This is a genomic window from Streptomyces sp. NBC_00287 (assembly GCF_036173105.1).
Classification (GTDB): domain Bacteria; phylum Actinomycetota; class Actinomycetes; order Streptomycetales; family Streptomycetaceae; genus Streptomyces.
Window position 1 is genome coordinate 3,244,621 of record NZ_CP108053.1, and the last position, 461,373, is coordinate 3,705,993.

General features: G+C 70.0%; 388 protein-coding genes, 9 tRNA genes and 8 pseudogenes (2 of these 405 cut by a window edge). 179 read left to right on the forward strand and 226 right to left on the reverse strand.

The features are described 5' to 3' along the window. Positions 1 to 1,463: the 5' portion of a 2-isopropylmalate synthase gene (gene leuA, locus OHT76_RS14780; protein WP_328871286.1), read on the reverse strand. Its footprint begins 259 nt before the window's first position; only the first 1,463 of its 1,722 coding nucleotides appear in the window; it begins with the start codon at positions 1,461 to 1,463; the stop codon falls past the left edge of the window. Between the two features lie 319 nt (positions 1,464 to 1,782). Between leuA and OHT76_RS14785 the strand changes: the two genes are divergently transcribed. Genes OHT76_RS14785 through OHT76_RS14800 form a run of 4 tightly spaced genes read left to right on the forward strand, consistent with a single transcriptional unit; the run spans position 1,783 to position 5,750 of the window. After that, complete coding sequence (locus OHT76_RS14785) at positions 1,783 to 2,856, forward strand: M4 family metallopeptidase (protein WP_328871287.1); 1,074 nt, start codon at positions 1,783 to 1,785, stop codon at positions 2,854 to 2,856. A gap of 20 nt (positions 2,857 to 2,876) precedes the next feature. After that, positions 2,877 to 3,143 carry a protealysin inhibitor emfourin gene (locus OHT76_RS14790; protein ID WP_328871288.1) on the forward strand — a complete coding sequence of 89 codons (267 nt, stop codon included), beginning with the start codon at positions 2,877 to 2,879 and terminating at the stop codon, positions 3,141 to 3,143. A gap of 46 nt (positions 3,144 to 3,189) precedes the next feature. Continuing rightward, positions 3,190 to 4,512, forward strand: a complete 1,323-nt coding sequence (locus OHT76_RS14795) for a GH1 family beta-glucosidase (RefSeq protein WP_328871289.1) — start codon at positions 3,190 to 3,192, stop codon at positions 4,510 to 4,512. Continuing rightward, a complete protein-coding gene (locus tag OHT76_RS14800) occupies positions 4,509 to 5,750 on the forward strand; it encodes an MFS transporter (RefSeq protein ID WP_328871290.1) in 1,242 nt (413 codons plus the stop codon). The genes OHT76_RS14795 and OHT76_RS14800 overlap by 4 nt, the downstream gene beginning before the upstream one ends. A gap of 14 nt (positions 5,751 to 5,764) precedes the next feature. Here the strand turns inward: OHT76_RS14800 and era are convergent, their stop codons facing one another. Further along, positions 5,765 to 6,727, reverse strand: a complete 963-nt coding sequence (gene era, locus OHT76_RS14805; protein WP_328871291.1) for a GTPase Era — start codon at positions 6,725 to 6,727, stop codon at positions 5,765 to 5,767. A 175-nt stretch (positions 6,728 to 6,902) separates the two neighbouring features. Between era and OHT76_RS14810 the strand changes: the two genes are divergently transcribed. Next, entirely contained in the window at positions 6,903 to 8,204 is a 1,302-nt protein-coding gene (locus OHT76_RS14810; RefSeq protein WP_328876535.1) for an ammonium transporter, read from the forward strand. Beyond that, the gene (locus OHT76_RS14815; RefSeq protein ID WP_315888081.1) at positions 8,201 to 8,539 is read left to right on the forward strand and encodes a P-II family nitrogen regulator; all 339 of its coding nucleotides are present in this window, start codon (positions 8,201 to 8,203) and stop codon (positions 8,537 to 8,539) included. Before OHT76_RS14810 ends, OHT76_RS14815 begins: the two co-directional genes overlap by 4 nt. Positions 8,540 to 8,560: 21 nt before the next feature. Here OHT76_RS14815 and OHT76_RS14820 read toward each other — a convergent pair whose 3' ends face one another. The 9 genes from OHT76_RS14820 to OHT76_RS14860 form a co-directional block, all read right to left on the reverse strand. After that, positions 8,561 to 9,034 (reverse strand): hypothetical protein, encoded by a 474-nt coding sequence (locus tag OHT76_RS14820; protein ID WP_328871292.1) that lies wholly within the window; start codon positions 9,032 to 9,034, stop codon positions 8,561 to 8,563. 155 nt (positions 9,035 to 9,189) lie between these two features. Further along, positions 9,190 to 9,543: a cytidine deaminase gene (locus tag OHT76_RS14825; RefSeq protein ID WP_328871293.1), complete on the reverse strand. Its 354-nt coding sequence runs from the start codon at positions 9,541 to 9,543 to the stop codon at positions 9,190 to 9,192. 23 nt (positions 9,544 to 9,566) lie between these two features. Then, positions 9,567 to 9,926 (reverse strand): MmcQ/YjbR family DNA-binding protein, encoded by a 360-nt coding sequence (locus tag OHT76_RS14830; RefSeq protein WP_328871294.1) that lies wholly within the window; start codon positions 9,924 to 9,926, stop codon positions 9,567 to 9,569. After that, positions 9,923 to 11,212: a hemolysin family protein gene (locus OHT76_RS14835; protein WP_328871295.1), complete on the reverse strand. Its 1,290-nt coding sequence runs from the start codon at positions 11,210 to 11,212 to the stop codon at positions 9,923 to 9,925. Before OHT76_RS14835 ends, OHT76_RS14830 begins: the two co-directional genes overlap by 4 nt. After that, positions 11,209 to 11,706: an rRNA maturation RNase YbeY gene (gene ybeY / locus OHT76_RS14840; RefSeq protein WP_328871296.1), complete on the reverse strand. Its 498-nt coding sequence runs from the start codon at positions 11,704 to 11,706 to the stop codon at positions 11,209 to 11,211. The genes OHT76_RS14835 and ybeY overlap by 4 nt, the downstream gene beginning before the upstream one ends. Before the next feature lie 12 nt (positions 11,707 to 11,718). Then, positions 11,719 to 13,803, reverse strand: a complete 2,085-nt coding sequence (locus OHT76_RS14845) for a PhoH family protein (protein WP_328871297.1) — start codon at positions 13,801 to 13,803, stop codon at positions 11,719 to 11,721. A gap of 137 nt (positions 13,804 to 13,940) precedes the next feature. After that, positions 13,941 to 15,119, reverse strand: a complete 1,179-nt coding sequence (locus OHT76_RS14850; RefSeq protein WP_443049916.1) for a carbohydrate kinase family protein — start codon at positions 15,117 to 15,119, stop codon at positions 13,941 to 13,943. 141 nt (positions 15,120 to 15,260) lie between these two features. Next, positions 15,261 to 16,550, reverse strand: coding sequence for a glucarate dehydratase family protein (locus tag OHT76_RS14855; RefSeq protein ID WP_328871298.1), 1,290 nt, complete (start codon positions 16,548 to 16,550; stop codon positions 15,261 to 15,263). Then, the gene (locus OHT76_RS14860) at positions 16,547 to 17,497 is read right to left on the reverse strand and encodes a 5-dehydro-4-deoxyglucarate dehydratase (RefSeq protein ID WP_328871299.1); all 951 of its coding nucleotides are present in this window, start codon (positions 17,495 to 17,497) and stop codon (positions 16,547 to 16,549) included. Before OHT76_RS14860 ends, OHT76_RS14855 begins: the two co-directional genes overlap by 4 nt. Before the next feature lie 100 nt (positions 17,498 to 17,597). On the opposite strand from OHT76_RS14860, the gene OHT76_RS14865 reads away from it, so the two are divergent. Together OHT76_RS14865 and OHT76_RS14870 are read left to right on the forward strand one after the other, a co-directional pair. After that, positions 17,598 to 18,380: an IclR family transcriptional regulator gene (locus OHT76_RS14865; protein WP_328871300.1), complete on the forward strand. Its 783-nt coding sequence runs from the start codon at positions 17,598 to 17,600 to the stop codon at positions 18,378 to 18,380. A 176-nt stretch (positions 18,381 to 18,556) separates the two neighbouring features. After that, a complete protein-coding gene (locus OHT76_RS14870; RefSeq protein ID WP_328871301.1) occupies positions 18,557 to 19,729 on the forward strand; it encodes an MFS transporter in 1,173 nt (390 codons plus the stop codon). Positions 19,730 to 19,787: 58 nt separating this feature from the next. Here the strand turns inward: OHT76_RS14870 and OHT76_RS14875 are convergent, their stop codons facing one another. Genes OHT76_RS14875 through OHT76_RS14895 form a run of 5 tightly spaced genes read right to left on the reverse strand, consistent with a single transcriptional unit; the run spans position 19,788 to position 25,905 of the window. Continuing rightward, positions 19,788 to 20,777: an adenosine deaminase gene (locus tag OHT76_RS14875; RefSeq protein WP_328871302.1), complete on the reverse strand. Its 990-nt coding sequence runs from the start codon at positions 20,775 to 20,777 to the stop codon at positions 19,788 to 19,790. Between the two features lie 20 nt (positions 20,778 to 20,797). Then, a complete protein-coding gene (locus tag OHT76_RS14880) occupies positions 20,798 to 21,703 on the reverse strand; it encodes a ribonuclease Z (protein ID WP_328871303.1) in 906 nt (301 codons plus the stop codon). A gap of 4 nt (positions 21,704 to 21,707) precedes the next feature. Then, positions 21,708 to 22,061: a histidine triad nucleotide-binding protein gene (locus OHT76_RS14885; RefSeq protein ID WP_328871304.1), complete on the reverse strand. Its 354-nt coding sequence runs from the start codon at positions 22,059 to 22,061 to the stop codon at positions 21,708 to 21,710. Positions 22,062 to 22,113: 52 nt separating this feature from the next. Next, on the reverse strand, positions 22,114 to 25,305 hold the full coding sequence (locus OHT76_RS14890; RefSeq protein ID WP_328871305.1) for a S41 family peptidase: 3,192 nt from the start codon (positions 25,303 to 25,305) through the stop codon (positions 22,114 to 22,116). A 54-nt stretch (positions 25,306 to 25,359) separates the two neighbouring features. Further along, a complete protein-coding gene (locus OHT76_RS14895; protein ID WP_328871306.1) occupies positions 25,360 to 25,905 on the reverse strand; it encodes a hypothetical protein in 546 nt (181 codons plus the stop codon). Positions 25,906 to 26,163: 258 nt separating this feature from the next. Here OHT76_RS14895 and OHT76_RS14900 point away from each other — a divergent pair, with 258 nt between their 5' ends. Further along, the gene (locus OHT76_RS14900; RefSeq protein WP_328871307.1) at positions 26,164 to 27,627 is read left to right on the forward strand and encodes a hypothetical protein; all 1,464 of its coding nucleotides are present in this window, start codon (positions 26,164 to 26,166) and stop codon (positions 27,625 to 27,627) included. Here the strand turns inward: OHT76_RS14900 and OHT76_RS14905 are convergent. From OHT76_RS14905 to hrcA, 5 genes are all read right to left on the reverse strand, one after another. Beyond that, on the reverse strand, positions 27,624 to 28,016 hold the full coding sequence (locus OHT76_RS14905) for a VOC family protein (protein WP_328871308.1): 393 nt from the start codon (positions 28,014 to 28,016) through the stop codon (positions 27,624 to 27,626). The two genes, OHT76_RS14900 and OHT76_RS14905, sit on opposite strands and share 4 nt — an antisense overlap. A gap of 16 nt (positions 28,017 to 28,032) precedes the next feature. Beyond that, complete coding sequence (locus tag OHT76_RS14910) at positions 28,033 to 28,773, reverse strand: 16S rRNA (uracil(1498)-N(3))-methyltransferase (RefSeq protein ID WP_328871309.1); 741 nt, start codon at positions 28,771 to 28,773, stop codon at positions 28,033 to 28,035. Next, on the reverse strand, positions 28,773 to 29,855 hold the full coding sequence (locus OHT76_RS14915; RefSeq protein ID WP_328871310.1) for a nitronate monooxygenase: 1,083 nt from the start codon (positions 29,853 to 29,855) through the stop codon (positions 28,773 to 28,775). The genes OHT76_RS14910 and OHT76_RS14915 overlap by 1 nt, the downstream gene beginning before the upstream one ends. Positions 29,856 to 30,063: 208 nt before the next feature. Further along, a complete protein-coding gene (gene dnaJ / locus OHT76_RS14920; RefSeq protein WP_328871311.1) occupies positions 30,064 to 31,200 on the reverse strand; it encodes a molecular chaperone DnaJ in 1,137 nt (378 codons plus the stop codon). After that, positions 31,201 to 32,217, reverse strand: coding sequence for a heat-inducible transcriptional repressor HrcA (hrcA, locus tag OHT76_RS14925; RefSeq protein ID WP_328871312.1), 1,017 nt, complete (start codon positions 32,215 to 32,217; stop codon positions 31,201 to 31,203). Positions 32,218 to 32,378: 161 nt separating this feature from the next. Here hrcA and OHT76_RS14930 point away from each other — a divergent pair, with 161 nt between their 5' ends. Together OHT76_RS14930 and OHT76_RS14935 are read left to right on the forward strand one after the other, a co-directional pair. Beyond that, positions 32,379 to 33,107 (forward strand): MBL fold metallo-hydrolase, encoded by a 729-nt coding sequence (locus OHT76_RS14930; protein ID WP_328871313.1) that lies wholly within the window; start codon positions 32,379 to 32,381, stop codon positions 33,105 to 33,107. A 31-nt stretch (positions 33,108 to 33,138) separates the two neighbouring features. Beyond that, complete coding sequence (locus tag OHT76_RS14935; protein ID WP_328871314.1) at positions 33,139 to 33,954, forward strand: DUF3097 domain-containing protein; 816 nt, start codon at positions 33,139 to 33,141, stop codon at positions 33,952 to 33,954. Here OHT76_RS14935 and OHT76_RS14940 read toward each other — a convergent pair. From OHT76_RS14940 to OHT76_RS14950, 3 genes are all read right to left on the reverse strand, one after another. Continuing rightward, positions 33,932 to 34,510, reverse strand: a complete 579-nt coding sequence (locus OHT76_RS14940; protein ID WP_328871315.1) for a Uma2 family endonuclease — start codon at positions 34,508 to 34,510, stop codon at positions 33,932 to 33,934. The two genes, OHT76_RS14935 and OHT76_RS14940, sit on opposite strands and share 23 nt — an antisense overlap. A 98-nt stretch (positions 34,511 to 34,608) precedes the next feature. Beyond that, complete coding sequence (gene hemW, locus OHT76_RS14945) at positions 34,609 to 35,841, reverse strand: radical SAM family heme chaperone HemW (protein ID WP_328871316.1); 1,233 nt, start codon at positions 35,839 to 35,841, stop codon at positions 34,609 to 34,611. Between the two features lie 57 nt (positions 35,842 to 35,898). After that, a complete protein-coding gene (locus OHT76_RS14950; protein WP_328871317.1) occupies positions 35,899 to 37,758 on the reverse strand; it encodes a SpoIIE family protein phosphatase in 1,860 nt (619 codons plus the stop codon). A gap of 179 nt (positions 37,759 to 37,937) precedes the next feature. Here OHT76_RS14950 and OHT76_RS14955 point away from each other — a divergent pair, with 179 nt between their 5' ends. Both OHT76_RS14955 and OHT76_RS14960 read left to right on the forward strand, forming a co-directional pair. After that, complete coding sequence (locus tag OHT76_RS14955; protein ID WP_328871318.1) at positions 37,938 to 41,912, forward strand: HAMP domain-containing protein; 3,975 nt, start codon at positions 37,938 to 37,940, stop codon at positions 41,910 to 41,912. After that, the gene (locus tag OHT76_RS14960; RefSeq protein WP_328871319.1) at positions 41,909 to 42,382 is read left to right on the forward strand and encodes a response regulator; all 474 of its coding nucleotides are present in this window, start codon (positions 41,909 to 41,911) and stop codon (positions 42,380 to 42,382) included. The genes OHT76_RS14955 and OHT76_RS14960 overlap by 4 nt, the downstream gene beginning before the upstream one ends. Here the strand turns inward: OHT76_RS14960 and OHT76_RS14965 are convergent, their stop codons facing one another. Beyond that, positions 42,383 to 44,257 (reverse strand): AMP-dependent synthetase/ligase, encoded by a 1,875-nt coding sequence (locus OHT76_RS14965; RefSeq protein WP_328871320.1) that lies wholly within the window; start codon positions 44,255 to 44,257, stop codon positions 42,383 to 42,385. It abuts the gene before it with no gap. 251 nt (positions 44,258 to 44,508) lie between these two features. After that, entirely contained in the window at positions 44,509 to 46,377 is a 1,869-nt protein-coding gene (gene lepA, locus OHT76_RS14970; protein ID WP_328871321.1) for a translation elongation factor 4, read from the reverse strand. A 252-nt stretch (positions 46,378 to 46,629) separates the two neighbouring features. Here lepA and rpsT point away from each other — a divergent pair, with 252 nt between their 5' ends. Continuing rightward, positions 46,630 to 46,896, forward strand: coding sequence for a 30S ribosomal protein S20 (gene rpsT, locus OHT76_RS14975; RefSeq protein WP_093909403.1), 267 nt, complete (start codon positions 46,630 to 46,632; stop codon positions 46,894 to 46,896). 207 nt (positions 46,897 to 47,103) lie between these two features. Here the strand turns inward: rpsT and OHT76_RS14980 are convergent, their stop codons facing one another. The 9 genes from OHT76_RS14980 to leuS form a co-directional block, all read right to left on the reverse strand. After that, entirely contained in the window at positions 47,104 to 47,499 is a 396-nt protein-coding gene (locus tag OHT76_RS14980) for a nuclear transport factor 2 family protein (protein WP_328871322.1), read from the reverse strand. Between the two features lie 67 nt (positions 47,500 to 47,566). After that, the gene (holA, locus tag OHT76_RS14985; protein WP_328871323.1) at positions 47,567 to 48,553 is read right to left on the reverse strand and encodes a DNA polymerase III subunit delta; all 987 of its coding nucleotides are present in this window, start codon (positions 48,551 to 48,553) and stop codon (positions 47,567 to 47,569) included. A 97-nt stretch (positions 48,554 to 48,650) separates the two neighbouring features. After that, complete coding sequence (locus OHT76_RS14990; protein WP_328871324.1) at positions 48,651 to 48,896, reverse strand: hypothetical protein; 246 nt, start codon at positions 48,894 to 48,896, stop codon at positions 48,651 to 48,653. A 37-nt stretch (positions 48,897 to 48,933) separates the two neighbouring features. Further along, on the reverse strand, positions 48,934 to 49,761 hold the full coding sequence (locus OHT76_RS14995) for an arylamine N-acetyltransferase family protein (RefSeq protein WP_328871325.1): 828 nt from the start codon (positions 49,759 to 49,761) through the stop codon (positions 48,934 to 48,936). Between the two features lie 4 nt (positions 49,762 to 49,765). Beyond that, the gene (locus tag OHT76_RS15000) at positions 49,766 to 52,237 is read right to left on the reverse strand and encodes a ComEC/Rec2 family competence protein (protein WP_328871326.1); all 2,472 of its coding nucleotides are present in this window, start codon (positions 52,235 to 52,237) and stop codon (positions 49,766 to 49,768) included. Beyond that, entirely contained in the window at positions 52,234 to 53,205 is a 972-nt protein-coding gene (locus OHT76_RS15005; protein ID WP_328871327.1) for a ComEA family DNA-binding protein, read from the reverse strand. Before OHT76_RS15005 ends, OHT76_RS15000 begins: the two co-directional genes overlap by 4 nt. A 131-nt stretch (positions 53,206 to 53,336) precedes the next feature. Further along, positions 53,337 to 54,182: a DegV family protein gene (locus OHT76_RS15010; protein WP_328871328.1), complete on the reverse strand. Its 846-nt coding sequence runs from the start codon at positions 54,180 to 54,182 to the stop codon at positions 53,337 to 53,339. Positions 54,183 to 54,254: 72 nt separating this feature from the next. Then, positions 54,255 to 54,992 (reverse strand): hypothetical protein, encoded by a 738-nt coding sequence (locus OHT76_RS15015; RefSeq protein WP_328871329.1) that lies wholly within the window; start codon positions 54,990 to 54,992, stop codon positions 54,255 to 54,257. Positions 54,993 to 55,110: 118 nt separating this feature from the next. Continuing rightward, positions 55,111 to 57,987 (reverse strand): leucine--tRNA ligase, encoded by a 2,877-nt coding sequence (gene leuS / locus OHT76_RS15020; RefSeq protein WP_328871330.1) that lies wholly within the window; start codon positions 57,985 to 57,987, stop codon positions 55,111 to 55,113. 447 nt (positions 57,988 to 58,434) lie between these two features. Here leuS and OHT76_RS15025 point away from each other — a divergent pair, with 447 nt between their 5' ends. Both OHT76_RS15025 and OHT76_RS15030 read left to right on the forward strand, forming a co-directional pair. Then, positions 58,435 to 59,688, forward strand: a complete 1,254-nt coding sequence (locus OHT76_RS15025) for a ferric reductase-like transmembrane domain-containing protein (protein ID WP_328871331.1) — start codon at positions 58,435 to 58,437, stop codon at positions 59,686 to 59,688. Further along, entirely contained in the window at positions 59,685 to 61,295 is a 1,611-nt protein-coding gene (locus tag OHT76_RS15030; RefSeq protein ID WP_328871332.1) for an NADH-ubiquinone oxidoreductase-F iron-sulfur binding region domain-containing protein, read from the forward strand. Before OHT76_RS15025 ends, OHT76_RS15030 begins: the two co-directional genes overlap by 4 nt. 108 nt (positions 61,296 to 61,403) lie before the next feature. Here OHT76_RS15030 and OHT76_RS15035 read toward each other — a convergent pair. Beyond that, a tRNA-Ala gene (locus tag OHT76_RS15035) sits at positions 61,404 to 61,476 on the reverse strand. A gap of 113 nt (positions 61,477 to 61,589) precedes the next feature. Here OHT76_RS15035 and OHT76_RS15040 point away from each other — a divergent pair. Next, the gene (locus OHT76_RS15040) at positions 61,590 to 62,792 is read left to right on the forward strand and encodes a glycosyltransferase 87 family protein (RefSeq protein WP_443049789.1); all 1,203 of its coding nucleotides are present in this window, start codon (positions 61,590 to 61,592) and stop codon (positions 62,790 to 62,792) included. Here OHT76_RS15040 and OHT76_RS15045 read toward each other — a convergent pair. The 9 genes from OHT76_RS15045 to OHT76_RS15085 form a co-directional block, all read right to left on the reverse strand. Continuing rightward, on the reverse strand, positions 62,771 to 63,004 hold the full coding sequence (locus tag OHT76_RS15045) for a hypothetical protein (RefSeq protein WP_003976229.1): 234 nt from the start codon (positions 63,002 to 63,004) through the stop codon (positions 62,771 to 62,773). The two genes, OHT76_RS15040 and OHT76_RS15045, sit on opposite strands and share 22 nt — an antisense overlap. A 3-nt stretch (positions 63,005 to 63,007) precedes the next feature. Next, positions 63,008 to 63,181 carry a hypothetical protein gene (locus tag OHT76_RS15050; protein ID WP_328871334.1) on the reverse strand — a complete coding sequence of 58 codons (174 nt, stop codon included), beginning with the start codon at positions 63,179 to 63,181 and terminating at the stop codon, positions 63,008 to 63,010. Positions 63,182 to 63,415: 234 nt separating this feature from the next. After that, a tRNA-Ala gene (locus tag OHT76_RS15055) sits at positions 63,416 to 63,488 on the reverse strand. Positions 63,489 to 63,582: 94 nt separating this feature from the next. Continuing rightward, positions 63,583 to 64,254, reverse strand: a complete 672-nt coding sequence (locus OHT76_RS15060) for a histidine phosphatase family protein (protein ID WP_328871335.1) — start codon at positions 64,252 to 64,254, stop codon at positions 63,583 to 63,585. After that, the gene (gene rsfS / locus OHT76_RS15065; protein WP_328871336.1) at positions 64,251 to 64,697 is read right to left on the reverse strand and encodes a ribosome silencing factor; all 447 of its coding nucleotides are present in this window, start codon (positions 64,695 to 64,697) and stop codon (positions 64,251 to 64,253) included. The genes OHT76_RS15060 and rsfS overlap by 4 nt, the downstream gene beginning before the upstream one ends. A gap of 86 nt (positions 64,698 to 64,783) precedes the next feature. Continuing rightward, positions 64,784 to 66,415 (reverse strand): LCP family protein, encoded by a 1,632-nt coding sequence (locus OHT76_RS15070; RefSeq protein WP_328871337.1) that lies wholly within the window; start codon positions 66,413 to 66,415, stop codon positions 64,784 to 64,786. A gap of 16 nt (positions 66,416 to 66,431) precedes the next feature. Next, positions 66,432 to 67,070 (reverse strand): nicotinate-nucleotide adenylyltransferase, encoded by a 639-nt coding sequence (nadD, locus tag OHT76_RS15075; protein WP_315886946.1) that lies wholly within the window; start codon positions 67,068 to 67,070, stop codon positions 66,432 to 66,434. A gap of 70 nt (positions 67,071 to 67,140) precedes the next feature. After that, on the reverse strand, positions 67,141 to 67,305 hold the full coding sequence (locus OHT76_RS15080) for a hypothetical protein (RefSeq protein ID WP_328871338.1): 165 nt from the start codon (positions 67,303 to 67,305) through the stop codon (positions 67,141 to 67,143). Between the two features lie 141 nt (positions 67,306 to 67,446). Continuing rightward, positions 67,447 to 67,596, reverse strand: a complete 150-nt coding sequence (locus OHT76_RS15085) for a hypothetical protein (protein ID WP_328871339.1) — start codon at positions 67,594 to 67,596, stop codon at positions 67,447 to 67,449. Positions 67,597 to 67,709: 113 nt separating this feature from the next. On the opposite strand from OHT76_RS15085, the gene OHT76_RS15090 reads away from it, so the two are divergent. Continuing rightward, complete coding sequence (locus OHT76_RS15090) at positions 67,710 to 68,810, forward strand: M48 family metallopeptidase (protein ID WP_328871340.1); 1,101 nt, start codon at positions 67,710 to 67,712, stop codon at positions 68,808 to 68,810. A 1-nt stretch (position 68,811) separates the two neighbouring features. On the opposite strand, the gene OHT76_RS15095 is transcribed toward OHT76_RS15090, so the two are convergent. The 5 genes from OHT76_RS15095 to proB form a co-directional block, all read right to left on the reverse strand. Further along, a complete protein-coding gene (locus OHT76_RS15095; RefSeq protein ID WP_328871341.1) occupies positions 68,812 to 69,882 on the reverse strand; it encodes an SCO2583 family membrane protein in 1,071 nt (356 codons plus the stop codon). A 100-nt stretch (positions 69,883 to 69,982) separates the two neighbouring features. Then, the gene (locus OHT76_RS15100; protein ID WP_443049790.1) at positions 69,983 to 70,552 is read right to left on the reverse strand and encodes an SCO2584 family spore wall biosynthesis protein; all 570 of its coding nucleotides are present in this window, start codon (positions 70,550 to 70,552) and stop codon (positions 69,983 to 69,985) included. A gap of 143 nt (positions 70,553 to 70,695) precedes the next feature. Then, the gene (locus OHT76_RS15105; RefSeq protein ID WP_328871343.1) at positions 70,696 to 71,982 is read right to left on the reverse strand and encodes a glutamate-5-semialdehyde dehydrogenase; all 1,287 of its coding nucleotides are present in this window, start codon (positions 71,980 to 71,982) and stop codon (positions 70,696 to 70,698) included. A 108-nt stretch (positions 71,983 to 72,090) separates the two neighbouring features. After that, complete coding sequence (locus OHT76_RS15110; protein ID WP_328871344.1) at positions 72,091 to 72,588, reverse strand: hypothetical protein; 498 nt, start codon at positions 72,586 to 72,588, stop codon at positions 72,091 to 72,093. 175 nt (positions 72,589 to 72,763) lie between these two features. Continuing rightward, entirely contained in the window at positions 72,764 to 73,870 is a 1,107-nt protein-coding gene (gene proB / locus OHT76_RS15115; protein ID WP_328876537.1) for a glutamate 5-kinase, read from the reverse strand. Positions 73,871 to 74,075: 205 nt separating this feature from the next. On the opposite strand from proB, the gene OHT76_RS15120 reads away from it, so the two are divergent. Further along, the gene (locus OHT76_RS15120; protein WP_328871345.1) at positions 74,076 to 75,476 is read left to right on the forward strand and encodes a polysaccharide pyruvyl transferase family protein; all 1,401 of its coding nucleotides are present in this window, start codon (positions 74,076 to 74,078) and stop codon (positions 75,474 to 75,476) included. A 100-nt stretch (positions 75,477 to 75,576) separates the two neighbouring features. After that, a complete protein-coding gene (locus OHT76_RS15125) occupies positions 75,577 to 77,604 on the forward strand; it encodes a hypothetical protein (RefSeq protein ID WP_328871346.1) in 2,028 nt (675 codons plus the stop codon). On the opposite strand, the gene OHT76_RS15130 is transcribed toward OHT76_RS15125, so the two are convergent. The 11 genes from OHT76_RS15130 to OHT76_RS15180 form a co-directional block, all read right to left on the reverse strand. Then, positions 77,489 to 78,745 (reverse strand): glycosyltransferase family 2 protein, encoded by a 1,257-nt coding sequence (locus tag OHT76_RS15130; RefSeq protein WP_328871347.1) that lies wholly within the window; start codon positions 78,743 to 78,745, stop codon positions 77,489 to 77,491. The two genes, OHT76_RS15125 and OHT76_RS15130, sit on opposite strands and share 116 nt — an antisense overlap. A 194-nt stretch (positions 78,746 to 78,939) precedes the next feature. Next, positions 78,940 to 80,988, reverse strand: a complete 2,049-nt coding sequence (locus OHT76_RS15135) for a hypothetical protein (RefSeq protein WP_328871348.1) — start codon at positions 80,986 to 80,988, stop codon at positions 78,940 to 78,942. 120 nt (positions 80,989 to 81,108) lie between these two features. Then, the gene (locus tag OHT76_RS15140) at positions 81,109 to 82,608 is read right to left on the reverse strand and encodes a bifunctional cytidylyltransferase/SDR family oxidoreductase (protein ID WP_328871349.1); all 1,500 of its coding nucleotides are present in this window, start codon (positions 82,606 to 82,608) and stop codon (positions 81,109 to 81,111) included. A gap of 191 nt (positions 82,609 to 82,799) precedes the next feature. Beyond that, positions 82,800 to 83,990, reverse strand: coding sequence for a hypothetical protein (locus tag OHT76_RS15145; RefSeq protein WP_328871350.1), 1,191 nt, complete (start codon positions 83,988 to 83,990; stop codon positions 82,800 to 82,802). A 79-nt stretch (positions 83,991 to 84,069) separates the two neighbouring features. After that, positions 84,070 to 85,620, reverse strand: coding sequence for an alkaline phosphatase D family protein (locus OHT76_RS15150; RefSeq protein ID WP_328871351.1), 1,551 nt, complete (start codon positions 85,618 to 85,620; stop codon positions 84,070 to 84,072). A gap of 179 nt (positions 85,621 to 85,799) precedes the next feature. Continuing rightward, positions 85,800 to 87,242 (reverse strand): GTPase ObgE, encoded by a 1,443-nt coding sequence (obgE, locus tag OHT76_RS15155; protein ID WP_328871352.1) that lies wholly within the window; start codon positions 87,240 to 87,242, stop codon positions 85,800 to 85,802. A gap of 105 nt (positions 87,243 to 87,347) precedes the next feature. Beyond that, positions 87,348 to 87,602, reverse strand: a complete 255-nt coding sequence (gene rpmA / locus OHT76_RS15160) for a 50S ribosomal protein L27 (protein WP_010041940.1) — start codon at positions 87,600 to 87,602, stop codon at positions 87,348 to 87,350. Between the two features lie 14 nt (positions 87,603 to 87,616). Continuing rightward, complete coding sequence (gene rplU, locus OHT76_RS15165; RefSeq protein WP_030601628.1) at positions 87,617 to 87,937, reverse strand: 50S ribosomal protein L21; 321 nt, start codon at positions 87,935 to 87,937, stop codon at positions 87,617 to 87,619. Positions 87,938 to 88,165: 228 nt separating this feature from the next. Then, entirely contained in the window at positions 88,166 to 92,143 is a 3,978-nt protein-coding gene (locus OHT76_RS15170; RefSeq protein ID WP_328871353.1) for an Rne/Rng family ribonuclease, read from the reverse strand. Positions 92,144 to 92,405: 262 nt separating this feature from the next. After that, the gene (locus tag OHT76_RS15175) at positions 92,406 to 93,167 is read right to left on the reverse strand and encodes a TIGR03936 family radical SAM-associated protein (protein WP_328871354.1); all 762 of its coding nucleotides are present in this window, start codon (positions 93,165 to 93,167) and stop codon (positions 92,406 to 92,408) included. 48 nt (positions 93,168 to 93,215) lie between these two features. Next, positions 93,216 to 94,295, reverse strand: a complete 1,080-nt coding sequence (locus tag OHT76_RS15180) for a hypothetical protein (RefSeq protein ID WP_328871355.1) — start codon at positions 94,293 to 94,295, stop codon at positions 93,216 to 93,218. 225 nt (positions 94,296 to 94,520) lie between these two features. On the opposite strand from OHT76_RS15180, the gene OHT76_RS15185 reads away from it, so the two are divergent. Further along, a complete protein-coding gene (locus OHT76_RS15185) occupies positions 94,521 to 95,345 on the forward strand; it encodes a hypothetical protein (RefSeq protein WP_328871356.1) in 825 nt (274 codons plus the stop codon). A gap of 70 nt (positions 95,346 to 95,415) precedes the next feature. Here the strand turns inward: OHT76_RS15185 and OHT76_RS15190 are convergent, their stop codons facing one another. Further along, positions 95,416 to 96,912 (reverse strand): glycosyltransferase family 39 protein, encoded by a 1,497-nt coding sequence (locus tag OHT76_RS15190; RefSeq protein ID WP_328871357.1) that lies wholly within the window; start codon positions 96,910 to 96,912, stop codon positions 95,416 to 95,418. Between the two features lie 132 nt (positions 96,913 to 97,044). On the opposite strand from OHT76_RS15190, the gene OHT76_RS15195 reads away from it, so the two are divergent. After that, positions 97,045 to 98,160 (forward strand): tetratricopeptide repeat-containing glycosyltransferase, encoded by a 1,116-nt coding sequence (locus OHT76_RS15195; protein ID WP_328871358.1) that lies wholly within the window; start codon positions 97,045 to 97,047, stop codon positions 98,158 to 98,160. A gap of 42 nt (positions 98,161 to 98,202) precedes the next feature. On the opposite strand, the gene OHT76_RS15200 is transcribed toward OHT76_RS15195, so the two are convergent. The 11 genes from OHT76_RS15200 to OHT76_RS15250 form a co-directional block, all read right to left on the reverse strand. Next, positions 98,203 to 100,167 carry a TIGR03960 family B12-binding radical SAM protein gene (locus tag OHT76_RS15200; RefSeq protein ID WP_328871359.1) on the reverse strand — a complete coding sequence of 655 codons (1,965 nt, stop codon included), beginning with the start codon at positions 100,165 to 100,167 and terminating at the stop codon, positions 98,203 to 98,205. 80 nt (positions 100,168 to 100,247) lie between these two features. Next, on the reverse strand, positions 100,248 to 101,750 hold the full coding sequence (locus tag OHT76_RS15205) for a CYTH and CHAD domain-containing protein (protein WP_328871360.1): 1,503 nt from the start codon (positions 101,748 to 101,750) through the stop codon (positions 100,248 to 100,250). An 80-nt stretch (positions 101,751 to 101,830) separates the two neighbouring features. After that, on the reverse strand, positions 101,831 to 103,030 hold the full coding sequence (gene rodA, locus OHT76_RS15210) for a rod shape-determining protein RodA (protein WP_328871361.1): 1,200 nt from the start codon (positions 103,028 to 103,030) through the stop codon (positions 101,831 to 101,833). Next, complete coding sequence (mrdA, locus tag OHT76_RS15215; protein WP_328871362.1) at positions 103,027 to 105,273, reverse strand: penicillin-binding protein 2; 2,247 nt, start codon at positions 105,271 to 105,273, stop codon at positions 103,027 to 103,029. The genes rodA and mrdA overlap by 4 nt, the downstream gene beginning before the upstream one ends. A 116-nt stretch (positions 105,274 to 105,389) precedes the next feature. Continuing rightward, positions 105,390 to 106,106, reverse strand: a complete 717-nt coding sequence (gene mreD / locus OHT76_RS15220) for a rod shape-determining protein MreD (RefSeq protein WP_328871363.1) — start codon at positions 106,104 to 106,106, stop codon at positions 105,390 to 105,392. A 13-nt stretch (positions 106,107 to 106,119) separates the two neighbouring features. Further along, on the reverse strand, positions 106,120 to 107,064 hold the full coding sequence (mreC, locus tag OHT76_RS15225) for a rod shape-determining protein MreC (protein WP_328871364.1): 945 nt from the start codon (positions 107,062 to 107,064) through the stop codon (positions 106,120 to 106,122). Positions 107,065 to 107,208: 144 nt separating this feature from the next. Further along, the gene (locus OHT76_RS15230; protein WP_004931372.1) at positions 107,209 to 108,228 is read right to left on the reverse strand and encodes a rod shape-determining protein; all 1,020 of its coding nucleotides are present in this window, start codon (positions 108,226 to 108,228) and stop codon (positions 107,209 to 107,211) included. Positions 108,229 to 108,496: 268 nt separating this feature from the next. Beyond that, positions 108,497 to 108,910, reverse strand: a complete 414-nt coding sequence (ndk, locus tag OHT76_RS15235) for a nucleoside-diphosphate kinase (protein ID WP_186280864.1) — start codon at positions 108,908 to 108,910, stop codon at positions 108,497 to 108,499. Positions 108,911 to 108,999: 89 nt separating this feature from the next. Next, positions 109,000 to 109,356 (reverse strand): DUF4233 domain-containing protein, encoded by a 357-nt coding sequence (locus OHT76_RS15240; protein ID WP_328871365.1) that lies wholly within the window; start codon positions 109,354 to 109,356, stop codon positions 109,000 to 109,002. An 11-nt stretch (positions 109,357 to 109,367) separates the two neighbouring features. Then, on the reverse strand, positions 109,368 to 110,852 hold the full coding sequence (gene folC / locus OHT76_RS15245; RefSeq protein ID WP_328871366.1) for a bifunctional tetrahydrofolate synthase/dihydrofolate synthase: 1,485 nt from the start codon (positions 110,850 to 110,852) through the stop codon (positions 109,368 to 109,370). A gap of 89 nt (positions 110,853 to 110,941) precedes the next feature. Further along, complete coding sequence (locus OHT76_RS15250; protein WP_328871367.1) at positions 110,942 to 113,566, reverse strand: valine--tRNA ligase; 2,625 nt, start codon at positions 113,564 to 113,566, stop codon at positions 110,942 to 110,944. A gap of 136 nt (positions 113,567 to 113,702) precedes the next feature. Between OHT76_RS15250 and OHT76_RS15255 the strand changes: the two genes are divergently transcribed. Next, positions 113,703 to 114,638, forward strand: coding sequence for a hypothetical protein (locus OHT76_RS15255; protein ID WP_328871368.1), 936 nt, complete (start codon positions 113,703 to 113,705; stop codon positions 114,636 to 114,638). 63 nt (positions 114,639 to 114,701) lie between these two features. Here OHT76_RS15255 and OHT76_RS15260 read toward each other — a convergent pair whose 3' ends face one another. The 6 genes from OHT76_RS15260 to OHT76_RS15285 form a co-directional block, all read right to left on the reverse strand. Continuing rightward, the gene (locus OHT76_RS15260) at positions 114,702 to 114,983 is read right to left on the reverse strand and encodes a hypothetical protein (protein ID WP_328871369.1); all 282 of its coding nucleotides are present in this window, start codon (positions 114,981 to 114,983) and stop codon (positions 114,702 to 114,704) included. Between the two features lie 187 nt (positions 114,984 to 115,170). After that, positions 115,171 to 116,460, reverse strand: a complete 1,290-nt coding sequence (clpX, locus tag OHT76_RS15265) for an ATP-dependent Clp protease ATP-binding subunit ClpX (RefSeq protein WP_133926274.1) — start codon at positions 116,458 to 116,460, stop codon at positions 115,171 to 115,173. Positions 116,461 to 116,620: 160 nt separating this feature from the next. Beyond that, positions 116,621 to 117,301: an ATP-dependent Clp protease proteolytic subunit gene (locus OHT76_RS15270; RefSeq protein WP_328871370.1), complete on the reverse strand. Its 681-nt coding sequence runs from the start codon at positions 117,299 to 117,301 to the stop codon at positions 116,621 to 116,623. Positions 117,302 to 117,388: 87 nt separating this feature from the next. After that, complete coding sequence (locus OHT76_RS15275) at positions 117,389 to 117,997, reverse strand: ATP-dependent Clp protease proteolytic subunit (RefSeq protein WP_315888001.1); 609 nt, start codon at positions 117,995 to 117,997, stop codon at positions 117,389 to 117,391. Between the two features lie 367 nt (positions 117,998 to 118,364). Continuing rightward, positions 118,365 to 119,768 (reverse strand): trigger factor, encoded by a 1,404-nt coding sequence (gene tig / locus OHT76_RS15280; protein WP_328871371.1) that lies wholly within the window; start codon positions 119,766 to 119,768, stop codon positions 118,365 to 118,367. Positions 119,769 to 119,937: 169 nt separating this feature from the next. Next, positions 119,938 to 120,014 (reverse strand) — tRNA-Pro (locus OHT76_RS15285). Positions 120,015 to 120,144: 130 nt separating this feature from the next. Here OHT76_RS15285 and OHT76_RS15290 point away from each other — a divergent pair. Further along, positions 120,145 to 120,215: transfer RNA gene (locus OHT76_RS15290), tRNA-Gly, on the forward strand. A 112-nt stretch (positions 120,216 to 120,327) separates the two neighbouring features. On the opposite strand, the gene OHT76_RS15295 is transcribed toward OHT76_RS15290, so the two are convergent. Beyond that, complete coding sequence (locus tag OHT76_RS15295) at positions 120,328 to 120,522, reverse strand: hypothetical protein (RefSeq protein WP_150949237.1); 195 nt, start codon at positions 120,520 to 120,522, stop codon at positions 120,328 to 120,330. Between the two features lie 445 nt (positions 120,523 to 120,967). Between OHT76_RS15295 and OHT76_RS15300 the strand changes: the two genes are divergently transcribed. Next, positions 120,968 to 122,095: an acyltransferase family protein gene (locus OHT76_RS15300; RefSeq protein WP_328871372.1), complete on the forward strand. Its 1,128-nt coding sequence runs from the start codon at positions 120,968 to 120,970 to the stop codon at positions 122,093 to 122,095. Between the two features lie 11 nt (positions 122,096 to 122,106). Here OHT76_RS15300 and OHT76_RS15305 read toward each other — a convergent pair whose 3' ends face one another. Both OHT76_RS15305 and OHT76_RS15310 read right to left on the reverse strand, forming a co-directional pair. Continuing rightward, complete coding sequence (locus tag OHT76_RS15305) at positions 122,107 to 122,538, reverse strand: HD domain-containing protein (protein WP_328871373.1); 432 nt, start codon at positions 122,536 to 122,538, stop codon at positions 122,107 to 122,109. Continuing rightward, positions 122,535 to 123,725 (reverse strand): PP2C family protein-serine/threonine phosphatase, encoded by a 1,191-nt coding sequence (locus OHT76_RS15310; RefSeq protein ID WP_328871374.1) that lies wholly within the window; start codon positions 123,723 to 123,725, stop codon positions 122,535 to 122,537. The genes OHT76_RS15305 and OHT76_RS15310 overlap by 4 nt, the downstream gene beginning before the upstream one ends. A 162-nt stretch (positions 123,726 to 123,887) precedes the next feature. Between OHT76_RS15310 and OHT76_RS15315 the strand changes: the two genes are divergently transcribed. Further along, a complete protein-coding gene (locus tag OHT76_RS15315) occupies positions 123,888 to 125,144 on the forward strand; it encodes a GNAT family N-acetyltransferase (RefSeq protein WP_328871375.1) in 1,257 nt (418 codons plus the stop codon). Between the two features lie 48 nt (positions 125,145 to 125,192). Here the strand turns inward: OHT76_RS15315 and OHT76_RS15320 are convergent, their stop codons facing one another. Continuing rightward, positions 125,193 to 126,002 carry an Fpg/Nei family DNA glycosylase gene (locus OHT76_RS15320; protein WP_328871376.1) on the reverse strand — a complete coding sequence of 270 codons (810 nt, stop codon included), beginning with the start codon at positions 126,000 to 126,002 and terminating at the stop codon, positions 125,193 to 125,195. Between the two features lie 325 nt (positions 126,003 to 126,327). Beyond that, positions 126,328 to 126,813 (reverse strand): ribose-5-phosphate isomerase, encoded by a 486-nt coding sequence (locus tag OHT76_RS15325; RefSeq protein WP_328871377.1) that lies wholly within the window; start codon positions 126,811 to 126,813, stop codon positions 126,328 to 126,330. Positions 126,814 to 126,996: 183 nt separating this feature from the next. Between OHT76_RS15325 and OHT76_RS15330 the strand changes: the two genes are divergently transcribed. Next, positions 126,997 to 128,436, forward strand: coding sequence for an amino acid permease (locus OHT76_RS15330; protein WP_328871378.1), 1,440 nt, complete (start codon positions 126,997 to 126,999; stop codon positions 128,434 to 128,436). Between the two features lie 78 nt (positions 128,437 to 128,514). On the opposite strand, the gene OHT76_RS15335 is transcribed toward OHT76_RS15330, so the two are convergent. Further along, positions 128,515 to 130,143, reverse strand: coding sequence for a protein kinase domain-containing protein (locus OHT76_RS15335; RefSeq protein WP_443049791.1), 1,629 nt, complete (start codon positions 130,141 to 130,143; stop codon positions 128,515 to 128,517). Positions 130,144 to 130,374: 231 nt separating this feature from the next. Here OHT76_RS15335 and OHT76_RS15340 point away from each other — a divergent pair, with 231 nt between their 5' ends. Then, positions 130,375 to 131,100 carry a hypothetical protein gene (locus tag OHT76_RS15340; protein WP_328871380.1) on the forward strand — a complete coding sequence of 242 codons (726 nt, stop codon included), beginning with the start codon at positions 130,375 to 130,377 and terminating at the stop codon, positions 131,098 to 131,100. 65 nt (positions 131,101 to 131,165) lie between these two features. Beyond that, entirely contained in the window at positions 131,166 to 132,461 is a 1,296-nt protein-coding gene (locus tag OHT76_RS15345) for an FAD-binding oxidoreductase (protein WP_328871381.1), read from the forward strand. Here the strand turns inward: OHT76_RS15345 and OHT76_RS15350 are convergent. After that, on the reverse strand, positions 132,451 to 133,032 hold the full coding sequence (locus tag OHT76_RS15350; RefSeq protein WP_328871382.1) for a biotin transporter BioY: 582 nt from the start codon (positions 133,030 to 133,032) through the stop codon (positions 132,451 to 132,453). The genes OHT76_RS15345 and OHT76_RS15350 overlap by 11 nt on opposite strands. A gap of 352 nt (positions 133,033 to 133,384) precedes the next feature. On the opposite strand from OHT76_RS15350, the gene OHT76_RS15355 reads away from it, so the two are divergent. Further along, positions 133,385 to 134,767, forward strand: coding sequence for an amino acid permease (locus tag OHT76_RS15355; RefSeq protein WP_328871383.1), 1,383 nt, complete (start codon positions 133,385 to 133,387; stop codon positions 134,765 to 134,767). 108 nt (positions 134,768 to 134,875) lie between these two features. Continuing rightward, positions 134,876 to 135,517, forward strand: a complete 642-nt coding sequence (locus OHT76_RS15360; RefSeq protein WP_328871384.1) for a superoxide dismutase — start codon at positions 134,876 to 134,878, stop codon at positions 135,515 to 135,517. A gap of 107 nt (positions 135,518 to 135,624) precedes the next feature. Here OHT76_RS15360 and OHT76_RS15365 read toward each other — a convergent pair whose 3' ends face one another. Beyond that, on the reverse strand, positions 135,625 to 136,257 hold the full coding sequence (locus tag OHT76_RS15365) for a histidine phosphatase family protein (RefSeq protein ID WP_328871385.1): 633 nt from the start codon (positions 136,255 to 136,257) through the stop codon (positions 135,625 to 135,627). Positions 136,258 to 136,338: 81 nt separating this feature from the next. Next, a complete protein-coding gene (locus tag OHT76_RS15370; protein WP_328871386.1) occupies positions 136,339 to 137,754 on the reverse strand; it encodes an FGGY-family carbohydrate kinase in 1,416 nt (471 codons plus the stop codon). Between the two features lie 165 nt (positions 137,755 to 137,919). On the opposite strand from OHT76_RS15370, the gene OHT76_RS15375 reads away from it, so the two are divergent. The 10 genes from OHT76_RS15375 (at position 137,920) to OHT76_RS15420 (ending at position 147,897) form a co-directional block, all read left to right on the forward strand. Next, on the forward strand, positions 137,920 to 139,341 hold the full coding sequence (locus OHT76_RS15375; RefSeq protein WP_328871387.1) for an ABC transporter substrate-binding protein: 1,422 nt from the start codon (positions 137,920 to 137,922) through the stop codon (positions 139,339 to 139,341). A gap of 6 nt (positions 139,342 to 139,347) precedes the next feature. Next, complete coding sequence (locus OHT76_RS15380; RefSeq protein WP_328871388.1) at positions 139,348 to 140,223, forward strand: carbohydrate ABC transporter permease; 876 nt, start codon at positions 139,348 to 139,350, stop codon at positions 140,221 to 140,223. After that, positions 140,220 to 141,044: a carbohydrate ABC transporter permease gene (locus OHT76_RS15385; RefSeq protein ID WP_328871389.1), complete on the forward strand. Its 825-nt coding sequence runs from the start codon at positions 140,220 to 140,222 to the stop codon at positions 141,042 to 141,044. Before OHT76_RS15380 ends, OHT76_RS15385 begins: the two co-directional genes overlap by 4 nt. Beyond that, positions 141,041 to 142,117: an ABC transporter ATP-binding protein gene (locus OHT76_RS15390; protein ID WP_328871390.1), complete on the forward strand. Its 1,077-nt coding sequence runs from the start codon at positions 141,041 to 141,043 to the stop codon at positions 142,115 to 142,117. The genes OHT76_RS15385 and OHT76_RS15390 overlap by 4 nt, the downstream gene beginning before the upstream one ends. Continuing rightward, a complete protein-coding gene (locus OHT76_RS15395; RefSeq protein WP_328871391.1) occupies positions 142,114 to 142,935 on the forward strand; it encodes a DeoR/GlpR family DNA-binding transcription regulator in 822 nt (273 codons plus the stop codon). Before OHT76_RS15390 ends, OHT76_RS15395 begins: the two co-directional genes overlap by 4 nt. Continuing rightward, a complete protein-coding gene (locus OHT76_RS15400; protein WP_328871392.1) occupies positions 142,913 to 143,983 on the forward strand; it encodes an ABC transporter ATP-binding protein in 1,071 nt (356 codons plus the stop codon). Before OHT76_RS15395 ends, OHT76_RS15400 begins: the two co-directional genes overlap by 23 nt. Next, positions 143,980 to 145,029: a 2-hydroxyacid dehydrogenase gene (locus tag OHT76_RS15405; RefSeq protein WP_328871393.1), complete on the forward strand. Its 1,050-nt coding sequence runs from the start codon at positions 143,980 to 143,982 to the stop codon at positions 145,027 to 145,029. The genes OHT76_RS15400 and OHT76_RS15405 overlap by 4 nt, the downstream gene beginning before the upstream one ends. A gap of 13 nt (positions 145,030 to 145,042) precedes the next feature. After that, positions 145,043 to 146,467, forward strand: a complete 1,425-nt coding sequence (locus tag OHT76_RS15410) for an FGGY-family carbohydrate kinase (RefSeq protein WP_328871394.1) — start codon at positions 145,043 to 145,045, stop codon at positions 146,465 to 146,467. A gap of 26 nt (positions 146,468 to 146,493) precedes the next feature. Next, the gene (locus tag OHT76_RS15415) at positions 146,494 to 147,561 is read left to right on the forward strand and encodes a glycerophosphodiester phosphodiesterase family protein (RefSeq protein WP_328871395.1); all 1,068 of its coding nucleotides are present in this window, start codon (positions 146,494 to 146,496) and stop codon (positions 147,559 to 147,561) included. Between the two features lie 114 nt (positions 147,562 to 147,675). Beyond that, positions 147,676 to 147,897: a hypothetical protein gene (locus OHT76_RS15420; protein WP_328871396.1), complete on the forward strand. Its 222-nt coding sequence runs from the start codon at positions 147,676 to 147,678 to the stop codon at positions 147,895 to 147,897. A 9-nt stretch (positions 147,898 to 147,906) separates the two neighbouring features. On the opposite strand, the gene OHT76_RS15425 is transcribed toward OHT76_RS15420, so the two are convergent. Further along, positions 147,907 to 148,557 carry a mycothiol-dependent nitroreductase Rv2466c family protein gene (locus tag OHT76_RS15425; RefSeq protein ID WP_328871397.1) on the reverse strand — a complete coding sequence of 217 codons (651 nt, stop codon included), beginning with the start codon at positions 148,555 to 148,557 and terminating at the stop codon, positions 147,907 to 147,909. A 121-nt stretch (positions 148,558 to 148,678) separates the two neighbouring features. On the opposite strand from OHT76_RS15425, the gene pepN (OHT76_RS15430) reads away from it, so the two are divergent. Then, positions 148,679 to 151,258, forward strand: coding sequence for an aminopeptidase N (gene pepN / locus OHT76_RS15430; RefSeq protein ID WP_328871398.1), 2,580 nt, complete (start codon positions 148,679 to 148,681; stop codon positions 151,256 to 151,258). A gap of 194 nt (positions 151,259 to 151,452) precedes the next feature. Then, the gene (locus tag OHT76_RS15435; RefSeq protein WP_328871399.1) at positions 151,453 to 152,490 is read left to right on the forward strand and encodes a hypothetical protein; all 1,038 of its coding nucleotides are present in this window, start codon (positions 151,453 to 151,455) and stop codon (positions 152,488 to 152,490) included. 78 nt (positions 152,491 to 152,568) lie between these two features. Here the strand turns inward: OHT76_RS15435 and OHT76_RS15440 are convergent, their stop codons facing one another. The 4 genes from OHT76_RS15440 to OHT76_RS15455 all read right to left on the reverse strand — a co-directional run bounded on the left by OHT76_RS15440 (position 152,569) and on the right by OHT76_RS15455 (position 157,155). Further along, complete coding sequence (locus tag OHT76_RS15440) at positions 152,569 to 153,714, reverse strand: serine hydrolase domain-containing protein (protein WP_328871400.1); 1,146 nt, start codon at positions 153,712 to 153,714, stop codon at positions 152,569 to 152,571. 86 nt (positions 153,715 to 153,800) lie between these two features. Then, positions 153,801 to 155,573, reverse strand: a complete 1,773-nt coding sequence (locus OHT76_RS15445; protein ID WP_328871401.1) for a TIGR03767 family metallophosphoesterase — start codon at positions 155,571 to 155,573, stop codon at positions 153,801 to 153,803. Positions 155,574 to 155,821: 248 nt separating this feature from the next. Next, a complete protein-coding gene (locus OHT76_RS15450; protein WP_328871402.1) occupies positions 155,822 to 156,709 on the reverse strand; it encodes a pyridoxamine 5'-phosphate oxidase family protein in 888 nt (295 codons plus the stop codon). A gap of 2 nt (positions 156,710 to 156,711) precedes the next feature. Next, entirely contained in the window at positions 156,712 to 157,155 is a 444-nt protein-coding gene (locus OHT76_RS15455) for a VOC family protein (RefSeq protein WP_328871403.1), read from the reverse strand. Between the two features lie 118 nt (positions 157,156 to 157,273). Between OHT76_RS15455 and OHT76_RS15460 the strand changes: the two genes are divergently transcribed. Together OHT76_RS15460 and OHT76_RS15465 are read left to right on the forward strand one after the other, a co-directional pair. Next, entirely contained in the window at positions 157,274 to 157,810 is a 537-nt protein-coding gene (locus OHT76_RS15460; protein WP_328871404.1) for a CGNR zinc finger domain-containing protein, read from the forward strand. A 156-nt stretch (positions 157,811 to 157,966) separates the two neighbouring features. Further along, positions 157,967 to 161,257 carry a S8 family serine peptidase gene (locus tag OHT76_RS15465; protein ID WP_328871405.1) on the forward strand — a complete coding sequence of 1,097 codons (3,291 nt, stop codon included), beginning with the start codon at positions 157,967 to 157,969 and terminating at the stop codon, positions 161,255 to 161,257. Between the two features lie 57 nt (positions 161,258 to 161,314). On the opposite strand, the gene OHT76_RS15470 is transcribed toward OHT76_RS15465, so the two are convergent. Both OHT76_RS15470 and OHT76_RS15475 read right to left on the reverse strand, forming a co-directional pair. Further along, positions 161,315 to 162,043: a hypothetical protein gene (locus OHT76_RS15470; protein WP_328871406.1), complete on the reverse strand. Its 729-nt coding sequence runs from the start codon at positions 162,041 to 162,043 to the stop codon at positions 161,315 to 161,317. 1 nt (position 162,044) lies between these two features. Then, positions 162,045 to 162,572, reverse strand: a complete 528-nt coding sequence (locus OHT76_RS15475) for an RNA polymerase sigma factor (RefSeq protein ID WP_328871407.1) — start codon at positions 162,570 to 162,572, stop codon at positions 162,045 to 162,047. A gap of 136 nt (positions 162,573 to 162,708) precedes the next feature. On the opposite strand from OHT76_RS15475, the gene OHT76_RS15480 reads away from it, so the two are divergent. After that, positions 162,709 to 164,814 carry a TerD family protein gene (locus tag OHT76_RS15480; RefSeq protein ID WP_328871408.1) on the forward strand — a complete coding sequence of 702 codons (2,106 nt, stop codon included), beginning with the start codon at positions 162,709 to 162,711 and terminating at the stop codon, positions 164,812 to 164,814. 107 nt (positions 164,815 to 164,921) lie between these two features. Then, positions 164,922 to 165,938 (forward strand): aspartate-semialdehyde dehydrogenase, encoded by a 1,017-nt coding sequence (locus OHT76_RS15485; RefSeq protein WP_328871409.1) that lies wholly within the window; start codon positions 164,922 to 164,924, stop codon positions 165,936 to 165,938. Here the strand turns inward: OHT76_RS15485 and OHT76_RS15490 are convergent. After that, complete coding sequence (locus OHT76_RS15490) at positions 165,935 to 166,405, reverse strand: DUF1203 domain-containing protein (RefSeq protein WP_328871410.1); 471 nt, start codon at positions 166,403 to 166,405, stop codon at positions 165,935 to 165,937. The two genes, OHT76_RS15485 and OHT76_RS15490, sit on opposite strands and share 4 nt — an antisense overlap. Positions 166,406 to 166,517: 112 nt before the next feature. On the opposite strand from OHT76_RS15490, the gene pepN (OHT76_RS15495) reads away from it, so the two are divergent. Then, complete coding sequence (gene pepN, locus OHT76_RS15495) at positions 166,518 to 169,094, forward strand: aminopeptidase N (protein ID WP_328871411.1); 2,577 nt, start codon at positions 166,518 to 166,520, stop codon at positions 169,092 to 169,094. A gap of 46 nt (positions 169,095 to 169,140) precedes the next feature. On the opposite strand, the pseudogene OHT76_RS15500 reads toward pepN (OHT76_RS15495), so the two are convergent. The 3 genes and pseudogenes from OHT76_RS15500 to OHT76_RS15510 form a co-directional block, all read right to left on the reverse strand. Further along, positions 169,141 to 170,046, reverse strand: a pseudogene (locus OHT76_RS15500) (LysR family transcriptional regulator). Positions 170,047 to 170,060: 14 nt separating this feature from the next. After that, on the reverse strand, positions 170,061 to 170,981 hold the full coding sequence (locus OHT76_RS15505; protein WP_443049792.1) for a DMT family transporter: 921 nt from the start codon (positions 170,979 to 170,981) through the stop codon (positions 170,061 to 170,063). A gap of 34 nt (positions 170,982 to 171,015) precedes the next feature. Next, positions 171,016 to 171,963: an EamA family transporter gene (locus OHT76_RS15510; RefSeq protein ID WP_328871412.1), complete on the reverse strand. Its 948-nt coding sequence runs from the start codon at positions 171,961 to 171,963 to the stop codon at positions 171,016 to 171,018. 105 nt (positions 171,964 to 172,068) lie between these two features. Between OHT76_RS15510 and OHT76_RS15515 the strand changes: the two genes are divergently transcribed. Then, positions 172,069 to 172,587 carry a MarR family winged helix-turn-helix transcriptional regulator gene (locus OHT76_RS15515; protein ID WP_328871413.1) on the forward strand — a complete coding sequence of 173 codons (519 nt, stop codon included), beginning with the start codon at positions 172,069 to 172,071 and terminating at the stop codon, positions 172,585 to 172,587. Positions 172,588 to 172,594: 7 nt separating this feature from the next. Here OHT76_RS15515 and OHT76_RS15520 read toward each other — a convergent pair whose 3' ends face one another. After that, entirely contained in the window at positions 172,595 to 174,121 is a 1,527-nt protein-coding gene (locus OHT76_RS15520) for an FAD-dependent monooxygenase (RefSeq protein WP_328871414.1), read from the reverse strand. 130 nt (positions 174,122 to 174,251) lie between these two features. On the opposite strand from OHT76_RS15520, the gene OHT76_RS15525 reads away from it, so the two are divergent. After that, on the forward strand, positions 174,252 to 174,851 hold the full coding sequence (locus tag OHT76_RS15525; protein ID WP_328871415.1) for a TetR/AcrR family transcriptional regulator: 600 nt from the start codon (positions 174,252 to 174,254) through the stop codon (positions 174,849 to 174,851). Between the two features lie 156 nt (positions 174,852 to 175,007). Here OHT76_RS15525 and OHT76_RS15530 read toward each other — a convergent pair whose 3' ends face one another. The 3 genes from OHT76_RS15530 to OHT76_RS15540 all read right to left on the reverse strand — a co-directional run bounded on the left by OHT76_RS15530 (position 175,008) and on the right by OHT76_RS15540 (position 177,748). Beyond that, the gene (locus OHT76_RS15530) at positions 175,008 to 175,280 is read right to left on the reverse strand and encodes a hypothetical protein (protein ID WP_328871416.1); all 273 of its coding nucleotides are present in this window, start codon (positions 175,278 to 175,280) and stop codon (positions 175,008 to 175,010) included. A 68-nt stretch (positions 175,281 to 175,348) separates the two neighbouring features. Continuing rightward, complete coding sequence (gene malQ / locus OHT76_RS15535) at positions 175,349 to 177,445, reverse strand: 4-alpha-glucanotransferase (RefSeq protein ID WP_328871417.1); 2,097 nt, start codon at positions 177,443 to 177,445, stop codon at positions 175,349 to 175,351. Beyond that, positions 177,446 to 177,748, reverse strand: a complete 303-nt coding sequence (locus OHT76_RS15540; protein ID WP_328871418.1) for a hypothetical protein — start codon at positions 177,746 to 177,748, stop codon at positions 177,446 to 177,448. It abuts the gene before it with no gap. 294 nt (positions 177,749 to 178,042) lie between these two features. Between OHT76_RS15540 and OHT76_RS15545 the strand changes: the two genes are divergently transcribed. Genes OHT76_RS15545 through OHT76_RS15565 form a run of 5 tightly spaced genes read left to right on the forward strand, consistent with a single transcriptional unit; the run spans position 178,043 to position 182,257 of the window. Beyond that, positions 178,043 to 178,651, forward strand: coding sequence for an RNA polymerase sigma factor (locus OHT76_RS15545; protein ID WP_328871419.1), 609 nt, complete (start codon positions 178,043 to 178,045; stop codon positions 178,649 to 178,651). Then, positions 178,648 to 179,496 carry a zf-HC2 domain-containing protein gene (locus OHT76_RS15550; protein WP_328871420.1) on the forward strand — a complete coding sequence of 283 codons (849 nt, stop codon included), beginning with the start codon at positions 178,648 to 178,650 and terminating at the stop codon, positions 179,494 to 179,496. Before OHT76_RS15545 ends, OHT76_RS15550 begins: the two co-directional genes overlap by 4 nt. A 54-nt stretch (positions 179,497 to 179,550) precedes the next feature. Beyond that, positions 179,551 to 180,330: an ABC transporter ATP-binding protein gene (locus OHT76_RS15555; protein ID WP_328871421.1), complete on the forward strand. Its 780-nt coding sequence runs from the start codon at positions 179,551 to 179,553 to the stop codon at positions 180,328 to 180,330. Then, a complete protein-coding gene (locus OHT76_RS15560; RefSeq protein ID WP_328871422.1) occupies positions 180,327 to 181,661 on the forward strand; it encodes a hypothetical protein in 1,335 nt (444 codons plus the stop codon). The genes OHT76_RS15555 and OHT76_RS15560 overlap by 4 nt, the downstream gene beginning before the upstream one ends. Then, a complete protein-coding gene (locus tag OHT76_RS15565) occupies positions 181,658 to 182,257 on the forward strand; it encodes a hypothetical protein (protein ID WP_328871423.1) in 600 nt (199 codons plus the stop codon). Before OHT76_RS15560 ends, OHT76_RS15565 begins: the two co-directional genes overlap by 4 nt. Before the next feature lie 89 nt (positions 182,258 to 182,346). Here OHT76_RS15565 and OHT76_RS15570 read toward each other — a convergent pair whose 3' ends face one another. Next, positions 182,347 to 182,883 carry an HNH endonuclease gene (locus OHT76_RS15570; RefSeq protein WP_328871424.1) on the reverse strand — a complete coding sequence of 179 codons (537 nt, stop codon included), beginning with the start codon at positions 182,881 to 182,883 and terminating at the stop codon, positions 182,347 to 182,349. A 297-nt stretch (positions 182,884 to 183,180) separates the two neighbouring features. Here OHT76_RS15570 and OHT76_RS15575 point away from each other — a divergent pair, with 297 nt between their 5' ends. From OHT76_RS15575 to OHT76_RS15645, 15 genes are all read left to right on the forward strand, one after another. Next, the gene (locus tag OHT76_RS15575) at positions 183,181 to 184,272 is read left to right on the forward strand and encodes a mechanosensitive ion channel family protein (protein ID WP_328871425.1); all 1,092 of its coding nucleotides are present in this window, start codon (positions 183,181 to 183,183) and stop codon (positions 184,270 to 184,272) included. 149 nt (positions 184,273 to 184,421) lie between these two features. Next, positions 184,422 to 185,048: a Uma2 family endonuclease gene (locus OHT76_RS15580; RefSeq protein ID WP_328871426.1), complete on the forward strand. Its 627-nt coding sequence runs from the start codon at positions 184,422 to 184,424 to the stop codon at positions 185,046 to 185,048. A gap of 110 nt (positions 185,049 to 185,158) precedes the next feature. Next, positions 185,159 to 186,364, forward strand: coding sequence for an ROK family transcriptional regulator (locus OHT76_RS15585; RefSeq protein WP_328871427.1), 1,206 nt, complete (start codon positions 185,159 to 185,161; stop codon positions 186,362 to 186,364). Positions 186,365 to 186,407: 43 nt separating this feature from the next. Further along, positions 186,408 to 187,739, forward strand: a complete 1,332-nt coding sequence (locus OHT76_RS15590) for an ABC transporter substrate-binding protein (RefSeq protein WP_328871428.1) — start codon at positions 186,408 to 186,410, stop codon at positions 187,737 to 187,739. A gap of 6 nt (positions 187,740 to 187,745) precedes the next feature. Continuing rightward, the gene (locus OHT76_RS15595; RefSeq protein ID WP_328871429.1) at positions 187,746 to 188,675 is read left to right on the forward strand and encodes a carbohydrate ABC transporter permease; all 930 of its coding nucleotides are present in this window, start codon (positions 187,746 to 187,748) and stop codon (positions 188,673 to 188,675) included. Continuing rightward, complete coding sequence (locus OHT76_RS15600) at positions 188,675 to 189,565, forward strand: carbohydrate ABC transporter permease (protein ID WP_328871430.1); 891 nt, start codon at positions 188,675 to 188,677, stop codon at positions 189,563 to 189,565. Before OHT76_RS15595 ends, OHT76_RS15600 begins: the two co-directional genes overlap by 1 nt. An 8-nt stretch (positions 189,566 to 189,573) precedes the next feature. Beyond that, a complete protein-coding gene (locus OHT76_RS15605; RefSeq protein WP_328871431.1) occupies positions 189,574 to 190,839 on the forward strand; it encodes a 6-phospho-beta-glucosidase in 1,266 nt (421 codons plus the stop codon). Then, positions 190,830 to 191,801: an N-acetylglucosamine kinase gene (locus OHT76_RS15610; RefSeq protein ID WP_328871432.1), complete on the forward strand. Its 972-nt coding sequence runs from the start codon at positions 190,830 to 190,832 to the stop codon at positions 191,799 to 191,801. The genes OHT76_RS15605 and OHT76_RS15610 overlap by 10 nt, the downstream gene beginning before the upstream one ends. 479 nt (positions 191,802 to 192,280) lie before the next feature. After that, the gene (locus OHT76_RS15615; RefSeq protein ID WP_443049917.1) at positions 192,281 to 193,663 is read left to right on the forward strand and encodes a hypothetical protein; all 1,383 of its coding nucleotides are present in this window, start codon (positions 192,281 to 192,283) and stop codon (positions 193,661 to 193,663) included. A 14-nt stretch (positions 193,664 to 193,677) separates the two neighbouring features. Continuing rightward, positions 193,678 to 194,721 (forward strand): glutamate ABC transporter substrate-binding protein, encoded by a 1,044-nt coding sequence (locus OHT76_RS15620; RefSeq protein WP_328871433.1) that lies wholly within the window; start codon positions 193,678 to 193,680, stop codon positions 194,719 to 194,721. A gap of 56 nt (positions 194,722 to 194,777) precedes the next feature. After that, on the forward strand, positions 194,778 to 196,112 hold the full coding sequence (locus OHT76_RS15625; protein ID WP_328871434.1) for a hypothetical protein: 1,335 nt from the start codon (positions 194,778 to 194,780) through the stop codon (positions 196,110 to 196,112). Further along, positions 196,109 to 198,589, forward strand: a complete 2,481-nt coding sequence (locus OHT76_RS15630) for a serine/threonine-protein kinase (protein ID WP_328871435.1) — start codon at positions 196,109 to 196,111, stop codon at positions 198,587 to 198,589. Before OHT76_RS15625 ends, OHT76_RS15630 begins: the two co-directional genes overlap by 4 nt. 3 nt (positions 198,590 to 198,592) lie before the next feature. Next, positions 198,593 to 199,879, forward strand: coding sequence for a PP2C family serine/threonine-protein phosphatase (locus OHT76_RS15635; RefSeq protein WP_328871436.1), 1,287 nt, complete (start codon positions 198,593 to 198,595; stop codon positions 199,877 to 199,879). Positions 199,880 to 199,978: 99 nt separating this feature from the next. Beyond that, positions 199,979 to 201,322: a vWA domain-containing protein gene (locus tag OHT76_RS15640; protein ID WP_328871437.1), complete on the forward strand. Its 1,344-nt coding sequence runs from the start codon at positions 199,979 to 199,981 to the stop codon at positions 201,320 to 201,322. Positions 201,323 to 201,428: 106 nt separating this feature from the next. Next, on the forward strand, positions 201,429 to 202,973 hold the full coding sequence (locus tag OHT76_RS15645) for an FHA domain-containing protein (RefSeq protein WP_328871438.1): 1,545 nt from the start codon (positions 201,429 to 201,431) through the stop codon (positions 202,971 to 202,973). A gap of 6 nt (positions 202,974 to 202,979) precedes the next feature. Here OHT76_RS15645 and OHT76_RS15650 read toward each other — a convergent pair whose 3' ends face one another. After that, positions 202,980 to 203,972, reverse strand: a complete 993-nt coding sequence (locus tag OHT76_RS15650) for a methyltransferase domain-containing protein (protein ID WP_328871439.1) — start codon at positions 203,970 to 203,972, stop codon at positions 202,980 to 202,982. Positions 203,973 to 204,066: 94 nt separating this feature from the next. Between OHT76_RS15650 and OHT76_RS15655 the strand changes: the two genes are divergently transcribed. The 6 genes from OHT76_RS15655 to OHT76_RS15680 all read left to right on the forward strand — a co-directional run bounded on the left by OHT76_RS15655 (position 204,067) and on the right by OHT76_RS15680 (position 210,167). Then, a complete protein-coding gene (locus tag OHT76_RS15655; RefSeq protein WP_328871440.1) occupies positions 204,067 to 204,471 on the forward strand; it encodes a globin in 405 nt (134 codons plus the stop codon). A 207-nt stretch (positions 204,472 to 204,678) separates the two neighbouring features. Beyond that, positions 204,679 to 205,377 carry a FadR/GntR family transcriptional regulator gene (locus tag OHT76_RS15660; RefSeq protein WP_328871441.1) on the forward strand — a complete coding sequence of 233 codons (699 nt, stop codon included), beginning with the start codon at positions 204,679 to 204,681 and terminating at the stop codon, positions 205,375 to 205,377. A 78-nt stretch (positions 205,378 to 205,455) separates the two neighbouring features. Further along, positions 205,456 to 206,895 (forward strand): four-carbon acid sugar kinase family protein, encoded by a 1,440-nt coding sequence (locus tag OHT76_RS15665; RefSeq protein WP_328871442.1) that lies wholly within the window; start codon positions 205,456 to 205,458, stop codon positions 206,893 to 206,895. Then, positions 206,895 to 207,746 (forward strand): class II fructose-bisphosphate aldolase, encoded by an 852-nt coding sequence (locus OHT76_RS15670; RefSeq protein ID WP_328871443.1) that lies wholly within the window; start codon positions 206,895 to 206,897, stop codon positions 207,744 to 207,746. Before OHT76_RS15665 ends, OHT76_RS15670 begins: the two co-directional genes overlap by 1 nt. Before the next feature lie 73 nt (positions 207,747 to 207,819). Then, positions 207,820 to 208,740 (forward strand): NAD(P)-dependent oxidoreductase, encoded by a 921-nt coding sequence (locus OHT76_RS15675; RefSeq protein ID WP_328871444.1) that lies wholly within the window; start codon positions 207,820 to 207,822, stop codon positions 208,738 to 208,740. Further along, positions 208,737 to 210,167: a GntT/GntP/DsdX family permease gene (locus OHT76_RS15680; RefSeq protein WP_328871445.1), complete on the forward strand. Its 1,431-nt coding sequence runs from the start codon at positions 208,737 to 208,739 to the stop codon at positions 210,165 to 210,167. Before OHT76_RS15675 ends, OHT76_RS15680 begins: the two co-directional genes overlap by 4 nt. On the opposite strand, the gene OHT76_RS15685 is transcribed toward OHT76_RS15680, so the two are convergent. From OHT76_RS15685 to OHT76_RS15720, 8 genes are all read right to left on the reverse strand, one after another. Continuing rightward, complete coding sequence (locus OHT76_RS15685; protein WP_328871446.1) at positions 210,164 to 210,835, reverse strand: hypothetical protein; 672 nt, start codon at positions 210,833 to 210,835, stop codon at positions 210,164 to 210,166. The two genes, OHT76_RS15680 and OHT76_RS15685, sit on opposite strands and share 4 nt — an antisense overlap. Continuing rightward, the gene (locus OHT76_RS15690; protein ID WP_328871447.1) at positions 210,832 to 211,245 is read right to left on the reverse strand and encodes an acyl-CoA thioesterase; all 414 of its coding nucleotides are present in this window, start codon (positions 211,243 to 211,245) and stop codon (positions 210,832 to 210,834) included. The genes OHT76_RS15685 and OHT76_RS15690 overlap by 4 nt, the downstream gene beginning before the upstream one ends. A gap of 6 nt (positions 211,246 to 211,251) precedes the next feature. After that, on the reverse strand, positions 211,252 to 212,916 hold the full coding sequence (gene ettA, locus OHT76_RS15695; protein WP_328871448.1) for an energy-dependent translational throttle protein EttA: 1,665 nt from the start codon (positions 212,914 to 212,916) through the stop codon (positions 211,252 to 211,254). A gap of 61 nt (positions 212,917 to 212,977) precedes the next feature. After that, positions 212,978 to 216,034 (reverse strand): tetratricopeptide repeat protein, encoded by a 3,057-nt coding sequence (locus OHT76_RS15700; RefSeq protein ID WP_328871449.1) that lies wholly within the window; start codon positions 216,032 to 216,034, stop codon positions 212,978 to 212,980. Between the two features lie 219 nt (positions 216,035 to 216,253). Further along, on the reverse strand, positions 216,254 to 217,678 hold the full coding sequence (locus tag OHT76_RS15705; protein WP_328871450.1) for a Cys-Gln thioester bond-forming surface protein: 1,425 nt from the start codon (positions 217,676 to 217,678) through the stop codon (positions 216,254 to 216,256). Positions 217,679 to 217,940: 262 nt separating this feature from the next. Beyond that, on the reverse strand, positions 217,941 to 218,399 hold the full coding sequence (locus OHT76_RS15710) for a single-stranded DNA-binding protein (RefSeq protein WP_328871451.1): 459 nt from the start codon (positions 218,397 to 218,399) through the stop codon (positions 217,941 to 217,943). Positions 218,400 to 218,588: 189 nt separating this feature from the next. Next, positions 218,589 to 220,487 (reverse strand): YfjP family GTPase, encoded by a 1,899-nt coding sequence (locus tag OHT76_RS15715; RefSeq protein WP_328871452.1) that lies wholly within the window; start codon positions 220,485 to 220,487, stop codon positions 218,589 to 218,591. 3 nt (positions 220,488 to 220,490) lie between these two features. Continuing rightward, positions 220,491 to 222,098, reverse strand: a complete 1,608-nt coding sequence (locus tag OHT76_RS15720) for a dynamin family protein (protein ID WP_328871453.1) — start codon at positions 222,096 to 222,098, stop codon at positions 220,491 to 220,493. Between the two features lie 319 nt (positions 222,099 to 222,417). Here OHT76_RS15720 and OHT76_RS15725 point away from each other — a divergent pair. Beyond that, positions 222,418 to 222,490, forward strand: a tRNA-Arg gene (locus OHT76_RS15725). 561 nt (positions 222,491 to 223,051) lie between these two features. On the opposite strand, the gene dpdD is transcribed toward OHT76_RS15725, so the two are convergent. The 13 genes from dpdD to OHT76_RS15790 form a co-directional block, all read right to left on the reverse strand. After that, entirely contained in the window at positions 223,052 to 225,271 is a 2,220-nt protein-coding gene (gene dpdD / locus OHT76_RS15730) for a protein DpdD (protein ID WP_328871454.1), read from the reverse strand. Beyond that, positions 225,268 to 225,780 carry a phospholipase D-like domain-containing protein DpdK gene (dpdK, locus tag OHT76_RS15735; protein ID WP_328871455.1) on the reverse strand — a complete coding sequence of 171 codons (513 nt, stop codon included), beginning with the start codon at positions 225,778 to 225,780 and terminating at the stop codon, positions 225,268 to 225,270. Before dpdK ends, dpdD begins: the two co-directional genes overlap by 4 nt. After that, positions 225,777 to 230,258, reverse strand: a complete 4,482-nt coding sequence (gene dpdJ, locus OHT76_RS15740) for a protein DpdJ (protein WP_328871456.1) — start codon at positions 230,256 to 230,258, stop codon at positions 225,777 to 225,779. The genes dpdK and dpdJ overlap by 4 nt, the downstream gene beginning before the upstream one ends. Next, a complete protein-coding gene (locus tag OHT76_RS15745; protein ID WP_328871457.1) occupies positions 230,255 to 230,965 on the reverse strand; it encodes a hypothetical protein in 711 nt (236 codons plus the stop codon). Before OHT76_RS15745 ends, dpdJ begins: the two co-directional genes overlap by 4 nt. Continuing rightward, complete coding sequence (gene dpdH, locus OHT76_RS15750; protein ID WP_328871458.1) at positions 230,962 to 234,030, reverse strand: protein DpdH; 3,069 nt, start codon at positions 234,028 to 234,030, stop codon at positions 230,962 to 230,964. The genes OHT76_RS15745 and dpdH overlap by 4 nt, the downstream gene beginning before the upstream one ends. Next, positions 234,027 to 234,962: a protein DpdG gene (dpdG, locus tag OHT76_RS15755; protein WP_328871459.1), complete on the reverse strand. Its 936-nt coding sequence runs from the start codon at positions 234,960 to 234,962 to the stop codon at positions 234,027 to 234,029. The genes dpdH and dpdG overlap by 4 nt, the downstream gene beginning before the upstream one ends. Continuing rightward, complete coding sequence (gene dpdF / locus OHT76_RS15760; RefSeq protein WP_328871460.1) at positions 234,962 to 237,568, reverse strand: protein DpdF; 2,607 nt, start codon at positions 237,566 to 237,568, stop codon at positions 234,962 to 234,964. The genes dpdG and dpdF overlap by 1 nt, the downstream gene beginning before the upstream one ends. Continuing rightward, the gene (gene dpdE, locus OHT76_RS15765; protein WP_328871461.1) at positions 237,565 to 240,969 is read right to left on the reverse strand and encodes a protein DpdE; all 3,405 of its coding nucleotides are present in this window, start codon (positions 240,967 to 240,969) and stop codon (positions 237,565 to 237,567) included. Before dpdE ends, dpdF begins: the two co-directional genes overlap by 4 nt. Positions 240,970 to 242,293: 1,324 nt before the next feature. Further along, positions 242,294 to 242,524 carry a transposase gene (locus OHT76_RS15770; RefSeq protein WP_328871462.1) on the reverse strand — a complete coding sequence of 77 codons (231 nt, stop codon included), beginning with the start codon at positions 242,522 to 242,524 and terminating at the stop codon, positions 242,294 to 242,296. Between the two features lie 238 nt (positions 242,525 to 242,762). Next, complete coding sequence (dbpB, locus tag OHT76_RS15775; RefSeq protein WP_328871463.1) at positions 242,763 to 243,857, reverse strand: DGQHR domain-containing protein DpdB; 1,095 nt, start codon at positions 243,855 to 243,857, stop codon at positions 242,763 to 242,765. A gap of 48 nt (positions 243,858 to 243,905) precedes the next feature. Next, complete coding sequence (gene dpdA, locus OHT76_RS15780; RefSeq protein ID WP_328871464.1) at positions 243,906 to 245,150, reverse strand: tRNA-guanine transglycosylase DpdA; 1,245 nt, start codon at positions 245,148 to 245,150, stop codon at positions 243,906 to 243,908. Beyond that, positions 245,147 to 246,289, reverse strand: a complete 1,143-nt coding sequence (gene dbpB / locus OHT76_RS15785) for a DGQHR domain-containing protein DpdB (RefSeq protein WP_328871465.1) — start codon at positions 246,287 to 246,289, stop codon at positions 245,147 to 245,149. The genes dpdA and dbpB (OHT76_RS15785) overlap by 4 nt, the downstream gene beginning before the upstream one ends. Beyond that, positions 246,286 to 247,083 (reverse strand): hypothetical protein, encoded by a 798-nt coding sequence (locus tag OHT76_RS15790; RefSeq protein ID WP_328871466.1) that lies wholly within the window; start codon positions 247,081 to 247,083, stop codon positions 246,286 to 246,288. The genes dbpB (OHT76_RS15785) and OHT76_RS15790 overlap by 4 nt, the downstream gene beginning before the upstream one ends. A gap of 205 nt (positions 247,084 to 247,288) precedes the next feature. Here OHT76_RS15790 and queC point away from each other — a divergent pair, with 205 nt between their 5' ends. The 5 genes from queC to OHT76_RS15815 all read left to right on the forward strand — a co-directional run bounded on the left by queC (position 247,289) and on the right by OHT76_RS15815 (position 250,084). Then, positions 247,289 to 247,999 carry a 7-cyano-7-deazaguanine synthase QueC gene (gene queC / locus OHT76_RS15795; RefSeq protein WP_328871467.1) on the forward strand — a complete coding sequence of 237 codons (711 nt, stop codon included), beginning with the start codon at positions 247,289 to 247,291 and terminating at the stop codon, positions 247,997 to 247,999. A 2-nt stretch (positions 248,000 to 248,001) separates the two neighbouring features. After that, a complete protein-coding gene (queE, locus tag OHT76_RS15800) occupies positions 248,002 to 248,637 on the forward strand; it encodes a 7-carboxy-7-deazaguanine synthase (protein WP_328871468.1) in 636 nt (211 codons plus the stop codon). Next, the gene (gene queD, locus OHT76_RS15805) at positions 248,637 to 248,993 is read left to right on the forward strand and encodes a 6-carboxytetrahydropterin synthase QueD (RefSeq protein WP_328871469.1); all 357 of its coding nucleotides are present in this window, start codon (positions 248,637 to 248,639) and stop codon (positions 248,991 to 248,993) included. Before queE ends, queD begins: the two co-directional genes overlap by 1 nt. 3 nt (positions 248,994 to 248,996) lie before the next feature. Beyond that, entirely contained in the window at positions 248,997 to 249,764 is a 768-nt protein-coding gene (locus OHT76_RS15810) for a GTP cyclohydrolase I FolE2 (RefSeq protein WP_328871470.1), read from the forward strand. 146 nt (positions 249,765 to 249,910) lie between these two features. Next, positions 249,911 to 250,084: a hypothetical protein gene (locus tag OHT76_RS15815; protein ID WP_328871471.1), complete on the forward strand. Its 174-nt coding sequence runs from the start codon at positions 249,911 to 249,913 to the stop codon at positions 250,082 to 250,084. 128 nt (positions 250,085 to 250,212) lie between these two features. Here the strand turns inward: OHT76_RS15815 and OHT76_RS15820 are convergent. The 3 genes and pseudogenes from OHT76_RS15820 to OHT76_RS44130 all read right to left on the reverse strand — a co-directional run. Next, positions 250,213 to 250,472: pseudogene (locus tag OHT76_RS15820) on the reverse strand (transposase family protein); the annotation flags it as partial. 200 nt (positions 250,473 to 250,672) lie between these two features. Continuing rightward, on the reverse strand, positions 250,673 to 251,065 hold the full coding sequence (locus OHT76_RS15825; RefSeq protein ID WP_328871472.1) for a DUF6221 family protein: 393 nt from the start codon (positions 251,063 to 251,065) through the stop codon (positions 250,673 to 250,675). A 300-nt stretch (positions 251,066 to 251,365) separates the two neighbouring features. Then, positions 251,366 to 252,432, reverse strand: a protein-coding gene (locus OHT76_RS44130; RefSeq protein ID WP_443049793.1) for an IS630 family transposase whose coding sequence is annotated in 2 segments (ribosomal slippage) — positions 251,366 to 251,986 and positions 251,989 to 252,432 — 1,065 coding nt in all. Because the reading frame shifts where the segments join, the coding sequence is not laid out codon by codon here. 610 nt (positions 252,433 to 253,042) lie between these two features. On the opposite strand from OHT76_RS44130, the gene OHT76_RS15840 reads away from it, so the two are divergent. Further along, positions 253,043 to 253,600 carry a DUF6932 family protein gene (locus tag OHT76_RS15840; protein ID WP_328871474.1) on the forward strand — a complete coding sequence of 186 codons (558 nt, stop codon included), beginning with the start codon at positions 253,043 to 253,045 and terminating at the stop codon, positions 253,598 to 253,600. Further along, on the forward strand, positions 253,597 to 254,586 hold the full coding sequence (locus OHT76_RS15845) for a hypothetical protein (protein WP_328871475.1): 990 nt from the start codon (positions 253,597 to 253,599) through the stop codon (positions 254,584 to 254,586). The genes OHT76_RS15840 and OHT76_RS15845 overlap by 4 nt, the downstream gene beginning before the upstream one ends. Positions 254,587 to 254,695: 109 nt before the next feature. Here OHT76_RS15845 and OHT76_RS15850 read toward each other — a convergent pair. Then, positions 254,696 to 254,880 (reverse strand): annotated as a pseudogene (locus OHT76_RS15850) (helicase); the annotation flags it as partial. Positions 254,881 to 255,461: 581 nt separating this feature from the next. Here OHT76_RS15850 and OHT76_RS15855 point away from each other — a divergent pair. Then, complete coding sequence (locus tag OHT76_RS15855; protein WP_328871476.1) at positions 255,462 to 257,249, forward strand: recombinase family protein; 1,788 nt, start codon at positions 255,462 to 255,464, stop codon at positions 257,247 to 257,249. On the opposite strand, the gene OHT76_RS15860 is transcribed toward OHT76_RS15855, so the two are convergent. Next, a complete protein-coding gene (locus OHT76_RS15860) occupies positions 257,244 to 257,471 on the reverse strand; it encodes a hypothetical protein (RefSeq protein ID WP_328876770.1) in 228 nt (75 codons plus the stop codon). The two genes, OHT76_RS15855 and OHT76_RS15860, sit on opposite strands and share 6 nt — an antisense overlap. Positions 257,472 to 257,753: 282 nt before the next feature. Continuing rightward, a pseudogene (locus OHT76_RS15865) lies at positions 257,754 to 258,137 on the reverse strand (DUF2637 domain-containing protein); the annotation flags it as partial. Positions 258,138 to 258,381: 244 nt separating this feature from the next. On the opposite strand from OHT76_RS15865, the gene OHT76_RS15870 reads away from it, so the two are divergent. Together OHT76_RS15870 and OHT76_RS15875 are read left to right on the forward strand one after the other, a co-directional pair. After that, the gene (locus tag OHT76_RS15870) at positions 258,382 to 259,341 is read left to right on the forward strand and encodes a D-2-hydroxyacid dehydrogenase family protein (RefSeq protein ID WP_328871477.1); all 960 of its coding nucleotides are present in this window, start codon (positions 258,382 to 258,384) and stop codon (positions 259,339 to 259,341) included. A 129-nt stretch (positions 259,342 to 259,470) separates the two neighbouring features. Then, positions 259,471 to 259,794, forward strand: coding sequence for a chaplin (locus tag OHT76_RS15875; protein WP_328871478.1), 324 nt, complete (start codon positions 259,471 to 259,473; stop codon positions 259,792 to 259,794). A gap of 87 nt (positions 259,795 to 259,881) precedes the next feature. Here OHT76_RS15875 and OHT76_RS15880 read toward each other — a convergent pair whose 3' ends face one another. The 8 genes from OHT76_RS15880 to OHT76_RS15915 form a co-directional block, all read right to left on the reverse strand. Next, positions 259,882 to 260,748: a tyrosinase family protein gene (locus tag OHT76_RS15880; RefSeq protein ID WP_328871479.1), complete on the reverse strand. Its 867-nt coding sequence runs from the start codon at positions 260,746 to 260,748 to the stop codon at positions 259,882 to 259,884. Next, entirely contained in the window at positions 260,732 to 261,187 is a 456-nt protein-coding gene (locus tag OHT76_RS15885) for a tyrosinase cofactor (protein ID WP_328871480.1), read from the reverse strand. The genes OHT76_RS15880 and OHT76_RS15885 overlap by 17 nt, the downstream gene beginning before the upstream one ends. Positions 261,188 to 261,317: 130 nt before the next feature. Next, entirely contained in the window at positions 261,318 to 261,830 is a 513-nt protein-coding gene (locus tag OHT76_RS15890; RefSeq protein ID WP_328871481.1) for a hypothetical protein, read from the reverse strand. 109 nt (positions 261,831 to 261,939) lie between these two features. Next, the gene (locus tag OHT76_RS15895) at positions 261,940 to 262,545 is read right to left on the reverse strand and encodes a vitamin K epoxide reductase family protein (protein WP_328871482.1); all 606 of its coding nucleotides are present in this window, start codon (positions 262,543 to 262,545) and stop codon (positions 261,940 to 261,942) included. Then, on the reverse strand, positions 262,545 to 263,042 hold the full coding sequence (locus tag OHT76_RS15900; protein ID WP_328871483.1) for a DUF5949 family protein: 498 nt from the start codon (positions 263,040 to 263,042) through the stop codon (positions 262,545 to 262,547). Before OHT76_RS15900 ends, OHT76_RS15895 begins: the two co-directional genes overlap by 1 nt. A 181-nt stretch (positions 263,043 to 263,223) precedes the next feature. Then, the gene (locus tag OHT76_RS15905) at positions 263,224 to 263,511 is read right to left on the reverse strand and encodes a hypothetical protein (RefSeq protein WP_328871484.1); all 288 of its coding nucleotides are present in this window, start codon (positions 263,509 to 263,511) and stop codon (positions 263,224 to 263,226) included. A 208-nt stretch (positions 263,512 to 263,719) separates the two neighbouring features. Further along, on the reverse strand, positions 263,720 to 264,469 hold the full coding sequence (locus tag OHT76_RS15910; RefSeq protein WP_328871485.1) for a hypothetical protein: 750 nt from the start codon (positions 264,467 to 264,469) through the stop codon (positions 263,720 to 263,722). Between the two features lie 248 nt (positions 264,470 to 264,717). After that, positions 264,718 to 264,957, reverse strand: a complete 240-nt coding sequence (locus OHT76_RS15915) for a chaplin (RefSeq protein WP_328871486.1) — start codon at positions 264,955 to 264,957, stop codon at positions 264,718 to 264,720. A 256-nt stretch (positions 264,958 to 265,213) separates the two neighbouring features. On the opposite strand from OHT76_RS15915, the gene OHT76_RS15920 reads away from it, so the two are divergent. Genes OHT76_RS15920 through OHT76_RS15960 form a run of 9 tightly spaced genes read left to right on the forward strand, consistent with a single transcriptional unit; the run spans position 265,214 to position 275,268 of the window. Further along, positions 265,214 to 266,065, forward strand: coding sequence for a DUF3344 domain-containing protein (locus OHT76_RS15920; protein WP_328871487.1), 852 nt, complete (start codon positions 265,214 to 265,216; stop codon positions 266,063 to 266,065). Positions 266,066 to 266,116: 51 nt separating this feature from the next. Then, the gene (locus OHT76_RS15925; protein ID WP_328871488.1) at positions 266,117 to 267,277 is read left to right on the forward strand and encodes a glycosyltransferase; all 1,161 of its coding nucleotides are present in this window, start codon (positions 266,117 to 266,119) and stop codon (positions 267,275 to 267,277) included. Further along, a complete protein-coding gene (locus OHT76_RS15930; protein ID WP_328871489.1) occupies positions 267,274 to 268,701 on the forward strand; it encodes an exopolysaccharide biosynthesis polyprenyl glycosylphosphotransferase in 1,428 nt (475 codons plus the stop codon). The genes OHT76_RS15925 and OHT76_RS15930 overlap by 4 nt, the downstream gene beginning before the upstream one ends. A 3-nt stretch (positions 268,702 to 268,704) precedes the next feature. Next, positions 268,705 to 269,994, forward strand: a complete 1,290-nt coding sequence (locus OHT76_RS15935) for an O-antigen ligase family protein (RefSeq protein WP_328871490.1) — start codon at positions 268,705 to 268,707, stop codon at positions 269,992 to 269,994. Continuing rightward, positions 269,991 to 271,643 (forward strand): murein biosynthesis integral membrane protein MurJ, encoded by a 1,653-nt coding sequence (gene murJ / locus OHT76_RS15940; RefSeq protein WP_328871491.1) that lies wholly within the window; start codon positions 269,991 to 269,993, stop codon positions 271,641 to 271,643. The genes OHT76_RS15935 and murJ overlap by 4 nt, the downstream gene beginning before the upstream one ends. Next, complete coding sequence (locus OHT76_RS15945) at positions 271,627 to 272,385, forward strand: polysaccharide deacetylase family protein (protein ID WP_328871492.1); 759 nt, start codon at positions 271,627 to 271,629, stop codon at positions 272,383 to 272,385. Before murJ ends, OHT76_RS15945 begins: the two co-directional genes overlap by 17 nt. Beyond that, positions 272,382 to 273,530: a glycosyltransferase gene (locus OHT76_RS15950; RefSeq protein ID WP_328871493.1), complete on the forward strand. Its 1,149-nt coding sequence runs from the start codon at positions 272,382 to 272,384 to the stop codon at positions 273,528 to 273,530. The genes OHT76_RS15945 and OHT76_RS15950 overlap by 4 nt, the downstream gene beginning before the upstream one ends. Then, complete coding sequence (locus tag OHT76_RS15955; protein WP_328871494.1) at positions 273,527 to 274,180, forward strand: lipopolysaccharide biosynthesis protein; 654 nt, start codon at positions 273,527 to 273,529, stop codon at positions 274,178 to 274,180. The genes OHT76_RS15950 and OHT76_RS15955 overlap by 4 nt, the downstream gene beginning before the upstream one ends. Then, complete coding sequence (locus OHT76_RS15960; RefSeq protein WP_328871495.1) at positions 274,177 to 275,268, forward strand: GNAT family N-acetyltransferase; 1,092 nt, start codon at positions 274,177 to 274,179, stop codon at positions 275,266 to 275,268. The genes OHT76_RS15955 and OHT76_RS15960 overlap by 4 nt, the downstream gene beginning before the upstream one ends. A gap of 22 nt (positions 275,269 to 275,290) precedes the next feature. Here the strand turns inward: OHT76_RS15960 and OHT76_RS15965 are convergent, their stop codons facing one another. After that, positions 275,291 to 276,538: a glycoside hydrolase family 26 protein gene (locus OHT76_RS15965; RefSeq protein WP_328871496.1), complete on the reverse strand. Its 1,248-nt coding sequence runs from the start codon at positions 276,536 to 276,538 to the stop codon at positions 275,291 to 275,293. A 125-nt stretch (positions 276,539 to 276,663) separates the two neighbouring features. Here OHT76_RS15965 and OHT76_RS15970 point away from each other — a divergent pair, with 125 nt between their 5' ends. Continuing rightward, positions 276,664 to 277,929 (forward strand): carboxylate--amine ligase, encoded by a 1,266-nt coding sequence (locus OHT76_RS15970; protein WP_328871497.1) that lies wholly within the window; start codon positions 276,664 to 276,666, stop codon positions 277,927 to 277,929. After that, positions 277,929 to 278,529, forward strand: a pseudogene (locus tag OHT76_RS15975) (dimethylaniline monooxygenase); the annotation flags it as partial. The gene OHT76_RS15970 and the pseudogene OHT76_RS15975, both read left to right, overlap by 1 nt. Before the next feature lie 156 nt (positions 278,530 to 278,685). On the opposite strand, the gene OHT76_RS15980 reads toward OHT76_RS15975, so the two are convergent. The 3 genes from OHT76_RS15980 to OHT76_RS15990 form a co-directional block, all read right to left on the reverse strand. Further along, on the reverse strand, positions 278,686 to 279,609 hold the full coding sequence (locus tag OHT76_RS15980; RefSeq protein ID WP_328871498.1) for a chaplin: 924 nt from the start codon (positions 279,607 to 279,609) through the stop codon (positions 278,686 to 278,688). 130 nt (positions 279,610 to 279,739) lie between these two features. Continuing rightward, positions 279,740 to 279,967 (reverse strand): chaplin, encoded by a 228-nt coding sequence (locus OHT76_RS15985; protein ID WP_328871499.1) that lies wholly within the window; start codon positions 279,965 to 279,967, stop codon positions 279,740 to 279,742. A gap of 319 nt (positions 279,968 to 280,286) precedes the next feature. Further along, positions 280,287 to 280,691 carry a rodlin gene (locus OHT76_RS15990; RefSeq protein WP_328871500.1) on the reverse strand — a complete coding sequence of 135 codons (405 nt, stop codon included), beginning with the start codon at positions 280,689 to 280,691 and terminating at the stop codon, positions 280,287 to 280,289. A 284-nt stretch (positions 280,692 to 280,975) separates the two neighbouring features. Here OHT76_RS15990 and OHT76_RS15995 point away from each other — a divergent pair, with 284 nt between their 5' ends. Together OHT76_RS15995 and OHT76_RS16000 are read left to right on the forward strand one after the other, a co-directional pair. Then, positions 280,976 to 281,365 (forward strand): rodlin, encoded by a 390-nt coding sequence (locus OHT76_RS15995; protein ID WP_328871501.1) that lies wholly within the window; start codon positions 280,976 to 280,978, stop codon positions 281,363 to 281,365. A 226-nt stretch (positions 281,366 to 281,591) separates the two neighbouring features. Next, positions 281,592 to 281,990, forward strand: coding sequence for a rodlin (locus OHT76_RS16000; protein WP_328871502.1), 399 nt, complete (start codon positions 281,592 to 281,594; stop codon positions 281,988 to 281,990). Positions 281,991 to 282,047: 57 nt separating this feature from the next. Here OHT76_RS16000 and OHT76_RS16005 read toward each other — a convergent pair whose 3' ends face one another. The 4 genes from OHT76_RS16005 to OHT76_RS16020 all read right to left on the reverse strand — a co-directional run bounded on the left by OHT76_RS16005 (position 282,048) and on the right by OHT76_RS16020 (position 289,228). Beyond that, positions 282,048 to 283,967 carry an AMP-dependent synthetase/ligase gene (locus tag OHT76_RS16005; RefSeq protein WP_328871503.1) on the reverse strand — a complete coding sequence of 640 codons (1,920 nt, stop codon included), beginning with the start codon at positions 283,965 to 283,967 and terminating at the stop codon, positions 282,048 to 282,050. 117 nt (positions 283,968 to 284,084) lie between these two features. Continuing rightward, a complete protein-coding gene (locus tag OHT76_RS16010) occupies positions 284,085 to 285,599 on the reverse strand; it encodes a vWA domain-containing protein (RefSeq protein ID WP_328871504.1) in 1,515 nt (504 codons plus the stop codon). Positions 285,600 to 285,746: 147 nt separating this feature from the next. Beyond that, a complete protein-coding gene (locus tag OHT76_RS16015) occupies positions 285,747 to 286,598 on the reverse strand; it encodes an ABC transporter permease (protein WP_328871505.1) in 852 nt (283 codons plus the stop codon). Beyond that, on the reverse strand, positions 286,595 to 289,228 hold the full coding sequence (locus tag OHT76_RS16020; protein WP_328871506.1) for an alpha/beta fold hydrolase: 2,634 nt from the start codon (positions 289,226 to 289,228) through the stop codon (positions 286,595 to 286,597). The genes OHT76_RS16015 and OHT76_RS16020 overlap by 4 nt, the downstream gene beginning before the upstream one ends. Positions 289,229 to 289,461: 233 nt before the next feature. On the opposite strand from OHT76_RS16020, the gene OHT76_RS16025 reads away from it, so the two are divergent. Beyond that, entirely contained in the window at positions 289,462 to 290,832 is a 1,371-nt protein-coding gene (locus OHT76_RS16025) for a condensation domain-containing protein (protein WP_328871507.1), read from the forward strand. Here the strand turns inward: OHT76_RS16025 and OHT76_RS16030 are convergent. After that, positions 290,820 to 292,214, reverse strand: a complete 1,395-nt coding sequence (locus OHT76_RS16030) for an APC family permease (RefSeq protein ID WP_328871508.1) — start codon at positions 292,212 to 292,214, stop codon at positions 290,820 to 290,822. The two genes, OHT76_RS16025 and OHT76_RS16030, sit on opposite strands and share 13 nt — an antisense overlap. Before the next feature lie 277 nt (positions 292,215 to 292,491). Here OHT76_RS16030 and OHT76_RS16035 point away from each other — a divergent pair, with 277 nt between their 5' ends. Further along, positions 292,492 to 293,343, forward strand: a complete 852-nt coding sequence (locus OHT76_RS16035; protein WP_328871509.1) for a hypothetical protein — start codon at positions 292,492 to 292,494, stop codon at positions 293,341 to 293,343. Positions 293,344 to 293,396: 53 nt separating this feature from the next. Here OHT76_RS16035 and mmsA read toward each other — a convergent pair whose 3' ends face one another. From mmsA to iolC, 5 genes are read right to left on the reverse strand one after another with little or no spacing between them, the layout of a single operon-like run. Further along, positions 293,397 to 294,899, reverse strand: coding sequence for a CoA-acylating methylmalonate-semialdehyde dehydrogenase (mmsA, locus tag OHT76_RS16040; protein ID WP_328871510.1), 1,503 nt, complete (start codon positions 294,897 to 294,899; stop codon positions 293,397 to 293,399). Between the two features lie 14 nt (positions 294,900 to 294,913). Continuing rightward, positions 294,914 to 296,791 (reverse strand): 3D-(3,5/4)-trihydroxycyclohexane-1,2-dione acylhydrolase (decyclizing), encoded by a 1,878-nt coding sequence (iolD, locus tag OHT76_RS16045; RefSeq protein ID WP_328871511.1) that lies wholly within the window; start codon positions 296,789 to 296,791, stop codon positions 294,914 to 294,916. Then, entirely contained in the window at positions 296,788 to 297,606 is an 819-nt protein-coding gene (gene iolB / locus OHT76_RS16050) for a 5-deoxy-glucuronate isomerase (RefSeq protein ID WP_328871512.1), read from the reverse strand. The genes iolD and iolB overlap by 4 nt, the downstream gene beginning before the upstream one ends. Before the next feature lie 7 nt (positions 297,607 to 297,613). Next, the gene (locus OHT76_RS16055) at positions 297,614 to 298,504 is read right to left on the reverse strand and encodes a Cgl0159 family (beta/alpha)8-fold protein (RefSeq protein ID WP_328871513.1); all 891 of its coding nucleotides are present in this window, start codon (positions 298,502 to 298,504) and stop codon (positions 297,614 to 297,616) included. Then, positions 298,501 to 299,502: a 5-dehydro-2-deoxygluconokinase gene (iolC, locus tag OHT76_RS16060; protein ID WP_328871514.1), complete on the reverse strand. Its 1,002-nt coding sequence runs from the start codon at positions 299,500 to 299,502 to the stop codon at positions 298,501 to 298,503. Before iolC ends, OHT76_RS16055 begins: the two co-directional genes overlap by 4 nt. Before the next feature lie 253 nt (positions 299,503 to 299,755). Between iolC and OHT76_RS16065 the strand changes: the two genes are divergently transcribed. Continuing rightward, entirely contained in the window at positions 299,756 to 300,670 is a 915-nt protein-coding gene (locus OHT76_RS16065) for a helix-turn-helix domain-containing protein (RefSeq protein ID WP_328871515.1), read from the forward strand. Between the two features lie 371 nt (positions 300,671 to 301,041). After that, on the forward strand, positions 301,042 to 301,242 hold the full coding sequence (locus OHT76_RS16070) for a helix-turn-helix transcriptional regulator (protein WP_328871516.1): 201 nt from the start codon (positions 301,042 to 301,044) through the stop codon (positions 301,240 to 301,242). 34 nt (positions 301,243 to 301,276) lie between these two features. On the opposite strand, the pseudogene OHT76_RS16075 reads toward OHT76_RS16070, so the two are convergent. Then, positions 301,277 to 302,312, reverse strand: a pseudogene (locus OHT76_RS16075) (zinc-dependent alcohol dehydrogenase family protein). 79 nt (positions 302,313 to 302,391) lie between these two features. Beyond that, the gene (locus OHT76_RS16080) at positions 302,392 to 303,597 is read right to left on the reverse strand and encodes a cation:proton antiporter (protein ID WP_328871517.1); all 1,206 of its coding nucleotides are present in this window, start codon (positions 303,595 to 303,597) and stop codon (positions 302,392 to 302,394) included. A 160-nt stretch (positions 303,598 to 303,757) separates the two neighbouring features. Between OHT76_RS16080 and OHT76_RS16085 the strand changes: the two genes are divergently transcribed. Next, positions 303,758 to 303,973 (forward strand): heavy-metal-associated domain-containing protein, encoded by a 216-nt coding sequence (locus OHT76_RS16085; RefSeq protein ID WP_328871518.1) that lies wholly within the window; start codon positions 303,758 to 303,760, stop codon positions 303,971 to 303,973. Positions 303,974 to 303,990: 17 nt separating this feature from the next. Then, a complete protein-coding gene (locus OHT76_RS16090; protein ID WP_328871519.1) occupies positions 303,991 to 306,213 on the forward strand; it encodes a heavy metal translocating P-type ATPase in 2,223 nt (740 codons plus the stop codon). 691 nt (positions 306,214 to 306,904) lie between these two features. Here OHT76_RS16090 and OHT76_RS16095 read toward each other — a convergent pair. From OHT76_RS16095 to OHT76_RS16105, 3 genes are all read right to left on the reverse strand, one after another. Next, positions 306,905 to 308,194 carry a citrate synthase gene (locus tag OHT76_RS16095; protein WP_328871520.1) on the reverse strand — a complete coding sequence of 430 codons (1,290 nt, stop codon included), beginning with the start codon at positions 308,192 to 308,194 and terminating at the stop codon, positions 306,905 to 306,907. A gap of 244 nt (positions 308,195 to 308,438) precedes the next feature. After that, positions 308,439 to 310,673 (reverse strand): SF1B family DNA helicase RecD2, encoded by a 2,235-nt coding sequence (gene recD2 / locus OHT76_RS16100; protein WP_328871521.1) that lies wholly within the window; start codon positions 310,671 to 310,673, stop codon positions 308,439 to 308,441. A 30-nt stretch (positions 310,674 to 310,703) separates the two neighbouring features. Then, positions 310,704 to 311,069, reverse strand: coding sequence for a hypothetical protein (locus OHT76_RS16105; RefSeq protein WP_328871522.1), 366 nt, complete (start codon positions 311,067 to 311,069; stop codon positions 310,704 to 310,706). 128 nt (positions 311,070 to 311,197) lie between these two features. On the opposite strand from OHT76_RS16105, the gene OHT76_RS16110 reads away from it, so the two are divergent. The 3 genes from OHT76_RS16110 to OHT76_RS44135 are packed head-to-tail and all read left to right on the forward strand — an operon-like array spanning position 311,198 to position 312,814. Then, entirely contained in the window at positions 311,198 to 311,428 is a 231-nt protein-coding gene (locus OHT76_RS16110; RefSeq protein ID WP_328876771.1) for a hypothetical protein, read from the forward strand. A 46-nt stretch (positions 311,429 to 311,474) separates the two neighbouring features. Next, positions 311,475 to 312,377, forward strand: coding sequence for a ribokinase (locus tag OHT76_RS16115; RefSeq protein WP_328871523.1), 903 nt, complete (start codon positions 311,475 to 311,477; stop codon positions 312,375 to 312,377). Beyond that, on the forward strand, positions 312,374 to 312,814 hold the full coding sequence (locus OHT76_RS44135) for an RbsD/FucU domain-containing protein (protein ID WP_443049794.1): 441 nt from the start codon (positions 312,374 to 312,376) through the stop codon (positions 312,812 to 312,814). Before OHT76_RS16115 ends, OHT76_RS44135 begins: the two co-directional genes overlap by 4 nt. Here the strand turns inward: OHT76_RS44135 and OHT76_RS16125 are convergent. Together OHT76_RS16125 and OHT76_RS16130 are read right to left on the reverse strand one after the other, a co-directional pair. Next, positions 312,778 to 313,314, reverse strand: coding sequence for a hypothetical protein (locus OHT76_RS16125; RefSeq protein WP_328871524.1), 537 nt, complete (start codon positions 313,312 to 313,314; stop codon positions 312,778 to 312,780). The genes OHT76_RS44135 and OHT76_RS16125 overlap by 37 nt on opposite strands. Positions 313,315 to 313,436: 122 nt before the next feature. Beyond that, a complete protein-coding gene (locus OHT76_RS16130) occupies positions 313,437 to 314,687 on the reverse strand; it encodes a helix-turn-helix domain-containing protein (protein ID WP_328871525.1) in 1,251 nt (416 codons plus the stop codon). A gap of 443 nt (positions 314,688 to 315,130) precedes the next feature. Here OHT76_RS16130 and OHT76_RS16135 point away from each other — a divergent pair, with 443 nt between their 5' ends. Beyond that, positions 315,131 to 315,886 carry a hypothetical protein gene (locus OHT76_RS16135; protein WP_328871526.1) on the forward strand — a complete coding sequence of 252 codons (756 nt, stop codon included), beginning with the start codon at positions 315,131 to 315,133 and terminating at the stop codon, positions 315,884 to 315,886. Here the strand turns inward: OHT76_RS16135 and OHT76_RS16140 are convergent. The 3 genes from OHT76_RS16140 to OHT76_RS16150 all read right to left on the reverse strand — a co-directional run bounded on the left by OHT76_RS16140 (position 315,796) and on the right by OHT76_RS16150 (position 319,858). Next, positions 315,796 to 317,868 carry an NACHT domain-containing protein gene (locus tag OHT76_RS16140; RefSeq protein WP_328871527.1) on the reverse strand — a complete coding sequence of 691 codons (2,073 nt, stop codon included), beginning with the start codon at positions 317,866 to 317,868 and terminating at the stop codon, positions 315,796 to 315,798. The genes OHT76_RS16135 and OHT76_RS16140 overlap by 91 nt on opposite strands. Beyond that, on the reverse strand, positions 317,865 to 318,854 hold the full coding sequence (locus OHT76_RS16145) for a class 1 isoprenoid biosynthesis enzyme (protein WP_328871528.1): 990 nt from the start codon (positions 318,852 to 318,854) through the stop codon (positions 317,865 to 317,867). The genes OHT76_RS16140 and OHT76_RS16145 overlap by 4 nt, the downstream gene beginning before the upstream one ends. An 86-nt stretch (positions 318,855 to 318,940) precedes the next feature. Continuing rightward, the gene (locus OHT76_RS16150) at positions 318,941 to 319,858 is read right to left on the reverse strand and encodes an aldo/keto reductase (protein WP_328871529.1); all 918 of its coding nucleotides are present in this window, start codon (positions 319,856 to 319,858) and stop codon (positions 318,941 to 318,943) included. Positions 319,859 to 319,934: 76 nt separating this feature from the next. On the opposite strand from OHT76_RS16150, the gene OHT76_RS16155 reads away from it, so the two are divergent. Next, positions 319,935 to 320,915, forward strand: coding sequence for an ArsR/SmtB family transcription factor (locus OHT76_RS16155; protein WP_328871530.1), 981 nt, complete (start codon positions 319,935 to 319,937; stop codon positions 320,913 to 320,915). Positions 320,916 to 321,054: 139 nt separating this feature from the next. On the opposite strand, the gene OHT76_RS16160 is transcribed toward OHT76_RS16155, so the two are convergent. The 3 genes from OHT76_RS16160 to OHT76_RS16170 are packed head-to-tail and all read right to left on the reverse strand — an operon-like array spanning position 321,055 to position 324,184. Then, positions 321,055 to 321,855 (reverse strand): sugar phosphate isomerase/epimerase family protein, encoded by an 801-nt coding sequence (locus OHT76_RS16160; RefSeq protein ID WP_328876540.1) that lies wholly within the window; start codon positions 321,853 to 321,855, stop codon positions 321,055 to 321,057. Between the two features lie 29 nt (positions 321,856 to 321,884). Beyond that, complete coding sequence (locus OHT76_RS16165; protein ID WP_328871531.1) at positions 321,885 to 323,036, reverse strand: dihydrodipicolinate synthase family protein; 1,152 nt, start codon at positions 323,034 to 323,036, stop codon at positions 321,885 to 321,887. Further along, positions 323,033 to 324,184 (reverse strand): Gfo/Idh/MocA family protein, encoded by a 1,152-nt coding sequence (locus OHT76_RS16170; protein ID WP_328871532.1) that lies wholly within the window; start codon positions 324,182 to 324,184, stop codon positions 323,033 to 323,035. Before OHT76_RS16170 ends, OHT76_RS16165 begins: the two co-directional genes overlap by 4 nt. Before the next feature lie 227 nt (positions 324,185 to 324,411). Between OHT76_RS16170 and OHT76_RS16175 the strand changes: the two genes are divergently transcribed. From OHT76_RS16175 to OHT76_RS16205, 7 genes are all read left to right on the forward strand, one after another. Continuing rightward, positions 324,412 to 325,506 carry a LacI family DNA-binding transcriptional regulator gene (locus tag OHT76_RS16175; RefSeq protein ID WP_328871533.1) on the forward strand — a complete coding sequence of 365 codons (1,095 nt, stop codon included), beginning with the start codon at positions 324,412 to 324,414 and terminating at the stop codon, positions 325,504 to 325,506. Positions 325,507 to 325,523: 17 nt separating this feature from the next. Continuing rightward, entirely contained in the window at positions 325,524 to 326,099 is a 576-nt protein-coding gene (locus OHT76_RS16180; RefSeq protein ID WP_328871534.1) for an IS607 family transposase, read from the forward strand. Beyond that, positions 326,092 to 327,729 carry a transposase gene (locus OHT76_RS16185; RefSeq protein ID WP_328871535.1) on the forward strand — a complete coding sequence of 546 codons (1,638 nt, stop codon included), beginning with the start codon at positions 326,092 to 326,094 and terminating at the stop codon, positions 327,727 to 327,729. Before OHT76_RS16180 ends, OHT76_RS16185 begins: the two co-directional genes overlap by 8 nt. Positions 327,730 to 327,904: 175 nt before the next feature. Beyond that, a complete protein-coding gene (locus OHT76_RS16190; protein ID WP_328871536.1) occupies positions 327,905 to 328,501 on the forward strand; it encodes a dihydrofolate reductase family protein in 597 nt (198 codons plus the stop codon). Between the two features lie 77 nt (positions 328,502 to 328,578). Beyond that, positions 328,579 to 329,511, forward strand: coding sequence for a bifunctional helix-turn-helix transcriptional regulator/GNAT family N-acetyltransferase (locus tag OHT76_RS16195; RefSeq protein WP_328871537.1), 933 nt, complete (start codon positions 328,579 to 328,581; stop codon positions 329,509 to 329,511). Between the two features lie 48 nt (positions 329,512 to 329,559). Continuing rightward, positions 329,560 to 330,360, forward strand: a complete 801-nt coding sequence (locus OHT76_RS16200) for a sugar phosphate isomerase/epimerase family protein (RefSeq protein WP_328871538.1) — start codon at positions 329,560 to 329,562, stop codon at positions 330,358 to 330,360. A gap of 80 nt (positions 330,361 to 330,440) precedes the next feature. Continuing rightward, positions 330,441 to 331,664 (forward strand): MFS transporter, encoded by a 1,224-nt coding sequence (locus tag OHT76_RS16205; RefSeq protein WP_328871539.1) that lies wholly within the window; start codon positions 330,441 to 330,443, stop codon positions 331,662 to 331,664. On the opposite strand, the gene OHT76_RS16210 is transcribed toward OHT76_RS16205, so the two are convergent. Further along, positions 331,657 to 332,211 carry an RBBP9/YdeN family alpha/beta hydrolase gene (locus tag OHT76_RS16210; protein WP_328871540.1) on the reverse strand — a complete coding sequence of 185 codons (555 nt, stop codon included), beginning with the start codon at positions 332,209 to 332,211 and terminating at the stop codon, positions 331,657 to 331,659. The genes OHT76_RS16205 and OHT76_RS16210 overlap by 8 nt on opposite strands. Positions 332,212 to 332,262: 51 nt before the next feature. Here OHT76_RS16210 and OHT76_RS16215 point away from each other — a divergent pair, with 51 nt between their 5' ends. Beyond that, positions 332,263 to 333,225 carry a LysR family transcriptional regulator gene (locus tag OHT76_RS16215; protein ID WP_328871541.1) on the forward strand — a complete coding sequence of 321 codons (963 nt, stop codon included), beginning with the start codon at positions 332,263 to 332,265 and terminating at the stop codon, positions 333,223 to 333,225. Here OHT76_RS16215 and OHT76_RS16220 read toward each other — a convergent pair. From OHT76_RS16220 to OHT76_RS16230, 3 genes are all read right to left on the reverse strand, one after another. Further along, positions 333,170 to 333,781, reverse strand: a complete 612-nt coding sequence (locus OHT76_RS16220; protein WP_328871542.1) for a GNAT family N-acetyltransferase — start codon at positions 333,779 to 333,781, stop codon at positions 333,170 to 333,172. The genes OHT76_RS16215 and OHT76_RS16220 overlap by 56 nt on opposite strands. 10 nt (positions 333,782 to 333,791) lie before the next feature. After that, positions 333,792 to 335,024, reverse strand: a complete 1,233-nt coding sequence (aroA, locus tag OHT76_RS16225) for a 3-phosphoshikimate 1-carboxyvinyltransferase (RefSeq protein ID WP_328871543.1) — start codon at positions 335,022 to 335,024, stop codon at positions 333,792 to 333,794. 571 nt (positions 335,025 to 335,595) lie between these two features. Beyond that, a complete protein-coding gene (locus tag OHT76_RS16230) occupies positions 335,596 to 336,933 on the reverse strand; it encodes an aminotransferase-like domain-containing protein (RefSeq protein WP_328871544.1) in 1,338 nt (445 codons plus the stop codon). Positions 336,934 to 337,121: 188 nt separating this feature from the next. Here OHT76_RS16230 and OHT76_RS16235 point away from each other — a divergent pair, with 188 nt between their 5' ends. From OHT76_RS16235 to OHT76_RS16255, 5 genes are all read left to right on the forward strand, one after another. Continuing rightward, the gene (locus tag OHT76_RS16235; protein ID WP_328871545.1) at positions 337,122 to 337,769 is read left to right on the forward strand and encodes a LysE family translocator; all 648 of its coding nucleotides are present in this window, start codon (positions 337,122 to 337,124) and stop codon (positions 337,767 to 337,769) included. Between the two features lie 440 nt (positions 337,770 to 338,209). After that, positions 338,210 to 339,943: a glycoside hydrolase family 3 protein gene (locus OHT76_RS16240; RefSeq protein ID WP_328876541.1), complete on the forward strand. Its 1,734-nt coding sequence runs from the start codon at positions 338,210 to 338,212 to the stop codon at positions 339,941 to 339,943. Positions 339,944 to 340,059: 116 nt separating this feature from the next. Next, a complete protein-coding gene (locus tag OHT76_RS16245; protein WP_328871546.1) occupies positions 340,060 to 340,674 on the forward strand; it encodes a hypothetical protein in 615 nt (204 codons plus the stop codon). Positions 340,675 to 340,743: 69 nt separating this feature from the next. Further along, positions 340,744 to 341,082 (forward strand): CU044_2847 family protein, encoded by a 339-nt coding sequence (locus OHT76_RS16250; RefSeq protein WP_328871547.1) that lies wholly within the window; start codon positions 340,744 to 340,746, stop codon positions 341,080 to 341,082. Further along, complete coding sequence (locus OHT76_RS16255; protein ID WP_328871548.1) at positions 341,079 to 345,167, forward strand: nSTAND1 domain-containing NTPase; 4,089 nt, start codon at positions 341,079 to 341,081, stop codon at positions 345,165 to 345,167. Before OHT76_RS16250 ends, OHT76_RS16255 begins: the two co-directional genes overlap by 4 nt. Before the next feature lie 64 nt (positions 345,168 to 345,231). Here the strand turns inward: OHT76_RS16255 and OHT76_RS16260 are convergent, their stop codons facing one another. From OHT76_RS16260 to OHT76_RS16270, 3 genes are all read right to left on the reverse strand, one after another. Then, positions 345,232 to 346,653 (reverse strand): S28 family serine protease, encoded by a 1,422-nt coding sequence (locus OHT76_RS16260; protein WP_328871549.1) that lies wholly within the window; start codon positions 346,651 to 346,653, stop codon positions 345,232 to 345,234. A gap of 93 nt (positions 346,654 to 346,746) precedes the next feature. Beyond that, entirely contained in the window at positions 346,747 to 347,136 is a 390-nt protein-coding gene (locus OHT76_RS16265; RefSeq protein WP_328871550.1) for a hypothetical protein, read from the reverse strand. Positions 347,137 to 347,218: 82 nt separating this feature from the next. Next, positions 347,219 to 350,926 (reverse strand): ABC transporter ATP-binding protein, encoded by a 3,708-nt coding sequence (locus tag OHT76_RS16270; RefSeq protein WP_328871551.1) that lies wholly within the window; start codon positions 350,924 to 350,926, stop codon positions 347,219 to 347,221. A 143-nt stretch (positions 350,927 to 351,069) separates the two neighbouring features. On the opposite strand from OHT76_RS16270, the gene OHT76_RS16275 reads away from it, so the two are divergent. Continuing rightward, the gene (locus OHT76_RS16275) at positions 351,070 to 351,642 is read left to right on the forward strand and encodes a hypothetical protein (protein ID WP_328871552.1); all 573 of its coding nucleotides are present in this window, start codon (positions 351,070 to 351,072) and stop codon (positions 351,640 to 351,642) included. A gap of 3 nt (positions 351,643 to 351,645) precedes the next feature. On the opposite strand, the gene OHT76_RS16280 is transcribed toward OHT76_RS16275, so the two are convergent. Both OHT76_RS16280 and OHT76_RS16285 read right to left on the reverse strand, forming a co-directional pair. After that, positions 351,646 to 352,275: a response regulator transcription factor gene (locus OHT76_RS16280; RefSeq protein ID WP_328871553.1), complete on the reverse strand. Its 630-nt coding sequence runs from the start codon at positions 352,273 to 352,275 to the stop codon at positions 351,646 to 351,648. Continuing rightward, positions 352,272 to 353,498 carry a sensor histidine kinase gene (locus OHT76_RS16285; RefSeq protein ID WP_328871554.1) on the reverse strand — a complete coding sequence of 409 codons (1,227 nt, stop codon included), beginning with the start codon at positions 353,496 to 353,498 and terminating at the stop codon, positions 352,272 to 352,274. The genes OHT76_RS16280 and OHT76_RS16285 overlap by 4 nt, the downstream gene beginning before the upstream one ends. 211 nt (positions 353,499 to 353,709) lie before the next feature. Here OHT76_RS16285 and OHT76_RS16290 point away from each other — a divergent pair, with 211 nt between their 5' ends. Then, positions 353,710 to 354,252: a GlcG/HbpS family heme-binding protein gene (locus OHT76_RS16290; protein WP_328871555.1), complete on the forward strand. Its 543-nt coding sequence runs from the start codon at positions 353,710 to 353,712 to the stop codon at positions 354,250 to 354,252. A 12-nt stretch (positions 354,253 to 354,264) separates the two neighbouring features. Here OHT76_RS16290 and OHT76_RS16295 read toward each other — a convergent pair whose 3' ends face one another. Both OHT76_RS16295 and OHT76_RS16300 read right to left on the reverse strand, forming a co-directional pair. Further along, positions 354,265 to 355,284, reverse strand: a complete 1,020-nt coding sequence (locus OHT76_RS16295) for an esterase-like activity of phytase family protein (RefSeq protein ID WP_328871556.1) — start codon at positions 355,282 to 355,284, stop codon at positions 354,265 to 354,267. A gap of 48 nt (positions 355,285 to 355,332) precedes the next feature. After that, on the reverse strand, positions 355,333 to 356,175 hold the full coding sequence (locus OHT76_RS16300) for a serine hydrolase (protein ID WP_328871557.1): 843 nt from the start codon (positions 356,173 to 356,175) through the stop codon (positions 355,333 to 355,335). 142 nt (positions 356,176 to 356,317) lie between these two features. Between OHT76_RS16300 and OHT76_RS16305 the strand changes: the two are divergent. Next, positions 356,318 to 358,118, forward strand: a pseudogene (locus tag OHT76_RS16305) (glycosyltransferase family 39 protein). A gap of 230 nt (positions 358,119 to 358,348) precedes the next feature. Beyond that, on the forward strand, positions 358,349 to 359,152 hold the full coding sequence (locus tag OHT76_RS16310; protein WP_328876542.1) for an endonuclease I family protein: 804 nt from the start codon (positions 358,349 to 358,351) through the stop codon (positions 359,150 to 359,152). 13 nt (positions 359,153 to 359,165) lie between these two features. Here OHT76_RS16310 and OHT76_RS16315 read toward each other — a convergent pair whose 3' ends face one another. Genes OHT76_RS16315 through OHT76_RS16325 form a run of 3 tightly spaced genes read right to left on the reverse strand, consistent with a single transcriptional unit; the run spans position 359,166 to position 363,334 of the window. Continuing rightward, positions 359,166 to 360,848 (reverse strand): thiamine pyrophosphate-binding protein, encoded by a 1,683-nt coding sequence (locus OHT76_RS16315; RefSeq protein WP_328871558.1) that lies wholly within the window; start codon positions 360,846 to 360,848, stop codon positions 359,166 to 359,168. After that, positions 360,845 to 361,813 carry an agmatinase gene (speB, locus tag OHT76_RS16320; protein ID WP_328871559.1) on the reverse strand — a complete coding sequence of 323 codons (969 nt, stop codon included), beginning with the start codon at positions 361,811 to 361,813 and terminating at the stop codon, positions 360,845 to 360,847. Before speB ends, OHT76_RS16315 begins: the two co-directional genes overlap by 4 nt. Before the next feature lie 54 nt (positions 361,814 to 361,867). Then, positions 361,868 to 363,334 (reverse strand): sodium:solute symporter, encoded by a 1,467-nt coding sequence (locus tag OHT76_RS16325; protein WP_328871560.1) that lies wholly within the window; start codon positions 363,332 to 363,334, stop codon positions 361,868 to 361,870. A gap of 185 nt (positions 363,335 to 363,519) precedes the next feature. On the opposite strand from OHT76_RS16325, the gene OHT76_RS16330 reads away from it, so the two are divergent. Both OHT76_RS16330 and OHT76_RS16335 read left to right on the forward strand, forming a co-directional pair. After that, positions 363,520 to 365,136, forward strand: coding sequence for a PucR family transcriptional regulator (locus OHT76_RS16330; RefSeq protein ID WP_328871561.1), 1,617 nt, complete (start codon positions 363,520 to 363,522; stop codon positions 365,134 to 365,136). A gap of 62 nt (positions 365,137 to 365,198) precedes the next feature. Beyond that, positions 365,199 to 365,987: a phosphatase gene (locus tag OHT76_RS16335; protein WP_328871562.1), complete on the forward strand. Its 789-nt coding sequence runs from the start codon at positions 365,199 to 365,201 to the stop codon at positions 365,985 to 365,987. Here the strand turns inward: OHT76_RS16335 and OHT76_RS16340 are convergent. From OHT76_RS16340 to OHT76_RS16350, 3 genes are all read right to left on the reverse strand, one after another. Next, positions 365,984 to 366,853 (reverse strand): acyl-CoA thioesterase, encoded by an 870-nt coding sequence (locus OHT76_RS16340; protein WP_328871563.1) that lies wholly within the window; start codon positions 366,851 to 366,853, stop codon positions 365,984 to 365,986. The two genes, OHT76_RS16335 and OHT76_RS16340, sit on opposite strands and share 4 nt — an antisense overlap. Positions 366,854 to 366,887: 34 nt before the next feature. Beyond that, positions 366,888 to 368,045, reverse strand: a complete 1,158-nt coding sequence (locus OHT76_RS16345; RefSeq protein ID WP_328871564.1) for an acyl-CoA dehydrogenase family protein — start codon at positions 368,043 to 368,045, stop codon at positions 366,888 to 366,890. 103 nt (positions 368,046 to 368,148) lie between these two features. Next, entirely contained in the window at positions 368,149 to 368,742 is a 594-nt protein-coding gene (locus OHT76_RS16350; protein WP_328871565.1) for an SACE_7040 family transcriptional regulator, read from the reverse strand. Between the two features lie 86 nt (positions 368,743 to 368,828). Here OHT76_RS16350 and OHT76_RS16355 point away from each other — a divergent pair, with 86 nt between their 5' ends. Genes OHT76_RS16355 through OHT76_RS16370 form a run of 4 tightly spaced genes read left to right on the forward strand, consistent with a single transcriptional unit; the run spans position 368,829 to position 374,471 of the window. Next, the gene (locus tag OHT76_RS16355; protein WP_328871566.1) at positions 368,829 to 370,445 is read left to right on the forward strand and encodes a carboxyl transferase domain-containing protein; all 1,617 of its coding nucleotides are present in this window, start codon (positions 368,829 to 368,831) and stop codon (positions 370,443 to 370,445) included. A gap of 13 nt (positions 370,446 to 370,458) precedes the next feature. Further along, entirely contained in the window at positions 370,459 to 372,378 is a 1,920-nt protein-coding gene (locus OHT76_RS16360; RefSeq protein WP_328871567.1) for an acetyl/propionyl/methylcrotonyl-CoA carboxylase subunit alpha, read from the forward strand. Then, a complete protein-coding gene (locus OHT76_RS16365; RefSeq protein WP_328871568.1) occupies positions 372,375 to 373,304 on the forward strand; it encodes a hydroxymethylglutaryl-CoA lyase in 930 nt (309 codons plus the stop codon). Before OHT76_RS16360 ends, OHT76_RS16365 begins: the two co-directional genes overlap by 4 nt. 6 nt (positions 373,305 to 373,310) lie before the next feature. Next, positions 373,311 to 374,471 carry an acyl-CoA dehydrogenase family protein gene (locus OHT76_RS16370; protein WP_328871569.1) on the forward strand — a complete coding sequence of 387 codons (1,161 nt, stop codon included), beginning with the start codon at positions 373,311 to 373,313 and terminating at the stop codon, positions 374,469 to 374,471. Positions 374,472 to 374,475: 4 nt separating this feature from the next. Here the strand turns inward: OHT76_RS16370 and OHT76_RS16375 are convergent, their stop codons facing one another. The 7 genes from OHT76_RS16375 to OHT76_RS16405 form a co-directional block, all read right to left on the reverse strand. After that, positions 374,476 to 374,739 (reverse strand): helix-turn-helix domain-containing protein, encoded by a 264-nt coding sequence (locus OHT76_RS16375; protein WP_328871570.1) that lies wholly within the window; start codon positions 374,737 to 374,739, stop codon positions 374,476 to 374,478. 158 nt (positions 374,740 to 374,897) lie between these two features. Beyond that, positions 374,898 to 376,127, reverse strand: coding sequence for an ABC transporter permease (locus OHT76_RS16380; protein ID WP_328871571.1), 1,230 nt, complete (start codon positions 376,125 to 376,127; stop codon positions 374,898 to 374,900). An 8-nt stretch (positions 376,128 to 376,135) separates the two neighbouring features. Then, positions 376,136 to 376,873 (reverse strand): ABC transporter ATP-binding protein, encoded by a 738-nt coding sequence (locus tag OHT76_RS16385; protein ID WP_328871572.1) that lies wholly within the window; start codon positions 376,871 to 376,873, stop codon positions 376,136 to 376,138. Then, on the reverse strand, positions 376,870 to 378,261 hold the full coding sequence (locus OHT76_RS16390; RefSeq protein ID WP_328871573.1) for a peptidoglycan-binding protein: 1,392 nt from the start codon (positions 378,259 to 378,261) through the stop codon (positions 376,870 to 376,872). The genes OHT76_RS16385 and OHT76_RS16390 overlap by 4 nt, the downstream gene beginning before the upstream one ends. Positions 378,262 to 378,273: 12 nt before the next feature. Beyond that, positions 378,274 to 379,158, reverse strand: a complete 885-nt coding sequence (locus OHT76_RS16395) for a hypothetical protein (protein ID WP_328871574.1) — start codon at positions 379,156 to 379,158, stop codon at positions 378,274 to 378,276. A gap of 32 nt (positions 379,159 to 379,190) precedes the next feature. Continuing rightward, the gene (locus OHT76_RS16400) at positions 379,191 to 379,646 is read right to left on the reverse strand and encodes a hypothetical protein (protein ID WP_328871575.1); all 456 of its coding nucleotides are present in this window, start codon (positions 379,644 to 379,646) and stop codon (positions 379,191 to 379,193) included. 11 nt (positions 379,647 to 379,657) lie between these two features. Next, the gene (locus OHT76_RS16405; RefSeq protein ID WP_328871576.1) at positions 379,658 to 380,113 is read right to left on the reverse strand and encodes a hypothetical protein; all 456 of its coding nucleotides are present in this window, start codon (positions 380,111 to 380,113) and stop codon (positions 379,658 to 379,660) included. A gap of 200 nt (positions 380,114 to 380,313) precedes the next feature. Between OHT76_RS16405 and OHT76_RS16410 the strand changes: the two genes are divergently transcribed. From OHT76_RS16410 to OHT76_RS16450, 9 genes are all read left to right on the forward strand, one after another. Beyond that, positions 380,314 to 382,557, forward strand: a complete 2,244-nt coding sequence (locus OHT76_RS16410; RefSeq protein ID WP_328871577.1) for a glycoside hydrolase domain-containing protein — start codon at positions 380,314 to 380,316, stop codon at positions 382,555 to 382,557. Between the two features lie 7 nt (positions 382,558 to 382,564). Next, positions 382,565 to 383,056, forward strand: a complete 492-nt coding sequence (locus OHT76_RS16415) for a hypothetical protein (protein WP_328871578.1) — start codon at positions 382,565 to 382,567, stop codon at positions 383,054 to 383,056. Then, positions 383,053 to 383,811, forward strand: coding sequence for a hypothetical protein (locus OHT76_RS16420; RefSeq protein ID WP_328871579.1), 759 nt, complete (start codon positions 383,053 to 383,055; stop codon positions 383,809 to 383,811). Before OHT76_RS16415 ends, OHT76_RS16420 begins: the two co-directional genes overlap by 4 nt. A gap of 181 nt (positions 383,812 to 383,992) precedes the next feature. Then, positions 383,993 to 385,039, forward strand: coding sequence for an ABC transporter substrate-binding protein (locus OHT76_RS16425; protein ID WP_328871580.1), 1,047 nt, complete (start codon positions 383,993 to 383,995; stop codon positions 385,037 to 385,039). Positions 385,040 to 385,081: 42 nt separating this feature from the next. Continuing rightward, complete coding sequence (locus OHT76_RS16430; protein ID WP_328871581.1) at positions 385,082 to 385,939, forward strand: siderophore-interacting protein; 858 nt, start codon at positions 385,082 to 385,084, stop codon at positions 385,937 to 385,939. Positions 385,940 to 386,107: 168 nt separating this feature from the next. After that, complete coding sequence (gene desA, locus OHT76_RS16435; protein ID WP_328871582.1) at positions 386,108 to 387,550, forward strand: lysine decarboxylase DesA; 1,443 nt, start codon at positions 386,108 to 386,110, stop codon at positions 387,548 to 387,550. After that, a complete protein-coding gene (locus OHT76_RS16440) occupies positions 387,534 to 388,814 on the forward strand; it encodes a lysine N(6)-hydroxylase/L-ornithine N(5)-oxygenase family protein (protein WP_328871583.1) in 1,281 nt (426 codons plus the stop codon). Before desA ends, OHT76_RS16440 begins: the two co-directional genes overlap by 17 nt. After that, positions 388,811 to 389,362 (forward strand): GNAT family N-acetyltransferase, encoded by a 552-nt coding sequence (locus OHT76_RS16445; RefSeq protein WP_328871584.1) that lies wholly within the window; start codon positions 388,811 to 388,813, stop codon positions 389,360 to 389,362. The genes OHT76_RS16440 and OHT76_RS16445 overlap by 4 nt, the downstream gene beginning before the upstream one ends. Beyond that, positions 389,359 to 391,131: an IucA/IucC family protein gene (locus tag OHT76_RS16450; RefSeq protein ID WP_328871585.1), complete on the forward strand. Its 1,773-nt coding sequence runs from the start codon at positions 389,359 to 389,361 to the stop codon at positions 391,129 to 391,131. The genes OHT76_RS16445 and OHT76_RS16450 overlap by 4 nt, the downstream gene beginning before the upstream one ends. A gap of 53 nt (positions 391,132 to 391,184) precedes the next feature. Here the strand turns inward: OHT76_RS16450 and OHT76_RS16455 are convergent, their stop codons facing one another. Continuing rightward, positions 391,185 to 392,768 (reverse strand): beta-N-acetylhexosaminidase, encoded by a 1,584-nt coding sequence (locus OHT76_RS16455; RefSeq protein ID WP_328871586.1) that lies wholly within the window; start codon positions 392,766 to 392,768, stop codon positions 391,185 to 391,187. An 80-nt stretch (positions 392,769 to 392,848) separates the two neighbouring features. On the opposite strand from OHT76_RS16455, the gene OHT76_RS16460 reads away from it, so the two are divergent. The 3 genes from OHT76_RS16460 to glmS all read left to right on the forward strand — a co-directional run bounded on the left by OHT76_RS16460 (position 392,849) and on the right by glmS (position 395,908). After that, entirely contained in the window at positions 392,849 to 393,733 is an 885-nt protein-coding gene (locus OHT76_RS16460) for a DUF4429 domain-containing protein (protein WP_328871587.1), read from the forward strand. An 87-nt stretch (positions 393,734 to 393,820) separates the two neighbouring features. Continuing rightward, complete coding sequence (locus OHT76_RS16465) at positions 393,821 to 394,078, forward strand: hypothetical protein (RefSeq protein ID WP_328871588.1); 258 nt, start codon at positions 393,821 to 393,823, stop codon at positions 394,076 to 394,078. Between the two features lie 12 nt (positions 394,079 to 394,090). Beyond that, the gene (glmS, locus tag OHT76_RS16470; protein WP_328871589.1) at positions 394,091 to 395,908 is read left to right on the forward strand and encodes a glutamine--fructose-6-phosphate transaminase (isomerizing); all 1,818 of its coding nucleotides are present in this window, start codon (positions 394,091 to 394,093) and stop codon (positions 395,906 to 395,908) included. A 146-nt stretch (positions 395,909 to 396,054) separates the two neighbouring features. On the opposite strand, the gene OHT76_RS16475 is transcribed toward glmS, so the two are convergent. Then, positions 396,055 to 396,621 carry a GPR1/FUN34/YaaH family transporter gene (locus OHT76_RS16475; RefSeq protein WP_328871590.1) on the reverse strand — a complete coding sequence of 189 codons (567 nt, stop codon included), beginning with the start codon at positions 396,619 to 396,621 and terminating at the stop codon, positions 396,055 to 396,057. 150 nt (positions 396,622 to 396,771) lie between these two features. Beyond that, on the reverse strand, positions 396,772 to 397,299 hold the full coding sequence (locus OHT76_RS16480; RefSeq protein ID WP_328871591.1) for a universal stress protein: 528 nt from the start codon (positions 397,297 to 397,299) through the stop codon (positions 396,772 to 396,774). Between the two features lie 309 nt (positions 397,300 to 397,608). Here OHT76_RS16480 and OHT76_RS16485 point away from each other — a divergent pair, with 309 nt between their 5' ends. The 6 genes from OHT76_RS16485 (at position 397,609) to OHT76_RS16510 (ending at position 401,316) form a co-directional block, all read left to right on the forward strand. Next, positions 397,609 to 397,917, forward strand: a complete 309-nt coding sequence (locus tag OHT76_RS16485) for a hypothetical protein (protein WP_328871592.1) — start codon at positions 397,609 to 397,611, stop codon at positions 397,915 to 397,917. Between the two features lie 377 nt (positions 397,918 to 398,294). After that, positions 398,295 to 399,515 (forward strand): helix-turn-helix domain-containing protein, encoded by a 1,221-nt coding sequence (locus OHT76_RS16490; protein ID WP_328871593.1) that lies wholly within the window; start codon positions 398,295 to 398,297, stop codon positions 399,513 to 399,515. 112 nt (positions 399,516 to 399,627) lie between these two features. Then, complete coding sequence (gene orn / locus OHT76_RS16495) at positions 399,628 to 400,230, forward strand: oligoribonuclease (protein ID WP_328871594.1); 603 nt, start codon at positions 399,628 to 399,630, stop codon at positions 400,228 to 400,230. Between the two features lie 115 nt (positions 400,231 to 400,345). Then, positions 400,346 to 400,418, forward strand: a tRNA-His gene (locus tag OHT76_RS16500). Between the two features lie 65 nt (positions 400,419 to 400,483). Continuing rightward, the gene (locus tag OHT76_RS16505; RefSeq protein ID WP_328871595.1) at positions 400,484 to 400,963 is read left to right on the forward strand and encodes a GNAT family N-acetyltransferase; all 480 of its coding nucleotides are present in this window, start codon (positions 400,484 to 400,486) and stop codon (positions 400,961 to 400,963) included. Between the two features lie 59 nt (positions 400,964 to 401,022). Further along, the gene (locus tag OHT76_RS16510; protein WP_328871596.1) at positions 401,023 to 401,316 is read left to right on the forward strand and encodes a hypothetical protein; all 294 of its coding nucleotides are present in this window, start codon (positions 401,023 to 401,025) and stop codon (positions 401,314 to 401,316) included. A 297-nt stretch (positions 401,317 to 401,613) separates the two neighbouring features. On the opposite strand, the gene OHT76_RS16515 is transcribed toward OHT76_RS16510, so the two are convergent. Then, positions 401,614 to 402,669, reverse strand: a complete 1,056-nt coding sequence (locus tag OHT76_RS16515) for a LacI family DNA-binding transcriptional regulator (protein ID WP_328871597.1) — start codon at positions 402,667 to 402,669, stop codon at positions 401,614 to 401,616. Between the two features lie 345 nt (positions 402,670 to 403,014). Between OHT76_RS16515 and OHT76_RS16520 the strand changes: the two genes are divergently transcribed. The 4 genes from OHT76_RS16520 (at position 403,015) to OHT76_RS16535 (ending at position 407,824) form a co-directional block, all read left to right on the forward strand. Then, positions 403,015 to 404,337: an ABC transporter substrate-binding protein gene (locus OHT76_RS16520; protein ID WP_328871598.1), complete on the forward strand. Its 1,323-nt coding sequence runs from the start codon at positions 403,015 to 403,017 to the stop codon at positions 404,335 to 404,337. Between the two features lie 5 nt (positions 404,338 to 404,342). Beyond that, the gene (locus OHT76_RS16525) at positions 404,343 to 405,362 is read left to right on the forward strand and encodes a carbohydrate ABC transporter permease (RefSeq protein WP_328871599.1); all 1,020 of its coding nucleotides are present in this window, start codon (positions 404,343 to 404,345) and stop codon (positions 405,360 to 405,362) included. A 10-nt stretch (positions 405,363 to 405,372) separates the two neighbouring features. Beyond that, the gene (locus OHT76_RS16530; protein ID WP_328871600.1) at positions 405,373 to 406,272 is read left to right on the forward strand and encodes a carbohydrate ABC transporter permease; all 900 of its coding nucleotides are present in this window, start codon (positions 405,373 to 405,375) and stop codon (positions 406,270 to 406,272) included. A 115-nt stretch (positions 406,273 to 406,387) separates the two neighbouring features. Then, on the forward strand, positions 406,388 to 407,824 hold the full coding sequence (locus tag OHT76_RS16535; RefSeq protein WP_328871601.1) for a GH1 family beta-glucosidase: 1,437 nt from the start codon (positions 406,388 to 406,390) through the stop codon (positions 407,822 to 407,824). A gap of 70 nt (positions 407,825 to 407,894) precedes the next feature. On the opposite strand, the gene OHT76_RS16540 is transcribed toward OHT76_RS16535, so the two are convergent. The 3 genes from OHT76_RS16540 to OHT76_RS16550 form a co-directional block, all read right to left on the reverse strand. Then, positions 407,895 to 409,349 carry a glycoside hydrolase family 18 protein gene (locus OHT76_RS16540; protein WP_328871602.1) on the reverse strand — a complete coding sequence of 485 codons (1,455 nt, stop codon included), beginning with the start codon at positions 409,347 to 409,349 and terminating at the stop codon, positions 407,895 to 407,897. A 110-nt stretch (positions 409,350 to 409,459) separates the two neighbouring features. Continuing rightward, positions 409,460 to 410,857 carry a sensor histidine kinase gene (locus tag OHT76_RS16545; protein ID WP_328871603.1) on the reverse strand — a complete coding sequence of 466 codons (1,398 nt, stop codon included), beginning with the start codon at positions 410,855 to 410,857 and terminating at the stop codon, positions 409,460 to 409,462. Further along, entirely contained in the window at positions 410,854 to 411,552 is a 699-nt protein-coding gene (locus OHT76_RS16550) for a response regulator transcription factor (protein WP_328871604.1), read from the reverse strand. Before OHT76_RS16550 ends, OHT76_RS16545 begins: the two co-directional genes overlap by 4 nt. Positions 411,553 to 411,662: 110 nt before the next feature. Between OHT76_RS16550 and OHT76_RS16555 the strand changes: the two genes are divergently transcribed. Beyond that, a complete protein-coding gene (locus OHT76_RS16555) occupies positions 411,663 to 412,178 on the forward strand; it encodes a hypothetical protein (RefSeq protein WP_328871605.1) in 516 nt (171 codons plus the stop codon). A 13-nt stretch (positions 412,179 to 412,191) separates the two neighbouring features. On the opposite strand, the gene OHT76_RS16560 is transcribed toward OHT76_RS16555, so the two are convergent. Continuing rightward, on the reverse strand, positions 412,192 to 413,061 hold the full coding sequence (locus OHT76_RS16560; RefSeq protein WP_328871606.1) for a spermidine synthase: 870 nt from the start codon (positions 413,059 to 413,061) through the stop codon (positions 412,192 to 412,194). A 41-nt stretch (positions 413,062 to 413,102) separates the two neighbouring features. Then, the gene (locus OHT76_RS16565; protein ID WP_328871607.1) at positions 413,103 to 413,555 is read right to left on the reverse strand and encodes a hypothetical protein; all 453 of its coding nucleotides are present in this window, start codon (positions 413,553 to 413,555) and stop codon (positions 413,103 to 413,105) included. A gap of 283 nt (positions 413,556 to 413,838) precedes the next feature. Between OHT76_RS16565 and OHT76_RS16570 the strand changes: the two genes are divergently transcribed. Beyond that, positions 413,839 to 415,239, forward strand: coding sequence for a hypothetical protein (locus OHT76_RS16570; protein ID WP_328871608.1), 1,401 nt, complete (start codon positions 413,839 to 413,841; stop codon positions 415,237 to 415,239). Positions 415,240 to 415,368: 129 nt separating this feature from the next. Here OHT76_RS16570 and OHT76_RS16575 read toward each other — a convergent pair whose 3' ends face one another. Beyond that, a complete protein-coding gene (locus OHT76_RS16575; protein WP_328871609.1) occupies positions 415,369 to 415,965 on the reverse strand; it encodes a histidine phosphatase family protein in 597 nt (198 codons plus the stop codon). Between the two features lie 191 nt (positions 415,966 to 416,156). Here OHT76_RS16575 and OHT76_RS16580 point away from each other — a divergent pair, with 191 nt between their 5' ends. From OHT76_RS16580 to OHT76_RS16615, 8 genes are all read left to right on the forward strand, one after another. Beyond that, the gene (locus tag OHT76_RS16580) at positions 416,157 to 417,134 is read left to right on the forward strand and encodes a phosphatase PAP2 family protein (RefSeq protein ID WP_328871610.1); all 978 of its coding nucleotides are present in this window, start codon (positions 416,157 to 416,159) and stop codon (positions 417,132 to 417,134) included. After that, a complete protein-coding gene (locus tag OHT76_RS16585; RefSeq protein WP_328871611.1) occupies positions 417,085 to 418,218 on the forward strand; it encodes a hypothetical protein in 1,134 nt (377 codons plus the stop codon). Before OHT76_RS16580 ends, OHT76_RS16585 begins: the two co-directional genes overlap by 50 nt. Then, the gene (locus tag OHT76_RS16590) at positions 418,209 to 419,795 is read left to right on the forward strand and encodes a hypothetical protein (RefSeq protein ID WP_328871612.1); all 1,587 of its coding nucleotides are present in this window, start codon (positions 418,209 to 418,211) and stop codon (positions 419,793 to 419,795) included. Before OHT76_RS16585 ends, OHT76_RS16590 begins: the two co-directional genes overlap by 10 nt. Then, positions 419,792 to 421,126, forward strand: a complete 1,335-nt coding sequence (locus OHT76_RS16595; RefSeq protein WP_328871613.1) for an AAA domain-containing protein — start codon at positions 419,792 to 419,794, stop codon at positions 421,124 to 421,126. Before OHT76_RS16590 ends, OHT76_RS16595 begins: the two co-directional genes overlap by 4 nt. Next, positions 421,123 to 421,299 (forward strand): hypothetical protein, encoded by a 177-nt coding sequence (locus tag OHT76_RS16600; protein ID WP_328871614.1) that lies wholly within the window; start codon positions 421,123 to 421,125, stop codon positions 421,297 to 421,299. Before OHT76_RS16595 ends, OHT76_RS16600 begins: the two co-directional genes overlap by 4 nt. A 94-nt stretch (positions 421,300 to 421,393) precedes the next feature. After that, complete coding sequence (locus OHT76_RS16605; protein ID WP_328871615.1) at positions 421,394 to 421,762, forward strand: hypothetical protein; 369 nt, start codon at positions 421,394 to 421,396, stop codon at positions 421,760 to 421,762. A gap of 161 nt (positions 421,763 to 421,923) precedes the next feature. Continuing rightward, a complete protein-coding gene (locus OHT76_RS16610) occupies positions 421,924 to 422,505 on the forward strand; it encodes a bifunctional DNA primase/polymerase (protein WP_328871616.1) in 582 nt (193 codons plus the stop codon). Next, a tRNA-Lys gene (locus OHT76_RS16615) sits at positions 422,496 to 422,569 on the forward strand. Before OHT76_RS16610 ends, OHT76_RS16615 begins: the two co-directional genes overlap by 10 nt. A 587-nt stretch (positions 422,570 to 423,156) precedes the next feature. Here OHT76_RS16615 and OHT76_RS16620 read toward each other — a convergent pair. After that, positions 423,157 to 424,503, reverse strand: coding sequence for a M6 family metalloprotease domain-containing protein (locus OHT76_RS16620; protein WP_328871617.1), 1,347 nt, complete (start codon positions 424,501 to 424,503; stop codon positions 423,157 to 423,159). Between the two features lie 355 nt (positions 424,504 to 424,858). On the opposite strand from OHT76_RS16620, the gene OHT76_RS16625 reads away from it, so the two are divergent. Beyond that, on the forward strand, positions 424,859 to 426,709 hold the full coding sequence (locus tag OHT76_RS16625; protein WP_328871618.1) for a putative bifunctional diguanylate cyclase/phosphodiesterase: 1,851 nt from the start codon (positions 424,859 to 424,861) through the stop codon (positions 426,707 to 426,709). On the opposite strand, the gene OHT76_RS16630 is transcribed toward OHT76_RS16625, so the two are convergent. The 3 genes from OHT76_RS16630 to OHT76_RS16640 all read right to left on the reverse strand — a co-directional run bounded on the left by OHT76_RS16630 (position 426,685) and on the right by OHT76_RS16640 (position 429,363). Continuing rightward, entirely contained in the window at positions 426,685 to 427,776 is a 1,092-nt protein-coding gene (locus OHT76_RS16630; protein ID WP_328871619.1) for an LLM class flavin-dependent oxidoreductase, read from the reverse strand. The genes OHT76_RS16625 and OHT76_RS16630 overlap by 25 nt on opposite strands. A 70-nt stretch (positions 427,777 to 427,846) precedes the next feature. Next, positions 427,847 to 428,578, reverse strand: coding sequence for a maleate cis-trans isomerase family protein (locus OHT76_RS16635; RefSeq protein WP_328871620.1), 732 nt, complete (start codon positions 428,576 to 428,578; stop codon positions 427,847 to 427,849). Continuing rightward, the gene (locus OHT76_RS16640; RefSeq protein ID WP_328871621.1) at positions 428,575 to 429,363 is read right to left on the reverse strand and encodes a maleate cis-trans isomerase family protein; all 789 of its coding nucleotides are present in this window, start codon (positions 429,361 to 429,363) and stop codon (positions 428,575 to 428,577) included. Before OHT76_RS16640 ends, OHT76_RS16635 begins: the two co-directional genes overlap by 4 nt. Before the next feature lie 133 nt (positions 429,364 to 429,496). On the opposite strand from OHT76_RS16640, the gene OHT76_RS16645 reads away from it, so the two are divergent. Then, the gene (locus tag OHT76_RS16645) at positions 429,497 to 430,444 is read left to right on the forward strand and encodes a D-2-hydroxyacid dehydrogenase (RefSeq protein ID WP_328871622.1); all 948 of its coding nucleotides are present in this window, start codon (positions 429,497 to 429,499) and stop codon (positions 430,442 to 430,444) included. A 22-nt stretch (positions 430,445 to 430,466) separates the two neighbouring features. Next, positions 430,467 to 431,843 (forward strand): amidase, encoded by a 1,377-nt coding sequence (locus OHT76_RS16650; RefSeq protein ID WP_328871623.1) that lies wholly within the window; start codon positions 430,467 to 430,469, stop codon positions 431,841 to 431,843. Here the strand turns inward: OHT76_RS16650 and OHT76_RS16655 are convergent. Next, positions 431,824 to 432,318, reverse strand: coding sequence for a DUF3830 family protein (locus OHT76_RS16655; RefSeq protein ID WP_328871624.1), 495 nt, complete (start codon positions 432,316 to 432,318; stop codon positions 431,824 to 431,826). The two genes, OHT76_RS16650 and OHT76_RS16655, sit on opposite strands and share 20 nt — an antisense overlap. A gap of 47 nt (positions 432,319 to 432,365) precedes the next feature. Here OHT76_RS16655 and ehuB point away from each other — a divergent pair, with 47 nt between their 5' ends. From ehuB to OHT76_RS16685, 6 genes are all read left to right on the forward strand, one after another. Continuing rightward, positions 432,366 to 433,271 (forward strand): ectoine/hydroxyectoine ABC transporter substrate-binding protein EhuB, encoded by a 906-nt coding sequence (ehuB, locus tag OHT76_RS16660; RefSeq protein ID WP_328871625.1) that lies wholly within the window; start codon positions 432,366 to 432,368, stop codon positions 433,269 to 433,271. Beyond that, positions 433,268 to 433,966, forward strand: a complete 699-nt coding sequence (gene ehuC, locus OHT76_RS16665; RefSeq protein WP_328871626.1) for an ectoine/hydroxyectoine ABC transporter permease subunit EhuC — start codon at positions 433,268 to 433,270, stop codon at positions 433,964 to 433,966. The genes ehuB and ehuC overlap by 4 nt, the downstream gene beginning before the upstream one ends. Continuing rightward, positions 433,963 to 434,613: an ectoine/hydroxyectoine ABC transporter permease subunit EhuD gene (ehuD, locus tag OHT76_RS16670; protein WP_186284863.1), complete on the forward strand. Its 651-nt coding sequence runs from the start codon at positions 433,963 to 433,965 to the stop codon at positions 434,611 to 434,613. Before ehuC ends, ehuD begins: the two co-directional genes overlap by 4 nt. Positions 434,614 to 434,632: 19 nt before the next feature. Beyond that, positions 434,633 to 435,394, forward strand: coding sequence for an ectoine/hydroxyectoine ABC transporter ATP-binding protein EhuA (gene ehuA / locus OHT76_RS16675; RefSeq protein ID WP_328876543.1), 762 nt, complete (start codon positions 434,633 to 434,635; stop codon positions 435,392 to 435,394). A gap of 151 nt (positions 435,395 to 435,545) precedes the next feature. Continuing rightward, positions 435,546 to 436,304, forward strand: coding sequence for an IclR family transcriptional regulator (locus tag OHT76_RS16680; protein WP_328871627.1), 759 nt, complete (start codon positions 435,546 to 435,548; stop codon positions 436,302 to 436,304). A gap of 154 nt (positions 436,305 to 436,458) precedes the next feature. Continuing rightward, positions 436,459 to 436,532: transfer RNA gene (locus tag OHT76_RS16685), tRNA-Lys, on the forward strand. Here OHT76_RS16685 and OHT76_RS16690 read toward each other — a convergent pair. The 5 genes and pseudogenes from OHT76_RS16690 to OHT76_RS16710 all read right to left on the reverse strand — a co-directional run bounded on the left by OHT76_RS16690 (position 436,498) and on the right by OHT76_RS16710 (position 442,105). Continuing rightward, positions 436,498 to 438,122, reverse strand: a pseudogene (locus tag OHT76_RS16690) (AMP-binding protein). The gene OHT76_RS16685 and the pseudogene OHT76_RS16690 overlap by 35 nt on opposite strands. A gap of 40 nt (positions 438,123 to 438,162) precedes the next feature. Then, positions 438,163 to 438,687, reverse strand: a complete 525-nt coding sequence (locus OHT76_RS16695; RefSeq protein ID WP_328871628.1) for a hypothetical protein — start codon at positions 438,685 to 438,687, stop codon at positions 438,163 to 438,165. Between the two features lie 103 nt (positions 438,688 to 438,790). Next, a complete protein-coding gene (locus OHT76_RS16700; protein ID WP_328871629.1) occupies positions 438,791 to 439,396 on the reverse strand; it encodes a lytic polysaccharide monooxygenase auxiliary activity family 9 protein in 606 nt (201 codons plus the stop codon). A 101-nt stretch (positions 439,397 to 439,497) separates the two neighbouring features. After that, positions 439,498 to 440,601 (reverse strand): SPFH domain-containing protein, encoded by a 1,104-nt coding sequence (locus OHT76_RS16705; RefSeq protein WP_328871630.1) that lies wholly within the window; start codon positions 440,599 to 440,601, stop codon positions 439,498 to 439,500. A 136-nt stretch (positions 440,602 to 440,737) separates the two neighbouring features. Next, positions 440,738 to 442,105 (reverse strand): peptidoglycan-binding protein, encoded by a 1,368-nt coding sequence (locus tag OHT76_RS16710; RefSeq protein WP_328871631.1) that lies wholly within the window; start codon positions 442,103 to 442,105, stop codon positions 440,738 to 440,740. Between the two features lie 185 nt (positions 442,106 to 442,290). Between OHT76_RS16710 and OHT76_RS16715 the strand changes: the two genes are divergently transcribed. The 3 genes from OHT76_RS16715 to OHT76_RS16725 all read left to right on the forward strand — a co-directional run bounded on the left by OHT76_RS16715 (position 442,291) and on the right by OHT76_RS16725 (position 446,763). Continuing rightward, a tRNA-Lys gene (locus OHT76_RS16715) sits at positions 442,291 to 442,364 on the forward strand. Positions 442,365 to 442,849: 485 nt separating this feature from the next. Continuing rightward, on the forward strand, positions 442,850 to 444,829 hold the full coding sequence (locus OHT76_RS16720) for a glycosyltransferase family 2 protein (RefSeq protein WP_328871632.1): 1,980 nt from the start codon (positions 442,850 to 442,852) through the stop codon (positions 444,827 to 444,829). Next, positions 444,826 to 446,763, forward strand: coding sequence for a kelch motif-containing protein (locus OHT76_RS16725; protein ID WP_328871633.1), 1,938 nt, complete (start codon positions 444,826 to 444,828; stop codon positions 446,761 to 446,763). Before OHT76_RS16720 ends, OHT76_RS16725 begins: the two co-directional genes overlap by 4 nt. 52 nt (positions 446,764 to 446,815) lie before the next feature. Here the strand turns inward: OHT76_RS16725 and OHT76_RS16730 are convergent, their stop codons facing one another. Beyond that, complete coding sequence (locus OHT76_RS16730) at positions 446,816 to 447,829, reverse strand: glycoside hydrolase family 6 protein (protein ID WP_328871634.1); 1,014 nt, start codon at positions 447,827 to 447,829, stop codon at positions 446,816 to 446,818. Positions 447,830 to 447,989: 160 nt separating this feature from the next. Here OHT76_RS16730 and OHT76_RS16735 point away from each other — a divergent pair, with 160 nt between their 5' ends. After that, positions 447,990 to 448,766 (forward strand): GAF and ANTAR domain-containing protein, encoded by a 777-nt coding sequence (locus OHT76_RS16735; RefSeq protein WP_328871635.1) that lies wholly within the window; start codon positions 447,990 to 447,992, stop codon positions 448,764 to 448,766. 261 nt (positions 448,767 to 449,027) lie between these two features. On the opposite strand, the gene OHT76_RS16740 is transcribed toward OHT76_RS16735, so the two are convergent. From OHT76_RS16740 to OHT76_RS16805, 14 genes are all read right to left on the reverse strand, one after another. Next, the gene (locus tag OHT76_RS16740) at positions 449,028 to 449,693 is read right to left on the reverse strand and encodes a class F sortase (protein WP_328871636.1); all 666 of its coding nucleotides are present in this window, start codon (positions 449,691 to 449,693) and stop codon (positions 449,028 to 449,030) included. Positions 449,694 to 449,695: 2 nt separating this feature from the next. After that, a complete protein-coding gene (locus tag OHT76_RS16745; protein ID WP_328871637.1) occupies positions 449,696 to 450,232 on the reverse strand; it encodes a hypothetical protein in 537 nt (178 codons plus the stop codon). 104 nt (positions 450,233 to 450,336) lie between these two features. Next, a complete protein-coding gene (locus OHT76_RS16750) occupies positions 450,337 to 451,116 on the reverse strand; it encodes an HAD-IIA family hydrolase (RefSeq protein WP_328871638.1) in 780 nt (259 codons plus the stop codon). A 75-nt stretch (positions 451,117 to 451,191) separates the two neighbouring features. Further along, entirely contained in the window at positions 451,192 to 452,718 is a 1,527-nt protein-coding gene (locus OHT76_RS16755) for an alkaline phosphatase family protein (protein WP_328871639.1), read from the reverse strand. A 262-nt stretch (positions 452,719 to 452,980) separates the two neighbouring features. After that, positions 452,981 to 454,036, reverse strand: coding sequence for a 2-aminoethylphosphonate ABC transporter substrate-binding protein (locus tag OHT76_RS16760; protein ID WP_328871640.1), 1,056 nt, complete (start codon positions 454,034 to 454,036; stop codon positions 452,981 to 452,983). Between the two features lie 38 nt (positions 454,037 to 454,074). Beyond that, entirely contained in the window at positions 454,075 to 454,872 is a 798-nt protein-coding gene (locus OHT76_RS16765; RefSeq protein WP_328871641.1) for an ABC transporter permease, read from the reverse strand. After that, a complete protein-coding gene (locus OHT76_RS16770; RefSeq protein WP_328871642.1) occupies positions 454,859 to 455,677 on the reverse strand; it encodes a 2-aminoethylphosphonate ABC transporter permease subunit in 819 nt (272 codons plus the stop codon). The genes OHT76_RS16765 and OHT76_RS16770 overlap by 14 nt, the downstream gene beginning before the upstream one ends. Next, the gene (locus OHT76_RS16775) at positions 455,674 to 456,723 is read right to left on the reverse strand and encodes an ABC transporter ATP-binding protein (protein ID WP_328871643.1); all 1,050 of its coding nucleotides are present in this window, start codon (positions 456,721 to 456,723) and stop codon (positions 455,674 to 455,676) included. The genes OHT76_RS16770 and OHT76_RS16775 overlap by 4 nt, the downstream gene beginning before the upstream one ends. Then, the gene (locus OHT76_RS16780) at positions 456,720 to 457,394 is read right to left on the reverse strand and encodes a phosphonatase-like hydrolase (RefSeq protein ID WP_328871644.1); all 675 of its coding nucleotides are present in this window, start codon (positions 457,392 to 457,394) and stop codon (positions 456,720 to 456,722) included. Before OHT76_RS16780 ends, OHT76_RS16775 begins: the two co-directional genes overlap by 4 nt. A gap of 5 nt (positions 457,395 to 457,399) precedes the next feature. Continuing rightward, on the reverse strand, positions 457,400 to 458,524 hold the full coding sequence (locus OHT76_RS16785; RefSeq protein WP_328871645.1) for a TIGR03364 family FAD-dependent oxidoreductase: 1,125 nt from the start codon (positions 458,522 to 458,524) through the stop codon (positions 457,400 to 457,402). A 131-nt stretch (positions 458,525 to 458,655) separates the two neighbouring features. Continuing rightward, positions 458,656 to 459,411, reverse strand: coding sequence for a GntR family transcriptional regulator (locus OHT76_RS16790; RefSeq protein ID WP_328871646.1), 756 nt, complete (start codon positions 459,409 to 459,411; stop codon positions 458,656 to 458,658). Positions 459,412 to 459,442: 31 nt separating this feature from the next. Further along, positions 459,443 to 460,162: an LPXTG cell wall anchor domain-containing protein gene (locus OHT76_RS16795; RefSeq protein WP_328871647.1), complete on the reverse strand. Its 720-nt coding sequence runs from the start codon at positions 460,160 to 460,162 to the stop codon at positions 459,443 to 459,445. A gap of 87 nt (positions 460,163 to 460,249) precedes the next feature. Then, the gene (locus OHT76_RS16800; protein WP_328871648.1) at positions 460,250 to 461,008 is read right to left on the reverse strand and encodes a class I SAM-dependent methyltransferase; all 759 of its coding nucleotides are present in this window, start codon (positions 461,006 to 461,008) and stop codon (positions 460,250 to 460,252) included. 41 nt (positions 461,009 to 461,049) lie between these two features. Beyond that, positions 461,050 to 461,373: the end of an ROK family transcriptional regulator gene (locus tag OHT76_RS16805; RefSeq protein ID WP_328871649.1), read on the reverse strand. Its footprint extends 786 nt past the window's final position; 324 of the gene's 1,110 nt are visible here — the last part of the coding sequence; the start codon falls outside the window, past its right edge; the stop codon is at positions 461,050 to 461,052.

Below are 461,373 nucleotides of genomic sequence, written 5' to 3' on the forward strand. Positions count from 1 at the left end.
TCGACGGTGGCTTCCACGCGCAGCGTGTCCACGCCGTCCGTGTCGGTCGTCGACTGCCCGTTCCTGACCTGAATCCGACCCCACGGGTTCTCGGGGTTCGGCAGGTACTCGTCCTGGAAGACCGTCCAGATGTCGGAGCCGGTGACCTCGCCACCCTCCGCGTCCGTCTTCGCCTGGATGAGCTTGGAGAACTCGATCTGCATCCGGCGCGGCAGGTCCAGCTTGTGGTCGTTCTTCAGGACGTACGCGATACCGCCCTTGCCGGACTGCGAGTTGACGCGAATGACCGCCTCGTACGACCGCCCGACATCCTTCGGGTCGATCGGCAGGTACGGCACCGCCCACTCGATGTCGTCGACGGTGACCCCACGGGCCGCCGCGTCGGCCTCCATCGCGTCGAAGCCCTTCTTGATGGCGTCCTGGTGGGAGCCGGAGAAGGACGTGTAGACCAGGTCGCCCACGTACGGGTGGCGCGGGTGGACCTCCATCTGGTTGCAGTACTCCCACGTACGACGGATCTCGTCGATGTCGGAGAAGTCGATCTGCGGGTCGACGCCCTGCGAGAACAGGTTCATGCCCAGGGTGACCAGGTCGACGTTGCCGGTGCGCTCGCCCTGTCCGAACAGACAGCCCTCGACGCGGTCGGCGCCGGCCATCAGCGCCAGCTCGGCGGCGGCGACGGCCGTACCCCGGTCGTTGTGGGGGTGGATCGACAGGCAGACGTGCTCGCGGCGGGACAGGTTGCGGCCCATCCACTCGAAGCGGTCGGCGTGGGTCGACGGGGTCGAACGCTCCACGGTGGCGGGCAGGTTGAGGATGATCTCGCGGCCGGGACCCGGCTGCCAGACGTCCATGACCGCCTCGCAGACCTCCAGCGCGAAGTCCAGCTCGGTGTCGGTGAAGATCTCGGGGCTGTACTGGTAACCGAACTCCGTCTCCGGGCCCAGCAGCTTCTCCGCGTACTCGATCACCAGACGCGTGCCGTCGACGGCGATCTGCTTGATGTCGTCCTTGGAGCCGCGGAAGACCACCCGGCGGAAGACCGGCGCGGTGGCGTTGTACAGGTGGACGGTGGCCCGCTTGGCGCCCTTCAGGGACTCCACCGTGCGCTCGATCAGGTCCTCGCGGGCCTGGGTCAGTACGGAGATCGTGACGTCGTCGGGGATCGCGCCCGGCTCCTCGATGATCGAGCGTACGAAGTCGAAGTCCGTCTGGCCCGACGCCGGGAACCCGACCTCGATCTCCTTGTAGCCCATCTTGACCAGCTGGTCGAACATCCGGCGCTTGCGCTCGGGCGACATCGGGTCGATCAGGGCCTGGTTGCCGTCACGCAGATCGGTGGAGAGCCAGCGGGGGGCGGTGGTGATGCGCTGGTTCGGCCAGGTGCGGTCCGCAATGTCGACCTGGTCATAGCGGCCGTACTTGTGGATCGGCATGGAAGTGGGCTGCTGGCGATTCGCCATGTTTGCGGGGCTCCTCAGGATGTCCGGAAGGACGGCCGACGACGCAACGCGAAGCTCCGCGGGGAGGGAGTCGACCTGGACTACAGGCCCTCGCCGCGGCAGCTAAGAAGAAGCAGCCCGAAAAACATGATGCGCAGCATGCTAGCCGAGCCGCCCGCGATGCGGCGGTGCGTATCAGTATGCGGGACCGCACGGGCAAACAGGACAAAAAGTGCGCCATACCACTTCGGGACCGCCCTGCGGGCGCCTTGTCGGCACATTTCACCAATCATGGTTGCGGGTAGTGACAGCGGCATAACACAGTGCAATGGTGCCGGGCATGACGACCTACGGGGGCCATGAGCCCGTCTTCTGCACCGTCGTACCACCGCATGTCCTCGACAAGCTGGCCCAGGCCGAGGACCCCGCGCTCGCCGGACCGGCCCGCCGGACCCTCCAGCGCGACGCCTATGAGCGCACCCACCGCCGGCTGACCACCGTGCTCGGCGCGCCCGCCGTCGCCCCACCCGCCGGCGCCGAACCCGACAAGCCGCTCCGCACGATCTACGACGCCCGGCACGGCACCGACCTGCCCGGCAGGAAGGTCCGCGGGGAGGGCGAGGAGCCCGGCAAGGACGCCACCGTCAACCGCGCCTACGCGGGCCTCGGCGCCACCTTCGAGCTGTTCCTCAAGGCCTACGAGCGCAACTCCATCGACGGCAACGGACTGCCGCTGGACGCGACCGTGCACTACGAGAAGGACTACAACAACGCCTTCTGGAACGGCGAGCAGATGGTGTTCGGCGACGGAGACGGCGAGATCTTCCTCGACTTCACCATCCCCATCGACGTCATCGGCCATGAACTCGCCCACGGCGTCACCCAGTACACCGCCAACCTCACCTACTTCGGCCAGCCCGGCGCCCTGAACGAGTCGATGTCGGATGTCTTCGGCGCGCTCATCAAGCAGTACACGCTCGGCCAGACCGCCGCCGAGGCCGACTGGCTGATCGGCGCCGGGCTGCTCGCCCCGCGGGTGACGGGCAAGGCGCTGCGCTCGATGAAGGAGCCGGGTACGGCGTACGACGACGACGTCCTCGGCAAGGACCCGCAGCCCGCGACGATGGACGACTACGTCCGCACCGGTCGCGACAACGGCGGCGTGCACATCAACTCCGGTATCCCCAACCACGCGTTCTACCTCGCGGCCACGGCCCTCGGCGGCCATGCCTGGGAGCGCGCCGGGCAGATCTGGTACGACGTGCTCACCGGCGGCGAGCTGAAGGCGCAGGCCCTGTTCGTCGACTTCGCCACGCTGACCGCCGCTGCCGCGAAGGCACGGTACGGCGACGGCAGCGAGGAGCTCCAGGCGGTGGCCAAGGCCTGGGAGCAGGTCGGGGTGCGCACGCTCTGATTCCGTACTAGACAGGTCCCATGCGTATTCAGGTGAGGCGCACGGGCGGATTCGCGGGCATCGAGCGGCATGCCGAGGTCGACACCTCGGCGCGGCCCGACGCACCCGAGTGGCATGCCCTGGCCGAGAAGGCGGTCGCCGCGGGCCGGGGCACGCCACCTGTCGGGGTGCCCGACGGGTTCAGCTACCAGATCACGGTGGACGGGAAGACCGTGTACTGCTCCGATCCACGACTGACCGAGGAACAGCGCAAGCTGATCACCAAAGTGCTCAAGGAAGGCGCGTAACCGCTTGTTCACGCCGGGCCGTTGACTTCCCTTACCGGCGGTACGGATGATCCGGCGCATGGCGACTCAAGAGCACCCGATACCCCAGTTCCCGGCGGGCTTCCTGTGGGGCGTATCGACCTCCGCGCACCAGATCGAGGGCGCGGCCGAGCTGCGCGAGCCGTCCGTGTGGGACGCCTTCACGGATGTGCCGGGGCGGGTGAAGGACGGCTCGACGGCGGCGGTGGCCTGCGACCACTACCACCGCTACCGCGAGGACGTGGCCCTGCTGGCGGACCTCGGGGTGGGCGCGTACCGCTTCTCGATCTCCTGGCCGCGGGTCAACTCCCCCGGCGGGCTCGACTTCTACGACCGTCTCGTGGACGAGCTGTGCGCGGCGGGCGTCCGCCCGGTGCCCACGCTCTTCCACTGGGATCTGCCGGTCGGTCTGGACTGGCTGGAGCGGGACACCGCGGCCCGGTTCGCCGAGTACGTGTCGGTGGTGGCCGAGCGGCTCGGGGACCGCGTACACAAGTGGATCACCCTCAACGAGCCCGCCGAACACACCCTGCTGGGTCATGCCCTCGGCACCCACGCGCCGGGCCGGCAGCTCCTCTTCGACGCGCTCCCCGTCGCCCACCACCAGCTCCTCGCCCACGGTCTGGCCGTACGGGCGCTGCGCGCGGCCGGGGTCACGGACCTCGGCATCGCCAACTCGCACGGGCCGACCTGGCCGGCGTCGACAGAGCCCGCCGACGTGGAGGCGGCCGAGTTCTACGACGTCCTGCTCAACCGGCTGTTCGCGGACCCGGTCCTGCTCGGTGAATACCCGGCGGGGCTGGGCGAGTTGATGCCGGGCGACGTCGAGGCGGACCTGAAGGTCATCGGCGAGCCGGTCGACTGGTACGGCATCAACTACTACGCCCCGACGAAGGTGGGCGCCCCGCAGGGCGCGGAGATCGAGTTCGGCGGCATCACCATGCCCGCGGAACTCCCCTTCTCGGTCCGGGAGATCGAGGGCGTCCCGGTCACCGACTTCGGCTGGCCGGTGGTCCCCGAGGCGCTCACCGAACTCCTCACCACCTTCCACGAGCGCTACGGCGACCGACTCCCACCCGTCGTCATCACCGAGAACGGCTGCTCGTACGAGGGCGTCGACGACCAGAACCGGATCACCTACCTGGACGGCCACATCCGCGCGCTGCACCGGGCGGTGGAGGCGGGCGTGGACGTCCGGGGCTACTTCGTCTGGTCGCTCCTGGACAACTTCGAGTGGGCGGAGGGCTACGCACGCCGGTTCGGGCTGGTCCAGGTGGACTACGAGACCCTGGAGCGGACCCCGAAGGCGTCGTACGGCTGGTACCGGGATGTGCTGCGGGCACAGGGATGACGGTCACCGCCCTGGCCGAGCCCACAGACCGGGTCGGCCGGGGCTGGACAACCGCCCTGTCGCTCGCCAACTGGGCGATCTGGGTGGGCTGGTACGGCCCGCTGCAGATCCTGCTGCCCGAGCAGGCGCAGGACTTCGCGCCCGGTACCGGGATGTCGAAGGAGACGCTGCTGGCCTGGGTGACCGGAGTCGGCGCGGCGGTCTCACTGGTGGCGAACCCGCTCTTCGGCGCCCTGTCGGACCGGACGACGGCCCGCTGGGGGCGCCGTAGGCCCTGGATCGTGGCCGGGGCGGTCGGCGGCGCGCTCTCACTGTCGCTGCTCGCCGGGGCGGGTGGGCTGTGGACGATGATGCTCGGCTGGTGCCTGGTCCAGCTCACCCTGAACGCGGCCTTCGCGGCGGTGACGGCGGCCGTGCCGGACCGGGTGCCGCGGCTCCAACGGGGCTCGGCGGGCGGCCGGTTGGGGGCGGCGCAGATCCTCGGTGCGGTCGCGGGGACGGGGCTTGCGACGGCGGTGGGCGGGATCGCGGCGGGGTATGTGGCGTGCGCGGTGTTCGCGCTGGCGGGTGTCCTGCCGTACGTGCTGCGGTACGGGGATCTCCGGCTGGCGGTCGCGGACCGGCCGGCGTGGTCCGCCAAGGCCTTCCTCCGGGGCTTCTGGCTCAGTCCGCGTCGCTACCCGGACTTCGGCTGGGCCTGGCTGACCCGCTTCCTGATCAACCTCAGCAACGCCCTCGTGATCCTCTACCTCCTGTACTACCTGCGGGACCGCCTGCACCACGACGACCCGGAGTCGGGCGTGCTGATCCTGACCGCGGTGAACAGCGTGACGCTGCTGGCCACGGTCGTGGTGGGCGGCGTCTGGTCGGACCGCGTGGGTCTGCGCAAGCCGTTCGTGCGCTGGTCCGGGGCGCTGATGGCGGCGGCCACCGCCCTGCTGGCGGCGTGGCAGACCTGGCCGAGCGCGATCGTCGTGGCGGCGCTGCTGGGGGTGGGTCTCGGCGTGTTCATGTCGGTGGACTTCGCGCTGATGACGGACGTCCTGCCGAAGGCCCTGGACCGCGGCAAGGACCTCGGCGTGATCAACGTCGCCAACGCCCTCCCCCAGGTCGCCGCCCCGGCCGTGGCCGCCCCGATCGTGACCCACCTCGGCGGGTATCGGGTGCTGTATCTGGTGGCGGCGGCGGTCGGGCTGGCGGGGGCGGTACTGGTGGGACGTATCAAGGGCGTGGACTGAACCCCCGGACCGACTCAGAACCCCAGCTTCCGCAGCTGCCGAGGATCCCGCTGCCAGTCCTTCGCCACCTTCACATGCAGGTCCAAGAAGACCGGCGTCCCCAGCAGCGCCTCGATCTGCTTGCGGGACTTGATGCCGACCTCCTTCAGGCGCTTGCCCTTGGGGCCGATGATGATGCCCTTCTGGCTGGGGCGCTCGATGTAGACGAAGGCGTGGATGTCGAGGAGCGGCTTGTCGGCGGGGCGGTCCTCGCGGGGGAGCATCTCCTCGACCACCACGGCGATGGAGTGCGGCAGCTCGTCGCGGACGCCCTCCAGCGCGGCCTCGCGGATCAGTTCCGCGATCATGACCTGCTCGGGCTCGTCGGTGAGGTCACCCTCCGGGTAGAGGGCGGGGCCCTCCGGCAGGAGCGGGACGAGGAGGTCCGCCAGCAGGTCCACCTGCTTGTCCGCGACCGCCGACACCGGCACGATCTCCGCCCACTCGAAGCCCAGCTCCTTGCCGAGCTGATCGATCGCGATCAGCTGCTCGGCAAGCGTCTTGGAGTCGACGAGGTCCGTCTTCGTGACGATGGCGACCTTCGGGGTCTTCTTGATCCCCGCCAGCTCCTTGGCGATGAAGCGGTCACCGGGACCGAGCTTCTCGTTCGCCGGCAGACAGAAGCCGATCACATCGACCTCGGCCCAGGTGGTGCGTACGACATCGTTGAGCCGCTGCCCCAGCAGCGTGCGCGGCTTGTGCAGCCCAGGGGTGTCGACCAGGATCAACTGGGCGTCCTCCCGGTGCACGATCCCTCGCACCGTGTGCCGGGTCGTCTGCGGCTGGTTGGCGGTGATCGCCACCTTCTGCCCGACCAGAGCGTTCGTGAGGGTGGACTTGCCCGCGTTGGGGCGGCCGACGAAGCAGGCGAAGCCGGCCCTGTGGCGGGCCTCGGCCGGCTCTTCGGAAGACTGGGTACGAACGCTCATGCCGCCCATTCTCCCTGATCCACAGAGCCCCGCCGCACAGGAGTCCACCCCGGCCCCCGCCGGTGAGCTTCCGGAAACCCGCGTGCAATGAAACGCACCCGAAACACGGCGGTACACATCCGGAAACGCTCACCGGTGAATCTCTGACGGACCCCCACCCCGTTGGAGACGACACGTGACGACCGTGACCCTCGCCGCGCAGGGCATCGACACCGGCGACACCGCCTGGCTGCTCGCCGCCACCGCCCTCGTCCTGCTGATGACCCCGGGCCTGGCCCTGTTCTACGGCGGCATGGTCCGCACGAAGAGTGTCCTCAACATGCTGATGATGAGCTTCGTGTCGATCGCCCTGGTCACGGTCGTGTGGCTGGCCGCGGGCTACTCCCTCGCGTTCGGCGAGGACGCGGGCGCCGGACTCATCGGCGGCCTCGACCACCTCGGCATGGCGGGCATCGGCCCGGACAGCGTCCAGGGCACGGTCCCCACCCTCCTGTTCGCCACCTTCCAGCTCACCTTCGCCATCATCACGGCGGCCCTGATCAGCGGCGCGATCGCGGACCGCGCGAAGTTCGGGGCGTGGCTGGTCTTCGTCCCCGCGTGGGCGCTGCTCGTATACGTTCCGGTCGCGCACTGGACCTGGGGCCCCGGTGGCTGGATCCTCAACCACCTCGGCGCCCTGGACTTCGCGGGCGGTCTCCCCGTCGAAATCACCTCCGGCGCCTCCGGTCTCGCGCTCTGTCTGGTCCTCGGCCCGCGGCTCGGGTTCAAGAAGGACGCGATGCGCCCGCACAACCTCCCCATGGTCATGCTCGGCGCCGGTCTCCTCTGGTTCGGCTGGTTCGGCTTCAACGCGGGCTCGGCGCTGGGAGCCAACGGCCTCGCCGCCGCGGCCTTCCTCAACACCCTCGCCGCCGGCTGCACGGGCCTGCTGGGCTGGCTCCTCGTGGAACAGCGGCGCGACGGCCACCCGACGACCCTGGGCGCCGCGTCCGGCGCGGTCGCGGGCCTGGTCGCCATCACCCCGTCCTGCGGCTCGGTCTCCCTGCTCGGCGCCCTGGTCATCGGCCTCACCGCCGGTCTCGTCTGCTCCTACGCCGTGAGCTGGAAGTTCAAGCTGAACTACGACGACTCCCTGGACGTCGTGGGCGTCCACCTGGTCGGCGGAGTCATCGGCACCGTCCTGATCGGCGTCTTCGCCGTCACGGAGATGACCGGCGGCGCCGAGGGCCTCCTCTACGGCGGCGGACTCGCGCAGCTCGGCAAGCAGGTGGTGGCCGTGGTCGCCGTAGGGGCGTACGCCTTCGCCGTCACCTACGGCCTCGCCAAGCTCATCGACAGGACGCTGGGCCTGCGCGCGAGCGAGGAGCAGGAGCAGACCGGCCTGGACCTTACGGTGCACGCCGAGACCGCATACGATCACGGCGTCCTGGGCCACGGCGCCCCGGTCGGCTCCTCCGCCCACTCCCCCCAGAAGGCCAAGGCATGAAGCTCATCACCGCGATCGTCAAGCCCTACCGTCTCGACGAGGTGAAGTCGGCGCTCCAGGAGCTCGGCGTGCACGGCCTGACCGTGACCGAGGCCAGCGGCTACGGCCGGCAGCGCGGCCACACCGAGGTGTACCGCGGCGCCGAGTACCAGGTCGACCTGGTGCCCAAGGTCCGCATCGAGGTGGTCGTGGAGGACGCCGACTCCGACGCCGTGATCGACGCGATCGTGAAGGCCGCGCACACCGGCAAGATCGGCGACGGCAAGGTCTGGGCGCTGCCCGTCGAGACCGTCGTACGGGTCCGGACGGGCGAGCGCGGCCCCGACGCGCTCTGAGGAGCCGCGCTCACCCTGGGGTCAGAAGACGAACGGGCCCGGGGACTGCGGCGCCGTCGCCGTGCAGGTGATGGTGATGCCGAAGACGGTCATCGTCAGCGAGCCGCCGAAGGCCTCCAGACTGTCGCCGGAGGCCACGGTGCCGGGCAGCGGGCCGACCTGGACCGGGTCACCGGCGTCCATCGCCGGGTTCTCGGTGGCCGTGAAGACGGTCGTGCCGCCGCCCGCCTTCACCAGGGTGAGGGTGGACGCGATGGAGTCCTCGCCGAGTCCGATCGGCGCGGTGATCGCGGAGGAGTTGACGGTGATGGTGGCGGCCGTGCCGTCCTGGGTGGCCGTCAGCGTGGCCTCACCGCCGCCGAAGCTGCCGCAGTCGGCGTTGATGGTGGCCGAGGTGGGGGTCACGGCCGCGGCGGTGGGCGCGAGGACGAGTCCGGTCAGGGCGAGCGTGCCGGCCGCGAGTGCCGCACCGGTACCTAAGCGTGTGCCTCTCATGGGGTTCCCGGTCCCTTCGGGTGTGGGGGGACCGACGGACTGCCCTCGGCAGGTGGGCGCGGACACTCTGCGGGAGGGCCGAATCTGACGGTCCGTCGGAACTTACGTTCTCATTGATGCGCGAGAGACGAACCCCGGCAAGGATGAATTCCGGACTACTCCGCGGAGACGGTCAGCCGCACGGCACCGTCGGGCCCGGCGAGCAGCACCGGCGTCCCGGCCCCGCCCAGATCCCGTACGGCCGCCAGGTCCTCCGCCGCCGCGCTCTCCGCCTCGGTCACGACCGCCGCCGCCTCCAGCGACTTCGCCCCGGATGCCACGGCCATCGCCACCGCCGTCCTGAGCGCGCTCAGCTTCAGCGAGTCCAGATCCACGGTCCCGGCGACATACGTACGTCCCGTCTCGTCGCGTACGGCGGCACCCTCGGGCACACCGTTGCGGGCCCGCGCGGAACGGGCCAGGGTGACGATCTTGTGGTCCTCGGGGTCGATCCCGTTGCTCTCGGTCATGCCCTGAGCATACGAAGTGGCCCTCAGGGCCGGTCCAGGCGGAGGCGTTCGGCACGCGGCAGACCGGCGACGACCAGGTCGTAGGAGTCCTCGATGAGCTCGCGGACGAGGCGGTCGGGGAGGTCGCCGTCGAGCGTGACGGTGTTCCAGTGGCGCTTGTTCATGTGATAGCCGGGGGCGATGAGGCCGGGGTGCTCGCCCCGGAGCCGGACGGCGTCCTCCGGGTCGCACTTGAGGTTGACCTTCAAGGGGCGAGCGTCGATCCAGCTCAGCGCGAACATCTTGCCCAGCACCTTGAAGACCGAGATCTCCGGGGCGAACGGGAAGTCCTCCACCACGGCGTTGAAGGACAGACAGAACTCGCGCAGTTCCTTCGGGGTCACTCGGCCTCCTTGGCGGCGCCCACCGGCTCCACCAGCACGGTCACGATCTTGTTCCGGCGTCCTGCCGCGGCCTCCGCCGTCAGCCGCAGCTCCCGCTCGTCGGGCAGCTCCACGACGGCCGAAGCACCGGCGATCGGGACCCGGCCCAGGGCCTTCGCGAGCAGTCCGCCGACGGTCTCCACGTCCTCGTCGTCGTACTCGTCGAGGCCGTACAGCTCGCCGAGGTCGGTGATGTCCAGGCGCGCGGTGACCCGGAAGCGCTCCTCGCCCAGCTCCTCCACCGGCGGCAGTTCACGGTCGTACTCGTCGGTGATCTCGCCGACGATCTCTTCCAGGATGTCCTCGATGGTGACGATGCCGGCCGTGCCGCCGTACTCGTCGATCACGACGGCGACGTGGTTGCGGTCCTGCTGCATCTCGCGCAGCAGATCGCCGGCGTTCTTGGTGTCGGGCACGAAGGCGGCGGGCCGCATCGCGGACGACACCAGCTCGCTCTCCGCGTCCCGGCTGATGTGCGTCTTACGGGCGAGGTCCTTGAGATACACCATCCCGACGATGTCGTCCTCGCTCTCCCCGGTGACCGGGATACGCGAGAAGCCCGACCTGAGCGCCAGGGTCAGGGCCTGCCGGATGGTCTTGTAGCGCTCGATGACGATCAGGTCGGTGCGCGGCACCATGACCTCGCGCACCAAGGTGTCGCCGAGCTCGAAGACGGAGTGCACCATGCGGCGCTCCTCGTCCTCGATGAGGGACTCCTTCTCGGCGAGGTCGACCAGCGCGCGCAACTCCGCCTCGGAGGCGAAGGGGCCCCGGCGGAAGCCCTTGCCGGGGGTGAGGGCGTTGCCGATCAGGATCAGCAGGGGCGGGATCGGGCCCATGATCCGGGCGAGCGGCAGCAGGACGTACGCCGCCGCCGTCGCGGTGTTCAGGGGGTGCTGGCGGCCGATGGTCCGGGGGGAGACGCCGACGGCGACGTACGACACCAGGACCATCACCGCTATCGCGACCAGAAGCGCCTCGGTGGTGCTGTCGAACTCCTGGAGACAGGCGTAGGTGACGAGCGCGGCGGCGGCCATCTCGCAGGCCACGCGGACCAGCAGCGCCACGTTCAGATAGCGCGTCGGGTCGGCGGCGATCTGCGCGAGCTTCGCGCTGCCGCGCCGCCCCGACCGTACGGCTTCCTCGGCGCGGAAGCTGGAGACGCGCGCCAGGCCCGCCTCCGCGCAGGCGGCGAGCCAGGCGATCACGACCAGCAGGATCGCGCCGAGGACGAGTTGCGGACTCATGACACGGTCGGCGCCGGGGAGGGGCCGGTGTGGCCCTTCTCCGCGCGCCAGCCGTCCACGATGGCCGCCTGCAGTCCGAACATCTCGGCCTTCTCGTCCGGCTCCTCGTGGTCGTAGCCGAGCAGATGCAGCACGCCATGGACGGTGAGCAACTGGAGCTCCTCGTCCATGGAGTGCTCTGTCGGCGCTTCCTCACCCTGCTTCTTGGCGACCTCGGGGCAGAGCACGATGTCGCCGAGCAGGCCCTGCGGGGGCTCGTCGTCGTCCTTGGACGGCGGCCGGAGCTCGTCCATCGGAAAGGACATGACATCCGTGGGCCCGGGCAGGTCCATCCACTGGATGTGCAGCTGCTCCATGGCGTCGGCGTCCACGACGATCACCGAGAGCTCGGAGAGCGGGTGGATGCGCATCCGTGCGAGCGCGTAGCGGGCGATGTCGAGGATCGCCTGCTCGTCGACCTCGGTTCCGGACTCGTTGTTGACGTCGATCGACATGGTCGTGCTGGTCTACTTCCCCTTGGAGCCCTTGGCGCCCGATTTGCCCCGGCCCTTGTGCGTGCCGTTCTCGGTGCCGTGCTTGCTGTCGTACAACTCGTACGCGTCGACGATACGGCCGACCAGCTTGTGCCGGACGACATCGTGGGACGACAGCCGGGCGAAGTGCACGTCGTCGAGGCCCTCCAGGATGTCCTGCACCTGCCGCAGACCGGACTTGGTGCCGCTCGGCAGGTCGACCTGGGTCACATCACCGGTGATGACGATCTTCGAGTCGAAGCCGAGGCGCGTGAGGAACATCTTCATCTGCTCGGGGCTGGTGTTCTGGGCCTCGTCCAGGATGATGAAGGCGTCGTTGAGCGTGTTGTGCGTCAGCAGGTAGTCGCTGGTGACGTAGAGGGAGTCCTCCGCGGCCACCTGAATGCACACGGTCTCCTCCCGCCCCGCGGGCTCGATGCTGTCGATGAACCGCATCGGGCGTCCGCCGCCTCCGGCTGCGTTGTACTTCTCGCGCTTGCGGGCGAGACGGAAGGGCTCGATGCCTTCGGGGAGGCGGATGTCGACGACGTGACTGTCGTAGCGATGGGCCGCCAGAGCTGTCCCCTGCTTGCGGTCTTCGGCAAGACGACGGCGCGTATAGGCGACGCCACCGAGCGACTGGACCAATGCGACGATGTCGTCACGCAGGAGGATCGACGCGGTCGAGAACTGGACCCGGCATGTGCGGTCCTTCTGCGTGACCGGTCCACCGTCGGAATCAAGCAGACCTTGAAGAACGGCCAGCCGTACCTCGGCAGAGTTGTACAGGTAGTCGTCGGGGACGAACTTGGTGTGCGAGCGAGTGGGCAGGAGATCCAGCTCACGCAGAACGCGCGTGACGGGATTCTCCAGCGTGATCACATCGCCGGGCAGAGCGGCTTCCAGGGCCCCCGCCAACTCGCGATCCTCCGTCGAGAAGGACGGCGTGGTGGAACCCGTGAGGCAGCCGTCGCCCAGCAGCAGTCCCAGCGCGTACGGGTCCATGGGAACCTCACGCTCGGGGAAGCTGACCGGTTCCGTGAGCATCGGCAGCTCGTACCGGCGATAGTGCGCCGCCCGCAGGTTGCCGATCATCTCCTGCGTCTCCAGGACCCGCCACGGCTTGTCACGGCGCTTGTCGTCGCGCGTTCTGACCGTCCACAGGTGCTCGCCGCAGCACAGTGTCCAGGAGCCGTCCTGGGCGGTGACGCGGTAGATGTCCTTCTCACCCTGCGGGTAGACGCCGAGGACCGGGGTCGGCTCGCCGTTGGAGCCGACGACCAGGTCACCGACCTGGAGGTCACCGATCGGACGCCAGCCATCAGGCGTCAGGACGTTTGTGAAGATCGGCTGGGCGCGGCCCCGCATATATGCCAGCGGCGCGACCTCGATTGTCCCGGCGGCCATGAGCCTGGGGATGGAGTCGGGGTCGAGCATGTCGTGCAGCGCGTCGTACAGCGGCCGCAGATACGGGTCGATCTTCTCGTAGAGCGTGCCCGGCAGGAACCCCAGCCGCTCGCCCGCCTCGACCGCGGGGCGGGTCAGGATGATGCGGTTGACCTGCTTGGACTGCAGGGCCTGCACCGCCTTGGCCATGGCGAGGTAGGTCTTGCCGGTGCCGGCGGGGCCGATGCCGAAGACGATCGTGTGCTTGTCGATCGCGTCGACGTACCGCTTCTGGTTGAGGGTCTTCGGGCGGATCGTGCGTCCGCGCGAGGAGAGGATGTTCTGGGTGAGCACCTCGGCCGGGGTCTCGGGAGGCCCCTCGCCGTTCTCGCTCGCCCGGAGCATGGCGATCGAGCGTTCCACTGCGTCCTCCGTCATCGGCTGTCCGGTGCGGAGCACCAGCATCATCTCGTCGAACAGGCGCTGGACAAGGGCGACTTCACCGGCGTCGCCGACCGCGCTGATCTCATTGCCCCGGACATGGATGTCGACCGCCGGGAAGGCCTTCTCGATCACACGCAGGAGGGAGTCGCCGGACCCCAGCACGGTCACCATGGGGTGCTGGGCGGGGACGGTGAACTGTGCTCTCGCCTGCCCCTGCGCGGGTGTGTGAGCTGTGGGTGTCTGAGTCATGGGCCGGCTCGTAGGCCTTGCTCGTCCTCCTCGATACGGAGCGTCCGCCACAGGGGCGGCCTGGCGATTTCCAGGGTACGCCGCAGGACTGACAAGCCCGTAGGCCTTTTCGACCGGGGTGATCTGATCGACTCGGCTCAGGCCGAGCGGCCGAAGCCGATCGTCGGGACTGCCCGGCGCAGGGGCCAGGGGCGGGCCAGTTCGGTGGGGACCAGGTCCGCGAGGAAGGCGTAGCGGCGCAGTGCCGTCGGGTCCTGGTCGTCGTAGGACTGGATCCTGCGCCACCAGGCGCCGATCTCCGCCCAGCCGGGGGCCGAGAGGGAGCCGCCGAACTCCTGGACGGAGAGGGCGGCGGTGAGGCCCGCGAAGGCGAGGCGGTCGGCGAGCGGCCAGTCGGCGAGGGTGCCGGTGACGAAGCCGGCGACGAAGACGTCCCCGGCGCCGGTGGGGTCGAGGGCCTCCACGGCGATGGCCGGGACCGAGGCGGTCTCCCCGGTCCGCCCGTCGACGGCGTACGCGCCCTCGGCGCCGAGGGTGACCACCGCCAGCGGCACGTGCCGCGTCAGTCTGTGCGCCGCCTCGCGCGGGCAGGTCGCGCCGGTGTACCGCATGGCCTCCTCGGCGTTGGGCAGGAACGCCTCGCAGTACTGGAGGTCGGCGAGCCCTGCCAGGTCCCAGGCGCCGGTCTCGTCCCAGCCGACGTCGGCGAAGATCCTGGCGCCCTTCGCGGCGGCCTGGGCGATCCAGGGGGCCCGCTTGCCCGGCTCCAGGGAGGCGACGGCGGCACGCGCGCGTGGGGGGCAGTCGGGGGCGGGCTCCTCGGGGGGCGGCTCGTGGCCGTGGGAGACCATCGTGCGCTCGCCCTCGTAGGCCATGGAGACGGTCACCGAGGAGTGCCAGCCGGGGACCGTGCGCGACGGGGTGAGGTCGATGCCCTCGCCCTGCTCCAGGGCGTCCCAGCAGTACTCGCCGTAGTGGTCGTCGCCGAAGGCCGCGGCGAGGGAGGTCTTCAGGCCGAGGCGGGCCAGCGCGGTCGCCATGTTGGCGACGCCGCCGGGGCTCGATCCCATGCCGCGCGCCCAGGACTCGGTCCCGCGCACCGGGGCGGAGTCGAGCCCGGTGAAGATGATGTCGAGGAAGACCGGGCCGGTGAGATAGACGTCCCAGGGCGGATCGGCGGGCGTGCGCAGCGCGGCCAGGGGGTCGACCAGCGCGTTGCACTGCGGCCCCCGGGCGACCGTGGAAGTGGGTCCCCTTCCGGTGGACGCGGCGACGGAGGAAGTGGGTCCCTTTCCGGTGGACGCGGCGGACGCGATCACGGTGCGCTCCCTGACGTGGTGCGGATCAGGCCAGTGTGCACCACACCACTGACAACGTGCCGCCGCTCACTCCGGGAGCGCCCCTCGCGTCAGACCACCGCAGGTCCCGGACGTACCGCGCCAGGGGTCGTGATCAGGTCACCAGCGCGGCACGCTCGGCGTGACCCACCCTGGTTCGGCCACGCGCATGGCCGCCGCGTCGTCCCGTTCGCGCAGGCTGCCGTCGTCGTCCAGCCACCGCTGATGCAGGAACCGCAGCCTGTCGCGGTCGAGTTCGACGCCGAGGCCGGGGGCGTCGGAGACGGTCAGCTTGCCGCCCTCGAAGGTCAGCCGCTCGGTGAGCACGTCCTCCGACTGCCACGGGTAGTGGGAGTCGCAGGCGTGCTGGAGGTTCGGGACGGTGGACGCCACGTGGGTCATCGCGGCCAGGGAGATGCCCAGGTGGGTGTTGGAGTGCATGGACACCCCGACGCCGAAGGTGCGGCAGATCGCGGCGAGGTGCTGGGTGTTGCGCAGCCCGCCCCAGTAGTGGTGGTCGGAGAGCACGACCTGCACGGCGTCCCGGACGAAGGCCTCCTTGATCTCGGCGAACGTCGTCACGCACATGTTGGTGGCGAGCGGCACGTCGGTCCCGGCGGACACCTCGGCCATCGCCGGCGTACCGAGCGCGGGATCCTCCAGGTACTCCAGGACCTCCCCCAGCTCCTTGGCCACCTTCAGCGAGGTCTCCACCGACCAGGCACCGTTGGGGTCAAGACGCAGCGGATGCCCGGGAAAGGCCGCCGCGAGCGCCCGTACGGCAGCGATCTCCTCATCCGGCGGGAACACCCCGCCCTTGAGCTTGAACGAGGTGAACCCGTACCGCTCCTTGAACTTCCGCGCCTGCTCGACGACCCCGGCCGGGTCCAGCTCGGCGCCCCAGTCGTCCCGCTCCGCCGCGATGCCCTCCGGATGCGCGGCCCACTTGTAGAACAGGTACGCGCTGTACTCGACCGTGTCCCGCACCTTGCCGCCGAGCAGCGCGTGCACGGGCTGTCCGAGCGCCTTGCCGAGCGCGTCCAGACACGCCACCTCGAAGCCGGAGACCACGGAGAGCCGCAGCTTGTCGGCGGTCTGGACGCCCCGAAGGCCGCCGACGTCGACCTGTCCGGAGAGCCGGGAGCGGTCGACGGCGACCTCCTCGGCGATGGTGAACAGCCCGTTGAGGTCGCTGACTTGACGGCTGATCAGCTTCTCGGCGACGGGGCGTGCCAGCTCCAGGTACTTGGTGTCGCCGTACGTCTCCCCCACGCCGGTGATCCCGTCGGCGGTCTCGACCTCGACGATCAGCCGGGGGGTGTAGGGCTGGTGGACGCCCTGGGTGTTGAGCAGGGGCGGGTCGGCGATGAGGATCGGGGTCAGGCGAACGTCCCTGATGGCGAGGTTCACAGGGCGGCTCCTACGAGGTCGAGGCCGGTGGTGAGCAGGGCTTTCAGGTCGGCCAGGTCGGCGTCCGACGGGTCGGTGAGCGGGGCGCGTACGGGGCCCACCGGCTGGCCCCGCAGGCGTGCCGCCGCCTTCACCAGCGACACCGCGTATCCGGGTACCCGGTCGCGGAGTTCGACCAACGGGACGTAGAAGTCGCGCAGCAGCCGCTCCACCGTCTTGTCGTCGCCGTCGCGCAGGGCGGTGAAGAAGGCGTCTGCGAGCTCGGGTGCGAAGGCGTGGACGGCGGAGGAGTAGGCGGGTACGCCGACGGTGGCGTAGGCGCGGGCCTGGATCTCGGCGGTGGCGGCGCCGTTGAAGAAGAGGAAGCCCTCGGGGGCGGCGAGGGTGAGGCGCTGGAGGCGGTCGAGGTCGCTGTGGCCGTCCTTGAGCCCGATGACGTTCGGGAGTGCGGCGATGCGGCGCAACGAGTCGGCGGTGAAGGTGACTTGACCGCGCTGGTAGACGATCAGCGGCAGGCTCGTCGCAGCAGCGATCCGCTCCACCTGTCCGACCAGGCCCTCCTGCGGGGCGGCGACGAGGTAGTGCGGGAGCACCAGCAGGGCGTCGGCGCCCGCCTCCTCGGCGATGCGCCCGAACCGTACGGCCTGCGCCCAGCCGTAGCCGATGCCCGCGACGACGGGCAGCCGCCCGGCGGCCTCCTCCACCGCGACGGTGACGACCGTCCGGTACTCGTCCTCGTCCAGCGAGAAGAACTCGCCGGTACCGCAGGCGGGGAAGACCGCACCGGGGCGGGTCGCGATGCGGTCGGCGACATGGGCGCGGAAGCCGTCGGGGTCGAGGGAGCCGTCCTCGTGGAAGCTCGTCAGCGGGAACGACAGCACGCCGCCCGCCATCCCGTCCCGCAGCCGCCGCGCCACGGCCGTTTCGGTATCGAGGGCCACCGTCATCCATCTCCCTATGCAGACGTGATCCACGTATGTAGATGAAGGTTAGATACGCGAACAACCGGCCGTCAATGGCCCGGTCCGTCCGGAATACGATCGGCGCATGTCAGAGTCAGGGGGCGTCCGCGAAGTGAAGTCGGCGGCGCGCACGGTCGAACTGCTGGAACTCCTCGCCGCCCGCGGCGACCGCCCGGCCCGGCTCCAGGAACTGGCGGACGAACTCGACGTCCCGCGCAGCTCCATGTACGCGCTGCTCCAGACCCTGATCTCGCGCGGCTGGGTCCGCACGGACGTCACCGGCTCGCTCTACGGCATCGGCATCCACGCCCTGCTCACCGGCACGAGCTACCTCGACTCCGACCCTCGGGTCCGCACGGTGCGCCCGTATCTCGACGAGGCGTCCGAGGCGCTGGGCGAGACCATCCACCTGGGGCGTCTGGACGGGCGGGACGTGGCCTACCTGGCGACGCGCGAGTCGCACGAGTACCTGCGCACGATCAGCCGCGTGGGCCGCCGGCTGCCCGCGCACGTGGGCGCGCTCGGCAAGGCACTGCTGGCCGAGCGCCCGGACGGGGACCTCCCCGAGGGGCCGTACGAGGCGATGACCCCCAACACCCGCACCACCCGGGAGTCATTGGCGGCCGATCTCACCCGGATCCGCGCCCGCGGCTACTCGATCGACCGCGAGGAGGGCGTGACCGGCATCGTCGGCTTCGGCTTCGCACTTCGCTACGACGCACCCGCCCAGGACGCCATCAGCTGCTCGGTGCCGGTGGCCCGGCTGACGCCCGCGCACGAGGAGCGGATCGTCGCGGTGATGCGGGAGATCCGGGCGAAGATCGAGTCCGTGGTGCCGTCGGGAGGCGGCTCGGTGGACTGGCGTTAACCCACGCGTCTACCCGACACCTCCGAGGCCAAACGGAATGTGCCCCGGATCACACCCCCTCCCCTTCTTCGCGCGTCCCCCGGCTTGATACAAATTGCCCGCGCGTTCCTGTCCGTCGACGGTCGTCGCCCAATCCCCCTTTTGAGCCCCTCCTTTCGCATGCCCTGGGAACGCCCGTGTCCGCCCGCACCACCCTCGTCGCCCTCTTCACGGCGGGGTATCTCGCCCCTTACCTCCTGCCGACCACCGTCGGCCGCCTCGACTCGGGGCTTCCCCTCACCGCCACCCAGTCCGGCGCCATCGGCAGTGCGCTACTGCTGAGTTCGGCGGCGGCGGGGTTCCTGCTCGCCTCGCGCGTCGACCGGATCGGCCCCCGCCTGCTCGCCCGCCTCGGCCTCACCCTCGCCGTCCTCGGCTACGGCGGGGCCGCGCTGACCCACTCCGTCCCGGCCGTCGTCGCGGGCGCGATGGTCGGCGGATTCGGCTCCGGTACGGCTACGGCGGTGGCCGCCACCGGGATCGCGGGGCGCCCGGATCCGCACCGCGTCACCACGTACGGCCTGCTCGGCGTCTCCGCCCTCGCGGGCGCGGTGTATCTGACGGTCCCGCATCTCGGGCCCGGCCACGGCCTGCCGTTCGCCGCGATCGCGCTCACGGCGCTGGCGGTGTGGCCGCTGACGTCCCGGCTGACGCCGAGCACCGCCGTCGACCGCACGGTGCACCACAAGACCCCGCTTCCCCACCTCCGCTCGGGCCTCGTCCTCGCCGCAGCCCTGATGTGCTGGTCCCTCGCCCAGAACTCCCTGTGGGGCGTCAGTGGCCGGATCGGGCTGACGCAGGCGCATCTGAGCGAGGTCACGGTCGGCGCGGTGTTCGCCGTGGCGCTCGGCGCGGGGTTGCTCGGCGTGGTCGCGGCGAGTGCTCTTGGGCCGCGGCTTGGGCTGGCGCTGCCGATCGGTGCGGGTACGGCCGTTATCGCGGCCTGTATCGCGGTCAGCGCCTCCGCGCGGGATCTTGTGACCTTCGCGACCGGTGAGATCGCCTGGAACGCCCTCTACCCGATCGTGCTGTCGTACGTCATCGGCCTTGCCGCGTCGCTGGACGGGCGGGGGCGGTGGGCGGTGCTGGTCGGCTCAGCGTCGTCTTTGGGTACGGCTGCGGGACCGCTGACCGGCAGTGTGCTGTCGGCTGCGGCGGGTTTTCCAGTGATGGGGGCGATGCTGGCGGCGGGACTGGTCGTGATCGCTGTCCCGATGACAGTGGTGGCTGTGGGGGCGGGTAGGCGGTCGCTGCCGGTTGTCGAGATTCCGGTGGAGACATCCGCCTACGAGACTGCCACGGCTGCTTGAGCGCGAGTGCGGGTCGACTGTGGCTGGTCGCGCAGTTCCCCGCGCCCCTGAGGGAGTTCTAGAACTCGTACGTTTCTACCTCGGCCAGATACCGTGCCCTTCGCTCCTCGTCGTGCTCCAGGAAGGACGCGACGAAGGAGTTGCGGGCCAGCTCGCGGAGCTTCTCCTGGTCAAGGCCCAGCGCCGAGCGCACCGCGTCGAAGTTGTCGCCCGCGTACCCCCCGAAGTACGCCGGGTCGTCGGAGTTGACCGTGCACAGGAGGCCGGCGTCGAGCATGGCGGGCAGTGGGTGGTCCGCCAGGGTGTCCACCGTGCGCAGGCGGACGTTCGACAGGGGGCAGAGCGTCAGCGGGACGCGGTCCCGGACGAGCCGGTCGACCAGCTCCGGCGACTCCATGCACCGCAGCCCGTGGTCGACGCGCTCCACGCCGAGCACGTCCAGGGCCTCGGTGATGTACTCCGGCGGCCCCTCCTCACCGGCGTGTGCCACGCGGCGCAGGCCGAGGGCGGCGGCGGCCTCGTACACCTCGCGGAACTTCACCGGCGGATGCCCGACCTCGGCCGAGTCCAGGCCGACGCCGACGATCCGGTCGAGGTACGGCTTCGCGGCCTCCAGGGTCGCCATGGCCGACTCGGCGGACTCGTCGCGCAGGAAGCACAGGATGAGCTGCGTGGAGATGCCGTGGTTCGCCTCGCTGCGGTCCAGCGCCCGGGAGAGCCCCTCGACGACCGTGCCCATGGACAGCCCCCGCGCCAGATGGGCCTGTGGGTCGAAGAAGATCTCCGCGTGCCGTACGCCCTGCGCGGCGGCGCGGGCGAGATAGGCGTTCGCGAGGTCCTCGAAGTCCCGCTCGGTGCGCAGCACCGCCATGAGCTCGTAGTACAGGTTCAGAAAGGACTGGAGATCCTCGAACTGGTACGCCTTGCGCAGCTCGTCCGTGTCCGCGTACGGCAGCTCGACACCATTACGCGCGGCCAGGGCGAAGGCCAGCTCCGGCTCCAGGGTGCCTTCGATGTGGAGGTGCAGTTCAGCTTTGGGGAGGGGCATCAAGGCATCGTACGGCTGCTTTATCTGCGCTTCGGAAGCGGCACCCGCAGCAGATCGTGCGCCACCGTCAGCTCCCCCTCGAACCCTGCCGCCCGCGCCTGCCGTTCGAACTCGTCGGGCTCGGAGTAGCGCTGGCTGAAGTGCGTCAGCACCAGATGCCGTACGCCCGCGTCCCGCGCCGCGCGGGCCGCCTGTCCCGCGGTGAGGTGGCCGTGTTCGACGGCGAGGTCGGTGTCCTCGTCGAGGAAGGTCGACTCGATGACCAGCAGATCGCAGCCGTCGGCGAGCGCGTGCACCCCGTCGCACAGCCGGGTGTCCATGACGAACGCGAACCGCTGACCGCGGCGCACCTCGCTGACCTCGTCCAGCCGGACGTCCCCGAGGACACCCTCCCGCTGGATCCGGCCCACGTCCGGGCCCTTGATGCCGCGCGCGGCGAGCCGGTCGGGCAGCATCCGGCGGCCGTCGGGCTCGATCAGGCGATAGCCGTAGGACTCGACGGGGTGGGAGAGTTTTCGGGCCTCCAGCGTGTAGGCGGGTGTCTCGGCGAGAACCCCGTCCTGCGCCACCGGCAGCTGCTGGATGTCGACCGTTTCCCGGTACGCCGTCGCGTACCGCAGGCGGTCGAAGAAACGCTGCCCCGACTTCGGGTAGTGCGCGGTCACCTCGTGCGGGACCTTGTCGAGGTTGATCCGCTGGATGACTCCGGCGAGGCCGAGCGAGTGGTCGCCGTGGAAGTGCGTGACGCAGATCCGGTTCAGGTCGTGGGCGGCGACGCCGGCGCGCAGCATCTGGCGCTGCGTGCCCTCGCCGGGATCGAAGAGGATGCCCTCCCCGTCCCAGCGCAGGAGGTAGCCGTTGTGGTTGCGGTGCCTGGTCGGGACCTGGCTGGCGGTGCCGAGGACCACGAGTTCGCGTACGGACATCTTTTCAGCCGGGGGGCCACTGCATGCCGCGGCCGCCGAGGAGGTGGGCGTGGGCGTGGAAGACGGTCTGGCCTGCGCCGGCGCCGGTGTTGAAGACGATGCGGTAGCTTTCGAGCTTTTCTTCCGCGGCTACCTCACCTGCGTCGCGGAGGACGTCGGCGGCGAGTTGGGGGGCGGCTGCGGCGAGTTCGGCCGCGTTGCGGTAGTGCGCCTTGGGGATCACCAGGATGTGGATGGGGGCCTGGGGGTTGATGTCCCGGAAGGCCACGGTGGTGTCGGTTTCGCGGACGACCGTCGCGGGGACGTGGCCCTCTGCGATCTTGCAGAACAGGCAGTCTTCCTGCGGTTCTCCAGCCATGTGCGTGTGCCTCCTCACGCCAGGTGATCAGTACGGGGGAATCGTAGTCGTCTTAAGTAGGCAATCCGGGCGGAGTTTTCGCCGGCCGCTCCTCCAACGCCTCCAACGCTATCCGCACCGCCTCGTCCAACTGGGCGTCCACCCCCGCCGCGTAGTCCTGTGGCCGCTGCACCACTTCCACATCCGGGTCCACCCCGTGGTTCTCCACCCCCCACCCGTAACCCTCCAGCCAGATCGCGTACTTCGGCTGGGTGATCAGCGTGCCGTCCACGAGTCGGTAGCGGCTGTCGATGCCGATCACCCCGCCCCATGTGCGCGTGCCGACGACCGGGCCTATGCCCAGTGCCTTGATCGCCGCGTTGACGATGTCGCCGTCCGAGCCGGAGAACTCGTCGGCCACGGCTACGACCGGGCCGCGCGGGGCGTCCTCGGGGTAGGCGTACGGCCGCATGCCCCGCGGCACTCCCCAGCCGACGATCCGCCGGGCCAGCTTCTCCACGACGAGCTGTGAGGTGTGGCCGCCGCGGTTCTCCCTGACGTCCACGACGAGCCCCTCCCGGGCCACTTCCGCGCGCAGGTCCCGGTGGATCTGCGCCCAGCCCGGCGCCTGCATGTCGGGGACGTGGAGGTAGCCGAGCCGTCCACCGCTCCGCTCATGGACGTACGCCCGCCGGCCCGCCACCCAGTCGTGGTAGCGCAGGGGTTCCTCGTCCGCCACGGGGACCACGACCGCGTGCCTCAGCTCGCCGCCGCCCGCCGGGGACACGGTCAGCTCGACCGGTCTGCCCGCCGTGCCGACCAGCAGTGGGCCGGGGCCGGTCACCGGGTCCACCGGTATGCCGCTCACCGCGACGATCGCGTCCCCGGCCCGTACCGCCACCCCGGGTGCCGCGAGCGGGGCGCGGGCGTGGGGGTCGGAGGTCTCCGAGGGGAGGATGCGGTCGATGCGCCAAGTGCCGTCCTCGCGGCGGGAGATGTCGGCGCCGAGCAGGCCCTGGCGGGGGCCGCCGCCGGAGCCGCCGCGCGGGACGACGTACGCGTGGGAGGTGCCGAGTTCGCCCTGGACCTCGTAGAGGAGGTCGATCAGGTCGTCGTGGGTGGCCAGCCGGTCCAGGACCGGGCGGTAGCGGTCGAGCGCCCCCGCCCAGTCCACGCCGCTCATGTCGGGGCGCCAGAAGTGGTCCCGCATGATGCGGCCGGTCTCCTCGTACATCTGCCGCCACTCGGCGGCCGGGTCGATCAACTGCCGTACGCGGCCGAGGTCGACGGTGATGTTGGAGTCGCTGTCCTCGTCGCCGGAGGCCCGCCGGTCGCTCGGTACAACCTTCAGCCGGCCGTCCGTCCACAGCAGCACCCGCTTGCCGTCGCCGCTGACCTCGAAGTGGTCGGCGTCGGCGGCCAGATGCTCCACGCGCTGCTGGACGAGGTCGTAGCGCTCCAGCTCGGACTTGGGATCCGGGTCGTCCGGGGTGGCCCTGGACGCGCCGAGTTCGCCGGTGACGGGGTGGCGCAGCCACAGGACGCCGTCCTTGGCGGCGCGCAGGTGGGTGTAGCGGGCGGCCTCGACCGGGAACGGCACGATCCGGTCGGCGAGCCCTTCTAGGTCGATGCGGGTGGTCGGGGTGCCCTCGCTGTCGGGCGTCTCGTCCTTGTCGGGCGCGTCGAAGGGGCGCCCGTGCCGCTGCGGTCCGAACGGCGAGGGTGTGGTCGCGGCCAGCGTGATCAGGTACGGGCGGGAGCCGGCCACGAAGGCCAGGTCGAAGACGTGCTCGTCGTAGACCGGGTCGAAGGAGCGGGCGGAGAGGAAGGCGAGGTGCTTGCCGTCCTGGGTGAAGGCGGGGGCGTAGTCCTGGAAGCGCAGGGGGGTCGCCTCGGTGACCGACAGGTCCGTGGTGTTGGCCAGGCGCAGCTGGCTCAGCGGGGTCGGGCCGGGGTGCGACCAGGCCAGCCACGCCGAGTCCGGTGAGAAGACCAGGCCGGACACATCTCCGTCCTCGCTGCGGTCCACCTCGCGGACCTCGCCGGTCTCCCGTTCGACGAGGAGCACCCGTCCGTCGTGCGAGGCGACGGCGGCCCGGCTGCCGTCGGGGGCCATTGCGAGGCCGAGGACGCGGCCGAGCTGTCCGGCGGCGAGCCTGCGCGGGGTCGCGCCCGGGGCGAGGCCGGTCGCGGGAGCGAACTCCAGCGCGTCGTCGCCCTCGGCGTCGGTCACCCACACCACCCATTCCTCGCCGTCGACGCGGAAGGTGCGGGGCTTGCGGGCCCGTACGCCGGGTTCGGCGGCGAGCGCGCGGGCCGGTCCGGAGCGGTGGGTGACCCAGTGGACGGAGCCGCGCACCAGGACGGCGCTGCCGCGCGCGGTGTGGTCGGGGGCGGCGGCGCCGAACCAGCGGGCGGCGCTGACCGGGTGCGGGCGGCGGTCGGTGCGCTGGCCGCCGAGCCGGATGTCGAGTCGGCGCGGTTCGGCGCCGTCCAGGTCGTCGAGCAGCCAGAGTTCACCGGCCGAGGCGTAGACGACGCGGGTGCCGTCTCCGGCGGCGTGGCGGGCGTAGTAGCCGTCGACCGGGGTGTGGCGGCGCAGGTCGGAGCCGTCGGCGAGGGAGGAGTAGAGGGCGCCCACCCCTTCGTGGTCGCTGAGGAAGGCGATACGGTCACCGGCCCAGACGGGGTACTCGATGTTCCCGTCCAGCTCCTCGTGCAGCCGGACGAACTCGCCCTGTCCCTCCCGGTCGATCCACAACTTGCCCATCCGGCCGCCCCGGTAGCGCTTCCAGTGGGCCGCCTCCAGGCTCATGGTCGCGGACAGCAGCACGGTGTGCGGCCCGTACGCCACATCGCCGACGATCCCGTACGGCAGCGTCGTCGCCGGTCCGCCGTCGAGCGGGACGGCGTGCGCCCAGGTGCGGTCCCGGCTCGCCTGGCCCCGGTTGCTGGTCGCGAGGACGTGTCCGTCAGGGGTCCAGCCGCGCACCCGGGTCCGGGCGCCCCAGTGCGTCAGGCGGGTGGAGGGGCCGCCGGTCACGGGGGCGGTGTGCACCTCGGGGGCGCCGTCCCGGCTGGAGGTCCAGGCGACGGTGGTGCCGTCGGGCGAGATACGCGGCAGGGTGACCGGCATGTTGTCGGCGCTGACCCGCCAGGCCCGGCCGCCGTCCAAGGGGGCGAGCCAGACATCGTCCTCGGCGGTGAAGGCGACCAACTCGCCGTGCGGATGCGGGTACCGGAGATACGCGGCAGGCTGAGTCACCCGATCACCCTACGCAGACGCGTGACCTCGGGTAAGGGGTTTCCGATCACTTGCTCATTTGCCCTCGGGCCAGCACTGCGGATTCTCCTTGCACCACAGCGTCTTGGTGACGGTCACGGTGACGGTGGGCTGACCTGGCTGCGCTCCGCCGCTCGGCGGGGAGACCGGCGACGGAGTCCCGTCGCAGTCGCCGAGGCCGTCAACTTCGAACCACACCTTGCCGCCCACCTTCGCGGTGAGGTGCCCGCGCACGCACTTGCCGTCGATCGCCCGCGTGACAATCCCGTCGACGGTGATGTCCTTGCCGTCCTTGGTCTTGCCGGTGCAGTCCACCTCGGCGACCGTCTCCTCGCCCGCGGTCGGGGTCGATCCGTCGCCGTTGTCGCCGTAGGAGGCGGTACAGGTGAGCCACTGGACGTCCGCCTTCTGGCGCTCCAGCTCCCGGGTCACCGTCTGGTCGGTGGTCCACGCGATGGACGCGGTGCTCATCCCCACGGCGTCGCACGCGACGGCCCCGCCGACGGCGACCACGACCAGTCCCGCCGCACCCGCCACACGTGCCCCGCGCGGGCGAACCCAAATCCGCCTCAATACCCCCATGGAGGGCAGCCTGCCACTGTCCCGGCCGCCGCGGTAGAGCGCATACGGACACTCAGCACTCCCGCACGTCACAATCTAGTGCCGTCCAACTGCCGTTGTACCGGAGGACCGTTGACACCCCCGCGGATCCGCTCGCCCCGCCTTCTGCCGTCCCCACGCACCCCGGCCGACCCCCCATCGGTCACGGACCCGGCCCCGGACCCGGCGACCTCACCGCCCGCACCGCCGCGCCGGCGCCGGGTGCGGATGCTTGTCGACGTGGTCGATCAGCCGGACGAAGTGGCGTATGTGACCGGGCTGTTCGAGGAGCGGCGATGGGCGGTGCGTCCGGCGGAGGAGTCGGCCGTCGCACACCGGACCACGCTTGTCGTCGAGGTCCGGCTGCACGGGGCCCGCTTCGGCGCGTTGCGGACGGCCACGATGGAGGTGGAACGGCTGGTCAGACAGGCGGAGTTGGGGGCTTGGGTGCGGGATGCGGCGCTGGTCGAGCACCCACGCCCGGCGACCACGACGTACAACGTCCACCGCGTACAGCCGACTTGGCGACGTCTGCTGATCTGGCTGGGCCTGACGGACGAGCAGCGGGCGGTGACCGTCCCGGCGGGCCCGGAGTCACAGCAGGCCGCGCGTACCGAGCTGTCCGCGCGCACGCTGGGCGGGCGCGACTTCGATCCGGCGGCGCACGGGCTGCGGGTGCCGGGGTACTCGGACGCGAACCCGCCGCTGGACGAGACCCCGCACGAGCGCCGGGTCCGGCTGGCGTGGGTGGCGGCGGGCGCGGTCGGGATCGTGCTGGCGGTCGGCTGCGGCATGTACGTCATGTGGGCGGACGGCTGGTGGAAGCTGCTGCCCGCCCTGCTGAGCGCGGCGGGAGCGCTGCCGCTGGGCCGGGCGGCGAAGGAGACCCGGGACCGCGGCCGGCCGGTCCAGTGGGCCGCGGGGGTCGCCGGGACTTCGGCATTGGCCGCATTCGGGGCGCTGGTGGGCCGGGACACCGAGCCGCAGGTGCTGTGGGCGGCGCTGCTGGTGCTGGCCCTGGCCGCGTTCACGGGCGCCGGAAGTGTCCTCGCCGTGCGCCGGACGGTCTTCACCCGCCATGCCGCCTGGCTGCTGCCGCTGTCCGTGCCGGTGGTGTGGTCGATGGTGCACTGGCTGGGCGGGCAGATGCACTCGGCGTATCTGGACCGCTTCGACATCCGTGCCGACGCCGTGCCGACCGGGCGCCTCGGCACCTATCTGGTCGCCGCCGAGCCCATGGGCCTCGCCCTGGGCAGCGCGCTGTTCTTCCTCGCGATCGTGGGCTGGCTGCGCCACCTCCACCTCGGCCGGGACAGCGGCAACCGCTTCTTCGCCGCCGTCCTCGCGACCCTGCTGGCCGTCGTCTACGCCCTGACCGCGGTCGGCCTCGGCACCAGCAAGGCGGCCAGTGCGGCGGGCCGGGCCGCCGAGAACGCCGCCCGCGTCGGCGACGAACCGCCCGCCTACTTCGGCATCTACGGCCACTTCATGTGCCTGCGTCCGGTAGCCGAGGACGCCCCGCTCGCCGTGTACAACGGCCCGGCCCCGACCGACCACCCGGTCCTGTCCTTCGGCACCACCGGCGACTGGATCTGGCTGTGGGACCCGGCCCGCGAGAACGGCCTGATCCAGGAGTCCTTCGCGGTCCGCCGGGAGGACGTCCAGCTGATCCCGGCGAAGAACCCGGCGACCAAGAGGTGCTAACCGACCAGCAGTTGCCACTCCTGCAGCTCCACCAGATTCCCCTCGGGATCCTTGAGATGGGCGACCCGCATACGATCCGTCAGCTGCGCCGGACCATGGACGATCACCGCCCCGCGCTCGGCGATCCGCTCGCAGTAACCGTCCAGATCGTCCACCCGCAGCACCACCAGCGAGCGATGCCCCGTGGCCGTGTCGCCGAGTTCGCCCAGTACCTCGGCCATCATCGACCGGTCCTGCAACGCGATCCCCGCCGCACCCGTGGCCGGGCTGAACTTCTCGTACGGCCCCTCCTGCGACCCCGACTGCGGCTTCAGGCCGAGGACGTCGGCGTAGAAGCGGTAGCAGGCGGGGAAGTCGCTGACCAGCAGCCGGACCTGGGCGAGTTCCACGGCGGTCTCCCTCGGGTCAGCCCCAGCGACCGGTACGGCCGAGGAGCAGGGCGGCCGCCGCGGTCCCGGCGGTCGAGGTGCGCAACACGGTGGGCCCGAGCACATACGCCCGCGCCCCGGCCTCCTCGAAGAGCGCCAACTCCTCGGGAGACACACCCCCTTCCGGCCCGACGACCAGCACGATCTCACCCTCCGTGGGCAGTTCGGCGGCGGCCAGCGGCTGGGTCCCGCTCTCATGGAGTACGGCGGCGAAGTCGGCCTTCGCGAGCAGTGCCGCGATCTGCTTGGAGGTTGCCGCGTCCGCGACCTCGGGGAAGCGGACCCGCCGGGACTGCTTGCCGGCCTCGCGCGCGGTGGCCCGCCACTTGCCGAGCGCCTTCAGCCCGCGCTCGCCCTTCCACTGCGTGATGCACCGGGACGCCGACCACGGCACGATCCCGTCGACCCCGACCTCGGTCATCGTCTCGACGGCCAGCTCACCCCGGTCGCCCTTGGGCAGCGCCTGTACGACGGTGATGCGCGGCCGCGGCTCGGGTTCCTCGGCGACGGAGTCGACCCGGAGGATCAGCCGGTCCTTGCCCTCGGTCTCCAGCACCACGCAGTCCGCCCAGCGCCCGGCGCCGTCCGTGAGGACGACGTCCTCGCCGGGGCGCAGCCGCTTCACGGAGACCGCGTGCCGGCCCTCGGGTCCTTCGAGGACGTACCGGCCGCCCTGTCCCGCGTCGAGGTGCTCGACCACGAAGACCGGCGCCGTCATCAGCCCGCACCGCCTTCCTGAAAGGCCGACAACGCTGTCCTGGCGGCGGCGAGTTCGGCCGCCAGTACCTCCACGAGCTGCCCGGCGGGCAGCTCCCGTGCCATGCGGTGGCCCTGTCCCGCCCACAGCGCCATGCCCTGCGCGTCGCCCGCCTTGGCGGCCGCCTTGCGCAGCGGTGAGGTGAGGTGGTGGATCTCCGGGTAGGCGGCGGGGGCGTACGGGCCGTGCTCGCGCATGAAGCGGTTGACGAGCCCGCGCGCGGGGCGGCCGGAGAAGGCCCGCGTCAACTCGGTGCGTGCGAACAGCGGGTTGGTCAGGGCCTGCTTGTGGACGGCGTTGGCGCCGGACTCGGGGGTGGCGAGGAACGCGGTGCCGAGCTGGGCGGCGCTCGCGCCCGCGGCGAGCACGGCGGCGATCTGGCTGCCGCGCATGATGCCGCCGGCGGCGACGAGGGGGATGGTGACGGTCTCGCGGATCTGGGCGATGAGTGAGAGCAGCCCGATGCCGGTGCCGTCGGTCTCGGGGTTGTCGCGATGCGTGCCCTGATGTCCACCGGCTTCGACGCCCTGCGCGATCACCGCGTCGGCACCGGCCCGCTCGACGGCGAGGGCTTCCTCGGCGGTGGTGGCGGTGACGAGGGTGAAGGTTCCGGCCCGGCGCAGGGAGTCGAGTACGTCACGGCTCGGCACGCCGAAGTGGAAGGAGACCACCGGTACCGGGTTGTCGAGCAGGACGGCGAGCTTGGCCTCGTAGCCGTCGTCACGGCCGCTGTCGCGGTCCCCGAGCTCGGTCTCGTACCAGCCGGCCTCTCCGGCCAGCTGATGGGCGTAGACGTCGACGGCCGCCGCGTCGGCGTACTCCGGCTGCGGCATGAAGAGATTCACGCCGAACGGGCGGCCGGTGAGCCCCCGTACCTGCTTGATCTCCTGGTACATGCCATCGGCGGTCTTGTACCCGGCGGCGAGAAACCCCAGCCCACCGGCCTCGGCCACGGCAGCGGCAAGCGTCGGCACGGAGACACCGCCCGCCATGGGGGCCTGCACGATCGGAAGGGGAAAAAGATCGGTCAGCGCGGAGGACATGACGGCATGTTGTCACGTCCTCCGAACAAGTCCGAATCCACCCTTCCCAGTGGCATAGGCCAATTCTTCAGCCCGTCCGGCGCTTGAGGACGAGGCCTTTCAGGCCGACGGGGGGTCTGGGGGCGCAGCCCCCAGTGGGGGTCCCCCCTCTGGGGGAGGGACGGGTAGGGGCGGCGGGGGCGAGACCAGAAGCCTCGGCCCCCCACGGTCAGCGCCCGTTGAAAGCATCCTTCAACCGCGAGAACAACCCCTGCTGCCCCGGCTGGAACTGCCCCTGAGGCCGCTCCTCGCCCCTCAGCTTCGCCAGCTCGCGCAGCAACCGCTCCTGCTCGGGGTCGAGCTTGGACGGGGTCTGGACCTCGACGTGGACGATCAGGTCGCCCCGGCCGCCGCCGCGCAGATGCGTGACGCCCCGGCCGTGCAGCGGGATCGACTGGCCGGACTGGGTGCCCGGGCGGATGTCGACCTCCTCCAGCCCGTCGAGGGTCTCCAGCGGCACCTTCGTGCCGAGGGACGCCGCCGTCATCGGGATCGTCACCGTGCAGTGCAGATCGTCCCCGCGCCGCTGGAACATCGCATGCGGCAGCTCATGGATCTCGACGTAGAGGTCACCGGCGGGACCGCCACCGGGCCCGACCTCGCCCTCACCGGCGAGCTGGATCCGCGTGCCGTTGTCGACACCGGCCGGGATCTTGACCGTCAGGGTGCGACGCGACCGTACGCGACCGTCGCCCGCGCACTCCGGACACGGCGTCGGAACCACCGTGCCGAAGCCCTGGCACTGCGGACACGGCCGCGAGGTCATGACCTGGCCCAGGAAGGACCGCGTCACCTGCGACACCTCACCGCGCCCGCGGCACATGTCACACGTCTGCGCGGAGGTCCCCGGCGCGGCGCCCTCACCATTACAGGTGTTGCAGACGATCGCCGTGTCGACCTGGATGTCCTTCGTGGTGCCGAAGGCCGCCTCGTCGAGCTCGATCTCCAGACGGATCATGGCGTCCTGGCCACGGCGGGTACGCGAGCGCGGACCGCGCTGCGACGCCGTACCGAAGAACGCGTCCATGATGTCCGAGAAGTTCCCGAAGCCACCGGCCCCGAAGCCGCCCGCGCCCGCGCCGCCCGCCTGGGACAGCGGGTCGCCGCCGAGGTCGTAGACCTGCTTCTTCTGCGGGTCCGAGAGCACCTCGTAAGCGGCGTTGATCTCCTTGAACCGCTCCTGGGTCTTCGGATCCGGATTGACGTCCGGGTGCAGCTCGCGAGCGAGCCGCCGGAAGGCCTTCTTGATCTCTTCCTGCGACGCGTCGCGACGCACGCCGAGAACGGCGTAGTAGTCCGTGGCCACTTACGACTCCGCCAGGATCTGTCCGACGTACCGTGCCACTGCGCGTACCGCTCCCATCGTTCCCGGGTAATCCATGCGGGTCGGTCCGACCACGCCGAGCTTGGCGACTGCCTCGCCGCCCGAACCGTAGCCGACCGACACCACGGACGTGGAGTTGAGTCCCTCATAGGCGTTCTCATGACCGATGCGTACGGTCATGCCCGAATCCCCGGCCTCGCCAAGGAGCTTGAGAAGCACGACCTGCTCCTCAAGGGCCTCCAGAACGGGCCGGATCGTGAGGGGAAAGTCATGTCCGAAGCGGGTGAGATTGGCGGTGCCGCCGATCATCAGCCGCTCCTCGTTCTCCTCGACCAGCGTCTCCAGCAGCGTGGAGAGAACGGCCGAGACCGTGCCGCGGTCCTCGTGGTCGAAGGCCTCGGGGAGGTCCTCGACGAGCGTCGGCACATCGGTGAAGCGCCGGCCCGCGATCCGGCTGTTCAGCCGGGCCCGCAGATCGGCCAGGGACGTCTCGCCGAACGGCGCCGGGCAGTCGACCATCCGCTGCTCGACCCGCCCGGTGTCCGTGATCAGCACGAGCATCACGCGCGCGGGAGCGAGCGAGAGCAGCTCGACATGGCGCACGGTGGACCGGGTGAGCGACGGATACTGCACGACGGCGACCTGCCGCGTGAGCTGGGCGAGCAGCCGCACCGTCCGCGCGACGACGTCGTCGAGATCGACGGCGCCCTCGAGGAAGTTCTGGATGGCACGCCGCTCGGGCGCGGTCATCGGCTTGACGCCGGCCAGCTTGTCGACGAAGAGCCGGTAACCCTTGTCCGTCGGGATACGCCCGGCGCTGGTGTGCGGCTGAGCGATGAAGCCCTCGTCCTCCAGCGCCGCCATGTCATTGCGGACGGTCGCCGGGGAGACGCCGAGGTTGTGCCGCTCGGTCAGGGCCTTCGACCCCACCGGCTCCTCGGTGCCGACATAGTCCTGGACGATGGCGCGCAGCACCTGAAGCCTGCGTTCGCTCAGCATCCGCGCTCACCTCCAGAAGTCGTCCCCCAGTCCCCCGGGGCGCCTCGCCTGGCACTCTGTCCGTCCGAGTGCCAGCGTTCCCGGCCCCAGTGTACGGCGGTGGGGTACTCCCCGGGCAAGGTCGGTCCTGCTGTGACGGGTTGTAGAGCTAGCGTCGCGGTATGACGGTGACTTGGGAAGAGCTCGGGTGGGAGCGGGTCGCGGCCGGGGTGGGCCGGTGCCGGCTGCCGGGCTGGGACTGTACGGCCGGCCTGGTCCTCGGAGAGGGTACGGCGCTGGTGGTCGACGCCGGGTCGAGCCTGGCCGAGGGGGCGCGGCTGCGGATGCGGGCGGAGGCGCTCGCCGGTCACCGTGTGACCCATCTCGCGCTGACGCATCCGCACTTCGACCATGTCCTCGGGGCTGCGGCGTTCGCGGGGGCGGAGGTCTACGGCGCGGTGGGCATCGACTCGGTGTACGGGCCGCACGGCCGGGCGGAGCTGCGCGCGGACGCGGTACGCAACGGTCTGGACGCGCGCGTGGCCGACGAGGCGGTGGACACCCTGGTGCCGCCCCGCCACCACGTCTCCGGCGAGTGGACCCTCGACCTCGGCCCCCGCCGCCAGGTCCTCCTGGCCAACGTCGGCCCCGGCCACACGGCCCATGACCTGGTGGTCCTGGTCCCCGGCACGCCCGAGGTCGTCTTCTGCGGCGACCTGGTCGAGGAGTCCGGCGAGCCCCAGGCGGGCCCGGACGCCGTACCGTCCCAGTGGCCGGCGGCCCTGGACCGCCTTCTCGCACTGGGCGGCGAGGACGCGCTGTACGTGCCCGGTCACGGAGCGGTGGTGGACGCGGCGTTCGTACGGCGGCAGCGAGACGCCCTGGCGGCCCGTTTCGGCGTGTCGCTCTGACAGCCGTACGGCTTCTCCTATCGTCATCCGAATGCGCCAGTACTCTCCGGACCTGACCCCGCCCTGGAAGAAGCCCAAGCCGGTCCCCGAGGTCGAGGCGGAGCCCGGCCTGGTGGTGGAGGAGCCCGGCACCGGCTTCTGCGGCGCGGTGATCCGCTGCGAGGCGGGAACGGTGACGCTGGAGGACCGCTTCGGCAAGCACCGGGTGTTCCCACTGGAGCCGAGGGGCTTCCTGCTGGAGGGCAGGGTGGTGACGCTGGTGAGACCGTCGTCATCGACTCCGGTACGTCCCACCCGTACCGCGTCCGGTTCAGTCGCCGTCCCCGGCGCCCGCGCGCGCGTCGCCCGCGCCGGGCGCATCTACGTCGAGGGCCGCCACGACGCGGAACTGGTGGAGAAGGTCTGGGGCGACGACCTGCGCATCGAGGGTGTGGTGGTGGAGTACCTGGAGGGCGTGGACGACCTGCCGAGGATCGTCGAGGAATTCGCACCGGGCCCGGACGCGAGGCTGGGAGTCCTGGTGGACCACCTGCTCCCCGGCACGAAGGAGTGGCGGATCGCGGAGTCGGTCACCAGCGAACACGCCTTGGTCGTCGGCCACCCGTACATCGACATCTGGGAGGCCGTGAAGCCGTCGTCCCTGGGCATCGCGGGCTGGCCTCGGGTGCCGCACGGGCAGGACTGGAAAACGGGGGTGTGCCGGGCGCTGGGGTGGCCGTCGGAGAACACGGGGGCGGTGTGGCAGGCGATTCTGGGGCGCGTGGGGTCTTACAAGGACCTGGAGCCGGAGCTGCTGGGAAGGGTGGAGGAACTGATCGACTTCGTCACGGATAGCGGTGGGGCCTGACGTCGGGGAATGTGCCGAACTCGCTCGTGCCCAGTTCGACCCCCAGAACCTCCACCGACACCGGATCACCGAACTTGGTGATCTGCTGCGTCAGATAGTTGGCGTCCTCACCCTCACCCTCAGGCCTCGTCAGCAGGACACACTGCGCCATGATCGGATCGAGAATGAGATACACAGGCACCTTGCCCGCCGCGTAGATCGACCTCTTGACCACGTAGTCCTGATGAACACTGGACTTGGAGACGACCTCGACGACCATGCTGACCAGCTGGGACGGCAGTAGATGCCCCGAGGCGGGCAGCATGTCCGGCGCCGCGACGACCAGATCCGGGATGGGCACGCTCTCCTCGCCGACGATGTCGACGTCCTGTGTCTGGATGGGATACCAGCGGTCCAGGGGAATTTGCGCCTGTGTGTGCAACACGATCAGGTTGTGCACCAGATCTGGGCTGGCCATCATCACGATTACCCCCCTGAGGAGCTCAGCCTTGACGCCCTCGGGAGGCTCGAACTTGTCGAGGTAATTGGCCATTCCACGCTCGTCCACAGCGGTCATCTCCATGGCCTCCCATCCGCCGCGTCCTTATGGCGGCAGCCTACGAACCAGGTTAGAGACCGAACCTGAGTTCCGGGGCGATTCACTCGCCCGAGTGATCAATCCACCAGGTCCCGCACCACCGCATCCGCCAGTAGCCGTCCCCGCAACGTCAGCACGGCCCGACCCTCCTCGTACGGCCCCTTGTGCAGCAACTCATCCGCCAGCGCCCGGCGTGCGGCCTTGAGCCCCTCCGGCCTCAGCAACCCCAGCGGCACCCCCTCCCGAAGCCGCAGCTCCAGCAGGATCCGCTCCACCCGCCGGTCCTCCTCCGACAGCAGCTCGCGCCCCGCCCCCGGCGACCGCCCTGCCGCCAGCGCCCCCGCATACGCTCCCGGATGCTTCACGTTCCACCAGCGCACCCCGCCTACATGCGAGTGCGCCCCAGGACCGGCCCCCCACCAGTCCGCGCCCCGCCAGTACAGCTCGTTGTGCAGGCACCGGCCCGCTTCCGAGGTCGCCCAGTTCGAGACCTCGTACCAGTCGAAGCCCGCCGAGGACAGCACGGATTCCGCCATCAGATAGCGGTCGGCGTGGACGTCGTCGTCGGTCATCGGGACCTCGCCCCGGCGGATCCGTCGGGCGAGCTGCGTGCCCTCCTCGACGATCAGCGCGTACGCCGAGACATGGTCAGGACCGGCGCCGATCGCCGATTCCAGCGACGCCCGCCAGTCGTCGTCCGACTCCCCGGGCGTGCCGTAGATCAGGTCCAGGTTCACATGGTCGAAGCCCGCCGCATGTGCCTCCGCCACACATGCCTCGGGGCGGCCGGGCGTATGCGTCCGGTCCAGCACCTTCAGCACATGCTGCTTCGCGCTCTGCATGCCGAAGGAGATCCGGTTGAAGCCGCCCTCCCTCAGCCGGGAGAGGTACGCCGGGTCCACCGACTCCGGGTTCGCCTCCGTCGTGATCTCGGCGTCGGACGCGAGCCCGAACTCGTCCCGGATCGCCCCCAGCATCCGTACGAGATCATCCGCCGCCAGCAGCGTCGGCGTACCGCCGCCCACGAAGACCGTCCGCACCGCGCGCGGGTCGTCGCCCAGTACCTTCCGCGCCAGGCGGATCTCGTCGATCAGGGTGTCCGCGTAGTTGTCGCGGGAGGCAAGCACGCCACCCGTGCCGCGCAGCTCGGTCGCGGTGTAGGTGTTGAAGTCGCAGTACCCGCAGCGGGTCGCGCAGTACGGGACGTGCAGGTAGAAGCCGAGCGGGCGGTCGGCCGCGCCGGTGAGCGCGGTGGCGGGCAGCGTGCCGTCGTCGGGGACCGGCTCGCCGTCGGGGAGTGCGGAAGGCATGCCTTCCATTGTCCAGCACACCGAACCCTTGCTCGGCACCCCGAGCATCCCGACCCTTTACTCGGCCTGGAGCACCAGCAGCGCCAGATCGTCCTCCGGCGGCCGCCCCCCGAAGTCGTGCACGAGCCGCCGGATCCGCTCCGCGATCGACTGCGCGCTGAGCCCCGCGCACCCGGCGAGCGCGGTCGCGAGCCCGTCCCCGTCGTCGAACTGGCGTGAGCCGCAGCGCCGCTCCGTCACTCCGTCCGTCACGCACAGCAGGCTGTCCCCGGGCCGCAGCTCCAGGGTCTCGCTGGTGTACGTGGCGTCCTCGATGACCCCGAGCAGAGTCTGCGGCTGCGCTGCCGTACGGACGTCCCCGTCGGGGCCCAACAGCAGCGGCAACGGGTGTCCGGCGGAGGCGAGGGTGCACAGGACGCCGCCGTCGAAGGGAGCCAGCTCGCCGTACAACAGGGAGAGGAAGCGGGTCTGGGGGCCCTCTCCCGGGGGCGCCGGGCCGACCAGGGCGCGGGCATTGGCGTCCGCCGCCTCCGTGGCGTCGTCGAGGAGGAGCTGGTTGAGGCGGTCGAGGACGTCGGCCACTCGGTAGCCCTCCCGGGCCAGCAGCCGTAGCCAGGGGCGGGCCAGGCCGATCACCACCGCCGCCTCCGGGCCCTTGCCCTGGACGTCACCGACGGCGAAGCACCAGCGGCCGTCGGCGGCCGGGAACACGTCGTAGAAGTCGCCGCTCGGCCCGCCCTGGTCGCAGGGCTCGTAGACGAGGGCGCTGCGCACCCCCGGGATCTCGGCGACGGCGCCGGGCAGCAGTCCGCGCTGGAGGACCGCGCTGATGGTGGCCTGACGGGCGTACTGCCGGGCCGCGCCGATGGCGAGCGCCACCCGGCGGCCCAGGTCCTCCACGAGCCCGGTGACCTCGTCGGGGAAGCCCGCGGGACCGGCCCGCCCGATGACGAGCGTGCCCAGCGGTCGGCCGCCCGCGATCAGCCGGTACGCCAATGCCGTGCCCTCCGGCTCCAGCGCCTCCCCGGGCCAGGGGTGCGGCACGGGCCCGGAGAGCAGGTCGTCCGGCGGGCGGGGCGGCTCCTTCTCCAGCGCCACGCGCAGGTCCTCGATGCGGTTCTCGCTGCCGTGCCAGACCCGGGCAAGACGGGGCCCGGCGCCCGCGGTGCCGTGCGGCGCCCAGCCGCGCCCGGTGAGCTCGTCCTCGAGCCACACCGCGCACCAGTCGGCGAGCCGGGGCACGAGCAGCTGCCCGGTGAGCGCGGCGACCAGGTCCTCGTCGAGCTGCCCGGCGAGCAGATCGGAGGCCTCGGCGAGGAACGACAGGGCGCCCCGGCCCAACCAGTCCCGGTCGCGCTCGGGCCGCCGCGGTCCCGGGCCCGGTATCGAGAAGGGGCGCGGAGTCCCGGCCTCCTCCTGGTGCTCCTCGGCGGCAAGACGTGCCCACACCGTCTTCACGCCGGTGCGGTAGGTCACGCCCCAGGACTCCGCGAGCCGTCCGACCAGGCTCAGTCCGCGCCCGTACTCCGGTGTGCCGTCCGCCGGTTCGGGGGTGCCGTCGCGCGGGGCGCGCGAGGGATGGCGGTCGGAGACCTCGACGACGATCGCGCCGGTCTCCTCCTCCATCCGGCACACCAGCTCTATGTCGGTGCCCGCGTGCACTACGGCGTTGGTGACCAGTTCGCTGACGACCAGCGCGGTGTCGTCGGCGAGGCGCGCGGTGCGGTGCTCGGTGCCGGGCAGGCCGAGTTCGGCCCACTCGGTGAGGCCGGCGTGCACGAGTGCGCGGGCGGAGCCCGGCGCGAGGGGGCTTCCGGGCAGGGTCGCGCAGGTCCACGCGCGCGGGCGCACGCTCTCGTGCGCAGGCACATCAGAGGCACGGGAAACGGTCTCCCGTTGCGCCGGAATGGCCCTCATGGACAGCTCCCCGAGCGGTTCGGACGAATAGCCTCGGTCGACGCGGACAGAGTGACAGACTGGCCACGCCCATAAGCACCGAGTTACCGAAGTGGGCCGCCATGAGTGAGAACAGTGGTACACGCGTGCTCGAAGACGGTCAGATTCGGGCATCGGATCTGCGTCCTCTGCTCGCCGCGATGGCAGCTGCCCGGGACGGCGACTTCCGCGAGGTGTCCGATCCGGGCACAGGTGTGGTGGCCGAACTCGTCGCGGCCTACAACCAGATCATGAACCGCAGTCTGCACTTCAACTCCGAGGTGCAGCGGGTCAGGAGAGAGCTCGTACGGCACGGCCGGCTGGACGAGCGGCTGGCGGCGAGCCCGGGCCAGGGCGCGTGGACGGCCCGGGTCAATGACGTGAACCAGCTGCTCGACGCCATCGTGGCCCCGGCGGCCAACGCGACGCGGGTCCTGGACGCGGTGGCGGGCGGCGATCTGACCCAGCGGGTCGATCTGCACGACGGCTCCCGGCAGTTACGCGGCGATCTGCGGCGTCTTGGCCGGGCCGTGAACAAGATGGTCGACCAGCTCTCCCTGTTCACCGGCGAGGTGACCCGGGTGGCCCGCGAGGTCGGCACCGAGGGACGGCTCGGCGGCCGGGCCAAGGTACAGGGTCTGTCGGGAAGTTGGCGAGATGTCACCGAGGCCGTCAACACCATGGCGTCCCGGCTGACGGCACAGGTGCGGGACATCGCCCTGGTGACGACGGCGGTGGCACGCGGCGACCTGACCCGTACGGTCACCGTCGAGGCGACCGGCGAGCTGCTCGAACTCAAGCTGACCGTCAACACGATGGTCGACCAGCTCTCCGCCTTCGCCGACGAAGTGACGCGCGTCGCCCGCGAAGTCGGCACCGAGGGCCAGTTGGGCGGCCGGGCCCAGGTGCGGGGCGTCTCCGGGGTCTGGAAGGACCTCACGGACAACGTCAACTTCATGGCCTCGAACCTGACTTCGCAGGTCCGCAATATCGCCCAGGTGACGACCGCCGTCGCCAATGGAGATCTGAGTCAGAAGATCACCGTCGACGCCCAGGGTGAGATCCTGGAGCTGAAGTCGACGATCAACACGATGGTCGACCAGCTCTCCGCCTTCGCCGACGAAGTCACCCGCGTCGCCCGCGAGGTCGGCACCGAAGGAAACCTCGGCGGCCGGGCCCAGGTGCGAGGTGTGTCGGGCGTCTGGAAGGACCTCACCGACAACGTCAACTTCATGGCCGACAACCTCACCTCACAGGTGCGGAACATCGCCCTCGTCTCCACCGCCGTGGCCCAGGGCGACCTCGGCAAGAAGATCACCGTGGAAGCGAAGGGCGAGATCCTGGAGCTGAAGTCCACCATCAACACGATGGTCGACCAGCTTTCCGCCTTCGCCGACGAAGTGACGCGCGTCGCCCGCGAGGTCGGCACCGAAGGAAACCTCGGTGGTCAGGCTCAGGTACGAGGCGTGAGCGGCGTCTGGAAAGACCTCACCGACAACGTCAACTTCATGGCCCTGAACCTGACTTCGCAGGTCCGCAACATCGCCCAGGTGACTACGGCGGTGGCCAACGGCGACCTCTCCAAGAAGATCACCGTCGACGCCCGCGGCGAGATCCTCGAACTCAAGGACACCGTCAACACGATGGTGGAGCAACTGCGCGCCTTCGCCGACGAGGTGACCAGGGTCGCCCGCGAGGTCGGCACCGACGGCCGGCTGGGCGGACGGGCCCAGGTGCTCGGGGTCTCCGGCGTCTGGCGGGATCTGACGGACAACGTCAACTACATGGCCGACAACCTCACTTCACAGGTCCGCAATATCGCCCAGGTCGCCACCGCCGTCGCCCAGGGCGATCTGTCGAAGAAGATCGACGTGGACGCGCGCGGCGAGATCCTGGAGCTCAAGACCACCATCAACACCATGGTCGACACGCTCTCCTCCTTCTCCTCCGAGGTCACCCGCGTGGCCCGCGAGGTCGGCTCCGAGGGCCAACTCGGCGGCCAGGCACGGGTCGAGGGCGTGTACGGCACCTGGAAGCGTCTGACGACCAATGTGAACGAGCTCGCCCTGAACCTCACCACCCAGGTCCGCGCCATCGCCGAGGTGGCCTCGGCCGTGGCACAGGGCGACATGTCCCGTTCGATCACCGTGGAGACACAGGGCGAGGTGGCCGAGCTCAAGGACAACATCAACCTGATGGTGGCCAACCTGCGCGAGACGACCCGCGCCAAGGACTGGCTGGAATCCAACCTCGCCCGGCTCGCCGCCCTGATGCAGGGCCACCGGGACCTGATGGAGGTCGCCGACCTCATCCTGCGTGAGCTGACCCCGCTGGTGAACGCCCAGTACGGCGCGTTCTACCTGGCCGACCCGGACGAGGACAGCGCGCTGCGCACCACCGAGCCCGCGAAGGGCCTGGCGTTCATCGCCGGCTACGGCGCCGCCCAGGGCGCGACCGTGGAGACCGGCGGACTGCCCGTGCACGGCCTGGTCCGGCAGGCGGCCCGGGAGAAGAAGCGCATCCTCGTCGAGGGGGCCCCGGTCGACTACATCAAGATCAACAGCGGCCTCGGGGAAGCGGCCCCCACCACCATCGTCATCATCCCGATCCTTTTCGAGGACAAGCTCCTCGGGGTGATCGAGCTGGCGTCCTTCTCCCGCTTCTCCGATGTCCACCTGGCCTTCTTCGACCAGTTCGTGAACACCATCGGCGTCGCCATCAACACCATCATCGCCAACTCCCGCACCGAGTCCCTGCTCGGCGAGTCCCAGCGCCTGGCCATGCAGCTCCAGGAGCGCTCGGACGAACTCCAGAAACAGCAGGCGGAGTTGCAGCGCTCCAACGCCGAACTGGAGGAGAAGGCCGCCCTGCTGGCCACTTCCTCGCAGTACAAGTCGGAGTTCCTGGCGAACATGTCGCACGAGCTGCGCACCCCGCTGAACTCCCTGCTGATCCTCGCCCGTCTCCTCTCGGACAACCCGGACGGCCATCTCTCCGACCAGGAGGTCCAGTTCGCGACGACGATCCACAGGTCGGGCTCGGACCTGCTCCAACTGATCAACGACATCCTCGACCTGTCGAAGATCGAGGCGGGCCGGATGGACGTACGCCCCAAGCGCCTGCCGCTGATCAAGCTCCTGGACTACGTCCACGCCACGTTCCGCCCGCTCACCCACGACCGGGGGCTCGCCTTCGAGGTGTCGGTCGGCGAGGACGTCCCGCGCGAGATGTACTCGGACGAGCAGCGCCTCCAGCAGATCCTGCGCAATCTGCTCTCCAACGCCATCAAGTTCACCGCGTCGGGCCGGGTCGAGCTACGGGTCGGCCGGGTCACGGAGCCCGAACTCGTGGGCGTCCGGGAGAGCGGCGAGGTGATCGCCTTCGAGGTGTCCGACACCGGCATCGGTATCGCGCCGGAGAAACTCCCGGTGATCTTCGAGGCGTTCCAGCAGGCCGACGGCACCACCAACCGCAAGTACGGCGGCACCGGGCTCGGTCTGTCCATCAGCCGGGAGATCGCGGGCCTGCTGGGCGGCCGTATCGTCGCCGAGAGCGAGCCGGGCAAGGGCTCCACCTTCACCCTGTACGTCCCTGTCGTCAGCCCCGGCCACCCGGTGACCGACGACCGGAGCGCCGTACTCGTGCCGGAGCAGGTGTCCACCGTGCCGGAGGCCGACGACGCCTGGCCCGCGCCGACCAGGCTGGAGGAGTGGCAGTCGGGGCGGGCGGGGCAGATCCTGTCCGGGCGGCGGGTGTTGATCGTGGACGACGACATCCGCAATGTGTTCGCGCTGACGCATGTGCTCGGCCGGGTCGGGATGCCGGTGCTCTACGCGGAGAACGGCCGTGAGGGCATCGAGACGCTGGAGCGCAACCCGGACGTCGAACTCATCCTGATGGACATCATGATGCCGGAGATGGACGGCTACGAGACCATCGCCGCCATCCGCCGCACCCGTCGCTGGGTGGGCCTGCCCATCATCGCGCTGACCGCCAAGGCGATGCCCGGGGACCGGGAGAAGTCCATCGCGCGCGGCGCCAACGACTACGTACCGAAACCGGTGGACGTCGACCGACTGCTCACCGTCGTGTGCGGTCTGCTGGACCCGGAGGGAGCCGACGAGACCACGCCATGAACGCCGACCACATGCACGACGAGCGTGCCGGCATCCTCCTGGTCGACGACATGGAGGACAACCTGATCGCGCTGGAGGCGGTCCTGGGTTCCCTCAACGAGCCCCTGGTACGCGCCCGTTCCGGCGAGGAGGCCATGAAGGCCCTGCTGCGCCGCCGCTTCGCCCTGGTCCTGCTGGACGTCCGTATGCCGGGCATGGACGGCTTCGAAACGGCGGCGAACATCAAACGCCTGGACCAGACGAAGGACGTCCCGATCATCTTCCTGACCGGAGCGGAGGACGACGCGGGCTACACGTTCCGCGGCTATGCGACAGGCGCCGCGGACTACCTGACCAAGCCCTTCGACCCATGGATCCTCAGGGCAAAGGTCAGGGTGTTCCTGGACCTGCACCAGAAGCAACTCCAACTGGAGGCGCTCCGGGCGGAGGTCCAGGAACTCCGAGAGCAGATGAACAAGAACGAGCCGTGACTACGCCTCGCGCGTACCGGCGTACATCTCGTCGAGCAGATGCTGGTACTCCCGCTCCACCACCGGCCGCTTCAGCTTCAGGCTCGGCGTGATCTCACCGTGCTCCACATCGAGATCCCGGGGCAGCAGCCGGAACTTCTTGATGGTCTGCCACCGCTGAAGCCCCTCGTTGAGCTGCTTCACATAGCCCTCGACCATGGCAATGGTCTCCGGCGCGGCCACGATCTCCGCGTACGACTTGCCCTCCATGCCGTTCTCCTTGGCCCAGCCGAGGAGAGCGACCTCGTCCAGCGCGATGAGCGCCGTACAGAAGTTCTTGTCGGCACCGTGCACCAGGATGTTGGAGACGTAGGGGCAGACCGACTTGAAGGAGCCCTCGATCTCGGTCGGCGCGATGTACTTGCCGCCGGAGGTCTTGAACAGGTCCTTCTTGCGGTCGGTGATCCGCAGATAGCCGTCGGGCGACAGCTCGCCGATGTCGCCGGTGTGGAACCAGCCGTCCGCCTCCAGCACCTCGGCGGTCTTCTCGGGCAGCCCGTGGTAGCCCTCCATGATCCCGGGCCCGCGCAGCAGGATCTCGCCGTCGTCGGCGATCCGGACCTCGCAGCCGGGCAGCGGCTTGCCGACCGTGCCGGTGCGGTACGCCTCGCCCGGGTTGACGAAGGAGGCGGCGGAGGACTCGGTCAGGCCGTAGCCCTCGAGGATGTGGATGCCGGCGCCGGCGAAGAAGTAGCCGATCTCCGGGGCCAGCGCGACCGAGCCGGAGACACAGGCCCGCAGCCGTCCGCCGAAGGCCTCCCGCAGCTTGGAGTAGACGAGCGCGTCGGCGACCTTGTGCTTCGCGCCGAGCCCGAAGGGGACCGACGCGGTGCCGGTGCGCCGGAAGTTGTCCTGGCTGACCTTGGCGTACTCGCGGGCCACCTCGGCCGCCCACTGGAAGATCTTGTACTTGGCGCCGCCGCCCGCGCGGGCCTTGGCGACGACCCCGTTGTAGACCTTCTCGAAGATGCGCGGCACGGCCGCCATGTACGTCGGCTGCACGACCGGCAGATTCTCGATGATCTTGTCGACGCGGCCGTCGACCGCGGTGACATGGCCGACCTCGATCTGGCCGGAGGTGAGCACCTTGCCGAAGACGTGCGCGAGCGGCAGCCACAGGTACTGCACATCGTCCTGGCCGACGAGCCCCGTCGCGGCGATGGCCTTGGCCATGTACGACCAGTTGTCGTGCGGGAGGCGCACGCCCTTGGGGCGCCCGGTGGTGCCGGAGGTGTAGATGAGGGTGGCGAGCTGATCCTTGGTGATCGCGCCGACCCGCTCCTTGATCAGTTCGGGGTCCTTCTCGAGCCGGGCGGCGCCGCGCTTCTCCAGCTCGTCCAGGGTGAGGATCCAGTCGGCGGTCTCGACGCCGGCCGGGTCGATCACCACGACATGGGTGAGGTCGGGCAGCTCGGCGCGCTTCTCGACCGCCTTGGCGAGCTGGGCCGCGTCCTCGGCGATCAGCACCCGGCTGTCGGAGTCGGACAGGATGAACGCCGACTCCTCGGCGTTGGTCTGCGGATAGACCGTGGTCGTGGCGGCGCCGGCGCACATGATGCCGAGGTCGGCGAGGATCCACTCGATCCGGGTCGAGGAGGCGAGCGCGACCCGCTGCTCGGGCTGCACTCCCAGTTCGATGAGGCCTGCGGCGATCGCGTAGACCCGCTCGGCGGCCTGGGCCCAGTTCAGCGACTTCCAGTCGTCCGGGCCCTCCCCGGCCGCATTCGGCACGGGATAGCGGTACGCCTCGGCGTCCGGCGTGGCCGCCACGCGCTCCAGGAAGAGGGCCGCCACGCTCGGCGGACGGTTCTCGATCAAAGTCTGTGTGTCGCTCACGACATCCTCCGGGGCCCGCGACGATGCGGCTGGCTCAGGGTGCGGCTGGTTCCACTCGCGCGCCGTTGTTTAACTCGCGAGTAACTATCGAGCAGGGATCAGAGTAAAGCGCGACCGGCCAGGGCGTAAGAGTCTGCGCCCTGTCACTTCGTACAGAGACCTACCCCTTAACTGCGCAGGAGCCCGCCGCACTTTCGTACGACGGACCCCTGAGTGCCCGTTTTGCCGGGGTGAGCTGATGTAACCGGCGGTTACTTCTTGCCCTTGCCCGACCCCGCGCTGTCATCACTGCTCAGTACGGCGATGAAGGCCTCCTGCGGAACTTCCACGGAACCCACCATCTTCATCCGCTTCTTGCCCTCCTTCTGCTTCTCCAGCAGCTTCCGCTTACGGGAGATGTCACCGCCGTAGCACTTGGCGAGGACGTCCTTGCGGATGGCGCGGATGGTCTCGCGGGCGATGACCCGGGAGCCGATGGCGGCCTGGATGGGCACCTCGAAGGCCTGCCGCGGGATGAGCTCACGCAGCTTGGCGACGAGCCGCACGCCGTACGCGTACGCCGCGTCCTTGTGGGTGATCGCCGAGAAGGCGTCCACCTTGTCGCCGTGCAGCAGGATGTCGACCTTGACCAGGCTGGAGGTCTGCTCACCGGTGGGCTCGTAGTCGAGCGAGGCGTACCCACGCGTCTTCGACTTCAGCTGGTCGAAGAAGTCGAAGACGATCTCCGCGAGCGGCAGGGTGTAGCGGATCTCGACGCGGTCCTCGGAGAGGTAGTCCATGCCGAGGAGGGTGCCGCGCCGGGTCTGGCACAGCTCCATGATCGAGCCGATGAACTCGGTCGGGGCGAGGATCGTGGCGCGTACGACGGGCTCGTACACCTCGTTGATCTTGCCCTCGGGGAACTCGCTCGGGTTGGTGACGATGTGCTCGGTGCCGTCCTCCATCACCACCCGGTAGACCACGTTCGGCGCGGTGGCGATGAGATCGAGCCCGAATTCGCGCTCGAGCCGCTCCCGGATCACGTCGAGGTGGAGCAGGCCGAGGAAGCCGACGCGGAAACCGAAGCCGAGGGCGGCGGAGGTCTCCGGCTCGTAGACCAGGGCGGCGTCGTTGAGCTGGAGCTTGTCGAGGGCCTCGCGCAGCTCGGGGTAGTCGGAGCCGTCCAGCGGATACAAACCGGAGAAGACCATCGGCTTCGGGTCCTTGTAGCCGCCGAGGGCCTCGGTGGCGCCCTTGCTCTGGCTGGTGACGGTGTCACCGACCTTGGACTGGCGGACGTCCTTCACACCGGTGATCAGATAGCCCACCTCGCCGACGCCGAGTCCGTCGGCGCCGAGCATCTCCGGCGAGTTGGTGCCGATCTCCAGCAGCTCGTGGGTGGCGCCGGTCGACATCATCTTGATGCGCTCGCGCTTGCTGAGCTGGCCGTCGATGACACGGACGTAGGTCACGACACCGCGGTAGGAGTCGTAGACCGAGTCGAAGATCATCGCGCGGGCGGGGGCGTCCTTGACACCGACCGGCGCCGGGACCTCGCGGACAACCCGGTCGAGCAGCGCGTCGACGCCGACACCGGTCTTGGCGGAGACCTTGAGCACGTCCTCGGGGTCGCAGCCGATGAGGTTGGCGAGCTCCTCGGAGAACTTCTCCGGCTGGGCGGCCGGCAGGTCGATCTTGTTCAGTACGGGGATGATCTTGAGGTCGTTCTCCATCGCCAGGTAGAGGTTGGCGAGGGTCTGGGCCTCGATGCCCTGGGCGGCGTCGACGAGGAGGACGGTGCCCTCGCAGGCGGCGAGCGACCGCGAGACCTCGTAGGTGAAGTCGACGTGCCCAGGGGTGTCGATCATGTTGAGGATGTGCGTGTTGCCCGGGTCCGTGGTGGGCGCCCAGGGCAGACGCACGGCCTGGGACTTGATGGTGATACCGCGCTCGCGCTCGATGTCCATGCGGTCGAGGTACTGAGCGCGCATCTGCCGTTGCTCGACCACACCGGTCAGCTGGAGCATCCGGTCGGCGAGCGTGGACTTGCCGTGGTCGATGTGCGCGATGATGCAGAAATTGCGGATCAGAGCCGGGTCGGTTCGGCTCGGTTCGGGCACATGGCTAGGGATCGCGGGCACGCAGGGTCCTGATTCTTGAGGTGTCCGCAGCCGTCTGCGGTCTCGGGTCGGAACGATCGGGTCTATACGTAGGCTCCATGGTCCCACGGGTGGCGACCGGAGACCGGTTTGGGCCGGATGCTGGGCCGCTGGTAGTCTGGGTGGCTGTGTCTCATGCCCTCTCAGCGCGAGGCACACCCCAAGAAAATCACCCGGTGCGGATTCCGTGCGGCTCGCGTGCGGCCCCGTGCCAGAACCTGTAGAGGCTCATTCGTGGCGAACATCAAGTCCCAGATCAAGCGGATCAAGACCAACGAGAAGGCTCGGCTGCGCAACAAGGCCGTCAAGTCCTCCCTGAAGACCGCGATCCGCAAGGCCCGTGAGGCCGCTGCCGCGGGTGACACCGAGAAGGCCACCGAGTACCAGCGCGCTGCCGCGCGTCAGCTCGACAAGGCCGTCGCGAAGGGCGTCATCCACAAGAACCAGGCCGCCAACAAGAAGTCGGCGCTTGCTTCGAAGGTCGCTTCCCTCAAGGGCTGATCCTTATCTCTTGATCTGACCGGATCCTTCAGGGTCCGAATCGCCGGAAGGACCCAGAGCGGGCCCTCTCTCATCCGCTCCCGACCGGCACCCCGAGCTTGCACGCGACTGCGTTCGCCACGCGGGTGCGAGCTCACCGTCTTGAACCGAAGGCCCCGGCGCCCGTCCTCCCCAGGACCGGCACCGGGGCCTTCGGCATGCCGGGCTTCACGCCCAGAATTCGTTGGCCTTGTCCATGTTCTCGATGCATTCGTCGAGGTCGGTGACCTTGTCTCCGACGATACGGAAGACGATGGCGCCGTTCTCGTCGAGGTGCTTGCCGCCCCGGTCGGCGCTGAAACGGTGGACGGCGACGGCGTGGCCGCGGCCGTCGACGAGGATGTTGCGCAGCTCGACCCGCATGGTGCCGCCGGTCTCCGCGGCGAGCCGGCCGTACATCTCGATGACGGCGTCCTGGCCCTTGTAATCACCGGACAGCTGGTGACTGCCGGGCACGTGGTGTGTGCAGTCCGAGGAGAGCAGCCCGCGCAGGGTGTCCATGTCCCCTTGTATGAAGGCCTCGTATCCCTTGCGGACGAGCTGTGCGTGCGGGTGTTCAGCCATGTCGACCGCCACCTTTCCTAGTCCGGCGCTGGACGGCTGACACGCACAATCTTCCTCCCTGGCGTGGCTATCGTCCTCTGGAACGGGCCGCCCGCGCGATGGTGACGACCGCCTTCTCCAGGGCGTACTCGGGGTCGTCACCGCCGCCCTTGACCCCGGCGTCGGCCTCGGCGACGGCCCGCAGCGCTACGGCGACTCCGTCGGGCGTCCAGCCGCGCATCTGCTGCCGTACCCGGTCGATCTTCCAGGGCGGCATGCCCAGCTCACGGGCGAGATCGGCGGGCCGCCCGCCGCGCGCGGAGGAGAGCTTGCCGATGGCGCGGACGCCCTGGGCGAGAGCGCTGGTGATCAGGACGGGTGCCACACCGGTGGCCAGGGACCACCGCAGCGCCTCCAGCGCCTCGGCGGCCCGTCCCTCCACGGCCCGGTCGGCGACGGTGAAGCTGGAGGCCTCGGCCCGCCCGGTGTAGTACCGCCCGACGACGGCCTCGTCGATGGTGCCCTCGACATCGGCGACCAGCTGCGACACGGCGGACGCCAGCTCTCGCAGATCACTCCCGATGGAGTCGACGAGCGCCTGACAGGCCTCGGGGGTGGCGGACCGCCCGGTGGCCCGGAACTCCTGCCGCACGAAGGCCAGCCGGTCCGCGGGCTTGGTCATCTTGGGACAGGTGACCTCCCGGGCGCCCGCCTTCCGGGCGGCATCGAGCAGCCCCTTGCCCTTGACCCCGCCGGCGTGCAGCAGCACCAGCGTGATCTCTTCGGCCGGCGCCCCGAGGTAGGCCTTCACATCCTTGATGGTGTCGGCGGACAGATCCTGAGCGTTCCGCACGACAACGACCTTGCGCTCGGCAAAGAGCGAAGGACTGGTCAACTCGGCAAGAGTCCCCGGCTGCAACTGCTCGGGACTGAGATCCCGGACATCGGTATCGGCATCAGCAGCTCTGGCGGCCCGCACAACCTCCTGCACAGCCCGATCAAGCAACAGCTCTTCCTGCCCCACGGCTAGCGTCACGGGGGCAAGCACATCGTCGGTAGCAGCTTTCCTGGCCATCGGGTCAAGGATGGCACGGGGGACTGACAACGGGGGACGCGCTGCGGGCAGCACCCCGCCGGCGCAGGCGAGCGAAACCCGCTACCCCGACGGACGGCTACGGCTCCTCCCGCCACCCCTCCCACTCCCCCGCAAACGCATCCAGCTCCGCAGGATCAAGCACCGCACCCTCATCCCGCAGCACCACCAGCCACTGCGCGTCCTCCGCGTCGTCCTCCCCGGCCAACGCGTCCCGCACCATCCGAGGCTCCTCAGCCACCCCGAACCGCTCCCGGAGCGCCTCCACGACCTCCTCGGCCGCATCACGGTCAGGCAGCACCAGCACATGTCTCACATCACTCACGCAGCCATTCTCCCGCCGCGCACATCCCCACCACCCCTCACCCCTTCCGCACTGCCGGCACCCGCTCCAGCTCGATCCCGAACCGCTCCCGATACGCCGTCAGCACCTCCTCGTCCGTCCTCAGATACCGCTCCTCCCGCGCCCCGTCCGCCCCCGTCGTCTTGAAGGTCCGCCCGCTGAGCGTGATCCGCCCCCCGTCCTCCGTCACCCGCGAACAGACCAGCGACTGAGTGAAATGCGAGCCCGGCGAGGTGCTGTGCCACCAGGCCCCGGCGACGAAGTCACCGAGCACCCGGGGCCGCGTCTCCAGCCGGTACTCCGGCCTGCCGTTCATCACGACGTCCAGATCCGCCGCCTCCGGCACCCGGTACCCGCCCCGCACCCCCGCCGTATCCGGCCCCGCCTCCACGATCCGGAACACACCCGCGGGATCCTCCTGCTCACCCCGCGCCTCCAACGCCAGCGGAAAGTGACTGTGCGCCCCGAACCCGACGTCGGCCAGCCACTCACCCCCGTCCACGGTCCGCACCCGCAGCGCGAGATGGTCGTACGGGATCCCCAGCCGCCCGTCACCGTCGTACACCCGTGCCGCCAGCAGCGTCACCTCGTACCCCAGCGCCGCGAGCAACACCCCGAACGCGCCGTTCAGTTCGTAGCAGAACCCTCCCCTCCGCGCGCCCACCAGCTTGTCCAGCAGCCGCTTCTCCTCCAGCACGATCTCCTCGCCGAGGTGGATCGACAGGTTCTCGAACGGCACCGTCTGCAGATGGCGCACATGAAGCTCGCGCAGGACGTCCACGGTGGGCCATGCCGGGTGTGCCACCCCGAGCCGGTTCAGATAGGCATCAACCTCTGCGGAATTCATGCCCTCAGTCTCCCGCCACTCGCAGCTCCCGGCCCTCGCCCACGACGGCCAACGCCCCGTCCTCGTCCGTCCGCAGCACCGCCGCCCCCTGCGCCCGCAGCGCCGCGACCGTACCGGGAGCCGGATGGCCATACGGGTTGCCCTCACCGCAGGAGATCAGCGCCAGCCGCGGGGCCGCCCTGCGTATCAGCTCCGGATCCTGGTAGGCCGAACCATGGTGGGCGACCTTCAGCACATCCACCCCGCCCAGCAGCCCACCCGCCGGCGACCTCAGCAGGGCCCGCTGGGCCGGAGGTTCGAGATCCCCGAGCAGCAGAATCCGCAACCCCGCCACCTCCGCGAGCATCGTGACGCTGGCGTCGTTCGGCCCTTCCGGTTCCGCCAGCGGCCTCGGCGGCGGCCACAGCACCTCCCAGGACAGCTCCCCGGTGCGCCGCCGCTCCCCGGCCATGGCGCGCGTCACCGGAACCCCCCGCGTCGCGGCCTGTCTCCGTACGAACTCCACCTGCTCCACCGGCTCCTCGTGACCGGTCGTCTCGATCGTCCCCACGGCCCGGCCGCGCAGCACCCCGGGCAGGCCCGCCACATGGTCGGCGTGGAAGTGGGTCAGCACGACCAGCGGGATCCGGGTGATGCCCAGCGTGCGCAGACAGTGGTCGACGAGCTCCGGGTCGGGTCCGGCGTCCACGACCACCCCGGTGCCCTCACCGGCCGCGAGCACCGCCGCGTCCCCCTGTCCCACATCGCACATGACCAGCCGCCAGCCCGGCGGTGGCCAGCCGCTGATCACCCTCACCAGCGGCGGCGGCTGCACCACGGCCAGCACCAGCAGCACCGCACCGGCCCCGCACCACCAGGGGTGCCGCCACAAGCGTCGGCCGACCAGCAGCGCGGCCACGGTGACAAGGAGCAGCAGCCCCGCCCCGGCCCAGCTGCCCGGCCAGTCGATCCCCGCACCGGGCAGCGCCGCCCCGGTCCTGGCGATGTCCGCGATCCACCCGGCGGGCCAACTCGCGCACCACGCCAGCAGTTTGGCCACGGGCATCGCCACCGGGGCCGTCGCCAGCGCCGCGAAGCCGAGCACGGTGGCCGGCGCGAGCGCGAACTCCGCCAGCAGATTGCACGGCACCGCCACCAGGCTCACCCGCGCCGACAGCACCACCACGACCGGCGCGCACACCACCTGAGCGGCCGCCGCTGCCGCCACCGCCTCCGCCCACCGCGGACCGAGCCCGCGCCGCCGCAACGCGGCACTCCAGCGCGGTGCCAGCATCAGCAGCGCCCCGGTGGCCAGGACCGAGAGCAGGAAGCCGTAACTGCGGGCCAGCCATGGGGCGAAGAGCACCAGGAGCAGGACGGCCGTGGCCAGCGCGGGCACCAGGGAACGGCGGCGCCCGGTCGCCAGGGCGAGCAGGACCACGGCCCCGCAGGCCGCGGCCCGCAGCACACTCGGGTCCGGTCGGCACACGACCACGAAGGCGAGCGTGAGCGCCCCTCCGCACAGCGCGGTCGTCCGCAGGGACAGCCCGAGCCGGGGCGCGAGACCACGGCGTTCGACGAGCTGAGCCGTGCCCGGCGGCCCGATGAGCAGCACCAGGATGATCGTGAGGTTGCTCCCGGAGACCGCCAGCGTGTGCGCGAGATCGGTCTCCTTGAAGGCCTCGTCCAGCTCCGGTGTGATCCGCGAGGTGTCACCGACGACCAGGCCCGGCAACAGCGCCCGCGCGTCCGCCGGCAGTCCGTCGGTCGCCTCCCGCAACCCTGCCCGCAGCCGCCCGGCGAGCCGCTGCGCCGCCGACGCCGGCTCCACAACCCGTGGCGCCGCCTCGCCCCGCACCCGCAGCACGGCCGCGATCCGGTCCCCGCCCGTCAGCGGGGGCGCCAGTCTCGCGCCGCTCACCCGCAGCCGGGTGGACGGCAGCAGCCCGAGCCAGGGCGACCCTCCGGACGCCTCCACGACCATCAGCACCGGCGTCCGCGTCACCGCCACCGCCCCGCCCTCGGCCTCCACCCTTCGCACCTCGGCGTTGATCAGCACGGCGGTCGGGGTCGTCCGGTCCCCTCTGACCCGGGGGCGGGTCAGCCGGGGGTCCGAGGTGAGCTCCACCTCCGCGGTCACGGTGGCGTACTGCCGCGCCAGCTCCGGCACCGGACCGCGCCGCAGGTCGGCGCCGTGCAGCCCGGCCGAGGCGGCGCCCGCGGCCACACAGAGCAGAACGGCGGCGACCGGCACCCGCGGCCGGGCGAGCCGCCGGACCCACAGGAGCGCGACCCCCAGACCCAGGGCCACCGCCACGACCGCGACGCCCCATCCGGCCGGTGCGTTCAGTGTCAACGCCGCCGTCGCCCAGGCCGCCAGCGCCGGCGGTACGAGTCGAAGATCCGTCGGTCCTTCCTGCCGCGGGTGGGACGCACCGAGCCGTTTTCCGGAGGCCGCGTGCACCTCGGGGCGCACGGAGCCGGGGGCGCCCGTCATGGCCGTACGAGATTTCGCAGGTCGGCGAAGCGGCGCTCGCCGATGCCATTGACCTCGCGCAGCTCCTCCACGGAGCGGAAACCGCCGGTGCGGGTGCGGTGGTCGATGATGTGCTGCGCCAGGACCGGTCCGACGCCGGGCAGGGTGTCGAGCTGCTCGGCCGTGGCCGTGTTGAGGGAGACCGGGGCGGTGGACGCCGCTCCCGCCGGGCCCGGCACCGGGGCACCGCCTGGCACCGGCGCGGGCGCACCGACGACGACCTGCTCACCGTCGACTAGAAAGCGCGCCCGGTTCAGCCCTGCCGTACTCGTCCCGGGCCGCACCCCGCCGGCCGCACGCAACGCGTCGTCGACCCGGGAACCCTGGGGCAGCCTATGGATCCCCGGTTCCCGCACCTTGCCACTGACGTCCACCACGATCTGGGCACCGGCCAAAGCACCAGCCGACGCCCCGGCCGACGCGCTCGCCGGCCCTACCCCCGGCTCCGCGCTCGCCTCCCCCTCTCCATAAGAGGCCGCCCCCACCACCTCAGGCGCCCGCACATCCTGCGTCCGCCCCGTCCAGAAGTGCTGCACCGCAAACCCCGCCGCGACGACCAGCACCACAGCGAGCGCCACCACACTCCGCCGCTCAAGTCCGCACCGCTCCTGCATCCACAACGGCAGCCGCTCCCGCAGTGCGAGCCCGGCCCGCCCCCGCCAGTCCTCAGCCGCGACGGCAAGGGGCGCACCCGGATCCAGGCCCGCGTCCTCCTCCGGCGGGGGTCCCTTCCCCGACTCCCGTTCCTCCACCGCTCGTTCGCCGAAGAGCACCTCCGCACGTCGGCGGAGCTCCTCGGCCGAGGCATGGCGGTGCCGGGCCCGGCCGCGCGGGTACGGACGGCGGTGACGTGTGCGGACATCGGAGCGGGGTCCGCGACCGGGCCCACTGGCCGCGGCGGCGGTGCGTGTACGTGATCGAAGTGCCATGCCCCGAGGATGGGACACCTCGGAAATCCGCGATGATCTTGCTCAATTCCCGGGGACGACCGCCCGGTTGTGGATAACTCCGCCACCCACATGAGTGAGCACCCAAAGGACACGCCCCGAGTGCGGGACGCTCACCGAGGCGAGACCACAACTCCCAGCAACCCAGGCCCCGTGTGCGCCCCGATCACCGCGCCCACCTCGCTCACATGCAGATCCGCCAGACCCCGCACCCGCGTCCGCAACCGGTCCGCCAGCGCCGACGCCCGGTCGGGGGCGGCGAGATGGTGCACGGCGATGTCGACCTGTGCGCTGCCGGCCCGGTCCGCGGCGATCTCCTCCAGACGGGCGATGGCCTTCGACGCCGTCCGCACCTTCTCCAGGGGTTCGATACGGCCGCCGTTGAGTCGCAGCAGCGGCTTCACCGCGAGCGCCGAGCCGAGCAGTGCCTGGGCCGCTCCGATTCGGCCACCTCGGCGCAGATAGTCGAGGGTGTCGACGTAGAAGTAGGCGGAGGTGCCCGCCGCCCGCTTCTCGGCGGCCGTGACGGCCTCGTCGACCGTGCCGCCCGTCTCCGCGACCTCCGCCGCGGCAAGCGCGCAGAAGCCGAGGGCCATCGCGATCATTCCGGTGTCCACCACCCGCACCGGCACCGGTGCCTCACGCGCGGCGAGCACCGCGGCGTCGTAGGTACCGGACAGCTCGGCGGACAGGTGCAGCGAAACGATTCCGGTCGCGCCGGACTCCGCGACCTCGCGATAGGTCTGCGCGAACTGCTCCGGGCTGGGGCGCGAGGTCGTGACCGGGCGCCGTTTCTGCAGTGCCTGGGCCAGGGAACGGGTCGAGATCTCGGTGCCCTCCTCCAGCGCCTGGTCACCGAGGACCACGGTCAGGGGCACCGCCGTGATGCCGTGGCGCTCCATCGTCCGCGGCGGCAGGTAGGCCGTTGAATCGGTGACGATCGCGACATGGCGGGACATGAACTGGAGGTTACCTGGCGTAGCGCCCGGGCGGCAGCCCGGCCCCGCTCACCCTGGAGGGCTGTGGCCGGATCAAGTGGTGCTCTCGGGGCGGGGCTTCTTCTGCCAGGGGTAGGCCGGACGCGGGTCGGGCGGGGTGATGGCCGGTCTCGTCGGCTCCTCGGCCGTCTGCCGCTGGGGTGTGTCCGGCCAGGTCTGCTGCGCGGCCGGCGCTTCGGCGGCCGGTGCCTCGGGCCACGGCGGCGGCGTGGTGGCGGGCGGCTCCTCGGTCGTCCAGTGCCGCAGGGCACCGGACTCCACGTCGATCTGGGCGCTCAGCGAGTCCAGGTCGTCGTCCGCGAAGCGGCGGGCCCGGTCGCGGGCCGCCCAGCGCAGCGAGTCCGCCGACTTGACGATGCGCTCGGTGCGCTCGCGCAGTCCGGGCAGCCGCTCGGCGAGGGTCCCCCGGTCCGGCTCGCTCTCCAGGCGCCGTAGCTCGCCGTCCAGTTCATGACCGTGGGCGCTGAGCCGCTCGAAGAGGCCGAGGGACTCCTTCAGGGACTCGTCCTCGGCCACGCCCGCGTGCAGCGCGTCCTGGGTGGCGCGCATCGAGGTGCGCAGTTTCAGCCGCAGCTGGGCCAGCTCGCTCGCCGGGCCGATCTGGGCGAAGGACTTGGCGCGCAGGGTGTGGTCCTCGACCGTGCGGCGGGCCTGGGTGAGCGTGCGGTCCACTCCGCGCTTGGCGGCGCCGACCGCCTTCACCGTGGCGTACGCGCCGAGCACCACAAGGAGCACGAAGAGCAGGGCCACGACTGCGATCACTGCTTCCACGACGCTCCTCCTCGGTTCCACGACAGCATTCGCCGCTGCTCTCCACGGTAAACGCAGCGAGCAGGCCCGGAGTTCCAGCAGAACCCCGAACCTGCCCGTACCGAACCCTTAGGGGGCCTTACGCGGTAACGATGTTCACCAGCTTCGGCGCCCGCACGATCACCTTGCGGATCCCGGCCCCGTCCAGCGCCGCCACGACCTTCTCGTCGGCCAGCGCCACCTTCTCCAGCTCCTCCTCGGAGATGGACGGCGCGACCTCCAGACGGGCCTTGACCTTGCCCTTGATCTGCACCACGCAGGTCACCGTCTCGTCGACGACATACGCCGGATCGGCCACCGGGAAGTCCCGGTGCACCACCGAGTCCTCGTGCCCCAGCTTGCGCCACAGCTCCTCGGCGATGTGCGGGGCCAGCGGAGCCACCAGCAGCACCAGCGCCTCGGCGACGGAACGCGGTACCGCCCCGCCCGCCTTGGTCAGGTGGTTGTTCAGCTCGGTGACCTTGGCGATCGCGGTGTTGAACCGCATGCCCTCCAGGTCACCGCGCACTCCGTCGATCGCCTTGTGCAGCGCCCGCAGGGTGTCCTCGTCGGGCTCGGCATCCACGACGGTCACCGCACCGGAGTTCTCGTCCACGACATTGCGCCACAGCCGCTGCAGCAGCCGGAACTGGCCCACCACCGCGCGCGTGTCCCACGGCCGCGAGACGTCCAGCGGGCCCATCGCCATCTCGTACAGGCGCAGGGTGTCGGCGCCGTACTCGGCGCAGATGGCCTCCGGAGTGACCGCGTTCTTCAGGGACTTGCCCATCTTGCCCAGCAGCCGGGAGACCTTCTCGCCCTGGTAGTAGTACGCGCCGTCGCGCTCCTCCACCTCCAGGGCCGGTACGGCGATGCCGCGGCTGTCACGGTAGACGTAGGCCTGGATCATGCCCTGGTTGAACAGCTTGTGGAACGGCTCCGCGGAGGAGACGTGTCCCAGGTCGAACAGGACCTTGGACCAGAAGCGCGCGTACAGCAGGTGCAGCACCGCGTGCTCGGCTCCGCCGACGTACAGGTCGACACCGCCGTGCGGCTGGCCCTCGCGCGGGCCCATCCAGTACCGCTCGATCTCCGGGTCGACCAGCTTCTCGGAGTTGTGCGGGTCCAGGTAGCGCAGCTCGTACCAGCAGGAACCGGCCCAGTTGGGCATGGTGTTGGTCTCGCGGCGGTAGGTGCGCGGACCGGAGCCGTCGCCCAGGTCCAGCGTGACGTTGACCCAGTCCTCGTTGCGCGACAGGGGCGTCTCGGGCTGGGTGTCCGCGTCGTCCGGGTCGAAGGTGCGCGGGGAGTAGTCCTCGACCTCCGGCAGCTCCAGAGGCAGCATCGACTCGGGCAGCGCATGGGCGATGCCGTCCTCGTCGTAGACGATCGGGAAGGGCTCGCCCCAGTAGCGCTGGCGGCTGAACAGCCAGTCCCGCAGCCGGAAGTTGACGGTGCCCTCGCCGGTGCCGGTGCGCTCCAGCCACTCGGTGATACGCGCCTTGGCCTCGACGACGCCCAGGCCGTCCAGGGAGACATCCTCACCGGTGGAGTTGACGATCTTCGCGTCGTACGAGACGAAGGCCTCGTCCCAGGTGGCGGTGTCCGTGCCGCGGCCGTCGGTCGGCTCGACCACGCAGCGGATCGGCAGTTCGAAGGCGCGCGCGAACTCGAAGTCACGGCTGTCGTGCCCCGGTACGGCCATGATCGCGCCGGTGCCGTAGCCCATCAGCACATAGTCGGCGATGAAGACCGGGACCTGCTCGCCGTTGACCGGGTTGGTGGCGTACGCCCCGATGAAGACGCCGGTCTTGTCCTTGGCCTCGGCCTGGCGCTCGACGTCGGACTTGGAGGCGGCCTGCGCGCGGTACGCGGCGACAGCCTCGGCCGGGGTGGCGTGACCGCCGGTCCACACGTCGTGCGTGCCCTCGGGCCACTCCTGCGGGGTGAACTTCTCGACCAGCGGGTGCTCGGGAGCCAGCACCATGTAGCTCGCGCCGAACAGGGTGTCGGGGCGCGTGGTGAAGACGGTGATGCGCTCGCCGTCGATCGGGAAGTCGACGCGGGCGCCCTCGGAGCGGCCGATCCAGTTGCGCTGCTGCAGCTTGATGGCCTCGGGCCAGTCCAGCGCGTCCAGGTCGTCCAGCAGCCGGTCGGCGTAGGCGGTGATGCGCATGTTCCACTGGCGCAGCTTGGCCTTGAAGACGGGGTAGTTGCCGCGCTCGGAGCGGCCGTCGGCGGTGACCTCCTCGTTGGCCAGCACGGTGCCCAGGCCCGGGCACCAGTTGACGGGCGCGTCGGAGGCGTAGGCCAGGCGGTACTCGCCCAGGACGTCGGCGCGCTCGGCGGCGCTCAGCTCGTTCCAGGAGCGCCCGCCGGGCAGCGCGCGCTCACCGCTCTCGAACTGCGCGACCAGCTCCGCGATCGGGCGGGCGGTGCGCGCCTCGTCGTCGTACCAGGAGTTGAAGATCTGCAGGAAGATCCACTGGGTCCACTTGTAGTAGTCCGGGTCGATCGTGGCGAACGACCGGCGCTTGTCGTGGCCCAGGCCCAGCCGGCGCAGCTGGGACTTCATGTTGTTGATGGCCGCCTCGGTGGTGATCCGAGGGTGCTCGCCGGTCTGTACGGCGTGCTGCTCGGCGGGCAGGCCGAAGGCGTCGAAGCCCAGGGTGTGCAGGACGTTGTGGCCGGTCATCCGCTGGTAACGGGCGAATACATCGGTGGCGATGTAGCCCAGGGGGTGGCCGACATGCAGGCCCGCACCGGAGGGGTACGGGAACATGTCCATGATGAACTTCTTGGGCTTGGCGACCAGCGCGGGGTCGCCCGCCAGGTCACCGCTCGGGTTCGGCGCCGCATAGGTGCCGTCGGCGTCCCAGAAGTCCTGCCAGCGTGCCTCGATGTCCGCGGCCATGGCGGCCGTGTAGCGGTGCGGCGCGGCCACCTCAGCAGCGGCAGCGGGGTTCGTCTCGCTCATGATCCTCAAAGCTCCATCGATCGTCTCTGCCAGCGGCTGCGATTCTCAAGAAACGAAAAATCCCCTCGCACAGGAGGGGACGCCGCGCCGATTCCGGCCACTCGATCCGACGGTGGCCGGGGCTGATCAGCGCGGCTCGCTAAGCAGAAGGCGTACGGCACGCATGGCGTCAGGGTACCGCAGCCGTCGAGTGGGTCGCGACGGGCTTCCACGCGCGCGGGTGGGCCGCCTCGGGCATCCCGGAACACCCCCGAGCCGCTTGTGAAGATTCGGAAAAGCTGAACAAGGTTCAATTATTACCCGGCGTAAGGGCCCCTAGCAGGACAACACAGGCCCCGCACTGCTCGTTGATAACAACGCAATAACTCAAATGGCGTACTGCTCGGTTTGGAGCCACTTAGAGTGCGGCAGCGGGACCGCTTTCCCGAACTGCTCGGAGTTGCCCCCATGAACCCTCGACGTAGTACCCGCTCGCTCCCCCAACCCGGCCGCTCGGCCTATGGGGCGGCGACGGCCGTCGTCCTGCTCCTGATACCCGTGGTCGTGCTGGTCGGAGGTGACAGATTCCGCGAGTTCCTGAACTTCGGCGCGGGCGTGCTGTCCCTCGTCTCGCTGAGTTGCTCGGTGATCTGGGGCCTGGTGGCCCAGGACCGGATCTTCCTGACCGCGCGCCAGCGGATCATCGGCCAGGCCGTGCACCGTACGACGGCGGTCGCCTCGATCGCCTTCCTGCTGCTGCACATCACGACCAAGCTCGCACTCGACCACACCGAGCTGATGGCCGCCGTGATCCCCTTCTCGCTCGGCTTCACCGGCCCCGAGGGCCTGATCGGCCTCGGCTCCCTGGCCGGACTGCTCATGATCTTCGTGGGCATCACCGGCGCCCTGCGCAGCGCCTTCGCCTCCCCCGCCCCGGTCGCCGCCCGCTGGCGCGCCATGCACATGCTGGCGTACCCGGCCTGGTGCGCGGCCCTGGTCCACGGCCTGTACGCGGGCCGGACGGCCAAGCCGATCTTCGTCTTCCTGTACTGCCTGTGCCTGGTCGGCGTCGCCGCCGCACTGGCGCTGCGCGCGGCGCCCCGCCCGGTCAAGCGCAAGGTCGCCGACAAGATCGCCGAGATCCTGGGGACCACCGAGGAGCGCTCGGCCCGCGAGGAACTGGACGCCAGCCGGGCCCGGGTGGCCGAGTCGGCGTCCTCGCCGCTGCCCGGCTACGAGACCCAGCGCACCGCACAGCGCGCCGAACCGCAGGCCCCCGAACCGAACGGCTTCGCGGCCGCCTACCGCGCCGTCTCCACACCCCCGCGCCCCCAGCAGTCGTTCGCCGCCGACGAGACCGCGCGGATGGACCTGCCGTTCGACATGCAACCCACCGAGGCACTCCCCCGCATGGACAGCGGCTCCAGCACGTCCGGAAGCTGGCCGATCCCCTCGCCCCCGCCCGTCGGCGAGGCGCCCCCGTCGTCCTACGACCCCCTCAATGACACCGGATACAACATCCCCACCTACGACAATTCGGGCGCCGGCGGGTACGGCGGGAGTGACGTGTACGACACCGGTGAGTCGAACACCCTCTACGGCACGTACAACCCCAATGACACGTACAACAGCGGTCCCGCCAATGAACCACCCCCCGGTGAGTCCTTCGACGCACCGGGTTCGGGCGAACCTTGGAACACGCCTTCCGGAGGCTATAGGTGAACGAGGCCCTGCCCGACGTACCAGAAGTCCGCGTGGTCGGTCTTCCCCAGCTCACGTCGGGCTTCGACCTTGTCGAAAGACTCGATCTGCCCATGCACCTCAAGGTGCACGGGCCGCTCGAACCGATGGGCGGCGAGCAGCTCGCGCAGCTCGCCGAACGCATCAATCTGAAGGGCCGCGGCGGCGCGGGCTTCCCCTTCCACAAGAAGCTGCGCTCGGTCGCCGAATCGGCGATCAAGCGCGGCGTCAGGCCGGTCGTCGTCGTCAACGGCAGCGAGGACGAACCGGCCTGCCGCAAGGACACGGTGCTCATCAACCGTGCCCCGCATCTCATCCTGGACGGCGCGCTGCTGTGCGCCGAGGCCCTGGGTGCCCGCACGCTCGTGGTGGGGGTCACCCGTGAGTCGACCCAGCGCTCGATGGAGGCCGCGCTCGCCGAACGCGGCCTGAGCAACGGCCGCCGATCCGCTCTACGCGCACGCGTACAGCGCAATCCCGTACGGATGGTCACCGGAGCGGCGGCCTCGCTGATCCGGTCCATCGACGGCGGCCCGGCGATCCCGCCCGGCCGCAAGATCAGCGCCTCCAAGAGCGGCGTCGGCGGCGCACCCACCCTCCTGTCGAACGCCGAGACCTTCGCCCAACTCGCCATCGCCGCCCGCATCGGCCCGGAGCGCTACGGCAACACCGGCCTGTACGACGAGCCCGGCACCGTCATGCTGACGGTGTCCGGCGCGGTCGCCCGCCCGATGGTGATCGAGGTCCCCACGGGCGTCCCGCTGCGCTACGTCCTCCAGCTCGCCGGCGCCCCGCCGGTCCCGCAGGGCGTGCTGACCGGCGGCTACCACGGCAAGTGGATCGACGCGGCGACGGTCAACGAGGCGATCGTCTCGCGCAACTCCCTGGACGCGGTGGGCGGTTCGCTCGGCGCGGGCGCGATCCTGCCGATCAGTCAGGACACCTGTCCGCTGGGCGAGTCGCTGCGGGTGGCGCAGTGGCTGGCCGAGGAGAGCGCGGGCCAGTGCGGCCCCTGCTATCTCGGCCTGCCGGCCGCGGCGCGCGGCCTGGAGGACATCCTCAACGGCGGCGGTCCCGCCGCCCTGGAGGCGGTCAAGCAGGTCGCGAAGAACGTGAAGCGGCGCGGCGCGTGTTCACATCCGGACGGCTCGGCGATGTTCCTCGAGTCGACCATCAAGGCGTTCACCGACGACCTGGCGGCACATGTCCTCGGAAACGGCTGCGGACGGCCCGTGGAGGGCGTTCTGCCGCTCTTCGAGGGGGGCAGGGCCCCGACCGGCATCCCGGGCGGCGGAGAGTCCGAGGAGAACGGCCCCAGCCGCCAGAAGATCTTCGTCGACTGGACGCTGTGCCGAGGGCACGGCCTGTGCGCGGACATCCTCCCGGAGGTCTTCGAACTCGGCGCCGACGGCTTCCCCACCGTCGCCCAGGCCCAAGTGCCGCGCTACGCCGAGGCGAAGGCACTGCGCGCGGTCCGCCGCTGCCCCGCGCTCGCCCTGCGCATCGAGGACCAGACCGAACGGGCCCCCTCCCGCAACAACCTCCCGGTCCTCTCCCAGGGCCGCGGCCGCCGCGCCCTGGGCCGCTGAACACCCCGCCCCACAGGGCCGCCCACGATCCCGGGCGGCCCTGAAGCCATGCGCACCGCGCACGCAAAAGATCCCGCCGGATCTTCACGACCCGGCGGGATCTCACTGTGGAGCTAAGGAGAATTGAACTCCTGACCTCCTGCATGCCATGCAGGCGCTCTACCAACTGAGCTATAGCCCCGTGCTTTGGTCCGCCGGGTTTCCCTGGCGGCGACGCCAACATTACACGGTGGACCCGGGGGACCACCAAATCGTTTCCGTTCGGGACCGATACGGACGCTAATGTCGGTTTCCGTGACCTTGATCGCGCTCTCCGCAGTCCACCGCCGGACACCGGTCGCCCTGGGAGCCTGCGTGTTCTCGTTCACGGCGTTCTGGCTCGCCCAGCGGGCCGCGGACGTCTCGATGATCGACCTGATGGTCTACCGGGCCGAGGGCGCGACCGTACGCGAGGGCGGCGACCTCTACGCGCTGCGGACGACGGCGGCACAACTGCCCACCACCTACCCGCCGTTCGCGGCCCTGATGTTCACCCCGCTGACGCTGCTCGACGTGGCGAGCATGCGCACCCTGGGCACGGCCGGGAACCTCGCCCTCCTGATGGTGTTCGTACGGCTGTCGCTGCGCCTCGTGGGCCACGCGCGTGTGGAGAGCACCTGGTGGGTCGCCGCGGTCGCCGTGTGGTGCGAGCCGGTGTGGACGACCCTGCGCTACGGCCAGATCAACCTGCTGCTCGCCGTCCTGGTGCTGTGGGACCTGTCACGTCGTCCCGGCGACCGCTGGGCCGGTGTCGGCATCGGTCTTGCGGCCGCGGCCAAGCTCACACCCGCGCTGTTCGCGGTGTTCCTGCTCGCGACCGGGGTGGTCGTCCACCTCAGGCGCGGTTGCGGCGATCCCTGGCTGCGGCACGCGCGCGGGGCGGCCGCCGCGTTCGGGTCGGTCACGCTCGTGACGGCGGCCGTCCTGCCCCGGGACTCCTGGCGGTTCTGGACCCGCGTGGTGTTGGAGGCGGGCCGGGTAGGGCCCGCCGAGGAGACCGGGAACCAGGCGCTGCGCGGGATTCTGGCCCGTCTGCTGCACACCCCGGAGCCCCGCGCCCCCTGGGCCGTCACGGCGGCCGTGGTGGCCGCGGGAGGGCTCACCGTGGCGGTCGCGGCGGAACTGCGCGGAGAGCGCGCTTGGGCGGCGACGGCGTGCGCGGTGACGGCTCTGCTCGTCAGCCCGGTGTCCTGGTCCCACCACTGGGTGTGGTGCGTTCCGCTCGTCCTGCTCCTCGGCACGCACGCGTGCCGCGCGGCGGCCCTCACCGCGCTGCTGGTCTTCGGCTCGTACGCCCTGTGGTGGGTGCCGCACGGCAGGGGGCGCCCCGAACTCCACCAGCACACCGGGGAATTGATCTTGTCGGCGCTGTACGGGGTCGCCGGCTGCGCCTTCCTCGCGCTCGCCGGGACCGCGTCACACGGCCCCGGCCGGCGTCAGGCCGTCACGAAGGAATAGAAACGCTTGAGCGTGCAGTGCTCTTCGAGAAGACGGCCGTAGATCGGCTCGCCTTCGAGTTCGCGGTACGTCTCGATCGGATCGCCTTTTATGATCAGCGCCCGTGCGCATTCCTCGCACCAGTACTGGTAGTCCGGATTGACCGGTTCCATGTCGCGGACGATCGGCGTTCCGCTGCCGCACCAGTCACACTTTCGCCTGTGTGCACCCATCGATCAGCTCCAGCTGTGGCCGCAGGCCGTGCACACGTAGGAAATTCCGCCGTTGTCACCGAGGACCTGGGCGACATGGACGGAGCCGCAGGAAGGGCAGCTGAGGCGGGTGACCGTATCCCGTGTCCAGCTTGCGTCGAAGAGGTGACCGCCCTCTCCGAGGATGCTCGCAGGCATCACTGCTCCCTCCCGTCGGGCCGCGCCCCCTTCCGGCCGTTTGATTCTGCCACGGCCGGGCCAATACGGTCAGCGACGCCTCAGTACCAGTCCGGACACGGCAGGCCGCGGCGGCGCCTCCACAGAGGTATACGCCTCCGGGGCCCCAAGTGACTCAAGCAGGTTCGCGATCAGTGTGCACGAAAAATCCCACCCCCCGGAGGGGATGGGATCCTGATCGTCGAAGTCGATCTGTGGAGCTAAGGAGAATTGAACTCCTGACCTCCTGCATGCCATGCAGGCGCTCTACCAACTGAGCTATAGCCCCTTGCGTTCTTCCCGGTCGGCCGGGCGAACAAGAAGAACTTTAGCCTGCGACCTGCCGGAAAGTGAAATCCGGGGTACGGGCCCTGGAGCAGGGCTCAGTCGTCGTCGCCGAGCACCGGCTCCGGCAGGGTGCCGGCGTTGTGCTCCAGCAGCCGCCAGCCGCGGGCGCCCTCGCCGAGGACGGACCAGCAGCAATTGGAGAGGCCGCCGAGGCTCTCCCAGTGGTGCGCCTCGAGGCCGAGGAGCCGGCCGATGGTGGTGCGGATCGTGCCGCCGTGGCTGACCACCACGAGCGTGCCGTCGTCGGGCAGCTTCTCGGCGTGCCGGAGCACCACCGGGGCGGCCCGCTCGGCGACCTCGGTCTCCAGTTCGCCACCGCCGCGGCGGACCGGCTCACCGCGCTTCCAGGCGGCGTACTCCTCGCCGTGCCGGGCGATGATCTCGTCGTGCGTGAGGCCCTGCCACACGCCCGCGTACGTCTCGCGCAGGCCCTCGTCGTGGGTGACGTCCAGGCCGGTGAGCGCGGCCAGCTCGGCGGCCGTGAGCGCGGCGCGCTGGAGGTCGGAGGCGACGATCGCGTCGGGCTTGAGGGAGGCGAGCAGCCGGGCGGCGCGGCGGGCCTGGGAGACGCCGGTCTCGGTGAGGGCGACATCGGTGGTGCCCTGGAAGCGGCGCTCCACGTTCCAGGAGGTCTGGCCGTGCCGCCACAGGATGACGCGGCGGCCGCGGCCGGGCGTGCCCGCGGTCACCTCGCCGGTGGCGCTCATCGCCAATCACCGCCCGCCTCGGCCGCCTCCTCGGCGGCCTGGAGCTTGGCGTGCTCGGCGGCCTTGCCGCGGGTGGCCTTGGCCTCCTCGGGCAGCTCCAGCTCGGGGCAGTCCTTCCACAGCCGCTCCAGGGCGTAGAAGACACGCTCCTCGGTGTGCTGGACGTGGACGACGATGTCGACGTAGTCGAGCAGCACCCAGCGGGCCTCGCGGTCGCCCTCGCGGCGGACCGGCTTGGCGCCGAGCTCCTTGCTCAGCCGCTCCTCGATCTCGTCGACGATCGACTTGACCTGGCGGTCGTTGGGCGCGGAGGCCAGCAGGAAGGCGTCGGTGATCGACAGCACGTCGCTGACGTCGTAGGCGATGATGTCGTGCGCGAGCTTGTCGGCGGCCGCCTGAGCGGCGGCGTTGATGAGCTCGATGGAACGGTCAGTGGCGGTCACTACAAGGCTTTCCGTCGGCGGTCACTTGACCTCAAGGGTCTCATGACCGCCGACGGCGCCCCACGTGATTGTTCTCCGACCGGGGCCTAGGACGACGACGGCTCGTAGTCCTGGCCCAGGATCACCGAGACGCTCGCGTTCGAGGTGACCTTGCCCTTCGACACCGCGCTGGTGGGCAGGCCCAGGGTCTTGGCGACCTCGGTGGCGTTCTCCTTGTCGGCCGCGTCCGTGTAGACGACCTTGGAGGCGCTCTGGGCGGCGGAGGCCGTGCCGCCCTCCAGGAAGGTGAAGCCGCCGTTGAGGAGGACCACGCGGGCCTTCTCCGTGTTGTCCTTCACACCGGTGGCGTTCTGGACGGAGACGCGTACGGCCGCGTCCTTGTCGGGGCTCTTCGCGGTGCCGCCGAGGACGTCCTTGACCACGCTCGCGCTGGTCTCGGCGCTCAGCGTCCCGTCGTCCTGCACGGGCAGCAGCGCCGTCTTGTAGTCGCCGCCCTTGGCGAGGTCGGCGAGCTTGGCGAGGAAGGTGCCGAGGTCCTTGTCCGTCATGGACGGGTCGAGGATCTGCTGAAGCGTCTGCACGGTGACCGTCGCGGCCTGCGCGTCGGAGGACAGCTTGCGCAGCACGCCCTGCATGACCTGACCGAACCGCTCCAGCTGGGCGTTCTGGGCCTCTCCGGAGCCGCGGTAGGTGGCGTAGGCGACGGCCATCTTGCCGCTGAGGGTCTGGGCCTCGCCCTTGTTCACCAGCGGGGCGGCGCCCTTGGACTTGGCGGACGGGTCGGGCACGTCGGTGTTGGTGTCGACGTCGATGTTGCCGACGAGGTCGACGAGGTTCTGGAGGTAGGGGGTGTCCAGCCGCCAGGTGCCCTGGATCTCGGTGCCGAGCACCGTGTCGAGCGCCTCACGGGTGCCGGTGGAGCCGTCGTCCTCGACCGACTTGGCCAGTGTGCTCGTGGTGCCGTCGTCGCCGCTCAGGGCGAGGGAGTTGGGCAGCAGGACGGTGGTGCCCTGCTTGGTGGTGGTGTTGTCGACGAGCAGGGCCGTCGCGGTGTCGCCGCTCTTGGTGTTGTGCAGATGCACGACGACCACATCACGGTTCTGGGCGCCGACGGCCGTCGCGTTGCCGGTCTTGGCGTCGGAGGACGAGAGCCCGGGCAGCTTCCCGGCGTACCAGAGGTAGCCCACGCCGCCGACCGCGCACAGCGCCAGTACGACGACCAGCGCGACGACCCGGCTACGGGCCCGGCGCCGGGCCTCCTCCCGGCGTTCGGTGCGGTTCTCGGTGAACTTCAGCCAGTCGATGACGTCCTCGGAGTCACCCTCCGGGTCCTCGACGAAGGCGAACTGCTCGGTGCGGTAGTCGCGTTGATCCCGCGCGGGCTCGTCCGTCTCCTGCGGCGGGCCGGCCTGCTGCGGGATGTAGGCGGTCTGCTCGGCGACCCGCGGCTGCTGCCCGCTCGCCGCGGCCTGGCCATAGGGGTCGTAGGACGCGGTCGTGCCGTAGGGGTCGTACGACTGCACCGGCTGCTGCTGACCGGTCGCGTACGGATCGTAGCCGTACCCCTGCTGAGCGTAGGGGTCGTAGGGCTGCTGAGGGGGCTGCTGCGGCTGCTGGACCTGCTGGTACACAGGCCGGCCGAACTCGTCGTAGCCGACGAGCTGGTACTGCTGGTCGGCCCCGTACTCTGCGCCCCCCGCGTCGTATCGGTCGTTCACCGGTGCCCCTCTCGGCTCACTCGCCGCGGTACAGCTCGCGCTTGTCGATGTAGCGCACGACTCCGTCCGGCACCAGATACCAGACCGGGTCGCCCTTGGCGACCCTCGCACGGCAGTCTGTGGAGGAGATGGCGAGAGCGGGAACCTCGACCAGCGAGACACCGCCCTCCGGGAGACCCGGGTCGGCCAGGTGGTGGCCGGGCCGAGTGACCCCGATGAAGTGCGCGAGGGAGAACAGCTCTTCCGTGTCCCGCCAGGTCAGGATCTGGCCGAGCGCGTCGGCGCCGGTGATGAAGAAGAGGTCGGTGTCGGGGTTGAGCGCCTTGAGGTCCCGCAGCGTGTCCGTGGTGTAGGTCGGACCGCCGCGGTCGATGTCGATACGGCTCACCGAGAACTGCGGGTTCTCGGCCGTCGCGATGACCGTCATCAGGTAGCGGTCCTCGGCCGGGGAGACCTTGCGGTGGGTCTTCTGCCACGGCTGCCCGGTCGGTACGAACACCACCTCGTCCAGGTGGAACTGCGCGGCGACCTCACTGGCCGCCACGAGGTGCCCGTGGTGGATCGGGTCGAACGTTCCGCCCATGACTCCGAGGCGGCGCTTGCCGGGGTTCGACGGGCCGTTGCCCGGGCCGGTAGGCATGTCCTGCTCTCCCATGCGTGCAGACCCTACCGGCCGGGCCCATGAGCCACGCTCGGCAGACCCCTCGAGCGGGCCAGGCCGCGGATCAGCGGTCGCGGTTGAAGCGGGTGGTGATCCACAGCAGCAGCATCAGGATGACGAAGGCGGCGCCGCCGGTCACCAGCGGGTCGAGGCTCTCGTGGTTGCCGCCGTGCTCTCCGCCCTCGGCGGCGAGGGTGGCCAACTGGGCAGCGGTGCTGTGGAAGCTCATCTTCGGCAGAACCTTCGGGTGTGGGCGGGATAAAGATGTCGGCCCATCGTAAGCGGGCCGCTCCGCGCCGATCACGCCGACTCCGCCGTTGGGGCCCGGCCCGCCGAGCTGCGCCCGCGCCGAGGCAACTTATCCGGCGCCTCATTCGTCCTTCGACTTGTACCCCCGCAACAGGAACCAAGCGGTCAGGACACAGCCCAGGACCATCACGATCAGGACGACCCGGAGCAGATTCCCCGCCCCCTGCTGTTCGGCCGCGATCAGCCAGGCGGCTGCGGGGTGGTGCTCCATGGCGTGGGACTCCTTCGCTGTGCTGCCCGTCCACGGTAACTCCGCCTAGGCTGGAGCCTGCTTCGGGGGCCCGCAGGGGCCGCACGGCCACACAGACGCACATGGGGGATCACATGTCCGACGACGGCCACCAGCACGACGGGCACGAGCACGTGCCGAGCAGGCAGCGCAGGCGCTTCCCCGGGATCTCCTCGCGTGCGTACGAGCATCCGGCCGACCGCTCCGCCCTGGTGGCGCTGCGCAAGCTGAGCGGATTCGACACCGTCTTCAAGGCGCTGAGCGGGCTGCTGCCCGAGCGGAGCCTGAGGCTGCTGTTCCTCTCCGACTCGGTGCGGGTCTCGGACCAGCAGTTCGCGCATCTCAACGACATGCTGCGGGACGCCTGTTACATCCTGGACCTGGAGAAGGTCCCGCCGATGTACGTCAACCAGGACCCGCAGCCCAACGCGATGTGCATCGGCCTGGACGAGCCGATCATCGTGGTGACGACCGGCCTCGTCGAGCTGCTCGACGAGAAGGAGATGCGGGCGGTCATCGGGCACGAGGTGGGGCACGCGCTGTCCGGGCACGCCGTGTACCGGACCATCCTGCTGTTCCTGACCAACCTCGCCCTCAGGGTCGCGTGGATCCCGCTGGGCAACCTCGCGATCATGGCGATCGTGACCGCGCTGCGCGAGTGGTTCCGCAAGTCGGAGCTGTCCGCGGACCGCGCGGGTCTCCTGGTCGGCCAGGACCTCACCGCCTCGATGCGCGGCCTGATGAAGCTCGCCGGCGGAAACCACCTGCACGAGATGAACGTGGACGCGTTCCTGAAGCAGGCCGAGGAGTACGAGGCCGGGGGCGACCTGCGCGACTCCGTGCTGAAGATCCTTAACGTGCTGCCCCGCTCGCACCCCTTCACCACCATCCGGGCGGCCGAGCTGAAGAAGTGGTCCGAGTCCCGCGACTACCAGCGGATCATGGACGGCCACTACCCGAGGCGCAACGAGGACAAGGACACCTCGGTCTCGGACTCGTTCCGGGAGTCCGCGACGCACTACGCCACGCACGTCAAGACCTCCAAGGACCCGCTGATGAAGCTGGTCACGGACATCGCGGGCGGCGCGGGCGACCTGGGCGGCCGGGTACGACGGGGCTTCGGCGGCTTCGCGAGCTCGGCCCCGAAGGATCAGCCGCCGACGGACACGCCTCCGCCGCCGCGCGACGAGCAGTGACTCAGACCTTCGGCTGGGCGCTCGCCGCCAGCGAGCCGCACAGCGCCGTCGCGCTCCCCGTCGCATAGGGATCCGTGCCTGCCGGGCCGCCCGCCTTGGCGGTCTGGCCGGCCAGCAGCGGGCGCAGCCGGCCCGCAGCGTCGTCGGAGCAGGACAGCGGGCCCGCCTGGACGTAGGAGACGATCAGCTGAGCCTGGCGCATACGCAGGTCGTCGCGGTCGAAGCGGAAGTGCAGCTCGCGCCGGACGGTGAACAGGGACGCCTCCGCCTTCGCCCCGGCGTCGGCCGGTCGCAGCGCGTACACGAAGGTGTGGTCCGCGGTGACCTCAAGGGTGGACGAGTCGGCCTCGGCGGCCGCGAGCGTGCCCTGGACCCGGATATCGCGGTCGGCGAGTTCCACACTGTTCGGATCGAAGCGAACCAGCCATCCGGTGGGCGCGTGCCTGCCGTCCGCGGTCGGGTGATCGAAGCTCTGGTCGAACTGATCGAGCTGGTCCGGGTCGAGCAGCACGCGCACCGGCCGGACCTGCTCGCCGACGACCACCTCGGGGTAGAGCGCGGAGCGGACGACGTAGTCCTTGGCGATGCTCAGGGCGTTCACGACCTGGCCGTCCGAGAAGTGCGCCGTGCGCCGGGAGGCGGGCAGCGGTACGCCCTCGCCGCCGATCCGGTACTGCTCGGCGGGGCTGTTCTCGTACAGCGCCTCGGTGTCGGTGGAGCCCGGCACCTCGCCCTGCGGGGCGAGCGGGATCACGGTCATCCGCAGCGGCTCCACGGGCTGCGGGTCTGCCGCGTCCTGGTAGGGGTGCCGTACACCCATGTAGATCGCGGTGCCGAAGGCGACGGCGATCAGCAGGACCAGGATCAGCGCCTGCCGGGACAGGCCCCGGCGCAGGGGCGGACGGCGGCGTACGGCGGGCGCGTGGTCGTCGATGCGCTCCTGCGCGGAGAACTCCTGGAGCCGGGCAGCGCGGACGAACGATTCGTCGAAGACGACGGATCGGTACTCCTCCTCGCCACCTCCGGGTCCGCCCTCGGGTGTCCCCTCAGGTGGGTCTCCAGGCCCTCCCATATCTTCAGAGTAGGTCTCCTGGAGCTCAGGTAAACGCCCTGCTGTACGACAAGTTCTGACAGGTTCTCACCAGAAACGGCGGGTTCCGGCCGCGGGCTGTTCAGGGCGTTCGCGGGATGGCCGAGATGGCCGGCTGGGAATGGTCGGCGGAAGCGGAGGGTGCCCCCGCTCCGCCCTGTTCCAGTCCCGTCGAGTGCGGCGGCGGGACCTGTTCCCGGTTGCCCGAGGACGCGCCCCGGTACACCGCCGTGAAGGCCAGCGCGACCATGCCGATGCCCATCACGAGGGCGAGCATCCAGGCGACGGGACGGTGCCAGCGGACCACCTGTTTGCCGTAGGTGCCCGGGGCGCCGTAGAGGACGTCGGTGTCGTCCGGATCGTCGAAGTCCGGATCATGGCCGAAACCGGCGCGGTCGTCGGCGCCGTACCCGTCCTCGTACCGCTCGCGCCGGCCATGGGCCCGGCGGGCCTCCGCCTCGGAGGCCTCCGCTCTGGCCTGGGCGGCGGCCAGGAGGCGCTCGACGGCGGTCGGCTCGTGCAGCGTGGCCGCCTGTACGAAGGCCTCGTCGAAGACCACGGAGGCGAACTCTTCGTCCGACACCCCGCGGTCGTGGTCGTCGTCGGGCTCCCAGCCGTCAGGGAACGGCGTGCCCCCCACGTCCTCCGGCACGGCTCCAGAGTAGTCCTGGGGGGTCAATTTGGGCAGACGGTATGGAAATTCATCCGCCGTATGAGACGCCGCTCATGCGGCTTTCGAGCGGCGCACGTGCGCGGCGGGGGCGCGTGCCGCCCGCATATGCGCCGCCGGGAGCCTCAGCGCCGTACGTGCCCGTCGCCCGTCACGATGTACTTCGTGCTGGTCAGCTCGGGCAGGCCCATCGGGCCGCGCGCGTGCAGCTTCTGCGTCGAGATGCCGATCTCCGCGCCGAAGCCGAACTGGCTGCCGTCCGTGAAGCGGGTCGAGGCGTTGACCGCGACCGTGGTGGAGTCGACCAGCTGGGTGAAGCGGCGGGCGGCCTGCTGCGAGGTCGTCACGATGGCCTCGGTGTGGCCCGAGGTCCACAGCCGGATGTGCTCGACGGCCTTGTCGAGGGAGTCGACGACGGCGGCGGCGATGTCGTAGGAGAGGTACTCCGTCTCCCAGTCCTCCGGGGTGGCCTCCACGACGGTCGCCCGGGAGTCCTTGGCGTACGCCATGACCCGCTCGTCGGCGTGCACGGTGACCCCGGCCGCCGCGAGGGCGTCCAGGGCCCGGGGCAGGAACTCGGGGGCGATGTCCTGGTGGACCAGGAGGGTCTCGGCGGCGTTGCAGACGCTCACCCGGTGGGCCTTGGAGTTGATCAGGACCTCGACGGCCATGTCGAGGTCGGCATTGGCGTCGACGTAGACATGGCAATTGCCGGTGCCGGTCTCGATCACCGGGACGGTGGACTCGTTCACCACCGTCCGGATCAGCGAGGCGCCGCCGCGCGGGATGAGGACGTCGACCAGGCCGCGGGCGCGCATCAGCTCGCGCACGCTCTCCCGGCTCTGCCCGGGCACGAGCTGGACGGCGTCGGCGGGCAGTCCGGCGCCGCCGACGGCGTCCCGGATCACCCGGACGAGGGCGGAGTTCGACTCGTAGGCGGAGGCGGAGCCGCGCAGCAGGACGGCGTTGCCGGACTTGAGGCAGAGGGCGGCGGCGTCCACCGTCACATTCGGGCGGGCCTCGTAGATGATGCCGACGACGCCGAGCGGGACGCGGACCTGGCGCAGGTCGATGCCGTTGGGCAGGGTCGAGCCGCGGACCACCTCACCGACCGGGTCGGGCAGCGCGACCACGTCCCGCACATCGGAGGCGATGGCCCGCACCCGCTCCGGGGTGAGCGTCAGCCGGTCGATGATCGCCTCGCTGGTGCCGGCCTCGCGGGCGGCGGCGATGTCCTTGGCGTTGGCCTCGACGATCTCGCTCGTACGGACCTCCAGCGCGTCCGCGATGGCGAGCAGCGCGTCGTCCTTGGCGGCCCGCGGCAGCGGCGCGAGGTCGGCAGCGGCGGACTTGGCGCGGTAGGCGGCCTGGGTGACCGGGGTCATCGAGTCGTACGGCGAGAGCGTGGTCATGAGGGAAGGGTAGTGCGCCGGACGGACCCGTTCACCGGATGTCCCACACCGCGAGACAAGCCGTCCGAAGGCCACGCAAAAGGGGTCCTCCAGGGCCGCCCCACGACCTCAGTAGGGGTGCACGCCCACCGGAGTGGCCGGCGGCGGTCCGTATCCCTCGGCGATGCGCTGGTGGTAGGTCTCGCGGTCGATGACCTCGAGCCCGACGATCTCCCAGGGCGGCAGGCCCGCGCTCTGGCGGTGCTCGCCCCACAGGCGCAGCGCCACGGCGGCCGCGTCGTGCAGATCGCGGGCCTCCTCCCAGTACCGGATCTCGGCGTGGTCGTTGGCGTAGCGGCTGGTCAGCAGGAAGGGATGGTCGTGGGCGAGCTGCTCGAGGGCTCGCCGCACCTCCTTCAGCGGGGCCTCCTCGCCGGAGACGCTGAGGGTGATGTGCCACAGCCGGGGCAGATCCTGCGGCTCCCCGGCCCCGGCGAGATCGCCGGTCGCGACGCTGGTCAGGGCGCGCTCCTCGCCGGCCGCCCGGGATGACGACCCGGCGGCTCGAGAGGCAGAACCGCCGATTCCACCGCCGGACGCCGCCGCCCCAGGGCGCACTCGTCTCACGACGGCCTCCTTCGTCCCACGGTCGAGCAGTGCTCGTACGGAATGTGTCCCTGAGACAAAGTTGAGCAGCCCGCAAGCGGTTCTGTGGCGCTTTTGCGGAACGTCCACCTGAGGGCGACACCTTTGCCGGGGCGTTCACCCTGTTTTCGGACGAGGGCCGCTGACAAGGCCCGCTTCAGGGCTCCAGGAGGACCAGATCGTCCCGGTGGACGACCTCGCGTTCGTACGCCGGGCCCAGCTCCCGGGCCAGCTCGCGAGTGGAGCGGCCGATCAGCTGGGGGATCTCCTTGGCGTCGAAGCTGACGAGCCCGCGCGCGACCGCCCGCCCGGCGCTGTCGCGCAGCTCGACCGGGTCGCCCGCGCTGAACTCGCCCTCCACGGCGGCGATCCCGGCCGGCAGCAGCGACTTGCGGCGCTCCACGACCGCCCGCACCGCGCCGTCGTCCAGGGTCAGCGAACCCTGCGGGGTGGAGGCGTGCTGGAGCCACAGCAGCCGGTCGGCGGAGCGCTTGCCGGTGGCGTGGAAGTAGGTGCCGGTGTCGCCGCCGGACAGCGCCTCGGCCGCGTGGACGGCGCTGGTGAGCACCACGGGGATGCCCGCGGCGGCCGCGATCCGGGCGGCCTCGACCTTGGTGACCATGCCACCGGTGCCGACGCCGGCCTTGCCCGCGCTGCCGATCTCGATGCCCGCGAGGTCCGAAGGCCCGCGCACTTCCGCTATCCGCGAGGTCCCCGGCTTGCTGGGGTCACCGTCGTAGACGCCGTCGATGTCGGAGAGCAGGACCAGCAGATCCGCCCGTACGAGATGGGCGACGAGGGCGGCGAGGCGGTCGTTGTCGCCGAAGCGGATCTCGTCGGTGGCGACGGTGTCGTTCTCGTTGACGACCGGGAGGGCGCCCATCGCGAGGAGCTTGTCGAGGGTGCGCTGCGCGTTGCGGTGGTGGGCGCGGCGGCTCATGTCGTCGGAGGTGAGCAGCACCTGGCCGACGCGGACGCCGTAGCGGGCGAGGGAGGCGGTGTAGCGGGCGACGAGCAGGCCCTGGCCGACGCTGGCGGCGGCCTGCTGGCGGGCGAGGTCCTTGGGCCGGCGGCGCAGCCCGAGCGGGGCGAGACCGGCCGCGATGGCGCCGGAGGAAACGAGAACAATCTCACGTTCGCCGCCGCTGCGGACCTTGGCGAGGACGTCGACGAGGGCGTCGACCCGGTCCGCGTCGAGCCCCCCGGCGGCGGTGGTCAAGGACGAGGAACCCACCTTGACGACGATCCTGCGGGCCTCGGCCACGGCCTGCCTTACGCCTGTCACCTGCTGTTCCGTCCCCTCGCACGTCGACTCTTCCGCAATCTACGCGAAGGGTGCCGTCCGCCGCGCATCGGTCCAGAGCCCGGACACAAGGCCCGTAGCGGTTTGCTCACGCCTTGCGTACGGCAAAAAGGTTGTACTGGTTGCTTATAGAAATGAAAGTCCCGTCAAACTTAATCTGTCTTTTGTGTCATCGACTGTTCCTCCTTCGCGGCGCATCCTCCTCAGATCGGGGAAGAGCCCCTACGACGTCGTCCCTGTGGAAGAAGCCCTCCACCGCGACGTCATCGCCACCAACTCCGGCAACCTGATCTTCAGCGACGCCACCCACAAGCTCCTGGAAGTCCCGGGCACCGAGGTCGTGTCCAACGGCATCCGGACGAATGTGCAGGCCGCGGAGAAGATCAACGAGGAGTACGACGCCTTCGTCGTGCCGCTCGCCAACGCGTTCCGGCCGTCGTTCGAGCCGATGCTGAAGCGGCTGACGCAGCTCATCACCCGGCTGAAGATCCCCGTGGTCGTGGTCGGCGTCGGCGCGCAGACCGGGCTGAACTACGACCCCGCGCGGCTGAAGCCCATCGAGCCGGCCGTGCGGGCGTTCGTCTCCGCGGTGCTCGACAAGAGCGCCTCGATCGGTGTGCGCGGCGAGTTCACCGAGAAGTACCTGAAGGACATGGGCTTCCGGGACGTCGAGGTCATCGGCTGCCCGTCGCTGTTCATGTACGGCAAGGACCTCACCGTCGCCAAGCGGGCCCCTCAGCTCACCGCCGAGTCGCGCGTCGCCGTCAACGGCTCGCACAGCGCGGTGCGCACCCAGGGCCTGGACCGGGTCATCACCGCCGCCCACGAGCGCTACCCGCATCTGCGCTACATCGGCCAGAACCTCAGCGACGCCCTCCAGCTGCACTGGCGGGACGTCTCCGGGCCCAACGGCAAGATCACGCAGATGCCGACGCACCCGGACCACCCGATGTACCGGGAGGACAAGGCCCGCGTCTACATCGACCCGATCACCTGGATCGACGATCTGCGCGAGTTCGACTTCTCCTTCGGCTCCCGCATCCACGGCAACATCGCGGCGCTGCTGGCCGGCACCCCCGCCACCGTGCTGTGCGGCGACTCGCGCACGCTGGAGCTGTGCCGGTACTTCGACATCCCGCACCAGCGGATCGACGAGCTCGGCAAGGGCGAGGACGTGGACCCGGCGACGCTGTACGCGCAGGCCGACTTCAGCGCGCTGGTCGACGGCCACCACGAGCGGTTCGAGCGGTTCACCGGCTTCCTGGACCGCAACGGCCTGCAGAACACCTTCACGCACGGCGACAGCGGAGCGGCGTTCGACAAGCGCATGCGCTCGCTGTCCTTCCCGGCCGGCATCCGCCCCTGGAACGACGCCGACCCCATCGCCATGGCCGCCCGGTTCGGTTTCCTGCAGAACCGGATCACCAAGCTGACCTCGGACAACGCCAAGCTGAAGAAGGAGCTGGCGCAGAGCGGCACCAAGGCGACCGCGGCGCCCGCGCCGACGTCCGTCTACCGGCGGGCCCGCCGCGTGGTCGGCAAGGCGCTCCAGTCGGGCAAGCAGTAACCCACGGCTCACTCCAAGGCCTCCGGACACCTCCGTGTCGTCCGGAGGCAGGCGCGCGTTAACCCAGACGCACGTCTGCGCCGACCTTGGAGTGACCGCAGTGCCCGTACCCCTGTCCCGTCTCCGGATCCCGGTCAAGGCTCTCGTGGCCGCGGTCCTGGTCGCAGCCTTCTGCGCCCAGGCCGTGGCCGCCCTGCGCCCGCACGTCCCGCTGCTGATCGCCGCGACCGCCCTCTCGCTGGCCGTGGAGGGCGTCCTGTACCGCTGGCAGCGCGGCATGCTGTCGGTGTTCGCCAAGTCGCACATGGACATCACGGTCCGCCATGTGGTGCGGGACCTGCTGCTGGTGGTGGGCCTGCTGCGGCTCGGCGGTCAGGACCGGGAGTCGGCGTACGCCCCCCTCGTGGCCGGTCTGCTCGCCTTCTACGCCCTGCACTGCATGATCCAGGCCCTCTCGGTCCTGGTCCGCCGCACCCGCACACTGCCGGTGGTGACCCGGAACATCGACGCCTCCGCGCTGCGCCTGTCCCCCGCCCCACCGGTCCTGCTGCGCCGCCCCGGCCCCCGGCTGCTGGCCTACGGCCTGCCCGCGACCGCCGGTCTGCTCGCCACGGCCACCACCGCCGACCACCGCCCCGCGGCCCTCGGCATCGCGCTCTCCCTCGGGCTCGCGGTGCTGGGCCTGTGCGACCTTCTCGTACGGCTGCTGCCGAGCCGCCGCCCGGCGAGCGAGCAGCAGGCCCTGGACTGGCTGGACGGCTGGCTCGCGGAGTACCGCCCCACCGTCGGCCTGTACTTCTCCGGCGGCACCTCCTCGGCGTACCAGGCGAACATGTGGCTGGAGCCGCTCGCCAAGCTGGATGCACGGCCGCTGATCGTGCTGCGCGAGCGGTTCATGGTGCAGAAGCTCGCGCCGACCGACGTCCCGGTCATCTGCCTGCCCAAGGTCTCCACGCTGATGCGTCTGGAGCAGTCCACGCTCCAGGTCCTCATCCACCCCTCGAACTCCGGCAAGACCTCCCAGGTGCTGCGCATCCCCACCATCAAGCACACCTTCGTCAACCACGGGGAGAGCGACAAGCTGTCCTCCTGCAACCCGTACGCGAAGGCCTACGACGAGGTGTGGGTGGCCGGACCCGCGGCGCGCGAGCGGTACGCGCTGGCCGAGGTCGGCGTCGAGGACAAGGACGTCGTGGAGATCGGCCGCCCGCAGCTGGATGCCGTACGGCCGTACGCGGGGCCGCCGACGGGGACGTACGCGACCGTTCTGTACGCGCCGACCTGGGAGGGCTGGGACGGCAACCCGGGGAACACCTCGGTGATCGAGGCCGGCGAGAATCTCGTACGGGCGCTGCTCGCGGATCCCGGTGTGCGGCTGCTGTACAAGCCGCATCCGCTGACCGGCTCGGTGGATCCGCGGGCCGGGGCGGCCGATCTGCGGATCCGGGAGCTGGTGCGGGCGGCGAACCGGGAACGGTCGGGGGTGCGGCCCGCCGACAAGGGGGAACTGGCGCGGCTCACGGCGGAGTTGGACCGGCTCACCACGTCCGTGTTCCGGTCCGGAGCCGACCAGGTCGAGCGGATGCTGGCGCAGTCGGCGCCCGAGGCGGGGCGGGCCGACGCGGTGGCGCGGGCCACGGCCGCCTGGGACGAGGCCTACTGGGCGTCGCTGCCGGAGTGGGAGCACCAGATCGTCACGGAGGCCCGGCCCGCGCTGTTCTCTTGCTTCGACCGGGCCGACCTGCTGATCACCGATGTGTCCAGTGTGGTCAGCGACTTCCTGGCGAGCGGCAAGCCGTACGCCGTGGCCAATACCAGCGGGCTCGCGGAGGACGTGTTCCGCAAGGCCTTCCCGACCGTGCGGGCGGCGACCGTGCTGACGCCGGACGCGGCCGGGATCGAGGAGCTGCTGGAGTCGGTCCGGGATCCGGAGAAGGACGAACTGGTGGACGCCCGCGCCGAGTTGAAGCGGCAGCTGCTGGGCCCGGACGAGCCGAGCTCCCAGGAGCGGTTCAACGCGGCGGTACAGAAGCTGTGTTCGGCCGCCGAGGAGCGCCGGGCGCGGATGATCCCGGTGCAGCGTGACGAGACAGCAGCCGCCGTATCTTCCGCAGCGCCCGGCGCATGAAGAAGTCGGTGCCGCCCTCGCGGTAGCCGGGGAAGGCGCGGGCCTCCCGGGGTTCGGCCAGGTAGACCGTGTCGGGGACACCGGCCTCGGCGTCGCGGAAGTACGGGTAGGCGAGGTACAGCCGGCGGCCCCTCTTCTCCAGGAGGGCCGCCGGCTGCTTCTTGGCCTTGGTGAACTTCAGGACCTCCAGCAGGCGTTCGGGCTGCTGCCCGGCCACCAAGTGCATCCGCAGCCGCTCCTCGACCTTGAGGCGGTGGGCGACGCTCTCGTTCCAGTGCGCGGCCAGCAGCGGCGCGGCCAGTTCGAACTTGTGCCGCCGGATCTTCTCGCTGTCCTTGAGGAACTTCGGGCCGAACTGCGGCAGCAACGTGACGGTGAAGGGGCGAACCATGAGCACATCGCGCTTGGGGCCGGCCGGGACCAGGTCGGCGATGAGGTTCATCAGGGCGCGCGCGGAGTCGAAGCGCAGGGTGTAACTCCCGCTCTTCGTCACATGCTTGCCGTCCTCGCGGCCCACCAGGTAGTAGCAGGTGTAGTCGGCGATCACGGAGACGCCGTCGGCCCGCAGATAGGCCTCCATCGTGAACAGCGCGTCCTCGCCGGTCCACAGGGACTCGTCGAAGCGCATGTCGTGCCGGGTGAGCATCTCGCGGCGGAACAGCTTCTGCGCGCTCAGCGTGAACTTGATGTTGGAGGAGTACACATCGGTGCGCTCCAGCGTCTTGCCCCACATCGACCGCGGTGGATTGCGGTTGATGCCCTCGACCCGGCCGAGGACCACGTCCGTGCCGTTGCGGTCGGCCATGGCGACCATCCGCTCCAAGGCCTCGGGGCCGAGCCGGTCGTCGGCGTCGAGGAAGAAGACATAGCGTCCGGCGGCCTTGCCGAGGCCCACATTGCGCGGGCCGCTGGGCCCACCGGAGTTCTCCTGCCGGATCACCGTCACCGGCATGGGGGCGCGGGCCGCGAACTCCTCCAGGCACTCGCCCGTGCCGTCGTCCGAGCCGTCGTCCACCGCGATGACCTCGACGCGCGCCGGGTCGATGGTCTGCGCCTCGACGGAGGCCAGGCACTCGACCAGGTACGGCATCGCTTCGTACGCCCCGATGATCACGGTGACATCAGGTTGCGTCACGGTCACGTTTTCCCCCTAGTAAACGGAAGTTTTCCTCCCGTATCTCCTTTTCGCTACCTAGTAGACGGTTCGCTTCGGCAAGCGGTTGCGTCCCGACGATCTTTTAGTGACCCACATCACAGTACGTAGGAGGCATGAAAAAGGTTCGGCCCCCGGGGAGTTGAGCTTCCCGGGGGCCGAACCGAAGTGGGTGGCGGCGATCAGCCCGCCAGTTCCGCCTCTTCCGTCGCCGCGATCCGCGCCTCCTGGCCGAGGTTGCGGGTCTCGGCCTTCAACGAGAGGTTCGTGACGGCGGTGTTGAACTGCTCGATGGACGCGGGCTCGTCCGGGCCGAGCAGGTACCGCTTCAGCTCGCCGCGGTCCTCGGCCAGCGGGTCGGCGGCCGGGTCGCGGACCGCGTCCAGCAGCCCGCCCAGCTCGGCCGCGCTGTTGGTCAGGACGACGGCGGCACGCACCGCGGTGTTCTGCCGCTTGAACTCCTCCTCGCCCAGCTCCCCGGAGTCCGTCACCGCGTACGGCTTGCCGCTCGCGATGAAGTCGGAGACGACGCTGGAGATGTCGGAGACCATCGCGTCGGAGACGTTGAAGCAGTCGTACAGGCGCGGCTCGGCGCCGGTGATGACGCGGTGCTCATGGCTGCCGAAGGAGCGCCAGTACGCGTCGTTCCACTCGGCGCGCAGCCGGGCGATCTCCTCGTGCTTCGCCACGTCCACCAGGCCGTCGCGGGTGGCCTCGGCCTCGTCGCCGCGCTCCTTGCCGTTGCCGGACAGCTCGGCGAGCCGGGCCTCGATCCGGGCGAGCTCGGCCTTGGCGGCCGTCTGGGCGGCGGTGTCGGCCGAGAAGCGGGCGTCGGCGGTGCGCTCGGCGCCGGCCTTCTCCACCAGGGCGGTGATCCGCTGGTGGGCGGCCTTGGCCTCGCCGCTGACGGTGCCCGTGAACGGGTGCGGCTTGTACAGGACGCGGACCGGCGGATCGGCCGTGACCAGGCTCTTCACGATGTTCTCGCCGGCCAGCACGATCGAGGTGTTGCCGGGGTTGCCGTCCCAGCCCTCCCAGGTGGGCGCGTACAGCACGGTGGGCATCCGGCCCTCGGGCACGCCCTGCCAGGTCTGGATGGGCGCCAGCTGCGGGCGGCCGACCTCGACGATGTCGTCGTCGCGGACGCCGACATCGGCTATGGCGTACCGGTCGCGGCCCGCGCGGCCCGCGGTCCACACCTCGTCGTACACCTTGCTGAACGGGTTGACGCTGGCCAGCTTGTCGCTGTCGCCGTGGCCGATGAAGACGTGCTTCATGGTGGGCACACGCAGCAGGTGGATGTTCTTGCCGACGTTCGCCGCGTACAGCGCGACGCGCACGGTGGTCAGGTCCAGGTTCATCAGGTGCACCCCTCCGGGCACGCAGATGACGGGGACCGTGGTCGGCGCCAGGTTCGCCAGGATGACCCGCTCACGCAGGATGATCAGCGGCCGGGAGTCGAGCTGCTCCATCGTCTCCAGCCACATGTTGACCTGGTACGTGGAGTCCTTGGAGCCGGAGAAGTACAGCACCGTCTCGGGCCGGTACTCGGCCAGCCAGTCGTCCATGGCGGCGAGCACCGCGTCGGCGTTCGGCGGGACCTTGCTGCCGCGGACGTACGGCATGAGCGCGAGGACGTAGAGGCAGCCGAGGAACAGGGTGACGGCGATGCCGATGAAGCCGGCGAGGGCCTCGTCGAGGAACGCGGAGACCAGCACGCCGATGATCGCGGCCAGGTCCAGGTGGAGCATCTTCTCGGCGGAGCGGTTCAGCAGGCCGCGCGGCGGGGCGTCCGGGATGCGGATGCGCGAGGCCAGGTCGATATTGCGGGTGGCGACCGGCATCCGGCGGCGGTTGCGGATCAGCGTGACCAGGGCGCCGTGCGGGGCCTGGAGGCCGTAGAAGGCGATGAAGCCCGCGACCGCGGCGTAGAAGACCAGGTTGTCCGAGAGATCGAGCCGGGCCAGCAGCAGGACCAGCAGCAGCTGTCGGATCAGGAAGCGGATCGACAGTCCGGCGCGCACCTTGCTCAGGCGGTTGACCAGGTAGCTGCCCTTGCGGTGCAGATAGTGGTCCGCCAGGTACGTCACGGCGGCACCGGCCGCGAAGGCGGGAACGCTCGGGACGAGCGCGGCCACCATGAGGCAGGGGAAGCCCAGCATCATGAGGACCGCCGCGGCCAGCTCGGCCGGGCTGCCCACCCGGGCGACGCGTATTGCGGAGGAGATCACGGATAAACCTGCTCTGGGAGGGGTTGCCGGTCTGGAGGGCCGAAGGACTCAGGCCCCTGTGAATTCTTCGTGAATGAAGAAACGCAGAGGCCTGAATTCCGTAAGGCTATTAACAGTTGATTATGCCACGCCGTCCTGACGGTCCAACACGCTGGCCAGCGCCGCCTCGAAGCCGGACGCCTGGCCCGCCGCCGCCGTCGGGTCCTGCTGGCGGACGTCGATGACATGGCCGGTCAGCTCGGAAAGCAGCACGTCGAGCGAGGTGCGGGCGACCGCCTCGGAGGAGAGCAGGCTGCCCGTCGGCTCCTGGCCGAAGGCCTTGGTGCGCATCGGCGTGGCGGTGCGCTCGGGGTTGATGCAGTTCACCCGGATGCCGTCACCGGCCCACTCGTCGGACAGGGCCTGGGTGAGGTTGACCATGGCGGCCTTGGTGGAGGAGTACAGGCTGTACTCGGCGCGGCCGCGGGTGTAGCTGCTGGAGGTGTACAGCAGCAGCTGGCCGCCGGTCTCCGCGAGGTACTTGTACGAGGAGCGGGCGATCTGCACCGGCGCCAGGTAGTTGACCTTCAGCGCCTCCTCGATGGTGGCGTTGTCGGTCTCGGCGAGCTTGCCGATGCGCAGGACGCCGGCGGTGTTCACGACGTAGTCGATGCGCCCGGTCTCGGCGTACGCCTTGGACAGCGCGTCGTCGACCTCCTCCGGGTTCTCCACATGGGTGCCGGTGGTGGAGCGGCCCAGCGCGTAGACCTTGGCGCCGTAGGCCTCGGCGAGCTCGGCGATGTCCTTGCCGATGCCGTAGGAGCCGCCGAAGACGACGACGGTCTTGCCGGTCAGCAGCTCGCGGTAGGCCTCCTCGGAGACCTGCTCGGGCGCTGCGGTGGAGGCCAGCTGGAAGAGCTTGTCGGCGATGAAGACGTCGACGGGCTGGGTGACCTTCATGTTGTACTCGTCGCCCGCGACGACGTGGATCGGCACGTCCGGCAGATAGCGCAGTACGACGGTGCAGTCGTCGGTGGCCTGGAAGTTCGGGTCACCGGCCGCGACCTCGTAGGCCCGCTTGATCGTGGACAGCTTGAAGGCCTGCGGCGTCTGGCCGCGGCGCAGCCGGGAGCGGTCCGGGATCTCGGTGATGAACTCGCCGTCCTCGCCGTGGGTGCGGGTGACGATGATGGTGTCCGCGGACGGGATGGCGACGTCGACGGCCTGGTAGCGCTCCAGGGCGATGACGCAGTCGTCGATCACACGCTGTGACAGCAGCGGGCGCACGGCATCGTGGAAGAGGACGTTGCGGTCCTCACCCTCGGCCAGGCCCTCACCGAGGGCGGCGATGGCGCGCTCGGTGGTCTCATTGCGGGTGGAGCCACCCTCGATGATCTTGGTGACCTTCTTGAACCCGGCCTTGGCCACGATCTTCTCGATGTCGGGGACGTAGCCCGGCGCCATCAGCACGATGATGTCGTCGATCGAGTCGGCCTTCTCGAAGGTGGTCAGGGTGTGCTCGATGACTGCCTTGCCGGCGATCTTCAGCAGCTGCTTGGGGATCGAGAGACCCACGCGCTGGCCGGTACCACCAGCCAGGATCACTGCGGTGGTACGGGGCTTGGCTATGTGCTGGGACACAGGTGACCTACCTTGTGGCGACTGGGAACTTGGAAATGGTCCCACTTCCGGTTACCGCAGTGCAAGGTGAGCGTCCTCCGCCGCATATGTGCGCGCAACCTGTCATTCACCTTGCACTCCTGGTGACGGTCGGAATGCTTCCGTGGTTCCCGGGGGGAATTGCTTCGCGTAGCTGTGAGTAACCGCACAGCTCAACGGCGGCGCAGCCGCTTCAGACAGCGATGCCCGAGGACCTTCACGAGTTCCTTGGAAGACGTCTGATGAACCGTACGCGCCTGCACGGGCGCGGTGTTCCGCACCGGCGCCGCCGCGGCCGCAGCGAGCGCCCCGTACAGCGCGTGCGCGGCCACCTCGGGAGCGATGCGCGGCTCGGCCTCGGTACGCGTCACGGGCTTCGGTACGGCGGACAGAACGCCGGGATCGCCCAGCACCCGCACGCCCATCGCGCCGATCCGCTGCGCCATCTCGGCACCGATCTCGGCGGCGGCCTCGGCGGCCCACTGCGGGGTGCAGATCTTCACGTCGTCCGGACCCGGCGCGCACGCGTTCTTCATATGCATGACGGCGCCATATCGGATGAGCTGTGAATAAAGCTCCTCCGGCAGCTCATTCCCACGGAATTCCACATTAAGATTCCGCAGCATTTCGGTCTCGGCCAGGGTGAGTGACCGGTTCGCGGTGTCCGGAACCTCCTGAAGGAGATTCTCCGGCAGCCCGAGCAGCGCCTCGAAGGTGCGCATCAGACCACCGCGGTCCCGGTCGTCGACGACCACAACGGTGACCCGGTCCGCCCCGACCACCCGCACCCACCGCTCGACCAGCCGGTCATGCCGGTGCCGGCGCCAGAAACTGGGGTTGGGCTTCTCGTACGGCGGCTTCTTGAGCATGTGCCTGAGCCAGTCCTCGTAGCCCATGCGCAGACCGTTCTGCACGTACTGCTGCCACTGCGAGGGCATGATCCTGACCAGCGGGCGCAGGGTGACCAGGACATGCACCCGGTCGCCGCCCAACTCCTGGACGATCCGCTCGATGGTCTCGTCGTCGGGGGCGTCGGCGAAGAACTCGCTGCTGATCACGGAGGTACGCCGGCCGGTGGCGGCGACCTGCTCCACCAGCGTCTCCCAGTGCCGCTCGGTGGGCTTGCTGTTGCCCAGCATCCCGGGGCGGGCACAGACCGCGAGCGCGGCCGACATGGGGTGTCTGCTGGTCGCGGGGAAGTCGACGCCGTGCGCGGCCATCGCATCCTTGGCCGCGAACAAGGCGCCCTGGATCGAGGTGGTCCCGGTCTTGTGCGGGCCGATGTGCAGCAGCCTCGTCCCGGCCGCCAGCGGGGGAAGCTCGCTGTTGGCCGGGACTTCATCTCTCGTACAGTCCGTCTCCATGGTCAAGGGACGGTAAGACGTGTTCCTGAGGGTTGGCTAAGAGCTGTATAGGACAGTGATGAGCGCCACACTCACCGGCTCACACCACCTCGACACCCGGGCGGCCCGCCTCCAGCCTCAGCTTGGCCAGCGTGCTCGGCGTCGACGTCGGCTGCCGGACCGTGTCCACCACCCTGACCTGCGCGTCGATGCCGTCGCGGCGGATGTCGAAGAGGTGGTAGCCGCGGTGGGCGTCGAGCAGCTTCCAGTGCGGGTTGTCCGCGCGGCGCGGGTCCCACTCCCGGCGGAACGCGTCCTGGTCCTGGTCGCCGTTGCTGGAGATGGAGGTGCCGACGAACTCGGCGCCGACGACCGCGGAGGCCGGGTCGGCGAAGTCCTCCTTGAGATCGCTGATCATCGTCAGGTGCCGGTCACCGGTGAGGACCACCGGGTTGCGCACACTCTTGAACTCCTGGAGGAACTGGTTGCGTTCGGCCTGGTAGCCGTCCCAGGCGTCGTAGAACCACTGCTTGCCCTCGCCGACCAGCAGATCGGTCTCGGCCATCATGATCTGCGAGGCGATCAGGTTCCAGCGGGCGGGCGAGTCGTGCAGACCGTCCAGCAGCCACTGCTTCTGCGCGGCGCCGAGCATGGTGAGCGAGGGATCCATCGCCCCGGCCTGGCTGGTGGCCTGGTCGCTGCGGTACTGCCGGGTGTCGAGGACGCTCAGCCGGGCGAGGCGGCCGAACTCCAGGCGGCGGTACATCCGGATGTGCGGTCCGTTCGGGACCGCCGTGGCGCGTACCGGCATGTGCTCGTAGTACGCCTGGTAGGCCGCGGTGAGCCGGGCCACGAACGCGTCGTGCGGCTGCTTCGCCGGGTCCTGCGGGATCTCACCCGCGAAGTCGTTGTCGACCTCGTGGTCGTCGAAGGTCACCACGAAGGGCGCGCCCGCGTGCATCGCCGCGAGATCGGGGTCGGAGCGGTACTGGGCGTACCGGTTGCGGTACTGCTCCAGGGTGTACGGCTCCCCCGTCCCCTCGTGCCTGCGCAGCGCCGTCGCCGAGGGCACCGACTCGTAGATGTAGTCACCGACGAACAGCACGACATCGGGGTCCTGGGCCAGCATGTCGGCGTACGGCGTGAAGTAGCCGTGCTGCCAGTTCTGGCAGGAGGCGAGCGCGAAGCGCAGATCGCCGCCGGAGCTGTAGGGGTGGGGCGCGGTACGGGTGCGGCCGACGGGCGAGATACGGCCGCCGGCGCGGAAGCGGTACCAGTAGCGGCGGCCCGGGCGCAGGCCCCGTACATCCACGTGCACGCTGTGCCCGTACTCGGGGCGGGCCTGGGCGGTGCCACGGCGCACGACCTTGCGGAACCGCTCGTCCTCCGCGAGCTCCCACTGCACCGGCACGACGGCGTCGGGCATACCGCCGCCGTTGATCGGGTCCGGGGCGAGCCGGGTCCACAGCACGATGCCGTCCGGGAGCGGGTCACCGGAGGCCACACCGAGGCTGAACACGCCTTCGGGCAGGGAGGTTTCGGCGGCGCGGGCGGTGGCGGGCAGCCACAGCTGGGCGGAGGCGGCGGCGCCGAGGACGGCGGCTCCGGCGGTCAGAAAGCGGCGGCGGTCGGGTGATCCTGTTGTGGTCATCGACGAACTCCCCTGCGTCGCGGGCCCCTTGGACACCTGGAAGCTCACGCTTCCGGGCAGTCCACCCGCTGAACCACAGGGTTCGCGTGCATGACAAGTAAGCAGACAAAAGGAAGGGCCCTACTGACGTGCCGTCAGTAGGGCCCACCCTGCGGTTGACTGTCCGCCGTATGCCGGAGTTACCCCTCGAACGGCTCGAAGTCGTCGTACTCCCGGTCCACATCGTCCCGCTCCGCCTGCCGGTCCCTGCGGCGCTGGGCCGCGGGGCGCGGTGCCTCGAAGCGGTGGTCCTCACCGCGTCGGCCGAGCATCTCGGCGCCGGCCATGACGGTCGGCTCCCAGTCGAAGACGACCGCGTTCTCCTCGGGGCCGATGGCGACGCCGTCGCCCGCGCGGGCGCCCGCCTTCATCAACGCCTCTTCCACACCGAGGCGGTTGAGCCGGTCGGCGAGGTAGCCGACGGCCTCGTCGTTGTTGAAGTCGGTCTGCCGCACCCAGCGTTCCGGCTTCTCGCCGCGCACCCGGAACAGCCCGTCCTCCTCGAGGACGACGGTGAAGCCCGTGTCGTCCACGGCCTTGGGCCGGATGACGATCCGCGTCGCCTCCTCCTTCGGCTTCGCGGCCCGCGCCTTGCCGACCAGGTCGGCGAGCGCGAAGGACAGTTCCTTCAGCCCGAGGTGGGCAACCGCGGACACCTCGAAGACCCGGTAACCCCGCGCCTCCAGATCCGGCCGCACCATCTCGGCGAGGTCCTTGCCGTCCGGTACGTCGATCTTGTTCAGGACGACGATCCGCGGCCGGTTGTCGAGGCCGCCGTACTCGCGCAGCTCCGCCTCGATGATGTCCAGGTCGGACACCGGGTCGCGGTCGGACTCCAGCGTCGCCGTGTCCAGGACGTGCACCAGCACGCTGCACCGCTCCACGTGCCGCAGGAACTCAAGGCCGAGGCCCTTGCCCTGGCTGGCGCCCGGGATCAGTCCGGGCACGTCGGCGATGGTGTACACGGTCGAACCGGCCGTGACGACACCGAGGTTCGGCACCAGCGTGGTGAACGGGTAGTCGGCGATCTTCGGCTTGGCGGCGCTCAGCACGGAGATCAGCGAGGACTTGCCGGCGCTCGGGTAGCCGACCAGCGCCACATCGGCGACGGTCTTCAGCTCCAGCACGATGTCCTGGAGGCCTCCCGGCACACCGAGCAGCGCGAAGCCGGGCGCCTTGCGGCGGGCGGAGGCGAGTGCCGCGTTGCCGAGCCCGCCCCGGCCGCCCTGTGCGGCGACGTAGGAGGTGCCGTGGCCGACCAGGTCGGCGAGGACATGGCCCGCCTTGTCCAGCACGACCGTGCCGTCCGGCACCGGCAGGATCAGGTCCTGGCCGTCCTTGCCGGAGCGGTTGCCGCCCTCGCCGGGCTTGCCGTTGGTGGCCGAGCGGTGCGGGGAGTGGTGGTAGTCGAGCAGTGTGGTCACCGACTGGTCGACGGTCAGGATGACATCGCCGCCCCGCCCGCCGTTCCCGCCGTCCGGTCCGCCCAGCGGCTTGAACTTCTCACGGTGGACGGAGGCACAGCCGTGACCTCCGCTACCCGCGGCGACATGCAGTTCGACGCGGTCCACGAAGGTGGTCATGGTTGGTGCCTCCAGAAAGTGCGGGGTATTACCTATGTCAACACGCGAAAGGCGGACCCGCCTTCCCGACCGGGAAGTGAGGTCCGCCTCGCGAAAAGCTTCCGATCAGGCGACCGGAACGATGTTCACGACCTTGCGGCCACGGTGGGTGCCGAACTGCACCGAACCGGCCTGCAGCGCGAACAGCGTGTCGTCGCCGCCACGGCCGACGCCCGCACCCGGGTGGAAGTGGGTGCCGCGCTGGCGGACCAGGATCTCGCCCGCGTTGACGACCTGACCACCGAAGCGCTTCACGCCGAGGCGCTGAGCGTTGGAGTCACGACCGTTACGGGTGGACGATGCGCCCTTCTTGTGTGCCATCTCTCCTCAGTCCCTTACTTCGCAGCCGCGGGGATCTCAGTGACCTTGATCGCCGTGTACTGCTGGCGGTGGCCCTGACGACGGCGGTAGCCGGTCTTGTTCTTGTAGCGAAGGATGTCGATCTTGACGCCCTTGTGGTGGTCCACGACCTCGGCCTGGACCTTGATGCCGGCCAGCACCCACGGGTCGCTGGTGACAGCCTCGCCGTCGACAACGAGCAGGGTCGAGAGCTCGACCGTGTCGCCAACCTTGGCAGTGGAAATCTTGTCAACCTCAACGATGTCGCCGACAGCAACCTTGTGCTGGCGACCACCGCTGCGCACGATGGCGTACACGCGGATCTCACTCTCTCGCTCGGGAACGGCACCCCCGCAGTCCAGCCGCCCGACACGCGGACGGCCTCTCCGGAACACACTGCGCTCCGGAGGATGAAGGTTTACGGGGATGTGGCACGTCAGTGGACATGCCGACGGTCCAGGTTACGGGGCGGCGGCCGAACGGGTCAAACCGGGCCGGGCCCCGGGGGTGTGCGGCCGGTCACCCCGGCCGCACACCCCCGTGTTTCAGCCCTCGTCGGTGGAGGCCGAGACGGAGGGCAGCGTCTGCTGCGCCGCCGCCGCGGTCTTCTTCGACGTCGACTTCTTGGCGGCCGTGGCGGTCTTGGCCGCCTTCTTGGCCGTCGTCTTCTTGGCGGCCGTCTTCTTGGCCGCGGTCTTCTTGGTGGCGGCCTTCTTGGCCGTCGCCTTCTTCGCCGTCTTGCGGGCCGCCGCCTTCTTGGCCGGGGCGGGCTCCTCCTCCACAGCGGGTGCCTCCTCGGCCGGCGCCTCCGTGGCCGCGGGGACGACCACGACGGCCGCCTCCTCGGACGCGGTGGGCGCGGTGGCCTTGCGCACGGCACGGCGGCGCGGACGGGCCGGGGCCGCGGGCTCGGCGACGACCGGCTCGGGCTCGGCGACCGGCTCGGCCGCGGGGGCCTCCTCGGCCTTCGGCTCGGGCGCCGTCTCGCTGACCGTCACCACGGCCGCCTCCGCCCCGGCGGGCGAACCCGCGGGCGCGGTCGCCTTACGGGTCGCACGCCGACGCGTACGGCCCTTCGGCGCGGCCTCCTCGGCAGCGGCGGGCGGGGCCTCGACGACCACGTCCTCCACGGCGGCGGGCTCGGCCTTCGCCTCGGCGGCCGACTCCGGCTGCACCGGACGCTCGACCTCCTGCTCGACGGTCACGTCCTGAGCGGTCGGCACCTCGGCCTTGGGCGCCTCGGCCTTCGGCGCACCGGCCGGGGCCGACGCCCGTCGACCGGACCGGCGCCGCGAACGGCGACCGACAGCGGCCTCCGCCTCGGCGACGCTGCTGTACAGCTCCTCGTCCGGGGCGAACTCCGGCCCGGGCAGCGCGACCGGCTCGGCGACCTCGGCCGCCACCTCGGCGGCGGTCTCCGGCTCGACCGGCTCGGCGGTCTCCACGGCGGTCACCGCGGCCTCGTGCTCGTGCACGTCGGCGCCACGCCCGCGCTTCTTGCGCTTGCCGCCGCCTCCGACAGCCGTCGGCTGCTCCATGTGCACGATGACACCGCGGCCGTTGCAGTGGACGCAGGTCTCGGAGAACGACTCCAGCAGGCCCTGGCCGACCCGCTTACGGGTCATCTGGACGAGCCCCAGCGAGGTCACCTCGGCGACCTGGTGCTTCGTACGGTCCCGGCCCAGGCACTCCAGCAGGCGCCGCAGCACCAGATCCCGGTTGGACTCCAGCACCATGTCGATGAAGTCGATCACGATGATGCCGCCGAGGTCGCGCAGCCGCAGCTGACGCACGATCTCCTCGGCCGCCTCCAGGTTGTTCCTGGTGACCGTCTCCTCCAGGTTGCCGCCCTGGCCGGTGAACTTGCCGGTGTTGACGTCGACGACGACCATCGCCTCGGTCCGGTCGATCACCAGCGAACCGCCGCTCGGCAGCCAGACCTTGCGGTCCAGCGCCTTGGCGAGCTGCTCGTCGATCCGGTACGTGGCGAAGACGTCGACCTCGGAGGTCCACCTCTGGAGCCGCTCGGCGAGATCCGGGGCGACATGGGCGACGTAGCCGTGGATGGTCGACCAGGCGTCGTCACCGCTGACGACGACCTTGGAGAAGTCCTCGTTGAAGATGTCCCGGACGACCCGGACGGTCATGTCCGGCTCGCCGTAGAGCAGCGTCGGGGCGTTGCCGCTCTTGGCCTTCTTCTGGATGTCCTCCCACTGCGCCTGCAGCCGCTCGACATCACGGCGCAGCTCGTCCTCGCTCGCGCCCTCGGCGGCGGTGCGCACGATGACGCCCGCGTCCTCGGGGACGATCTTCTTGAGGATGGTCTTCAGCCGCGCCCGCTCGGTGTCGGGCAGCTTGCGGCTGATGCCGGTCATGGAGCCCTCGGGGACGTACACGAGGTAGCGGCCCGGCAGCGAGACCTGGCTGGTCAGACGCGCGCCCTTGTGCCCGATCGGGTCCTTGGTGACCTGGACGAGCACGGACTGCCCGGACTTCAGCGCGGACTCGATGCGCCGCGGCCCGTTGGCCATGCCCAGCGCCTCGAAGTTGACCTCACCGGCGTAGAGCACGGCGTTGCGGCCCTTGCCGATGTCGATGAAGGCGGCCTCCATCGACGGCAGCACGTTCTGGACCTTGCCCAGGTAGACATTGCCGACGTACGAGGTCGACTGCTCCTTGTTGACGTAGTGCTCGACGAGCACGTTGTCCTCGAGGACACCGATCTGCGTGCGGTCGCCGTGCTGACGGACGACCATCACGCGCTCGACGGCCTCGCGGCGGGCCAGGAACTCGGCCTCGGTGATGATCGGGACGCGTCGGCGGCCCTGCTCACGGCCCTCGCGACGGCGCTGCTTCTTGGCCTCCAGACGGGTCGAGCCCTTGATGGACTGCACCTCGTCGGACGGCTCGGCCTTCGCACGCGGCTCGCGCACCTTGACCACCGTGCGCTCCGGGTCGTCGGAGGACGGCTCGGCCTCGGGGGCGCTGTCTCCGGCCCTGCGACGACGGCGACGACGGCGCCGGCTGCTGGACGTCGAGCCGCCGGGCTCCTCGCCCTGCTCCTCGGCGTCCTCTTCCTCCTGCTCGGCGGTGTCCTCGGCGTCCTGCGCGGCGGCGACCTCGTCGGCCTCGTCCGCGGACTCACCGGCCTCGGCGTCGGACTCGGCGGACTCACCGCGACGACGGCGACGGCCACCGCGGCGGCGGCGACGGCGCGCCCCGGTCTCCTCGGCCTCCTCGCCCTCGACGGAGTCCTCGGCCTCCTCGGCCTCTTCCGCCTCGTCCTCAACCGCGGTCTCGACGGGACGGGCCTCGGCCTCGTCCGCCGCACCCCGGCGACGGCGACGACGACGGGCGCCGACCGGCTCCTCCGGGAGCTCCTCGGCCTCTTCGACCTCACCGGGCACGTCCGACGCCTCGGCGGCGGCCTCGGCGGCAGCGCGCTCCGGGGTCTGGAACTTCGGCTCGGTGAAGACGGGCGGCTGGAAGACGGCGACGGCGGGCCGCGCCGGACGACGCGGGGCCTCGGCCTCCTCGGCCTCCTCCTCGGCGGTGGGCCGCGCGGGCTCGGAGAACCCGGTGGCGGCCTGACGGACGACACGGCGACGGCGCCGGGGAGCGGCTTCCTCGGCGGGCTTGTCGGTCTCGGCGGGGGTCACGGCCCCGCTCTCATCGGCGGTGGTCACGGACGGCTCCACGTTCTCGGGCGCCCCGGCGGGCGCGGACACGCGACGCGTGGCACGCCGGCTGGTACGACGGGGGGCGACGTCCTCGGACGCGGCCGGGGCGGCTTCGGCGGGGGTCTCGACCGTGGTCTCGGCGGTGGCGGTCTCGGCGGCCTCCGCAGGCGCGGTCACCTTCCGGGTCGCACGGCGACGCGTACGTCCCTTCGGCGCGGCTTCCTCGGCCTGCTCGGTCGGCGCGACCTCCTTGGCCGGCTCGGCCTGCTCGACCGGCGCGGCCTCCGCAGGGGCGACGACCTCCGCCGTCTCGGCCGCACCGGCGGGCGCGGTCACCTTCCGGGTGGCACGGCGGCGGGCGCGGCGCGGGGCGGCGTCCTCCACGGCCACGGCGGACGAGGCGGCCTCGACGCCCTCGGTGGTGGGCGCGTGCTCCTCCGCGGAGGAGGTCGCGGGCACGATGGTCTCTGCGGCCTCGGGCGACGTGGGCGCCCCGGCGGGCGCGGACGCCCTACGGACCGCACGGCGACGCGTACGGCCGATGGCGGGGGCCTCGTCGACGACGGCGACCGGTGCTTCGGCCCCGGCGGTCTCCTCGACCTCGGTGGCCTCTTCGGTCTCCTCGACCTCTGCTGCCTCTTCGATCTCCGGAGTCACCACGACCACGGTCTCCTCGACCTCGGTCTTCTCGTCGTCCGGTATGGCCGGCGCGACCTCGGTCGCGGACTCGGCGACCGGCGGACCCGCCGGCCGGGATGCGGCACGGCGCCGACGACGCGGCGGCAAGGTGTCGCTGGGGGTATTCGGTTCGGAACCCTCTGTGGGTTCGATCGGCTCGAGCATGCGGGCGTTTCTCCCGTCAGGCTCCCGGGCGCCGCGCCTGGTCCGGCGGTGTGCCGGTGACGTCCGCGGCTCGCGTCGTACGCGACTGCCGCCGTCCGGGGCGCGGGCGCCGCACGGGAGCTCTCTGTGTCCTGTCTCGCCGGTTCCGTACGCCGAATGCGTACGGCCTGGCGAAAGTCTTCTGGTCGGTGCGCTGCCCGACCCAGGTGGCTCCCGAGTACGAGGGCGGCGCTACGACGTCCGTCCCTTCGCGGGACCTTCCTTACGCCGGCGCCTTCGCGGCGGCAGCGGATCCGGCCGCAGAGGCCGTCGCCGCCTCGCGGTCGGGCGCGAGCGGGTCGGTCACCGTGCCGGTCTCTTCATCGAACAGCCCCTGCGCCAGCCTGGTCACCGCAGCGGGGACCGGCGGCGCCAGGTCGGCCACGGCGCGGAGACCGGACAGGACGTCGTCGGGTCGTACGGCAGGCGTCACGTGCCGAACAACCAGCCGCAGTATCGCACAGGGCCGGTCGGTCGGCCTATCAGCCGTCGAACTGTGCGTTTCAAGATCCACGACCGCGGGGCGGGCGTCGAAGGTCCTCAGGCCGTTCTTGGTCCTGCGCTGGACCTCGACGGACTCGGCGGCATTGAAGGCGGCGACGGCCTGTTGGGCCTTGGCCGGCTCCACGCCGTCCAGCCGCAGCTCCCATACGGAAGCGGTCAGCCGGTCGGCGAGCCCAGAGGTCCGGGCTTCCACCGCCTCGATGACATCGAGCCCGGGGGGCATCGACTCGTCGAGCAGCATCCTGAGCTTCTCCGGGTCCCGCGCCTCGGTGAGCGCGATCTCCAGGTACTCCGCCTCACTGCCCGTGCCGGTGGGTGCGGCATTGGCGTACGACACCTTCGGATGCGGCGTGAACCCCGCCGAGTACGCCATCGGTACGTCGGCGCGGCGCAGCGCACGCTCGAAGGCGCGCTGGAAGTCACGGTGGCTGGTGAACCGGAGGCGGCCGCGCTTGGTGTAGCGCAGTCGGATGCGCTGCACCGCGGGTGCGGGCGGCGGGCCTTCGGGCTGTCGCTTGCCCAGTGTCGTTCAGTCCTTCGTGAGAGCGGTCGTACTGCTACCAAGAGTACGTGTCTCGGCGCCCCGAGGTTCCCGCCGGGCCACCGCCTCCCGCTTCCGGGGCTCCCCGAACACCATCCGCCGGAAGTCGGCACGGGCCTGCCGGGCGGACTCCCGCGCCGAGGCGAGCGCCTGCCGAGTGGCCCGCCCCACACTGCGCGCGGCCTCGGCACAGGGCCGCAGCACCGCGTCCCTCACGACATGCCCGACGGGCGTGAGAACGCTCCGATAAACCCACCGGACCGGCTCCACGAAGATCCACCGGAAGAGGGTCCCGAGGAACCGCCCGACCGCCAGCGAAATCCGCCCGGCCACCCGCCAGGCATGCCCGAGCGCGTCCCAGATCTCCCGCCCGATCACGGCGAGCACCCGCCCGACCGGCACGAACACCCACCGCCACAGAGCCAGCGCGGGCAACACGAACAACACCCGAGTGATCCAGTACAGCGCGAGCCCGATCCCGCGCACGACCCACAGGAAGGCGTGCCCGATCGGCGTGAGCACCCACTGATAAACCCAGAGCGCGGGTACGACGAACAGATACCGCACGAGCCAGGCCACGACGGTGTACACGCCGATGCCCAGGGCTGCGAGCCCGGCCCCGATCCCCCGCAGCACCCACATGCAGGCCTGCCCGATGGGCGTGAGCACGCGCGCGTAGAGCCATGTGAGCCCGGCCCCGATTCCCCGCCCGACCCAGGCAAGGGCGTGCCCGACCGGAGTCAGCACATACCGGTACGCCCACCCGAGAGGCACCACGACCAGTACCTTCCCGAGCCAGCCGAGCCCCCGCCCGACCGGCACCAGCACATACCGCCAAAGCCCCACGAAGGGCCACACGAACAGCGCCCGCCCGACCCACAGCAATGCCCGCCCGAGGGGCCGGAACACGGTGTCGTTCAAGAACCGCCAGGCGACCACCAGCGCGTCCCACACCATGCGCACGGGCACGACCAGCACCAGCACGACGATCCGCACCGGGATGCGGACGGCGGCGACGAGGCAGCCTTCCGGTTGCCGGGGCTCGGGCAGCGACTTCTGCGGTTCCATACCGGACAGGACGCGACGGTCGACGGAGCGGATGCACCTCGAGGGTTGCGATGCCGTCACAGCTTCACGAGGACGGCGGGGCCGTCCATTTCGCTTGTCCGCTAGACCGTTTTACCTATTTGACGGCGCGTCCCCTTCGCGCACGGCAGTTGTCGTGGGCTCCCGGGTCACTCTCGCATGAGGTCCGGGACTCCCCCGGACCGATTCGTGCCAAGGAGCATGCCTATGAATCCTCGACACACACCCTCGCTGCTGGGGCCGTTGGCCCGGGCCCACTTCCAGAAGGCCGGGGTGCTGACCTCCCTCGCCCTGGTCATCGCGGCCGGAGTCGTCACGCCCGCCGCGGCGGCCGCCCACGCCGTGTCCGACGGCAAGCCTGCCGCGACGCCGTACACGGGCAAGGACTGCAAGCCGCACAAGCCGCACCACAAGCCCAGAGCGGGCGCGGAGGCGTACACGGGCGACAAGGACAAGTGCAAGGGCGCCACCGGCGCCACGGGTGCCACCGGTCCGAAGGGCGCCACGGGTGCGACCGGCGCGACCGGTGCGACCGGCGCCACCGGTACCGGCGCGACCGGTGCAACTGGACCCACCGGCCCGTCCGGTGGGGCCACCGGCGCGACGGGTGCCACCGGTGCGACAGGTGCCACCGGCGCCACCGGCACCCCGGGCACGGCCGTGTGCGCCGACATCGACGCCCACCAGATGAGCAACAACTACGAGCTGCGGGCCGCGCTGACGCCGCCGGACAACACCGCGTACGCGGGCATTCGCGACCTCACGACGGCGGAACCCGGGCCTTACCTGTGGTCGGACCTCAGCGACAACGAGGGTTACCCGGAGAACGCCTGCGGCATCTCCATCGTCCAGCACAGCCAGGGCCAGGACGGCGAGGTGCGGATCGACGTCGTCACCACCACGGGAGAGATCTACCAGACCACCTGTGAGGTGATCACCAGCAACCGCACGCTGGAGTGCGAGGACGACTGGGAGCTGGTGAACATGCAGCCGGCTCCGGGCGAGGACAACGGCGGGACCCCCGTCCCGTAGTTCCGGTCACTCGGGCATCGCACAAGGGGCCCCGGCAGACCACCCCGTCTGCCGGGGCCCCTTGCCGCGACTACCGCCCGCCCCCGCGCTCCAGCAGACTCACCGTCATCCCCGTGAGCGGGGTGCTCCTCGACAGCACATACCGGCTCCGCAGGGCGCCCGCCTGCGCGGGATCGATGGCGTTGAAGGCGAGGTCCGTGCCCTGCGTCACCAGCCAGACGCGCCGCTCGTCACCGAGGCACCGCTCGGGGACGGCGCACTGAACCGCGTACAGGTCGTCGATCTCGGCCGGGGTCCGCGCCAGGAACACATCGCGCAGCCTCAGGTCGCGCGGCAGGTAGTACTGGACCCCACCGTCCAGCTTCCAGGTGTCGGCGCGGTCGTAGACGACGGCGTCCCCGGCCCGGTGGAGCCGCTCGATCACCTTCGCCGCCGCCGCGTAGTCCAGCGGCACCGGGGCATCGTGCTCCAGGGGCTGCCGCATCTGCCGCTGATCGGGCAGCGTGACCACAGCCAGCGCCACCAACAGGGCCGCAGCCGCCTTCCAGGACCGCCGGGCCGAGGCCAGGCCCGAGCCGGCCAGCAGCGCCCAGGCCGGCAGGGTGAACAGGACGTAGACACCGCGGAAGTACGACACCTCACCGTGCGAGGCGGCCCACACCAGGGCCGGGGGCAGCAGCGCCCAGGTGCCGCACAGCAGCAGTGCAGCCCGGTGCTCCGAGGGAGCGAGCAGAGCGAGGGCGAGCAGCGCTCCGGCACACACCACGGAGGCGAACAGCCCGCCGGGGAGCGAGAGCAGCGCCCAGCCGTCGGGCGCCGGTACCCAGTAGAGCTGCCGTCCGGCCTGGGAGCGGCCGAGCAGGGCGAGCGGGGTCACGCACGCGCCGACTGCCGCCAGCGCGAGGCCGGACTTCCACCACAGGGCCCGCTCCCCTCGCCCCCGGGCCACCAACAGACAGACATGGGCGAGTACGACGGACAGCGCGATCAGATGGAGAAACCCGGTGCAGACCAGCGCGAGGGCATAGCCGGCCCAGCGCCAGAGGCTGCGCGGACGGTCCAGCGCCCGGAGCAGCAGAAGCGTGGCCAGGGCGACGGCGAGCAGCACCAGCGCGTAGGAGCGGGCCTCCTGGCCGTAACGGCTCACCGCCGGTACGAGCGCGAAGAGAAACCCGGCCAGAATTCCGGCCCGATATCCGAAGAGCCGCTCCCCGAGGAGCGCCACGACGGACGCCGTCACGGCCACCGCCAATAGGGAAGGCAGCCGCAGAGAAAGAACGGAATCCCCGAACAGTTCCACCCAGCCGTGCATCAGCAGGTAATAGGTGCCGTGTACGGCGTCGACGTTGCCGAGGGTGGCCAGGATCCGGCCGGTGTCCCGGCCCACCATGTCCCAGGTGACCAGTTCGTCGCGGCCCAGCAGGGTGCCGGTCAGCCCATGGCCGCCGAGGACCAGGGCGAGGACGAAGGGCCCGAGACGGAGCAGCGCCCTGCCCCGGGCGGGCCCGTCCGCGGCGGAGGCCTGGAATTCTTCGCGGGGCAGCGGAAGCTGCGCGCTGATTACCATAGGAATTCTCTCCGGTCCGGAGGCATGAACTCCTCACTTATACCTGCCGGTTCGCCAGTGGCTGCTTGTGCCCGCCCCCGGGGCTCGATAAATTCACCGGCCGGTCCTTTTCGTCGGAGAAAAGAAAATGCCATGAAAACGGTCTGCCTCAATATGATCGTCAAGGACGAGGCCCATGTGATCCGACGCTGTCTCGCCTCGGTCCGGCCCCTCATCGACACCTGGGTGATCCTTGACACCGGCTCGACCGACGGCACTCAGGACATCGTCCGCGAAACCCTCGCCGACCTGCCCGGAGCGCTGTACGAGAGCCCCTGGAAAGGCTTCGGCCCCAGCCGCACGGAGGCGATCGAGCGGGCGCGGGAGCGGGCGAGCCATCTGCTGTTCATCGACGCCGACGACGTACTGGAGATCGACCCCGGCTTCCGTCTGCCCGAACTCACCCACGACTGCTACGACTTCGAGGTGCGCCACGGCCCCGTCGTCCACTGGCGCCCGACGATGGTCTCGACCCGTCTGCCCTGGCGGTACGTCGGAGTGCTGCACGAATACCTGGACTGCGACGCGGAGTTCAGCCGGGCGACCCTCGACGGCGTCCGCACCGTCATCATGGGCGGCGGCGGCCGCTCCCAGGGCAGCGCGCGCACCAAGTACCTACGGGACGCCGCGATCCTGAAGGACGGCCTCGCCAAGGAACCGGACAACACCCGTTACGCCTTCTATCTCGCCCAGAGCTGGCGCGACGCCGGCGAACCGGCGAAGGCGCTCGCCGCCTACGACCGCCGCGCGGCCATGGCGGGCTTCGCCGAGGAGGCCTTCTGCTCCCGCCTCTACGCGGCCCGCCTCGCCCTGACCCTCAAGCGCCGCACACCCGAGGTGATGTCCCGCTTCCTGGACGCCCACGAGTTCCGGCCCACCCGGGCCGAACCGCTCGGCGAACTCGCCCATCTCTGCCGGACGCAGGGCGAACGCTGGCCCCTCGCCTACCTGTTCGCCCGCCGCGCGGCCGAGATCCCGCTGCCGGACGACATCCTCTTCGTCGAGCACGGCTGGTACGACTGGCAGGCCCTGGACGAGTTGGCGGTGGCGGCGTACTGGATGGGCGCGTACCGCGAGTCCCTGGAGGCCTGCGAACAACTCCTGGACGGCACCAAGCTCCCCCCGGAACACCGCGACCGAATCACCGCCAACCACGACTTCGCCCGCACCAAACTCTCCATGGGCGCCCCCCGCCCCCAACCGGCATGAAAAAGGGGCCCTCCCCCACTCGGGAAGGGCCCCTCACATGCCTCAGTGCGCGTGCCCGCTTGGCGCCGGCGCCGCGTTCTTCACAGTCAACGGCAGCAACTTCTTGCCCGTCGGACCGATCTGGATCTGCGTGTCCATCTGCGGACACACCCCACAATCGAAGCACGGAGTCCAGCGGCAGTCCTCGACCTCTGTCTCGTCGAGGGCGTCCTGCCAGTCCTCCCAGAGCCAGTCCTTGTCGAGCCCCGAGTCCAGGTGGTCCCAGGGGAGGACTTCCTCGTACGTCTTCTCGCGTGTCGTGTACCAGTCGACGTCCACGCCGAAGGGGGCCAGCGCCTTGTCCGCGCAGCTCATCCAGCGGTCGTAGGAGAAGTGCTCGCGCCAGCCGTCGAAGCGGCCGCCGTCGTCGTAGACCGCGCGGATGACCGCGCCGATGCGGCGGTCACCGCGCGAGAGCAGGCCCTCGACGATGCCGGGCTTGCCGTCGTGGTAGCGGAAGCCGATGGAGCGGCCGTACTTCTTGTCGCCGCGGATCTTGTCCCGGAGCTTCTCCAGGCGGGCGTCCGTCTCCTCGGCGGAGAGCTGCGGGGCCCACTGGAAGGGGGTGTGGGGCTTGGGGACGAAGCCGCCGATCGAGACCGTGCAGCGGATGTCGTTGGCGCCGGAGACCTCGCGGCCCTTCTGGATGACGTTCATCGCCATGTCGGCGATCTGCATGACGTCCTCGTCGGTCTCCGTCGGCAGGCCGCACATGAAGTACAGCTTCACCTGGCGCCAGCCGTTGCCGTACGCCGTCGCGACGGTCCTGATCAGGTCCTCTTCCGAGACCATCTTGTTGATGACCTTGCGCATACGCTCCGAGCCGCCCTCGGGCGCGAAGGTCAGGCCCGAACGGCGGCCGTTGCGGGTCAGTTCGTTCGCCAGGTCGACGTTGAAGGCGTCCACGCGGGTGGAGGGCAGGGAGAGGCCGATCTTGTCTTCCTCGTACCGGTCCGCCAGGCCCTTCGCGATGTCGCCGATCTCCGAGTGGTCCGCCGAGGACAGCGACAGCAGGCCCACCTCCTCGAAGCCGGTCGCCTTCAGGCCCTTCTCGACCATGTCGCCGATGCCCGTGATGGAGCGTTCACGGACCGGGCGGGTGATCATGCCGGCCTGGCAGAAGCGGCAGCCGCGGGTGCAGCCGCGGAAGATCTCGACGGACATGCGCTCGTGGACGGTCTCGGCCAGGGGGACGAGGGGCTGCTTCGGGTAGGGCCACTCGTCGAGATCCATCACCGTGTGCTTCGACACACGCCACGGGACGCCCGACTTGTTGGGGACCACGCGCGCGATACGGCCGTCCGGCAGGTACTCCACGTCGTAGAAGGCCGGGATGTACACCCCGCCCGTCTTCGCCAGGCGGAAGAGGACCTCCTCGCGGCCGCCGGGGCAGCCCTCGGCCTTCCACTGGCGGATGATCTTCGTCATGTCGAGCACGGCCTGCTCGCCGTCGCCGATGATCGCCGCGTCGATGAAGTCCGCGATCGGCTCGGGGTTGAAGGCCGCGTGGCCGCCGGCCAGGACGATCGGGTCGTCGACCGTGCGGTCCTTGGACTCCAGCGGGATGCCCGCCAGGTCCAGGGCGGTGAGCATGTTGGTGTAGCCGAGCTCGGTGGAGAAGCTCATGCCGAGTACGTCGAACTCGCGCACCGGGCGGTGGCTGTCCACCGTGAACTGCGGGACGCCGTGCTCCCGCATCAGGGCCTCCAGGTCCGGCCACACGCTGTAGGTGCGCTCGGCGAGGACGCCCTCCTGTTCGTTCAGGACCTCGTAGAGGATCATGACGCCCTGGTTGGGCAGGCCTACCTCGTAGGCGTCGGGGTACATGAGCGCCCAGCGGACATCGCAGCTCTCCCACGGCTTGACCGTGGAGTTGAGCTCTCCGCCCACGTACTGGATCGGCTTTTGCACATGCGGGAGCAGGGCTTCGAGCTGCGGGAACACCGACGCAGCGACTTCGGCAGGCATCTCGCGTACCTTCATGAGCTGGACTGAACGGACAGGGGTGACCATCCAGCCTAACGCGACCGAGGCGATGCCCCGCACGCTCAGAAGGCCGACCGCTCCTTGATCACGCCCCAGGCCGCCGGCAGCTCGGCCTCGTCGTCGGCCGCCCGGCGCTCCTCCCGCCCGTACAGCACCCCGTATGTGAAGGAGCTCTCCCCGGCCCCCTGCGCCTGCCGGGCCAGCTCCCTGAGGGCCTCCCGGGTCATCACGCTGTCCTGGTGGTCGCCGAGCAGGTTCTGCAGGCTCTTCATCGACTTCAGCAGCCCCCGGGCCGGGTCACCGAGCGCCGGTACGGCCGCCTCCGCCGAGTAGCGGGTCCGCTTGGCCTTCTTCCGCGCCTCGTGCAGCGCGAGATCGCGCTCCTGCCCCGGCGCCCTGCCGAGGGCGTCCTCCACCAGCGCGGACAACTTCCCGAAGTCCTTCGTTACGGCCTTCCCGATGACCTTCTCCGGCTTACCGGAGGCCGCCTTCAGCAGGGGCGGCTCGGCCATCAGGGCATCCAGGGTGCCCAGCAGCTCCAGGTACCGCTTGCCGTCGAGTACGGCGATCAGGCGCCGGCGGGAGCCGCCGCGGCGGGCGTTCGACCAGGTGCGCAGCCGGGTGCGGACGGGGCCGGTCAGCAGGGTCCTGGGCAGCTCGTCCAGGGCCGCGGTCAGCCGCTCGGTCAGCACCTCCTGGTCCCGGTCGACGCCGAGCTCCCCGGCGAGCCATTTCAGCTCATCGCCGATCGGATCGGTCACGGACCGGTCGAGGACCTTCCCGAACGACCGGAAGGCGCTGCGCATCCGGCGGGTGGCGACCCGCATCCGGTGCACGGAGTCGTACTCGTCCCGCCGTACGGCCGGATCGAGTTCGACGATGGCGTCCCGCTGGGCGCGCAGATAGGCGAGGACGTGATCGCCCGCGCTGACGGGCTCCGCGGCGGCCTTCTGCTTGCGCTGCTTCTTCTTGGGGGCCGTCTCGGCCAGCGCCCTGGCCAGCTTCGAGGCCGCCCCCGAGGGGCGTACGCCCGCCTTGCGCAGCCGCTTGTCCACCTTGTCGAGGAAGGCGGGGTCGCCGCCGTCGGCGAGCTCCACCTCGATCTCGGTCCACTGGACGCCGGCGCCGGTCCCGAGGTGCTCTGCGCGTACGGCGTCCACGGACACCTCGGCGAGCAGCCGGCCGTCGGCGTCGACGAGGTGGCGGACATCGCGCTCGGAGCGCAGCCGGACCAGGGGCAGCAGTTCGGTGTCACGGACGCGGGAGCGGACCAGGCCGGTGAGAGTGCGCGGCACGGTGTCGGACAGCGGCGCCTGGATTTCGTCCCGGACACCGGCGGCGACGGGGAGCTTCAGATGCCAGCCCGCGTCGGAGCCCCCGGTGCGGCGGCGCAGGGTGATCGAGGACGCGGCCAGGCGTTCGTCCTCGGTGTCGTAGTAGGTGGCGTCCAGTTGGACGACCCCCTTGTCGATGACGGCCGCGACCCCGGCAACGCCGGTCAGGTCCGGCAGACCGCTCTCGTCGGACTCGTACTTCCGCTCGATCTCACGCTTCGTGTCCGCCATGACCCGAATCTAGTGGGAGTCATGGCGGTACGACAGGCCTACCGGAGTCAAACCCCAGGGAAACAGGCGGTGACCGGCGCCTATGCGGACATGGGCCGTTGCACTCGGATCGACTGCAACAACCCCACCGCCACCCACACCGCGAACATCGACGATCCGCCGTACGACACGAACGGCAGCGGAAGACCGGTGACCGGCATGATGCCGAGCGTCATTCCGATGTTCTCGAAGGACTGGAAGGCGAACCAGGCCACGATTCCGGCCGCCACGATGGTCCCGTACAGCTCGGTCGTCTCGCGGGCGATCCGGCAGGCCCGCCACAGCAGGATGCCGAGCAGGACGATGATGAGCCCGCCGCCGACGAAGCCCAGCTCCTCCCCCGCCACCGTGAACACGAAGTCGGTCTGCTGCTCCGGCACGAACTGGCCGGTCGTCTGCGAGCCGTTGAAAAGACCGGCCCCCGTCAGTCCGCCCGATCCGATCGCGATCCGGGCCTGGTTGGTGTTGTAGCCGACGCCCGCCGGGTCGAGGCTGGGGTTGGCGAAGGCGGCGAAGCGGGCGATCTGGTAGTCGTCCAGGATGTGCAGCTGCCAGACGGCGATCGCGCCGATCGCACCCGTCGACAGCAGCCCGAACACCCAGCGGTTCGAGGAGCCGGAGGCCAGCAGCACGCCCAGCACGATGACCACCATCACCATGACCGAGCCGAGGTCGGGCATCAGCAGCACGATCAGCATCGGCACGGTGGCCAGGCCCAGCGCCTGCAGCACCGTGCGATGGTCGGGGTAGGGCTTGTCGCCCGCGTCCACTCTGGCCGCGAGCAGCATCGCCATGCCGAGGATGATCGTGACCTTCACGAACTCCGAGGGCTGCAGCGAGAAACCGCCGGGGAGTTTGATCCAGGAGTGCGCGCCGTTGATCGTGGAGCCGAGCGGGGTGAGCACCAGCAGGATCAGGAACACCGAGGCGCCGTAGAGGATCGGCACCGCGGTGCGCAGGGTGCGGTGGCCGAGCCAGACGGTGCCGATCATCAACGCGAAGCCGATGCCGGTGTTCATGATGTGCCGGACCAGGAAGTAGTACTGGTCGCCCTGGTTGATCTCGGTGCGGTTGCGGGTCGCCGAGAAGACCAGGATCGAGCCGATCAACGACAGCGCGAGCGCCGCGAACAGTATCGGCCAGTCCAGCCGGCGGGCGAGCGAGTCCCGGGCGAACAGCCGGGTCCAGCCCGCCCGTTCGGGCCCGTACCCGGAGACCTGGAAGCTGTTGGCGCTGGTCACATCAGCCTCCTCGGGCACCGTCGGCGCTGCCTGCGGCGGCGCGTCTCACGGTTCTCCGTCGTCGGTGTCCCCACCGTCGCCGCCAGCTGCTGTCCGTCCTCCTCGGGCACGTCCTCCTGGCTGGCCCGCTGCTCCTTCGCCGGGTCCTTGGCGACCTTCGGGGAGAGGATCGACCCGTCCGTCTGGATCTTCGGGAGGTTCTTCTGCGGGGTCGGCAGCAGCGCGTTCTTCTTGTTGATGGCGCCGTCGTCGGAGACGCCGTACAGCGCGTCGTAGACGTTGCGGACGGCGGGGCCCGAGGCGCCGGAGCCCGTACCACCCTGGGAGATCGTCATGACGATCGCGTAGTCCTCGGTGTACGTGGCGAACCAGGACGTCGTCTGCTTGCCGTAGACCTCCGCGGTACCGGTCTTGGCGTGCATCGGGATCTCGTCCTGCGGCCAGCCGCCGAACCGCCAGGCGGCGGTACCGCGGGTGGCGACGCCGGCGAGGGCCTCGTCCATCTGGGCCAGCGTCTGCCGGCTGACCGGCAGCTTGCCGTGCGCCTTGGGCTCGATCTCCGAGACCTGCTTGCCGTCGGCGCTGATGACCGCCTTGCCGACCGTCGGGTCGTACAGGGTGCCGCCGTTGGCGATGGCCGCGTAGATGGTGGCCATCTGGATCGGGGTCACCAGGGTGTCGCCCTGGCCGATGGAGTAGTTGATCTCGTCACCGGCGCGCATCTTGTTGCCTTCGAGGCAGTTCTCGTAGGCGATCTTCTCGACGTAGTCGCCGTCCTTCTTGCCGGTCTTGCACCAGGCGTCCTTGTTGGCCTTCCAGTAGTCCTGCTTCCACTGGCGGTCGGGGACCCGGCCGGTGACCTCGTTGGGCAGGTCGATGCCGGTCTCCTGGCCGAGGCCGAACTGGTGGGCGGCCTTGTAGAAGTAGTCCTTCGGCTTGCCCTTGGGGTTGATGCCGCCGTCCTTCTTCCACTCGTTGTGCGCGAGTTGGTAGTAGACGGTGTCGCAGGAGACCTCCAGGGCGCGGCCGAGGCCGATCGGGCCGTGGTTCTGGGACTCGAAGTTCTTGAAGACCTGGCCGCCGACGGAGTACGAGCTGGAGCAGTTGTAGCGGCCGTCGAAGTCGTAGCCCGCCTGGACCGCGGCGGCCGTGGAGACCACCTTGAAGATCGAGCCGGGGGCTGCCTGACCCTGTATGGCCCGGTTCAGCAGCGGGTAGTTGGAGGACTTGCCGGTGAGCTGCCGGTAGTCCTTGGCGGAGATACCGCCCACCCAGGCGTTCGGGTCGTAGGTCGGGTTGGACGCCATGGCGACGACCCGGCCGGTCTTGGCCTCCATCACCACGATCGCGCCCGCGTCGGCCTTGTAGTTCTCCTGCGTGTTGCGGTCGAACTCCTTGCGGGCGGTCTTCATCGCCTCGTTCAGCTCGTACTCGGCGACCCGCTGGACGCGGGCGTCGATGCTGGTGACGAGGTTGGAGCCGGGCTGGGCGGCGTCTGCCTCGGCCTCGCCGATGACCCGGCCGAGGTTGTCGACCTCGTAGCGGGTGACGCCGGCCTTGCCGCGCAGCTCCTTGTCGTACTGGCGCTCGATGCCGGAGCGGCCGACCTGGTCGGAGCGGAGGTAGGGCGACTCGGTGTCCTGGGCCTTGGTGATCTCCTCGTCGGTGACCGGGGAGAGATAGCCGAGGACCTGGGCGGTGTTGGAGCCGCCGGGGCCCGGGTAGCGGCGGACGGCCTGCGGTTCGGCGGTGATGCCGGGGAAGTCCTCGGCGCGCTCACGGATCTGCAGGGCCTGCTTGGCGGTGGCCTCGTCGGTGATGGGGATGGGCTGGTACGGCGAGCCGTTCCAGCAGGGCTGGGGGGTCTCGGCGTCGCACAGCCGGACCTTCTCCATCACCTCCTCGGGCTTCATCCCGAGGACTGCGGCGAGCTTGGCGAGGACGGCCTTGCCGTCGTCCTTCATCTTCAGCAGGTCGGTGCGGGAGGCGGAGACGACAAGCCGCGTCTCGTTGTCGGCCAGCGGCACGCCTCGCGCGTCCAGGATCGAGCCGCGCACGGCCGGGTCGACGACCTGCTGGACGTGGTTGCCGGAGGCCTCCTTGGCGTACTCCGAGCCCTCCCGGATCTGGAGGTACCACAGCCGCCCGCCGAGGGTGCCAAGGAGGGACAGGACAAGGATCTGGATCACGATGAGTCGGATCTGGACCCGTGGGGTCCGCCCGGTCTCGGGGATGTTGGTCACTGCGGCTGCCGCCCCCTCTCAGTGCGCCGGCGTGTGTGCGCGTACGAATGATGAACGGCCGACCTGTGAGGCGGCGTTCCGCCCAGGCAGACCCGTTCGGGTGAAGTTCCGCGCCCTCACAGCCGCTTGACCCCCTTGATGCGCCCGGCACGGGCGGTGCGCGCCCGCGCCGCCTTCACCTTCAGACCGCCGAGGGCACCTCGTCCGCCGAGGCCGCCGCGACCGCCCAGGCCCCCGCGCTGGCTGCCGATCCGCAGTCCGGTGCCGCCGGAGAGCCAGCCGGTGGAGATGTCGGCCTTCTTCGCCGAGGAGTTGGTATCGGCAAGGGGGTCGTTCTCCGCGCGCCGGGCCAGTGCCATGAGCCCGGGGACGACGAACGGGGCGAGCAGCAGGTCGTAGAGCGCGGCCGTGAACAGCAGGCTGGTCAGGCCCACATGGCGGGCGGCGGTGTCGCCGACGAGGGCGCCGACACCGGCGTAGAGCAGGGTGGAGCCGATGGCCGCGGCGACGACCACGGCCATGGGTCCGGTCGCCGACTTCAGCTGGCCGTTCTCCGGTTTGACGAGTCCGGCGAGATAGCCGATGACGCACAGCACCAGGGCATAGCGGCCCGCGGCGTGGTCGGCGGGTGGGGCGAGGTCGGCGAGCAGTCCCGCGCCGAAGCCGATGAGGGCGCCGCCGACATGGCCGTAGACCATGGCAAGGCCCAGGACCGTCAGCAGGAGCAGGTCGGGGACGGCGCCGGGGAGATGGAGCCGGGCGAGGACGCTGACCTGGAGCACCAGGGCGACGACGACCAGTGAGGAAGAGAGCAGGATCCGGTTGACGCGCATGGGGCTTCAGCTCCTACTGCTCTTCTTGCGGGTACTGGCCGTCGACCGGCGCGGACGGGGTGACGGTGACCGTCACGGTCGGCGTGGGGGTCGGCTTGGGCTTGTCGGGGAGCACCGTGTCGCGCGGATCCTTCTTCGGGGCCTGGACGACGACGCCGACGATGTCCAGCTTGGTGAAGCTGACGTACGGCGTGACGTAGAGGGTGCGGGTCAGGTCGCCGCCGGAGGGGTCGACGCGGTTGACCACGCCGACCGGCACGCCCGGCACGAAGGGCTTGTCGGCCTGCGAGCCGAAGGTGACAAGACGGTCGCCCTTCTTGATCTGTGCCTTGCCGTTGAGGAGTTCGACGCGCAGCGGGCCGTCGCCCTGTCCTGAGGCGAAGCCGAGTTCGTCGTTGCCCTCCATGCGGGTACCGACGGTGAAGTCGGGGTCGTTGGCGAGCAGCACGGTCGCGGTGTTGGGACCGACGGTCGTCACCCGCCCGACCAGACCGTCCCCGTTGAGGACCGTCATGTCGCGCTTGAGGCCGTCATTGGCGCCGGCGTCGATGGTGATGGTCCAGGAGAAACCCTGGGCCGCTCCTATCGCGATGACCTCCGCGCCCTTGATGCCGTACTGGCCCTTGCCCGCGGTCTTCAGCATCTTGTCGAGCTGCGCGAGTCTGCTGCGGTTGCGGTCGTCGCTGCCGAGCTTCGCCTTGAGGGCGGCGTTCTGCTGCTCCAGTTCGGCGATCCGGTCGTGCCGTTCGCCGGAGTCACGGATCGCGGAGACCGCGTTGCCGACGGGGTCGACCGCGGCCGAGACGCCGTTCTCGATCGGGCCGAAGACGGTGGCCGCGGCCTGGCGGGCACCGTCGACCGGGGAGTCCTCCCCACCGCGGATATCCACCGTGATCAGCGCGAACGCGATGGCGATCAGCAGCACCAGGAGCAGCCGGCTCTCTCGTGTGTCCCTCACGTGCGGCGGCCGTGCCCTTCCTCATAGGAATTCGGGAAGCCCCAGGGAAACCCGAGGGGCTGCATTGTGGGAGCTTATGCATCTATATCAACGATCCGCCGTACGAGAGGAGATCGTCTCGTACGGCGGAATCGAAGAGTTACGTCATCTGCGGGGCTGGGCGTCCAGAACCTGCTGGAGCGCCTCGAACTCCTCGACGCACTTGCCGGAGCCGAGCGCCACGCTGTCCAGCGGGTCCTCGGCGATATGGATCGGCATGCCGGTCTCCCGGCGCAGCCGCTCGTCGAGGCCGCGCAGCAGGGCACCGCCGCCGGTCAGGACGATGCCGCGGTCCATGATGTCGCCGGACAGCTCCGGCGGGCACTTGTCGAGGGTCGTCTTGACGGCGTCGACAATGGCGTTGACGGGCTCCTCGATCGCCTTGCGTACTTCGGCGGCGGAGATGACAACGGTCTTGGGCAGCCCGGAGACGAGGTCCCGGCCGCGGATTTCGGTGTGTTCGTCAGCATCGAGGTCGTACGCCGAACCGATCGTGATCTTGATCTGCTCGGCCGTGCGCTCACCCAGCAGGAGCGAGTACTCCTTCTTGATGTGCTGGATGATCGCGTTGTCCAGTTCGTCGCCCGCCACGCGGATGGACTGGGCGGTGACGATGCCGCCGAGGGAGATGACCGCGACCTCCGTGGTGCCGCCGCCGATGTCCACCACCATGTTGCCCGTGGCCTCGTGGACCGGCAGGCCGGAGCCGATGGCCGCGGCCATGGGCTCCTCGATGATGTGCACCTGACGGGCGCCGGCCTGGGACGACGCCTCGATGACGGCGCGGCGCTCGACGCCCGTGATGCCCGAGGGCACACAGACGACGACCCGCGGACGAGCCAGATACCGCCGCTTGTGGATCTTCAGGATGAAGTAACGGAGCATCCGCTCGGTGATCTCGAAGTCGGCGATCACGCCGTCCTTCAGCGGACGCACGGCAACGATGTTGCCGGGCGTGCGCCCGATCATCTTCTTGGCTTCGGCGCCGACCGCGAGGATGCCACCGGTGTTGGTGTTGATCGCGACGACGGACGGCTCGTTGAGTACGATCCCGCGACCCCTGACGTACACCAGCGTGTTGGCGGTCCCGAGGTCGACAGCCATGTCACGGCCGATGAACGACATTGAGTTCCCCATCAGGATTCGTCTGGCCTTCCCACGAGCTTTTGAGGGCTTTTCAGGTTGGCGAGGTGGGTGCTGTGACGTGAAGGCTTCCATCGTAGACGCGCCTTCGCGAACACGGCGTGAGGGTCCTTCGCCATTGTCAGCAGATGATGTGCGGGTTCGCTCTCGGAGACGAGCGTTCGGGGAGTCTCGTTCCCCCGAACGCCCCGCATATGCCAGAAAGTCCGGGGGCAATGCCCCCGGGCTCTCTCAACTGCCGTGCTGGTTCCTAGGCGCGGCCCGGGAAGAAGATCTTCACCTCGCGCTCGGCGGACTCCTCGGAGTCGGAGGCGTGGATGAGGTTCTCACGGACGATCACACCGAAGTCGCCCCGGATGGAGCCGGGGGCGGCGGCGATCGGGTCGGTCGGTCCGGCCAGCGCGCGTACGCCCTCGATGACCCGCTCGCCCTCGACGATCAGCGCGACGACCGGTCCCGAGGACATGAACTCGACCAGCGGCTCGTAGAAGGGCTTGCCCTTGTGCTCGCCGTAGTGCTGCTCGAGGGTCTCCTGGTCCAGGGTGCGCAGCTCCAGCGCGGTGATCTGCCAGCCCGCCTTGCGCTCGATCCGGCTGATGATCTCGCCGGTCAGGCCACGACGTACGGCGTCGGGCTTGAGGAGGACGAGGGTGCGCTGGGTCACGACGGGCTCCTTAGTGCATCAAGGTGTGCGGGAAGACGAGGTTACCCGGCGTGTCCGGGCACTTGTTACGCAGCGTCAGGTGTAGAGGGTCAGGCCGCGTCCGGAGTGGAGCCGTCGGCCTGCGCCGCGAATCTCGCCTTCGCCTCGTCGATCTTCCGTCCGTAGTGCACCGAGGCCCACCACAGGGCGGTGAAGGCCGCGCCCAGGAAGAACATCGACGGCACGACGAACCCGGAGGCGATCAGCACGACCTGCAGCGCCCAGCCCATGGCGATGCCGCCGGGCCGGGTGACCAGACCGCACAGCAGCACGCACAGGAACATCGCGATCCCGCTGACCGTCCACACCGTCGACATGGACAGATCGGGGTCCTTCATGGCGACCAGACCGGCGAAGCCGATGACGAAGAACTCGCCGATCAGGGTCGACGCACAGAGCGTACGCATACGTGAAAACCTCAGCCTTTCCCCAGCAGCAGCCGGGCCTCGCCCACGGTGATGACGGAACCGGTGACGAGCACACCGCCGCCCGCGAACTCGCCCTCCTCCTCGGCCAGCGTGATCGCGGCCTCCAGGGCGTCCGGCAGCCGCGGCTCGACCTGGACCCGCTCGTCGCCGAACACCTCCACGGCGATGGCGGCCAACTCGTCGGCGTCCATCGCGCGATGGCTGGAGTTCTGCGTGATCACGACCTCGGCGAAGATCGGCTCGAAGGCCTCCAGCAGCCCTCGTACGTTCTTGTCGCCGCTGGCCCCGACCACGCCGATCAGCCGGCTGAAGTCGAAGGCCTCCCTGATCGCCTCGGCGGTCACCCTGGCGCCCGCCGGGTTGTGCGCGGCGTCCAGCACGATGGTCGGCGACCGGCGTACGACCTCCATGCGGCCCGGCGAGGAGACGGCTGCGAAGGCCTTTCGGACGGTGTCGATGTCGAGCGGCTCGGCGCGCAGGGCGCCGACCCCGAAGAACGCCTCCACGGCGGCGAGCGCCACCGCGGCGTTGTGCGCCTGGTGGGCGCCGTGCAGCGGGAGATAGACCTCGCCGTACTCGCCGCCGAGGCCGCGCAGGGTGACGAGCTGTCCGCCGACGGCGACCGTCCGGGCGACGACCCCGAACTCCAGCCCCTCGCGGGCGACCGTCGCGTCGACCTCCACGGCCTTCTTCAGCAGCACCTGCGCCGCGTCCACCGGCTGCTGGGCCAGGATCACGGTGGCGTCCTGCTTGACGATCCCGGCCTTCTCGGCGGCGATCTCGGCGGGCGTCTCACCGAGCCGGTCGGTGTGGTCCAGGTCTATGGGGGTGACTACGGCGACATCACCGTCGATGACGTTCGTGGCGTCCCAGGAGCCGCCCATGCCCACCTCGACGACGGCCACGTCGACGGGCGCGTCCGCGAAGGCGGCGTACGCCATGCCGGTCAGCACCTCGAAGAAGGACAGCCGGTACTCCTGTTGGGCGTCCACCATCTCGATGTACGGCTTGATGTCGTGGTACGTCTCGATGAACCGCTCGGCGTCGATCGCGGCGCCGTCGAGGCTGATGCGCTCGGTGATCGACTGGACGTGCGGGCTCGTGTACCGGCCCGTGCGCAGCTCGAAGGCGCCGAGGAGGGCCTCGATCATGCGGGCGGTGGTGGTCTTGCCGTTCGTGCCGGTGATGTGGATCGAGGGGTACGAGCGCTGTGGCTCGCCCAGTACGTCCATCAGGGCGGCGATACGGCTGACCGAGGGCTCCAGCTTGGTTTCGCCCCAGCGGGTGGCGAGCTCCGCTTCGACTTCGCGCAGGGCCTTGTCGACCTCGGGGTCTTCGGGGCGCGCGGGTACGTCCGCGCTCGGGGCTCCGCCCTGGGTGCGGAGGGTACGGCTGCCGGCCTCGATGACCGCGAGATCGGGGTCGCGGTCGGTCTCTTCCGCGATGATCTCGTCGAAGGGGTCGCTTTCACTCACGGGGTCAGTCTACGGAGGCGGACTGACAGACGTAGGCCAAGGCCCCCGGAGCCGTGTGGTTCCGGGGGCCTTCATGCGCGTACAACGACTTACGCCTCGGGCAGCCTGTCCAGCTGGGCCTTGATCCTGGCGATGTCCTCGTCCGCCTTGGCCAGGCGGCCGCGGATCTTCTCCACGACGTTGTCCGGGGCCTTGGCCAGGAAGGCCTCGTTGCCGAGCTTGGCCGTGGCCTGGGCCTTCTCCTTCTCCGCTGCCGCGAGGTCCTTCGCGAGGCGCTTGCGCTCCGCCGCGATGTCGATCGTGCCGGAGAGGTCGAGCGCGACCTCGGCGCCCGCGACCGGGAGGGTCGCCGTCGCCGTGAAGGCGTCGCCCTCCGGCTGGAGGCGCAGGAGCTGACGGATGGCGGCCTCGTGAGGCGCCAGGGCCGTGCCGTCCAGGGTCAGGCGGGCCGGGACCCGCTGGCCGGGCTGGAGGCCCTGGTCGGCGCGGAAGCGGCGGACCTCGGTGATGACCGACTGGAGGCTCTCGATCTCCTTCTCGGCCGCCTGGTCGCGGAAGCCACTGTCCTTCGGCCACTCGGCGATGACGAGCGACTCGCCACCGGTGAGGGTGGTCCAGAGGGTCTCCGTGACGAAGGGAACCACGGGGTGCAGCAGCTTGAGCGTGACGTCGAGGACCTCGCCCAGGACTCGCTTGGAGACCTCGGCCGGCTCGCCGCCCGCCTGGAAGGTGGTCTTGGACAGCTCGACGTACCAGTCGAAGACCTCGTCCCACGCGAAGTGGAACAGCGCGTCGGAGAGCTTCGCGAACTGGAAGTCCTCGTAGAGCGCGTCGACTTCGGCGACGACGGAGTTGAGGCGGGAGAGGATCCAGCGGTCCGTCGCCGACATCTGCTCGGGCGCCGGCAGCGGGCCCTCCACCGTCGCGCCGTTCATCAGCGCGAAGCGCGTGGCGTTCCAGATCTTGTTGGCGAAGTTGCGGGAGCCCTGGACCCAGTCCTCGCCGATCGGGACGTCGACGCCGGGGTTGGCGCCGCGGACGAGGGTGAAGCGGAGAGCGTCGCTGCCGTACTTGTCCATCCAGTCCAGCGGGTTGACCGCGTTGCCGAAGGACTTCGACATCTTCTTGCCGAACTGGTCGCGGACCATGCCGTGCAGGGCGATGGTGTGGAACGGCGGGGTGCCGTCCATCGCGTACAGGCCGAACATCATCATCCGGGCGACCCAGAAGAAGAGGATGTCGTAGCCGGTGACCAGGACGGAGTTCGGGTAGAACTTCGCGAGCGACTCGGTCTGTTCGGGCCAGCCGAGGGTGGAGAAGGGCCACAGGCCGGAGGAGAACCAGGTGTCGAGGACGTCGGTGTCCTGGTGCCAGCCCTCGCCGGTGGGCGCCTCGTCGTCCGGACCGACGCAGACCACTTCGCCGTTCGGGCCGTACCAGACCGGGATCCGGTGACCCCACCACAACTGCCGTGAAATACACCAGTCGTGGAGGTTGTCGACCCAGTCGAAGTACCGCTTCTCCATCTCCTGCGGATGGATCTTGACCTTGCCCTCGCGGACCGCGTCACCGGCGGCCTTCGCCAGCGGGCCGACCTTGACCCACCACTGCATGGACAGACGGGGCTCGATGGTGGTCTTGCAGCGCGAGCAGTGGCCGACGCTGTGGACGTACGGCCGCTTCTCGGCGACGATCCGGCCCTCGGCACGCAGCGCGGCGACGATCGCCGACCGCGCTTCCAGCCGGTCCAGGCCCTGGAAGGGGCCGTGGGCGGTGATGACAGCGTGCTCGTCCATGATCGTGATGGCCGGCAGGTCGTGCCGCTGGCCGATCTCGAAGTCGTTCGGGTCGTGGGCCGGGGTGACCTTGACGGCGCCGGTGCCGAACTCGGGGTCGACGTGCTCGTCCGCGACGACCGGGATGGAACGGTCGGTCAGCGGCAGCCTGATGAGCTTGCCGACGAGGTGCTTGTACCGCTCGTCCTCGGGGTGAACGGCGACGGCGGTGTCACCGAGCATCGTCTCGGCACGGGTGGTGGCGACGACGATGGCGTCGTCCCCGTCGCCGTACTTCATGGAGACGAGCTCGCCGTCGTCGTCCTGGTACTCGACCTCGATGTCGGAGATGGCGGTGAGACAGCGCGGGCACCAGTTGATGATGCGCTCGGCGCGGTAGATGAGCTCGTCGTCGTAGAGCCGCTTGAAGATGGTCTGAACGGCCTGCGAGAGCCCTTCATCCATGGTGAACCGCTCACGCGACCAGGCGACACCGTCACCGAGCCGGCGCATCTGCCCGGAAATCTGCCCGCCGGACTCGCCCTTCCACTGCCAGACCCGCTCGACGAACGCCTCACGGCCGAGGTCGTGCCGGGACTTGCCCTCCTTGCCCAGCTCCCGCTCGACGACGTTCTGGGTCGCGATCCCCGCATGATCCATGCCGGGCTGCCACAGGGTCTCGTACCCCTGCATGCGCTTACGACGGGTCAGCGCGTCGATGAGGGTGTGCTCGAAGGCATGACCGAGGTGCAGGCTGCCGGTGACGTTCGGCGGCGGAATGACAATGGTGTACGGCGGCTTGTCACTCTTCTCGTCGGCCTCGAAGTAACCCCGCTCTACCCAGCGCTCGTACAGCGGGCCCTCTACGTCGGCCGGCGCGTACTGGGTCGGCAGTTCGGTGTTGGGCGCTGGTGGCTGCTGCTGAGCGTTCTCGGTCACGGGGTCAGTTTAGGGGTGTCTCGGCCCCGTCCCGAAACGCCTTTGTTCTGTAACGGTGGGGGCCCCGATGCACCGCGCGCCCCCCGCCTGGTCCAGGATGTCAGGACCACATAAGCATCTGGAGGGGAACCCAGTAATGAGCTACAACCAGCCGGGCCCGTACGGCGGGCAGCCCCAGCAGCCCGGACCGTACGGCCAGCCGGGTCCGTACGGCCAGCAGCCGCAGGCTCCGCAGCCCGGCTATGGCTACCCCCAGCAGCCGCAGGCACCGCAGCCGGGTTACGGCTACCCCCAGCAGGCCCCGCAGGGCGTCCCGCCGCAGCAGCCCCCGTACGGCCAGCAGCCGCCCTACGGCCAGGCCCCGTACGGCGGCGCCCCGATGCCCCCGGCTCCGGGCGGCGGCAAGAAGAAGACGGGGATCATCCTGGGCGCGGTGGCGGTCGTGGCTGCCATCGGGGTGGGCGTGTACTTCGTGGTGGGCGGGGGTGGCGGCGGGTCGGACATCGCCGATGACGGTCCGCACAAGCTGACGACGCCGGCGACCCTGCTCAGCGGCGAGTACAAGAAGGCCGACGACGCCGACAGCGGCGGCTTCGACGAGAACGACGTCAAGGAAGCCGAGAAGCACGGCGTGAAGAACGCCAAGGATGTGCACGCCGGCTACCAGGCAGGTGACGAGAACAACCCCCTGGCCATGAAGATGATCAACTTCATGGGCGTGTACGGCGAGATCGAGGATCCGGAGTCGGTCGTCGACGCGATGTTCGCCGACATGAAGAAGAACGCCACCGACGAGGGTGGCGAGGTCGTCGGCAGTCCCAAGGCGTACACGCCGAGCGGCCTCGATGGCGCGGTCCTCAAGTGCCAGGAGACGAAGTACAAGGAGGACTCGGGGACCTCCTCGGGCCCGAGCGAGATCAGCATGCCGGTCTGCATCTGGGGCGACCACAGCACCCTGGGCGTGATCATCCACGCCGACCTGGCAAGCGCCATGGGCGGCAAGGCCGCCGACGTGGAGGGCGCGGCTGAGCTGACGGCCAAGGTGCGCAAGGAAGTCCGCGTCAAGGCCTGACGCCCGCTCCATTTTGTGCAGACGAAGGCGGCTCGGTCATGTACCGAGCCGCCTTCGCTGTGATCAGGCTCGCTTGCAGGCTGGCACTGACACGCTGTTGGCCACGTCCAGGTTCGCCAGTCCGACGATGCAGGCGGGGTTGGGCGCCTTCGTCACGCCCGCGTCGATCGCCCCGTGAGAGCAGGCCGCCTTCACCTTCGGGCCGGCGAAGTATCCATGGTTGGCCACGTAGTTGGTGCAGGCGCTCTGCGTGGCGCTCGCGGGCGAGGCCGCGAGGATCGGCAGAGTCCCCGCCGCAACAACCACACCGGCCGCGGCCACCATGTACTTCGCCCTTCGGAACACTTGAAGTCCTCCCGTTTTCAATAGTCGACAACTCGAACAAACAGTCGACTTGGTCGGCTCCATGAGATCACGACGGCAGGCATGAGGACACGTTCTGCGACTCGGCTGACGTGATCTTTCCGTACGGCTGGCGCAAAACGGGCCTTGGCGCGGCTCTTGCGCCAAGGCCCCAGGCTGGGACGTACTGTTACGCCGTCTTCTGCTCCCCCGGTCCCCGCCCGTTCCGCGCGTCCCGCGGGATCAGGGTCGGGTTGACGTTCGAGTGGACGACGTCTGCTGTGATGACGACTCGGGCCACGTCCTTGCGGGACGGGACCTCGTACATCACCGACATCAACACCTCTTCCATGATGGCGCGCAAGCCCCGCGCGCCGGTCTGGCGGAGGATGGCCTGGTCGGCGATGGCTTCCAGGGCCTCGCGCTCGAAGTCCAGCTCCACGCCGTCGAGTTCGAAGAGGCGCTGGTACTGCTTGACCAGGGCGTTGCGGGGTTCTACCAGGATCTGGAGCAGGGCCTCGCGGTCCAGGTTGTGGACCGAGGTGATGACCGGGAGGCGGCCGATGAACTCGGGGATCATGCCGAACTTGACCAGGTCCTCGGGCATGACGTCCTCGAACTGGTCCTTGGCTTCCAGTTCGCGCTTCGAGCGGATCGTCGCGCCGAAGCCGATGCCCTTCGCGCCGGCCCGGGACTCGATGATCTTCTCCAGGCCCGCGAAGGCGCCGCCCACGATGAACAGGACGTTCGTCGTGTCGATCTGGATGAACTCCTGGTGGGGGTGCTTACGCCCGCCCTGGGGCGGGACCGAGGCCGTCGTGCCTTCGAGGATCTTGAGCAACGCCTGCTGGACGCCCTCGCCGCTCACGTCTCGCGTGATCGACGGATTTTCACTCTTCCGCGCGACCTTGTCGATCTCATCGATGTAGATGATCCCGGTCTCGGCCTTCTTGACGTCGTAGTCCGCCGCCTGGATCAGCTTCAGCAGGATGTTCTCGACGTCCTCACCGACATAGCCCGCCTCCGTCAGCGCCGTCGCGTCCGCGATCGCGAACGGGACGTTGAGCATCCGGGCGAGTGTCTGGGCCAGCAGGGTCTTCCCGGAGCCCGTGGGGCCCAGCAGAAGGATGTTCGACTTCGCCAACTCGATGGCGTCCTCGCGGCTTTGACCGCCGCCGTTCTCACCGGCCTGGACGCGTTTGTAGTGGTTGTACACCGCGACGGAGAGCGCCTTCTTGGCCGCCTCCTGGCCCACCACATACCCCTCGAGGAACTCATAGATCTCACGGGGCTTCGGGAGCTCCTCCCAGCGCACCTCACTGGTCTCCGCGAGCTCTTCCTCGATGATCTCGTTGCAGAGATCGATGCACTCGTCGCAGATGTACACACCGGGCCCTGCGATGAGCTTCTTGACCTGCTTCTGGCTCTTGCCGCAGAACGAGCACTTGAGCAGATCGCCGCCGTCACCGATGCGTGCCACGGTGTGCTTCCCCTTCGCCTGGGAGACGCCTAGGTCCAGCGGCTCCTGGTGCTGCCTTAATCCGACGGTACCTTGCCGGGGCCCTCGTTCGGGCCCCCCTTGGCACGGTTCACTTTGTCGTGCACCGTGCCAAGGAGCGGCCGACGATACAGCCTCCGGCTCAGCGCACGGATGCGTTGTTCATCTTCCGCGTGGAGATGATCTGGTCGATCAGGCCGTACGACAGGGCGTCCTCGGCCGTGAGGATCTTGTCGCGCTCGATGTCCTCGCGGATCTTCTCGATCGGCGTGGTGGAGTGCTTGGCCAGCATCTCCTCCAGCTGCGCGCGCATCCGGAGGATCTCGTTCGCGGCAATCTCCAGGTCGGAAACCTGACCGCGGCCCGTCTCGCTGTACGGCTGGTGGATCAGGATGCGGGCGTTGGGCAGCGCCATGCGCTTGCCGGGCGAGCCCGCCGCGAGCAGGACGGCGGCGGCGGAGGCCGCCTGGCCCATGCAGACCGTCTGGATGTCCGGCTTCACGAACTGCATCGTGTCGTAGATGGCCGTCAGCGCGGTGAAGGAGCCACCGGGGCTGTTGATGTAGACCGAGATGTCCCGGTCGGGGTCCATCGACTCCAGGCACAGCAGCTGCGCCATGACGTCGTTGGCGGACGCGTCGTCGATCTGCACGCCGAGGAAGATCACGCGCTCCTCGAAGAGCTTCGCGTACGGGTCGTACTCACGAATGCCCTGCGAGGTGCGCTCGACGAAGCGCGGAATGACGTAGCGGGACTCGGCGACGGGGCCGTTGTACTCGGCCTGCGGACGGTCGTAGAGGCCGTTGCCGGGGAAGGTGTTCACGGTGTCTCCAAAAGGCTGTGGCGGTGGCTGGGGGCGGGTGGAGGCTCGTACGGCCCTGTGGTGGGTCCTGAGGGCCCGTACAGGTCCTTACGCCGCTCCGGTACCGCCGCCGCCCGGCATGCCGGCGGCCGTGGGGATGACGTCGTCGATGAGGCCGTAGTCCTTGGCCTCGAAGGCGTCGAACCAGCGGTCGCGGTCCGAGTCGCGGGTGATCTGCTCGATCGTCTGGCCCGTGTGCTGCGAGGTGAGCTCGGCCATGCGCTTCTTGGTGTGCAGCAGCCGCTCGGCGTGGATCTTGATGTCCGAGGCCGAGCCGGCGAGGCCGGCGGACGGCTGGTGGATCAGGATCTCGGCGTTCGGCAGCGCGAAGCGCTTGCCGGGGGTGCCCGCGCTGAGCAGGAACTGGCCCATGGAGGCGGCGAGGCCCATGGCGATGGTCACCACGTCGTTCTTGATGTACTGCATGGTGTCGTAGATCGCCATGCCGGCCGTGATCGAGCCGCCGGGGCTGTTGATGTACATGTAGATGTCCTTGTCCGGGTCTGCGGCAAGGAGCAACAGCTGTGCGGTGATCTTGTTCGCGATGTCGTCGTCGACCGGCTGGCCGAGGAAGATGATCCGCTCGTTGAGCAGTCGGTTGTAGACATGGTCGCCGAGGCCACCGCCGATGGAAGGCTCGCCGGCGGCGGAGGGCATCAGATTCGTCACGTATCCACCTGCTCGTCTTGCGACGGCGCCGGGCCGTCTACACGTTTCCCTGCCGGGGGCCTCCGGCGGTTTCGCCGACTCCCCTGCCCCCGTACTCATGGACCCTAACGCGCTGGTCCCTTCAGGGAATCCCGGAGCGGGGAGTGTTCGCCGGGGGCGTAGAGCCTCCGGCGGGTGGGCATGTGCCTACTCGCCGTAACTGCGACGGCATATGGGCCGCCACGGGTCCATTGTGGTTGATCGCGCAGTTCCCCGCGCCCCTGACAGGGCGCTCCCGGCCGCCGTATGCCAGGAAGGCCCCGGGGAATGTCTTCCCCGGGGCCTTCCTACGGCGTCACAGGCGCCGAAGGCGTGATCAGCCCTCGGCCTTCTCCGCGTCCGCGTCCGCGTCCGTGGCGTCGGCCTCCGTGGCCTCGGCGGCTACGTCCGCGGCGGTCTCGATCTCGTCCTCGTCGTCCAGGTCGATGATCTCGCCGTTGGTGTCCTTGACCGTGGCCTTCTCGACCACGACGGCCAGGGCCTTGCCGCGGGCGACCTCACCGACCAGGAGCGGAACCTGGCCGCCCTCGACGACGGCCTGGGCGAACTGGTCGGGGGACATGCCGGAGGAGGCCGCACGCCGCATGAGGTGCTCGGTGAGCTCCTCCTGGTTGACGTTGAGCTTCTCCTGCTTGACCAGCTCGTCGAGGACGAACTGGGTCTTGATGCCCTTGACCGCGGCTTCCTTGGTCTCGGCGTCGAACTCTTCCTCGGTCTTGCCCTGGATCTCCAGGTACTTCCCGAGGTCGAGGCCCATCTGGCCGAGCTGGTGGTGCTCCAGGTTGTGCTTGCGGGTGTTGATCTCGTCCTCGAGGAGCTTCTCGGGGACGGGCACCTCGACGAGCTCCAGCAGCTTCTCCAGGACGCGCTCCTGGGCCTGCGTGGCCTGGTCGTACTGCTTCATGTTGGTGAGGCGCTTGAGGCTGTCCGCCTTGAGCTCCTCCAGGGTGTCGAACTCCGAGGCGAGCTGCGCGAAGTCGTCGTCCAGCGCGGGCAGTTCGCGAGCGGCGACCTGGGTGACCTTGACGGTGACCTCGGCCTCCTTGCCGGCCGCGGAGCCGCCCTTGAGCTCGGAGGTGAAGGTGGTCTCGGCACCGGCCTCGAGGCCCTTGACGGCGTCGTCGATGCCGTCGAGGAGCTCGCCGGAGCCGATGGTGTAGGAGACGCCCTCGGCGACCCCGTCCTCCAGGACCTCGCCCTCGACCTTGGCCTGCAGGTCGATGGTGACGACGTCGCCGTCCTCGGCGGCGCGCTCGACCGGGGAGGTCGAGGCGAAGCGCTCGCGGAGCTGGTCGACCGACTTCTCGATGTCCTCGTCGGTGACCTCGATGGCGTCGACCTCGACCTCGATGCCGGAGTAGTCCGGGATCTCGATGGTCGGGCGGATGTCGACCTCGGCGGTGAAGTTCAGCGTCTCGCCGTCCTTCAGCTCGGTGATGTCGACCTCGGGCTGGCCCAGGACGTTGAGCTCGGCCTCGTTGACCGCCTCCGTGTAGAACTTCGGAAGCGCGTCGTTGACGGCCTCCTCCAGCACGGCGCCACGGCCGAACCGCTGGTCGATGACCCGGGCGGGAATCTTGCCCTTGCGGAAGCCCTTCACCGTGACCTGCTGGTTGATCTTCTTGTACGCCGCGTCGAGGCTGTCCTTGAGCTCCTCGAAGGGCACCTCGACAGTGAGCCGAACCCGAGTCGGGTTCAGGGTCTCCACGGCGCTCTTCACGGTTCGGTCTCCTTGTGGCTGACTTCTTGGTTTCTGCCGGAGCCAGACTGGTCCGGCAAATTCGCCGCCCGGAGGACTTCAGGGAGTGAGGACACACGGGCGCGCAGCTTGCATAGTAACCGCAGCCGCTGAACGACCCAAAGGCGATCACTGGGGATGATCCAGCAGGTGGTCGGGGTGGCGGGATTTGAACCCACGGCCTTCCGCTCCCAAAGCGGACGCGCTACCAAGCTGCGCCACACCCCGTCTGGTGCGACACGTAGGGTACATGCCCGCAGGCAGTGGGGCTGCCGCATTTATGGGGTGTGCGTCGAGGCGGGCGGACCCGCTACGATGCCTGCAGTGCCGCGGTCATCTGACCTGCGGCGCGTCCTGTGCGGGCGTAGCTCAATGGTAGAGCCCTAGTCTTCCAAACTAGCTACGCGGGTTCGATTCCCGTCGCCCGCTCTGTACGGCCCAGGGCCGGACCGGAGGAATTTCCTCTGGTCCGGCCCTGAGTGTTTTCGGGCAGGCTGCCGCCGCCCCTCGGCGTGGGCGGTGGAGAGCGGTCGGCCGGTTCCTAGAACTGGATCGAGTTGATCGTCTCGGCTATCGAGTCGAGGAACCGTTGGATGTCGTCGGCCATGCCGGTCGAGGCGAGGAAGAAGCCGAAGAGGACGGCGACCACCGCGGGGCCGGCCTTGAGGGAGCCGCCACGGATCAACACCACCAAGATGATCGCCAACAGCAGCACCACTGACAGCGAAATGGCCACAACTGATCACACCCTCGGTCGGTCCGCTCTCCCGGCCCGGGGGCGCCAACCCCGCGCACCCCCGCCAGAACCATCGTGCCACCAACAGGCCCGCCGTATGCGGCGGGTGGGGCATCGGCAGTCACAACTGCGGCCGGTGCGGGCGGCGCCGGGCCGCGCGGGCGACCATCCTGCGCGCTCCGCACGATAATTCGAAGCGGCACTCGTACGGGGAATTCGACGTGATCGTTTCCATGTCCACACAACGTGTTCGCGGGCATTTCGAATTGTCATCACAGGTGTCATCAACTCCCCTACCAAACCTCGCCTTATGTACCATTTAGCGTGGATTAATCGGCACAAGGTGGACACATCTCGGGTTCCGTGGCGCCGCGTTCACCCTTCATAAGCGGTAATGACGTCGCGCGTTTTACTAATACGCACAGCCGCCGCTAGGGTGCCTCAGATGTTTCACGCTGCCTCGTCCCCCGCAAAGGCACCGAACGCACCGAACGGCCATCACAGAGCGCCAGTGCCGAGTCCGCGCTCACCCGCCGGCAAGCAGCGCGACGCCTTCTTCGACAACGCCAAGTTCCTGGCGATCGTGCTAGTGGCCATCGGCCACACCTGGGAGCCCCTGAAGGGCGACAGCCGGGTCCTGGAAGGCCTGTACATGGTCGTGTACGCCTTCCACATGCCGGCGTTCATCGTCATCTCGGGCTACTTCTCGCGCAGTTTCGACATGCGCCCCGACCGGCTGCGGCGGCTGATCACCGGTGTCGCCGTGCCGTACATCGTCTTCGAGACCGCGTATCCGCTGTTCAAGCGGGTCATCGACCACGATCCGGGCATGGAGATCAGCCTGCTCGACCCGTGGTACCTCACCTGGTTCCTGGTCGCGCTGTTCGTCTGGCGGCTGACCACCCCGATCTGGAAGCTGATCCGCCGGCCGCTGCCCGTCGCGCTCGGGATCGCGATGCTGGCGTCCGTCACCCCGGAGATCGGCGACGACCTGGACCTCCAGCGCGTGCTGCAGTTCCTGCCGTTCTTCGTGCTGGGCCTGAACATGAAGGCCGAGCACTTCCAGTGGGTGCGTCGGCGCGATGTGCGGATCCTGTCCGTGCCGGTGTTCGCGATGGCGCTGGCCTTCGGCTGGTGGGCCGTACCGCGGATGAACACCTCGTGGTTCTACCACCGTGACGCCGCACAGCAGTTGGGCGCGCCCTGGTGGGCCGGGCCCGTCATGGTGCTCGCCATGTTCGGCTGCTCGCTGGTGTTGACGGCTTGTTTCTTCGCGTGGGTGCCGCGGCGGCACATGTGGTTCACGGCGCTCGGTGCGGGCACGTTGTACGGCTATCTGCTGCATGGGTTCTTGGTGAAGGCCGGGGACTATCAGGGGTGGTTCGAGCATGAGTGGCTGCATGGGCCGTTCGGCGAGGTTTTCGTCACCGTCGTGGCGGCCGTCGGCGTGACCCTGTTGTGCACTGCACCGGTGCGCCGGGTCTTCCGGTTCGTGATGGAGCCCGACATGAAGTGGGCGTTCAAGAGGGACGCAGCCGAACTGGCGCGGGAACGGCAGAAGGCCGACGCCTAGTTCATCACGGGCTACAGACCGAGAAGTGCGCGCATTCTTGCGTACTTCTCGGTCAGGCGTACGCGGGTGGGTTCGTCGAGAACCGCCAGGCGCACCGGGTTCGCGTTGTGCGCCAGGTCCGCCTCCTTCACCAGCAGTGCGCCCGGCGTGGCGAGGATCCGCCCGGCGTACGCCTCCGGTGACTCCCCCGCCCGCTTCGTGACCGCCAGGACTATGTCCTTCGTACGGCGGCTCAGCGCGGCATCCTGCAGCCACTGTTCGGAGAGGGCGTCGTCCTCTACCGCGTCGTGCAGCCAGGCCGCCGCGATCTGGTCCTCGTCGCCGCCGCGGGTACGGACGCCGTCGGCCACGGCCTTCAGATGCTCGGCGTAGGGCCTGCCCGCTTTGTCCGTCTGACCCTCGTGGGCGGCTCGGGCGATGGCCTCGATCTCTCGGAGGTTCATGCGTGGACACCCGCCTGCGTCGTCACCGTAGGACCCTCGCGGCAGATCAGCAGCAGCGCACGGTCGTCGTTGACGTCCTTGGCCACCGCCTCGATGAGGTGCCAGGCCGCCCCGTGGAAGCCGCCGGAGACATAGCGGTCGGCCTCGCCGGTGAGGCGGTCGATGCCCTCGACGATGTCGCGGTCGGAGGTTTCCACCAGTCCGTCTGTGAACAGCATCAACACATCCCCGGGCCGCAGCGAGCCCTTCACGGGGTCGAACTGGGCACCGTCGTACACACCCAGCAGCGGGCCCTCGGCGGCCTTCTCCTCCCAGCGGCCGCTGCCCGCGCTGAGCTGGAGGCCCGGTGGGTGGCCCGCGGAGTAGAGCTCGTAGTCGCCGGAGTCCAGGTCGAGGACCAGGTGGATGGAGGTCGCGAAACCCTCGTCCCAGTCCTGGCGCAGGAGGTAGCCGTTCGCCGCCGGGAGGAAGGCGTGCGGGGGCAGGGAGCCGAGCAGGCCGCCGAAGGCGCCCGAGAGCAGCAGGGCGCGTGAGCCCGCGTCCATGCCCTTGCCCGAGACATCCGTGAGGACGACCTCCAGGGTGCGGCCGCCGTTCGTACGGGCCGCGACAACGAAGTCACCGGAGAACGACTGGCCGCCCGCCGGGCGCAGCGCCATCTCGCGGTGCCAGCCGTTCGGCAGCTGTGGCAGCTTGCTCTGCACGCGGATGCGTTCGCGCAGGTCGAAGAGCATGGTGCCGCCGCGCCGCCAGGGCACACCGACCCGGCTGCGGAACTGTGCGATCAGCAGACCGACGAAACCGCAGGCCGCGACGACCAGGACCACGCCCGGGGTGACCCGGGCGGCGCCCTCGGTGTACGGGCCGAGCTGCACCGACTCCACGATGAGGGCGGTGGCCGCGGCCGCGTACAGGCCGAGCAGGCTGGCCGGGCGCAGCAGGAGTCCGCCGGCGACGATGGGGAGGACCAGCGCGGCCGGTGCGCACCACACCGAGTTGGCCAGAGTGGTGGCGGTGATCAGCGGGACGGTGAGCAGCAGTCCGGCCAGCGCGATCCAGTCGGAGCCGTCGCCGCGGAAGTAGTCGACGGCGCTTCGGCGCAGGCCGACGCGGACCCGGTGCCACTGCATTCGCAACCGGGCCGCGAACGTATCGGCGGCCGCGCGCCGCTCTCGTCCTGCTGCCATTAGTTCGGGACCCTATCCATCGGACCAGCTGCTTGGCACGGGAGGTCCCACTTGTCCCCCGTCCGAGGCTCAACTTCACAGTGAACTTCACGAGAAGCCACCGCGCGGCCACCCGGCGGAAATTCCCTGGCTCGTCCCGCATTGCCCTGGTAGGCATGGCACATGGGGACACACTTCACGACCGGTTCCGCGACCGAGCTGCGGCAGCTGCTGCCCGAGGACTGGGACACGTGGTACGACGTACTGCTGCGCGCCTTCGGGGGGATGCCCGAGCCCGCAGAGGAGCGTGAACTGTACCGGGAGCTCACCGAGTTCGACCGCTTCTTCGGCGTCTGGGACGGCGACCTGTGCGTGGGGTCGGCCGGGGCGTTCCGCTTCGGGGTGACCGTGCCCGGCGGTGCCTCGGTGCCCGCGGCGGGCGTGACGATGGTCGGCGTCGCCGCCACGCACCGGCGGCGCGGGGTTCTTACGTCGATGATGCGCAAGCAGCTGGACGATGTGCGGTCCTGGGGCGAGCCGCTGGCGGTGCTGACGGCGTCCGAGCCCGCGATCTACGGGCGGTTCGGGTACGGCGTGGGGACCCTCCAGCTCGGCGCCGAGATCGACACGAGCCGGGTGCGGTTGTCGGTGCCGGCCGGTACGGACGACGTACGGCTGCGGTACGCGGATCCGGTGGAGGCGGTCGACGCCTGCGAGAGCGTGTACGCGGCGCTGGTGCCGGTGCGGCCCGGGATGCTGGCCCGACTTCGGCCCGGCTGGGCGCGGGTGGGGGTGCTCGATCCGGAGGACGGGCGGGACGGGGCGTCGCCGTTGCAGTGCGTGGTGGCCGAGCGGGACGGGGAGACTGTCGGATACGCCCGTTATGCGGTCAAGCCGGAGTGGGGCGTGAGCGGGCACAACGGCGCGGTGCATCTGCGGGAGCTGGCCGGGGTGGACGCGGCGGCGCAGGCCGCGTTGTGGCGGTTCCTCTTCGACATCGACCTCACGACGACGTTGCAGGTGCGCGGGCGGCCGATGGACGAGGCCTGGCAGTACCAGGTGTCGGACATACGGCGGTGCAGGCCGCGGTACCGGGACGGGCTGTTCGTCCGGCTCGTCGAGGTCGGGGCGGCGCTTCAGGCGCGGACGTATCAGGCGCCGGTGGATGTGGTGTTGGAGGTCGAGGACGCCTTCTGCCCCTGGAACTCCGGGCGTTGGCGGCTGTCGGGGGACGCGAAGGGGGCGTCCTGCGAGCGGACCCGGGACGCGGCCGATCTGGCGCTGTCCGTACGGGAGTTAGGGTCGGCGTATCTCGGTGGGGTGAGTCTTGCGTCGCTGGGTGCGGCGGGGCGGGTGCGGGAGTTGCGCCAAGGGGCGTTGGCGGAGGCGTCGGTGGGGTTCGGGTCTGCGGTGGCGCCTTGGCTGCCGCACGGGTTTTAAGGACAGGGCTCTGGTGCGCCGATGCCGACGGTGCGGCCGGCACCATGCCTACTTCTTCTGGCAGGACGGGCACCAGAAGAGGTTGCGGGCGGCGAGATCGGCGGTGCGGATCTCGCCGCCACAGATGTGGCAGGGGAGGTTGGCCCTGCGGTACACGTAGACCTCGCCGCCGTGGTCGTCGACGCGGGGTGGGCGGCCCATCGCCTCGGGGGTGTGTTCCGGGCGGACGGTGTCTATGCGGTTGTTGCGGACGCCCTCGTGCATGAGCTCCACGAGGTCGGTCCAGATCGAGTCCCACTCCTCGGGCGTGATGTCCTTGCCCGCGCGGTAGGGGTCGATGCCGTGTCGGAAGAGGACTTCTGCTCGGTAGACGTTGCCTACGCCCGCGATGATCTTCTGGTCCATGAGCAGGGCGGCGATGGTCGTACGGCTGCGGGAGACGCGGCTGTACGCCGTGTTCGGTTCTGCGTCTTCGCGGAGGGGGTCCGGGCCGAGGCGGTCGTGTATGGCCTGCTTCTCGGCGGGGGTGATCAGGGCGCAGGTTGTCGGGCCGCGGAGGTCTACGTACTTCTTGGTGTTCGTGAGGCGGAGGCGGACCGTGTCTGTGGGTGGGGGTGCGGGGGTGGGGCCGAAGTTGACCTTGCCGAAGAGGCCGAGGTGGATGTGGATCCAGTCGGTGTCTCGGAAGCCGAGGAAGAGGTGTTTGCCGTGGGCCTCGGTGGTGGTGAGGGGGGTGTTGGTGAGGAGGGCTGCGGCGTCGGAGAACTTGCCTTGGGGGCTGGTGACGTGGGGGGCTGTGCCGTTGAAGGCGGCGGCGTAGTCCTTGGCCAGGCGGTGGATCGTGTGCCCCTCAGGCACGGTGGCTCCTTTGTGTCGTGTTTTTCTCGCCCCCGCCGCCCCTACCCGTCCCGTCCTCCAGGGGCTGCCGCCCCTTCGACCCCGCCCAGGGGGCTCCGCCCCCTGGACCCCCGTCGGCCCTGAAGGGGCCTCGTCCTCAAACGCCGGACGGGCTGAGAGGGGCGGCCCGTGTTGAGAGGTGCAGCCATCTGGGCGGAGCACCCTGCGGGTGGGTGGGGGATAGGGATGGCAAACCCGGCCTCAAACGCCTGACGGGCTGAAAAGCGTGCGGGCGCAGCATCCTGGGGGCCCCTCGCTTGCGAGGGGTCCCTGTCCAGGGCTGGTCTTACTGCTGCGGGTGGTGTGGGGGGATCGGGGGGAGGTCGCCTGTTGTTTCGTACGTCGACAGCATGTCGATTCGGCGGATGTGGCGGTCGTCGTTCGAGAACGGGGTCGCCAAGAAGATCTCCACGAACTTTGTCGCCTCGTCCTGGGTGTGCATGCGAGCGCCCACCGCTACGACGTTGGCGTTGTTGTGCTGGCGGCCCAGGGCCGCGGTCTCCTCGCTCCAGGCGAGGGCCGCTCGGACGCCCTTGACCTTGTTCGCCGCGATCTGCTCGCCGTTGCCGGAGCCGCCGATCACGATGCCGAGGGCCTCCGGGTCCGCGGCCGTGCGCTCGGCGGCGCGCAGGCAGAAGGGCGGGTAGTCGTCCTGGGCGTCGTAGATGTGGGGGCCGCAGTCCACCGGGTCATGGCCGGCCGCCTTGAGCCAGTCGACGAGGTGGTTCTTGAGTTCGTAGCCCGCATGGTCCGAGCCGAGATACACGCGCATGCGACGAGTGTGACATGGCCGTTTCCGGGAAGCTGCCCCGGGGTTGATCCCGAAAACTATGAGCCACACTACAGAACCTCAGGAAAACCTCAAGTAACGATCTGGAATCAAAGGTTCATTTAATTCTTTGCCTCCGATTCACTGGACCAACTCGTTAGGCCCCGGCACAAAGGAATCCCCCCTATGACCGACCCCGGCAACGGCCTTCAGGCTGGGCTCAAGAACCGCCATCTGTCGATGATCGCCATCGGCGGTGTCATCGGCGCCGGACTCTTCGTCGGGTCCTCCTCCGGTATCGCCACCGCCGGCCCCGGCATTCTCCTGTCGTACGCCCTCGTCGGCACGCTCGTAGTGCTGGTGATGCGGATGCTCGGTGAGATGTCCGCCGCCAACCCGACCTCCGGCTCCTTCTCCGCCCACGCCGACCGGGCGCTCGGGCGCTGGGCCGGGTTCTCCATCGGCTGGCTGTACTGGTTCTTCTGGGTCGTCGTGCTCGCCGTAGAGGCGACCGCCGGCGCCGTGATTCTGGAGGGCTGGATCCCGGCCGTACCGCAGTGGGCCTGGGCGCTCATCGTGATGGTGGTGCTGACCGCCACCAACCTGGTCTCCGTCGGCTCCTACGGCGAGTTCGAGTTCTGGTTCGCCGGGATCAAGGTCGTCGCGATCGCCGCGTTCATCGTCATCGGTGGGCTTGCGGTGTTCGGGCTGCTTCCTGGCGTCGACAGCGAGCAAGCCGGGCTGAGCAACCTCACCGAGCACGGTGGCTTCCTGCCCAACGGGCCCGGCGCGATTCTCACCGGTGTGCTGCTTGTCGTCTTCTCCTTCATGGGCAGCGAGATCGCCACGCTCGCCGCGGGTGAGTCCGAGAACCCGCAGCAGGCCGTCACCAAGGCGACCAACAGCATCATCTGGCGGGTCGCCGTCTTCTACCTCGGCTCGATCTTCGTCGTGGTCGCCCTGCTCCCCTGGGACAGCAAGTCGATCGCCGAGGACGGGTCCTACGTCGCCGCCCTCGACTCCCTCGGTATCGCGCACGCCGGTCAGATCATGAACTTCATCGTGCTGACCTCCGTGCTGTCCTGCCTCAACTCCGGCCTGTACACGGCTTCCCGTATGGCCTTCTCGCTCGGCCAGCGCGGTGACGCGCCCAAGGCCTTCGCGAAGACCACCAGCCGTGGTGTGCCGCTCGTGGCGATCATCGCGTCCGTCGTCTTCGGCTTCGTCGCGGTCTTCTTCAACTACAAGTTCCCGGACTCCGTCTTCCTCTTCCTGGTCAACTCGTCCGGTGCCGTGGCGCTGTTCGTCTGGCTCGTGATCTGCTTCTCGCAGCTGCGGATGCGGAAGATCATCCAGGCCGAGGCGCCGGAGAAGCTGGTCGTCCGGATGTGGCTGTACCCGTATCTGACCTGGGCCACGGCCGCGCTGATCGTGTTCGTCCTCGGCTACATGCTGACCGACACCGAGCACGACGGACGCAAGACGGTGCTGCTGTCGCTGCTGGTCGCGGCGGTCGTGCTGGCTATCGCGTTCATCAAGGAGAAGGTCCGCGGTGGTGGAACGGCTCCGGCGGTGAAGGTGCGGGTCGATTCCGAACTCGACGCCGACGAGGTCAACGTCGGCTGATTCGGCCGCGGTATGTCGAAGGGGGCCCCTCGGGGCCCCCTTTCCCGTATTCAAAGGACCGTGTTCACAGGATCCTGTTCACAGGATCGTGAAGCTGTCCTTGACCTTGTCGTATGTCTTGAGCGCCTCGTCCTCGACGTCCGGCTGGTACCAGGTGTTGATCTGGTACGACTTCCCCTTCACGTTGAAGCCCAGCAACTGGGCGTGCCAGGGGACGCCCTCGAGTGTGAAGGTGTACTCCCAGACGACCGCCGGGTTGCCGCGGAACGTCGTCTCCTCCAGGCGGATCTTCTGGTACGCCTGCCCCTGGTGGGCGTTCTGTTCCGAGGTCTCCCACGTCTCCATGAGGTCGCCGCGGGCCAGGGAGGACTTGGCGACGAGCTCCTGTTTGCCCTCGGGGGAGGTGTAGTGCACCTCGGCGCCCGTCTTCACATCCCGCCGCCAGCCCTCGGGCGGCACCCACGCGAACCCGCCGGCCTCCGTGCGCGCTCCCGGCGGCAGGGTCTGCGGGCGGGCGGTGCCTTCTACCGTGGGCGAGGGGGACTCGTACGCGGAAGAGGGCGTCGAGCCGCCCGCCTTGTCGTCCTCGGGCGACCCACCGGAGTTCATGAGCAGGACGACGGCGACTACGGCTCCGGCCGTGACGAGTCCAGCGGCGGCGAGGAGTCCCGGGCGGCGGCGCGAGGGGCGGGGGTGGGCGGGGACCGGGGGGCCGGGGAGCTCGCCCGGGGGCATGGGCTGGGGGTCGGGGGTGGGGGTCGAGCGCCGTTCCGTCTCGGCCTCGTGGTGCATCACGGCGGCCGGCTTCGTCTCCTCACGGATGAGGGAGACACCCGTGGTGACGGGGCGACGGCGGCCGAAGTCGTGGGTGGGCCGGTGAACCTCAGGGGGCGGGGTGTCGGCCGGCTCCTCCCGCGTCTCCTCCGCCGTACCCACCGTCACCGTCGGCGTAGGCGCCGGGAACGCGATCGGCTGGAGGGCGTTCTCCAAGTCCCCCAGGCCCGGGCGGACTTCCGGCTCCTTCTCCAGCAGGGCCGCCAGGATGTCGGTCAACGGGCCTGCCAATGAAGGGAGTTCGGGCTCCTCGTACAGGACCGCGTGCAGTGTGGCCAGTGTGGTGTCCCGGGAGAACGGGGAGCGGCCGCCCAGGGCCGCGCACAGGGTGGCGCCCAGGGACCAGATGTCCGACGGTGGGCCCTGGGGGCGTCCTGAGATCCGCTCGGGGGCCATGTAGTCGGGCGAGCCGACCAGCATGCCCACCATGGTGAGCGCCTTGGCGTCCTGGATCGCCGCGATGCCGAAGTCCGTGAGGACCACGCGCCGCGCTCCCGTCTCCACCAGGACATTGCCGGGTTTGATGTCCCGGTGCAGTACGCCCCGTTCGTGCACCTGGCGCAGCGCGGCCACCAGGCCGAGGCCGATGCGTGCCGCCTCCGCGGGGCCCAGTGGGCCCTCCTCCACGAGGAGCCGTTCCAGGGAGCGGCCGGCGACCAACTCCATGACGATCCACAGGCGTTCGCCCTCGTCCACGACGTCGTAGACGCGCACCACGTTGGGGTGGTCGATGCGGGCGGTGGCCCGGGCTTCGCGCAGGGTGCGTTCGCGGCGGGTGCGGGTGTCCTCGGGGTCGAGGCCGTCTATCCGCATTTCCTTGATCGCAACCGGCCGGTCGAGTATTTCGTCGGCGGCCCGCCACACCCGCCCCATCCCTCCCTGTCCGATACTTTCGACCAGTCGATAGCGTCCGGTCACCAGTAGCCCTGGAACTCCGCCACTCCTCGTGTTTCCCGTATTCCCCGGCAATCCGCTGCACCCCCTCGAATACCTGCCCATTTGAAACACGATGGTCACACTTCGCGCCACCCCAGCATAGTGCGGAGAAATCTTGTGGTACCTCTTCAAGTACTGCGAATTCAGGCGCAGCCAAGGGGGACGAACATGAGTTCTCGTCGTACGACGACCATCGCGGGATCGCTGGTTGCAGCATCTTTCTCGGCAGTGATGATCCTTCCGTTCACCGCCGCCGCGGATGACCAGGGACCTCAAAGCAGCAAGGGGGGAAAGGCCGTTGACGAGGCACCGGCGGGGGTGGAACTGACCACGACCCTGCCCGAGAAGATCTCGGTCGACAACAAGTCGCAGGAGACGGCGATTACCGCCACGGTGAAAAACGAAGGAACCGAGGAGAGCGGAGAGATCAGGCTTCTGGTCGTCGGATTCGACGGCCTGACGGTCAAGAATGTTCAGGGCTGTTCAGCGATCGCCGAAAGCGATCTGCCGGAGGGTTCGAACAGCGGATTCGCCTGCGCGGTGGACAATCTCGCGGCCGGTGACGCGAAGTCGTACGACGTCGAGGCGACGTACGACCTGAGCAAGACCGGCAAGATCTGTCTGCCCGTCCAGTCGACGTCGGGTGACAAGACGTTCTGGCAGCAGGGTCCGGTGCCGTTCGGTACGACGAACCCGTCGCCGAACGCCCCGGCCACCCCGCTGCTGCTGGGCACCGACAACAAGCCGGTGGCGCCCGGCGGTGCCGAGTTGGCGGAGACCGGCGCCAAGCGGGACGTCCTGCCGTTGGGGGCGGCCGGGGCGGCGTTGATCGCGGCGGGCGCGGCCGGACTGTGGTGGTCGCAGCTTCGGCGGCCGGTGCGACAGGAGAGTTGAGCGGAAGATCGAAGCGGCCGGATAACCTGACGGCACCTGTCAGGTTATCCGGCCATCCTCTGCCCATGACCACCACAGGACAGGTACTGCACCCCGGCGAGCCCGGCTACGACGACGAACTCGCCGGATTCCAGACCGGGTTCACCCAGCGCCCCGAGCTCGTCGTCCCCGCCCGCTCCACGGAGGACGTCATCGCGGCCGTACGCCACGCGGCCGACCGGAACCTGCCGATCGCCGTCCAGGCCACGGGGCACGGACTCCCCGGGTCCACCGAGGGCGGCCTGCTCATCACGACCCGGCGCATGGACGGGGTGACCATCGACCCCGAGGCCCGCACCGCCCGTATCGAGGCCGGGGTGCGCTGGGGACAGGTCGTCGAGGCGGCGGCGCCGTACGGACTCGCGCCGCTCAACGGCTCGGCTCCGTCCGTCGGCGCCGTGTCCTACACACTGGGCGGCGGACTCGGCATCCTGGCCCGGGAGTTCGGGTACGCGGCGGACCACGTCCGCTCCCTCGACCTCGTCACCGCCGACGGCGAACTGCGCCATGTCACCCCGGAGTCCGACCTGTACTGGGCCCTCCTCGGCGGCGGCCACGGCCTCGGCGTAGTCACCGAGCTGGAGATCGGCCTCGTCCCGGTCCGTACGCTCTACGGCGGCTCCCTCGCCTTCGACGGCGGGGAGGTCGACCCGGCGGCAGTACTGCGGGCCTACGAGGAGTGGACGCGCACGGTGCCGGACGAACTGACCTCGTCCTTGGCGGCCGTACCGTATCCGGACGTCCCCGGGATGCCGCCGCATCTGCGGGGGCGGTACGTCATCTCCGTGCGGGTCGCGTACACCGGCGCCGACGGCGAGCGGATCGTCGCACCGCTGCGGGAGATCGGGCCGGTTCTGGCCGACTCGCTGCGCGAGATGCCGTACGCCGAGAGCCACACCATCCACAGCGACCCGGACTTTCCGCACGCCTACTACGGGGACAGTGCGGTGCTGAGTGAGCTGGACGTCAGCAAGGCGGCCGAGTTGCTCGCGCGTACCGGTCCGGGCGCCGACGCCATGGTCGTCGTACAGATCAATCATCTGGGTGGGGCGCTGGCCGCACCCGCGCCGAACGCGGTGCCGTACCGGGAGGGAAGGTTTCTGGTGCGGCTGCTGGCCATGGCCGAGCGGGAGCGGGCTCGGGAGATTCTGGATCCCGCCTTCGCGCTGCTCGCGACCGAGACACTGGGGCGGTCGCTCAACTTCGCCTTCGGGGCCGGGGACCGGACCGCGGGGCTGTACGACGACGGGACGCGGAAGAGGCTCGCCGGGCTGAAGACCGAGGTCGACCCGGCGAACCTCTTCCGAAGGGTTACTTCTTGAGCAGCTTCCAGGCGGTGGGCAGCAGGCCCATCGCCAGGGCGGCCTTCAGGGCGTCGCCGATGAGGAACGGCGTGAGGCCGGCCGCGATGGCGGCGGAGGCGGACATGTCGGCGGCGAAGGCCAGGTACGGGACGCCGATGGCGTAGATGATCGCCTCGCCGAGGAGCATCGTGCCGGCCATGCGCAGCATCGAGCGGTCGGCGCCGCGGCGGGCCAGAGCGCCGACGGCGGCGGAGGCGAGGAGCATGCCGAGGATGTAGCCGAAAGAGGCGCTGAAGCCGTGGCCGCCGTCCGCGAACCACGGCATGCCCGCGAGCCCGGCGAGGGCGTACAGGGCGAGCGCCGCGACACCGCGCCGGGCGCCGAGCGAGGTGCCGACCAGCAGCGCGGCGAAGGTCTGGCCGGTCACCGGGACCGGGGTGCCCGGCACGGGCACGGCGATCTGGGCGGCGAGCCCGGTGAGCGCTGCGCCGCCGGCCACGAGCGCGATGTCCCGGACACGGGAGGCGGGGAGCAGGTCGGCGAGGACCTGTCCGGTGCGGGCGGGGGCGGCGACAGCGGCGGTGCTCATGGGGACTCCGCGGAGTGAGGGCAGGCTGGGACACGGCGACGCTATCCCAGGCGCCTACGGCCGATCACCGTCAGTGGTCGACAAAGGCCGGATCATGGGATTGGTGGGCTCTGCACAAAGAGGAGCGGTTACGCGCGGTACGGCGTGATACCGGTCACTGAGGTGGGGACGCGCAGGTCACGAAGGGGTCGGCGGGAGGTCTGTAGGGTTCCACCAATCCGGCGACCGTGAAGAGTCCCGTACGCTCCGTGGCGTACCTGTCCGCATAGTGGGCGCCCTCTTCGTCTCAGCGGACACGGCCCCCAGACTGACGGGGTTTTTGCCCATCTCACGCATTGGACGAGCCGCGCCCATGCCCAGCACCACAGTCGAGACGCCGCCGCAGCAGGACGGTGCCTCCCTCTCCCACGGCCTCAAGCAGCGCCATCTGTCGATGATCGCCCTCGGTGGGGTCATCGGCGCCGGCCTGTTCGTGGGCTCCGGCGCCGGTATCGCCGCCGCCGGCCCCTCGATCGTTATCGCCTACGCCCTCTCCGGCCTCCTTGTGATGCTGGTGATGCGGATGCTCGGCGAGATGTCGGCCGCGTATCCGTCCTCCGGCTCCTTCTCGGCGCACGCCGAGCGGGCGATCGGGCCCTGGGCCGGTTTCACCGCGGGCTGGTCCTTCTGGGTCCTGCTCTGCACGGCGGTCGGCCTGGAGGGCATCGGCGCCGCGAAGATCGTCACCGGCTGGCTGCCGGGCACGCCGGAGTGGGCGTGGGTGGCGCTGTTCATGGTGGTGTTCTGCGGGGCGAACCTGGCGGCCGTGAAGAACTTCGGCGAGTTCGAGTTCTGGTTCGCGGCGCTGAAGGTCGGCGCGATCAGCCTGTTCCTGGTGCTGGGGGGCCTGGCCATCTTCGGCGTCCTGCCGGGCACGGACTCCCCCGGGACCTCGAACCTGACCGACTTCCTCCCCAATGGCGGTGAGGGCCTGATCATCGGCTTGCTCGCCTCGGTCTTCGCGTACGGCGGTATGGAGACGGTCACCATCGCCGCCGCCGAGTCGGAGAACCCGGTCAAGGGCGTGGCGAGCGCGGTCCGCACCGCGATGTGGCGCATCGCCCTCTTCTACATCGGCTCGATGGCGGTCATCGTGACCCTGGTCCCCTGGGACTCCCAGGCGGTCGTCGAGAAGGGCCCGTACGTCGCCGCCCTCGACGAGCTCGGCATCCCGGGCGCCGGTCAGCTGATGAACGTGGTCGTGCTGGTCGCGCTGCTCTCGGCGATGAACGCCAACATCTACGGCTCCTCGCGCATCGCGTACTCCCTGGTCGAGCGCGGCCAGGGCCCGAAGGCGCTGGGCCGGGTGACCTCGGGCGTCCCCCGCATCGCAGTCCTCGCCTCCTCGGTGTTCGGCTTCGGGTGCGTGCTGCTCAGCTACTGGCGTCCGGACGATGTGTTCCCCTGGCTGCTGAACATGATCGGCGCGGTGATCCTCGTCGTCTGGATCTTCATCGCCGTCTCCCAACTGCGCCTGCGGGCACGGCTGGAGCGGGAGGCGCCGGAGAAGCTGACGGTGCGGATGTGGGCGTTCCCGGTGCTGACCTGGGTGGCGCTGGCCGGGATGGTGGCGATCTTCATCCTGATGGCCCGGGAGCCTGACACTCGGGTGCAGCTGTACTCGACCGGCGGGATGACCCTGCTCCTGGCGGCCGTGGGGTACGCGTGGCAGAAGGCGCGTGCCGCCAAGAGCTGACGCCCGCGCGACACCACAAGAGCCCCCGTGTGATCCGCACGGGGGCTTTTTGCTGGTAGGTTGTTATTGCGAATAGCTTGCAATAAGAGGTCGGAGGGGACTTCACCCATGCCCGTCTACACGCTTCCTGAACTGCCGTACGACTACTCCGCGCTCGCCCCCGTGATCAGTCCGGAGATCATCGAGCTGCACCACGACAAGCACCACGCGGCGTATGTGAAGGGGGCCAACGACACGCTCGAGCAGCTCGCCGAGGCGCGGGACAAGGAGCAGTGGGGGTCTGTCAACGGCCTGGAGAAGAACCTGGCCTTCCATCTGTCCGGGCACATCCTGCACTCGATCTACTGGCAGAACATGACCGGCGACGGTGGCGGTGAGCCCCTTGCCACCGACGGTGTGGGCGAACTCGCCGACGCCATCACCGAGTCGTTCGGGTCCTTCGCCGGCTTCAAGGCGCAGCTGTCCAAGGCGGCGGCCACCACGCAGGGTTCGGGGTGGGGCGTTCTCGCCTACGAGCCGCTGAGCGGGCGGCTCATCGTCGAGCAGGTCTACGACCATCAGGGCAACGTCGGCCAGGGTTCCGTGCCGATCCTTGTGTTCGACGCCTGGGAGCACGCCTTCTACCTCCAGTACAAGAACCAGAAGGTCGACTTCATCGAGGCGATGTGGCAGGTCGTCAACTGGCAGGACGTGGCCGGGCGTTACGCCGTCGCCAAGTCCCGTGCCGATGTGTTGCTGCTGGCGCCCTGATCGCCTTCAGTCGTCCTGCCTCGTGATCGTCTTCTCACCCTTCACGCGGGCAGGCGGAATGACGGAAGCCCCCGCGAGGACGTGACTCGCGGGGGCTTCCTCGTCTGCTACGGCTTCTCCTCGCACGGCACGTTGAGGGACAGCAGTGCGGTGGTGCCGTCGCTGCCGTCGTTGTTCATGAGCACTTCGGTGATCGCCGCGTTGCGCAGGCGCGGGAAGACCCTGCGGTACTCCCGCGCCGGGATCTTCAGCAGGGTGCACAGGGTCAGGCGGAGCAGGGTGTTGTGGGCTACGACCAGGACGCGGCCGTCGGGGTGGGCGGCGGCGATGCGGCGGAGAGCTGCGGCTCCGCGTTCGGCCGCCCGTCTTGGGTCTTCGGCGCCGGGGAAGGGGTGGGCTACCGGGTCTTCGCGGAAGGCCTGGGCCGCGTGGGGGTTTTCCGCCTCGAACTCGGCGAGGGTGCGGCCTTCTACTGTTCCGAAGTCGCACTCTCGCAGGTCGGGGTCGCGGTGCGGGGTCAGGGCGAGGGCCTTGCAGGCGGGGTCGGCGGTGGCTACGGCTCGGGAGAGGGGGGAGGTCCAGATCGCGTCGACGGGGTGGGCGGTGGCCCAGCGGGCGAGGGCCTCGGCCTGGGCTCGGCCGGTGTCGGTGAGTTGGACGTCGCTGATTCCGGCGTAGCGGTTTTCGGCGTGCCAGGTGGTTTGGCCGTGGCGGGTTAGGAGGAGGGTGGTGGGGGTCATGGGGGGCAGTATTTCGGCTGCGGGCGGGTGGGGGCTGGTCGCGCAGTTCCCCGCGCCCCTTAGGGGGTTGTCCGGCCGTGGCTAGAGACGCTCGCGTGCATGTCCTGCCACCTCTTCCGGCAGCCAGCCCCTCGCCTCCAACTCGTCGATCAGCCTGGCATACGCCTCTGTGAAGAGCGCCGTGCGGTTCGCCTGGGGTTCCAGGACCGTGCCTGTGCTGACCATCCCGTCCGCCGCATCCGCGAGCGTCGGTGTCGCGCCCGTGCCGAAGGACGCCAACGCCGCCATCCCCAGCGCCGGTTCCGTTTCGCGCGGTACTCGGACCTCGCGGCCCAAGACATCCGCCCGCAGTTGGTTCCAGTACGCGCTGCGGGCGCCGCCTCCTGTGAAGGTGAGGGGGCCGTCCAGCGGGGCGCCCAAGTGGTCGAGGTAGTCCAAGGAGAGCCGCTCCGTGAAGGCCACCCCCTGAAGCAGCCCTGCCCAAAGGTCCGCGTCGGAGTCCGGCACGCCCAGCGACAGCGACGTGGCCTCCGGGGCGAGGAAGGGGAAGCGTTCGCCCTGGGCGACCAAGGGGTACGTGATCACCCCGGACGGTTCAAAGGCAGCTGCTTGTGCGTCCAGCGCCGCCCGGTCCGCTCCCGGGAACAGCGCGTCCAGTACGCCCGCCCCCACGCTCGAGGCACCGCCCGGGAGCCAACTCCCATCCGGTGCCCGATGGTTGTAGACCACGCCCGTCGCGTCCCGCACCGGGGTCGGCGACGCCCCCTTCAGCACCAGCGTCGTACCGAGCACCGAGTTCCACGCGCCCGGCCGCAGCGCTCCCGCCGCGATCTGGGCCGCACACCCGTCCGTCATCCCCGCGATCACCGGCGTCCCCGCCGGAATGCCCGTGGCCTCCGCCGCCGTCGGGGAGACCTCGCCGAGCCGGGTGCCGGGGCGGACGACGTCGGGGAGGGTGTTCTCGGGGAAGACCCGGGTGGGCCAGGCGTCCCGCTGCAGGTCGTAGCCCGTCTTCAGGGCGTGGCTGGAGTCCGTCGGGGGCAGTTCGCCGGTGAGGAGAGAGACGATCAGGTCCGGTTGGTGCGTGATCCGGCCCGGGCCGTACGTCCCCAGCAGCCACAGGGCTTTCGGCAGCGCCCATGTGTCCTGTACCGCGAGGCCCGCCGCTCGCGCCCGCTTGCCCTCCTCCGCCGCGCGGGCGTCGTCGTACATCAGCGCGGGGCTCATCGGCCGCCCCGCACCGTCCGTCAGCAGCACGGTCCCGGACGTCCCGCACACCGCGAGCCCGCCGACCCGCACCCGAGACCGCCCCTGGAGCGCGGCACCGGCCGCCGCGCACACCCCGTCCCACCACTGCCCGGGGTCCTGCTCGTGCCGTACGCCCTCGCGCCGGCCGCCGAGGGGCGCCGAGCCGGAGCCGAGGACCGTGCCGTCCTCCGTGACGAGCAGTGCGCGGACGCTCTGGGTGCCGAGGTCGATCCCGAGCCATGCTGTCATCGGACCTCCCGCACATCGAGCGACGTGAACTTCTCACTCTGCCCCGATATTTTCGGCTGCGCGAGGGATTGACGCCCAACTTCCGCCGTTCCACCCTCTGTTAACGAGTCGACTCGCCGCGTTAACCCAGGCCGCGCCTGACCCAACCCCACGTGGAGGTCACGGATGGACACGCACGCGCACGACCGTCGCCGCTTCCTCGCCATCGGCGCCGCCCTGGCCGCGACCCCGCTGCTGTCGGCATGCGGTGCCGGGTTCGGCGGGGACGACGACAAGGGCGACGGCTCGGCCGCCGACGACATCACCGGCTCCTTCGACTGGAAGCGGGAGCAGGGCACGACCGTCAAGGCGCTGCTCAACAAGCACCCGTACACCGACGCCCTGATCGCCGATCTGAAGTCCTTCACCGAGCAGACCGGGATCAAGGTCGAGTACGACGTGTTCCCCGAGGACAACTACTTCGACAAGCTCACCGTCGACCTGTCCAGCGGCCGCGCCTCCTACGACGTCTTCATGCTCGGCGCCTACATGGTGTGGCAGTACGGCCCGCCGGGGTGGCTCGAGGACCTCGGGCCCTGGATGGCCAACTCCTCGGCCACCGGCGACGATTGGGACCAGGCCGACTTCTTCCCGAACCTCCTCCAGGCCGACCAGTGGTCCCTCGAGGCGGGTGCCCCGCTCGGACAGGGCGGGCAGTACGCGCTGCCGTGGGGCTGGGAGACGAACGTCGTCGCCTACAACACGGATGTCTTCGGCAGGCTCGGGCTCAAGCCCGCCGAGACCTTCGACGAGCTGCAAGAACTGGCTGAAGCCATCAAGAGGAAAGCTCCTGGCGCCGGGTTCGACGGCATGTACGGGATCGCCGTACGCGGGTCGCGGAGCTGGGCCACCATCCACCCCGGCTTCATGACGATGTACGCCCGCAATGGCCTGAAGGACTTCACAGTCGACGGTGAGAAGCTCACGCCTGCCATGAACACCCCGGAGGCCGTGGCGTTCACCGAGGACTGGGCCGGCATGGTCAAGCGCGGCGGGCCGCCGTCCTGGACGTCGTACACCTGGTACCAGTGCTCCAGCGACCTCGGCGCGAAGAAGGCCGGGATGCTGTTCGACGCGGATACCGCCGCCTACTTCCAGGCCGTGGAGGGCGCCAGTCCCGCCTCCGGGAAGATCGCCTTCCATCCGGGTCCGAAGGGGCCGGACGGATCGCTGGCCACCAACATGTGGATCTGGTCGCTCGGAATGAACGCCAAGAGCAAGCGCAAGAGCGCCAGTTGGCTCTTTCTGCAGTGGGCGACCGGCAAGGAGCATCTGCGCAAGGGCGCGATCACGCACAACCACATCGATCCGGTGCGGAAGTCCGTGAGCCAGGACCCGGCCTACAAGGACAAGATGAAGAACCTGCCCGGCTTCATCGAGACCTTCGAGACGGTCGTCGACCAGACGAAGATCCAGTTCACCCCGCAGGCCCAGTTCTTCGACGCCACCACCAGCTGGGCCTCGGCGCTCCAGGAGATCTACGGCGGCGCGGGCGCCAAGTCGGTACTGGACGGGCTGGCCGGCGACCTCGCCGACAAGGTGGGCTGAAGCGCGATGCGGCTCGCCCTTCGCCCGTACCTCCTGATCGTCCCCGCCCTGCTGCTGACCTGCGGGATTCTGTACCCCTTCGGGCTCGGCCTCTACTACACGCTCTTCGACTTCTCGGCCAGCAAACCGCAGCCGGACATGGTCCGCTTCGAGAACTACGAGACCGTGTTCACCCAGGAAGCCTTCTGGAACTCGGCGTGGGTGACCGTGCTGTACGCGGTCGGGGCCGCTGCCGTGGAGACCGTGCTCGGGGTCGCCGTAGCGCTGCTGCTGCACCGGTCCTCGCTGGTCGGAAGGGTGCTGGAGAAGATCCTGATCCTGCCGCTGATGATCGCGCCGGTGATCGCGGCGATCATCTGGAAGCTGATGCTCCAGCCTTCGGTGGGGGTGGTGAACTATCTGCTGCGGCCCTTCGGGCTCGGCGATGTGCAGTGGACGGACACCCCCACGGGCGCGCTGCTCTCCTCCATCGCCGTGGATGTGTGGGTGTACACGCCGTTCGTGGCGATCCTGGCTCTCGCCGGGCTGCGGTCGCTGCCCACATCTCCCTTTGAGGCGGCGGCCGTTGACGGGGCCGGCTGGTGGTACACCTTCCGGCGGCTGACCCTGCCGATGCTGTGGCCGTATGTGCTCGTCGCGGTGATCTTCCGGTTCATGGACTCGCTGAAGGTGTTCGACATCATCTACGCCCTGACGGAGGGCGGTCCGGGCGACTCGACCGTCGTTCTGCAGATCCGGGCCTATCTGGAGGCCATCCGCTTCCAGCGGTACTCCTTCGGGATCAGCTACACGATCGTGCTCTGGGCGGTCGTCTATCTCGCCGCGATGGTGCTCGTACGGCATCTGGGGCGGATCCAGCGGAAGGCGGCGGAGGTCCGATGAGGAAACGGCTGCTGGGGTGGCTCGCGGACGCCGCCCTCATCCTCTACTTCGTCTTCGCCCTCTTCCCGATCGCCTGGATGCTGATCCTCTCTCTGAAACCCACCAACCAGCTCTTCAGCACCTACTTCTCCTTCTCCCCCACCCTCGACGGCTACCGCACGGTGCTGGGCGACAGCGAGGGCATCCCCTTCGTGCGGTTCTTCGTCAACAGCCTGGTGGTGTCGGTGGGGGCGGTCGTGCTGTCCCTCGTCGTCGGGCTTCCGGCGGCGTACGCCTCGGCGCGCTGGCGGTTCAAGGGCTCCGAGAACCTGATGTTCACGCTGCTGTCGTTCCGGTTCGCGCCCGAACTGACCGTGATCATCCCGCTGTTCGTGCTGTACCAGGAGCTGGGTCTCTTCGACACCTACGTCGGCATGGTGTGGGTGCTGCAACTGGTCACGCTGCCGCTGATCGTGTGGATCATGCGGTCCTACTTCGCCGATCTGACCCCGGAGCTGGAGCAGGCGGCGCTGCTCGACGGCTACACCCGCAAACAGGCCTTCTTCAAGGTGGCGCTGCCGCTGGTGAAGCCGGGGATCGCGGCCGTATCCCTGCTGGCGTTCATCTTCGCCTGGAACAACTTCGTCTTCCCGCTGATCCTCACCTCCAGCGAGGCCCAGACGGTGACCGTGGGCGCGCTGTCCTTCCTCGGCGGGGACCGGCCCAAGTACAACCTCACGGCCGCGGCGGCCCTCGTCTCCGTCGTACCCCCGCTGCTTCTGGCGCTGTTGATCCAGCGGTATCTGGTGCGGGGGCTGTCCTTCGGGGCGGTGAAATCGTGATCGGGCTGAAGGGGATCCGGAAGACGTACGGCAAGGTCACGGCGCTGGACGGGCTCGAACTGGACGTACAGGAAGGCGAGTTCTTCTGTCTGCTCGGGCCCTCGGGGGCCGGAAAGACGACCACACTGAAGACCGTCGCCGGGCTCGAACCGCCGGATGCCGGGACCGTCGAGATCGACGGGCGGGACATGCGGGACGTGGAGCCCTACGACCGGGGCGTGGCCATGTGCTTCGAGAGTTACGCCCTCTATCCGCACCGGTCGGTGTACGACAACCTCGCCTCACCGCTGCGCTCGCCCCGGTATCGGCTGCCGGCCGCACAGGCGCGCGGTCGCATTGTCGAGGTCGCTGAACTCCTCGGTATCGGCGACCTGTTGGAGCGGCCCATCAGTCAGCTGTCCAACGGTCAGCGGCAGCGCGTCGCCCTCGGCCGGGTGCTGGTCCGGCCCGCCCGCGCCTTCCTCCTGGACGAGCCGCTGTCCCACCTCGACGCCAAACTCCGCCAGCAGATGCGGGCCGAGCTGAAGGCGATCGGGGCGGTGCGGCGGACGACCACCCTGTACGTCACCCATGACTCCGTCGAGGCGCTGGCGCTGGGCGACCGGATCGGGGTGATCCGGAGTGGGCGGATCGTGCAGACGGGGACGCGGGAGGAGATCTGGTACCGGCCCTGCGACACCGAGGTGGCGCGGGCCTTCGGGCGGCCGCGGATCAATCTGCTGCCGGGGACGACGACCGAGGACGGCTTCCGGTCGAGCGACGGGAAGGTCGAACTGCCCGTCCGGGCGCAGGCCGGTGCCGAGGTGCTCGTGGGCATCCGGCCCCGCGATCTCGCCCTCCACGGCGGCCCCGGTCACGAGCTCTCCGGCACCGTCTACGTCACCGAGGTGCTCGGCCGCAGCGTCGAGGTGACCGTCCGGATCGGCGAGCAGCACGTCTCCCTGGTGGCCCCGCGCGCGGACGCCGCCGGACTGCGTCCCGACGACCCGGTACGCGTGACGGTCAGGCCTGAGAACCTGCTGCTGTTCGAGGCCGACCGGCCGGAGCGTCCAGGACGAAGGATCTCGCCATGACCAACGCAACGCAGGGGCCCGCGGCCCGTCAGGCCGCCATGGCGGAGCGGGTCCTGGCCGACGGTTCGGCGACGGCGGCCGAGCTCGCCGAGCGGTTCGGGGTGAGCCTGATGACCATCCACCGGGACCTGGACGAGCTCGAACGGCAGGGCATTGTAAGGAAGTTCAGGGGTGGGGTGACCGCGCAGCCGTCCGGGGTGTTCGAGTCGAATGTGCAGTACCGGCTGAAGACCATGCGCGCGGAGAAGGCCGCCGTGGCCGAGCACGCTGTGCGGCTGATCGAACCGGGTATGGCGATCATGCTGGACGACTCCACCTCCACCCTGGAGATAGCGCGCAGGCTCCGGCTCGGCGAGGTCACCCCGCTGACGGTGGTCACCAACTTCCTGGAGGCCATCAATCTCCTCTCCGACCAGCGCGGCATCCACCTCATGGCCCTCGGCGGCGACTACGACCCGCTGCACTCCTCCTTCCTCGGGGTGTCCTGCGTGGAGGCCGTCCAGCAACTGCGGGTGGACGTCTGCTTCGCGTCGACGTCGGCCGTGCACCGGGGTTACGCCTACCACCAGGAGCAGCACATCGTGTCGGTGAAGCGGGCGATGCTCGACTCGGCCGCCCGGAACGTCCTGCTGATCGACCACACCAAGCTCGGCCGGACCGCCCTGCACCGGGTCGTGCCGCTCTCGCGCTTCGATCTGCTGCTGGTCGACGACGGGGCCTCGGCGGAGGCGCTGCGGGACCTGGACGAGCACAAGGTCCGGTACGAGGTCTGCACGAGGAAGGGGGGTGGCGAGGATGACCGAGCTGGTGCTCCATGAGCTGCGCAAGACCTATCGGTCGCGGGGGCGGCCGGCGGTGGAGGCGGTGCGGGGTATCGATCTCGCGCTGCGATCGGGCGAGTTGCTCGGGCTGCTCGGCCCGTCGGGGTGCGGGAAGTCCACCACGCTGCGGATGATCGCAGGGCTGGAGACGGTGACCGGTGGGGACATCCTGGTGGGCGGCGACTCGGTGGTCTCGCGTCCCGCACAGCAGCGCAATATCGGGGTCGCCTTCGAGAACTACGCGCTCTATCCGCCGCTGACGGTCGCGGAGAACCTCGCCTTCGGGCTGCGGGCGCGGGGCCGCCGTAAGGATGTACCGGCCAAGGTCGCCGAGATCGCCGAGCGCGTCGATCTCACCGGCATCCTCGACGCCCGACCCGCGGGCCTGTCCAGCGGCCAGAAACAGCGGGTCTCCCTGGCCCGCGCCCTCATCCGCGAACCCGACGTCCTCCTACTCGACGAACCCCTCTCCCACCTGGACGCGGCCCAGCGCGACACCACGCGCCGCGAACTCAAGCGGATCCAGAAGGACTTGGGCCATACGACGATCCTGGTCACCCATGACCAGGAGGAGGCCCTCTCCCTCGCCGACCGGATCGCCGTGATGAAGGACGGCGTGATCCAGCAGCTCGGCACCCCCTACGAAATCTACGACAGCCCCGCCAACCGCTTCGTCGCGGACTTCGTCGGCGAACCCGCGATCAATCTGCTCCCCGGCACCACCGAGGGCGGCCACGTCCGCCTTTCCGGCTCCCTGAGCCTCCCGCTGCGAGTCAAGATGCCGGCCGGCCGCGAGGTCGTCGTCGGAGTCCGCCCCGAGGACCTCGAACTCTCCGGCGACGACGGTCTGCCCGCCCGGGTCCTCGCCCATGAGCCACTCCTGGAGTCGGGCATCGCCACCCTCGCCCTGGACGGCATCGACCAGCCCCTCGTCGTCCTCACCGACCCCGAGGTGCGCCTCGCCCATGACGAACAAGTTCGGGTGCGCGCCGACGCCGCCCGCATCCATGTCTTCGACGCCGAGACGGGAGACGCCCTGCGATGAACTCCTCCTCCAACTCCTCCTCCGCCAAGAGCGTGCGGGTCGTGGCCGCGGGTGACCACTTTGTGCTGCCAGGGCTGATCGCGCGGGCGGTGCAGCACGAAACGGATGCTGATGTACGGGAGTTGACCCTCGGCTGGCCCCTGGAGCCGTTCGGTCCAGTCGCCGAGGTGACCGAGGCCAGCGATGCCGAGGACGCGCTGATCGACGCGCTCTCCGACGACCGCGAGGTCCTCGTCACGCAGATGGGCCCGGTCACCGAACGCGTCCTGGCCGCCTGCCCGGCCCTACGGCTGGTCGTCGTCTGCCGGGGCGGACCGGTCAATGTGAACCTGGACGCGGCCAAGTCCCATGACATCCGCATCTGTTACGCACCCGGCCGCAACGCCGCCGCGACCGCCGAGTTCACCGTCGGGCTACTGCTGGCCGCCCTGCGCCGTATCCCCCAGGCCCACGATCTGCTGGCCCGGCGGGGCAGTTGGGCAGGGGCCGCCTACTACACGTACGAGCGCAGCGGTCTGGAGCTGGAGGATCTGCCCGTCGGGCTCATCGGCTACGGCGCGGTCGGCAGCCGGGTGGCCCGGGTGCTGTGTGCCTTCGGGGCGCGGGTGATGGTGTACGACCCTTATGTGCACGGTGAGATCCACGGTCTGCGGCTCGCCTCGCTGGACGAACTCCTGCGCCGGTCCCGGGTGATCAGCCTGCACGCCCGGCTCACCGCCGAGACGCGGGGTCTGATCGGCGCCCGGGAGCTGGCGCTGCTGCCGCCGGGGGCGGTCGTGGTGAACGCGGCGCGCGGACCGCTGCTCGACGAGGACGCGTTGTGCGACGCGCTGGAGCGCGGTCATCTGTCGGCGGCAGCGCTCGACACCTACGCGGACGAGCCGCTGCCGGCCGGATCCCGGCTGCATGCGTTCGCCGACCGGGTGGTGCTGACCCCGCACCTGGGCGGGGCGAGCCGGGCGGTGGCGGAGAAGGCGGCGGCCATCGCCGCGGCGGAGGTGGGCCGCTGGGTGCGCGAGGAGCCGCTGGCGCACTGTCTGACCTGAGGGGAGCTGTCGTATGTACGTCGGAATCGATGTGGGCACGTCCCTGGTGAAGGCCGCCGCGTTCGACGGCACCGGACGGGAACTCGCCGTCGCCTCACGGCCGTTGGCCCTCTCCCTGCACGGCGGGGTCGTCGAGCAGGACATGGAGGAGGTGTACGCGGCCGTCGTCGCCGTCCTCGACGAGGTGACCGGACGGGTGCCCGAGCCGGTCGAGCTGGCCGGGCTCACCGGGCAGGGCGACGGGGTGTGGCTGGTGGACGCCGAGGGGCGGGCGGTGCGTCCGGCGGCGTCCTGGATGGACGGGCGGGCGAACGAACTCGTCGACCAGTGGCTCGCGGACGGCACCTTCGAGTCGGTGTTCCGGCGCACGGGAAGCGCCATGTTCCCGGGCTGCCCGGGCCCCCTGCTGGCCTGGCTGGACAGCCATGAGCCGAAGGCCCTGGACGCCGCCGCGACCGTCCTGTACTGCAAGGACATGGTGTTCCAGCGGCTGACGGGAGCACCGGCTGCGACGGATGTGTCGGACGCGTCGATGCCGTTCCTGGACCCGGTCTCGCGGACGTACGACAACCGGGTCGTGGAGCTGCTGGGGCTGACCCATCGGCGCGGGCTGCTGGCGCCGGTGAGCGATCCGGCGGCGACCGCGGTGACGCGCGGCGAGGGGCTGCCCGCCGGGACGCGGATCGCGAACGGGCCGTACGACCTTCCGGCCTGTGCGCTCGGCGCGGGCGTCACCGCGGCCGGGGACGGGCTGCTGATCGTCGGCACCTGCCTGGCGGCGCTGGTCGCGACGGCGGAGGTGGAGCTGACCGGGGAGCCGGCGGGCCTGTACATCTGCACCGACCTGCCGGGGCACTGGCTGCGTGCCATGCCCGCGATGGTGGGTACGGCCGCCCTGGACTGGGTGCTGTCCACGACCGGGGTGGCCCATGAGGAGGTGGACGGGCTGCTGTCCGAGACCCCGCCGGGCGCGCACGGCGTGCGGGTGCTGCCGTACTTCGCGCCCTCCGGCGAGCGCGCGCCCTTCGTCGAGCCACGGCTGCGCGCCGAACTCACCGGCGTCTGCCTGGAGTCGACCCCCGCCGACCTGATCCGCGCCACCTGCGAGGGCATCGGCTACGCCGCCCGGCACTGCCTGGAGGCCGCGGGCCTGACCGGAACGCTGGCCGTGTGCGGGGGCGGTACCCGCAGCCCCGCCTGGATGCGACTGCTCGCCGATGTGCTCGGGCGGCCGTTGCGGATCGTCGAAGGCGAGGTGGGAGCGCGGGGCGCGGTGCTCGCCGCGGCCGAGCGACACGGGGTCGCGCTGGACGCGCGGGAGTGGACCCGGCCGACGGGGGTGGTGGAGCCGGACGCCGGGCGGGCGGCGTACTACGCGCGCGGTTACGAAGAGCATCTGGAGCGGCTGGAAGCGGCGCGTGAGCGGGTACGTAACTGAACTGTCCTAGAAAGAAAGGGAATTGAATGCCCCAGCACCACATAGGACGCCGCTCCCTGCTGCTCGCCACCGCCACCATGCCGGTGGCCACCGCAGCCGTGCCCGCCCAAGCCGCCGCTCGTGGTGGGCCGTTGGTCATCGGTCACCGGGGAGCGGCCGGCTGGCGTCCCGAGCACACGGCCGCGTCGTACACCTACGCCGTGCAGACCGGCGCCGACTGGATCGAACCCGACCTGGTGCCGACGAGGGACCATGTCCTGGTGGTCCGGCACGAGAACGAGATCTCGGGGACCACGGACGTGGCCGCGCACCCGGAGTTCGCGGGCCGCCGTACGACGAAGACCGTGGACGGGCGTCCGGTGACGGGCTGGTTCACCGAGGACTTCACTCTCGCCGAGCTGAAGACCCTGCGCGCGGTCGAGCGGCTCCCGCAGATCCGCAACCGCAACACCGTCTTCGACCGGCGCGAGGAGATCCTCACCTTCCAGGAGGTGGTGGACCTGGCGAAGCGGCTGTCGCGGACGTACGGCCGTACGATCGCCGTCTTCCCGGAGACCAAGCACCCGACGTATTTCCGCTCGATCGGCCTGCCGCTGGAGCCGAAGCTGGCGCAGGTGATCCGCCGCAACCGGCTGGGAGCCCGGGAGTGCGTGGTGCAGTCCTTCGAGCCGACGAGCCTCAAGCGCATGACCGATCTGGGCGTGCCGCTGTGGCAGGCGCTGGGGACCACGGGCGGGCCGTACGACCTGGTCTCGGCCGGGGACCCGACGACGTACAAGGACATGATGACGCCCACGGGCCTCGCGGAGATCGCCGAGTACGCGGACTGGATCGGCCCGGACAAGTCGTCGATCGTGGCACCGGACACGGGCGCCCCCACCGCGCTGCTGGGGGACGCCCATGCCGCAGGCCTCAAGGTCGGCCCGTACACCTTCCGCGCGGAGAACCAGTACCTGCCGGCGAACTTCCGCCGCGGAACCACGGCGACCGACTTCGGCGACGCCTTCGCGGAGTACGCCCTGCACTACCGCCTCGGCGTGGACGCGGTGGTGACGGACTTTCCGGATCTGGCGGTGCTCGCACGGCGGACGTGAGCCCGAAAGCCGCCCTGGCGGGACGGGTTCCGGGCTCACGTCCATGGCGGCCGGGCCCCTACGCTGCCCGTTCCGGGTCACCAAGACCCGGGAGGGACCAGCGGGGAGGCCCGTATGCCTGACTACATCTACTGCCCCAACTGCCCCAAGGGGAAAGCCCACCCGTTCCGCCGGGTCAACAAGACCGAGCAGGCCTACATCTCGTCCAAGCGCGGAAAGAAGGACGCTCCGGGCTACTTCCGCTGCGAAGGCAAGACGTCGAAGGGGCAGTGCCTGTGGGTGCAACCGCGCTGGAACCAGGGGAAGGGGTTCAGTCTTCCCGAGGATTTCAGCTGACCGGGCAGATCAGAGGTTGCTGAAGTCCGGCCCCTTGGTGCGGGTGCGCTTGATTTCGTAGAAGCCGGGGACCGAGGCCACGGCGAGGGTGCCGTCCCAGAGGCGGGCGGCCTCCTCGCCCTTCGGGGTGGGGGTGACGACCGGGCCGAAGAAGGCGATCTGCTCGCCGTCGTCACCGGGGACCGCGATCACCGGGGTGCCGACGTCCTGGCCGACCTTGTCAATGCCTTCCTTGTGGGAGGCGCGCAGCTCGGCGTCGAACTCGAAGTCCTTCTGGTCGAAGTAGTCGATCAGGTCGGCGGGCAGACCGGTGTCGGCAAGGGCGCCTACTACGGCTTCCCGGGTCGGGCCCTGACCCTCGTTGTGGATACGGGTGCCGAGCGCGGTGTACAGCGGGCCGAGGATCTCGGAGCCGTGCTTCTGCCAGGCCGCGGTCACCACCCGGATCGGCTGCCAGGCCTTGGTCTCCAGCAGCTCGCGGTACTCCTCGGGCAGCTCATCGATCTTCGGCTCGTTCAGCACGGCCAGGCTCATGATGTGCCAGCGGACCTCGATATCGCGGACCTTCTCCACTTCCAGCACCCAGCGGGAGGTCATCCAGGCCCAGGGGCACAGCGGATCGAACCAGAAGTCGACAGGGGTCTTCGCGGAATCGGACATGGCTCTCCTAAGGCAGCGGTCTTTGAAAGCGCCAACACCGACCGCCGCCTCCGCCATTCCCGTCCCCCATGGGAAGATCAGACCTGTCCGCATACTGAACAGGCTGTGAGGAGCGTCACCCGTGCCCGGTGAGAATCTGACCCGCGACGAGGCCCGGGAGCGGGCCGCACTGCTGTCCGTCGACGGGTACGACGTGTCCCTCGACCTGCGCTCCGCGGTCGGCGACTGGCCGGAGAACGGGCCGCGCACCTTCCGCTCGGTCACCACGATCCGCTTCCGCTGTGCCGAGCCGGGCGCCACCACCTTCGTCGACCTGATCGCGCCGGGCGTCACCGCCCTCTCGCTCAACGGCCGGGACCTCGACCCGAGCGAGGTCTTCGACGGCTCCCGGATCGCCCTGGAGGACCTCGCCGCCGAAAACGAGCTCGTCGTCGACGCGCAGTGCGCCTACTCCCGTACCGGCGAGGGCCTGCACCGCTTCGTCGACCCCGAGGACGGCGAGGTGTACCTGTACACCCAGTACGAGCCGGCCGACTCCCGCCGGGTCCACGCCTGCTTCGAGCAGCCGGACCTCAAGGCGCCGTTCCGCTTCGAGGTGCGGGCGCCCGAGGGCTGGACGGTGTGGAGCAACGGCGTGGGCAAGCGGGCGGACGGGGTGTGGCGGTTCGCGGAGACCAAGCCGATCTCGACGTACATCACCTGTGTGGTGGCCGGTCCCTACCACTATGTGACGGACACCTACGAGCGGGTGCTGCCCGACGGTACGACCCTGCACATCCCCCTCGGCGCCATGTGCCGCAAGGGCCTCGCGCCGCACTTCGACGCCGACGACGTGTTCCTGGTGACCAAGCAGGGCCTGGACTTCTTCCACGACCACTTCGACTACCCGTACCCGTTCGGGAAGTACGACCAGGCGTTCGTGCCCGAGTACAACCTCGGCGCGATGGAGAACCCGGGGCTCGTGACCTTCCGCGAGGAGTACATCTTCCGCGGGAAGGTGACCCAGGCGTCGTACGAGAGCCGGGCCAACGTCATCCTGCACGAGATGGCGCACATGTGGTTCGGCGACCTGGTCACCATGGAGTGGTGGGACGACCTGTGGCTGAAGGAGTCCTTCGCCGACTTCATGGGCTCCTTCGCCACGGTGGGCGCGACCCGTTTCACCGACGGCTGGATCACCTTCGCCAACCGCCGCAAGGCCTGGGCGTACCGCGCCGACCAGCTCCCCTCCACGCACCCGATCACCGCGGACATCCGCGACCTGCAGGACGCCAAGCTCAACTTCGACGGGATCACCTACGCCAAGGGGGCTTCCGTCCTCAAGCAGTTGGTGGCGTACGTCGGCCAGGACGCGTTCCTGGAGGGCGCCCGCCGCTACTTCAAGCGGCACGCGTACGGCAACACCCGGCTCGGCGATCTGCTGTCGGTGCTCGGTGAGACCAGTGGCCGGGACATGGGCGTGTGGGCGCGGTCCTGGCTCCAGACGGCCGGGGTCAACTCCCTCACCCCGCAGGTGCTGTTGGACCCGGACGGGAGGGTCGCCGAGCTGGCGGTGGTGCAGGAGGCGGCGGAGTCGTATCCGGAGCTGCGGCCGCACCGGGTCGCGGTGGGCCTGTACCGCCGTACCGAGGGTGTTCTGGAGCGGTACGCGCGCGTGGAGGTGGACGTCGCCGGGGCGCGTACGGTCGTGTCCGAGCTCGCCGGTTCCGAGGCGCCGGATCTGGTGCTGGTCAACGACGACGACCTGACGTACTGCAAGACCCGCTTCGACGAGACGTCGCTGGAGACGCTGCGTTCCGCTCTCGGCGACATGACCGACCCTCTGGCCCGCGCGCTGTGCTGGTCGGCGCTGTGGAACATGACGCGGGACGCGCTGTTGCCGGCCCGGGAGTTCATCGACCTGGTGCTGACGTTCGCGGCGCGGGAGTCCGACATCGGCGTGCTCCAGATGCTGCACGCCTGGGCGGAGTCGGCGGCGGTGCACTACACGGCCCCCGACCGCCGCGAGCAGGCCGGCCGGCTGCTCGCCGAGGGCGCGTCGCTGCAGTTGCACGCCGCCGAGGCGGGCAGCGAGCACCAGCTGGCGTGGGCGCGGTTCTTCGCGCGGGTGGCCGACGCGCCCTCCGACTTCGAGCTGCTGTCCGCGCTGCTGGACGGCACGGCCACCCTGCCGGGTCTGGACGTCGACCAGGAGCTGCGCTGGGCGTTCCTGGACGCGCTCGCCGCCCGAGACGTGGTCGGCGACAAGGAGCTCGCCGCCGAACTCGCCCGCGACGACACCGCGTCCGGCAAGCGCCACCAGGTGCGCTGTCTGGCCGCGCGTCCGCAGGCCTCGGTCAAGGCCCAGGCGTGGGCGCAGGTGGCGGAGTCGGACGAGCTGTCCAACGCGCTGGTGGAGGCGACCATCGCGGGCTTCGCCCGGCCTTCGCAGCGGGAGCTGACGGCGCCGTACACCCAGAAGTACTTCGCGGCGATCGAGCGGGTGTGGGCGGAGCGGTCGATCCAGATCGGCATGGTGGTGGTGCAGGGCCTGTTCCCGTCCCTGCAGGAGTCCCAGGAGACCCTGGACGCCACGGACGCCTGGCTCTCCGCGCACGAGGAAGCCGCTCCGGCGCTGCGCCGGCTGGTGCTGGAGGCGCGGGACGATCTGGCGCGGGCGCTGCGCGGGCAGGCGTGCGACGCGGCCGCTGCTTTGGCCTGAGCCTGCCTCGTCCGTGACCGTTACGGAATTCAGGCAATAGCAGCCGTAACCCCTGGTCCCACCCGAACGGACCAGGGGTTTTCCGTGCCTACTCGGCATCCGAACACCCGTCCTTTAGTGCGGGCTTGTCCGGAATTGTCGACGGGCGTGTAACAGGGGTTAAGGGGTGGATCGGAGGCGGGCATTCCCCGGTCATGAACCACAACACCCCGCTCTCCCCCCGCCCCCTCCACCAGCTCTCCGACGTCCGGCGGCGCGTGCTGACGACCGCGCAACTGCGGGCGCACGGCGTCCCGGCCGCCGAGATCAACGAGCAGTGCCGGGCGGGCGGCCCCTGGCAGCAGCTCCTGCCGGGCGTCCACCTGCTCCACCCCGGCCCCCCGACCAGCGAGGAGCGGCTGCACGCGGTGCTGCTGTACGCGGCGCGGGAGCGGAACGCCTCGGTGCCGCCCCAGCCGGGCGCGGAGGAGCCGCACCGCCCGGTGTACACGGAGGCGATGATCACGGGCCTGGCGGCGCTGACCCTGCACGGCTTCGCCGCGACGCCCCCGTTGACCGCCCTGTCCGCGATCGACGTCCTCGTCCCCCGGCTGCGCCGGCTCCGCTCGACGGGCTGCGTCCGGATCGTCCGTACGGCCTCCCTCCCGACGCCCGAGGAGGTCACCGGCCTGCCCGTCGCCCCGGTCCCGCGCGCCCTGGCCGACGCGGTCGCCGAACTCTCGGACGCGGGCGCCGTACGCCGGCTGCTCACCGAGGCGGTGCGCGGCGGCCACTGCGAACCGGCGGCGGTGGTCCGGGAGTTGACCCAGGCCAAGCTGCTCGGCCGACCGCATGTCGTGGACGCCGTGGACTCCCTGCTCGCCGAGGGCCGCGCGATCGCGGAGGACCGCCTCTACACGATGGTCCGGGAGTACGGTCTGCCCGACCCGGTCTGGAACATCGACCTCCGCCTGCCCGGCGGCCCGCACCTCGGCGGCCTGGACGCGTACTGGCCGGAGCACGCGGTCGCCATCGAACTGGACACCCGGGCCCCTCGCCAGGACGAGGACGCCCTCTGGTCGGAGTACGCCCGCAAGCGCGAGCACCTGGAGCGGCTCGGCATCACGGTCGTGTACATCACCCCGAAGAAGCTGAGGGATTCGCTCGAGCAGCAGGCGGCGGTGGTCCGCACGGCCCTGATGGCGTCGGCGGACCGGGACCCGGCCGCGTATGTCGTGGTGCTTCCCCGGTAGTGACGGACCTGGGGGCATCAGGAGGGGAGAGGAGGGGCCGCCGGTGTGCGCCGGGCGGCTCCTCCTCATGCGTTCAGGTCACTTGCCGCAGTACTCCGCCTCCAGCACCGCGTCGCTGTCCCCCGACCAGTCGCCGTTGAAGTTGAACGACAGCGCGTGACGGCCGTCCGCTGTCGTCACCGCCTCCGAGGTGGAGCCGTGGATGCCGCCGCCGTGGCCCCAGACCGTGGTGCCGCAGCTCAGCTTGCGTTCGATGAGGCCGAGGCCGTAGCCCGCGTTCGGGATGTCGTCGACCTTGATGGTGGTCTTCATGTCCTTCAACTGCTCGGCCGGCAGGAGCTTCCCCTTCAGCAGGGCGGTGTAGAAGCGGTTCAGGTCGGACGAGTCGGAGATCATCTCGCCCGCCGAGTAGGCCAGGGACGGGTTCAGCTTCGTGACGTCGTACGTCGGGCCCGTCGTCGACTCGGCGAGCTTCGAGTACCCGCGGCTGCTGGGCTGAGGGACGGTGACCCGGGTGCCGGGGACCGAAGTGGCGTGCATTCCGAGGGGGTTGAGGATGCGGGTGCGGATCTCCTTGCCGTACGGCTTGCCCGTGGCCTTCTCGATCACCATGCCCGCGAGGACGTAGTTGGTGTTGGAGTAGTACCAGTCGGTGCCCGGCGCGAAGTCCGGCTTGTGGGTCATGGCGATCGCGACCAGATCCTCCGGCGGCTTGGTGTCGTAGCGATGCTCGAAGAAGCCGTCCTTGAGGAAGTACGTCTCCACGAACGTCTTGTCGTCCGTGTAGTTGTAGATGCCGCTCGTGTGATTGAGGAGCTGACGGAGGGTGATCTTGCGGCCGTCGTGGCCGTTGCCCTGGACCAGACCCGGCAGCCATTCGTCCACCGTGTCGTCCAACGACAGCCTGCCCTCCGCCTCCAGCTGGAGCAGCACCGTGGCCACGAAGGTCTTGGTGATGCTGCCTACGCGGTAACGGTCGTCCGTGGAGCGTGACTTGCCCGTCCGCAAGTCGCCCACGCCCTCCGTCGCCGCCCAGTTGCGGCCGTTGGTCCGCGCCGTGGCGGTCACGCCGGGCACGCCGTCCTTGACCGCCGCCTTCATCGCCTCGCGGGTGGCGGTGTGGCCGCCACCCTCGTCCTGGGCGGCGACCGCGGGTGCCGCCAGGGCGGCGGAGAGCGCCACCGCCGTCGCCGCCACCAGCATCGTCCGTACTCGTGTGGTCATGTCTTCCCCCTTTGTCGGGCCGGTCGGGAAGGCAGACCTGTGGTGGTACGGGATGGTTGAGCCGCTGTGGGCCGGTTGAGTGAGTTTCAGCCCTTCTTGAGGACCAGCTCCGTGTTCCGGTCCCCTCGTCCTCCCGCCAGGTCCGTCCGGGCGCCGGGGGCGTTGAAGGACAGTTCGCGGTAGAGGGCGGCGAGGCCGGTCTGGGAGAGGTCGGTGAAGTCCGTGCGGTAGGGGGCCGCGGACTCCACGCAGGTGGTGAAGAGGGAGATCGTGCCGTCCTTGTTGTCCACCAGCTCGATGACCCGGGCGAGTTGGGGGAAGTCGACGTGCGAGGCGGTGGAGATCTCCCAAAAAGAGCGGCCGTCGGGCGCCGAGTGCGGGGTGATGGCGTTGCGGTGGATATGGCCGTTCACCCAGGCAAGGACGTTGCTGTGGCTGCCGAGGAGGGCGAGGACCTCCTGGCCGTTGTGGCGCCGCTCGGTCGGGCGGGCCGGGTCGCGGCGGGTGTTGTCCATCGTCTTGCTGGTGTGATGGCTGAAGACGATGGCGTACGAGTCCTTGTTGTCCCGCAGCGTCTTGTCCAGCCAGCGCAACTGCTCGCTGCCGATGGAGCCTTCGTAGTGGCCGCCCGCGTCGGTGGTGTCCATGCTGATGCCGATGACGTCGTCGGCGATGCGGAAGCTGTAGTACTGGGTGCCCGCGTCGAGGTTCGCCGAGGAGTAGCCGTGGCCGACCGGGCCGACGCCCCGGAACGCCGGGTCGAGGTGGGCCTTGATGTACTCGGTCGGCGTGTACGGGGCGCGCCGCTCGTCCGGGGTGACCGGGCGCATGTCGCGGGTGTGGGCCTTGAGCAGCTCGCGGAGCTGGGCGCCCTGGGGGTCCTTGGCCTGCTTCAGGGCTTCCTGGAGCTTCTTGGCCTCGGCCGCGGGCAGGCTCATCAGCTTCTTGCCGCCGACGGCGTAGTCGGTGAGGTAGGTGTCGCGGTGCGAGGCGTAGCAGCCGAGCGGCATGGCGTCGTGGTTGCCGACGGTGGAGTACCAGGGGAGGGAGAGGCCGGGGCTCTGCAGCTCCCGCATGACCGCCGCGAGGAAGCCCTCCAGGTACGGGAAGCCGAGCTGCTTGTCGGCGTCGCGGACGTTCGAGTCGGGCTGCCAGTACTGCTTGAGACCGCTGTTCAGGACGCCCTCGTAGTGCCGCGGGTCACCGGAGTTGGGGGTGATGCGGCCGCCGCTCATGACGGTGAGGAACCACTCCAGCTCGGAGCGGGCGTTGTTGTCGGTGTTGTCGCCGGTGGTCATGGCGAACTGGAGCGGGGCGCCGGTGACGGGGGCGCCCCGCAGCGCGTTGACCCGCTCGACCAGCGAGACGGCGCCGTGCACGGTGAGCGCCTCGTGCGGCCGCCAGGCGTGCACATCGGTGGAGCGCAGGTACTCCAGCCGCATCGGGTGCTGGGCGTCGATGATGTGCATGTCGGTGAGCTGTACGAACGCGGCGAGCGTCGTACGGCGGTCCTCGCGCCCCGACTTGGCCGCGGCCAGCTCGCTGCGCACCACACGGGCCCAGCCGGGCGCGCGGCCCAGTCGGCGGTATCCGGTGGTGCCGCGCGGGGCGGCGACGCTCGCGAGTGTGGTGCCCCGGGTGTAGGGGGCGAGCGGCAGGAAGGGTGCCCGGCGCGAGGAGGCGACCGGTGCCTCCGCGTCCGCGGCGGCGGCCGGGGTGCCGGTGGTGGCGGCCTGGCTGTCGGTGGGCCGCAGGGCGTAGCCGACACCGGCGGAGAGGGACACCGCCCCGGCGGCGGCGAGGATGGATCGGCGGTGGACGCCCAGCGCGGAGCTGGCGACAGAGCGTATGCGCGACATGGCGCGGTCTCCCCGAGTGCGTAACGCGTCGGCAGTGGTCGCGGGCGTCGCTGTCGCGAACAACCCGCTCGCTCTGGATCGTTGGCACTGGGAATGACCTGCGCGTGAACGAGGCGGCAACGCGCAACGCCGATCACCGTACGTGGATCTCGGACCACCCTGCGCGCCCCCGACAGCTCCTCGGGCGGCCGGGGGGCGGCTACTCCGTGTTCATCTTCGCGGGTAACCGGGGGGTGTTCGGGAGGTACTCAGGGGCAGTCCGGGTTCGCGGGCGAGTACTCCGGCGCGGACCAGCGCAGGGGGACGGCGCCCTGAATTTCAATCGCCTCAAACAGGGTGAAACGGACGCGGCGTTCGGGGGTGAACTCCGTACGGGCCTCGCCGGTGAGATACACCGCCGTGCCCGTCGTCCAGTCCAGGAAAAGCAGTCCCGCACGGGGGTCGGCGGCGAGGTTGCCGAGGGTCAGGAACATGGCGTTGCCCGGGTAGTCGCGCCAGCTCAGTTCGCGCGGCGAGTCGACGCGGACGAAGCCCGGGTTGCCGCCGCGATGGCTGGCATCGGCGCCGCCCTCATGGACGCTGGCCAGGAAGAAGGTGTCGGCCACGGCGAGGAACTCGGCCTGCGCTTCGGTCAGTTCGTCGGCCACGCGGGGCTCCCCGGGCCTGCGGTCGGGCAGGGTTTCGTACGTCTCCCTGCGCTGGAGGTACTTCGGGCAGTTGGCGAAGACCCGGTCCGCCTCGATCGCGATCCCTCTCGGGGTGGGCCGGAGCGTGCCGTTGAGCCGCATCCGGCGCCGGGTGCGCGGGTCGAGGGCGATGGTGCCGACCGGGGTGCCCTCGGTGGCGAGGGCCGCCGCGAGCGGGGAGGTCGGGACGCCAGGGGTGCCTCCGCCCACGACGGAGATCTGCCGGGGCCCGGTAGCCCGTACAAACCCGGGCGAACCTGACAGCGGCGCCGCCCACACCCTGCCGGTCGCCGGGTCGGCGGCGCCGACGACCAGCAGCGGCTGGAGTTCCAGGAAGGCGGCGGCCACCGGCTTGATGCCCTCCCCGATGGACCGGCCCACATGGTCGGCGAGCTCCCGCACCCCGAGCCGGTCCTGCACGGCGAGCGAGCCCGCGTGATAGACGCCCATGACTAGAAGAATCCGCAGGTCGGCGCCGACTCGTTGGGCACGGGCGCACCCTCGGCACCACTGGGCACCGCGATCTCCAGCCGGATGCCGTCGGGGTCGTGGAAGAAGATGCCGCCGGACGCCGCGCCCTCGGCGTGGGCCACGACCCCGTCGTAGGCGAACTCCACGCCGTACTCGCGCAGCGCCGTCTCGTAGGCGCGGACCCGCTCGATCGAGTCCGCCTGGAAGGCGAGGTGGTGCAGGCCGGCGCGGCCCTCGCCGTAGGGCCCCTTCGCCTGCTGCCAGAGCGTGAAGAGGAGCTGCTCGCCGTCGCCGAGGAACGCGTACCGCCGGCCCTCCTCCTTGCCCTCGGCCAGCAGTGAGAAGCCGAGGACGTCGCGGTAGAAGGCGAGCGAGCGGTCCAGGTCGGTGACGTTCAGGCCGAGGTGGCCGTGGCTCAAGGTCATGACTTACCCCCATCGATTGCCGCACTGATCTAACCCCTGTAAATGAGGTTAGTGGTTAGAAGCGAGGGCGTCAACCGGTCACGTACCCTTGACCGGTTAGTACGGAGAGGAGCCCCCCATGTCCGCCGACCCCCGCCCCCTCATCGGCGAGCCGCTCTCGCTGGACCTGCTGAACACGCGCTGGATCCAGGACGGGGCCCTGCGCGACCTGCTGGCGGACACCGACGGACTGGCGATCTGGCTCGCGTCGAACGACCTGGACGGAACCTGCTCCGCCGACGCCACGACCCTGCGCCATCTCCTCCAGGCCCGTGACGCCCTGAAGGTGGCCGTCGACGGATCACCGAAGGAAGCGGCGCCGCTCGTCGACGCCGTCCTCGCGCACGGCAGGATCCGGGCCACGCTCACCGCCGAGGGACCCGGCGAGCTGCCCGAGTTCAACTCCCCCACCTGGGCTCCGGCCTGGCTCGCCGCGCGGAACTACCTGACGCTGCTCACCACCGCCCCGGACCGCATCCGCGCCTGCGCCCACGACGACTGCGTCCTGCACTTCTTCGACACCTCACGCAACGGCACCCGCCGCTGGTGCTCGATGGCGGCCTGCGGCAACCGTGCGAAGGCGTCGCGCCATTACGCACGGACGAAGACCGATTGACGGAATCCTTCCGACTCGCACCGTTCGCCCCGGAAAGGGATAGCGGGTTTTCCCCATCCCTCGATTTCGTTTGGGTCAACTCTCCCCAAACATCCGTCCCTTAGGTAAGGCTGAGCGATCGCTCCACGCTCGTTCCTTTACCTACAAGGGATGCCGATGACCCACACCCCCCAGCGCGAACCCATATCGGGCGCCAGACGCGCGGCCCGGATAGCAGTGGCCGCGGGGCTCGTGGCCGCGCTCTCCGCTGCCGGGCCGATACCCATGGCCTTCGCCGAGGACGCCCCGGCCGCGGCCGATCCGGCCGTCAAGTCCGCGCACGACAAGCTCGGTTCCGACGACGCGGACCTGCTCGCCGACGCCAAGGCGGCCGGCGACAAGAACGTCACGATGATGATCGCCACCGCCCCCGGAAAGACCGAGCAGGTCGCCGAGGACCTGGACGCGGTCAAGGGCGGCTCCGTGGGCCGCACCTACGACAAGCTCGGCTATGTCCGCGCCACCGTCCCGACGGGCAAGGCGGACGCGGCCATCGCCGCCGCGGCGAAGCTCTCCTCCGTGCACGGCATCGACCTGCGCGAGGAGATCCCGCTGGACGACCCGGCCGTCGACACCAAGGAGTCGGCGTCGACCGCGGCCGCCTATCCGGCCCCCGGCAAGGACACCCCGGCCGAGAACCCGTACAACCCCTCATTCGAGACCGGTGCCGTCGACTTCGTCGACGACCACCCGAAGGCGGACGGCCGCGGGATCACCATCGGTGTCCTGGACTCGGGCGTGGACCTCTCCCACCCGGCGCTCCAGAAGACCACCACCGGTGAGCGCAAGATCGTCGACTGGGTCACCGCGACCGACCCGATCATCGACAGCGACGCCACCTGGCGCCCGATGGTCACCAATGTCTCCGGGCCGAGCTTCACCTTCTCCGGCCGCACCTGGACGGCACCCGCCGGGTCGTACCAGGTCAACCTGTTCCGGGAGTCCGTGACCGCGGGCGGCGACGCCAAGGGCGACGCGAACCGGGACGGGGACACCACCGACGTCTGGGGCGTCCTCTACGACGCCGCGTCCGGCACGGTCCGGGTCGACCTGAACAACAACGCCGACTTCGGTGACGACACCCCGATGAAGCCGTACAAGGACGGCTTCCAGATCGGCTGGTTCGGCACCGACAACCCGGACACCGACGTCGCCGAGCGTCAGCCGTTCGTCGTGGAGATCCGCAAGGACGTCCCGATGGACCCCTACGGCGGTGACTGGGTCGGCCAGAAGCGCGACTTCGTCAACATCGGCGTCATCGAGTCCGAGCACGGCACCCACGTCGCCGGTATCACCGCCGCCAACGGCCTGTTCGGCGGCGAGATGAACGGCGCCGCGCCCGGTGCGAAGGTCGTCTCCTCGCGCGCCTGCACCTGGACCGGCGGCTGCACCAACGTCGCGCTGACCGAGGGCATGATCGACCTCGTCGTCAACCGCGGCGTGGACATCGTCAACATGTCCATCGGCGGTCTGCCGGCGCTGAACGACGGCAACAACGCGCGTGCCGAGCTCTACACCCGTCTGATCGACACCTACGGCGTCCAGCTGGTGATCTCCGCGGGCAACTCCGGCCCCGGCGCCAACACCATCGGCGACCCGTCCCTGGCCGACAAGGTGATCTCGGTCGGCGCGTCCGTCTCCAAGGCGACCTGGGCCTCCAACTACGGCTCGGCCGTGCAGAAGTCGTACGCGATGATGCCGTTCTCCTCCCGCGGTCCGCGCGAGGACGGCGGCTTCACTCCGACGCTCGTGGCGCCGGGTGCCTCGGTCAACACCATCCAGACCTGGCTGCCGGGCGCCCCTGTCGCCGAGGCGGGCTACTCGCTGCCCGCCGGTTACGGCATGCTCCAGGGCACCTCGATGGCCTCCCCGCAGGCCGCGGGCGCCTCGGCGCTGCTGCTGAGCGCGGCCAAGCAGAAGGGCATCGCGCTCACCCCGGCGACCCTGCGCACGGCGCTCACCTCGACCGCCGACCACATCAGCGGTGTGCAGGCGTACGAGGAAGGCGCGGGCCTGATCAACATCCCCGACGCCTGGGACTCCATCAAGGACGGCGCCACCTCGCACACCTACTCGGTGAAGGCGCCGGTCGACACCGCGATCGACCAGTTCCTGAAGACGCCGGGCTACGGCACGGGTCTCTACGACCGTGAGGGCGGTCTGAAGGCCGGTCAGAAGAAGACGTACGAGATCACCCTGACCCGTACGTCCGGTGCCGACCGCGCGATCCGGCACGAGCTGCACTTCGAGAACAACGCCGGTGACACCTTCCGGATCGTCGGCTCCGACGAGGTCAGCCTGCCGCTGAACCAGCCGGTCACCGTCAAGGTGCAGGCCGCGCCGAAGTCCGCCGGGCTGAAGAGCGCGATCCTGGAGGTCGACGACCCGCGCACCGAGGGCATCGACAAGCAGGTCATGTCGACGGTCGTGGTCGCCGCGCCGCTGCAGTACACCTACTCCGCGTCCGGCACGGTGCAGCGCAACAGCACCAAGCACTACTTCGTGACCGTCCCCGAGGGCGCCAAGTCGCTCGAGGTCGCGATCGGCGGGCTGAAGGACAAGAGCCAGACCCGCTTCATCGCCATCCACCCCTACGGCGTCCCGGCGGACACCACGTCCACGCCGAACTGCTACAACAACTACCTCGACGGCAACGGCTGCAAGCCGGACGTGCGCTCGTACGCCGACCCGCAGCCCGGCGTCTGGGAGATCGAGGTCGAGTCGCGCCGTACGTCGCCGCTGCTCGACAACCCCTACAAGCTGGACGTCGCCGTCCTCGGCGCGGTCTTCGACCCGGAGACCGTGACCGTGCCCGAGGCCAAGGTCGGCACGCCGATCGAGGCCTCCTGGAAGGTGACGAACAAGTTCGCCGCCCTCGACGGCAAGCTGGCGGGCGGCCCGCTCGGCTCCTCCAAGGCGGCCCGGCCGACCATCGCCGACCACGAGACGCACACCACCACGGTCGAGGTGCCCGAGGGCGCCACGTCCCTGGACGTCGCCATCGGCAATGTCTCGGACAACGCCGCCGACCTGGACCTGACGGTCTACGACAAGGACGGCAACCAGGTCGCGCAGGCCGCCGACGGCGACTCGGAGGAGGCGGTCTCCATCGCCAAGCCCGCCGCCGGCACTTACACGATCGAGGTCGTGGGCTACTCGGTGCCGTCCGGCTCCACCGCCTACGACTACCTGGACGTGTTCTTCTCCGCCGCGCTCGGCTCGGTCACCGTCGACGAGTCGACGCCGGTGAAGCTCGGCACGGGCGACTCCGCCACCGTCTCCGCGAGCGTCACCGCCGCGGCGGCCGCGCCGGAGGGCCGTGAGTTCTTCGGCCAGGTCCAGCTGCTGAACGCGCGCGGCACGGTCGCGGGCGCGGGCAGTGTGAAGATCGAGAAGGTCACGCCGTAGTCGTGTAGTTGCTACGGCTGTACAGGGGCGGGCGTCCGTAAGGGCGCCCGCCCTTTCTCATCCGCAGTTCAGGGAGCGGGACTCGGGCAGCGAGCTGTTGATCCGGTCCCGTTCCACGGCGACCGCCGTCTCACCGACGATCCACTGGTCCGGCGGGGCCCCCTTCTCCGGGACGCCGAACAGGACGTGGTCCCCCGCGCGCAGCCCGGGAGCGGTGTTCTTGTCGATCACGTAACTGAGGTCGTCACCCTTCTTCGGCCCGGGCTTCTCCGGCTTGTAGACCTGGCTCAGGTCCACGCTCACGCGGACCAGTTCCGGGTCGGTCGCGGCGACCGGTTCGGCGGAGCTGACCTCGCCCTCGGCGACCAGGTACGCGCAGGCGAGGTAGTTGGGGCTGCCGAAGAGGACGCCGCCGTCCTCCATGTCGGACTGCGCCTCCTTGGCGGACCCCGATGCCGAGTCGGCGCTGCTTGCGCCCATGTCGGACTGCGCCACCAGCCAGCCGAGGCCCACCATCACGGTCGCCGCGGCGGCCGCCGCGAGGGAGCCGACGGCGAGCCGAAAGGCACGGCGCCTCACCGGCCGTACGGGAACGGGGGCCGGGGCGGGTTTCGGTGGGTCGCCTCCCAACGCCCGTCCGATGATGTCCAGTTGCTCGCGCAGTGCGGCGATATCGGCGCTCGCGGAGCGGTGTTCGGCGCGGAAGGCGGCGTCCGCCTCGTCGGGCAGGGGTTCGTCGGTGATCGCGGCCATCAGCGCGTCGACGCCGTCGTGTTCGGCGGTCACGTCACACCACCTCGTCCTCGTGCAGGCGGGCGCGCAGGGCGCGTACCGCCGTGTGCAGCCTGCTCTTGACCGTGCCCTCGGGGATCGCGAGTTGCTCGGCGATGTCCCGTACCGGCAGATCGGCGTAGAAGCGCAGGACGACCACCTGGCGCTGGGCGTCGGGCAGTTCGTCCAGGCCCTGGGCCACGGCGAGGGAGAGCAGGCTGCTGTCCTCGCCGGAGGGGTGTTCGCTCTGGCGCAGAGCGGCGAGCCGCTCCCCGAGCCGCTCCTGCCGCTTCTTGGCCCGGTGCCAGTCCATGGCGAGGTTGGAGGCGACGACCGCCGCCCACGCGGAGACGTCCCGCGGCGCCTCCCTGCCGCTCGCGGCCCGCTCCAGCAACCGCAGACGGACCTGCTGCACCCCGTCCGGCAGGTCCGCCTGCGGTACCCCGCCGAGTGCCAGCACCGCCCGCACCCTGCGTTCCTGGGCCGCGTCCAGTGGGTCGTCCGGTGCGTCGAGCACCGCGTCCCGCTGGCCGCGACGGGTCATTCTGCGCAGCACAGCCACCCCTCCCCTCGCCGCGTTTCCCCTATGACGCCGGTCGGGGCGGAAACGTTCGGCCCGACTTCCGGAATCTTCAATTCGATCTTTCCTTCACACCATCTCCACTGTCAGCATGTGCCCCATGACGCACATCACCAAAGGGGCCAACACCCCTGTCCCCGCAGGTCTGCTGAGGGTCGCGGTCGTCCGCCGCAAGGCGCCGGGGACGCCCGCCGTGGAAGTCTCGGCGCTGCTGCTCGACGCCGCGGGCAAGGTACGCGGCGACGCCGACCTCGTCTTCCACAACCAGCCCGTGCATCCCTCGGGGGCGGTGCGGCACGTGGGCACCGGTGACAGCGGCGAACAGCTCGCGGAGTGGCTGGAGCTGGATCTGCCCCGGGTGGAGGCGTCGGTGCAGCGGGTGCTGATCGCCGGGTCCTGCGACGAGGGGACCTTCGGCGCGGTGCCGGGTCTCGCGGCGCAGACGGTGGCGCCGGACGGTTCGATCGTCGCCCATTACGCGGTGACGGACGCGTCGAGCGAGACTGCCTTCGTGCTCGGGGAGTTCTACCGGCGCAACGGGGAGTGGAAGTTCCGGGCGGTGGGACAGGGGTACGACTCGGGGCTCGCGGGGCTGGCCACGGACTTCGGGATCGTGGTGGCGGAGGCACCGGCGCCGGTGGCGCCGGTGATGAACACCGGGGTGGCGAAGACATCGGCGCCTCCAGTGGCCGTACCGCCGCCCGCCACCGCCGTGTCGATGCCCGCCACCGTCGTGTCACCGCCCGCCCCCGTCGTGTCACCGCCCTCCCCGTCCACCGGCCCCTCCCCCTCCTGGGGATCCGCCTTCTTCGATTTCGAGCCCTACGTCCGCAGCGGCAATGGCAGCTCCAAGATCACCATGGACATACCGTTCCCGCCGGACTGCGGGCCGGTGATCATGGAGGCGCGGGTCGAGGGCTACCAGTGGATCCAGGTCCAGATCCCCGGACGCGACGACACGATCTTCTGCCACGACCTGCCCGAGCACCAGGGCCGTGTCCTGTTCGTACCGCCCCGCAAGGGCGGCCCGCTGCGGCTGAAAGTGAGCTGCTCCGGACACTGGAAGCTCACCGTCCTGCCCCTGTCGGCGGCCCGCCCGTTCGACGCCGAGACGGTCAAGGGGAGCGGCCCCGAGGTCCTCGCCTACACGGGCGGCGCGGCCGATCTGAAGGTCCGGGCCACGGACAAGCACAGCGGCTGGTTCCAGCTGAACTGCCACCGGGGCGACACCCCCGACGAGCTCAAGCACCCGGAGCGGCTCGTCCACGCCTGGAACGGCAAGCGGGTCAAGGAAACCGTCCGGATCACCGAAGGTCCCATCCTGCTCTCGATCGACAAGAGCCGGCACCACTGGGAGCTCACCACCACGCCGCTGCCCGTCCGCGACCCCGCCAAGGGCCGCGAGTCCGGCGTCTACAAGGGCCGGGGCGAGAAGACGATCACGCTGGTCAACCCCCGGCCCGGGCGCCCCGCACTGGTCGAGTACGACTTCCCGGGCGCCGAGGCCAACTACTCGCTGGAGGTCAAGGTCCTCGACGAGTACGGCGACGAGGACGAGTGGCTCGTCGGCACCCGGCACGGCACCCGGGGCGTGGCCATGACGTTCAGCAACGGCGCGGCCGAGCGGACCGTACGGGTCAAGCACTCCGGCGACTGGACCCTGCGTCTGCTGCCGGAGGAGGAGGCGCCGCTGATCACCGGCCCGGTGGAGGGCAAGGGCAACACGGTCCTGCGCTGGCCGGGGCCGCCCACGCTGATGAGCGTGAAGCGGACCTCGCTCGGGAAGGAGGGGAAGCTCGCCGCGTACGCCATGAACCATCCGTTCGGGAAGTCGGTGATCATCGCCGACACCAATGAGCGCCGCCGTCCCGTCCTCGGGCCCGTCTTCGTCGATCCCGGCGGGTCCTGCTTCGTGATCGTCAATGCCGTCGAGGGTACGAAGTGGCGTCTTGAGCCGGAGCCGCTCAGTGCGGCGCCCGTGCTCGGCGCGCGGACCCAGGACGGCTGGTACGGAGTCGTACGTCACATCGGGGCAGAGAGCGAGCTGGTCGCCGCCGGCACGAGTGGCATCCTCCATATCTACGAACTGGACGAAAACCTGTTTCCGAAGCGGAAAATCACCGGTTCTTCCGGCCCGTACCGCGTAGCGAGCTCAATCCTGCACGTCAGGGCGCTCGGGGAATGGGTGATCGAGCTGCGTGGCTGAGAGGAATGGCGTCCCATTCCTCGGGCAAACGATTGGACATACCGGCCAGGGGGCGACGCATCATGGAAACGTCCAGGCCACGCAACCGCCATCAAGAAGGAGTCACCGTGAGGGTCGGAATCGTCGGAGCCACCGGTCAGGTCGGCACGGTCATGCGCAGGATCCTCACGGAGCGAGACTTCCCCGTCACGGAGCTGCGTCTGTTCGCCTCGGCCCGTTCGGCGGGGACGGTCCTGGACGGTGTCACGGTGGAGGACGCGGCGACGGCCGACTACACGGGCCTGGACATCGTGCTGTTCTCGGCGGGCGGCGCCACCTCGAAGGCGCTGGCCGAAAAGGTCGCCTCGCAGGGCGCGGTCGTGATCGACAACTCCTCGGCCTGGCGCAAGGACCCCCAGGTCCCGCTGGTCGTCTCCGAGGTGAACCCGCACGCCATCGCTGACCGGCCCAAGGGGATCATCGCCAACCCGAACTGCACCACGATGGCCGCGATGCCGGTGCTGCAGCCGCTGCACGAGGAGGCGGGGCTGGAGGCGCTGGTCGTCGCCACGTACCAGGCGGTGTCCGGGTCCGGGCTCGCGGGCGTGGCCGAGCTGCACGGCCAGGCGCAGAAGGTCGTCGCCGACGCGGACAAGCTGACCCATGACGGCGAGGCGGTCGACTTCCCCGAGCCGCAGGTCTACAAGCGCCCGATCGCGTTCAACGTGCTCCCGCTGGCCGGCTCGATCGTCGACGACGGTCTGAACGAGACGGACGAGGAGCAGAAGCTCCGCAACGAGTCCCGCAAGATCCTGGAGATCCCCGAGCTGAAGGTCTCCGGCACCTGCGTCCGTGTCCCGGTCTTCGCTGGCCACTCCCTCCAGGTCAACGCCCGCTTCGCGCGCCCGCTGTCGGCGGAGCGAGCAACGGAACTGCTGGCCGGCGCCCCCGGCGTCACCCTCTCCGACATCCCGACCCCGCTCGAGGCGGCCGGCAAGGACGCGTCGTTCGTCGGCCGCATCCGCACCGACGAGACGGTGGAACACGGCCTGGCCCTGTTCATCTCCAACGACAACCTCCGCAAGGGCGCCGCCCTGAACGCGGTCCAGATCGCGGAACTGGTGGCGGCCGAGCTGAAGGGCTAGTCCCTGGTGACCTCGTAGAGGAAACAGCCGTACTCGACGGCCCGGACGTGGACGAGCGCCACGGACGGGTCGTCGAACGCGTTCCGGAAGGCTTCGTCGTCGGGTGCCTCGACCAGCTGACCGCCCAGGATGCGGCCGTCGGCGGAGTAGCGGCGGACCGTCCGGTGGGCGTTGGCGAAGGGGTAGCCGTCGACGGCCGGGCCCGCGCACTCCTCGGCGTGGATGAAGACGGGGCCCTGTTCGTCGTAGGCGCCCGGATCCACGCCCGTCTCGGCCGCCCGGCGGCGCAGCGGGGCGTAGGAGACGAGCGCGATCCGCTCGCCCGGCGCGCTGCGGCGCAGGCAGCACCGCAGGGGCGCGCCGCCCTCCTCGTCGGTCACCGGGAGCGTCTCGCGGCCCGCGTCGTCGGTGGCGCGCAGTTCCTTCAGGGTCGCGGGAGGGATGGGGCGTGCTGTGTATGCCGTCATGGGTCCAGGCTCGCGCCGTCCCGCCCAGCTCACCGGCGGTAAACGGACATCGCCTTCTCCGTACGTCCCATGGAAGGATGACCGAACCCACACATAACGAGGAGATGACCGCGTGCCTGGCACAAACCTGACTCGCGAAGAGGCGCAGCAGCGGGCGACGCTGCTCACCGTTGACTCGTACGAGATCGATCTCGATCTCTCCGGCGCGCAGGAGGGCGGAACCTACCGGTCCGCGACCACGGTGCGCTTCGACGTCACCGAGACCGGTGCGGAGTCCTTCATCGACCTGGTCGCTCCCGCCGTGCACGAGGTCACGCTCAACGGCGATGCGCTCGACCCGGACGAGGTCTTCAAGGATTCCCGGATCGCGCTGCGCGGGCTGCTGGAGGGCCGTAACGTCCTCAGGGTCGTCGCGGACTGCGCGTACACCAACACCGGCGAGGGCCTGCACCGGTTCGTCGACCCCGTCGACAACCAGGCCTACCTGTACACCCAGTTCGAGGTGCCGGACGCCCGCCGGGTCTTCGCCTCCTTCGAGCAGCCGGATCTGAAGGCCACCTTCCAGTTCACCGTGAAGGCGCCGACCGGCTGGACCGTCGTCTCCAACTCGCCCACGCCCGAGCCCAAGGACGACATCTGGGCCTTCGAGCCGACCCCGCGGATCTCCAGCTACATCACCGCGCTGATCGTCGGCCCGTACCACTCCGTGCACAGCGTGTACGAGAAGGACGGGCAGTCCGTGCCGCTGGGCATCTACTGCCGGCCCTCGCTCGCCGAGTACCTCGACTCGGACGCGATCTTCGAGGTCACCCGGCAGGGCTTCGACTGGTTCCAGGAGAAGTTCGACTACGACTACCCGTTCAAGAAGTACGACCAGCTCTTCGTGCCGGAGTTCAACGCGGGCGCGATGGAGAACGCCGGCGCGGTGACCATCCGCGACCAGTACGTCTTCCGCTCCAAGGTGACGGACGCCGCGTACGAGATGCGCGCCGAGACGATCCTGCACGAGCTGGCCCACATGTGGTTCGGCGACCTGGTCACCATGGAGTGGTGGAACGACCTGTGGCTGAACGAGTCGTTCGCCACGTACACCTCCATCGCCTGCCAGGCGTACGCACCCGAGTCGCGCTGGCCGCACTCCTGGACGACCTTCGCCAACTCCATGAAGACGTGGGCGTACCGCCAGGACCAGCTGCCCTCCACGCACCCGATCATGGCCGAGATCCGTGATCTGGACGATGTGCTGGTCAACTTCGACGGCATCACCTACGCCAAGGGCGCGAGCGTCCTGAAGCAGCTTGTCGCGTACGTCGGGATGGACGAGTTCTTCCGGGGCGTGCAGGCGTACTTCAAGGCGCACGCGTACGGCAACACACGTCTGTCGGACCTCCTCGGCGCCCTGGAGGAGACCTCCGGGCGGGACCTGAAGACCTGGTCGAAGCTGTGGCTGGAGACGGCCGGCATCAACATCCTGCGCCCGGAGATCGAGACGGACGCGGAAGGTCTCATCACCTCCTTCGCCATCCGCCAGGAGGCCCCTGCGCTCCCGGCCGGGGCAAAGGGCGAGCCCACGCTGCGCCCGCACCGCATCGCGGTCGGCCTGTACGAACGCGACGAGGCCGGCGGCAAGCTGGTGCGCGACGAGCGCGTCGAGCTGGATGTGGACGGCGAGCTGACGGCCGTACCGCAGCTGGTGGGCAAGCGTCGTCCGGCGGTCGTCCTGCTGAACGACGACGACCTCTCGTACGCGAAGGTCCGCCTGGACGAGCAGTCGCTGGCCTTCGTGACGGAGCACCTCGGCGACTTCGAGTCGTCGCTGCCCCGCGCGCTGTGCTGGGCGTCGGCGTGGGACATGACGCGGGACGCCGAACTGGCCACCCGCGACTACCTCTCCCTCGTCCTGTCCGGCATCGGCAAGGAGTCGGACATCGGCGTCGTGCAGTCGCTGCACCGTCAGGTGAAGCTGGCGATCGAGCTGTACGCCGACCCGGTCGGCCGTGAGGCGCTGCTTACCCGTTGGACCGACGCCACGCTCGCCCACCTGCGGGCGGCCGAGGCGGGCGGCGACCACCAGCTCGCGTGGGCGCGCGCCTTCGCGGCGACGGCCCGTACGCCGGAGCAGCTGGACCTGCTGGAGGGTCTGCTGGACGGCACGCAGTCCATCGAGGGCCTGGCCGTCGACACGGAGCTGCGCTGGGCGTTCGTGCAGCGCCTGGCGGCGGTGGGCCGTTTCGACGAGACGGAGATCGCGGGCGAGTACGGGCGGGACAAGACGGCGGCGGGCGAGCGCCACGCGGCCACGGCTCGCGCGGCCCGTCCGACTCCGGAGGCGAAGGCGGAGGCCTGGTCCTCGGTCATCGACTCGGACAAGCTGCCGAACGCGGTCCAGGAGGCGGTGATCTCCGGCTTCGTCCAGACGGACCAGCGCGAACTGCTGGCGCCGTACACGGACAAGTACTTCGAGATCCTGAAGGGCATCTGGGACACCCGCTCCCACGAGATCGCCCAGCAGATCGCCGTCGGCCTGTATCCGACGATCCAGGTCTCCGAGGAGACCCTGGCGAAGACGGACACCTGGCTGTCCTCGACCGACCCGACCGCGGCCCTGCGCCGCCTGGTGTCGGAGTCGAGGTCAGGCGTGGAGCGCGCGCTGAAGGCCCAGGCGGCGGACGCGGCGGCGGCTGAGTAGTCGTACGGACACAGGGGGCGCCCGGTTGGGATCGGGCGCCCCTTTGTCATTGCCGTAGCTGTGCAGCGACCTCCCGCAGCGCGTCCAGCACCCGCCGTACCGCCGGTGAGTCCTCCCCACCCCTCCGCACCGCCGCCACCACATGCCGAACCGGCCGCTCCGCTCCCAACTCCCGCATCGCCACCCCGCCCCTCGGCACCGCAGCCATCCGAGGCACCAGCGCCACCCCCATCCCCGCCTCCACCATCGCGAGAATCGCCGTCCAGCCGGTGGCCGAGTGCCCTTAGTGCGGGGTGAAACCGGCCGCCTCACACGCCCCGCGCGTAATGTCCGACCAGGGCCCACTTCCTCCGAAGATCCAGGGCTCCGCGGCGAGATCGGCCAACCGCAATCCCTCCACAGCCGCCCACGCATGCTCCCGCGGCAACGCCACATCCAACGGATCCGCCAGCAATGTCACCCGGGTGAACCGGGGATCCACCGCACTCGGTGCCTGCGCGGCCAGCGACAGTGCCAGGTCCACCTCCCCGGCGCCCAGCAGCTCGTACGCCTCCCCCGCCTCGGTCTCCCGCACCTGCACCCGCACTCCGGGATGCCCCGCCCGCAGCGCCCGCACAGCAGGAACGACCAGCGCCGGCACGGCCGTAGCGAAGGCCCCCACCCGAACCTCACCGGCCTCGCCGTGCAGATACGCCCCCAACTCCGCATCCGCCCGCTCCAGTTGCTCGAACACCGCCTCGGCATGCCGCAACACCAGCCGAGCCGCGTCGGTCAACCGCACCCCCCGCCCCCGCGCCTCCAGCAACGGCACCCCCAACTGCTTGGCGAGGTTGGTCAGCTGCTGCGACACGGCCGACGGAGTCATCCGCAGCGCCTCGGCGGTCGCGGTCACCGTCTCCCGCTCCCGCAACGTCCGCAGAATCAGCAGCTTCCGGATGTCCCACTCGACCATGGCCGCAACCTACGTCACCGCCGCGCCCCCGCCCCGAGCACCACCCCGCCCAGAATCAGCCCCATGCACAGCACCTGCGTCCACCCGACCGTCTCCCCGAGCAGCACCCAGGACAGCAGTGCCACACACACCGGCTGGAGGTAGTACACGACCCCCGCACGGGCCGCCCCGATCAACGCGATCGCCCGGTTCCAGGCGAAGAAGGCGACGGCGGAGGAGGCGACACCGACGTAGAGGAGGGGCAGGACCGTATCGGCGGTGGGTGTGAAGCCGCCCTTCACGGCAAGGCTGATCCCCTGCGCGGGCAGCAACAGGACCGTGCCCGCCAGGAACGTGGTGAACAGGAAGGCGACGCCGCCCAGTTGAGCGGGCTTGCGCCGCAACAGCGCGCTGTAGCCCGCGAAGCAACAGGCCGCCCCGATCATCCACAGATCACCGACGGCAAAGCTCCCGCCACCCCGGACGAGCAGCAGCACCCCGCCGCACGCGACCAGCAGCCCCGCCACCCGCCGCCCACCGAGCCGCACCCCGGCCAGCCGCTCGAACACCGCCATCAGCACCGGCGAAGCGGCCATGATCATGCCCATGTTGGCGGCGGGAGTGGTCAACCCGGCCTGGTTGACGAGGGTGTTGTAGACGGTGACGCCGAGCAGCGCGGCGAGCAGCACATACCCGAGGTGCCGGCGGATCAGCGCCCGCTGCCGCCAGGCCTGCCGAGCCCCGAAGGGGGCGACCGCCGCGAGCGCCACGATCCACCGCCAGAACGCCTGCTGCACCGGCGGCACACTGTCGTGCAACGCCCGCGAGGTGACAAAGCTGCCGGACCAGACGAGCGTGGCGAGGGCGGCAAGCGCGATACCGAGGACGGGGGCTGCCGTCCTCGGTATCGACGCGCGGGAGGTCGTACGGGAAGTCGGGTCGGCTGTGACAGCCACAGAGGTCCTTTCGCTTCGGTGATCGCGGTGTGATCTACCGTCGCAGCGCCGGACCTGTCACGTCCATCGAATCTTTTCGAGCATTCTTTGAAGCAGAACTGAACGATCGTACGGTTCCACCCCTCCCGCTCGGCACCAGTTGCCCGGCGACCGTCGCGCCCAGCGCCAGCGCCATGCCCACCAGTTGCACCGGCGTCAGCGACTCCCCCAGCGCCGCCCAGCCGACGACCGCCGCCGTCAGCGGGGAGAGCGGGATCAGGAAGGTGACCTGGGGCGCCGTGAGGCGGCCGATGCCCCGGAACCAGAGCCAGTACGCGGCCGCCGTACCGGCAAGGGCGAGGTAGAGGTAGCCGCCGACCGCCCGGGCGTCCAGCGCGGGCGGCGCGCCCTCGACCAGGAAGGCGACCGGGGCGATCAGGAGGCCTCCGACGGTCAGTTGCCAGCCGGCCAGCGCGGTCGGTCCCGCGCCCTCGGGGCGGCCCCACTTCTTCGCCAGCACGGTTCCGGTGGACATCGACGCGGTGGAGGCGAGGGCGGCGAGTACACCCAGCGCGTCCAGCGAACCGACCGCCTTCAGTACGACCAGGCTGACGCCGAAGGCGGCCACGGCTCCGGCGAGCAGGGCGCGCGCCGTCGGCCGCTGGTTCAGCAGGAGTGCGGAGAGGCCGAGCACGAAGAGCGGTCCGATCGAACCGACGACCGCCGCGAGGCCTCCGGGCAGCCGGTACGCCGCCAGGAACAGCAGCGGGAAGAAGGCGCCGATGTTGAGCGCACCGAGCACCGCCGCCCGCCACCACCAGGCGCCGCGCGGCAGCACCCGGGCGAGCGCGAGGAGCAGCAGACCTGCGGGGAGGGCGCGCATCAGGCCGGTGAACAGGGGGCGGTCCGGCGGGAGGAACTCGGTGGTGACGTAGTAGGTGGTGCCCCAGGAGACGGGTGCCAGGGCGGTGAGGGCTATGAGCGCGGGGCGGCTGGTGGCCATGGGACGCACCCTTCGAGTAGGTCGATGGGAAGTAGCTTACTCCTAAGCTACTTTCCAGCAAGCCACTTTCTTGCGGCCGATCCTTCCAGGCCGGATACTCGGCGCATGAACGCACGCCCGGAGCAGCGCAAGGACGCCGTCGACGCGATCATCGACCAGTGGGCGGCCGTACGGCCCGACCTCGACACCGCCGCGATGGAGGTCTTCGGGCGGATCTCCCGCCTGGCGCGCACGATGGGCGACCGCATGGAGAAGGCGTACGCCCGCTTCGGGATCTCCCGGGGCGAGTTCGACGTACTGGCGACCCTGCGGCGCTCCGGTGAGCCGTACACCCTCTCGCCCCGCCAGCTCTCGGCGACGCTGATGCTCACCACCGGGGGGATGACCGGCCGCCTCGACAAGCTGGAACGGGCGGGACTGCTACGGCGCTCCCCCGACCCGCACGACCGCCGCGGGCTCCAGGTGACGCTGACCGAACAGGGGCTGAGCCTGGTCGACCGTGCGGTCGGCGCGGGGCTTGCCCTCCAGACGGAGGCCCTCGCCACCCTCGACGCGGAACAGGCCGGCCAACTGGCCGACCTGTTGAGGGAGTTGCTGGAAGGGACGCGGGAGACCCCTCACTAGCGGAGTTTCAGCGCGCGAGGGCGATCCGCTCCCCCAAGTGCGCCTCCACCGCCGCTTCCACCGTCGCCGGGTCCGGGGTGTCCGCCGCCCAGGCCACGTATCCGTCGGGACGGACCAGCACCGTCGTACGGCTGCCGCGGCCGCGGTCCGTGCGGCGCTCCACTGTGAGACGGTCCTCCAGGCCCGTCTTGTCCGCGCACTCGTGCGGGGTGACCAGGACGAACCGGCCGCCGCGCAGGGCCTCGTAGAGGCGGCCGCTCTCCAGGTCCACGTCGGCGACGCGGGAGCCGGTGAGGCGGTGGGCGCCGTTGGGGGCGGCGTACCTGACGCCGATGCCGGTGATCTGGAGGGCCAGCTTGCGTCGGATCGGGTTGATGGTGTTGATGGCGGTCGTGAGCGCCGAGCGCATGGCCAGCGTCCAGGGGTACTTGACCATGGCGAGGCGGACGATGGCGCCGCTGCTGCGCTTGGCCGCCGTGCCGACCGGGTGGCGCTCGGCCTGGTAGGTGTCGAGCAGGCTGTCGTCCGCGTGTCCCTGGAGGACGGCCGTGAGCTTCCAGCTCAGGTTGGCCGCGTCCTGCATGCCGATGTTCATGCCCTGGCCGCCGGCCGGGGTATGCACATGCGCGGCGTCGCCGGCCAGGAAGACCCGGCCCACGCGGTAGGAGGGCGCCTGCCGTTCGTCGCTGTGGAAGCGGGACAGCCACCGGGCGTCATGCATCCCGAAGTCATGGCCTGCCGCGAGCCGGGTGGCCTCCTTGACCTCCGCCAGATCGAGCGGCTCGCTCTCGGCGATGTCGTGGCCGCGCTGCCAGGCGACCACCCGGTAGTAGCCGTCGCCGAAGGACGCGAGGAAGGCGAAGGCGTCACCGACGGCGTGCACGGAGAGCAGATCCTCGGGCGGCTCGGCCAGCCGGACGTCGGCGAGCAGGACGGAGCGGATCACCGAGCGGCCGGGGAAGGGCAGTCCGACCGCGCCGCGCACGGTGCTGCGCATCCCGTCGGCGCCGACGACGTACGCCGCCCGCAGCGCCTCGGCCGCCCCGTCGGGTCCGCGCACCTCGACCGTGACGCCGTCGGCGTCCTGGCTCACCCCGGTCACCTCGGTCTCGTACCGGAACCGGACCCCGGCCGCGACCGCGCGCCGCTCCAGGATCCTCTCCATCTCGTACTGCGGGAGGACGACGAGGTGGTTGTAGCGGGAGGGGAGGGAGTCGAGCTCGATGGTGAGCCGGGTGAAGAGGTTGAAGCGGCTGAGGCGGGTACCGAAGTCCTCTACCTCGTCGGCGAGGCCGCGGGCGTCGAGCAGTTCGAGGGTGCGGGCGTGCACCACGAAGGCCCGGGAGAGGTTGCTGATCTTGCGGGTGCGCTTCTCGACGAGGGTGACGGGGACGCCGGTGGCGGCGAGGTCGCCGGCCATCAGGAGACCGGTGGGGCCGCAGCCGACGACGATCACGGAGCGGGTGGGGTGGTCGGCGCCCGGGTGGGGGGTGGGGGTCGGGTCGGTGTCGATACCGATGCCGGTGCCGTTCATGGTGGCCTCCTGATGCCAACGCCTCCGATTTGCCAACGCTTGTTGGCCAACGCTCGTTGACGACGATACGGCCCACCCCATCGGGAGTCAACACTTGTTGGCCCACGCGTGTTGGCCTACGCTTGTTGGCATGACTGGAAATGAACGCAGTACCGAGACCGATACCGGGGGTGGGGGTCGCCGACGCTCAGAGACGACCCGCACCGCGATCCTCGCCGCGGCACGCGAACGATTCGCAGCTGACGGCTATGAGCGGGCCACCATCCGCGCCATCGCCAAGGACGCGAACATCGATCCGTCAATGGTGATGCGCTACTACGGCAACAAGGAGGGACTGTTCGCGGCGGCCGTCTCGGTCGACTTGAAAATGCCGGATCTGAGCAGGCTGCCGCGCGGGGAGGTCGGCGAGGCGCTCGTGCTCCACTTCCTGCATCTGTGGGAGGAGAACGAGGTGCTCACGGCCCTGCTCCGAGTCGGTGTCACCAACCAGGCCGGGGCCGAGCGGATGCAGGACATCTTCCGGGAGCAGTTGCTGCCGGTCGCCCGTCAGGTGTGCCCGGACCCCGAGCAGAGCCCGGCGCGGGCCGCGCTCAGCGCGACGCAGTTGCTCGGTCTCGCGCTGACCCGTTATGTGCTGCGGCTGCCGCCGGCCGTAGCGCTGCGCGCGGAGGAGGTGGTGGCATGGCTGGCGCCGACGGTGCAGAGGTATCTGACGGCCCCGAACCCGTGAGCGCTTCCGGGGTGTCCCAGGCCGAGGAAGAGCCGGAACCGGAGCTGGAATCGGAGCCGGACGAGGGGCCGGAGACACAGAAGGCGCCGCCCCCGGCGTACGGCGGTCTGCGCGTACATGCCGTGGGGGCGGCGCCCTCGAAGAGTTCGGGAGAGGTCAGGCCTTCGCCGGTGCCTTCGCCTTCGGCTTGGTCCTGACGCGGTGGGCCTCCGCCGAGCGGTCCAGGACCATGACGAGGCCCGTGATGACCACGAACAGGCCGATCGGGGCCACGACATACAGCCCCAGCGTCTCGATGACGCTCAGGCCCGAGCCGGGGTCGTCACCGTCGTCGGGCGTCAGCGCGAGCGCGGGGGACGACATGAGCAGCATCATCAGCGTCGTACCGGCAGCCAGGGCGCCGGCGCGCAGGGCGTTCTTCTTGTCCACGGTGCCAAAAGTATCGAACGCCGGATGGGGGCGCTCGTCCGGGGGTGCATAAGAGGCGAGCCCCGGCCTCACCCCGACCTCATCACCTCGATCAGCGCATGCAGCCTCGGTGCGGCCGCCAGCTCCTCCAGTGTCACCGGCTTTCCCTCCGCGTCCGCGATGGGCAGGCGCCAGTTCGGGTACTGGTCCCAGGTGCCGGGGAGGTTCTGGGGGCGGCGGTCGCCGACGGTGTCGGGGAGCCAGATGCCGACCATGCGGGCCGGGGTGCGCAACAGGAAGCGGTGGACGGCCTGGATCTCGGCCTCCTCCTGGGACGTACCGTGTCCGCCGCCCGTGCCGTGCAGCAGGCCGAGGCGGGCCAGCAGGGCCAGCCATTCGCCGGTGTCGGCCGCCGCTTCCGCGCGCTCCTCCTCCAGGGCGCGGGTCAACAGGCCCAGACGGTGGCGCAGTTCGACATGCTCGCCGGTGAGGCGGGCGGCCGTGGAGGGCAGGTCGTGGGTCGTGGCCGTGGCCAGGCAGTCGGAGCGCCACTGTTCGGGCGGCAGCGGACGGCCGTCGCCCTCCCAGTCCCGCTCGAACCACAGCACCGAGGTGCCGAGCACGCCCCGCGCCCGCAGCACGTCGCGCACTCCGGGCTCCACCGTGCCCAGGTCCTCGCCGATCACCAGCGCCCCCGCGCGGGAGGCCTCCAGGACCAGTACGGCGAGCATGGCCTCGGCGTCGTAGCGGACATAGGTGCCGTCCGTGGGCGGGTGACCCTGGGGGACCCACCAGAGCCGGAACAGGCCCATGACGTGGTCGATGCGCAGCGCGCCCGCGTACCGGAAGAGAGCCTTGAGGAGGCGGCGGTACGGCGTGTAGCCGGACTCGGCGAGGCGGTCGGGGCGCCAGGGGGGCAGACCCCAGTCCTGGCCGCGGGCGTTGAAGGCGTCCGGGGGCGCGCCGACCGACATCCCGGCGGCGAAGTACTCCTGCTGCGCCCAGGCGTCGGCACCGTCGGGATGCACGCCGACCGCGAGGTCGTGCACGATCCCGACCGGCATCCCGGCCTCACGGGCGGTGCGCTGGGCGACGGTGAGCTGGGCGTCGGTGAGCCAGGCGAGCATGGAGTGGAAGTCGACGCGGTCCATCAACTCGCCCCGGGCATGGACGGTTTCGGCGGACCGGGGGTCGCGAAGACCCTTCGGCCAGCGCCGCCAGTCGGAGCCGTGCACCTCGGCGAGCGCGCACCAGGTGGCGTGGTCCTCCAGGGCCTGGCCCTCCTCGGCGAGGAAGTCGGCGTAGGCGGCGCGCCGGCCGGGCCCGAGCGGCACCTCGCGGACGAGTTCCAGCGCCTCCCGCTTCAGATCCCACACCGAATCCCGGTCGATCAACGCCCCCTTCTCCAGCACCGACTCGCGCAGCCGGTCGGCGCGTTCCAGCAGTGCCCGTACCCGCTCGCGGTCCTCGACGCGGGCGTACTCCGGGATGTCCTCGACGCGCAGGTACACCGGGTCGGGGAAGCGGCGGGAGGAGGGGCGGTAGGGGGAGGGGTCGGTGGGTGCTCCGGGTACGGCCGCGTGCAACGGGTTGACCTGGACGAATCCGCTGCCGAGCGTCCGCCCGGCCCAGTCGGCGAGCTCGGCGAGGTCACCGAGGTCGCCCATGCCCCAGGAGCGGCGGGAGAGCAGGGAGTAGAGCTGGACGAGGAGGCCGTGGGAGCGGCCGGCGGTAGTGGGCAGCCGGGCCGGGGCGACGACCAGGTGGGCGGTGGCGCTGCGGCCGTCGGGTGCCGTGGCGGTCAACCGGTGGACGCCGGGCGGGAGTCGGTCGGCGGCGGCGCGGGTCTCGCCCTGCTCCGTCTCCACACGCAGCCGGGTGCCGGCCGGAAGTCCGGTGAGGGCGGCGGGGGGAGCGGAGTCGGTCCAGTGCACGACCGTCGGGGGCAGCAGCCGTTCGCGCCGTTCGCGTTCGCGTGCGGTGAGGGCGCGCCGGACGGCCTCGGGGGTGCTCACGTCGACGTCGAGCGCGGTGAGCGCCAGCGTGAGCGCGGTGGCCGAGGCCCGGACCGTGCGGTCCGGGGAGGGTCGGTAGGAGGTGGCGACGCCGAGCAGTTCGGCGAGCCGGGACAGATCCTCCGAGGGGGCGTCCTCGGAGCGGGATTCGGCCGACCGCTGCTCCGCCATCTACGGCCTCGCGGTGTCCGGGACGGCGGGGAATGCCTCGCTGGTCAGCGGGGCGTCGGCGAGCGGGGGCTCGCTGGTGAGCGGCGACGCGTCGGCGAGGGGCGGCTCGCTGGTCAGCGGCGGCGCCTCGTACAGCGGCGGCTCACTCGTCAGGGGCTCTGCGTCGGGCAGGGGAGGTTCGCTGGTCAGCGGGGCTTCGGCGCAGGCGCTCTCCGCGCTGAAGACGCACACGTGCGGTTCGGGCTCGGTGAGCGCCTCGGGTTTGGACAGGGCGGAGAGCAGAAGGTGTGCCGATGCGGCCACGGGGGCCTCCTTGTCGAGTACGGCGACCTACGGCCTGTCCTGCGGGTCACGCCGGGCAGGCCCTTGCGGGTTACGGCAGCCCTACCCAGCGGGCGCGACGGCAGACGTGTCCGGGGAAACAACGTGCCTGTCGTCACATTCTGCCCCGCCGCGCCACCTCCAGACTGGGGCAACTCCGCCACAAGGGCCACCCTCGTCGAGGCCCGCGACAGCAGGGCTCCACGCCGGGTCGAGTGATCGTGAACCGGTCCCGTCCGGCTCGTCGATAGACGGGGTGTGAGACTGTTCCGCCCCATGGGGGGCCACCGGGAGAAGTCCGAGGGGGACGCGGCTGACGCGTCACTGCTGCGTGCCGTCGCCGCCGGGGACTCGGCCGCGATGGCCACGCTGTACGACCGGCACGCGGGCTGGCTGCACGCCCGGCTGACCCGGCGCTGCGCGGACCCCGAGGTGGTACGCGAAGTGCTCCAGGACACCTTCGTCACCGTGTGGCGGTCGGCCGGGACGCACCGCGGCGAGGAGGCCGGCGGCTGGCTGTGGACCATCGCCGCCCGCCGACTGATCGACGCGCGCCGGGCGCTGGAGCGGGCCACGCGCCTGGAGACCACGCCGATCGACGAGACCCGGACCGGGTACGAGCCCGCCGCGGCCACGCCGTCCGCGGAGGAGCGGGTGCTGGCGGGTCTGGAGTACGGCGATGTCGGCACCGCCCTCGACCGGATCTCGCCGGAGCTGCGCGAGGTGCTGCGCGCGACGGTGGTCGACGGTCTGAGCACCCGGGAGACGGCCCGGCTGCTCGGCATCCCCGAGGGCACCGTCAAGTCCCGGGCGATGCGCGCCCGCGCCGAACTCCGCGCCGCGCTCACCCAGTTGACCCCGTCCCCGATGGGAGGCCCGGCATGACCGACTGGCACGCACCCGACGCCCTGATCGCCCACTACACCGACGGCTCCCTGCCGGACTCGGACGCCTGGTCACTGGAGAAACACCTGGAATCCTGTACGGCTTGCGCGGGCCGTGTCTCCGAGGCGGTACGGGCGACGGCGGCGGGCGCGGTCCTGTTCGACGTACGGGAGGCGGTGCTCGGGGCGGCACCGGCACCGCACACGCCACCCGCCCCCGCCGCCCGGATCCGCTTCCTGTGGGCCGCCGGCCCCGCCGTGCGCGGTGCCTGGCTCCCCGCCGCCCTCCTGGTCGCCCTCGGCGCGGTCGTCCTCGCCTACGGTGCCGACTTCACCGGCGCCCGCCCCCTCCTCCTCGCGCTCGCCCCCGTCGTACCCGTCGCCGGAGTCGCCCTGTCCTACGGCGCCCACGCCGACCCGCTGCACGAGCTCATCGCGGCGACACCGTCGGCGGGACTGCGTCTGGTGCTGACGCGGACCGCCGTCGTCCTGGCGGTGAGTCTGCCGCTGCTGACCCTCGCGGGCCTGGTGCTGCCGTCGTACGGCGGCCCGGGTGCCGCCGCCTGGCTGCTGCCGGGGCTCGCGCTGACGCTGGCCGCGCTGGCCCTCGGCGGCTGGCTCGGACTGCGTGCCGCGACCGCGGTGACCGGCGGCGGCTGGCTGTGCGCCGTCCTCGCGCCGGCGCTGGCGACGCCGGACGGCGCGGTGTCCGCCGCGCTGACGGACCAGATCTCCGCCTGCCTCGGCGGCGCCCCCGCCCAGGGCGCCTGGGCAGCGGCCGCCGCCTTGTGCGCCGCCCTGCTGGCGGCCCGGCGCACCGCGTACGACCGCCTCGAACGGCACTGACCGACGTACTCCCTCTCACGGGAGCCCCACGTACTCCCTTTCACAGGAGCCCTCTTGACCACGATCCAGGTGGCCGGTCTGCATGTCCGGCACCGCAAAACCGTTGCCCTCGACTCGCTGGACCTCGACTTCGGTCCCGGTGTGCACGGCCTGCTCGGCCCGAACGGCGCGGGCAAGACCTCGCTGATCCGGGTCCTCGCCACCGTGGCCGCCCCGACCGGCGGCCGGGTGCGGATGCTCGGCGAGGACATCGGCGACCACCGCAGACGGGCCGCGGTCCGCCGCCGGCTCGGCTATCTGCCGCAGGAGTTCGGCTACTACCCGGGCTTCACGGTGCGCGAGTTCGTCGCGTACATGGCCTGGCTGAAGGAAGTGCCCGCCGCGGACACCCCGGCTGCCGTCGAGCGCGCCGCCGCCCGCGTCGGTCTCGCCGACCGGATCGACGCGAAGATCAAGACGCTGTCCGGCGGCATGGTCCGCCGCGTCGGCATCGCCCAGGCCATCGTCAACGACCCGAAGGTGCTGCTCCTGGACGAGCCGACGGCGGGCCTGGACCCGGAGCAGCGGGTCGAGTTCCGCGAGCTGCTGCGCGAACTCGGCGCCTCGGCCACCGTCATCGTCTCCACCCACCTGGTGGAGGACGTGGCCGCGGCCTGCACGGAGGTCACCCTCATCGCCGCGGGCCGCCTCGCCTACCGCGGCACCCCCGACTCCCTGACCGCGCTCGGCGCGACGGCGGACGGCATCGGCGACAACCCGATCGAGCGCGGCTATACGGCGGCCCTGCGCGCCCACCGCGAGTCGGCGGCCGTGGCGGAGGTGGCGGCCCGATGAGCCTCGTAGCCGAACGAACCGAACGCACCAGGCCCCTCACCCACCCCCTGCGCCCCGAGTTCCTGCGCGGCTTCGCCCCCATGGCGGGCGCCGCGGTCCTGCTGACGCTCGCCGTCGCGCTGGCCGTCCCGGCGGAGAGCTGGCAGGGCGGCTGGAAGGAGACCCGGGCCCATGTCCACACGGCGGCCCAGTTGCTCGGCGTGCCGATGGCGCTCGCCGCGGGCTGCTGGCAGGGCGGACGGGAGCGCCGGCGCCGTACGACCGAGCTGATGGCGACGGCCGTACGCGGCTCGCTCGCCCGGTTCCTCGCCTCGGCGCTGCCGGTCGCGCTCTGGACGGCCGTCGGGCACCTGGTCGCCGCCGCGCTCGCCCTGCTGGCCACCTGGTACTGCGCCACGGGCGACAGCCCGTACCTGCTCGTGCCGCTCGTGGACACGGTCGTCGTGGGCTGCGCCGCGCTCGCGGGAGCGGTCGTGGGCCGGATGCTGCCCTGGCGGCCGGCGGCGCCGTCGCTGGCGGTGGCCGCGTACGTCACCCTCGGCGTCCTGGCCTACGGCTCGGCGGGCGCCCTCGGTCACCTCTCCCCCATCGCCCACGACTCCGGCCACAAGGTGCCGGTGTGGTGGCAGCCCCTGGCGACGGCCACCTGGATGGGCGGGCTCGCCCTGGCCGCGGTCCTCGCCCACGCCGCCCGCCGCCGCGCCACGGCCGCGCTGCCGCTGGCCGCCGCGATCGCCGCGGGCGCGCTCCTCGTGCAGACCGGCGACGGACTGGTCCGCACCAACCCGGTCGCCCGCCACCAGGTCTGCGACACCTCCACCACCCCGCAGATCTGCGTCAACGCCCGCCACGAGAAGCTCCTGCCGCAGATCACCGAGGCCCTGTCGGGACTGACCGGCCGCCTGGAGGGCGTACAGAACCTCCCGCTCCGCTTCGAGGACCGGCCCGGCCGGTCACGGGCGGACGAGGTGCAGCTGCCGATGCTCACGCCGTTCGGCTCGAACGTGGTCCGCGGCCGGCTCGCCGACCCCGAGCGGTACGCCTGGGAGGCCGGAATGATGCTGATCGGCCGCGCCTGGTGCGACCGTACGGACCCCGTCGTCGGCAGGACGGACAGGGCCGTGGAGCACTACCTGGCACCCAGTCCGGCCGAGGCACACTTCGACGAGATCGACGCCAAGGGCGACAAGGCCCGCCGCGTCGAGTTCAAGGCCCAGCAGCAGGCCCGCGCCCGCCTGCTGGCGATGAGCGAGGAGGAGCGCCGGAGCTGGCTGTCGGAGTACTTCGCGACGGCGGACGAGTGCGACCCGAGCGGGGTGCCGACCCTGTGACGACGACCGGCCTCGTCCTCTACGCCCGCTCGCGGGCCCTCCCGCAAACGGTCACGGCCCTCGCCCTGACCACAGTCCTGGCGATCTGGGCAGCCCACGCCCTGGACTCCTACCTGGACCCGGACCGCCGGATCCCGGTAGTGGCCCTGGCCCCGCTGATCGCCTCGGCGGCGATCGGCACGAGCCTCCACTCCGCCTCCGACGAGCTGGACCGCACGGCGGTACGCCCCTGGTGGCGCCGCCGCCTGGTCCACCTACTGACGCTCACCGCCCTGGCCGCGGCCCTGCTGCCCCTGGCGGTTCTCACCAGCACCCAGAGCTTCGGCCCACCCGCCATGATCCGCAACGTCCTGGGCTGCACGGGCCTGACGGCGGGGGCGGCGGCGGTACTGGGGGCACGACTGAGCTGGCTGCCGGTCGTCGGTTACGTGAGCGCGATGTACCTGGGAATCTCAGGCATACAGGGCGGCTCACTACCGGTATGGGCATGGCTGCTGGAGCCGAGGGCAGGCGGGACGGCCTGGACGACGGCAGCAGCACTGTTCGTTCTGGGAGGCACCGCGTACGTAATACAGGGGGCGCGCAAAACTCCGTAAGGGGCGCGGGGCTGTGTCGATTTGCGGCTCCGCCGCGTGGGCGCGACCAGCCCCCACACCCGTACCCGACAACACAAGGGCCCGGATCCTCAGGCAGAAATGCCATCGATCCGGGCCAAGGCATCATCCGCGCCGAACGGCTGCAAGTAAGGCAACCACCGCGGATCCCGATGCCCGGTACCGATAATGCGCCAGGCAAGACCAGACGGCGGGGCCGGTTTGTGCCGCAGCCGCCAGCCGATCTCGAACAGATGACGGTCGGCCTTCACGTGGTTGCAGCGGCGGCAGGAAGCCACCACGTTGTCCCACACGTGCTTGCCCCCGCGGCTGCGCGGGATGACGTGGTCGACGCTGGTTGCGACGCCACCGCAGTACATGCACCGGCCCCCGTCGCGCGCGAAGAGCGCCCTACGGGTCAGAGGAACGGGCCCCCGATAGGGAACCCGGACGAATCGCTTGAGCCGGACCACGCTTGGTGCGGGGACTGTGACGGTTGCGCTGTGCATAAAGGCGCCGGACTCCTCAAGGCATACGGCCTTGTTTTCGAGCACGAGGACGAGCGCGCGGCGGAGCGGTACGACGCCGAGTGGCTCGTACGACGCGTTGAGGACCAGGACATGCGGCACGGATGCCTCCTTGGGCGTCGGCGGCGCGTGGCTCGCGCCGGGACGATCTGTAGTCAGTCTCCCCTCAGGCCTGGTGAAAGCGCCACCATGTCCAGGTAACGGGCTGAGAGTGTTTTCGACCACACCTTTCTTCATCCCCAGGTGAGCGCGGTCTCTCCCTCGAACATTGCAACGATCCACACACGATGCACCGTTAGTGTGGTGGGTCTGCCCCCTCGGTGACCTTTCCGTGACCTTGATGATCTGACGCCCTTTGACCGCCGTACCGGGAGGCAGAAGCACCTGGAGGTACCCGCCGTGTCCTTGTCCGCCGTCCTACTGGCCGCCGGTTCCACCCCGTCCCCGTCCCCCTCGGGGACGACCCCGGCGGTGCCGTCGCTCCAGGACGCCCAGGAGAGCGCGACCAACGCCGCCGGCTGGGTCGAGGAGAACTGGTCGACCTGGCTCGCGATCGGCCTGAGGGTGCTGCTGATCCTGGTGATCGCGGCGGTGCTGAGAGTACTGGTGCGGCGGGCGATCACCAAGCTCATAGACCGGATGAACCGCACGGCTCAGGCGGTCGACGGCACGGCGATCGGCGGGCTGCTGGTCAATGTGGAGCGCCGGCGCCAGCGCTCGCAGGCGATCGGCTCGGTGCTGCGCTCGGTGGCGAGCTTCGTGATCATGGGCACCGCGGCGCTGATGATCCTGGGCACGTTCGAGATCAACCTCGCGCCGCTGCTGGCCTCGGCCGGTGTCGCGGGTGTGGCGATCGGTTTCGGCGCCCGCAATCTCGTCACGGACTTCCTCTCCGGTGTCTTCATGATCCTGGAGGACCAGTACGGCGTCGGCGACTCGATCGACGCGGGGGTGGCCTCCGGCGAGGTGATCGAGGTGGGCCTGCGCGTGACGAAGCTGCGCGGTGACAACGGCGAGATCTGGTACGTCCGCAATGGCGAGGTCAAGCGGATCGGCAACCTCTCCCAGGGCTGGTCGACGGCCGGGGTCGATGTGACCGTGCGCCCGTCCGAGGACCTGGACCGGGTGAAGGCCGTGATCGCCGGGGTCGGCGAGCGGATGAGCAAGGAGGAGCCCTGGAACGAGCTCCTGTGGGGCCCGATCGAGACGCTCGGCCTGGACAGCGTCCTGCTGGACTCGATGGTGGTCCGGGTCTCGGCGAAGACCATGCCGGGCAAGTCCCTGACGGTGGAACGCGAACTGCGCTGGCGCATCAAGCGAGCCTTCGACGCGGCCGACATCCAGATCGTCGGCGGCCCGCCGGTGCCCGTGGAGGACGCGGGCGTGACCGACCCGACGGCAGGCATGGCCGCCCCGTCGGCGTACGCCAACACCTCCTCGCCGCAGGCCCAGGCGGCGACGCCGCTGACGCCGCCTAGCGTGACGAAGTAGGGCACCGGCCCGCCGTAACGGTTCAGCACACTCGTTCGAGTGAATGGTCGGGGCATTCCGGCGCCATGGGCGCACGGAGTGCCCCATCGTTCTGCCGGGGCACCCCGCACGGGCTTAGCCTGGCAGCAGCGTGACAAGGAGAACCAGAGATGAGTGCCGAACCCATCTGGGAGCCGGTCATGGAGCAGCCGAAGCAGGACCCCATCGATATGTTGATCGCGATCGAAGAGGCATTTCCCACGCCGATTCGACCCGAGTACGTCGAGGGGACCGCCTACGTGCCTCCGTTTCCGAACGACAACCACAACGACGGCGCCTTCGAACTGACCTACCAGTTCCGCGCAGCCGGTATCCGCCTCGCAGGCATGGGAAACGGCTATCGCGCCGCCCTCCCGGACGGTACGACCGTGGCCCTCGTAGGCCCGGACTTCTACGTCCGCCGCCGCAGACCGACCGAGCTCGATGAGTCGTACTACAAGGCGCACAAGGGCTGGTATCCCATCGACTTGCTCGCCCTCGTGGGCGAGGTAACCTCCACCAACCTCGAAACCGACACGGGTCCCAAGTACCGCGCGTACGCCGCCGCCGGTGTCCCCGTCTATGTCCTCATCGACCGCCGCTCCAAAACAGCCCACTGCTACACGGACCCGGTCCTCCCCGGCGACGACCCCACCGAGGCCTACTACGACACCGACACCAAGGTCGACCTCGGCGAACCTCTCCCCCTCCCGGCGCCCTATCCCACCCTGGACACGGCACCGTTCCTGGAGAATTAGCGACCGGCACCGCCAAGATTCTGCTGCGCACCCCTCTTGACGCATTCCCCGCCCACGCCTACCGTCCTGCCAACCGATAGGAAACCTTCCTAACAGTGAGGGACGGATCCATGGCAGGCACCCCGGGTACCCCCAGCGTCCTGCGGGCGATGAACGATCGTGCCGCCCTGGACCTCCTGCTGCACCACGGGCCCCTGTCCCGGACGCGGCTCGGCAAGCTCACCGGCCTGTCCAAGCCCACCGCCTCGCAGTTGCTGGCCCGCTTGGAGGCCGCGGGGCTGGTGCGGACGACCGGTACCACCGAGGGCGGCAGCCCGGGTCCGAGCGCCCAGCTCTACGGGGTCAACCCCGCGGCCGGGTACGCCGCCGGACTCGACGTCACCCCCGAGCGCGTCCTCGCCGCAGTCGCCGACATCACCGGCCGCACCGTCGGGCGGTATGAGCTCCCGACCCCGGGGCGCCGACCCGCGCGACCCGTCGTCCAGCAGGTCACCGACGCCCTCGACGGCGCCGTGAAGGCGGCCGGGCTGGCCCGCGACGACATCCGGCGGCTCGTCATCGGCACCCCCGGCGCCTTCGACCCCAACACCGGCCGGCTCCGCTACGCCGCCCACCTCCCCGGCTGGCACTCCCCCAGCCTCCTCGACACCCTCGCCGCCGCCCTGCCGATGCCGGTCGAGTACGAGAACGACGTCAATCTCGTCGCCGTAGCCGAACAGCGTCTCGGCGCGGCCCAGGGCCACGACGACTTCGTACTGCTGTGGAACGAGGAGGGCCTCGGCGCCGCTCTCGTCCTCGGCGGCAGACTGCACCGCGGCTGGACCGGCGGCGCCGGCGAGGTCGGGTTCCTGCCCGTGCCGGGCGCGCCCCTGGTGCGCCAGGTGACCCGGGCCAACAGCGGCGGCTACCAGGAGCTGGCCGGCGCCCAGGCCATCCCGCGGCTCGCCCGGGAGCTGGGGATCGCCGACATCCCCGAGGGGCCCTACACCGAGGTCGCCGCCACACTGCTGGCCCGGGCCGCGGACAGCGGCGCCGGTCCCGAGCGGCAGCTCCTCGCCACCTACGCGACGGGGCTCGCCACCGGTCTCGCCTCGCTCGTCTCCGTGCTCGACCCCGAACTCGTCGTCCTCAGCGGCTCCGCCCTCACTCACGGCGGTGAGCGGCTGCTGGCCCTCGTCCAGGCCGAGCTGGCGGACCTCGCCGCCTCCCGGCCCCGGCTGGTGATGGGCGACGTGACCGAACACCCCGTGCTGCGCGGCGCGTTGGAGAGCGCCCTCGCGACAACCCGCGACGAGGTCTTCGACACCTCGCGCTGAGCAACATCCCGCCCTCCCATCCCCCTTCCAGGGAGACTTCGCCATGCCCATATTCAGGAGAAATGCGGCGTACGTCCTCACCGCCTCCCTCGCCCTCCTCGCCACCGCCTGCACCGGATCCTCGGAGTCGGGGGCGAGTGACGACCCCAACGCCGAGACCACCCTCACCTTCTGGCACGGCTGGAGCGCGCCCGCCGAGGTGAAGGCCGTCCAGGAGAACGTCGACCGGTTCGAGAAGGCGCACCCCAACATCAAGGTGAAGGTCGTCGGCAACATCAACGACGACAAGCTCAACCAGGCGCTGCGCGCGGGCGGTTCGAAGGGGCCCGACGTGGTGTCGTCGTTCACCACCTCGAACGTCGGCAAGTTCTGCTCCTCCGGAGCCTTCCTCGACCTCGAGCCGTTCATCGAGAAGTCGAAGCTCGACCTCGACGCGACGATCCCCAAGCCGATGCTCGACTACACCCAGTTCGAGGGCAAGCGCTGCGCCCTGCCGCTGCTCGGTGACGCCTACGGCCTCTACTACAACAAGGACGCCTTCGAGGCGGCCGGCATCAAGGCCCCGCCGAAGACCTGGTCGGAGTTCTCCGAGGTCGCCAAGAAGCTGACGAAGACCAAGGGCGACTCCTACGAGCAGCTCGGCTTCATGCCGACGTACCACGGCTACGAGACGGTCCTGGACCACTATCTGTCCCAGTGGGACCACGCCTACTTCGACCAGGACGGAAGGTCCAGCGTCGCGAGCGACCCGGCGTTCGCGGAGGCGCTGACGTACCAGAAGAAGCTCGTCGACGAGCTCGGCGGCTTCGCCGCGCTGGAGAAGTACCGCAACACCTTCGGTGACGAGTGGGGCGCCAAGCACCCCTTCCACACCGGCCAGGTGGCCATGCAGCTCGACGGCGAGTGGCGGCTGGGCATGGCCCGGGACGCGGGCCTGGACTTCGAGATCGGCACCGCCCCGCTGCCCGTCGCCGACGACGAGGTGGACGAGTACGGCAAGGGCTTCCTCTCCGGCACGATCATGGGCATCGCCCCGCAGAGCAAGAAGCAGAACGCGGCGTGGGAGCTGGTGAAGTACATGACGACCGACACCCGGGCCGTCGTCTCCTTCGCCAACGCCATCCACAATGTGCCGTCCACCTTCGCCGCCCTGAAGTCGCCGGAGCTGGACGTGGACCCGGAGTTCAAGACCTTCCTGGACATCGCCCAGCACCCGGAGTCGAACAGCCCGCCGGCCGCCGTCAACGGCGACACGTACCAGCTGACGCTCCAGGACTTCGGCTACCAGTACGAGTCCGGCAAGGTGAAGGACGTGAAGGCGGGCCTGGAGAAGACCGCCGAGCAGATCGACCGCGACATCGAGCAGGCGAAGTAGCCGCCCATGTCCACGCTCGCCGTACGCCGCCGCAGATCCGCCCTGCGCACGCTGGCCTTCCTCTCCCCCTGGCTGATCGGCTTCGCCGTCTTCTTCGCCTATCCGCTGATCTCCACCGTGTACTTCTCCCTGATGAAGTACGACGGCTTCAACACCCCGGAGTTCCGCGGCCTGGACAACTGGACGTACGTCTTCTCCGACTACCCCATGTTCTGGCCGGCGCTGCGCAACACCCTGTGGCTGGTGCTGGTGATGGTCACGTGCCGGGTGGTCTTCGGACTGGGCGTCGGCCTGCTGATCACAAAGATCAAGACGGGCGCGGGCGTCTTCCGCACCCTGTTCTATCTGCCGTATCTCGCCCCGCCCGTAGCCGCGACGCTCGCCTTCGTCTTTCTCCTCAACCCCGGTACCGGACCGGTGAATTCGGTCCTGGACGATCTGGGTCTCCCGGCTCCCGGCTGGTTCACCGACGCCGACTGGTCCAAACCGGCGCTCACCGCACTGGCGTTGTGGGGCGTGGGCGACCTGATGGTCATCTTCATGGCCGCGCTGCTCGACGTACCGAAGGAGCAGTACGAGGCGGCCGAGCTGGACGGGACGTCGGCGTGGCAGCGATTCCGCTATGTGACGCTGCCGAACATCTCGCCGATCGTGCTGTTCGCGGTGGTCACGGGCGTGATCCAGACGATGCAGTACTACACGCAGCCACTGGTGGCCGGGAAAGTGGCCTCGGGCGTCATCGGCGGCTCGGGCCAGCCCTTCGAGCCCGGCTACCCCGACAAGTCGACCCTCACCCTCCCCCAACTCGTCTACAACCTCGGCTTCCAGCGCTTCGACTACGGCGCCGCGTGTGTGGTCGCGCTGGTCCTGTTCGGCCTGGCCATGGCATTCACGGCGCTGCTGATGCGCCGCCGTGGCGGACTGGTGGGTGACTGATGACTCAAGTACTGGAAAAGCCGGTGCAGTTGACCCCGGATTCGGAGAGCGAGCGCATCGCCCGCCGCCGCTCTCTGCTGGAGTGGATCGCGGTGCACGCCCTCGGGGTGGCCGTCGCGCTCTTCTTCACCCTCCCCTTCGTCTTCGTGGTCCTCACCTCCCTGATGACCGACCAGCAAGCACTCACCCGCGACCTGGTCCCCGACACCTGGCAGTGGGACAACTACCGCCGGGTCTTCGACACCCCCGGCTTCCTCACCTGGTGGCGCAACACGCTGTTGTACGCCGGTCTCGGCACCGTCCTCACGGTCGCGTCCTCGCTCCCGGTGGCGTACGCGCTCGCCAAGTTCCGTTTCCGGGGCCGGAATCTCTCCCTGATGCTGGTCATCGCGATGATGATGCTGCCGCCGCAGGTGGTGATCATCCCGATGTACCTGTTCTGGGCGAAGCAGCTGGACCTGTCGGGCACCCTCTGGCCCCTGATCATCCCGATGGCCTTCGGTGACGCCTTCTCCATCTTCCTGCTGCGCCAGTTCCTGCTGACGATCCCGAACGAGTACCTGGACGCGGCAAAAGTGGACGGCTGCGGGGAGTTCAGGACGCTGCTGAGGGTCGTCGTACCGATGGCGAAGCCCGGCATAGCCGCCGTGGCCCTCTTCCAGTTCTTCTACGCCTGGAACGACTACTTCGGCCCGCAGATCTACGCCTCCGAGAACCCCGGTGCCTGGACGCTCAGTTACGGGCTGGAGTCCTTCAAGGGCGCGCACCACACCAACTGGAATCTGACCATGGCCGCGACCGTGCTGGTCATGGCGCCCGTGATCCTCGTGTTCTTCTTCGCGCAGAAGGCGTTCGTCGAGGGTGTCACGCTGACCGGAGTGAAGGGTTGAGCCGCAGTATGAAACTCACCGTGGTGGGCGGAGGATCGACCTACACCCCCGAACTCGTCGACGGTTTCGCCCGGTTGAGGGACTCCCTCCCCGTCGAGGAACTTGTCCTGGTCGACCCGGCGGCGGACCGTCTCGAACTGGTCGGCGGCCTGGCCCGCCGTATCTTCGCGAGGCAGGGCCACCCGGCCCGGGTGGTGACGACCGACGACCTCGACCGGGCCGTGGAGGACGCCGACGCCGTACTCCTCCAACTGCGCGTCGGCGGCCAGGCGGCCCGCAACGAGGACGAGACCTGGCCGCTGGAGTGCGGTTGCGTGGGCCAGGAGACGACCGGCGCGGGCGGCCTGGCGAAGGCGCTGCGGACGGTGCCGGTGGTACTGGACATCGCGGAGCGCGTCCGGCGGGCCAACCCGCGCGCGTGGATCATCGACTTCACGAATCCGGTGGGAATCGTGACGCGGGCGCTGCTCCAGGCCGGGCATCGGGCGGTGGGGTTGTGCAATGTGGCGATCGGTTTCCAGCGGAGGTTCGCGGCGCTGCTGGGGGTCGCCCCCGCAGATGTCCACCTGGACCATGTGGGCCTGAACCACCTCACCTGGGAGACGGCGGTACGACTGGGCGGCCCGGAGGGAGAGAACGTCCTGCCCAAACTCCTGGCCGAGCACGGCGAGGGCATCGCGGACGACCTGCGCCTGCCGCGCCCGCTGCTGGACCGGCTGGGCGTGGTCCCGTCGTACTACCTGCGCTACTACTACGGGCACGACGAGGTGGTACGAGACCTGCGCACAAAACCGTCGCGGGCGGCCGAAGTAGCGGCAATGGAAAGGGAGTTGCTGAGCCTGTACGCGGACCCGACCCTCGACACGAAACCGGAACTGCTGGCCCGCAGGGGCGGTGCCTACTACTCCGAGGCCGCGGTGGATCTGGCGGCTGCGCTGTTGGGCGGGGGCGGGAGCCCGTACCAGGTGGTGAACGCCTACAACAACGGCACGCTGCCCTTCCTCCCGGACGACGCGGTGGTGGAAGTCCAGGCGGCGGTGGGTGCACAGGGGGCGTCCCCCCTGCCGGTGCCGACCGTGGACCCGCTCTACGCGGGCCTGATGGCGAACGTGACGGCGTACGAGGACCTGGCACTGGAGGCGGCGCTGCGGGGCGGAAGGGACCGGGTGTTCCGTGCGCTGCTCGCCCACCCGCTGATCGGCCAGTACGAGTACGCCGAGATGTTGACCGACCGGCTGATCGCGCACAACCGGGAGCACCTCGCGTGGGCGTGACGGGCACTGTTCTCGCCGTCGACGCGGGGAACAGCAAGACCGACGTGGCGGTGGTCACGGGCGACGGGGAGGTCATCGGATCGGCACGCGGAGGGGGGTTCCGGCCGCCGGCGGTCGGGGTGGCGGTGGCGGTGGACAAGGTCGCGGAGGTGGTGGGGCGGGCGTTTGCCGAGGCCGGGGTCTCCTCGGTGACCCATGTCTCGGCGTGCCTGGCCAACGCGGATCTCCCGGTGGAGGAGGAGCAGTTGGCGGCGGCGCTGCACGCGCGCGCGTGGGGCGCGACGGTCGATGTCCGCAACGACACGTTCGCGATCCTGCGGGCGGGGGTGGCCGAGCCGCGGGGAGTGGCCGTGGTGTGCGGCGCGGGCATCAACTGCGTGGGCATGCGCCCCGACGGCCGCACGGCCCGCTTCCCCGCGCTCGGCCGTATCTCCGGTGACTGGGGCGGTGGTTGGGGCCTTGCGGAGGAGGCGCTGTGGCATGCGGCGCGGGCGGAGGACGGGCGGGGTGCCCCGACGGCACTGGCATTCGCCCTACCGGCCCACTTCGGGCTCCCCTCCATGCCGGCCCTGATCGAGGCACTCCACCTGGAACACATCCCGCTGTCCCGCCGCCACGAACTGACCCCGGTCCTCTTCACGACGGCGGCGGCAGGCGACCCGGTGGCTCGCTCCCTGGTCGACCGTCTGGCGGAGGAGGTGGTGACGATGGCGACGGTGGCGCTGGGGAGGCTGGACCTGCTGGGGGAGGAAACTCCGGTGGTCCTGGGCGGCAGCGTCCTGGCAGCCCGCCACCCCCTACTGGACGCCGGAATACGGGACTTGCTGGCAGCGCGGGCCCCAAAGGCAGTACCGCGGATAGTGACGGCGCCGCCGGTGTTGGGGGCGGTGTTGTTGGGGTTGGACGGGGTGGGGGCGGAAGTGGGGGCGGAGAGAAGGGTGCGGGCGTATTACGAGCGGTGACGGGCGGGGGCCGGCGGAGCGGCAACCAACCTTTTCTCGCCCCCGCCGCCCCTACCCGTCCCATCCCTGGGGGCTGCGCCCCCAGACCCCCCTTCGGCCTGAACGGCCTCGTCCTCAAACGCCGGACGGGCTGAAAATGCCGGTGCCGCAAATTTCAGCCCCTCCGGCGTTTGAGGAGCGGGGGTCCAGGGGGCGGAGCCCCCTGGGCGGGGTCGAAGGGGCGGCAGCCCCTGGAGGATGGGACGGGTAGGGGCGGCGGGGGCGAAACAAGCCCCCGCCGCACCCCAACGCACACCAACCCACCCCCACCGGAACCGAACCGATTGCCACGGCGTATTCATGGGCAGGGGGTGATCCGGGATCCCGCCTGGCCGTCAGCAGGCTTCGGCAGTGATACTTGCGGGCGACGGATGACCATGGGGGAGGTCGAAGTGACACAGCCGGCGAAGAGCAGCACGGCACCACCACCGGACACCGGCATGCCCACGATGCCGCCGGTACCGCCCCAGCAGGGCCGCCCCACACCCCCACCCACCCCGCAGGGCCAACGCCGCACCGCCTTCGCCGAGGGCCTGGACAAACTCCGGGCAGCCGCCACCACGGAACCCGGCCGGCTCCGCATCATCGGCGCCGTACTCGCCCTCCTCGTCGTCGCCTTCGGCGCCGTAACCGCCTGGCAGGTCACCGAGCGAGCCGCCGCCGCGGACGACGTCCTGCACAGCAGCCAGCCGCTCAGCTCCGACGCCGCCGACATCTACCGCTCCCTCGCCGACGCCAACACCGCCGCCTCCAGCGGCTTCCTGGCCGGCCGCGCGGAGACCGGCGTCAACCGCGTCCGCTACGAAAAGGGCATCAGCACCGCCGCCGAGAAGCTCGTCACCGCCGCGGCCAACTCCGACCCGGACTCCCCCTCGGCAGCCACCATCGCCAAGCTCAACCGGCTGCTCCCGGAGTACAAGGGCCTGGTCGAGCAGGCCCGGACGTACAACCGCCAGGGCTTCCCGGTCGGCGGCGCCTATCTGCGGTACGCCAACGAGAAGATGCAGCAGGAGATGCTCCCGGCCGCGGAGGATCTCTACAAGAAGGAGAACCAGCGGCTGCGCGACGACTACGACGGCGCCACCCCGTACCCCTGGGCGGCGATAGCCCTCGGCGTCCTCGCACTCGCCGCCCTCGCCTGGGCCCAGCACCGCAACTACCGTCGCACCAACCGCGTCCTGAACCACGGCCTGGTCGCCGCCACGGCCACCGCCACGGTGGTCCTGCTGTGGCTGGTCGTCGGTCACAGCGTGGCCCGCGCGAGCCTGAACGACTCCTACGACCACGGCGTCCGCTCGCTGAACGTCCTGCACGACGCCCGTATCGCCTCCCTGAAGGCCCGCGGCAACGAGAACCTGACGCTGGTCTCCCGCGGCGCCGAGACCAAGAAGGTCGGCGAGGAGACGTACGACGCGTACGACTACGACTTCACGCAGGACATGAACACCCTCGGCAAGGGTCTCGCCCTCGCCGAGGACCTCGCCGACGACAAGGCGGGCGAGCAGCCGGTCACCGCGGCCGTGGGGAACATGACGGAGTGGAAGAAGCGCCACGCCGCCGCCCGCGCGGAGGACGAGAACGGCGAGTACCAGCAGGCGCTGGACAAGGTGATCGGCGCCAAGGGCACCACCGGCGAGTGCTTCGACAGTGTCGACGACAACCTCGCCACCGCGCTGAAGCACGAGACGACCGAGTTCAAGGCGGCGGCCGGCGACGGCCTGGACGCGATGGCGGGGCTGTCGATCGGCGCGGCCGTCCTGGCCGTCCTGGGCGCGGCGGGCGCCGTCCTGGGCATCGGCCGCAGGCTGTCGGAGTACCGGTGAGAGGGGGCATGACGATGCATGGACGACGTCTGCGGGCCAGCCTGAAGGGCTGGGGCGGAGTGGGCGCGATGGCGGCCGTGTGCGCCCTGGCGGTGCTGCTCGCGCTGCTGCTGCCGCACACCCAGGCCGCCGGCGACGGCAGCACCGGCACCGGCGGCCCCGGGATCGGCCATGTCCTGCGGGCGCGCGCGGTGGCGGAGTGCGCGGACCCGGAGAAGCAGACGCTCTCCCCGTCCGGCGCCGACGGCCCCACCATCGACGCGATCAAGAGCCGGCAGGGCGAGAAGCGCAAGCTGATCGTCGGCGTCGACCAGAACAGCTACCGCTGGGGCTACCGCAACCCCAACAGCACCGGCACCGCCGAGCTGGAGGGCTTCGACATCGACCTGGTGCACCGCATCGCCGAGGACATCCTCGGCGACCCGAACGCCGTGCAGTTCAAGGCGATCCCCACCAACCAGCGCATCCCGGCGATTCAGGAGGGCCGCGTCGACATGGTGGTGCGCACCATGACGATCAACTGCGACCGGCTCGCCGATGTCGCCTTCTCCGCCCCCTACTTCAAGACCGGCCAGCAGGTGCTGGCCCCCAAGTCCTCCGAGATCAAGGGCTACGACGACACCCTCGCCGAGCGGAAGATCTGCACCGCGGAGGGCTCCACGGCGTACTCCACCCTGGAGCAGGGCCAGAAGGACGGCGACCTGCCCGCCTCCGCCGATATCTCCAACACCGTGCCCAACCAGCTGGACTGCCTGGTCAGGCTTCAACTCGGCGAGGTGGACGCGGTGGTGACCGACGGTGCCCTCGCCGCGAGCCAGGCCGCGCAAGATCCGACGGTCGAATTGAAGGGCGCGGCGTTCACCACCGAGTACTACGGCGTGGCGATGAAGAAGGACGCCGACGATCTGGTACGCCGGGTCAACCAGATCCTGGTGGACTACCGCAAGGACACCTCCGGCGGCTGGCAGTCGTCGTACGACCACTGGCTTTCGGCGACACTGGGAGCGGAGTCGAAGGACTCGGAGCCGCCCGCCCCGCAGTACCTCCGCAAGAGCTGAACCCCGACAGACCGAGCAACACCCCCAAGGCACAACACAGCAGCGAGAGGTGATCGATGGGCGTCACGGGACCCCCCGGGCCGGTGATGGACCGGGACGAGGTGGACCGTGCGCTGGCGCGGCTCGGCGCGGAGCACGAGGCGATCGAGACCTCGCTCCTCGCCCTCCAGGACCACGCGGGCCGCAGACTCCTCGAGGGCGCCGAACTCACCGGCGTCACCAAGGAGCGCTGGACGGCCGCGGAGGCCTCGATCACGCTGCTGTGGGCCTACTTCGATGCCTACACGGACGCGTTGCGCGGCGCCCGCGAGATCCGCTCCCGGCGCCGCTGGTCCAGCCGCGAGGACCTGGTGGAACTGACGGAGCTGCTGCGCGGCGAGTGCGTCACGGTCGCCGGTTCCGCAGCGGCGACCGCCAACGCGCCGACGCTGCACGGCGGTTCGGGCAAGCTCAGCGAGCGGTTCTCACTGGTCACGCTGGTGGACCGGATGAACGAGCTGTACGCGACGAGTCTGGATATGGTCGTCACCGCCGACGCGGTGTGGTCGGCGCTGCCCGCACGGATCGATTTACTGGCCGCGGAGCTCCAGCGCACCCGCAAGCTCGCGCACTCCGTAGGCGTACGCCCGGGCGAGCACCCGGCAGGCGACGACCTGGAGCGCATCACCCGCACGCTGACGCGCCTGCGCGAGCAGGTGGTGTCCGATCCGCTGGCCTTCTGGCGCCCCGCACAAGGGAGTTCCGCGCCGGGCGGCGGCAAGCCGGACACCACGGTCTACGACCGTGAGGCGCGCGCCCTGGAGGATGTGCGCCGGGAGATCGACGCCGTGCTCACCGTCCGCCAGGACGCCGAGGCTCGCCTGGTGAAGCTGCGGGACGTGCTCTCCCGCGCGGACCGCACCCTCGCCGAGGCGCGCACCGCGCGCGGCGAGGTCCTGGCGAAGATCGCCGCCACCGAGGTACCGGTCGTCAGCGGCCCGCCGACCGTGCTCCAGGAGCAGTTGGCGACCGCCGCCGAGTACCGCAGGCACGCCCAGTGGCACCGGCTGTCCCCGCTCCTCGAGTCGCTCGAGCAGAAGGCGGAGGACGAACTGCTGCGCGCCCGCGAGTCGTTGACCGCGGTCACACAGCCGCTGGCGGTCCGCGCGGAGCTGCGCGGCCGGCTGGACGCGTACAAGGCGAAGGTCGCCCGGCACGGCCTCGCCGAGGACCCGTTCCTCATCGAGCGGTACGACGCGGCCCGGCGCATGCTGTGGAGCGCGCCCTGCGATCTGCGCGTCGCGGAACAGGCCGTCCTGCGCTACCAGCGGGCGGCGGCCGAAGTACTGGGCGCCCCGCGCGTGCCGGAACAGGGCGGCCCGGAGGATCGTCGGGGGGAGACGAGGTCATGAGTCAGGCACAACAGAGCTGCCAGCGGCCGGGCTGCGGCGGTGCGTACGAGGACGTGGGCGGCGGCGAGCTGTACTGCGACACCTGCGGTCTGGCCCCGGTCGTCTCCACCTCCGGCATGGTCGGCTCCACGCCCACCGGAGTGACGGGCGGCGCCAAGGGCGGTTCGGGAAGCACCAGTTCCCGCTCCAGCAGCCGCAGCAGCTCTCGTACGTCGTCCCAGTCGTCGAAGTCGCGCCGCTCGGTGTCCGGGCGGCTCTCGCGGTCCCTGTCGGGCCGTTCCACCGGCCGCTCGGTGTCGGTGCGCAGCTCCGGCACCCCCGCCAGTGGCTCCGGGCGGGGGCGGCTCGGCGTCGGTCTCGTGGACGTCCCGGACGTGCCGCGGCCCGATCCGCGCGCGATGGTGCAGGACAACCCCGAGGTGCCCGAGCGCAAGCGGTTCTGCTCGCGCTCCGACTGCGGGGCGCCGGTGGGCCGGGCGCGCGGCGAGCGGCCCGGCCGTACGGAAGGTTTCTGCACCAAGTGCGGGCACCCGTACTCCTTCATCCCGAAACTGAAGTCCGGCGATGTGGTGCACGGACAGTACGAGGTCGTGGGCTGTCTGGCGCACGGCGGGCTCGGCTGGGTCTACCTCGCCGTGGACCGCGCGGTCTCCGACCGCTGGGTGGTCCTCAAGGGCCTGCTGGACACGGGCGACCAGGACGCGATGGCCGCCGCGATCTCCGAGCGGCGCTTTCTCGCGGAGATCGAGCACGCCAACATCGTGCGGATCTACAACTTCGTCGAGCACCTGGACCAGCGCACGGGCTCCCTCGACGGCTACATCGTCATGGAGTACGTCGGCGGCAAGTCCCTCAAGGAGATCGCCAACGACCGCCGCACGACCGCGGGCAAGCGCGATCCGCTGCCGGTGGAGCAGGCCTGCGCGTACGGCATCGAGGCCCTGGAGGCGCTCGGCCATCTGCACAGCCGCAACCTGCTGTACTGCGACTTCAAGGTCGACAACGCCATCCAGACCGAGAGCCAGCTCAAGGTCATCGACATGGGCGCCGTGCGCAGGATGGACGACGAGGAGTCGGCCATCTACGGCACGGTGGGCTACCAGGCGCCGGAGGTCGCGGAGGTCGGCCCGTCGGTGGCGAGCGACCTCTACACGGTCGCCCGCACCCTGGCCGTGCTGACCTTCGACTTCCAGGGCTACACGAACGTCTTCGTGGACTCCCTGCCCGACCCGGACAACATCGAGGTCTTCCGGCAGTACGAGTCCTTCTACCGGCTGCTGGTCCGGGCGACGGACCCGGATCCGGCGCGGCGGTTCGCGTCCGCGCAGGAGATGGCGGAACAGCTGACGGGCGTACTGCGGGAGGTCGTCTCGCTCCAGACGGGGCGGGCGCGGCCCGCGCTGTCGACCCTGTTCGGGCCCGAAGTGAAGGTCACGGACTCCGAGTTGTTCCCGAAGCTGGACGGGGAGGTCTCCCGGCTGGGGGCGCGCGAAAAGAGCGCCGCCACCGCCACCCCCGCGCTGTCCGCGGGCCTCGTCAAGCCCGTCAACGCCCCGGCGGCGGCCCTCGCGCTCCCCGTACCGCATGTGGATCCCGGTGACCCCAACGCCGGTTTCCTCGCGGGCCTGCTGGCCTCCGCGCCCGCCGAACTCGCCGGCGCGCTCGCCGCCGCTCCGGCGCCCTCCACCGAGACACGGCTGCGTCAGGTGCGGGCCTGGCTGGAGAGCGGCGACGCGGGCACCGCCCACGAGACCCTGCTGCGCCTGGAGGCGGAGCGGCCCGACGACTGGCGGGTGGTCTGGTACCGGGGTGTGGCCGCGCTGGTGACCGGCGATCACGAGGGCGCCGCGCTCTCCTTCGACGCGATCTACGACGCCTTCCCCGGCGAGCCCGCGCCCAAGCTGGCCCTCGGCCTGTGCGCGGAGGTGCTCGGCCAGCTCGACAACGCCGCCGAGTACTACCGGCTGGTCTGGTCGACCGACCCGAGCTATGTGAGTTCCGCGTTCGGCCTGGCCCGCGTCCAGCTCGCCACCGGCGACCGGCGGGGCGCCGTACGGACGCTGGAGTCGATTCCGGAGAGTTCCATCCACTACACGGCCGCGCGGGTGGCGGCCGTGCGGGCGCGGCTGCGGCAGCGCACCGCGGTCGCCAGTGACGTACCGTTCCTGGACGACCTGACCGCAGCTGCCGGGCAGGTGGAGGCGCTGCAGGCGTACGGCCTGGACCCCGCGCGCCGCGAGCAGTTGGCGGCCGAGGTGCTCGGCTGCGCGCTGGACTGGATACTCTCCGGTGGCCAGGGTTCCGTCCCCACCGCCGCCGGGGGACGGTCGCTGCTCGGCAGCGGCCTGGACGAGCGGGGACTGCGGTTCGGCCTCGAGCGTTCGTACCGCACGCTGGCCCGGCTCGCGCAGGGCGGCGAGGAGAGGATCGACCTGGTGGAACGTGCCAACCGTTACCGCCCCCGGACGTGGGTGTAGTTGATGTCGCAGATGCCCCAGCAGGCCGCTCTGTCGAAGTGCCCGAGCTGCGCGGAACCGCTGCAGTCGGGTGACCGTTTCTGCGAGAAGTGCGGATACGACCTGTCCGCCCTCGCCGGCACACCGGCCGCCGTCAACGGCACGGCCCCGCCCCCGCCGGCCGGCGCCGCCGACGTGGCCTGGCCGGGCGCCTCCGAGCCGGACAGCTCGGACACCCCGGCGGCGGTGCATCTGCCCGCCGATCTCGAGGGCGCCGAGTCGGACGGCCGCGGTCACTCGGGCGTACGGTTCGACCGCCGGCCCGAGCCCGAGGAGTACCCGCTCCAGGCGCCCGATCCGCGCATCGCCGCCGAGCAGCCCGCGCCCGCGGAGGCCGCCAAGGTGTGCGTGGCCTGCCGGTCCGGCCGGGTCGACCACGACGGCTACTGCGAGAACTGCGGACACGCCCAGCCCCGCGAGCGCGACCACATGGAACAGGAGTGCGGCCCGGTCGCGGCCGTCAGCGACCGCGGACTGCGCCACCACCGCAACGAGGACTCCTTCGCCGTGGGCTGCACGGCCCTCGCCGACGGCTCCCCCGCGGTCCTCGCGATCGTCTGCGACGGCGTCTCCTCGGCGACCCGCCCCGACGACGCCTCCCTGGCCGCGTCCCGCGCGGCGAGCGACGCGCTGCTCGCGGCCCTGCCGCACGGCACGCATCCGCAGCAGGCCATGCACGAGGCGATCGTGGCCGCCGCCCGCGCGGTCAACGCGCTGGCCGACGAGCCCGCCACCGCCCGCGAGCACGCCCCGCACCAGAACGCCCCCGCCTGCACCCTGGTCGGCGCGGTGATCACCTCCGGGCTGCTGGTCGTCGGCTGGGTCGGCGACAGCCGCGTCTACTGGGTCCCGGTGGACCGCAGCACACCCCCGGCCCGGCTCACCGAGGACGACTCCTGGGCCGCGCAGATGGTCGCCGCGGGCCTGATGAACGAGGCCGAGGCGTACGCCGACGAGCGCGCCCACGCGATCACCGGCTGGCTCGGCGCGGACGCCTACGAACTGGAGCCGCACACCGCTTCCTTCAAGCCGGACCGGCCCGGAGTGGTGGTGGTCTGCACCGACGGCCTGTGGAACTACGCCGAAGCGGCCGAGGACATGGCGGACGTGGTGCCCCTCGACGCGGCCGTACGTCCCCTGCACAGCGCCCAGGTGCTGGTCGGTCATGCGCTCGACGGCGGGGGCCACGACAACGTAACAGTGGCCGTGCTGCCGTTCCCGGCCCCGCCGATGGGGGCAGGATCGGCCTGAGGCCACGTAGCGGGGAAGCCTCGACGGACCGGAGGGGACCGGTCCGCCATCAGCCATCGCCCCACCCCGGTGGGGCGACCTAGGGGGATCAGAGAAGGCATGGCCAATTTCTCGAAGTCGAACGTGCCGCAGTTCTCGATGGACGTGTACCAGAACGAGTACCTCCCCGAGGGCGGCCGTGAGGTCAACGCGATCGTGACGGTCAGCGCTACCGGCGGCGGCACGATCGGAAACGCGGTCGCGGCACCGCTCTACACACCCGGACAGGGCCCGTCCGCCGCGGTGGCGATCATGGTCGACTGCTCGGGTTCGATGGACTACCCGCCGACCAAGATGCGGGGCGGCCGGGACGCGACGGCCGCGGCCATCGACACCCTGCGCGACGGTGTGCACTTCGCGGTGATCGACGGCACCCATGTCGCCAAGGAGGTCTACCCGGGCGGCGGTCGCCTCGCGGTCGCCGACGCCACCACCCGCGACCAGGCCAAGCAGGCGCTGCGCAAGCTGAGCGCGGGCGGCGGTACGGCGATCGGCACCTGGCTCAGGCTCGCGGACCGGCTGCTGTCCTCCGCGGACGTCGCCATCCGCCACGGCATCCTGCTCACCGACGGCCGCAATGAACACGAGTCACCTGAGGATCTGCGCGCCGCGCTCGACGCCTGCGCCGGGCGTTTCACCTGCGATGCCCGCGGCGTGGGCACCGATTGGGAAGTGAAAGAAGTCACAGGGATCGCCTCCGCCCTGCTCGGCACCGCCGACATCGTCGCCGACCCGGCGGGCCTGGCCGCCGACTTCACGCAGATGATGGAGACGGCGATGGGCAAGGAGGTCGCGGACGTCGCCCTCAGGGTGTGGACACCGGTGGGCACGACCATCAAGTTTGTCAAGCAAGTGGCGCCGACGGTCGAGGAGTTGACCGACCGCCGTACCGAATCGGGCCCGCGCTCCGGGGACTACCCCACCGGCTCCTGGGGAGACGAGTCCCGTGACTACCACGTATGCGTCGAGGTCCCGGTCGCCGGTCTCGGCCAGGAGATGCTGGCCGCCCGCGTCTCCCTGGTCATCCCGCAACCGGACGGCAGCGTCCAGAACCTCGGCGCCCAGGGCCTGGTACGGGCCGTGTGGACCGACGACATGGTCGCCTCCACGTCGATCAACCCTCAAGTCGCCCACTACACCGGGCAGGCAGAACTGGCACAAGCCATTCAACAAGGGCTCGATCTGCGCAAAGCGGGCGATATGGATGGAGCAACGGCCAAGCTGGGCCGCGCCGTTCAGCTCGCCAGCGCCTCCGGAAACGCCGATACGGCGAAACTCCTTGCGAAGGTGGTGGACGTGGTCGATGCCGCGGCAGGTACTGTGCGACTGAAGGCGAAGGTCGCGGAGGCCGACGAGATGACTCTCGAAACCCGGTCGACAAAGACTGTTCGTGTAAAGAAGTGACACAAGAAGTGCCCGAGTACCAGCCCGGACACTGACGCGAGCCTGACCCCTCGGGGTTGGAGAAATCCGGCCGTCCCGGCCGGAAAGGAGAGGGGGAAGCGCCGACATGCCGACCTGCCCGAACGGACACCAGTCGGGTTCCGACGACTGGTGCGAGGTCTGCGGTCACCGCATGGCCGGTTCCGTACCTCCGCCCCCTCCCCCGCCGCCCCCGCCCGGCGGCGGCTACGGCTTTCCGCCGCCGCCTCCCGGTCAGGCCGGCCGCTCCCACCTGTCCGCCGTGCCGGACCCCGAGCCGGAACTCTGCCCGCAGTGCCGCACGCCGCGTGAGGGCGGTGCGCCGTTCTGCGAGGAGTGCCGGTGGAACTTCCTCACCAACACGGCCACCTCGTACACCCCGGCCGCCCCGCGCCAGCCGGCGCCCGGCTCCGGCCCCAGCCCGGCGGCCCGCTTCCAGCAGCAGCCGCCCGGGCCGTCCTACGGCGGGGGTGACTCGTACGACTACCAGAGCTCGCGGCCCTCGCAGATGAACCGGCCTGCTGAGCCGATCCCGCCGTTCGGGACGGATCCGAATCCGGGGCCGAACGGGCCTGGTGGGCCCGGCGGTCCTGGTGGGCCTGGGGCGTTCGGTGGCCAGGGGGGTCCTGGGGGCCCGAACGGTCCCGGTGGCTTCGGTGGGCAGGGTGGGCCTGGAGGTCCCGGTCCCTTCGGCGGCCAGGGTGGGCCCGGTGGTCCCGGGGGTCCGAATGGTCCTGGTGGCTTCGGCGGCCAGAGCGGTCCTGGTGGGCCCGGCGGTCCCGGTGCTCCTGGTGGCCCCGGTGCTTACGGCGGACCTGGTGGTCCCGGCGCTCCTGGTGGTCCCGATGGCTTCCGCGGCCCGGGGGGACCCGGTGGCACGGGCGGTCCCGGTGCTCCCGGCGGCCCGTCCGGCTTCGGTGGTGACCCCTCGCGGCCGGTTCCGCCGCCGCCCGGTCCCACGCCGCCCGCCGGTCCCGGAGGTCCTGGTGGCCCCGGCGCCCCGCAGGCGTTCCACTCCGGTCCGCCCGCTCCGCCGTTCCCGCAGGAGACGAACCGTCCCCAGCCCGGCGGCCCCTCCTTCGGCGGCGGCGAGGACGACTGGGTGATCTCGCCCCCCTCCTCCACCGCACCCGGCGGCCCCGGCCCCCAGGGCGGCGGTTACGGCTACCCCCAGCCCGGCTCCGGCCAGGCCCCGCCCCCGCCCGGCCCGGGCTACCCGCAGCAGCCGGCCACCTGGACGGCGACGATCGGCCCGGACCGCGAGTACTTCATGGCGATGATGCAGCGCTCGGGCCCCGAGGCCACGGGCCTCAACCTGCCCGCGTACTCGCCGGAGCAGCAGCGCACCCTCGCCGGCAACCAGATCACCATCGGCCGCCGTCGGCACTCCACCGGCGACACCCCCGACATCGATCTGTCGGTGCCGCCGGAGGACCCGGGCGTCTCGCACCAGCACGCGGTGCTGGTCCAGCAGCCGGACGGTTCCTGGGCGGTCGTCGACCAGAACTCGACGAACGGCACCACGGTGAACGGCTCCGAGGACCCGATCCAGCCGTTCGTGCCGGTACCGCTCCAGGACGGCGACCGCGTGCACGTGGGCGCCTGGACGACGATCACCATCCGCAGGGGCTGAGGCTCGTCAACGGAGGGGCCAGGCGTACGGCCCCTCCGGATCGTCCAGCCAGGCCCACTCGCTCTCGCCGCTGACCGTGATGCCGTAGCGCTGGCGCTGCGGTTCGCCCTCGCGGTCCCACAGCTGATAGGCCTCCTGCGGATCCAGGCTGCCCTGGCTCAGCACCAGCAGGAAGCGGAACAGCTCGTGATCCCTGGCCCGGCGCGGCACTCCGCCGAGGGGTGCCGGTTCGGACTCGGACCGGTCGCCGCCGCGCAGCGGGACGAAGTAGGCGGGCGTGTGCAGGAAGCGCCCCTCGGCATGCTCGGCGTCCTGCACGGTCAGGGCGACCAGACCGGTGGCCATCGGGGTCAGGATCCGGGCGCCCTCCCGGCACTGGGCGAGCCAGGCGGGCGGGATCGACGGCAGTCTGCAGGTCGCGATGATCCGGTCGAACGGCGCCCGTTCCGGAGCACCCCGCGCGCCGTCGCCGGTCAGGACGACGGGGTGGTACCCGGCGGCGGCCAGATGCTGCCGCGCGGACTCGGTGATATCCGGCTCCAGATCGATGGTGGTGACGAGATCGTCGTCGCCCAGCCGCTGGGCGAGCAGGGCGGCGTTGTATCCGCTTCCCGCGCCGATCTCCAGCACCCGGTCCCCGTCCTCCACACCCAGCGCGACCAGCATCATCGCCATCAGCGAGGGCTGGCTGCTGGAGGAGAGCAGCTCCCCGTCGCGCAGCCGGGTGGCCAGCGGTACGTCCGCGTAGGCGCCGCGCATCCAGCGCTCCCGTGCGCCGGGTTCGGGGCTCTCGCCCCAGCGCCGTTCGTATCCGCCGACGGCGCCGACGTAGTAGTAGGGCACGAAGAGATGGCGCGGGACAGCCGCGAACACCTCCCGCCACACCGGGTCCTCGGCCCAGGCCCCGCTCCGGTCGATCTCCCGCACGAGTTCCGCCCGCGCCGTATCGGCAAGGTCGTCGAGCTCCTTGCCGTCCCGGTCGAGATCCTGCGCGCTCATGCCTCCACTGTCCTGCGGGACGCGGCGCGGGGCGAGTGCCGGGGGAGGTCCTAAGTCTCAAGTCCTGGGTCATGGCGTCTGAGACCATGGGTGAGTGAATGAGATTCGGCGCGGCACGCTTCAGGAGCAGACCTTCTACGAGCAGGTCGGCGGGGAGGAGACCTTCCGCCGCCTCGTCCACCGTTTCTACGAGGGTGTCGCCGAGGACCCGATCCTGCGGCCCATGTACCCCGAGGAGGACCTCGGCCCCGCCGAGGAGCGCCTGGTGCTCTTCCTGATCCAGTACTGGGGCGGTCCGACGACGTACAGCGAGAACCGCGGCCACCCCCGGCTGCGGATGCGCCACGCCCCCTTCACCGTCGACCGGGCGGCACACGACGCCTGGCTGAAGCACATGCGGGACGCCGTCGACGAACTCGGCCTGTCCGAGGAGCACGAGCGGACGCTGTGGAACTACCTGACGTACGCGGCGGCGTCGATGGTGAACACGGCGAGCTGAGCCCTTCCCTGTTACCGAACGGAAATGCGGCGGGGGTATTGACGTTCCCCCGCCTCGGTGTCAGGGTTACGCACACCAAGACATCAGATGTCTGACGTCAGATATCTGAGGTACCCCTCGAGGCCACCGCACGCACCCCGTACGGTGACTCTCGACCGCCGCACTCGTTCCGCCCGCTCATTCGCTCATCCCGCCGGAGGCCCGAAGATGTCGCTCTCCGAAGACCTCGCCGAACGCCTGCTCAGCGAGATCATCGACGGCACCTACCTGCCGGACGCCGCGCTTCCCCCGGAGGGGGAACTCGCCGAGCAGTCCTCGGTGAGCCGGCTGACGGTACGCGAGGCGGTCAAGCAGCTACGGGCACAGAACGTCGTACGAGTGGTGCGCGGCCGCGGTACGTATGTGAACCCGCCGGACCGCTGGACGGCCCTGGAACCGGTGGTCCGAGCGGCATCCCGCTCCTCTCAAACGTCGCTCTCGGAGCGCCTGATCGAGGCGCGCCGGCTGATCGAGAACGGTGCGACGGAGCTCGCGGCACTGCGCCGGGACGAGACCCATCTCGCGGAGCTGCGTGAACACCTGGCGGCGATGCGCGAGGCGGCGGACGAGGCGGACACGGAGAAGTTCGTCCAGGCCGACATCGACTTCCACGCCACGGTGATGAGGGCGACGGGCAACCTCTTCGTCCCCCTCCTCTTCGAACCCTTCGGCCCCCTCCTGGCCAAGGGCCGCCGCGAAACCTCCGCGGTCCCCCAAATCCGCCTCAACGCCATCGCCCACCACGAGGCGGTACTGACGGCCCTGGAATCCGGCAACCCGGACAAGGCCCGCGAGGCAATGAACGCCCACATGAACCAGACGGCGACGGATTACCGGACGCACGTACTGAAGTCGACGGACCAGTAAGCGACTGAGGCCGCCGTAGCTGCGGGCCGCGCACCCACCCCACAGCACTCATCAACGCACCCCCACCCAGGAACCGCCATGTCCCTACCCCGTCACACCCTCCCCGAGTCCGAAGTACTCACAAATGTCCCACCCATAAGGCACATCACCCCCGCCGAAGTAGCCGCGAGCCTCACCACCGCCCCCCGCCTGGCCGTCCTGGACGACGACCCCACCGGCACCCAGACCATCAAGGACCTCCCCGTCCTGACCACCTGGACCGTCGAAGACCTCCGCTGGGCCCTACGCCAGAACACCCCCGCATTCTTCGTCCTCACCAACACCCGCAGCCTCGCCCCCCACAACGCGGCCGCCCGCAACCGCGAGATAGCAAGGGCCCTCCACCAGGCCTCCGAAGCCGAAGACATCCCGTACGTCATCGCCTCCCGAGGCGACTCCACCCTCCGAGGCCACTACCCCCTCGAAACCGACGTACTGGCCGAGGAGTTGGCGACCACCGACCAGGCCCCCGACGGCGTCGTCCTCGTCCCCGCCTACATCGAAGCCGGCCGTCTCACCGTCGACTCCACCCACTGGATGCGCACCCCGGACGGTCTCCTCCCCGTAGGCGAGAGCGAGTTCGCCCGCGACGCCACCTTCGGCTACACCTCCTCGGACCTCCCCGACTGGATCGAGGAGAAGACACAGGGCCGCACCCCCGCCGACAAGGTCCTCCGCATCACCCTCACCGACCTCCGCACAGGCGGCCCCACCCACGTGGCGAAGCAACTCGCCACCCTCCGGGACGGCGCCCCCGCCGTCGTGGACGCGGTCTGCGACGACGACCTGAGAGTCCTCGCCCTCGCCACAGCCGAAGCGGAGCGCACCGGCACCCGCCTCCTCTACCGCGTAGGCCCGTCCTTCGTCCGAGCCCGGGCGGCCCAACCGGCCCACCCCCCGCTCACCCCCACCGAACTCACCCCCCTCCGCGCCCCCGCCCCCCATGGCCTGATAGTCGTCGGCTCCCACGTCTCCCTGACCACCCGCCAGCTGAACCACCTGCGCGAAACGACCACAGACCTCGCCGAGTACGAACTCGAGGTGGCCCAACTCCTGGACCCGGCCCACCGAGACGCCCACATAGCCGAGATCGCAGCGGCCGCCGCCACAGCCCTGCACACCGCGGACACGGTCATCCGCACCACCCGCACCGTCGTCACCGCCGCCGACCCCGACGAAAGCCTGGCGATCTCCCGCAGCGTCTCCGCGGCCCTGGTGGAAACGGTCCGCAGGATCACCGAGGCCCAGCGCCCGGCGTTCGTCATCGCCAAGGGCGGCATCACGTCCAGCGACACGGCCACCCACGGCCTTCAGATCCGCCGAGCCTGGGCCCGGGGCACGCTGCTGCCCGGGATCGTCTCCCTCTGGCAGCCCGTCGACGGGCCCGCCGCCGGTATCCCCTACATCGTGTTCGCCGGGAACGTCGGCGGCGACAACGCCCTCGCCGACGCCCTCACCCTCCTGAGGAGCGCCGCCTGATGCTGCTGACCGGCCCCGAGGCCCTGAAGTCCCTGACCCGTGCCTACGAATCGAACCGAGCGCTGCCCGGCTTCGTGGCGTACAACCTGGAAACGGTCCAGGCGATCGTCGCGGCGGCGGAGGCGAACCCCGAGCACCCGGTCCTGATCCAGGCGGGCTCCAGCCCCTTCAAGCACGCGGGACGCGACCCGCTGATGCGCCTGGCCCTGGACGCGGCGAAGGCGTCCTCCGTCCGCGTGGGCGTCCACCTGGACCACAGCCGGGACCTCGACGAGATCACGGCCTGTCTGGAGGCCGGCTACACGTCCGTGATGATCGACGGCTCCCACCTCCCCTTCAGGGAGAACATCGCCCTGACCCGAGAAGCGGTACGCCGGGCCGCCGATTACGGCGCCTGGGTCGAGGCGGAGCTGGGCGCGCTGCCGGGCGACGAGGACGTCTCGACAAACGCGAGCGCAACGACCACCGCGATGACAGAGCCCGCCCAGGCGGCGGAGTTCGTGGCGGAAACGGACGTAGACGCCCTGGCGGTAGCGGTCGGAAACGTCCACGGCTTCACGGCGACCCCTGTACGCCTGGACCTGGACCGCCTGAGCGAAATCAGCTCGGCGAACCCCGTCCCCCTGGTCCTCCACGGCGCCAGCGGCCTTCCCGAGCCCCAGCTCAAGGCCGCCCTCACCCGAGGCGTAGCCAAGATCAACGTAAACGCAGAACTCCGCAGGGCCTACCTCCAGGCGGTACAGGCCGAACTCCCCAAGGCCATACCGGGTTCAGACGTAGTGAGCATCTGGAGCGCAGGCCGAGATGCGGTGACAGAGGCAGCATCCCGAATCATCAGGCAGCTCGCCTAGCAGCGACCAGGCACCTCCAACTCCGGCCTCCCCACCGGCAATCCCACCCCCCGGCTCCCCAGAAAGGCCCCCCATGCACCCCCGTCCCCAAACCGCCGTAATCGGCCTGGGCGCCATGGGCCTCCCCATGGCCACCCGCCTGGCCACCCAACTCCCCGTAACCGCCTACGACATATCCGAGGCCCGCCTCACCCAGCTCACCGAAGCCGGCGGCACCGCAGCACGCACGCCCGCGGAGGCCGCCGCGCACGCCGACGTCGTCCTGCTCGCCGTACGCGACCAACCCCAGGTCGACGCCGCCCTCTTCGGCGAGGGCGGCGTGGCCGAGACCCTCCGCCCCGGCGCCACCGTCATCCTCACCAGCACCGTCGGCCCGGAAGCCGCCCGCACCACGGCCGCCCGCCTCGCGGAGCAAGGCATCCTCACGGTGGACGCCCCCGTCAGCGGCGGCCCGGTCCGAGCCGGAAACGGTGATCTCCTCATCGTCGTAGGCGCCGAGGACAAGGCCCTCGACCAGGCTCGCCCGGTCCTCGACCTGCTCGCCTCCACCCTCACGGTCGTAGGAAAGAACCCCGGAGACGGCCAGGCCCTCAAGGCGATCAACCAGCTTCTCGCCGGCGTCCACATCGCCGCCGCCGCAGAGGCGATCGCGCTGGCCCGCGGCCTCGGCCTGGACCCGGCGACGGTCGTGGAGAGCCTGCGTCACGGCGCCGCGGGCTCGTTCATGTTCGCCGACCGAGGCCCCCGCATGGTCGAGACGTACGCGCACGACACCGCCCCCGAGGTGAAGTCCCGTCTGGACATCTTCGTGAAGGACATGGGCATCGTCACCGGCATCGCGAAGGACGCCCACGTCCCCGTCCCGCTCGCCTCCGCGGCCCAGCAGCTCTACCTCCTCGGCGAGGCGGCGGGCCTCGCGGCGAACGACGACTCGTCCGTGGTCACCCTCCTCTCCCCCAAGAACACCGACTCACCGGCGGGAGGCCCCCGATGAGCCACACCACGCTCCTCCTCATCGCCGCCGCCGGAGTGGCCACCCTCCTGCTGCTCATCCTCCGCGCGAAGGTCCAGCCGTTCGTCGCCCTGGTCGTCGTCTCCATCGGCGTCGCCCTCGCCGCGGGCGTCCCCGCCGCCGACCTGGTGAAGACCATCGAGGAGGGCATGGGCGGAACCCTCGGTCATATCGCCACGATCATCGCCCTGGGCGCGATGATCGGCCGGATCATCGAACTCTCCGGCGGCGCCGCCTCGTTCGCGCACTCCCTGATCGACCGCTTCGGCTCCAAGCGCACCCCGCTCGCGCTCACCGTCGCCGGTTTCGTCCTCGGCATCCCGGTCTTCTTCGAGGTCGGCCTGATCATCCTGATGCCGATCGCATACGGAGTCGCCCGCGCCTCCCGCAAGCCGCTCCTGGTCTACGCCCTCCCGATGGGCGCCGCGATGCTCACGGTGCACGCCTTCCTGCCCCCGCACCCCGGCGCGGTCGCCGTCACCCAGGCCATCGGCGCCGACCAGGGCCTGGTCCTGCTGCTCGGCATCCCGCTCACCGCGGCCGTGGTCCTGCTCGGCTATCTGCTGTCCCGCCGTATGACCCGCCGCGAGTACCCGATGGACCCGGCGGTGCACGCGGAGGTCTACGGCGAGGACCCCGCACCCGAGTCCACCGGGGGCGTCGCCCCCATGGACGACGGCCACGGCACCGCCGTACTCACCAAGCCCGCCCCCGCCGCCACGGGCCTGGACCCGGCCGCCCCCTCCTTCGGCATGGTCCTGGCCCTGATCGTCACCCCGATCCTGCTCATCCTGGCCGGCACCCTCGGCCAGAACCTGCTCGCCGAGGGCTCCACCCTCCGCGCCGTGCTGACCGTCCTCGGCGCCCCGATGGTGGCCCTGCTGATCGACGTGGCGCTGTGCGCGTACCTGCTCGGCGCCCGCCGCGGCTGGGACCGGGCGCACATCGCGAACGTCATGGGCTCGGCGCTGCCCTCCGTCGCGATGGTGATCCTGGTCGCGGGCGCGGGCGGGGTGTTCGGCAAGGTGCTGGTGGCGAGCGGCATCGGCGACGCCATCGCCGACGTACTGGACCGCACCGGCCTCCCGGCGCTGTTCCTGGCCTTCCTGATGGCACTGACCCTGCGCGCGGCCCAGGGCTCCACCACCGTCGCCCTGATCACCACCGCGGGCATCCTCACCCCGCTGCTGGAGCGCGCCGACCTGTCCACCGGCCAACTCTCCCTGGTCGCCCTGGCGATGGGCGCGGGCGGCCTCGCCGTCTCGCACATCAACGACGCGGGCTACTGGATGTTCACCAAGCTGGCCGGCCTGGACGTGGCGAGCGGCCTGCGGACGTGGACGGTCCTGACAACCGCGATGGGCACGATCGGTTTCGCCCTGACGGCAGCCCTGTGGCCCCTGGTCTAGCGATTCACGCTGAGGTCCAGGACGCCAAGTCCCGCACGCCGTACGGCAATCGACCCGTACGGCGTGCGCAGCCGTAGCCACGCTCCCGACGAGAACAACGCCAACTCCCCCTCGGCCCGCAGGAATCCCAGCGACTGCGCCGCATGCACGGCCCGTACCGGAAGCGGGGTGTCGCCGACGGCCCGGGACCAGATGTCCCGCCCGATCCGGTCGAGTTCGGCCCTGGTACGACGCTCAGTACCCAACTCCTCGGTACGCGCCCGGAATTCGGCCACCGCCGCGCCGACCATCGCGCGCAGCGCGTCCGGTGCGGGCAGGCCCGGCTCGGGACGCCAGCCGCGCCGCGGCGGCAGCACCCCCGCCCAGGGCGGACCGGTGACGGCGCCGGGGACGACGGCCGTGGCCGCCGACTCGTCCACCGCTTCCAGGAGTTCACCCGCGGACACGGTCACGTCCAGGGTGATATCGAGCCCGTTCTCGTACGGCTTGGCAAGTCGCGCCGTACGGATCGCCAGTACCTCGAAGGACGGCGGCCGTCCGAAGACGGCGAGCGCGGTGCCGGCCGCCTGGAGGCGCACCGCGGCTGAACGGTCGTAGTGGAGCAACCGGGAGAGGAAGGCGACGAGATCCGCCGCCTCCCCTTCGTCAGCGAGGTGGAGCACCGTCATGCGGCGACGGCCTCCTCCTCGTCCTCATCCCTGTATTCCGCGAGGAACTCCCGTTCCTCGGCGGTGATCCGGCGGGGCCGCTGCGTCTCGAAGTCGAACGGCACTATCACCGTCGACGCCCGGACGTAGACGACGTCGTCGTCCTTCACCTCGTAGGCGATCGTGAAGGACGCGGCCCTTATCTGCGTGACCCACAGCTCGATGTCCACCGGGTGGTGCCGGTGCACGAGCTGCCGCTTGTAGTCGATCTCATGGCGCGCCACCACGGACCCCTGCTGGAAATCCTTGTCCGGGCGGAACAGGAAGTCGATACGGGCTTCCTCGAGGTACCGGAGGAAGACCACATTGTTGATGTGGCCGTATGCGTCCATGTCCGCCCAGCGCAGCGGGCAGCGGTAGATATGCCGCAAGATCGATCAGCCCCGGGTCAGCTTCTTGTAGGTGGCACGGTGCGGACGCGCGGCGTCCGGCCCGAGCCGCTCGATCTTGTTCTTCTCGTACGACTCGAAGTTGCCCTCGAACCAGAACCACTTGGACTCACCCTCGTAGGCGAGGATGTGCGTGGCCACTCGGTCCAGGAACCACCGGTCGTGGGAGACGACCACGGCCGCACCCGGGAACTCGAGCAGCGCGTTCTCGAGGGAGGACAGGGTCTCCACGTCGAGGTCGTTGGTCGGCTCGTCGAGGAGCAGCAGGTTGCCGCCCTGCTTGAGGGTGAGCGCGAGGTTGAGGCGGTTGCGCTCACCACCGGAGAGGACACCGGCCGGCTTCTGCTGGTCGGGCCCCTTGAACCCGAAGGCGGAGACGTAGGCCCGCGAGGGCATCTCGACCTGACCCACGTTGATGTAGTCGAGCTCGTCGGAGACCACGGCCCACAGCGACTTCTTCGGGTCGATGTTCTCGCGGCTCTGGTCGACGTACGAGATCTTGACGGTGTCGCCGACCTTGATGCTGCCGGAGTCCGGGGCCTCCAGACCCTGGATCATCTTGAAGAGGGTGGTCTTGCCGGCGCCGTTCGGACCGATGATTCCGACGATGCCGTTGCGCGGCAGAGTGAAGGAGAGGTCGTCGATGAGGACCTTCTCACCGAAGGCCTTGGAGAGGTTGTTGACCTCGACCACGACACTGCCCAGACGCGGGCCCGGCGGGATCTGGATCTCCTCGAAGTCCAGCTTCCGCATCTTGTCCGCCTCGGCGGCCATCTCCTCGTAGCGAGACAGACGCGCCTTGGACTTGGCCTGACGCCCCTTGGCGTTGGAGCGCACCCACTCGAGCTCTTCCTTGAGCCGCTTCGCCCGCTTGGCGTCCTTCTGGCCCTCGACCTTGAGGCGGGAGGCCTTCTTGTCGAGGTACGTGGAGTAGTTGCCCTCGTACGGGTGGGCGCGACCGCGGTCCAGTTCGAGGATCCACTCGGCGACGTTGTCGAGGAAGTACCTGTCGTGGGTGACGGCGACGACGGTGCCGGCGTACTTCGCGAGGTGCTGCTCCAGCCACTGCACGGACTCGGCGTCCAGGTGGTTGGTGGGCTCGTCGAGGAGCAGCAGGTCAGGGGCCTCGAGCAGGAGCTTGCACAGCGCGACGCGGCGACGCTCACCACCGGAGAGGTTGGTGACGGGCCAGTCGCCGGGCGGGCAGCCCAGGGCGTCCATGGCCTGCTCCAGCTGCGTGTCCAGGTCCCACGCGTTGGCGTGGTCCAGGTCGTCCTGGAGCTTGCCCATCTCCTCCATGAGCGCGTCCGAGTAGTCGGTCGCCATCAGCTCGGCGACCTCGTTGAAGCGCTTGAGCTTGCCCATGATCTCGGCGGCGCCGTCCTGCACGTTCTCCAGGACCGTCTTGGACTCGTCGAGCGGCGGCTCCTGGAGGAGCATGCCGACGGAGTAGCCGGGCGACAGGAAGGCATCGCCGTTGGACGGCTGCTCCAGCCCGGCCATGATCTTGAGAACGGTGGACTTACCGGCACCGTTAGGACCGACCACACCGATCTTCGCGCCGGGCAGGAAGCTCAGCGTCACGTCGTCAAGGATCACCTTGTCGCCGTGCGCCTTACGCGTCTTGCGCATGGTGTAGATGTACTCAGCCAAGAGAAACCGTCCGGACGCTTGAATCTGGCAGTGGGCAGATACACCCCATCTTGCCCGACTGCTACCCCTGGGGGGAAACCCGTTTGGTCGAGGGGCCCTGACCTGGGGTTTCGCGGGCGAGGTCGAGGGTGAATCGGCTGTTCAGGGTGTCGGGGTGGGTGTCACCGAGGACGCGCTCGTACTGGGCAAGGGTCGCCTCGCACAGCGGAAGGGCCCGTTTCAGATCCCCTGCCACTACATAGGCCCAGGCAAGTTGATGACGACTGTGCAGGGTGTCCAGGTGGCTGTCACCCAGCACCTGCTCACGCTGGTCCAGGGTCGCCTCGTACAGCGGAATAGCGCGTCCCAGGTCTCCCGACACCCGGCAGGCGTAGGCGAGGGTGTTGCGGCTGTGCAGGGTGTCCGGGTGGGTGTCACCGAGGACCCGCGCGCGCTGGGCCAGGGTCAGCTCGCACAGCGGAAGAGCCCGTTTCAGGTCCCCTGTCGTCACATAGGCGTAGGCGAGGGTGTCGCGGCTGTTCAGGGTGTCGGGGTGGGTGTCGCCGAGGACCCGCTCGTGCTGGGCGAGGCTCGTCTCGCCCAGCGGGACGGCCCGTTTCAGATTCCCTGTCGTCACATAGGTCCAGGCAAGGTGATTGCGGCTGATCAGAGTGTCGGGGTGGGTATCACCCAGCACCTGCTCGCACTGGGCAAGAACCGTCTCGAGCAGGGGGACGGCCCGCTCCAGATCCCCCGCGGTCTGATAGGCGCCGGCGAGGTCGCCCCGGCTGGCCAGGGTGTCGGGATGGGTGTCACCCAGCACGCGGACGCGCTGGGCAAGAACCGTCTCATGCAGGGAAACGGCCCGCCCCAGATCCCCCGCCAATTGGTAGACCCAGGCGAGCTGACCGCGGCTTCGCAAAGTGTCGGGATGACTGTCACCCAGCACCCGCTCACGCTGGGCCAGCGTCGTCTCGGACAGCGGGACGGCCCGCTCCAGATCCCCCACCACCTGATAGGCGACGGCAAGCTTGCTCCGGCTGACCAGGGTGTCGGGATGGGTGTTGCCCAGTACTCGCTCGCGCTGGGCAAGAACCGTCTCGTGCAGGGAAACGGCCCGTCCCAGATCCCCCGCCACCTGGCAGGTGAGGGCGAGGTTGTCCCGGCTGGCCAGGGTGTCGGGATGGGTATCACCCAGCACGCGGACGCGCTGGCCAAGAACCGTCTCATGCAGGGAAACGGCCCGCCCCAGATCCCCCGCCAATTGGTAGACCCAGGCGAGCTGACTGCGGCTTCGCAAAGTGTCCGGATGACTGTCACCCAGCACCCGCTCACGCTGGGCCAAGGTCAGCTGAGTCAGCGGGATGGCCCGCCCCAGATCCCCCGCCACCTGGTAGGCGAGAGCGAGGTCGCTCCGGCTGGCGAGGGTGTCGGGGTGCGTATAACCGAGCACCTGCTCGCACTGGGCCAGGGTCGTCTCGTGCAGGGGAACGGCCCGCCCCAGATCCCCCGCCGCCTGATAGACGAGAGCGAGGTTGCTCCGGCTGCGCAGGGTGTCGGGGTGGGTGTCACCCAGCACCTGCACGCGCTGGGCCAGGGTTGTCTCGCACAGCGGGACGGCCCGTTCCAGATCCCCCGCCATGTCGTAGGCGGCGGCGAGGTCGCTCCGGCTGGTCAAGGTGTCGGGGTGGGTGTCACCGAGCACGCGCTCACGCTGGGTGAGAGTGGCCCGATACAGAGGGATGGTGCGGGCGGAGTGGCCTTGTTCGTGCATGCGCAGAGCGGCGGCTTCGTACCAGTCGGCGAGCGGGTCGTCCCGGTCTCCGGACGGGGTGGTCGCGGCGAGGGCGATCAGATGCGGGATGAGAGCGTCCCATTGAGCTTCGGAGGCGGTGTCCTGGCCGGGTGGCGGCGCCAGGGCATGGACGACGGCTTGCTCGGCTCGTCCGCGCCCTGCCTGAGGGCCGCGATCTCCGGGGCGCGAGGAAGGCGTGCGCAGTACTGCTTGGACGAGGCGGTGCACGCTGATCTTCTGGCGGTCCGCGCTGTAGGAGATCATGTTGTAGGAATGCAGCACGCCCAGGGCTTCCCCGAGCGTGCGGATGTCGCTGCACAGCGGGGCGAGCAGGGTGCGGGGGATGTCGTCCGGTGCCAGCCAGGCCATCGCGTCGAGCAGGATGACCGCCTGGGGGTTGCGGCGCTCGATGGCGGTCAGGGTATGGCGCCAGATGCGGGCGATGGTGCGTTCCGGGTCGATCCCGGCTGTGGCGGTGTCCATGACCTGGCCCAGCAGGGTTCTGTAGTCGGCCAGCGAGGTTCCGGTCTCGAAGAGATAGGCGCCCGCCTGTTCCAGGGCCAGGGGCAGGTGACCGAGGTCGGCGGCGAGTGCGCCGGCCATCTCTCGCTGGTGCGGGGTGGGGGTCCGTCCCTCTCCCAGGGCGAGGGTGCACAGCAGACTGATCGCCGCGTCGGCATCGAGCAGGCCCAGGGGCATGGTGGGGGCGATCGCGTGCCAGCCGGTCGCGGTGCGGCTGGTGGCCAGGTGCCGGCCGTCCGGGAGGGCACCGAGATAGTGGCGCAGCTCGTCGGGGTGTTCGACGTTGTCGAAGATGAGCAGCCAGCCGGGGTGCCACTGCAGCCACAGGATGGCCCAGGCCGCCCGCTCCTGTACGTCCGCTGCGGCAGCCCACTGCGGGCACAGTCGCATGGCGAGGGAACCCAGGCTGGTGACGATCCGGTCGGTGGTCTCGGCGTTGAGCCACCAGACCAGGGTGTAGGCGTGCCGGTGCGTGTGCGCGTAGTGCAGGGCGAGGGTGCTCTTGCCGATCCCACCGAGCCCGTGGATCGCCCGTGTCCCCGGCACCTGGGTGACCGCGGCTTCCCCCACATCGGTCAGGAGCCGGTGCAGCCGGGCGAGTTCGTCCTCGCGGCCGACGAAGACTCCGGATGCCGACCCGGGCACATTCGCCGCTCCCGGCGGCGCGTCCACGTCCTTGGCCCAGCGGACCGCCTCGCCCGGCAGCATGACCAGCCGGGCGCCGTCACCGGTGACGGCCACACCGACATTGCCGCCCACTCCGATGGACCCCGCACCGCTTGCCTCCACCCCACTGCCCCCGGGGGCAGGACGGTCGGTCATGGCCTAATCGTTGCGTTGTCCCCGGTGACGGCCGACGGCCCCGCCTGCTCCACCAACTCCACGATCTCAGCGCCCACTTGATCCCCCGATCCTCAGCGCCCTTCAACCTCCCAGCGTAGAAACCCACCCCCACCCACGAAACCAAAAACACCCGAAACACCCTCGCACTGAGGACGCCGACCGCCCGCCCCCACCTGTTGTCGCGGTCAATAGTCGGGGTCAGTCCTGCTCAGGGGTCTTCTTCCTCCGGACGATCAGCAGGGACGCTCCGCCGATCAGCACCAGCCCGATCGCCACGCCCGCGATCACCGGGGTCGCGTTGGAGCTGCCCGTTGCCGCGAGGTTGGTGTCGGGGGCCGTGCCCCCCACCGTCGCGGGGCTCGGTTCCGTCAAGGTCTGGGTGGAGGTGTTGTCCGCCTCCGCGGCCTCCGCCGCCTGCGTCATGCAGTCCAGGACACCGGTGAAGCGCTGGGCGAAGCCGCCGGGGCCCTCGATCGTGAAGTCGTAGGCCTGATCCTCCTGGAGCGGGATCGTCACCGTCCGGGACTCGCCCGCGCCGATGGTGTACTCCGCACCCAGCAACTCGAAGGAGAAGTTCTCGTCGCCCTCATTGGCGGCCATGATGTCGACGCCGCCCTTGGCGCAGTTCTTCGCCGCCGACAGTGCCGGTATGGCGCCCTTCTTCGCCCAGGTCGCGCGTGCCGTCGCCGACACCGTCGACTCGCTGGAGCCGGCCAGGATCTGCGTCTGGCTGCGGCTCTCGGAGGTGAAGGCACGGCCCACGGGGACGGTCGTGGAGGCCTGCACCGTCAACTCCGCCGTGCCGGCCGCCGCGTCCTCGGGCACATCGACGTAGATCTGCCCGCCGTCCGCGGTCGAGGTGACGGGCTTGCCGGTCCTGTCGACGATCCGTACGCCGCTCGTGGCCGCGTCCGCCGGCGGCGTCACCGTCACGGCCGACGCCCCCGTGCGCACCGTCACCGGGCCCAGCCGCTCGCCGGGGCGCCCGGACAGCGCGGCCGGGTCGAGGGTCAGCGACGCCGCGGGCTCGGCCACGTCCCGGGCGCTCTTCTCCAGATAGTCGGCGAGCTTCTCGGCCTGCGGATCCGCGGCATCGACGTCCGCGTCGTCCGAGTAGCGCCACACGGCCACCTGCGTGCCGGCCGCCGCGTCCTGCTCGGTGAGCCCGCCCTGGACGCCCGCCTTCTCGGCCAGCGCCGCCAGGTCGTTCACCTGCGGGTAGGAGTTCTGCAGGATCCAGCGGATCTTGCCCGAGTTCTCGTTGGCGCCGAGGGAGGTCCCGCTCCACGGCGTCTCGTGGTACTTGGCATCCTTCTGCGTGGGGTTGTACAGGTCCACGCAGTACGTCTGCAGGGTCCCGCCACCGTCGACGGACATCTCGAACAGGCCCGCCGAGACCTCCTGGTCGCCGGTCTCGCTGTGGATGACCGCCGCGCCGTGGGTCTTCAGGCCGCCTATCGTCGCGGTCGCCCCGCCCTGGTTCTGCGCCGTTCCGTCGGCGGCGGCCTGACCGGCACCGGCCACCAGCACACCGGCGGCGACCAGGCCGGACACCAGCGTCGCGGCGGCAAGTCGGGCCGCCCCTCGTCCGCGCCCGGACAGCGCGGAGAAAGAAGAAAGCACAGAATTCCCCTTCGAGCAGGACCCGTTGACGTGGGGGGTACGGTCCTACCAGCAGAACTACAAGCTCCGAGAGCCTTGTTCGGCATCCTAAGGACCGGGCGTCCCACGCTTCCCAGGGATCCCGTAGGACAAGCGATCCGACTCGGAATCGTTATCGCGGGGACCCGCTGCGAACAGGGCTTATCGACAAATCCACCAGGGTTGTTCGGCACGCATTCGCCGATAAGCCGCAGTTCGGTCAACGATCACAGGCGTACTGACGTCACGTCACCGCCGCCGGTTCCGGCGCGGGTTGAGCCACCGCCTCCGGTGTCTCCCAGTCCGGCTCCGGACCCGGGGGCGGACCGCTCACCGCCGGCTCCGGCCTGCCCGGGCGGCGGAAGGCCGAGGTGCCCCGCGCGAGATCGTGACCGATCGCCACCGCGTCGATGTCGGCCGAGGTCCAGGTCTGCTGCTCGCGCACCTCCGAGCGGACCTTCAGCCTGCCCTGCACCAGGACGGGGTCGCCCACGGTCAGCGACGCCGCCGCGTTCGTGGCGAGCTGCCGATTGGCCCACACCGTGAAGAAGTTGGTGTGCCCGTCCGTCCACTCGTTCTTCTCGCGGTCCAGATAACGGGCGGTCACCGCCAGCCGGAACCGCGCCGAGGGTCCCGTCGCGACCTCCCGGTACACCGGCTGCGTCGCCACGTTCCCCACCACGGAAATGATCGTCTCGTTCATCGTGCACCCCTCCCGGATACGCCTACGGGCCCGTCCCGTACGGCTGCGTCTGCCGCGACGACCGCGTCCCTCGCGAATCGCCGCGAAGCCAGACTGCCTCCGCCGGGCCGAGCCCGCAGCGCCCTGTGGATCACCCCGGCGCCTGTGGAAAACCTCGCCACTCGAACGAGGCGTTCCACCCCACCCGCATCACCCCACGCCCACCCCCGTGACCCTCCCGTACTGCTCCCGAACCTCCCGATACCGCAGCAACTCCGCCGCCACCGGATCCAGCACCCGCGCCCGCCCGCATCCGGCAGCCGCCTCCCGCAACCGCCGCTCCGCCTCCATGCCGTACCGCCGCGCAGGCCCCCGAGCCGCCATCCGGCAGCTCCACTCCACGAGCGGCCCGCCGACGATCCCGGCCACCATCAGCAGCACCGGCACGCCCAGGTTCGGCGCCATGACGCCCACGATCTGCCCCACGAGCCACAAACCACCCACCACCTGCAACAGCGTCATCGACGCCTGCACCAGCACCGCCGCGGGCCACCACCCCGGCCGCGGCGGCCGCCCCGGCGGCAGCCCCGCGCGGGCGGCCAGGTCGTCCAGCGCCTCGGGCAGCCCCTGCGAGCCGCGTACGGCCGCCTCGCGCACTGCCTGCGCCCACGGCGCCGGGAGCCCGCCGGACGCCCGCTCGGCGACCGTACGCACCGCCTGCTCCACACGCTGGCGCGCGGTGGCCTCCTCGTCCGCCTGGGCGCGCAACGGGAGCCGTCCCGTGGGAGGTTCACGCCGGTCCTGGTACCAGCGCCACAGCCGTAGCCAGGGCGTCCCGCACGCGCGATTGGCGTTGCGCAGCCAGGCGCGCTCGGCGGCCTCGCCCGCCGCGGTGGCGCCCACCGCGTCCGCGAGCCGGGCGGCGAACTCGTCCCGGGCCTCCTCGCTCAGCCCGGTCCGCCGGGAGGTGGCGTAGACAGGCCGCAGCCCCCACGCGGCGGCGTCGATGTCGGCGGAGATCCGGCGCGCGGCGGCCCCGCGCTCCGAAACGAACTGGCCGAGCGCCTCGCGCAGTTCACCGACGCCGTCCCCGGTGAGCGCGGACAGCGCGAGCACGGTCGCCCCCGGTTCGCCGTACTCGCCGAGCGCGATGCCGTCCTCGTCCAGCAGCCGCCGCAGATCGTCGAGGACCTGTTCGGTCGCCTCCCCGGGGAGCCGGTCGATCTGGTTGAGGACGACGAACATGACCTCGGCGTGGCCCGCCATGGGCCGCAGATAGCGCTCGTGCAGGACGGCGTCGGCGTACTTCTCGGGGTCCACGACCCAGATGACGGCGTCGACGAGGTCCAGCACCCGGTCCACCTGCTCGCGGTGCGCCACGGCCGCCGAGTCGTGGTCGGGCAGGTCGACCAGGACGAGGCCGCGCAGCTGTCCCTCGGCGTCCGTGTGCTGGGCGGGGCGGCGGCGCAGCCGGGGCGGGATGCCGAGCCGGTCGATGAGGCTGGCCGCGCCGTCGCTCCAACTGCACGCGATGGGCGCGGCGGTGGTCGGGCGGCGCACGCCCGTCTCCGAGATCGTCACCCCGGCCAGCGCGTTGAACAGCTGCGACTTGCCGCTGCCGGTGGCGCCCGCGATGGCGACCACGGTGTGCTGACCGGAGAGTCTGCGCCGCGCGGCGGCCTCGTCTAGCACCCGTCCGGCCTCGGCGAGGGTCCGGCTGTCGAGCCGGGTCCGGGACAGCCCCACCAGCTCCCGCAGCGCGTCGAGCCGCGACCGCAGGGCGCCGTCGTACGCCAGGGTGGTCGCCGTCTGCGGGGCGGAGGCCCGGCTCTCCACGACGGGTGCGGGCTGCTGCTCCCCGGCGGTCTCGGTCACCCGACGCGCGATCAGCCCGTCGCCCCAGGGGGCCCCGGAGTCCGCACCAGAGGTGGCGTCGTCCACGCGCGCGTGCTCGTCCTCGGCCTCTTCGGCCTCCTCAGGTTCTACGGCCTCCTCCTCGTCGGAACTGGCGCCGGACGCCTCGGCCTCCTCGGGAACGCTCTCGGCGGCGCCGTCCTCGGCGGGTTCCGTGTGTCCATGGTCGTGGTCCTGGTCAGTGACGGCGGTCACCGGTCACCTCTCCTTCTGCAGTACGGACAGCGCGGCGATGAGTTCGGCCTGTGGCTCCGGGTGGACGTCGAGGGCGTCGAGGGGGGCGAGCCGGCGCTCGCGTTCGGTGTGCATGACCCGGTCGAGATGGTCGGCGAGCAGCCGCCCGCCCCGGTCGCGCAGCCGCAGCGCGCCGTGGGCCCCGATGCGCTCGGCGAGCCCCTCACCCGCGGAACGGGCTCTACGGCCGCCCAGAAGCGCGGTGGCGACGAGGGCGGCGACCACGTCGGGGTCGGGCGCCGCACTCCGGTCGAGGACGCGCACCCCGTCCTCGGCGTACTCCTCCAGCTCGCGCCGCCACCGCCGTACCGCCAGACCGATGCGGTGCTCGGCGGTCTCCGGATGACCGTCGCGGTCCCGGAGGCTGGGGGCGGCGGCCGCCGGTTCGCGGCGCCAGGCCTCGTCGACGCGCTCGTCGGCGGCCGTGACGGCACAGAGCAGCAGGGCGGCGAGGCTCTCCACGAGGGCGTCCAGGAGCTCACCGGCCGTGCAGTCGAGGGGGAAGGCGCGCCAGCGTTTGAGGGCGTCGCCGGCGAGGACGGCGCCGGACTGCAGACGGCCCCGTACGCGCGCGTGCTCGCTGTCGTACGCCGAGTCGACGGCGGAGGTGAGGCGGAGCGCGGCGGCGTACTGGGCGGCGGCGGCGCTGGCCAGCTCGGGCATCCGGGCTTTGAGGGAGTCGAGGACGCCGTAGGCCGTGCGGGCCATGACGTGCTGGCGGGCGGCCGGGTCCTGGGCCTGGTGGACGAGCCAGGTGCGCAGCGGCGCCACGGCGCTGGCGGGAAGCAGGCCGCCGCCCCAGGCCGACTCGGGCAGCTCGGGGACGGTGAAGCGGGGCACGTGGCCGAGGCCGGCCTTGGTGAGCAGGGCGCCGTACTGCCGGGAGACCTCGGAGACGACCTGGTGGGGGACCCGGTCGAGGACGGTGACGAGGGTGACGTCGTACTCCTTGGCGGTGCGCAGCAGGTGCCAGGGGACGGCGTCGGCGTAGCGGGCGGCCGTGGTGACCATGACCCAGATGTCGGCCGCGCAGATGAGCTCGGCGGCGAGGACGCGGTTGTCGGCGACCAGGGAGTCGATGTCGGGCGCGTCGAGGAGGGCGAGGCCGCGCGGGAGCGTTTCGGCGGTCTCGACGCGCAGCACGCGCGCGGGGTCCTCGCCGGGCAGCAGGAGCTCGTCGCCGGGGTCCTGCTGGGGCACCCATACGCGTGTGAGGTCGGGCAGGACGCGCATCCCGCTGAACCAGTGATGATCCTCCGGATGGCACACCAGTACCGGGGTCCGAGTGGTGGGCCGCAACACCCCCGCCTCGCTGACCCGGTTGCCCACCAGGGAGTTGACCAGCGTCGACTTTCCGGCCCCGGTGGAACCTCCCACGACGGCCAGCAAAGGCGCTTCAGGCTCTCTCAACCGGGGCACCAAGTAGTCGTCGAGCTGGGCGAGCAGTTCGTCGCGGTTGGCACGCGCGCGTGGCGCCCCCGCCAGGGGCAGCGGAAAGCGTGCGGCTGCGACACGGTCGCGCAGAGCGGAGAGTGCGTCGATCAGCTGAGGCCGTACGTCCAAGGTCACCACATGCGAAGAATGCCCAATTTTAGGGGAATTCTGAAGCATATGAGCATGTCTGCGCGCCGACGGAACACAAGGGACGGAAGGGGCGACTGGGACACCAGCACAGTCCAGGCATAACGAGTGCACAACACCCGGTGCGCCAGACGCCAAAAGCGGTGCACGATTCGTACCTGCCTGCGATTATCAGGACCGCTTCACCGAACCTCCACATCGAGCCACGGAGGCGAAGCAACAGAGACAAGGACGCGGGAGCCCTATCCTTGTCCCGGCAACGTCACGGATCAGCCCGCACCCGGGCACCACGACAGAGGCCACCACACCGGCCCCCGTAGCTCAGTGGATAGAGCAGGCGCCTTCTAAGCGCTTGGCCGCAGGTTCGAGTCCTGCCGGGGGCGCCGCACTGCCCTGAGTTATCGCAGGTCAGGGCGTATTTTCCGGCCCTCGCCGCAAAGTCGCGCCCTATCGCGAGACCTGTCTACACGTGCGGGTGTCCGCGGGCGACACCCCGCCCCACCAGGTGTTGGTCGTCTCATCGCGCAGCCGCAGGTTCGCGCCCGGGGTGTATATCGCGAATCGCGGAAACTTCACTGTCCGTTACCGCTTGGGCAGGCTTCTCGGGCTTCCGCTACCCGGCAAGCTTCCCGGCACGGCGGCCGTTGACCATCATGCCGTTCTGCGACCACAGGTACATGACTCCAGGACATCAGTCGTCAGCCGTTGCTGATCTCGCGTTCGGCGATGCGTGCACTGGTGACCGCGATCGAGGATGACTCGATCGCCCGCGACCCCATTCGGTAGCACGTCCCGCATTGGCCGACGCCGAGCGCTTCGAGCTACCCGCTGCCCTGCCCACCGGCACCCGACCGGGGTGCTGCACCGGCCCGGTGCCGAGTCAGCACTGTGCGCCAACTCGCACGCAATATTGAACGACTGGCGACGCTACCTCGAAACCTGGCTCAACCTTCCGCGAGTTCGCGCAAGATAGCAGACGAGCCCCGAGAGTTGACGAGCACAACTGGTCGCGTTCCCCGCTTGGCAGTAATGAAGTCGGTGGCGGCATGCTTCGCCGATGCTGTCACCACGACGAAGACGTCAGCGTTGGCTGCCTGTGCGGCAAGTTTGCTGCTGCCGTCGTGCTCGGCACTCGTCTCGATGTCGATCTTGGGCACCAAGCTGCGCAGTACCTGTGCAGCCCGGGTGGTGGCCGACTCGGTCAGGGAGTACAGCACCACCTTTGAGTCCTGCAGGTGGCGGTACGGCGCTCCGGGGTCGGCGTCCTGTACCTGCTCGGTGAGCAAGTCTTCTGGGACACCGCATCCCAGTTCGCCGGCTATGAGCTTGATGGCCTCAATGTCGGTTGGGTCCAGTGCCGTCTTAAACGGCCTCACCGCATTAGTGATCTTGTAGAAGAAGTCAACAGTTGCGGGGCTGGTTGCCGCTGCCGATGTGGCTGTCGCCGTCTGCAGTACGTCGATCGCCCACGTCGTGGTCACAGCGGAGACGTTCGCGGAGACGATGAGATCAGTCCACTCGAGCGCCGATGCGAACACCGCGGATGTGGGGTTGGCAGACAGCAGATAGTCCAGTAGGGCTTGGGTCTGCACCCGAACGCCGGCCGAGTTCTTGCCACTGAGCGCGAGACCGGCAAGGACACGTTCGCTGAGTTCGGCCGCTCCATCTTCAGTGAAGATGGAGCGGTGCGCCGCCATGAACTGGCCTCCGATCTCACCGAGTTTGCCGAGTACCTCGTCGGAGGCATCGTGAAACCATGCGGTCAGTGCACTGCTACTCAGTGGCGTCCAGGCGTCAGTGATTTCGGGGTCGGCAGCCAGCGCTGTGCTGCCATGGTCCCCGTCCAGAGCGTCCAGCCAGGTGCGCCAGTCCAGGCGGGGTCCGTCCTGGGTGAACTGCTCCAGCCAGGCAAGATCATCGCGCAGGCGTGCACTCGCTCCGTCGATCAAGCCACGGAGGTGATGCGTGGAGATGTACTCAAGTGCCAGCGCTGCTTGCTGTGGTGACTGCAGGTCGCGTGCACAGGTCAGGAGCAGGTATGCCGCGTGCAGGCTCGGTTCGAGCGTCAGCACCAGTTCGATGGCTGCCTGAAGTTCGCCCCGGGCCATCATCCCGGTCGCGCGCTCGAGGGGCGATTCGCCCGGGGCACCGGGCTGGTCCAGGGGGGCGGGTGGCTCCGACGGGGCGGTGGGCTGAGGAGTTCGTTCCCGGTGCAGGTGCAGCACATTGCGCAGATGGGCGGGGAGGCCGGGTTCGATCGTGCCGGCTTCGTCGAGGAGCCTGTTGAGTGTGTCGTCTCCCGCGTCGCCGTCGACCGCGATGAGGAACTCCACGACAGCCTGCGCCCGACTCGTTGTCGGTGTGCCCGAGAACAGCGGCCGGAATGCCGCAGGGACCGCGGCAACGGCTCCGAGCAGTTCTTCCTCTTTGCCTGCTGTGTCGTGCCGGGCGAACCATCTGGCGTAGACCGCCTGCTGGATCACTTGAGTGACACTCAGGGGGCGACGCATGGCGAGGACGTGGTCGAGATCCCGGTCCCCGAGAACGGCCTTCCAATCCTCGAGTCCAGCGAACAGTCGCAGTCGCAGGAAGGCCAGGTTCGGCTGGTCGAGATCGGCGGTCGCCTCGAGTTCGCGCAGGCAGGCCAAGGCGACAGTACGGTCGCGGGCAGCGATGGCGTGTCCGAGGTCGTCGAGGACCTCGACGGTGGTTCGGGGGGCGTCGAACTCCGAGGGCGGCCGGCCGTTGAGGAGTTTACTGAGAACCAGCAGGGCGTCGCGTACCTGGCCTCGCGCGTGTTTCCAATCCTCCGAATCCGCTGTCGGGCGGGGCATCACCTCAAAGCGCAGTGGCTTGACAGGTGCCTTTGCCAGTGCGGCGTCGAACGGATCAGCCGGGTTGAGGGCACCACGGTGGCGAGGCAGGTCGCTGAAGGTGGGGCCGATCCAACTGTCGAGGATGGCGAGTGTCTCGCGCTGCTGGCGCGGGGTGGGTGCGAAGCCGTACCACCACAGGCGGCCGTGAGAACTTCGTGGCAAGAATCCGATCTGGCGCTGCTGGATGCCTGCCATAAAGTTCTCGAGGATGAGTTGCAGGTTCGGTTCTACCCGTGTGGGCGTGATGTCGTTGCCTGGACCGAAGAATTCCTTGAAGTCGACGCTCATGGCAATTGGTACCTGTTCTGGTATTCGACCCAAGCGCGGGCGATCTGGTCGGGGTCGGATACGACGGTGACGCCTTCCTGGTTCACTCTCTGGCCGAAGAAGGTGAAGTTCATCGAGCCGTGAACGTGGAATCGGTCGCTCACCATGCCCTTGTCGTGCAGTGTGTTCCGGATAAGCAAGGTCGGCCGTGGCCCCACCGGGGCGAGGTCGGTGAGGCGTTGTCCTGTGATGGCGTTGCGCGGCTCGTCGCGCATGATCACTCGGACGTCCGAGCCACGGCGGGCGAGTTCGGTGAGTACTTCCGTCAGCCGGATGGGTCGGGCCGGCAAGGCGGGGAGCACGCTCTTGAACTGTCCGGATGCATTGTCGATGACGACAATGTCGGAGATCCACGGGGACAGTACCCACAAGCGACTTGACGGCGCCAGCAGCTCGGACACCAATAGGTTCTGCACCAGATCGGTGAGTTGTCGAGTCTCGCCGGCCCCGGCGGTGATGATCCTTCTCATGCGGACACCTCGGCAAGTTCGAGGGTGGCCACGACGCTGCCCTCGGAGCGGTGATCGATCTCGACGACTCGTGGGAATACCTGGAGGAAGTCCGTTTCGATGGCGCGGATCGACAGATCCACCAGCATGCCTGCCAGGACGGGTACGTCCTCGGGGGGTGCGATGAGTTGGGCGGATCCCTGTTGGGCCAGGCGTGTGCGCACTAGGGCGACCGCGTCGGGATCTGTCACGCTGATGAGGTCGGCTGTTGACGTGAACAGCCCCCGGAGCAGATCGGGTGCGGCCGGCAAATTGTCGAAGTAGGGGTTCCACGACTGCAGTGCTCCGGAGCGTATGGCCCATCCGCGTGGCCAGAGGGCGCTCTGGATAGCGTCGATACGTTGGCGGTCCGAGGAGTTCGCGGACAGGTTTAGTCCGGCGTCCAAGTCGTGCCTCTGACGCATCAGATAGGCCCAGGTACGCGGCGAGATTTCAAGGCCCAGACGTTGCTCTTGGATCTCCCACTCGTCGATGAGGGTGCGTAGTGCCTGGTCCGTCTGTGCGGTCGATCCGGGCCGGAGCAGGCGGTTGGCCAGGCTCGAGACGACGGATTGTTCCGCGCCATGGATGCCTGAGGCGCGCAACTGCGCCCGTATTCGATCAAGGTTTTTCACCCGGTCTGCCTGTGTCGCCGAACCTCGGTATTCAGCAACGAGGTCGAGCCAGTCGCTGCGCTCGTTGGTGTAGCGCACGATCCGCCGCATGTGCGCGTCGACCAGTTCGCTGGTGGAGGGCTGGACGGCTCTCATGATCAGCCGTAGGAACCGCCGCGGGTCGGGGCGCACGCGCGTCGCCAGCGCTTCGATGAAGCCGCCGCCGCCGATCGAGGCTTCGGTGAGCCAGACCTGGCCGCGGCGCCATGTGCCGTCGGGGCCGTAGCCGGGCTCTATGTCGACGATGATGCCTTCGGGGTCGTGCTCGGGACAGATCTCCCGGGCGGCCCACAGGGCTGCCTGTCCCAGCGTGGCGAGGACACGCTGGCGCAGCCAGGCTTGGAACTGTGCGGGATCAGGGTTCCAGACCTGGTCCGTCAGGTGGTCCAGGCGGGCGACGATGTCCTTGTCGGCGAGGAGTTGGCGCAGTCGCTCACCCACTCGGCCGAGTGCGGCGGATTCGCTCTCCTCGACGTCCGAGCTGCGGAACATTGCCCTCAGGGTGTCCGTCAACCGGTCGGCGAAGGTTTCCCGCACCGTTTGGTAGGCGTGGGGAAGCGGCGTGCTGTCGGTCACGGCGGACATCAGCAGCATGCATTCGATGGTCTGGTGCAGCCATTCCAACTGGAACTTGTTCATCTGTTCCAGTAGATCGGGGTCGTTCGTCAGAACGTGCTGGAACCAGGCGCTGCGCAGGGCTGGGTCGATGTCGCCGGGTGGAGCAATCACCTCTGGCACCGTGATCGTCAGGCGTAGGCCGTCCACGTCGTAGGTGGCTCCGAGACCGATCCGCTCGTCATCGAGCGAGAACTGTGCTTTGACTCGGGCTTCGCCGCCGCGGGCGAAGACCAGGCTGGCCTCGCTCTGGACGGCAAGACGGCGGACCTCGACGTGGGCGTTTTGAGCGTGCAGGAAGAAGCGCGCTTCATCGATGAGGCCGCCAATGGGGTCCGACAGGGGAAGGCGGGCGACCAGGCCGAGGCCCCTCTCCAAGAACTGGGATCGCCAGACCAGGGCCGCGTTGGATGCATCCTTGAGTTCTGGCGGTGCGAGTTGGAGTTCCACCCTGTCGGGACGGACGATGGGGATGGGGGTGGGGACTCCGCCGACTTCGACGGTGGCGGCCTCCTCCCGATGGTGCGCCTGAAGGACAGGGGCGAGGTCCATGACGGTCTCGCGCTGCCCGTAGGGAATGGGGATCCAGTGCCGGTGCTCGAGGTTGCGGGTGGCAAAGCGCCGTGACACTCGTCCGGGCGCGTATTCGCGCAGCATCTGGGCCAGGCCCATCGCCTGCAACTCAGGTTCCTTTTCCCACGACTGCTGGGCGGGGATGACCACGTACGCTTCGGGAAGTGCGAGTTCGCTAAAGAGGTTCTCGGGAAAGAAGTCGGGCAGCGGATTTTTGCCCATTGTGTCCTTGCCCGTGGCGTACGTGTGGTCCTCGGCGATGGCCCACTCGTTGTCCAGTCGTCGGGCCAGTGTGGGCACGGCCGCCAGGATGAGCGGGCGAGGGGGGTGCCACAGGATCTCGGCGGCCAACTCCTCGGGCACCTGGAGTGCGCCTTCGATCCACAGACGGAGGCTGCGCTGGCGGCCGGGGTCGCGCAGCAGGTCACGCAGGATGGTGACGGCTGTCTGCTGGACCTTGCGGTTGTCCGGGTAGTCCGGATCGGCGAGACCCTTCAAGTCACGCCACAGCTTTGCGTACCGGTGAACGGGCTGCAGTTGATCTGCCAGCCAGTCAAGCATTGCCAGAGTGGCTTGAATGCGCAGGACCGCGCGGTTGCGGATGGGAAGAACCAGTTCGGGCAGGACGGGATCGAACAGCGCGTCCCAGGCCTCGTAGGTGGCACGGTCGCGTCCGTAGTCGGAGAGCACAACGACGGTGTAAGGGCGCATGCGGCGGCTTCGGCCGGCTCGGCCCTTGCGCTGCAGGAATGCGGCGACGCCGCGGGGCGCCTTGTGCTGCAGCACGGCACCGACGTCTGGATCGTCGAAGCCGACCTCGAGCGAGGCGGTGGCGACGACGAGTTGGGACGCGGTGTCGACTCCTGCGTCTTGTGAGGTAGTCCGGCTCACGTTGAGGCCTGGGCGGTCGAGGGCGTGGCCCAGTTTCACTGGCAGGTCCCAGACCTGGCCTGCGCGCCGCTGGTCGGTGAGGTTGCCTTGCCCGGGACGTCGCAGGGATGCCAGGGGGTCTTTGAACTGCTGGGTACGTGGGGCGCGGTAGCGCTGGCCTTCCGCGTCGAGGAGGTAGAAGAAGAGCCGGTTGGTGACGTCGAGGTCGTCGGTGAAGACGAACGCCTTGGTGCCCAGAAGTCCTTGGGATGTGCGCTGTGCCGGGTGGTCGAGGACGCGCGGGAGGAGCATTGCTGTCTGGATCGTCGTGGACAGCACGGAGGCGCCGCTGGTCGGGTCGCTGCGCACTGCGACCATGTATTCGGCCCCCTCGTACTCCATCTCGTCTGCGCCCGGTTCGATGTTGGTGACGAGTTCATCGTCAACGCCCGTCAGATCGGCCATGTGGCGAACGGCGTTCGACAGCGTCGCGGACAGGCCGGCGAAGGTGACCGGACTGCGCAGAGAGTGGTGCCAGCGCCGCAGGACGAGGGCTGCCTGGGCGCCGGTGGTGCCGCTGTAGGTGTGGATCTCGTCAAGCAGCATCAGGCGCGGTTTCTTGGCCGCGCCGACACCGAGCAGTTTCCCCAGCGATAGGTCGGACAGACCGCGGTTGAGCATCTCGGTGGTGGTGAACAGCACGTCCGGAGGCCGCTGGCTCATCCGATGCCGGGTCAGGACCAGCATGGAGTCGTCGAACACGCGCGAGCAGGTGCCGCAGGTCAGGCGTTCCGCTCTGGCCCTGGCGTCCTGCTCGGACCAGAACAGTGCGCCCCCGCAGACGGTGTATCCGTCACCGGGACAGGTGAAGTGAGGGCACTGAAAGCCTTCGGCCCGTTTCGTCCATGCGGAATAGGAGGCCGTCAGGCTCTTCATGCTGGTCGGGGTGTCCTTGTTGAGCACCCCGATGGTCATGGGCCGGCCGTTGGTCTTCTTCCACAGGTCGTCGAGCCGCCGGGCGTGCGCGAAAGCGGTGTTGAGTTGGTCCTTGAGGAGTTCGTTGCGCGGGTAGACGGCGAGCGCACGCGTCCATGCCGACTCGTCTTGGAGTCCCGTCAGGAAGGCGAAGGCCGGCAGGTAGAAGGCGAGGGTCTTGCCGCTTCCGGTGCCGGCACCCACGACGGTGGCGGTGGTGATGTTGGACTTCAGGGCCGTGAAGATCTGGCGGCTGGCACGGACCTGGAAGCCGCTGAGGTCGGCGTGTTGGGGGCCCCGCCGCGTCATGGCATCGATGACCTGGCGGTAGAGGTCGTGGAGCACATCGGTGCCGTCGATGACGGCGTGTCTGGGCTGATCGCGCCGCGGGTAGGCGCGGGCGCGCCGGGCGTAGCGGAAGTCCGAGACGAGAGCGGCACCTTGACGCCAGGCCGTGGGGTCGTTGGAGGGGAAGATTTGGCGCAGACGGGCCAGCAGACGCAGCGTCTCGCCGTTGCGGGTACGCCACCGCGACGGCGAGACCGCATCATCGCGGATGATCAGACCCTTGTCCTCGAGGGCCTCGATTGCCTCCTGTGCGGTGCCCAGTTCGGCGCGCTTGATGAGAACGTCATCGACGTGGGTGTGCAGTTCGTCGTCGGTGAATCCGCCGTCGACAACGCCCCAGGACAGCAGGGGGTCCTCGTGTGCTTCGAGGACGTCGAGGATTTCACTCTCGGTCTCAGAAGTCATCGCAGCCTCACCCAGAAGCGGTCCAGGATTCCCAGCCTCGACAGCCCGGCAAGGACCTCGGGGGTGAAGGAGTTCAGGGGCGTCCCGGTGGCTTCCTGAGCGCCCGTGATCACTCGGGCGAGGACCGGGTCAACGAGTTCGGAGATCTGCTGGCCGCATGCGTGGAGGCTCTCCAGCGCCGCGGCCAGCCTTGCGACGTCGCCCAACTCGGGGACGGCGCGGTTTTTCAGGACGTTGAGCACGCCATGCGCCTTCTCGATCTTGATGCGGATCTCTTCCACGTCGATCCCGCTCTTGTTCAGCGTAGCGACGAGATCCTCATTGATCACCGGTACTTCGCGGTTGCATTCAGCAGTCCATGCCTGCTCAACGCTCCCGCGAAGGCCCTTGACGAAGCCATCGGCCGCCTTGATCTGCGCCTTCAGTGCTTGCGGTGGGGTATCGGCGTCCTGGCTGGGGAGCGTTTCGGCGAGCACGTGCAGGTCTGCGGCCAGTTGGGCGGCCTGCGGACCGAGGTCTGCGTCGAAAGCCGCATGGGCGGCGCGCAGTTCGGCCACGCCTCGGCTGAGGCGCTGGATCGTCTCGATGAGCGTCTCGACGTTCTCGGCCTGTCCGGCCAACTCGCCGGTGCGGCGGTTGATCTTGTCCTCGTCGTGGGCAGCGACCGCTGCCACACGCAGACGCTGAACTTGTTCGATGAGCGTCATACGCCCCCCTCGGATCCGGCCACGTCCATGACCTCACGGCTCAAGGTCTCCAGCCCGGCCACGAGCCGCTGGAGGGTCTCGTCGTACTCGCGCTGAGCTTCCGAGGCGGGTCCGGCCTGGAGCTTTTGCTCCAGTGCGTTCACGGCTTCCAGCGCAGGGTCGAGCCAAGCTCGGATGCGCAGGGCTGGCCTTTCGTCCTGGGTCATCAGGCGCAGGCGCTGATCGGCGGTGAGGGTGGGCCAGGCGTCGAGGCCCTCAGTCAGGTCTGTCACCTTCTTCAGATCACTGGGTTTCACCGCCTTCGCCGCGTCGTGGAGGGCGGGCAGGTTGATCGAGTTGGCTGACTGGCCAAGCGCCGCTAGGTCGGAGAGCAGGGTGTTGAGGGCATGGGCCACGTGGGCGACGTCACCGCCGAGATCGCTCACGTCGGGTGCCAGCCGTCGGGTTTCGTCGAGGATCGGATCCAGCGTGGTGGTTCGCTTCTGGATGTCGTCCGCCGCTTTTCTGATCTGCTCGGGGACGTGCTCGGGCCAGGGCACCTCAGCCGCGTCGTCGCGCATTGCGTGCACAAGGCGGGGCAGGTCAATGGCCAGCGGCTTGCCGGTGCCCTGGCGGTAGGACGTCAAGCGGAGCAGTCGCTGCTGAAGGACGTTTCGATCCGCATTCGGGTCGACGAAGCGGTCCTGCAGTTGTCGCATGTGGGGCCGCACGGGATCGGCCAGCTTCGGCGGGCTGGCAAAGAGCGCCTTGACCCGGCTGAGTGTGTCGCTCTTGTACGAGTCGGCGATCCCCAGGGCCTTACTGACGGACAGAAGAGCGTGCGCGAGCCGACCCAGTTCGGCGTCGTCGCCTTCCGACGGAAGGAGGAAAGCGGACACGTTGTCCGCCCATTCCTGGATCCTGATTACGCACAGGCTCTGCAGCGCGTCTCCTTGCGGCACGTCCTCCCAGGACCCTTTTGTGTTTACCCAGGCGAGGGCACGGAGAACGCGGACGTCCTCCACGTTGCGGTGGTCGATCGAGATCAGCGCGGTCTGCAGGGCACTGCCGTCCAGTGCGATCGAGGTTTTGGCATCGAAGCTCGGCGTGAATTCCGCCCTTGCCTTGGTCCAGTCTCCGCTGTCTCCTCCGTATCCGTCTTCGAGTCCCAGACAGCCGATGACGGCGGTATGCACGATCTTCCGGAGATCGTTGCGGTGGCTCTGCACAAGCTGGCCGGTCTTGTGCCATTCGTCGACCGCCTGGACCAGAGTCGGCTTCGAAGCCGCCGGGGACGGACGCGCGGGTGCCGACGTAGGCGGAGGCGGCGTCGGGGGGGCCACCACGATGGGGGTCTGCGTACCGTTCAAGGGCCGGACGGGTTCTTGCACTGGCGGCTGATGCGGGAGGGTCTGCTGCTCGGTGATGAGGTCAGGCAGGGGCGGGATGGCGAATGCTTCGTGGATCGTCGGGTGAAGGTTCTGCGGCCCGTGGCCTGGCCCCCAGAAACGCACCATCCGCACGCGGCGCTCGGAGAGTTCGGGGTCACCTGGCGTGCGCAGCCGGACCTGGTCCTCGACGTTATCGAGGATGTCCAACGCACCGGTGTGGAAGTCGTTCTCGAATCCGGTGCTGGGAAAGCGGCCTTCGTCGAGTTCGGTCTGGTCGCGGTGGAGGACGGGGCGTAGGACGCGGGTCAGCACGTCGCGGGCGACGAAGGCATCGCCTTTGGACTGGCTGCGAATGGCCCGGTCGAGTGCTGTCCTACTGAATGGGAACAGGCCGACGCCTTCAACCTCCCCGAACGCCTGGTGGCACTTGTCTCGGACGGGGCATTGCAGACAGTGGTTGAGCTCCGGGCGTTCGTGCGTGCGATGCTTGTCGATCTCCTGGGAGCCGACGCGTACCGCGTTGAGGTACCGGGCAGCGAACCGTGCGGGGTCGAACGGGGCCGTCTTGTCCGCGGGAAGTTCGAGATCGAAGACCTTGTAGGTCCGCGTGTACACCGTCTCCGGCATCTGGTTGACGAAGTAACCAGTGGTGACGGCCATGACAACACGCATCGGGCACAGGGCGAGCGTCTCGGTGGGCAGCAGGGTTATTGCGTCAATGAGGCCGCCCTGGATGCCCTGGAAGATCGAGAAGTCCTCGATCAGGAGGAGGAGTTCCAGCCCCTGCCTGTGCAGGTCGAGGCGTAGTTCGACGAGGAGTTGCTTGAGGTCGTCTCCCCCGATCCCGAAGACCTCACTGACCGCCGGCCCGAGTTGCTCGTTGAGCATCTTCGCTGCCAGGTCCCGCAGGGGAGCATCGCTGGCGAGTGCGCTGGCAACACTGGCGGCGTCGGCGCCGGCCTTGCTGACATCGTCGACCGCAAGGTCCAGATCTGCCGCGGTGAAACCGAACGCGTCCTCCTTGTCCTCCGAACCCTTGCCGGAGAGCTTTTCCCGGACCAGACGCGCGATGGGACCGTTGTCGGCGAGCAATCGCCTGCGGAAGACGGGGTCGCCCAGCAGTGCGGGCAGGCCCTCCGCGGAGGCAAGGAAGGCGCGGAGATCATTCTCCTCGGGTGTGCCGTCTTTGTCTGCTCCGCGGGTCTCGACCAGGACAGCCAACTCGTTGCGCAGGCGGAGCTGCGCTGTGGTTTCATCCGCGGCAGCATCCGAAGCAGCGGCGACCTTGGCACGCAACTCCGTGGCGCGTTCGCTGGTGGCGTGTTCCAGGATGAGTTCAAGGATCCCGCGCAGCGACATGCGGTGTTTTGGGACAAAGATCAGCCGGGTCGCGTCGTTGGGCTTCAGGTTAATGCGAAGCCAGCGGATCAGATGCGACTTGCCTGTGCCCGACTTCCCGAGGATGGGGATGATGGGCTGGTCCGCCGGCAGTTCCTCGACGGCGCGCCGCAGGTTGTGTTCGTCGACGATGGTGCCGCCGATGGCGCTGTCCACCTGATGGCGCAGGAGGATCGGGATCGAAGTGTGCGTGGCGAGGAAGACCCCGTTAGAGGTGCTCTCTGCCTCGACCGGAATGATGGCCGGGGCCTCACGGGCCTCCCAGCATGCAGCAGGAAGAGTGCCCCGCCAGGTCATCGCTTTCCTCCTTGAACCAGGGTGACGTGCGTTTGGCGTTGGCTGTCGAATCGCGACAGCCGGATGCCGTCGGCGTCCGGCAGGGTGTGGAAGACGAGCCGGCCGCGGTCCTGCAGGATGCGCAGTGCCTGGCCTACCGAACTGTCGGCGCAGTCTTGTGCGATGCCCGGGTCGGGGTCTCCGTCGGGAAGGTACGCCACGAGGGAGGCGCGGACGAGACCGCCGTGCAGCACAGGCAGTTTGGCCGCCAACTGGCCCAGGAATTCGCCGATGGGCACCTGTCCGGCAGGCAGCTCGTCCAAGACGTCGTTGATCGCCACGACGGGGAGGGGCACAAATCCCGATCTGGCCTGTACGAGCGAGGGCGCCGCGAGGCCAAGTGCCTGTCCCCATCGGGCGACGGGACCCCAGCGGGTGTCGTTGGTAATGGCCCAGGTGTCATTGTCCGGGTCCGGGAACTGCGCGTGCTGGAGGGCCTGAACGCCGCTGGTCCACGATAGGGGACGCCCGAGCGCATCCTGCGCAAGGAACCACGACATCGCTCTCAGCAGATCACGCGCCCCGCCGGTGAGGCTCTCTCCCGGGCCGGTCTGCCACGGGTCACCGTCACGGTCTAGATCGAGGGCATGCTTTTGAAGTGCCCGGCGGAACGCTACCGGCGACAGGGTGCCTCCCCTGGCAGCGACGGTGTCGCTCACGGTGATCACACCGGCCGTGTCGCTGCAGAGCATCCCGATCGCCCGGAAGGTGTACAGGGTGTCCGCGACACCTTCAGCGGAGGAGATGGCCTCGTTCAGGCCTGGCGGTCTGAACGCCTCGATCAACTCTTCCTCGGTCCAGGCCCGTCGAGATCCGGTTCGGGATCCGGTGAGGAAGTTGATGATGGAGCGGCCAAGCGCCGGAAGGCTTCGCGGTGGGTTCAGAACAGCCATCAGAGTCTCCTGAGGAAGTCATCAATGGCCCAGTGAGGGCTGCGGATGCTCTTGACGAGGGCATCTGGGTAGGCCGGGTCGGGCATGTCTTCCGGGACAACCACGACACGCAGCGGTCCGCTGGTGGGGGCGAGCCATGAGAGGGGCGGCGTCTGCCCGTGGTCCATCAGGATCAGACTCGGCACCGAGAGGCGCGCAGGTACCTCGCCGGTGCGCAGGGGGTCCACGACGACCAGGCCCTCGTCGGCGAACCGCGAGGCCGTACGGATGGCCGGGAGCCCAAGCAGCGCGGCGGGGACGACGATGCCGCGTACGCCGTTGGTGACGCATGACTGGATGAGGTTGCTCAGGGCATTTCTGAGACGTCCGCTGGGGTAGGTGACCACAATGCTGCGGTGGCCGGCGGCCAGGTTCGCCAGGGCTGCGCTGGGGCTTCTGCCGAGATCGGGCATGAGCGCTTCTCCGACGAGCGGACGCGCGGTGTGCAAGGTGCGCTGGTGCACGTGCCCCTCTGCCGGGCATCCGGAGCACGCAGGCGCCACGTTCTGGCTGGCCCTCATCGTGCCTATGCCCGTGTAGGTGTACTCCTCGCTCAGTACGCGTCCCCAGCATTCTCTTCTTGCCAGCAGGCGGGTGATGCGCGCCGTTGAGGCGGCTTCGGCGTTTTTGATCTCCGTGCGGGTCCGCTGCAGGGCAGCCTCGAGGGTCTCCTGGTCCAGGTTGGCCACGTGCGGTCTGAGACGTACCGGAACGTGGCTTACGAAGGCAGCCCATTCCTTGTTGAACCGTGCTTGCCACGCCTGCTCGGGCTCGCCGGGTATGCGTTCGACCACCGGGGGGTCCAGCCTCTCGATGATGATGAGGTTGGCGCGTTCCATGAGGACGAGCGTGTTGCGGTTCCACAGTTGGTTGGCGTCCGAGGGCTCTTCGCCGTGCTCGGGTACCACCGTGGTGTCCAGGACCAGACCGCTGCCCGCCTCCTTCGGGTGCGGGTCCTGATCCCGCATGGCTTGCCATCGGTTCCACGCCTTTACGTCCCCGATCACGGTCGCGTTTTCGACTTGCTGGCCTTCGGCCCTGTCAGGCACGGCGGGAAGCCAGACCGACAGCGCCGCGTGGCCGTCGCGTCCCGCGCGGCCGACTTCCTGGTAGAAGCGGTCGACCGAGGCAGGCACGCACGCATGCACCACGGTACGGACGTCGCTCTGGTCGACTCCCAGGCCAAAAGCGCTGGTGCCGACCACGATGTCGGTCGTGGTCGGCCCATCGTCGCCAGACCATCCGCGCATGATGCCAAGACGCTCGGCAGAACCGAGGCCTCCGTGGAAGACGGCGGTGCGTGCAAACCCGGCAGCCCTCAGGCGCTCAGCGATGATCCTGGCGGGCTCCTTCTTGGTGGTGTAGATGATCGCCGGCCGCGGAAGGTGGTGCATCGCCTCGGTGAGACGGTCCATCCGGACGTCGGGGGAGGTGGTGGTGCCCAGGAGGTAGCGCAGTTCGGAGCGCAGGAAGGTCGATCCGACGAACAGTGACTCGGCGCTGCCAGCGAAGAGTCGGTCGTTGAGTCGGAGGCTGGTTGCCGACAGCGTTGCGGACAAGAGTGTGACGCGTGGCGGGGGGTGCCCGGCACCGGTGGCGAGTTCTCGCAGTTCGCCTACGAGTGAGGCGACGATCTGGAACTCTGGACGAAAGCTCAAGCCCCACAGGCGCACCAGGTGCGCCTCGTCGATGACCAGGCTGGTGAGTTGGCCGGATGCCGCAAGGGTGCGTAGCGTCGCGGTGAATCCTCGTACGAGGGCTTCGGGCGAGGTGAGAAGGATCCGCTGAGTTCCCTCGCACAGGCGTTCCTTGATGGCTGCGCGTTCCTCGCTGACGCGGTCACTGTGATAGGCCAATTCGCGAGGGAGCACGGACGTCGGGAATCGCTTGCGCAGGTGGCGTTCCTGGTCGAGCGCCAAGGCGACGGTGGGCAGCACCGCGACGGTGGTTCCGCGTGCACCAAGCAGCCCAGGGGCCAGGCCGACGAGAGATTTGCCCGTGCCGGTGGGCAGGACGACATGCAGGGTGGAGGCCGGATCGGCCAAGCAGGCGGTGCGAACTGCGCTGGCTTGGCTGCGTGAGCGGTAGTGGCCGATGTCGGGAGCGATCGCGTGCAGGGCTGGATCGACTGGCACCGGGCTGTTCGGGCGAGCGCTGGTCTCCACCGTCGTGTTGTCGGTGCCTACGAACGGCCCGGGGCTTGCGCAGGCGAGATCGATCCAGCGGGGGTCGCCATGGAGCCAGTCAGGCGTCCAGGCATCGCCGAGTCGCACGGTGTGCCGTGTGGCGCCGAACCGTTCGACACGCAGGTGCGCTCGATCGAGCGCCTGCAGTTCGATTCCGCGTTCGTGGAGGTTGATCTCCAGTTCGTGGTGGCGCTGGCCCGTCACGCCCGCCTGATGGCGAAGCATCTGAGCCAGGAGAGCGGCAATGTCGCCACTGAGGGCGGGCCCGGCAAGGCTGGAGCACCAGGCATCGGCGAAGCGCCGGTGGGGGCCGGTGAGCTGATCTGCCGATGCCTTCTTTCCCAGAACGATGCGCTGGACGATGTCGAGTTGAGCGGTCACGCGCAACCGTCCTGCTCCAGGCTGCGGCCCGAGACCACGACTACACCGGTGCTGTCCAGGCGGAGCGACGGTGTCTGGAGGGCTGTCATGAGCGTTTGGCCCGCCAGCGCTTCCGTTTCCACTTCTTCCTCCAGTTCAGCGCGCTCGTTTCCCTCCGAGCGCGCGGCACGCAGTCTCAACTGCCGCAGTCGGGTGGCGATGTCGGTCTCGGCCAGGGCCAGGGCTCGGGTGCGGGTCGCCTCTACGGCGTCGTCGCTGTGGACCAGGCGCTGGGCACAGTGTTCAGCAGCTCGCCAGCGCGGCGCCCATTGGTCGGCCGGGATGAATGCGTACGCGTGTTTGATGCGCTCTGAGTTGAGTGCGTAGTCGCCTCCGGGCTCTGCGGGCGTCGGCTTGGCATAGCGTGCCTGCAGGGCGTCGAGGTGGCGCCCGTCGGTGATGGGTGTGCCATCTGCGTCGGTCCACACGGTCGCAATGAGCGGCGGAAAGAGCGCGTCGGCGCGGCGTCGCAGCGACGGCAAGTCCACCAGGTCGCTGGTCCAGGCTGCAGCAAGTTGGTCGAGAAGGTCGCTTTCCGGGCTGGCCTGCAGCGGCTGCGCTTCGATGGCGTAGTCGAAGCGGTAGGCAAGGCGCTCTGCGTAGGGCCAGGTGGGGATCCACCGCCACATGCCGAAGGCTCTCCCCCGGTCGTCGTTCCACAGGAAGTCGGACACGGCATCGATGAACTGATCGCCGTAGCGGTAGAGGCGGACGTCTTCGTGCTCGACGGCCACTTTGCGCACGAAGGTGCCGCGGTGTCCTGCGAGCGGCACGAAGTCGCGCTGCAGTCGCGCTGCGGATACCAGCGGCATCTGGACGTGTCCAGATGCCAGCCGGCTGACGGGTTCGTAGCTGCCGATTGCATGGGCGGGGTCGCCTACAGGGGCGAACCGCAGGTTCCCGGCCGCCCGCCGCGAGGACAGCAGTGCATCGGTGACCTCGGCGAACGAGGCTGCCTGGCTCTCCGATGCCATTATCCGTCCGTACACCGAGCGCTCGTCAGCGGGTGCTTCGATGCTGTCCAGGGCGTCCTGTTCCTGTACGCGCTTGACCTCGTCCTCGAGCATGGTGCGGACCATGCGGATGGCGTCGGGTGCGGCATCGGCACCGTGCTCGAACAGCAGGTCCCAGGCGGCGTCTGTGGCGGCGTCCACCGCATGCTGCAGGCTGGCTATCGACGTGTCGAAGACGGCGAACCCTTCGCTGAGGATCTGCATCCACGCTGCGGCAAACGACTGCGGGTCGGTCGTCTCGGCCACCCAGTAAGAGCGCCAGGCGCCGCCTTCGCGACGGGCGTCCCAGCGGTCGCACCGGCCGATACGCTGCTCGAGGCGGTTTGCCCTGGGCGGCAGGCCCACGTGGATGAGGAGATCGGCGAACTGGAGGTTGCGTCCTTCTTCCGCTGAGTGGTCGGCAACGAGGACGGCTGCCGTCCGGCTCTGCTCGAAATCCCGCACTGCCTGCTCGGAGGCTGCGGGCGAGTCGCTCGCCAGGTGCTGGTAGACAGCCCCAGGAAGCACTTCCTTGAACGCGCCGGCCAACTCCCCTGCCAACTGCGGGGTCGGGCAGAAGACGACCACCCGCTCACGTGCTTTGAACAGGTAGGTCAGTGCATCGGCCAGCGGGCGTGCCATGTCACGGCGGCGGCTGACGAAACGCAGGTCACTCTCGATGCGGTCGAGCGCGTCCTGCTCGCCTGGCGTGGCGGCCACTCGGGATTGGGCCCACGCGCACAGGGCGTCCGGGTCCAAGGACAATGCCACGGCCGTCGCGAAGGCCGACGCTGCCTCGCGGCGGGCCTCCTCGTCGAACTCACAAGCAGCAAGGGCCTCCTGGCGCCAGTTGTCCAAAAGGGAGGCAAGGCCGGCAAAAGCGGACGAGGGAAGAACAACCTGCTGGGGGCGCAGACGCCCAGTGACCCGGTACGACTCGTGCAGCGCAGCGGTACGACGGGTGCGCAGCATCCGGCGGTGGACCCGATACACCTCGGACACATAGGTGCGCAGCGCGCCGATCGCAACGGCTAGCGCATGCCGGTCCGGTCCTGCAACTACCTGCCTGACCTCACCGATCAAGGCGGCGACTTCAGCGTCTTCAGGGAACGCGGCGCCGATCTCCGTGAGGCGCTTGTTCAGCAGCACGCCAGGAAAGTGGGGCTGCAGTCCAAGGAACAGCCGGCCCAGCGCGGAACGCGCCTCCATGCGCCGTCGCAGGTCCTCGGCCGTCGTGTCCCGGTACACGGCCGGGTCAAGCAGTTTGAGCATGGCCAGGAAGGCACATTCGTTGTGCAGCGCGGGCGTCGCCGACAGCAGCAACAAGCGCGGGCTGGCGGTGGCAACCTCGGCAAGGCGCGTGTAGCGGCTGGACAGTTCGGGCTGCTCGCTGTGCGCCAGGCGGGCCAGATGGTGCGCCTCATCGACCACGACGAGATCAGCCGGTACCCACGTGTCGGGTGCGTCGTCACGGGAGTACATGATGCGGGCGGCCGGGAAGTCACCGATGCGGAACTTGCCCGACAGTTCGCGGCGCCATTGCTCCACGAGGAACGGCGGGAGAATCAGTTGCACGGTGAGGTCGGGCTGGTCCAGCAGGAGTTCCCGCACGATGAGGCCGGCCTCGATCGTCTTGCCGAGACCGACCTCATCGGCAAGGAGGTAGCGCTGCACTGGGTCCTGCAGCACGCGCCACACGGTCTCGACCTGGTGCTCGTACAACTCGATACCGCTCGAGAGGGCGCCGCGCATGCTATGGGCCGCCGAACGCTGCGTCAGAGTGCTCTGCAGGAAGGGGCGCCGCATGTCGGCCAGCAGAGGCGATTCCAGCAGTCCGGCGCCAGCAAAGCCGACGGGGTCGGTCAGCGGCTGGTCCCAGCGGACGTACAGGTCCTCTTCGGCAATGTATCCCTCCCAGTTGCGCGCCCGCACGTGGATGTCCCGATGGGCTGTGGCCTCGATGACGCGCCCGGAGCGCCATGCGGCACCCGTGGGCCAGAACACCCGCGTCTCGGGTGCCAGCGTGAACCGCTTGAGCCCCTTCCTGGGGACGGTGTGACGACGGCGCTCGTCCGGAGGCTGTCCTGGGGTGTCGAAGTACTCGAGGATCAGGCCATCGCCGTCCTTGCCTACGAGTTTGCCTGCCCCGAGCGTATTGGCGCTGGATACGAGCAGGTCGCCCCGGCGCAGCGACAGGCTGCGGGAGGTGTCGCTGCTGCGCGCCGGACGGCTCGCCTTCGCTGTGCGGGACCGGGCCGGCGCCGCCTTGCCCGCGCCGCCGTCGATGGTCCGTGATCCACGGCATTGGGGGAACCGTGAACAGCCCCAGAAGCAGTTGCCTGCGTTAGGTCCCCGCGATGCGAATTGCATGACCATTTTGGCGCCGCACCGGGGACACACGACAGCATCATCCGTCACAGGCACACTCCGAAAGAGCAGCCCAGGCAGGCGCCGTCGGCAGGTTAGGACGGTGCAGGCGGCCCGGCGCCATTCTGCCGGGCTGCCGGGACGGCTGTGGAGTGCGCATACGCAGGTCCTGACGCACGCGCTGGGTGGAGGCAACGGCAGGCAGTTGTGAGTCCGTGCGCAGCGGGGCGCCAACGTGGTGCACTTGTCCGCTGCCCGGCGCCGACTGACGATGCAGAACACCGCGTCGGCAGGCTGGGGAGCCGACCGGCCCACACGTCAGTGCACGGACCTGCGCAGCGGTGCAGTGTGCCAGCACGGATTCCTCTACGGCCTCACAGCAGGTGAACGTGGAGCTTTCCCACTTGTGCAAGACGGCACGCCCACACATCCAACAACCGGCAAAGCAGTACAACTCCCCCACGCTCGACCTCGGCATTGCACTTCCTTCACAAGGTGCTCACATCCAGCTGGTTGCAGCGTAAACGGAGCCACTGACAGCGACTCCGCCCGGGCGTACCGATCTGCCGCGGCCGCGACGGAAAAATGCTGCTCACCATGCCGGAAGCTCCCCCTGCCCCGCTCGACGTCACCACGGTCGCGTACCGAATCGCGCCGCCCCGCCCCCTACGCGCACGTTGGCGGTGAGCGTGCCGTTCACGATCACCATGGAATACCGATCCATGAGGTACGTGCAAGGCGATGGACTGTTTCCACCGAAGCAGCGTGTCTGCCGGGAGGCGGACGGGCCACCCGGGGAGCGATTGGAGCCAAGCCGATAAGCCGATGCGGCCGTTCAGACGGCAGATGTAGGCGAGGTGTTCGAACGTTGCAGCGGAACGAGTCGGGCGCTGCGCGCTCGATGGCCAACGGTACGCCACACGAGGAGGCCGGCGCGATGCGCCGACTGCGTCACTGGCCAACGGTGCGAGGCTGAAAGGCTGTTCGGAACGCGCCGCCGGACCTTATACGGCTGCCGTGGGAGGGCCTCACTCACTGCGCGGTGGGATGCCTGCTTGTCCCGGCGTCTCGTCGGCAGTGGTGAGCGTTGGCGCTGAACGTGGGCAAGGCGGAGGATTCGCTGCGTAGTGTGTCTGCCTCCAGCCGGCCGATGTTGCGCCGTGCCTACCGGCGGCGGCAACGCGCAAGACGCTTACGTGCCCGGAACGCCGCACTAACCGGGCACGCCGACACTGCGCCGATCGCCGCGGTCCTGCTGCTCAGCACCAATGGGGCAGCTTATACGCGGCACCGACCCTTCGTGCTGTTGCGCAGTGCGGGCGAACCCTCATCGGGATGGTGCAAAACGGCTGACCGACAGGCGAGATCTGATCCGTTCGAACTCAGGGGGCGGTTTCCCGCCGGCCGCGCTGTGGGCCCGGGACACCCAACTGGCCAGCGTGGTCTCGTTGATCCCGAGGCCCCTCGCCACCTGCGTAATCGGCTCGCCGGTCTCGGTCACGATCCGAATAGCTCCCGCACGGAACTCCGCGTTAAACTTCCGTCTCTTGCCCGCCATGACTCCCAACTTCCCCTGCAGTCACGGTCTCTACGCTACGAGGGGAAGGCCACTGCTCAAAGCACGCAGCGACCGGTTTCATCACCCAGCACGCGAGCACCAAGTACATCCACTACGCCGATGGAAGCGGATCGGCGACCATGCTGCGAGCAGCGGTCTTCGCGCTGCTGCAGCTTCTTGACCACAGGGTGGCCGCCCAACTCACTGGACGGCCACCTTCAAGAAGCGCGGTCAGGCTCTACTTCGAGACGAGGGCCTGCAGGTGGCTGGTGAGCAGCCGCACGTCACTGGCCGTGTTCTGGAGGCCGTTCCAGCGGCGTTCCTGGCCATCTGAGAACCTCCACGTGCCGGAGGTCCAGGCCACGCGGTCCTCCAGCCCGCGCAAGGTGATGCGGACCTTGTCCCAGTCGACCTTGTCGAAGGGGATGTCTGCGGTGAGTCGGTCCATGACGAAGCCCATGGCCTGGATACCCACGCCGTGGGTCAGCCTCGACTCCTTGGGAGGCTTGTCCCACGCGTCCTCGAAGATGTTCGACACTGGAGTCCAGAAGGACAGCAGGTGCGCCAGCATCTGCTCTTCGTCGCCGGTGCCGTCCTCGGCGTTCCGGTACTGGTAGAGGGCGCCTTCGTAGATGCTGTGCTCCAGCATCCTCAGGACGCTGTTGTCCTTGATATTGCCATTCGGCGACGTGGGGCTGCTGATCCTTCCGCTGAAGGGACCGTCTCCCATATTCAGAAGGACCATGATCTTCGCGGCGAGTTGACGGCGCGCGTACGAGCGCGGCAACTGGCCGGTGGTCTCCGGCAGGAGTTCGTACACGAGCCCCTTGGGGAGCGGCTTGGTCGAGTTGACCAAGATGAACTGCGACCGCTGCTCTTCCTGTGACGCGATGAAGCCCACGGCTGCCACGGGGAACTCCGCAAGGTCCGCGTCCCTGATGGCTGCACTGCGTTGCTGTCCATCCACGAGCCAGGCCGGCTTCTCTTCGTCAGCGAGTGACTCATCAACAGGAATGATCAACTCGCCGGGGATGGAGTACTTCACGTTGCCACCGCGAACCGCCGGTTCGAACGTCACGCGCTCATCGAATGCGAGGACCAGTGCGTTGGGAAGCATCGCCCCCTCTGACTCGAGGTAGCGGCGGATCGAACTGATGTGACTGAGGACCTCGGGCCGCTGGTACCCCTGCAACCGCTTCTGGTCGTCGCGGCGGACGCGCGAGACAGAGGCAAAGTCGTGCAGCTTCTTGCCGTCGACAGCGAAGCAGTAGATCTCTTTGCTGCCTTGGAGCACTTTGAGCGCGGGAACCTTCAACACGTAGCGGTCGGCCACATCATCTCCTGTTTAAGTTACTTTGAGTACTATGCGCGGTCTGGGCGATTATGTGAGCGGCAGCTTGCGCATCTTGGCTTCGAGTACCGTCATGTTATGGAATCCGCGGCGCTTGTTTCGCTCCGTTCCACGGAAGATCACCATCTCGATCTTGTGCTGCCTACATAGATCACACTGACAGTCCCGCCAAGGCCGGTCGACGAGGGTCTCCTCGTACTTGTCGACCTTCTTCAGCTTCTTGGCGTCGCCGATAAGTGACTGATAGGCGCGCAGGGCATCCATGACATCCTGCACTTTAACGCTCTCATCCTCGTCATATTGGCGAAGCAATTTGAGGCATTCCCGCTCCGCCTTGATTGCTTCTGATTGCGACACCACCCCAGCCAGAATCAACCGCTTCAGAGTGAGGTTGCCGTCAACCTGGGGAACCCTGATCGCCATATAAGACCGGCCAGCAGTGTGGTAATTATTCCGCTCATCCATGAAGGCCTGCCGGAATGCCGAGGTACTGTCGAAGCTGCTGACATGATATCCGACGAAGCGTTCCATACTGTCGATGCGGGTGATTCCGAGAAGATGAAACTCAACATCATCCTCGCGAACTTCGGAGATCCTCTCAAGGCAAGCAATAATTTCCGGCGTCTTCAGCGGTACCATGCCACCCAGAGCGATCCTCTTGTACCCCATTTTCTGGAGTCTAGCGACACTGTCCGCGTAACTGTCCGGGCTCCACCCCTGGGCCGCGCCGACCGGCTCCAGCCTATTCTTTGGCTCGGAGATCAGCCGATTTCTCCCCTTAATGGCCTTTATAAATTTCTCCGCCAAGTCAAGCGAAATCTCACGACGTTTCATCCACGCAGGATCAGCCTCACTCTCGGGGACCTCAGGCTTGTAACCGAAGATGACATGGTCGATACTGATCCCCGAGTTGAACCTGCACTCGTAATAGAAGTCGAGCACTCCGTCAATAGTATAAGGCGGGTACTCTTCATCAATATAATTGAATGCCCCGCAGTCGCCGAGACTATCCATAGTCCGGGGTAGGCCGAAGAATTCCCTCACGCCATCTCGGTAGAGGCGGTTCCTCTGGGGGGCGCTGTACTTTCCAGCGCCCTTGACCGACCCGTCTACGATCGCCTTACTGACCAGTATCCCATCGTATGGCGCTGGATTCACAGCCTGATGAGCATACAAGTCATCTCTCTGTCGGACCCGGTGATCTGGATACTCATCTCTAATGAAGTCGTACCGGGGGCTGATCTGGTCCTGGCTGTCTGGGAAGTAGAACCTCACGACGCGCTCATCCTCGACTGAAGGTAGATTCGAATCAACAGGTTTGACAGGGTGCTGATATGTCGGGGCGTATTCTGCAACTCATTCCAGGGAATGTTGAGTTCCGGCCAGCGCCCCTTCGTCCAGTGGCAGTGAGGCTTGACCAGTTCCAACTCAGCCATGGCCTTGTCGTATGCATCCTTCGATCCGATATCTGCGCTCACAAGCACACGGTCCATTATCCGGTCCATGAGGCGCCCCATTGACCTAATTCCCACACCATGCATGAGTCGACTCTTAGCCGGTGAGAGCCCCCAGGCTTCTGGGAAGGTGTCCCTAACCGCCGTCCAGTAGACGACAAGGATGTCCCTCATCGCTGCCGTGTCGGTTGTTCCGTTGGAAAGGTTCTTGTACGGAAAGAGAACTCCGGAAGGAGAGAGCGATTCTTCGATGGCGGAGATGAGGCTGTTATCTTTGACTACTGCCTCAGACTTTCTATCACCCACTGTTGACGCCTGCTTGATCAGCCCTCTGAACGGTGAATCGTTGTCCAGGTTCAGGGCGTTGACTAGCGCAGATGGGAGTTTCCGAGCAGACAGCCTGGTGGGTAGCTTGGTGTTGACCTCAGGCAGAAGTTCAGATACGAGGTTCGTGGGAAGCGGCGACACGGTGTTGACCCGGAGAAACTGGTCGCGTTGGATCTCCAGATCTTCAGCAACGAATCCCGCAACGGTGATTGGGAGCTTCGATCGCTTCGTACGGGCAAGAGCAAGGCTTCGCTGCTGTCCGTCTACGATCAGGGCGGGTCGAGGAGCGTCGCCGGAATCCGGCAGCGGAATCTCAATGGTCCCAATCGTCGCCAACCCGTCGGTGCTGTTAGGCCCTCGGCTGCCCTTGAATCGGACCGAGGCGGGGAGTGCGAGGATGAGGCCGTTGGGAAACAGGACGTTCTCGCCGTCGAGGTAGTCAAGGATCTGCTTGACGTGCTGCTTTTTCTCGGGCCTCTGGTAACCGAGCAGCTTCCCCGCTTCGTCACGGGAGATCCGTGCGACGTCGGCAACACGGTCCACCTCTCCGGCCTGCAGAGCGAAGAGGTACAGAGGGATGTTTGGGTTCTGCTCGATGCGCAGCGCTCTGCGTCGGATGACGTTCTCAGTCACCGCTCCTCCATTGTCTGGACGTACAGCTTGGCGAAGCGGCTCTGCTCGCACGCTCGGCCTTCGTCTCTGAGTAGCCGAAGAAGCCGTGTCCGCGAGACGCCAGGCTGAGACGCGGTCTGCTGTCGGATGAAGACGATGACCTCGTCATCGGTCATCGGCTCTCGGTGGTGCTGCTCGGGCTTCGACTCGCCCGCCGCCCATTTCTTCCAGGAGTCGCTGGTGGTTCTTGAAGTGAGTTGGCTGTTCTGGCAGTGCCGGAGCCAAGATGTGGCCATGCGCACGTTCAGGCTCGTCAGCGTTCCACCCAGGGAGCGTCTCAACCCTGCGTCGGCGGGGACTCTTTGGATGCCACCGATCTCTTCCACGCCGCCGAAGAGGAGTGCCTCACTCCCGAGCATGGCTAGGGCGCGAAGCTCCGTCTCCATGGCCTTTGCATAGACCTCGGAGAGCACCATGAGGACGGCGCCAGTCTTGCCGAGCTCCTGCAGGGTTGCACGGCCGGCCTCCTCTTGGAGGTGGCCCCACCACTGGCAACTGCCTTCTGCGGTGGTGGCCACTGAGTCGGCGTGCCTATTGCTGAAGGTCGCAGCATACGAGGGGGCCGACACTGATACTGGTTGAAGGCCCAGGCCAGCGGACGCCACCCAGAGGTCCGCTTCGAATCCGGCCTCAGTTGCCGCTTCGCGAAGGCGCCGCACCTGCGTCCAGTGGTCTCCCCGGTAGAGCTCGGCGAGCGAGTGCGTGTGGGAGGCGCTCTTGACGCGCTCCTTCCATAGCGTTGCCCGCTCCTTCACGGTCCCCGCCGGGAGCGACCTCGCGTGCAGTGCCGGCTCTGGCACAGCGGCCTTACGATCCGTGCAAGTCACGACCAGCGTTAGTTGCCTCACGCAGCCTCTACTCCCCGACGAGCATAACTAGAAATCTATTGTCGTTACTCTACCTGTCAGTTTTCGCGCTAGGGTTCATCCGTACACACAGACCTAGGTAGGGAGCAAGGGCATGGCGGAGCGTCCCGCGATCGTTCTACTGAGTGGTGGCCTGGACTCGACGACTGTTCTGGCGATCGCCAAGGACCAGGGCTACACGCCGTACGCGCTGAGCTTCCGCTACGGCCAGCGGCACAGTGTGGAGCTTGAGGCTGCGAAGCGCGTGGCTGCGGCGCAGGGGGTTGCGCGCCACGTGATCGCGGACATCGATCTGCGAGTTTTCGGCGGCTCCGCTCTCACGTCCGACATCGATGTGCCGAAGCACGAATCCTTGGATGATGCCGACAACAAGGACACCGGCAGCAGCGTGCCCGTCACCTACGTTCCGGCGCGCAACACGATCTTCCTGTCCTTCGCGCTCGCCTATGCAGAGACAGTTGGGGCGAGCGACATCTTCACCGGCGTGACCGCGGTCGACTACAGCGGCTACCCGGACTGCCGCCCCGAGTACATGGAGGCCTACGAGCGCATGGCCAATCTAGCCACCCGCGCCGGGGTCGAGGGCACACAACGGCTCAAGCTTCACTCGCCGCTCATCGCCATGTCGAAGGCCGACATCGTCCGCGAAGGCCTGCGTCTCGGCGTGGACTACTCCCTCACCTCCTCCTGCTACGACCCGGACGAGCAGGGACGGGCTTGCGGGCACTGCGAGACTTGCCTGCTCCGCCTTAAGGGCTTCGCCGAGGCCGGCGTCACCGACCCCGTGCAGTACCAGGGCGCGTGAGAATGACCTACCTGGTCAAGGAGATCTTCTACACCCTGCAGGGCGAAGGGAGTCACGCAGGTCGTCCAGCCGTCTTCTGCCGCTTCTCCCGGTGCAACCTGTGGACGGGCCTGGAGAAGGATCGTCACCGTGCGATCTGCCAGTTCTGCGATACAGATTTCGTCGGAACCGATGGAGAAGGCGGTGGTCGGTTCCGGTCCCCGGACAACCTCGCGCAAGCCGTCGAACAGGCGTGGCCGTCAGCCTCCCGGGAGCACCGGTTTGTGGTGTGCACCGGCGGCGAGCCGCTCCTGCAGCTTGATGAAGCAGCGATCGAGGCGCTACATGCACGAGGCTTCGAGGTGGCTGTAGAGACGAACGGCACCCGCGTACCGCCGAAGGGTATCGACTGGATCTGTGTCAGCCCCAAGATCGGCTCCGAACTGATCGTGACCGGCGGTGATGAACTGAAGCTGGTTTACCCCCAGTTGGGCGGCGACCCCCGTCAGTTCGAGCACCTGGACTTCCGGTACTTCCGGCTCCAGCCCATGGATGGCCCTGACGTTGAAGCCAACACTAGGGCGACCGTCGAGTACTGCATGAAGAACCCGCGCTGGATCCTCTCTCTCCAGACGCACAAGTTTCTGGGAATTCAGTAATGGAAATCTTCCGCGAGTTCACTTTCGAAGCCGCGCATCGCCTGCCCAACGTGCCCGAGGGTCACAAGTGCGCGCGCCTGCATGGCCATTCCTACAAGGTCATCGTCCACGTCGAGGCTCCCGTCGGCCTTGAGACGGGCTGGGTCATGGACTTCGGTGACCTCAAGAAGGCTTTCAAGCCCCTCGAAGCACAGCTCGACCACTACTACCTCAACGACATTGAGGGCCTGGAGAACCCGACGAGCGAGGTCCTCGCCCGCTGGGTCTGGGAGCGGCTGAAACCGACCCTCCCCGACCTCTCCGCAATCACCGTTCGCGAGACGTGCACGTCCGGCTGCACCTATCGGGGCGCGTGAGCGATGCACGACATCCAGAACGAGACCGACTCCCGCGGCATCGAGATCGACGAGGTCGGCATCAGCGGCTTGCGCTATCCGCTGTACTTCGAGGACGGCCACCTCCGTCAGGAGAGCGTCGCAGAGATCGAAGTGACCGTGCGGCTTCAACATGACCGCCGCGGCACCCACATGAGCCGCATGGTGGCTCTCGTACACGAGTATCTTCGCCGGTTCGATCCGCGAAAGCTGCCGTACGTCCTGAAGGTCGGTGCGGACCTCCTTGATGCGCCCGCCCTTTCGGTATCGGTTGCCGTCCCGTTGAGCACGGTCGTGATCGCGCCGGCGAGTGGGGCCGAGTCGTGCCAGGTTCATGATGTCCGGTTCGACGGTCGTTGGGACGACGGGGACACGACGGTGATCACGTCGGTCACCACCGAGGTCACGAGTCTGTGCCCGTGCTCGAAGGCGATTTCTGATTACGGCGCCCATAACCAGCGCAGCCGCGTCACGCTGTCTGTGACAGGACGCGGCGACACTCCTTATCCCTTTGGGGTGCAGCAGGCCGTCCGACTTCTGGAGAAGTGCGCGTCGGCTCCGGTAGTTCCTTTGGTCAAGCGTCCCGATGAACGCGTCCTGACGATGCAGGCGTACGACCACCCAGTGTTCGTTGAGGACATGGCACGCGACGTCAGCCGGGCCTGCCGTGATCGAGGGCTCGTCCACTCGGTGCGAGTACGCAACCTTGAGAGCATCCACAGTCATGACGCCGTCGCGCACATCTCTGGGTGATGTTCCCTCCTTGCAGATGGTGCACGAATTCGACCTGATTGAAGGCCTCGAGCCTATGGCGATGCGTTTCAGGGGGGATCCGTGGTGGGACTCAACTGCCGCCTGAAGAGCCGGGAACATAATGGCGCTTGGGCGCGACGGGCAGGATGAACTCGCTGCTGCTGGCTTTCAACCTCCTTCCGGCCCGCTTCTCTGCGGAGAAGATCGTCGGAGTGCTGGTCGAATTCGAATCTGCTGCGCAACTGGCCGTCCTCCGCGCGAAGCGCGGCGGCAGCCACGTGGTCGCCTCGATCGTTCATGAGTCCCCGTCAGCGAACTGACGGGGACTCATGAACGATCGGAACCTCGGCACGGGATTCGTCTTCAGCTATGACGAATCCGTGTCGATGCAGGAACGTGGCACTATGCGCAACCGGCTTCTGCGCCTTCCCGGTATCACTGAGCGTTTTCAGCGTTGCCTCTCCAGGGTGAGGACGGCCTTGGTGATGACGGTCATGCAGTTGGGGCTGATGCGGGATCTGCGGAAGATCTGCCAGGACTTCAGTCGTGCTCTGCCGCGTTCGACGGGCGCTCGTGCCTGGGCGAGGGCGCGGTTGAGTTCACCGCCGGGTGGGCGTCTGAGGCCGGTGGTGACCCAGGAGCCGGCGCCGGTGTAGGCACGGTCGGCGAGGATCGGACGCCTTGTCGCTCGCAGATTTTTACGATCTTACCTCCAGGGCAAGCATCCGGGCCGCGTCCTCATTCCCCCAACCCCGTAAGCTCCAAGGCCTTCTTCACGGTCTTCTGGAGGCTCCTGAGCGTCACGTCGAGACCGTCGGGGGTCTCAACCCGTGCCGCTCCAGCCCCTCCCGGCGCTACCTTGGGCTCATGGCGCTCCCCATCGTCACGGGCCCACGGTCTCCTGCGGGTCACACAGTGCGAGCCCTCGGAGTGCCCTCACGTGGCTCGTACTCATCCTCGACCTCGATCAGCCGCCACGCAGGGTGGAAGTCGCGGTGGCCGTCGTACGCCGCAACGAGTGAGTGGATCACCGGGCTACGGAATTCCCGCGAGAGTCCGGCCCACAACTCGCTGGCCGCCCTCTTCCAGAGGACGCGCCCCTCGTTGTCCTCCGCCCTCCGCGGAAACTCCTCCACCCAGTCCATGAGTCGACGTTTCGCCTCGACGTCAGCGAGGACCCGGGCCTGCAACTTTGCCACGTCTTGGTTCTTGCCGGGCTTCAGTGCGCGAGCCGCAGTTTCGTCCTCGTCAAGACGGGCCCAGAGGAACTCCATCATGGCCTTGAATTCGTCATCTCTCATCGCTGTTACCCCCTAGTCGGCGTTGAGAGGCCATCATCCAGCAGACCGGTCAGTCCGTGAGCTTTTTTCATGTGGCCACTGGATGACGCAGGTGAGGTGGTATGGGGGTCGCAACGCACAAGGCCCAAAAGCCAGGCTGTACGGCAAGGGTCTGAACACGGAGCTATGTCCTGCGCCGGACGACCGTCGAGGTGATCGATGACCTGCTGCGAGAAGAACTTAACGTTGAGGACGATGCCTACGGCTTGAGCCGAGGTCACTACGCGCTTACTGAGCTTGAACTCGGGTTGTCGTATTGGGTTATGAGGGGTGGAGGGTGAGTCCCGTTTCTGCGAGGCAGCCGTCGAGGAGGGCCGGCCGGTACTGGATCTTGCGGAGTCCCTGGCGGACGGTGCGGATGAGGTGGTCTGTGCTGGTGAAGGCGACGTTGGTGGTGTAGCCGCGTCGCAGCAGCGACCAGATGCCTTCGACCGGGTTGAGCTCGGGAGCGTAGGCGGGTAACTGGACGACGGTCAGCCAGTTCTGGCCGTCGATGAAGCGGCGCATGTCCGCGCAGAGATGAGTGCCGAGGTTGTCCCAGATAAGGATGATGGGGGCGCCGAGCTGACGGTGAGCGGCGATCAGGAGGTCTCGGTAGTCCGTCCAGGCAAAGCTCCGGCGGCCCTCACGTCGGCTGCCATGCCGCTTGGGCCGGTAGATCAGGCGGGAGGGTTGGCCTGTCTTGTAGCAGGCCAGGGCGGCGATGGACAGCTGGCGCGAGGTGCGGCCGCGCACCCTGATCACCGGGGTGTGGCCGCGCCTGGCCCACGTGCGTGCGGTGGGCGGCGTCATCGAGAAGCCGGCTTCGTCCTCGAAGACGACCCATGCGTCGAGCGCCGCCGCGGTGTTTCCACGTGCGGCCAGGTCTCCTTCACCCAGCCACAGATGGCCTCCTCGTCGCGTTCGACGGCCCGTCTGGTCGGCACCTGGCAGGAGAAGCCATGCCTGATCAGCAGCTTGCGCACCCCTTGCAGGGTGTAGCTCTTATGGAAACGCCGGCCGATCACGGTCTTCACCCGTGACAGTGTCCAGCGCTGGTCCGGCCAGCCGTGCGCCACCGGCCCCTTCGCCAACTCCGCCTCCAGCTGGGCGAACTGGGCATCGCTCAACCGGGGAACGGAGGCGGATCCCGCTGACCGCAGGGCCCGCGGGCCGCCCTTGTCCCACAACCGCCGCCACCGCTGCACCGACCGGACGCTGACCCGTAACTCCGCCGCGATCGCCGAACTCGGCTCACCAGCGGCGAACCGCTCTGCGGCCATCATGCGGATCCCCTCGCGGAACTGCCGGCGCTCGTCCGACAGACCGCCGCCCTGCGCGTACCTCATGACAACGGAATACCGCGAGGATCAAGCCCTGTCAGCAACTGCGACAACCCGAGTTCAATCTCAGTAGAGGAGATGGCAGCGGCACAGCGGTATCCACGTCAGATCCGTTCCATGCTCCGTTCTCCCACCAGACCACCGAGACGCCGAAGGCTCCTTCGACCGCTGCGACCGCCCAGGACTCAGTCGGCGCGGCTGCGCAAACGAGGAAGGCCCGGTCGACGGAATGGCCGAGCGTGAAGCGGATTTCTGCGGTGCGCGTCGCCGCTTCGCGAAGATCGGAGTACGTGGGCTGTTCCGCATGCAATACCTCGAAGAGGTGGGTGCCGCTCTCACCCGCTCAGATGATGTGGCTAGGGCGACGTTCAGCGGAACGTCGCCCTAGCCACCTCACGCGGATCCATCAGATTGGACCAGTCCGGCCGCACCCTGCTCCTCATCAACGCGCTCACCTCCCGCTGCGGCATCGTCCCGTACCCGCCCTCCGACAAGGCCGTCTGGGCGCACATCCGCCTCTGCTGACATCTACAACTGTTAACCCATTCGCGCCACCTGTGACCGAGAGATCCATTAGGTTGACTCTGCGTTCACCACCGAGCCGCCGAGGACCTGCATGACACCGTTACCCGCGTTCGACCCCGCCACGGAGTGCCCTCCCCCGGGTAGGTTTCCGCTGACCTGGGACGATGTCGACTCGGAGCTGGTGAAGGCGGACGATTTCGCGGAGTCGTCCACCCGCGGCGGCCTGCTGGAGGAGCTACGGTTCCACTTCGCGCTGGTGGAGACGGCGACGGGTGCGGTGGGCCGGCTCTGGCTCGCGGGGAGCTTCGTCAGCGGCAAAATGGACCCCGAGGACGTCGATGTCACGTACCTCATACCGCCCGATGCATACGCCCGGGCGATGGCGGAAGCCGACATCGTTGACGACCTTGACAATCTGGGTACCAAGGACTGGTGTGTGCGCCATGGTATGCGGGTGGACGCGTACGTCCTGCGCCTTCCAGAGACGGAGGACTTCCGCGCCCTCGGGGTGACCGGGGCCATGGCACCGGACGACCACAAGGTGTTCGAGCACCTCGGGGTCTACGACGAGATCTGGCAGCGTTGCCGGGGCGGACAGGACGGCATCCCAAGAGGAGCCCGGCGAGGATATGTGGAGGTGCTGCTGTGAACACACCGCAGAACCTGCCCGACCCCTCGGACAAGAAGGCCCTGAGGGCTTGGATGCAGGCCAATCGGGGCAAGGCTCCCGGCCATGACCCGGTACGGTCGGCGGACGATCTCGCCGCAAGCCAGCGGCGCAAGCTGCTGAAGGCCGTGGGCCTTGCGACCGGCGACGCCAAAGCCGGGCCAGCGCGACGATCACTCCGGCTGGCGCTCGAAGGGGCCCCGGTCAGGGAACACCGTGTGGAGTCGTCCGTCCTCGGACAGTGGCTGATCTCCTTCCAAGAGACCGTCTCAACCATCGCGCACGCCCTCGACGAGAGCCGCCCCACACATGATTACGGGCCGCTGCCACATGCCGTCCGAAAGGCGACGCGGCTCTACGCGGCGGCCACTTTCCCCTCTTCATACGGCATGGTCCTAGAGGAGGCACCGACCAGCGAGCATGAGCTGCCATTGCCGGACATGGCCTCGGCACAGTCTCTGCTGGACCGGGCGATGGGGACCGTCCTCGACATCACCGACCGGGCCGAAGCGGGCCCGGGGGCCATCGATGCCGTCATCGAAACCGCGCTGCCACTGGGCGGGCGGGTCTTCAACCGCCTTGCCGAGCTGACGGACGTACTCGCCGTCTCGGGCGCCGACATCGGCCTGACGTGGAGTTCGCCTTACAGCGGCGTGCGCGCCTCGCGGCTTGGGTCCAGCAGCGCCCAGCGATGCCGGGACGCGCTGCGCGCCGTGCAGCCCGAGGAGGATCAGAAACGGCTCGTGGGCCGACTCGTCGGCGGCAGCATGCTGCGGGGAACGGTCGAGATCGAGACGGCCGACCGAGGCGTGATCACAGCACGCGTAAACCGCGAGGTCACCAGCCTGCTCAGTGCATACGCGAACCGCCAGATCACTGCTGAGGTCCTCGTGTCAACGGTCCGGTCGCCGCATGGACGCGAGCACCACAGTTATGCCGTGCTCGACCTGAGTCTTGACGAAAGCTGAGGGTTACCTGCGGGCCCAACCCGCCGACCGTCCGTGCCGTCGTCCCCTCACTTCAGGGCTCAGGCCGGCGAAATTCGATGATCCCCATAAACGTCCACGGCTTACGCAGAGGGTTCCAGCTCAGACCGCTCCAGCGGTGTCGGCACTGCTGAACGAGTCGAATTGGCCGGGATCGCCGACGAACAGGGCACTGTCGAAGAGGCCCGCGCAGGCGAGCATGGCATCGGAGCGCATCCTGTACGCCTCGTCGACGATGGTGAGGGGCCAGTGGCTGTGCTCGGGCTGGTCCACGCGTCCTTCATGGCAAGGACTTCTTCTATGCAAAGAGCACCACAGTCCGGCGCTCAGCCGCAACTGCGTGATCACGGAGGTCGGCGTTTAAACAGGCCTCCACTCGATCGATTGAGAAGTCGATGCGTCAGAACCACCATTTGGTTCCCGTGCCTAGCCTGATGTTGGTCGGCCCTCGTGGCCGTCCCTTCCTGCTCGCCGGGTCTGGCCTGGCTCCCGCATCAGTGACCTGTAGGTGATGGCCATGCAGAGTCAAAGTCCGCTGCGTGAGAACGAAACAAGAAGCCATCAGGCTCTCCCCGACGAGAGTTCTGCATCCTGGCGGTACCAGCAGCCAGGGCCCCACGGCCGTCTCCGCTTCTCCGGCGTGGTGCGCGGTTCCGCTGGCTGTGAGGAGGCGTGTGTCCACGCCGAGTTGGCCAACGTAGTCCACGACCTTCTCGTCTGGGCACAGACCGCCGGCAAGGACGCAGCCAGGCCCTTGGCTGCAGAGGGGGCGGACAGCGCAGCATGAAACTCCCGACAGCCGCACGGCCGGGGTGGACACTGTCCGGCGGCGCGCCGAGTGGGGGTGGCACTCAGTGGTGACAGCGGTGAATGCGGGCCTGTCGGATGTGGCGGTGTCGCCGTTCGCTCCACCGGGTGGCGGGCTCCTGCACGGTGAAGTGCGTCTGGCCTGGCTCGGGCGGTGTTCAACACAGGAGCAGCAAGATCCACGGCAGTCGCTGCTGCGGCAGTTCGAGCGGTGCCGCTCCGCACTGCCCGAAGCGTGGGCGGTCGTGTGCCACTTCTACGACGTGGAGTCCGGCCGCCTCGCCCTAGACCAGCGAGGCCGAGGCGAAAGCGTGGAACGCTTCGATGTGCCCGTCCCCCGGGACGGCGGCATCCAGGATCTCCTGACCGAGGCGGCCAACCCCGGCCGCCGGTTCGATGCGGTGATCTGCGAGAGCACCGCCCGGGTGGCGCGCCGCATGTTCGAGAGCCTGTCGGTGGAACGCGCGCTGGAGCAGGCCGGCGTGCCGCTGTTCGCCTGGAACGAGCCGATCAAGATCGGGGGCGGGCGGGCCCAGCAGATCCTGCAGCGTCGTATCAACCAGTCGGTGGCCGAGTACGAGGTCTTCAACGCCCTGGAAGCTTCCTGGGGCGGGCTGTGCCTCCACGTGCGCGAGGGCTGGAACATCGGCAAACCCCCGTACGGGTATACGGCCAGGCGCTACCGGCATCCCAACCCGGTCAAGGCGGCCAAGGGGCAGACGAAGTCCCGGCTGGAGCCGGACGGTGCTCGCGCGCACACCGTCACCCAGATCGCCCACTGGCGCCACCACGACGGGCTCGGCTACGCCGCGATCGTCGACCGCCTCAACGCCAACCCTGCCCTGTTTCCTCCGCCGGTCCCGCCCGGCGGCGCTGCACGAGCCCGCGGTGCGTGGGGCAAGTCCGCCGTCGCCGACCTGCTGCGCAACCCCAAATACACCGGCTACCAAGTCTTCAACCGGCGCGCCAGACGCTCCCGAAGCGGCGCCCACAACGCCCGTGACCTCTGGGTGTGGTCACCCCAGCCGGTACACGAACCACTCATCCCCAAATGGATATACGACGCCCTCACCGCCCGGTCACAGGCCGGCCAAGGCTCCCGGGCCGGGAACACCATCAACACCCATCCGCAGACGAACCGCACCTACGTACTACGCGGCATGCTTCTGCACGCCTGCAACCGACGCATGTTCGGCAAGCACCGCAAGGGCATCACCTACTACTGCTGCCAACCGGAGGCCAACAACCGCGGCCGACCCGATACCTACGCCGGCCACCCCAAGACCACATACATTCGCGAGGACCTCCTACTGGACGCCCTGGCCGCCTTCTACACCGACCACGTGCTGCGCCCCCACCAGCCCGATCTGCTGGCCGCCGCTCTGGAACGCGCCCAGCGCCGCAATGCCACCCACCGCCAAGGCGAACGAGACCGGCTGCACCTCCTGCTGAACGATGTCGCACGCCGCCAGCACAACCTCCTACAACAGGCACAGAACTGCCCCGCCGACGACCCCTACGCCACCGCCCTCCGCCACACCTACAACGACCTGGAAGACCAGCGCGTCAACGCACTCGGCGCACTCCGAACTCTCGGTACGGCCACCTCTGCCAAGTCAGCCGACACCCTCGCCAAGCTTCTCGACGCCCTCCCCTACCTGGCCCGCCATCTCGCCGACGCCCCTGAACACCTGCAACGACGCCTGTTCGAGACCACCCAACTCACCGTCCGCCTACACACCGACAGCGACGACATCTCCTTCCACATCACCCTGCCAGAGCAGCACCACCCGACCAGTACCTCGGCCGCCCTAACGGATACAACTCCGTGCTCATGAGTGACTGCGCCCTCCGTTCATGGGCGCCCCACCCACCGTGTCCGGGATCCGGCCGGTCCGCCGCCAGCGGGCCAGCACAGCCCGCCCGTAGTTGTTCGTGCCCGCCACCCGATCCAACTCCGCGCCACTGGCCACCCGCCCCGCAGCCAACTGCCGCCGGAAGTGCTCCCACATCACCTCCTCCGCCGTCGCCCCAGCAGGCCGAGACCGACCGTCACTCACCGGCCGAGGCTCCGTACCCCCCGTCTCGCCACCGCCCGTCGGCTCTCGGCTGCTTCGCGCCGACTCTCGCCGCACAGTCTCGGACTCGTCTCGCTCCACCGGATCCGCCCCGCGGCCGTCTGCTCCTCGCGCCTCTCGGTCACGCTGTGGGCCGCCGTCTCGCCGAGTCTCGTCACGAAGCTCCGACGGATCATCCGGACTCTCGCTGCGCTCGCGACCCTCGGAATGGTGCGCGAGCAGTTCCACCGACAGCAACAAGGCAACCGGCGGCCAGCCCGCCACCAGCATCGGCTTCCACGCCAGCGCAGGCGCCGCAGCAATATTTGCCGCCAGGGAAACCGCGATACCGAGGAGAAACGCCAACCACACCACCACCCGTGCCCGCCGTCCCCCATCGCGAGCCGAGGCCAGCAGCCCGACCGTCGCCAGTAGCAACAACCCGTCAACTGACAACGGCCACAACGTCGCACTCACCGCATCCGCCCCACCCTGCAGAGCGAACTCCCGCTGATGCACGTACGAGGCATACCCGGCCACCGACGCCACCACCAGCGCACAGCCACGCCGCACCCACACCTCAAACCCGACACCGCTACCCACAGTGTCCGCCGAGGCATCACAAACGTCCCGAGACTCCTCGCGAGATATTGACCCTCGGGCGCTCACCGGGAACCACCCCTACGCCGACGGCGCCGCCGTTGCTGCGGCACAGCCACCGTCCCGGAAAGCACCAGCTCACGGCCGGTTCGAGGCCGTACAGATGCTGTCGGTGCCCCGCCGGGGGCGCCCAGTCTCCGCCCTCCCATCGGGAGGGCGTTTTTGCTGTTCAGGGGCGGGCGCAGAGCCCCGCAGCACCCCACCCCGCGCGGCGTAGAGTCGAGAACCCCTGCCCCGCGGAAAGGACTTCACCGTGCCGCTGCGCTGTGCCGTGCTCGACGACTTTCAGCAGGTCGCGACGGAGCTCGTCGACTGGTCGCCGCTCGCCGAGGACGTGGAGGTCGTCTCCTTCGGCTTCCATTTCGCCGACGAGGACGCCCTGGCCGCCACGCTCGCCGAGTTCGACATCGTGATCACGCTGCGCGAGCGCGTCCCCTTCCCGGCATCCCTGTTCGCCCGCCTCCCCCGGCTGCGCCTCCTCGTCGCCTCCGGCATGCGCAACAGCGTCATCGACTACGCCGCCGCCAAGGCCCACGGCGTCACCGTCTGCGGTACGGCCAGCTCCTCGACCCCGCCCGTCGAACTGACCTGGGCGCTCCTGCTGGGCCTCGCGCGTGGCGTCGTGGAAGAGAGCAACGCCCTGCGCTCCGGCGGCCCTTGGCAGTCCACCGTCGGTGCCGATCTGCACGGCCGCCGCCTCGGTCTGCTCGGACTCGGCAAGATCGGCAGCCGGGTGGCCCAGGTGGGCCTCGCGTTCGGGATGCAGGTCTGCGCCTGGAGTCAGAACCTCACCGAGGAGCGGACGCAGGAGGTGGGCGTCGAAAGGGCCGCGACCAAGGAGAAACTCCTCACCCGCAGCGACTTCGTCTCGATCCACCTCGCCCTCGGCGACCGCACCCGCGGCCTGCTCGGCGCCCCCGAACTCGCCCTCCTCAAGCCGACCGCCTACCTGATCAACACCTCCCGCGCCGCGATCGTCGACCAGGACGCCCTGCTCGCCGCCCTCCACGCGGGCCGGATCGGCGGTGCGGCCGTGGACGTCTTCGACACCGAACCGCTCCCCGCCGACCACCCGATGCGCACGGCTCCCCGCCTGCTGGCCACCCCGCACCTCGGCTATGTCTCCCAGGCCAACTACCGCACGTACTACGGCCAGGCCGTGGAGAACATCAAGGCCTTCCTCGCGGGTTCGCCCGTTCGACAGCTCCCCTGACACCGCCGCACGGGTTAACGGCATGGGTGATCCGGGCGTGATCACCGTGACCAGCCGTGGGCCCCCGCGTTGAACGGGAGTGCGGCGGCGCACCCTGCCGCCGAGCTCACCGAGTCAAAGGAGAACGTGATGTCGCGCATCGCGAAGGCAGCCGCTGTCGCCGTCGGCACCGGTGCCATGGTGGTCGGCGGGGCCGGACTGGCCCTGGCGGACGCGGGCGCCAACGGCAAGGCCGTGCACTCGCCCGGCGTCGGGTCGGGCAATGTCGTCCAGGTCCCGATCAACATCCCCATCAACCTGTGCGGAAACACCGTCGACGTGATCGGTCTGCTGAACCCCGCCTTCGGCAACACCTGCGTCAACAACGGCGACAACGACCACAAGAACGGCGGCCACGGCCACGACAACGGCAAGGGCGGCCACGACAACGGCAACGGCGGCTACGGCAACTGACGCCCCCCCGTCCGAGCACGCCCCGTACGTCCCCGTACGGAAGAGAGCCCCGGCACCTCCGAGCGCCGGGGCTCTCCCCATGTCCCCTCACGCGTACCGGTAGATCCGGCTCACGTCCTCCAACTGGTCCGGCGTCACATCCCACGGCGGCAGCTTCTCGTGCCGGGCGACGATCCGCCCCCGCTGTTCGTCGCCGATCGCGGGCGCCTTCGCCGGCAGATACCGGTGCACCCGATGCCGCCGCTGCCAGCGCGTCCAGCACAGGTCGATGAAGGCGTGGTGCATCCAGAACACCGGATCGTTGACGGAGGCGCCGCCGACCATGTCGCCGCCGACCCAGCGGTGCACCCGGTTGTGGTTGAGCCAGGCCACCGGACCGCGTCCTTCGCCCCACCCCTCCAGCTTGTTCCGGAACCCCTTGCGGGCCGTCGAGTCCCAGGGCGAGGCGTCGTAGACCGGATCGGCCAGCGCCCGCTCCAGATCCTTCTTCGTCGGCAGCGCGATCGGATCGCGCACCCGGCCCAGGTCCCGGGTGAGGAACTTCCCGTCCGTCACGTTCTCCTTGATGGTCCAGTTGCCCTCCGCGTAGGCGAACGGCCCGGTCATCACCTGCCGGTCCGCCCGCCGCCCGGTGCCGCCGAGCAGGTCCGCGGTCCAGGGCGCGGCGGCCGCCGTACGGTCCTTCGTCCAGTCCCAGTACGGCAGGGTCACCGAGGAGTCCACCCGGCGCAGCGCCCGCTCCAGCTCCAGCAGGAACTGCCGGTGCCAGGGCAGGAAGGAGGGCGTCATATGGGCCGTACGCAGTCCGCCCTCGCCGTCGGAGACGTAGTGCTCGATGTGCATGCGCACGAACTCGTCGTACTCGCCCCGCCGTTTGAGCTCCAGCAGCGCCTTCACCAGCCGCCGCCGCTCGGTCCGGGTCAGCGTGCTGACGTCCTTACGCGTGTACGCCATGGTGGGCCCCCGTGTCCGTCTCCGTGTCCCGCAGCCGCTCCCCCGGCCCCAGTTCGTCGACCGCGGCCCGGGCCGCGTCCAGCGGGGTGTCGTACGAGCGGTAGTGGTCGACCATGCTCAGCCAGGTGCCGTCCGCCCGGCGCATCAGATGCAGTCGTACTCCGTCGACCGTGACGTACCACTGCGCGGCGCCGAAGGTGCGGCCCGCCGAGGTGCGGATGCCGCGGATATGGCGGCCGCGGTAGGTCTCGTCGAAGGCGACCTCCCCGGGGTTGTCGCGGCCCTGGGCCGGGGCGGGTGGCCGGGAGGCCGCGACGACGGGTGCCAGCGCCAGGGCGCCCACCGCCGCGAGCAGCCCGCGCAGGACGTCCCGCCGCCCACCCTGTCCGGCCTTCCCCGGCTCCGCACCCACTGCCACTCCGCCGACACTGACGACCATCGTGTGCTCCTCATCCGGTTCGCTTGTCACAGCGGTAACCCCCGCCCTGCCCGCCCGGTCACCGCCCGTGCCCCGGAAAGCCGAAGGGCCCGGTCGGCGGCGCGCGCCCCGGGCCCTTGCGAGGTCGCGGCTACAGGCCGGGCCCCGCCACCAGGTCGGCGCCCGGCACGGTCTGCAGGACCGGGGCGAGCACGCCCGCCTGCGGCAGCTTGGGCTCGGGCAGGCCGAAGCCCTCCGGGTTCGGCGGTGTGAGCGGGGCGTCCAGGGTCAGGCCCGGCGCCAGGGTGCGCAGGTCGGAGGCCGGGGCGTGGACGCCGACGTGGTCGAAGTCGTCGCCGAGGATGTGCGGCAGCGGAGCGCGCAGGCCCACGCCCGGCAGGCCGCCGCTGACCGGCAGCTGCGGGATGACCCGCTCGGGGATGAGCCGGCCCTCGACGTACCGCGGGCCCTCGGGCGCGCCCGGCATCGGCACCGGGATCTCGCCGCCGAGCTTCGGCAGTTCGATGTTGAGGGACTTCTCGATGCCGTCCAGCGGCACCGGGACGGGGACCGTGCCGACCGCGGCGGCGGGGGCGGCGCTGGCCACCGCGGCCGCGACGCCCGTGACGACGGCGGCAAGGGTTCCTCGGGTGGTCGACTTCATCTCAGCTACGGTCCCTTCCAGGGGTTCGGTGGATCGACGTCGTACCGCACAACGACTCCGGGATCACCACCAGCGCACAATTCGCCCGACTGCCGTAGTAGTACGGCGATCAGCTCGTCCAGAAGTCCCACCAGCGGGTCAGGATCAGCATCCCGACGACGCCGAGGTGCAGCACCGTGAGCACCCAGGTGAACTCGCCGAAGAAGGACACCAGCCGGCCCGGCGCGGCCACGAGCCGGGAGCGCACGACGAGCGAAGTGACGTACCAGAAAAGGATGATCGTGGCGATCCACGCCAGACAGCACCACAGGCACAGGGCGTTGATCCGGTACAGCGACTCGAACTGGAGCCACGACACGAACCCGACGCCGAACACACAGCCCGCCTCGAAGGTCAGCCAGTACCAGCGCGGGAATTGGGCACCGGCCAGCAGGCTGACGCCGACGCAGATGACGACGCCGTAGGCGACCAGACCCAGCATCGGATTGGGGAACCCGAAGGCCTCGGCCTGGTCGCTCTCCATCACGCTGCCGCAGGACAACACCGGGTTCAGACTGCAGCCCGGCGTGAAGTCCGGGTCCTCCAGCAGCTTGAACTTGTCGATGGTGATGACCCAGGAGGCCAGCAGCCCGGCGGCGCCGGTGAGCACCAGCAGCAGGGCGAAGCCCCACCCCGCGCCCACGGTCCGCGCGGCCCGTCCCGCGGTCGTGGCCATCAGCCGCGCAGGCTGCGGGCCGGCAGCACGATGTGCGCGGCGGCGTTCAGGGTCTCGTCGGCGCCGGCGAACTCGGCCAGCGCCTCCGGCGCGATCGGCTTGCCGGGCTCCGCCTCGGGCCAGGGGCGGCTGGTGAACACGAAGTAGGCGAAGCCGCGTTCGGCGACGGCCTCCAGCCACTCCGGGGGCGGGGTGCACTGGGCGTTGAAGCCCGGCATGCTGACGACGGCCTGGCCGGCCTCGACCAGCAGACTGACCGGGAGACTGGGCCGGGCGGCACCGTCGACGAGATCACCGCCGAGCGGCAGGTCGTTGCTCTCCAGCAGCGCTTCTACGGCCTTGATCGAGCCCTCCGGCCCCGCGGCGCCGTCGCCGAGGGTGTAGGCGAGCAGATAGGGCATGTCGCCGCCGGGGGCCTCGCCGCTCCAGGCCATCACGACGAGCGTGCCGAGTTCGGCGGCGCGGAAGGCGCGGTTTTCGCTTGAGGTTGAGGTCACCGCGCGACCTTATCGACGCTCCGGAACGGCCCCGCGGCCCTTCTCACCCGACCGGGCGACGCCCCGCGCCCTGTCCACACGAACGAGTTACCCGTGCCTCGAACAGTGTCCAACCGGCACACACCGAGGGCCGATTCCGTACGCCATGGAATCGGCCCTCTGGGCGGGAATTCGCGGAATTTCAGCTCTGCAGCGGAAGTCCGCCGAGCAGTCCGCCCTGGTTCAGCGCGGTGGTGGCGCCCTTCACGGTGTTGAGCACGGAGTCCTTGTTCTCGGTGTCGAGCGCGTCCGACTGGTGCTGCAGCGGCATGGCGTCGGCGGGCGTAAGGCGGCCACTGGTGAGCGTGTTCACGGCGCCGGTGAGGCTGGTGGGCGTGAGGTCGGCGGTGCTGTGCGCGAACGCGGGCGCGGCGGCACCGGCGACGACCAGGGAACCGGCAACGACAGCGGCGGCCTTCAGGGACTTCATCGTGTTCCTTTCTTCGGCAACTCACAGTCGCCAAGGGGAATTCTGACGCCGTGCCTAACGACCTTGCGCCGGACCGGAAACCCCGGGCCCGCATCCTCATATGAGATCCAAGAAAGACGTAGCGAAATTCAGGACGCAGAGAAGTTCAGAAGGCCGCCGTACCGGCCGAATCGACCGGCCCGACGGCCTTTTGAGTCTTCGCCCTGTCCTACGACGTGGGCAGCAGACCGCCGGTGGGCGGGGAGACCGGCAGGCTCGGCAGCGCCGGCAGCGCCGGCAGGCCGGCCAGGTTCGGGGCGGGCAGGCCGCCGCCGAGCAGGGTGGCGGCGAGCGCGTTGACCAGGCCGGTCAGCACACCGGTGACGGCCGGGACCACCTGGGCGACGTCCCCGGAGGTGACGGCCGTGAGCAGGGTGTTGACCGCCTTCTGGAGGGCGGCGAGGGCGTCGGCGACGAGGTCGGCGGGCAGCTGCGCGGACGCCGCCTTGTCGTCGCTCTTGGAGAGCGTCGGCAACGTCGTCGGCAGGGTCGGCGCGGCGGGCAGCGTGGGGGTGGCGGGCAGCGTCGGCGTGGTGGAGGTGGTCGGCGTGGTGGGCGTGGTCGAGGTCGCCGGGAGGTTCGCCGGCGGGGCGACCGGGGCGGCGGCGGTGACCTTGGCGATGGCGTCCTTCACGGCCTGGCCGAGCTTCGTGGCGTCCGCGGCGGGCAGTTGGCCGTTGTCGGCCTTGAGCACGGCGTTGAGCAGGTCGGTGACCGGGCTGAGCACACCACCGAGGTCGCCCAGGGCCTTGGTCTGGGCGAGCAGCCCGTCCGCGCCGGGCACGGGCGCCTGGGACGCCGCATGGGTGTGCTCACGGGCGGAGTCGTCGGCGGCCATCGCGGCTGGGCCGGCGATCCCGAGCAGCAGGGTGGCGCACAGTGCGGAGGTCGCGATACGCCGTGCGGGCAGAGCACGCATGGGTGTTCCTTTCGGTGGTGCTTCGGATCTTGTGCCCACCGTGAAAGCGCCCACCGCGCTCTGCAACCGTTCGAGCGCCGCCGGTAACCACCCGCACGCCGCATCGACGGCGTCGTGCCTGGTGAGGGGCGTGTCAAGGCGCCTCGCCCGGATCGCCGCGACCATGCCCCATTCGGGGCAACGCGAACCGGCCGCCCGCCGTGGCGGATCCACGGAAAGGCGGCCGGTCAGAGGGTCTCGCGGTGACGTCAGTCGTTGACGCAGGTGTTGCCGAACGCCGGGTTCAGCAGACCGACCAGGTTGAGCGTGTTGCCGCAGACGTTGATCGGAACGTGGATCGGAACCTGGACGACGTTGCCCGACAGCACGCCCGGGGAGTGGGCGGCGGCGCCGTTCGCGCCACTGTCGGCGGCAGCGATGCCGGCGCCGCCCGCAACGGCCGCAGCGGCAACAGACGTAAGGACCAGGCCCTTCGCGATACGCGACATGGAGAGGTGCTCCTTGGGGTTGACACAAACACCCGGGCGGGGATGCCCGGCGCTGTGTCAACGCGCGACGCGCACCGGGGTTGTGCCGCCAATGGAGTGATCTGGCGAGGGGCCCTGCTTCACCATTCCGACACACTTGCCCGGTTTCACCGGATTAATACGGATAGCGACTAGAGTTGCGGACCTCCTGACGCACCCCTATTGCCAGCAAATCGCACCTTCCCATCGCAGCTTTTCCGAAAGGGCATCGCCGGTGATGCGCCATTGTCTGGGCCCGCTGTTGCGCCGTGCGACGGTGGGCGTCCTCGCCCTAGCCACGTTCGCCGAGCGGTACGAGGCGCTCCGGCGCGGCGGGATCGTCCGCGCGGCCGCCCGCACCGGCCCGGCCGGCGGCAACCTCCGGGTGGGTGAGCAGAAGCCGCCGAAGGACAACGGGCGGGTGCTGATCGCCGAGCCGGGCGCGCAGTACAAGGAGGTCCTCGCGGACACGGTCGTCGGCCACCGTGCGACGCACGGCGCGGACGCCTTCCAGGCCTCGGCGGACGTCACAAAGCTGGTGCGGGACAGCGGCTCGGGGCTGTACACCGTGGCGCAGGTCAATGTGGCGATAGGGAGGTCGGCGGCCGGGGCGTGGGGCGGCTGGACGCTGGTCGTGGCGTACGAGAACCCCCGGGAACCGCTCAGGCGGCTGGCCCTGTGGGACGGCTTCGACGCGCTGAACTCCGGTTCCGGGCAGGAGATCCGGCTGACCGGGGTGCGCGTGCCCAAGGGCGCGCGCGGGCGCGCGGGCCTCGTGGCGTACGACGGGGATCGTGGCCGCCGAGGCGACTCGCTGACCGTCTCGACCGGCGGTCTGGCTCCCTCCACCGCACTCATGGACTCCGCCAATCCCCGCCACGACGTCCTGAACTCGACGATCAGCGAACCGGGGTCGGCGCCGGCGGAGCGTGCGCCCGCGTACGCCAACACCCTCGGCTACGACTCAGATGTGTTCGAACTGGACAGGGCGCTGCGAGCCGGTGGTGACCAGCTGACCTTCCGGCTCGTTTCCCAGCGGGACGCAGTGTGGGCCGGCGCGTTCTTCGTCGCCGTCGACGCCCAGAGCTGAGGCGCGATCCCGCCCGTCCCGAGCGACACCCGTGAGCGAGGAAACCGCGCAATGCACCTCTCAGCAACCGACCCTCCGCCACGGGTCCTGCATCTGACCCAGCCCGTGGACGGCGGGGTCGCCCGCATCGTCACGGACCTGGTACGCGCCCAGCTCGCGGCCGGACTGCAGGTCACGGTCGCCTGCCCCGACAGCCCCCTGACCGCGGCCCTCGATGCGCTCGGCGCCGACGTACGCGCCTGGTCCGCGAGCCGTGCGCCGGGGCCGACGCTTGTTCGGGAGGTACGGCGGCTTGCGCAGGTGATCGAGGACGTACGGCCCGATCTGGTGCACGCGCACAGCGCGAAGGCAGGTCTGGCCGGGCGGCTCGCGGTGCGGGGGCGGATCCCGACCGTGTTCCAGCCGCACGCCTGGTCCTTCGAGGCGGTCGGCGGCGCCATGGCCGCGTTCGCGCTCAACTGGGAGCGCCAGGGGGCGCGTTGGGCCTCACGCGTGGTGTGTGTCAGCGAGGCCGAGCGGGTGACCGGGGTGCGCGCCGGGATCCGCGGCCGGTTCACGGTGATCCCCAACGGCATCGACCCCGAGCGCTTCCACCCCGCCGCCGTCGGCACCGTACGCGCCGGGCTGCTGCCGGACGTCGATCCCGGGGCGCCGCTGGTGGTGTGCGTGGGGCGGCTGTGCCGGCAGAAGGGGCAGGACGTCCTGCTGCAGGCGTGGGCATCGGTGGCGGAGCGGGTGCCCGGGGCGCGGCTGGCGCTGATCGGTGACGGTCCGGACGCCGGGGCGCTACGGGCGCGGGCGCCGAAGTCGGTGCTGTTCGCGGGGGCCGTCGCCGATGCGGCTCCCTGGTACCAGGGAGCCGATTTGGTCGTGCTGCCCTCGCGCTGGGAGGGCATGGCGCTCGCCCCACTGGAGGCGATGGCGTGCGGGCGTCCGGTGGTGGTGACCGAAGTGGACGGCGCCCGGGAGAGCCTGCCGCCCTCGCTCGCGCCGCACTGTCTGGTGCCGCCGCGCGATCCGGCACGGCTTGCCGGGGCCGTCACCGAGCTGCTGCGCGATCCGCTGCTGCGGGAGTCCCTCGGCCACCAGGGGCGTCGGCACGTCCTGTCCACGCACGACGTGCGGCACACCGCCGAGGCGGTCGCGGAGGTCTACCGCGATCTGCTGGCGCATCAGGTGCCCACCGAGTACAGGGAGTCCATCCACTCGTGACTGCCGACAGCACCGTCCCCCCGCCCGGCGGGCAGCCACGGGATCCCGGTCACTCGCCCGTCTCCCTCATGCCGCCGCGCGGCTCGGCCGCCGGTTTCCGCTTCCCGGCCCGCAGACCCCGCCCGCGCCCCGCCTCCCCCGTACCGCTGCTGGCCGCCGACACCGCCGCCGCCCTGCTGGCCACCCTGGCGCTCACCGGCACCCAGCGCCGTCCGCTGCTGCTCGCCCTGCTGGTGGCCGCCTCGCTGCTGCTGCGCCCGCAGCCGCCGAGGACGGCGACCGGTGTCCTGGACGAACTGCCCGCCGTCTGCGGCCGGATCGCGGTGGCCTGGCTGGCGCTGGCAACCGCCGTCGCCGCCTACGCCCCGGCCCACGCGCTCTCCGCGCGCACCCTCGCGCTCGGCTTCCTGATCCAGTCGGCGGCGAGCTGCGCGTGCCGCGCTCTCGTGCACCGGCGGCGGGCCACCGTGCTGCTCGGCCGTCCGCGCGCCGCGCTCGTCATCGGCCCGGCGGCGACCGCGCGGCGCGTGGCGGCCGGGGTGCTGCGCCATCCGCGGTGCGGGGTGCGGCCGGTGGGCATCGTCGCCGAGGACCCGGACGGCACCGAGGGCCTGCCCGTGCTGACCACGGGCGAGGAGGTCGAGCGGGCCCTGATCCAGAACGGCGTCCGTGACATCCTCGCCGTGCACCCCTCCGTACGGTCCGAACGGGCGCCCCTGCTGCGGGCGCTCGCGGAGTCGGGGTGCGCGGTGTGGGAGGTCGACGCGGACTCCCCGACGTACGCCACCCGGGGCCAGCTCGCCGGGTTCGGCTGCCGGCGCCTGGACCTGGGCACGACCCGGCGGCGCGGCAGCGCGGGCAAGCGGGTGCTGGACATGACCGTGTCCGGGACGCTGTTGCTGCTGGTCAGCCCGCTGCTGCTGGTCTGCGCGGTGGTGCTGCGGATGGCGGACGGACCCGGGGTGGTCTTCCGGCAGGAGCGCATCGGCAAGGACGGGCGGCCCTTCACCCTGCTGAAGTTCCGCACCCACCGCCCCGCCGACGAGCACGAGGCGGCGACCCGCTGGAGCGTGGCCGACGAGGTGCGCATGTCGTGGTTCTGCCGCTTTCTGCGCCGCAGTTCGCTGGACGAGCTGCTCCAGCTGTGGAACGTGTTGCGGGGCGACATGAGCCTGGTCGGTCCGAGGCCGGAACGCCCGTACTTCGTCGCGAAGTTCAGCCAGACCTACCCCGGCTACGCGGCCCGCCACCGGATGCAGACCGGCATCACCGGGCTCGCCCAGATCCAGGGCCTGCGCGGCGACACCTCCATCGAGGACCGGGCGCGGTTCGACAACGCCTACATCGACAACTGGTCGCTGTGGCAGGACATCTGCATCCTGCTGCGCACGGCGGCCGCGCTCGTGCGCCCGACCGGGAGCTGACCGATGACCAGCCTTGCCCTCACTCAGCCCCGGGCCCGCTCGCTCTCCCCCGCACTGCCGTTGGTGGCCGTCGTCGCCCTGCTCGCCCTGCCCATCGGCCCGGGCGGCGAGGGCGGCGCGGGTCCGGCCGACGCGCTCTCGGCGCTGGTGGTGCTGTACTGCGCGATCCGTCTCGTACGGCACCGGCGGCGCCCCCTGTCCCGTACGGCGGCCGTCGTGCTGGGCCTGCCCGTGCTGGGGCTCGCGGTCGCGGCGATGGGCGCGGTCTCGCCGGGCGCCGGGCTCTCCGGCCTGGGCCGCTATCTCCAGGTCTTCGTGCTGGTCCCGGCGGCCGTGCTGCTGTTGCTCCGGGACCGGTCCGACTTCCGGCTGCTGGCCTGGTCGTTCGTCGCCCTCGCGGGATGGCAGGGGGCCATCGGCGTCCACCAGTACGTCACCGGCAGCGGCGCCTCCTACCAGGGCGAGCAGATCCGGGCCGTCGGCACCTTCGGGGCGCAGGACGTGATGGGGATGGCGACCGTCGTGTCCTTCGGGCTGGTGTGCGCGGTGGGCCTGGCCCTCGGCCGCACTCCGGTACGGCAGCGCGCGATCGCCGCCGTCTGTGCCGTCGCCCTCCTCCTGCCGCTCGCGCTGTCCTTCAGCCGCGGCGCCTGGATCGCGACCGCGGTGGCCTGCACGGCGCAACTGGCGCTCGCCGGGCCCCTGCGGGCGCTGAAGGTGGGCGCGGCGGTGGCCGCGTCCGGGGTGATCCTGGTCGGCGGGTTCGGCGTCGGCACGGCGATGCTCCAGGAGCGGATCAGCAGCATCACCCAGGTCACCGACGCCCCCGACCAGTCCGTCACCGACCGGTACACGATGTGGGCGGCCGCTGTCGGCATGTGGCGCGAACAGCCGCTGACCGGCGTCGGGTTGAAGGGCTTCCCCGAGCACCGGGACGCACACGCCTCGCTGGCCCTGTCCTCCGGCAGCGACACCGAGGGCGCGGGCGCCGCGTTCCGCAAGCAGCCGCTGTTGTCCCCGCACAACATGTATCTCCTCGTCCTCGCCGAGCAGGGTCTGCTCGGGCTGCTGGCGCTGGCCGGAGGCTGGCTGGCACTGCTGGTGTGCGCGCTGCGCAGAGTGCGGCGCATGCCCGGCGTCGACTGCGGGATCGTCGCCTGCGGGCTGCTGGTGTGGCAGCTCACGGACTTCGCGTACGCCGACATCGGCGGGCCCTCGACCGTGCTGACCGCGGTCTGCCTGGGCCTCGTGGCGTGGTGGGCAGTCGGCCCCACGTCTGTGGAGGTCCGATGACGGTGACCCCTCCTCGGACCGGTGCCGACGGCTCGGTGACGCTGCCGCCGGCGCGCTCCGGTGACCCCGGGCCGGTCCAGGACGGCACTGGACTCGCCCCTGTCTCCGGGAAGTTCCTCGCCCGCGCCACCCTGATCACCGCCGTGCTCTCCATCGCCGGCGCCCTGCTGGGTCTCGCCCGCGACCAGGCGCTGGCCCGGCTGTTCGGGGCGGGCCGTGAGACGGACGCCTTCCTCGTCGCGTGGACCGTGCCGGAGTTCGCCTCGACCCTGCTGATCGAGGACGGCCTGGCCTTCGCCCTGGTCCCGGCGTTCAGCCTGGCCCTGGCCCGCCGCGCCCAGGGCGCCCCCGGCGACCCGGTGCGCTCCCTGGTCGCCTCCACACTGCCGAAGCTGACGCTCACCCTGATCGGCGCCACCGGACTGGTCGTCGCGACCGCCCCCTACCTGGTCGAAGCCCTGGCGCCCGGCCTGCCGGACCGCTCCCTCGCCGTCGACTGCATCCGCCTGACCGCGACCTGCGTACTGAGCTTCGGGCTCGCTGGATACTGCAGCGCGGCCCTGCGGGCGCACCGGCGCTTTCTGGCGCCTGCCGCGATCTACGTGGCGTACAACACCGGCATCATCACGGCGATGTTCGTCCTCGGCGGCCACTGGGGAGTGCGCTCGGCGGCGGTCGGGGTGGCGGTGGGCGGCGCCTTGATGGTCGTACTCCAACTTCCTTTTGTTTTACGGCAGTTGAGGCGGAAGCCGAGCGTGGCCGAGGAAGCGGCTCCCGCCGAGGGGCAGGCCGTGTCGCTGGCGCTGGTCGCGTCGGTGCTGCTGTTCGCGCTGTGCCGGCAGTCCCAGGTGCTCATCGAGCGCTTTCTCGCCTCCGGGCTGCCCGCCGGGTCCATCTCGCATCTGAACTACGCGCAGAAGGTGGCCCAGATCCCGATGACGCTCTCGCTGATGCTGTGCACGGTCACCTTCCCGGTGGTGGCGCGGGCGGTGGCCGAGGGCGACATGGAGCGGGCGCGCACCCGCGTGGAGCGCGATCTGGCGCTGGCCGCCTGTGTGGTGCTGCTCGGCGCGGCCACGGTCATCGCGTGCGCCCCGCACATCGTCGAACTCCTCTTCCAGCGCGGCGCGTTCACCGCGAAGGACACCGCGGTCACGGCGGACGTCATGCGGGTGTACGCCCTCGGGCTGCTCGGCCAGACCCTGGTCGGCGCGCTGATCCGCTCCTACTTCGCGGCGGGCCGCCCCACCTGGTACCCGCTCGCGATGATGAGCGTGGGCATCCTCGTCACCTCCTTGCTCGGCGTCCGGACCGTAGGGCCCTGGGGTGTGGCCGGGATCGCCGCCGCCAACGCGGCCGGGATCACCGTCACCGCCGTCCTGCTGCTCGCGGGCATGCGCAGACGGGCCGTGCCGATCGACACCCGGCGGGTGCTGCGCGAACTGAGCAAGCCGGTGCCGGCGGCGGTGCTCGCGACCGTCGCGGGCGCGCTCGTCGCGAGCCGGTTCTCCGCGGCCCTGCCCGGTCTCGCCGCCGGATCCGCGACCGTGACCGCCGTGTTCCTCCTGATCGGCCGGGCCCTCGACGCCCAAGGCCTCACCCCCGTCCGCACCGTCACACGAAGGCTCAAGGATGTCCGTTTCCGTTGACACCGGCCCGCGCCTCGGGCCCCGCCCAGGACCGGTCCCGTGGGTGGCGATGTACCACTCCGTGGGCGACTGCTCGGACGACCCCTACCGGATCACCGTCACCCCCGAGCGCCTCGACGAACAGCTCGGCCGGCTGCGCCGCCGGGGCCTCAAGGGCGTGTCCGTCGGCGAGCTGCTCGCCGCCCGCGCCCGGGGCGAGGGGAGGGCGCTGGTCGGGCTGACCTTTGACGACGGGTACGCCGATTTCGTCGACCATGCCCTGCCCGTGCTGCGCCGCCACGACTGCGGCGCCACCCTCTTCGTGCTGCCCGGCAGGCTGGGCGGCGACAACGCCTGGGATCCGCTCGGCCCGCGCAAACCGCTGCTGACCGCCGACGGCATCCGGCACGCCGCAGCCGCCGGAGTGGAGATCGGCTCGCACGGGCTGACCCATGTGGACCTGACGAAGGCCGACGACGAGCTGCTGCACGCCGAGACCGCCGAAAGCAGAGCAGTGCTCTCGGAGTTGATCGGTGCTCCGGTCGAGGGCTTCTGCTATCCGTACGGCACGGTCGACCGACGCGCCGCCGACGCCGTCCGCGCCGCCGGCTACACCTACGCCTGCGCCATCGACCCCGGCCCGCTCACCGGCCTGCACGCACTCCCCCGCGTCCACGTCGGCCAGAACGACACCGCCGTACGCCTCTATCTCAAGCACCGTCTGCACCGGCTGCGCCGACGCCCCGTGGCGGGCCTGCGATGAAGGCGCTGCACATCATCACCGGCCTCGGCGTCGGCGGCGCCGAGCAGCAACTGCGGCTGCTGCTGCGGCACTTGCCGGTCGACTGCGATGTCGTCACGCTCACCAACCCGGGCACGGTCGCCGACGGCCTGATCGCCGACGGAGTGCGCGTCGTCCACCTCGGCATGGCCGGCAACCGCGACCTCGCCGCCCTCCCCCGCCTGACCAGCCTGATCCGCACCGGCGGCTACGACCTGGTCCACACCCACCTCTACCGCGCCTGCCTCTACGGCCGCCTCGCCGCCCGGATGGCCGGAGTCAAGGCGGTCGTCGCCACCGAACACTCCCTCGGCGACTCGCAGATGGAGGGACGGCGGCTCAGCGCGGGGGTGCGCGCGCTGTATCTGGCGGGTGAGCGGCTCGGCCGGATGACCGTCGCCGTCTCCCCGACCGTCGCCGACCGCCTGAAGCGCTGGGGCGTGCCCGCGCCCCGGATCGAGGTCGTCCCCAACGGCATCGACCTGGACCGCTTCCGCTTCGACCCGGTCCAGCGGCTGCGCGCCCGCCGCCGCCTCGGCCTGCCCGAGAACGCCTACGTCGTCGGCGGCATCGGCCGCCTCACCGCGGGCAAGCACTTCGACACCCTCGTCCACGCCCTCGCCCAACTCCCCGACGACCACTGGCTGCTGCTGGTCGGCGGCGGCCCCGAGGAGAGCGTCCTCAGACGCACCGCGCACGAGGCGGGCGTCGCCGACCGCGTCCTGTTCACCGGCGAACGCCCCTACGTCCCCGACGGCTCCCCCGGCCCCGACCTGCCCTCGCTCACGGCCGCGATGGACGTCTTCGCCTCGCCGTCCCCGGAGGAGGCCTTCGGTCTGGCCGCCGTGGAGGCGCTGGCGAGCGGACTCCCCGTCCTCTACACCTCCTGCCCCGCGATCGAGGGCCTCCCGGCAAGCACCGCGCCGCCCGCCCGCCAAGTCCGGGGCGGCCCCGAGGAGTTCGCGCACGCCATCGCCGCGGCCCGCGCCGAGGGCCCCCGCCCGCGCGGCGTGCCCGAGGCCGCCCTGCACTACGGCATCACCCGCAGCGCGACCCGCCTGATGGACGTGTACGCGGCCATCGCCTCCCCTTCGTCCCCGTCACCCCAGAAAGTCGGTTCCCCATGACCGAGCACCTCACCGGACCACGCCGCCCCACCCTTCCCCTGGCCCGAGTCAAGGCCCTGCCGCTCTGGTCCCTGATCGCCGCCGGCGCCCTCGCCGGCGGCCTGCTCGGCGGCGCGTACGGCCTGGTCAAAGCGCCGACCTACACGGCCACCAGCTATGTCGTCGCCGTCCCGAACGAGAAGTCCGACCCGGCCTCCGCCCTCGGCTTCGCCCAGGCCTATGGCCGGGTCGCCACCCAGCTCGCGGTGCTCGGGGACGCCCAGGTGTGGGCGGGCGTCCCGGTGTCGACGCTGAAGGAGAGCGTGCGGACCGCGACCTCCCCGGACGCCCCGATGGTCGCCGTCACCGCCACCTCCTCGCGCGCCGACCTCGCCGCCGACATGGCCAACGCCGTCTCCCGCGCCCTGACCCGGCACGCGGAGGACGCCGAGAAGGCCACCAACGTCCAGCTCCAGCAGTTCGCCCGCGCCACCAAACCCACCGCGCCCTCCTCCGCATCCCCCGCGGTGACCGGCCTGGTCGGCGCGAGCGCGGGCGGTCTGCTCGGCGGCCTGGTACTGCTGGTCCGGCCCCGGCGGGGCGCCGAGGACCCGGGGCGCCCGGCCGTGCCGGGACCGGCCCCCGCCGCCGACATCCACGGGCAGCTGTGACCTACACGACGGAACTCGTCACCGACGAGCACACCTTCGCCGCCCTCTCCCCCGACTGGGCGCGGCTGTACGGCAGTTGCTCCACCGCGACCCCGTTCCAGAGCCACCCCTGGCTGCACTCCTGGTGGCTGTCGTACGGCGACCCCGGCCGGCTCCGTCTGGTGCTGGTCCGCGACCGGGGCGAACTCGTCGCCGCCGCCCCGCTGATGCGCGTGCACCGCCCGCTGCCCGCGCTGGTGCCGCTCGGCGGGGCCATCTCCGACTACGGGGACGTCCTGCTGGACGACGAACGCGGCGAGCAGGCGGTCGCCGCGCTCACCGACGGCCTCGCGGCAGCCGCCCGCACCGCCCTGATCGACCTCCGCGAGGTCCGCCCGGGCGGCGCCGCCGAACGGATCTACGACCACTGGCCGGGCCCGCGCCGCCGCGTCACCGACTCCCTCTGCTTGGAACTGCCCGCGGCACCGATGCCCGACCTGATCGCCCGGCTCCCGTCGGCCAAGTCCCAGCAGCGGGTCCGCGCCAAACTCCGCAAGCTGACCGCACTGGGCGTCGAGCGACACCTCGTAGAACCGGACGAAGTCGACAAGGCGCTACGGCGGCTGCTGGAGCTGCATCAACTCCAGTGGCAGGGCCGGAAGGTGACCTCCGAGCATCTGCGCCCCCGCTTCTGCGACCACCTGGTGCGCTCGGTCGGCCCGATGGTGGCGTCCGGGGACGCGGTCGTCACCGAGTTCCGGCTGGACGACGACGTGGTCGCCGTCGATCTGACGCTGTTGTCGAGGCGCCTCGCGGGCGGCTATCTGTACGGCGCCCATCCGTGCCTGCGGGAACGCAAGGCGGACGTGGCGGTGATGCTGCTCGACGCGTGCACCGAGCATGCCCGGGGCACGCTGAGCCTGCTGCGCGGCAACGAACCGTACAAGCACCACTGGCGGCCGGAACCGGTCGTGAACCGACGGCTGCTGCTGGCCCGGCGGCGCACCGCCCCGCTGCTGGCGGCGGCGCTGTGCTCGGTCGCCGCCCGGCGGCGGGGCAAGGAGCTGCTGCGCCGCTGGAAGGAGCACGACGGTGGCGGCAGGTCCTGACGGGCCTGCCGCCACCAGGGGCTCACCGGTTGCGCGAGTACCAGTCGAAGCGCAGGCACAGCTTCCCGCCGAGCCAGTACTCCACCCAGTCACCGAGGTCCAGCGGCGAACAGTCCGGCGGCGTGGTGGGCTCCACCGGCGTCGGGGTGGGCGTCGGCTTCGGCTCGTCGCTACGGCCGGACAACACCGAGCGGTAGACCTCGGACGACTTGGGGTTGGCCGCGCACTGCCACACGCCGTGCGGGCAGTAGTCGGTCACCGTGTTGTACAGCGGCTTGTGCTCGTCCATCCAGGCGAGCATCCGCCGCATGTACTCCGCGTTGTCACCGTTGCGGAAGAGTCCCCATTCGGGATAGGAAATGGCCTTGCCGTGGGATTTGGCGAAGTCCACGTGTTCCTGAAGTCCGTAGGGCTCTTTCACCTGTTCGTCGAACGACAATCCGCGCGGCTGGTCGTACGCGTCCATTCCGATGATGTCGACCGTGTCGTCCCCCGGATAACACTGCGTCCAGGGAACGGCGTCCCGGCCCCGGGTCGGGGTGAAGTCGAACCGGAATTTCTGACCCGGCACGGAACGCATGGTGGTGACGATCCTGTTCCAGTACTTCTTCCAGGCCGCCGGGTCGGGGCCGCAGCGATGGGTGTACGTGATGCCGTTCATCTCCCAGCCGAGCACGATCACCGTGTCCGGCACCTTCAGCTCCACCAGCCGTTCGGCGAGGGCGCGGAAGTGGTGATCGAAGGCGCCGGCCGCGCCCTGCCGCAGCAGCAGCTTGACCTGGGTGTCGGAGAGGCCGTCCTCGTTGCGCTCCATCATGGGCACGTTGAGGACGAACATCCGGTCGTCCCGCTCCCGCCGCCAGTCGGCCCACGCCTCCAGGAAGTCGGGGGCGCCCTCGATGTTGCTCCACCGGTCGCCCGGCAGATAGGTGTGCCCGACCCGCAGGTCGGCGCCGCCCAGCCAGCGGCTGAGCTCGGCGATCCGGTCGACGCCCCGGGTGCCGTAGTCGAGGTAGGCGCCGAAGGCGGGGACGTCCTTCTTCGGCGCGGCGGCCACCGGCTCGATGACCGCGGCGGGCGCCTGGGGTGCCGCCGCCGGGGTCTCCGCCGCGCCGGCCGTGGGTGTCGGAGCGGGAGGGTCGGCGACCCGCACCACCCCCGCACCCGCGGCGAATCCAGGACCGGACGCCAGGGCGGCGGACGCGGCGACGATCACCGCGACACATGCCAGCCGTCGGCGGGACCGGGCCGGTCGCTGCTGTGGGGTCATGCCTGCTCCTTTCTCCACACTCGCGGGACTTCCCATTACTGACACTCAGTCATATGAACAGGCATTACGCCACCGTCGTTACGGCGTTCGAGTGCCTCGCTCGCCCGACCGAAGGAATTGAATCCGTGTCGCTGTTCGACACCCGGGTCCCCGCGGTATTGCTGCGGATCGACCGGAATCCCTTTCACCACGGAACGCTGGGCGCCGTGCGCTCACTCGGCCGGGCGGGCGTGGACGTACACCTGGTCGCCGACTGCACGGCGTCCCCCGTACGCGCGTCCCGTTTTCTGACGCGACTGCACCCACCGCCGCCGCCCGGCGCCGCCCCGGCCGATATCGCGGTGGCGCTGCGCAGGGTGGCCGCCGGGATCGCGAGGCCTGCGGTGCTGATCCCCTTGGACGACGCGGGCGCGGTGGCGGTGGGCCGCCTCGGCGCGGAGCTCTCCCCCGCCTATCTCCTGCCGCAGCAGCCCGGTTCGCTGCCCGAGCGGGTGGCCGACAAGGCCGAGCTGGCCGCCATGTGCGCGGCGGCCGGTGTACCGCACCCCCGGACGGTCGTCCCGGACAGTGCGTCCGAGGCCGCCGCGGAGGCCTGGCGGCTGGGCCTGCCGGTGATCGCGAAGTGGAGCCGCCCCTGGCTGCTGCCGCCGGACAGCGGACTGCGCAGCACGGTGGTGATCCGCTCGGCACAGCAGGCAAGGGAGTTGTACGCGCGTACGGCGGAGGCGGGCAGCCGACTGCTCCTGCAGGAGTTCCTGCCTCCGGGCCCCGACCCGGACTGGTTCTTCCACGGCTACGTCGACCGCGCGGGCGCCCTCCGGGCGGGCGGCCCCGGAGTCAAGCACCTGTCCTGGCCCCGAGGCGCGGGCCTGACGGCGGTCGGCCGCTGGACCCTCAACCCCCAGGTGCGGGCCCTGGCCGAACGGCTGGTGTCGGGGCTCGGCTACCGAGGAATCCTCGACCTCGACTTCCGCCGCTGTGCGACGACGGGCCGGTACCACCTCCTCGACTTCAACCCACGCCCGGGCGCCCAGTTCCGCCTCTTCACGGACACCGCGGACCTGGACGTCGTACGCGCCCTCCACCTGGACCTGACCCACCGCCCGCTGCCGGAAGGGTCACAGCGTCCGGGCCGGCTCTTCGTGGTGGAGAACTACGCGCCGCTGACGGCATTGCGCCCGGCGTGGAACGGCCGGGAGTCGGCCTGGCACGCGAGGGACGACCGTCTCCCGGGCTGGGCGATGTGGGCCCTGTGGACCCGGCATGTGGCGCACCGCGTCCTGGACCGTCTGCGCCGCCTGTGCCGCCGCTCCGGCCCTCCGGCGGACGCACGCGTGGTCCGTCAGGCGAACGCGCCGGTGATCGACGACGAGAGAGCGAGCAGTTGCTGATGTACGACCTGCTGGTGGTGGGCGCGGGCCCGTACGGCCTGTCCATCGCCTCGCACGCCGCGGCGGCAGGCCTGAGCCTGCAGGTCTTCGGCCGGCCGAGCCCGTCCTGGCGCGACCACATGCCCCGCGGGATGTTCCTGAAGTCGGAGGCCTAGGCGTCCAACCTGTCGGATCCACAAGGCCTTTGGCGCCTGGACGTGTACTGCGCGGGCCAGGGGATGACGGCCCGGCACGGCCTGCCGATCCCGGTGCAGACCTTCGCCGGGTACGGCCTGTGGTTCGCGCGCAACGCGGTACCGGAGGTGGACGAGCGCCTGCTGACCCGGGTGGCTCCGGTACCGGGAGGCTTCGAGGCGGTGACGGAGGAAGACCGGGTCGAGCCGACGGTGGAGGTGCTGCTCGGCCAGGAGGTGCTGACGGCGAGGGCGGTACCGGGCGGCGGGGTGCGTCTGGAGACGGCGGACCGCTCCCTGGAGACCGAACACGTCATCGCGGCAACGGGGTTCAGAGCGACCCGCGACCGGCTACGGCCCGGCGATGCGGTTCGTGCAGGGGGCGGGGTATACGGCGGGGGCGTTGGTACGGGGGGTGCGGCGACGGCGCGGGCGGAGGTGCTGTCGCGTACGACGGCGGACATTCGCTCGGCTCGGACCGCGGGGAGTCGCGCCGCTGGGGCGGCACGGGTGGGCGCGGACGGCGCGCCCTGACGCGACGCGGGTGCCGGACGCTGTGGACGTCCGGCACCCGTCGCTTTCCTCACCGACGGGACGCGGCTCGGCCTCGTCGGTACAGGACGGCCCCGCCCGCAATCAGCGCGGCACTGGCACCGGAAGCGGCCAGCATGGCCTCCCCGCTACCGGTCTCGGGCAGACTGGGCGGCGGCCCGGTGTGGCCACCGTTGGGCGGAGGGGTGTGGTCGCCACCGTTCGGCGGAGGCGGCGTGTGACCCCCACCATTGGGCGGCGGCGTGTGACCCCCACCATTGGGCGGCGGCGTGTGGTCCCCACCCGGCGGAGGCGGCGTGTGCCCCCCACCGTTGGGCGGCGGCGTGTGACCCCCACCCGGCGGTGTCGTGGGCGGCTTGGTCGGAGGCGTGTCGCCGTAGCCGTCGCCCCCATGCCCGTCGTCGCCCCCATGCCCGTAGTCGTCCCCGTGCCCGTGGTCGTCCCCGTACCCCCCGTCCGGCGACTCCTCGTGACCGCAGTCGTTGCCGAACACCGGGTTCAGGCCACTGATCACGTCGGCGGTGTTCCCGCACAACTGCACCGGCACATCGGCCGGAGCCGACACGCCGTTCCCGGCAGCGACACCGGGCGACCCCTCGGTCTTCGAGTCCCCCGAGGCACCGGAACCGTGGTCGTCGTGGTCGTGGTCGTGGTAGTCGTCGTGGTAGTCGTCGTGGTCGTAGCCGTACTCGGAATCGCCGTACGGCGCCCCGTACGAACCGTCCTTCGCCTCGTCGTCCACCGTGGCACAGTCGTTGCCGAAGGACGGGTTGAGGGCGGCGGCCGCGTCGACGGTGTTGCCGCAGGCGTTGACCGGAACCTCGACCGGCGCCGACACATCGTTGCCGGACAGCACGCCGGGCGAATCCTTGGCGGCCCCGTTCGCGCTCGTGTCGGCGAGGGCGGAGCTGCCGCACAGGGACAGAATGCTTGTCGCGGCGGCGGCCGCGACCATTCCCCTACTCAGGGTCTGTCGCAATCTCGTTGTCTTCCTGCTTGAAGAAGTGGGAAAAGCCGGCCTCGGAACGGGGAGAAGGTGTCCAAGGCCGGCCGTGACACAAGCCGAACGGCTGTGCGTTACGTCGTCAGTCGTTGACGCAGGTGTTGCCGAACGCCGGGTTCAGCAGGGCGATGATGTTCACGGTGTTGCCGCAGACATTGATCGGAATGTGGATCGGAACCTGAACCACGTTGCCCGACAGAACACCGGGAGAATCGACAGCCACTCCGTTCGCACCCGAGTCGGCGAACGCCGGGGTGGCCATGCCCATGGCCAGGATCGCGCCTGCGACAACAGCAACGGTCTTCTTCATGAACTATCCCTTCTCTGCGGTCATGACTCTTTGTCGGCCGAAGCCGAGCGAGCACAGCTGGAACGGCTCGCACCATGACCGGCAGGCTGTAGAACGAGGGATAGACAGATGAAGAAACTACGGAACGCGAGTCGCCGGTTAATTCACTCGAACGCCTTCACAGAATTGACACCGCAGCCCCACAGGCGCCTCCCGTCGGAGATGAAACGCTTCGCCCGGGTGAATAAATGTGATGCGGCGTCAATGCGCCGAAACCGCCCGGCAGTCCGCTGTGAAAGCAGGACCGGCCGGGCGGTTTTCTTGATCGACGAGAAATTCGTCAGCCGTTCTCGGCCCCATTGTCGGACAGCGCCGAGATGTCGCTGAGGATGTGCGACAGCGGCTCGTCACCCTTGGCCTGGGTGGAGTTGTCGGCGCACTGCTGGTTCTGCGGGGCCGACAGGATCGGCACGTCCTGGGCCACGCCGACGGCGGCGATGATGCCGAGGATGGCCTGGAGGTTCGCCTTCACGGGCACACCCGCGCAGAGCTTGTTGACCGAGCCCTGGACCAGCGTGGCCTGGGGGCTCATCTTGCCCTTGGTCACTTGGTTGCCGAACTTCGAGTGGGCGCCGTTGCCACTGGCGGACTTGGTGCCGTCACCGTCGCCGGCGGCCATGGCCGGCGAGGCAACGCCGACTACGGACGCGGTGACCGCGACGGCGGCCAGTGCCTTCTTCAGCATGTCGCTTTCCTTTCTGGGGCAGGAGGCGTCGCGGGTCCGGACGCACCCTGGGGCGAGACGCGTGTTCCTGCCCTCGCATCAACCCGGTGCGCGGGGATTGGTTTCGACGCTTCACCCGATCGGGCCGTTCGGCGCACGGAATTCACGGAATTGGCGGGCACGGCAAAGCGCTGTGTTTCCTTCGCCCGTGTGCGCCATCGGAGTGAATGACAGCAACCAAGCAGGCCGGGGGCAGTTGACCAGAACGCTCCGGTGGACGGGGTTTCTTCAGAAGGGACTAGCAAGTGATCAAGAAGGTTTTGGCTTCCGCCGCGGTCGCCGCGTCCGTCGTCGGGGCCGCCTCGCCGGCCATGGCCGCCGGTGATGGCGACGGCACCAAGTCCTACAGTGGCAACGGTGCGATGCAGTCGTACGGCAACTCGGCCACGTACGGGAACATGAGCCCGCAGATGGCGCTCATCCAGGGCTCGTTCAACAAGCCCTGCATCGGCCTGCCGGCGAAGGCGAACCTCCAGGGGCTCCTCGGATTCGTCGCGGTCGGCGTGGCCCAGGACGTGCCGATCCTCTCGGCGCCGCAGAACCAGCAGTGTGTCGAGAACTCCACCCAGGCCAAGGGCGACGAGCCGCTGTCGCACATCCTGGACGACATCTCGCTCCTCGCCGACAACGGCTGAGTCACCGGGCTGCACTCTGAGCCCTCGTCAGCGGGCCGCCGGACCACCGGCGGCCCGCTGTCTTGCGTTTCAGGACCTGGGAGCGCGTACGCGTGCCGGTGAGGGCGCTCACGGTGGGGCGTATGCGCTGGGCCAATCGGGGCAAAGCCCGCAACCCCGGCGGGGGTGGGGGCGTTGACGATCATGCAGCTCCTCCCCCGGAGTCCGCTTTTCGAAGGGAACGAACATGAAGAAGCTGTGGGCAACCGCGGCTGTCGCCGCCTCCGTCGCCGGTGTGTCGGCAGGCGCCGCCCCCCAGGCGCTTGCGGCCGGCGACAACGACGGCACCACCTCCGCCAGCGGCAACTACGCCAAGCAGGAGTTCGGCAACTCGGCCACGTTCGGTGACATGAGCCCGCAGCTCTCGCTGGTCCAGGGTTCGCTGAACAAGCCGTGCATCGGCCTGCCGGCCAAGCTCAACGCGCAGGGCCTGCTCGGTATCGTCGCGGTCGGCGTCCTGCAGGACGTGCCGATCCTCTCGGCGCCGCAGAACCAGCAGTGTGTCGAGAACTCCACCCAGGCCAAGGGCGACGAGCCGCTGTCGCACATCCTGGACGACATCTCGGCGCTGTCCGGCAACGGCTGAGCTTCCCTCCGCCGCGGCGGGTCACCGGGTTTCCCCCGGTGGCCCGCTTTTTGCGCGTCAGCCGCGGTACAGGGCCTCGATCTCGTCTTCGTACGCCCGAATCACCGTGTGCCGTTTGACCTTGAGGGACGGGGTCAGCATGCCGTTCTCCTCGCTGAACTCGCCCTCCACCAGGGTGAAGGCGCGGATCGACTCGGCTCGGGAGACGGCCTCGTTGGCGTAGTCGACGGCCTTCTGGACGTCCGCGCGCATCCGTTCGTCCCGGATGACCTCGGACATCGGGGTGTCCGCGGGCAGTTTGCGGACCGACAGCCAGTGGGCGACCGCGTCGGGTTCGAGGGTGATCAGGGCGGCGACGAAGGGCCGGTTGTCGCCGACGACGATGCACTGGCCGATGGGCGCGCGGCTGCGCAGCCGGTCCTCCAGGACGGCCGGGGAGACGTTCTTGCCGCCTGAGGTGACGATGAGGTCCTTCTTGCGGCCGGTGATGGTGAGGTAGCCCTCCTCGTCCAGCGAGCCCAGGTCGCCGGTGGCGAACCAGTCGTCCTGGAGGACGGCGTCGGTGGCGGCCGGGTTGTTCCAGTACGACGCGAAGACGATGCCGCCCTTGATCAGGACCTCGCCGTCTTCGGCGATGCGTACCGCGGTGCCGGGGACCGGGGGGCCGACCGTGCCGGGGCGGGGCTTCAGGGGCGGGACGATGGTGGCGGCGGCGGTCGTCTCGGTCAGGCCGTAGCCCTCGTAGACGATGATTCCGGCGGCGTAGAAGAACAGGTTGAGGTTGCGGTCGAGTGGGGAGCCGCCGCTGATCGCGTAGCGCATGCGGCCGCCTAGTTCCTTGCGGACGCGGCGGTAGACCAGCAGGTCGTACAGGGCCCATGCCGCGTACAGGGCGGGGCCGGGGCCCTTGCCGGTGCCGAGGAACCTGTTCAGGTAGGCCTCGCCGAAGCGGACGGCGATACGGTCGGCGCGGTCGAAGGAGGCGGCTCGGCCCATCTTCTCCGCGGTCGCGCGGCCGGTGTCGTGGATCTTCTCGAAGAGGTACGGGACACCGACCAGGAAGGTCGGGCGGAACTCCTTGAGCGCCGGGCGCAGTTCGTCGGGTTTCACGCTCGGGCAGTGGCCGATCTCGATGCGGGCCATCATGCAGGAGATCTGGAGGCTGCGGCCCAGGATGTGCGCGAGCGGGAGGAAGAGCAGGGTCGACGGGGTCTGGCGGGTGACCTCCCGGAACACCGGCAGCAGCAGTTCTACGGTGTTGGCGGCCTCGGCGTACAGATTGGCGTGCGTGATCACGCAGCCCTTGGGGCGGCCTGTCGTGCCCGAGGTGTAGCAGACCGTCGCGATGGTGTCGGGGGTCAGTGTCGTACGGCGCTTGGTGACCTCCTCGTCGGGGATGTCCCGGCCGAGGGTGGTGAGATCGGCGAGCGCGCCCGCGTCCAACTCCCAGATACGGGGGGTGTGTTGGAGGCCTGCGGTGGCTGTGGTGACCGTGGCGGTGTTCTCGGGGGTTTCCGTGATGACGTGGTGGGTGCCGGAGTCCTGGACGATCCACTCCACCTGGCCCGGGGAGGAGGTGGGGTAGATCGGTACGGACTGGCCACCGGCGGCCCAGATCGCGAAGTCGAGGAGCGTCCACTCGTAGCGGGTGCGGGACATGACCGCCACTCGGCCGCCGGGTTCCAGGCCCGCCGCGACGAGGCCCTTCGCGATGGCGGTGACCTCGGTCGCGAATTCTGTGGCGGTCACCTGGTGCCAGGTGCCGTGTGCTCTGCGGCGGGCGACTGTCGCGGTCGGGGCCTCTGTGGCGTTTGTGAAGGGGATGTCGGCTGTGGTGCCGATGGGGCGTTGCGGGGCGAGGGGTGGAGTGCGGGCCTCGGTGACTGTGCCGTGGTCGTCCTTGGTGATCTCTACCCTGGTGCGGGTGAGAAGGTCGGTACGGGTCTTTGCTCGCTTCAGGTCCTTGCGTACGCCCATGACGGCTCCCGGTCGCGACTTTGCGGCTCGGACTTGCGGTTCTTCGGCTTACTGAAGAGTCAACTTACTCGGGCGTAGCGGTTGGTCAATGGGTGCGGCCGGGTGTCGGTGCGGTGACTAGGTCAGGTGATCGGCTCGGCGTATCGCCTCCGACAGTTCGTGTACCGCCTCGTCCTCCGTGTCCTCCGCCAATTCTTCGGCCCTTTCGCCGAGTTCGCCCAAGCCCGGAGCTCCCGGCAGGGACTCCCAGCGGTTGTCTCCGGTGCGGAGTGCGTCCGCGAAGTAGGCCGCTACCGCCGTTACCTGGAAGCGGGGGGCCGCGGTCCAGAGCGAGTCGTTCAGGGAGTCCGTCTCCAGTTGGCCTGACTCCTCGTGCGGGGTGCGGGAGTTGGGGTCCTGCCAGCGGACTGTTGCTGTGGCCAGGTGGCCCTGGGCGGTTGGGGTGGTGCGGACTGCGTAGAGGGCTGTGACCGTGTGGCCGGGGCCCGTTTCGCCGCCGTCGACCGAGTCGTTGCGGAAGTCCTCGTCGGCGACCTGGCGGTTGTCGTAGCCGATGAGGCGGAACTCCTTCACCGTTTCCGGGTCGAAGGAGACCTGAGCCTTCGCGTCCCGGGCCGTCAGGTCGATGTTGCGCGGGAGTTGTTCGCTGAAGACCTTGTGGGCCTCCTCCTCCCCCGAGACGTACACCGTGTGGCCGTCGCCCTTGTCCGCCAGGCGTTCCATGAGGGCGTCGCCGTAGTCGCTGCCCACGCCTACGCCGAAGAGGGTGATGCCGTACTCCTCACGGGCGCCCGCCACTCGTTCCAGGATCGTGTCCGCGTCCGTGTCGCCCGTGTTGGCCAGCGCGTCCGAGATCAGGACCACCCTGTTCGTCGCGCCCTCGCGCAGGCCCTCCACCGCTGTCGCGTAGCCCGTTTCCACTCCCGCGCCCAGGTTGGTCGAGAGGGTCGGCTCCAGGCTGTCGATCGCCTCGTGGATGTCGTCGCGGTTCTCGCCCAGGCGCGTCATCGGCAGGACCGTCTCCGCCTCGTCGCTGAACGTCACGATCGCGACCGAGTCGTCGTCGCGCAGGCGGTCCGTCATCACGCCGAGCGAATCCTGGGCCAGGTCGAGGCGGCCCTCCTCGCTCATCGAGCCGGAGATGTCGATGACGAAGGTGAGGGCGGCCGGCGGGCGTTCCTCTTCGTCGGCCGCAGCTCGCGTCGCCAGGCCCACGCGGACCAGCGACCAGTCCTCGCGGTTCGTGCGCGCGCCGTCGACCGTGACCGAGAAACCGTCGCCGTCGGGGCGGTCGTAGTCCTGGCGGAAGCTGTTGACGAACTCCTCGGGGCGGATCGTCCCGGGGTCGGGCAGCCGGCCTTCGGCGAGGGTGCGGCGGGCGTAGCCGTAGGAGGCGGTGTCGACGTCGAGGGCGAAGGTGGAGAGGAGGTCGGGGGACGGGGCGACCTCGCGGGAGTCGCCTTCGTCGTCCTGCTGGTAGTGGTCGCCGCTGTCGGGGGCCGGGGCCGGGTGGTAGCCGCCGCCGCTCTTGTCCGAGCTGTTCGAGGCGTCGTCCGATCCCGCGCCGCAGCCTGTCAGCAAGAGCCCCGCCGCCGTGAGCGCGAGTACCGCGCCCCGCAAGTACCGTGCCATCTTCCGTGCCCCCTTGGTCCGTTGACGTCGACTTCTGTGACTGTGACGGGGCAAGGGGGCGGAACGTGCGGTACGGAGCGTTGCGGGTGGGTCTCGAAGTGGGCACGACGGGGGGCCTTCGAGACCGGTGGGTGATCTTCCGTTGACCTACGACACCACGTCCTTGCGGGCGAAACCGCGGAAGGCCAGCGCAAACAGGACGACGGCGTACGTTACCGAAATCGCGGCGCCCTGGATCATGCCCGACCACTCGGGAGTGGGCTGGACGGCGTCCGCCCAGGCGAACTGCCAGTGCGCGGGCAGGAAGTGGCGCCAGTCGCCGAGGGCGGTCACGGCGTCGAGGACGTTGCCGACGATCGTGAGACCCACCGCGCCGCCCACCGCGCCCAGCGGGGCGTCGGTCTTCGTCGACAGCCAGAACGCCAGCCCCGCGGTGACCAGTTGGGAGACGAAGATGTACCCCACGACCACCACCAGGCGCTGTGCCGCGGTGCCCGCGTCCAGCGAGCCGCCGGTGGGGATGGCCAGCGGGCCCCAGCCGTAGGCGGCGGTGCCGACGGCCAGCGCGACCACCGGCAGCAGCACCATGGCGGCGAGGCTGAGGCCGAGTCCGACGACGAGCTTGGACCACAGCAGCCGGGCCCGGGGCACGGGCGCCGCGAGCAGATAGCGCAGGGAGGACCAGCCGGCCTCCGAGGCCACCGTGTCCCCGCAGAACAGGGCGACCGGGATGACCAGCAGGAAGCCCGCGGAGACGAACAGGTTCACCGCGGCGAAGTTGGCGCCGGAGGCGGTGGCCGTGTCCAGCAGGGTGATGCGGTCGCCGCCCTCCGGCTCACCGCCGATCGCGAAGGCGACCAGCAGCACGAAGGGCAGTACGGCGAGGATGGCGCCCATGACCAGGGTGCGGCGGCGCTTGAGCTGGCGGACCAGTTCGACGCGCAGCGGCAGGGTGCGGCCTGCCTGGTAGCCGGAGGCGACCTCGGTGAGCGTGCTCATGCGGAACCTCCGATCAGGGTGAGGAAGGCGTCTTCCAGTCGGCGGTGCGGGCCGACGGACTGCACGGGCACTTCCAGGCGTACGAGTTCGGCGACCAGGCGGGATGCGCTGCCGTCGGCGTCGAGGCGGACCAGGAGCCCGTCGTCGGTCCGTACCGCCGAGGCGACACCCGGCAGAGCGGCCACCTTCTCGGCGACCGGCTCCTCGACCGGCGTGGCCGTCCCGACGAGCAGGGTGTCGCCGGAGCCGACGATCTCGCCGACCGGGCCCGCCTGGACGAGCTGTCCGCGGTCCATGACCACGAGGTGGGTGCAGGTCTGTTCCACCTCCGCCAGCAGATGGCTGGAGACGATCACCGTGCGTCCGGCGGCCGCGTACCGGATCATCACCTCGCGCATCTCGCGGATCTGGGGCGGGTCGAGACCGTTGGTCGGTTCGTCGAGGATCAGCAGGTCCGGCAGGCCGAGCATGGCCTGGGCGATGGCCAGGCGCTGGCGCATTCCCTGGGAGTACGTCCGTACCGCGCGGGCCAACGCGCCGCCGAGCCCGGCGATTTCCAGCGCCTCGTCGAGGTGGGCATCCTCCGCCGGGCGGCCGGTCGCGGCCCAGTACAGCTCCAGGTTCTCCCGGCCCGACAGATGCGGCAGGAAGCCCGCGCCCTCGACGAAGGCGCCGACGCGGGACAGGACCGGGGAGCCGGGGCGGATGGCGTGGCCGAAGACGCGGATCTCGCCGCCGTCCGGCCGGATCAGGCCCATCAGCATGCGCAGAGTCGTCGTCTTGCCGGCGCCGTTCGGGCCGAGCAGACCGAGGACCTGGCCCGCCTCCACGCGGAAGGACAGGTCACGGACGCTGTAACGGTCGCCGCCCGCGTACTTCTTGCTCAACTCCGTGATCTGGAGCGGGACTTCCGCCAGCTCCGGGTCGGGGGCGGGGCTCGCGGTGCGGCGGCGGGCGGTCAGCAGCAGGGCCGCGGCGATCAGCACACCGGCGATCGGCAGCCACCACACCCACGCGGGGAGCGGGGCGGCGGCCGTGCTGACGCCGGGGGCCGTCGGCACCGACAGGTCGCTCTTCAGGGAGACCTGGTACGTCGCCGGAGCCGCCGGGGAGGCGTAACCGAGGTCCGTGGAGGAGAGGACCAGACGCAGGCGGTGGCCCTTGTCGATCTCGTGGTCGACGGCGGGGAGCGTGATCGTCACGTCCTTGCCGGACCCCGCGTCCTCGACGCGCAGGGGCGTGACCAGCTGGGAGGGCAGCACCTGCCGGCTGCCGTCGGCGCCTACGTCGTACACCTTGGCGAAGAGGACGGCGTCCTCGCTGGTCGACTCGACGTGGACGGTGACCGTCGGGGAGCCGGTGATGCGCAGGTCGTCCCGGACGGGGGCCGAGTCGAAGCGGGCGTACTGGCCGGGGAAGTCGAGGGAGACGCCGACGCCGAGGGAGGAGAGCTGGGCGAGACCTCCGCCGCCGAGTCCTGGCAGGGCGGAGATGGCGGGCGGGTTGGCGCCGGCGGGGTTGGCGAAGCTCTGCTCGCGGCCGGTGAGGGCGATGTCCCGCTGTCCGCTCTCCAGGCCCGGGTAGCTGTCCCCGCTCGCGCCCCTCAACAGGGCCTCGCCGTCGCTGGAGTCGACGCCTCCGGTGCGGGTGACACGGAAGGCCGGGCCGGTGTCGGCGGCCTTGTCGTCCTTGAGGTAGCGGTCGAACCAGGCCTGTACGCGTGCCCGGACGCGGTCGGCCTCCAGGTCGCCGCCGTCATGGCCGCCCGCGATCCAGTCGACGTCGACGGGTGCGCCGTTGGCCCGGATGGCCTTCGCGGCGGCGTCGGTCTGGCCGAGCGGGAAGAGGGAGTCGGTCTGGCCCTGTACCAGGAGCGTGGGGACCTTGATGCGGTCGGCGACGGCGGACGGTGAGCGTTGTTCCAGCAGCTCGCGCGCCTCGGCGTCCGGGGTGCCGGACTCGGCGACCCGGTCGTACATCCGGCAGATCTGTGCCTCGAACCGCTCGCAGCCGCCCGCGGTGTTGACGAAGATGCCGGCCCAGAGCTTCTTGAAGACGCCGTTCGGGAAGAGGGCGTCGGCGAGGTTCCAGTAGGTGATCGCCGGGGCTATCGCGTCGACGCGGTCGTCGTAACCGGCGCCGAGCAGGCTGATCGCGCCGCCGTAGGAGGCGCCGGCCATGCCGACGCGTGGGTCGCCGGTCTTGTCGAGCTGGACCTGGGGCTGCTTCGCCAGCCAGTCGATGAGCCGGGAGACATCGGCGACCTCGGCCTTCGGGTCGTTGAGGCCGACCTTTCCGGTGGACTCGCCGAAGCCGCGGGCCGACCAGGTCAGCACCGCGTACCCGTCGGCGGCCAGGTCCTCGGCCTGCTCGCGTACGTCGTCCTTGCTGCCGCCGAAGCCGTGGCCGAGCAGCACGGCGGGGCGGCGCTCACCCCCGGCGGTGGTGAAGTACGAGGTGTCCAGGCTGGCGCCGCCCACGTCCATGACCCGGTCGGCGCGCCGTACCGCGGGCCCGTCGTCGGAGGCGACGGCCGTCCAGGTGCCGGCGCCGGCGAGCACGACGACGGCGGCCCCGGCGGCCAGCAGCCGCCGGGGCCGCCGGGACGGCCCTCGCAGTCGAAGATCCATGATTCAACGGTACGGGGTGAACCTGTCGTCAAGTTATCGACCGCAGGCCGAACCGGCAGACCTCCCAGGGACGTACGGCGACCCCTGCGCATACCGCATCCGTGGTACGGGGACCGCTGTTCGAGGGACCACCCGATCCGCTGAAATACCCGGGGAATACCGGGAAACCGCACGTCCGGGCGCCGGGCGCGGCAGATCCTCGAAGGTCCGCCCCCTGCGATCGGAGACGCCCTGTGCGTATGACGGACATCCAGCGCTGCGAGGCCCGTCCCGGAAGGCTCGTCGAGTTCACGCTCTCTCCGGCGACCGTCGAGGCGGCCGCGGCCCTGCCGGACGACTCCCGGCCACCGGCGTACATCCAGGAGTCCCACATCAGAACGGCCCGGGCGGTGCGGGAGGACGGTCTGTTCGTGCCGACCTGGCTGGGTACGGCGTTCGACATCCCGGGCCCGATCGACCTCGACGCGCTGGAGAGCGCGCTGCGGGCGTGGACGCTCCGGCACGAGACGCTGCGCAGCGGCTTCCGCCAGGACGGCGACGCACTGCGCCGGTTCACGCTCGACCCCGGCTCCGTGTCCCTGCACCGCGAGGTCGTCGGCGACTTCACCGACGCGACGGAGCTCGTACGGCATCTCCAGGCCCGCTTCGATGTCGCGGCGGACGCGCTCGGCTGGCCGAACCTCATCTACGCGGCGGTCGTCCGGGAGGACTGCACCAGCGTGTACATGGCCTTCGACCACAGCAATGTCGACGCCTACTCGATCAACCGGATCCCCGCCGAGATCCACGAGCTGTACGCGGGCCGTGCGGTCGAGGACGCGCCGGTGAGCAGCTACATCGACTTCTGCCGGATCGAGCGGACCGACGCGGACGGGATCGACGAGAACCATGAAGTCGTCGGCCGCTGGCGGGAGTTCATCCGGCGGTGCGACGGAATGCTGCCGGGCTTCCCCGTCGATCTCGGCCTGACCCCCGGCGGGCCGCTTCCCCGGCAGAAGCTCATGCGCGATCCGCTCGTCGACGCGGAGGGCGCCGCCGCGTTCGAGGCGTACTGCAGGCCGTACGGCGGAAGCCTGGTCGGTCTGCTGGCGGCGACCGCCCTCATCGTGCGGGAGATCGGCGGGCAGTCCGTCTATCGCACGGTCGTGCCCTTTCATACGCGGGTGAAGTCACGGTGGTCGGAGTCCGTGGGGTGGTACGTCGGGGGTGCGCCGATCGAGGTGACCGTTCCGGCGGACTTCCCCAGCGCCCTCAAGGCGGTACGCGCGCAGTTGCATGCGGCTCGGCCGCTGGCTCGGATGCCGCTCGCTCGGGTGCTCGCGCTTTTGGGCGCCGACTTTCGGCCTACGTCGCCTGATCTGTACTCGATCGTGTCGTTCGTCGATGCGCGGGGGATTCCTGGGGCCGAGGAATGGGCCGGGCTTTCGGCTTACGGGCTGATCAGGGTGTCGTACGGGGATCAGGTGTGCGTGTGGGTGAACCGGCTGCACGAAGGCTTGTGGTTCGCCAGCCGGTATCCGGATACGGACGTCGCCTACAAGAACCTGCGGCTTTATGTGGAGCGGTTGCGCGACATCGTGGTGGGGGTGGCTCAGGGAGTCTGATCCGCCGGAAGTGAAACCAGCCACCGGGTGTCCCGGCGGGGGCGGAGGTACAGGGCCCAGTACAGCGTCGCCACCGCCGTAATGCCGCCCGTCCACAGCAGGTACTGCGTCTCCTGCTGGGTCAGGATGTACGTCAGGACCACGATCAGCAGGATCGGCATCGCCGGCCACAGGGGCATCCGCCAAGCCGGGGTGTACTTGTGGGTCCCGCGGCGGGCGAGCAGCGCCGCCACCGCCACCAGCAGGTACATGCCGGTCACCGAGACGCCCGTCACGCCGTACAGGGTGTCCAGGTTGACGAAGCACAGGGCCGCTCCCGGGACGCCCACCGCCAGGGTCGCGACCCAGGGGGAGCCGAAGCGGCCGAGCTTCGCGAAGACCGTGTTGATCGGCTGGGGCCAGGCCTTGTCGCGGGCCGAGGCGAACAGGACTCGGGAGTTCTGGATGACCATGACGATGCCCGCGTTGATGATCGCGAGAGCCACGCAGAGGCTGACGAAGGTACCGACCGCGGAGTTGGACCAGGCGGTGACCATGGTGCCGATGTCGCCGCCGGTGAGTGCGGAGAGGTCGGAGGCGCCGAGGGTGATGCCGATGACCGGGACCAGGATGATCACGGCGGAGATGCCGAGGGTGGCCAGGACCGTACGGGCGACGTTCTTGCGCGGGTTCTCCAGCTCCTCGGAGAGGTAGACCGCGGTGGAGAAGCCCTGGGTGACGAAGAGGGCGATGGCGAGCCCGGAGACGATCAGCATGGCCGTCACGGTGTCGACGCCGCCGTCGGCGCCGGCCACCTGGAGGGAGACCAGGCTGTCGGGGCCGCGCTCGGCGTGGGCGAAGCCGAGGACAGCGACGACGGCCGCCGCGATGACCTCCAGGACCAGGAAGACACCGGTGATCCAGGCGTTGGCGCGCAGGTCCAGCAGACCGGCGAGGGTGGCGAGCAGCATCACACCGGCGCCCGCCATGGAGGGGTTGAGATCGACGATCGGGGCGAGATAGTCGGCCGTGCCCATCGCGATCACCGGGGGCACGATCATCACGACCAGGAGGGAGAGGACGAAGACCAGCCAGCCCGCGAGACGTCCGGCCATCGTGGTGACCATCGCGTACTCGCCGCCCGCGCTGGGGATCAGGGTGCCGAGCTCGGAGTAGCAGAACGCCACGGCGATACAGAGCAGCGAGCCGATCGCGATGGTGAGGGCGGTGGCGGTGCCGAGCGAGCCGAAGAGGTCGGGGACGACCACGAAGAGGGTGGAGGCCGGTGTCACGCAGGAGAGCGTGAGCAGAGTGCCGCCGACGACTCCGATCGAACGCTTCAGCTCCGGTGCGGGAGCCGATACGTCATCGGCGACGAGGGACTTCTCCAGCGTGTCGGTCATGCGGCGGTTCCGATCGACTCGTGTGGCGGTGATTCGGCATGGAACACCGACGAAAACCATTGCGTCAATGGTTGTTTACCTACGAAATCCGCAGCCAGGAAGCCTTCTTGATCGCGTATACAGCAGAACAGGCAAGCCGCTTCTGCTTTTGTCTCTGTGCGGGAACCGCAAGGTGAAGGTCGAAAAAACTGCCGGGGTCCGGCATACGGACGTGTCAGTGGGGCCCGCTAGAGTCCCTTCGTCACACAGCGAAGACACAGTCATGGGGTGGGGACACATGAAGCTGAGGCACACCACTGCCTGGGTGGGGCTCACGGCGGCGGCTCTCGTGGCGGCCACCGGGTGCGGTTCCGAGGCGGCCAAGGAGACCTCGAAGAAGGCGGCCGAGGCGGCCGTCAGCAACACGGACAAGATCATGGCCGCGCTGACCCGCGCCACCGACCGCACCGAGGAGCTCGGTTCGGCCGAGGTGAGTATGTCGACCGACCTGGGCACCGGCACGCCGATAGCCATGGACGGCACCTACTCGTGGGGCGACGGCATGGCCTACGACATCCAGATGGACACCAAGGCCGCCCAGATGGAGGCGCTCCAGGACGACCCGACGATCCACTGTCTGCTCGTCGACGGCGTCTACTACTACGACGTCGACCCGCAGCCCTCCGGCCCGATCGCGGGCAAGGAGTGGATCAAGGTCGACTCCTCCGCGGTGTTCGGCGACAGCGGCAGCCAGGCCTACAAGGGCGGCGGCGACAGCGGTAACCCGACGGCCTCGATGAAGAGCCTGAAGTACGCGAGCGATGTCGAGGACCTCGGCAGCGAGACCGTGAACGGCCAGAGCACGACCCATTACCGCGCCGTGCTCGACGAGAGCGACATGGGCCAGTTCAAGGACGCTTACAGCGGCGAGGACAGCATGCTGGGCGACATGACCGGCGGCGCCACCACCATGGCCATGGACATCTGGGTCAACGACAAGGACCTGCCGGTCCGTATGAAGCAGGTCATGGGGACCATGAAGATCTCCATGGACTTCGCCAAGTTCGGCGCCACGAAGGACATCGACGCCCCGCCGGCCGCGCAGACCGCGGACCTGACCGAGGCGATCAAGGAACAGAACGGCCAGTGACACGACCGAGCCCGGGCACCTGAGGTGCCCGGGCTCAGCTGTGTCTCAGTGACTCAGTGGTTGCGCGGGAAGCCCAGGTCGACGCCCGCCGGGGCCTCGGAGGGGTCCGGCCAACGGGTCGTGACGACCTTGCCGCGGGTGTAGAAGTGCGTGCCGTCGTTGCCGTAGATGTGGTGGTCGCCGAAGAGGGAGTCCTTCCAGCCGCCGAAGCTGTGGTAGCCGACGGGGACCGGGATCGGGACGTTCACGCCGACCATGCCGGCCTCGATCTCCAGCTGGAAGCGGCGGGCGGCGCCGCCGTCCCGGGTGAAGATCGCGGTGCCGTTGCCGAACGGCGAGCTGTTGATGAGGGCCACGCCCTCCTCGTAGGTCTCCGCGCGCAGCACGCACAGCACCGGGCCGAAGATCTCGTCCTGGTACGCCTTCGCGGACGTGGGCACCTTGTCGAGGAGCGAGATGCCGATCCAGTGGCCGTCCTCGAAGCCGTCGACCGTGTAGCCGGTGCCGTCCAGGACGACCTCGCAGCCCTCGGCCGCCGCGCCCTCGACGTAGGAGGCCACCTTGTCGCGGTGGACCTTGGTGATCAGCGGGCCCATCTCGGAGGTGGGGTCGTTGCCGGGGCCGATCTTGATCTTCTCGGCGCGCTCGCGGATCTTCTCCACCAGCTCGTCGCCGATCGCGCCGACGGCCACGACCGCGGAGATCGCCATGCAGCGCTCGCCCGCGGAGCCGTAGGCGGCGGAGACGGCGGCGTCGGCCGCCGCGTCCAGGTCGGCGTCCGGCAGGACCAGCATGTGGTTCTTCGCGCCGCCGAGGGCCTGGACGCGCTTGTGGTTCGCGGAGGCCGTGGTGTGGATGTAGCGGGCGATCGGGGTCGAGCCGACGAAGGAGACGGCCTTGACGTCCGGGTGCTCCAGGAGGCGGTCGACGGCCACCTTGTCGCCGTGGACGACGTTGAAGACGCCGTCGGGCAGACCGGCTTCCGCCAGCAGCTCGGCGATCTTGAGGGAGGCCGAGGGGTCCTTCTCCGACGGCTTCAGCACGAAGGTGTTGCCGCACGCGATGGCGATCGGGAACATCCACATCGGGACCATCGCCGGGAAGTTGAACGGCGTGATGCCCGCGACGACACCCAGCGGCTGCCGGATCGAGGAGACGTCCACGCGGCTGGCGACCTGCGTGGACAGCTCGCCCTTCAGCTGCACGTTGATCCCGCACGCCAGGTCGACGATCTCCAGGCCGCGCGCGACCTCGCCGAGGGCGTCGGAGTGCACCTTGCCGTGCTCGGCGGTGATCAGCTCGGCGATCGCGTCCCGGTTGGCGTCAAGCAGCGCCCGGAACTTGAACAGGATGGTGGTGCGCTGGGCCAGCGAGGACTGGCCCCAGGTCACGTAGGCCTCCTTCGCGGCCTGCACCGCGGCGTCGACCTCGTCGACCGAGGCGAACGCGACCTTCGTGGTGACCGCGCCGGTGGCCGGGTCGGTGACCGGCCCGTAGTTACCCGACGCGCCTTCGACGGTCTTGCCGCCGATCCAGTGGTTGACGATCTTCGTCATGACCAAGAACTCCTTCACAGATGGCGGCGTCGGGTAGAGACGTGCCGGTCGTACTCCTCGCGGGCCTTCACCGCCGACGGTCGGGTCGCGGTCTCGGCCACAGGAACATCCCACCAGGCCTGCGCCTCGGGCGCGCCCGACACTGTGTCTGCCGTTTCGGTCTCCACGTAGACACATGTGGGAGTGTCGGCGGCCCGCGCCTCGGCGAGCGCCGCGCGCAGGTCGCGGACGGTCTTCGCGCGCAGCACGCGCATGCCGAGGCTGGCCGCGTTGGCGGCCAGATCGACGGGGAGCGGGGCGCCCGTATAGGTGCCGTCGTCCGCCTGGAAGCGGTAGGCGGTGCCGAACCGCTCGCCGCCCACCGACTCCGAGAGGCCGCCGATGGACGCGTACCCATGGTTCTGGATGAGCAGCACCTTGATGGCGATGCCCTCCTGTACGGCGGTGACGATCTCCGTCGGCATCATCAGGTAGGTGCCGTCGCCGACCAGCGCCCAGACGTTGCGCTCGGGGGCGGCGATCTTCACTCCGATCGCGGCCGGGATCTCGTAGCCCATGCAGGAGTAGCCGTACTCCAGGTGGTACTGGTCGGCCGAGCGGGCCCGCCACAGCTTGTGCAGATCGCCGGGGAGTGAACCGGCCGCGTTGATGATCACGTCCGACTCGTCGACGATCGCGTCCAGCGCGCCGATGACCTGCGGCTGGGACGGCCGTACGTCCGGTTCCTCGGCCTCGAAGCAGGCGTCGACGCGATGCTCCCAGGCGTCCTTGTCCTCGGTGTACTCGGCGACGTACGACGGCGCGACCCGGTGGTCGTGCATCTCCAGCCTCGCGGTCAGCTCCTCCAGGCCGGTGCGGGCGTCCGCGATCAGCGGGATCCCGGCGAGCTTGTGGCCGTCGAAGGCCGCGATGTTGAGGTTGAGGAAACGGACGTCCGGCCCGGTGAAGAGGGTGCCGGAGGCGGTGGTGAAGTCGGTGTACCGGGTGCCGACGCCGATCACCAGGTCGGCGGTGCGGGCCAGTTCGTCGGCGGTCGCGGTGCCGGTGTGGCCGATGCCGCCGATGTCCTGCGGGTGGTCGTGGCGCAAGGAGCCCTTGCCGGCCTGGGTGGAGGCCACGGGGATACCGGTGACGCTCGCGAACTCGGCGAGGGCCTCCTCGGCGCGGCTGTGGTGGACCCCGCCGCCGGCGACGACCAGGGGCCGCCGGGCGGTACGGATCGCTGTCACGGCCTCGGCGAGCTCGGTCGGGTCGGCTCCTGGCCGCCGTACGACCCAGGTGCGCTCGGCGAAGAACTCCTCCGGCCAGTCGTACGCCTCCGCCTGTACGTCCTGGGGCAGGGCGAGGGTGACGGCGCCGGTCTCTACGGGGTCGGTGAGGACGCGCACGGCCTGGAGGGCGGCCGGGATCAGGGCCTCGGGGCGGGTGACGCGGTCGAAGTACCTCGACACCGGGCGCAGACAGTCGTTGACGCTGATGTCGCCCGCGTAGGGGACTTCGAGTTGCTGGAGGACCGGGTCGGCGGGGCGCGTGGCGAAGATGTCGCCGGGGAGCAGCAGGACCGGGAGGTGGTTGATGGTCGCGAGGGCGGCGCCGGTGACCAGGTTGGTCGCGCCCGGGCCGATCGACGTCGTCACGGCGTGCGTGGACAGGCGGTTGGACTGGCGGGCGTAGCCGACGGCCGCGTGCACCATGGACTGCTCGTTGCGGCCCTGGTGGTACGGCATGACATCGGCGTACTCGACGAGCGCCTGGCCGAGCCCGGCGACGTTCCCGTGGCCGAAGATGCCCCAGGTCGCGCCGATGAGCCGCTGCCGTACGCCGTCGCGCTCGGTGTACTGGGCGGACAGGAAGCGGACGAGTGCCTGCGCGACGGTCAGCCGGGTCGTCATCGGTAACCCTCCGTGTGGTCGGGGTGGAAGCAGATCCGCCACTCCCGGGTCTCGCCGGGACCCGCCATGACGTTCAGGTAGTACATGTCGTGGCCGGGCTGGGCGATCGACGGGCCGTGCCAGCCGTCGGGGACGAGGACGACATCACCCGAGCGGACCTCGGCGAGCACATCGGAGCCGCCCTCCCGGGAGGGGGACACGCGCTGGTAGCCGAAGCCGTGCGGGCCGTCGATCTCGAAGTAGTAGATCTCCTCCAGCTCCGCCTCCTGCCCCGGCCGGTGCTCGTCGTGCTTGTGCGGCGGGTACGAGGACCAGTTGCCACCAGGAGTGATCACTTCTACGGCGATCAGCTTGTCGCACTCGAAGGCGTCGGCGGAGGCGAAGTTGCGCACATGGCGCAGCCGGTTGCCGCTGCCGCGCTCCTCCATGGGGACCTCCGGCGCGGGGCCGTAGCGGGCGGGGAGTCGTCGCTCGCACCTTGCTCCTGCCAAAGCAAAGCGGCCACCCGCGCCGGAGGCGATCAGTGCCCGGGCGTCTCGGGGCACGTACGCGAAGTCGGTGACCCCCGCGAACACGCTCTCCCGGCCCAGGAGTTGGAACTCGTCCTGCTCTGTTTGCACCGTACAACCACCTTGCAGGGGCAGTACGATCCATTCGCTGTCCCCGGTGGTGAAGGTGTGCGTACCACCCGGCGCCAGCTCGACGATCCGCAGACTGGAGTGGGTCCAGCCGGCCCGCCTGGGGTCGATGTCGAGCGCGTAGTTCGCGTCGCCGGTCGCGCCCTTGGGGACGTACAGCTCACTGTTCGTCGTCATGCGGCCCTCACAGCAGTCCTACGGCGGTGTCCACGGCGGCGGCCACATCGCCGTCCGCCGGATACAGCAGCGAACGGCCGACCACCAGGCCGCGCACGGTGGGGAGTTGGAGGGCGCCGCGCCACTTCTCGTAGGCGGCGACCTGGTCCTCCGCGGAGTCCCCGATGTCGCCGCCGAGGAGGACGGCGGGCAGCGTCGATGTCTCCATGACCTGGGCCATGTCGTCCGGGTTGGCGGTGACCGGGACCTTGAGCCAGGTGTAGGCCGAACTGCCGCCGAGGCCCGAGGCGATGGCGATGGAGCGGGTGACCGCGCCGGCGGAGAGATCGTTGCGGAGTTTGCCGTCGGGCGTGCGACGGCTGATGAACGGCTCGACGAACACCGGGAGTTGGCGGGCGGCCATCTCGTCGACCGCTCGGGCGGTGGACTCCAGGGTGTTCAGGGAGCCCGGGTCGTCGTAGTCGATGCGGAGGAGGAGCTTTCCGGCGTCGAAGTTCAGGCGCGCGATGTCCTCGGGGCGGTGGCCTGTGAAGCGGTCGTCGAGTTCGAAGGTGGCGCCCTGGAGGCCGCCTCGGTTCATCGAGCCCATGACGACTTTGTCGTCGAGGGCGCCGAGGAGGAGGAGGTCGTCGAGGATGTCCGCGGTGGCCAGGACTCCGTCCACGCCGGGGCGGGAGAGGGCCAGGCAGAGGCGTTCCAGGAGATCCGCACGGTTGGCCATGGCGAACTTGCGGTCGCCGACGGCCAGTGCTCCGCGGGCGGGGTGGTCGGCGGCGACGATCATGAGGCGGCCCGAGTCGCCGAGGAGAGGCCGTCGGCGGCGTCTTGTGGCGGCCTCGGCGATGGCCTCGGGGTGCCTGGTGCGGGTGCGGACCAGCTCCGCTACGTCGACGGTCACCGGGGGTCTCCGTATCCGGCCTCGGCTTCACCTTCGGCGGCTGCGGGTGGGAGTACGGCTCCAGCCGTCAGGGCTGCCGCTACCTCGGCCTGCGTCGGCATTGCTGAGGAGCACTCCAGGCGGGAGGCGACTATGGCGCCTGCTGCGTTGGCGTGGCGCATGGTTGTTTCCAGATCCCAGTCGTTCAGGAGGCCGTGGCAGAGGGAGCCGCCGAAGGCGTCGCCGGCGCCCAGGCCGTTGAGGACGGTCACCGGGAGCGGCGGGACCTCGGCCTGGTCGCCGTTGCGGTGCACCGCCAGTACGCCCTTCGGGCCCTGCTTCACCACGGCCAGTTCGACTCCGGCGTCCAGGAGGGCGCGGGCGGCCGCGTGCGGGTCGCGGACTCGCGTGGCGATCTCCACCTCGTCGAGATTGCCCACGGCGACGGTGGTGTGCTTGAGGGCCTCCCGGTAGAAGGGGCGGGCCTGGTCCGGGTTCTTCCAGAACATCGGGCGCCAGTCGAGGTCGAAGACCGTGATGCCCGACTTGGCCCGGTGGGCGAGCGCCGCGAGGGTTGCCGTACGGCTGGGCTCCTCGCTCAGTCCTGTGCCGGTCACCCAGAAGATACGGGCGTCGCGAATGGCGTCGAGGTCGAGTTCGTGGGCGTCGATCTCCAGGTCGGGGGCCTTGGGCTGCCGGTAGAAGTACAGCGGGAAGTCGTCCGGCGGGAACACCTCGCAGAACGTGACCGGGGTGGGCAGGCCCTGGACCGGGGTCACCCAGCGGTCGTCGACGCCGAAGTCACGCAGGGCCTCGTGGAGGTAGGTGCCGAAGGGGTCGTCGCCGGTGCGGGTGATGACGGCGGTGTTCCGGCCCAGCCGGGCGGCGGCTACCGCGACGTTCGTCGCCGAGCCGCCGAGGAACTTGCCGAAGGAGGTGACCTGCGGCAGGGGGACGCCCGTCTGCAGCGGATAGAGGTCCACGCCGATCCGCCCCATGGTGATCAGGTCGTACGCCATCGCGTTCCCTTCGTATCGGCTCTCCACGGCTTTCTAGTCCTGTGGACGGAGCCCTGTCAATGTTTTGTCCGGACATTCGGACCAGAGGAGTTTCTTTTCTCGTGGGGGGCTTGGGGTCGCCCAGTGGGGTGCCACGTGTTGTGATTGCGCGTGTGCGGGTCGTGGAGGGCTGGTCGCGCCCACGCGGCGGAGCCGCAAATCGACACAGCCCCGCGCCCCTGGGTGGGTTGGCGTTGCCGTAGGGGGAAGGCCTATGCGGGTGCTGTCCGGGCACGGCTCCTATGGGTCCTGGGAGTTCGCGCTTGCCGCTCCCCATCCTCGGCTGCGGCCCGGTGTTCTCAGCTATCGCGGGTTTCGGTTCGACCTTGCGCGGCCTCGGCGGCGGCTGGAGACCCCCATCGGCGCGGCGACCTTGCTGCTCGGGTTCGGGGAGCCCGTGACGATCTCGCGGCCCGGGCGGGAGCCCGACACGCTCGTGTCCTTGTACTGCGGGCCCACCACCACCCCCGCCGTCGGTGAGCACAGCGGTCGGCTGGCCGGGATCGAGGTGCTGTTTGCTCCCTGGGCCGCGTTCACGTTGTTCGGGACTCCGCAGTACGAGCTTGCCGACCGGACCGTCGATCCCGATGAGTTGCCGCACGCCTTGGACATCCGCGTCGGTGAACTGGCCGGAGCGCTGGGCGCGTTGTCGTCCTGGGAGGAGCGGTTCGGGCTGTTGGACGAGGTGTTCACGCGCTGGTACGAGGCGGGGGCGCCGAGTTCGGGGCGGGTGGTGCGGGCCTGGGCGGAGCTGGTGCGCAGTGGCGGTGCGATGCCGGTGCCGCGGCTCGCGGAGGAGGTCGGTTGGAGTCTGCGGCACCTGGAGAGCCGGTTCCGTGAGCAGATCGGCCTCGGTCCGAAGGCCGCCGCCCGGGTGCTGCGGCTGCAACGGGCCCGGCGGTTGCTGGCGGCCGGGCGTGGCGCCGCGGAGACCGCTGCCGCCTGCGGGTTCTACGACCAGGCGCATCTGAGTGGTGAGTTCAAGGCGATGACGGGGTGTACGCCCCGGGAGTTCGCGGCCGCCCGGCGGCTGCCGGGTCAGCAGATCGGTGCCGCGGATCGGCTGGCCGGCGAGGCCACGAGTCTGGTGCTCGCACCCGATGGCAGTTCGGTTTTTTCCAAGACCTGACGGGATCTCCACCGGCACGCTGTGCGCCTGGCCTTGTGCCGATGAGCCGAGGTTGGCGGGGGAAACGGCGGGCCGGACCCGACGCAGCGGGTCCGGCCCGCCCTGCCGTGCACACAAACCGGCGCCGCCGTCAACGCGCCACGCCCCTGCGCCCGCGTACGCCTTTGCGTCACCTGTGTCACAAACGCCCCCCTTGTGTCACACATGTCGCACGTACGCGGGTCTTGCGTCACACCCGGCGCACAGGCCCTGCCCTCCGGTCACCGCGGGTCGTTCACGGAGCACAGGCTTTGTGATCGCCAGCGCAGCGCCCGGTACCCCCGACGGCCGTTCCCGGCCGCCGCCGCGGCGCGCGCAGGGAGGTGCACGTCATGACCGACCGAAGGCTCTGGTCCTACAAAGAAATCGCGGCGCACATCAAGGTGCAGCCCGACACCGTGCGGTCCTATCGCAAGCACGGGCTGCTGCCCCCGCCCGATCATGTGGAGGGCGGCAAGCCCTTCTGGTACGCCGAAACCGTCCGCGCCTGGGTCGCCTCCCGCCCGGGCAACCGCGGCCGAAGGGAAATCTGACGTCCTCGCGAGGGTGACCCTCGGGGCACACTCCTCAGCTCCAGGGCTCGATGACCGTCACCCCCGACCCCGGCGCCGTGCCCATCGCGGCCAGGGCGGCCGGGGTCTCGTCCAGGGTGATCGTGGAGGTGACCAGGAGGTCGGGGCGCAGGACCGCGGAGCGTACGAGCTCCAGCATCGGCGGATAGGTGTGCGCGGCCATGCCGTGGCTGCCGAGGAGTTCCAGCTCCCAGGCGATGGCGCGGGCCATGGGGACGGGGGTCGTACCGTCGGACGAGGGCAGCAGGCCCACCTGAATGTGCCGGCCGCGGCGGCGCAGGCCGTTCACCGAGGCGGCGCAGGTGACGGGCGAGCCCAGGGCGTCGAGGGACAGATGGGCGCCGCCACCGGTCAGTTCACGGACCGCCTCCGCCGTGTCCGGCACGCTCGCCGCGTCCACGCAGTGGACCGCCCCGAACTTCCTTGCCAGGTCCAGCGCCTGGGGCGAGACATCGACGGCGACGACCCGCGCACCCGACGCGGCCGCGATCATCACGGCCGACAGGCCCACCCCGCCGCAGCCGTGCACCACGACCCACTCCCCCGCGGCGACCCGGCCTTGCTGCACCACCGCCCGGAACGCGGTGGCGAACCGGCAGCCGAGCGAGGCGGCGGTGGCGTACGAGAGGTCGTCCGGGATCGCGACCAGGTTCACATCGGCGTGGTCCAACGCCACGTACTGGGCGAAGGAGCCCCAGTGGGTGAAGCCGGGCTGGGTCTGCCGCTCGCACACCTGCTGGTCGCCCGCCGCGCAGGCGGGGCAGCTTCCGCAGGCGCAGACGAAGGGGGCGGTGACCCGGTCGCCGGGGCGCCATGCGGTCACCCGAGGGCCAACTGCCTCGACGACACCGGCGAGTTCATGGCCGGGGACGTGCGGCAGCGTGATGTCGGGGTCGTGGCCCTGCCAGCCGTGCCAGTCGCTCCGGCACAGGCCGGTGGCTTCGACCCGGACCACGACTCCGTGCTCGGCGGGGCGGGGGTCGATCAGGTCGCGTACCTCGGCCGTACTGCTCGAAGACCACGGCTCGCATGGGCGGCTCCTTTCGTCCAGGGGCAGGCTAGGCGCTTCGCGGGAAGGGTCGCGAGGGAAAGTGGGCGCCTTCGGCATCCTCACCACGACTCCGGCTCCGGTTCCTTGAGCGGATCCCTGCGCGCCGCCCGCCCACCCCTCAACCTCAGCCCCGCCAGCGGAAACACGAGTACCGAAAGCATCGCCGCGCCGACCAGTGCCGCCGCCTCGTCGGTGCGGAGTTCGCCCTCGTCGACGCCGATCGTCGTGATGGCGACGACCAGTGGCAGGGCGGTGGCGGCGAAGAGGGTGAGGCCCTTGCGGTCGCGGGCGCCCAGGTCGCGTGGGGCCAGGGCGTAGACCGGAAGGCCTCGGACCACCAGGAAGAGGACCAGGAACAGTGGCAGGAGCAGCAGGGCCCGGCCGCCCGACAGCAGCGCGTCCAGGTCGAACTCGATGCCGGTGACCACGTAGAACACCGGCACCAGGAAGCCGAAGCCCATCGCCTCGACCTTCTCCATCACCGGCTCCGCGCTGTCCGGCGCCGAGCCGTGCAGCAGCAGCCGTGCGATCACCCCGGCGGCGAAGGCGCCGAGCAGTGTGTCCAGGCCCAGCGCCTGGGAGATGCCGAGCATGGCCGCGAGGAGCAGCACCACAAGGCGTACGGCGAACTGGCCGCTGGTGTGCAGCGTCACCGCGACCACCTTGGAGAACCACGGCGGACGCGGTCGCGTCGCCCACCACACGGCCGCCGCCGTCAGCAGCGCGAACGCGGCCAGCACCGCCGTGGAGCGGCCCGGCGAACGTCCGCTCAGCAGCAGGGCGATGGCGATGATCGGCCCGAACTCCCCCACCGCACCGAACGCCATCATCACCGAGCCGAACCGGGAGCGCAGTTCCCCCGCGTCACGCAGGACCGGCAGGACGGTGCCCAGGGCGGTGCTGGTGAGCGCCGTACCGATGTAGACGCCCCGGTCGAAGCCGGAGAGCAGGGTGGCCAGGCCCAGACCCACCGCCAGCGAGATCAGCCAGGCCCGTACCGAACGGCGCAGGGTGTTCCCGCGGACCTTGTCGAACTCGATCTCGTAGCCCGCGAGGAAGATCAGCATCGCCAGACCGAGATCGGCGAGGGTGTCGATGACCTCGCCCTCCCCCGCCCAGCCCAGCACGTCCGGGCCGACCAGGATGCCGAGCGCGATCTCGAAGATGACGAGCGGAACGGGCAGCCACCGGCCGACTCCATGGGCGAGCAGTGGCGCCAGCACCGCGATGGACATGATCAGGATGAGCGTCCCGGCCTGCGACATAGGGCGTACCTACCATAGGGTTCGGACAAATCCCCCCAACCTCAGGGATCCCGCCCGCCGCGACCCTTCTTGGAGGAGTACCCCGTAGGGGTATACGGTGGAGGTACGGGGTTCCCTCGTGGACCTCGTGAGCCCCATATGCCTCGACGAGGAGAACGACATGAGCGTGAGCGCCGTCTACAAGGTCAGCGGGATGAGCTGCGGACACTGCGAAGGCGCCGTCTCCGGCGAGATCTCCGAGCTGCCCGGCGTCAGCTCCGTGAAGGCCGTCGCCTCGACCGGCGAGGTCACGGTCATCTCCGAGGCGGCGCTGCGCGAGGAGGATGTGCGGGCGGCCGTGGACGAGGCGGGTTTTGAACTCGTCGGCGTCATCTGAGCCCTGGAGTCCGGACCATGTCCACCACCACCCAGGCCCCGATAACCCCCACCTCCGAAGTCGAGCTGCTCATCGGCGGGATGACCTGCGCCTCCTGCGCGGCCCGCGTCGAGAAGAAGCTCAACCGGATGGCGGGGGTCAGCGCCACGGTGAACTTCGCCACGGAGAAGGCGAAGGTCAGCTACGCCGAGGGCGTCGAGGTCGCCGATCTGATCTCTACGGTGGTGAAGACGGGGTACACGGCCGAGGAGCCGGCCCCACCGGTGGCCGCCGAGCCCGCTGCGGAGGAGCCCGAACTCGCGGACTACCGGCAGCGCTTCACCGTATCCGCGCTGCTCGCCGCGCCCGTGGTCCTGCTCTCCATGGCCCCCGCCCTCCAGTTCGACAACTGGCAGTGGCTCGCGCTCGCCCTCGCCGCACCTGTCGTCGTCTGGGGCGGGCTGCCCTTCCACCGGGCCGCCTGGGCCAACGCCCGGCACGGCGCCGCGACCATGGACACGCTGGTCTCGCTCGGGACGCTGGCCGCGTTCGGGTGGTCGCTGTGGGCGCTGTTCTTCGGGGACGCCGGCATGCCCGGGATGCGGGACGAGTTCCGGTTCACCGTCGGTGGGATGGACGGCGTCTCGACGATCTATCTCGAAGTGGCCTCCGGAGTCGTCGCCTTCATCCTGCTCGGCCGCTATCTGGAGGCCCGCGCCAAGCGGCGCGCGGGAGCCGCGCTCAGGGCGCTGATGGAACTGGGCGCCAAGGACGTGGCCGTCCTCAGGGACGGGCGCGAGCGGCGGATCCCGGTGGCCGAACTGGCCGTCGGGGACCGGTTCGTCGTACGGCCCGGGGAGAAGATCGCCACCGACGGCACCGTCGTCGAGGGCGTCTCGGCGGTGGACGCCTCGATGCTGACCGGGGAGTCGGTGCCGGTGGATGTGACGGCCGGCTCGTCAGTGACCGGTGCCACCGTCAACGCCGGTGGGCGGCTGGTCGTCGAGGCGGCCCGCGTCGGCGCCGACACCCAACTCGCGCGGATGGCACGGCTGGTGGAGGACGCGCAGAACGGCAAGGCCGAGGTGCAGCGGCTCGCCGACCGGATCTCCGCGGTCTTCGTGCCGGTCGTACTCCTCATCGCCGTCGCCACCTTCGGCGGCTGGCTCGGCGCCACCGGGGACACCGTCGACGCGTTCACCGCGGCCGTCGCCGTCCTGATCATCGCCTGCCCGTGCGCCCTGGGTCTCGCGACCCCGACCGCGCTGATGGTCGGCACCGGGCGCGGCGCCCAGCTCGGCATCCTGATCAAGGGCCCGGAGGTGCTGGAGTCCACCCGCCGCGTCGACACGGTCGTCCTCGACAAGACCGGCACGGTGACGACGGGCCGGATGACCCTGCACGAGGTGTACGTCGCCGAGGGCGCCGACGAGAAGCAGGCGCTGCGGCTCGCGGGCGCCCTGGAGCACGCCTCCGAGCACCCCGTCGCCCGGGCCGTCGCCGCAGGTGCGGAGGAGCGGGCCGGGGCGCTGCCGGTGGCCGAGCACTTCGAGAACGTGCCCGGGCGGGGCGTACGCGGGCGTGTGGAGGGCCATGAGGTCGCCGTGGGGCGGCTGTTCACCGACCTTCCCGAGGAGCTGGCCCGCGCGCGGGACGAGGCCGAGAGGGGCGGACGTACGGCCGTCGTCGTCGGCTGGGACGGGGCCGCGCGTGCCGTCCTCGCGGTCGCCGACACGGTCAAGGAGACCAGCGCCGAGGCCGTGCGCGAGCTGCGGGCGCTGGGGCTCACGCCGGTGCTGCTGACCGGGGACAACCGGGCGGTGGCCGAGGCGGTGGCGCGGGCCGTGGGGATCGAGCAGGTGATCGCGGAGGTCCTGCCCGAGGAGAAGGTCGCGGCGGTACGGCGGTTGCAGGGCGAGGGGCGGACGGTCGCCATGGTGGGCGACGGCGTCAACGACGCGGCGGCACTCGCCACCGCCGATCTGGGGCTGGCGATGGGGACCGGTACGGACGCGGCGATCGAGGCCGGGGATCTGACACTGGTGCGCGGGGATCTGCGGGTGGCGGCGGACGCGATCCGGTTGTCCCGCAGGACCCTGACGACGATCAAGGGAAATCTCGTCTGGGCGTTCGGATACAACGTGGCCGCGCTGCCGCTGGCCGCGGCGGGGCTGCTGAATCCGATGATCGCGGGGGCGGCGATGGCGTTCTCGTCGGTGTTCGTGGTGACGAACAGCCTGCGACTGCGGACTTTCCGTTAGGGCCCCTCTGGAGTCCTGCGCGAGCCTCACATAAGCTCTTCACAAGGCTCGCGCATCATCCTTACGCTTGGGTCCCGTTCGGTTGATCGGGGCTCTTGCGCATCTAACGGACATATGCAAGAGACGCAGATCACAGTGATGTGAACGTAACCATCGAAGGGGTTCGAAGGTCTAAGTTGGCGATGTCAGGAAGCGTCTTGGGGGGCGCGGACTGGCGTCTGGGGATGTCTTGGGGGACTTCCTCAGAGATGCGTTGCCGGGGCACGCACACCGGGGAGCTTTGAGCGGCCCTCCCGAGCGTGCGTTGTCCCGGCAGACCGCACATCGAGTAGTACGAGGAGATTTGCTCGTTCTGCTCAACGCAGTACCGAACAACAGCGATTCAGGCGCTGTCCTCACAGACGCCCGGCCGGATCCCGTGGGGGGAATCCGCACCGGGACATGGGAAGGCGCCCTGGACGTCGGCCCGTGGGGGGACCGCCGCCAGGGCGCCTTCTTCTTGTTCAGTACGGCCTGGACGCCTACGGCGTTCAGCGCTCCTCGACGGGAACGAAGTCGCGCTCCACGACGCCCGTGCTGTGCTCACCCGGGGGACAACCCCCGGACCCCCGGCCGCAGTCTCAGGCCCCGGAGACGATGAGGACAGCGCCCGTGGCGGGCACCACCGAAGCGGCGCCCCCGCCGGCAGGTGTCAGCGCTCCTCGACCGGGACGAAGTCCCGCTCCACCACACCCGTGTAGATCTGGCGCGGGCGGCCGATGCGGGAGCCGGGCTCCTTGATCATTTCGTGCCACTGGGCGATCCAGCCCGGGAGGCGGCCGAGGGCGAACAGGACCGTGAACATCTCGGTCGGGAAGCCCATGGCGCGGTAGATCAGGCCGGTGTAGAAGTCGACGTTCGGGTAGAGGTTGCGCGAGACGAAGTACTCGTCGGAGAGCGCGTGCTCCTCCAGCTTCAGGGCGATGTCCAGCAGCTCGTCGGACTTGCCGAGGGCCGAGAGGACGTCGTGCGCCGCCGCCTTGATGATCTTCGCGCGCGGGTCGAAGGACTTGTACACCCGGTGGCCGAAGCCCATCAGGCGGACGCCGTCCTCCTTGTTCTTCACCTTGCGGATGAAGGAGTCGACATCGCCGCCACCCGCCTGGATGCCCTCCAGCATCTCCAGCACCGACTGGTTGGCGCCGCCGTGCAGCGGGCCCCACAGCGCGCTGATACCGGCCGAGATCGAGGCGAACATGTTCGCCTGCGAGGAGCCGACCAGACGGACCGTGGACGTCGAGCAGTTCTGCTCGTGGTCCGCGTGCAGGATCAGCAGCTTGTCCAGGGCGGAGACGACGACCGGGTCGAGTTCGAACTCCTGCGCCGGCACCGAGAAGGTCATCCGCAGGAAGTTCTCGACATAGCCGAGGTCATTGCGCGGGTAGACGAAGGGGTGGCCGATCGACTTCTTGTACGCGTAGGCCGCGATGGTCGGCAGCTTCGCGAGCAGGCGAATGGTGGAGAGATTGCGCTGCTTCTCGTCGAACGGGTTGTGGCTGTCCTGGTAGAAGGTCGACAGCGCGGAGACGACCGACGACAGCATCGCCATCGGGTGGGCGTCGCGCGGGAAGCCCTTGTAGAAGTTCTTGACGTCCTCGTGCAGCAGGGTGTGCTGCGTGATGTCGTTCTTGAACGTGCTCAGTTCGTCGACGGTGGGCAGCTCACCGTTGATCAGCAGGTAGGCGACCTCCAGGAACGTGGAGCGCTCGGCCAGCTGCTCGATCGGGTAGCCGCGGTACCGGAGGATGCCCTGCTCACCATCGAGGTAGGTGATGGCGGATTTATAGGCGGCGGTGTTGCCGTAGCCGCTGTCCAGGGTCACCAGACCGGTCTGGGCGCGGAGCTTGCCGATGTCGAAGCCCTTGTCACCGACGGTGCTGTCGATCACCGGGTAGGTGTACTCGCCGTCGCCGTACCGCAGTACTACAGAGTTGTCGCTCACGTCATCCCTCACCGACGTTGTGCCTCTTCTTCGAGGTTGCCCTGACTGTCTCTACCATCCCCCATTTGGCGCAGGAGAGTGCACTCGGGGTCGGCCGTTGGGCTTATTGACGGCACTCAGTGCCGCCAACTTGTTCATCCTGCCCCTCCGCACCGACATCCGGAAGGGCTCTGTGACCTTTACGACTCGTTTGATCGATCAAATTTCACTCACCCCTCCCATGGCCGTACTGAGAGCCTGGCACTCACCCCTCCAGCGCCCGTGGTGCGAGCCTGAAGTCCAGCGCTGTGCAGCGCCGTCCGGCCGAGACCGTGCGCACCGCCTGGCCGATCGCCTTGCGTGAGCCGACGAGGACGACCAGCTTCTTGGCCCGGGTGACGGCCGTGTAGAGCAGATTCCGCTGGAGCATCATCCAGGCCCCGGTGGTGACCGGGATCACCACCGCCGGGTACTCGCTGCCCTGGGAGCGATGGATCGTCACCGCGTACGCGTGCGCCAACTCGTCTAGTTCGTCGAACTCGTACCCCACCTCCTCGTCCTCGTCCGTCCGCACCGTCAGGCGCTGGTCGACCGGGTCGAGCGAGGTGACCACGCCCACGGTGCCGTTGAAGACCCCGTTCGCTCCCTTGTCGTAATTGTTGCGAATCTGGGTGACCTTGTCGCCGACCCGGAACACCCGGCCGCCGAACCGCTTCTCCGGCAGGTCGGGGCGGCCCGGGGTGATGGCCTGCTGGAGCAGGCCGTTGAGGGCGCCGGCACCGGCCGGTCCTCGGTGCATGGGCGCGAGCACCTGGACGTCCCGGCGTGGGTCGAGGCCGAATTTGGCCGGAATACGACGGGCCGCCACGTCCACGGTGAGCCGCCCGGCCTCCTCGGTGTCGTCCTCGACGAAGAGGAAGAAGTCCTTCATGCCGTCGGTGACCGGGTGCTGCCCGGAGTTGATGCGGTGCGCGTTGGTGACCACCCCGGACTGCTGGGCCTGGCGGAAGACCCGGGTGAGGCGGACTGCGGGAACCGGGCCGCCCTCGGCCAGCAGATCCCTGAGGACCTCTCCCGCCCCGACGCTGGGCAGCTGGTCGACATCCCCGACGAAGAGCAGGTGGGCGCCCGGCGGGACCGCCTTGACCAGCTTGTTGGCGAGCAGCAGGTCCAGCATGGAGGCCTCGTCGACCACCACCAGATCGGCGTCCAGCGGGCGGTCCCGGTCGTAGGCCGCGTCCCCGCCGGGCTTCAGCTCCAGCAGTCGGTGCACGGTGGAGGCCTCGGCGCCGGTGAGCTCGGCCAGGCGCTTGGCGGCACGCCCGGTGGGGGCGGCGAGGACGACCTTCGCCTTCTTGGCGCGGGCCAGCTCGACGACCGACCGGACGGTGAACGACTTGCCGCAGCCCGGGCCGCCGGTCAGCACGGCGACCTTCTTCGTCAACGCCAGCTTGACGGCGGCCTGCTGCTCGGGTGCGAGGTCGGTCCCCGTGCGTGCGGCGAGCCAGGCCAGCGCCTTGTCCCAGGCCACGTCCTTGAAGCCGGGCATCCGGTCCTCGTCGGTGCGCAGCAGGCGCAGCAGCTGGGCGGAGAGGGAGAGTTCGGCGCGGTGGAAGGGGACGAGATAGACGGCGGTGACGGGGTCCCCGCCCTCCGGGCCAGGCACCTTCTCCCGTACGACACCGGGGTCGGCGCCCTCCTCCGGCGGTGCAGCCAGTTCGGCGAGGCACTCGATCACCAGCCCGGTGTCGACCTGCAACAGCTTCACCGCGTCGGCGATCAGCCGCTCCTCGGGGAGATAGCAGTGGCCCTGGTCGCTCGACTGGGACAGGGCGTACTGCAGGCCCGCCTTGACGCGCTCCGGGCTGTCGTGCGGGATGCCGACGGACTGGGCGATCTTGTCGGCGGTGAGGAAGCCGATACCCCAGACGTCGGCGGCGAGCCGGTAGGGCTGGTTCTTCACCACGGAGATCGAGGCGTCGCCGTACTTCTTGTAGATGCGCACGGCGATCGACGTGGACACCTCGACGGTCTGGAGGAAGAGCATGACCTCCTTGATCGCCTTCTGTTCCTCCCAGGCGTCGGCGATCTTCTTCGTCCGCTTCGGACCGAGCCCGGGGACCTCGATGAGCCGCTTGGGCTCCTCCTCGATGATCCTCAGGGTGTCCAGGCCGAAGTGCTGGGTGATGCGGTCGGCGAAGACCGGTCCGATGCCCTTGACGAGACCTGAGCCGAGATAGCGGCGGATGCCCTGGACGGTGGCCGGCAGGACGGTGGTGTAGTTCTCGACGGTGAACTGCTTGCCGTACTGGGGATGGCTGCCCCAGCGGCCCTCCATCCGCAGGGACTCGCCGACCTGGGCGCCGAGCAGCGCGCCGACAACCGTGAGGAGATCACCGCCACCGCGGCCGGTGTCGACCCGGGCGACCGTGTAGCCGTTCTCCTCATTGGCGTACGTGATGCGTTCGAGGACGCCTTCGAGCACCGCCGGATTGGACATGATCCGACGGTACCGTCCGGTACTGACAGCTCAGGCGGCCTGTGCCTTCACGTGGTCGATCACCTTCCGGAACTCCTCGGTCGGGGAGAACTCCACGAACTCGCAGTCCTCCAGGGCCACGGGGACGTGCCCGGGCGCCCAGTAGTACGCCTGGCCGGCCTCGTAGATCCGCTCCCCCTCGTCCGAGCGCATCCGCAGCCGGCCCTTGAGCATGTAGCCCCAGTGCGGGCACTGGCACGCGTCGCCGGGCAGGCCCTTCAGCGCGGGGCCCATGTCCGTGCCCTCGGGCAGACGGACGTAGCCGACGGACATGCCGCCGCCGATCGGCTCGATGCGCAGCTCTACTCCGCCGCCCTCTATGGCGACCGGTGCGCCATCCCTGGTCACCGCTGTCATGGCTTTCACTCTCCCTGGGGCGTCCCTATGTCCAGCCTGCTCCCCTCGGGCGCGGGGCGCGACCTCTCGCCGGGTGCATCACGATCCGGTCCCCGAGGGGCGGTCTGTTCGCCGCAGCGGCGGGCATCGTGCTCGCCGCCCGGCTGTCCTCGGCGCAGCCGCAGGCCGCGCAGGGCTACGAGCTGAAGGCGGTCGAATCGGGCACGCTGTACGCGTCCGTGGCACAGCAGCCCAAGGAACTCGGCCGGATCGCCGTGGACAACGCCGTCCGGGCGGCCGAGGGGAAGAACGTCAGCGAGACGGTGAAGGTGCCGGTGAAGGTGGTCACCAAGGAGAACGTGGCCGGCTTCGGCGGCTGATCCATCCCTTTGTGGCGCCCAATTCACTCCGACAGGGAGACATTTCATGGACGACTACGACCTCCTGGTCGTGGGATCCGCCAACGCCGACCTGGTGATCGGCTTGGAGCGGCGGCCCGGCGCCGGGGAGACGGTGCTCGGCTCCGACCTGGCCGTCCACCCGGGCGGCAAGGGCGCGAACCAGGCGGTCGCGGCCGCCCGGCTCGGGGCGCGTACGGCGCTACTGGCCCGGGTCGGCGACGACGCGTACGGCAGGCTGCTGCTCGACTCGCAGCGGCAGGCCGGGGTGGACACGGTGGGCGTCCTGGTCGGCGGTGCGCCGACCGGGGTCGCGCTGATCACCGTGGACCCCTCCGGGGACAACAGCATCGTGGTCTCGCCGGGAGCCAACGCCCGCCTGGCGCCCGGGGACGTACGGGTCGCCGCGAGCCTCTTCCAGGCCTCGCGGGTGGTCTCCGTACAGCTGGAGATCCCGCTGGAGACGGTCGTGGAGGTCGTACGGAATCTGGCGGAGGGCAGCCGGTTCGTGCTGAACCCGTCGCCGCCGCGACCACTGCCGTCCCAGGTGCTCGCCGCCTGCGATCCGCTGATCGTCAACGAACACGAGGCGAAGGTCATCCTCGGCGACGCCTGCGTCAGCGAGGAGCCCGAGGACTGGGCACGGATCCTGCTGGCGAAGGGGCCGCGGTCGGTGGTGGTGACGCTGGGGGCGGAGGGGGCGCTGGTGGCGTCCGCGGAGGGGGTGTCCCGGGTGCCGTCCGTGAAGGTGGCGGCCGTGGACACGACGGGTGCCGGGGACGCGTTCACCGCGGCGCTGGCGTATCGGCTGAGCGCCGGGGCTTCGCTGTCCGAGGCGGCGGCGTACGCGGCCCGGGTCGGCGCGGCGGCGGTCACGAAGCAGGGGGCGCAGGTGTCCTTCCCCACGGCCTCGGAAGTCGAGGCTCTGTGAAGAAGGCGGGCATCCTGAACCGTCATCCGGCCGGTGCGCTGGCCGAGTTGGGGCACGGGGACGGGGTGCTGGTGTGTGACGCCGGGATGCCGATCCCCGAGGGACCGCGCGGGACCTCTCCCGCCGGTGTATGCGACGACACCGACGGGAGGCGTGTTCATGGGTGCGACCCTGTCCCTGCGGTCGCCGTGGGGCCCCTGATCGCCGGGGCGGGCGGTTCAGGCGGTGGGACTGACTCGGTGGCAGGAGCAGCCGCAGCGACGTTGGAGCAGGATGCCGCGGCCGTGCGGCAGCGGGACGTCTTTGGTTTGGCGGCACTCGCGGTGCAGGTTGCTGTACGCCGGGCGCTGCGCCAGCGAGCATTCCGCCGACCGGGGCGCGGCCGCCGTGGCGGGCGCGGTCACGACTGGCCCTCGCCGTCGTCTGCGGGGTCGTGACCGGCCATCACGAGCGCCAGCACATCGTTCGCCTTGCACAGCCGGCCCGGCCGGGTCATGGGCACCGCCCAGTACGAGCAGCGCGTACGCTCGTCCAGCTCCGTCAGATCGGTGCGCGGCACGCCCAGGTAGGTGCCCTCACCGAGGCACGCCGCGGCCGGCGCCCGCCAATCCTGGGCGGTGCCGGGCGGCACGAGGGCGTAGTAGCGGTGGCGCTCAGGGTCGTGGATGACCGGGCCTCTGTTGAAGCTCCATCCGAGCCAGCCGTTCACGGTGGACGGGTCACTGACTCCGGCCACACTGTGGATGAGAGCCTCGGAGAGGCGGACCGCGTCCAAGAGCCGCCCCAGCGGGATCAGGGCGAGCCTGGTCTCGTTGTCCCACTCCTGGCACGCGATGGCGGGCGAGGGGTGCGCGGAGGCTAACCACTCCTGGACCGACTCGGTGGGCGGCGGACTCCCTGATGCAAGAGGCCTGTTCGGGACCGTACTGTTCGTCATGTCGACGCTCCTCAGGCAGCGTTGGCCACGCCCCGGGAGGCCACCACCTCGCCGGGGTCCGTGCGTCCACAGACCGTAGGAGTGCTGTGAGTTGAGCGGGGGCACAGATTGTGCCCCTTCGATTACGCGGCTAGCAGGCCGAGTTTCACGGCGAGTTCCGAGGCACGCCGACGCCTGGCCGGAATCCGCGACTCGGCCTCTTCGAGGACAATCCGCTTCGCGTAGCCGTTGTACTTGATCGTTTCGGGTGCGGCCTCATGTGCTTTGGTCAACGTGGCAAGCGCGACGTCCGGCTGCCCGTCCAGCTGATAGCCCCGCGCCTCCTCGATGCGGTGCCGCGCTCGCCGCGGGCGGGAGGGGATTGTTACGGCGTCCGCAGCGGCAGCCTGTCGCACCGACTCGCCGCCCTGATGCAGTTCCACAGCCACTGTCACAGCGTGCGCGCCCATGATGGCCCGCGAGAAGGACGTAACAGGGTGGTAGTAGGCGTCGGGCAATCGGTCGGCCATGGCGCGCGCCTGGTCCCAGTAGCGCCACGCGGTGCCGGTCTGTCCGCGGCGGGCCGCGGTGTACCCAGCCTCAAAGGTGAGTGCACCCGTGATGGCCAGGACGTCGTCCGACGCGTCCGGCAGCAAGGGCTCAAGGTAGGCCAGTGTTTCCAGGTTCACTGCGTCCGCAGCCTCGTAGTGCGTCGGCCCGGCGTCGCGGTGCGCCTGCGTCGTAAGCCACGCGGCCACGCCGATGGCATGCGGATCCTCGCTCTCTTGCGCGGCGATCAGACCGCGCTCGGCGACCCGCCACAAAAGGGCTGCGTCGGGCTGGTATGCCACGAAGAACTGGGCGAGAGAGTAGACCTCGGCGAGGGCGGCCAGCCCGGCCCTCCGCTCGGAAGCCGTCTCCGCCTGCCGTACGGCGAGCTGCGCGTCGCGGATCAAATCCGGCAGCAGGGCGCCGATCACCTCGCGATGATTGGGTGCCGAGTGGCGTGCGGCCCATGCACGGGCGAGCCGTGCACTCAGGTGCGCAGCCGGGGGCGCCTCGCGCTGGGTGGTGAGCGGGAAGGCATCGACGGCCGTCTTCACGGCACCCAACCGCGGGTGGCCCGGCCCCATGAACAGATCGACACGCACAGACTGGTCACCGGTGAGGTCCGACAGGTCACGCACGCGCAGAACCTCGGCAATGTGGAGGATCACTTCGAGCCTGGGGGTCTTCAGGCGACCGGTCTCCACTCCCTTGACCCAGGAACCGGACTTGCCGACAAGACCGCCGAGTTGCTCCCTTGTCATACCCTTGCGTGTGCGCAGAATCTGGAGCCGTTGCCCGAAGACGAGCGGATCGGCGTACGGGTCCGGAGTGGCGTCTCGAGACATACGGCCTTGCCCCTCCCAGCAGCTTCGTAACGGCCAGAGTAGAGGGAAGGGCCGGTTTCATGTGAGGCTCCGGCGGGGCGGGAGCCCTCGCCTCACGACTTCGAGCCGGTGGTCGCCCACGTGAAGTCCCAGGCCGGCTGAGCCGTCACTGCCGGACGGCACCATCGGAGCATGCCATGAGCCCGGCACGCTTCGAGGGGGCCCGATCCGTCGACCGGGCCCCCTCGCGCTTTCCCCCTCCGTGTCAGAACCCCCCGCGATCCCCCCAGATCCCCCTCCAAGAAGTTCCGACATCAAGTACGACCCGCGACCCCCGGGAAGGGTTGCACGGGCTCGTGGAAGTTTTTTTTTCGGCGGGGTCGGGCGAAGGTCGGGCGGCGTGCCGGTAGCGTCACCGGGTACGTATCGACTCAAGGCGTCGACGGAGGGCAGGCGGGGCGGCGATGAGCTATGAACCCGGACTGCTGCGGCCCGAAGTGCCCGTCGCACTCGTGCCGTTGCGCGGCTTTCCCGACCTGCTGCGACGCCGGGCGACCGGTCTGCGGCGACCGGAGTTCGCCCGGGCGCAGCGGGTCACGGTGGGGTGGGCGGTGCTGCCGCCCACGGTGACGCTGATCGGGCTGCTGGTGCCGGATGTGCGTACGGCGGCACTGGTGTGTGCGGTCGCTCTGGGGCTGCTGGTGCTGGCCAGAGCGGTGTTGCTGGTGGTCTTCGAGCGGCTTCAGCACCGGCACGAGCCGCGCTGGCTGGCCGAACGGACCGCCGACCTGCGCGGCCATGAGTTTCCCGTACTGCGCTGCTCCGTCCGCTACGACGAGACGCCGGGTCTGGCCCGGGTGTACGACCTGACCAGCGGCGACCAGGTGGGGCGGCTGCTGGACCGGCGGGCCCGGGAGCGGGCGTCCGGCACGCATTCGCGGGCCGTGCTGGAGTTCGTCTGTGCGACCAGCGGGCGGGAGCAGTTGCTGGCCGTCGCCGAGGTGCGCCGGGAGTTGGACGAGTTGGAGTTGTTGACCGTGCGGCCGGACGGGGCGCAGGCCCGGGTCCGGTTTCCGCAGGCGCGGTATCTGCCGATGCCGGAGGCCGGGCGGCGCCCGGCGCGGCGGGCTTACTGGGTCCTGGCCGGACCGGTCCTGGTGTCGGCGGCCGGTGCCGGGGACCGGGAGGGCGCGGCGGGTCCTTCGGTCTCGGCGAGGTGACGGTGCAGCAGTTCGTGCCGGAACTCGTAGAAGCCGTTGGACTGCCGCAGCACCCCGCGTGTCCGGGCGTCCTCGGTGAACTTGATGAGCCGGCGCGGGGTGTGTCCGCGCAGCGCCAGCCAGGCGCGTGACGGTATGAACCGGCCCCAGGCACTGGACCCGAGCGCCATCATCCCGAGCCCGACGGAGCTGAGCAGGGCGCCGGAGGCCGCTCCCAGCAACGCCTCGACGGCGGTGGGCAGTTCGTCGATCAGGGTGACGTCGTCCAGCTGCGGGGTTCTGCGGCCCTCCTTGAGCGCGGCGCCGAGGTAGGCGCCGGTCAGCGCGCCCGGGACGGCGCCGGTGAGCCAGGCGTACCGGATCGTCGTACGGTCGGAGCGCAGCAGGCTGACCGGCGTCACCGCGTCCAGGGGATCGCTCGGCTCGCTGAAGTAGCGGGCGGCGGCGAAGGTGAGCCCGCTGAGCAGCCCGCCGACGACGATATGCACGGGACGCTCGTACAGAAACGCGACGATCACCGCGCAGGCCGCGCCGCCGATCACGCCGAACCCCAGGACGCGTTGCAGGGCATGGCGGGTCGGCGGCCGTACCGAACGCAGCCGGGGTTTGGCGCGGCGAGGGTCGTCCTGAGGGACCAACTCCACGACGAGCGCGCCGATCACGGCGGCGCCGAGGCCGATCCACAGGCCCAGCCAGGGGCGTTCGAAGAGGGCGAAGAGGAGGACGGCGGCGGCCGAGCAGGCGAGCGCGGCGTTGGCCAGGGCCACGGTGAGGAACAGGCCGCGCGGCACCGAGCGGTGCAGATGCCACCAGGCGAAGCAGTGGGTGCCGGGTTCGGTCTGCCGGGCCAGGTAGGACAGATAGCGCCAGGCCTTGTCGAGCGGGAAGGGCACCTCGGGTTTGTCGAGGGTGCTCTGGTAGGCCTTGGTGACGAAGCCGCCCAGCAGATACCGCTTGATCCACTGCTCGGCCTCGGCGTCGTCGGCGGTCAGCAGCTCCTCGGGGAGCACCCCGCCGAGCTCCACGGCCAGGGACAGCATGAAGGGGGTCGTCAAGGCCCGTGCCGCCGGACCGTCCGGGTATGCGTCGAGCGTGCCGAGCAGCGGCCCCATGGCCGCCCCGCCGGCCCGCTCCAGCACCCAGCCGGCCTCGTCGGCGCGCAGCGGCTGCAGGCGTACGACGAGGGCGTCGCGCAGCTCCCGTCGGCGCGCCACACCGGCGTACTCCGGGACTCGGCAGGTCAGGACGAAGGAGTGGCCGGCCAGTTCCTTCTGGATGGCCTCGAGGGCGGCGGCCGGGTCGGAGGCCTCGTCGAGGCCGTCGAGGACGGGCAGCACATGGCGGCGCAGCAATTCCGGGGCGAGCCGCCGGGATCTCGCGGCGTCCCCGGCCGGGCGGCTGGCGGCGAGCTCCGCCGTCATCCAGTCGGTCAGCGAACTCTTGGGATCCCAGGCCGAGAGCGGGAAGAGCACGGGGACGACATCCGCCCGTACGGTCTCCAGCGTCAGCAGTACGCACAGGGCGGTCTTGCCGGAGCCCGGCTCCCCCGTCACCACCAGCCGGCACAGATGCCCGGCGCGGGCGTGCCGGGCGAAGGCGCCGGTCAGCTCGTCGAGGACGCCCTCGTCGGGGAGTTCGGCGGACAGCTGGGAGGCCCGCTCCGAGCCGGGCTCGCGGCGCCAGCGCACGGCTATCCGGCTTTCCTCGTACAGTCCGCGGGAGGTTCGCTCCCCCTCCCAGTTCGTGGTCACCGTCTTCGCCAGCGCGGCGGCGGCCTCCTCGAGCGTGACGGTCCGGCGGCGGCTGTGCAGCGTGTTCAGGGCGAGGCCCGTGACGGTCAGGAGGACGGTGGCGAAGGCGAACCACAGCTCGGTGGGTTCGCCGTCGCCGCTGCGCAGTTCGAGTACGGCCACGACGGCGGTGGCCAGGACGACTACGCCCGCCACCGAGTAGAGGGCTCTGGTCCACCAGTCGTGGCTCATGACGCGGTCTCCGCCCCGGCCGCCGGCAGGGCGTCCTCCCCGCGGGACAGGAACGCCAGGACGGCCGAACGGTGGGCGGGCCGCCGGGCCAGCCGCCCCAGCACCGGGAGCCTGCGGCTCACCCATGCCTGGAGCAGCAGGAAGTAGAGCATCCCGCAGTACGGCCGGGCGGCCCGGCTGCCGTGGACGGCCGCGAGGCGGGGCCGTGTGGCCCGTAAGCGCCGGGTGATGCCGGGCAGGGTGAGCGCGCCGCACGACACGAGGGTGGTCACGCCGTTGCCCCGGTCGAACTCGACGTCCATGTAGTCGTCGAGCGACTGGAGGATCTCGCCGAGGTCCATGACCAGTTCCCGCTCGTCGGGTTCCAGCCGGGGTTTGACCAGACCGCACAGGATGAGATGGGCGGCGGCACCCTTCCCCCGGGTGATCTTCTCCAGGACGTCGAGGGGGACGCCCGCTTCGCGCTGCCTTCGGGACAGCACCTGGTACTCGTGCAGCGAGACCAGCGCCATGAACACGGACTCGTCGGGCGGGTGGGCGAGGTTCCGCTCGATGCCGTACACCAGCCGCCCGAGCAGCAGTTCCGCGGGGGTGCCGGGGACGAAGGCGCGGTTGCCCAGGAGCTCACCGAGGCGGTCGTCGGCGGCCGGGTCGGCGACGCCCGCGCCGTCGATGAGGTCGTCGTAGAGCCGGGTGACGGCGCCCGCGAGGACGGCCACGTCCGGTTGCAGCCGGTGCCCGCTCAGCCGGGCGTAACTCGTCATGGCGAGCCCGAACTTCACGCTCATCACCCGCAACGAGCCGTCGACCCGGGCGCGTTCGAGCGGATCGGACAGGCTCTCGGCGACGAGGGGCGCGACGACCTGCTCATACGTCCGCGCGAGCACGGGAAGCGACCGATACGCGGCCCGCGCCGCGCCCGGCAGCCCGACGGCCATCCTCAGACTCCGCACCAGAGCCCCGACCTCAGCGACCCTCTGCTGCATCCCCGCTCCCGCCCCCAAGGGATCCGAGGGTCCCATAACGGCGAGCGGGCGGTAAAGCGGTTCGCCGACAACCGGGAGGGGCTGGTTCAGGTACGCCGATGGCACTCCTCCAGCATCGCCAACTCCCCCTCGCTCAGCCGCAGTCCACCCGCCGCCACGTTCTCCGTCAGATGGTCCGGATCCCCCGTGCCGGGGATGGCCAGCACATGCGGACCCCGGTGCAGGGTCCAGGCCAGGCGGATCTGGGCCGGGGTCGCTCCGTGGGCGTCGGCGACGGAGCGGATCGCCGGGTCCTCGGCGGTCTGCGCGCCCGCTTCCCGGCCCGCTCCGGCGATCGCGTAGAACGGCACGAAGGCCACGCCCTGTTCACCGCAGGCCCGCACGAAGTCGTCCTGGTCGGCGCGGACACCGATGCCGTACTGGTTCTGGACGCAGACCACGGGCGCGATCCGCTGCGCCTCCTCCAGGTGTGCGGGGGTGATGTTGGACAGGCCCAGATGGCGGATGAGACCCGCGTCGCGCAGGTCGGACAGGGCGCCGAAGCGCTCGGCGACCGAGTCGGTGCCGACGATCCGGAGGTTGACCAGGTCGAGGTGGTCGCGGCCGAGTTGGCGAAGGTTCTCCTCGACCTGGCCGCGCAGCGCCTGAGGGGTTCTGGCGTGCGTCGCCCACTCGCCGGACGGATCGCGGCCGGGGCCGACCTTGGTGGCGATGACGAGGTCGTCGGGGTACGGGGCCAGGGCTCGGTTGATCAGTTCGTTGGCCGAGCGCAGGGAGGAGAAGTAGAAGGCCGCCGTGTCGATGTGGTTCACACCGAGGTCCCTCGCGCGGCGCAGCACGCCGATCGCCTGTTCGCGGTCCCTCGGTGCGGCGCCCGGCGCGAAGGCCTCCCCGTACTGCGGCAGCCGCATCGCGCCGAAGCCGATCCGGTTGACCTCCAGGTCGCCGAGTTTCCAGGTACCGGCCGCCGTCGCCGCCGACTTGTCGTTCTCTTGCCGAGTCATGCCGGAAAGGATCGCTCCGGCGCTAAGCTCACGCCAAATATTTCAGCCGTGGCCGAATTCGGTGGGGGTCGGGGTCATGGAGGCGGAACTCGAGTTCTCGGCGGGGGACTTGGCACGACTGCGGTTCGCCGTATCGCCGCTCTGGGAGGTCGGGACGAGCTTTCGGCTGCTCAACTCCGGCCGCCCGCATCCGGTGCACCGTCCCTGGGTCGAGCAGGTACGTCCGCGGGTGGCGGCCGCGGGCCTGGACCGGCTCACCGAGCTGGTACCGCCCGACGGCTATGTCCCCGACTTCCTCAACCCGGCACCGACGGGCCCGGCCCCGACCCTCACCGAGGAGCTGACCGCCGTACGGTCCGCTCCCGTCGAGCGGATACGCCGGGACCTGAGCCGCCTGGAGCGCGAGCAGGGCGCCTCGCTCGGCCCCCGACTACGGGCTCTGTACGACGAGCCGCACGCCCAACTCCCCAAGTTCACCGAGGAGATCGAGACCTACTGGCAGCTGGCGCTCGCCCCCTACTGGGCGCGCATACGGGCCGTGCTCGACGCCGATGTCCTGTACCGCGCCCGGCAGCTCGCCGAGCACGGCACCGCGCATCTGCTGAACGACCTGCACACGGCGGCCAGTTGGGAGGGCGACACGCTCCGACTGCGTGAGCGCAGGCGCGGTCTGTCCCGGGCCACGGCGGGCGCCGGGCTCGTGCTCGTCCCGTCGGCCTTCACCGGTCCTGCTCTGCTCCCCCGGGTGGCACTCCCGGACCCGCCCCAGCTCGCCTATCCCGCCCGCGGCACCGGAACGCTGTGGCAGCCCCGGTCCACCCCCGCCGCCGACGCCCTGGCCGCCGTACTCGGGCGCTCCCGCACCCGGCTGCTGACCGAGCTGGACATCCCGGCCTCCACGACCGACCTGGCCCGGCGGACCGGACTGTCCCCGGCAGCCGTGTCCCAGTCGCTGACCGCGCTGCGGGACGCCGGGCTGGTCAGCGCGCACCGGGCCGGCCGTTGGGTGCTGTACGCGCGCACCGCAACGGCCGACTCACTGCTCGCTACGGGCTGAGCCCAGAAGGAGCGACCGAATCGCCCGTGCCGGCCAATGACCGGTTCAGACCCATCTGTCCGGCTATCACGCGAGTGATATTGATCATCGAGGAAATGGGGAACGCCGACGGCCCGCATGCCGTCGGCGCCCCCGGCTGTCAGCCGCTCGTGTGCTCCACGAACCGCGCCGCCGTCTCCGCGAGCACCTCCCGGCCGTCCCGGGCCCACAGTCCGTCGTTGAACAGTTCGACCTCGATGGCACCGGTGTATCCGGCGGCCTCGACGTACCCCTGCCACTCCCGCATGTCGATCGAGCCGTCCCCGATCTGACCGCGGCCGGTGAGCACGCCCTCGGGCAACGGCGTGGTCCAGTCAGCGAGTTGGAAGGTGTGGATACGTCCGCCCGCGCCCGCCCGGGCGATCTGCGCGGGCGCGTTGTCGTCCCACCAGATGTGGTACGTGTCCACCGTGACGCCGACCTGCTGGGCGGGGAAGCGCTCGGCGAGGTCGAGGGCCTGGGCGAGCGTGGAGACCACACAGCGGTCCGAGGCGAACATCGGGTGCAGCGGCTCGATGGCCAGCTTCACCCCGTGCTCCTCCGCATACGGGCCCAGCACCGCCAGCGCGTCGGCGATCCGCTCCCGCGCCCCGTGCAGATCCTTGGAACCGGCCGGAAGACCGCCCGAGACCAGCACCAGCGTGTCCGTGCCGAGCGTGGCCGCCTCGTCGATCGCCCGGCGGTTGTCGTCCAGCGCCTTGGCACGCTCGTCCGGATCGATGGCCGTGAAGAACCCGCCCCGGCACAGGGTGGTGACGGTCAGGCCCGCGTCCCGGACCAGCTTGGCGGTGGCCTCCAGGCCGTACTCCTGGACGGGCTCCCGCCACAGGCCGACGTTGCCGACGCCCAACTGTCCGCAGGCGTCGACCAGTTCCGGCATCGACAGCTGCTTGACCGTCATCTGGTTGATGGAGAAACGCGCGAGGTCGGTCACTGGGTCACCCCGTACATCGACAGCAGGTTCTTCATCCGTTCCTCGGCCAGTTCCGGTGCCGGGAAGAGGCCCAGACCGTCGGCGAGTTCGTAGGCGCGGGCGAAGTGCGGGAGCGAGCGGGCCGACTGGAGGCCGCCGACCATGGTGAAGTGCGACTGGTGGCCCGCCAGCCAGGCCAGGAAGACGACTCCGGTCTTGTAGAAGCGGGTCGGCGCCTGGAAAAGATGGCGGGACAACTCGACGGTGGGGTCGAGCAGTTCCCGGAAGCCCTTGGCGTCCCCCGTGTCCAGGACCCGTACCGCCTCCGCGGCCAGCGGGCCCAGCGGATCGAAGATGCCGAGCAGGGCGTGGCTGAAGCCCTTCTCGTCACCGGCGATCAGCTCGGGATAGTTGAAGTCGTCGCCGGTGTAGCAGCGCACGCCGTCGGGGAGCCGGCGCCTGAGGTCGATCTCCCGTTGCGCATCGAGCAGCGACACCTTGATGCCGTCCACCTTGTCGGGGTGCGCGGCGATGACCTCCAGGAAGGTGTCCGTGGCCGCGTCGAGGTCGGAGGAGCCCCAGTAGCCCTCCAGCGCGGGGTCGAACATCGGGCCGAGCCAGTGCAGGACGACGGGTTCGGCGGACTGGCGCAGCAGGTGGCCGTAGATCTCCAGATAGTCCTCGGGACCACGGGCGGCGGCTGCCAGCGCCCGCGACGCCATGAGGATCGCCTGCGCGCCCGCCTCCTCCACCACCGCGAGCTGCTCCTCGTAGGCCGCACGGACCTCTTCGAGAGTCCCCGCGGCGATCTGGTCGGTGCCGACTCCGCAGGCGATACGGCCGCCCACACTCTGAGCCTCGGCCGCCGACCGCAGGATCAGTTCCGCGGCGCCCGCCCAGTCGAGCCCCATCCCCCGCTGCGCGGTGTCCATCGCCTCGGCGACACCGAGCCCGTGGGACCACAGATGCCGCCGGAAGGCGAGGGTGGCGTCCCAGTCGACGGCGGCGGGCGAGTCGGGGCTGGTGTCGGCGAACGGATCGGCGACGACATGGGCCGCCGAGAAGACCGTACGAGAGGTGAAGGGGGTGCCCGGAGTGACGGCGAGGGGTTCGGGGCGGGGCTCGTACGCCCTCAACCCGCCTTTGAAGTCCGGGAGTTGGATCGTCACAGCGAAATCTCCGGTACGTCGAGACGGCGGCCCTCGGCCGAGGACTTCAGGCCCAGTTCGGCGAGCTGGACGCCGCGGGCGCCGGCCAGGAGGTCCCAGTGGTAGGGGGCGTCGGCGTAGACGTGCTTGAGGAAGAGCTCCCACTGGGCCTTGAAGCCGTTGTCGAACTCGGCGTTGTCCGGGACCTCCTGCCACTGGTCGCGGAAGACCTCGGTGGCCGGGATGTCGGGGTTCCAGACGGGCTTGGGGGTGGCGGAGCGGTGCTGCGCGCGGCAGTTCCGAAGACCCGCGACCGCCGAGCCCTCGGTGCCGTCGACCTGGAACTCGACCAGCTCGTCGCGGTTGACGCGCACGGCCCAGGAGGAGTTGATCTGAGCGATCGCACCGCCCTCCAGCTCGAAGACGCCGTAGGCGGCGTCGTCGGCGGTGGCGTCGTAGGGCTTGCCGTTCTCGTCCCAGCGCTGCGGGATGTGGGTGGCGGTGAGGGCCTGGACGGACTTCACCCGGCCGAACAGCTCGTGCAGGACGTACTCCCAGTGCGGGAACATGTCGACGACGATGCCGCCGCCGTCCTCCGCGCGGTAGTTCCAGGACGGGCGTTGGGCGGCCTGCCAGTCGCCCTCGAAGACCCAGTAGCCGAACTCGCCGCGGATCGACAGGATGCGGCCGAAGAAGCCGCCGTCGATGAGTCGCTTGAGCTTGAGCAGGCCGGGGAGGAAGAGCTTGTCCTGGACCACGCCGTGCTTGATGCCGGCGTCGGCGGCCAGGCGTGCGAGGTCCAGGGCGCCGTCGAGACCGGTGGCGGTCGGCTTCTCGGTGTAGATGTGCTTGCCCGCGGCGATCGCCTTCTTGATCGCCTCCTCGCGTGCGGAGGTGACCTGGGCGTCGAAGTAGATGTCCACGGTCGGGTCGGCGAGGACCTCGTCGACGTCCGTGGAGATGTGCTCCAGGCCGTGCCGCTCGGCGAGCGCCTTGAGCGCGTGCTCCCGGCGGCCGACCAGGATCGGCTCCGGCCACAGCACGGTGCCGTCGCCGAGGTCGAGGCCGCCCTGTTCGCGCAGGGCAAGGATGGAGCGGACGAGGTGCTGGCGGTAGCCCATGCGCCCGGTCACGCCGTTCATGGCGATCCGCACCGTTTTGCGTGTCACGTCAATCCCTTCGTCCGCATACGCCCCAGCGACGCAGCAAGCGCTTTCTATACCGACTGAAGCTAGCCTCTGAGCAGTGGTCTGTACAAGACCGTGATGGGGATGAGTTGTTCGAGGGGGCGAACAAACGGGGTGCCTGGCCTTATGGTCTGCACGGCAAGGGGGATTCCTTTGAGCAGCCTATGTACAACGGCGTACGACAACATGCGCGACCGGAGGACGACGAGATGACGGTGACCCTGGCGGACGTGGCGGCCCGCGCACAGGTCTCGCCCGCGACGGTGTCGCGCGTACTGAACGGGAACTACCCCGTGGCCGCGTCCACCCGTGAGCGGGTGCTGCGTGCGGTGGACGAGCTGGACTACGTGCTGAACGGTCCGGCGAGCGCGCTGGCCGCCGCCACGTCCGACCTGGTCGGCATCCTCGTCAACGACATCGCCGACCCCTTCTTCGGGATCATGGCGAGCGCGATCCAGGCGGAGATCGGGGGCCCGGGGGGACGCGCGGGCGGTGAGCGGCTGGCGGTCGTCTGCAACACCGGGGGATCCCCCGAGCGCGAACTGACGTATCTGACTCTGCTGCAGCGCCAGCGGGCGGCCGCGGTCGTGCTGACCGGTGGGGCCGTGGAGAACGCGCCGCATGTGGCGGCGGTGTCGGCGAAGCTCAGGAAGCTCGCGGAGGCCGGGACCCGGGTGGTGCTGTGCGGGCGCCCGCCGGCGCCGGACACCGGGGCCATCGCGCTGACCTTCGAGAACCGCGGGGGCGGCCGGGAACTGACCGAGCACCTGATCGGCCTGGGCCACCGCCGCCTCGGCTACATCGCCGGTCCTGAGGAGCGCACGACGACCCGGCACCGTCTGGAAGGACACCGGGCGGCGCTGAAGGCGCACGGCATCGAGGAGGACCCGCGCTGGACGGTCCACGGCCGCTACGACCGGCGCTCCGGGTACGAGGCCACGCTGGAACTCCTGCGCCGGGATCCGACCCTCACGGCAGTGGTCGCCGCGAACGACTCCGTCGCGCTCGGCGCCTGCGCGGCCCTGCGGGAGTCGGGGCTGCGGATCCCGGAGGACGTCTCGGTCGCCGGCTTCGACGACCTGCCGTTCTCGATCGACGCGGTGCCTTCTCTTACGACGGTGCGGCTGCCCCTGTCGGAGGCGGGAGCGCGGGCCGGACGCATCGCGATGGGCCGCGAGGAGGAGCCGCCCGGGGGGATCGCGACGATCAGGGGCGAGCTGATGGTGCGGGGGTCTTCGGGGGCGCCGCGGGGGTCTTCAACTGCTGGCCGTCGAAGTCGGGTAAGTGAGCGTAACCATGAATGAGTGAGTGTTGTCAGAGCGTGAATTTGACGGAGTGGGCGAGGACGCAGGACGTGCATCCGCAGACCGCGTATCGCTGGTTCCGTGAGGGGATGTTGCCGGTACCGGCTCAGCGGGTCGGGCCGCGCACGATCCTCGTGAACATCGACGCCAGCGCGGCCGCGGAAGTCGTGGGCGGTCTGGGCCTGTATGCCCGCGTGTCCTCCCACGACCAGGAGGAAGACCTGGAACGCCAGGTGGCGCGGCTGGCCCGTTGGGCAGCCACCACGGGCGGCCGTGTGGTGCGCGTGGAGTCTGAGACCGGCTCCGGGATGAACGGTTGCCGGTCGAAGGCGAAGCGGCTGCTCGCCGATCCTGCGGTGACCACGGTGGTGGTGGAGCATAAAGACCGGCTCGGGCGGATGAACGTCGAGTTGCTCGAAGCGGCCCTGTCTGCGACCGGCCGCCGCCTGGTGGTGCTGGACGACGGTGAGGTCGAGGACGACTTGGTACGGGACATGGTGGAGGTTCTGACGTCGTTCTGTGCCCGCCTGTACGGTCGCCGCTCGGCGAAGAGCCGTGCCCACAAGGCGCTTCAGGCCGCCGAGCATGGCTGACCAGCGCAGGCCTTTGCGGCCGATTGATCCACCGTTCGTCGCCCTCGGCCCGTCCGGCGTAGCGATCCGCACCCGGCTCAAGGGCCTGACGGCCGACGATGACAAGGTACTGCGGGCCGTGGGCGTGCATCTCGGCTCGCTGGCGTCGAAGGACCTCAAGCGCAGGTGTGCTGATGGGCTGGAGCACTCCACCAAGACGTGGGCGGCCCGTAAGCGGGAGCTGACTGAGGAGTCTTCCTCGCGTTGGGCGGGGAGCATCACGAAGGCCACGCACGATCAGTGGGCGCTGTCCCGCAGGTCCCAGTTGGCGCACATCCAGGGCCTGGAGGCCGGTATCCGCACGGTCGCGCACCGCCTGTCGCTGCCGGTCGGGCAGAAAGGCACGAAGCGGGCGCCGGGCGGATACCGCACGAAACAGGAGTGGTTCGTCAAGACACGGCGCCTGCATCTGCTGGAAGACCGGCTGGAGCGTGAGCGGGCCGACCGCGAAACGGGACGTGTCCACGTCGCACGCGGCGGGAAGAAGCTGGCCCGCAACCGGCATAACCTCGACGCCGCGCAGCTCACCGAGGACGCGTGGCGTCGGCATTGGGAAGCCGAGCGCTGGTTCCTCGCCGCTGACGGCGAGTCCGGCAAACGCTTCGGCAACGAAACGATCCGCGTCACCCCGGACGGTCAGGTCAGCATCAAGCTGCCGGCGCCGCTCGCACACCTGGCCAACGCGAGGCACGGCCGATACGTCCTCATCGGCACCGTGCAGTTCCACCACCGGGGCGATCAGTGGGCCGACCGCGTGGCCGCGAACCGTGCCGTTGCCTACCGCATCCACCTGGACGTGGAGCGCGGACGCTGGTACCTGACCGCGTCGTGGACGATCCCGCCAGTTCAGACCGTGCCCCTCACTCAGGCCCGCACCGGCGGCCTGATCGGCGTCGACACCAACGCTGATCACCTCGCCGCGTGGCGGCTCGACGCCCGCGGCAACCCGTGCGGCGAGCCCCGCCGCTTCTTCTACGACCTGTCCGGCAACGCCCGGCACCGGGACGCTCAGGTCCGGCACGCCCTCACCCGCCTGCTGCACTGGGCCAAGCGCTACGGCGTGTCGATCGCGGTAGAAGACCTCGACTTCGGCTCGGAGAAGACCCGGGAGAAGCACGGACGGCGCAAAAGGTTCCGCAAGCTCATCTCCGGCATGCCCGTGGCCAAACTGCGAGCCCGGCTCGTGTCCATGGCAGCCGAACTCTCAATCACCCTCGTCGCCGTGGACCCGGCGTACACCTCCCGCTGGGGCGCTGAGCACTGGCAGAAGCCCCTGGCCTCGAAGAACCGCAAGACCAGCCGACACGACGCGGCGAGCGTCGCGATCGGACGACGCGCCCTCGGGCACCGTATTCGGCGACGGACGGCACCGCCCCACGACGACCAGAGCGATCGTCGTGGGCATCGGACCGCCCAGGCCGGACACGGTGACCGGGGGCGGGAGGAAACCCGCCCCCGCATTCCCGGACCACGCACACGATGCGTGCCACCGGACGCGGAGCGAACGCGGGCGACCAGGACACCCAAAACCGTTCGGGGTGTCCGCAGTGACCAGGTTTGGGTCCAAGACTCACTCCTGCTCACTGACTAGGAACGGTAAGGGGCCGGGCGACGGCCAACCCCGGCCGCTGCACGGCCTAGTTGGACGCCCACTACCGGGAGCGGTTCCTGTCGGACTCGTAAGTGATTCCCGTCGTAGCGATGAGTTCCGGGGTTCGCCCCGGTCTCATTGCCGACACCACATCGCAGACACAGGAGTGACCACGATGCGCATCGTCATCACCGAGTTCATCAGCCTCGACGGCGTCGTCCAGGCGCCCGGGGGTCCCGAGGAGGACACCGACGGCGGTTTCGCGCACGGCGGCTGGTCGCACCCGTACTTCGACCCGGAGGTCCTCGGCGGCGCCTTCGACGCGGGGATGCGGAACGCCGACGCGCTGCTCTTCGGGCGCCGCACCTTCCAGACCATGGCCGCGGCGTGGCCGGGGCGGGCCGGGGATCCCTTCGCCGACAGGATGAACTCCATCAAGAAGTACGTCGTCTCCGGCACCCTCTCCGACGCCGATCTGACCTGGAACAACAGCGAGCTCATCCCCGCGGACGGAGCGGTGGCCAAGATCCGCGAGCTGCGCGCGGCCGAGGGCGGCGACCTGGCGATGATGGGCAGCCCGACGCTGGTGCGCACCCTGATCGCCGAGGGCCTCGTCGACGAACTCCAGCTCATCGTGATGCCGGTGCTGCTCGGCGGCGGCAAGTCGATCTTCCCCACGGACGGCGGGAAGCGCCCGCTGGAACTGGTCTCCACGACCACGGCGAAGACCGGCGCCCAGGTGTGCGTCTTCCGGCCGGCGACGGAGGGGTAGCCGGGCAGGCGCGGGCGTCCTACGCTCGATCCGTACGGTTTCTCTGACTGAGTCAACCATCAGGGAGCGGGTCGATCATGACCGTCCAGGACATCCGCGCCTTCAACCGCTTCTACACGAACGTCATCGGCGCCCTCGACTACAGCCGCCATCTGTACGCCCCGTACACCCTCACCGAGTCCCGCGTGCTCTACGAACTCGCGCACTCCCCGCGGACGGACGCCGCCGACCTGCGCGCCGAGCTCTCCCTGGACTCGGGGTATCTGAGCCGGATCCTGACCAAGTTCGAGCAGGACGGTCTGGTCGAGCGGGCGCCCTCCGCGCAGGATCCGCGGCGGCGTCGGATCACGCTCACGGCACACGGGAGGGAGACCGCCGCGCTGCTGGCCGAGCGGTCCAACGAGGCCGTGGGCTCGCTGCTGTCGGGGGTACCGGCCGCCGACCGGCCCAGGCTCGCGGAGGCGATGCGTACGGTCCGCGAGATCCTCTCCCGCAAGGACCGTAAGGACCATGCAGACGTCTTGCTGCGCGAACCCGGCCCCGGCGACCTCGGCTGGATCGTGCAGCGCAACGCCGCGCTGTACGCGGCCGAGTTCGGCTGGAACACCGACTACGAGGGGCTGGTCGCGCGGATCGTCGCGGACTTCGCCGAGGACCACGATCCGCATCTGGAGCGGGTGTGGATCGCCGAGCTGGACGGGCGTCCGGTCGGGTGCGTGATGTGCGTACGGGACGAGGCGCCCGCCACCGCCCGACTCCGGCTCCTCCTCGTCGAACCGGACGCCCGAGGCCTCGGCATCGGCGACCGGCTCATCCAGGCCGTCGTGGACTACGCGCGCGGGGTCGGCTACCGCGACCTGGTCCTGTGGACCAACGACGTCCTCACCGCCGCCCGCCGCCTCTACCAACGCCACGGCTTCGTACTGACGGCGGAAAAACCGCACCGCTCCTTCGGCAAGGACCTGACGGGCCAGGACTGGCGCCTGGACCTGACCGGCACCCCGGAATGACGGCCGCGGCCGCGACCGTCCCCCCGACTCACGCGTAGAGTCGCGAGCATGAAGCTGGCGTTCTCCACTCTCGGTGTCCCCGGTCTTCCCCTCGCCGATGTGGTGCGGCTCGCGGCCGCGCACGGGTATCACGGCGTGGAGCTGCGTGCGCATCCCGAGGAGCCGGTGCATCCGGGGCTCGCTCAGGAGGAGCGGGTCGCGGCGGCCGTCGAGTTCAAGGCGGCCGGTGTCGAGGTCGTCGGGATCGCCGGGTACGCGCGCGTGGCCGCACCCGGCCCCGATGAACCCGTCGTCGAGGAGATCCGCGCCCTCCTCGACCTCGCCCGCGATCTGGGCGCCGGTTTCGTCCGTGTCTTCCCCGGCGCCGAGGACTCCCAGAGCTCCCAGGAGGCCGATGCCGTCGCCGCCCGCAGGCTCGGCACCGCCGCCGAGTACGCCGCCGACCTCGGCGTACGGATCCTGCTGGAGACCCACGACTCGCACCGCACCGGAGCCGCCGCGATCCGGGTGCTCGGCCTGGTCGGGCATCGGTACGTCGGCTCGCTGTGGGACGTGATGCACACCTGGCTGGGCGGCGAGCAGCCCTCGGAGTCGTACGCCGCGCTCGCCCCGTATCTCGGCTACGTCCAGGTCAAGGACATCGCCTCCGCCGCCGACACCACCCCGCTGCCGCTGGGCGCCGGGGTGCTGCCGCTCGCCGAGTGCGTGGAGGTGCTCTCCCGGCACGGCTGGGACGGCTGGCTGTGCTGGGAGTACGAGAAGCGCTGGTACGAGGCCGCCGCACCGCTTCCCGATCTGCTCGGCCCCGGACACGACCACCTCGCCCGGCTGCTCAACGACTCCGCGTAAATCATTGGCCCGGGGCGGGCACCCCCGGTTAGCGTCCCCGTCATGATCCCGCCCGCGCAGCCGCGCTCCGCCATGCCCTCATGAGCCTCGCCCGTACCCTCGTCGACGTACGGCCCCTGCGCACCTCCCCCGTCTTCCGGCGGCTGCTGATCGGACGCACGGCCTCCATCCTGGGCACCTACATGACGATCGTGACCGTCATGTTCCAGGTGTGGGACATGACGCACAGCGCGGTCTGGAGCGGCGCGGTGGGGCTCGCGCAGGCGCTGCCCCTGGTGTCCGTCGGACTGTTCGCCGGGTCCTGGGCGGACCGCGGGGACCGGCGCCGGATCTTCCTCGTCGCGACCGTCGGACAGGCGCTGTGTTCACTGCTGTTGGCGGTGCAGGGCTTCACCGGCGGGGTTCCGGTGCTCGGGATCCTGGCCCTGGTCGCGGCCGGGTCCTGCTTCGGCGCCATCGGCGGCCCGGCGGCCGGCGTGTTCGTGCCGCGGCTGCTGCCCAAGGACCAGGTGGCCGCGGGACTCGCGCTCAACCAGGTCACCGCCCAGGCGATGATGCTCGTCGGCCCCGCGCTCGGCGGCCTGTTCCTGGGCTCGTTCGGCATCGGCGTCTGCTATCTGATCGACGCCGTCAGCTTCGGCGTCGCCTTCTACGGCGCCTTCGGCCTGCCCGAGCTGCCGCCCGAGGGCGAGCCGTCGCGGGCCGGGCTGCACGGCGTGCTGGACGGACTGCGCTTCCTGGGCGGCCACCGGGTGGTGCGCGGGGCGCTGATCACCGACCTCGCGGCGACCGTACTGGCGATGCCGATGAGCCTGTTCCCCCTGATCAACGAGGAACGCTTCGGCGGCAACCCCCGCACCCTCGGCCTGTTCCTGTCCGCCGTCGCCGTCGGCGGGGTCGCCGCCACCGCCCTGTCCGGCTGGGTGACCCGCCTGGCCCGCCCCGGTGCCGTCATGCTCTGCGGGGCCGCGGTCTGGGGCGCGGCGCTCGCCCTGTTCGGGTTCACCAGCAGTGCCTGGGCGGGATTCGGGCTGCTGATGGTGGCAGGTGCGGCGGACTCCGTCTCGGTGCTGTCGCGGACGACGATCGTCCAGACCCGTACCCCGGACGCCCTGCTGGGCCGGGTGACGGCGGCCGAGCAGATAGTCGGCCAGGCGGGGCCGCATCTGGGCAATCTGCGCGCCGGTCTGGTCGCGGGCTGGTCCTCCGGCGCGACCGCCCTGATCACCGGCGGCCTGCTCTGCCTCCTCGCGGTGGCCTACGTCGCCACGAGCACCCCGGAGCTGCGGGACGGGACTAAGTGAGCTCGGCGGCCGGGTCCAGACACCACTCCAGTACGGCGGGCCAGGCGCCGTAACCCGCGTCCAGGTCGAGGTGGGCGGCACCGGGGAGGACGTCGGAGGGGATGCCGAGCGGGTCCGCGAACAGGGCGCTGGCGCCCTCCGGGCAGTACGGGTCGTCGTCGCCCGCGACCAGGCGGGTCGGTCCCGGGAGGGTGAAGTCCAGGGCGGGCGGGGCGAATGCGGCGACCTCGGGGTGGCGCCGTAGGACGGAGCCGGACGGCGGGGCGACGAGCAGCACCCGGTCGACGTCCTTGAGGCCGGGCAGGGAGCGCGCGGCTGCGTGCAGCCAGAGCACGGCGGAGAGGCTGTGGGCCACGACGACCTGCTGTCTGGGCAGGTGCCGGGTCAACTCGGCCAGCCAGGTGTCGAGTTCCGGGTCGTCGGCGTCGGGGAGCTGGGGGTAGGTGACCTGGTGGCCGAGCTCGGTGAGACGGTCGGCGAGCCAGTGCTGCCAGTGGTCCTCGGGGCGGTGGTTCTGCCAGCCGTGGAGGATGAGGTACGCGGTCATGGCGTCGATGGTTTCCGATCAACGATCCCTCGGTCCAGTTAATCTTTGGCGATGGAACCGGTTAGCGAGACCTTCACGGTCGATCTGCGCCGCCTGGCCGTCCTGCGCGAGCTACGGCGCCGGGGCAGCCTCGCCCGCACCGCCGAGGCCCTGCATCTGACCCCGTCGGCGGTCTCCCAGCAGCTCGCCGCCCTCTCCCGGGAACTCGGCGTCCCGCTCACCGAGCGGGAGGGCCGGGGCGTACGGCTCACCGGTCAGGCCCGGGTCCTGCTCGACCATGCCGACCTGATCGCGGCCCAACTGGAGCGCGCCCGCGCCGACTTGGCGGCGTACGGGGAGGGTGGACGCGGGCAGGTGACGATCGGCTGCTTCTCCAGCGGCATCCTGGGGCTGCTGCCCGGTGCGCTCAGCTCCCTCGCCGAGCGCCTCCCCCACCTCCGCGTCGACGTCGTGGAGGCCGAACCCCCGGACCTGTTCACCGCGTTGGACGCGGGCCGGCTCGACATCGCGGTCGCCGTCGACTTCGCGGCGACGCCCCCGCACACGGACCGCCGCCATCACCGTGTCGACCTGCTCACCGACGTCCTGGACCTCGCGGTGCCTGCCGGTCACCGGCTGGCGGGTCAACCGAGGGTCGAGCTGCGGGAGTTGGCTACCGACCCCTGGATCATCGGCGACGCCCGCAGTTGCTGCGGTGCCGTGGCCCGGTCCGTCTGCGCCGCGGCCGGTTTCACCCCCGACATCCGGCACGCCGTGAACGACTGGGCCGCACTGGCCGCGCTGGTGGAGGCGGGCCGGGGCGTCGCGCTGATCCCGCGCCTGGTCCGACCGCTCTACGCCCACCGCGACCTCGCCCTGCTCACCACCGAGGGCACGCCGCCCTCCCGCAACGTCTTCGCGGCCGTACGGGCGGGCTCGGAGGCGGACCCGGTCCTGGCCGCCGTACGAGAGGAACTGCTCAGCGCAGCCGCTTCTCCAGCAGCGTCCGGCACTCGGGCCACTCCTCGGACGTGATCGAGTAGATCGCGGAGTCCCTGAGCAGGCCCTCCTCGCCCGGGGCCCAGGAGCGGGACCAGTTGCGCAGGACGCCCTCGAAGCGGGCGCCGGTGCGTTCGATCGCGGCGCGGGAACGGCTGTTGCGGGCGTCCGTCTTGAGGTCGACGCGGGAGACCTGCCACTCCTCGAAGGCGTGCCGGAAGAGGAGGTACTTGGCCTCGGTGTTGACGCCGGTGCCCTGGGCGGAGGCGGCGAGCCAGGTGAAGCCGATCTCGATGGCGTCCAGTCGGTCGTCGGAGCGCCAGGAGCGGGGCTCCCAGTAGGAGGTGGTGCCGACGACGCGTCCGGTCGCCATGGAAATCTGAGCGTACGGGGCGAGGATTCCGGCCGCGGCGCGGGCGAGCTGCGCGTCGAGGTAGGCCTCGACCTCGCTCGCTCCCGGCACCCAGGTGAACGCGTACGAGGCGCGGTTCTCCTCGGCCGCCAGGGCCAGTCCGGGCGCGTGCCGCCGTTCCAGTGGCTCCAGGCGCACCAACTCGCCCTCCAGAACCGGCCCTTCCAGCTTGAAGCTCACCCGTCGTCCCTCACAGCCTTGCGCGCAGCGCCCCGAACTCCTCGTGGAAACCGGGGAAAGTCTTGCGTACGCAGCCGGGGTCGTCGAACGAAATACCGGGCACGCGCAGGCCGGTGACCGCGAAGGACATGACGATGCGGTGGTCGCCGTAGGACTTGATCTCGGTGCCTTTGGGCATCGCGCCGGGGTGGATCTCGATCCAGTCGGGGCCCGTCTCCACGCGCACGCCCAGCCGCCGGAGGTTCTCCGCGCAGGCCTCCAGGCGGTCGCACTCCTTCACCCGGGTGTTGGCGACGTCCTCGATACGTACCGGGCCCGAGGCGAAGGGGGCGATGGCGGCGAGTGTGGGCATGGTGTCGGAGATGTCCCGCATGTTGACCGTGAGGCCGCGCAGTTCGCCGGTGCCGCGGACCGTCGTGCGGTCGGCGCCGATCTCCACCTCGGCGCCCATCCGGCGCAGCACCTCGACAAAGCCCAGGTCGCCCTGGAGCGCGCCCTCGCCCAGACCCGGCACGGTGACCTCGCCGCCGGAGACGGCCGCGGCGGCGAAGAAGTAGCTGGCGGTGGAAGCGTCGGGCTCGATGGGGTAGGTGGTGGCCCGGTATCCGCCCGGCGGGACCACGAAGTCATTGCCCTCCCGGCTCACCTCCACGCCGAAGGCCCGCATCATGGCGAGGGTGATCTCGACGTACGGCACCGAGACCAGGTCGGTGACATGGATGCGCAAGCCCTGCTCGGTGAGCGGGCCGAGCAGCAGGAGGGCGGTGAGGTACTGCGAGGACTGGCCGGCGTCCAGCGTCACCTCGCCGCCGACGACGCCCTTCGCCGTCACGGTGAGCGGGTGGTGGCCCTCTTTCTCCTCGTGGCGCAGGTCCACGCCCAGCTCGCGCAGGGCCCGGGTGAGCGGCAGCAGCGGGCGGCGGCGCATCTGCTCGGAGGCGTCGAAGCGGTAGGTGCCGTGACCTGCGGCGGCCAGCGTCGGCAGGAAGCGGGCGGTCGTCGCGCCGTCCCGGCAGTAGACGTCCGCCTCGGCGGCGGCCGGTCCCTGCGGGCGGCCGTCCACCTGCCAGCTGTCCGGGGTCCGTCCGACGCGGTAACCGAGGCTCAGCAGCCCTTCGGCGAAGCCCTCGGTGTCGTCCGACCGCAGCGGCCGTACGAGGGTGGTGACTCCGTCGGCCGCCGCCGCCAGGAAGAGGGCGCGCGCGGTGATGGACTTGGAACCGGGAATGTCGACAACTGGCATACCCCCATGATCGCCCGGCCCACCGCCCCACCGCCCGGAAGTCCACGAGATGGACCACGGATCGTCAGTCGGCGGCCATGTGCCCGGGCACGGAACGAGCCGGTCCGACGGGGCCCAAGGGGGCCTCCGGCCGATCGAACGGGGGCCGCCGACTGCAGGCCATGTCTCCAGCCGCGGCGCGACCCAGCCCACCCGGACCGCGCCCGACGACCAGCCGCACGCCTCACCCCCCGGCCACGCCCTCAGGCGCCCGAGCAAGCCAATCCGGCAGCGTGCCTCCAGCCGCCTGCCACGCCTCCGGCCGCCGGGCGAACCAGCCCACCCGGACCACGCCCGACGACCAGCCGAACGCCTCACCCCCCGGCCACGCCCTCAGGCGCCGAGCAAGCCAATCCGGCAGCGTGCCTCCAGCCGCCGGGCGAACCAGCCCACCCGAACCGCGACCGGCAAGCGGCCGCCTGCCTCAACCCTCGGCCATGCACTCCGGCGCCAATCCGGCAGGGTGACTCCGGCGCCTGCGGTGTCTCCGGCCGCAGGCACCCCGACCGTGCCCGGCGGCTAGCCGAGCGGCTCAGTCCGTCGCCATGTCCTCCGGCGCTGAGCGCGCCAGTCCCGCGAGCGTTGCCAGTGCCGACGTGAGGGTCTCTGTGCGGGGTGTTGCCAGGCCGAGGCGGATGGCGTTCGGGGCGTGGGCGTCGCCTACCGTGAATGCTGCGGCGGGTGGGACGCCGATGCCGTAGCGCGCGGCGGCGGCGACGAACGTGTCGGCGCGCCATTGCTTCGGCAGGCGCCACCAGCAGTGGTAGGAGCGCGGGTCCGTGCGCAGGGAGAAGCCGGACAGATGCCGGGCCGCGAGCTCCTGGCGTGCGGCGGCGTCCTTCTGCTTGGCCCGCACCAGTCGTCGTACGACACCCTCGCGCTGCCAGCGGGCGGCGGCCTCCAGGTTGAAGTGCTGGGCGGTCCAGCCGCCGGAGCGCAGGGCGGCGGCGAGGTCGCCGAGGAGGGGCGTGGGGGCCACCGCGAAACCGAGGGAGAGGCCGGGGGCGATGCGCTTGGAGAGGCTGTCGACGAGGACCGTCCGCTCGGGCAACAGGGCGGCCAGCGGCGGCAGTTCGTCGTGCAGGAAGGCCCAGATCGTGTCCTCGATCAGGGGGAGGTCCAGGCGCCCGAGCACCTCGGCCAGCCGTTCCATCCGGGGTGCCGGCATGGTGAGCGACAGCGGGTTGTGCAGGACCGGCTGGGCGTAGACGGCGTGCAGGGGGCCTGCCCGGTGGGCCTCCTCCACGGCTTCCGGGACGAGTCCGTCGTCGTCCATGGCGAGTGGGACGAGGGTGATGCCGAGCCGCCCCGCGATGGCCCTGACCACGGGGTAGGTCAGCTCCTCGACGCCGAGCCGGGCGCCGGGCGGGACCAGGGCGGCGAAGACGGCGGAGAGCGCCTGGCGGCCGTTCCCGGCGAACAGCACCCGCGCGGGGTCGGGGCGCCAGCCACCCCGGGTGAGCAGATCGGCGGCCGCCTCGCGTACGGCCGTATGTCCGGTCGGGCCGACCGGGCGCAGGGCGTCCTGGAGGACGTCGGTGCGCAGCAGGCCCTCCAGGCTGCCCGCGAGCAGCGCGGACTGCTCGGGCACGACCGGGTAGTTGAACTCCAGGTCGATCCGGCTTCCCGCGGGTTCACCGAGGGCGGGCGGGTCGGTCGGGGCGGCGGCGCGGACGAAGGTCCCGCGGCCGACCTCGCCGACGGTCAGTCCACGGCGGCCGAGTTCCTGGTAGACACGGGTGGCGGTGGAGTTGGCGATGCCGTAGCTGCGGGCGAAGGCGCGCTGCGGGGGAAGCCGGTCGCCCGGCTTGAGCGCACCGGATCTGATCTCCGTGGCCACCTGGTCGGCGACGCTCCGATAGTCCCGCACGACGACTCTCCCTCCCGTGGGCGCGTGGGCCGTGGGCCGTGGGCCGTGACCCATGGCCCGTGGGCTTCCACCCAACCACAGGATTGCACCGAGGGCAATATCGCCATTGCGCCGAGGCAATACCGCTTCCTATGCTCGGTGCATTGCGATGGCCGCCGCCGGTGCGGACCGCGAAACGGGGAGTTGTCATGGTCGATCCCAGCGGGATCCTCGGTGTGTTCGTCGTGGCCCTCGGCATGGTGCTCACCCCGGGCCCGAACATGCTGTATCTCGTCTCCCGCAGCATCACCCAGGGCCGCCGCGCCGGGGTGATCTCCCTCGGCGGGGTCGCCGTCGGCTTCCTCGTCTATCTGACGGCCGCGAATCTCGGCCTGTCGGTCGTCTTCCTCGCCGTACCGTCGCTGTACGTCGCCGTGAAGCTGGCCGGCGCCTGCTACCTCGGCTGGCTCGCCTGGAGCGCGCTGAAGCCGGGCGGGGTCTCGGCGTTCGCGCCGAAGGAGGTGTCGCACGACTCACCCCGCCGCCTCTTCACCATGGGCCTGGTGACAAACCTGCTCAACCCGAAGATCGCCATCATGTACCTGTCCCTGATACCCCAGTTCATCGATCTGGAGGCGGGCCATGTGCTGCTCCAGGGGCTGCTGCTGGGCTCGGTGCAGATCGCCGTCGCGGTGACGGTCAACCTCTCCATCGTGCTGGCGGCCGGGACCATCGCCGTGTTCCTCGCCCGCCGCCCAGGCTGGCTGAGGGCGCAGCGCTATGTGATGGGCACGGTGCTCGGGGGGCTCGCGGTGTCCCTGGCCGTGGACACCTCGGGCCCGGCGAAGGCGAACTGACGGCGCCGCAGTCGCCCCGTACGGCTCCACCGCCCCAACTTCGGGAAATCCGGGCCCAGGCGGGAACCCGCCCCCACCCCCGCTCGTCCAACACGCGAGCTGTCGGAGAGTCACCACGGTGCGGTGTCGGCCTCGCTGCTGGCTGCGAACGCTGACCTACCCTCTCCGCCGCGCCGCGGCCGACAGCCTCTCCGCCATCGGCGCGCCCCCCTCCAACAGCGCCGATGGCGGACCCCCATTCCCGGGCCCGCGGCCTTGTCCGCGTTACTGTGCACTCCCTTGACTGGCAGAAACTTCCCGGATATTGGTGACTCCTCGGAAGTTTCTTTCAGCGGAACCCCTCTGAATGCCCTTCAGCGGATCACCTCCGGAAGGAGCGCACGTTGCCCTCCAGACGCACCGTCCTCGCCGCCACCGCGGGAGTCGCCGCCACCCTCGCCATGGGCGGCACCGCCTACGCGGACGACAAGAAGCTCCGCTCCCTCATCTCCCGTATGACGCTCGAGGAGAAGGTCGGCCAGCTCTTCGTGATGCGGGTCTACGGCCACTCCGCCACCGCCCCCGACCAGGCCGACATCGACGCCAACCTCAAGGAGATCGGCGTCCGTACGGCCGCCGAGCTGATCGCCAAGTACCGCGTCGGCGGCATCATCTACTTCGCCTGGGCGCACAACACCCGCGATCCGCACCAGATCGCCGACCTCTCCAACGGCATCCAGAAGGCATCCCTGGACCTGCCGCGCGGACTTCCCGTCCTGGTCTCCACCGACCAGGAGCACGGCATAGTCGCCCGCGTGGGCAAGCCCGCCACCCTCTTCCCGGGCGCGATGGCCATCGGCGCGAGCGGCTCGCGCGCCGACGCCCGCACCCTCGGCCGGATCGCCGGAAAGGAACTGCGCGCCCTCGGCATCCGGCAGGACTACTCGCCCGTCGCCGATGTGAACGTCAACCCGGCCAACCCGGTCATCGGCGTGCGCTCCTTCGGCTCCGACCCGGCCGCGGTGTCCCGGCTGGTCGCCGCCGAGGTCGTCGGCTACCAGCACTCCTCGGTCGCGGCGACGGCCAAGCACTTCCCCGGGCACGGCGACACGGCCGTCGACAGCCACTACGGCTTCCCGGTCATCACCCACACCCGCGCGCAGTGGGACGAGCTGGACGCGCCTCCGTTCCGGGCGGCGATCGAGGCGGGCATCGACTCGATCATGACCGCGCACATCATGGTCCCGGCGCTCGACGACTCCGGCGACCCGGCCACCCTCTCCCGCCCGATCCTCACCGGCATCCTGCGCGAGGAGCTGGGCTACGACGGGGTCGTGGTCACCGACTCGCTGGGCATGGAGGGCGTCCGCACGAAGTACGGCGACGACCGGGTCCCGGTGCTCGCGCTGAAGGCGGGCGTGGACCAGCTCCTCAACCCGCCGAACCTGCCCGTCGCCTGGAACGCCGTACTGAAGGCGGTACAGGACGGCGAGTTGACGGAAGCACGGCTCGACGAGTCGATCCTGCGGGTGCTGCGGCTGAAGGCGAAGCTGGGGCTCTTCGGCGACCCGTACGTCGGCCATCGCGGCGTGGACCGCACGGTCGGGATCCCGGCCCACCTCGCGGCGGCCGACCGCATCGCCGACCGGACGACAACCCTGCTGGTGAACGAGGGCGGCCTGCTCCCGCTGTCCCCCACCGAGGTGCCGAAGCTCCTGGTGGTGGGCGCCGACCCGGCGTCCCCGTCCGGCACCACGGGCCCCCCGACGGGCGTCCTCGCCACGGCGCTCACCGAACTCGGCTTCACGGCAACCCCGCTGTCCACGGGCACGGCCCCGTCGGCCGCGACCATCGCGAAGGCGGTGGCGGCGGCGCAGGACGCGGACGCGGTGGTGGTCGGGACGTACAACGTGACCGCGACGAGCGCACAGAAGAGCCTGGTGGCACAGCTTCTGGCGACGGGCAAACCGGTGGTGGCGGTGGCGGTCCGCAACCCGTACGACGTGGCGCACCTGCCTGCCGTCCGCGGCTACTTGGCGTCGTACTCCTGGACCGATGTCGAACTGCGGGCGGCGGCACGGGTGATCACGGGTGCGGTGGCGCCGAGCGGTCGGCTTCCGGTGCCGGTGCAGCGGGCGGACGATCCGGGCCGGGTGCTGTATCCGGTCGGGCACGGGCTGTCGTATCCGGCGTAGCGCCGGTACGCCCGGGCCCCGGCGCACGACCCCCAATAAGCCCAAAGCGCCCCGTATGTCTGGCGTGCGCCCGCTGCGGCGGGCCACGCTGGACCAGGGGAACCGGGGGGAGTGCGATGCGTGGGAGACGTGCCGTGGGGGCGGCGATGCTGGCGGCGGTGTGGTTGACGGGCTGCCAGTCGGAGGGGCGGGAGGCCCGACTCGACGAGGCGGCGACCCCGACACCGACGGAAACCCGCCCATCGGGCTACGGCACGGTGTTCCTCGGGGTCGACGAGTGCAGTTCCTTCGGGACGACCAGTTTCACCGAGGTGCCGTGCGGCGGGGAGCGGGCTGCGGCACGGGTGGTGGCCCGCTTCGACGGCACCGTCGGGGACGGCCCACCGTGCCCGGCCACCACCGACTTCGTCCTCCACATCAGCCGGCAGAGCCCCTCGGACGAGGACGGCGACGGGGCGGTCCCCCAGGGCTACGCCTGCATGCGCAACCTGGCCCCACCTCACCCCGGCGACCCGGGCGGCGGAGGCGGCCCCCGCACGATCGTCGGCGACTGCGTCTACAGCTCCGGCGGCGGCCAGGTCCGCGAGACGTCCTGCGACGGCAAGGCGGAGAAGAAGCCGCAGTACAAGGTGGCGAAGGCGGTCTCGAAGCGCGCCGAATGCCCGGTGTCGACGGCCTTGTACGTCCAACTGGGCGGCGACCGGCCGGTGGGCTGCGCCCGGCCGCTGTGAGGGGGTGACGGGCACCCGGACGGCCCACTCCGGCATGCGGCATATGCCAGTGGTCCGGAGAGTGGCATCGTGACCCCTCTGACGCGGATACCCCTGAAAGACGGAGGCTGGCTGCTGGTCGAGGAACCGGGCCCGCCCGACGCGGGGCCGGTGAAGGCCGGCCGCATCGGCGACACCGTGCGGGAGCTGCCGGCCACGCTGGAAGGGGCCCTGGAGCCGGTCGCTGAGGCCGCCCGCGCCACCCTCACGTCGCTGCGCAAGGCCCGGCCCGACGAGATCACGGTCGAGTTCGGCGTCGACCTCGCGTTCGAGGCCGGGGCCGTGATCACCAAGAGCCAGGCCGGGTGCCATCTGAAGGTGACGGTGGCCTGGAAGAACGAGGGCTCCGGCGGGGGTGGCTCCCCATGACCGGCGACGGCCTCGCTTCCGACCTGCCGATGTCAGTGGCCCAGATCCTCACCCCCGACGGCCGGGTGGCCGGCACAGGCTTCTTGGTGGCCGAGGGTGTCCTGGTCACTTGCGCGCATGTCGTCGAGGGGGCTGGGGGTGGGCCCGGCACGGAGGTGCTGCTGTCCTTCCCGTACCTGGTGGACGCCGACCGGGTGCAGGGCACGGTCCCGGCCGAGCTGTGGCGTTCCGCCGAGGGCGAGGACGTGGCCTTCATCCGGCTGAACCGTACGCCGGCCGGTGCGTGGATCCTGCCGCTGGGCTCCGCGGAGGGCCGCCGGAATCACGACGTGCGCTCGTACGGTTTCCCCTCCCAGGCCCGGCGGGAAGGACACCTCGGCTTCGGCAAGACCGGCGATCTGCTGCCCGCCACGGACGGCCGGGGTGCGCTGCTGCAGCTGACCAACGCCAACGACCTCACCACCGGATTCAGCGGCGGACCCGTCTTCGACGAGGACACGGGCGTGGTCATCGGCATGCTGACCGAGATCACCGCGCCGGACGTGTACAAACGGGGGCTGGGCATCGCGTACGCCACCCCCACCCAGGTGCTGCGGGAGATCCTGCCGGAGCTGGCCGAGCAGGAGGTGTGCCCGTACCGGGGCCTGGAGCCGTTCACCGCCGAGCACGCGCGGTGGTTCCAGGGCCGGTCGGAGGCGGTACAGCAGGTGGTGGCGAACCTGGCCCGGCAACGGCGCCTGACCCTGCTGCTCGGGCCGTCGGGGTCGGGGAAGTCGTCGCTGATCCAGGCGGGTGTGCTGCACGCGCTCGCGGAGGGCGAACTGCCGGGCAGTGACCGGTGGTTGCCGGTACTGGCCCGGCCCAGGCAGGACATGCTCGCCGAAATCGAACGTGCCGGGCTGCCCGGGGCAAGCGAGGACGGCATCATCGCGGCCGTCAACCGCAGACTGGCGGCCGAGCCGGACTTCGGGCGGGTCCTGCTGGTCATCGACCAGTTCGAGGAACTGCTGGTGCAGAGCACGAACGGACGGCTGCGAAATCTGCTGGCCGTCATCGACGAAGTCACCGGGGCCGCGGACGCGTACACCAAAATCACCGTGATCCTGATCATGCGGGACGACTTCTATCCGCAACTGGCAGCCCTCGCACCCAAGTTGCTGGACGCCGCGATGCCGGGGCTGCTCAACGTGCCGGGCACCCTCAGCCAGCAGGACCTGCACGACATCATCGTGCTGCCCGCCGAGGACGTGGGGCTGCACTTCCAGCCGGGGCTGCCCGAACGGATCATCGGCGACGTACTGGAGATCACCCCCGAAGCGGACATCCGGCAGGCGCCGGCCACCGTGCTGCCGTTGCTGGAGATGACGCTCCAGCAGTTGTGGGACCGGCGCGAGGACGGGTATCTCACCCACGAGGCGTACGAGCGCGTCGGAGAGGTCAGCGGCAGCGTCACTACGTGGTGCGACAGCGCGCTCGACGAGCTCTCCCACGAGCAGCAGGTCATCGCGAGGCGGGCCCTGACCTCCTTGGTGCACCCGGCCGATCCCCGCCACAACATCACCGCCGTCCGCACGCAGGTTCCCCTCCACGAGCTGCGCGACCTGGCGGCCGCTCCGGGCGACACCGGGGAGCGGGAAGCCGTCGACTCGGTCATCGCCGCGCTCGCCCGTCGCCGCATCATCACCACCCAGAAGCTGGAGGCCCCCCAGCGCCCCGGCGCCCCGCATGGAGAGCCGGTGGCCGAGCTGATCCACGAGGCGCTCATCCGCGACTGGGGTGCCCTGCGCAAGTGGGTGGACCAGGACACCCGTTTCAACCAGTGGCTCAACCGCACCCGGGAACGTCAGTCCCGCTGGGACCTGCTCGAGGGAGCGGCCCTGGCTGAGGGCCTTGAGTTGTCCGAGGAGCGACGGCTGCCGAGCGATATCGCCGAGTTCCTCAAGGCGAGCCAGGATCGCCAGCGGGCCTCCGTTCGGCGGAACCGCGTGCTCATCGGCGTCCTCAGCGGATTGTTGGTGCTGGCGCTGCTGGCGGTGGCGGGGGCGGTGTGGGAGTGGGTCAGGGTGGGCAACGCGAAGGAACGGGCACTGTCGCGGGAGCTCGCGGCGGAGTCCAGCGAACTTCTGGGCACGGATCCGGAGCTCGCCGCGCTGCTGGCGGTCAAGGCGTACGGCAGCAGCCATACGTCCGAGGCCATCGACAGCCTGGGCAGCGCCGAGGCCCTGCCGACGCACCGGCGCCTCTCCGGGCACACCCACGAGGTGAACGCGGTGGCCTACAGCCCGAACCGTCGCACCTTCGCGAGTGCCGGTGCCGACAACACCATCCGTCTGCGGGACGCAACCACGATGAAGACCCTCCGTAAGTTCACCGCGCACGACAACGCGGTGAACGCGGTCGCCTTCCATCCCAAGGGCCACACCATCGCAACCGCCGGCTCCGACCGGCTCGTTCGCCTGTGGAACCCGGACACCGGCAAACACCGCCAGACACTCGAGGGCCACACCGATCACGTCAGGGCGGTGGCCTTCCATCCAGAGGGCCACACCATCGCAACCGGCGGCGACGACCACACCGTTCGCCTGTGGAACCCGGACACCGGCAAACAACTCACCGAGCTGAAAGGGCACAAAGGCCCTGTCAGGGCGGTGGCCTTCCATCCCGACGGCCACACCATCGCAACCGGCAGCGACGACAAGACCGTTCGCATGTGGAACCCTGACACCGGCGAAGAACTCACCACGCTCAAGGACCACAAGCTGCCGGTGACTTCGGTGGCGTTCAGTCCGACCGGCGACACCCTTGTCACCGCCGACGGCACCGACGCTCACCTGAGAGATCCTGCCACCGGAGAGAGTCAGGGCATGCTGTCGAGCTACGCCACCTTGATCGCTTTCAGCCCGGACGGCACGACCATCGCGACCGCCACCGATCGCTTCGTGCAGTTGTGGGACACGGATACCCAGGCGCCTCGCGCCACCTTCGCCGGTCATGCCAACACCGTGCTCGGGCTGGCGTTCAGCACGGACAGCCGAACCCTGGCCACGGCCGGTCGTGACACGACGGTACGCCTCTGGGACGCGACCGCAGGGCGCGATCGGACGACCCTGAGGGGACACACCACCTCGGTCTATTGGCTGGCATTCAGCCCCGACGGCCGGACCATCGCCAGCGCCGCGGCCGATTACTCCGCACGTCTGTGGAATCCGGACACCGGCAAACCCGGCAAGGAGCTCAGCGAACACAGCGACGAGGTGAATGCCGTGGCCTTCCACCGCAACGGCGACATGGTCGCCACAGGAAGCGACGACGAAACCGTCCGGCTGTGGGACACAGAGACGGGAAAGAGCCGACCACCTCTCAAGGACCACCGCTCTCCGGTACTCTCAGCGGCCTTCAGCCGTGACGGCAAAACCCTCGCCACCGGGGGCGAGAACGGGAAGGTCCTGCTGCGCAACCCTGACACCGGCGAGGCTCGCAAGCGGGTCGCCGCACACAGTGGCGCGGTGTACGACATCACGTTCCGTGCCGACAGCCGCGTCCTTGCCACCGCCGGCGGCGATTCGACAGCGAAACTCTGGGACCCGCGCGGAAAACTCCTCAACACACTCACCGGCCACAAGGCCGACGTGATGTCCGTGGCATTCAGTCCCGACGGCAACACCGTCGCCACCGCAAGCTATGACGGAACCGTCCGCCTGTGGGACGCGAACACCGGCCGATCGACCGCCACTTTGACCAAGCATGCCGGAGCCGTGTTCGCAGTGGCATTCCACCGTGACGGCAAGATCCTCGCCACCGGCGGCTCGGACGGCACCGTCCGGCTGTGGGACACGGAGACCGGCAAGCCCCGTAGGACGTTCCTCGGGAGCCTCAGCGGTGTGTATCACGTGACGTTCAGCCCCGACGGCCGCATCCTCGCCACCGCGGGCGCCGACGGGACGGCGCGCGTGTGGGACATCACCGAATCCCCCGAACCCGACAAGATCATCGAGCAGATCTGCCGCACCTTCGACCGCGACCTCACCTCGCAGGAAAGCAAGGCCTACCTCCACGACGGCTCAGACGCCGCCGTATGCCCATGAGCACCGACGGCGGGCCACCCAAGGCAGCCCGCCGTCAGCACAACACCATGAACCTCAGGGCAAGTTACGGACGCAACGTCCGCTCCACACCCCTCTTGTCCAGCTTCGCGTCGAACTTCGCCAGCGGCTTCGCCAGGGACGCATCAGCCTTGACCGCGGCCGAGGCCACGCCCGCCCACTCCAGGATCTTCGCCGTCGCGAGGGCCTTCTCGGAGTCGACCAGTCCAGCCACCCGCGCACCATGGTTCGCACCCGGCGCCGTGAAGACGTACGAGTCGCGCGCGCCCTTGCCGAGGCGGAAGGGTTCCGCGCCCCACGGGTCGTTCTCGCCGTACACGAAGAGCATCTGCCGGGCGTTGTGGCGGACCCAGCTGTCCACGTCACGCATGGCGTACGGCTGGAACGTCATCGGGATCGAGCGCGGCACGAAGTACCTCGGCGGCAGGTAGCCGTAGCGGATGTACTGCTTCTCGATGTGCGGGAAGACGATCGTGGGGGCGCCCAGTTGCGTGCCTGCCTGGTAGTAGTACGGCGTGTACGGCTCCAGGCCCTGGTCCGTGTAGAACGAGAAGCCCGCGATCGTGTCGATCGAGGTCCAGATCTCCTCGTCCGTCGCGTTCTTCGCGTCCGCGGGAATCGTGCCGCAGTCCGAGAGCAGGCTGTACTGCCAGAAGCCCCAGACGTAGTCGAGGACGGTCGCCTCGTACGCCTTGTCCAGGCTGCCGACGGTGTCGAAGGTGTAGCCGTTCTCGGCCGCGTACGCCGCGTACCGCTGCTCCAGCGGCTCCCGGCGGACCAGCGCCTCGCGCTGGACGCCGTTCAGGCGGTCGCGGCACTCCTCGGTGCCGACGTTCGCGAAGAACTCGTCGTACGCCGAGTCCTCCTTGTTCACCACGTCGTTGGGGGCGACGTAGGCGACGACGCCGTCCATGTCACGCGGGTAGAAGCGCTCGTAGTACGTGGCGGTCATGCCGCCCTTCGAGCCGCCCGTGGAGAGCCACTTCTTGTCGTAGAGGGGCTTGAGCGCCTTGAAGATACGGTGCTGGTCGCTCGCCGCCTGCCAGATGTCCAGCTTCGTCCAGTCGGCGGGAGCCGGCCGGGACGGGGTGAAGTAGCGGTACTCCATGGAGATCTGGTTGCCGTCCACGATCTGTGTCGGCTCGCGCCGGCTCGGGGTCGTGGAGACGTTGTAGCCGCCGGTGTAGAAGACCGTCGGCCGGCTGACGTCCTTGTGCAGCACGGTGATCCGCTGCTGGAACGTGCCCTTGGACGGCTGCCGGTGGTCGACCGGCTGGGTGTAGTTCAGAACGAAGAATCGGTAGCCCGTGTACGGCTTCTCCTCGACCAGGCTCATGCCCGGTATCGAGAGCAGCCGGTCCTTGATGTCGGTGGTGGCCTCCGGCTGGGCGGCGGTGGCCGCCCCTGCCGTACTCAACGTGCCTATGAGCACCGTGAGCGCCAGCAGCCATCTGAGCGCCTTGCGCATGCACCCTCCCCTGTAAGTCAGATGTGCGCCCGGAAGCTATCGGAGCAACTGACGATCACACCAGAGGAGTTACCGACAAACCCAAGAAACGCGTCAACAAAGGATCCAGCCCGACGCGACCGATCCACCGCCCACCCGGCCCGTCACCTTCACACACCTGTGCCCCGCATACACCGACACCGTCAGTGTCTTGCGCCGGTGTTTGCCCTGGTACGGCACCGGATTGTGGCCGCGCGCCTGCACGCTGACGGCCATCGTCCGCCTCGGTCCCGGGTTCTTGGCGACGGTGAAGGCACACACCGTCCCCCCGCTCCGGTAGACATGCACGGAACCCGTGGAGAACGGCACCGTCCGGACCTTGCGCCCCGGACACGACATCCCGGCGGCCTGTGCCTCGCCCGGCGCCGCGACGGCCAGCAGCCCGGACGCGGTCAGCACGGCCAGGCCGGCCGCCAGCCGTCGGCGTATCGCACCACTGTCCACTGTGTCGTCCTCCCCGTACCCCGGCGATGAGCGTACTGGTGTACGGACGCCAGACGTACGCCGGACGGTTGCGTGCCGACCGTCACGCGAGCTCTACGCCTACCGGCTCACCGACGAAAGTCCGCCACAGTTCGGCGTACCGCCCGCCGAGCGCCAGCAGTTCGTCGTGGGTGCCGTCCTCGGCGACCCGGCCGTGGGCCATCACCACGACCCGGTCCGCGCGGGCGGCCGTCGTGAGGCGATGGGCGACCACGAGGGTGGTACGGCGGCCCGCGATGCGGTCGGTGGCCTGGTTGACCTGGGCCTCGGTGGCCAGGTCCAGGGCGGCCGTCGCCTCGTCGAGGAGCAGGATGTCGGGGTCGACGAGTTCGGCGCGGGCGAGGGCGATCAGCTGGCGCTGGCCCGCCGAGAGGTTGCGGCCGCGCTCGGCGACCTCGTGGAGGTAGCCGCCGTCGAGGGTCGCGATCATCTCGTGGGCGCCCACCGCGCGGGCGGCGGCCTCCACCTCGGCGTCCGTCGCCCCGGGGCGGCCGTAGGCGATGGCGTCGCGGACGGTGCCCTGGAAGAGGTACGCCTCCTGCGGGACGACGCCGAGCCGGTGCCGGTACGCCGTCATGTCCAGGGCGCGCAGATCGGTGCCGTCGACGGTGACGCGGCCGCCGGTGGGGTCGTAGAAGCGGGCGACCAGCTTGACGAGGGTGGACTTTCCGGCGCCGGTCTCGCCGACGAAGGCGACGGTCTGGCCGGCGGGGATGCGCAGGTCCACGGCGGTGAGGGCTTCCTCGTCGGCCCCGTACGCGAAGTGCACGTCCTCGAAGGCGATCTCCCCGCGCAGGGAGAGCACGTCGAGGGGCTCGTCGGCGGACTTCGTCGACGTCGGCTCCTGGAGCAGCTCCTGGATGCGGCCCAGCGACACGGTCGCCTGCTGGTAGCCGTCGAAGACCTGGGAGAGCTGCTGGACCGGGGCGAAGAACAGGTCGATGTAGAGCAGGTACGCCACCAGCGCGCCGGTCGTCAGCGTCGTGTCGTCGATCCGGCCCGCGCCCACGATCAGTACTGCCGCCACGGCCGCCGACGACAGGAACTGTACGAAGGGGAAGTAGACCGAGATCAGCCACTGGCCCCGGATACGGGCCTGCCGGTAGCTGTCGCTGCGCTCCGCGAACCGCGCGCCGCCGTCCCGCTCGCGCCGGAAGGCCTGCACGATCCGGAGCCCGGAGACCGACTCCTGGAGGTCGGCGTTGACCGACGACACCCGCTCACGGGCCAGTTCGTAGGCCTTCACACTCGCCCGGCGGAAGAAGAACGTGGCGATGATCAGCGGCGGCAGGGTCGCGAAGACGACCAGCGCCAGCTCCAGGTCGATCACCAGCAGGGCGACCATGATGCCGAAGAAGGTGACGACCGAGACGAACGCGGTGACGAGTCCGGTCTGGAGGAAGGTCGACAGGGCGTCGACGTCCGTCGTCATCCGGGTCATGATCCGGCCGGTCAACTCGCGCTCGTAGTAGTCGAGTCCGAGCCGCTGGAGCTGGGCGAAGATCTTCAGGCGGAGCGAGTAGAGAACCCGCTCCCCCGTCCGCCCGGTCATCAGGGTCTCCCCGATCTGCGCCGCCCACTGCACGGTCACCGCGAGCAGCGCGAGCAGGGAGGCCACCCAGACCGCGCCGAGGGCGAGCTCGGAGACTCCGCTGTCGATGCCGTGCCGGATCAGGACCGGGAGGAGAAGGCCGCTGCCCGCGTCTACGGCGACCAGGGCGAGGCTGGCCAGCAGGGGGAGCCCGAAGCCGCGCAGCAGCCTGCGCAGGCCGTAGGACTCCTCCGGGGTGACCGCGCGGGCCTCGTCGACGTCCGGGGCGTCGGTCGCCGGGGGCAGCGCCTCGACCTGGGCGAGGAGTTCCGGGGTGGCGGGGGCGCCGTCCATCGCGGTGTCGCGCGGGGTGCGCTCGCCTGCCCACAGCCGGGGCGTGACCCCGCTCTCGGCGTCGAACTCGGCGTCCAGCTCGGCCCGTACGGAGGTGTCCTCCTGCGGGAGGGCCGGCGGGGTGTGTCCGGGCGAGACGCCGCCCAGCTCGTCGGGGTCGGTGAGCAGGCGCCGGTACAGGGCCGAGCGTTCCTGGAGTTCTTCGTGGGTGCCGAGGTCGGCGAGCCGGCCGCCGTCGAGGACGGCGATGCGGTCGGCGAGGTTCAGGGTGGAGCGGCGGTGGGCGATCAGGAGGGTGGTGCGGCCCTCCATGACCTGTGCCAGGGCCTCGTGGATCTCGTGTTCCACGCGGGCGTCCACGGCGGAGGTGGCGTCGTCGAGGACCAGCAGGCGCGGGTCGGTGAGGATGGCGCGGGCGAGGGCGACGCGCTGGCGCTGGCCGCCGGAGAGGGTGAGGCCGTGCTCGCCGACCTTGGTGTCGTAGCCGGCGGGCAGCTCGGCGATGAAGCGGTCCGCCTGGGCGGCGCGGGCGGCCTGCTCGATCTGTTCCTGGGTGGCGTCGGGGCGGCCGTAGGCGATGTTGTTGCGGACCGTGTCGGAGAAGAGGAAGGAGTCCTCGGGGACCAGTCCGATCGCGGCCCGGAGGGAGTCCTGGGTGAGTTCGCGGACGTCGTGTCCGCCGATGAGGACGGCGCCGTGGGTGACGTCGTAGAAGCGCGGCAGCAGGAGTGAGACGGTCGACTTGCCGGAGCCGGAGGAGCCGACGACGGCGAGGGTCTCGCCGGGGCGGATCTCGAAGCTCAGCCCGTCCAGCACCGGGCGGCCGTCTTCGTAGCCAAAGGAGACGTCGTCGAACTCGACGGTTGCCGGGGCGTCGGCGGGAAGGTCCTTGGTGCCGTCCTTCATGGAAGGCTCGGTGTCGATCAGCTCAAGCACCCGCTCGGTACCTGCCCGCGCCTGCTGGCCGAAGGTAAGGACCATGGCGAGCATACGGACCGGGCCGACGAGCTGGGCGAGATAGGCCGAGAAGGCGACGAAGGTGCCGAGCGTGATGTGGCCGCGTACGGCGAGCCAGCCGCCGAGGGCGAGCATGGCGACCTGGCCCAGGGCGGGGACGGCCTGGAGCGCCGGGGTGTACTTGGAGTTGAACCGGATGGTGCGCAGCCGTCCGGCGAAGAGCCGTCGGCTGACGTCCCTGAGCTTGCCGGTCTCCTGCTCCTCCTGCCCGAAGCCCTTGACCACGCGGACACCGCTGACGGCACCGTCGACGACGCCCGCGACGGCCGCCGCCTGGGCCTGGGCGTACCAGGTGGCGGGGTGGAGCTTGGTGCGGCTGCGCTTGGCGATCCACCACAGGGCGGGGGCGATGGCGAGCGCGACGAGCGTGAGCGGCAGGGACAGCCACACCATCACGACGAGGGAAATGACGAACAGGGCGAAGTTCCCGATGGTCATCGGGAGCATGAAGAGCAGCCCCTGGATCAGCTGGAGATCACTGGTCGCCCGCCCGACGACCTGCCCGGTGGACAGCTCGTCCTGCCGCCGCCCGTCGAGCCGGGTGATCGTCTCGTACATCTCGGTACGGAGATCGTGCTGGACATCGAGGGCGAGGCGACCGCCGTAGTACCGCCGGACGTACGTCAGCACGTACACAATGACGGCCGACGCGATGAGCAGCCCCGCCCACATCGCCATGCCACGGCTCTTGTCGCCGATCACATCATCGATGATCACCTTGGTGATCAACGGCACCAGCGCCATGACGGCCATACCGACCAGCGAGGATCCCAGGGCAAGGACGACGTCCTTCGGGTAGCGCCAGGCATACCCCCACAGCCTCCGCGCCCAACCCTGCCGCGCTACCACGTCCGGCCTCCCCGTGTGATCGTCCACGGACATCACCAACGTGTTCGGCCCCGGTTTTCATCCCGGGATGAGCATCTGCGCCCAGTACACCTGAGTAGCACGTCGGTGCCGCCATGGACTGGGGCCCGGCTTTGATCATCAGCATGAAGAAGAACACCGTGCTCATCGCTGTCGCCGTCGTCCTCGTGGCGCTGTTCGCGCTGCTCGCCAAGGGGTGCGAAGCGGTGGCGGGCGGGCCGGTGGGCACGACCGACGAGTTCCGCGAGCACGTACGGGCCACCACGAAGGCCGGTACCAGTGTGTACCGGGCACTGTCCCCCGCGCCGGCCGACGATCCGTACCCCTCCCAGGAGGGCAGCTCCTCCTGTGTCGACGACTTCGGCTGGGACGACGGTGATGTCATCCGGGACCGGCCGATCTTCACCTGGGACCTGGACTACGCGACCACCGACGACTTCCGCGCCGCGCTGAAGGCCCTGGAGGCGGCCTGGCGCGAGGACGGCCGCAAGGTCGAGAAGGTCGAGAACGGCATCGCCACCACCCTCGACGACGGCGTCCGGATCACCGTCCACCTGGGGTGGTACAGCGACAAGCCCGAGCTGCGTGCGGAGGGCAGGTGCATGCGCTACACGGACACCCACGGCGACGCCTACGACTACATGCACGACGACAACGGCGACGGGACCGTCGACGAGTACGAGAAGCCCGGCTGGTGACCCTCAGGGCAGCAGCCTCTGCTCCTTCGCCACCGACACCGCTCCCGCCCTGGTGTCCACGCCGAGCTTGTCGTAGATGCGGCCGAGGTGGGTCTTGACCGTGGCCTCGCTGATGAACAGGGCCTTGGCGATCTCGCGGTTGCCGAGGCCCTGGGAGAGCTTGCCGAGGATCTCGCGTTCGCGGTCGGTCAGGGTGGGGCGGGGGTTGCGGAGGTTGGCCATCACCCGGCCTGCCACCGGCGCGGAGAGCGCGGTGCGGCCTTGCGCGGCCGCGTGGATCGCGGCGAAGAGTTCCTCGGGGCGCTCGGCCTTCAGGAGGTAGCCGGTGGCGCCGGCCTCGATGGCTCGGGTGATGTCGGCGTCGGTGTCGTAGGTGGTGAGCACGAGGACGTGGGGGGCGCCGGACGGCGTGTTCGAGGTCAGGCGGCGAGTCGTCTCCACGCCGTCGATGCCCTCCCCCAGCTGGAGGTCCATCAGGACGACGTCCGGCGTGAGCTTCGCCACCAGCGCCAGCGCCTCCTCGCCGGTGCCCGCCTCGCCGACGACCTCGATGTCGGGGGCGCTGTCGAGGAGGGCGAGCAGCCCGGCCCGTACGACGGCGTGGTCGTCGCAGAGCAGGATCCGTACGGTCATGGCGTGTTCTCCAGGGGGATCGCGACCGACAGGACCGTGCCCTCGCCCGGCGCCGACTCCACGGCCAGCGTCCCGCCGAGCTGCCGTACCCGCGCCCGGATCGCGGGCAGGCCGTGCCCCCGCACCCCGGCCGGGGTCTCCGACAGCGCCGCCGGCTCGAAGCCGTGGCCGTCATCGGCGATGTCCAGGACGGCCTGGTCGTCGAGGAGCGTGAGGGTCAGCGCGGCGGCGGTGGCCCCGGAGTGCTCCCTTACGTTCGCCAGCGCGCCCTGCGCAATCCGCAGCAGCGCCGACTGGACTCGGTCGGGCAGCTCGGGGGCGCGACCGCCGTCGTCGATGTGGACGCGGACGGTGAGCCGGTCGCCGGACTCCCGGGCGGCGAGCGTCCGCAGCGCCTCACCGAGTCCGCCGCCCCGGGCCAGATCGGCGGGCGCGAGATCGTGCACGAAGCGACGGGCCTCGGCGAGATTGTGCTCGGCGACGGACTCGGCGGTACGAACATGCGCGCGGGCCTTGTCCGGGTCCGACTCCCAGACCCGCTCGGCGGCCTGGAGCAGCATCTGCTGGCTGGACAGGCCCTGGGCGAGGGTGTCGTGGATCTCCATGGCGAGCCGCTGGCGTTCGGCGAGGGTGCCCTCGCGGCGCTCGGTGGCCGCCAGTTCCCGGCGGGTGCGGACCAGGTCGTCGATCAGCGCGCGCTGCCGGGCCGCCTGCAGGCGCAGATGCACGAAGATCGCGGTGGCGAACCCGGCGACGGCCGCGGGGCCCACGACCAGGTCGAGGTCGAAGCGGGGGGCGAGCTGGAGCTGGGCGACGATCACGAACACGGTCAGTACGCCGACCAGGACATACGCGGCGCCCGGCGGAAGGTGGCGCAGGGCTACGTAGAAGAGGGGCACGGCGACCCAGGCGAAGCTCGGCGCGAGGGCGACCAGGACCATCCATACGGCGACGACGGCTCCGAGCCAGAGGAGGCGGGGCGGGGTCGGCCGGGCGGCCATGAGCCCCGGCCGGTCGCCGAACCGCCCCATGACGTACAGCACCGCAAGGACCGCGGCCAGGGCGATCACCCAGGGGGCGCGGGGCTCGTCGCCGTGGCGCTGGAGGTAGCGGGCCATGGAGGTGCCGAGCAGCAGGAAGAAGGTCGCGTGCATGACGGCGGCGAGCCAGCGGGCGTCGGGGTCGCCGGGCCTGTCCCCGCTGTCGTGCCTGGGTGTCCGCATGCCGCTCTGGCCTCCCATCCCACCGGTGAACTGGGCAAACACCTCCAGTGTCCCCCGCCCCGCCGGCCCCGGGGTCAACCGTTCGGATGACCCCCGGGTCAGCCGACCCGCTCCCCGCGAGCAGCCGGAACGCCGACGGGTGAGACCCGGATCCGGCCCGAGGGTGGATACCGAAGCCCGATTCACCTACGCAGTAGATCCAGGAGCAGCCATGAAGAAGATCTCCCGGCGTGCCCGTATCGCCACCGGTGGCGTCGTCCTCGCGGCGGTGGCCGCCGGTACCTTCGGGGCCGTCTCCGCCGGCGCCACGACCCCGGCCCGCCCCGCCGCCGCCGTGAAGTCGTCGGACACGGTCACCTCCACGCACCTGTCGGTCAAGGCCGCCACCGAGGCCGCCGAGGCCGCCCTGGACGCGGCGGAGAAGGAGAACCAGCGGGTCTCCGTGGCCGTCGTCGACCGCAACGGCAACACCCTGGTCACCCTGCGCGGCGACGGCGCGGGCCCGCAGTCGTACGAGTCCGCGATCCGCAAGGCCTTCACCGCGGTCTCCTGGAACGCGCCCACCTCGGAGCTGGTCAAGCGCCTTGAGCAGACCCCGAACCTGAAGGACATCCCGGGCACCCTGTTCCTCGGCGGCGGCGCTCCCGTCACCGCGAACAACGCCCCGATCGCGGGCATCGGCGTGGCAGGCGCCCCGTCCGGAACGCTGGACGAGAAGTTCGCGCAGGCGGGCGTGGCGGAACTGGCCGGCTGACGCGCTGCCTCGCTAGACGCGCACCCGGAGATAGTAGAAGCGGGTCGTCTGAACCGAGTTCTGGTTGTCGTCGCTGGCCAGAAGGACGTTCAGACGGCCGCCGTGCGTGCGCCCGGTGATCGTCATGGCCTCGATGTTGTCGAGCAGCGGATTCGGCTGCGGTTGCTTGGCGGTGGCACCGAGGTCCGGGCAGGCCGCGATGTCGGCGAGCAGCGTCTTCTTGATGAGACGCACCCCGCTCTGCCCCGTCAGGTTCTCGACACCGGACGTGTCCGTCGCACGGCGCGGGTCGGCCAGATAGAGCCGGACGGTGTTGCCGACGCCGGAGGTGAAGCCGCGTTCGAGGACGAGGAGTCGGCCGTCGGGGAGGGCGGTGACCTCCGGGACGCCGAGGCCGGTGTCGGCGCGGTAGCCGTACTGGGCGGAGAGTGCGAAGCGCCCGTGCCCGCGGTCCCAGGTCTGGAAACGGACGATGCCGGCGGTGTCGCCGGAAAGGGCGTACTCCATGGACGCGAGCAGCCCACCGCGGAACCAGGTCAGGCCCTCGAAGGTGCCGTTGGAGACGGCCCGCCCGGCAGGGGCGACCCGGAGCGCGTCCGGTACCGGGAGGCGGTCGAGGATGCGGCCGTCGGTGTCGTAGCGCCGGACGGCCGGTTCGCCCTCGGTGCTGATCAGCCGCGTGCCGTCCCGGTCGACGACCAGGCCCTCGGAGTCGAGGGCGGCGCCGTTCTCGTCGGCGAGCGCGACCACACCGCGCGGGGCGAGCGTGTCGGCGTCCAGGGAGAAGAGCGCGGAACGGTCGGACACGGCCGCGAGGGACCCGTCCCGGTCCACCGCGAGCGCGGAGAAGTTGCCCACGAACGTGCCCTGGTACGTCGTCTTGTCGAGCGCGTCGGAGAAGCGGTCGATGGAGACGTACGGCGAACAGGCGTTGTGCTGCGGGCCGTTGGCGTGGGAAGGACCGGCGGCGGTCAGACAGGCGGCCGCCGCCAGCGCCGCGGTGGCGGTCGCGAGTACGGATCTCATGCGCATGGAGGTCACCGTAGGGCGGGCCGGTGAAGGGCGGGAGACCGCCAGACGTCAACTCGCGGTGAGATCCCGGTGTACGACCTTGGCGACGCCCTGGATGGTCGTGATGCCGTAGTTCATGGTGCTGTTGCCGTGGGTCAGCACCGTGATCAGGTAGTCGTGCCCGCCGCCCTTGAAGGTGCCGACGCTGTGCACCCGCCAGCCGTTGGTGGCGCGCTGCAGCCAGCCGTTCTTGACGTGCACGATGACGTCGGAGGGCGCTCCGTAGGGCGTGCCCCAGCGCTGGGAGGAGATCACGTCGCCCATCAGCTTGCGGACGTACCAGCGGGAGTCGTCGGTGAGCACCGAGTTCTTCGCGGTGAGCAGCTTCATCAGCTTCTGCTCGTCGGTGGCGGTGATCTGGGTCAGACCCCAGTAGCCATTGGCGCCGGGCTTGGTCTGCGTCATGCCCGCCGCGGCGAGGAAGTTCTTCACCTTGGTGACGCCGAGCTGCTGCCACAGGGTGGACGTGGAGGCGTTGTCCGACTTGGTGATCATGGCCGTGGCGAGGGACTTCTCACGGCTGGTGAGGGCCCGCCCGGTCTTCTGCGCGTCCCACAGCAGGGTGGCGAGGACGGTGACCTTCACCACGCTGGCGGAGTCGAAGGCGGTGGAGGGCCGGAGGGTGCAAGTGGTCTTGGTGGGCCGGTCGTAGACCCCGACGGCGATGGTTCCCTTACGGGTCGCCAGCGCGGCGGTGATGTCCTTCTTCAGCTTCTCGGCGAGCCCGGCCTTGGCGGACGTACAGCTGACGGCGGGCGCGGTCGCGGCGTTCGCGGGTGTGACGGCGGCCACAGACGCGACGAGCACCCCGCCCGCCACCCATCTGGCACGTCTGGATATTCGGTGAGTCATGCCCTGTTGACTCATGGAGCGGAGGGAAAGGTTGTAGGCGTTGGGGAATGGTTGTACGAGCCGTTACCTTCCCCTTGGTCAATTCACAGGCGGGCACCAGCTACGGCACAGCCCGCGCTCACCCGCGCTCCGCTCCTGGAATCTGTCCGGCTCGAACCTCAACAGCTTCTACAGCGCGGCCGTGCTGAGCGGTACGGAGAGCTGGAAGGCGTGGTTCTTCGGGTCGTTGGACGCGGGGAATTTCCTCATCGCCGACAAGCCGCCGTTCGCGCTGATGGTCATGGGGCTGTCGTGCCGGGTCTTCGGGTTCGGGACCAGGTCGCCGGTGCCGCGCTCGCGCTGCGCGCCACCCGTGACGGCAAGCTGCTGCCGTTGCTCGGCTCGGCGGCCTGCTTCGGGTTGGCGTTCAACACCAAGATGCTTCAGGGGTACATTCCGCTGCCGGTCGTCTTCGCCGTCTATCTGTACGCGGCCAGGCCGAAGCTCGTGAAGCGGATCGTGAACCTCGCCCTGGCGGCGGTGGTGCTGGCGGTCTCCAGCTTCTGGTGGGCTGCCGCGGTCTCCCTCGTGCCCGCCGACGAACGGCCCTACATCGGCGGTTCCAGCGACGGCACCGCCTGGGATCTGATCATGGGCTACAACGGCCTCGGGCGGATCTTCGGTGGCGAGGGCAACGGTGGCGGCAACGGTGGAGGCGGGGGTGGAGGCGGCGGGTTCTCCGGTACGGCCGGTATCGGGCGGCTCTTCAACGACATCCTCGGTGGGCAGATCTCCTGGCTGATCCCCTTCGCCGCGATCGCCTGCGTCGGCGGGCTGGTGTGGTGCGGCCGTGCTCCCCGTACCGATATGACCCGCGCCTCGCTGGTCATGTGGGGTGGGTGGACTGCCCTGCACTATCTGACCTTTGCCATGGCCGAGGGCACGATGCACCCGTACTACACGACCGCGCTCGCTCCGGGCATCGCGGCGCTGTGCGGGGGCGGTGGGCTCATGCTCCTGCGTGCCTTCCGTGCCGACAAGCGGTGGGTGTGGGTGCTACCGCTCGCCCTCGCGGTCACGGGCCTGTGGGCCGTGGTGCTGCTGCGCCGGGCCTCCGGCTGGAACACCTGGCTCTGGCCTGCCATTGCGGTCGTCATGGCGCTGGCGATCGTCGGCCTGTTCGTCTTCCGGTCCGGCAACCGGGCGCGGTTGCTGGCCGCTTCGGTGGCGGCGGCGATCGTCGCGGCGGTGGCGGGGCCCGCGGCTTATGCGTGGTCGGTCCCGTCCGGTTCCGGGGGGGTATGGGCGGTACGAATCCGACGGCGGGGCCGAGTACCGGGGGCGGGGGCTTCGGTGGGGGCGGGCGCGGCGGAGCCATGCCGGGCGGGGGCGGGCGGGGCGGCCAGAACGGGCAGGGTGGCCAGAACGGGCAGGCCGCCGGTGGCTTCCCGGGCGGCGGTATGCCCAGCGGGGCGCCCAAGGACGGAACCGACGGGGGCGCACAGCAGGACGGATCCGCCGACGCGGGCGGCACGTCTCCGAACGGCACCTCCCAGAACGGCGGCCCCGGCGGCGGCCGTACCGGCGGCATGGGCGGCGGCGGCATGGGCGGCACCGCCGACTCCGAGCTCATCGCCTACCTCAAGAAGCACCAGGACGGCGCCACTTGGCTGCTCGCGGTGTCCAGTTCCCAGAGTGCCGCCCAGCTCATCATGAGCAGCGGTGAACCCGTGATCTCCATGTGGGGCTGGTCCGGATCGGACCAGGCGATGACCCTCGCCAAGCTCAAGGAGCTGGTGAAGGCAGGCAAGTTGCACTACATCCAGCTCGGCGGCCAAGGCATGGGCGGCGGCTCCGGCCTCAGCACCGAGGTCACCGAGTGGGTGCAGCAGCACGGCACGGCCGTGAAGGCGAGCGAGTACGGCGACAGCTCGACGTCGGATTCGACCACGTCGGCGATCTAGCGCCTGGACCCCTCGGACATCAGCTGACCCAGCGGACCCAGAACGGACCCAGAACGGACCCCAGCCTTCCGGCCGGGGTCCGTTTTCGCGTGTCAACTCGCGTAGACAAGGCCCGATTTGTCGTTTCCAGTCACGCAATGGACACGCAGCATCCATTTACACGGCCGCATGTGCATGTCACTCTCCCACTTGCCGCCTCCATTCAACCCGCGTAGATGGGACTCCCCCTCATGCTGGCGACACACATACGCCGCTGGAAGTCGGTGGCCCTCGCCACCGCCACCGTCCTGGTCGGCCTCAGCGTCCCCGCCCTCACCGCGACCCCCGCCGCGGCCACCACGACCGCGTACGACAGCACGTACTACAAGAACGCGATCGGCAAGACGGGCACCAGCCTCAAGAGCTCGCTGCACACGATCATCAGCCCTCAGACCAAGCTGTCGTACTCGGCAGTCTGGGAGGCCCTGAAGGTCACCGACCAGGACCCGAACAACAGCAGCAACGTGATCCTGCTGTACTCGGGCATCTCCCGCAGCAAGTCGCTCAACGGTGGCAGCACCGGCAACTGGAACCGCGAGCACGTCTGGGCCCAGTCCCACGGCGACTTCGGCACCTCCGCGGGCCCGGGCACCGACCTGCACCATCTGCGTCCCGAGGACGTCCAGGTCAACTCCATCCGCGGCAACCTGGACTTCGACAACGGCGGCAGCAGCTGCACCAACTGCGGCGGCAGCCTCGTCGACTCCAACTCCTTCGAGCCCCGTGACGCCGTCAAGGGCGACGTGGCCCGGATGATCCTCTACATGGCCGTCCGTTACGAGGGCGACGACAGCTGGGTCGACCTCGAGCCCAACGACTCGGTCAACAACGGCAGCACCCGCTTCCACGGCCGGCTGTCCGTCCTGAAGGCCTGGAACGACGAGGACCCGCCGAGCGCCTTCGAGGAGCGCCGCAACCAGCTCATCTACACCAACTACCAGGGCAACCGGAACCCGTTCATCGACCACCCGGAGTGGGTCGAAGCGATCTGGTAGGTCTCGGACCGCCTTACAGATGCGTAGGCGCGAACATCCGCAGCACCGCCGGGAGTACGACCACCGACGGACCCGGTGACGCCAGCGCCTTCGCCAAGTCGGACTCGAGCGTCTCGGGGGTGGTCCGCACCCCCGGGACGCCGAAGGACTCGGCCAGCGCCACATAGTCCGGGCGGGTCAGCTCGGTCGCCGTGGCCTGGCCGAAGGCGTCCGTCATGTACTCGCGCAGGATGCCGTAGCCGCCGTCGTCGACGATCAGCCAGGTCACCGGAAGGTCGTACTGCCTCGCCGTCGCCAGCTCCGCGATGGAGTACAGCGCACCGCCGTCGCCCGACACCGCCAGTACCGGGCGGGTCGGATCGGCCGCCGCCGCGCCCAGCGCCGCCGGGAAGCCGTAGCCGAGGCCGCCGGCGCCCTGGGCGGAGTGCATCCGGTTCGGGCCCTTGGCATCGAAGGCCGACCAGGCCCAGTACGCCAGGATCGTCATGTCCCAGAAGGAGGGCGAGTCGGCGGGCAAGGCCCTGCGGACCGACGCCAACACCTCCTGTTCCAGGGTGAGTTCCTGGGAGGCGATGCGCTCCGTCACCCGGGACAGCACGTCCCGTACCCGATCGGCGGCCGAGGCGTCCGGCCGTTCCGTCACCGTCTCCAGCAGCGCCTGCAACGCGAGCCGTGCGTCCGCGTGGATGCCGAGCGCCGGGTGGTTGGACTCCAGCTTCCCGAGGTCGGCCTCGATCTGGATGACCCGGCCCCGCGGCTTGAACGTGTGGTAGTTCGAGGAGAGTTCACCGAGTCCCGAACCGATCACCAGCAGTACGTCCGCGTCCTCCAGGAAGTCCGTGGTGTACCGGTCCTCGATCCAGGACTGGAGGGAGAGCGGATGCGTCCACGGGAAGGCGCCCTTGCCTCCGGGGGTCGTGACGACCGGAGCTTGCAGCAGCTCGGCGAGCTGCCGCAGTTTGCGCGAAGCGTCCGCCCTTACCACTCCCCCGCCCGCGATGATTGCCGGGCGGGCCGCGTTCGACAGCAAGTCGGCTGCCACCGCGGTCAGTTCGGGACGCGGAGGCAGCTCGTCCGGGAAGACGTCGCCGCCCGTCACCACCGGGACCGAGGTCTCGGCGAGCAGCACGTCCTGCGGGATCTCCACCCACACCGGGCCGTGCGGGGCGGTCAGCGCCGACTTCCAGGCGGCGGCGACGGCGGACGGGATCTGGGACTGCGCACGAACCGTGTGAACCGACTTCACCACGCCCCTGAACGAGGCCGCCTGGTCGGGGAGTTCATGCAAATACCCATGTCGGCCGCCGCCCAGACCCGCCGTAGGGATCTGGCTGCTGATCGCCAGCACCGGGGCCGAAGCGGCCGCCGCCTCCTGGAGCGCCGCCAGTGAGGTCAGCGCGCCCGGGCCGGTCGACAGCAGCAGGGGCGCCGCCTCACCGGTGATCCGGCCGTACGCGTCCGCCGCGAACCCGGCGTTGTTCTCGACGCGCAGACCGACGTACCGCAGATCGCTCCGGCGCAGTGCGTCGAACATGCCGAGGGCGTGCTGGCCGGGCAGGCCGAAGACGGTCGTCGCCCCGAGCCCGGCCAGCGTCTCCACGACCAGGTCTCCGCCGTTGCGCCCGGGAGGCGGGTTCAGCGCTGCCGAAATCTGTGCCTCCGTCGGTCGGAGTACCAGGTCGTGGTCGTGAGTCACTTCGCGCGGGCCTCTGCAATCTGGCGGGACATGATCGTGGTCAGTTCGTACGCCGTGTGGGACGCGGCCACCGACGTGATCTCGGCGTGATCGTACGCGGGCGCCACCTCGACGACGTCCGCCGAGACGAGGTTGCACGAGGCGAGTCCGCGCAGGATCTCCAGCAGCTCGCGGGAGGTCATGCCGCCCGCCTCGGGGGTGCCGGTGCCGGGCGCGTGGGCCGGGTCCAGGCAGTCGATGTCGATGGAGATGTAGAGCGGGCGGTCGCCGATGCGCTGGCGCAGCTGGTCGGCGATCTCGTCGGCACCCCGGCGGTAGACGTCGGAGGAGGTGACGATGCCGAAGCCCATCTTCTCGTCGTCGGTGAGGTCCTGCTTGCCGTACAGCGGGCCGCGGGTGCCGACGTGCGACAGCGCCGAGGTGTCGAGGATGCCCTCCTCCACCGCGCGCCTGAAGGGGGTGCCGTGGGTGTACTCCGCACCGAAGTACGTGTCCCAGGTGTCGAGGTGGGCGTCGAAGTGGAGCAGGGCGACGGGACCGTGCTTCTTGGCCACGGACCTCAGCAGCGGCAGCGCGATGGTGTGGTCGCCGCCGAGGGTCATCATCCGCGCCCCCGTCCCCAGCAGCTCGTCCGCCGCGGCCTCGATCGTCTCGACGGCCTCGTTGATGTTGAACGGGTTCACGGCGATGTCACCGCCGTCCGCCACCTGGGCCAGCGCGAACGGGGACGCGTCCTGCGCCGGGTTGTAGGGGCGCAGCAGCCGGGACGCCTCACGGATGGCGTTGCCGCCGAAGCGGGCGCCCGGCCGGTACGAGACGCCCGAGTCGAAGGGCACGCCGACCACGGCGACATCGGCGGTGCCGACCTCGTCCAGGCGCGGCAGCCGGGCGAAGGTCGCGGGACCGGCGTACCGCGGGATGCGGGAGGAGTCGACGGGGCCGCGGGGCGTCTCGTTGCTACTCATGGGGAACTGCCTTCTTTCCTACGCTTCGTCGCGTATGTACATATGCCTACGACTCTACTGGTGAGCCGGGACGGGGTCGGACGCGAGTTCGGGTTCGGGTGCCCGTCCGGCGAGGCGCTCGCGCCAGGCGGCGAGGACTGCGGCGTCGGTGGGCTTTGTCATCAAGGAGACGGCGACGTAGGCCGCGAGGGAAGACAGCAGGCCGTAGTAGACGGGTTCGTTGGCGAGGATTCCGTACGTCGCCATCAGGCCGACGACCGCGAGGCCGCCGACGACCACCGAGGCGAGGGCGCCCTGGGCGGTGCCGCGCTTCCACAGCAGCCCGCCGAGGATCGGTACGAGCAGTCCGCCGACGAGGAGGTTGTACGCGACCGTCAGCGCCTCGACGACATTGTTCAGCGCGATGGCCGTGGCGATGACCGCGAGACCCATGATGAGGATGAAGACGCGGTTGCCCTTGACCTCGTCGTGCTCTTCGCCCCCGGGCTTGACTATGCCGCGCAGCCGCGACCAGATGTCGTTGTTGGCGACGGTGGCGCAGGCGATGAGCGCGCCGGAGGAGGTCGACATCACGGCGGCCAGGGCCGCGGCCAGCACCAAGCCCCGAACACCCATGGGGAGTTCGTCCTTGACGATGGTGGCGAAGGCGTCGTCGGCGCTGGCCAGGTTCGGGTAGAGCACCTTGGCTGCCGTACCGATGACGGCGCCGGCGAGGGCGTAGACGAGGCAGTAGGTTCCGGCCACCGTGCCGCCCCACTTGGCGGTCCGGTCGCTGCGCGCGGTGAAGACGCGCTGCCAGATGTCCTGCCCGATGAGCATGCCGAAGGTGTAGATGAGCACGTAGGTGAAGATCGTCTCGCCGCCGATGCCCAGCGGGTCGAAGTACTCGGTGGGCAGCTGTGCCTTCATCTCACTGAACCCACCGGCCTTGACGACGGCGATGGGGAGCAGCAGCAGGAGCACGCCGATGGTCTTCACCACGAACTGCACCATGTCGGTGAGGGTGATCGACCACATGCCGCCGAGCGTGGAGTACGCCACGACGATCGAGCCGCCGAGGACGATGGCGAGCGTGCGGTTCATGTCGAAGAGCACGTCGAAGATCGTGGCGTAGGCGATCGTCGAGGTGACGGCGAGCATGAGGGTGTACGCCCACATGACCAGGCCGGAGATCACGCCGGCCCGGCCGCCGTACCGGAGATCGAGCATCTCGGAGACGGTGTAGACCTTGAGCCGGGCGATCCGGGCGGAGAAGAAGACGGAGAGGGCGAGGAGCCCGAGGCCGATGGTGAAGACCATCCAGGCGCCGGAGAGCCCGTACTGGTACCCGAGGCCGACGCCGCCGATGGTGGACGCGCCGCCGAGGACGATGGCGGCCATGGTGCCCGAGTACATGGCCGGACCGAGCCGACGCCCGGCGACCAGGAACTCGCTCTTGGACTTGGCGCGGCGCATGCCCCACCAGCCCATGGCAAGCATGCCGACCAGATAGACGACGATCACTGTGTAGTCGACGGCCATGAGGGCTCCTTCGCGCACTGTCGGTGGCGTGTCGTGCAGATACCGGGGGACTGTGGCAGCGGTTCGCGGGGACATCCGCCCGTACCCGCGGCTGCCGGTCTGGACCGACCTTAGGTGGCCGGAAAGCGACTGCGAAGTGTACGTTTCATCCATTGAGGCTGTACGGAGTGGAGGGAACGCACACCATGCCGGATCCGTCGGTCCCACCCACCCCACCGGTACCGCTGTCGGCGCTCCTGGCCCGAGAGGACCTCTCCCTGCGCCAGATCGCGGGCCCGACGGATCCCGACATCGTGATCCACTGGGCCCACACATCGGAGATGGCGGACCCGTACCCGTACCTGCTGGGCGGCGAGCTCCTGCTCACGGCGGGAGTCCACATCCCGGAGGCGGCCGGCTCGGGCACGTACTTCGACGACTACGTCTCCCGAATCGTCGCGGCAGGCGGCACGGCTCTCGGCTTCGGCCTGGCCCCGGTCCACGACACGGTGCCGCGAGCACTGGTGGCGGCGTGCGAGTCCTACGACCTCCCGCTCCTGGAGGTCCCCCCGCAGACCACATTCTCGGGAGTGGCAAGGGCGGTCTGGCAACTCATGGCCCAGGCCCGCCTGGCCGAACTCCGCCGGGTAACAGAGGCCCAGCAGAGCCTGGCGGCGGCGGCTTCACGCCCGGATCCGGTGCCGTCGGTGCTGCGGCAGCTGGCTCAGCGGGTGGGGGGATGGGCGGGGCTGTACGGCCCCGAGGGCACCCTGGTGACGTCGGCGGGACGGGACCCGGGGGCGGAGGCGGAGGGGGCGCTGGCGGAGCTGGCGGGGGTGGTACGTCCGCGGAGGGCGGATGCCGCCGCAGACGCAGCCGCGGGCAGCACGGACTCGGCCGCAGCTGCGCGCAGCGGCGCCGCCCCATCCGCCCTAGCTGCGGGCAGTCGTGCCGCTGGGGCGGCGCCCGCTGCCAAAGAAGCGGCACCCCGCGGGCGCGGGCAAGCGACACCCACCCCCACCTCGGCGACAGACACAGTCGCGGACACCCACCTCGCCGCATACGCCCTGGGCCCAGGACATGGCTTCGTCCTCGGCGTAGCCGCCCCCCAAAGGGACCCCGCCGACCACACCATCGCCTCAGTCGCCGCCGTACTCCTCTCCCTCCTCACCGGAGAACAACAGAGCGGCACAGGGGCAGCCCGCACCTCCGCGCTGGTCCGCCTGCTGCTCGGCGCCGCACCGGGAGACGTGGCCCCCCTCCTCGGCACGGCCAACTGGCGAGTCGTACACGCCCGCCCCGACACCCCTACCGCCCCCGACCCCGTAGCCGCCTCCGCCCTGGGCGCCACCCTCGGCTCCCCCCTCGTCGACCTCGCGAAAGACGTCGTACGCATCCTCGTCCCCGCCGACCGCGACCCCGCCCCCCAACCCGGCTGGACCCTGGGCGTCAGCGACCCCGCAACCCCCGAAGAGTGGCCCGCCGCAGACACCCGCGCCGCCCGCGCACTGGCCCGCGCCCGAGCCACCCGCACCCCGCTCGCCCGCCACGGCACCCACCCCGCCCTCGCCGAACTCGTCCCGCACGACGAGGCCGAGGCCCACGCCCGCGCCCTCCTCCAACCCATCGCCCACACCCCCGCGCTGGTCGACACGCTCCGCACCTGGCTCTCCCTGCACGGCAGTTGGGACCGCACCGCCGTCGCCCTCGCCGTGCACCGCAACACCGTCCGCCAGCGCATCGCGAGGTGCGCGGCGTTGCTCGACACGGACCTCGACGACCCCGACGTACGCATGGAGCTGTGGTTCGCCCTCCGTCAGTGACCCGCGTCCCAGCGTCCGGGACACCCCGCGCGCCCACAGGGGTCTGCCCCACAATGGGACACATGCCGATACCCGGGACACCCAGCCGCGCCGAGCTCGTCGAACACCTCGTCAGAACCCGTATCGCGGGCGACGTCGCCACCCCCCGCGAGAACAACCTCTCCCATTACCGCAAGCTGGCGAACGGCGAGCGCAACTGGTGGCTCGGCCTGGAGCTGGGTGACCGCTGGACCGACGAGCAGGACGTGCTCGCGGTGATGGCGGAGCGGGTCGGGGTGAACGACGACCCGGAGTACCGCTACGGCCAGGACACCATCGACCCCGAACTGACGGTCGCGGGTCTTGAGCGGATGGCGGGCCGGCTGCGCAAGGCGGCCGACGGCGGCCAGCGCGTGCTGTTCGCCACCGGCCACCCCGGCGGCCTCCTCGATGTGCACCGCGCCACGGCCGCCGCCCTGCGCACGGCCGGCTGCGAGATCGTGGTCATCCCGGACGGGCTGCAGACGGACGAGGGATACGTCATGCAGTTCGCGGACGTGGCGATGCTGGAGCACGGCGCCACCCTGTGGCACACCCACTCCGGCGAACCGATGAAGGCGATCCTCACCGCCCTTGAGCGGCTCGGCGACCCGCTGCCCGACCTGGTCGTCGCCGACCACGGCTGGGCGGGGTACGCGGGCCGGCACGGCGTCGACTCCGTGGGCTACGCCGACTGCAACGACCCGGCCCTCTTCATCGCGGAGGCCGAGGGGACCCTCCAGGTGGCGGTCCCGCTCGACGACCATGTGGTCAGCCCCCGCTACTACGACCCGATGACGGCGTATCTGCTGGCGGAGGCCGGGCTGGTCTAACCCCGGGGGGCGCGGACCACGCCCTCCTGGATGACCGAGATGGCCAGGCGGCCGTCCTGGGTGTAGATGCGGGCCTGACCGAGGCCGCGGCCGCCGGAGGCCGACGGGGACTGCTGGTCGTACAGCAGCCACTCGTCGGCACGGAACGGGCGGTGGAACCACATCGCATGGTCCAGGGACGCGCCCACCACGTCCCCTACGGCCCATCCCCCACGCCCGTGCGCCAGCAGGACCGAGTCCAGCAGCGTCATGTCGGAGACGTACGTGGCGAGTACGACGTGCAGCAGCGGGTCGTCGCCCAGCTTGCCGTTGGTGCGGAACCACACCTGGGAGTGCGGTTCGCGCGGCTCGCCGAACTTCCCGTACGGGGGTTCGTCGACGTAGCGCACATCGACGGCGGCGCGTGCCTCCAGGAACTTCTCCACGACAGCGCGGTCGAGATGGCCGTAGCCGCTCAGCCGTTCCTCGGAGGTGGGGAGCGTCGCGGGGTCGGGGGCGTCGGGCATCGGGGTCTGGTGCTCGAAGCCCTCCTCCACGCGCTGGAAGGAGGCGGACAGGGCGAAGATCGGCTGTCCGTGCTGGACGGCGACCACCCGGCGGGCCGTAAAGGAGCGGCCGTCGTTCATGCGGTCGACGGTGTAGACGATGGGCGCGCCGGGGTCGCCGATGCGCAGGAAGTACGCGTGCAGGGAGTGGGCGAGTCGGTCCTCGGGGACCGTCCGCCCGGCGGCGACGAGCGCCTGGGCCGCGACCTGTCCGCCGAAGACGCGTGGAACGACGGCGGACCGGGACTGGCCGCGGAAGATGTTCTCCTCGATCTGCTCGAGGTCGAGCAGATCGAGGAGATCGTGTAGTGCCTGGCTCATGTGATGGTTGTACCGGCCAGTAATTTCCGGAACCTTACAGGCCCATGTCCTTGGCGATGATCGACTTCATGATCTCGCTGGTGCCGCCGTAGATACGGTTCACGCGGTTGTCCGCGTACAGGCGGGCGATCGGGTACTCGTTCATGAAGCCGTAGCCGCCGTGCAGCTGGAGGCAGCGGTCGATCACGCGGTGTGCGACCTCGGTGCAGAAGAGCTTCGCGGAGGCGGCCTCGGCGGGGGTCAGCTCACCGGCGTCCAGGGCCTCCAGCGCACGGTCGGCGACCGCCTCGGCCGCGTCGACCTCGGCCTGGCAGGCGGCCAGCTCGAACTTGGTGTTCTGGAACGAGGCGACGGACTTGCCGAAGACGGTGCGGTCCTGGACGTACTCCTTGGCGAACCGCACGGCGGCCTTGGCCTGCGCGTAGGCGCCGAAGGCGATGCCCCAGCGCTCGGAGGCGAGGTTGTGGCCGAGGTAGTAGAAGCCCTTGTTCTCCTCGCCGAGCAGGTCCTCGACCGGGACCTTGACGTCGACGAACGCCAGCTCGGCGGTGTCGGAGGTCTTCAGGCCGAGCTTGTCGAGCTTGCGGCCGACGGAGTAGCCCTCGGACTTGGTGTCCACGGCGAACAGGGAGATGCCGTGGCGGCGGTCCTCGGCGCTGGGCGCGTCGGTGCGGGCGCAGACGATCACGCGGTCGGCGTGGACGCCACCGGTGATGAAGGTCTTGGAGCCGTTGAGGACGTAGTGCGTGCCGTCCTCGCTGAGCTTGGCGGTGGTCTTCATGCCCGCGAGGTCGGAGCCGGTGCCCGGCTCGGTCATCGCCAGCGCCCACATCTCCTCACCGGAGACGAACTTCGGCAGGAACCGCTTCTTCTGCTCGTCGGTGGCGAGCATCTTGATGTACGGCAGGCCGAGCAGCACATGCACACCGGAGCCGCCGAACTGGACGCCCGCGCGCGCGGTCTCCTCGTACATGACGGCCTCGAACTTGTACGACTCGATGCCGGCGCCGCCGAACTCCTCGTCGACGCGGATGCCGAAGACGCCGAGCTCGGCGAGCTTGTAGTAGAAGTCGCGGGGCGCCTGGCCGGCCGCGAACCACTCGTCGTACACCGGTACGACCTCGGCCTCGATGAAGGCGCGGATGGTCTCCCGGAACGCCTCGTGGTCCTCGTTGAACACAGTACGGCGCACGCCGCCACCTCCACCTATGTCTAAGCGCTTGCTCACTCAACCGTACCGGCGAGTATCAAGCGCCGTCCAGAGGATCAGCCCCGTAACGCTCGTCACGCCCGCGCTACTCCCCCGCCGCCGCGAAGGCCCCCCTGGCCATCCGGTGCAACAGCTCCGAGGTCGCCCCGCGGCCCGGCAGCGAGCCCGGGCGGCCCAGGTGCGGGGTGGAGTTCAGCAGGCCGAAGACCGAGTGGACGGCCGAGCGGGCGGTGGGTTCGGTGAGCGCCGGGTAGACCTTGCGGACCACGTCCACCCACAGCTCGACGTACTGGCGCTGGAGCTGGCGGACCAGCTTGCGGTCGCTGTCGCGCAGGCGGTCCAGCTCGCGGTCGTGCAGGGTGATCAGAGGGCGGTCGTCGAGCGCGAAGTCGATATGACCCTCGATGAGGGAGTCCAGGATCTCGTCGGGACCTCCGCCGTCGGCCTCCGCGAGGCGCCGCTTGGCCCCGGTGAGCAGTTGGCCGCTGATGCCGACCAACAGCTCCGCCAGCATCGCGTCCTTGCCCGCGAAGTGCCGGTAGAGGCCGGGGCCGCTGATGCCGACGGCTGCGCCTATCTCATCGACCCCCACTCCGTGGAAGCCGCGCTCGGCGAACAGCCGCGCGGCCTCCTTGAGGATCTGCTCACGACGGGTGGGTGCGTCGGTTCTGGTGGCCATGGAAGCAATTCTAGACAGGGAGGTTAGCGGTCGTTAACCTGAAGGAAATGCGTTAACGCTCATTAACAAGGTGAGGGGACCGCAGGATGCACGAGGCACCCGAGCTGACCAGCGCGGCAGATCCCGCGTCGGAGGCCTGGAAGGCCAACGAGGAGGCGCAGCTCGCGCTGGTGGAGGAGCTGCGCACCAAGCTCGCCGCCGCCCGTCTGGGCGGTGGGGAGAAGGCGCGCGCCCGGCACACCGCGCGCGGCAAGCTGCTGCCCCGGGACCGGGTGGACACCCTGCTCGACCCCGGCTCGCCCTTCCTGGAGCTGGCGCCCCTCGCGGCCGACGACATGTACGACGGACAGGCCCCGGCGGCCGGCGTGATCGCCGGGATCGGCCGGGTCAGCGGGCGCGAGTGCGTGATCGTCGCCAATGACGCCACCGTCAAGGGTGGGACGTACTACCCGATGACGGTGAAGAAGCACCTGCGGGCGCAGGAGGTGGCGCTGGAGAACCGGCTGCCGTGCCTCTACCTCGTCGACTCCGGCGGTGCCTTCCTGCCCATGCAGGACGAGGTCTTCCCGGACCGCGACCACTTCGGGCGGATCTTCTTCAACCAGGCCCGGATGTCCGGCGCGGGGATCCCGCAGATCGCGGCCGTCCTCGGCTCCTGCACGGCGGGCGGCGCGTATGTCCCCGCGATGAGCGACGAGGCCGTCATCGTCCGCAATCAGGGCACGATCTTCCTCGGCGGGCCCCCGCTGGTGAAGGCCGCCACCGGCGAGGTCGTCACCGCCGAGGAGCTGGGCGGCGGCGAGGTCCACTCGCGGGTGTCGGGCGTGACCGACCATCTGGCGGAGGACGACGCGCACGCCCTGCGGATCGTCCGGAACATCGTCGCCACCCTCCCCGCGCGCGGGGCGCTCCCCTGGCAGGTACAGCCCGCCGCCGAGCCCAAGGTGGACCCCTACGGCCTGTACGGCGCGGTGCCCGCCGACCCCCGCACGCCCTATGACGTACGGGAGATCATCGCGCGCGTGGTCGACGGCTCCCGTTTCTCGGAGTTCAAGTCCGAGTTCGGGCAGACCCTGGTCACCGGCTTCGCCCGGATCCACGGCCACCCGGTCGGCATCGTCGCCAACAACGGCATCCTGTTCTCCGAGTCCGCCCAGAAGGGCGCCCACTTCATCGAGCTGTGCGACCAGCGCGGGATCCCGCTGGTGTTCCTGCAGAACATCTCCGGGTTCATGGTCGGCAGGGACTACGAGGCGGGCGGTATCGCCAAGCACGGCGCCAAGATGGTGACGGCGGTGGCCACCACGCGCGTGCCGAAGCTGACGGTCGTGGTCGGCGGTTCCTACGGCGCCGGGAACTACTCCATGTGCGGCCGGGCCTACTCGCCCCGCTTCCTGTGGATGTGGCCGGGCGCCAAGATCTCCGTCATGGGCGGCGAGCAGGCCTCCTCGGTCCTCGCCACCGTCAAGCGCGACCAGCTGGAGGCGCGCGGGGAGTCCTGGCCGCAGGAGGACGAAGAGGCGTTCAAGGCACCGATCCGTGCGCAGTACGAGCGCCAGGGGAATGCCTACTACGCGACGGCCCGCCTCTGGGACGACGGTGTGATCGATCCGCTGGAGACCCGGCAGGTGCTGGGCCTGGCACTGACGGCCTGCGCCAACGCGCCCCTGGGTGACCCCCAGTTCGGCGTCTTCCGGATGTGAGGGACTCATGACCATGTTCGACACAGTCCTCGTGGCCAACCGGGGCGAGATCGCCGTCCGGGTCATCCGTACCCTGCGCGCGCTGGGTGTCCGCTCGGTCGCCGTCTTCTCCGACGCCGACGCCGACGCGCGGCACGTCAGGGAGGCCGACACGGCGGTACGGATCGGACCGGCGCCGGCGGTCGAGAGCTATCTCTCGGCGGAGCGGATCCTCGAGGCCGCCGCCCGCACCGGCGCCCAGGCCGTCCACCCCGGGTACGGCTTCCTCGCCGAGAACGCCGACTTCGCGCGCGCGTGCGCCGAGGCGGGCCTGGTGTTCATCGGGCCGCCGGCCGAGGCGATCTCCCTGATGGGCGACAAGATCCGCGCCAAGGAGACCGTGCAGGCGGCCGGAGTCCCCGTCGTCCCCGGCGGCCGTGACCCCGAACTGGCCGACGCGGCCCATGAGCTGGGCGCGCCGGTGCTGCTGAAGCCGAGCGCGGGCGGCGGCGGCAAGGGCATGCGTCTGGTGCGGGACCTGTCCGCGCTGGAGGAGGAGATCGCGGCGGCCCGGCGCGAGGCCGCGGCCTCCTTCGGCGACGACACGCTCCTGGTCGAGCGGTGGATCGACCGCCCCCGGCACATCGAGATCCAGGTGCTGGCGGACGGCCACGGCAATGTCGTCCACCTCGGCGAGCGCGAGTGCTCCCTCCAGCGGCGCCACCAGAAGATCATCGAGGAGGCGCCCTCGGTCCTGCTGGACGAGGACACGCGCGCCGCGATGGGCGAGGCGGCGGTCCAGGCGGCCCGCTCCTGCGGCTACCGGGGCGCGGGCACCGTGGAGTTCATCGTCCCGGGCGGCGACCCCTCCGCGTACTACTTCATGGAGATGAACACCCGCCTCCAGGTGGAACACCCGGTCACCGAGCTGATCACCGGCATAGACCTGGTGGAGTGGCAGCTGCGGGTCGCGGCCGGGGAGAAGCTCGCCTTCGCCCAGGAGGAGATCCGGCTGACCGGCCACGCGGTGGAGGCCCGCATCTGCGCCGAGGACCCCGCGCGCGGGTTCCTCCCGTCGGGCGGCACCGTGCTGCGCCTGCGCGAGCCTTCCGGTGACGGTGTGCGCACGGACTCGGGGCTGAGCGAGGGCACCGAGGTCGGCAGCCTGTACGACCCGATGCTCTCCAAGGTCATCGCCTACGGCCCCGACCGCGCGACGGCCCTGCGCAAGCTCCGCGCGGCGCTCGCGGAGACGGTGACGCTCGGCGTGCAGACGAACGCGGGGTTCCTGCGGCGGCTGCTGGCCCATCCGGCGGTGGTGGCCGGGGAGTTGGACACCGGTCTGGTCGAGCGGGAGGTCGACGGGCTGGTGTCGGCGGAGGTGCCGCACGAGGTGTACGAGGCGGCAGCGGCCGTACGACTGGAGGCACTGCGGCCCGCGGGCGAGGGCTGGACGGATCCCTTCTCGGTGCCGAGCGGCTGGCGGCTCGGCGGTACGCCCCGGCCCCTCGCCTTCCCCTTGCGGGTCATCGGCGACCCTGTCGAGTACGTCCCGCGAGGCGCCCACACCGTCACCGACGACCGCGTGTCCGTCACTCTCGACGGCGTCCGGCACACCTTCCACCGTGCCGCCGACTGGATCGGCCGCGACGGCGACGCCTGGCACGTCCGCGACCACGACCCGGTCGCCGCGTCCCTCACCCGCGCCGCCCACTCCGGCGCCGACTCGCTCACCGCGCCCATGCCCGGCACCGTGACGGTGGTGAAGGTCGCCGTCGGGGACGAGGTGAGCGCCGGTCAGAGCCTGCTGGTGGTCGAGGCGATGAAGATGGAGCACGTCATCTCCGCCCCGCACGCCGGCACGGTCACCGAACTCGATGTCTCGCCCGGCACCACGGTCGCCATGGACCAGGTGCTGGCCGTGCTCGCACCGCACGAGGAGGTGGCCCAGTGACCCTGCCCATGACAGTTCCCGAACCCGGTCTCCCCTCCCGCGTCCGCATCCACGAGGTCGGCGCCCGGGACGGATTGCAGAACGAGAAGGCGACCGTACCCACAGATGTGAAGGCGGAGTTCATCCGGCGTCTGGTCGACGCGGGCCTCACCACCATCGAGGCCACCAGCTTCGTCCACCCGAAGTGGGTGCCCCAACTCGCCGACGCGGAAGAACTGTTCCCCCGCGTGAGCCACCTCCCGGTGGACCTCCCCGTCCTCGTCCCCAACGAGCGCGGCCTTGACCGTGCCCTGGCCCTCGGAGCCCGTCGCGTCGCCGTCTTCGCCAGCGCCACCGAGTCGTTCGCGAAGGCCAACCTCAACCGCACGGTCGACGAGGCGCTGGCGATGTTCGAGCCGGTCGTCGCGCGGGCGAAGGCCGAGGGCGTGCAGGTGCGCGGCTATCTCTCCATGTGCTTCGGCGACCCGTGGGAGGGCCCGGTCCCCGTCCCGCAGGTCGTCAAGGTCTGCCACGCCCTGCTCGGCATGGGCTGCGACGAACTGAGCCTGGGCGACACGATCGGCGTGGCCACACCGGGTCATGTCCGGGCGCTCCTGACCGAACTCACCGAGCACGGCACACCGGTCGACCGGCTCGCCGTCCACTTCCACGACACCTACGGCCAGGCCCTCGCCAACACTTACGCCGCCCTTCAGCACGGCGTCACCACCGTCGACGCCTCGGCGGGCGGCCTCGGCGGCTGCCCGTACGCGAAGTCCGCCACCGGAAACCTCGCCACCGAAGACCTCGTGTGGATGCTGCACGGACTCGGCATCGACACCGGCATCGATCTCGGCCGTCTCGTCGCCACAAGCGAGTGGATGGCCGGCCGACTGGGCCGCCCCAGCCCGTCCCGCACCGTACGAGCCCTCTCCCACAAGGAGTGACCCCCCATGGACCACAAGCTCTCCCCCGAGCTCGAAGAACTGCGCCGCACCGTGGAGGAGTTCGCACACGACGTCGTGGCGCCCAAGATCGGTGACCTCTACGAGCGTCATGAGTTCCCGTACGAGATCGTGCGCGAGATGGCCCGCATGGGCCTGTTCGGGCTGCCGTTCCCCGAGGAGTACGGCGGTATGGGCGGCGATTATCTGGCGCTGGGCATCGCCCTGGAGGAACTGGCCCGGGTGGACTCCTCGGTGGCCATCACCCTGGAGGCGGGCGTCTCGCTGGGCACGATGCCGATCCATCTGTTCGGCACCGAGGAACAGAAGCGGGAGTGGCTCCCCCGGCTGTGCTCGGGCGAGATCCTCGGCGCCTTCGGTCTGACCGAGCCGGACGGCGGCTCCGACGCGGGCGCGACCCGCACGACGGCCCGGCTCGACCCCGCGACGGACGAGTGGGTGATCAACGGCACCAAGTGCTTCATCACCAACTCCGGTACGGACATCACCGGTCTGGTCACCGTCACGGCGGTCACCGACCGCAGGCCCGACGGCAGCCCGCTGATCTCCTCGATCATCGTCCCGTCCGGCACCCCGGGCTTCACGGTGGCCCCGGCGTACTCGAAGGTCGGCTGGAACGCCTCCGACACCCGGGAGCTGTCCTTCGCCGACGTCCGCGTCCCGAAGGCCAACCTCCTCGGCACCGAGGGCCGCGGCTACGCCCAGTTCCTGCGCATCCTCGACGAGGGCCGTATCGCGATCGCGGCGCTGGCCACCGGCCTGGCGCAGGGCTGTGTGGACGAGTCGGTCCGCTACGCCAAGGAGCGCCACGCCTTCGGCCGCCCGATCGGCGCCAACCAGGCCATCCAGTTCAAGCTCGCGGACATGGAGATGCGGGCGCACACCGCCCGGCTGTCCTGGCGCGACGCGGCGAGCCGGCTGGTGGCGGGCGAGCCGTTCAAGAAGGAGGCGGCCCTGGCCAAGCTCTACTCCTCCACGATCGCGGTGGACAACGCCCGCGACGCCACCCAGATCCACGGCGGCTACGGCTTTATGAACGAGTACCCGGTGGCCCGTATGTGGCGCGACTCCAAGATCCTGGAGATCGGCGAGGGCACCAGCGAGGTCCAGCGGATGCTGATCGCACGGGAGTTGGGGCTGCCGGGATAACGGCTCAGCTGACGCGCGCCATCGTTGTCTGCGGGCTCTTCGCCGGTCCGAGCAGGCCGAGTTCCTGTGCCCGGGCCCCCAGCGCCACCCGCCCCGGGACGTTCCAGCGTTCCATCAGCCGGTGCACCCGCCGCTGGACCGTGCGGTGCCCGATGCCGAGTCTTCGGCCGATGGCCGCGTCACCGAGCCCCTGATAGAGCATCCGCACGATCACCAGGTCCAGCTGGTCGAGCTGGCCGAGCTGGTCAAGTGTCGGAGAAGCACTCAAGGTAACAATCCCCCCACAGAACGGAACCACAACTACCTCTTAGCTCACCCTAAGCGTCCCGCCTTCCAGTCGCTTGATTTAACAAACACACAAAGCACCCCCAACCCCGAACAGCCGGGGTGGCGTGAATACGCCAAATTCCAGCAGGACTGAACGCGTCAGCGCCGCAGCGCCTCCACGGGCTGCACGCGTGACGCCCGGACCGCCGGATAGAGACCGGCCAGCAGACCGGTGACCAGACCGACCAACGGGGCCGCCGCCACCGTCGCCGGATGCACCACGGGCGTCCACTCCCGGACCACGGCCACGGCGACCACGGTGACCGTGCCGACGGCGGTGCCCAGCAAGCCGCCCAGCGCCCCGAGCGCCCCCGACTCGGCGAGGAACTGGCCGGCGATATGCCGCCCGCGCGCCCCCAGGGCCCTGCGCAGGCCGATCTCCCCGGTGCGTTCGAGCACGGCCACCAGTGTGGTGTTGGCGATCCCGACCGCGCCGATCACCAGGCAGACCGATGCGAGCAGCAAGAACAGCTGATCGAGGTCGGAGCCGACCGACGACCGCAACCGCTCGGGGTCCGGCGGTGCGATCGCGCGGAAGTACTCCGGATGGTCGGGCCGCAGGGCCAGGGCGGCCTCCTCCGCGACCTGCTGGGCGGCCCCGGTCCGCGTGGAGATCAGCATCCTGGGCTCCGAGACGTTCTCCGCCCCCCAGACGCGTTCCGCCGTCCCCCTCGGCACGACCACCGAGAGCAGCAGGTCGGCCTTGCGTTCCACGTCACCGACGATGCCCACCACGGAGAAGGCCTCCCCGCCGATGAAGAGCGCGGGCGCGTTCTCCAGCGTGGTGATGCCGAGCCGGCGTGCCACGCCCTCCCCGATCACGGCCACCGGCGCGGCTGTCCGCTCGGCGAAGGCGTCGTAGACACGCCCCTGTTCGAGACTCGGCACCGCCGCCGCGAGGGCTCCTGGCGAGGCCGCCACCACCTTGGTGCGCGCGCTGGAGCCGAGGGCGTCCGCCGGCGGCGAGGCGCTCACCGTGGCGTCGGCCGGCAGCCGGACGGTGTAGTACACGCCTGCGTGCTCGACGCCGTTCAGCCTTCCGATCCGGGCGTCCGCGTCCTTGGGGAACGCGATGTCCACGAACTCGTTCTGCTGCCGGGCGTTGTCCTCGACCGTCACCTCGGTGGCGCTCAGTTCGGTGAACCGGTTGTCGATCTGCGACGACGCCGTGGCGGTCAGCCCGAGCACGGCCACAAAGCTCCCGACGCCCAGCACGGTGCCGAAGGCGGTCAGCAGGGAGCGCGCGGGCCGTTGCAGAATGCCCGCCGCCGCCTCGGCACACAGGTCGCGCAGCCGCAGCACGGACGGGGAGATCCCGGGCCCGGTCATCGCGCCCCTCACCGGACGTTGGTGGGCACGGGCTCGCTCAGCACGCCGTCCCGGATCGTCACGCGGCGCGAGCCACGGGCGGCGACCGCCGCATCGTGAGTGATCACCACTAGGGTCATCCCCCGGTCGTTCAGTTCGTCCAGCAGCCCGAGTACGGCGTCGGCCGTCGCGCTGTCGAGGTTTCCGGTCGGCTCGTCGCACAGCAGCAGCGTCGGCCGGACCGCGAGGGCCCGCGCGATGGCGACACGCTGCCGCTCGCCCCCGGACAGCCTGCTGGGCAGGGCGTCGAGCCGGTGGCCGAGGCCGACGCCGCACAGCGCCTGACGGGCCCGCTCGGTCCGCTCCCGGCGCGGGACACCGGCGTACACCATGCCCAGTTCGACGTTCTCCAGCGCGGTGCGGTGGGGCATGAGGTGGAAGGACTGGAAGACGAAGCCGATCCGCCGGCCGCGTACGGCGGTGCGCTCGGCGTCGGTGAGCCGGCTGACATCGACGCCGCCGAGGACGTACCGGCCCTCGGTGGGGGTGTCCAGGAGCCCGGCGATGTTGAGGAAGGTCGACTTGCCGGAGCCGGAGGGGCCGGACACGGTGACGAAGTCGCCCTGTCGCACCGACAGACTCGCGGGCCGCAGGGCCGTCACCGGCGGCGGACCGGGGTAGGTCCGGCCGACACCGTGCAGCTCCAGCACCGTGTCGCCGTCGGCGGGTTCCGGCACCGGCCGCCCGGGGCGCGTGAGCCACCTCATCGCAGGCCGCCGGAGCCGCGTATCCCGACGATCACGTGCTCTCCTGACCGCAGCGCGGCCTGTCCGCCGACCGGCACCACGGCGACGAAGCCGTCGCCCTGGGTGCCCGCCCGGACCTCGACCCGTCTGCGGGTGCCGTTGTCTTCGAGGACCGTGACGGACGTCCTGCTGTCCGCTCCGGCCGACACCGCCGTGATCGGCACCACCAGGGCGCGGCCCTCGGTCGAGGCCGACTCGATGGTCAACCGCACGCCCTGCCCGGCCGAGCCCGCCTTGAGCGCCTTGTCCGGCTTGACCACCAGCCGGTAGGAGCCCGGCGGCGGCGCATCGCCGACCGTGGTGTCCTCGCTCTCCGCGGCCTTCCCCGACTCGGGGGTGTCGGCCACGGAGGCCACCACGGCCTCGGTCTGCTCGCCGCTGAGCTCCGACAGGATCTGCACCTGCTGCCCGGCGTTGACCAACTGCCGCTGGTGTTCCTGAAGATATCCGTGGACGACCAGCTCACCGGCCGACAGCCGGAGCACGGAGCCCGACACCCGCGAGCCCACCGCGCCAGTGACCGAGTCGACGAAGGCCGGGAATCCCCGGACGAAGACCACCTCGTCCATGGGCAGCATCGGCCCCGACACCGCCTCCACCTCGGCGAGTTCGGCGCGCGCGTCGGCGAGGTCCTGCTCGGCCTGCTCCTCGGTGACACCGTCCTGGCCGCCGTCGGCGTCCTGGATGGCCCGCTCGGCCGCCCGCACCGCGTCCTGTGCGGCGTCGAGCCGGTCTCCGCCGTCGGTCTCGGCCTGCCGGGGCTCGTAGCCGATCGAGGCGTAGTAGCCGGCCAGTGCCGACTTCGTGCCCGGGCCGAAGACGTCCTTCGCGTCCGCTCCTGTGTCGTGGCCGAGACCGCGCAGGGCGGACTGCAGTTGCGCCACGTCCCGGCCCTCGGCGCCCGGCCTGAGGTCGCGGTAGACGGGGATCTCCCCGGGCAGCACGAACACCGGCCGGCCCGAGACCTCCAGCACCACCCGGCCGGCCTTGACACGCTGACCGGCCTTGACCGGCACCCGGGTGACCACCGGGGCGCCGGATCCGTCCCCGCCGGCGCTCTGCGGCGCCACCTCGACCGTCTGCCCGGCCCGTACCGTGCCCCGCAGGACGACCGTGTCCTTCAGCACCCGGTGTTCCACCGGAGCGGTGAGGACGTCGGCCTCAGGCGGCGCGGTCTCCGCAGCGGCCTGGGCCGGCGAGCGGATCAGCTGAGCTGCGCCGACGCCCGCGCCGGTGAGCAGCACCGAGGCGGCCGCCATCCCGGCGAGCCAGCGCCGACGCCGGACCGGCCCGGCGCGCCCGGGCTCCGGGCCCGCGGACAGCTCTTCGGTGTCCCTGTTGTCGTTCATCCCGCCAACTCCTCAGGAACCGGATCCGGTTGTGCGGGCCGCGGCCTTCAGTGCCTTCTCCAGCACCTGGCCCGCCTGCTGGAGCTCCTGGACGTGCTTCTCGGCCAGTTGCTCCTGAAGCCGGGACTCCTCCTCGAACCAGACCTCGGCCACCTTGTGCTCGTCCCGGCACGTCAGGTCGGCCAGCGCCGTGGCCACCTCTTCGGGAGTGGCCGTCGGCGCACCGAAGGCGGGGTCGTTCGGGGCGTCCATGGGCTCGTCGTAGGTGTAACCGCTGTCGGCCATGCAGGCCGACCAGGAGCGGAAGACCTCGCGCACCGGCTCGGCCTGCTGCGCCTTCGTGTAGGCCTGGTTGCTCAGGTCCATGGCGAGGGTGGACAGGGGATCCGTGGAGCCGTAGATCCGGCGGTACGCCTCCCCGCCGCAGCCGCCCTCGGGAAGCTTCGCGCCGACGGCCGAACCCTCCCGCTGCCCGGTCATCGCGGCCTCCTCCTCGGGGCCGAGTGCGGACGCCTCCATGAGCCGCCGCGTCTCCTCCTGGTAGGCGCGCATGTCACCGGCGGGCTTGTAGCCGTACGTCGCGGCGACATCCCGGTCGTGGATGCCGTACCGGAGGTCGGTGAGCGTGGACGGGCCGATGTCCGGGAGCGGTTCGGCGGGTCGGTAGTCGAAGCCGAACTCCTTCATGCACGCGGACTTGGCCTGCTCGATGGCGTCGAAGAGCAGGTCCTCCTGCTCCGCGTCCGGCAGATAAGCCTGGAGCGGGAGCACCCAGGTGGCCGGGTTCGCGGGGTCGGCGGCCCGGCCGTCCCCGGCGGCCGCGCTCTCCTGCGTGTCCTGTCCGCCGCACCCCGCCACGAACAACAGGGCCAGCGCGAGGGCCGGCAAGGAGCGCACCCGACGGAGCGCGCCCCCGGCCCGCATCGTTCTCAGCACCACTGGAAGGAGGCGTTCTCGTTGTAGGTGTTCACCAGGTTCCGGCTCACCGGGGTGGGAACGGCCGGCTGAAGGCCGTCCTTCGCCCCGTTGAACCAGCTGCTGAAGTAGACGCACGCGCCGTACGACGTGTGCTCGTTCTTGGCGGAAGCCGCGTTGTTCTTCACGTTCTGCAGCGAACCGGCGGCACCGGTGTTGCAGAACACGACAGGCTTGTATCCCTGACCGCTGTACACCGAGTCGAAGTTGCCGACGGCGTAGCCGAAGTCACGCCAGGCGCCCTGGGTGTTGGAGTTGTAGTACAGATTGAACTTGAAGTTGTTGTCCGTCTCGCAGGCCAGCCAGTAGTTGTCCCAGTCCGTCTGGTCCGACGCGTGCGCGGGCGCCCCCGCGAACATCAGCAGGCCGGCGGCGGAAGCGGCCGTCAAGGCCTTGGAAAGAGTGCGCATGGGAATCCCTCTCAGCACCACTGGAACGAGGCGTTCTCGTTGTACGTGTTCACCAGGTTCCGGCTCACCGGCGCCGGAGTGGCAGGCTGCAGGCCGTCCTTCGCCCCGTTGAACCAGCTGTTGAAGTAGACGCACGCGCCGTACGACGTGTGCTCGTTCTTGGCGGAAGCGGCATTGTTCTTCACACCCTGGCCCGCTCCGTTACCGGTCCCCCCGCAGAACTTGTAGGCGACGGTGCCCGACCCATAGATCTCCACGGCTCCGAAGTTGCCGACCGCGTAGCCGAAATCCCGCCAGGCACCTCCGGAGTTGGAGTTGTAGTACAGCCGGAACTTGAAGTCGTTGTACGTCTGGCAGCCCAGCCAGTAATTGTCTTCGTCCTGGGGCGTCGCCTGTGCGGGGGCTCCCGCGAACAGCAGGAATCCGGCGGCGACCGACGTGGTCAGGGCCGCGGTGAAGGCTCGCATATTCATCTCCTCAGGGTTCGGCGAGCGTAGATCGTGACACCGCGACCGGCGACTGCCAATGACTGTGGCGCCATTACGCCACCGCACTCGGCCCAAGTCCGTTGCGCACTGGCGTAATTGCGCCAGAACCTTCCCCACCCCGGCCCGGCTGACAAAGAATCAGCAGCTGCATTCCCCTCCCAGCGAAAGCGAGCTTCGGCATGGCCGACGAAATGGTGCTCCGCGCTCAGCGGTTCATCAATACGACGTACCCCAACATGCTCGGCATCGAGCCGCTGGAGGAGAACGGCCAGACGAGCTGGACCGTGATGTACGCGCTCACCCGCGCTCTGCAGCTCGAACTCGGAATCAGCTCGCTGTCCAACAACTTCGGGCCGACGACCCTCAACACGCTGGCGTCGAAGTATCCCGTACTGAACGACGGGACCGTCCCGTCGGCCAATTTCGCCCGCATCATCCAGTCCGCGCTCTACTGCAAGGGCTACGACGGCGGCGAGATCGACGGCATCTACAACGACCGGGTCGCCGCCTCGATCAGCCAGTTGAAGAGCGACATGGGTGTACTTCCGGCGTTCCCGGACCCGGACAGCCTCTACCCCAAGGTGTTCAAGGGTCTGCTCAACATGGACCCCTACGTCGTGGTGAACGGCGGAAGTTCAAAGGTCCGCGAGATACAGCAGTGGCTGAACGGCCGCTACATCGACCGCCTGGACTTCTTCATCGTGCCGTGCGACGGCCACCACTCCCGCACCGTGGCCTCGTCCATGCTGTACGCCATCCAGTACGAACTCGGCATGGCCGACGGCGTCGCCAACGGCAATTTCGGCCCGGGCACCAAGACGGGACTGGCCAATCACACGCTCTCCGAGGGGTCCGCCGGCACCTGGGCGCAGTTGTACAGCGCCGCGCTGATCCTCAACCAGCGTTCGGCGACCCCCTTCTCCTCGCTCTTCGACAGCACGGTCGCGAGTGAGACCGCCGCGTTCCAGGAGTTCGTGAAGCTCCCGGTCACCGGCAAGGGCGACTTCTCCACCTGGGCGTCGCTGCTGGTGTCGTACGGCGACCAGAACCGCAGGGGCGAGGCCTGCGACGGCGTCACGAAGATCACCCCGGCCCGCGCGGCGACCCTCAAGGCCGAGGGCGTCAAGTACATCGGCCGCTATCTGATCAACCCCACAGGCGGAGCGCCCCTGGAGAAGGAGATCCAGCCCGGCGAGCTCCAGACCATCGCCGACAACGGGCTGCGCTGCTACCCGATCTGGCAGACCTACGGCCGGGACGCCTCGGGATTCAGCTACCCCGCCGGGAACGCGGACGGTCTCGCCGCCGTGGCCGCGGCCGAGCGCCACGGCTTCAAGAACGGCGCCCGCATCTTCTTCGCGGTCGACTTCGACGCCTACGACTACGAGGTCACCGACAACGTCCTGCCCTACTTCAAGGGTGTCGAGGACGCCATGGCGCTGTCCGGCAACGCCTACCGGGTCGGCGTCTACGGGCCGCGCAACGTGTGCATCCGGGTGTCCGACGCGGGACACGCCACGGCGAGCTTCGTCTCCGACATGTCCAGCGGCTTCTCCGGCAATTACGGCTACCCGCTGCCCGCCAACTGGGCCTACGACCAGATCGTCACCCGCACGGTCGGCTCGGGCGACGGCGCCATCAACATCGACCACAACATCGCCTCGGGCCGCGACATCGGCGAGGGCTCCTTCAACCCCTCGCGCCTCGACAACGCCGCCGACGTCGCGTTCGACTTCGGGTCCTACTACACGGCCATGCACGCCGACATCAGCACGTACATGAAGTCGATCGGCTTCCCCGACTCGGACGCCAACCGCATCTTCACGCACACCGAGTGCCTTGAGACGATCATGTCCCACGACGACCTGATCACGTCTCTGTCGAACACCTACAACATGCGCAAGGCGCTGATCCAGACCTCGGCCTACTGGGAGATGCGCCACTACGACGTGGTCGACCTGACCGTGGACGCCGCCGTCACCTACTACCACACCGGAGTCGGGGGCGACATCGTCCCCAAACGCGACTCCTCCACCGGCATCGCGCAGATCAGCGGTGAAGTCGGCATCCGGGCCTGGAACCACTGCATCCAGGTCGACCTCGTCGAGGGCACCATCCTCGACCCGAGCAAGGACGCCGACATCTGGACGATGTGGCACAAGGTCAACCAGGACAACGCCTACTCGGTCCGCACCGTCTCCCTCATCCACCTGTGGGACGCGGCCGGCAAGGTCGGCGGCCAGAATCCGCCAGCCGGTGAGAGCACGCTGCGGCCCATGGCCCTGGACTACAACCAGTCCGAGATCTTCCAGGTCCTGCGCCGGTACCAGGGCTGGGGCAACGAGGCCGAGGAGCACGCCACCAAGCGCATGGCGCTCTACCAGCTCTTCGAGAAGTACAACGGGCTCTCCCGGATGTACTAGGAGCATCGTGGCAACCGACCCGTATGCGGGGCACAGCCCCTTGGTTCTGCTTCTCGTCCTTCTCCTCGGCCTGGCGACCGCCGCCGTACTGGCCGTCTACGGCTGTACGACGGCGGCCCGCCATGGCGTCGGACGCGCGGGCACGCTGGTGCTGCTGCGCTCGGGCGGCGCGCTCGCGGGGGCCGCCGCGGCCTGCCTGTACGCCTGGGGCGTCGTACACCTGCTGATGCTGGACGAGACGGCGCGGGACCTCGGGTGCAAGGAGGCCGTAGGACCGGCGCACGTCCTGGAGATCGACTCCTACCGGCCCACCTACATTCCGCTCAGCCTCGGTTGCCACGTCAGGAGCGGCACCACCTATTCGACGGGCGTGCCCGGATACCTCAATCCCACGGTGGGCGCTCTCGCCTTCACCGCCGTCGCGCTGGGCGGGTTCAGCCTGCTGGAATCCGAGCGCCGGGCCACCCGGGACTTCAAGAGAGAGAAAAGGCGTCAATGACCATTTCCCGCCGCACCTTTTTCGCCCGGACCGCAGTGATCGCGGGCGCCACGGCAGTGGCGACACTGCCCTTCTCCGAGTACCTCGCCTCTCCCGCCCATGCGGCGGGCCGGTACGCGGAGCCCGAGCACGTCAGAGACGCGGCCCGCCGCGCCCTGGCCCGCGCCAAGCGCACCAAGTCCGGCAAGCCGAGCCCCAACGGCTGGGAGATGGAGCTGGCCACCGACAAGGGCGGGGCCGTGTGGACGCGGCCGGTCCCCGGCACCCCCATCGAGGGTGTCGCCGTGCGGATCGGCGACGTGGAGACCGTACTGGTGCATGTCATCCGCCGGTTCCACTACGAGGTCGACGAACTGCGCAAGGGCGATGTGGTCGGCTGGCGCAGCCCGAACGCGGTGCGCCGCGGACTGGCGGAGTCCAACCAGGCCTCCGGGACCGCGGTGCAGATCCGGCCCGGGCACTACCCGAGCGGCGTCAAGGGCGGTTTCTTCACCCCGCAACAGCTCGTGATCCGCGACATCCTCGCCGAACTCGAAGGCGTCGTCCGCTGGGGCGGGGACGACAAGAGGCCTGACGAATCGTTGTTCTACCTCGACGTGAAGCCGGACAGCCCACTGCTGGCCAAGGTGGTCCGCAAGCTGCGCGGTTGGCAGGAGGAGCCCGGCAAGGGTGCCGGCGGCCCGGTGGACGTGCTGGCCGGCAAGCGGCGGAGCGCGGCCAAGGAGTTGGCCCGCGAGCAGAAGGCGGCCGCCTAGAAGCCGGGAACCCGTCCGCGAACGGAGTCCATCTGCCTTTGACGGCAACGGAGTTGGGCCCCACGGGAAGCTCACAGCTTGGGCTTCACAGGGGCCCACCTCTGGACATTCGCTGAGGTTAGGCTAACCTACCTTCGAATTGTCCGGCGGGTGATCCGCCCCGTTCGAAAGCAGCGTACCCATGTCCAACGCCAGAGCCACCCACCTCACCCGCCGTGGCATCCTCGCCGCGGGCGGCGCCCTCGGTCTCGGTGCCGTGCTCGCAGCCTGCGGAGACGACGACGCGAAAAGCGGTGGCTCGGACAAGGAGACGGCCGCCGCGAAGTCCGGTCCCTGGACGTTCAAGGACGACCGTGGCACGACGAGGAAGCTCGACAAGGTCCCGGCGAACATCGTCGCCTTCACCGGTGTCGCCGCCGCCCTCTTCGACTACGGCATCCAGGTCAAGGGCGTCTTCGGCCCGACCACGACCGCGGACGGCAAGCCCGACGTCCAGGCCGGTGACCTCGACGTCAGCAAGGTCACCGTCCTCGGCAACGAGTGGGGCAAGCTCAACATCGAGAAGTACGCGGCCCTGTCCCCCGAGGTCCTCATCACCACGACGTTCGACGACGCCGGCACCCTCTGGTCGGTGCCCGTCGAGTCCGCGGACAAGGTCGCCAAGCTCGCCCCGGACGTCGCCATCTCCGTCTACGACCGCCAGATCACCGAGCCGCTCCAGCGCATGTGGGAGCTGGCCGAGTCGCTCGGCGCGGACATGAAGGCCGACAAGATCGCCGAGTCGAAGAAGAAGTTCGAGACGGCGGCTGCGCGGCTGCGGGCGGCCGCCAAGGCCAAGCCGGAGATCAAGGTGCTGGCCGGTTCCGCCTCGGAGCCGATCTTCTACGTCTCCGGCACCAACTTCTCCATCGACCTCGAGTACTTCAAGTCGCTGGGCGTGAACTTCGTCGAGCCGTCGGAGAAGGCGAAGGCGGAGAGCGGTGGCTGGTACGAGGCGCTGAGCTGGGAGAACGTCGACAAGTACGACGCGGACATCATCGTGATGGACGACCGCTCCTCGACGATCCAGCCGGCCGACATCACCGAGGCGACCTGGAAGAAGCTGCCCGCGGTGAAGGCCGGCCAGGTCATCTCCCGCTCGCCCGAGCCGATCCTGTCGTACGACAAGTGCACGCCGCTGCTCGACAACCTCGCCGAGGCCATCGAGAACGCCAAGAAGGTCAGCTGACCTCCCTGAAGGTCTCCACCTGACGCTCAATCAGGAGCATTCATGAGCACGGCCGTTGCCGCCGATTTCCGCTTCTTCTCTCTTCAGGTCGTACGGACTCGGCGGCTCGGTCCGTCTCTGGTTCGGGTGACCTTTGGCGGGGAAGAGCTGCGTGACTTCCACTCCGACGGATGTGATCAGTCGCTGTCGCTCTTCCTGCCGCATCCGGGGCAGGACGCCCCCGTCGTTCCGATCGAGCTCGGGGACGGGTGGTGGCAGGGGTGGCGTGAACTGCCGGACGACGTACGGGCCGTGATGCGGTCGTACACCCTGCGATCGCTGCGGCGGGACCCGGACGAGATCGACATCGACTTTGTGCTGCACGGAGTCGAGCCCGGTGCCGCCGTTCCCGCCGGGCCCGCCTCCCGGTGGGCCGCCGATGCCGCCGCCGGTGACCGGGTGCTGCTCATCGGGCCCGCCGTCGCCGACAACCGGGCCATCCGGTTCCGGCCGCCCGAGGACACCGACTTGGTCGTGATCTGGGGCGACGAGACCGCCGTACCGGCCGTCTCCGCCATCGTCGAGTCACTGCCGGCCGGCACCCGCGCGCGGGTCTGGCTCGAGGTGCACCACGCCGGGGACATCCAGGACCTGGCGACCGAGGCGGACGCCGAGATCAACTGGCTGGTCCATGAAGACCAGGGCGCCGAGGGGTCCCCCATGGCCCTCGACGCCCTGCGCACTGCTCAACTCCCCGCCGCCGAGCACCCGTACGTCTGGATCGCGGGCGAGTCGGGGTGTGTGAAGGCGCTGCGCCGGCACTTCGTCGGTGAGCGCGGGATCGACCGGCGCCGGGTCACCTTCGTCGGCTACTGGCGGCGCGGTCTGACGGAGGAACAGCTGCGCGAGCGCGGCGAGTGAGACGACAGCGACAGAAGTGACCACCGTCACTTGTGGGGCCGGGTTTCCCATGCCCTTCGAGCGGAGAAGTTAGGTTAGGCTTACCTAAGTTGATCGCCCGACCCCGTCGTACTCCCCACTCCGCATCGCCTTCGTCCCGCACGGACTTCCCCTCGGAGGACACCCCCCATGCGCTCGCACCTGCTCAATGACACGACCGCGGAGCAGTACCGCCGCTCCGTGACCGAAGGTATCGAGCGGGTGGCGGCCAAACTCGCCACCACCGACCGGCCGTTCACCGGAGTCACGGTCGACGCCCTCTCCCCCCGCATCGACGAGATCGACCTGGACCGGCCGCTGCACGACACCGCGGCCGTCCTCGACGAGCTGGAGGACGTCTACCTCCGCGACGCGATCTACTTCCACCACCCGCGCTACCTCGCCCACCTCAACTGCCCGGTCGTCATCCCGGCGGTGCTCGGCGAGGCGATCCTGTCCGCCGTCAACTCCTCCCTCGACACCTGGGACCAGTCGGCCGGCGGCACCCTCATCGAGCGCAAACTCATCGACTGGACGACCGCCCGGATCGGCCTCGGCCCCGCCGCCGACGGTGTGTTCACCTCCGGCGGCACCCAGTCCAACCTCCAGGCGCTGCTGCTGGCCCGCGAGGAGGCCAAGACCGACAGCTTGGCGAAACTACGTATCTTCGCCTCCGAGGTCAGCCACTTCTCCGTCAAGAAGTCCGCCAAACTCCTCGGCCTGAGCGCCGACTCGGTGGTCTCCATCCCCGTCGACCACGACAAGCGCATGCAGACCGTCGCCCTCGCCCACGAGCTGGAGCGCTGCAAGAAGGACGGCCTGGTCCCGATGGCCGTCGTCGCCACCGCCGGCACCACCGACTTCGGCTCCATCGACCCGCTGCCCGAGATCGCCGAGCTGTGCGAGCAGTTCGACACCTGGATGCACGTCGACGCCGCCTACGGCTGCGGGCTGCTCGCCTCCGTGAAGTACCGGGGACGCATCGACGGCATCGAGCGCGCCGACTCGGTCACCGTCGACTACCACAAGTCCTTCTTCCAGCCGGTGAGTTCCTCCGCCGTACTGGTCCGGGACGCGGCCACCCTGCGCCACGCCACCTACCACGCGGAGTACCTCAACCCGCGCCGGATGGTGCAGGAACGTATCCCCAATCAGGTCGACAAGTCCCTCCAGACCACCCGCCGCTTCGACGCGCTGAAGCTGTGGATGACCCTGCGCGTGATGGGCGCCGACGGCATCGGACAGCTCTTCGACGAGGTGATCGACCTGACCGCCGAGGGCTGGAAGCTGCTCGCCGCCGACCCACGCTTCGACGTCGTGGTCGAGCCGAGCCTGTCCACCCTCGTCTTCCGCTACATCCCGGCCGCCGTGACCGACCCGGCCGAGATCGACCGCGCCAACCTCTACGCCCGCAAGGCCCTGTTCGCCTCCGGCGCCGCCGTCGTCGCGGGCACCAAGGTCGGCGGCCGCCACTACCTGAAGTTCACCCTGCTCAACCCCGAGACGACGGCCGAAGACATCGCCGCCGTCCTCGATCTGATCGCCGGCCACGCCGAGCAGTACCTGGGAGAGACCGTTGTCCGCGCTTCCTGAATCCACCCGCACGTATGACTTCGTGGGCATCGGGCTCGGCCCCTTCAACCTCGGCCTGGCCTGTCTCACCGAGCCCATCGACGAACTCGACGGTGTCTTCCTGGAGTCCAAGCCCGACTTCGAGTGGCACGCGGGCATGTTCCTGGACGGCGCCCACCTCCAGACCCCGTTCATGTCGGACCTGGTCACCCTCGCCGACCCGACCTCGCCGTACTCCTTCCTCAACTACCTGAAGGAGAAAGGGCGGCTGTACTCGTTCTACATCCGCGAGAACTTCTACCCGCTGCGGGTCGAGTACGACGACTACTGCCGCTGGGCCGCCAACAAGCTGAGCAGCGTGCGGTTCAGCACGACGGTCAGCGAGGTGACGTACGACGAAGAGGCCGGGCTGTACGTCGTGAGGACGACCGCCGGTGACATCTACCGCGCCCGTCACCTGGTCCTCGGCACCGGCACCTCCCCGCACTACCCGGAGGCCGTGCGCGGCCTCGGCGGCGACTTCTTCCACAACTCCCGCTATATGCAGCACAAGGCGGAGCTCCAGAAGAAGGAATCGATCACGATCGTCGGCTCCGGCCAGTCCGCCGCCGAGATCTACTACGACCTCCTCGCCGAGATCGACGTCCACGGCTACCGGCTGAACTGGGTGACCCGCTCCCCGCGCTTCTTCCCGCTGGAGTACACCAAGCTCACGCTGGAAATGACGTCGCCGGAGTACATCGACTACTACCGCGCGCTGCCGGAGGCGACCCGCTACCGTCTGACCTCCCAGCAGAAGGGCCTGTTCAAGGGCATCGACGGCGACCTGATCAACGAGATCTTCGACCTCCTCTACCAGAAGAACCTCGGCGGCCCGGTCCCCACCCGTCTGCTCACCAACTCCTCGCTGAACAGCGCCCGTTACGAGAACGGCACGTACACGCTCGCCTTCCGCCAGGAGGAGCAGGAGAAGGACTACGAGCTCGACACGCAGGGCCTGGTGCTGGCCACCGGCTACGCGTACACCGAGCCGGAGTTCCTCAAGCCCGTGAGCGACCGCCTCGTCCGTGACTCACGGGGCAACTTCGACATCGCCCGCAATTACGCGATCGACGTCACGGGCAGGGGCGTGTTCCTCCAGAACGCCGGAGTCCACACCCACAGCATCACCAGCCCCGACCTCGGCATGGGCGCCTACCGCAACAGCTTCATCATCAGCGAGCTGCTCGGCAGCGAGTACTACCCGGTCGAGAAGACCATCGCGTTCCAGGAGTTCGCCGTATGACCTTCACCTTCCGCACGCTCGACCCCCTGAAGGACGCCGAGTTGCTGCACCGCTGGGTCACGCACCCCAAGGCCGCCTTCTGGATGATGCAGGACGCGAAACTGGAGGACGTCGAGCGCGCCTACATGGAAATCGCGGCCGACGAGCACCACCACGCCCTGCTGGGTCTCGACGAGAACGGCGAGCCCGCGTTCCTCATGGAGAAGTACGACCCCGCCCACCGCGAACTGGTCGGCCTGTACGAGCCGCTCCCCGGTGACGTCGGCATGCACTTCCTGACGCCGGCCACGGAGACACCCGTGCACGGCTTCACGCGGTCCGTCATCACCGCCGTGATGGCCCACCTCTTCGAGGACCCGGCCGTGGAGCGCGTCGTGGTCGAGCCGGACGTCGCCAACAAGGCCGTACACGCCCTGAACGAAGCCGTCGGATTCGTGCCCTCCCACGAGATCCAGAAGCCGGAGAAAATGGCGTTGCTGAGTTTCTGCACCCGGGAACAATTCTTTAAAATTCAGCACAGCTTTGCGGCTACGGCGGTGAACGCATGAGCCTCACCGACTCCGTCGCCCACCTCTCCCCCGAGCGCTGGGAGCAGGCCAACCGCCTCCTCATCCGCAAAGCCCTCGCCGAGTTCGCGCACGAGCGGCTGATCACGCCCGAGGCCACCGCCGACGGCGGCTTCGAGGTCCGCAGCGACGACGGTCTGACCCGGTACCGGTTCACCGCCCTCCGCCGCGCCCTCGACCACTGGCAGGTCGACGCCGACTCCATCTCCCGTCATCGAGACGGCGTCGACCTCCCCCTCGCCGCGCTGGACTTCTTCATCGAGCTGAAGCAGGCGCTCGGCCTGAGCGACGCGATCCTGCCGGTCTACCTGGAGGAGGTCTCCTCCACCCTCTCCGGCACCTGCTACAAGCTCACCAAGCCGCAGCTCCCGGTCGCCGAGCTCGTGAACAGCGGCTTCCAGGCCATCGAGACCGGCATGACCGAGGGCCACCCCTGCTTCGTCGCCAACAACGGACGGCTCGGCTTCGGCATCCACGAGTACCTGTCGTACGCCCCCGAGACCGCGAGCCCGATCCGGCTGGTGTGGCTGGCCGCGCACAGGTCGCGGGCCGCGTTCACGGCGGGTGTGGGCCTGGAGTACGAGTCCTTCATCCGGGACGAGCTGGGCGAGGACACGGTCGAGCGGTTCCACGGCGTCCTGCGCGAGAAGAACCTGGACCCCACCGACTATCTCCTCATCCCGGTCCACCCCTGGCAGTGGTGGAACAAGCTCACGGTCACCTTCGCCGCCGAGGTCGCCCGAGGCCACCTCGTCTGCCTCGGCGAGGGCGACGACGAGTACCTGGCCCAGCAGTCCATCCGGACCTTCTTCAACGCCTCGAGCCCCGAGAAGCACTACGTCAAGACGGCCCTGTCCGTCCTCAACATGGGCTTCATGCGCGGCCTTTCGGCGGCGTACATGGAGGCGACCCCGGCCATCAACGACTGGCTCGCCCAGCTCATCGAGAACGACCCGGTGCTCAAGGAGACGGGCCTGTCGATCATCCGCGAGCGCGCGGCGGTCGGTTACCGGCACCTGGAGTACGAGGCGGCGACGGACCGCTACTCGCCGTACCGCAAGATGCTGGCCGCGCTGTGGCGGGAGAGCCCGGTCCCCTCCCTCCGGGAGGGCGAGTCCCTGGCCACCATGGCCTCCCTCGTCCATGTCGACCACGAGGGCGCGTCCTTCGCGGGCGCGCTGATCGAGCAGTCGGGTCTGGAGCCGACGGAGTGGCTGCGCCGGTACCTGACGGCGTACTTCACCCCGCTCCTCCACAGCTTCTACGCCTACGACCTGGTGTACATGCCGCATGGCGAGAACGTGATCCTCGTCCTCAAGGACGGCGTCGTCCAGCGCGCCATCTACAAGGACATCGCCGAGGAGATCGCGGTCATGGACCCGGACGCGGTCCTCCCGCCGACGGTCGAACGCCTGCGCGTGGACGTCCCCGAGGACAAGAAGCTCCTGTCCATCTTCACGGACGTCTTCGACTGCTACTTCCGCTTCCTCGCCGCGAACCTCGCGAACGAGGGCGTCCTGACCGAGGACGACTTCTGGCGCACGGTCGCGGAGGTCACGCGCGAGTACCAGGCGACGGTGCCGGAGCTGGCGGACAAGTTCCACCAGTACGACATGTTCGCCCCGGAGTTCGCCCTGTCCTGCCTCAACCGCCTCCAACTCCGCAACAACCAGCAGATGGTGGACCTGGCAGACCCGGCGGGGGCACTTCAACTGATCGGCACGCTGAGGAACCCGATAGCGGGGTTCTGATCCCATAGACGGACGGGCACCCGGAGTACGGTCCTCCGGGTGCCCGTCAGCATCTATTCAGCAGGCCATGGGACTTGAGGCGACCGATAGAACCCGATCCCCATCGCCTCCCATCGCGGCCCCTGCGCAGCAAGCCGCACCTTGTAGCCGTCCCAGTCATGCGTAGCCGCCGGAGACCACCCCAGCTCGGCCACCCCCGCAACCCTGGGGAACGCCATGTACTCGATGTGCTCCGGCGTCACAAACGTCTCGCTCCACAACGGCGCCTCAACCCCCCGCACCGCCGAAGCAGGCACCCCGGCCAGATAGTCCCCGGGATCCCAGTCATAAGAGCGCTGAACCTCGACATACCCCGCCCAGGACAACCCCAGCGGAGTCCGCTCGTCGTACTTCATGTCGAGGTAGATCCGGTCGGCAGGCGACAGAATCACCCCAGTCCCATTCCGCGCCGCAGCCGCGACCTGCGCCTTCTCCTCCGCACTGGTGTCATCGAGCCCCCAGTACTGAGCAAGCGCCCCCTTCGCCGGCGAAGCCCCGGTCAGCTGATGCCAACCGATCACCGTCTTCCCGTACTTGGCGACGATCGGCTGCACCCGGTCCATGAACTTCACGAAGTCGGCATGCGGCGTGGAGTGCGCCTCATCGCCACCGATGTGCAGATACCGCCCCGGCGTGATCGCGGCGAGCTCCCGGATCACGTCGTCCACGAAGTCGTACGTGATGTCCTTGCCGACGCAGAGGGAGCTGAAGCCGACCTCGGTTCCGGTGTACAGCGGCGGCGCCACCCCGTCGCAGTTCAGCTCGGCGTACGACGCCAGCGCCGCGTTGGTGTGGCCCGGCATGTCGATCTCGGGGACGACCTCCATGTGCCGGGAGGCGGCGTACCGGACGATCTCCTTGTAGTCGTCCTTGGTGTAGTAGCCGCCGGGCCCGCCGCCGACCTGGGTCGAGCCGCCGTAGGTCGTGAGGCGCGGCCAGGAGTCGATGGCGATGCGCCAGCCCTGGTCGTCACTGAGATGAAGGTGCAGCTTGTTGAGCTTGTAGAGCGCCAACTGGTCGATGTACCGCTTCACTTGGTCGACGCCGAAGAAGTGCCGCGAGACATCGAGCATCGCACCGCGCCAGCCGTAGCGCGGGCTGTCCTTGATCGTGCCGCCCGCGACCAGCCAGGGCCCGGGCTGTACGGAGTCCTTCTCGACGACCGCGGGCAGGAGCTGGCGCAGAGTCTGGACGCCGTGGAAGAGCCCGGCGGGCTCGGACGCCGTGATGACGACACCCCTGCGACCGCTGTCGAGTCGGTAGCCCTCCGCGCCGAACGAGCCTTTCATCAGGCGCAGTTGAATGCCACCGCCGGCTTGGGTCGTGACGGGCAGGCGGTAGCCGGTGGAGGGGCGGAGGATCCCGGCGAGATACTCACCGATGCGGCGGGTCTCGCGGGACGCGTCCACGCGGATGTGCGTGTCGCGGGTGATCCGGTAGGGGGATCCGCTCGGGTCGACCGAGGCGGGCGCGGGGACCACCCGGTCGAGCGGGGTGGGCGACGCGGCCTGCACGGGGGCGGCCCCTGTCACGGAGGCGCCCATCGCGACCAGCAGCAGCGAACCGAGAAGGCGAAGCGTTCTGTGGTGCTGTCTCACAAAACCGTCCCTTCTATGAGCCATTGAACCCAGAAAGGTCTGGACCACTCTCTCGTGAGACAGGTGGAACAATCCACCCCATGGCGGAAATCATCCAGAAGGACGGCACCTGGGTCTTCGACGGAGACGCACTGCGGCTGACACCGGGACGGGACAAGAACGTCAGCCTCCTCCGCAAGACCCTGGGTGAACTCGTCGTCCCCCTGGGCGCGTTGGCGGGGGTCTCCTTCGAGCAGGGCAAGAAGGCCGGACGGCTCAGGCTGCGGCTGCGGGACGGCGCCGACCCGCTGCTGCACGCCACCGGCGGCCGGCTCACCGAACCCCACGACCCCTACCAGCTGCTCGTCGAACCCGGCCGCTACGGCGTCGCCGAGTACTTCACCGACGAGGTCCGCAACGCCCTGCTCCTGGACCAGGTCCCGGCCGACCCCGTGTCCGAGTACCTCCTCGCCGGTCCGGCGGTCCCGCTGTCCGTCTCCGCCGGGGACGGCACCGCGAGCTTCGACGGCGAGCGGATCCGGCTGGAGTGGAACTGGAAGACGGAGGACGCCAAGGCCGCCGCCGGGGCCCGCACCCTCGCCCTCACGGACATCACCGCCGTCGAGTGGCATCCGGCTGCCGGCCTGGAGAACGGCCACCTCCGCTTCACCGTCCGGGGCGCCCCGACCAAGGCCCCGCCCAAGTACGACCCCAACGCCGTGGAGCTGTGGGGCTTCAAGAAGGACCCGCTGATGGCCCTGGTCGCGGCGGCCGTCCAGGCCCGCCTCCCGCATCCGGCGGCCGCCGCCACGGACGTACGGGAGCCGGAGCCGGAGGGCCCGCGCCCGCTGCCCTCCGCCCCCGCCGAGGACGACCACGACGCGCTGCTGCGCAGGCTGCGCGAACTCGGCGAGCTGCACCACACGGGCGTCCTGACGGAGGAGGAGTTCACCTTGGCCAAACAGGCGATCCTGAAGCGAATGTGAGCCGCAACACCCACCCTCCGACACACCCCTGCCCGAAATCGGGCAGGATTCTTGCGAAAGCGCCGTCCGTACCCCAGGATCTACCGGGTGCACGACGAACTTGTTGATCATCTGACGCGGTCCTCGCCCCTCAACCGGGGCGAGGCGCTGCGGGTGATCCAGGACGTGCTCGCCTACTTCGACGAGACGACCGAGGAGTTCGTCCGTCGCCGCCACCGCGAACTCCAGGCCCAGGGCCTGGTGAACTCGGCGATCTTCGAACGGATCGAGGCGGACCTGAAATACCGGGCGGTGGCACCGCCGGAGCTCACGCTCCGACAGCTGCGCCGGATCGTCTACGGCTAGGACTGCGTATATATGTGCGGAATCGTCGGATACATCGGGAAGCGCGATGTGGCGCCCCTGCTCCTGGAGGGCCTTCAGCGCCTGGAGTACCGCGGCTACGACTCGGCGGGCATCGCCGTCACCTCGCCCAAGACCAGCGGACTGAAGACGGTCAAGGCCAAGGGTCGGGTCCGTGACCTTGAGGCCAAGGTCCCGGCGCGCTTCAAGGGCACCACCGGTATCGCCCACACCCGCTGGGCCACCCACGGCGCCCCCTCCGACGTCAACGCCCACCCGCACCTGGACGCCGAGGGCAAGGTCGCCGTCGTCCACAACGGCATCATCGACAACGCCTCCGACCTGCGCCGCAAGCTGGAGGCGGACGGCGTCGAGTTCCTCTCCGAGACCGACACCGAGGTCCTCGTCCACCTCATCTCCCGCTCGCAGGCGGAGAAGCTGGAGGACAAGGTCCGCGAGACCCTCCGGCTGATCGAGGGCACGTACGGCATCGCCGTCCTGCACGCCGACTACCCGGACCGCATCGTGGTCGCCCGCAACGGCTCCCCGGTCGTCCTCGGCATCGGCGAGAAGGAGATGTTCGTCGCCTCGGACATCGCCGCGCTGGTCGCCCACACGCGGCAGATAGTGACTCTGGACGACGGCGAGATGGCCACCCTCAAGGCCGACGACTTCCGCACCTACACGACGGAGGGCACCCGGACGACGTCCGAGCCCACCACCGTCGAGTGGGAGGCCGCCTCCTACGACATGGGCGGCCACGACACCTATATGCACAAGGAGATCCACGAGCAGGCCGACGCCGTGGACCGCGTCCTGCGCGGCCGGATCGACGACCGCTTCTCCACCGTGCACCTCGGCGGCCTCAACCTGGACGCCCGCGAGGCGCGCCGGATCCGCCGCGTGAAGATCCTCGGCTGCGGCACCTCGTACCACGCGGGCATGATCGGCGCCCAGATGATCGAGGAGCTGGCCCGCATCCCCGCGGACGCCGAGCCGGCCTCGGAGTTCCGCTACCGCAACGCGGTCGTGGACCCCGACACCCTCTACATCGCGGTCTCCCAGTCCGGTGAGACGTACGACGTCCTCGCGGCCGTCCAGGAGCTCAAGCGCAAGGGCGCGCGGGTCCTCGGCATCGTCAACGTCGTGGGCTCGGCCATCGCCCGCGAGGCGGACGGCGGCATCTACGTCCACGCGGGCCCCGAGGTCTGCGTGGTCTCCACGAAGTGCTTCACCAACACCACGGTCGCCTTCGCGCTCCTCGCCCTGCACCTGGGCCGCACCCGGGACCTCTCGGTCCGCGACGGCAAGCGGATCATCGAGGGCCTGCGCAAGCTCCCTGCCCAGATCGCCGAGATGCTGGAGCGCGAGGACGAGATCAAGAAGCTGGCCGAGGAGTACGCCGACGCCCGCTCGATGCTCTTCATCGGCCGGGTCCGCGGCTACCCGGTGGCCCGTGAGGCGTCCCTGAAGCTCAAGGAGGTCTCCTACATCCACGCGGAGGCCTACCCCGCCTCCGAGCTCAAGCACGGCCCCCTGGCCCTGATCGAGCCGGCCCTCCCCACGGTGGCGATCGTCCCCGACGACGACCTCCTGGAGAAGAACCGCGCGGCCATGGAGGAGATCAAGGCCCGCAGCGGCAAGATCCTCGCGGTGGCCCACCAGCCCCAGGAAAAGGCCGACCAGACGATCGTGGTCCCGAAGAACGAGGACGAGCTGGACCCCATCCTGATGGGCATCCCCCTCCAACTCCTCGCCTACCACACGGCACTGGCCCTCGGCCGGGACATCGACAAGCCGAGGAACCTCGCGAAGTCAGTGACAGTGGAGTAGTCGGCCTTTAGGGGCGCGGGGAACTGCGCGACAAGCCCCCACGACCCGCAGAGGCCGAACAAGGGACGGACCCCCACGTGTTGCCACCAAACACGGGGGGGTCCGTCTCTGTCGCCGGGAAGCCGCCCACTCCCCAGCCTGCGCAGCTAGCCGGTGGCCGTCACGCCCCGGCCGGCAGCACGCCGCGGAACCGAAGTAGGCCAGTGAGCCAGCGCCGCAGTAGCCGCGTACCAAGCCACGGCCCCCGCAGCGACGGCGAACCACCCGCCGACCTTCGCCAGCCCGTCGTTCTCGGCGAACATCGAGATGGACAGCAGAAGCAGCGAGACGAAGAACAACCCGTAGGCGCCCTGCCCGAGTTGGTCGCCACCCGCGAGGGTCAACGACAGCGCGACCAGGGCGAACAGCAGCAGGAACAGCCCGGCGGCGTTCGCGGAGACCTGCGCATCGGCGGACACGGCCCACGTGAACCACAGCGCACCCAGCGTCGCAAAGGCCGTACCAGAGGCGTTGTCGCGGTCCCGGAAGGCCATGAGGCCCGCGACGAAGAGGGCAACTCCGCCCACATACTGGGCGATTGATACGGCGTCAGCGGCCGAGACGCCGTCGATCACTTCGGTGTACCCCAGCCCGAAGGCCAACAGGGTGATACCCAGGGCGAGTCGGCCGACCACGGTAGTGATTCCGCTTCCCGCAGAGACGTCGTTGTCCACGGCGGGCTCCCTTCATGCATGTGCAGTTGTGCGGTGAGCGATATATGCCCTTCACAAGGGCACAAACACCTCTACGCGCCAGTAGATTTATGCGTCACGGAAAGGGTGTCGGACGTACCCACGGCGCATCTCACCAGGGAGAACGGCGAGTTACGGAATGACAACGACGGGCCGCTGCGCCCGCTTGGCGAGCCGCCCCGCGACAGACCCGAAGATGCGCCCCACGATGCCGTGCGTGGAGCCCACCACGATCGCGTCCGCTTCGTACTCGCGGCCGACCTCTTCGAGTTCATGGCAGATGTCCCCGCCGCGCTCCACGAGGATCCACGGCACCTCCGCGAGATAGTCCGCGCAGGCGAGCTCGAGGCCCAGCACCTCGGTGCGATGGTCGGGCACGTCCACGAAGACCGGCGGCTCGCACCCGGCCCACACCGTCGTGGGCAGCCGGTTGGCGACATGCACGATGATCAGGCCGGAGCCGGAGCGATGGGCCATGCCGATGGAGTACGCAAGGGCGCGCTCACTGGAGGTGGACCCGTCGAAGCCGACGACGACGCCGTGCTTGAAGGCGGGGTCGCAGGAATGACGTGGCTCTTCCGCCGCCAGGGGCTCGGCCGCCGTGGGATCGGCGACGGGCCGCTTGCGGTCCGCGGGTTCGAAGAATTCGTGACCGGCCATGGCTGTCTCGGCGTTGTGATCCTTGTGTGGGTGGGACGACAGGGTGCGGCGCGGAGCTGTGTCCGGGAATCATCTTCCCAACCCCATACCCCCAAGGGTACGGCGGCACGCCTCCTTAGCCCATATCCCGCGATGTGCTCCGCGGGGGTTCCAGGGAGCATGCACGAGGGTGCGCCCGTAACGCAATGGTTGCTGCGCTGTACAGGCGGTTCGTACGGGATTCACGCACCGCGGACACCGGGGCGGCACAGTGACCGACCGCTCGAACAGGCGTTGATCCCCGTGAGCCACCGACACCGGGAGCACGCAATGTCCGGACAGCAGCACCAGGACAGCACCACCGATGTGGTCCGCTGGGCGGCGTTCTGCTGCGTCCTCGTCCCCGTCGTCCTCCTCTGGTACGGCACCTCTCTGGCCGGCGCCACCGGCACCGCCCTCGGGCTCGCCGCCGTCACCGCGGCCTGCCGGGTGCTGTTGCGCCGCTCCGAGCGCGGCGCGGACCGTTTGCTCGCCGAGGAACACGCCTCGCACACCCCCTCTCGCGGGCGTCGTCACCGCAGCGGGACGGGCTCTCACCGAGGCGGACGTCACTCCGGGGGAAATACACCGGGCGGCTGACCGGTTTCCATGCCCTCAGACGCTTCTTTTCAGCCAACTTCTGGCAACCGCGCATCCCTTGCCCTGACCACCCCCCAACCCCCGTTCGACCTGCACGGAAAGGGCCTCGGGGGTGTCGCGCACCCTACGTGGATTGGCCACTGCGACAAGGCGCACTTCCCTGCACGGCCCGTGAGTGCAACGCTTCGTGATCGAATGCTTCACGCCAAGTTGCCAAGTCGACAATGTGCCGAGTGGCGAACCGGCCACTCCGGCGCGATGCGACACAGTAGATTCGATCTTGACTGTCTACGGCGGGGGACTCGTGCAGGACCGAGGGGAAACGTGCAGGAGCGACACAACCGAGGAGCCGCGACCACCGAGGGGGGCTTAGCAGTATGAGCCACGACTCCACTGCCGCGCCGGAAGCCGCGGCCCGGAAACTCTCCGGGCGACGCCGCAAGGAGATCGTCGCGGTGCTGCTGTTCAGCGGCGGCCCCATCTTCGAGAGTTCCATACCGCTGTCGGTGTTCGGAATCGACCGCCAGGACGCCGGCGTACCGCGCTACCGCCTGCTGGTGTGCGGCGGCGAAGAGGGCCCGCTGCGGACCACCGGAGGGCTGGAACTCAGCGCACCACATGGCCTGGAGGCGATCTCGCGGGCGGGCACGGTCGTCGTGCCGGCCTGGCGTTCGATCACCTCGCCGCCGCCGGAGGAGGCGCTCGACGCACTGCGCCGGGCGCACGAGGAAGGCGCCCGCATCGTAGGGCTCACCGGCGCCTTCGTCCTCGCAGCGGCCGGCCTGCTGGACGGCCGCCCCGCGACGACACACTGGATGTACGCACCGACGCTGGCCAAGCGCTATCCGTCGGTGCACGTGGATCCCAGAGAACTGTTCGTCGACGACGGAGACGTACTGACCTCCGCCGGTACGGCGGCCGGAATCGATCTCTGTCTCCACATCGTGCGGACGGACCACGGCAATGAGGCGGCCGGCGCGCTGGCTCGCCGTCTGGTCGTCCCCCCGCGCCGGACGGGAGGCCAGGAGCGCTACCTGGACCGCTCTTTACCGGAGGAGATCGGCGCCGACCCGCTCGCCGAGGTCGTCGCCTGGGCGCTGGAGCATCTCCACGAGCAGTTCGACGTGGAGACGCTGGCCGCGCGCGCGTACATGTCGCGCCGTACCTTCGACCGCCGCTTCCGTTCGCTGACGGGCTCGGCCCCGCTGCAGTGGCTGATCACCCAGCGGGTGCTGCAGGCACAGCGGCTGCTGGAGACGTCCGACTACTCGGTGGACGAGGTCGCGGGCCGCTGCGGCTTCCGCTCACCGGTGGCGCTGCGCGGGCACTTCCGCCGCCAGCTCGGCTCGTCGCCGGCGGCGTACCGGGCGGCGTACCGCGCCCGGCGCCCGCAGGCCGAGCGGCCGACGGCTGACGCCGACACCGCGCCGGGACCGACGCCCACGCTGCACCAGGAACCCGGCCCGGTCCCGCTCCAGGCCCGCCGCACCCCGGCGGCCAGCACGGTGGGTCAGGCCCTGGCGACGGCGTCCTCGGACAACGGACGCGAGGCGTACATAGCGCGGGCGACCCTGCCGGGGCAGCGCAGCGGGTCGTGACGCCGACCTCGAACGCCGGACGAGCCGAGCGACTCGGCCCGTCCGGCGTTCAGGGACTTCGGCACCCGACGCGGGGCACCCAATAAGGGGACGTCAGCCGTAGGGTGGTCGCATGAACGATCGCATGGTGTGGATCGACTGCGAGATGACCGGCCTCTCGCTGTCCGACGACGCGCTCATCGAGGTGGCCGCCCTCGTCACCGACTCCGAGCTGAACATCCTCGGCGACGGTGTGGACATCGTCATCCGGCCGCCGGACTCGGCGCTGGAGACGATGCCGGAAGTGGTGCGTCTGATGCACACCGCGTCCGGGCTCCTCGACGAACTCGCCGGTGGTACGACGCTGGCGGACGCCGAAGCCCAGGTCCTGGCGTATGTACGCGAACACGTGAAGGAACCCGGCAAGGCCCCCTTGTGCGGCAACTCCGTCGGCACCGACCGCGGATTCCTGCTGCGGGACATGCCGAAGGTCGAGGAGTACCTCCACTACCGCATCGTCGATGTGTCGTCGATCAAGGAGCTCGCCCGCCGCTGGTACCCGCGCGCGTACTTCAACAGCCCGGAGAAGAACGGCAACCATCGCGCCCTCGCCGACATCCGCGAGTCCATCGCGGAACTGCGGTACTACCGCGAGGCCGTGTTCGTCCCCCAGCCGGGACCGGACTCCGAGACCGCCAAGACCATCGCCGCGAAGTACGTTCTGCCTGCTCAGTAGCGCCGGGAGGGGCCCCCACCAGGGCCCCCGGAAAAGCCGGGCGCGAGCACCCCTTCGGACCCTGTACACTTTTTCTCGGCCGGTCGGTGAACCACCAAGGAAACCGCCGGTCATGGTGGGTGTAGCTCAGCTGGTAGAGCACCTGGTTGTGGTCCAGGATGCCGCGGGTTCGAGTCCCGTCACTCACCCTGAGTAATCAGCCGGTGACCTTGTATCGAGGTCACCGGCTGATCGCGTTACGGAGCCCTCACCTATGCCCGAGCCACTGCGCACCCCACGTCTGGACCTGCTGCCGCTGCGCGTCGAGCACGCCGAGGAGATGGCCGCCGTACTGGCGGACCCGGCGCTGCACACCTTCATCGGCGGCTCCCCTCTGGCCCCCGAAGATCTGCCCGCCCGCTACGAGCGGCTCGTCGCCGGATCCCCGGATCCGGAGGTCTCCTGGTGCAACTGGGTGCTGCGACTGCGGGCCGAAGGGTGTCTGGTGGGGACGGTCCAGGCGACTGTCACCGCGCAGGCCGCGGAGATCGCCTGGGTCGTCGGCACACCCTGGCAGGGGCGGGGGCTGGCCTCGGAGGCTGCACGCACGCTCGTCGACGGGCTCGCCGGGCGTACCGTCGTCGCCCATATCCACCCCGACCACACGGCCTCCGCGGCGGTCGCACGGGCCGCCGGTCTCGCGCCGACCGACGAGTGGCAGGACGGCGAGGTCCGCTGGCGGAGCTCCCGCTGAAGCCGCAGGTGAGGCGTATCGTCAGCTTATGAGCCGGTCGTGAACCTGGGAGGCTCGTCATGACGTCGCGGCGGATTCCTCATCGGTGGCGGCTGCTGACGTGGCTGGTCCTGGCATTCAATCTGGCGATGCTGCTGTGGCTCGTGGTCGCGCTGGACGCGGCGGAGCGAGACGGAGAAACCTGCGTCGGAGACCTGTGCCGCGAGGCCAACAACCCCGGCAGCTCCATCGGCACCTGGCTGGTGGTCTTCGTCTGGCTCGCGGGCGTGATCCTCCTCGGCGCGGCCTGGCTGATCACCCACCACACCGAACACCCGGGCCGCCAGCGACCCCGGAGGGGCTGGCACCGCTGAGACAGCGGGCCTGAGCGTCCCGCCGATCATGCAGGACTCCCGATGCCCCGCCACCACACCTCACCGCACGAAAACCCTGGAACCACGCCCGCCCGCTCCGGCCCGCCACCACACCTCACCGCACGAGAACCCTGGAACCACGCCCGCTCCCCCCGGCCCGCCACCACACCTCACCGCACGAGAACCCTGGAACCACGCCCGCTCCCCCCGGCCCGCCACCACACCTCACCGCATGCGCGGCCCCCCGCCAACGCTCCGCGCCGCCGCTCTAATCCGCCCCGCCCGACGAATGCCCCCCTACGACGACGCCCGCTCCTCCAGCTCCGTAGCCAGTACCACCTGCCGGCGTTCGAGGCCGCGGGACACCGCCGGGCGGCGGTCCGCGATTTCCTCCAGGAGGAGGTCGATCATTCTGCGGCCCATTTCCTCGATCGGCTGGCGCACGCTGGTCAGGGGTGGGTCCATGTGGCGGGCGATGGCCGAGTCGTCGTAGCCGACCAGGGCCACGTCGTCGGGGATACGGCGGCCCTCCTCCCGCAGTACCTGCCGGGCGCCCGCCGCCATCACGTCCGAGCCCGCGAAGACCGCGTCCAGACCGGGGCGCCGGGACAGCAGCGCGGCCATCGCGCGCCGGCCGCCCTCCTCGGTGAAGTCGCCGGGCTCGATCAGCTGCTCGTCGACCGCCTGGCCGGCGTCCCGCAGGGCGTCGCGGTAGCCGTCGACGCGGCGCTGGGCGCCGTAGACGTCGAGGCGGCCGGTGATGTGGGCTATCCGGTGGCGGCCACGGGAGATCAGGTGCTCCACGGCCTGGCGGGCGCCGCCGTAGTTGTCGGAGTCGACCGAAGTGAGGGTCTCGGCGGCGGAGCGCGGGCCGCTGATCACGGCCGGTATCTCCAGCTGGGCGAGCAGGTCCGGCAGCGGGTCGTCGGCGTGCACCGAGACCAGCAGGACACCGTCGACCCGGTGCGCCGCGAGGTACTGGGCGAGCCGGCGCCGCTCACGGTCGCTGCCCGCGAAGATCAGCAGCAACTGCATCTCGCTGTCGCCCAGTTCGGCGCCGACACCCTTGAGCATGTCCGAGAAGTACGGCTCCGCGAAGAACCGGGTCTCCGGCTCGGGGACGACGAGGGCGATGGCGTCGGTGCGGTTGGCGGCAAGGGCACGGGCGGCCGTGTTCGGGACATAACCGAGCTCGGCGACCGCGGCCTCCACAGCGGCACGGGTGGCATCACTGACTCGCGGCGACCCATTGATCACCCGGGAAACCGTGCCGCGACCGACACCGGCACGCGCGGCGACCTCTTCGAGGGTAGGACGCCCACCACTCCGCCCCCGCGCTCCGTGGCTTGCCATGGGCTCCGCCTTTCGCCGTCATCTTGTCGCCGGCCTGGAATTTAACAGTCCTGTCCGTCAGTGTGACCGTCCAGCGGGGAGCGCCGCCCCGGCCCCGGACGGGACGGTCGCGCCCCCCGGGGGTCCAGTTAACAGCCCTATAACTGAACGCATCTCTCCGCTCCCACGCCCTTGACACCCCCGCCCGGACCGACGACTCTTCAACACATCACCTGTGGGAGCGCTCCCACGGTACCTGACACATACACATCCCGCACGTTCCCCGCCCGAGCCGCAGCGAGAACTAACGGGCCCAACAGTGCAGTTGGCCGGGGGGTCGGCACGTCAGGGCAACAGGAGGACGCAATGCGAGCACGTACCCGAATCCGCCGTAAGGCGGTTGTCCTCGCGGCGGTGGCGTCGCTGGGCGCCGGGCTGCTGGCCGGCTGTGCCGACGACGGCGACGACAACGGCGAGGGCAGCTCGTCGTCGGGCGGCGGTGGCGGCAAGACCAAGATCACCCTTGGCCTGTTCGGCACCGCCGGTTTCGAGGAGTCCGGTCTGTACAAGGAGTACGAGAAGCTCCACCCGGACATCGACATCCAGCAGACCGTCGTAGAGCGCAACGAGAACTACTACCCGGCACTGCTCAACCACCTCACCACCAACAGCGGCCTCCAGGACATCCAGATGGTCGAGGTCGGCAATATCGCCGAGATCGTCCAGACGCAGTCGGACAAGCTGCTCGATCTGTCGAAGTACGGCAAGGAGGGCGACTACCTGGACTGGAAGTGGCAGCAGGCCACCACGGAGGGCGGCCAGACGATCGGTGTCGGCACCGACGTGGGCCCGATGGCCATCTGCTACCGCACGGACCTCTTCAAGGCGGCCGGTCTGCCCACCGACCGCGAGGAGGTCGGCAAGCTGTGGGCGGGCAGCTGGGAGAAGTTCGTCGACGTCGGCAACCAGTACCAGGGCAAGGCGCCCAAGGGCACCACCTTCCTGGACTCCCCCGGCGGTCTGCTGCAGGCGATCCTCAGCAGTGAGGAGGACCGGTTCTACGACTCCTCCGGCGAGGTCATCTACAAGACGAACCCGGCTGTGAAGGACGCCTTCGACCTGACGGCGCAGGCCGCCGAGGACGGGCTGATCGGCAACCAGACGCAGTTCCAGCCGGCTTGGGACACGACGATCGCCAACAGCAAGTTCGCCGCGATGTCCTGCCCGCCGTGGATGCTCGGCTACATCAAGGGCAAGTCGAAGCCCGAGGCGGCCGGCAAGTGGGACATCGCCCAGGCGCCCAAGTCCGGTAACTGGGGCGGTTCCTTCCTGACCGTGCCGAAGTCCGGCAAGAACACCGAGGAGGCGGCGAAGCTGGCCGCCTGGCTGACCGCTCCCGAGCAGCAGGCCAAGCTCTTCGGTGTGCAGGGCAGCTTCCCGTCCACCCCGGCCGCGTACGAGTCGTCCGAGGTGACCAGCGCGAAGAACGACATGACCGGTGACGCGCCGATCGGCACGATCTTCGCCGAGGCCGCCGAGAACATCCCGGTCCAGACGATCGGCCCGAAGGACCAGATCATCCAGCAGGGTCTGACCGACAACGGCGTGGTCCTCGTGACCCAGGGCAAGTCCGCCAAGGAAGCCTGGGACAACGCCGTGAAGACCATCGACAACGCCCTGGACCAGTGACCCGTATGACCACTGGGCACGACACCGCCGCCGCGTCCCCCGCAAAGGAGGGGGGCGCGGCCCCGGGCCGCCCGTCCGGCGGCGGTCCGGTCACCGAGCAGGAGCAGCGGCGCCGGAAGCGACTGTCCCGCCGCTGGCAGCGGGACGTCCGCTGGAGCCCGTACGCCTTCGTCTCGCCGTTCTTCCTGCTGTTCCTCGCCTTCGGCCTGTTCCCGCTGATCTACACGGGCTGGGCCTCGCTGCACCAGGTGGAGCTGACCGCACCCACCGACATGGACTGGGTCGGCCTGCGCAACTACACCCGGATCTTCGACGACGACTTCTTCTGGAACGCGGCCGAGAACACGCTGTGGATCGGCATCATCTCGACTGTTCCGCAGTTGATGATGGCGATGGGCATCGCCCACATCCTCAACTACAAGCTGCGCGCCTCGACCTTCTACCGGGTCGTCATGCTCGCCCCGTACGCGACCTCGATCGCCGCCGCCTCGCTGGTCTTCGTGCTGCTCTTCGGCCGCGACTACGGCATGATCAACTGGGCGCTGGGCACCGTCGGCATCGACAGCATCGATTGGCAGAACGACACCTGGGCCTCGAAGATCGCGGTCTCCACGATCGTCATCTGGCGCTGGACCGGGTACAACGCGCTGATCTATCTGGCCGCGATGCAGGCGATCCCGCAGGATCTGTACGAGTCGGCGGCACTCGACGGAGCCAGCCGCTGGCAGCAGTTCTTCCATGTCACGCTGCCCTCGCTGCGCCCGACGATCCTGTTCACCGTCGTCGTCTCCACCATCGGAGCCTCCCAACTGTTCGGTGAACCACTGCTGTTCGACGCGAACAAGGGCGCCTCAGGCGGCCCCGAGCACCAGTTCCAGACGCTCGGCCTGTATCTGTACGAGCAGGGCTGGGTGAACCAGCATCTGGGCCGTGCCTCCGCCATCGCCTGGACGATGTTCCTGATCCTCATCGTGATCGGGATCGTCAACTACGTCATCTCGCGCCGGCTGCGCGCCAGTAGTTAGGAGACCGGCCGTGACGACGACCATGACGAAACCCGACGCCCCCGAGGACCGGCGGCGCGTACGGCGGCCCAAGTCGGCGCGGGCCGGCGGGCAGATGCACGCGGGACCGATCGCGTATGTGATCCTCGCGCTGTTCACCATCGGCTCGCTGTTCCCGCTGGTGTGGACGGCGATCGCCGCCTCCCGCGACAACCAGCGGCTGGCCGAGAACCCGCCGCCGCTCTGGTTCGGCTCGGGCCTCTTCGAGAAACTCGAAATCGCCTGGACCGACGCCAACCTGGGCGAGGCCTTCCTCAACACCACCATCGTGGCGGGCATTTCTGCGGTGACGATCGTCGTGCTGTCGACGATCGCCGGGTTCGCCTTCGCCAAGCTGCGCTTCAAAGGCCGTAACGCGCTGATGCTGATCGTGATCGGCACGATGATGGTGCCGCCGCAGCTCAGTGTGATCCCGCTGTACATGATGGTGGCCGAACTCGACTGGTCCGACCAGCTCCAGGCGGTGATCTTCCCGTCGCTGGTGAGCGCGTTCGGGGTGTTCTTCATGCGGCAGTATCTGCTCCAGGCGCTGCCGGACGAGATCATCGAGGCGGCGCGGGTGGACGGCGCGAGCAGCTGGCGGGTGATCTGGCATGTGGTGTTCCCGGCGGCCCGTCCCGCGATGGCGGTGCTGGGGATGCTGATGTTCGTGCAGACCTGGAACGACTTCCTGTGGCCGTTCCTGGTGCTGACCCAGAACGGCAATCCGACCGTGCAGGTGGCGGTCGCGGGCCTGGGCCGTGGCTATACGCCGGACCAGTCCCTGATCATGGCGGGTGCGCTGCTGGGCACGCTGCCGCTGCTGCTCGTCTTCGCGATCTTCGGCAAGCAGATCGTGGGCGGCATCATGCAGGGCGCGGTCAAGGGCTGAGGCCCGCACATCTTCTCGGGGGGCCGGGTCACCGCCGCCTCGGCCCCGTCTCTCCCCCCACTCCCCCCATTCCCCCTACCTGTTGGTCTCCAAGACCTCCTATGGGAGCGCTTCCATGCCTGAGTCCGAACAGCCGGTGACCCCGGTGACCTTTCCTCCCGCCTTCCTCTGGGGCGCAGCCACCTCCGCGTACCAGATCGAGGGGGCGGTGCGGGAGGACGGCCGTACCCCGTCGATCTGGGACACCTTCAGCCATACGCCGGGCAGGACGGCCGGTGGCGAGACCGGTGACATCGCTGTCGACCACTACCACCGCTACCGCGAGGACGTGGCGCTGATGGCCGAGCTGGGCCTGACCGCGTACCGCTTCTCGATCTCCTGGTCGCGGGTGCAGCCGACCGGCCGGGGGCCCGCGGTCCAGCGGGGTCTGGACTTCTACCGGAGCCTGGTGGACGAGCTGCTCGCGCACGGCATCAAGCCGGCGGTCACGCTCTACCACTGGGATCTGCCGCAGGAGTTGGAGGACGCGGGCGGCTGGCCGGAGCGGGACACGGCGTACCGGTTCGCCGAGTACGCGCAGATCGTCGGCGAGGCGCTCGGCGACCGGGTGGAGCAGTGGATCACGCTCAACGAGCCGTGGTGCAGCGCCTTTCTGGGGTACGCCTCGGGCGTGCACGCGCCCGGCCGTACCGACCCGGCGGCCTCCCTGCGCGCCGCGCACCATCTGAATCTGGCGCACGGCCTCGGCGCCTCGGCCCTGCGCTCGGTGATGCCGGCCCGCAACTCGCTGGCGGTGAGCCTCAACTCCTCGGTGGTCAGGGCGGTTTCCGACGACCCGGCGGATCTGGCGGCCCGGCAGCGGATCGACGACCTGGCCAACGGCGTCTTCCACGGTCCGATGCTGCACGGCGCCTACCCGCAGTCGCTGCTGACGGCGACGGAGTCGCTGACGGACTGGTCGTATGTGCAGGACGGCGATCTGGCCCTGATCAACCAGCCGTTGGACGCGCTGGGCCTCAACTACTACACGCCGACGCTGGTCTCGGCGGGGGCGTCGGCGCCGACGGGCCCGCGGGCGGACGGTCACGGGGCGAGCGCGTACTCGCCCTGGCCGGGCGCGGAGGATGTCGCGTTCCACCAAACCCCGGGCGAGCGTACGGAGATGGGCTGGACGATCGACCCGTCCGGCCTGCACGACCTGATCATGCGCTACGCCCGCGAGGCCCCGGGTCTGCCGCTGTACATCACGGAGAACGGCGCGGCCTACGACGACAAGCCCGACCCCGACGGCCACGTCCACGACCCGGAGCGGATCGCCTATCTCCACGGCCACCTCTCGGCGGTCCGCCGGTCCATCGAGGACGGCGCCGATGTCCGCGGCTACTACCTGTGGTCCCTGATGGACAACTTCGAGTGGTCCTACGGCTACGGCAAGCGCTTCGGCGCGGTGTACGTCGACTACACGACGCTGGAACGGACCCCGAAGTCGAGCGCCCTGTGGTACGGACAGGCGGCTCGGACGGGGGCGCTTCCGGGGGTGGAGTCGGCCTGACGGGGGGCGGGGCGCGGCGCCTTGCGGGTGTGCCGCGCCCCGGTCTTTCGGGCTACTTGTAGACCCCGAACTACTTGTAGACCCCGAACGCCTTGGCGAAGGCGTTCTTGTCCTGGTCGATGGAGCTGCAGGTCGCGTCGGCCGCCGGCTTCGGGCCGCCGGGGCAGGCCTTGTCCCGGGTCCCCGACCACATCGACAGCCAGCCGAGGCCCTTGGACTCGGCGAAGTTCACCAGCTGGGTGGCGTCCTCGACCTTGAAGATCTCGGTGACCACGTCGTTGACGCCGATCATCGGGGTGACCGCGACGGTCTTCCAGGCGGCGCTGTCGGACAGGCCGAGGACGCCCTTGATCTGGGCCTGGGTGGCGGTGGCCGCCTGCTCGGCGTAGGTGCCCATGTCGCCGCTGTACGCCGGGCCGTAGTCCATCGCCATGATGTTGACGGCGTCGATGCTCACGCCGTTCTTCTTGGCGTCGGCCAGCAGGTCCACGCCGGGCTGGGTCAGGCCCTCCGGCATCACCGGGAGAGTGAAGGAGACGTCCAGGTCCGGATGCTGCTTCTGCAGCTCGGCGATGGCCTGGGCGCGGCGGGTGTTGGCCGCGGTGTCGGGCAGCGCGCCGCCCTCGACGTCGAAGTCGACCTTGGTGAGGTCATAGGCGTCCACGACCTTTTCGTACGCCGTCGCCAGCGCGTCCGCCGAGGAGCAGGTCGTCGCCAGCTCGCTGCCGGCCGCGCCGCCGAAGGACACCCGGACGTCGCCGCCCTTGGCGCGCAGCGCGCCGATCTGCGCGGCCACCGCGTCGCTCGCCAGGTCGCTCACCCCGCCCCACTTGGGCGTGCAGCCGCCGCCGTCGGTGATGAACGCGAGGTTGTAGTTCTTCACACCGGTGGCCTCGGCGGTGCCGACCAGGTCGAAGGCCGGGTAGAGGGAGGTGTCGACGTACGGGGCGAATCCGGCGTTCGTGGTGTTGCCGCTGCCGGTGGACTCGGTGGGCTTGGCCGTGGGGGTGGCGGTCTGGGTCGGGGTGGGGGTCGGCGTGGGGGTGGCCGTGGGTGTTGCCGTCTGGGTGGGGCGGCCGGTCGGCTCCGGGGTCGCGCCCTCGTCCGCGGAGCACTTGACTCCGTCGACGACACAGCCGGTCGGGTCGCCGGAGCCGTTGACGACGAAGCCGACGGTGACCGACTCCCCGGCCGCCAGACCGTCCTTGTCCCAGGTCGGCGGCTTCACGGTGACCCGCGAACCGCTCACGCTGGACTCGGCGTTCCACAGCGAGCCCAGCTTCGCGCCCGACGGCAGGTCGAAGGTGAGGGTCCAGTCCGCCTTCGCCGAGCCGGTGTCGTTGGTGACGACGTACTGCGCGGTGTAACCGGTCGACCAGTCACTGGTCTTGGTGTACGCGGCGCCCACGCCGGCCGCCTGCGCGGTGCCGGTGAGGAAGACGGCGCCGCCACCGACCACGGCCGCGGCGACGAGGCCGCCTATCGCCTTGTTCCTGCGGCTGACCTTGCGCCGGTGGATGCTCATCGCATGCCTGCTTTCGCTGCTCACGGGGGTGGGGGTGCGGCAGCACGCTAGCGAGGCCGAATCGGGCAAACAGCCTGATCGGGACGGCGGTTGAGGATCTTAGGGTGCGCTTAAGGAAGGGATCGGGGCCGGTTAAAGGTCGAGACCAATCGGCCGCTACGGCGCCTGCGCACCCGGTGCCCCCGGCGCTCGGGCGCCCGAGCGTCGAGCTGGATCCAGATCCGCACCTCGGTCCCCCCGAGCACGGACGAGCCGATCCGCACATCCCCGCCGGTCGACTCCGCGAGCCGGCGCACGATGTCCAGGCCGAGCCCGGTCGATCCCGCGCTGCCCGAGCCCCGCCCGCGGGCCATCGCCGCCTCCGGGTCGGGTATGCCGGGCCCGGCATCGGACACGAGCACGATCACCGCGTCCTCGCCGTTGTGGACGTCGACCGCGAAGGCCGTGCCCTCCGCGGTGTGCCGGAAGACATTGCCGAGCAGCGCGTCCAGCGCGGCGGCCAGGTCGGCCCGGGCCACGGGTATGCGCACCGGCCGGTCGACCCCGGCCACCCGCACCTTGCGCCCCTCGTCCTCGGCCAGCGCCGACCAGAACGCCATCCGCTCGCGCACCACCTCGGCCGCGTCGCACCCGGCCCCCGGACCGGCCGCCGCCGTCTGCGGCTTGGCCTCCCGGGCCGTACGGATGATGGTGTCGACCTCCCGCTCCAACTGGGCGACGGCGGCCCTGGTCTGCTCGGCGGCCGGACCGTCCCCGAGCGAGGCGGTGTTGAGCCGCAGCACGGTCAGCGGGGTCCGCAGCCGGTGCGACAGATCGGCCGCCAGCTCCCGCTCGTTCGCGAGCAGTTGGACGACCTGGTCGGCCATCGAGTTGAACGCGGCCGCCGCGAGCCGCAGTTCGTTCGGCCCCTCCTCCGGCACCCTGGCCCCCAGCTTGCCCTCCCCCAGCTCGTGCGCGCCCTCGACCAGACGCTGCGCGGGCTGCACCATCCGTACGCCGAGCCGGTCGGCGACCGCGACCGAGCCGACGATCAGCGCGACACCGACGGCGGCGAGCACCGCCCAGGCCGTCGAGACGCCGTTGCTGACCTCGGCCTCGGGGACGTACACCTCCACCACGGCGATCTCGCCGGAGCTCAGCGCGATGGGCTGGAGCAGGGTGGAGCCGCCGGGCACCTCGGTGGTGGAGGCGCGGCCGAGCCGTCGTACGGTCGCGATGTCGTCGCGCGCGGCGCGCTGCCGCCCGATGTCGACGGCCTCGGTGCCGTCGGCCGCGGGTATGTGCACGGCCATCTCCGCCTCGGAGCCGGCGGAGGCGACGACGCGTTCGAGCTGGTCGCGGTCGGTGGTGATGGACAGTGCCGGGGCGACCGCGGCGGCCTCCCGCTCGGCGTTGGAGAAGGCGCGGTCGCGGGCCATCTCCTTGATGACGAGTCCGAGCGGCACCGCGAAGGCCAGCACCACCATGGTGGTGACGGCGAGCGAGACCTTGACCAGGGCCCATCTCATGGCTGCACCCCCGGTGGTTCCAGCTTCACCCCGACCCCGCGCAGGGTGTGCAGATAGCGCGGGCTCGCGGCGGTCTCGCCGAGCTTGCGGCGCAGCCACGACAGATGCACATCGATGGTCTGGTCGTCGCCGTAGGACTGCTGCCACACCTCGGCGAGCAGCTCCTTGCGCGGTACGACGACGCCCGGGCGGCCGGCCAGGAAGGCGAGCAGGTCGAACTCACGGCGGGTGAGGTCGAGTCGTACGCCGTCCAGCTCGGCCTGGCGGCGCAGCGGGTCGACGGTCAGGCCGCCGACGCGGAGCACGGACTCCGGCTGTTGCTCCCCGACGGTGGCCCGGGACCGTCGTAGGACGGCGGCCATGCGGGCGGACAGGTGCTCCACGGAGAACGGCTTGGTGAGGTAGTCGTCGGCGCCCGCGTTCAGCAGCCGGACGACCTCCGTCTCGTCGTCGCGGGCCGTGGCGATGATCACAGGCACATCGGTGATCCCGCGCAGCATCTTCAGGGCCTCGGACCCGTCCAGATCGGGCAGACCGAGGTCCAGGATGACCACGTCGAAACGGAAATGGGCGACCTCGCGCAGCGCCTCAAGGGCGGTGCCGACACTGCGCACGGTGTGTGCGGCGTCGGTCAGATGCCGGATGAGGGCGGAGCGTACGAACTGGTCGTCCTCGACCACGAGCACACTTGCCATGCGCCGCACCGTACGCCATGCGGCCGAGCCCGGTCCGGACCTGTGGACAACTGCCGCGCTGTGCACAACCGGGCGACACCTGTGGGACGGGTGAGGCAGTATGGCCCGCGATGCGCAGAGGACTCGTACACGTACTGGCTTGGTCGCTCGCCACGGGCGCGGCGGTCACGCTGTCGTGGTGGGGCGTCCACACGGTCATGGCGGGCACGGCGTACGACCCGCCCCGCGCCCTGCCCATCGCGGCGGCGGACGCGACCACGCAGGACTCCAAGCCGCTGGCCTCCTCCACGCAGCGCGGGACCCCGTCGGCGTCGCAGCCCGCGAAGAGCCCGTCGCCGAAGCCGTCGTCCCCCTCGGCCACACCCCGGCCCTCCAGCACCCCGACCCCCTCCCCCACGGCCTCCGGCCAGGTCAAGAGCTACGACACCGACGGCGGCCGGGTGGTCTTCGACCTCGGTAAGACCTACGCGACGCTGGTGTCGGCGACGCCGGGCACGGGCTGGTCGATGCAGGTGTGGAAGACGGAGTCGTGGATCCGGGTGGAGTTCGCGCAGGGCGCGGACCGGGTGTCGGTGTTCTGCACCTGGCACGACAGCGCGCCGCGGGTGGAGATCGGGAACTACTGACCCGGGCCCGTTTCTAGCGGAAGACGGAGGCCGGGGGCGCCGGGGAGGCGACGGCCGCGGCGTCCGTGACGGGGACCGCTCCACCCGTGAAGTCGGTCAGGCTTCTGCCGTGCTCGACCCTTCCCGGGTGGGGGTCCGAGGCGGCTCGGCGGGTGAGTTCCGCGATCGGGAGCGGGTGGTCGGCGGCGACCAGGACGGCGTTGCCGAAGCGCTTGCCGCGCAGGACGGTCGGGTCGGCGACCAGGGCGAGCTCGGGGAAGCGGGCGGCCGCGGTGGCGATCTGGCCGCGCAGATGCGTGAGCGGCGGTCCGTCGGCGAGGTTGGCGGCGTACCAGCCGCCGGGGCGCAGGGTCCGGCGGACCTCGTCGAGGAACTCGGTGGAGGTCAGATGGGCCGGGGTGCGGGCGCCGCTGAACACATCGGCGATGACGAGATCGGCCCAGCCGTCGGGCACCTTGGCGAGACCCTCCCGCGCGTCCACCGAGCGCACCCGGATCCGGGCGTTGCGCTCCAACGGCAGCTCGCGGCGGACCAGTTGGACGAGGCCCGCGTCCCGCTCGACGACCTGCTGGGTGGAGCGGGGGCGGGTGGCGGCGACGTAGCGGGCGAGGGTGAAGGCACCACCGCCGAGGTGCACGGCCTGGACGGGCTTCCCGGCAGGGGCGACGAGGTCGATGACGTGGCCGAGCCGCCGCTGGTACTCGAAGGAGAGGTAGCCGGGGTCGTCCAGGTCGACGTGGGACTGGGGCGCGCCGTCGATGAGCAGCGTCCAGGCCCGGCTCCGCTCCCGATCGGGTATCAGCTCGGCGAGCCCGCCGTCGACGGCCTCGACGACCGCGGCGGCGGCCGGGTCGTGGCGGCGGGAGTTTCTGGACTTGCCCATTCGGCCATTATGCGGAGGCCGACGTGATCACGCAGTCCACGTCACCGGCAGTTGTCCGCCGCCTCGATCAGCCGCGCCGCCTCGCCCAGCGCCGCCCGCAGCACCGCCGGATCCGTGGCGAGGTCCGCCTCGCCGGGCGGGAGCAGCCAGTCGGAGCCCTCCACCGGTGGCTCGGGGTCCAGGCTCAGCCCGCGCCCATTGGTCTGCGTGCAGGTGCTCCCCGGCACGTCCCAGCCCGCCGCGGTCCCGGCCGGCACCACGAACCCGAGGGTGTCGCAGTCGTCGTCGTGCAGTACGGGCCCGACCGCGTCCCCCGCCCCCCGCCGAAGGATGTCGACCGCCTCCAACCCCTGCCGCGTCGGCACCGTCACCAGATCGCAGGCCGCTCCCGTGCACGGCGGCGCGCTGCACTCCGGGGTCGGCGGGTGCCCCACCGTCGTCGACGGCGTACAAGGATCGATGCTCTGTCTGGTCTCCATCCCGGCCTCCACCACGGAACCCCTCCTCGAAACGAGCGGGTCGGGAGTCGGGCGGCTCCCGGTCCATGTGGTTCAACGTGTCACCGCGTCAACGGCTACGGCACAAGTCCGCCGCAAAGGATGGCAGTTCATGGCAGATGTTGGATGAGATATCCGGTTTGTAGCCAAACACTGCATGGCGGGTCCGACACAGCAGGTACGTTCTTGCCCGCCGGGCACCGGGGGTACGAAGCGAACAAATAGTTCAACTCGCCTCCAGTCCGGCATGGTTCGACGGTTCGCACGAGAGGACCCGGCCATGACGTCGTCAGAGCTGAACCCTTCCCAGCCCCCCAGACCACCCCGACCGAACCTCGCGTTCCGGCAGTTGCGCGGACAGCGCTCGCCGGCCGAGTTCGCCGCGGCGGTCCGCAGGGCGGCGCGCGAGATCGGGGAGCGGGTCAGCTGTGACGCGCGTTACGTCGGCCGGGTCGAGGCGGGCGAGATCCGGTGCCCCAACTACGCGTACGAACGGGTGTTCCTGCACATGTTCGCCGGTCGCACGCTCACCGACCTGGGCTTCGCGCCCCGCTCGTCCGTACGCGGACGCCGGGCGCGCGCCGACGTGGGTGAGACGTGGGGGGCGCTCGAGCCGTATGACACGCAAGACCCGTACGACACGCACGAGAAACCCGAGGAGAGCGACGTGCTGCGTCGCGCATTCATGACCGGCGGAGGCGCCACGGTGGCCGCCGCCTCGCTCAGCCCTTTCGGGCTCGCCCTCGACGCCACGGCCGCGGAACGGCCCGCCCGGCGGGTCGGGGCGAGCGAGGTGGAGGTGCTGGAGGAAGCGGTCCGCAGGATCCGGCTGCTGGACGACCGGCACGGCGCGGACGGCCTGTACCGGCGCGCGGCGGCGCCGCTGCGCGCCGCGTATGCGCTGCTGGACGCCGATACCACGCGCCACGCCGCGGGTGAACGGCTGCATTCGGGCGCCGGTGAGCTGGCCATCTCGGTGGGCTGGCTGGCGCACGACTCGGGGCGGTTCGACGACGCGCGCTCCCACTACGCGGAGGCGCTGGCGACCGCCCGGATGGCCGGGGACCCGGCGCTGGAGGCGCACGCCTTCTGCAACACGTCCTTCCTCGCGCGGGACGCGGGACGCCCACGCGAGGCGGTGCGCGCGGCCCAGGCCGCGCAACGCGTCGCGCGGCCCCTGGGCTCCGCGCGCCTGATGTCCCTGCTCGCGCTGCGCGAGGCGGGCGGCTGGGCGGGCCTCGCCGACCGCACGGGCTGCGCCCAGGCACTCGCACGTGCCCAGGCCCTCTACGACCGGGGCCGTTCGGACACCGACCCCGAGTGGATGAGCTTCTACGGCGAGGCAGAGCTGGAGGGCCTGGAGGCGCAGTGCTGGTCGACGCTGGGCGACTGGCGCCGAGCGGCACGCCACGCGGGCCGCGCGGCCCACCTCCAGGACCCGCACTTCACCCGCAACATCGCCCTGTACACGGCGCAACTGGCAGACGACCTGGCGAGGGGCGGCCGCCCGGACGAGGCCGCGGCGGCGGGAATGCGAGTACTGGACCTGTTGGCAGAGGTCCAATCCTCCCGAATCCAGACGATGCTGGCGGGAACGGCCCGGGTGTTGCTCCCGCACAGGCGGGCGTCAGGGGTATCGACGTTCCTGGACAAGCACGCGGGTTTGCCACGGGCGGTGTGAACGGGGCGGCGGGCATCTAGCCCGTCCGGCGTTTGAGGACGAGGCCGTTCAGGCCGAAGCGGGGGTCTGGGGGCGGCAGCCCCCAGGGATGGGACGGGTAGGGGCGGCGGGGGCGAAAACAGCCCGACCTCAGCCCACCAAATGCCCCAAGTCGTTCCAGCTCTCGATCGCCGGCTCCCCATACGCCCACCCCAGAACCGAAAGCGACGTCGGATTCAGCCGTATCCGCGCGGCGAACGACAGCGGCAGCCCCAGCCAACGCGCCCCGATGGACCGCAAGATGTGCCCATGGGCGAAGACCAGCACGTCCCGGTCCGCGGACCGCGCCCAGGACACCACCTCATCCGCCCGCGCACTGACCGAGTCCAGCGTCTCCCCCGAGGGAACACCGTCCCGCCAGATCAGCCACCCAGGCCGCACGGCCTGGATCTCGGCAGGGGTCATGCCCTCGTAGTCGCCGTAGTCCCACTCCATCAGCGTGTCCCAGACAGCGGCCCGCTCCCCGAACCCCGCCAGCTCACACGTCTCACGCGCGCGTACCAACGGACTGGTCCGCACCTCCACGCCCGGCAGCCCCTCCAGCGGAGCGCGATGCAACCGCTCCCCGAGCAGCTTCGCCCCCCGCCGCCCCTCCTCCAGCAGCGGCACATCGGTCCGCCCGGTGTGCTTCCCGGACAGCGACCACGCGGTCTGTCCGTGTCGGGCCAACAGAATGCGCGGTGCCATGGAGTCGAGTGCCTTTCCAGGAATATGCGAGGCGGAACCCATCCATCATCCCGCACCCTGTGAGAGGGCAACCCCGAGGGCGATCTCTGCGTCTATCAGGGCCGGGGGCGCCCGACGGAGGCGTGCACATACACCGTAAAGTGGCCCGTCCGGGCAACCGGCGCCACGACGATGAAGGGGGAGGCGATCGGATGCCGCACGCCGAGACACCGGGCATACAGGCGGCACCACGAAGCCGTCTGCGCTGGTGGACCGAGCTGCCACTGATCGTATTGGTGTACGCGTGCTACTCGGCGGGCCGCCTGCTGGTCGCCGGGGATGTCAACTCGGCCGTCGACACCGGCCTGGCGATCCTGCGCATCGAGAAGCTGCTGCATCTCAACGCCGAGCACCCGCTGAACCGTCTCTTCACCAGCGAACCCTGGCTGGGCGTACCGGCCGACTTCTGGTACGCCTCGCTGCACTACCTGATCACTCCGCTGATCCTGGTCTGGATCTTCAGATCCCGCGCCGTGCACTACCGCGCCGCCCGCACCTGGCTGATGACGTCCACGTTCATCGGCCTGATCGGCTTCACCCTGCTGCCGACCTGCCCGCCGAGGCTGCTCTCCCCGACGCACGGCTTCGTGGACACGATGGCCCAGTACAGCACCTACGGCTGGTGGGGCGGCGACGCGAGCGCCCCGAAGGGCCTGGGAGGTCTGACCAACCAGTACGCGGCGATGCCGAGCCTGCACTGCGGCTGGGCGCTGTGGTGCGGCGTCATGCTGTGGCGCTACGGCGGCAACCGCCTCACCAAGATCGCGGGTGTTGTCTACCCGCTGGTGACCGTGATCGTGGTCATGGGCACCGCGAACCACTACTTCCTGGACGCCGTCGCGGGCGCCGCGGTGATGGGCGCCGGGTTCCTGCTGACGCCGTACGTCCTGCGCTGCGCGGAGCGGGTCCGGGCACGCTTCGAGGGCCGCGGCAGCCTGATCGCGGCTCGCTCGGCGAAGTCCGCCACCGAGGCCTCTGTCACCGCACAGGCCTCGATTGTCAGTGGCGGATGCCAGACTTCCGCGGGTGAGCGATTTCCACGGCAGCGCGAGTCACGGTTCGAGCCCGGAGCCGAGCCGGGTGCCTCTCCCACGGACGCGGGGGACGGCGCTCCGGCAACGGCTCGCTGAGCTGCGCGGTCCCGAGGTACCGGCCAAGGCGCTGGACGCGCGCGCCCTGGCCGCCCTCGCCGCCAACCCCGGCTGCAAGCGGCGCGCGATCCTCGACGGCGCCGGGGTGAACAAGACGGCGCTGGCGAGCGCGCTGGGCGCCCCCTCGGCGTTTGGGCAGTCGCAGTTCGCGCTCACCCGGGGCAACGCCTTCGAGGCGAAGGTCAAGGCGGACGGCGGCGCCGAACTGCTGCGGCTGGTGCACGAGAAGCTGGACCGCTCGGCCGAGCCACCCGCCCGCGCGCACGTGCCGGACCTCTCGGCGACCGGCCCCGAGGGCCGTGCGGCCCGTACGGCGCTGGCGCTGCGCGAGGCGAGCGAGGCGCCGGGTTCCTGGACGCTGCTGGACCATCCGATGCTCGCGCTCGACGTAGCGGGCTCGCCCGCCTTCCTGGAGCCGGACGCGGTGGTGGTGCACCCCGACGGCTCCTGGACGGTCGTGGAGATCAAGTCCTTCCCGATGCTGGACGGCTCCGCGGACCCGTCGAAGGTCGGCGCGGCGGCCCGCCAGGCGGCGGTGTACGTCCTGGCACTGGAGCAGGTGGCCGCGCGCCTCGAGCCGCACCCGCGCGTGCGGCACCGGATCCTCCTCGTCTGCCCCAAGGACTTCTCCAACCTCCCCACCGCCTCCGCCGTCGACATCCGCAAGCAGCGCGCGGTGACCGCCCGTCAGCTGGCGCGGCTCACCCGGATCGAGGAGATCGCCGACGCGCTCCCCGAGGGCACCTGCTTCGACCCCGAGCTGCCCGCCACCGAGCTCACGGCCGCCGTGGAGTCCGTCCCGGCGACGTACGCGCCCGAGTGCCTGTCCGCCTGCGAGCTGGCCTTCCACTGCCGCGACCGCTCACGTACGGCCGGCGCGGTCACCTCGCTGGGCCGTTCGGTCCGCGCCGAACTGGGCGGTCTGAGCACCGTCGAGGACGTACTGGCGGCGGCCCGTGGCACGGCCGGGGACCCGGCCGACCCGGCGGTGGCGGCGCTGCGCAGAGCGGCACACCTACGTGCCGAGGCGCTCGGCGACCGGGAGGCGGTCCCGTGTCCCTGATCGCCACCCTCGCCCGCCTCGAGGCGGTCAGCACCGGCCGCGCCCAGCCCTCGGCGACCGTCCGCCACCGGCAGCTGTCCGAGCGGCCGCTGGTCTTCGTGCCGCTCACCACCGCCGGTGAGGCCGGCGCCCCGCTCGGCGCCCTGGTCGGCACGGACCGGGACGCGCCCCGCCTGCTGGTCGTACCGCAACCGCGCGACCGCGACCTCAGGTTCGCGTTCCTGGCGGAGCTGGCCGATGTCGTGCTGCCGCACATCGAGGCGTACGCCGACGTCGTCGAGGCCGCCGAGCGCACCGACACCGACCCGGAGACCGGCAAGCGGGTCAAGGTCGAGGTCGACCTGTGCGCGGACGCCCCCCAGCTGATCGTCCCGAGCCGCGCGGGCCTGGACCTCGTACGCCTGCTCGGCCGTTCCATGCGCTTTCGCCGTACGGCGGAGCAGGACCCGGAGACCCCCTATCCCGCGCCGCCCCGGGTGCCGTTGCTCGGCCGGTGGCTGACGCACTACGGCGAGCGGTCCCGGGTACCCGGCTCCTCGCTGCTGCTGGCGATGACCGACGTGCTGGCCCGGCACTGGGCGACCGGGCAGTCCACGCTGGAGGACCAGCATCTGGGCGCGCTGCTCGCCTGGATCGACCCGCCGGAGGGCGTCACGGGCGCCGAGGCCGCCGCGCGCGCGGAGCTCGCGCGCGACGACCGGGGCCAGTTGCTGTGCCCGCCCGCGGGCCCGGCCACCGACCCGGCGTTCGACAACAAGCTGCTCGCCCCCGCCTTCGAGCGCTACGACCGGGCCCGCATCGCACTGGCCGCCGCCGAGGACGGCTTGCAGGCGGACGACCGGTTCGGCGCGCTGACCAGGGCCGAGCAGGAGATCCGCGCGCTGGTCGAGAGCGTCACCCGGCCCACCTGGGACGCGGTGTGGCAGGGCCTGGACCGGCTGCGTGAACTGCCCGTCGGCGCGCATGTCGAGGAGCGGTGGACGCGCGACCGCTGGTCGTTCACCGCCCACCGGGACCGGATCACGGCCGGCGAGCCCCCGCAGCCGCGCCGCGACGACGCGGTGACCGCGGCGAACAAACTCGCCTCGCGCGAGCGCGAACAGGCCCGACTGGAAGCCCAGGAAGCGCTCGACGACCCGCTGGTGATGGCCGGGCGGCGGCTGGCCGGGGAGGCGTTCGCGGGCGAGGTCACCGATGTCGTCATGGCGTACAGCGAGGGCAAGCGGCCGAGCCCGCGCCCGCTGGTCACCGTCCGCACGGACGACCGGCCGCAGCTCGGCGAGCGGGTGAAGGTCTACCGCTCGCTGGGCGGGAAGCCGCAGTCGGCGGAGCTCGTCAGCGGCGACGGCGATCTGCTGGTCCTGCGTGTCCTGGACAAGATGGGCCGCGGCAAGGAGCCCGAGGCGGGGTCCGTGCCGGAGAAGGGCGACCGGGTCGTCTACACCCTGTTCGAACACGAGCAGCGGGGCGGGGCGAAGCTGCCCGACCCGGAGCAGACACCGTGGACCCACGGCGGGCCGCCCGGGGAGGCCGTACCGGAGGCCGCCGATCAGCCGACCGAGGAGGACGTCCTGTGACCGCCGTGTTCGACCCGGGTGCGGCGGCCGCGCAGGCCACCGACGCGATCCTCGCCGACACCCTGCACAGCACGCACCGAGGTGTGGTCGTCGACTCCCCGCCCGGCGCCGGCAAGTCCACGCTGGTGGTGCGGGCGGCACTGGAACTGGCCGAGGCGGGCCGCCCGTTGATGGTCGTGGCGCAGACCAACGCCCAGGTCGACGACCTCGTCCTCCGGCTCGCCGAGAAGAACCCCGAGCTGCCGGTGGGCCGTCTGCACAGCAGCGACGCCGACCTGTACGACAAGGCGCTGGACGACCTGCCGAACGTACGGAAGTCGGCGAAGGCGGCGGATCTGACCGGGCTGCCGGTCACGATCTCCACGGCCGCGAAGTGGGCGCATGTGAAGGTCGACGAGCCGTGGCGGCACGCGATCGTGGACGAGGCGTACCAGATGCGCTCGGACTCGCTGCTGGCCGTGGCCGGGCTGTTCGAGCGGGCGCTGTTCGTGGGCGACCCGGGGCAGCTGGATCCGTTCGCGATCGTGGGCAGCGAGCAGTGGGCGGGTCTGTCGTACGACCCCTCGGCGTCCGCGGTGACGACCCTGCTCGCGCACAACCCCGAGCTGCCCCAACACCGCCTGCCGGTGTCCTGGCGGCTCCCCGCCTCCGCCGCCCCGCTGGTCTCGGACGCGTTCTACCCGTACACACGCTTCCGCAGCGGCACGGACCACGACGACCGCCGCCTCACCTTCGCCGTCCCCTCCGACGGCTCAGGACCCGACAAGGTGATCGACGAGGCGGCCGAGGCGGGCTGGGGCCTGCTGGAGCTGCCCGCACGGCACACTCCGCGGACGGACCCGGAGGCGGTCCGGGCGGTTGCGACGGTCGTACGGCGGCTGCTGGACCGGGGCGGCGCGGCGACGTCGGAACGCTCACCCGACCCCGCACCCCTGACAGCCGACCGGATCGCCGTTGGCACCGCGCACCGCGACCAGGCGGCGGCGGTCCGGGCGGCGCTCGTGGAACTGGGCGTGAGTGACGTCACCGTCGACACGGCGAACCGGCTCCAGGGCCGGGAGTACGACGTCACGGTCGTCCTCCACCCGCTCTCCGGCCGCCCCGACGCCACCGCCTTCCACCTGGAGACGGGCCGCCTGTGCGTCCTCGCCTCCCGCCACCGGCACGCCTGCATCGTGGTGTGCCGAGCGGGCGTGAGTGACCTCCTGGACGACTACCCGTCGACGGAACCGGTCCAGCTCGGGACGGTGGTGAAGTTCCCGGACGGGTGGGAGGCCAACCACGCGGTGCTGGCGCGGCTGGCCGAGCACCGGGTGTCATGGCGGCCGTGATCGACACACCGCATATCTCCTCCGCGGGGGCCCGGCACAGCGCCGCGCATTTCGCCGGACGGAGTCCGGCACGCCGCCGGAGGCGGCCGATGGATGCAGCCCCGGACTGGTGGGAGGCCAACCACGCGGTGCTGGCGCGGCTGGCCGAGCATCGGGTGTCGTGGCGCGGCTGACCTGGGATTCGTGGCCCTCTTGCGCGGGCGCGGGACAATGGACGGTGGCCCACTCCACATGGGGGTCATCCGTGACGTACGAGGAGGAGAAGACATGGCGGAGCCCACGCCGCGTCGGAACGAACCGCGGCTACGCCCCGCGCCCCTGCTCTTCGAGCCCACGCAGGCGGCAGCAGACCCGGAGCACTTCTTCGACCTGGAGTCCATCGAGGACCCCCGGGAGCTGCTCGCGCGGGCCACGGAGCTGACGCTCGCGTTCCGGGCGGCGGCCGACCGTGCCGTGGAGTTCCAGGCCATCGCGGCGGCGCAGCTCGCGGACCCGCGACGGTTCGACCGGCTGACGACCGCGGACATCGCCGAGCGGGCGGAATGGACCGAGGACTACGCCAAGAAGATGGTGGAGTTCGGGAGGGATCTGCTGCGGGGGGCGGTCGAGGGCCGGGAGCAGATCGACCCCGTGTAAGCCGCTGCCACTAGCCGTTAGCGTTAGCCGTTAGCCGTTAGCCGTTCCGGCATATGCCAGACGGGCAAGATCCGGGCAAGATACTCCTCCCCGCCCCCTCCTGTCCCGGTTTCCGGCAACCCTCAGAAACGGAACGCTCACGGCCAGTAGATCTAGTGGTCATGAGCAGTCGCCTCGACGCCTCGGGCGTCACCTCGGACGGAGCCGCCTGGCTGGCCTCGGCAGGAACGTATCCGCGCAGCACCCTGGGGTTCTGGGAGGAGCGGCCCGAGGCCCCCGTCGTCCTGCCCTGTGGTGCGGTGTTCGACGTGGTCAGCGCCCCCGCGATGTTCGGGCGCCGGATGCTCGACCGGCTCTGGGACGACGGCCCGGGCTCCGGCCCGGTCGCGGTGTTCCGGGGCCGGATGCTGCTGTTCGCCGGGCCGGGCACGGCCCAACGGCTGCCCTCGCTGCTGAGCTGGGAGGAGTGGGGCGCCCACGAGGGCCGCACCAGGGCGGTCCCGCCGCTGGTGTGCCACGGCACGGGCGACGCGGTGACCGTCCCCGCCCCGGCCGACGCCCCCGACCGGTCCCCCGCCGGCTCCCGCTGGCTCGTCGCCCCGGACACCCGCCACCCCTGGCTGCCGGGCCCGGAAATCCTGCTGTGGGCGGCCGTCCGAGCGGCCCGCGCCGCCGTGCGGATATCGATTTTTCCTCCCGCCGACCAGGATGCTAAGGTCTACGACGTCAGCAGGCGCCGCTAGCTCAGTTGGTTAGAGCAGCTGACTCTTAATCAGCGGGTCCGGGGTTCGAGTCCCTGGCGGCGCACCGACAGTGAAGGCCCTTCGTGAGAGCGAGGGGCCTTCGCTTTTTTGGACCGGCTCTCCCCGGCGCCGGGAGGCGGCTGGGGGTCCGGGGGTTATCCCCCGGGGAATACAGCATCAGCGGGTCCGGGGTTCGAGTCCCTGGCGGCGCACCGACAGTGAAGGCCCTTCGTGAGAGCGAGGGGCCTTCGCCTTTTTGGACCGGCTCTCCCCGGCGCCGGGAGGCGGCTGGGGGTCCGGGGGTTATCCCCCGGGGAATACAGCATCAGCGGGTCCGGGGTTCGAGTCCCTGGCGGCGCACCGACAGTGAAGGCCCTTCGTGAGAGCGAGGGGCCTTCGCTTTTTTGGACCGGCTCTCCCCGGCGCCGGGAGGCGGCTGGGGGTCCGGGGGTTATCCCCCGGGGAATACAGCATCAGCGGGTCCGGGGTTCGAGTCCCTGGCGGCGCACGTTGTCGATGGCGAGGCATGTTCGCGGAAAGCGCGAACCGGCCTCGCCATCGTCGTTTCTGCGCGGCTGCGCCGCGCGATGTGGGGGCTTCGCCACCCACACCCCCTTTGCCCTGGGTTTATGCGGACGCCAGCCATAAAGCTCACCCGGTCGTGATCCGCACAGTCCACGCCCCCGCCGGAGTCCGTCCCTCCACCTCCACCCGTACGGCCTCCCCCGGCACCGTGAAGCTCTCGCCGAGGGCGATGGGGGCGTCCGCGAGGGGTGGGTACACCGAGTCCTCCCAGCAGGCCTCGGTGTGTGGGTGGGCGTCGATCACCTCGACCGGGCCGCGGCCGGACTCGGCGCCGCTGCGGACGCGGTAGACGAGGACACCGTCCCGGCAGGCCCCCGCGTCGTTGCCGATGCGGCCGCGCGCCTCGAAGGCGAGCGCGCTGTCCGCGCCGGTGCGTACCACCGCGAGCTTCGTACCGCCCCCGAGCCCGAAGGCCGGCGCCCCGGCCGCGCCCGTCACCGCCACCCCGGGACCGGCCCCGAGCGGCTCCAGGGTGAGCCGCGTACCGCCCGGATCCCGTACGCAGCTCACCTGGCGGGGCTCCAGCCACCCGAGCTTCCACTTGTGCCAGCCGAACAGGTCGGGCGCAAGGCCGAACTGGCTGCCCATCAGGTCCCAGTCGCCGACGTAGGTGTCCCAGTCGCCCTCGCCGTCCACCGGGCGGTGGTACAGGTCCGGCAGATCGAAGACATGGCCCGTCTCATGGGCGAGCACCAGCCGGTCCGGCGGATGCTGCTCGAACACCGTGACGACCCGTCGGAGCTGCGTTCCGTCGACGCTCAGCGGGGTGTCCAGGTTGACGACCTTCGTGGCGTCGGAGTCCACCCCGGGCGCGTCCGGATCGGCGACGAAGTAGACGACGTCGTAGCGGGAGAAGTCGACCCGGCTGTCGGCGGCGGCGAGCGCGTCGCGCAGATAGGCAGCCCGGTGCACGGGCTGCCAGTCACGCTGTATGGCGTACGCCGTCGAAGGCCGCGGCATCCGGATCCAGTCCCCGAGCGGATGCGGGCGCAGCGTGAACCTGCCGTAGGAGGCACGCTCGAAGAAGCGGCTGGTGCCCGGGAAGTGGTCGGCGGTCAGCTCGGCGGGGCTGGTCAGCGGGACCGAGTCGGGGAAGGACAGGAACACCATCACCGCGTCCAGCGAGCGGGCCGGGCGCGGATAGGCGGCGTTCCAGGTGTCCAGGCCCTCCGAGTGGTGGGCCTCGGTGCGTTGCAGAGCACAGGGCTCCGCCGAGAAGGGCTCGGCGACCGAGGGGGCGGAGATCAGGGAGGTCGCGGTGAGCGCGGACATCGTGGTGAACAGGGCGGCGGTGGTGCGCAGTCGGGGCCATTCGCGCAGCCGGATGCCGAGTCCCCGAAACGTCGCACGGGTGAGTTCCCTGAGCGGGAGCTGACGCGGCACGTGGACCTCCGGGAGCGGTTCGCGGGACACCGCACCCAGCCTGTGGGAATTTGTCGTACAACGCCCTGTTTGTCTGCACCGGAAGAGTGAGGAGGGCCGAGGCCGACACCCCCGAATCGCTCACGGACCGTCACATGTGGTCGAGGGGCTGCTGAACCCGTCCAGCTGCGGGCAGAAACGAATTGTCAGCTCGGTGGCTCGGCCCAGGACACTGGACAGTGGCTGGAAGGCCCCCGACCCAGCCTCTATGATCGGCACACTTTCCTGACCCTTTCCTGTACTGTCCTGATCCCTTTCCTGCACGGACCCGGCCCGGCGGCCGCCAGGTCGGTCGGCCATCCCGACGAGACCCATCCGAAGATCGAGTGCACTGCGGGAGCGAGCGGTGAGCGGAACGTCCGAAGGGCCGGCGCCCGCGGCAGATCTCATCGGGCCGGCTGTCACAGAGAGTAGTCAAGGGCCCCCTCCTCATACCGGTCCGCACGACCGGCCACCCACCACGCCTTTCCGGTCCGCCTTCGACGCCGCTCCCCTGGCGATGGCGGTCGTCGACCGCGAAGGCCTGGTCACGGGCGCCAACCCGGCACTCGGCGAGCTGCTCGGCCGCAGCCCGCAGGCGCTGGCCGGGACGATCGCCGCCGATCTGGTGGACCTGACGTCGGACGCCCGCACCTGGCACGCGTACCGCGAGGTGCTGCGCGGCCGGCAGGCACGGCTGCGCTGCACCCGCCGGCTGAAGCACCCCGACGGGCACTGCCTGTGGGTGCAGGTCGCCATCGCGCCGCTGCCCGCCGAGGAGCGCGGCGGGGTGCTGCTGTCGGTCGCCGACATCAGCGCCCGTCGTGAACTCCAGGCCCGGCTGCGGCACTTGCAGAACCACGACCCGGTGACCCGGCTGCCCAACCGCACACTGTTCTTCGAGCGTCTGTCGGCGGCGCTGGAGGCGGAGGCGTACGAGGAGGGCGGCACCGGTCGGATCGGACTGTGCTATCTGGACCTCGACGGCTTCAAGGCGGTCAACGACACCCTCGGCCACCGGGTGGGCGACCGGCTGCTGGCGGCCGTGGCGGAGCGCTTGACCAGGTGCGCGGACGAGGCGGGGTACGCCAGGGCGAGCACACCGCTGGTGGCGAGGCTCGGCGGCGATGAATTCGCCCTGCTGGTCGAGGACTCGACGGGCACCGAGCAACTCGCCGATCTCGCCGACTCGGTACTCAAGGCCCTCCAGGCCCCCTTCGACATCTCGGGCCGCAGGCTGTCGGTGTCGGCGTCGATCGGGGTCGTGGAGCGGCACGCCGCCGGGACCAGCCCCACCGCGCTGATGCAGGCCGCCGACACCACGCTGTACTGGGCGAAGGCCGACGGCAAGAGCCGCTGGACGCTCTTCGACCCCGAGCGCAACGCCCACCGTATGACCCGCCAGGCCCTCGCCTCCACGCTCCGGCCCGCCATCGAGCGCGGGGAGTTCGTGCTGGAGTACCAGCCGCTGGTGTGCATGGAGGACGGGCGGCTGCGCGGGGTGGAGGCGCTGGTCCGATGGAATCATCCGCAGTTCGGACTGCTGACGCCGAATCGGTTCATCGGACTGGCCGAGGAGGACGGCTCGATCGTGCCGCTCGGCCGCTGGGTGCTGGCCACCGCCTGCCGCCAGGCCCGCCGTTGGCAACTGGCCCATCCGGACGAGCCGCCGATCTTCGTCAGCGTCAATGTGGCAGTCCGTCAGGTCTGGGACTCCGACCTGGTCGCGGACGTGGACCGGATCCTCGCGGAGACGGGCCTCGCCCCGCACCTGCTCCAACTGGAGCTGACCGAGTCCGCGGTGATGGGCTCGGGCGGCCGACCGCAGCAGGCGCTGCAGGCCCTCAGCGACATGGGCGTCCACATCGCGATCGACGACTTCGGCACGGGGTATTCGAACCTCGCGTACCTGAGCCGGCTTCCGGTGTCGGTACTGAAGCTGGACGGTTCCTTCGTCAAGGGTTTCCAGTACGACGGTGAAGGCATCGCGCCCAACCCCGCGGACGAGGTCGTCGTGGAGGCGATGATCCAGCTCGCCCATCGTCTCGGCCTGACCGTGACCGCGGAGTGCGTGGAGACCTCGGCGCAGGCGTCGCGGCTACGGCGGATCGGGTGCGACACCGGCCAGGGGTGGCTGTACTCCCGGCCGGTGACGCCGGATCGTATCTCCGAGCTGCTGCGCTCGCCCGGGGTTCAGGCGGTCGCGCGCAATCCGTAGGCGTCCGCGACGAGTTCGTAGGAACGCAGCCGCAGCGCGCCGCTGTGCGCGTGGGACGTGAGCATCAACTCGTCGGCGCCGGTGCGCTTGTGGAGCTCGTCGAGCCCGGAGCGGACCTCGTCGGCGGTGCCGTGCACGATGTTGGCGCCCCAGGACTCGATGAACTCATCCTCCATGGCGCTGAATTGATGCGCCTCCGCCTCTTCGGGACTGGGGAAGAGCCCGGGCCGCCCGGTCCGCAGCCGCACCATGTTCAGTCCGGTGGCCCGCACCTGCCGCCTGGCCTCCTTCTCGTCGTCGGTGGCGAGGACGGAGACGCCTATCAGGGCGTAGGGGGCGTCGAGGACCTCGGACGGCTGGAAGGACTCCCGGTAGAGGTCGAGCGCCGGGACGGTGTTGTGCGCGGAGAAGTGGTGCGCGAAGGCGAAGGGCAGGCCGAGCGCGCCGGCGAGCCGGGCGCTGAAGCCGGAGGAGCCGAGGAGCCAGACGGGCGGCCGGTGCGGGCTCTGGACCCCGCCGGGGGCAGTCGCCTGGACCGGCCCGGGGACGGCGTGGATACGCCGGTAGGGGTGCCCGTCCGGGAAGTCGTCGTCAAGGAAACGGGTCAGCTCGGCGAGCTGCTGGGGGAAGTCGTCGGCACCCTCGTTGAGCCGGTCGCTGCGGCGCAGGGCGGCGGCGGTGGCCCCGTCCGTGCCCGGCGCCCGCCCGAGCCCGAGGTCGATCCGGCCCGGGGCGAGCGCCTCCAGGGTGCCGAACTGCTCCGCGATGACCAGCGGGGCGTGGTTGGGGAGCATCACACCGCCGGAGCCGAGGCGGATCCGGGAGGTGTGGGCGGCGAGGTGGGCGAGGATCACGGCCGGGGAGGAGGAGGCCACCCCGGGCATGGAGTGATGCTCGGCGACCCAGTACCGGTGGAACCCGCGGGACTCCGTGAAACGGGCGAGCTCGACGCTGGTCCTGAGGGCATCGGTGGCGGTACTGCCGACGCCGACGGTGACCAGGTCGAGTACGGAGAGGGGGACGGGGGCGGTGCCCTGTACTGCGCCCCGGATCTCGTCTGCCGCCATCGGTGGATGCCTCCTGAAGTGCGCCGGCGTGGTCCTGGCGGTAACAGGAGGGGGTCTCCGGTTTATTCCCTCACACCTGCACGATCGGCTCCCGGGTGAACAGCAACCCGAGCGCCGGGGCGTTCACCCTGCGGTCCGCCAGGCGCAGCGCCTCCCAGACCGTCACCTGGTTCGCCGTCAGGACCGGTTTCCCCAGTTCCTTCTCCAGGGTGGGGATCACGGCCGCCGTGTGCAGGGCCGTGTCCGGGAGCAGTACCGCCTCCGCCGCCTCGTCGTCGGCCTGCCGGGCCAGGGCCAGGACGTCCTCCTCCGTCCACTGCCCCACCTCCGCCGCCGTGATGATGCCGGAGCCGCGCACCGACACCACCTCGGCTCCGCCCGCCCTCAGGAAGGCGGCGAACAGGTCGGCCACGTCGTCGGGGTAGGTCGCGCCCACCGCCACCCGGCGCACCCCGAGCTCCGCCGCCGCGTGCACAAAGGCGAAGGACGTCGAGGAGGCCGGCATGCCCGCCGTACGGGCCAGGGCGCGGACCTGATCGTGGGCGCCCTCCCAGCCGTAGACGAAGCTGCCGCTCGTGCACGCCCAGACCACCGCCTCCGCGCCCGTCAGACGCAGTTGCTCCACGCCCGCCGCCAGGCGCTCCGCGGAGCCCATCTCCTTCAGGGCGTCGACCCGGTGCGCGTCCTCGCCGATGTCCGTGTGCACCAGGTCCACCCGGATGTCGCTGCCCAGGAGCTGCTCGATGCGTGGATAGTCGTCCTCGGCGGAGTGGCCCGGGTAGAGGAATCCGAGTGCCGTCATGTCGAACCTTCCTGCTGCTGTTCCACGTCCGGAAGTGCGGGACCGCTGCGGGCCGCCGGGTCGATCAGCGCCTGATACGGCCCCACGGCTCGGGTACCCAGCCGACGCAGGGCCGCCCACATCGTCACCTGGTTGGCCGAGATCACCGGTATCCGCAGTTCCGCCTCCAGTTGCGGGATCACGTCGTAGGTCGGCAGGTTGGTGCAGCTGATGAACAGACAGTCCGTGCCGCGCCGCACCGCCCTGCGCGCCATGTCCACCACATCGCGGTACGGCACCTTCCATATGTGCCGTGTCAGACCCATGAAGGCACACCCCGTCACCCTGACGCCCGCCTCGGCCACGTACTCCTGAAGCGAGCGGGTCACCGACACCGTGTACGGCGTCACCAGCGCCACCCTGCGCGCGCCGAGGTCGGTCAGCGCCTCCAGCAGCGCCCCGGAGGTGGTCACCGAGGGCACCGCGCCCGCCGTCGTCATCGCCTCGCACATCGCCCGCTCGCCCGCGATGCCGCCGACGAAGCTGCCCGAGGTGCAGGCGTAGGCCACCACCTCGGGGGCGATGGCGATCAGGGTCCGCACGCCCTCGGAGAGGGTCTCGTGCTCGCTCACCAGCCGCGCCAGGTCCAGGCTGACCTCGACCGGCACATACGGCGTGCGCGTCAGATGCAGGGACACCTCGTCCGGGACCCAGCGCCACAGCTCACGGTCGAGGGCGAAGTCGAAGGGGGCGACCACACCGACACCGCGCTGGGGCCGGGGTCCGCCGAGAAAGGACACGTCCATCGCAGGCACCGCCCTCGCGAGGGGATATGGGAACTGCGGACGGTGCAGGCGTCCGTGTTGACGAAGGTAGATTCGGGTGCGAGCGTGGTCAATCCGTGCATGTCAGACGCCCGGTCTCGACCGAAGGAACGGCATGACCACCCCCACGCTGCTCGTCCTGGACGCCGACCCGCTCCCCCGGCTCGGACGGCTCACCGGACGGGCGCGGATCGAGCACGCGGACAACACCACACTCGCTGGGAAGCTGCCCCACGCCGATGTCCTGCTCGTCTGGGACTTCACCTCGCACGCCGTGCGGCACGCCTGGCCCGGTGACGGCCCCCGGCCCCGCTGGGTGCACACCGCGAGCGCCGGTGTCGATCACCTGATGTGTCCTGAACTCGCCGCCTCCGACACCGTGGTCACCAACGCGCGCGGCATCTTCGACGAGCCCATCGCCGAGTACGTCGCCGCCCTCGTCCTGGCGATGGCCAAGGATCTGCCGCGGACGCTCGAACTCCAGGGGCAGAAGATCTGGCGGCACCGCGAGTCGCGGCGGCTGAGCGGCACCCGCGCCTGTGTCGTCGGCTCCGGGCCCATAGGGCGGGCCATAGTCCGTACCCTCAAGGCCCTCGGCGTCACCTCCGCGCTCGTCGGCCGCGTACCGCGCACCGGCATCCACGGCCCCGAGGACCTGGACCGGCTGATCTCCCGCGCCGACTGGATCATCGCCGCCGCACCGCTCACCGAGCAGACGTACGGAATGTTCGACGCCCGACGGTTCGGGATGATGCAGCCCTCCGCCCGGTTCATCAACATCGGGCGCGGGCCGCTCGTCGTGGAGGAGGCGCTGGTCGAGGCGCTGTCCAAGCAGTGGATAGCGGGCGCCGCGCTGGATGTCTTCGTGGACGAACCCCTCGGCCCCGACAGCCCGTTGTGGGGGCTGCCGGGGCTGATCGTGTCCCCCCACATGAGCGGTGACACCGTCGGCTGGCGGGATGAACTCGCGGCGCAGTTCGTGGAGTTGTACGAGCGCTGGGAGGCGGGCAGAACGCTGCCGAACGTCGTCGACAAGCAACGCGGGTACGTGCCAGGACGCTGAACTTCCCACGGCTGGAGGGCGTATGACCGACCTGACCGGACTGACCGCCGTACAACTCCTCGACGGCTACCGCACGGGCGCGTTCAGCCCCGTGGAGGCCACGCGCGCGGTGCTGGAGCGGGCCGAGTTGATCCAGCCGGAGGTGAACGCGTTCGTGCGGATCACCGCCGAGCCGGCGCTGGCGCAGGCCCGGGAGTCGGCCGAGCGGTGGCGGCGCGGGGAGCCGGCCGGGCTGCTGGACGGGGTTCCGGTCACGGTGAAGGACATACTGCTGATGCGGGGCTCGCCCACCCTCAAGGGGTCCAGGACCATTGCGGAGCAGGGGAGTTGGGACGAGGACGCGCCCTCCGTCGCCCGCCTGCGCGCGCACGGTGCCGTCTTCCTCGGCAAGACCACCACCCCGGAGTTCGGCTGGAAGGGCGTCACCGACTCGCCCGTCACCGGCGTCACCCGGCATCCGCTGGACCCGACGCGCACGGCGGGCGGTTCCAGCGGCGGCGCCGCGGCCGCCGTGGCGCTCGGCGCGGGACCGCTCGCGCTCGGCACCGACGGCGGCGGGAGCGTCCGTATCCCCGCCTCCTTCTGCGGGATCTTCGCGATGAAGCCGACCTACGGCCGGGTGCCGCTGTATCCCGCGAGCGCGTTCGGGACGCTGGCGCATGTGGGGCCGATGACCCGGGACGCGGCCGACGCCGCGCTGATGCTGGACGTCATCGGGGCCCCGGACTCCCGGGACTGGTCGGCGCTGGGGCCCGTGTCCGGCTCCTTCGCCGATGGGCTCTTCGGTGGTGTGCGCGGGCTGCGGGTGGCGTACTCGCCCTCGCTCGGCGGCCAGGTGGCGGTGCGTCCCGCGGTCGCCTCGGCGGTCCGGCGGGCGGTGGAGCGGCTCGCGGGGCTCGGCGCGTACGTCGAGGAGACCGACCCCGATGTCACCGACCCGGTGGACGCCTTCCACACCCTGTGGTTCAGCGGCGCCGCCCGGGTGACCCAGCATCTCGGCCCGCACCAGCGCGAGTTGCTCGACCCCGGCCTGCGCGAGATCTGCGCGCTCGGCGCCCGCTACAGCGCCCTCGACTATCTGGCCGCCGTGGACGTCCGGATGGAACTGGGCCGCCGGATGGGCCGCTTCCATGACTCCTACGACCTGCTGGTCACCCCCACTCTGCCGATCACCGCGTTCGAGGCGGGCGCCGAGGTCCCCAAGGGCTCCGGGCACCGCCGCTGGACGGGGTGGACGCCGTTCACGTACCCCTTCAACATGACCCAGCAGCCCGCCGCCACCGTCCCCGTCGGCACCGACGGGGACGGACTGCCGGTGGGCCTGCAGCTCGTGGCCGCTCGGCACCGGGACGACCTGGTGCTGCGGGCGGCTCACGCGCTCATGTCCGACGGAAGCTGAGGGTCTCTCCCGCGGCGCCCGAGCGCCAGAGGTCGTTGCACGCGTCCGCCATCTCCGGCAGACCCTCCACCACCTGCCCCCAGACGATGCCGGGCACCCAGCCCACATCGCCGTTGAGCAGCAGGTTGTTGCGCTCGTAGAACAGGGCCAGGTCGACGAGGGTGGTGCCGGGGCGGACTTCACGGTCGTAGCCGTAGGCCTTGGTGCCCAGCTCCGCGCCCGCGAAGGCGAAGTAGCAGAGGTCGCCGGGGATCGGGGTGACGGTCGGGTTCTCCAGGGGCGGTTCGGTGTCCGCGAAGGGTGGGAAGAGGGCGTAGATCTCGTTGCGGGCGTATTTGGCGTGGTAGACGTCCCCGCTGAGCGGGAGGGCGTCCCAGACGGCCGCGCAGGTGATCGGTGCGCGGTCCTCCAGGAGTTTCGCCGTGCAGTGAATGTCCCGCTTCAGGAGCGAGACCTCGATGAACCGATCAGTCATGCAAACCAGGGTGCATACATCGCATGCTCCCGGGTAGCCGCGCCGCCATGGCTCCACCAATCAACCATGGCGAACACATATCCGGACCCACGCGCCGATCGCTGCTCGCGGGGGTGGCGGCGCTCGGTGCGCTGGGCGCGGCCGGCTGCTCGCGGGTGGCCACGGCCGATACGAAGGACGGCGGCGAGCTGCTCGAACGACTGCGGGCGGCGGGCGTCGTACGGCTCGGGATCGCGGGCGAGATCCCCTTCGGATACATCGACAAGAACGGCGAGCTGACCGGCGAGGCCCCCGAGCTGGCGAAGGTGATCTTCAAGCGGCTCGGGGTGGACCGGGTGCAGCCCGTGCCGACCGAGTTCGGCTCGCTGATCCCCGGGCTCAACTCGCAGCAGTTCGATGTCGTCGCGGCCGGGATGTACGTCAATCCCGAGCGCTGTGAGCAGGTCATCTTCGCCGATCCCGACTACCAGATGCTCGACTCGTTCATCGTGCGCAAGGGCAACCCCAAGGGCCTGAACGACTATCAGGACGTCGTCGAGAAGAAGGCGAAGTTCGCGACCGGGACCGGTTACGCGGAGATCCAGTACGCGGTCGAGGCGGGTTACGACGAGGGCGACATCCTCATCGTCCCGGACCAGGTCGCGGGCCTGAACGCGGTCGAGGCGGGCCGGGTCGACGTCTTCGCGGGGACGGCGCTGACCACCCGCGAGGTGGTGAAGAAGTCGAACAAGGCCGAGTCGACGAAGGCCTTCAAGCCGATCGTCGGCGGCGAACCCCATGTCGACGGCGGCGCGTTCGCGTTCCGGCCCACCGAGACGAAGCTGCGGGACGCCTTCAACGTCGAGTTGCACAAGCTGAAGAAGAGCGGCGAACTGCTGCGCATCCTCAAGCCGTTCGGTTTCACCGAGGCGGAGATGACCGAGCTGACCGCGAAGGAGCTGTGCGGCGGATGACTTCGGGACTCTGGGAACTCGTACTCAAAGGCGTCTGGGTCACCATCCAGCTGCTGGTCCTCAGCGCGCTGCTGGCCACGGCCGTCTCGTTCGTGGTCGGCATCGCCCGCACGCACCGGCTGTGGGTCGTCCGCTTCCTCGCGGGCTTCTACACCGAGGTGTTCCGCGGGACCTCGGCGCTGGTGATGATCTTCTGGGTGTTCTTCGTGCTGCCGCCCGCCTTCGGCTGGCAGCTGGTGCCCCTGTGGGCGGGCACGCTCGCCCTCGGCCTCACCTACGGCGCCTACGGCTCGGAGATCGTGCGCGGCGCGCTGAACGCGGTCGACCCGGCGCAGAAGGAGGGCGGCATCGCGCTCAGCTTCACGCCCTGGCAGCGGATGAAGCTGATCCTGCTGCCGCAGGCGGTGCCGGAGATGATCCCGCCCTTCTCCAACCTGCTGATCGAACTGCTCAAGGGCACCGCGCTGGTGTCGGTCATGGGCATGGGCGACCTGGCGTTCAGCGGCAACCTGGTACGCCTCGCGCTCCAGGAGAGCGCGGAGATCTACACGTACATCCTGCTCATCTACTTCGTGATCGCGTTCCTGCTCACGCGGATCATGCGGGGTCTGGAGAAGCGGTTGAAGGCCGGTGTGGGCAAACAGCCCGAGAAGAAGGTCGTCGTCCCTGAGCCGGTGGGCGGTGGTGTGTCATGACCTGGGACTGGGGAGCGGTCAGTGACTTCATGCCGCACTTCTGGGACGGGCTGCTGGTCACCCTGCAGGCCCTCGCGCTCGGTTCGCTGATCTCCTTCGCGCTCGGTCTGGTGTGGGCGCTGCTGATGCGGACGCCGAGCCGCTGGGTGCGCTGGCCGGTCGGGGTGGTCACGGAGTTCGTGCGCAACACCCCGCTGCTGGTGCAGCTGTTCTTCCTGTTCTATGTGCTGCCCGAGTGGGGCGTGACCTTCTCCGCGCTGACCACCGGTGTCTTCGCCATCGGGCTGCACTACTCGACGTACACGATGCAGGTCTACCGGGCCGGTATCGAGGCGGTGCCGGTCGGCCAGTGGGAGGCCGCGACGGCGCTGAATCTGCCGCTCACCCGGACCTGGACCGCGGTGATCCTGCCGCAGGCGATCCGACGGGTCGTGCCGGCGCTCGGCAACTACGTGATCGCGATGCTCAAGGACACGCCGATGCTGATGGCGATCACCGTCCTCGACATGCTCGGCCAGGCGCGGCTGTTCTCCCAGGAGCAGTTCCAGTTCACCGAGCCGCTGACGGTGATCGGCGTGGCCTTCATCGTCATTTCCTATCTGGCCTCCCTTCTTCTGCGAGCCCTGGAGCGACGCCTTGTCCACTGACATCCAGCAGAGTCCCGATATGAACCCCGCCGACAAGCGCTCGAACGGCGAGCTGATCCGGCTGGAGCAGGTCACCAAGCGGTTCGGCGACAACACGGTCCTGGACCACCTCGACTTCTCGGTCCAGGCCGGCAAGCACGTGACGCTGATCGGTCCGTCCGGCTCCGGCAAGACGACGATCCTGCGCCTGCTGATGACGCTGACCAAGCCCGACGAGGGCACGATCACCGTCGACGGGGAGCGGCTGTTCCCGGCGCCGGAGAAGCAGGTCCGCGAGGTCCGCAAGAAGATCGGGATGGTGTTCCAGCAGTTCAACCTGTTCCCGAACATGACGGTCCTCAGGAACATCACCGAGGCCCCGGTCACCGTGCTCGGCATGTCCAAGGACGCCGCCGAGGAGCGGGCCCGGGATCTGCTGGAGCTGGTCGGCCTCACCGACCACGTCGACAAGCACCCGGCGCAGCTCTCCGGCGGCCAGCAGCAGCGGGTAGCCATCGCCCGGGCACTGGCCATGCGGCCACAGGTCCTGCTCCTGGACGAGGTCACCTCGGCCCTGGACCCGGAGCTGGTCGCGGGCGTCCTCGACGTCCTGAGGGATATCGCCCGCTCCACCGACATCACGATGCTCTGTGTGACCCACGAGATGAATTTCGCCCGCGACATCTCGGACCAGGTACTGATGTTCGACTCCGGCCGGGTCATCGAGGCCGGCGCCCCGGAGAAGATCTTCAGCGACCCCGAGCACGACCGGACCCGAGAATTTCTCAGCGCGGTGCTCTGACTCGGTGCCCAGGTCATGGCAATGTCATATGCCAGAGGGTTATCACCGCAGCTTACGGCGTCGGAAACTTGTCAACCACCGCTCACTACAAGCCTCTTGGCAGCTATCGTGGAGACGATTGGCTGACTGGAATCAGGCCCAGGGGGAAACCGTGGCGCTGAAGCACGAGCCGACCGCGCCGTACCACTCGGCCCAGGATGCCTTGCGCATCCTGGAGACCGTGGCGCGGCACACCACCGGAATCACCGACGTCGAACTCGCCCGGCACACCGCCCTCAGCCCGGAGCGCCTGACCAGCCTCCTGAGGATGCTGCGCCGCGAGGGGTACGTCGAGCAGATCACCGACGGCGCCTATGTCACCGGCGAGGCGCTGACCCGTTTGGGCTCGGCGCAGGACCGGGAGGCCGCCCTGCGCGAGAAGCTCCAGCGCACCCTGGACCGGCTGCGCGACTCGGTCGGCGCGGCGGTGTACATCAGCCGGTATGTCGACGGTGAGGTGAAGGTCACGCAGTACGCCGACAGCGAGGATGCCCCGGCGGTGAACGAGTGGGTGGACTTCCGTTACTCGGCGCATGCGACGGCGGTCGGCAAGAGCCTGCTCACACAGCTCGACCGCAACGGTCGGCGTGATCATCTGTCCCGGCACAAGATGGCGCGACTCACCTCGCGGACCATCACCAGCGACAAGCTGCTCCTGTCCCGGCTGGAGGCTCAGCCGCCTACCGTGCCGGTTCTGGACCTTCAGGAGTATGCGGTGGGCACGGTGTGTGCGGCGGTGCCGATCACCGCGGGGTCCTCCGTCGGGTGCCTGGCGCTGTCCCTCCCGGTGGAACACGCGCACCGGCTGCGCCAGGCGGCGGATGCGCTTAATCGGAATGCGGCGCCTGTTCTTCTGTCGCTGGCGATCTAGGGTTCGGCTGCGGGCCGGTGGGGGCTGGTCGCGCAGTTCGCTGCGCCCCTAGGTAGGTGCCCTTGCCCTTGGTTCGGAGCAGCCCCTCGGACCAGGTAGTATTTTCTTCGTCGCCAGCCGCGAGACATCAAAACGAGCGGTTGGTGTGAGTCATGCGCCGCTAGCTCAGTTGGTTAGAGCAGCTGACTCTTAATCAGCGGGTCCGGGGTTCGAGTCCCTGGCGGCGCACCTGTGAAGGGCCTCTCGTTCAACGAGGGGCCCTTCGTACGTGTCCGAGCCCGGCGGGCGCCACCACACCGGGTCCGTGCATCGCACGCCCTCCCGCCTCAGCAGGGCCCGGTGGATCTTGTTCGTCGCGGTGACCGGCATACGCTCCACGACGCGTACGAACCGGGGCGCCATCTTCGTCCCGAGGTCCGGCTGGGCCAGCAGGAACTCCGCGAACCCCACCGGATCGAAGGTCCCCGCAATCGTCGCCATCACCTGGTCCCCGGTCACCGGATCCGGCACCGCGTAAACGGCGACGGAGTCGGCACCCTCGTACCGGGCGAGGATGTTCTCGATCATCGCGGCGGCCAGATTCTCCCCGTCGACCCGCAGCCGGTCGTCGGCCCGGCCGGCGAAGTAGAGGTAGCCGTCCGCGTCCCAGTAGAAGAGATCGCCGGTCCAGTACGCCCCGCCCCGCCGCCGCTCGGCCTCCGCGCCCGGGTTGCGCCAGTACCCCTCGAAGGGGCTCGGCCCCCGGTTCACCAGCTCCCCAATGGCCTCGTCCCCGTTGAGCAGCCGCCCGCCCGCATCGAAGCTCGCCGCCGGGCACTCCTGCCCCGTCTCCGGATCGAGTACGACCAGACCGGGCACCGCCCGCCCCACCGCGCCGGCCGGAGTCCCCGGCGACCACTGCACCGCCGCGCCCCCTTCCGAGGACCCGTACCCCTCCACCAGCCGCACCCCGAACCGCCGCTCGAAGGCCGCCGCGTCCGCCGCCCCCGCCTCGGTACCGAAGCCGAGCCGCAGCGGGTTCTCGCGGTCGTCGCCCCGCTCCTCGGTCGCGAGGATGTACTGCACGGCCCGACCCACATACGTGAAGTACGTCGCCCCGTACCGCCGTACGTCCGCCAGGAACCCCGACGCCGAGAACCGCCGCCGCAGCGCCACGCCCGCCCCGGCCGCGAGGGCGGGGGCCCAGTCGGCGATGACCGCGTTGCCGTGGAACATCGGCATGCAGATGTAGTGGACATCGTCGGGCCCGACCCCGAACTGTCCGGCCAGTGACCTCCCCGCGGCGGCCAGGCGGCCCTGGGTGCAGATCGCGGCCTTGGGGGCGCCGGTCGAGCCGGAGGTGAAGTAGAGGAGCAGCCGGTCCTGCGGGGCGGCGCGGGAGGCGTCGGGGCGGGCGTCGGCGTACGGCGCGAGGAGGGCGTCGTACTCCTCGGAGCCGGTCAGCAGGATGCGGACGCCGGGCAGGTCGAGGCCCTTGAGGAGGGGCAGCTGGGCGGGCTCGGTGAGCAGGATCCGGCACTCGGTGTGCAGGATGTCCCGGGCCAGCTCCGGGCCTCTGCGGGTGGGGTTGATCCCGGCGATCGCGGCGCGTGCGAGGGCGGCGGCGCCGATCCAGAGCGGGTACTCCGGAGTGTTGTCGAGGAGCACACCGACGTGGGGCTCGGCGCCCCGTGGGAGCAGGTCGGCCAGGAGTGCCGCGCGGGCGGCGGCACCGGCGGCGACCTCGTGATGGGTGAGCACCCGGTCCTCGCACCACAGCCCCGGCCGGTGGTCATCCCAGCGCGCCCCTACGAGTTCGGCGATGCTCGTGGACTCCATGGGCGCGCAGGATAGTTGACGGTCCGTCAGATGTGGAGGGTCACGGAGTCATCGTGACCCCGTCGATCACGACGGTGTCGACCGTGTCGACGGTGTCGCCGCTGCCCTCGCCGAAGTCGAAGGCATCGGACATCTGGCTGTACGTGACCATGAAGCCGACGCAGAACACCGCGACCACCCCGAAGAACGCCAGGAAGCCGACGGTGGCGGCGGCGAGCCCGGCCCGGCGCGGAGCCTTGGCCGTGGCGACGACTTCACTACCCTCGGCGTAGTGGACGGTGACGAAGTCGCCCTCCAGCGTCGTCGCCGGGCCGTCCTCCTCCTCGAAGCGGATGACACGGCCGTCGCGCGCGGTGAACTCGTAGACGTGATGGAGCGTGGTGCTCACGGATGTGTCGCCGCTGCCGCCGTGGGTCGTCGTGAACATCCGCAGACAGCGCGCCTCGGCCGTCAGACCGCTGTTCCAGGCCCGGCGCAGCTGAAGGGCACGCCGCACGATCCGGTAGGCGCCGAGCAGGACCACGGCCAGGATCAGGCCGGGTACGGCGTAGAAAAAGAGATCCATGGTGCTTCCCCCGAGGTCAGGTACCGCTCCCCTACGCCGACTTGGTCATGTCGGCGTAGGGGGACCGTACCCGCGGGGGGTGCCGGAGTTGCTCAAGCCATGCTCAGAACGTGACGTCCGAGCAGGCGTAGAACGCGTTGCCGGTGTCCGCGATCGTCCACACCGCCAGGATCACGTGTCGTCCGCTGAGCCCGGACGGCAGCGTGCCGCTGTGCGAGAGCGTGGACGGTGGCCGCTGGTTGTTGTACGGCACCGTCAGGAACGGGGTGAGGTTGAGGTCGGAGCGAGCCAGGTTGTGGTTCTGGTTCCAGCCCGGCTTGGTGACGTAGTACCGGAAGTCGGTGGTGGCGTGCATGGCCGTGAACTGCCAGCGGAACGTGTAGCTCTGACCGCCCGTCACCTTCGTGGCCGGCCAGGCGCCGCCGGACGGCGTGCGCGGTGCGCTGAGCTGGGCGAACTGCCCCAGCCCCGCGTTGCATATCTGCCCGTCGGCCGGGCCCGCGCCCGGGAAGCCCTTCGGGCCCTCGACGCTCTGCGGCTCCCACTGGATGTTGCCGCAGTTGGTCACGGTGCCGTTCTGGCAGAGCTTCTGCCTGCTGATGGGGAGGTCGGTGTAGCCGTGGCCACTGGCCCCGCCGGACGAGAGCACAAGGGCTCCGGTGGTGGCGAGACCGACCACGGCGGCAGACAACTTGGTCTTTCTGCGCATGCTGCCGCTCCTGGGAACGTGGGGGATGTTCAGTGAGCTGTGCAGGGTAGGTCTAGACCAAGTCTGAGAATATTGCCGTTAGTTGAACATGTCCATACCAATCACGCGCCGGATTCCCCGCGCCCGGAACAGAAAGCAACCGTCAAGTCCTTCACGAGCGCCTTGCGTTCGTAGTCGTCGAGTTCGACCAGACCCCGCATGGTCAGCCGCGTGACCGTGTCCTCCACCGAGTCCACCACCGAGGTGAGCATGGACGCCCGCTGCTGGGCGTCCAGCGCGGCGATCCGGCGCCTGTGCATGGCGGCGGCGACCTCGGGGGCGTACTCGACCAGGACCGGCTGGACCGAGAACACCTCGACGCCGATGGGTGCCGCGTCGGCGGCGACCAGACGGGTCAGCGCCTCTCCGGCGGCGTCGGCGCTGCCGCGGCCCGGTCCCTCCACCGGCACCCGGGCCAGCGCCGCCTCCACGCACTCCCGCAGATACGCCTCGTGGTCCTCGACGCCCAGCGTGGCCCGCGCGGTGTCCCGTACTCGCCACACCGCGAGGACCACGACCCGCAGCGCGACCCCGCTCGCGTCGGCCGCCGGCATCGGCTCGCTGCGCCAGTGCCGCAGCCGTACGTCCACCCGGCGGCGCAGCAGCATCGGGTTGACCCACATCAGGCCGGTGCGCCGGACGGTCCCCCGGTAGCGGCCGAACAGACCGAGCACCCAGGCCCGTCCGGTACGGCCCCGGGCGAGCCCGCCGAAGCCGAGCAGACCTAGGGCGCCGGCCCCGGCGTAGGCCGCCCACTGCGCCGGACCGAGGCCGGCTCCCGCGTACGAGGGCAGCCGCAGCGCCTCCAGGGCCAGGGGCGGGAGTGTGCCCGCCCACCAGGAGGTGACCGCGCAGCCCGCGAGACCGCAGGTCCCGGCGAGCACGCCCGCCGAGCCCGGCAGCACCCGGGCGGGCCGCTCGACCAGGTCCGGATCCACCTCGGGCACGGACCGCGCCCGCGTGGCGCCGGGCCGGCGCAGTCGCGGCTGCTCTCCGGTGCCCTGTCTGCGGCTGACGACGGCGGGCTTCAGCGGGACCGACACCGGGTCGGGGTCGTCGCGGAAGAGCAAATGGACGGGGATCTCGGTGGTGATCTCGTTCTGGATCAGCCGGGCGGACCTGGACGGTCCCTCGGACTCCGGTGTCGGTGAAGTGGTCGTGCTCATGCGTGCCTCCAGCCTCCGCGCCAGATGCGTCACAACAGGGGGGTGCAGAACAAAGGGGGGTGCAGAACAAGGGGGGTGCAGAACAAGGGGGGTGCAGAACAAGGGGGGGGTGCAGAACAAGGGGGGTACAGATCGATTACGAGAACAGCCGCCGCCAGGTCTCAGGACCCGGGTAGCCGTCCGCCGCGCCGCCCCGCCAGCCCTGGGCGCGCTGGAAGGCCTCGACATTGCGCCGGTCCGCCTCGCCCCAGCGCGGCCCGGGACCGGCTGTGTAGTGCTTGCCGAACCCTTTCTTCACCAGCTGCTTGCCGAGCAGCGCGACGTGACTGTTGTGCGCGCCGGGCCGGAACATCGCCCGCCCCGGATACCCGGGCACCCCGTGCGAGGCCGGCGACGCGGGCGGTCCGGCCGCTCCCACGGCTCCGGAGCCGATGTCGTTGCCCCTGCCGGAGACCAGCAGCGCCCAAGTACCCGGCCCCGGCAGCCCGTCCGCGTCCTGACCCCGCCAGCCCTGCGCCTGCTGGAAGGTCTGGGTGGCCCGCCGGTCGGCGTCGGACCAGCGCGGTCCGGGCCCGGAGAGGTAGTGGCGCCCCGCCCCGCGCTCGACGAGCATGCGGCCGAGCTGGGTGACGTACTTGTTGTTGGCCCCGGGCCCGAAGTAGGCCCGCCCCGGATAGGGCGGCGCGGCCGGGTCGGCGGTGACCGGCTTGGCGGTGCCCGGTTTGGCGGTGCCCGGTTTGGCGGTGCCCGGTTTGGCGGTGTCCGGCTTCGAGCCCGCCGTACCGCCGACGAGACCCTTGTAGCGGTAGGCGAGATAGCGGTCGGAGTGGCTCCAGTAGGCGTACGGCGTGGCCGTCCTGCGGGCGTGCGGGCGGGTCGATTCGTAGGCGATGTAGTAGGTGTGGGTGTAGTCCGTCCAGCCGCCGAAGATGACGACGTGCGAGCCCTTCTCGGGATCGGCCGGGTTATGGAACAGCAACATGTCGCCGGGCTGCAGATCCTCCTTCGGGATGCGCACGCCGTACTGGTCGAGCGAGCCCGTCCATTCGTTGCCGGGCAGGTTCCAGGCCATCGAGACAAAGCCCGAGCAGTCCTGCCGGTACCCGTCCGACCAGTACTGATACATGCTGTACGGCACCCTCGCCGCGACCCACTGCTTGGCCCGCCTGATGATCTCCGCCCGGGTGGTGCTCGGCGCCTTGGCGGGCTTGGCGGGGACCCCTCCGGGGCCGTGCAGCGGGGCCTTGCCGCCCTGCGGGGTGTCGGGTTCGTCGGCCGCGGGAAGACTCGGCCGACCGGGTGTCTGCGGGGCCGCGAGCGCCGGTACGGCATGCCCCGCGCAGAGCGCCGCCGAGGCGGCGGCCGCCACGATCACCGTACGGTGGGCCGGGTGGGCGCCCCTGCGTCCGGCCGCGGAATGCGGCAGGACCCGGCGCCGGTGAACGCATCCGGGACACTCGCAGTCGCTCGCGGGATCGAATTCCTCGAAGACCGGAGTCGCCATGCGATGCCCCTCACATTCCGGATGGAAATGTCCGCTCCTGTGCACATTCGCCAGTTTCTCAACTGTCTTCCGGGCGCGCATGCTGACGGTCCGAATGATGTACGGCACCCCTCTGACCGGGGCCGGAGCGGTGACGGGTGGTCCGGAGCACCCTCAGAGGTCCGGTAGAGTGATGACGTCAGCAGGCGCCGCTAGCTCAGTTGGTTAGAGCAGCTGACTCTTAATCAGCGGGTCCGGGGTTCGAGTCCCTGGCGGCGCACGCACGGTGGAGGCTCCTCGCATCAGCGGGGGGCCTTCGCTCTTGGTCTGTCCCTGGCGGCGCACCGACACCACAGCCCCTCGCCTGCGCGAGGGGCTGTCGGCGTTCATGCTGCTTGTGCTTTCACACATGACACACAAGACCCCCACAGGCGCCACAATGAACGCGTATGACCGGTAAACACCGCGTTTCGCATCTTGCGATCATGCTGAACGCCGTAGAACCCTGGTTCTTCAAGATGCTGCGGATACGCGGCAGTTGGGGGGCAAGAAACCGGTTGCCCGTTTAGCGGGGAGGAGGGGCCCCGTTCATGAACGGATGCCGAGGGGGGCATCATGCAACCGGAAGGTCGCGGTTCCATGTCTATGAAGTGGAAGATGTGGTGACTGTGACCCACCACTGATACGTCTGTGAACGTCGAGGGGGACCGAAGCAGACGAAGGAACCGACAGACACGCGGTGACCTGCGTGTGGGGGGATGACTCATGACGTCGACGCCGACGGGCGCCCGGCCGAACTCCGACCCGTCACAAACCACTCAGCTCAGAGTGCCAACTCATCGGACCGGAGCTTTCCGCAGAATCAAGAAGACGCTGCCCAAGTACGACTACGAGCACTACAGCCGGCTCGCGGGACCCCTCACACAGCCCGATCCGAACAAGCCCTACCGGGTGCAGTACCGCTCGCTGATCTCGCAGGAGCCGCACCGCATCCGCGTCGCCCTGATGCTCGCCGCAGCCCCGCTGCTCTCGCTGGTGCTGCTGGCCTGGCTGCTGCAGCCCGAGCACTGGACCGAACGCGACTATCCCGCCTACGACTTCCTGCCGGCGCTCGACATAGTGATGCTGGTCTCGATCGGTCTGATCGAGTTCTTCCGCTGTATGAACGTCCTGTCCAACGCGCACGCCACCCTGGTCGCCCGCGACCCGATCCCGGTGGTGCCCGAGACCGGCACCAGAGTCGCCTTCCTGACCTCCTTCGTGCCCGGCAAGGAGCCGCTGGAGATGGTCACGAAGACCCTGGAGGCGGCCGTCAAGCTGCGCCACCGGGGCCTGCTCCATGTCTGGCTGCTCGACGAGGGCGACGACCCGGAGGTCAAGGAGGTCTGCGCCCGGCTCGGCGTGCACCACTTCTCCCGCAAGGGCATCGCGAAGTGGAACCAGGCCAAGGGCCCGCACCGCGCCAAGACCAAGCACGGCAACTACAACGCCTGGCTGGACGCGCACGGCGACGACTACGACTACTTCGCCTCCGTCGACACCGACCATGTCCCGCTCCCCAACTACCTGGAGCGCATGCTCGGCTTCTTCCGCGACCCGAACGTCGGCTTCGTCATCGGCCCGCAGGTCTACGGCAACTACGACAACTTCGTCACCAAGGCCGCCGAGTCCCAGCAGTTCCTCTTCCACGCGCTGATCCAGCGGGCGGGCAACAAGTACGGCTCCCCGATGTTCGTGGGTACGTCGAATGCCGTACGCATCAAGGCGCTGAAGCAGATCGGCGGTCTGTACGACTCGATCACCGAGGACATGGCGACCGGCTTCGAGATCCACCGCCACAAGAACCCGGCGACGGGCAAGAAGTGGCGTTCGGTCTACACCCCGGACGTGCTCGCGGTCGGTGAGGGCCCGAGCGCCTGGACGGACTTCTTCACCCAGCAGATGCGCTGGTCGCGAGGGACGTACGAGACGATCCTCAAGCAGTACTGGAAGGGCTGGTACTCGCTGCCGCCGAGCAAGCTCTTCAACTACACGATGATGATCATCTTCTACCCGATGTCGGCCCTCAACTGGATCCTCGCGGCGATCAGTTGTGCGCTGTTCCTGGGCCTGGGCGCCTCGGGTGTGGACATCGACCCGACGATCTGGCTGATGCTCTACGGCAACGCCTCCGCGCTCCAGATCGGCCTGTACATCTGGAACCGCCGCCACAACGTCTCGCCGCACGAGCCGGAGGGCTCCGGCGGTGTGGCCGGCATGGTGATGTCCGCGCTGTCGGCGCCGCTGTACGCCAAGGCGCTGATCGACTCGATGCTGCGCCGCAAGAGCAAGTTCGTGGTGACCCCCAAGGGCGACTCGGCCAGCCCCGACCGCTGGTTCGGGACCTTCCGCTACCACTGGTACTTCATCCTGATCTTCGGCGCCTCGATCGCCGCCGGTTTCGTCTACGGGCACGCGCACCCCGCGATGGTCATCTGGGCGACGTTCGCCATGCTGATCACCGCAACCCCGATCTTCGCCTGGCGGCACATGCTGCGGCAGGCGAAGAAGAAGCCGCCGGTTCCCCGGGAACCGGAGCAGGTGGCCCCGATGGTGCCGCACCAGGCTCAGCCGCAGCCGCTGCCGGCCCAGCCGGGCGCGCACCACAGCCCGCAGCACAAGCCGAGTTGGGCCGCCTCGCAGGGCGGCGGCACCGACCAGACCATGCAGATCGCCCTGGGTGGACTTGGGGGACGTAAGGAATGAAAGACCAGGCCGGCCGCCGCCGTGTCCGTCGACTCGCGATAGGCACGGCGGTGGTACTCGCGCTGGCCGGGATGAACGGTCCGTGGCTCTATCGCGTCGGGACCGAGAAATATCACGAGTACCAGATCAACCGACCCGAGTACAAAGCGGACAACGGTCACTGGGAGATCGTCGAGTTCCCGGAGGAGTACAAGCAGAACACCATCCACGCGGCGCTGCTGCGCACCGGCAAGGTGCTGCTCGTCGCGGGTTCCGGCAACAACCAGGAGAACTTCGACGCGAAGAAGTTCGACACCCGGATCTGGGACCCGGTCAAGGGCACGATCAAGAAGGTGCCGACGCCGAGCGATCTGTTCTGCACGGGGCACACCCAGTTGGCGAACGGCAATCTGCTGATCGCGGGCGGCACCAAGCGGTACGAGAAGCTCAAGGGCGATGTCACCAAGGCCGGCGGCCTGATGATCGTCCACAACGAGAACCCGGACAAGCCGATCACCCTGCCCGCGGGGACCAGATTCACCGGCAAGGAGAACGGCAAGACGTTCGTCTCCAAGGACCCGGTGCTGGTGCCTCGCGCGAAGAAGGTCTTCGACGAGGAGACGGGCGAGTTCCTGCGCAACGACCCGGGGCTCGGGCGGATTTACGTCGAGGCGCAGAAGAGCGGGTCCGCGTACGAGACCGGTACCGAGGACAACTACAAGGTGGAGGGGTTGTCGGGCACCGAGGCGCGTAATACGTACGGCATCGCGCAGAAGCTCGCCCTCGACAAGAAGGACTTCCAAGGCATCCGGGACGCCTATGAGTTCGATCCGGTCGCCGAGAAGTACATCAAGGTCGACCCGATGAAGGAGGCCCGCTGGTATCCGACGCTCACGACGCTGAGCGACGGGAAGATCCTCAGCGTCTCCGGGCTCGATGACATCGGGCAGTTGGTGCCGGGCAAGAACGAGGTCTACGACCCGGAGAGCAAGAAGTGGTCGTACACCAATAAGGTCCGGCAGTTCCCGACCTATCCGGCGCTGTTCCTGATGCAGAACGGGAAGGTCTTCTACTCCGGCTCCAACGCCGGATACGGGCCCGACGACGTCGGGCGTGACCCCGGTGTCTGGGACGTGGACACCAACAAGTTCACCAAGCTGCCGGGGTTGAGCGACCCGGACCAGCTGGAGACCTCCGGGACCGTGCTGCTGCCTCCGGCGCAGGACGAGAAGTACATGGTCATCGGCGGTGGCGGTGTCGGTGAGTCCAAGCTGTCCACCGAGAAGACCCGGATCATCGATCTGAAGGCGGACGGCCCGAAGTTCGTGGACGGGCCCTCGCTGGAGAAGGGGACGCGGTATCCGTCGGCCTCTGTGCTGCCGAACGACTCCGTGCTGGTGTCGGGCGGGTCCGAGGACTATCGGGGGCGGGGGGACTCCAACATCCTTCAGGCCCGGATCTATGACCCGTCGAGCAACTCCTTCGATCAGGTCGCGGATCCCCTTGTCGGGCGGAACTACCACTCCGGTTCTGTTCTGCTGCCCGACGGTCGGGTGATGTTCTTCGGATCGGACTCGCTGTATGCGGACAAGGCGAACACGAAGCCGGGGGAGTTCGAGCAGCGGATCGAGATCTATACCCCGCCGTATCTGTACCAGGGCTCCCGGCCGTCACTGTCCAAGGGGACGGAGACCATTGAGCGCGGGGAGTCCGGGACGTTCACCTCTCAGCACGCGTCTTCCATCAAGAAGGTGCGGTTGATTCGGCCCAGTGCGGCCACGCATGTGACGGACGTGGATCAGCGGTCCATCGCGCTGGACTTCACGACCGAGGGGAACAAGGTGACGGTGAAGGTGCCGGAGAACAAGAACCTTGTTCAGGCCGGGTGGTACATGTTGTTCGTTGTGGACGATCAAGGGGTGCCCTCAGAGGCCCAATGGGTTCGAGTCCCCTAAAGCGATGTCCCGCTAAAGCGATGTCCCGCGCCCCTCTCGGGGCGCGGGACATTCACTTGGAGGCCTTGGCCAGACCGAGGGCGTACTCCGCCCACCAGTCACCCGCCTTCGGGCCGCCCTTGCACTCGCCGTCCGACTCTCCTGGGCGCTTGACCCAGACATAGGCGTCCACCAGCGGGTCCGCCGTCTTTGTAGTCGGTGTTTCTCCCAGGGCTCGGCCCGGCGGGTTGCACCAGCGTTCGTCCGGGTTGCCCTCCTCGTAGGGGCCGTTGCCGTTGCGGCTGGTGTCGATGACGAAGGGCTTGTTGCCCACCTTGGCCGACAGGTTCTTGCCGTACTGGATGGAGTCCTCGGTCCGGTAGAAGTTCGAGACGTTGACCGAGAAGCCGTCCGCCTGATCGATGCCCGCCCGTTGCAGGGGCTCGAAGATCTGGTCGGGGTCACCCCAGCCGACGTTGCCCGCGTCCACGTAGACCTTGGTGTTCTTCAGGGACTTGAGCTTCTCCACGGCGCCGTTGAGGAGGTCGTAGCGCTCCTCGTGGAACTCGTCCGGGGTGCAGCCGTCCACCAGGTGCAGGACCGCGTCCGGTTCGAGGATGATCGTGGCCGAGCGGTCGCCGATGCCCTTGGCGACACCGTCGATCCAGTCGCGGTAGGCGTTGCCGTCGGCGGCGCCGCCCTGTGAGTACTGGCCGCAGTCGCGGTGCGGGATGTTGTAGAGGACCAGCAGGGCCGTGCGGCCCGCCTTGTCGGCGGCCTCGGTGAAACCGCGGGCCTCGTCCTCCGGGTTCTCCGGACCGATCCACTCGCCGGTCGGCTGCTCGGCGATCTTGCGGATCTGCTCGGCGTCGGTGTCCTTGCCCGCCTTCTCGTAGTCGGCGACCTGCTGGGCCGCGTTGCCTTCCGGGTTGACCCAGAACGGGTCGACCTCCTTGGGCTGTTGGGTGATGCCGGCCGCGTTCTCCGGCTCGTCACCCCCGTCGTCGGAAGAGCATCCCGCGATCAGCAGTGCAGCCCCCAGCACCATCGCGGACGCCCCCCTCCGGGCCCCCCTACTGCCGTACATCCAACTCCCCCTTGGGTGCACCGTTCCAAGCCTCAATCCTGACATACGCGTCCTGGGGCACACGAGATCGGCCGGGCCTTGTCTGAGAGCTGTTACACCCTCAAGGGCGAGGGTAGGTGCGCCGCTGAGCGGGGAGGCCGACAGGGGAAGGGAAGTGGGCATGCACTACACCACCCGGGAGACTCGGCTGGCCGCGGCGCTCGTGGAGGCGGCGGACACCCTCACCGACGGATTCGAAGCCACCGACTACTTACAGCGGGTCTCCGATCATTGCGTGGAGCTGCTGGCCGCGCGGGCGGCCGGGTTCATGCTGATCGACGGAGGCCGTACCGTCTCGCTGGCCGGGAGCAGCCGGCAGCGAGAGCTCGCGCTGGATCTGCTCCGGGCCCAGTCCGACGGCGGCCCCTGCCTGGACAGTTACGGCACCGGGAAGCCGGTGCCGCCGGTCTCCATCAGCGCGGCGCACGCGGGTGCGCGCTGGCCGGTGTTCACCGAGCGGGCGCTGCACCACGGGGTCGCGGCGACCTTTGCGGTGCCGCTGCGCCGCCGGGAGACGCTGCTCGGCGCGCTCAATGTGTTCGTACCGACGCTGCCGGACCACTCGGCGGCGGGCGGCGACGGGGAGTTGCGGCTGGCGCAGGCGCTGGCCGACGCGGCGGCAGTGGGGCTGCAGAACCATCGCGCCTACGCCCGGTACCGCACGCTGGCGGGCCAGTTGCAGGAAGCCCTGTCCAGCAGGGTCCGCATCGAGCAGGCCAAGGGCATGCTCGCCGAGCGCTGGGGCACCGGCGCGGACCACGCCTTCGTGGCGCTACGGCAGTACGCGCGCCGACGCCGACTGCCCCTCGACCGGGTGGCGCAGGCCGTCATCGACCGGGTCGCGGACGATACGGAGTTGCGCGGCGAGGCCGGGGATTCATCCAGCGGCCACTCATAGAACCCCGTATCACCAGCGCGGATCACACAGCGCCACCAGCCTTGGCCTCAGCACCGGCAGGGCTCTAGGCCACGGCCCGCTTCCGCTCTAGAGTCGTATCGGACGGCCCCAGCCCCCGGCCTGTCGCCTCCCCTCCACGATGACACCAAAGCCTCCCGCGCCTGCCGTCGGGTTACTCCCGCAGCCCGAGCGCGCGCGGTTGAGGACCAGCCCGGTCGGCGGCTTCACGGGGAGCGGGTCGTCGACCGGGCCGGGTGGCCCTCACAGACCGGTGCCCGTGAGATACGCCGACACCACGACGTTCGCCGTGTAGCTGCGGCTCGCCCGGTCGAAGGTGCCGCCGCAGGTGATGAGCCGCAGTTCGGCGCGGCCGGGCTCGCGGGGGCCGTAGGCCTGGCGGGCGTCGAAGCGGTCGCGGGTGACGACCTGGACGTCGTCGACGGTGAACTCGGCGACCCGGCCGTCGTCCCGGATGACCCGGACCGTCTCGCCGGGCTTGAGCGCGCTGATCTTGTAGAAGACGGCGGGCCGGGTCTCGGTGTCCACATGACCCACCATCAGCGCCGTCCCGGCCGCGCCGGGTGCCGCGCCGGCGGCGTACCAGCCGACGACGCCGGGCTGGTCGAAGGGCGGCGGGTCGACGGCGCCCTGGGGGTCGAGACCGCGGGCCACCACGGGGGCCTGGACGCCGAGGCCGGGTATGTCTATGCGCTGGGGTTGCGCCTCGTCCAACGGGCCTGCGGGCGGCGGCAGTTCGACATCGGGCGGGCGGCCGACCGCCGCCATGTCGCCGGTGGTGGGCGCGGATATGCCATGACGTACGTCGGTGACGTCCCGCCCCCACAGCCACAGCCCGAGCAGCAGCACGGCCCAGGCCATGCCCGTCAGCAGACGGCCGGAGAGGGGGGAACGGCTGGAGCCGGACATGGTCAGTCCGTCCTGCGGCTCCGGCGGGCGCTTCTGAGCGCCACGGCGGTGGCCGCGACTGAGGCGAGGACGAGGCCCGTGACCGTCTGTGCGATGCCGGGGCCGGTCGTACGGGCGTCGTTGTCGGCTGCGATGTGGGCCGCCGCGCCGCCGCCGCCCGCCTTCACAGGGGCGACCGGCGAGGCAGGCGTCGACGGGGTCTTCCCGACCGGGAGCGCGACCGTCCGCTCGGTGTCACCGCAGGTGACCGTGACGTCGTAGGAACCGATCTCCAGGGAGGACCGGATGCGGCTCTCGCCGACGAGGGTGCCCTCCTCGCCGGTGACGGTCAGCTTGACGTCGGTGACGAACGCCGCCGAGACGGCGCTCGCCGTCCGTTCGGCGCAGCCCGTGACCCGCAGCGCGACCTCGGCGCCAGGGGCGGGCGAGGCGGGGTTCACCGAGATGCCACCTCCCCCGTCCGCCGCGTATGCCGCCGGGGTGAGCACCGCGGCCACCACCGCGACACCTGCACAGAGAGTGACTTTCAGTGAGCCCATCGTGAACCTCCAGATACCTGTGAGGCTCCTCCTGGGTGCCGGGCCCCGCATCCGCAGCGGGGCCCGACTGCTCCGAATGGGTCGAATTCGGGTACGGCCGGGTTTCAGATCCGGTCGACCAGGTCCGCGATGGAGTCGACGACCTTGGAGGGCCGGTACGGGAAGTCCTCCACCTGCTCGGGCCGGGTCAGCCCGGTGAGCACCAGGAAGGTCTGCATCCCGGCCTCCATGCCGGCCAGTACGTCGGTGTCCATCCGGTCGCCGATCATGGCGCTGGTCTCGGAGTGGGCGCCGATGGCGTTCAGACCGGTGCGCATCATCAGGGGGTTCGGCTTGCCCGCGAAGTAGGGCTGCTTGCCGGTCGCCTTGGTGATCAGGGCGGCCACCGCGCCGGTCGCGGGAAGCGGGCCCTCGGTGGAGGGGCCGGTCTCGTCGGGGTTGGTGCAGATGAAACGGGCGCCGTCGTTGATCAGCCGGACCGCCTTGGTCATGGCCTCGAAGGAGTACGTACGGGTCTCGCCGAGGACGACGTAGTCCGGCTCGTGGTCGGTGAGGATGTAGCCGATGTCGTGCAGTGCCGTGGTGAGGCCCGCCTCGCCGATGACATACGCCGAGCCGCCGGGCCGCTGGTCGTCCAGGAACTGGGCGGTGGCCAGCGCCGAGGTCCAGATGGACTCGATCGGCACCTCAAGGCCCATGCGGCGCAGCCGGGCGTGCAGGTCGCGCGGGGTGTAGATGGAGTTGTTGGTGAGCACCAGGAAGGGCTTCCCGGACTCACGCAGCCTCTTCAGGAAGGCGTCGGCGCCGGGGATCGGTACGCCCTCGTGGATCAGCACTCCGTCCATGTCGGTGAGCCATGACTCGATGGGCTTGCGGTCTGGCATGTGCGGGACTCCTGGCGTACGTACGGGATGAGCTGAGGGCGCCGGAACCACGGCGTACCGACGCCCCCAGCGTAATCAGGAAGTGCTGACCTTGACCCCGTCGATCACCCAGTACCAGTTGTTGGACCCGGTGTAGCGGAAACGGAAGCTCACGCTGGAGGCACCGGCCGGGACCGGCACGGAGACGGACTGCGGCTGGGAGATGACATCGGAGGTGTAGCTCTTGACGACGGTGGGGGTGCCGCCGTTGAAGGAGGCGAGGATCTGGGCGGTCTGGGAGCCTTCCTGACGGTAGAAGGTGACGAAGTCGAGCCGGACGGCGCTCTTTCCGGTGACGTCGTAGGCGGGCGTCACCAGGGTGGTGTCGTAGTTGCCGGAGAAGGTCTTGTCGGCCCACTCGTCGGAGTCGGCGACGGCGAAGACTCCGCGGGCGCGGACGTTGAGCTCGCGGGACTGGTCGCGCTGGGTGCGGGACCAGAACTCGTCGGTGGCGAAGGACCAGCCGCGCCACTCGGTCATACCGCCGGTGCCCATGGCGTTGTTGATGATCGACCAGCCGCTGGGCGGGGTGTGGGTGTAGCCGAGGACGGTCGCCGGGATGCCGGTCTCGTCGGTACGGCTGGACAGCGTGAGCGCGTCGAAGGGGTCGGCGGACCGCTCCTGGATGGGCTTGCCGTCCAGCCCCCAGGCCGGATCCACGGCCACGCCGAGCTGTTTGAAGACGGTGGGTACGACGTCCACAAGCCGGGTGTCGATGGGGCGGGCGCCGGCGGCGATACCGGGGCCGGTGGCGAGGACGAAGGTACGGCGCTCCTCGACGGCCGAGCCGCCGTGGCCGCCGGCGTCCAGGTGGCCGTGGTCGGTGGTGACGATGACGGTCCAGCGCTCGGTGGCGTAGCCGGGGCGGGCCTTGATCGCGGCGCGGAGTCTGCCGACGAACGTGTCCTGTACGGCGATCTGGTTGAGGTAGGCCTGGCTGCCGGCGCCGGAGTTGTGGCCGACGATGTCGGACTGGCCGAAGTAGACGAAGAGGACGTCCGGGTTCTGGTCGTGGATGATCGCCTCGGCTTCGGAGGCGATGGTGGCGTCGTGCCCGGTGTATCCGTCGGCGTCCCCGTCGAGGACGAGCTTGGCGTCGGCGCCGGGGGTGACGGTGCCCTGGGTGTCGAGGGGCTTCCAGTCGACGGCGGCGTAGGTGGACAGCTCTGGGCGGACCTGGGCGAGGCGGGCGAGGAAGCCGGGGTACTGGCCGTACTTCTTCCCCGCGAAGGTGTTGTCCTTGACTCCGTGCTTGTCGGGCCAGACGCCGGTGGAGATGGTGGACCAGCCGGGGCCCGAGGAGGTGGCGGCCATGGGGTTGGCGTAGAGGAGTGAGGTCCCGAAGGTGCCCTCGCTCATCATCGCCTTGAGGTGCGGGGCGTTGGCGGCGGCGATCCGGTCGTACCGGAGTCCGTCCATACCGATGACGAGCACCTTGTCCTTGCTGGTGCCGTTGGGGAGCGTGGGCACGGCGTGGGCCGTGGGCGACGCCCCGAGCGCGAGGGCGGCGGTGGTGGCTGCGGTGGTGGCGAGCACGGTGCGGCGGGTGGGGTGTGACGTCACGTGATCCTCCGGAGGTGACGGGGGTGTGGGTGCCGTTGGTGCCAGGTGACCGAGGTCGGGGTTGCCGTGGGGGTGGGTTTCGCTTGCCCGCGCTTGCGGGGTGCCGCTGCGCGGCGGCCGGAGCTGCGCGGGTTTTCAGCGCCGGTTCGGCAATCTCAGCCCGTCCGGCGTTTGAGGACGAGGCCGTTCAGGCCGAAGCGGGGGTCTGGGGGCGGCAGCCCCCAGGGGACGGGAATGGGTAGGGGCGGCGGGGGCGAGAAACTCAGCTGCCCGTCGCCGACTTCCAGTTGTCCACGTGCTTCGTCAGGTTCTTTTCGATCGCGTCCCAGTCCGGCTCGAAGATCTCCACGTCCTTGATGAGGTTCGTCAGGGCGATCGCGTCGGCGTCGACCGCCTTGACGTCCTGGCGGGCGGTGAAGCCGCCGCCGATCTCGCTGACCTGCTGCTGTGCCTTCTGACTGAGCATGTAGTCAAGAAGCTTCTTGCCGTTCTCCGAATGCGGAGCATCCGTCACCAGACCGGCCGCGTACGGCAGCGCGAACGTCGTCGGCTTGCCGCCCTCCTTCGCCGGGAACCAGATCCCGAGGTTCGGCATGTCCTTGGACTGGGCGTAGTTCATCTGCACATCACCGTTGGCGACGAGCAGCTCCCCCTTGTCAACCTTCGGCGCGAGCTTGCCGGTGGAGGCGGACGGACCGACGTTGTTGGACTGCAGCTCGCCGAGGTACTCCAGCGCCGCCTCCTCACCGCCGAAGTCGTGTATCGCCTTGATGAGTACGGCCGTACCGTCACCGGCCACACCCGGCGTCGAGTACTGCAGCTTGTTCTTGTACTTGGAGTCCAGCAGCTCCTCCCACGTCACAGGCGCCGCCGCCAGCTCCTTCTTGTTGTAGATGAACCCGAAGTAGTTGTTGACGACGGAGGTCCACGTCCCGTCGGTGGACTTGTCGGCCCCGCTCACCTGGTCGGCGCCGGCGGGAACGTACTTCTGCAGCAGCCCCTTGCCACCGGCCTGCTGAATGAACGGAGGCAGCGTGACGAGGACATCGGCCTGCGGGTTGCTCTTCTCGCGGACGGCGCGCTGCACCATCTCACCGGAGCCGCCCTCGACGTACTCGACCTTGATCCCGGTCTCCTTCTCGAAGTCCTTGAAGATCTGGTCGTACCAGCCGTCGCCGTTCTCCCCCTTGAGGCCGTCCGCGCTGTAGACGGTGACGACCTTCTCGTCGGAGGCGGCGGAGCTGCCACCACAGGCGGCCAGCATCGGGGTGGCGACCAGCGCGAGCGCTACGGCGAGCGTGATGCGGTTTCTGGGCATGGCGAGGTGAACTCCAAACAGGGGAAGGGGAATGTCGGTCAGCGGTACGAGGCTTGGGTGCGGACGCGGGACACGGCGAACAGGACGAGCAGCGTCGCCGTCATCAGGACCACGGCGATCGCGGACCCGGTGAACAGGGCACCGCGGTCGGTGGCCGCGTAGATCAGGACCGGAAGCGGGGTCCAGTCGGGCGGATAGAGCATCATCGTGGCGCTCAACTCGCCCATGGACAGGGCGAAGCAGAGGCCCGCGGCGGCGGACAGGGAAGGCAGCAGGAGGGGGAGCTTGACCCGCCACAGGACATAGGAGGGGCGGGCGCCCAGCGACGCGGCCGCCTGTTCGTACGCGGGGTCCAGCCGGGTCAGCGCGGCCGACACCGACTGATGGGCGAACGCCGTGACCAGCACGGTGTGCGCGACGATCACGATCCACCGGGTGCCGTTGAGCAGCATCGGCGGCTGTGAGAAGGCGACCAGCACCGCGAGGCCCACGACCACGGAGGGCACCGCGAGCGGCAGCACGAACAGCGCGTCGAGCACCCGCCGCCCGCGCCTGCCGAGGGCGTCCGCGGTGAGGGCGGCCCAGGTTCCGGCGGCGAGGGCGAGCAGGCTCGCGGTGGCCGCCGTGACCAGGCTGGTGGTGAGCGCCTCGAGGGCCTCGCCGCGGGTGGCGGCCGAGTAGTGCTCGGTGGTGAAGCCGGACGGCAGCACACTCGACCAGTTGGTGGCGAAGGAGGCGCCGAGGACCACCAGCAGCGGCAGCGCGAACAGCGGCAGGAACAGCAGGAGGAACAGGGCCCATACGGCCCACTTGGCCCCGCGGCTATGCACCAGCACGACGGCTCACCACCCGGTACAGGCCGTACAGGCCCACGGAGATCAGGACGTTGACGACGGCGACGACACAGGCGCCCGGGTAGTCGGACTCCAGGATCGCCTTGCTGTAGACGAGGGTCGGCAGGGTCGTGACGCCCTTGGCGCCGGTGAAGAGCACGATGCCGAACTCGTTGAGGCAGAGCACCAGGACCAGGCTGCCGCCGGCCGCGAGGGCGGGCAGCGCCTCGGGCAGGATGATCCGCCGGATGATCCTCGGCGCCCGCGCGCCCAGCGAACTGGCCGCCTCCAACTGCGCGGTGTCGAGCTGGGCGAAGGCCGCGAGCAGCGGCCGCATCACGAACGGCGTGAAGTACGTGATCTCGGCGAGCAGCACGCCCCAGGGCGTGGTGAGGAACTGGAACGGCCCCTCGGCGGCCCCGGTGACGTCCGTCCACAGCCCGTTGGCCATGCCGACCGTGCCGTAGATGAACAGCAGGGCGAGCGTGATCAGGAAGGACGGGAAGGAGAGGAAGACATCGATGAACCGGGACACCGCGCGCGCCCCCGGGAACGGCACGAAGGCGATGACCAGCGCCAGCACAAACCCGAGCACCAGGCATCCGGCGGTGGCGGCGAGCGCCAGCCAGACGGTGGTCCACAGGGCCTCGCGGAAGGCCTCGGAGGCGAAGACATCGGCGTACGGCTCGAGGGAGGTGCCGCCGGTGTCGGGCTGGACGGACTGCTGGACGACGAGGGCGAGCGGGTAGAGGAAGAAGAGGGCGAGCAGAGCGACGGGGGGAGCGGCCCACAGCAACCTTCGGGTCATGGGGTGACTCCGATCGGCAGCAGCACCGCGTCCTCCGGTGCGAAGTGCAGGGTTACGGCGCCCCCGTGCGCCGGTGGGTCCTTCAGCTCGCGTACGTCCGCCATGACCTGGTGGCCGCCCACGTCGACGTAGAGCCGATGGGTGGCGCCGCGCCACTGGATCTCCCGTACGGTGCCCGCGAGTTGATTGGGTCCGGAGCCGAGCCCGACCAGATGCGGCCGTACGCACAGCGTGGCGCTCGCGCCCCGCGCCGCCTCGCCGGTGTCGACCTTGAGCTCGGTGCCGCCGAAGGACACCCCGCTCGAAGCGACGGTCACCGGCAGCAGGTTCGCGTTGCCGACGAAGGACGCGGTGAACTCGTTCGCCGGGGCCCGGTACAGCTCCCTCGGGGTGCCGCAGGCCTGCAACCGCGCCCGGTCCATCACCGCGATCCGGTCGGCCAGGGTCAGCGCCTCGACCTGGTCGTGGGTGACGTACAGGATCGAGACGTCCGGCAACTCCCGGTGCAGTCGCGCGAGTTCGGCGAGCATGCCGGAGCGGAGGCGGGCGTCGAGGGCGGAGAGCGGCTCGTCCAGCAGCAGCACCTCCGGCCGGATGGCGAGCGCCCGCGCGATGGCGACACGCTGCTGCTGGCCGCCGGAGAGCTCACGCGGATAGCGGCGGGCGTAGGCCGCCATGCCGGTCATCTCCAGTGCCTCGGCAACCCGTTGCCGGATCTCGACCCGAGCCACCTTGCGCGCCTTCAGCCCGAAGGCCACGTTGTCCTCGACCCGCATGTGCGGGAAGAGCGCGTACTGCTGGACGACCATCCCGATGCCCCGCCGGTGCGGGGGCAGCCCGGTGACATCGCGGTCACCGAGGAACACCCGCCCGGCGGCGGGCCGTACGAACCCGGCGACCGCCCGCAGCGCGGTGGTCTTGCCGGATCCGGACGGCCCGAGCAGCGCCATCACCTCGCCGGGGGCGACGGTGAGGTCGAGGGCGTCGAGGACGACATTGCCGTCGTAGGCGACGGTGACGCCGTCGAAGCGGATACCGCTGCTCATGCGAGCACTCCCGGCAACTGCGCGACGGACTTCAGCACATGGGTCGCCCCTGCCGACCCCAGCGCCACCGCGTCATGCGCCCCCGTCAGCACGCCGGCGACCACGCCCGCCCCCGAGCGGACGCCGCTGAGCATGTCGTAGGACGTGTCGCCGACGACCGCGATCTGCCGGACGCTGTCCGCCGCGGCCGTACGGAGGAAGGCGGTGAGGACCATGTCCGGGTACGGCCGTCCGCGGCCCCCGGCGTCGGCCGGGCACAGCGTCAGCGGGACCAGGTCCTGCCAGCCGAGCGCGGCCAGGATCGCGTCCTGGGTGGTGCGGGCGAAGCCGGTGGTCAATACGACCGTACGGCCCTGGGACTTGAGCTCCTCGATGGCCTCGCGCGCCCCGGGCAGGGCCGCGACCCGGCCGCCGTCGACGAGTTGGGCGTACGCCTCCTCGAAGGCCTTGTTGGCCTGCTGGGCCTTCGCCTCCTCGCCGAACAGCTGCCGGAAGACGGAGATCTTGGACTCGCCCATGGTGGCGCGGACGTAGTCCAGCATCGAGGCGGGCTCGGCGCCGAGGTGGCGGGCGGCCGCCGCGAAGGCCTCCTCGACCAGGCCGCCGTCGGCGACGGTGGTGCCGGCCATGTCGAGGACGACGAGTCGGATGTCGGAGGTCGTGTCGGTCATGGGGATCACCAGCCCAGTTCGTTCGCGGTGGTCTCGGCTATCGCGGGCGAGCAGGTCATACCGCGCCCGCCGGGCCCGGTGACCAGCCACACCCCGTCGCGCACCCGCTGCCGGTGCACGACCCGGGAAGGGTCGGTGCACTGCGCGTACACCCCGGCCCAGCGGCGCCGGATCTTCGGCAGCGGACGGCCGAGCAGTGACTCGACGACCTCGGTGAGGTGGTCGTAGGGGTCTTCGAGGGTGTCGAAGGCGAAGGGGTGCTCGTACTCGTGGGTGTCGCCGATGGTCAGTCCGCCGTCGGCGCGCTGGACCATGAGCAGTTGCATCTTGTGCCGCGCGGCCGTCTCGGCCTGCGGCTGCCCGGAGTTGAGGTCGTCCAGGGCGCCGCTGCGGTAGGCCGGGTAGTAGCGGAAGCTGTCGGCATCGGCGACCGAGGTGGTGAGCGGTTCGCCCAGCGGTTCGGTCTGCATCATCTGGAGGCGGACGCGGCGCACGGGCAGCTCGGGCCCCGCCAGCTCGCGGACGAGCCCGCCGAGCCAGGCGCCGGTGCACAGCACGACCACGTCACCGCTGTGGACGTCACCGTGGTCGTCGCGGACGGCGCTGGAGCCGATGACCTCACGGACCTCCCGGCCGGGCCGGAAGGTGTAGTTCGGGGACTTCAACAGCTCTTCCCGCAGGGCGAGTTGAGCCGTGCGCGGCTCCACCGCCGCGTCCCGCTCGCAGTACAGCGCGGCGCTGAACTCACCGCGCAGGGCAGGGTTGAGGGCCCGCGCCTCGGCCGGGGTGAGCAGCTTGTGACCGCGCGCGGCAGCGTCCTCACGGGCTACGGCGGCCTCGGCGACGGCGAGTTCGAGAGCGCCGCGTACGGGGGTGAGGGAGCCGTTGGCCCGGAAGCCCAGCTTCGGCACCCGGGCGCCGATCTCCTCCCACAGCTCCCGCGCCCGCAGGGCGGTCTCCAGCTCCTCGCCCGCCGCGCGACCACTGACCCAGATCTGGCCGAAATTGCGCAGCGAGGCGCCGCGAGCCTCCGTCTCGCGCTCGATCTGTACGACCTCGTGGCCGCGTTCCACTGCTTGCCAGGCGTGCATGGTGCCCACCACGCCGGCTCCGACGACTATCACTCTCACGACGGCAACGCTCCTCGGACTCGGGGAACCGGAAAGGTCCGGCTACCAACGGGAGCGTGAACGAGCCATCACGTTTGGGCTAGACCCGTTATCTTTTCGTGATACTCAGAGAGAGGTCAGAGCGTCGGTTTTCAGCCGCGCAGATGGGCACTGAAGGAGAAGCGGTCGCCGCGGTAGAGGGTCCGTACGCGCTCCAGCGGCTGTCCGGACGTATCCCGCGAAACGCGGTGGATGAGCAGCATCGGCAGGGCCGGCGGGGTGCCGATGAGGAGGGCCTCGCGCGGGGTGGCGAGCACGGTCTCGATGCGCTCGTCGGCGTCACCGAAGGCGATGTCCTGGGAGTGCAGGTAGGCGTAGAAGGAGGAGTCGGGATCGAAGTCGGTGTCCAGGCGGGGCACGCGGCTCACGGCGACATACGTGCTCTCCAGGCCGACCCGCTCCTCGTCGGCGAGCAGGACGCGCTCCAGGTGCCAGACCGCTTCACCGCGGGTCAGGCCGGTCTCGGCGGCGAGGGCGTCCGGGCAGGGGAAGCGGTCGAGGGTGACGAGGGTACGGCCGGGGGTGCGCCCCTGCCGCCGTACGCCCTCGGTGTAGCTGGCGAGGGACAGCGGCTGTTCCAGCTTGGGCCCGGCGACGACGGTCCCGCGGCCCTGCCGGCGCAGCTTGCCCTCCAGCACCAGCTCGCGCAGCGCCTGCCGTACGGTCTCGCGGGCGACGTCGTACTCCTCGGCGAGATCGCGTTCGGTGGGGATGGCGCTGCCCTCGGGGAGTTCCGCCACGAGGCGGTCGATGCGCGCCTTCACCGCGTAGTACTTCGGGATGCGTCCGTGCTCTGGGATGCCGGAGCGGACGGGGGCGCCGGGGGCCTGGTCGTTCGGGTAGTCCACGCAGGGATCGTCGCAGACGTGCCTGGTGGGCTCAGCGGCGCCTCCGCAGGAGCAGCAGCGCGCCGCCCCCGGTGAGCAGCGCGGCAAGGGTGGCGGCGATGGCCGCGGCGGAGGTGCCGGTACGGGCCAGCTCCTCCGCGAAGGGGAGGCGGGGGGCGGTGGATCTGCCGGGGTCGGGGTCCGCGGTGCCGGTAGTGGCCTCCGGCTCGGAGTCGATGCCGAACCGGTAGTCGTTGGACTGCCCCACCCAGTCCCCGTCGTCGTCGTGGCGCTGTACGACGGCGGCGTTGGCGGTGACGCGATTGGGCGCGGCATCGGAGGTGACGGCGAGCCGCACCTTCACGGTGACGGTCTTCTGGGGGCCGACGGTGAACCCGGGGAACCCGTCGAAGGCCCCGACGAGCTCGTCCTGGTCGGTGGTCTCGAACCGGACGGGTCGGGTCTGGGCGCCCGTGTAGAACTCCAGCCGGGGCTGGGAGGACCTCAGCACCCGCCGATCGTCGACGAGGACGACGACGGGGTGAACGTTCTCGCAGGTCGCGCCGGTGTTGTTGGTGAGCTCCAGATACCAGGTCCCATATCCGCCACCGGCCTCGTAGGAGCTGGGACCGCCATGGATCCGGGTGCTGAGCGGAAAGGAACGTCCGTCGGAGGCAACACAGCCGCTCTCCGGTCCGACGGCATGCGCGACCCCCGGCACGGAGACCAGGGCGAGGGGGAGGAACAGGGACGCGGACAGGAACAGTCGCATGAACACATGACCATGCCGGACGAATCGGCCGACGGAGGTGCGCCACTCCAAGGGCGGCGGCGTTTCCACCCGATCGGCCCCGCCTGTCTACCGGCGTGCGGTGAGCACGGGCTGGTAGTACCCGGTGGACTCCCAGGTGACCTCGGTGAAGCCCGCCTCGGTCACCAGCCGGGTCAGCTGTGCGCGGGTCAGCGCCCAGTAGGTGGCCCGTCGGCGCCGGACCGTCCAGGTGTCGGCGGCGGGGAGGAGCTGGAAGTGCTCCAGGTCGTAGCGCTCGCCGTCCTCGTGCCAGTGCCAGAGCTGGAAGCTGATCACCTTGCCCTGCGGGGTCTCGGTGACCTGGGGAGGCGTGGCCGTCGGCCGCGCGCGGCGGGCCTCGTCGTAGTCCCGGACGGTGAGCGTCAGCAGTCCGCCGTCGCGCAGGACGCGGCGCATGCCGTGGAGGGCGGCCGTGACGTCCGGCGCGGTCAGCAGGTGCGGGAGGGAGTTGTCGGCGCAGAGTACGGCGTCGAAGACACCGGGCGCGAACGGCAGTCGGCGCATGTCCGCGGCGGCGACCGGGAGCCGGAGACTCCGGGCGGCGGCCTCGGCCGCGGCACGTGCGGCGGCGCGGGGGCTGAGGTCGCTGCCGACGACGCGGTGCCCTTGCCGGGCCAGCCCGATCGCCTGGGTGCCGATCCCGCAGGAACAGTCCAGGACGGTGTGCGGCCCGGATCCGAGACGGTGCGTCAGCAGCTCGTCCAGTACGGCACCTTGGCGTGCCACGCTCGCGTCCCAGTCCGGGAAGATCAGGTGGTAGTCGGCGGCCAGGTCGTCGTAGAAGGCCCTCACCGGGGGTACGGACATGGGGTCACCCTAGGACCGGTCGGGCAGACCCGAGGGGCTCTTCACCCCTCCCCCCGCCCGAACAACGGCGCCAGCAGCAACTGCGCCGCCCCCTCCGCGACCTCCCGCCCGCCGCCCGGAGCGACGCGCACCGGGACGGGCTCCTCGCCGACTCTCCAGCCGCGTTCCTCAAGGACGGCCGCAGTCCCTCGTACGAAACCCTCCGGACGGGCCGCTACCGTGCGGCCGCCCAGCAGCACCACGTCGATGTCGAGCAGCGCGACCAGGTTCGCGGCGCCCGTGCCGAGCACCCGGGCCGCCTCCTCGAAGTCCCCGCGCCCGACCGCGGCCAGGCACAGCGCCTCCACGCAGCCCCGGTTGCCGCA

Coding starts and splice junctions, on each gene's coding strand:
- OHT76_RS16370 (WP_328871569.1), top strand. CDS start 373,311: ATGGACCACAAGCTCTCCCCCGAGCTCGAAGAACTGCGCCGCACCGTG.
- OHT76_RS15185 (WP_328871356.1), top strand. CDS start 94,521: ATGAATCCTCGACACACACCCTCGCTGCTGGGGCCGTTGGCCCGGGCC.
- OHT76_RS16175 (WP_328871533.1), top strand. CDS start 324,412: ATGACGGTGACCCTGGCGGACGTGGCGGCCCGCGCACAGGTCTCGCCC.
- leuS (WP_328871330.1), bottom strand. CDS start 57,987: ATGAGCGAGACGAACCCCGCTGCCGCTGCTGAGGTGGCCGCGCCGCAC.
- OHT76_RS15905 (WP_328871484.1), bottom strand. CDS start 263,511: ATGAAGTCCCTGAAGGCCGCCGCTGTCGTTGCCGGTTCCCTGGTCGTC.
- OHT76_RS15195 (WP_328871358.1), top strand. CDS start 97,045: ATGAAAACGGTCTGCCTCAATATGATCGTCAAGGACGAGGCCCATGTG.
- OHT76_RS16575 (WP_328871609.1), bottom strand. CDS start 415,965: ATGGCACCGCGCATTCTGTTGGCCCGACACGGACAGACCGCGTGGTCG.
- OHT76_RS15625 (WP_328871434.1), top strand. CDS start 194,778: ATGGGCGTCACGGGACCCCCCGGGCCGGTGATGGACCGGGACGAGGTG.
- OHT76_RS16535 (WP_328871601.1), top strand. CDS start 406,388: ATGCCTGAGTCCGAACAGCCGGTGACCCCGGTGACCTTTCCTCCCGCC.
- OHT76_RS16035 (WP_328871509.1), top strand. CDS start 292,492: ATGAAGCTGAGGCACACCACTGCCTGGGTGGGGCTCACGGCGGCGGCT.
- OHT76_RS15455 (WP_328871403.1), bottom strand. CDS start 157,155: ATGACCTTGAGCCACGGCCACCTCGGCCTGAACGTCACCGACCTGGAC.
- OHT76_RS16195 (WP_328871537.1), top strand. CDS start 328,579: ATGACCGTCCAGGACATCCGCGCCTTCAACCGCTTCTACACGAACGTC.
- OHT76_RS16000 (WP_328871502.1), top strand. CDS start 281,592: ATGAAGAAGCTGTGGGCAACCGCGGCTGTCGCCGCCTCCGTCGCCGGT.
- OHT76_RS14935 (WP_328871314.1), top strand. CDS start 33,139: ATGCGCCAGTACTCTCCGGACCTGACCCCGCCCTGGAAGAAGCCCAAG.
- OHT76_RS14865 (WP_328871300.1), top strand. CDS start 17,598: ATGTCAGAGTCAGGGGGCGTCCGCGAAGTGAAGTCGGCGGCGCGCACG.
- OHT76_RS15525 (WP_328871415.1), top strand. CDS start 174,252: ATGACTGGAAATGAACGCAGTACCGAGACCGATACCGGGGGTGGGGGT.
- OHT76_RS15585 (WP_328871427.1), top strand. CDS start 185,159: ATGGCAGGCACCCCGGGTACCCCCAGCGTCCTGCGGGCGATGAACGAT.
- dpdG (WP_328871459.1), bottom strand. CDS start 234,962: ATGGCTGTTCTGAACCCACCGCGAAGCCTTCCGGCGCTTGGCCGCTCC.
- hrcA (WP_328871312.1), bottom strand. CDS start 32,217: ATGCTGAGCGAACGCAGGCTTCAGGTGCTGCGCGCCATCGTCCAGGAC.
- OHT76_RS16655 (WP_328871624.1), bottom strand. CDS start 432,318: ATGACTGATCGGTTCATCGAGGTCTCGCTCCTGAAGCGGGACATTCAC.
- OHT76_RS16510 (WP_328871596.1), top strand. CDS start 401,023: ATGACGTCGCGGCGGATTCCTCATCGGTGGCGGCTGCTGACGTGGCTG.
- OHT76_RS16730 (WP_328871634.1), bottom strand. CDS start 447,829: ATGTACGGCAGTAGGGGGGCCCGGAGGGGGGCGTCCGCGATGGTGCTG.
- OHT76_RS16260 (WP_328871549.1), bottom strand. CDS start 346,653: ATGCGCAAGGCGCTCAGATGGCTGCTGGCGCTCACGGTGCTCATAGGC.
- OHT76_RS16760 (WP_328871640.1), bottom strand. CDS start 454,036: ATGCCCAGAAACCGCATCACGCTCGCCGTAGCGCTCGCGCTGGTCGCC.
- OHT76_RS16550 (WP_328871604.1), bottom strand. CDS start 411,552: ATGGCAAGTGTGCTCGTGGTCGAGGACGACCAGTTCGTACGCTCCGCC.
- OHT76_RS14940 (WP_328871315.1), bottom strand. CDS start 34,510: ATGACCGCTGTGGACGAGCGTGGAATGGCCAATTACCTCGACAAGTTC.
- OHT76_RS16635 (WP_328871620.1), bottom strand. CDS start 428,578: ATGACGGCACTCGGATTCCTCTACCCGGGCCACTCCGCCGAGGACGAC.
- OHT76_RS15005 (WP_328871327.1), bottom strand. CDS start 53,205: ATGGCACTTCGATCACGTACACGCACCGCCGCCGCGGCCAGTGGGCCC.
- OHT76_RS16330 (WP_328871561.1), top strand. CDS start 363,520: ATGCCGGATCCGTCGGTCCCACCCACCCCACCGGTACCGCTGTCGGCG.
- OHT76_RS16425 (WP_328871580.1), top strand. CDS start 383,993: ATGTCCAACGCCAGAGCCACCCACCTCACCCGCCGTGGCATCCTCGCC.
- OHT76_RS15990 (WP_328871500.1), bottom strand. CDS start 280,691: ATGCTGAAGAAGGCACTGGCCGCCGTCGCGGTCACCGCGTCCGTAGTC.
- era (WP_328871291.1), bottom strand. CDS start 6,727: ATGGGCGGCATGAGCGTTCGTACCCAGTCTTCCGAAGAGCCGGCCGAG.
- OHT76_RS16735 (WP_328871635.1), top strand. CDS start 447,990: ATGCACTACACCACCCGGGAGACTCGGCTGGCCGCGGCGCTCGTGGAG.
- OHT76_RS16240 (WP_328876541.1), top strand. CDS start 338,210: ATGGGCGGCACCGCCTACGCGGACGACAAGAAGCTCCGCTCCCTCATC.
- OHT76_RS15010 (WP_328871328.1), bottom strand. CDS start 54,182: ATGTCCCGCCATGTCGCGATCGTCACCGATTCAACGGCCTACCTGCCG.
- OHT76_RS16540 (WP_328871602.1), bottom strand. CDS start 409,349: ATGAGCATCCACCGGCGCAAGGTCAGCCGCAGGAACAAGGCGATAGGC.
- OHT76_RS15620 (WP_328871433.1), top strand. CDS start 193,678: ATGCATGGACGACGTCTGCGGGCCAGCCTGAAGGGCTGGGGCGGAGTG.
- OHT76_RS15985 (WP_328871499.1), bottom strand. CDS start 279,967: ATGAAGAAGACCGTTGCTGTTGTCGCAGGCGCGATCCTGGCCATGGGC.
- OHT76_RS16130 (WP_328871525.1), bottom strand. CDS start 314,687: ATGTCTCGAGACGCCACTCCGGACCCGTACGCCGATCCGCTCGTCTTC.
- OHT76_RS16005 (WP_328871503.1), bottom strand. CDS start 283,967: ATGGGCGTACGCAAGGACCTGAAGCGAGCAAAGACCCGTACCGACCTT.
- OHT76_RS14915 (WP_328871310.1), bottom strand. CDS start 29,855: ATGTCCTCCGCGCTGACCGATCTTTTTCCCCTTCCGATCGTGCAGGCC.
- orn (WP_328871594.1), top strand. CDS start 399,628: ATGAACGATCGCATGGTGTGGATCGACTGCGAGATGACCGGCCTCTCG.
- OHT76_RS15450 (WP_328871402.1), bottom strand. CDS start 156,709: ATGGGCGTCTATCACGCGGGCTCGCTCGCCGTGCAGGACCGGCTCGGG.
- OHT76_RS15325 (WP_328871377.1), bottom strand. CDS start 126,813: ATGCGCGTGTATCTCGGCTCGGACCATGCGGGCTACGAACTCAAGAAC.
- OHT76_RS15895 (WP_328871482.1), bottom strand. CDS start 262,545: ATGGCCACGACCGCGGGACGGGCCGCGCGGACCGTGGGCGCGGGGTGG.
- OHT76_RS14835 (WP_328871295.1), bottom strand. CDS start 11,212: ATGAGTCCGCAACTCGTCCTCGGCGCGATCCTGCTGGTCGTGATCGCC.
- ehuC (WP_328871626.1), top strand. CDS start 433,268: ATGACTTCGGGACTCTGGGAACTCGTACTCAAAGGCGTCTGGGTCACC.
- OHT76_RS16795 (WP_328871647.1), bottom strand. CDS start 460,162: ATGCGACTGTTCCTGTCCGCGTCCCTGTTCCTCCCCCTCGCCCTGGTC.
- OHT76_RS15965 (WP_328871496.1), bottom strand. CDS start 276,538: ATGACCCCACAGCAGCGACCGGCCCGGTCCCGCCGACGGCTGGCATGT.
- OHT76_RS16390 (WP_328871573.1), bottom strand. CDS start 378,261: ATGAACGACAACAGGGACACCGAAGAGCTGTCCGCGGGCCCGGAGCCC.
- OHT76_RS15890 (WP_328871481.1), bottom strand. CDS start 261,830: ATGAAGTCGACCACCCGAGGAACCCTTGCCGCCGTCGTCACGGGCGTC.
- OHT76_RS16705 (WP_328871630.1), bottom strand. CDS start 440,601: ATGAGCACGACCACTTCACCGACACCGGAGTCCGAGGGACCGTCCAGG.
- OHT76_RS15095 (WP_328871341.1), bottom strand. CDS start 69,882: ATGGGAGGGCCTGGAGACCCACCTGAGGGGACACCCGAGGGCGGACCC.
- OHT76_RS15305 (WP_328871373.1), bottom strand. CDS start 122,538: ATGAACCTCCGAGAGATCGAGGCCATCGCCCGAGCCGCCCACGAGGGT.
- OHT76_RS16515 (WP_328871597.1), bottom strand. CDS start 402,669: ATGGCAAGCCACGGAGCGCGGGGGCGGAGTGGTGGGCGTCCTACCCTC.
- OHT76_RS15670 (WP_328871443.1), top strand. CDS start 206,895: ATGCTGCTGACCGGCCCCGAGGCCCTGAAGTCCCTGACCCGTGCCTAC.
- OHT76_RS15190 (WP_328871357.1), bottom strand. CDS start 96,912: ATGGTAATCAGCGCGCAGCTTCCGCTGCCCCGCGAAGAATTCCAGGCC.
- OHT76_RS14980 (WP_328871322.1), bottom strand. CDS start 47,499: ATGGCTGAACACCCGCACGCACAGCTCGTCCGCAAGGGATACGAGGCC.
- OHT76_RS16725 (WP_328871633.1), top strand. CDS start 444,826: ATGAAAGACCAGGCCGGCCGCCGCCGTGTCCGTCGACTCGCGATAGGC.
- OHT76_RS16420 (WP_328871579.1), top strand. CDS start 383,053: ATGACCATTTCCCGCCGCACCTTTTTCGCCCGGACCGCAGTGATCGCG.
- OHT76_RS16235 (WP_328871545.1), top strand. CDS start 337,122: ATGGTCGATCCCAGCGGGATCCTCGGTGTGTTCGTCGTGGCCCTCGGC.
- iolD (WP_328871511.1), bottom strand. CDS start 296,791: ATGACGACCCGGCTGACCGTCGCGCAGGCACTCGTCCGCTTCCTGTCC.
- OHT76_RS15920 (WP_328871487.1), top strand. CDS start 265,214: ATGCGCCATTGTCTGGGCCCGCTGTTGCGCCGTGCGACGGTGGGCGTC.
- malQ (WP_328871417.1), bottom strand. CDS start 177,445: ATGGCGGAGCAGCGGTCGGCCGAATCCCGCTCCGAGGACGCCCCCTCG.
- OHT76_RS16295 (WP_328871556.1), bottom strand. CDS start 355,284: ATGCGCATGAGATCCGTACTCGCGACCGCCACCGCGGCGCTGGCGGCG.
- OHT76_RS16695 (WP_328871628.1), bottom strand. CDS start 438,687: ATGGATCTCTTTTTCTACGCCGTACCCGGCCTGATCCTGGCCGTGGTC.
- OHT76_RS16280 (WP_328871553.1), bottom strand. CDS start 352,275: ATGACCGTACGGATCCTGCTCTGCGACGACCACGCCGTCGTACGGGCC.
- OHT76_RS16745 (WP_328871637.1), bottom strand. CDS start 450,232: ATGGGCTCACTGAAAGTCACTCTCTGTGCAGGTGTCGCGGTGGTGGCC.
- OHT76_RS16640 (WP_328871621.1), bottom strand. CDS start 429,363: ATGGACGTGTCCTTTCTCGGCGGACCCCGGCCCCAGCGCGGTGTCGGT.
- OHT76_RS16485 (WP_328871592.1), top strand. CDS start 397,609: ATGTCCGGACAGCAGCACCAGGACAGCACCACCGATGTGGTCCGCTGG.
- OHT76_RS15910 (WP_328871485.1), bottom strand. CDS start 264,469: ATGCGTGCTCTGCCCGCACGGCGTATCGCGACCTCCGCACTGTGCGCC.
- obgE (WP_328871352.1), bottom strand. CDS start 87,242: ATGACCACCTTCGTGGACCGCGTCGAACTGCATGTCGCCGCGGGTAGC.
- OHT76_RS16780 (WP_328871644.1), bottom strand. CDS start 457,394: ATGACCGACACGACCTCCGACATCCGACTCGTCGTCCTCGACATGGCC.
- OHT76_RS15080 (WP_328871338.1), bottom strand. CDS start 67,305: ATGAGCTTCCACAGCACCGCTGCCCAGTTGGCCACCCTCGCCGCCGAG.
- OHT76_RS15200 (WP_328871359.1), bottom strand. CDS start 100,167: ATGCCTGCCGAAGTCGCTGCGTCGGTGTTCCCGCAGCTCGAAGCCCTG.
- OHT76_RS15580 (WP_328871426.1), top strand. CDS start 184,422: ATGAGTGCCGAACCCATCTGGGAGCCGGTCATGGAGCAGCCGAAGCAG.
- OHT76_RS15770 (WP_328871462.1), bottom strand. CDS start 242,524: ATGGCGGGCAAGAGACGGAAGTTTAACGCGGAGTTCCGTGCGGGAGCT.
- OHT76_RS15465 (WP_328871405.1), top strand. CDS start 157,967: ATGACCCACACCCCCCAGCGCGAACCCATATCGGGCGCCAGACGCGCG.
- rpmA (WP_010041940.1), bottom strand. CDS start 87,602: ATGGCACACAAGAAGGGCGCATCGTCCACCCGTAACGGTCGTGACTCC.
- OHT76_RS15885 (WP_328871480.1), bottom strand. CDS start 261,187: ATGGTCGTCAGTGTCGGCGGAGTGGCAGTGGGTGCGGAGCCGGGGAAG.
- OHT76_RS16150 (WP_328871529.1), bottom strand. CDS start 319,858: ATGACTCGGCAAGAGAACGACAAGTCGGCGGCGACGGCGGCCGGTACC.
- OHT76_RS15875 (WP_328871478.1), top strand. CDS start 259,471: ATGTCGCGCATCGCGAAGGCAGCCGCTGTCGCCGTCGGCACCGGTGCC.
- OHT76_RS14960 (WP_328871319.1), top strand. CDS start 41,909: ATGAACGCCGACCACATGCACGACGAGCGTGCCGGCATCCTCCTGGTC.
- OHT76_RS16360 (WP_328871567.1), top strand. CDS start 370,459: ATGTTCGACACAGTCCTCGTGGCCAACCGGGGCGAGATCGCCGTCCGG.
- nadD (WP_315886946.1), bottom strand. CDS start 67,070: ATGGGAGAGCAGGACATGCCTACCGGCCCGGGCAACGGCCCGTCGAAC.
- OHT76_RS15090 (WP_328871340.1), top strand. CDS start 67,710: ATGTCCGACGACGGCCACCAGCACGACGGGCACGAGCACGTGCCGAGC.
- OHT76_RS15635 (WP_328871436.1), top strand. CDS start 198,593: ATGTCGCAGATGCCCCAGCAGGCCGCTCTGTCGAAGTGCCCGAGCTGC.
- OHT76_RS15545 (WP_328871419.1), top strand. CDS start 178,043: ATGGGGGGCCACCGGGAGAAGTCCGAGGGGGACGCGGCTGACGCGTCA.
- dpdK (WP_328871455.1), bottom strand. CDS start 225,780: ATGAGAAGGATCATCACCGCCGGGGCCGGCGAGACTCGACAACTCACC.
- OHT76_RS16400 (WP_328871575.1), bottom strand. CDS start 379,646: ATGCGCACTCTTTCCAAGGCCTTGACGGCCGCTTCCGCCGCCGGCCTG.
- OHT76_RS15710 (WP_328871451.1), bottom strand. CDS start 218,399: ATGAACGAGACGATCATTTCCGTGGTGGGGAACGTGGCGACGCAGCCG.
- OHT76_RS16800 (WP_328871648.1), bottom strand. CDS start 461,008: ATGTCCGTACCCCCGGTGAGGGCCTTCTACGACGACCTGGCCGCCGAC.
- OHT76_RS16740 (WP_328871636.1), bottom strand. CDS start 449,693: ATGTCCGGCTCCAGCCGTTCCCCCCTCTCCGGCCGTCTGCTGACGGGC.
- OHT76_RS15205 (WP_328871360.1), bottom strand. CDS start 101,750: ATGGCGGACACGAAGCGTGAGATCGAGCGGAAGTACGAGTCCGACGAG.
- queD (WP_328871469.1), top strand. CDS start 248,637: ATGGAAATCTTCCGCGAGTTCACTTTCGAAGCCGCGCATCGCCTGCCC.
- OHT76_RS15925 (WP_328871488.1), top strand. CDS start 266,117: ATGCACCTCTCAGCAACCGACCCTCCGCCACGGGTCCTGCATCTGACC.
- OHT76_RS16010 (WP_328871504.1), bottom strand. CDS start 285,599: ATGGCACGGTACTTGCGGGGCGCGGTACTCGCGCTCACGGCGGCGGGG.
- OHT76_RS15440 (WP_328871400.1), bottom strand. CDS start 153,714: ATGACCACACGAGTACGGACGATGCTGGTGGCGGCGACGGCGGTGGCG.
- OHT76_RS14930 (WP_328871313.1), top strand. CDS start 32,379: ATGACGGTGACTTGGGAAGAGCTCGGGTGGGAGCGGGTCGCGGCCGGG.
- OHT76_RS15980 (WP_328871498.1), bottom strand. CDS start 279,609: ATGGTCGCGGCCGCCGCCGCGACAAGCATTCTGTCCCTGTGCGGCAGC.
- OHT76_RS16070 (WP_328871516.1), top strand. CDS start 301,042: ATGACCGACCGAAGGCTCTGGTCCTACAAAGAAATCGCGGCGCACATC.
- OHT76_RS15230 (WP_004931372.1), bottom strand. CDS start 108,228: ATGTCGTTCATCGGCCGTGACATGGCTGTCGACCTCGGGACCGCCAAC.
- OHT76_RS15045 (WP_003976229.1), bottom strand. CDS start 63,004: ATGGGTGCACACAGGCGAAAGTGTGACTGGTGCGGCAGCGGAACGCCG.
- glmS (WP_328871589.1), top strand. CDS start 394,091: ATGTGCGGAATCGTCGGATACATCGGGAAGCGCGATGTGGCGCCCCTG.
- OHT76_RS15330 (WP_328871378.1), top strand. CDS start 126,997: ATGACCGACCCCGGCAACGGCCTTCAGGCTGGGCTCAAGAACCGCCAT.
- OHT76_RS15355 (WP_328871383.1), top strand. CDS start 133,385: ATGCCCAGCACCACAGTCGAGACGCCGCCGCAGCAGGACGGTGCCTCC.
- OHT76_RS15145 (WP_328871350.1), bottom strand. CDS start 83,990: ATGGAGACGGACTGTACGAGAGATGAAGTCCCGGCCAACAGCGAGCTT.
- OHT76_RS16560 (WP_328871606.1), bottom strand. CDS start 413,061: ATGGGCAAGTCCAGAAACTCCCGCCGCCACGACCCGGCCGCCGCCGCG.
- holA (WP_328871323.1), bottom strand. CDS start 48,553: ATGGCCAGGAAAGCTGCTACCGACGATGTGCTTGCCCCCGTGACGCTA.
- OHT76_RS14795 (WP_328871289.1), top strand. CDS start 3,190: ATGATCCGGCGCATGGCGACTCAAGAGCACCCGATACCCCAGTTCCCG.
- OHT76_RS16185 (WP_328871535.1), top strand. CDS start 326,092: ATGGCTGACCAGCGCAGGCCTTTGCGGCCGATTGATCCACCGTTCGTC.
- OHT76_RS15675 (WP_328871444.1), top strand. CDS start 207,820: ATGCACCCCCGTCCCCAAACCGCCGTAATCGGCCTGGGCGCCATGGGC.
- OHT76_RS16030 (WP_328871508.1), bottom strand. CDS start 292,214: ATGACCGACACGCTGGAGAAGTCCCTCGTCGCCGATGACGTATCGGCT.
- OHT76_RS15345 (WP_328871381.1), top strand. CDS start 131,166: ATGACCACCACAGGACAGGTACTGCACCCCGGCGAGCCCGGCTACGAC.
- speB (WP_328871559.1), bottom strand. CDS start 361,813: ATGAGTAGCAACGAGACGCCCCGCGGCCCCGTCGACTCCTCCCGCATC.
- OHT76_RS15950 (WP_328871493.1), top strand. CDS start 272,382: ATGAAGGCGCTGCACATCATCACCGGCCTCGGCGTCGGCGGCGCCGAG.
- OHT76_RS16065 (WP_328871515.1), top strand. CDS start 299,756: ATGCGGGTGCTGTCCGGGCACGGCTCCTATGGGTCCTGGGAGTTCGCG.
- OHT76_RS15395 (WP_328871391.1), top strand. CDS start 142,114: ATGACCAACGCAACGCAGGGGCCCGCGGCCCGTCAGGCCGCCATGGCG.
- OHT76_RS15375 (WP_328871387.1), top strand. CDS start 137,920: ATGGACACGCACGCGCACGACCGTCGCCGCTTCCTCGCCATCGGCGCC.
- OHT76_RS15310 (WP_328871374.1), bottom strand. CDS start 123,725: ATGGCAGCAGGACGAGAGCGGCGCGCGGCCGCCGATACGTTCGCGGCC.
- OHT76_RS15400 (WP_328871392.1), top strand. CDS start 142,913: ATGACCGAGCTGGTGCTCCATGAGCTGCGCAAGACCTATCGGTCGCGG.
- OHT76_RS16205 (WP_328871539.1), top strand. CDS start 330,441: ATGAGCCTCGCCCGTACCCTCGTCGACGTACGGCCCCTGCGCACCTCC.
- OHT76_RS15335 (WP_443049791.1), bottom strand. CDS start 130,143: ATGGGGCGGGTGTGGCGGGCCGCCGACGAAATACTCGACCGGCCGGTT.
- OHT76_RS15150 (WP_328871351.1), bottom strand. CDS start 85,620: ATGACCACAACAGGATCACCCGACCGCCGCCGCTTTCTGACCGCCGGA.
- OHT76_RS15880 (WP_328871479.1), bottom strand. CDS start 260,748: ATGGCGTACACGCGTAAGGACGTCAGCACGCTGACCCGGACCGAGCGG.
- OHT76_RS15665 (WP_328871442.1), top strand. CDS start 205,456: ATGTCCCTACCCCGTCACACCCTCCCCGAGTCCGAAGTACTCACAAAT.
- OHT76_RS15365 (WP_328871385.1), bottom strand. CDS start 136,257: ATGACCCCCACCACCCTCCTCCTAACCCGCCACGGCCAAACCACCTGG.
- OHT76_RS15935 (WP_328871490.1), top strand. CDS start 268,705: ATGACCAGCCTTGCCCTCACTCAGCCCCGGGCCCGCTCGCTCTCCCCC.
- OHT76_RS16085 (WP_328871518.1), top strand. CDS start 303,758: ATGAGCGTGAGCGCCGTCTACAAGGTCAGCGGGATGAGCTGCGGACAC.
- OHT76_RS16135 (WP_328871526.1), top strand. CDS start 315,131: ATGAGCTATGAACCCGGACTGCTGCGGCCCGAAGTGCCCGTCGCACTC.
- OHT76_RS15385 (WP_328871389.1), top strand. CDS start 140,220: ATGAGGAAACGGCTGCTGGGGTGGCTCGCGGACGCCGCCCTCATCCTC.
- recD2 (WP_328871521.1), bottom strand. CDS start 310,673: ATGTCCAATCCGGCGGTGCTCGAAGGCGTCCTCGAACGCATCACGTAC.
- OHT76_RS15405 (WP_328871393.1), top strand. CDS start 143,980: ATGAACTCCTCCTCCAACTCCTCCTCCGCCAAGAGCGTGCGGGTCGTG.
- OHT76_RS14910 (WP_328871309.1), bottom strand. CDS start 28,773: ATGACGGCGCCGGTCTTCGTGGTCGAGCACCTCGACGCGGGACAGGGC.
- OHT76_RS16290 (WP_328871555.1), top strand. CDS start 353,710: ATGAAGAAGATCTCCCGGCGTGCCCGTATCGCCACCGGTGGCGTCGTC.
- OHT76_RS16125 (WP_328871524.1), bottom strand. CDS start 313,314: ATGACGAACAGTACGGTCCCGAACAGGCCTCTTGCATCAGGGAGTCCG.
- OHT76_RS15915 (WP_328871486.1), bottom strand. CDS start 264,957: ATGTCGCGTATCGCGAAGGGCCTGGTCCTTACGTCTGTTGCCGCTGCG.
- OHT76_RS15700 (WP_328871449.1), bottom strand. CDS start 216,034: ATGACCGACCGTCCTGCCCCCGGGGGCAGTGGGGTGGAGGCAAGCGGT.
- OHT76_RS16140 (WP_328871527.1), bottom strand. CDS start 317,868: ATGAGCCACGACTGGTGGACCAGAGCCCTCTACTCGGTGGCGGGCGTA.
- OHT76_RS16710 (WP_328871631.1), bottom strand. CDS start 442,105: ATGGCGACTCCGGTCTTCGAGGAATTCGATCCCGCGAGCGACTGCGAG.
- OHT76_RS15255 (WP_328871368.1), top strand. CDS start 113,703: ATGAGCTACAACCAGCCGGGCCCGTACGGCGGGCAGCCCCAGCAGCCC.
- OHT76_RS15490 (WP_328871410.1), bottom strand. CDS start 166,405: ATGACGGCATACACAGCACGCCCCATCCCTCCCGCGACCCTGAAGGAA.
- OHT76_RS16645 (WP_328871622.1), top strand. CDS start 429,497: ATGACCACCCCCACGCTGCTCGTCCTGGACGCCGACCCGCTCCCCCGG.
- OHT76_RS15420 (WP_328871396.1), top strand. CDS start 147,676: ATGCCTGACTACATCTACTGCCCCAACTGCCCCAAGGGGAAAGCCCAC.
- OHT76_RS16255 (WP_328871548.1), top strand. CDS start 341,079: ATGACCGGCGACGGCCTCGCTTCCGACCTGCCGATGTCAGTGGCCCAG.
- OHT76_RS15240 (WP_328871365.1), bottom strand. CDS start 109,356: ATGCGTACGCTCTGTGCGTCGACCCTGATCGGCGAGTTCTTCGTCATC.
- OHT76_RS16105 (WP_328871522.1), bottom strand. CDS start 311,069: ATGACAGCGGTGACCAGGGATGGCGCACCGGTCGCCATAGAGGGCGGC.
- OHT76_RS14885 (WP_328871304.1), bottom strand. CDS start 22,061: ATGGCTGGAGAACCGCAGGAAGACTGCCTGTTCTGCAAGATCGCAGAG.
- OHT76_RS15060 (WP_328871335.1), bottom strand. CDS start 64,254: ATGAGCGCCACCGGCGAGGTGACCGCGGGCACGCCCGGCCGCGGCCGC.
- OHT76_RS16190 (WP_328871536.1), top strand. CDS start 327,905: ATGCGCATCGTCATCACCGAGTTCATCAGCCTCGACGGCGTCGTCCAG.
- OHT76_RS15415 (WP_328871395.1), top strand. CDS start 146,494: ATGCCCCAGCACCACATAGGACGCCGCTCCCTGCTGCTCGCCACCGCC.
- OHT76_RS16410 (WP_328871577.1), top strand. CDS start 380,314: ATGGCCGACGAAATGGTGCTCCGCGCTCAGCGGTTCATCAATACGACG.
- OHT76_RS15475 (WP_328871407.1), bottom strand. CDS start 162,572: ATGACCCGTCGCGGCCAGCGGGACGCGGTGCTCGACGCACCGGACGAC.
- OHT76_RS16310 (WP_328876542.1), top strand. CDS start 358,349: ATGCTGGCGACACACATACGCCGCTGGAAGTCGGTGGCCCTCGCCACC.
- OHT76_RS16300 (WP_328871557.1), bottom strand. CDS start 356,175: ATGACTCACCGAATATCCAGACGTGCCAGATGGGTGGCGGGCGGGGTG.
- mreD (WP_328871363.1), bottom strand. CDS start 106,106: ATGCGCGTCAACCGGATCCTGCTCTCTTCCTCACTGGTCGTCGTCGCC.
- OHT76_RS15510 (WP_328871412.1), bottom strand. CDS start 171,963: ATGGCCACCAGCCGCCCCGCGCTCATAGCCCTCACCGCCCTGGCACCC.
- ybeY (WP_328871296.1), bottom strand. CDS start 11,706: ATGTCGATCGACGTCAACAACGAGTCCGGAACCGAGGTCGACGAGCAG.
- OHT76_RS15630 (WP_328871435.1), top strand. CDS start 196,109: ATGAGTCAGGCACAACAGAGCTGCCAGCGGCCGGGCTGCGGCGGTGCG.
- OHT76_RS15640 (WP_328871437.1), top strand. CDS start 199,979: ATGGCCAATTTCTCGAAGTCGAACGTGCCGCAGTTCTCGATGGACGTG.
- OHT76_RS16650 (WP_328871623.1), top strand. CDS start 430,467: ATGACCGACCTGACCGGACTGACCGCCGTACAACTCCTCGACGGCTAC.
- OHT76_RS15085 (WP_328871339.1), bottom strand. CDS start 67,596: ATGGAGCACCACCCCGCAGCCGCCTGGCTGATCGCGGCCGAACAGCAG.
- OHT76_RS15520 (WP_328871414.1), bottom strand. CDS start 174,121: ATGAACGGCACCGGCATCGGTATCGACACCGACCCGACCCCCACCCCC.
- OHT76_RS15515 (WP_328871413.1), top strand. CDS start 172,069: ATGAACGCACGCCCGGAGCAGCGCAAGGACGCCGTCGACGCGATCATC.
- OHT76_RS15590 (WP_328871428.1), top strand. CDS start 186,408: ATGCCCATATTCAGGAGAAATGCGGCGTACGTCCTCACCGCCTCCCTC.
- OHT76_RS16335 (WP_328871562.1), top strand. CDS start 365,199: ATGCCGATACCCGGGACACCCAGCCGCGCCGAGCTCGTCGAACACCTC.
- OHT76_RS15370 (WP_328871386.1), bottom strand. CDS start 137,754: ATGACAGCATGGCTCGGGATCGACCTCGGCACCCAGAGCGTCCGCGCA.
- OHT76_RS16720 (WP_328871632.1), top strand. CDS start 442,850: ATGACGTCGACGCCGACGGGCGCCCGGCCGAACTCCGACCCGTCACAA.
- OHT76_RS15815 (WP_328871471.1), top strand. CDS start 249,911: ATGAACTCGCTGCTGCTGGCTTTCAACCTCCTTCCGGCCCGCTTCTCT.
- OHT76_RS16160 (WP_328876540.1), bottom strand. CDS start 321,855: ATGACGGTCAAGCAGCTGTCGATGCCGGAACTGGTCGACGCCTGCGGA.
- OHT76_RS16245 (WP_328871546.1), top strand. CDS start 340,060: ATGCGTGGGAGACGTGCCGTGGGGGCGGCGATGCTGGCGGCGGTGTGG.
- OHT76_RS16580 (WP_328871610.1), top strand. CDS start 416,157: ATGCCGCACGCCGAGACACCGGGCATACAGGCGGCACCACGAAGCCGT.
- OHT76_RS14950 (WP_328871317.1), bottom strand. CDS start 37,758: ATGAGGGCCATTCCGGCGCAACGGGAGACCGTTTCCCGTGCCTCTGAT.
- OHT76_RS16630 (WP_328871619.1), bottom strand. CDS start 427,776: ATGGCGGCAGACGAGATCCGGGGCGCAGTACAGGGCACCGCCCCCGTC.
- queE (WP_328871468.1), top strand. CDS start 248,002: ATGACCTACCTGGTCAAGGAGATCTTCTACACCCTGCAGGGCGAAGGG.
- OHT76_RS16700 (WP_328871629.1), bottom strand. CDS start 439,396: ATGCGCAGAAAGACCAAGTTGTCTGCCGCCGTGGTCGGTCTCGCCACC.
- OHT76_RS15360 (WP_328871384.1), top strand. CDS start 134,876: ATGCCCGTCTACACGCTTCCTGAACTGCCGTACGACTACTCCGCGCTC.
- OHT76_RS16340 (WP_328871563.1), bottom strand. CDS start 366,853: ATGAGCCAGGCACTACACGATCTCCTCGATCTGCTCGACCTCGAGCAG.
- hemW (WP_328871316.1), bottom strand. CDS start 35,841: ATGCCTTCCGCACTCCCCGACGGCGAGCCGGTCCCCGACGACGGCACG.
- OHT76_RS16200 (WP_328871538.1), top strand. CDS start 329,560: ATGAAGCTGGCGTTCTCCACTCTCGGTGTCCCCGGTCTTCCCCTCGCC.
- OHT76_RS15945 (WP_328871492.1), top strand. CDS start 271,627: ATGTCCGTTTCCGTTGACACCGGCCCGCGCCTCGGGCCCCGCCCAGGA.
- OHT76_RS16770 (WP_328871642.1), bottom strand. CDS start 455,677: ATGACCCGAAGGTTGCTGTGGGCCGCTCCCCCCGTCGCTCTGCTCGCC.
- ehuA (WP_328876543.1), top strand. CDS start 434,633: ATGAACCCCGCCGACAAGCGCTCGAACGGCGAGCTGATCCGGCTGGAG.
- OHT76_RS14825 (WP_328871293.1), bottom strand. CDS start 9,543: ATGACCGAGAGCAACGGGATCGACCCCGAGGACCACAAGATCGTCACC.
- OHT76_RS15425 (WP_328871397.1), bottom strand. CDS start 148,557: ATGTCCGATTCCGCGAAGACCCCTGTCGACTTCTGGTTCGATCCGCTG.
- OHT76_RS15645 (WP_328871438.1), top strand. CDS start 201,429: ATGCCGACCTGCCCGAACGGACACCAGTCGGGTTCCGACGACTGGTGC.
- OHT76_RS15050 (WP_328871334.1), bottom strand. CDS start 63,181: ATGCCTGCGAGCATCCTCGGAGAGGGCGGTCACCTCTTCGACGCAAGC.
- ehuB (WP_328871625.1), top strand. CDS start 432,366: ATGGCTCCACCAATCAACCATGGCGAACACATATCCGGACCCACGCGC.
- mmsA (WP_328871510.1), bottom strand. CDS start 294,899: ATGACGAAGATCGTCAACCACTGGATCGGCGGCAAGACCGTCGAAGGC.
- OHT76_RS16355 (WP_328871566.1), top strand. CDS start 368,829: ATGCACGAGGCACCCGAGCTGACCAGCGCGGCAGATCCCGCGTCGGAG.
- iolB (WP_328871512.1), bottom strand. CDS start 297,606: ATGACGACGAACAGTGAGCTGTACGTCCCCAAGGGCGCGACCGGCGAC.
- OHT76_RS16155 (WP_328871530.1), top strand. CDS start 319,935: ATGGAGGCGGAACTCGAGTTCTCGGCGGGGGACTTGGCACGACTGCGG.
- OHT76_RS15680 (WP_328871445.1), top strand. CDS start 208,737: ATGAGCCACACCACGCTCCTCCTCATCGCCGCCGCCGGAGTGGCCACC.
- OHT76_RS15170 (WP_328871353.1), bottom strand. CDS start 92,143: ATGCTCGAGCCGATCGAACCCACAGAGGGTTCCGAACCGAATACCCCC.
- OHT76_RS16570 (WP_328871608.1), top strand. CDS start 413,839: ATGACGTCGTCAGAGCTGAACCCTTCCCAGCCCCCCAGACCACCCCGA.
- OHT76_RS14995 (WP_328871325.1), bottom strand. CDS start 49,761: ATGAATTCCGCAGAGGTTGATGCCTATCTGAACCGGCTCGGGGTGGCA.
- OHT76_RS16215 (WP_328871541.1), top strand. CDS start 332,263: ATGGAACCGGTTAGCGAGACCTTCACGGTCGATCTGCGCCGCCTGGCC.
- OHT76_RS15840 (WP_328871474.1), top strand. CDS start 253,043: ATGACACCGTTACCCGCGTTCGACCCCGCCACGGAGTGCCCTCCCCCG.
- OHT76_RS14820 (WP_328871292.1), bottom strand. CDS start 9,034: ATGAGAGGCACACGCTTAGGTACCGGTGCGGCACTCGCGGCCGGCACG.
- OHT76_RS15445 (WP_328871401.1), bottom strand. CDS start 155,573: ATGTCGCGCATACGCTCTGTCGCCAGCTCCGCGCTGGGCGTCCACCGC.
- OHT76_RS15660 (WP_328871441.1), top strand. CDS start 204,679: ATGTCGCTCTCCGAAGACCTCGCCGAACGCCTGCTCAGCGAGATCATC.
- OHT76_RS16090 (WP_328871519.1), top strand. CDS start 303,991: ATGTCCACCACCACCCAGGCCCCGATAACCCCCACCTCCGAAGTCGAG.
- OHT76_RS15480 (WP_328871408.1), top strand. CDS start 162,709: ATGACGCACATCACCAAAGGGGCCAACACCCCTGTCCCCGCAGGTCTG.
- OHT76_RS15595 (WP_328871429.1), top strand. CDS start 187,746: ATGTCCACGCTCGCCGTACGCCGCCGCAGATCCGCCCTGCGCACGCTG.
- OHT76_RS15650 (WP_328871439.1), bottom strand. CDS start 203,972: ATGAGCGCGCAGGATCTCGACCGGGACGGCAAGGAGCTCGACGACCTT.
- OHT76_RS16490 (WP_328871593.1), top strand. CDS start 398,295: ATGAGCCACGACTCCACTGCCGCGCCGGAAGCCGCGGCCCGGAAACTC.
- OHT76_RS14845 (WP_328871297.1), bottom strand. CDS start 13,803: ATGACTCAGACACCCACAGCTCACACACCCGCGCAGGGGCAGGCGAGA.
- murJ (WP_328871491.1), top strand. CDS start 269,991: ATGACGGTGACCCCTCCTCGGACCGGTGCCGACGGCTCGGTGACGCTG.
- OHT76_RS15435 (WP_328871399.1), top strand. CDS start 151,453: ATGAACCACAACACCCCGCTCTCCCCCCGCCCCCTCCACCAGCTCTCC.
- OHT76_RS16405 (WP_328871576.1), bottom strand. CDS start 380,113: ATGCGAGCCTTCACCGCGGCCCTGACCACGTCGGTCGCCGCCGGATTC.
- OHT76_RS14860 (WP_328871299.1), bottom strand. CDS start 17,497: ATGACGGTGGCCCTCGATACCGAAACGGCCGTGGCGCGGCGGCTGCGG.
- OHT76_RS16145 (WP_328871528.1), bottom strand. CDS start 318,854: ATGCAGCAGAGGGTCGCTGAGGTCGGGGCTCTGGTGCGGAGTCTGAGG.
- OHT76_RS16350 (WP_328871565.1), bottom strand. CDS start 368,742: ATGGCCACCAGAACCGACGCACCCACCCGTCGTGAGCAGATCCTCAAG.
- aroA (WP_328871543.1), bottom strand. CDS start 335,024: ATGCCAGTTGTCGACATTCCCGGTTCCAAGTCCATCACCGCGCGCGCC.
- OHT76_RS14790 (WP_328871288.1), top strand. CDS start 2,877: ATGCGTATTCAGGTGAGGCGCACGGGCGGATTCGCGGGCATCGAGCGG.
- OHT76_RS15410 (WP_328871394.1), top strand. CDS start 145,043: ATGTACGTCGGAATCGATGTGGGCACGTCCCTGGTGAAGGCCGCCGCG.
- dpdJ (WP_328871456.1), bottom strand. CDS start 230,258: ATGACTTCTGAGACCGAGAGTGAAATCCTCGACGTCCTCGAAGCACAC.
- OHT76_RS14800 (WP_328871290.1), top strand. CDS start 4,509: ATGACGGTCACCGCCCTGGCCGAGCCCACAGACCGGGTCGGCCGGGGC.
- OHT76_RS16555 (WP_328871605.1), top strand. CDS start 411,663: ATGCGCAGAGGACTCGTACACGTACTGGCTTGGTCGCTCGCCACGGGC.
- OHT76_RS16285 (WP_328871554.1), bottom strand. CDS start 353,498: ATGCGGACACCCAGGCACGACAGCGGGGACAGGCCCGGCGACCCCGAC.
- OHT76_RS16545 (WP_328871603.1), bottom strand. CDS start 410,857: ATGAGATGGGCCCTGGTCAAGGTCTCGCTCGCCGTCACCACCATGGTG.
- dpdH (WP_328871458.1), bottom strand. CDS start 234,030: ATGACCTGGCGGGGCACTCTTCCTGCTGCATGCTGGGAGGCCCGTGAG.
- OHT76_RS14895 (WP_328871306.1), bottom strand. CDS start 25,905: ATGGGGGTATTGAGGCGGATTTGGGTTCGCCCGCGCGGGGCACGTGTG.
- OHT76_RS16605 (WP_328871615.1), top strand. CDS start 421,394: ATGGCGGAGCCCACGCCGCGTCGGAACGAACCGCGGCTACGCCCCGCG.
- OHT76_RS15955 (WP_328871494.1), top strand. CDS start 273,527: ATGACCGAGCACCTCACCGGACCACGCCGCCCCACCCTTCCCCTGGCC.
- OHT76_RS16525 (WP_328871599.1), top strand. CDS start 404,343: ATGACCACTGGGCACGACACCGCCGCCGCGTCCCCCGCAAAGGAGGGG.
- OHT76_RS15105 (WP_328871343.1), bottom strand. CDS start 71,982: ATGACCACGCTCTCGCCGTACGACTCGATGACCCCGGTCACCCAGGCC.
- OHT76_RS14880 (WP_328871303.1), bottom strand. CDS start 21,703: ATGTCCGTACGCGAACTCGTGGTCCTCGGCACCGCCAGCCAGGTCCCG.
- OHT76_RS16275 (WP_328871552.1), top strand. CDS start 351,070: ATGAAGAAGAACACCGTGCTCATCGCTGTCGCCGTCGTCCTCGTGGCG.
- OHT76_RS14955 (WP_328871318.1), top strand. CDS start 37,938: ATGGCAGCTGCCCGGGACGGCGACTTCCGCGAGGTGTCCGATCCGGGC.
- OHT76_RS15180 (WP_328871355.1), bottom strand. CDS start 94,295: ATGGAACCGCAGAAGTCGCTGCCCGAGCCCCGGCAACCGGAAGGCTGC.
- OHT76_RS16015 (WP_328871505.1), bottom strand. CDS start 286,598: ATGAGCACGCTCACCGAGGTCGCCTCCGGCTACCAGGCAGGCCGCACC.
- OHT76_RS16020 (WP_328871506.1), bottom strand. CDS start 289,228: ATGGATCTTCGACTGCGAGGGCCGTCCCGGCGGCCCCGGCGGCTGCTG.
- OHT76_RS15560 (WP_328871422.1), top strand. CDS start 180,327: ATGAGCCTCGTAGCCGAACGAACCGAACGCACCAGGCCCCTCACCCAC.
- OHT76_RS15825 (WP_328871472.1), bottom strand. CDS start 251,065: ATGAGAGATGACGAATTCAAGGCCATGATGGAGTTCCTCTGGGCCCGT.
- OHT76_RS15550 (WP_328871420.1), top strand. CDS start 178,648: ATGACCGACTGGCACGCACCCGACGCCCTGATCGCCCACTACACCGAC.
- OHT76_RS16080 (WP_328871517.1), bottom strand. CDS start 303,597: ATGTCGCAGGCCGGGACGCTCATCCTGATCATGTCCATCGCGGTGCTG.
- OHT76_RS15745 (WP_328871457.1), bottom strand. CDS start 230,965: ATGACGCTCATCGAACAAGTTCAGCGTCTGCGTGTGGCAGCGGTCGCT.
- OHT76_RS15340 (WP_328871380.1), top strand. CDS start 130,375: ATGAGTTCTCGTCGTACGACGACCATCGCGGGATCGCTGGTTGCAGCA.
- OHT76_RS15380 (WP_328871388.1), top strand. CDS start 139,348: ATGCGGCTCGCCCTTCGCCCGTACCTCCTGATCGTCCCCGCCCTGCTG.
- OHT76_RS14875 (WP_328871302.1), bottom strand. CDS start 20,777: ATGCCCCTCCCCAAAGCTGAACTGCACCTCCACATCGAAGGCACCCTG.
- OHT76_RS16610 (WP_328871616.1), top strand. CDS start 421,924: ATGAGCAGTCGCCTCGACGCCTCGGGCGTCACCTCGGACGGAGCCGCC.
- OHT76_RS15315 (WP_328871375.1), top strand. CDS start 123,888: ATGGGGACACACTTCACGACCGGTTCCGCGACCGAGCTGCGGCAGCTG.
- OHT76_RS15605 (WP_328871431.1), top strand. CDS start 189,574: ATGAAACTCACCGTGGTGGGCGGAGGATCGACCTACACCCCCGAACTC.
- OHT76_RS16380 (WP_328871571.1), bottom strand. CDS start 376,127: ATGACCGGGCCCGGGATCTCCCCGTCCGTGCTGCGGCTGCGCGACCTG.
- OHT76_RS15300 (WP_328871372.1), top strand. CDS start 120,968: ATGTTTCACGCTGCCTCGTCCCCCGCAAAGGCACCGAACGCACCGAAC.
- OHT76_RS14785 (WP_328871287.1), top strand. CDS start 1,783: ATGACGACCTACGGGGGCCATGAGCCCGTCTTCTGCACCGTCGTACCA.
- OHT76_RS16460 (WP_328871587.1), top strand. CDS start 392,849: ATGGCGGAAATCATCCAGAAGGACGGCACCTGGGTCTTCGACGGAGAC.
- desA (WP_328871582.1), top strand. CDS start 386,108: ATGCGCTCGCACCTGCTCAATGACACGACCGCGGAGCAGTACCGCCGC.
- OHT76_RS16325 (WP_328871560.1), bottom strand. CDS start 363,334: ATGGCCGTCGACTACACAGTGATCGTCGTCTATCTGGTCGGCATGCTT.
- OHT76_RS14815 (WP_315888081.1), top strand. CDS start 8,201: ATGAAGCTCATCACCGCGATCGTCAAGCCCTACCGTCTCGACGAGGTG.
- OHT76_RS16115 (WP_328871523.1), top strand. CDS start 311,475: ATGGACGACTACGACCTCCTGGTCGTGGGATCCGCCAACGCCGACCTG.
- OHT76_RS16430 (WP_328871581.1), top strand. CDS start 385,082: ATGAGCACGGCCGTTGCCGCCGATTTCCGCTTCTTCTCTCTTCAGGTC.
- OHT76_RS15350 (WP_328871382.1), bottom strand. CDS start 133,032: ATGAGCACCGCCGCTGTCGCCGCCCCCGCCCGCACCGGACAGGTCCTC.
- OHT76_RS15600 (WP_328871430.1), top strand. CDS start 188,675: ATGACTCAAGTACTGGAAAAGCCGGTGCAGTTGACCCCGGATTCGGAG.
- OHT76_RS16480 (WP_328871591.1), bottom strand. CDS start 397,299: ATGGCCGGTCACGAATTCTTCGAACCCGCGGACCGCAAGCGGCCCGTC.
- OHT76_RS16505 (WP_328871595.1), top strand. CDS start 400,484: ATGCCCGAGCCACTGCGCACCCCACGTCTGGACCTGCTGCCGCTGCGC.
- OHT76_RS15000 (WP_328871326.1), bottom strand. CDS start 52,237: ATGACGGGCGCCCCCGGCTCCGTGCGCCCCGAGGTGCACGCGGCCTCC.
- OHT76_RS16750 (WP_328871638.1), bottom strand. CDS start 451,116: ATGCCAGACCGCAAGCCCATCGAGTCATGGCTCACCGACATGGACGGA.
- OHT76_RS16520 (WP_328871598.1), top strand. CDS start 403,015: ATGCGAGCACGTACCCGAATCCGCCGTAAGGCGGTTGTCCTCGCGGCG.
- queC (WP_328871467.1), top strand. CDS start 247,289: ATGGCGGAGCGTCCCGCGATCGTTCTACTGAGTGGTGGCCTGGACTCG.
- OHT76_RS15615 (WP_443049917.1), top strand. CDS start 192,281: ATGCCCACGATGCCGCCGGTACCGCCCCAGCAGGGCCGCCCCACACCC.
- OHT76_RS15810 (WP_328871470.1), top strand. CDS start 248,997: ATGCACGACATCCAGAACGAGACCGACTCCCGCGGCATCGAGATCGAC.
- OHT76_RS15025 (WP_328871331.1), top strand. CDS start 58,435: ATGAACCCTCGACGTAGTACCCGCTCGCTCCCCCAACCCGGCCGCTCG.
- OHT76_RS15275 (WP_315888001.1), bottom strand. CDS start 117,997: ATGCCCTCCGCCGCCGGCGAGCCTTCCATCGGCGGTGGCCTCGGCGAC.
- OHT76_RS16775 (WP_328871643.1), bottom strand. CDS start 456,723: ATGAGCAGCGGTATCCGCTTCGACGGCGTCACCGTCGCCTACGACGGC.
- OHT76_RS15460 (WP_328871404.1), top strand. CDS start 157,274: ATGTCCGCCGACCCCCGCCCCCTCATCGGCGAGCCGCTCTCGCTGGAC.
- dpdD (WP_328871454.1), bottom strand. CDS start 225,271: ATGAGCGTCGACTTCAAGGAATTCTTCGGTCCAGGCAACGACATCACG.
- dpdE (WP_328871461.1), bottom strand. CDS start 240,969: ATGCAATTCGCATCGCGGGGACCTAACGCAGGCAACTGCTTCTGGGGC.
- OHT76_RS16385 (WP_328871572.1), bottom strand. CDS start 376,873: ATGAGGTGGCTCACGCGCCCCGGGCGGCCGGTGCCGGAACCCGCCGAC.
- OHT76_RS16210 (WP_328871540.1), bottom strand. CDS start 332,211: ATGACCGCGTACCTCATCCTCCACGGCTGGCAGAACCACCGCCCCGAG.
- OHT76_RS16445 (WP_328871584.1), top strand. CDS start 388,811: ATGACCTTCACCTTCCGCACGCTCGACCCCCTGAAGGACGCCGAGTTG.
- OHT76_RS15685 (WP_328871446.1), bottom strand. CDS start 210,835: ATGACGGTGCTCCACCTCGCTGACGAAGGGGAGGCGGCGGATCTCGTC.
- OHT76_RS16450 (WP_328871585.1), top strand. CDS start 389,359: ATGAGCCTCACCGACTCCGTCGCCCACCTCTCCCCCGAGCGCTGGGAG.
- iolC (WP_328871514.1), bottom strand. CDS start 299,502: ATGGCGTACGACCTGATCACCATGGGGCGGATCGGCGTGGACCTCTAT.
- ehuD (WP_186284863.1), top strand. CDS start 433,963: ATGACCTGGGACTGGGGAGCGGTCAGTGACTTCATGCCGCACTTCTGG.